The 461,373-nt window shown below is 63.7% G+C and carries 352 protein-coding genes, 5 pseudogenes and 3 riboswitches (2 of these 360 running past the window's edge); of the genes and pseudogenes, 211 read left to right on the top strand and 146 right to left on the bottom strand.

The features are described from left to right. Positions 1–419, top strand: partial view of a hypothetical protein gene (locus QA649_RS30745; protein WP_283020488.1) — the 3' portion only. The gene continues 49 nt to the left of window position 1, outside the view; only the last 419 of its 468 coding nucleotides appear in the window; the start codon falls outside the window, past its left edge; it ends in the stop codon at positions 417–419. Positions 420–528: 109 nt separating this feature from the next. Here QA649_RS30745 and QA649_RS30740 read toward each other — a convergent pair whose 3' ends face one another. Then, the gene (locus QA649_RS30740; RefSeq protein WP_283026142.1) at positions 529–963 is read right to left on the bottom strand and encodes a hypothetical protein; all 435 of its coding nucleotides are present in this window, start codon (positions 961–963) and stop codon (positions 529–531) included. A gap of 355 nt (positions 964–1,318) precedes the next feature. Between QA649_RS30740 and QA649_RS30735 the strand changes: the two genes are divergently transcribed. Then, the gene (locus QA649_RS30735) at positions 1,319–1,546 is read left to right on the top strand and encodes a hypothetical protein (RefSeq protein ID WP_283020487.1); all 228 of its coding nucleotides are present in this window, start codon (positions 1,319–1,321) and stop codon (positions 1,544–1,546) included. A gap of 344 nt (positions 1,547–1,890) precedes the next feature. Here the strand turns inward: QA649_RS30735 and QA649_RS30730 are convergent, their stop codons facing one another. The 11 genes from QA649_RS30730 to QA649_RS30680 form a co-directional block, all read right to left on the bottom strand. Then, positions 1,891–2,121, bottom strand: coding sequence for a hypothetical protein (locus tag QA649_RS30730; protein WP_283020486.1), 231 nt, complete (start codon positions 2,119–2,121; stop codon positions 1,891–1,893). 1,056 nt (positions 2,122–3,177) lie between these two features. Continuing rightward, positions 3,178–4,731: a hydantoinase/oxoprolinase family protein gene (locus tag QA649_RS30725; protein ID WP_283020485.1), complete on the bottom strand. Its 1,554-nt coding sequence runs from the start codon at positions 4,729–4,731 to the stop codon at positions 3,178–3,180. Positions 4,732–4,737: 6 nt separating this feature from the next. Beyond that, entirely contained in the window at positions 4,738–5,844 is a 1,107-nt protein-coding gene (locus QA649_RS30720; RefSeq protein WP_283020484.1) for a DUF917 domain-containing protein, read from the bottom strand. Next, complete coding sequence (locus QA649_RS30715) at positions 5,841–6,527, bottom strand: AroM family protein (protein WP_283020483.1); 687 nt, start codon at positions 6,525–6,527, stop codon at positions 5,841–5,843. Before QA649_RS30715 ends, QA649_RS30720 begins: the two co-directional genes overlap by 4 nt. A gap of 2 nt (positions 6,528–6,529) precedes the next feature. Beyond that, positions 6,530–7,615, bottom strand: a complete 1,086-nt coding sequence (locus tag QA649_RS30710; protein WP_283020482.1) for an ABC transporter ATP-binding protein — start codon at positions 7,613–7,615, stop codon at positions 6,530–6,532. Further along, positions 7,612–8,676 carry an extracellular solute-binding protein gene (locus tag QA649_RS30705; protein ID WP_283020481.1) on the bottom strand — a complete coding sequence of 355 codons (1,065 nt, stop codon included), beginning with the start codon at positions 8,674–8,676 and terminating at the stop codon, positions 7,612–7,614. The genes QA649_RS30710 and QA649_RS30705 overlap by 4 nt, the downstream gene beginning before the upstream one ends. 28 nt (positions 8,677–8,704) lie before the next feature. Next, on the bottom strand, positions 8,705–9,571 hold the full coding sequence (locus QA649_RS30700) for an ABC transporter permease (RefSeq protein WP_283020480.1): 867 nt from the start codon (positions 9,569–9,571) through the stop codon (positions 8,705–8,707). An 8-nt stretch (positions 9,572–9,579) separates the two neighbouring features. Beyond that, positions 9,580–10,455, bottom strand: a complete 876-nt coding sequence (locus QA649_RS30695; RefSeq protein ID WP_283020479.1) for an ABC transporter permease — start codon at positions 10,453–10,455, stop codon at positions 9,580–9,582. After that, positions 10,452–11,234 carry an IclR family transcriptional regulator gene (locus QA649_RS30690; RefSeq protein ID WP_283020478.1) on the bottom strand — a complete coding sequence of 261 codons (783 nt, stop codon included), beginning with the start codon at positions 11,232–11,234 and terminating at the stop codon, positions 10,452–10,454. The genes QA649_RS30695 and QA649_RS30690 overlap by 4 nt, the downstream gene beginning before the upstream one ends. A gap of 179 nt (positions 11,235–11,413) precedes the next feature. Beyond that, positions 11,414–12,040, bottom strand: coding sequence for an alpha/beta hydrolase (locus QA649_RS30685; protein ID WP_283020477.1), 627 nt, complete (start codon positions 12,038–12,040; stop codon positions 11,414–11,416). Beyond that, complete coding sequence (locus QA649_RS30680; RefSeq protein ID WP_283020476.1) at positions 12,037–12,975, bottom strand: ring-cleaving dioxygenase; 939 nt, start codon at positions 12,973–12,975, stop codon at positions 12,037–12,039. The genes QA649_RS30685 and QA649_RS30680 overlap by 4 nt, the downstream gene beginning before the upstream one ends. A gap of 129 nt (positions 12,976–13,104) precedes the next feature. Between QA649_RS30680 and QA649_RS30675 the strand changes: the two genes are divergently transcribed. Then, positions 13,105–14,013, top strand: coding sequence for a LysR family transcriptional regulator (locus QA649_RS30675; RefSeq protein ID WP_283020475.1), 909 nt, complete (start codon positions 13,105–13,107; stop codon positions 14,011–14,013). Positions 14,014–14,103: 90 nt separating this feature from the next. Here QA649_RS30675 and QA649_RS30670 read toward each other — a convergent pair whose 3' ends face one another. The 6 genes from QA649_RS30670 to cobU all read right to left on the bottom strand — a co-directional run bounded on the left by QA649_RS30670 (position 14,104) and on the right by cobU (position 21,033). Continuing rightward, the gene (locus QA649_RS30670; protein ID WP_283020474.1) at positions 14,104–14,967 is read right to left on the bottom strand and encodes a L,D-transpeptidase; all 864 of its coding nucleotides are present in this window, start codon (positions 14,965–14,967) and stop codon (positions 14,104–14,106) included. Positions 14,968–15,051: 84 nt separating this feature from the next. Next, entirely contained in the window at positions 15,052–17,757 is a 2,706-nt protein-coding gene (locus QA649_RS30665; protein WP_283020473.1) for a hybrid sensor histidine kinase/response regulator, read from the bottom strand. Next, positions 17,754–18,797 carry an ABC transporter substrate-binding protein gene (locus QA649_RS30660; protein WP_283020472.1) on the bottom strand — a complete coding sequence of 348 codons (1,044 nt, stop codon included), beginning with the start codon at positions 18,795–18,797 and terminating at the stop codon, positions 17,754–17,756. The genes QA649_RS30665 and QA649_RS30660 overlap by 4 nt, the downstream gene beginning before the upstream one ends. A 316-nt stretch (positions 18,798–19,113) precedes the next feature. After that, the gene (gene bluB, locus QA649_RS30655) at positions 19,114–19,746 is read right to left on the bottom strand and encodes a 5,6-dimethylbenzimidazole synthase (protein WP_283020471.1); all 633 of its coding nucleotides are present in this window, start codon (positions 19,744–19,746) and stop codon (positions 19,114–19,116) included. A gap of 4 nt (positions 19,747–19,750) precedes the next feature. After that, entirely contained in the window at positions 19,751–20,533 is a 783-nt protein-coding gene (gene cobS / locus QA649_RS30650; RefSeq protein ID WP_283020470.1) for an adenosylcobinamide-GDP ribazoletransferase, read from the bottom strand. After that, complete coding sequence (cobU, locus tag QA649_RS30645) at positions 20,530–21,033, bottom strand: bifunctional adenosylcobinamide kinase/adenosylcobinamide-phosphate guanylyltransferase (RefSeq protein WP_283020469.1); 504 nt, start codon at positions 21,031–21,033, stop codon at positions 20,530–20,532. Before cobU ends, cobS begins: the two co-directional genes overlap by 4 nt. 121 nt (positions 21,034–21,154) lie before the next feature. Between cobU and cbiB the strand changes: the two genes are divergently transcribed. Together cbiB and cobD are read left to right on the top strand one after the other, a co-directional pair. Then, positions 21,155–22,096 carry an adenosylcobinamide-phosphate synthase CbiB gene (cbiB, locus tag QA649_RS30640; protein WP_283020468.1) on the top strand — a complete coding sequence of 314 codons (942 nt, stop codon included), beginning with the start codon at positions 21,155–21,157 and terminating at the stop codon, positions 22,094–22,096. 11 nt (positions 22,097–22,107) lie between these two features. Then, a complete protein-coding gene (gene cobD, locus QA649_RS30635) occupies positions 22,108–23,073 on the top strand; it encodes a threonine-phosphate decarboxylase CobD (protein WP_283020467.1) in 966 nt (321 codons plus the stop codon). On the opposite strand, the gene QA649_RS30630 is transcribed toward cobD, so the two are convergent. Both QA649_RS30630 and cobO read right to left on the bottom strand, forming a co-directional pair. Next, positions 23,062–24,510, bottom strand: a complete 1,449-nt coding sequence (locus QA649_RS30630; protein ID WP_283020466.1) for a cobyric acid synthase — start codon at positions 24,508–24,510, stop codon at positions 23,062–23,064. The two genes, cobD and QA649_RS30630, sit on opposite strands and share 12 nt — an antisense overlap. 5 nt (positions 24,511–24,515) lie before the next feature. Continuing rightward, positions 24,516–25,151 (bottom strand): cob(I)yrinic acid a,c-diamide adenosyltransferase, encoded by a 636-nt coding sequence (gene cobO / locus QA649_RS30625; protein WP_283020465.1) that lies wholly within the window; start codon positions 25,149–25,151, stop codon positions 24,516–24,518. A gap of 40 nt (positions 25,152–25,191) precedes the next feature. Further along, a riboswitch (cobalamin riboswitch) is annotated at positions 25,192–25,412 on the top strand. A gap of 94 nt (positions 25,413–25,506) precedes the next feature. Here cobO and QA649_RS30620 point away from each other — a divergent pair. The 7 genes from QA649_RS30620 to cobJ are packed head-to-tail and all read left to right on the top strand — an operon-like array spanning position 25,507 to position 33,414. Continuing rightward, positions 25,507–25,881 (top strand): DUF1636 domain-containing protein, encoded by a 375-nt coding sequence (locus QA649_RS30620; RefSeq protein WP_283020464.1) that lies wholly within the window; start codon positions 25,507–25,509, stop codon positions 25,879–25,881. Beyond that, positions 25,878–26,912 carry a cobalamin biosynthesis protein CobW gene (cobW, locus tag QA649_RS30615; RefSeq protein WP_283020463.1) on the top strand — a complete coding sequence of 345 codons (1,035 nt, stop codon included), beginning with the start codon at positions 25,878–25,880 and terminating at the stop codon, positions 26,910–26,912. The genes QA649_RS30620 and cobW overlap by 4 nt, the downstream gene beginning before the upstream one ends. Continuing rightward, the gene (gene cobN / locus QA649_RS30610; protein ID WP_283020462.1) at positions 26,912–30,160 is read left to right on the top strand and encodes a cobaltochelatase subunit CobN; all 3,249 of its coding nucleotides are present in this window, start codon (positions 26,912–26,914) and stop codon (positions 30,158–30,160) included. The genes cobW and cobN overlap by 1 nt, the downstream gene beginning before the upstream one ends. Continuing rightward, positions 30,157–31,320, top strand: coding sequence for a precorrin-3B synthase (gene cobG, locus QA649_RS30605; protein WP_283020461.1), 1,164 nt, complete (start codon positions 30,157–30,159; stop codon positions 31,318–31,320). Before cobN ends, cobG begins: the two co-directional genes overlap by 4 nt. Further along, the gene (locus tag QA649_RS30600; RefSeq protein WP_283020460.1) at positions 31,320–31,949 is read left to right on the top strand and encodes a precorrin-8X methylmutase; all 630 of its coding nucleotides are present in this window, start codon (positions 31,320–31,322) and stop codon (positions 31,947–31,949) included. The genes cobG and QA649_RS30600 overlap by 1 nt, the downstream gene beginning before the upstream one ends. A 2-nt stretch (positions 31,950–31,951) precedes the next feature. Next, positions 31,952–32,683, top strand: coding sequence for a precorrin-2 C(20)-methyltransferase (locus QA649_RS30595; RefSeq protein WP_283020459.1), 732 nt, complete (start codon positions 31,952–31,954; stop codon positions 32,681–32,683). Continuing rightward, positions 32,680–33,414 (top strand): precorrin-3B C(17)-methyltransferase, encoded by a 735-nt coding sequence (gene cobJ / locus QA649_RS30590; protein ID WP_283020458.1) that lies wholly within the window; start codon positions 32,680–32,682, stop codon positions 33,412–33,414. The genes QA649_RS30595 and cobJ overlap by 4 nt, the downstream gene beginning before the upstream one ends. Here the strand turns inward: cobJ and QA649_RS30585 are convergent. Further along, positions 33,390–34,136, bottom strand: a complete 747-nt coding sequence (locus tag QA649_RS30585; RefSeq protein WP_283020457.1) for a cobalt-precorrin-6A reductase — start codon at positions 34,134–34,136, stop codon at positions 33,390–33,392. The genes cobJ and QA649_RS30585 overlap by 25 nt on opposite strands. On the opposite strand from QA649_RS30585, the gene cbiT reads away from it, so the two are divergent. The 8 genes from cbiT (at position 34,135) to cobT (ending at position 41,330) form a co-directional block, all read left to right on the top strand. Beyond that, complete coding sequence (gene cbiT, locus QA649_RS30580; RefSeq protein ID WP_283020456.1) at positions 34,135–35,316, top strand: precorrin-6Y C5,15-methyltransferase (decarboxylating) subunit CbiT; 1,182 nt, start codon at positions 34,135–34,137, stop codon at positions 35,314–35,316. The two genes, QA649_RS30585 and cbiT, sit on opposite strands and share 2 nt — an antisense overlap. Then, positions 35,313–35,681, top strand: coding sequence for a cobalamin biosynthesis protein (locus QA649_RS30575; protein ID WP_283020455.1), 369 nt, complete (start codon positions 35,313–35,315; stop codon positions 35,679–35,681). The genes cbiT and QA649_RS30575 overlap by 4 nt, the downstream gene beginning before the upstream one ends. Further along, positions 35,678–36,460, top strand: a complete 783-nt coding sequence (gene cobM / locus QA649_RS30570; protein ID WP_283020454.1) for a precorrin-4 C(11)-methyltransferase — start codon at positions 35,678–35,680, stop codon at positions 36,458–36,460. Before QA649_RS30575 ends, cobM begins: the two co-directional genes overlap by 4 nt. Continuing rightward, the gene (locus QA649_RS30565) at positions 36,460–37,770 is read left to right on the top strand and encodes a cobyrinate a,c-diamide synthase (protein ID WP_283020453.1); all 1,311 of its coding nucleotides are present in this window, start codon (positions 36,460–36,462) and stop codon (positions 37,768–37,770) included. The genes cobM and QA649_RS30565 overlap by 1 nt, the downstream gene beginning before the upstream one ends. Next, positions 37,767–38,498, top strand: a complete 732-nt coding sequence (cobA, locus tag QA649_RS30560) for a uroporphyrinogen-III C-methyltransferase (RefSeq protein ID WP_283020452.1) — start codon at positions 37,767–37,769, stop codon at positions 38,496–38,498. Before QA649_RS30565 ends, cobA begins: the two co-directional genes overlap by 4 nt. Before the next feature lie 45 nt (positions 38,499–38,543). Continuing rightward, positions 38,544–38,764, top strand: a riboswitch (cobalamin riboswitch). A gap of 36 nt (positions 38,765–38,800) precedes the next feature. Next, on the top strand, positions 38,801–39,478 hold the full coding sequence (locus QA649_RS30555) for an energy-coupling factor ABC transporter permease (RefSeq protein WP_283020451.1): 678 nt from the start codon (positions 38,801–38,803) through the stop codon (positions 39,476–39,478). 39 nt (positions 39,479–39,517) lie between these two features. Further along, complete coding sequence (cobF, locus tag QA649_RS30550) at positions 39,518–40,267, top strand: precorrin-6A synthase (deacetylating) (RefSeq protein ID WP_283020450.1); 750 nt, start codon at positions 39,518–39,520, stop codon at positions 40,265–40,267. 10 nt (positions 40,268–40,277) lie between these two features. Further along, positions 40,278–41,330: a nicotinate-nucleotide--dimethylbenzimidazole phosphoribosyltransferase gene (gene cobT / locus QA649_RS30545; protein ID WP_283020449.1), complete on the top strand. Its 1,053-nt coding sequence runs from the start codon at positions 40,278–40,280 to the stop codon at positions 41,328–41,330. On the opposite strand, the gene QA649_RS30540 is transcribed toward cobT, so the two are convergent. Then, positions 41,327–41,899, bottom strand: a complete 573-nt coding sequence (locus QA649_RS30540) for a histidine phosphatase family protein (RefSeq protein ID WP_283020448.1) — start codon at positions 41,897–41,899, stop codon at positions 41,327–41,329. The genes cobT and QA649_RS30540 overlap by 4 nt on opposite strands. A gap of 72 nt (positions 41,900–41,971) precedes the next feature. Beyond that, positions 41,972–42,174, top strand: a riboswitch (cobalamin riboswitch). Positions 42,175–42,288: 114 nt separating this feature from the next. Here QA649_RS30540 and QA649_RS30535 point away from each other — a divergent pair. Then, the gene (locus QA649_RS30535; RefSeq protein WP_283020447.1) at positions 42,289–44,643 is read left to right on the top strand and encodes a TonB-dependent receptor; all 2,355 of its coding nucleotides are present in this window, start codon (positions 42,289–42,291) and stop codon (positions 44,641–44,643) included. 12 nt (positions 44,644–44,655) lie between these two features. Further along, entirely contained in the window at positions 44,656–46,074 is a 1,419-nt protein-coding gene (locus QA649_RS30530; RefSeq protein WP_283020446.1) for a PepSY domain-containing protein, read from the top strand. A gap of 997 nt (positions 46,075–47,071) precedes the next feature. Here the strand turns inward: QA649_RS30530 and QA649_RS30525 are convergent. Beyond that, complete coding sequence (locus QA649_RS30525; RefSeq protein WP_283020445.1) at positions 47,072–48,247, bottom strand: OpgC domain-containing protein; 1,176 nt, start codon at positions 48,245–48,247, stop codon at positions 47,072–47,074. A gap of 801 nt (positions 48,248–49,048) precedes the next feature. On the opposite strand from QA649_RS30525, the gene QA649_RS30520 reads away from it, so the two are divergent. Next, entirely contained in the window at positions 49,049–50,041 is a 993-nt protein-coding gene (locus QA649_RS30520; RefSeq protein WP_283020444.1) for an AraC family transcriptional regulator, read from the top strand. 220 nt (positions 50,042–50,261) lie between these two features. Here the strand turns inward: QA649_RS30520 and QA649_RS30515 are convergent, their stop codons facing one another. Continuing rightward, positions 50,262–51,626: an amidase gene (locus QA649_RS30515; protein WP_283020443.1), complete on the bottom strand. Its 1,365-nt coding sequence runs from the start codon at positions 51,624–51,626 to the stop codon at positions 50,262–50,264. Next, positions 51,607–52,803, bottom strand: coding sequence for an MFS transporter (locus QA649_RS30510; RefSeq protein ID WP_283020442.1), 1,197 nt, complete (start codon positions 52,801–52,803; stop codon positions 51,607–51,609). The genes QA649_RS30515 and QA649_RS30510 overlap by 20 nt, the downstream gene beginning before the upstream one ends. A gap of 26 nt (positions 52,804–52,829) precedes the next feature. Between QA649_RS30510 and QA649_RS30505 the strand changes: the two genes are divergently transcribed. Continuing rightward, complete coding sequence (locus QA649_RS30505; protein ID WP_283020441.1) at positions 52,830–53,165, top strand: hydroxyisourate hydrolase; 336 nt, start codon at positions 52,830–52,832, stop codon at positions 53,163–53,165. Between the two features lie 238 nt (positions 53,166–53,403). Here the strand turns inward: QA649_RS30505 and QA649_RS30500 are convergent, their stop codons facing one another. The 6 genes from QA649_RS30500 to QA649_RS30475 form a co-directional block, all read right to left on the bottom strand. Beyond that, complete coding sequence (locus QA649_RS30500; protein ID WP_283020440.1) at positions 53,404–54,219, bottom strand: ABC transporter permease; 816 nt, start codon at positions 54,217–54,219, stop codon at positions 53,404–53,406. After that, entirely contained in the window at positions 54,219–55,082 is an 864-nt protein-coding gene (locus QA649_RS30495; RefSeq protein ID WP_283020439.1) for an ABC transporter permease, read from the bottom strand. Before QA649_RS30495 ends, QA649_RS30500 begins: the two co-directional genes overlap by 1 nt. Positions 55,083–55,085: 3 nt before the next feature. After that, positions 55,086–56,132, bottom strand: a complete 1,047-nt coding sequence (locus QA649_RS30490) for an ABC transporter substrate-binding protein (RefSeq protein ID WP_283020438.1) — start codon at positions 56,130–56,132, stop codon at positions 55,086–55,088. A gap of 30 nt (positions 56,133–56,162) precedes the next feature. Then, positions 56,163–57,257 carry an ABC transporter ATP-binding protein gene (locus QA649_RS30485; protein WP_283020437.1) on the bottom strand — a complete coding sequence of 365 codons (1,095 nt, stop codon included), beginning with the start codon at positions 57,255–57,257 and terminating at the stop codon, positions 56,163–56,165. Between the two features lie 114 nt (positions 57,258–57,371). Then, entirely contained in the window at positions 57,372–58,121 is a 750-nt protein-coding gene (locus tag QA649_RS30480; RefSeq protein ID WP_283020436.1) for an aspartate/glutamate racemase family protein, read from the bottom strand. 2 nt (positions 58,122–58,123) lie between these two features. Beyond that, on the bottom strand, positions 58,124–58,834 hold the full coding sequence (locus tag QA649_RS30475) for a GntR family transcriptional regulator (RefSeq protein ID WP_283020435.1): 711 nt from the start codon (positions 58,832–58,834) through the stop codon (positions 58,124–58,126). A gap of 231 nt (positions 58,835–59,065) precedes the next feature. On the opposite strand from QA649_RS30475, the gene QA649_RS30470 reads away from it, so the two are divergent. Both QA649_RS30470 and hydA (QA649_RS30465) read left to right on the top strand, forming a co-directional pair. Further along, entirely contained in the window at positions 59,066–59,779 is a 714-nt protein-coding gene (locus tag QA649_RS30470; protein WP_283026141.1) for an aspartate/glutamate racemase family protein, read from the top strand. Beyond that, positions 59,740–61,200, top strand: a complete 1,461-nt coding sequence (gene hydA / locus QA649_RS30465) for a dihydropyrimidinase (RefSeq protein ID WP_283020434.1) — start codon at positions 59,740–59,742, stop codon at positions 61,198–61,200. The genes QA649_RS30470 and hydA (QA649_RS30465) overlap by 40 nt, the downstream gene beginning before the upstream one ends. A 27-nt stretch (positions 61,201–61,227) precedes the next feature. Here hydA (QA649_RS30465) and QA649_RS30460 read toward each other — a convergent pair whose 3' ends face one another. The 5 genes from QA649_RS30460 to QA649_RS30440 form a co-directional block, all read right to left on the bottom strand. Next, a complete protein-coding gene (locus tag QA649_RS30460) occupies positions 61,228–62,268 on the bottom strand; it encodes a tripartite tricarboxylate transporter substrate binding protein (protein WP_349254037.1) in 1,041 nt (346 codons plus the stop codon). Between the two features lie 201 nt (positions 62,269–62,469). Then, positions 62,470–63,135, bottom strand: coding sequence for a siderophore-interacting protein (locus tag QA649_RS30455; protein ID WP_283020432.1), 666 nt, complete (start codon positions 63,133–63,135; stop codon positions 62,470–62,472). A 102-nt stretch (positions 63,136–63,237) separates the two neighbouring features. After that, positions 63,238–63,924, bottom strand: a complete 687-nt coding sequence (locus QA649_RS30450) for a class I SAM-dependent methyltransferase (protein ID WP_283020431.1) — start codon at positions 63,922–63,924, stop codon at positions 63,238–63,240. Positions 63,925–64,029: 105 nt separating this feature from the next. Continuing rightward, a complete protein-coding gene (locus tag QA649_RS30445) occupies positions 64,030–64,848 on the bottom strand; it encodes a helix-turn-helix transcriptional regulator (protein WP_283020430.1) in 819 nt (272 codons plus the stop codon). A gap of 97 nt (positions 64,849–64,945) precedes the next feature. After that, complete coding sequence (locus QA649_RS30440) at positions 64,946–65,914, bottom strand: LysR family transcriptional regulator (protein WP_283026140.1); 969 nt, start codon at positions 65,912–65,914, stop codon at positions 64,946–64,948. A gap of 175 nt (positions 65,915–66,089) precedes the next feature. On the opposite strand from QA649_RS30440, the gene QA649_RS30435 reads away from it, so the two are divergent. The 10 genes from QA649_RS30435 (at position 66,090) to QA649_RS30390 (ending at position 78,998) form a co-directional block, all read left to right on the top strand. Then, positions 66,090–66,710 (top strand): UbiX family flavin prenyltransferase, encoded by a 621-nt coding sequence (locus QA649_RS30435; protein ID WP_283020429.1) that lies wholly within the window; start codon positions 66,090–66,092, stop codon positions 66,708–66,710. Positions 66,711–66,735: 25 nt separating this feature from the next. Further along, positions 66,736–68,151 carry a UbiD family decarboxylase gene (locus tag QA649_RS30430; RefSeq protein ID WP_283026139.1) on the top strand — a complete coding sequence of 472 codons (1,416 nt, stop codon included), beginning with the start codon at positions 66,736–66,738 and terminating at the stop codon, positions 68,149–68,151. A gap of 106 nt (positions 68,152–68,257) precedes the next feature. Continuing rightward, positions 68,258–69,097, top strand: a complete 840-nt coding sequence (locus QA649_RS30425; RefSeq protein WP_283020428.1) for a helix-turn-helix transcriptional regulator — start codon at positions 68,258–68,260, stop codon at positions 69,095–69,097. Between the two features lie 143 nt (positions 69,098–69,240). After that, positions 69,241–72,240: a molybdopterin cofactor-binding domain-containing protein gene (locus tag QA649_RS30420; protein ID WP_283020427.1), complete on the top strand. Its 3,000-nt coding sequence runs from the start codon at positions 69,241–69,243 to the stop codon at positions 72,238–72,240. Beyond that, entirely contained in the window at positions 72,237–73,052 is an 816-nt protein-coding gene (locus QA649_RS30415) for an FAD binding domain-containing protein (protein ID WP_283020426.1), read from the top strand. The genes QA649_RS30420 and QA649_RS30415 overlap by 4 nt, the downstream gene beginning before the upstream one ends. Then, positions 73,049–73,567 (top strand): (2Fe-2S)-binding protein, encoded by a 519-nt coding sequence (locus QA649_RS30410; RefSeq protein ID WP_283020425.1) that lies wholly within the window; start codon positions 73,049–73,051, stop codon positions 73,565–73,567. The genes QA649_RS30415 and QA649_RS30410 overlap by 4 nt, the downstream gene beginning before the upstream one ends. Next, on the top strand, positions 73,560–75,104 hold the full coding sequence (locus QA649_RS30405) for an AMP-binding protein (protein WP_283020424.1): 1,545 nt from the start codon (positions 73,560–73,562) through the stop codon (positions 75,102–75,104). The genes QA649_RS30410 and QA649_RS30405 overlap by 8 nt, the downstream gene beginning before the upstream one ends. Before the next feature lie 29 nt (positions 75,105–75,133). Further along, positions 75,134–75,940 carry an enoyl-CoA hydratase-related protein gene (locus QA649_RS30400; RefSeq protein WP_080135763.1) on the top strand — a complete coding sequence of 269 codons (807 nt, stop codon included), beginning with the start codon at positions 75,134–75,136 and terminating at the stop codon, positions 75,938–75,940. A gap of 71 nt (positions 75,941–76,011) precedes the next feature. Continuing rightward, positions 76,012–77,343 (top strand): MFS transporter, encoded by a 1,332-nt coding sequence (locus tag QA649_RS30395; protein ID WP_283020423.1) that lies wholly within the window; start codon positions 76,012–76,014, stop codon positions 77,341–77,343. Between the two features lie 206 nt (positions 77,344–77,549). After that, a complete protein-coding gene (locus tag QA649_RS30390; protein WP_283020422.1) occupies positions 77,550–78,998 on the top strand; it encodes an NAD-dependent succinate-semialdehyde dehydrogenase in 1,449 nt (482 codons plus the stop codon). A gap of 147 nt (positions 78,999–79,145) precedes the next feature. Here QA649_RS30390 and QA649_RS30385 read toward each other — a convergent pair whose 3' ends face one another. From QA649_RS30385 to QA649_RS30360, 6 genes are all read right to left on the bottom strand, one after another. Beyond that, the gene (locus QA649_RS30385; RefSeq protein WP_283020421.1) at positions 79,146–79,982 is read right to left on the bottom strand and encodes an ABC transporter substrate-binding protein; all 837 of its coding nucleotides are present in this window, start codon (positions 79,980–79,982) and stop codon (positions 79,146–79,148) included. 70 nt (positions 79,983–80,052) lie between these two features. Beyond that, on the bottom strand, positions 80,053–80,535 hold the full coding sequence (locus QA649_RS30380) for a MaoC family dehydratase (protein ID WP_283020420.1): 483 nt from the start codon (positions 80,533–80,535) through the stop codon (positions 80,053–80,055). A gap of 9 nt (positions 80,536–80,544) precedes the next feature. Continuing rightward, a complete protein-coding gene (locus QA649_RS30375; RefSeq protein ID WP_283020419.1) occupies positions 80,545–82,128 on the bottom strand; it encodes a CoA-transferase in 1,584 nt (527 codons plus the stop codon). Between the two features lie 4 nt (positions 82,129–82,132). Continuing rightward, a complete protein-coding gene (locus tag QA649_RS30370; protein ID WP_283020418.1) occupies positions 82,133–83,275 on the bottom strand; it encodes an acyl-CoA dehydrogenase family protein in 1,143 nt (380 codons plus the stop codon). Positions 83,276–83,288: 13 nt separating this feature from the next. Further along, the gene (locus QA649_RS30365) at positions 83,289–83,657 is read right to left on the bottom strand and encodes a hypothetical protein (protein ID WP_271580623.1); all 369 of its coding nucleotides are present in this window, start codon (positions 83,655–83,657) and stop codon (positions 83,289–83,291) included. Positions 83,658–83,660: 3 nt separating this feature from the next. Beyond that, a complete protein-coding gene (locus QA649_RS30360; RefSeq protein ID WP_283020417.1) occupies positions 83,661–84,746 on the bottom strand; it encodes a LacI family DNA-binding transcriptional regulator in 1,086 nt (361 codons plus the stop codon). Between the two features lie 184 nt (positions 84,747–84,930). On the opposite strand from QA649_RS30360, the gene dapA reads away from it, so the two are divergent. The 19 genes and pseudogenes from dapA (at position 84,931) to QA649_RS30265 (ending at position 104,107) form a co-directional block, all read left to right on the top strand. Beyond that, entirely contained in the window at positions 84,931–85,839 is a 909-nt protein-coding gene (gene dapA, locus QA649_RS30355; RefSeq protein ID WP_283026138.1) for a 4-hydroxy-tetrahydrodipicolinate synthase, read from the top strand. Positions 85,840–85,853: 14 nt separating this feature from the next. Beyond that, positions 85,854–87,044 carry a CoA transferase gene (locus tag QA649_RS30350; RefSeq protein WP_283020416.1) on the top strand — a complete coding sequence of 397 codons (1,191 nt, stop codon included), beginning with the start codon at positions 85,854–85,856 and terminating at the stop codon, positions 87,042–87,044. Continuing rightward, positions 87,041–88,204, top strand: a complete 1,164-nt coding sequence (locus QA649_RS30345) for an acyl-CoA dehydrogenase family protein (protein ID WP_283020415.1) — start codon at positions 87,041–87,043, stop codon at positions 88,202–88,204. Before QA649_RS30350 ends, QA649_RS30345 begins: the two co-directional genes overlap by 4 nt. Before the next feature lie 11 nt (positions 88,205–88,215). Then, on the top strand, positions 88,216–88,623 hold the full coding sequence (locus QA649_RS30340; RefSeq protein ID WP_283020414.1) for a MaoC/PaaZ C-terminal domain-containing protein: 408 nt from the start codon (positions 88,216–88,218) through the stop codon (positions 88,621–88,623). 3 nt (positions 88,624–88,626) lie between these two features. Beyond that, positions 88,627–89,058, top strand: a complete 432-nt coding sequence (locus QA649_RS30335; RefSeq protein WP_011086090.1) for a MaoC/PaaZ C-terminal domain-containing protein — start codon at positions 88,627–88,629, stop codon at positions 89,056–89,058. Further along, positions 89,055–90,008, top strand: a complete 954-nt coding sequence (locus QA649_RS30330; protein ID WP_283020413.1) for a dihydrodipicolinate synthase family protein — start codon at positions 89,055–89,057, stop codon at positions 90,006–90,008. Before QA649_RS30335 ends, QA649_RS30330 begins: the two co-directional genes overlap by 4 nt. An 11-nt stretch (positions 90,009–90,019) precedes the next feature. Beyond that, positions 90,020–90,322, top strand: a complete 303-nt coding sequence (locus QA649_RS30325; protein ID WP_283020412.1) for a DUF4286 family protein — start codon at positions 90,020–90,022, stop codon at positions 90,320–90,322. Between the two features lie 122 nt (positions 90,323–90,444). Further along, the gene (locus QA649_RS30320) at positions 90,445–91,281 is read left to right on the top strand and encodes an ABC transporter substrate-binding protein (RefSeq protein ID WP_283020411.1); all 837 of its coding nucleotides are present in this window, start codon (positions 90,445–90,447) and stop codon (positions 91,279–91,281) included. Positions 91,282–91,300: 19 nt separating this feature from the next. Further along, on the top strand, positions 91,301–92,032 hold the full coding sequence (locus tag QA649_RS30315) for an amino acid ABC transporter permease (RefSeq protein WP_283020410.1): 732 nt from the start codon (positions 91,301–91,303) through the stop codon (positions 92,030–92,032). Next, positions 92,029–92,802 (top strand): amino acid ABC transporter ATP-binding protein, encoded by a 774-nt coding sequence (locus tag QA649_RS30310; RefSeq protein WP_283020409.1) that lies wholly within the window; start codon positions 92,029–92,031, stop codon positions 92,800–92,802. The genes QA649_RS30315 and QA649_RS30310 overlap by 4 nt, the downstream gene beginning before the upstream one ends. Before the next feature lie 15 nt (positions 92,803–92,817). Next, positions 92,818–93,747 carry a dihydrodipicolinate synthase family protein gene (locus QA649_RS30305; protein ID WP_283020408.1) on the top strand — a complete coding sequence of 310 codons (930 nt, stop codon included), beginning with the start codon at positions 92,818–92,820 and terminating at the stop codon, positions 93,745–93,747. A 102-nt stretch (positions 93,748–93,849) separates the two neighbouring features. Further along, complete coding sequence (locus tag QA649_RS30300) at positions 93,850–95,397, top strand: PLP-dependent aminotransferase family protein (RefSeq protein WP_283020407.1); 1,548 nt, start codon at positions 93,850–93,852, stop codon at positions 95,395–95,397. Positions 95,398–95,822: 425 nt separating this feature from the next. Beyond that, positions 95,823–97,832, top strand: coding sequence for a hydantoinase/oxoprolinase family protein (locus QA649_RS30295; protein ID WP_283020406.1), 2,010 nt, complete (start codon positions 95,823–95,825; stop codon positions 97,830–97,832). Beyond that, complete coding sequence (locus tag QA649_RS30290) at positions 97,829–99,409, top strand: hydantoinase B/oxoprolinase family protein (RefSeq protein ID WP_283020405.1); 1,581 nt, start codon at positions 97,829–97,831, stop codon at positions 99,407–99,409. The genes QA649_RS30295 and QA649_RS30290 overlap by 4 nt, the downstream gene beginning before the upstream one ends. 11 nt (positions 99,410–99,420) lie before the next feature. Next, positions 99,421–100,716 carry an aminotransferase class III-fold pyridoxal phosphate-dependent enzyme gene (locus QA649_RS30285; protein WP_283020404.1) on the top strand — a complete coding sequence of 432 codons (1,296 nt, stop codon included), beginning with the start codon at positions 99,421–99,423 and terminating at the stop codon, positions 100,714–100,716. 65 nt (positions 100,717–100,781) lie between these two features. Next, positions 100,782–101,894: pseudogene (locus QA649_RS30280) on the top strand (AMP-binding protein); the annotation flags it as partial. Between the two features lie 233 nt (positions 101,895–102,127). Beyond that, complete coding sequence (locus QA649_RS30275) at positions 102,128–102,394, top strand: hypothetical protein (protein ID WP_283026137.1); 267 nt, start codon at positions 102,128–102,130, stop codon at positions 102,392–102,394. A 115-nt stretch (positions 102,395–102,509) separates the two neighbouring features. Continuing rightward, positions 102,510–103,442: an N-carbamoyl-D-amino-acid hydrolase gene (locus QA649_RS30270; RefSeq protein ID WP_283020403.1), complete on the top strand. Its 933-nt coding sequence runs from the start codon at positions 102,510–102,512 to the stop codon at positions 103,440–103,442. A gap of 5 nt (positions 103,443–103,447) precedes the next feature. Beyond that, complete coding sequence (locus tag QA649_RS30265) at positions 103,448–104,107, top strand: flavin reductase family protein (RefSeq protein ID WP_283020402.1); 660 nt, start codon at positions 103,448–103,450, stop codon at positions 104,105–104,107. Here QA649_RS30265 and QA649_RS30260 read toward each other — a convergent pair. Continuing rightward, positions 104,104–104,766: an aspartate/glutamate racemase family protein gene (locus tag QA649_RS30260; protein WP_283020401.1), complete on the bottom strand. Its 663-nt coding sequence runs from the start codon at positions 104,764–104,766 to the stop codon at positions 104,104–104,106. The two genes, QA649_RS30265 and QA649_RS30260, sit on opposite strands and share 4 nt — an antisense overlap. A 56-nt stretch (positions 104,767–104,822) precedes the next feature. On the opposite strand from QA649_RS30260, the gene hydA (QA649_RS30255) reads away from it, so the two are divergent. The 13 genes from hydA (QA649_RS30255) to QA649_RS30195 all read left to right on the top strand — a co-directional run bounded on the left by hydA (QA649_RS30255) (position 104,823) and on the right by QA649_RS30195 (position 120,408). Beyond that, the gene (hydA, locus tag QA649_RS30255) at positions 104,823–106,292 is read left to right on the top strand and encodes a dihydropyrimidinase (RefSeq protein WP_283020400.1); all 1,470 of its coding nucleotides are present in this window, start codon (positions 104,823–104,825) and stop codon (positions 106,290–106,292) included. Positions 106,293–106,308: 16 nt separating this feature from the next. After that, positions 106,309–107,283 (top strand): NAD(P)-dependent oxidoreductase, encoded by a 975-nt coding sequence (locus tag QA649_RS30250; RefSeq protein ID WP_283020399.1) that lies wholly within the window; start codon positions 106,309–106,311, stop codon positions 107,281–107,283. Between the two features lies 1 nt (position 107,284). Then, positions 107,285–108,034 (top strand): SDR family oxidoreductase, encoded by a 750-nt coding sequence (locus tag QA649_RS30245; protein ID WP_283020398.1) that lies wholly within the window; start codon positions 107,285–107,287, stop codon positions 108,032–108,034. Continuing rightward, entirely contained in the window at positions 108,031–109,467 is a 1,437-nt protein-coding gene (locus QA649_RS30240) for an NAD(P)/FAD-dependent oxidoreductase (protein WP_283020397.1), read from the top strand. The genes QA649_RS30245 and QA649_RS30240 overlap by 4 nt, the downstream gene beginning before the upstream one ends. Before the next feature lie 119 nt (positions 109,468–109,586). Next, positions 109,587–111,206 (top strand): ABC transporter substrate-binding protein, encoded by a 1,620-nt coding sequence (locus tag QA649_RS30235; protein ID WP_283020396.1) that lies wholly within the window; start codon positions 109,587–109,589, stop codon positions 111,204–111,206. 28 nt (positions 111,207–111,234) lie between these two features. Next, positions 111,235–112,269 (top strand): ABC transporter permease, encoded by a 1,035-nt coding sequence (locus tag QA649_RS30230; RefSeq protein WP_018647561.1) that lies wholly within the window; start codon positions 111,235–111,237, stop codon positions 112,267–112,269. After that, positions 112,266–113,114, top strand: coding sequence for an ABC transporter permease (locus QA649_RS30225; RefSeq protein WP_283020395.1), 849 nt, complete (start codon positions 112,266–112,268; stop codon positions 113,112–113,114). The genes QA649_RS30230 and QA649_RS30225 overlap by 4 nt, the downstream gene beginning before the upstream one ends. Next, on the top strand, positions 113,111–114,781 hold the full coding sequence (locus tag QA649_RS30220; protein WP_283020394.1) for an ABC transporter ATP-binding protein: 1,671 nt from the start codon (positions 113,111–113,113) through the stop codon (positions 114,779–114,781). The genes QA649_RS30225 and QA649_RS30220 overlap by 4 nt, the downstream gene beginning before the upstream one ends. A 154-nt stretch (positions 114,782–114,935) precedes the next feature. After that, positions 114,936–116,540, top strand: a complete 1,605-nt coding sequence (locus QA649_RS30215; RefSeq protein WP_283020393.1) for an ABC transporter substrate-binding protein — start codon at positions 114,936–114,938, stop codon at positions 116,538–116,540. 17 nt (positions 116,541–116,557) lie between these two features. Continuing rightward, complete coding sequence (locus QA649_RS30210; protein WP_260384834.1) at positions 116,558–117,499, top strand: ABC transporter permease; 942 nt, start codon at positions 116,558–116,560, stop codon at positions 117,497–117,499. Next, positions 117,496–118,419, top strand: coding sequence for an ABC transporter permease (locus QA649_RS30205; protein WP_283020392.1), 924 nt, complete (start codon positions 117,496–117,498; stop codon positions 118,417–118,419). The genes QA649_RS30210 and QA649_RS30205 overlap by 4 nt, the downstream gene beginning before the upstream one ends. A 19-nt stretch (positions 118,420–118,438) precedes the next feature. Continuing rightward, entirely contained in the window at positions 118,439–119,428 is a 990-nt protein-coding gene (locus QA649_RS30200; protein WP_283020391.1) for an ABC transporter ATP-binding protein, read from the top strand. Then, positions 119,425–120,408 (top strand): oligopeptide/dipeptide ABC transporter ATP-binding protein, encoded by a 984-nt coding sequence (locus tag QA649_RS30195; protein WP_283020390.1) that lies wholly within the window; start codon positions 119,425–119,427, stop codon positions 120,406–120,408. The genes QA649_RS30200 and QA649_RS30195 overlap by 4 nt, the downstream gene beginning before the upstream one ends. Before the next feature lie 9 nt (positions 120,409–120,417). Here the strand turns inward: QA649_RS30195 and QA649_RS30190 are convergent, their stop codons facing one another. Together QA649_RS30190 and QA649_RS30185 are read right to left on the bottom strand one after the other, a co-directional pair. Further along, positions 120,418–121,761 carry an aspartate aminotransferase family protein gene (locus QA649_RS30190; RefSeq protein WP_283020389.1) on the bottom strand — a complete coding sequence of 448 codons (1,344 nt, stop codon included), beginning with the start codon at positions 121,759–121,761 and terminating at the stop codon, positions 120,418–120,420. 17 nt (positions 121,762–121,778) lie between these two features. Then, the gene (locus tag QA649_RS30185) at positions 121,779–122,726 is read right to left on the bottom strand and encodes a GntR family transcriptional regulator (RefSeq protein WP_283020388.1); all 948 of its coding nucleotides are present in this window, start codon (positions 122,724–122,726) and stop codon (positions 121,779–121,781) included. Between the two features lie 67 nt (positions 122,727–122,793). On the opposite strand from QA649_RS30185, the gene QA649_RS30180 reads away from it, so the two are divergent. From QA649_RS30180 to QA649_RS30160, 5 genes are read left to right on the top strand one after another with little or no spacing between them, the layout of a single operon-like run. Continuing rightward, positions 122,794–123,954: a C45 family peptidase gene (locus QA649_RS30180; protein ID WP_283020387.1), complete on the top strand. Its 1,161-nt coding sequence runs from the start codon at positions 122,794–122,796 to the stop codon at positions 123,952–123,954. Beyond that, positions 123,954–125,519 carry an ABC transporter substrate-binding protein gene (locus tag QA649_RS30175; RefSeq protein WP_283020386.1) on the top strand — a complete coding sequence of 522 codons (1,566 nt, stop codon included), beginning with the start codon at positions 123,954–123,956 and terminating at the stop codon, positions 125,517–125,519. The genes QA649_RS30180 and QA649_RS30175 overlap by 1 nt, the downstream gene beginning before the upstream one ends. Positions 125,520–125,528: 9 nt before the next feature. Next, positions 125,529–126,473 (top strand): ABC transporter permease, encoded by a 945-nt coding sequence (locus QA649_RS30170; RefSeq protein WP_283020385.1) that lies wholly within the window; start codon positions 125,529–125,531, stop codon positions 126,471–126,473. Further along, a complete protein-coding gene (locus QA649_RS30165) occupies positions 126,470–127,282 on the top strand; it encodes an ABC transporter permease (RefSeq protein WP_283020384.1) in 813 nt (270 codons plus the stop codon). The genes QA649_RS30170 and QA649_RS30165 overlap by 4 nt, the downstream gene beginning before the upstream one ends. Continuing rightward, positions 127,279–128,895, top strand: coding sequence for an ABC transporter ATP-binding protein (locus QA649_RS30160; RefSeq protein ID WP_283020383.1), 1,617 nt, complete (start codon positions 127,279–127,281; stop codon positions 128,893–128,895). The genes QA649_RS30165 and QA649_RS30160 overlap by 4 nt, the downstream gene beginning before the upstream one ends. Here QA649_RS30160 and QA649_RS30155 read toward each other — a convergent pair. The 3 genes from QA649_RS30155 to QA649_RS30145 form a co-directional block, all read right to left on the bottom strand. After that, positions 128,892–129,839 carry an acetamidase/formamidase family protein gene (locus QA649_RS30155; protein ID WP_283020382.1) on the bottom strand — a complete coding sequence of 316 codons (948 nt, stop codon included), beginning with the start codon at positions 129,837–129,839 and terminating at the stop codon, positions 128,892–128,894. The genes QA649_RS30160 and QA649_RS30155 overlap by 4 nt on opposite strands. 4 nt (positions 129,840–129,843) lie before the next feature. Then, positions 129,844–131,262, bottom strand: a complete 1,419-nt coding sequence (locus QA649_RS30150; protein ID WP_283020381.1) for a cytosine permease — start codon at positions 131,260–131,262, stop codon at positions 129,844–129,846. A 265-nt stretch (positions 131,263–131,527) separates the two neighbouring features. Next, positions 131,528–132,022 carry a MarR family transcriptional regulator gene (locus QA649_RS30145; protein ID WP_283020380.1) on the bottom strand — a complete coding sequence of 165 codons (495 nt, stop codon included), beginning with the start codon at positions 132,020–132,022 and terminating at the stop codon, positions 131,528–131,530. A gap of 181 nt (positions 132,023–132,203) precedes the next feature. Here QA649_RS30145 and QA649_RS30140 point away from each other — a divergent pair, with 181 nt between their 5' ends. From QA649_RS30140 to QA649_RS30095, 10 genes are all read left to right on the top strand, one after another. Next, positions 132,204–133,481: an amidohydrolase/deacetylase family metallohydrolase gene (locus tag QA649_RS30140; RefSeq protein ID WP_283020379.1), complete on the top strand. Its 1,278-nt coding sequence runs from the start codon at positions 132,204–132,206 to the stop codon at positions 133,479–133,481. A gap of 9 nt (positions 133,482–133,490) precedes the next feature. Further along, complete coding sequence (locus tag QA649_RS30135) at positions 133,491–135,884, top strand: xanthine dehydrogenase family protein molybdopterin-binding subunit (RefSeq protein WP_283020378.1); 2,394 nt, start codon at positions 133,491–133,493, stop codon at positions 135,882–135,884. Next, positions 135,881–136,717, top strand: a complete 837-nt coding sequence (locus QA649_RS30130; RefSeq protein ID WP_283020377.1) for an FAD binding domain-containing protein — start codon at positions 135,881–135,883, stop codon at positions 136,715–136,717. Before QA649_RS30135 ends, QA649_RS30130 begins: the two co-directional genes overlap by 4 nt. Further along, positions 136,714–137,901: a 2Fe-2S iron-sulfur cluster-binding protein gene (locus tag QA649_RS30125; protein WP_283020376.1), complete on the top strand. Its 1,188-nt coding sequence runs from the start codon at positions 136,714–136,716 to the stop codon at positions 137,899–137,901. Before QA649_RS30130 ends, QA649_RS30125 begins: the two co-directional genes overlap by 4 nt. Before the next feature lie 77 nt (positions 137,902–137,978). Further along, positions 137,979–139,133, top strand: coding sequence for an ABC transporter substrate-binding protein (locus tag QA649_RS30120; RefSeq protein WP_283020375.1), 1,155 nt, complete (start codon positions 137,979–137,981; stop codon positions 139,131–139,133). Positions 139,134–139,196: 63 nt separating this feature from the next. Further along, entirely contained in the window at positions 139,197–140,069 is an 873-nt protein-coding gene (locus tag QA649_RS30115) for a branched-chain amino acid ABC transporter permease (RefSeq protein ID WP_283020374.1), read from the top strand. Further along, entirely contained in the window at positions 140,066–141,112 is a 1,047-nt protein-coding gene (locus tag QA649_RS30110; RefSeq protein WP_283020373.1) for a branched-chain amino acid ABC transporter permease, read from the top strand. The genes QA649_RS30115 and QA649_RS30110 overlap by 4 nt, the downstream gene beginning before the upstream one ends. A 20-nt stretch (positions 141,113–141,132) precedes the next feature. After that, on the top strand, positions 141,133–141,894 hold the full coding sequence (locus QA649_RS30105) for an ABC transporter ATP-binding protein (RefSeq protein WP_283026136.1): 762 nt from the start codon (positions 141,133–141,135) through the stop codon (positions 141,892–141,894). Further along, the gene (locus tag QA649_RS30100; protein ID WP_283020372.1) at positions 141,887–142,591 is read left to right on the top strand and encodes an ABC transporter ATP-binding protein; all 705 of its coding nucleotides are present in this window, start codon (positions 141,887–141,889) and stop codon (positions 142,589–142,591) included. Before QA649_RS30105 ends, QA649_RS30100 begins: the two co-directional genes overlap by 8 nt. Beyond that, positions 142,563–142,916: a Rieske 2Fe-2S domain-containing protein gene (locus QA649_RS30095; RefSeq protein ID WP_283020371.1), complete on the top strand. Its 354-nt coding sequence runs from the start codon at positions 142,563–142,565 to the stop codon at positions 142,914–142,916. The genes QA649_RS30100 and QA649_RS30095 overlap by 29 nt, the downstream gene beginning before the upstream one ends. 105 nt (positions 142,917–143,021) lie before the next feature. Here QA649_RS30095 and QA649_RS30090 read toward each other — a convergent pair whose 3' ends face one another. From QA649_RS30090 to QA649_RS30080, 3 genes are all read right to left on the bottom strand, one after another. Beyond that, positions 143,022–143,882, bottom strand: coding sequence for an alpha/beta hydrolase (locus tag QA649_RS30090; protein ID WP_283020370.1), 861 nt, complete (start codon positions 143,880–143,882; stop codon positions 143,022–143,024). Positions 143,883–144,005: 123 nt separating this feature from the next. Beyond that, positions 144,006–145,541: a hypothetical protein gene (locus tag QA649_RS30085; protein WP_283020369.1), complete on the bottom strand. Its 1,536-nt coding sequence runs from the start codon at positions 145,539–145,541 to the stop codon at positions 144,006–144,008. Between the two features lie 19 nt (positions 145,542–145,560). Continuing rightward, a complete protein-coding gene (locus tag QA649_RS30080; protein WP_283020368.1) occupies positions 145,561–146,751 on the bottom strand; it encodes a glycosyltransferase family 4 protein in 1,191 nt (396 codons plus the stop codon). Between the two features lie 278 nt (positions 146,752–147,029). On the opposite strand from QA649_RS30080, the gene QA649_RS30075 reads away from it, so the two are divergent. After that, positions 147,030–149,126, top strand: a complete 2,097-nt coding sequence (locus tag QA649_RS30075) for a GumC family protein (RefSeq protein ID WP_283020367.1) — start codon at positions 147,030–147,032, stop codon at positions 149,124–149,126. Positions 149,127–149,133: 7 nt separating this feature from the next. On the opposite strand, the gene QA649_RS30070 is transcribed toward QA649_RS30075, so the two are convergent. Further along, the gene (locus tag QA649_RS30070; protein WP_283020366.1) at positions 149,134–150,480 is read right to left on the bottom strand and encodes a polysaccharide biosynthesis C-terminal domain-containing protein; all 1,347 of its coding nucleotides are present in this window, start codon (positions 150,478–150,480) and stop codon (positions 149,134–149,136) included. A 434-nt stretch (positions 150,481–150,914) separates the two neighbouring features. On the opposite strand from QA649_RS30070, the gene QA649_RS30065 reads away from it, so the two are divergent. Then, entirely contained in the window at positions 150,915–152,138 is a 1,224-nt protein-coding gene (locus QA649_RS30065; RefSeq protein WP_283020365.1) for an NAD(P)/FAD-dependent oxidoreductase, read from the top strand. 20 nt (positions 152,139–152,158) lie between these two features. On the opposite strand, the gene QA649_RS30060 is transcribed toward QA649_RS30065, so the two are convergent. Beyond that, on the bottom strand, positions 152,159–153,295 hold the full coding sequence (locus QA649_RS30060; protein ID WP_283020364.1) for a GNAT family N-acetyltransferase: 1,137 nt from the start codon (positions 153,293–153,295) through the stop codon (positions 152,159–152,161). Between the two features lie 228 nt (positions 153,296–153,523). Here QA649_RS30060 and QA649_RS30055 point away from each other — a divergent pair, with 228 nt between their 5' ends. Together QA649_RS30055 and QA649_RS30050 are read left to right on the top strand one after the other, a co-directional pair. Further along, complete coding sequence (locus tag QA649_RS30055) at positions 153,524–154,810, top strand: O-antigen ligase family protein (protein ID WP_283020363.1); 1,287 nt, start codon at positions 153,524–153,526, stop codon at positions 154,808–154,810. Between the two features lie 18 nt (positions 154,811–154,828). Next, positions 154,829–155,848, top strand: coding sequence for a cellulase family glycosylhydrolase (locus QA649_RS30050; protein ID WP_283020362.1), 1,020 nt, complete (start codon positions 154,829–154,831; stop codon positions 155,846–155,848). Between the two features lie 17 nt (positions 155,849–155,865). Here QA649_RS30050 and QA649_RS30045 read toward each other — a convergent pair whose 3' ends face one another. After that, a complete protein-coding gene (locus tag QA649_RS30045) occupies positions 155,866–156,474 on the bottom strand; it encodes a hypothetical protein (RefSeq protein WP_283020361.1) in 609 nt (202 codons plus the stop codon). 269 nt (positions 156,475–156,743) lie between these two features. Between QA649_RS30045 and QA649_RS30040 the strand changes: the two genes are divergently transcribed. Further along, the gene (locus QA649_RS30040; RefSeq protein WP_018647522.1) at positions 156,744–157,019 is read left to right on the top strand and encodes a DUF3303 family protein; all 276 of its coding nucleotides are present in this window, start codon (positions 156,744–156,746) and stop codon (positions 157,017–157,019) included. 172 nt (positions 157,020–157,191) lie between these two features. On the opposite strand, the gene QA649_RS30035 is transcribed toward QA649_RS30040, so the two are convergent. Beyond that, the gene (locus QA649_RS30035; protein WP_283020360.1) at positions 157,192–157,713 is read right to left on the bottom strand and encodes a ParB N-terminal domain-containing protein; all 522 of its coding nucleotides are present in this window, start codon (positions 157,711–157,713) and stop codon (positions 157,192–157,194) included. Positions 157,714–158,350: 637 nt separating this feature from the next. Between QA649_RS30035 and QA649_RS30030 the strand changes: the two genes are divergently transcribed. From QA649_RS30030 to QA649_RS30020, 3 genes are read left to right on the top strand one after another with little or no spacing between them, the layout of a single operon-like run. Beyond that, on the top strand, positions 158,351–173,524 hold the full coding sequence (locus QA649_RS30030) for an Ig-like domain-containing protein (RefSeq protein ID WP_283020359.1): 15,174 nt from the start codon (positions 158,351–158,353) through the stop codon (positions 173,522–173,524). A 30-nt stretch (positions 173,525–173,554) separates the two neighbouring features. After that, positions 173,555–173,830 carry a hypothetical protein gene (locus QA649_RS30025; protein ID WP_283020358.1) on the top strand — a complete coding sequence of 92 codons (276 nt, stop codon included), beginning with the start codon at positions 173,555–173,557 and terminating at the stop codon, positions 173,828–173,830. Between the two features lie 50 nt (positions 173,831–173,880). Further along, positions 173,881–174,099 (top strand): hypothetical protein, encoded by a 219-nt coding sequence (locus tag QA649_RS30020; protein ID WP_283020357.1) that lies wholly within the window; start codon positions 173,881–173,883, stop codon positions 174,097–174,099. Positions 174,100–174,124: 25 nt separating this feature from the next. On the opposite strand, the gene QA649_RS30015 is transcribed toward QA649_RS30020, so the two are convergent. Further along, entirely contained in the window at positions 174,125–174,571 is a 447-nt protein-coding gene (locus QA649_RS30015; RefSeq protein WP_283020356.1) for a hypothetical protein, read from the bottom strand. Positions 174,572–174,750: 179 nt separating this feature from the next. Here QA649_RS30015 and QA649_RS30010 point away from each other — a divergent pair, with 179 nt between their 5' ends. The 3 genes from QA649_RS30010 to QA649_RS30000 all read left to right on the top strand — a co-directional run bounded on the left by QA649_RS30010 (position 174,751) and on the right by QA649_RS30000 (position 180,229). Beyond that, entirely contained in the window at positions 174,751–175,224 is a 474-nt protein-coding gene (locus QA649_RS30010; RefSeq protein ID WP_283020355.1) for a hypothetical protein, read from the top strand. Between the two features lie 59 nt (positions 175,225–175,283). Next, positions 175,284–175,622, top strand: coding sequence for a hypothetical protein (locus QA649_RS30005; protein WP_283020354.1), 339 nt, complete (start codon positions 175,284–175,286; stop codon positions 175,620–175,622). Between the two features lie 347 nt (positions 175,623–175,969). Continuing rightward, a complete protein-coding gene (locus QA649_RS30000; protein WP_283020353.1) occupies positions 175,970–180,229 on the top strand; it encodes a hypothetical protein in 4,260 nt (1,419 codons plus the stop codon). A 96-nt stretch (positions 180,230–180,325) separates the two neighbouring features. Here QA649_RS30000 and QA649_RS29995 read toward each other — a convergent pair whose 3' ends face one another. Next, positions 180,326–182,725 (bottom strand): S8 family serine peptidase, encoded by a 2,400-nt coding sequence (locus QA649_RS29995; RefSeq protein WP_283020352.1) that lies wholly within the window; start codon positions 182,723–182,725, stop codon positions 180,326–180,328. An 888-nt stretch (positions 182,726–183,613) separates the two neighbouring features. Between QA649_RS29995 and QA649_RS29990 the strand changes: the two genes are divergently transcribed. Genes QA649_RS29990 through QA649_RS29980 form a run of 3 tightly spaced genes read left to right on the top strand, consistent with a single transcriptional unit; the run spans position 183,614 to position 187,257 of the window. Beyond that, entirely contained in the window at positions 183,614–185,326 is a 1,713-nt protein-coding gene (locus QA649_RS29990) for a type I secretion system permease/ATPase (RefSeq protein WP_283020351.1), read from the top strand. A 9-nt stretch (positions 185,327–185,335) separates the two neighbouring features. After that, complete coding sequence (locus QA649_RS29985; RefSeq protein WP_283020350.1) at positions 185,336–186,694, top strand: HlyD family type I secretion periplasmic adaptor subunit; 1,359 nt, start codon at positions 185,336–185,338, stop codon at positions 186,692–186,694. A 5-nt stretch (positions 186,695–186,699) separates the two neighbouring features. Continuing rightward, on the top strand, positions 186,700–187,257 hold the full coding sequence (locus QA649_RS29980; protein ID WP_283020349.1) for a hypothetical protein: 558 nt from the start codon (positions 186,700–186,702) through the stop codon (positions 187,255–187,257). 91 nt (positions 187,258–187,348) lie between these two features. Here the strand turns inward: QA649_RS29980 and QA649_RS29975 are convergent, their stop codons facing one another. Continuing rightward, complete coding sequence (locus tag QA649_RS29975; protein ID WP_283026135.1) at positions 187,349–187,936, bottom strand: hypothetical protein; 588 nt, start codon at positions 187,934–187,936, stop codon at positions 187,349–187,351. A gap of 542 nt (positions 187,937–188,478) precedes the next feature. On the opposite strand from QA649_RS29975, the gene QA649_RS29970 reads away from it, so the two are divergent. Both QA649_RS29970 and QA649_RS29965 read left to right on the top strand, forming a co-directional pair. Further along, on the top strand, positions 188,479–188,838 hold the full coding sequence (locus QA649_RS29970) for a helix-turn-helix transcriptional regulator (RefSeq protein WP_020608048.1): 360 nt from the start codon (positions 188,479–188,481) through the stop codon (positions 188,836–188,838). Positions 188,839–189,228: 390 nt separating this feature from the next. Further along, positions 189,229–189,510, top strand: a complete 282-nt coding sequence (locus tag QA649_RS29965) for a hypothetical protein (RefSeq protein ID WP_283020348.1) — start codon at positions 189,229–189,231, stop codon at positions 189,508–189,510. A gap of 424 nt (positions 189,511–189,934) precedes the next feature. Here QA649_RS29965 and QA649_RS29960 read toward each other — a convergent pair whose 3' ends face one another. Next, the gene (locus QA649_RS29960) at positions 189,935–191,167 is read right to left on the bottom strand and encodes a glycosyltransferase family 87 protein (protein WP_283020347.1); all 1,233 of its coding nucleotides are present in this window, start codon (positions 191,165–191,167) and stop codon (positions 189,935–189,937) included. A 54-nt stretch (positions 191,168–191,221) separates the two neighbouring features. Further along, positions 191,222–192,349, bottom strand: coding sequence for an acyltransferase (locus QA649_RS29955; protein ID WP_283020346.1), 1,128 nt, complete (start codon positions 192,347–192,349; stop codon positions 191,222–191,224). Positions 192,350–192,492: 143 nt separating this feature from the next. Here QA649_RS29955 and QA649_RS29950 point away from each other — a divergent pair, with 143 nt between their 5' ends. From QA649_RS29950 to QA649_RS29880, 15 genes are all read left to right on the top strand, one after another. Beyond that, positions 192,493–193,986, top strand: coding sequence for a hypothetical protein (locus tag QA649_RS29950; protein ID WP_283020345.1), 1,494 nt, complete (start codon positions 192,493–192,495; stop codon positions 193,984–193,986). A 520-nt stretch (positions 193,987–194,506) separates the two neighbouring features. Continuing rightward, positions 194,507–194,719 carry a hypothetical protein gene (locus tag QA649_RS29945; protein ID WP_283020344.1) on the top strand — a complete coding sequence of 71 codons (213 nt, stop codon included), beginning with the start codon at positions 194,507–194,509 and terminating at the stop codon, positions 194,717–194,719. A 233-nt stretch (positions 194,720–194,952) separates the two neighbouring features. After that, positions 194,953–195,165 carry a hypothetical protein gene (locus QA649_RS29940; RefSeq protein WP_283020343.1) on the top strand — a complete coding sequence of 71 codons (213 nt, stop codon included), beginning with the start codon at positions 194,953–194,955 and terminating at the stop codon, positions 195,163–195,165. Between the two features lie 204 nt (positions 195,166–195,369). Continuing rightward, positions 195,370–195,876 (top strand): A24 family peptidase, encoded by a 507-nt coding sequence (locus QA649_RS29935; RefSeq protein ID WP_283020342.1) that lies wholly within the window; start codon positions 195,370–195,372, stop codon positions 195,874–195,876. Position 195,877: 1 nt separating this feature from the next. After that, positions 195,878–196,822: a Flp pilus assembly protein CpaB gene (gene cpaB / locus QA649_RS29930; protein WP_283020341.1), complete on the top strand. Its 945-nt coding sequence runs from the start codon at positions 195,878–195,880 to the stop codon at positions 196,820–196,822. Next, on the top strand, positions 196,819–198,018 hold the full coding sequence (locus QA649_RS29925) for an AAA family ATPase (protein ID WP_283020340.1): 1,200 nt from the start codon (positions 196,819–196,821) through the stop codon (positions 198,016–198,018). Before cpaB ends, QA649_RS29925 begins: the two co-directional genes overlap by 4 nt. Before the next feature lie 278 nt (positions 198,019–198,296). Then, the gene (locus tag QA649_RS29920) at positions 198,297–199,517 is read left to right on the top strand and encodes a CpaF family protein (RefSeq protein ID WP_283020339.1); all 1,221 of its coding nucleotides are present in this window, start codon (positions 198,297–198,299) and stop codon (positions 199,515–199,517) included. Then, complete coding sequence (locus QA649_RS29915; RefSeq protein WP_283020338.1) at positions 199,514–200,446, top strand: type II secretion system F family protein; 933 nt, start codon at positions 199,514–199,516, stop codon at positions 200,444–200,446. Before QA649_RS29920 ends, QA649_RS29915 begins: the two co-directional genes overlap by 4 nt. Beyond that, positions 200,443–201,345 (top strand): type II secretion system F family protein, encoded by a 903-nt coding sequence (locus QA649_RS29910; protein WP_283020337.1) that lies wholly within the window; start codon positions 200,443–200,445, stop codon positions 201,343–201,345. Before QA649_RS29915 ends, QA649_RS29910 begins: the two co-directional genes overlap by 4 nt. A gap of 16 nt (positions 201,346–201,361) precedes the next feature. Next, a complete protein-coding gene (locus QA649_RS29905; RefSeq protein WP_283020336.1) occupies positions 201,362–201,823 on the top strand; it encodes a hypothetical protein in 462 nt (153 codons plus the stop codon). A 9-nt stretch (positions 201,824–201,832) separates the two neighbouring features. Beyond that, positions 201,833–203,185: a pilus assembly protein TadG-related protein gene (locus QA649_RS29900; RefSeq protein ID WP_283020335.1), complete on the top strand. Its 1,353-nt coding sequence runs from the start codon at positions 201,833–201,835 to the stop codon at positions 203,183–203,185. Further along, on the top strand, positions 203,185–203,592 hold the full coding sequence (locus tag QA649_RS29895) for a TadE/TadG family type IV pilus assembly protein (RefSeq protein ID WP_283020334.1): 408 nt from the start codon (positions 203,185–203,187) through the stop codon (positions 203,590–203,592). Before QA649_RS29900 ends, QA649_RS29895 begins: the two co-directional genes overlap by 1 nt. Positions 203,593–204,003: 411 nt before the next feature. Continuing rightward, entirely contained in the window at positions 204,004–205,620 is a 1,617-nt protein-coding gene (locus QA649_RS29890; protein WP_283020333.1) for a type II and III secretion system protein family protein, read from the top strand. 12 nt (positions 205,621–205,632) lie between these two features. Further along, positions 205,633–206,031, top strand: coding sequence for a hypothetical protein (locus QA649_RS29885; RefSeq protein ID WP_283020332.1), 399 nt, complete (start codon positions 205,633–205,635; stop codon positions 206,029–206,031). A gap of 46 nt (positions 206,032–206,077) precedes the next feature. Continuing rightward, positions 206,078–206,626 (top strand): tetratricopeptide repeat protein, encoded by a 549-nt coding sequence (locus QA649_RS29880; RefSeq protein WP_283020331.1) that lies wholly within the window; start codon positions 206,078–206,080, stop codon positions 206,624–206,626. 57 nt (positions 206,627–206,683) lie between these two features. On the opposite strand, the gene QA649_RS29875 is transcribed toward QA649_RS29880, so the two are convergent. Beyond that, positions 206,684–208,210 carry a hypothetical protein gene (locus QA649_RS29875; RefSeq protein ID WP_283020330.1) on the bottom strand — a complete coding sequence of 509 codons (1,527 nt, stop codon included), beginning with the start codon at positions 208,208–208,210 and terminating at the stop codon, positions 206,684–206,686. Positions 208,211–208,437: 227 nt separating this feature from the next. Here QA649_RS29875 and QA649_RS29870 point away from each other — a divergent pair, with 227 nt between their 5' ends. From QA649_RS29870 to QA649_RS29845, 6 genes are all read left to right on the top strand, one after another. Beyond that, positions 208,438–209,697, top strand: coding sequence for a glycosyltransferase family 87 protein (locus tag QA649_RS29870; RefSeq protein ID WP_283020329.1), 1,260 nt, complete (start codon positions 208,438–208,440; stop codon positions 209,695–209,697). A gap of 147 nt (positions 209,698–209,844) precedes the next feature. Next, entirely contained in the window at positions 209,845–210,387 is a 543-nt protein-coding gene (locus tag QA649_RS29865; RefSeq protein WP_283020328.1) for a hypothetical protein, read from the top strand. Between the two features lie 225 nt (positions 210,388–210,612). Further along, on the top strand, positions 210,613–211,584 hold the full coding sequence (locus tag QA649_RS29860) for a hypothetical protein (protein ID WP_283020327.1): 972 nt from the start codon (positions 210,613–210,615) through the stop codon (positions 211,582–211,584). A gap of 707 nt (positions 211,585–212,291) precedes the next feature. Then, the gene (locus QA649_RS29855) at positions 212,292–212,591 is read left to right on the top strand and encodes a PilZ domain-containing protein (protein WP_283020326.1); all 300 of its coding nucleotides are present in this window, start codon (positions 212,292–212,294) and stop codon (positions 212,589–212,591) included. A gap of 6 nt (positions 212,592–212,597) precedes the next feature. Next, positions 212,598–212,840, top strand: coding sequence for a PilZ domain-containing protein (locus QA649_RS29850; RefSeq protein ID WP_260384772.1), 243 nt, complete (start codon positions 212,598–212,600; stop codon positions 212,838–212,840). A 261-nt stretch (positions 212,841–213,101) separates the two neighbouring features. After that, the gene (locus QA649_RS29845; RefSeq protein ID WP_283020325.1) at positions 213,102–213,440 is read left to right on the top strand and encodes a hypothetical protein; all 339 of its coding nucleotides are present in this window, start codon (positions 213,102–213,104) and stop codon (positions 213,438–213,440) included. Between the two features lie 56 nt (positions 213,441–213,496). Here QA649_RS29845 and QA649_RS29840 read toward each other — a convergent pair whose 3' ends face one another. Then, complete coding sequence (locus QA649_RS29840; RefSeq protein WP_283020324.1) at positions 213,497–213,856, bottom strand: hypothetical protein; 360 nt, start codon at positions 213,854–213,856, stop codon at positions 213,497–213,499. A gap of 200 nt (positions 213,857–214,056) precedes the next feature. Here QA649_RS29840 and QA649_RS29835 point away from each other — a divergent pair, with 200 nt between their 5' ends. Then, positions 214,057–214,272 carry a hypothetical protein gene (locus QA649_RS29835; protein ID WP_283020323.1) on the top strand — a complete coding sequence of 72 codons (216 nt, stop codon included), beginning with the start codon at positions 214,057–214,059 and terminating at the stop codon, positions 214,270–214,272. Positions 214,273–214,284: 12 nt separating this feature from the next. Here the strand turns inward: QA649_RS29835 and QA649_RS29830 are convergent, their stop codons facing one another. Beyond that, a complete protein-coding gene (locus tag QA649_RS29830) occupies positions 214,285–215,202 on the bottom strand; it encodes a hypothetical protein (protein ID WP_283020322.1) in 918 nt (305 codons plus the stop codon). Between the two features lie 128 nt (positions 215,203–215,330). Between QA649_RS29830 and QA649_RS29825 the strand changes: the two genes are divergently transcribed. Further along, positions 215,331–215,603 (top strand): hypothetical protein, encoded by a 273-nt coding sequence (locus tag QA649_RS29825; protein ID WP_018646284.1) that lies wholly within the window; start codon positions 215,331–215,333, stop codon positions 215,601–215,603. A gap of 25 nt (positions 215,604–215,628) precedes the next feature. Here the strand turns inward: QA649_RS29825 and QA649_RS29820 are convergent, their stop codons facing one another. Then, positions 215,629–216,057: a hypothetical protein gene (locus QA649_RS29820; protein WP_260384769.1), complete on the bottom strand. Its 429-nt coding sequence runs from the start codon at positions 216,055–216,057 to the stop codon at positions 215,629–215,631. A 630-nt stretch (positions 216,058–216,687) separates the two neighbouring features. On the opposite strand from QA649_RS29820, the gene QA649_RS29815 reads away from it, so the two are divergent. Next, positions 216,688–217,188 (top strand): hypothetical protein, encoded by a 501-nt coding sequence (locus tag QA649_RS29815; protein WP_145832140.1) that lies wholly within the window; start codon positions 216,688–216,690, stop codon positions 217,186–217,188. 96 nt (positions 217,189–217,284) lie between these two features. Next, positions 217,285–217,659 carry a hypothetical protein gene (locus tag QA649_RS29810; protein WP_283020321.1) on the top strand — a complete coding sequence of 125 codons (375 nt, stop codon included), beginning with the start codon at positions 217,285–217,287 and terminating at the stop codon, positions 217,657–217,659. Positions 217,660–217,715: 56 nt separating this feature from the next. Here the strand turns inward: QA649_RS29810 and QA649_RS42985 are convergent, their stop codons facing one another. Then, complete coding sequence (locus QA649_RS42985) at positions 217,716–218,519, bottom strand: hypothetical protein (RefSeq protein ID WP_349254036.1); 804 nt, start codon at positions 218,517–218,519, stop codon at positions 217,716–217,718. Between QA649_RS42985 and QA649_RS29800 the strand changes: the two genes are divergently transcribed. Further along, positions 218,490–228,584: a DUF5801 repeats-in-toxin domain-containing protein gene (locus QA649_RS29800; RefSeq protein WP_283020320.1), complete on the top strand. Its 10,095-nt coding sequence runs from the start codon at positions 218,490–218,492 to the stop codon at positions 228,582–228,584. The two genes, QA649_RS42985 and QA649_RS29800, sit on opposite strands and share 30 nt — an antisense overlap. Before the next feature lie 60 nt (positions 228,585–228,644). On the opposite strand, the gene QA649_RS29795 is transcribed toward QA649_RS29800, so the two are convergent. From QA649_RS29795 to QA649_RS29780, 4 genes are all read right to left on the bottom strand, one after another. Further along, positions 228,645–229,661 carry a transglutaminase-like cysteine peptidase gene (locus QA649_RS29795; RefSeq protein ID WP_283020319.1) on the bottom strand — a complete coding sequence of 339 codons (1,017 nt, stop codon included), beginning with the start codon at positions 229,659–229,661 and terminating at the stop codon, positions 228,645–228,647. A 328-nt stretch (positions 229,662–229,989) separates the two neighbouring features. Next, complete coding sequence (locus QA649_RS29790; protein ID WP_283020318.1) at positions 229,990–231,237, bottom strand: HlyD family type I secretion periplasmic adaptor subunit; 1,248 nt, start codon at positions 231,235–231,237, stop codon at positions 229,990–229,992. After that, complete coding sequence (locus tag QA649_RS29785; RefSeq protein ID WP_283020317.1) at positions 231,227–233,347, bottom strand: type I secretion system permease/ATPase; 2,121 nt, start codon at positions 233,345–233,347, stop codon at positions 231,227–231,229. Before QA649_RS29785 ends, QA649_RS29790 begins: the two co-directional genes overlap by 11 nt. A gap of 382 nt (positions 233,348–233,729) precedes the next feature. Further along, positions 233,730–235,424: a TolC family outer membrane protein gene (locus QA649_RS29780; RefSeq protein ID WP_283026133.1), complete on the bottom strand. Its 1,695-nt coding sequence runs from the start codon at positions 235,422–235,424 to the stop codon at positions 233,730–233,732. Between the two features lie 727 nt (positions 235,425–236,151). Between QA649_RS29780 and QA649_RS29775 the strand changes: the two genes are divergently transcribed. After that, positions 236,152–236,334, top strand: a complete 183-nt coding sequence (locus QA649_RS29775; protein WP_283020316.1) for a hypothetical protein — start codon at positions 236,152–236,154, stop codon at positions 236,332–236,334. Here the strand turns inward: QA649_RS29775 and QA649_RS29770 are convergent. Further along, positions 236,331–236,528, bottom strand: a complete 198-nt coding sequence (locus QA649_RS29770) for a hypothetical protein (protein ID WP_349254035.1) — start codon at positions 236,526–236,528, stop codon at positions 236,331–236,333. The genes QA649_RS29775 and QA649_RS29770 overlap by 4 nt on opposite strands. Positions 236,529–237,479: 951 nt before the next feature. Between QA649_RS29770 and QA649_RS29765 the strand changes: the two genes are divergently transcribed. Both QA649_RS29765 and QA649_RS29760 read left to right on the top strand, forming a co-directional pair. After that, positions 237,480–237,878 carry a hypothetical protein gene (locus tag QA649_RS29765; protein ID WP_283020314.1) on the top strand — a complete coding sequence of 133 codons (399 nt, stop codon included), beginning with the start codon at positions 237,480–237,482 and terminating at the stop codon, positions 237,876–237,878. Positions 237,879–237,904: 26 nt separating this feature from the next. Then, positions 237,905–238,168 (top strand): hypothetical protein, encoded by a 264-nt coding sequence (locus QA649_RS29760; protein WP_283020313.1) that lies wholly within the window; start codon positions 237,905–237,907, stop codon positions 238,166–238,168. 114 nt (positions 238,169–238,282) lie between these two features. On the opposite strand, the gene QA649_RS29755 is transcribed toward QA649_RS29760, so the two are convergent. Together QA649_RS29755 and QA649_RS29750 are read right to left on the bottom strand one after the other, a co-directional pair. Next, positions 238,283–238,558 carry a hypothetical protein gene (locus tag QA649_RS29755; RefSeq protein WP_283020312.1) on the bottom strand — a complete coding sequence of 92 codons (276 nt, stop codon included), beginning with the start codon at positions 238,556–238,558 and terminating at the stop codon, positions 238,283–238,285. Positions 238,559–238,660: 102 nt separating this feature from the next. After that, positions 238,661–239,089: a GNAT family N-acetyltransferase gene (locus QA649_RS29750; RefSeq protein ID WP_283020311.1), complete on the bottom strand. Its 429-nt coding sequence runs from the start codon at positions 239,087–239,089 to the stop codon at positions 238,661–238,663. Positions 239,090–239,369: 280 nt separating this feature from the next. On the opposite strand from QA649_RS29750, the gene QA649_RS29745 reads away from it, so the two are divergent. From QA649_RS29745 to fabI, 4 genes are read left to right on the top strand one after another with little or no spacing between them, the layout of a single operon-like run. Further along, a complete protein-coding gene (locus tag QA649_RS29745; protein WP_283020310.1) occupies positions 239,370–241,592 on the top strand; it encodes a DUF3141 domain-containing protein in 2,223 nt (740 codons plus the stop codon). A gap of 23 nt (positions 241,593–241,615) precedes the next feature. Beyond that, positions 241,616–242,578, top strand: coding sequence for a phosphate acetyltransferase (locus QA649_RS29740; protein WP_283020309.1), 963 nt, complete (start codon positions 241,616–241,618; stop codon positions 242,576–242,578). A gap of 4 nt (positions 242,579–242,582) precedes the next feature. Continuing rightward, positions 242,583–243,797 (top strand): acetate/propionate family kinase, encoded by a 1,215-nt coding sequence (locus QA649_RS29735; protein ID WP_283020308.1) that lies wholly within the window; start codon positions 242,583–242,585, stop codon positions 243,795–243,797. Next, on the top strand, positions 243,794–244,582 hold the full coding sequence (gene fabI, locus QA649_RS29730; RefSeq protein WP_212338321.1) for an enoyl-ACP reductase FabI: 789 nt from the start codon (positions 243,794–243,796) through the stop codon (positions 244,580–244,582). Before QA649_RS29735 ends, fabI begins: the two co-directional genes overlap by 4 nt. A gap of 192 nt (positions 244,583–244,774) precedes the next feature. Here fabI and QA649_RS29725 read toward each other — a convergent pair whose 3' ends face one another. The 5 genes from QA649_RS29725 to QA649_RS29705 form a co-directional block, all read right to left on the bottom strand. Next, positions 244,775–245,233 carry a MaoC family dehydratase gene (locus QA649_RS29725; protein WP_283020307.1) on the bottom strand — a complete coding sequence of 153 codons (459 nt, stop codon included), beginning with the start codon at positions 245,231–245,233 and terminating at the stop codon, positions 244,775–244,777. Positions 245,234–245,243: 10 nt separating this feature from the next. After that, positions 245,244–245,894, bottom strand: coding sequence for a 3-oxoacid CoA-transferase subunit B (locus QA649_RS29720; protein WP_283020306.1), 651 nt, complete (start codon positions 245,892–245,894; stop codon positions 245,244–245,246). 4 nt (positions 245,895–245,898) lie between these two features. Beyond that, entirely contained in the window at positions 245,899–246,546 is a 648-nt protein-coding gene (locus QA649_RS29715) for a CoA transferase subunit A (protein ID WP_283020305.1), read from the bottom strand. Between the two features lie 93 nt (positions 246,547–246,639). Continuing rightward, on the bottom strand, positions 246,640–247,236 hold the full coding sequence (locus QA649_RS29710) for a hypothetical protein (RefSeq protein ID WP_283020304.1): 597 nt from the start codon (positions 247,234–247,236) through the stop codon (positions 246,640–246,642). Next, positions 247,233–248,159, bottom strand: coding sequence for an alpha/beta hydrolase (locus tag QA649_RS29705; protein ID WP_283020303.1), 927 nt, complete (start codon positions 248,157–248,159; stop codon positions 247,233–247,235). Before QA649_RS29705 ends, QA649_RS29710 begins: the two co-directional genes overlap by 4 nt. A 131-nt stretch (positions 248,160–248,290) precedes the next feature. Between QA649_RS29705 and QA649_RS29700 the strand changes: the two genes are divergently transcribed. After that, positions 248,291–250,798: an alpha/beta hydrolase gene (locus QA649_RS29700; protein WP_283020302.1), complete on the top strand. Its 2,508-nt coding sequence runs from the start codon at positions 248,291–248,293 to the stop codon at positions 250,796–250,798. A gap of 9 nt (positions 250,799–250,807) precedes the next feature. Then, positions 250,808–251,683, top strand: coding sequence for an alpha/beta hydrolase (locus QA649_RS29695; RefSeq protein ID WP_283020301.1), 876 nt, complete (start codon positions 250,808–250,810; stop codon positions 251,681–251,683). A gap of 34 nt (positions 251,684–251,717) precedes the next feature. Here QA649_RS29695 and QA649_RS29690 read toward each other — a convergent pair whose 3' ends face one another. Genes QA649_RS29690 through QA649_RS29675 form a run of 4 tightly spaced genes read right to left on the bottom strand, consistent with a single transcriptional unit; the run spans position 251,718 to position 254,843 of the window. Then, entirely contained in the window at positions 251,718–252,332 is a 615-nt protein-coding gene (locus QA649_RS29690; RefSeq protein WP_283020300.1) for a HupE/UreJ family protein, read from the bottom strand. Continuing rightward, the gene (locus QA649_RS29685) at positions 252,329–252,934 is read right to left on the bottom strand and encodes a HupE/UreJ family protein (RefSeq protein WP_283020299.1); all 606 of its coding nucleotides are present in this window, start codon (positions 252,932–252,934) and stop codon (positions 252,329–252,331) included. Before QA649_RS29685 ends, QA649_RS29690 begins: the two co-directional genes overlap by 4 nt. Before the next feature lie 17 nt (positions 252,935–252,951). Continuing rightward, positions 252,952–253,902, bottom strand: coding sequence for a HupE/UreJ family protein (locus tag QA649_RS29680; protein WP_283026132.1), 951 nt, complete (start codon positions 253,900–253,902; stop codon positions 252,952–252,954). A gap of 38 nt (positions 253,903–253,940) precedes the next feature. Next, a complete protein-coding gene (locus QA649_RS29675) occupies positions 253,941–254,843 on the bottom strand; it encodes a peptidylprolyl isomerase (RefSeq protein WP_283020298.1) in 903 nt (300 codons plus the stop codon). Between the two features lie 293 nt (positions 254,844–255,136). Between QA649_RS29675 and QA649_RS29670 the strand changes: the two genes are divergently transcribed. From QA649_RS29670 to QA649_RS29660, 3 genes are all read left to right on the top strand, one after another. Then, a complete protein-coding gene (locus QA649_RS29670; RefSeq protein WP_283020297.1) occupies positions 255,137–257,152 on the top strand; it encodes a hypothetical protein in 2,016 nt (671 codons plus the stop codon). Between the two features lie 82 nt (positions 257,153–257,234). Continuing rightward, entirely contained in the window at positions 257,235–257,576 is a 342-nt protein-coding gene (locus QA649_RS29665) for a hypothetical protein (protein ID WP_283020296.1), read from the top strand. A 101-nt stretch (positions 257,577–257,677) separates the two neighbouring features. After that, the gene (locus QA649_RS29660) at positions 257,678–258,301 is read left to right on the top strand and encodes a putative 2OG-Fe(II) oxygenase (RefSeq protein ID WP_283020295.1); all 624 of its coding nucleotides are present in this window, start codon (positions 257,678–257,680) and stop codon (positions 258,299–258,301) included. A 10-nt stretch (positions 258,302–258,311) separates the two neighbouring features. Here QA649_RS29660 and QA649_RS29655 read toward each other — a convergent pair whose 3' ends face one another. Next, the gene (locus QA649_RS29655) at positions 258,312–260,861 is read right to left on the bottom strand and encodes a spermidine synthase (protein ID WP_283026131.1); all 2,550 of its coding nucleotides are present in this window, start codon (positions 260,859–260,861) and stop codon (positions 258,312–258,314) included. Positions 260,862–261,097: 236 nt separating this feature from the next. Beyond that, positions 261,098–263,275 carry a TonB-dependent receptor gene (locus QA649_RS29650; protein ID WP_283026130.1) on the bottom strand — a complete coding sequence of 726 codons (2,178 nt, stop codon included), beginning with the start codon at positions 263,273–263,275 and terminating at the stop codon, positions 261,098–261,100. Positions 263,276–263,602: 327 nt separating this feature from the next. Between QA649_RS29650 and QA649_RS29645 the strand changes: the two genes are divergently transcribed. Next, positions 263,603–264,262 carry a hypothetical protein gene (locus QA649_RS29645; RefSeq protein WP_283020294.1) on the top strand — a complete coding sequence of 220 codons (660 nt, stop codon included), beginning with the start codon at positions 263,603–263,605 and terminating at the stop codon, positions 264,260–264,262. Positions 264,263–264,295: 33 nt separating this feature from the next. Here the strand turns inward: QA649_RS29645 and QA649_RS29640 are convergent, their stop codons facing one another. From QA649_RS29640 to QA649_RS29610, 7 genes are read right to left on the bottom strand one after another with little or no spacing between them, the layout of a single operon-like run. Next, positions 264,296–265,423, bottom strand: a complete 1,128-nt coding sequence (locus QA649_RS29640) for a Xaa-Pro peptidase family protein (protein WP_283020293.1) — start codon at positions 265,421–265,423, stop codon at positions 264,296–264,298. A 38-nt stretch (positions 265,424–265,461) separates the two neighbouring features. Beyond that, positions 265,462–266,676: a M20/M25/M40 family metallo-hydrolase gene (locus QA649_RS29635; protein WP_283020292.1), complete on the bottom strand. Its 1,215-nt coding sequence runs from the start codon at positions 266,674–266,676 to the stop codon at positions 265,462–265,464. Between the two features lie 18 nt (positions 266,677–266,694). Then, entirely contained in the window at positions 266,695–268,269 is a 1,575-nt protein-coding gene (locus QA649_RS29630) for an ABC transporter ATP-binding protein (protein ID WP_283020291.1), read from the bottom strand. Continuing rightward, on the bottom strand, positions 268,266–269,096 hold the full coding sequence (locus QA649_RS29625; protein WP_283020290.1) for an ABC transporter permease: 831 nt from the start codon (positions 269,094–269,096) through the stop codon (positions 268,266–268,268). Before QA649_RS29625 ends, QA649_RS29630 begins: the two co-directional genes overlap by 4 nt. Then, entirely contained in the window at positions 269,089–270,036 is a 948-nt protein-coding gene (locus tag QA649_RS29620; RefSeq protein WP_283020289.1) for an ABC transporter permease, read from the bottom strand. The genes QA649_RS29625 and QA649_RS29620 overlap by 8 nt, the downstream gene beginning before the upstream one ends. A 13-nt stretch (positions 270,037–270,049) precedes the next feature. Next, positions 270,050–271,597, bottom strand: coding sequence for an ABC transporter substrate-binding protein (locus tag QA649_RS29615; RefSeq protein ID WP_283020288.1), 1,548 nt, complete (start codon positions 271,595–271,597; stop codon positions 270,050–270,052). 18 nt (positions 271,598–271,615) lie between these two features. Next, positions 271,616–272,926, bottom strand: coding sequence for a M20/M25/M40 family metallo-hydrolase (locus QA649_RS29610; protein ID WP_283020287.1), 1,311 nt, complete (start codon positions 272,924–272,926; stop codon positions 271,616–271,618). Between the two features lie 81 nt (positions 272,927–273,007). Between QA649_RS29610 and QA649_RS29605 the strand changes: the two genes are divergently transcribed. Then, complete coding sequence (locus tag QA649_RS29605; protein WP_283020286.1) at positions 273,008–273,769, top strand: GntR family transcriptional regulator; 762 nt, start codon at positions 273,008–273,010, stop codon at positions 273,767–273,769. 135 nt (positions 273,770–273,904) lie between these two features. Here the strand turns inward: QA649_RS29605 and QA649_RS29600 are convergent, their stop codons facing one another. Then, positions 273,905–274,780, bottom strand: coding sequence for a polysaccharide deacetylase family protein (locus QA649_RS29600; protein ID WP_283020285.1), 876 nt, complete (start codon positions 274,778–274,780; stop codon positions 273,905–273,907). 5 nt (positions 274,781–274,785) lie between these two features. Next, positions 274,786–275,892, bottom strand: coding sequence for an LLM class flavin-dependent oxidoreductase (locus tag QA649_RS29595; RefSeq protein ID WP_283020284.1), 1,107 nt, complete (start codon positions 275,890–275,892; stop codon positions 274,786–274,788). Positions 275,893–276,066: 174 nt separating this feature from the next. On the opposite strand from QA649_RS29595, the gene QA649_RS29590 reads away from it, so the two are divergent. The 8 genes from QA649_RS29590 to QA649_RS29555 all read left to right on the top strand — a co-directional run bounded on the left by QA649_RS29590 (position 276,067) and on the right by QA649_RS29555 (position 284,573). Then, positions 276,067–276,948 (top strand): xanthine dehydrogenase family protein subunit M, encoded by an 882-nt coding sequence (locus QA649_RS29590; RefSeq protein WP_283020283.1) that lies wholly within the window; start codon positions 276,067–276,069, stop codon positions 276,946–276,948. Further along, positions 276,945–277,430, top strand: coding sequence for a (2Fe-2S)-binding protein (locus QA649_RS29585; RefSeq protein ID WP_283020282.1), 486 nt, complete (start codon positions 276,945–276,947; stop codon positions 277,428–277,430). The genes QA649_RS29590 and QA649_RS29585 overlap by 4 nt, the downstream gene beginning before the upstream one ends. After that, positions 277,427–279,820, top strand: a complete 2,394-nt coding sequence (locus QA649_RS29580) for a xanthine dehydrogenase family protein molybdopterin-binding subunit (RefSeq protein WP_283020281.1) — start codon at positions 277,427–277,429, stop codon at positions 279,818–279,820. Before QA649_RS29585 ends, QA649_RS29580 begins: the two co-directional genes overlap by 4 nt. 68 nt (positions 279,821–279,888) lie before the next feature. Next, on the top strand, positions 279,889–281,172 hold the full coding sequence (locus QA649_RS29575; RefSeq protein WP_018643055.1) for an amino acid ABC transporter substrate-binding protein: 1,284 nt from the start codon (positions 279,889–279,891) through the stop codon (positions 281,170–281,172). A 99-nt stretch (positions 281,173–281,271) separates the two neighbouring features. Beyond that, a complete protein-coding gene (locus QA649_RS29570) occupies positions 281,272–282,153 on the top strand; it encodes a branched-chain amino acid ABC transporter permease (RefSeq protein WP_283020280.1) in 882 nt (293 codons plus the stop codon). After that, positions 282,150–283,109, top strand: a complete 960-nt coding sequence (locus tag QA649_RS29565) for a branched-chain amino acid ABC transporter permease (RefSeq protein ID WP_283020279.1) — start codon at positions 282,150–282,152, stop codon at positions 283,107–283,109. Before QA649_RS29570 ends, QA649_RS29565 begins: the two co-directional genes overlap by 4 nt. After that, complete coding sequence (locus QA649_RS29560) at positions 283,106–283,846, top strand: ABC transporter ATP-binding protein (RefSeq protein WP_283020278.1); 741 nt, start codon at positions 283,106–283,108, stop codon at positions 283,844–283,846. The genes QA649_RS29565 and QA649_RS29560 overlap by 4 nt, the downstream gene beginning before the upstream one ends. Before the next feature lie 37 nt (positions 283,847–283,883). Beyond that, positions 283,884–284,573 (top strand): ABC transporter ATP-binding protein, encoded by a 690-nt coding sequence (locus tag QA649_RS29555; RefSeq protein ID WP_283020277.1) that lies wholly within the window; start codon positions 283,884–283,886, stop codon positions 284,571–284,573. Between the two features lie 23 nt (positions 284,574–284,596). Here the strand turns inward: QA649_RS29555 and QA649_RS29550 are convergent, their stop codons facing one another. From QA649_RS29550 to QA649_RS29450, 21 genes are all read right to left on the bottom strand, one after another. Further along, positions 284,597–285,223, bottom strand: coding sequence for an NAD(P)H-dependent oxidoreductase (locus tag QA649_RS29550; RefSeq protein WP_283020276.1), 627 nt, complete (start codon positions 285,221–285,223; stop codon positions 284,597–284,599). A 3-nt stretch (positions 285,224–285,226) separates the two neighbouring features. Beyond that, on the bottom strand, positions 285,227–286,801 hold the full coding sequence (locus QA649_RS29545; protein WP_283020275.1) for an isochorismatase family protein: 1,575 nt from the start codon (positions 286,799–286,801) through the stop codon (positions 285,227–285,229). A gap of 19 nt (positions 286,802–286,820) precedes the next feature. After that, entirely contained in the window at positions 286,821–287,669 is an 849-nt protein-coding gene (locus QA649_RS29540; protein WP_018643048.1) for an MBL fold metallo-hydrolase, read from the bottom strand. 30 nt (positions 287,670–287,699) lie between these two features. Then, entirely contained in the window at positions 287,700–288,584 is an 885-nt protein-coding gene (locus QA649_RS29535) for an amidohydrolase family protein (RefSeq protein ID WP_283020274.1), read from the bottom strand. Then, positions 288,581–289,702, bottom strand: a complete 1,122-nt coding sequence (locus QA649_RS29530) for a VWA domain-containing protein (RefSeq protein ID WP_283020273.1) — start codon at positions 289,700–289,702, stop codon at positions 288,581–288,583. Before QA649_RS29530 ends, QA649_RS29535 begins: the two co-directional genes overlap by 4 nt. After that, positions 289,699–290,580, bottom strand: a complete 882-nt coding sequence (locus tag QA649_RS29525) for a MoxR family ATPase (protein ID WP_026311998.1) — start codon at positions 290,578–290,580, stop codon at positions 289,699–289,701. The genes QA649_RS29530 and QA649_RS29525 overlap by 4 nt, the downstream gene beginning before the upstream one ends. Positions 290,581–290,590: 10 nt before the next feature. Further along, positions 290,591–291,613, bottom strand: coding sequence for a molybdopterin cofactor-binding domain-containing protein (locus tag QA649_RS29520; RefSeq protein WP_283020272.1), 1,023 nt, complete (start codon positions 291,611–291,613; stop codon positions 290,591–290,593). Continuing rightward, entirely contained in the window at positions 291,614–293,206 is a 1,593-nt protein-coding gene (locus tag QA649_RS29515; RefSeq protein WP_283020271.1) for a molybdopterin cofactor-binding domain-containing protein, read from the bottom strand. It lies immediately after the preceding gene. Between the two features lie 12 nt (positions 293,207–293,218). Then, positions 293,219–293,695 (bottom strand): (2Fe-2S)-binding protein, encoded by a 477-nt coding sequence (locus QA649_RS29510; RefSeq protein WP_283020270.1) that lies wholly within the window; start codon positions 293,693–293,695, stop codon positions 293,219–293,221. 6 nt (positions 293,696–293,701) lie between these two features. Continuing rightward, entirely contained in the window at positions 293,702–294,520 is an 819-nt protein-coding gene (locus QA649_RS29505) for an FAD binding domain-containing protein (protein WP_283020269.1), read from the bottom strand. A 2-nt stretch (positions 294,521–294,522) separates the two neighbouring features. Beyond that, positions 294,523–294,966 (bottom strand): SRPBCC family protein, encoded by a 444-nt coding sequence (locus QA649_RS29500; RefSeq protein ID WP_283020268.1) that lies wholly within the window; start codon positions 294,964–294,966, stop codon positions 294,523–294,525. Between the two features lie 2 nt (positions 294,967–294,968). Further along, positions 294,969–295,406: an SRPBCC family protein gene (locus QA649_RS29495; protein ID WP_018643039.1), complete on the bottom strand. Its 438-nt coding sequence runs from the start codon at positions 295,404–295,406 to the stop codon at positions 294,969–294,971. Positions 295,407–295,416: 10 nt separating this feature from the next. Next, on the bottom strand, positions 295,417–298,314 hold the full coding sequence (locus QA649_RS29490) for a flotillin family protein (RefSeq protein ID WP_283020267.1): 2,898 nt from the start codon (positions 298,312–298,314) through the stop codon (positions 295,417–295,419). A 26-nt stretch (positions 298,315–298,340) separates the two neighbouring features. Then, positions 298,341–299,174: a phosphoenolpyruvate hydrolase family protein gene (locus QA649_RS29485; RefSeq protein ID WP_283020266.1), complete on the bottom strand. Its 834-nt coding sequence runs from the start codon at positions 299,172–299,174 to the stop codon at positions 298,341–298,343. A gap of 3 nt (positions 299,175–299,177) precedes the next feature. Continuing rightward, positions 299,178–301,388 carry an ABC transporter permease gene (locus QA649_RS29480; protein ID WP_283020265.1) on the bottom strand — a complete coding sequence of 737 codons (2,211 nt, stop codon included), beginning with the start codon at positions 301,386–301,388 and terminating at the stop codon, positions 299,178–299,180. Beyond that, complete coding sequence (locus QA649_RS29475) at positions 301,381–302,163, bottom strand: ABC transporter ATP-binding protein (RefSeq protein ID WP_283020264.1); 783 nt, start codon at positions 302,161–302,163, stop codon at positions 301,381–301,383. Before QA649_RS29475 ends, QA649_RS29480 begins: the two co-directional genes overlap by 8 nt. After that, positions 302,156–303,235 (bottom strand): branched-chain amino acid ABC transporter permease, encoded by a 1,080-nt coding sequence (locus QA649_RS29470; RefSeq protein WP_283020263.1) that lies wholly within the window; start codon positions 303,233–303,235, stop codon positions 302,156–302,158. Before QA649_RS29470 ends, QA649_RS29475 begins: the two co-directional genes overlap by 8 nt. Before the next feature lies 1 nt (position 303,236). After that, positions 303,237–304,247 (bottom strand): branched-chain amino acid ABC transporter permease, encoded by a 1,011-nt coding sequence (locus QA649_RS29465; RefSeq protein WP_283020262.1) that lies wholly within the window; start codon positions 304,245–304,247, stop codon positions 303,237–303,239. 192 nt (positions 304,248–304,439) lie between these two features. After that, entirely contained in the window at positions 304,440–305,267 is an 828-nt protein-coding gene (locus QA649_RS29460; protein WP_283020261.1) for an AraC family transcriptional regulator, read from the bottom strand. A 122-nt stretch (positions 305,268–305,389) separates the two neighbouring features. Then, positions 305,390–306,640, bottom strand: coding sequence for an ABC transporter substrate-binding protein (locus QA649_RS29455; protein WP_283020260.1), 1,251 nt, complete (start codon positions 306,638–306,640; stop codon positions 305,390–305,392). 265 nt (positions 306,641–306,905) lie between these two features. Beyond that, positions 306,906–307,664: an SDR family NAD(P)-dependent oxidoreductase gene (locus QA649_RS29450; protein WP_283020259.1), complete on the bottom strand. Its 759-nt coding sequence runs from the start codon at positions 307,662–307,664 to the stop codon at positions 306,906–306,908. A gap of 167 nt (positions 307,665–307,831) precedes the next feature. Here QA649_RS29450 and QA649_RS29445 point away from each other — a divergent pair, with 167 nt between their 5' ends. The 7 genes from QA649_RS29445 (at position 307,832) to QA649_RS29415 (ending at position 314,420) form a co-directional block, all read left to right on the top strand. Further along, positions 307,832–309,091 carry an extracellular solute-binding protein gene (locus QA649_RS29445; RefSeq protein WP_283020258.1) on the top strand — a complete coding sequence of 420 codons (1,260 nt, stop codon included), beginning with the start codon at positions 307,832–307,834 and terminating at the stop codon, positions 309,089–309,091. Between the two features lie 2 nt (positions 309,092–309,093). Continuing rightward, the gene (locus QA649_RS29440) at positions 309,094–310,035 is read left to right on the top strand and encodes a sugar ABC transporter permease (protein WP_283020257.1); all 942 of its coding nucleotides are present in this window, start codon (positions 309,094–309,096) and stop codon (positions 310,033–310,035) included. Continuing rightward, entirely contained in the window at positions 310,028–310,876 is an 849-nt protein-coding gene (locus tag QA649_RS29435) for a carbohydrate ABC transporter permease (RefSeq protein WP_283020256.1), read from the top strand. Before QA649_RS29440 ends, QA649_RS29435 begins: the two co-directional genes overlap by 8 nt. Positions 310,877–310,898: 22 nt before the next feature. Further along, entirely contained in the window at positions 310,899–311,996 is a 1,098-nt protein-coding gene (locus tag QA649_RS29430; RefSeq protein WP_283020255.1) for a Gfo/Idh/MocA family oxidoreductase, read from the top strand. Positions 311,997–312,006: 10 nt separating this feature from the next. Continuing rightward, positions 312,007–312,651: a ThuA domain-containing protein gene (locus QA649_RS29425; protein ID WP_283020254.1), complete on the top strand. Its 645-nt coding sequence runs from the start codon at positions 312,007–312,009 to the stop codon at positions 312,649–312,651. Beyond that, on the top strand, positions 312,648–313,697 hold the full coding sequence (locus QA649_RS29420; RefSeq protein ID WP_283020253.1) for a LacI family DNA-binding transcriptional regulator: 1,050 nt from the start codon (positions 312,648–312,650) through the stop codon (positions 313,695–313,697). Before QA649_RS29425 ends, QA649_RS29420 begins: the two co-directional genes overlap by 4 nt. Positions 313,698–313,988: 291 nt before the next feature. Next, entirely contained in the window at positions 313,989–314,420 is a 432-nt protein-coding gene (locus QA649_RS29415) for a cupin domain-containing protein (protein WP_283020252.1), read from the top strand. A 62-nt stretch (positions 314,421–314,482) separates the two neighbouring features. On the opposite strand, the gene QA649_RS29410 is transcribed toward QA649_RS29415, so the two are convergent. The 4 genes from QA649_RS29410 to QA649_RS29395 form a co-directional block, all read right to left on the bottom strand. Continuing rightward, positions 314,483–314,710 carry a hypothetical protein gene (locus QA649_RS29410; RefSeq protein WP_283020251.1) on the bottom strand — a complete coding sequence of 76 codons (228 nt, stop codon included), beginning with the start codon at positions 314,708–314,710 and terminating at the stop codon, positions 314,483–314,485. Between the two features lie 100 nt (positions 314,711–314,810). Then, complete coding sequence (locus QA649_RS29405; protein ID WP_283020250.1) at positions 314,811–315,401, bottom strand: hypothetical protein; 591 nt, start codon at positions 315,399–315,401, stop codon at positions 314,811–314,813. A 653-nt stretch (positions 315,402–316,054) separates the two neighbouring features. Continuing rightward, positions 316,055–317,098, bottom strand: coding sequence for a TAXI family TRAP transporter solute-binding subunit (locus QA649_RS29400; RefSeq protein ID WP_283020249.1), 1,044 nt, complete (start codon positions 317,096–317,098; stop codon positions 316,055–316,057). Between the two features lie 42 nt (positions 317,099–317,140). After that, positions 317,141–319,288, bottom strand: coding sequence for a hypothetical protein (locus QA649_RS29395; protein ID WP_283020248.1), 2,148 nt, complete (start codon positions 319,286–319,288; stop codon positions 317,141–317,143). Positions 319,289–320,218: 930 nt separating this feature from the next. Between QA649_RS29395 and QA649_RS29390 the strand changes: the two genes are divergently transcribed. Next, positions 320,219–320,593, top strand: a complete 375-nt coding sequence (locus tag QA649_RS29390; protein WP_283026129.1) for a VanZ family protein — start codon at positions 320,219–320,221, stop codon at positions 320,591–320,593. Between the two features lie 1,006 nt (positions 320,594–321,599). On the opposite strand, the gene QA649_RS29380 is transcribed toward QA649_RS29390, so the two are convergent. The 6 genes from QA649_RS29380 to QA649_RS29355 form a co-directional block, all read right to left on the bottom strand. Then, positions 321,600–322,982, bottom strand: coding sequence for a polysaccharide biosynthesis/export family protein (locus QA649_RS29380; RefSeq protein ID WP_283020247.1), 1,383 nt, complete (start codon positions 322,980–322,982; stop codon positions 321,600–321,602). A gap of 493 nt (positions 322,983–323,475) precedes the next feature. Continuing rightward, positions 323,476–325,263 carry an asparagine synthase (glutamine-hydrolyzing) gene (gene asnB / locus QA649_RS29375; protein ID WP_283026128.1) on the bottom strand — a complete coding sequence of 596 codons (1,788 nt, stop codon included), beginning with the start codon at positions 325,261–325,263 and terminating at the stop codon, positions 323,476–323,478. Between the two features lie 246 nt (positions 325,264–325,509). Beyond that, the gene (locus QA649_RS29370) at positions 325,510–326,520 is read right to left on the bottom strand and encodes a methyltransferase domain-containing protein (RefSeq protein ID WP_283020246.1); all 1,011 of its coding nucleotides are present in this window, start codon (positions 326,518–326,520) and stop codon (positions 325,510–325,512) included. 329 nt (positions 326,521–326,849) lie between these two features. Then, positions 326,850–328,394 (bottom strand): lipopolysaccharide biosynthesis protein, encoded by a 1,545-nt coding sequence (locus tag QA649_RS29365; RefSeq protein ID WP_283020245.1) that lies wholly within the window; start codon positions 328,392–328,394, stop codon positions 326,850–326,852. Beyond that, complete coding sequence (locus QA649_RS29360) at positions 328,391–329,521, bottom strand: glycosyltransferase family 4 protein (protein WP_283020244.1); 1,131 nt, start codon at positions 329,519–329,521, stop codon at positions 328,391–328,393. The genes QA649_RS29365 and QA649_RS29360 overlap by 4 nt, the downstream gene beginning before the upstream one ends. Further along, positions 329,518–330,948: an O-antigen ligase family protein gene (locus QA649_RS29355; RefSeq protein ID WP_283020243.1), complete on the bottom strand. Its 1,431-nt coding sequence runs from the start codon at positions 330,946–330,948 to the stop codon at positions 329,518–329,520. Before QA649_RS29355 ends, QA649_RS29360 begins: the two co-directional genes overlap by 4 nt. Positions 330,949–332,295: 1,347 nt before the next feature. On the opposite strand from QA649_RS29355, the gene QA649_RS29350 reads away from it, so the two are divergent. The 6 genes from QA649_RS29350 to QA649_RS29325 all read left to right on the top strand — a co-directional run bounded on the left by QA649_RS29350 (position 332,296) and on the right by QA649_RS29325 (position 338,191). Then, entirely contained in the window at positions 332,296–333,408 is a 1,113-nt protein-coding gene (locus QA649_RS29350) for a Gfo/Idh/MocA family oxidoreductase (protein ID WP_283020242.1), read from the top strand. Then, complete coding sequence (locus tag QA649_RS29345; RefSeq protein WP_283020241.1) at positions 333,395–334,054, top strand: sugar transferase; 660 nt, start codon at positions 333,395–333,397, stop codon at positions 334,052–334,054. The genes QA649_RS29350 and QA649_RS29345 overlap by 14 nt, the downstream gene beginning before the upstream one ends. 42 nt (positions 334,055–334,096) lie before the next feature. After that, positions 334,097–335,278: a DegT/DnrJ/EryC1/StrS family aminotransferase gene (locus QA649_RS29340; RefSeq protein ID WP_283020240.1), complete on the top strand. Its 1,182-nt coding sequence runs from the start codon at positions 334,097–334,099 to the stop codon at positions 335,276–335,278. Next, positions 335,275–335,658 (top strand): hypothetical protein, encoded by a 384-nt coding sequence (locus QA649_RS29335; RefSeq protein ID WP_283020239.1) that lies wholly within the window; start codon positions 335,275–335,277, stop codon positions 335,656–335,658. The genes QA649_RS29340 and QA649_RS29335 overlap by 4 nt, the downstream gene beginning before the upstream one ends. A gap of 46 nt (positions 335,659–335,704) precedes the next feature. Beyond that, positions 335,705–336,844 (top strand): glycosyltransferase, encoded by a 1,140-nt coding sequence (locus QA649_RS29330; RefSeq protein WP_283020238.1) that lies wholly within the window; start codon positions 335,705–335,707, stop codon positions 336,842–336,844. A 378-nt stretch (positions 336,845–337,222) separates the two neighbouring features. Further along, complete coding sequence (locus tag QA649_RS29325; protein ID WP_283020237.1) at positions 337,223–338,191, top strand: glycosyltransferase; 969 nt, start codon at positions 337,223–337,225, stop codon at positions 338,189–338,191. Between the two features lie 277 nt (positions 338,192–338,468). On the opposite strand, the gene QA649_RS29320 is transcribed toward QA649_RS29325, so the two are convergent. Together QA649_RS29320 and asnB (QA649_RS29315) are read right to left on the bottom strand one after the other, a co-directional pair. Further along, complete coding sequence (locus QA649_RS29320) at positions 338,469–339,863, bottom strand: hypothetical protein (RefSeq protein WP_283020236.1); 1,395 nt, start codon at positions 339,861–339,863, stop codon at positions 338,469–338,471. Positions 339,864–340,104: 241 nt separating this feature from the next. Then, entirely contained in the window at positions 340,105–342,069 is a 1,965-nt protein-coding gene (asnB, locus tag QA649_RS29315) for an asparagine synthase (glutamine-hydrolyzing) (RefSeq protein ID WP_283020235.1), read from the bottom strand. A 685-nt stretch (positions 342,070–342,754) separates the two neighbouring features. Between asnB (QA649_RS29315) and QA649_RS29310 the strand changes: the two genes are divergently transcribed. Beyond that, positions 342,755–343,534, top strand: a complete 780-nt coding sequence (locus tag QA649_RS29310) for a class I SAM-dependent methyltransferase (RefSeq protein ID WP_283020234.1) — start codon at positions 342,755–342,757, stop codon at positions 343,532–343,534. Between the two features lie 608 nt (positions 343,535–344,142). Here QA649_RS29310 and QA649_RS29305 read toward each other — a convergent pair. From QA649_RS29305 to QA649_RS29290, 4 genes and pseudogenes are all read right to left on the bottom strand, one after another. Then, positions 344,143–344,532, bottom strand: a pseudogene (locus QA649_RS29305) (transposase); the annotation flags it as partial. Between the two features lie 11 nt (positions 344,533–344,543). Next, a pseudogene (locus tag QA649_RS29300) lies at positions 344,544–345,046 on the bottom strand (transposase); the annotation flags it as partial. Between the two features lie 130 nt (positions 345,047–345,176). Beyond that, positions 345,177–345,941 carry a class I SAM-dependent methyltransferase gene (locus QA649_RS29295; RefSeq protein ID WP_283020233.1) on the bottom strand — a complete coding sequence of 255 codons (765 nt, stop codon included), beginning with the start codon at positions 345,939–345,941 and terminating at the stop codon, positions 345,177–345,179. A 40-nt stretch (positions 345,942–345,981) separates the two neighbouring features. Further along, positions 345,982–346,359: pseudogene (locus tag QA649_RS29290) on the bottom strand (integrase core domain-containing protein); the annotation flags it as partial. 360 nt (positions 346,360–346,719) lie between these two features. Here QA649_RS29290 and QA649_RS29285 point away from each other — a divergent pair. Then, complete coding sequence (locus tag QA649_RS29285) at positions 346,720–349,677, top strand: acetoacetate--CoA ligase (protein WP_283020232.1); 2,958 nt, start codon at positions 346,720–346,722, stop codon at positions 349,675–349,677. A 337-nt stretch (positions 349,678–350,014) separates the two neighbouring features. Continuing rightward, positions 350,015–352,738 carry an AMP-binding protein gene (locus tag QA649_RS29280; RefSeq protein WP_283020231.1) on the top strand — a complete coding sequence of 908 codons (2,724 nt, stop codon included), beginning with the start codon at positions 350,015–350,017 and terminating at the stop codon, positions 352,736–352,738. Positions 352,739–352,944: 206 nt separating this feature from the next. Here QA649_RS29280 and QA649_RS29275 read toward each other — a convergent pair whose 3' ends face one another. Beyond that, entirely contained in the window at positions 352,945–354,654 is a 1,710-nt protein-coding gene (locus QA649_RS29275) for a hypothetical protein (protein WP_283020230.1), read from the bottom strand. 440 nt (positions 354,655–355,094) lie between these two features. On the opposite strand from QA649_RS29275, the gene QA649_RS29270 reads away from it, so the two are divergent. The 5 genes from QA649_RS29270 to QA649_RS29250 all read left to right on the top strand — a co-directional run bounded on the left by QA649_RS29270 (position 355,095) and on the right by QA649_RS29250 (position 363,977). Next, positions 355,095–356,486, top strand: coding sequence for a glycosyltransferase family 4 protein (locus QA649_RS29270; RefSeq protein ID WP_283020229.1), 1,392 nt, complete (start codon positions 355,095–355,097; stop codon positions 356,484–356,486). A 927-nt stretch (positions 356,487–357,413) separates the two neighbouring features. Continuing rightward, the gene (locus QA649_RS29265; RefSeq protein ID WP_283020228.1) at positions 357,414–359,621 is read left to right on the top strand and encodes a hypothetical protein; all 2,208 of its coding nucleotides are present in this window, start codon (positions 357,414–357,416) and stop codon (positions 359,619–359,621) included. 109 nt (positions 359,622–359,730) lie between these two features. Further along, a complete protein-coding gene (locus QA649_RS29260) occupies positions 359,731–362,379 on the top strand; it encodes a type I secretion system permease/ATPase (protein ID WP_283020227.1) in 2,649 nt (882 codons plus the stop codon). Beyond that, complete coding sequence (locus QA649_RS29255; protein WP_283026127.1) at positions 362,366–363,793, top strand: HlyD family type I secretion periplasmic adaptor subunit; 1,428 nt, start codon at positions 362,366–362,368, stop codon at positions 363,791–363,793. The genes QA649_RS29260 and QA649_RS29255 overlap by 14 nt, the downstream gene beginning before the upstream one ends. Positions 363,794–363,833: 40 nt before the next feature. Continuing rightward, on the top strand, positions 363,834–363,977 hold the full coding sequence (locus QA649_RS29250) for a hypothetical protein (protein ID WP_283020226.1): 144 nt from the start codon (positions 363,834–363,836) through the stop codon (positions 363,975–363,977). A gap of 352 nt (positions 363,978–364,329) precedes the next feature. On the opposite strand, the gene asnB (QA649_RS29245) is transcribed toward QA649_RS29250, so the two are convergent. From asnB (QA649_RS29245) to QA649_RS29235, 3 genes are all read right to left on the bottom strand, one after another. Then, on the bottom strand, positions 364,330–366,309 hold the full coding sequence (asnB, locus tag QA649_RS29245; protein ID WP_283020225.1) for an asparagine synthase (glutamine-hydrolyzing): 1,980 nt from the start codon (positions 366,307–366,309) through the stop codon (positions 364,330–364,332). Positions 366,310–366,666: 357 nt separating this feature from the next. Then, positions 366,667–367,770: a Wzz/FepE/Etk N-terminal domain-containing protein gene (locus tag QA649_RS29240; RefSeq protein ID WP_283020224.1), complete on the bottom strand. Its 1,104-nt coding sequence runs from the start codon at positions 367,768–367,770 to the stop codon at positions 366,667–366,669. Positions 367,771–368,675: 905 nt separating this feature from the next. Further along, complete coding sequence (locus QA649_RS29235; RefSeq protein ID WP_283020223.1) at positions 368,676–369,413, bottom strand: response regulator transcription factor; 738 nt, start codon at positions 369,411–369,413, stop codon at positions 368,676–368,678. A gap of 773 nt (positions 369,414–370,186) precedes the next feature. On the opposite strand from QA649_RS29235, the gene QA649_RS29230 reads away from it, so the two are divergent. Beyond that, on the top strand, positions 370,187–370,834 hold the full coding sequence (locus tag QA649_RS29230; protein WP_283020222.1) for a response regulator transcription factor: 648 nt from the start codon (positions 370,187–370,189) through the stop codon (positions 370,832–370,834). 504 nt (positions 370,835–371,338) lie between these two features. After that, positions 371,339–371,590, top strand: a complete 252-nt coding sequence (locus QA649_RS29225) for a hypothetical protein (RefSeq protein ID WP_283020221.1) — start codon at positions 371,339–371,341, stop codon at positions 371,588–371,590. On the opposite strand, the gene QA649_RS29220 is transcribed toward QA649_RS29225, so the two are convergent. From QA649_RS29220 to QA649_RS29200, 5 genes are read right to left on the bottom strand one after another with little or no spacing between them, the layout of a single operon-like run. Beyond that, positions 371,485–371,829 (bottom strand): SDR family NAD(P)-dependent oxidoreductase, encoded by a 345-nt coding sequence (locus tag QA649_RS29220; protein WP_283020220.1) that lies wholly within the window; start codon positions 371,827–371,829, stop codon positions 371,485–371,487. The two genes, QA649_RS29225 and QA649_RS29220, sit on opposite strands and share 106 nt — an antisense overlap. Beyond that, positions 371,822–373,207, bottom strand: a complete 1,386-nt coding sequence (locus QA649_RS29215) for a class I adenylate-forming enzyme family protein (protein ID WP_283020219.1) — start codon at positions 373,205–373,207, stop codon at positions 371,822–371,824. The genes QA649_RS29220 and QA649_RS29215 overlap by 8 nt, the downstream gene beginning before the upstream one ends. After that, positions 373,194–373,439: an acyl carrier protein gene (locus QA649_RS29210; protein WP_283020218.1), complete on the bottom strand. Its 246-nt coding sequence runs from the start codon at positions 373,437–373,439 to the stop codon at positions 373,194–373,196. Before QA649_RS29210 ends, QA649_RS29215 begins: the two co-directional genes overlap by 14 nt. A gap of 34 nt (positions 373,440–373,473) precedes the next feature. Further along, positions 373,474–375,384: a long-chain-acyl-CoA synthetase gene (locus QA649_RS29205; protein ID WP_283020217.1), complete on the bottom strand. Its 1,911-nt coding sequence runs from the start codon at positions 375,382–375,384 to the stop codon at positions 373,474–373,476. Further along, complete coding sequence (locus QA649_RS29200; protein WP_026311989.1) at positions 375,381–375,650, bottom strand: phosphopantetheine-binding protein; 270 nt, start codon at positions 375,648–375,650, stop codon at positions 375,381–375,383. The genes QA649_RS29205 and QA649_RS29200 overlap by 4 nt, the downstream gene beginning before the upstream one ends. Positions 375,651–375,894: 244 nt before the next feature. Between QA649_RS29200 and QA649_RS29195 the strand changes: the two genes are divergently transcribed. The 25 genes and pseudogenes from QA649_RS29195 (at position 375,895) to QA649_RS29075 (ending at position 410,705) form a co-directional block, all read left to right on the top strand. Then, positions 375,895–377,121: an acyl-CoA dehydrogenase family protein gene (locus tag QA649_RS29195; protein WP_283020216.1), complete on the top strand. Its 1,227-nt coding sequence runs from the start codon at positions 375,895–375,897 to the stop codon at positions 377,119–377,121. A gap of 25 nt (positions 377,122–377,146) precedes the next feature. After that, entirely contained in the window at positions 377,147–378,151 is a 1,005-nt protein-coding gene (locus QA649_RS29190; RefSeq protein WP_283020215.1) for an amino acid--[acyl-carrier-protein] ligase, read from the top strand. 32 nt (positions 378,152–378,183) lie between these two features. Then, positions 378,184–379,485, top strand: coding sequence for an aminotransferase class V-fold PLP-dependent enzyme (locus tag QA649_RS29185; RefSeq protein WP_283026126.1), 1,302 nt, complete (start codon positions 378,184–378,186; stop codon positions 379,483–379,485). Beyond that, a complete protein-coding gene (locus QA649_RS29180; protein WP_283020214.1) occupies positions 379,482–380,630 on the top strand; it encodes a homoserine O-succinyltransferase in 1,149 nt (382 codons plus the stop codon). Before QA649_RS29185 ends, QA649_RS29180 begins: the two co-directional genes overlap by 4 nt. Positions 380,631–380,641: 11 nt before the next feature. Then, positions 380,642–381,091, top strand: a pseudogene (locus QA649_RS42980) (hypothetical protein). A gap of 384 nt (positions 381,092–381,475) precedes the next feature. After that, positions 381,476–382,078 (top strand): STN domain-containing protein, encoded by a 603-nt coding sequence (locus QA649_RS29170; protein WP_283020212.1) that lies wholly within the window; start codon positions 381,476–381,478, stop codon positions 382,076–382,078. Further along, entirely contained in the window at positions 382,075–382,674 is a 600-nt protein-coding gene (locus QA649_RS29165; protein WP_283020211.1) for an RNA polymerase sigma factor, read from the top strand. The genes QA649_RS29170 and QA649_RS29165 overlap by 4 nt, the downstream gene beginning before the upstream one ends. After that, on the top strand, positions 382,658–383,668 hold the full coding sequence (locus tag QA649_RS29160) for a DUF4880 domain-containing protein (RefSeq protein WP_283020210.1): 1,011 nt from the start codon (positions 382,658–382,660) through the stop codon (positions 383,666–383,668). Before QA649_RS29165 ends, QA649_RS29160 begins: the two co-directional genes overlap by 17 nt. Positions 383,669–383,810: 142 nt before the next feature. After that, positions 383,811–395,417: a filamentous haemagglutinin family protein gene (locus QA649_RS29155; protein WP_283020209.1), complete on the top strand. Its 11,607-nt coding sequence runs from the start codon at positions 383,811–383,813 to the stop codon at positions 395,415–395,417. A gap of 123 nt (positions 395,418–395,540) precedes the next feature. Beyond that, on the top strand, positions 395,541–396,353 hold the full coding sequence (locus tag QA649_RS29150) for a secretin and TonB N-terminal domain-containing protein (protein WP_283020208.1): 813 nt from the start codon (positions 395,541–395,543) through the stop codon (positions 396,351–396,353). Continuing rightward, on the top strand, positions 396,350–397,063 hold the full coding sequence (locus tag QA649_RS29145) for a TonB family protein (protein ID WP_283020207.1): 714 nt from the start codon (positions 396,350–396,352) through the stop codon (positions 397,061–397,063). Before QA649_RS29150 ends, QA649_RS29145 begins: the two co-directional genes overlap by 4 nt. Positions 397,064–397,268: 205 nt before the next feature. Further along, positions 397,269–397,775, top strand: a complete 507-nt coding sequence (locus QA649_RS29140) for an RNA polymerase sigma factor (RefSeq protein ID WP_349254034.1) — start codon at positions 397,269–397,271, stop codon at positions 397,773–397,775. Between the two features lie 422 nt (positions 397,776–398,197). Beyond that, on the top strand, positions 398,198–399,187 hold the full coding sequence (locus QA649_RS29135) for a FecR domain-containing protein (protein ID WP_283020205.1): 990 nt from the start codon (positions 398,198–398,200) through the stop codon (positions 399,185–399,187). 316 nt (positions 399,188–399,503) lie between these two features. After that, positions 399,504–401,162, top strand: coding sequence for a ShlB/FhaC/HecB family hemolysin secretion/activation protein (locus QA649_RS29130; protein WP_283020204.1), 1,659 nt, complete (start codon positions 399,504–399,506; stop codon positions 401,160–401,162). 104 nt (positions 401,163–401,266) lie between these two features. Then, on the top strand, positions 401,267–403,162 hold the full coding sequence (locus QA649_RS29125) for a MotA/TolQ/ExbB proton channel family protein (protein WP_283026125.1): 1,896 nt from the start codon (positions 401,267–401,269) through the stop codon (positions 403,160–403,162). 5 nt (positions 403,163–403,167) lie between these two features. Continuing rightward, on the top strand, positions 403,168–403,572 hold the full coding sequence (locus QA649_RS29120; protein ID WP_283020203.1) for a biopolymer transporter ExbD: 405 nt from the start codon (positions 403,168–403,170) through the stop codon (positions 403,570–403,572). Positions 403,573–403,580: 8 nt separating this feature from the next. Next, complete coding sequence (locus tag QA649_RS29115) at positions 403,581–404,117, top strand: hypothetical protein (protein ID WP_283020202.1); 537 nt, start codon at positions 403,581–403,583, stop codon at positions 404,115–404,117. After that, a complete protein-coding gene (locus QA649_RS29110) occupies positions 404,114–404,833 on the top strand; it encodes an energy transducer TonB (protein WP_283020201.1) in 720 nt (239 codons plus the stop codon). Before QA649_RS29115 ends, QA649_RS29110 begins: the two co-directional genes overlap by 4 nt. A gap of 53 nt (positions 404,834–404,886) precedes the next feature. Next, positions 404,887–406,722: a putative porin gene (locus QA649_RS29105; RefSeq protein ID WP_283020200.1), complete on the top strand. Its 1,836-nt coding sequence runs from the start codon at positions 404,887–404,889 to the stop codon at positions 406,720–406,722. 2 nt (positions 406,723–406,724) lie between these two features. Next, positions 406,725–407,324 (top strand): hypothetical protein, encoded by a 600-nt coding sequence (locus tag QA649_RS29100; protein WP_283020199.1) that lies wholly within the window; start codon positions 406,725–406,727, stop codon positions 407,322–407,324. Next, the gene (locus QA649_RS29095) at positions 407,321–408,367 is read left to right on the top strand and encodes a peptidylprolyl isomerase (RefSeq protein WP_283020198.1); all 1,047 of its coding nucleotides are present in this window, start codon (positions 407,321–407,323) and stop codon (positions 408,365–408,367) included. Before QA649_RS29100 ends, QA649_RS29095 begins: the two co-directional genes overlap by 4 nt. An 18-nt stretch (positions 408,368–408,385) precedes the next feature. Further along, the gene (locus QA649_RS29090) at positions 408,386–408,901 is read left to right on the top strand and encodes a YbjN domain-containing protein (protein ID WP_283020197.1); all 516 of its coding nucleotides are present in this window, start codon (positions 408,386–408,388) and stop codon (positions 408,899–408,901) included. 56 nt (positions 408,902–408,957) lie between these two features. Further along, on the top strand, positions 408,958–409,452 hold the full coding sequence (locus QA649_RS29085) for a hypothetical protein (protein WP_283020196.1): 495 nt from the start codon (positions 408,958–408,960) through the stop codon (positions 409,450–409,452). A 96-nt stretch (positions 409,453–409,548) separates the two neighbouring features. Continuing rightward, entirely contained in the window at positions 409,549–410,205 is a 657-nt protein-coding gene (locus tag QA649_RS29080; protein WP_349254082.1) for a transglycosylase SLT domain-containing protein, read from the top strand. 128 nt (positions 410,206–410,333) lie between these two features. Then, a complete protein-coding gene (locus QA649_RS29075; RefSeq protein ID WP_283020194.1) occupies positions 410,334–410,705 on the top strand; it encodes a hypothetical protein in 372 nt (123 codons plus the stop codon). 16 nt (positions 410,706–410,721) lie between these two features. On the opposite strand, the gene cysN is transcribed toward QA649_RS29075, so the two are convergent. Both cysN and cysD read right to left on the bottom strand, forming a co-directional pair. Continuing rightward, on the bottom strand, positions 410,722–412,599 hold the full coding sequence (cysN, locus tag QA649_RS29070; RefSeq protein WP_283020193.1) for a sulfate adenylyltransferase subunit CysN: 1,878 nt from the start codon (positions 412,597–412,599) through the stop codon (positions 410,722–410,724). Then, a complete protein-coding gene (cysD, locus tag QA649_RS29065; protein WP_283026124.1) occupies positions 412,599–413,537 on the bottom strand; it encodes a sulfate adenylyltransferase subunit CysD in 939 nt (312 codons plus the stop codon). Before cysD ends, cysN begins: the two co-directional genes overlap by 1 nt. A gap of 216 nt (positions 413,538–413,753) precedes the next feature. Between cysD and QA649_RS29060 the strand changes: the two genes are divergently transcribed. From QA649_RS29060 to QA649_RS29050, 3 genes are all read left to right on the top strand, one after another. Beyond that, on the top strand, positions 413,754–414,617 hold the full coding sequence (locus QA649_RS29060) for a hypothetical protein (RefSeq protein WP_283020192.1): 864 nt from the start codon (positions 413,754–413,756) through the stop codon (positions 414,615–414,617). Between the two features lie 635 nt (positions 414,618–415,252). After that, positions 415,253–431,491, top strand: a complete 16,239-nt coding sequence (locus tag QA649_RS29055; RefSeq protein WP_283020191.1) for a VCBS domain-containing protein — start codon at positions 415,253–415,255, stop codon at positions 431,489–431,491. Positions 431,492–431,517: 26 nt separating this feature from the next. Then, positions 431,518–432,333, top strand: a complete 816-nt coding sequence (locus QA649_RS29050) for a sulfotransferase (protein WP_283020190.1) — start codon at positions 431,518–431,520, stop codon at positions 432,331–432,333. 302 nt (positions 432,334–432,635) lie between these two features. Here QA649_RS29050 and QA649_RS29045 read toward each other — a convergent pair whose 3' ends face one another. From QA649_RS29045 to QA649_RS29025, 5 genes are all read right to left on the bottom strand, one after another. After that, positions 432,636–433,508 (bottom strand): ABC transporter ATP-binding protein, encoded by an 873-nt coding sequence (locus QA649_RS29045; protein ID WP_283020189.1) that lies wholly within the window; start codon positions 433,506–433,508, stop codon positions 432,636–432,638. Then, complete coding sequence (locus tag QA649_RS29040; RefSeq protein ID WP_283020188.1) at positions 433,505–434,407, bottom strand: ABC transporter permease; 903 nt, start codon at positions 434,405–434,407, stop codon at positions 433,505–433,507. The genes QA649_RS29045 and QA649_RS29040 overlap by 4 nt, the downstream gene beginning before the upstream one ends. Further along, positions 434,404–435,825, bottom strand: coding sequence for an ABC transporter substrate-binding protein (locus QA649_RS29035; RefSeq protein ID WP_283020187.1), 1,422 nt, complete (start codon positions 435,823–435,825; stop codon positions 434,404–434,406). The genes QA649_RS29040 and QA649_RS29035 overlap by 4 nt, the downstream gene beginning before the upstream one ends. 181 nt (positions 435,826–436,006) lie before the next feature. Further along, the gene (locus QA649_RS29030) at positions 436,007–436,780 is read right to left on the bottom strand and encodes a Crp/Fnr family transcriptional regulator (RefSeq protein WP_283020186.1); all 774 of its coding nucleotides are present in this window, start codon (positions 436,778–436,780) and stop codon (positions 436,007–436,009) included. Between the two features lie 194 nt (positions 436,781–436,974). Continuing rightward, positions 436,975–437,271, bottom strand: a complete 297-nt coding sequence (locus tag QA649_RS29025) for a gamma-butyrobetaine hydroxylase-like domain-containing protein (protein WP_283026123.1) — start codon at positions 437,269–437,271, stop codon at positions 436,975–436,977. A gap of 200 nt (positions 437,272–437,471) precedes the next feature. On the opposite strand from QA649_RS29025, the gene QA649_RS29020 reads away from it, so the two are divergent. The 9 genes from QA649_RS29020 (at position 437,472) to QA649_RS28980 (ending at position 446,225) form a co-directional block, all read left to right on the top strand. Next, positions 437,472–438,245 carry a ferredoxin--NADP reductase gene (locus tag QA649_RS29020; protein WP_283020185.1) on the top strand — a complete coding sequence of 258 codons (774 nt, stop codon included), beginning with the start codon at positions 437,472–437,474 and terminating at the stop codon, positions 438,243–438,245. A 102-nt stretch (positions 438,246–438,347) separates the two neighbouring features. Then, entirely contained in the window at positions 438,348–440,090 is a 1,743-nt protein-coding gene (locus QA649_RS29015) for a fumarate reductase/succinate dehydrogenase flavoprotein subunit (protein WP_283020184.1), read from the top strand. A gap of 31 nt (positions 440,091–440,121) precedes the next feature. Further along, positions 440,122–440,355 carry a ferredoxin family protein gene (locus tag QA649_RS29010; RefSeq protein ID WP_007593252.1) on the top strand — a complete coding sequence of 78 codons (234 nt, stop codon included), beginning with the start codon at positions 440,122–440,124 and terminating at the stop codon, positions 440,353–440,355. Between the two features lie 2 nt (positions 440,356–440,357). Beyond that, on the top strand, positions 440,358–441,335 hold the full coding sequence (locus QA649_RS29005) for a HEAT repeat domain-containing protein (protein WP_283020183.1): 978 nt from the start codon (positions 440,358–440,360) through the stop codon (positions 441,333–441,335). 264 nt (positions 441,336–441,599) lie between these two features. After that, positions 441,600–442,559 (top strand): fatty acid desaturase, encoded by a 960-nt coding sequence (locus QA649_RS29000; protein WP_283020182.1) that lies wholly within the window; start codon positions 441,600–441,602, stop codon positions 442,557–442,559. A gap of 118 nt (positions 442,560–442,677) precedes the next feature. Continuing rightward, positions 442,678–443,793, top strand: a complete 1,116-nt coding sequence (locus tag QA649_RS28995; protein WP_283020181.1) for an NrtA/SsuA/CpmA family ABC transporter substrate-binding protein — start codon at positions 442,678–442,680, stop codon at positions 443,791–443,793. Positions 443,794–443,858: 65 nt separating this feature from the next. Beyond that, on the top strand, positions 443,859–444,569 hold the full coding sequence (locus QA649_RS28990; protein WP_283020180.1) for an ABC transporter permease: 711 nt from the start codon (positions 443,859–443,861) through the stop codon (positions 444,567–444,569). Next, positions 444,557–445,432: an ABC transporter ATP-binding protein gene (locus QA649_RS28985; protein WP_283020179.1), complete on the top strand. Its 876-nt coding sequence runs from the start codon at positions 444,557–444,559 to the stop codon at positions 445,430–445,432. The genes QA649_RS28990 and QA649_RS28985 overlap by 13 nt, the downstream gene beginning before the upstream one ends. A gap of 67 nt (positions 445,433–445,499) precedes the next feature. Next, a complete protein-coding gene (locus tag QA649_RS28980; protein ID WP_283020178.1) occupies positions 445,500–446,225 on the top strand; it encodes a Crp/Fnr family transcriptional regulator in 726 nt (241 codons plus the stop codon). On the opposite strand, the gene atzF is transcribed toward QA649_RS28980, so the two are convergent. After that, the gene (gene atzF / locus QA649_RS28975) at positions 446,222–447,604 is read right to left on the bottom strand and encodes an allophanate hydrolase (protein WP_283020177.1); all 1,383 of its coding nucleotides are present in this window, start codon (positions 447,602–447,604) and stop codon (positions 446,222–446,224) included. The two genes, QA649_RS28980 and atzF, sit on opposite strands and share 4 nt — an antisense overlap. Positions 447,605–448,625: 1,021 nt before the next feature. Here atzF and QA649_RS28970 point away from each other — a divergent pair. The 3 genes from QA649_RS28970 to QA649_RS28960 form a co-directional block, all read left to right on the top strand. Next, positions 448,626–459,173, top strand: coding sequence for an immunoglobulin-like domain-containing protein (locus QA649_RS28970; protein ID WP_283020176.1), 10,548 nt, complete (start codon positions 448,626–448,628; stop codon positions 459,171–459,173). A gap of 579 nt (positions 459,174–459,752) precedes the next feature. Beyond that, positions 459,753–461,072: an extracellular solute-binding protein gene (locus tag QA649_RS28965; RefSeq protein ID WP_283020175.1), complete on the top strand. Its 1,320-nt coding sequence runs from the start codon at positions 459,753–459,755 to the stop codon at positions 461,070–461,072. Positions 461,073–461,275: 203 nt separating this feature from the next. Further along, on the top strand, positions 461,276–461,373 hold the beginning of the coding sequence (locus tag QA649_RS28960) for a sugar ABC transporter permease (RefSeq protein WP_283020174.1). Its footprint extends 826 nt past the window's final position; 98 of the gene's 924 nt are visible here — the first part of the coding sequence; it begins with the start codon at positions 461,276–461,278; its stop codon lies off the right edge, out of view.

Below are 461,373 nucleotides of genomic sequence, written 5' to 3'. Positions count from 1 at the left end.
CCAGCCTTGTGCCCGATGACGCGTTTGCTCGCCGTGGCGGAGGGGGCGGCATGCGCGCCGGTGGCTTTCACGGCGGTGGCATGCGTGCTGCCCACGTTCGTGGCGGCGCCGTTCATGGCGGACGCGGCTATCGCGTGGCCGGAGGAGTTCGGCCGTCGCATCCGATAGCAGGCCGCCCGATTGCAGGTCGACCCGGCTATCCGGGACGCCCGATCGCTGGTCGCCCGGGACGTCCCGTTGCCGGTTATCCGGGCTACGGCGGCGGCTACTACCGCCCGGGCTTGGGCTATGGTGCTGCCGCGGTTGGCGCCGCCGCTGCCTACGGAGCCTACGGTTACTACAATAACAACAGCAGCGGCTGCTACTACAACTCTTACGGCAGCTACGTCTGTCCGAATCAATATCCGTATCAGTATTGAGAAGACCGGTGAGCGCGGACGGCGGTGACCAAGGGCCGCCGCCTGCTCCCGGCCTCTCGCCGCCGATCGTTCCGGATCGAACGCCTCGAAGCTTTCTTCTCGCGCGGGCTCACGATGGACACGCGCGATACATCGCCTGCAGCGGGTTTCCGCGGAGGAATATGGTTCGGGGCGTCAAGCCGCCGCGATGGGCGATCCAGCGCCGCACCGGTGCAGGATACATGAGATACATCATGCGCGTGGCGCCGGCGTTCGTGACAGCCCGTCCGCGCGGACCAATATCCCATGCCGCGTGGAACGCCAGCTCGGCCCGCGAGGTCACGCAGATCCTTTCGGAGGGCAGGGTCGCCAGGACAATGGTGCAGGCCGATGCGCAGAAGCCATCGATGATGACTCTCTGGCCCGAGGCGCGTAGCCGTTCGTACTTGTATATGTACTTCCCGATCGATCCGCCTCGATCGTCCGTGATCCGTATGGCGGCATCGCCCGAGCGCGATCCGGCGACCATGAGCGCTGCGATGACGAGCCCCACCCAACGTTTCATCTCAGGCCCCCCCGCGCGTTGCCTGATCAATCCTCTTGAATCAGGTTTCGCCTGGCTTGATCCAGATCAATCAACCCGAAAATGCGCCGACATCGGTGGGAGGTTGCCGAGCTGGCGGTTGACGGAATGGCGCGCGGATGGCCTCTCGGTTGGTACGTGAGGTTGCCGCAGCGACACAGAACTTGATCGCGTTTCCTTCTGAAGGGGACGCCAACTGTGTTTTGATCGCCCGCGAGGCGATTTGTCAGAGAGATTGTCCCAATTGGGCTCGCGTCCTCGACCTGATGTCGTCGAACCCCCAAGTATCTAGATTTAAATTCGGGTGCCAGGTTGCGGCTCTCGCGGGGAATAAGCAATGAAGGAAATGCAGGCCCAGCTAGAACTGCTCCGCGCGCAAATCGCCGAATGCGAGCGACTTCAGAAAACTGCCAAGAACCAAATCAAGCGCGACACATTCACGAGATTACTCGCTCGCTACAGGGCAATTGCTGTGGAGTTGGAGCGAGCAATAGCAGGAATGCCACCGGCTCGCGGTACTCTCCTGGGCCGCAAAACCAAAGAACCCCGTCCGAAAGAAGAGTAAGGCCCACCTGAGTTGGCAGCCTCTACGTGCTCTCCATCCAATGTGACCTGTTGGCCTGGTACGAAGTCGATGTCTCCGGATCATCCGTTCGCCGGCGACTCGATCCAGAAGATCGAGGACGAGATCGTCGTGGTTGAGGCCGGTCGCTCGCGCCTTCCGGATATACCCGCAGATGCTGGCTGCGAGTTTGCCGGAGCTTCAAAGTCCGATTTGTTCCCTCTCGACAAATGACGCCGCGGCTCGCGTCGCTCGCGATGGCTGCGTTGAACGTTACTGGATTGCATCAGTTGCGCTCGAACGATTTGAAGTCGTAACGAATTCGAATCACCTCCCGAAGGTGAAAATTAGTTCTGCGCCATAATCATAATGACTCCGCCGCAAAAAAAGAAAATAAGGTGCAAAAAACAAAAAATAGCTGGGAGGAGTAAATGGATACTGCGGGTCGCCTGCGCGCGATGGCATCGCTGTGCCGTCAGACAGCCGCGCATCATCCTGATCGAAGTTGGAAGCTGCTCGCGGAAGCTGAGTATTGGGAGCATTTGGCCAACGATACGCCGCTCGATGATTTCGAACATTGCCAAGTTGGCTCACCGCCTCATGGAGAGCACAGCGTCACGCAACCGACCGCGGCCATCGCAGGCGGAGTGCAAGACAGAATAGTTTGTTAGCTTCTATGTGCCTAACTGGAAGCGTGCCGATTACCGCCGATTGCGGCACATTGGAATGGGAATGCCGGCCCCGGCTGTTACCCCATCCTGCGGCTGGGGCCGTTTTGAACTTCAAACTCCAACTACAACCATGTTGAGAGGCAGCGTTATAGCGCTATTTGGAATGGGCATCTTTTCTCAGCCTGATCGAGCGCTGTTCTGTGGCCGCAATACTGATGCCGCTGTTAGGGTTATGCGGGAGATCAGCCGAGGCTGGGGCCCCTGGGACTCGTGCGCCTCGTTGATCAGGCAGCACCCTGCCAGGGACGGCTACTTCTTCAACAGTATTCCCATGCTCCGCGCCATTCGTCGCACCGACCCGGCGTGACGGCCCAATTCGGCGGCTATCTTCGATGTGCCAACTCCCTGCCGGGCGAGCCGGATCAACCGGCGGACTTCCTGCTCGGCCCATTGCTTTGGCTTCGGTGCTTTCATGGCGGTGCTCGACGGCACCAGTTAACCGGCAGGGTGACAGGCCGACACTTGGGAAATTTACGGGTGGTGTTTGCTCCCAATCGACATCCGGCGCGTTCCGACGGCCGCGAGGCACGCGGTTGCGCCCAGGCTCGATAAAGGGGCGCGTCGCCCGTTACTGTGCCCTCGCCCCTTGCGGGAGAGGGCAGCGACGCCGGTAGACGCGGGCTCACTTGGGTGAGGGGTCCGTCTCCGCGGATGCCCCTCTCTCAATCTCGGGCAGCTTTGCCCGCGGAGAGAACCCCTCATCCGGCGCTACGCGCCACCTTCTCCCACAAGGGGAGAAGGAAGAGGAGCGCGATCGAATTTCGGAATAATAGCATTATGCCCCCGTTTTGCCCGACGAGTCAAACTGCCTCGTGAGCGGCCGGCGTAAGCCGTTGATTTTGCTATCCCCGGCTACTGTGCGTGGGGTTGTTTTCGCGTTTTTGTTGGTTGAGGATGAATAGGCTACGCCGCCGCCGGCAGATCCGGATCGGCGATCGCCCCTGCAACACGCACCCGCACCCGCAGCGCGTTACCGGGCAGATAGGCGATCGGCATGTCCTCGACGTCGACGGTCTTGAGGCTGTCGCGCGCGGCTCCCGCCTGAACGGCACGATCCGCCGCGATGTCGCGTGCGGCGGCGATGGCATCCTCGCGGCTGAGGTCGCGGAACACCTGGTCGGCTTCACCTGAGACCTGCGCGATCGCGGCGCCCACCGCGTTGGCGCAGTCGCCATGCGGCACGCGGACGATCTCGGAGATGCCGGGCAGGCGATCCGGCACCAGGAAGGCGCCGCCGCCGACCGCGAGCAGCGGCACGTCGCCGGCCTCGGTCTTCATGCGGTCGATGTCTTCCTCGAGCTTGCGCCAGGCATCGCGCAGTGCGGCTTCGATCAGCCGCTTCGGCAGGTTCGCGACGCGCGAGCGGTCGCCGATGTCGATCAGGCCGGCCGCGACAGCGATGTCGGTGGCGGTGAGGCGCGAGCCGCCGAACACCAGCGCGTCCGACGTCAGGCGATAGCCGACGCTGAGCGGGCCGACGCGGACCGGGTCCTCGTCGACATGGCTGCCACCGCCGAGCCCGATCGAGAGCAGATCGGGCATACGGAACAGCGTGCGCACGCCGCCGACTTCGACCACGGCATTGGCTTCGCGCGGAAACCCGTGGCGCAGCTGGCCGATGTCGCTCGTGGTGCCGCCGACGTCGACGACCATGGCGTCGTCGAGACCGGAGAGATGCGCGGCGCCGCGCATGGAGTTGGTGGCGCCGGAGGCAAAGCTCATCACCGGGAAGGCGGTGGCGATCTCGGCCTGCATCACCGTGCCGTCGTTCTGGGTCAGGAACAGCGGCGCATCGATGCCACTGTCGGCGATCGCCTTGCGGAAGGCCGCGACCGTGGTGACGGCGAGATCGTGCAGCGAGGCGTTGAGCAGCGCGGCGTTCTCGCGCTCGAGCAGGCCGATGCGGCCGAGATCGTGCGACAGCGTCACCGCGACGTCGGGGCAGATCTCGGCGAGGATCTCACGCGCCGTGATCTCGCAGGAGGGATCGAGCGGGGAGAAGCTCGAGCACACCGCGACCGAGCGCAGGCCCTTGTCCTTGATCTTTCGGGCGGCGTCCTTGAGGCCGGCGACGTCGAGCGGCATGAACGGGCGGCCGTCGTAATCGTGGCCGCCCTCCAGCATGAAGATCTCGCCGTTGACGAGAGAGGCGAGATCGGTGGGCCAGTCGCAGAACGGCGGCAGCGAGGCGCTCGCCGGCATGCCGATGCGGATCGCACCGATCTTCTGCACGTGGCGGCGCTGCACCACCGCGTTGATGAAGTGCGTGGTGCCGATCACGACCGCATCGACCTTCACGGCAGCCGAGGGCTCCGCACGCAACGCCTTCAGCGCGTCCAGAATGCCCGAGGTCACATCCGCGGTGGTCGGACGCTTGACGGAATGGACGACCTTCTCGTCGACGATCAGCACGGCGTCCGTGTTGGTGCCGCCGACATCGATGCCAATACGCTTCATGGGATCTTAAGCTCCAGCCGCAGCGGGCGAGAAGAGGGAACGGAAGTCGAGGTCGTAGCCGAAGGCGCGCGGGCCGACGAATTCGAGCCCACGCGGGCTCGTCAGCACCGGCGGCGCCGGCAGCGCCACGACGGTGACGCGCTGGCCGTAACGGATGGTCTCGGTGCCGATGCCGTGGCCGTTGACGCTGTCGAGCACGCAGATCAGATCGGGCGAGGTCGCGATCGCCTCCTCGTCGCGCCAGGCGACGATCCATTCGTTTTGGAACGAGAGCTTCAGCTTGGTGCCGCGATCGGCGTCGCTGCCGTCGACCATCGCCGTGCCGCGCAAGAACCCCTCCGTGGTGCGCCGGGCGACGTCCACGATCTTGCCGGTGAACAGTTTTTGGCCGCCTTCGGTCGCAAGCAGCGCGGCGATCGGATCCTCGTGGCGGCGGTTCGCCTCCTGCACGGCGCGGCCGATGCGGATCGCCTTGGTGGTGGTGAAGTGGATGCCCCAGTCCTTGACCTCGCGCCCGGTGCGCGGCGCCTTGCTGGTGGAGGCGATCGAGCCCATCTCGACGCAGATCTTGCGGCTCGCCCGCTCCATCCATTTCCAGCTCGGCACCTTGGTGACCACGGCTTCGATGCCGCGGGGATCGTAGAGCGTGCAGGGATAGGGACGTAAGTCCCCGATCGCGACCGACGTCATCTGCGCTTCGGGGAAGGCGCGGCCCATGCAGTCGGCATCGACCACGGGAATGCCGAGATGCGCGGCCGCCATCAGCGCCTGCACGCCATTGCCGCCGCCGATCTCGACCGACATCACAGCGCGGAACTTGATGTTGTTGATCTCTTCCTGCATGCGCACGGCGCGCGCGATGTTGCGGCTGTCGGCAAGGCGCTCCTGCCCGACCAGCGGCGCGCCCATGTTGGAGACAACAGCGACCCAGTCCGCGTCGTCGAGGTCGAGCGGCGACATCAGTTGCACGCAGTGCCCTTCGGCATAGAGCCGGCGCAGATTGAGCAGGCCGAGATAGGGGCTGCCGCCGCCACCGGTGCCGAGGATCCAGGCGCCGACCGCGAGTGCCTCGATCTCTTCGAGGCTGATCGTCTTCAATTCCACCTTGCTCACGACACCAGCTCCTCGACGATGCGGGCCGCCGCGGCAATGCCGAGGATCACGGGGCCGGGATAGGCCTTGCGCACGCGCGCCTTGTTGGCGCTGGTGTAGCTGATGCAGTCCATCACCACGAGATCGGGCTCGAGGTCGGCCATGGTGCATGCAGCCTCGTCGACGGCAGCCTCGCTCGAGCCGGGGCGCAGCGTGATGCCGACAACCTCGACGCCCTCGCGCTGCCACTTCTTGTCGATCAGCGCGGTCTGCTCGGGCAGCGGCGAGAATACGCCGAGCCGTCCCTTCGGCAGCACGGCCTCGACGAGATTATGCAGGACGGCCGAGGGCAGGATGACGAGGCCGTCGGCCGCGAGGTTGGGGAATTTGCCGGTGCAGGCCATCAGCGTCACGCCGACGCCCTCGTGCTTGAAGCGCGTGATCTGCTGGCTCGCGCGTCGCTCGACTTCCTTCTTGCTGATGGTGACGCCGTCGCCGTTCGGCAGCAGCGTGAACAGCGTGTCGTAGCCGTCCATCGGCGGAATGGCATCGATCTCGGCGCGGCTCATGCCGTCGAGCGCGCCGCGCAGCTCGATCTGGATGCCCGGCGACAACACGGCAGCGATCTCGGCAGCGACGGTCGGGCGCGGGCTCTGGCCGATCACGACCACTCCGATGCGCTGGTGCTTCAATGGCATGTTCATGTCTAGTCCTTCAACACGACGAGATCGGCCGGCGTCCACTGGAGCGTGACACCGTTGCCGGGAACGAACAGGCGGCTCGTGCCTGCATTGGGTTGTTGCACGAGAACGCGATGGCCACCCTCGAGCGTGATGCGATAGAGCACGGCGCCGCCGAGAAAGTTGGTGTTCTCGACGATGCCATGCGCGGAGATGCCGGCTGGGGTGGCGCCGTCGCCGCGCGGGATGAGGCGAATCTTTTCCGGGCGCAGCGCGACCGAGAGCACGCCAGTGCCCCGCGCCTCGGTCGGCGGCAGCGCCAGGATCAGGCCCTTGCCGACATCGAGCGCCGAGGCAACCGTGCTGGTCGCGGTGCGCTCGCCGCGGAAGATGTTGGTGTCGCCGATGAAGTCGGCGACGAAGCGCGTCGTCGGCTGGTTGTAGATTTCCGTGGGCGTGCCGACCTGCTCGACGCGGCCGCCGTTCATCACGGCGATGCGGTCGGACATCGCCAGTGCTTCTTCCTGGTCGTGAGTGACGAAGACCAGGGTGAGGCCGAGCTTCTTCTGCAGTTGCTTGAGCTCGAACTGCATCTGCTGGCGCAGCTTCTTGTCGAGCGCCCCTAACGGCTCGTCGCAGAGCAGGACGCGCGGCGCGATGACGATGGCGCGGGCAAGCGCGACGCGCTGCTGCTGGCCGCCGGAGAGCTGGGCCGGGCGTCGGCCTTCCAGCCCGGACAGCTCGACCATGGCGAGCGCCGCCTTCACCTTGGCCGCAATGGTCGCCTTGTCGAGCCCGCGCATGCGCAGGCCGAAGGCGACGTTCTCGGCGACGGTCCGATGCGGGAACAGCGCGTAGTTCTGGAACACCATGCCCATGTCGCGCTTGTGCGCCGGCACATGGGTGATGTCGGCGCCGTCGACGCGGATCGCGCCCGAGCTCGGCGTCTCGAAGCCGGCGATCATGCGCAGCGTCGTGGTCTTGCCGCAGCCGGAGGGGCCGAGCAGGGAGAAGAACTCGCCTTGCCTGATGTCCATCGCGACCGCGTCCACCGCGCGGACGCCGCCGTCATAGACCTTGCTGACCCCTGCGATCTCGATCGACGCGCTCATGCGCGGAAGATCCGGTTGACGCGCTGGTCGATCTCGTCCTTGCGTTCGTTGTACCACTTCCAGTCGACCTGGATCAGCTTGGAGACCTTCTCGGGCGTGGTGAGCAGCTTGGCGTCGTATTTGGCGTCGAGCTTCACGCGTCTGTTGGCCGGCGAGTACCAGACCGTTTCAGCCAAGCGCTTCTGCACCTCGGGACGCAGCATGTAGTTCACGTAGGCGTTGGCGAGTTCCTTCATCTTGCTGCCGGGCGTGATGGTCAAAACCTGCTCCAGCGACAGCACGCCTTCGCTCGGCGAGACGAAATCGGTCGGCTGGTTCTGCCCGTCATAGCGGTAGATGCCGGAATCGTGGATGACGCAGAGGCCGACTTCGCCTGAGAGCAGCATCTTTTCCATCGCGCCGGTGAAGTCGACGATCTTGATCGGCTTCAGCTTCTCCAGTGCGGCATAGGCCGCGTCGAGATCGGTCTGCCCCTTGCCGAACAGCGTGCCGCACATCATCAGGAAGGCTTGGCCGAGGCTGTTGACGGGAATGACATAGCCGCCGCGGACGCCGTTGTACTTTGCGTCCCAGAGCTCCTTCCAGGAGGTGATGTTGCCGTAGCCCTTGTCGGTGCGAACGCCAAGGCCGATGGCGCTGGTGAAGATCGAGACGCCGACGATCTTGTCGCTGACGGCGTAGGGATAGACGTCGGCGAGGTTCGGCACCAGCTTGGGATCGATCTTCGGCTCGACCAGCCCTATCTCGGCGGCGGCCCACTGCTCGTTGGAATTGGTGTGCAGCACGTCGTAGATCGGCGCCGAGCGCGAGCTTGCCTGGAGTTTTGGCAGATAGGGGAAAGCGGAGTCAGTCTGGAGCTTGCACTTGAACTCGCTCTCGAAGGCGGGCCCGATCTCGGCCTTCATGATCTCGCCCCACTTGCCGCCCCATCCGGTGATGCGCAGCGTCGGATCGTCGGCGCGCGCGACGTAAGGCGCGGCGATGGTGCCGATGCCGAGCGAGGCGCTCGCGGTCAGAAAGCGGCGGCGGCTGAGCCGTGACGATCCCAGAGCTTTCATCATGTGTCGGTTCCTTCGTTGCAATGAGCGGTTACAATTTGACGTAGGAGCGCAGGCCGACCGTGCGGTCGAGCCCGATGACGACGATAAAAGCGAGCACGATCGAGACCACCGAGGCGGCGCCGATGGTGCCGTCCAGATCGAACTTCAGATAATTGAACAGCGTGACCGGCAGCGTCTCGTTGCCCGGCGAGACCAGGAACAGCGACACCGGGAACTGGTCGAACGAGACGATGAAGGCGAAGATCGCGCCCGCAAGCACGCCCGGCTTGATCAGCGGCAGCGTCACCTCGAAGAAGGTGCGCAACGGACTTGCGCCGAGATTGCGCGCGGCTTCCTCCAGACGCGTGTCGAAATTATGCAGCACGGCGAGCGTGGTGCGCACCACATAAGGCAGCGTCACCAGCGTATGGCCGGCGACGAGGCCCCAGGTGGGCCGACCCACATCGAGCAGCACATAGGTCTGGAACAGTGCCAGGCCGGTGAGGATCGCCGGCAGCATCAGGGGCGAGAGCATGGTGGCAACGATCAGCCGCGTGCCCGGCAGGTTGCCGCGCGCGAGCGCCAGCGCTGCCGAGGCGCCGAGGATCGTCGCGGACAGGGTGGTGAGCACGGCGACTTCGAGGCTGAAGCCGAGCGCATGCATGAAGTCGCGCGAAGCGAAGAATTTTTCGAACCAGCGCAGCGACACGCCGACCGGCGGAAACTGGATGAACGGCGTCGGGTTCAGCGCGAACACCACGACGATTGCGATCGGCGCCAGCAGGAAGACCAGGATGGCGATGTTGATCGCGAGATAGAGGTATCGGCCGTAGTGCCTGATAGGCCCGGGCGTATGCACGGACGCCGCCTGCTGTGCCGCCGGAAGCGATGCGCTGTGCGAGGCCGAGGTTTGCATCGTTCGCCTCACTGCAATTCGCGCTGGCCTGAGACGAGGCCGAGTGCGCGGTTATAGGCGATGACGAGCATGAGCGAGATCGCGAGCAGCACGATGCCGAGCGCGGCAGCGAAGCCGACGTTGAAGTTCGCTGAGATCTGCTGGTAGATCAGGATCGGCAGCGTCATGATCTGGAAGCCGCCGAGCAGGATCGGCGTAACATAAGCGCTGATCGCGAGCGCGAACACCAGCAGCGAGCCGGCGAGGATGCCGGGCAGGCTGAGCGGCAGCGTCACCTCGAGGAAGGCGCGCAAGGGGCTGGCGCCGAGATTTTCGGCGGCCTGCTCCAGCCGCTCGTCGATCCGGCCGATGACGCCGGTCAGCGTCAGCACCATGAAGGGCACGTAGATGTGGACGAGGCCGACCACGATGCCGGTCTCGGTGTACATCAGCTTCAGCGGCTGAGCGATGAGGCCGAGCGACATCAGGGTCTGGTTGACCACGCCCTTGTCGGAGAGCAGCGTCATCCAGGCGAAGGTGCGCACCACGATGCCGGTCAGCATCGGCGCCAACACCGCCATCAGCAGCAGCGCGTGACCGGCACGGCTCTTGATGCGCGCCATCCAGTGCGCCAGCGGATAGCCGATCAGGAGCGCGACCAGCGTGGTGACGAGCCCGATCCGGATCGTGGTCCAGATCACCTCGAGATAATAGGGATCGCCGATCATGCGGGCGTAGTGGCGCGTGGTGAAGGCGACCTTCGGCATCACCACGGGATTGCCGGTGAGCACGCTCATCAGCGCCATCAGCCCGATCGGCAGGAAGAAGAACAAGGCAAACAGCAGCGCGCTCGGCAGGATGAACAGCGCAAGGCCGTTGAGACGGGTGGTTGCGGTGCTGCTCATCGCGTCCCCGTCTGGATGCGCGCGGTGTCCTGATCGAGCGGATCGCCGGTCAGTCGTCGCAGCTTCGCGGCCATCGCCGCCAACTCGCGGCGGACATTGGCGCGCTCGGCGGCGGTGGTCGCCTGCACGGAATAGGACACCGCGATGCCAATCATCTCGCCGGTCTCGCCGCTCTTGAGGGCAAAGCCCTGTGAGCCGACGCCCTCGATGGATTCATCGGCCGCCTCCGACACGCCGGTGCGGCGAATCTCGTCGAGGCGCGTGATCAACTGCTTGAAAGTCTGCGGCGAGTTGCGCGGCAGCTTTGGATAGGTCGCCGGCACGCGCGCACGGATGTCCTCGTCGGAGAGGCGCGCCAGCATGGCGCGGCCGTTCGAGGTCGCGAGCGCCGGCGTGCGCTGGCCCGGCGGATTGACGACGCGCAGGGGATTCGAGCCGGGCACGATGCGGAGCACGACCTGCTCAAAGCCGTCGAGCACGGCGATGTAACCCGTGTGCCCGGTGCGCGCGCAAACCTCGCGGAGTTCGCGCTCGGCCATGCTGATGAGATCGTCATGGGCACGGTGCAGCCGGCCGAGTTCGAAGGTGAGCAGGCCCGGCCGGTAGCGGCGCGTGTGCGGGTCCTGCTCGAGCAGGCCGCAATCGCGCAACGAGCGCAGCAGCCGCGAGGTCGAGCTCTTCGGCTTGCCCGTCAACGCCATCACGTCCGCAAACGACAGATCCGGCCGCGCGCTGGAAAAGCAGCGGAGGATCTCGATCGCGTTGGTGAGAGCGCTCATGAAAGCTGGTCCAAGGTAGTTCCAAATTTCGGAACCTTGTCCCAAATTCTAAGCCTGGCGCAGAAACGGGCAAGCGGAAATTTCCGGCAGGCTGGCGCCCGATTGCGCAGATGCGGCGGAAGGTCGCTTGCAGAGGTTCGAAGCGACGCATCGCAGTTGTGCGATGCGTCGCTTCTTCGTCAGGCCGCTTCGGCGGCGACGTTGCCAATCCAGTCGCGGGCGAGCGTCACGTCGGCCTGCGACAATTGATGGCCCGCCGGCAGGACCTTGTGCGTCACGCTGCCGCCGGCTTGCGACAGCAGCGCGGCGAGCTGCGCCGAGTTGCTCGCCGGCACGATCGGATCAGCCTGCCCGGACAGGAGGAGGACAGGTTTGCCACCGAGCTGCGCTTTGGGCGGATCCGACAGCGGCACCATGGCGCGCAGCAGGATCGCGCCTGCAAGCGCGTCCGGCTTCAGCAGCAACAGCGCGGCTGCAATGTTGGCGCCGTTGGAGAAGCCGACCGCGACAGGCGCGGCGATGCCGTAGCGTTGCCGCGCTTCCGTAACGAAGTCGCCGAGCTCGCGTGCACGCCGTCGCACGTCCTCCTCGTCGAATACACCCTCCGCGAGGCGGCGGAAGAAGCGCGGCATGCCGTGCTCGAGCACGCGGCCGCGTGGCGAGAGCAGGGCCGCGCCCGGCGAGATCATCTTGCCAAGGCCGAGGAGATCGTTCTCGTCACCGCCGGTGCCGTGCAGCAGCAGCAGAGGAGGGGAGCCCGCGTCGCGCGCGGGCTCGAAGCGATGGATGAATGAAGTCTCGGTCATGACACGCTCTCTTCCAGGCTCGGCAGCACGTCCTCGATCTGCTTGCGATGCTGCTCGAGGAAGCTGGGCAGCTTCAGGTCACGTCCCAGCGTCGCGACGGGCTCGTCGACGGCGAAGCCGGGGATATCGGTTGCGATCTCGAACAGCACGCCGCCGGGCTCGCGGAAGTAGATCGAGCGGAAGTAGTTGCGGTCCCTCTGCTCGGTCGGGTGCAGGCCGTGATTGCTCACGAGCTTCTGCGCCATCTGGCCCTGCTCGGCATCGTCAGCCGCGCGGAAGGCGATGTGATGCACCGAGCCGCCGCCCTGGTGCCCGCGCAAAAAGCCCTTGGCCTCGTAGATGTCGACGACGCTGCCTTCGACATCGCCCGGGGCCTTGAAGCGGATCACAGAACCTTCGCGGCCGGTCTCCTTGAAGCCGAACACGTCGGTGAGGACGGCGGCCGTCTTCGCCGCGCTGTCGAGCAGCAAAGTCACGCCATGGAAGCCGCGGATCGCATGCTCGGCCGGCACATCGCCATTGCTCCAGCCGGGCTCGTTCTCGGCGCCGGGAACGCCGACCAGGGCGAGCGCCATGCCATCGGGATCGGTGAAGGGCAGCACGGACTCGCCAAAGCGCTTCTCCGGCGCCTCATAGGCAATGCCCTTCTCGGTGAATCGCTGGGTCCAGTAGCCGAGCGAGCGCTGCGGCACGCGGAAGGCGGTCTGATGGGTCTCGCCGACGCCGCGGCGGCCTGCCGGCACGCCGGCCCAGGGGAAGAAGGTCAGGATGGTGCCGGGGCGGCCGGTCTCGTCGCCATAATAGAAGTGGTAGGTGCCGGGATCGTCGAAATTGACCGTCTTCTTGACGAAGCGCAGGCCGAGATCCCGGGTGTAGAAGCCAAAATTGCGGATGGGGTCGCCGGCGATCGCGGTCACATGATGCAGTCCAGACATTGTCGTCCTCCAAAGCTCGGGGAGCGGTCTTGCTCTGGGCGGAGATATTGTTCCGCTTTGGATTGGAGACAATCCATGCAAATATGACGGCTATGTCTACGATTTGGAAACAATCGCAGGGCCCAGACCTTGGATAAGGTTGCCAGCCTCCGGGCCTTCGTCAAAGTGGTCGAAAGCGGGAGTTTTGCCGAGGCGGGCCGGCAGCTGCGGCTGTCACGCTCGGCGATCAGCAAATACATCGCCGACCTCGAGGAGAGCCTCGGCGTCCAGCTCTTGAACCGCACCACGCGGCACGCCAGCCCGACCGAGAACGGCCAGCGCTATTTCGAGCGTGCGGTCGTGATCCTCTCGGAGATCGAGGCCGCCGATCAGGCGGTGACGCAGGCCCAGTCAACGCCGCGGGGGCTGCTCCGCGTCAACGCGCCGATGTCGTTCGGCACCATGCGGCTCGGTCCGGTGCTGGCCGATTTCATGACGCGCTATGGCGAGCTTCAGCTCCAGATCGTGCTCAGCGACGATCTGCTCGATCCCGTCCAGGACGGCTTTGACGTGACCTTGAGGATTGCGGAGCTGGAATCCTCCAGCCTGATCGCGCGCAAGATCGTGCCTGTCCCGCGCATGATCTGCGCCTCGCCGGATTATCTCGCGCGTCACGGCACGCCAAAGCATCCGCAGGATCTGCGCGAGCACGCCTCGCTGACCTACGGCTTCCTGCTCACCGGCAATCAGTGGAAGCTCACCGGCAGCGACGGCGATCACTGGATCCAGCCGGCCTGGTCGCTCTGCGTCAACAATGCCGAAGTGCTGCGAGACGTCGCGATCAAAGGCCGGGGGCTCGCGCTGCTGCCCGAGTTCATCGCGGCGGACGCTTTAAGGAAAGGAGAGCTGCGGACGGTGCTGGACAATTATTCGGCGCCGCCGCTCGCGCTTTATGCGGTCTATCCGCCGACACGGCATTTGTCCGTGAAGGTGCGGTTGTTCATCGATTTCCTGGTGGAGCGTTTTGGTCGGGAGGACGGAGGCGTGGGGACGCGCTGAGGCTGATGGCGCGGGCTCATCAAGCGGCCAAAAGCGACGACCTGTATTGCCTCCTTGTCCTCAGTCGCAGACCGAGGACGGAGCACCGAGTTACTGGACCTCGGCGATTTTCGGTCCAGATGACGGCATCTGCGCGTTATTTGCCGAGGGCCGGTTCGACGGCGATGCCGGCTCCGGCGAACGGAGAGCGGCGTCGGGCGGCGCTCCCTGGGATGGTCGACGGGCAGCGGTTGCCGGAAGCACGATCACTTTCGCTCCGACTTTCACCCGGTCATAAAGGTCCACGACATCCTCATTGGTCAGCCGGATACAGCCGGACGAAACCCGCTTCCCGATCGTATCGGGCTTGTTGGTGCCGTGAATTCTATATTCGGTCTCGCCTAGATACATCGCCCGTGCGCCGAGCGGGTTGCCGGGACCGCCTGCCATAAACCGTGGCAGATAGGGCTGACGCGAGACCATCTCCGCAGGCGGATGCCAATCCGGCCATTCGGCCTTACGGGCCACAGTCTGCTCGCCGGACCATGTGAAACCTTCGCGGCCAACACCGATGCCGTAGCGCAGTGCTTGCGTGTCGTTCAGGACGAAATAAAGGAACGTGTTCTTGGTATCGATGATCACGGTGCCCGGCGTCTGGCGGCTGGCGTAATCAACCACCTGCCGAACCAATGCTCCGGGAACGTCAGCGTCGGCTCTTGGTGGTTCGACCAGAGGCGCCGGGGTTGGAATCGGAGCCGGAGCCGGCGCGGATGCATGCGTTACAGGTGCCACGTAAACCGGAGTTGACGATGCCTGGGCTTGGGGTGCGGATGGCTTCCGTGCCGGTTGGACGCTCGCCGGGCGCAACAGCAAACCGTACCCCAACCCGGCAACGGCCAGGACGCCAATTGCAACTCTCGCGGCCATCGGCAGTGCGAGCGTCTCCGCCTTTCCACGTTTGGCCCGCTTACTCATATCTTTCCCCAGGTCACCATGCCTGGAAGAGGTACCCAGCAAAATTTAAGAAACTTCGAAGCGATGTCGCGCAGACTGGAACCGTCAGCGATGGTTAACGCCGAACTCCGCGCGCTGCCCGGCCGGCGCGAGCAGATCGTCCAGCGCGCTGATCGAGGCCTGCTGGAGCGCGGCGAGATCGCGCGCGGCGCTCTGGCACTCCGGCGGGGACATCGAGGGCGCCGTCAGCTCGACCTCGCGGCAGCGCTCAAACAGGCGGACGAGGCCGAGCGCGCCGGCGGCGCTGCCGAGCTGGTGCGTGGAGCGCGCGAGTTGCTTCCGATCGCCGGCAGCGGCGGCTTTGGTGATGTCCTCAATCAGCCTGTCGCTGGTCTCCTGCAGCAGATGATGGAGCTTTGCGATTTGCGCCGGGCCCAGCAGCTCTTTCTGGTCGTCGAGGAAATGCCGGTCGATCAATGCGCCCGCGGCGAGTTGCGCGACGGCCGGCTCGTCCTTTGTGTCTTCGATCGCCTCACGCAGCGCATTGATCAGGATCGGCTTGCTGACGACCTTGACGATGCCGGCGCCGGCGAGTCGTTCGCGGGCGAGGGTGGAGACGTCGGCGGTCACGGCGATGATGCGCGGTCTCTTCGGCAAGCCGAGCTTGCCGATCCGCGACGCCGCCTCGACGCCGTCCATGTCGGGCATGTGCAGATCCATCAGGATGACGTCGAACGCCTGATTGCGGGCGAGCTCTATGGCAGATGCGCCGTTCCTGGCGATCGTGGGGTGGTGGCCGAGCCGGTTCAGGATCGCTTCGCCGACCTCGCAATTGACGGGATCGTCGTCGACCAGCAGCACGCTGAGTTGCCGCGATGGCGGTGGAAGCGTGCCTTGTGCGATGCCGCTCGCGGCGCGGCCGAGCGGCACGTCAAGCGTGAAGGTGCTGCCGGTGCCCGGCGTGCTCTCCACCGTCAGCTCGCCGCGCATCAGGCGCGCGAGGCGACGCGCGATCGCAAGTCCGAGGCCGGTGCCGCCGAACCGCCGCGCAATGCTGTCGTCGGCCTGGACGAAGTCCTCAAAAATCCGCTCATGCATGTCGGGCGCGATGCCGATGCCGGTATCGCGAACGGTGATGTGCAGCAGGATATGTTTGTCGAGCTGTTCGGCGGCCGCCGTCAAAGCGATCCCACCGCGCGGGGTGAACTTGATCGCGTTGCCGATCAGGTTGAGCAGGATGCGGTTGAGCCTGACAGGATCGCCGTGCACGGAGATGTTGACCGTCGCATCGCTGGCGAGATCGAAGGTCAGTCCCTTGTCGAAGGCCTGCGGGCGCATCAGGTCGGCGGCGGCCTCGATCAGCTGGTCGAGGCGGAAGTCGCGCGTCTCCAGCGCCTCGGTGCTGGCCTCGAGGCGCGCATACTCCAGGATCGCATCGACCAGTGCGATCAGTGTTTCGCCCGATGCGGCGGCGGTGGCGAGGTGGCGCCGCTGCACTTCGCTAAGGTTGCCGTCGTCGAGCAGTTGCAGCACGCCCATGACGCCGTTCAGCGGCGTGCGCAGCTCGTGGCTGACGACGGCAAGGAAGCGCGACTTGGTCTCGTTGGCCTGCACCGCAATGCTGCGCGCGCGCTCGGCTGCGTCGTGCTCGGCCAGGGCCTGATCGCGCGCCTTCTCGAGCTCGGAGGTCCGCTCGATCACCTTGCCCTCGAGCGTTGCGTAGGAGTCGCGCAAGTGAGCGGCCATCCGGTTGAACTGGTCACCGAGCGCCTCCAGCTCGTCGCCGGTCCTGATCGCGAACCGCAGGCCGAGATCGCCGCTTCCGATCCGCCGCGCGCCCTGCGTCAGGATCTGGATCGGCACAGTCATGCGCCGGCTGAGCCAAAGGGACACCAGCACCGCAATGGCAAGCAGGGCGATCAGAAGAAACGTGGAACGTCCGATCGACGCATAGATCGGGGCATAGGCCTCGCTGAGCGGAAGCTCGACAAACACCAGCCAGCCGAGCGAGGGCACCGTTGCGTAAGTCGAGAGCACGCGTTGGCCCGACAGATTCTCCTTGACCAGGCCGCTGGAGGGCGAGCCCACACCGTCGAGCGCGGCGCGCACGTCCGCGTGTCCCGAGAGATCGCTGCGGCGTAGTGCCGGCCATAAATCCGGGTGCGCGATCAAGACCCCCGTGCGGTCGACCACATAGGCCTTGCCGGTGTTGCCGACCCTGATCCCGGCGACGAGGTCCCAGATGAAGCGCAGATTGACTTCGGCGACGACCACATTGGGCTGGCGGCCGGTCCCGCGAGTGGCGAGCGTCATGAACGGCTCGGTGTCGCCGAAGAAGTACACGGGTCCGTAATAGGCGCGGCTTTGATTGGCGCCGCGGAAGGCGGGCGAGGTGGAGAGGTCGGCCTTGCTGCCGACCCTGTCCGCGACGCGGCGCGACACGCGCACCTGCTCGCGGCCCTGCGCATCGAGCTCGGCAATTTCCGCGATCGCGGGCGAGAGGCGCAGCAGGCGGATGGCGTTCAGGCGATCGTCTTCGTTGGTCGACAGCTCCGGAGGCAGGCGCGAGAGCCATCTGATCTGGTTTTCGATCTGGCCGACGAACTGGCCGATCTGGATGGCCGCGGATGCCGCCTGTTCGCGCTGGATCGCCGCGAGGAGCTGCTTCTGCTCGCGATAGGAGAACCAGACGTCGAAACCGGTGCTGATGGCGAGCGCGGCAAAGGCGAGGGCGACGATCGAGTAGAGATATTTCCGGAACAGCCGGCCGGGAGGCGTTCGCAAATGTCCCTGGTCGACTTGCTCGTTCACTCGCGGATCTCATCGGCGCGCGCGAGCAGCGTGAACGGGATCGTCAGTCCGAGCGATCGCGCGACGGTGCGGTTGATCAAAAGCTCGTATTTGCGTGGCGATTGCACCGGAAGATCGCCGGCCTTGGTGCCGCGCAGGATCAGGTCGACATAGTCGGCCGAGCGCACCTCCAGCGTCGGCCCGTAGCTCATGAGCCCGCCCGCATCCATGAAGTAGTGAAACGGATAGATCATTGGAACGCGATATTTCGCCGTTGCCGCGACGATCGCCTGGCGGTTCACCACCAGGAAGCTGTCGACGAGCGAGATCATCGCAGCCTTGGGCGGCTCGGAAAAGCGGCTGATCGCCCCGTCGATATCCGCTGCCTTGCCGATGGGTGCGAGGACGACGTCAACACCTGATGTCACGGCCTCCTGCTCGAGGGAGTCGAGAAAGAAGCGTCCGGCGCGAGGCGTGCTCGCTGGATTGAACAGGACGCCGACACGCGCGATGTCCGGCACGGCCTCCTTGATGAGTTGAAGCCATTTGCCGCCCATCTCGGCGGTGCTGCTGGTGAAGCCCGTGACGTTGCCGCCGGGGTGCGCGAGGCTCTCGACGAAGCCGTTGCCGACGGGGTCGTTGGAGGTCGCGAAAACGATCGGGATCGTCTTGGTGGCCGCCAGCACGGCCGCGGTTTCAACCGTCGAGCCGGTCAGGATGACATCCGGCTTGAGATCGATGAGCTCCTGCACGGCGGTCTTCATCTTGTCCGGTCCGCCGAAGCTCGACCGGATCTCGAAGCGGAAATTGACCCCTTCGACCCAGCCTCGTTGCCTCAGGCCCGCGATGAGCCCGCCAAGCCGCGTGGTCGCAGCTTCGGTCATGCTCCTTCTGGTCAGTTCGTCGTCGAGCGACAATGCCGTCAGCGTGGCGACGATCCGCATGCGATCCGGCGTTGCGCCGAGCGCAAAGAAACCCGCAGCAGTTGCACCCGCCAGGCGAATGAAATCGCGGCGAGCGACCGCCGGCACAGCGCGGGCAGGAGCGGACCGCTCAATCATGCAATGTTTCGCAAAAGTTGTCCCTGACGCTGTGCATATCGCGAAAGGCTAGCGACCACAATTGATGAAAAATGCGCTTGTGAATGTTCATTCGCAGCCATGCGCAGCCCGATACCGTATTCCTACGCGCCGAAGAGTCGCTGTTTCGATCGGCGGCCCGACCACCGTGCGAGGTCATCCCCCTATTTGGCGTCCGGCGAGTGCTTCTCTCCGCCGTCATTGCGAGGAGCCCTTGCGACGAAGCAATCCAGAATCCCTCCGCGGAAAGACTCTGGATTGCTTCGCTGCGCTCGCAATGACGGAGGAGAGTGCGGTCTTACCGCCGCAGCGTGAATTCTTCCGCGCCGCGCCGGTGCTCCCATTTCGCCTGCTCCAGCTCGGGCTGGTCGCATTCGACCTCCGGATAGCCGATGCAGAGATAGGCGATGAATTTCCAGGTGTCAGGCACGTCGAGAATGGCGTGGATGCGATCGGGATTCAGGATCGACACCCAGCCAAGGCCAATGCCTTCCGCGCGCGCGGCGAGCCACATCGCGGTGATCGCCGCGACCACGGAATATTCCGTGGTTTCCGGCATGGTGGCGCGGCCAAGGCCGTGGCCGACGTCGGTGGCCTTGTCCGCGAACACGGCGAGGTGGCCCGGCGCCTGTTCGAGGCCCGACAGTTTTAGCGTGGCATAGCGCGCCGCGCGCTCTCCGGAATAACAATTGAGTGCATCCGCATTGCACGCCTTGAAATCGTCGATCACGGCGCGGCGCCGTGCGGCATCATCGACGATGACGAAGCGCCAGGGCTGGCTGAGGCCGACCGACGGGGAAAGACACGCCGTCTCGATCAGGCGATCGACGGCGCGGTCCGGCAGCGGATCGCTGCGAAAGCGGCGCACGTCGCGGCGCCATACGAACAGTTCGTGCAGGTGCCGGCGGAAGGTGTCGTCGAACTCGACCATGAGATCAGCGTCCCGTCTGGAAGGCCGCGGCGACCAGCAGGATCAGGATCTCGCCCGTCTGCTCGAAGGCGCCGAGAATGTCGCCAGTCTGCCCGCCGATCTGGCGGATGGCGAGCCGCGCCAGCAGCAGCCCGGCGAGCGAGAGCAGGATCAGGCCGACCAGCGCCTTGCCCGGCCCCAACGCCAGGGCGAGCACGAGCGTTCCAACCGCGAAGGCGATGGCGACGCTGCGGCCCGGCGGCGCTCCGGCGCTGGCCGAGAGGCCGTCAGGCCGCGCCGGCGGGACCAGCGACATGAAGGCCGGTACGCCCGCGCGTGCCGCAGCATGCGCAGCGCACAGCGCCATCGCGACCGCCGAGGGACTGGCGATCGCCGCGAGCGCGCTCCAGCGCAGGCCGAACGACAGGATCAGTGCGCAGACGCCGTAACTGCCGATCCGGCTATCGCGCATGATCTCCAGCTTGCGCTCGCGCGTGCGGCCGCCGCCGAGCCCGTCGGCTGTGTCGGCGAGCCCGTCCTCGTGCAGCGCGCCGGTGATGAGGGCGGTCGTGGCCAGTGCGAGCAGGGCGGCAAGGTTGGGTGTCAGCCCGAACCGAATGGCGATCTTGTAGACCATGGCGCCGGCAAGGCCGACCAGCAGTCCGGCCACGGGGAGCGCCCAGGTCGCGCGCGCGAGGGCACCGTCGGTTGCGGGCTTCGACGATGCCACGGGCAGGATCGTGACGAACGATGCCGCCATCCTGAGATCGGCAATGACGTCTTTGAAAAGTTCGGCGTGCACCATCATTTCAGCTTCATCGGCAGGCCGGCGACGACGAACTCGACCTCATCGGCGACGCTAGCGATGATCTGGTTCATGATCCCGGCGGCGTCGCGGAAGCTGCGCGCCAAAGCGTTGTCGGGGACGATGCCGAGGCCGACTTCATTGGTCACGAGGACAACGGGGCTCTTCAGGCGAGGCAGGGCCTCCGCGAGCTCGCTCACCTCGTGCTCCCAGTCGCGCTCCGCATGCATCAGGTTGGAGAGCCACAGCGTCAGGCAGTCCACGAGCCTTGCGCCGCCGCCATCGCTTGCGAGCAGAGCGGGCACGAGATCCAGCGGCACCTCGCGCTCGATCCAGTCGGTTCCGCGGCGCGCGCGGTGCTTCGCGATGCGCGCTTCCATTTCGCCATCGAGCGCCTCGGCCGTCGCGAGATAGACAGGCTGGCCCGAAAATGCGCGCGCACGCGCTTCCGCCCGCGTGCTTTTGCCCGATCGCGCTCCGCCGGTGATCAGAATGACGGCCATGAAGGTCTCCTGTCGGCAGCACTAATCACCAAACGCGGCCAAAGACAAAGCCGAAATCAGGCCGCCGGGGGCTTGCGCTCGGCCGCCGCTTTGCGCAACAGGGGCGGGACAGGAGGCGGGTTTGGGCTTTGCGGGCGCGATGGTGGTGGCGATGGCAGTGGATGTCCTTTTGGGCTGGCCGTTGTGGCTGTTCGCGCGGATCGGTCATCCCGTGACCTGGCTGGGCCGGCTGATCGGCGCGATCGATACCGGCTGGAATCGCTCCTCCGATGCGCCGGGGGTCCGCCGCACTGCGGGCGTCGTTGGAGCACTCGCGGTGATCGCATTGTCCGTTGCGATCGGCTGGGGCCTTCAGTCGCTGCTCCCTTGGGGATGGGCGCAGATCGTGCTGGTGGGCGTGCTCGCCTGGCCGCTGGTCGCGCTGCGCTCGCTCCATGATCACGTTGCCGCCGTCGCGAGGCCCTTGCAGGCCGGCGACATCGCCGCTGCACGCGAGGCCGTGTCGCGCATCGTCGGCCGCGATCCCGCGGCGCTCGATGAAGCCGGCATCGCGCGCGCGGCAATCGAGAGCCTCGCCGAGAACGCCTCCGACGGCATCGTCGCGCCGGTGTTCTGGGGCGCGCTGTTCGGCCTGCCCGGCATCCTCGGCTACAAGGCCATCAATACGCTGGATTCCATGATCGGCCATCGCAGCGAGCGGCACGAGGCCTTCGGCTGGGCCGCCGCGCGCATCGACGATGTCGCAAATTTCATTCCGGCGCGTCTGACCGGATTTCTGTTCGTGCTGTTGGCACCACGGCGATCCGAAGCGTTGTCGTGCATGACGCGCGATGCGCGTCGCCATCGCTCGCCCAACGCCGGCTGGCCGGAAGCGGCGATGGCGGGCGCGCTTGGTGTGCGGCTCAGTGGCCCCCGCATCTATCATGGCAGCGTCACAAAGGAGCCCTGGCTCAACGAAGGCGCGCGCGATCCGCGTCCCGCCGACATCGGCGAGGGGCTGAACGTCTACCGCCGTGCCATGCTGCTGCTCGCAGGCCTGCTTGCGATCCTGGCCTTCGCGTGAAAGAACGGAGCATGCGCGAGCACGGTGGAAATCTCGATCTGGCCCAGCAGCGGTTCGGCGGCCGAACCGAGGACTGGATCGACCTGTCGACGGGGATCAACCGGGTGCCTTATCCGGTAGGCGAGGTGAGCGCGCGCGCGTGGACTGCGCTGCCGTCGCGTGCCGAGATCGATGCGTTGGATCAGGCCGCGCGGCACGCCTACCGCACGAGTGCGGCGCTCGTTGCGATGGGTGGCGCGCAAGCCGCCATTCAACTATTGCCGCAACTCGCGCCATGCGGCCGCGCCCGCATCCTCGCGCCGACCTACAATGAATACGCCGGAGTCCTCTCGGCTACGGGCTGGGATGTCCAGGAGGTCAGAGACCTTCAGGCATTGGCAGGCGCGGACCTCGCCATCATCGTCAATCCCAACAACCCCGATGGCCGAAGCCACGCGCCCAATGATTTGCTTGCACTGCTGCCGCGCGTCGGCCGTCTCGTGGTTGACGAGAGTTTTGCCGATGCCGTTCCGCATCTGTCGCTGGCACCGGACGCGGATCAGCCGGGACTGCTGATCCTGCGCTCGTTCGGAAAGTTTTACGGGTTGGCCGGCCTGCGGCTTGGGTTCGCGATCGGCAATGGAGCCGACGTCGGCAAGCTCGCGGCGGCGTCAGGTCCGTGGCCGGTTTCTGGCGCGGCGATTGCGATCGGCTGCCGCGCCTTGCGGGACGATGCCTGGACTGAGACCACCTCAGCGCGTCTTGTGCGCGACAGCATACGGCTCGACGCGATGATGCAGTCGCAGAACTGGACGCTCATCGGCGGCACGCCGCTGTTTCGTCTCTACGAGACGCCTGACGCACTGGCCGCACAGGACAAGCTGGCGCGCGGCCAGATCTGGTCGCGCGTGTTCGCGAAAGAGCCGACATGGCTGCGGCTCGGGCTCCCCGGCAGCGAAGCCGAGTGGACGCGCCTTGGCGAGGTCCTAGCGCGCTAGCGCGAGCACGCCTTCGACGTCGAGATGCTTTTCGATGTGATCGGCGAGGGCATCGAGCGCGCTCTCGACCCTGGCGTGATAGGGCTCTTCGCCCGCGGGAATATCGAGTTTCGCCAGATACGCCTTGCGGAAATCATCCGACGTGAAGAGGCCATGCAAATAGCTGCCTTGCACGCGGCCGTCGCGCGAGATCGCGCCCTCGGGCTCGCCGTTCAAGCTGGCGAACGGACGCGCGCGATCGGGCCCGTCGGTGCGGCCGATGTGGATTTCGTAGGCCTGGATTGGCTGATCGGTCGCGGCATGCACGGCGGCAACACGCGTCAGCGTCTTCTGCGGGGTCATCACCGTCTGGACATCGAGAAGTCCTAGGCCTGGCGTGTCGCCCGCAGGACCTTCGATGCTTTCAGGGTCGGAAACGCTGCGCCCCAGCATCTGGTAGCCGCCGCAAAGGCCGAGCACATGACCGCCGCGGCGGTGATGCGCGAGCAGATCGATATCCCAGCCCTGCGCACGCAGGAAGGCGAGATCGCCGCGGGTGGATTTGGAGCCGGGGATGATGACGAGACGGACATCGCCGGGGATCGCGTCGCCCGGACGGACCATGACGAGATCGACACCAGGCTCGAGCTTGAGCGGATCGAGATCGTCGAAATTGGCGATCCGTGACAGCGCGAGGCACGCGATCTTGCATTGCCCGGGCTTGCGCGCATCGCTCAGGCCCAGCGCGTCCTCGGCCGGCAGCTCGCCGGCGCGCGCGAACCAGGGCAGCACGCCAAGGCCGCGCCACGACGTCTTCTGCTCGATCAGCCCGTAGCCGTCGTCGAACAGCGTAGGATCGCCGCGGAACTTGTTGATCACAAAGCCCTGGATCATCGCGGCATCATCAGGATCGATCACCGTCTTGATACCGACGAGCTGGGCGATGACGCCGCCGCGATCGATGTCGCCGACCAGCACGACCGGAACGTCGGCCTTGCATGCAAAGCCCATATTGGCGATGTCGGCCTTGCGCAGGTTTACCTCGGCCGGGCTGCCGGCGCCTTCGATCAGCACGAGATCGGAGCGTGCCTTCAGCCGCTCGAAACTCTCGAGCACCGCGCCCATCAGCGAGGGCTTCATCGCCGCATATTCGCGCGCACGCGCGGTCGCAATGCGCTTGCCGTGAACAACGACCTGGGCGCCGACATCGGTCTCGGGCTTGAGCAGCACCGGGTTCATGTCGGTGTGCGGCTCGACGCCGGCCGCGAGCGCCTGCAGCGCCTGGGCGCGACCGATCTCGCCGCCGTCGACCGTGACGGCCGCATTGTTCGACATGTTCTGCGGCTTGAACGGGAGCACACGCAGGCCGCGCCGCGTGAAGGCGCGCGCAAGACCGGCGACGATGAGCGACTTGCCCACGTCCGAGCCGGCTCCCTGGATCATCAATGCGCGCGCCATCGAATTCAGAACTCGACGCCGGCCTGCGCCTTGATGCCGGAGCGGAAGGGGTGTTTCACCAGCGTCATCTCGGTGACGAGATCGGCGATCTCGATCAGCTCGTCCTTGGCGTTGCGGCCGGTGAGCACGACATGCGTCATCGGAGGCTTCTGCGTGGTCAGGAACTCCACCACCTCGGCGATGTCGAGATAGTCGTAGCGCAGCGCGATGTTGATCTCGTCGAGCACGACCATGCGCAAATTGGGATCGAGGATCAGCTCCTTGGCCTTCTCCCAGCCGGCGCGCGCGGCGGCGATGTCGCGGGCGCGGTCCTGCGTCTCCCAGGTAAAACCTTCGCCCATGGCGTGGAACTGGCAGAGCTCGCCGAAATGGCCGGTGAGCAGGCGCCGTTCGCCGGTATCCCAGGCGCCCTTGATGAACTGCACCACCGCGCAGGGAAAGCCGTGGGCGACGGAGCGGACGATCATGCCGAAGGCGGAGGAGGACTTGCCCTTGCCCGCGCCGGTATGGACGATGATGAGGCCCTTTTCGCCGCTCTTGGTCGCCATGATCTTGTCGCGGGCGGCCTTCTTCTTCGCCATTTTCTGGGCGTGCCGGGCGTCGGTTTCCTCGGCCGTCTGGGTATCCGGTTCAGGCGTCATCTGACGGGGTCCTTCGGCTTGACAAGAGGCGGCCGGGGGCAAATGGTGGCCCGGCGTTGGTTCCTGTCCTATGACAGGCGAAGAGGGAATGCGATAGGGTCCGAATCGGCAAGATTTGGGTCCAAAATGCAGCCGCCCCCGCGACCGTGACCGGAGAGATGCCCGAAGCCACTGATTCCCACGGGAATCGGGAAGGCGGGGATCGAAGGGCAAAACCCTGCTCCGCAAGCCGGGAGACCTGCCAGCGCGGACGAGTTTTGGACCGGCGGACGGGGTGTTCCGCGACGGGGAAGCGGGCCTTCAAGAGAATGGTCCGTGCGCCTCTTCGCTTCCCGCTGTTTATCTGGAAGAGGCGATGACCGTCACACTTCACGTCTGTATCACCTGCCGCGCCGGCCAGACGCTTGGCGAGGGCGAGACGACACCCGGCAAGCGCCTGCATGGTGCGATGCTCGAAGCGGGCGTGCCCGAGGGCGTCAATGTGGTTCCCGTCGAATGCCTGTCGGCCTGCAGCCAGGGCTGCTCGGTTGCGCTCAGTGCGCCCGGACGCTGGTCCTATGTCTATGGCCGCCTCTCGGATGCCAATGCGCAGGACGTGCTCGCGGGCGCCGCGGCCTATGCCGCCGCGCCTGACGGCCTCGTGCCCTGGCGCAGCCGTCCCGAAATCTTCCGCAAGCAGTCGCTTGCCCGCATTCCCCCCATCGCCGTCGTGCCGGAGGCCGCTGAATGAACTCGCTCGCAAAAGTCCCTGTCACGGTGGTCACAGGCTTTCTCGGTTCCGGCAAGACCACGCTGATCCAGCATCTGCTGACCAATGCCAACGGCAAGAAGCTTGCGGTGCTCGTCAACGAGTTCGGCAGCGAGGGGGTCGACGGCGAGATCCTGAAGTCCTGCGCCGATGCCAATTGCCCGGAGGAGAACATCGTCGAACTGGCCAATGGCTGCATCTGCTGCACCGTGGCCGACGATTTCATTCCGACCATGGAGCAATTGCTGGCGCGCCCCGTGCGGCCCGATCACATCCTGATCGAGACCTCGGGCCTGGCGCTGCCAAAGCCGCTGCTGAAGGCGTTCGACTGGCCGGAGATCCGCTCGCGGATCACGGTCGATGGCGTGATCGCACTTGCCGATGCTGAAGCTGTCGCCGCCGGCCGCTTCGCGCCCGATCCGGATGCAGTCGAGGCGCAGCGTGCAGCAGACGAGAATCTCGATCACGAGACGCCGCTCTCGGAAGTGTTCGAGGACCAGATCGCCTGCGCCGACATCGTGCTGCTGACCAAGGCCGATCTCGCCGGCAGCGCCGGAATTGAAGCCGCCAAGGCCGCGATCACTGCCGAGATGCCGCGCCGCGTGCCGATGTTGCCCGTCACGGACGGTGCGATCGATGCGCGCGTCATCCTCGGTCTCGGCGCCGCCGCAGAAAACGATCTCGCCGCGCGTCCCTCGCATCATGATGGCGAGGAGGAGCACGAGCACGATGATTTCGCCTCCGTCGTGATCGATCTTCCTGAGGTCGCCGATGTCGATGCGCTGGTCGCATCGGTCCAGCGACTGGCGCGCGAGCAGAACGTGCTGCGCGCCAAGGGCTATATCGCGGTCGCGGGCAAGCCGATGCGCCTGTTGCTGCAAGCCGTCGGCGAGCGCGTGCGCCACCAGTTCGACAAGCCCTGGGGCGCGGGTCTCAGGCAGTCCAAGCTCGTCGTGATCGGCGAGCATGGCGACATCGATGAGGCCGCGATCAGGTCGGGACTCGGCATCTGATGCACGTCGTCTTCCGCGAGAGCCGCGGTCTGGAGGAGACCGCGACGCCAAGAGATATCGGCCAGGACCCGGCCGATCTCGTGGTGCTCTCGTATTCGGATTCTGATCTTGCCGCGTTTGCGGCCGGCTGGCGGCGTGGCCGCGACAGCCTGCCGTCGCTGCGGCTCGCCAATCTCGCGGAACTACGACATCCACTGTCGGTCGACACCTATATCGAGCGGACGCTGTCGCAGGCGCGCGGCATCCTGGTGCGCCTGATCGGCGGCGAGTCCTACTGGCAGTATGGGCTCGCAGCGCTGCGGCAACTCGCGAAGGATCGCAACATCGTGCTGGCCGTGCTGCCGGCCGACGGTCGCGACGACACGCGGCTCGATGCGTATTCGACCTTGCCGGTTTCGACGCTGCGCCGGCTCAAGGTGCTCTGCGACACCGGCGGCCCGGTCGCGGCGCAAGCGGCGATCGCGCAGCTTGCGCTGGCCTCGGGACTCTATGCAGGTCCGGTCGTCGGCGAGATGACGGTGCCCGAGATGGGATTTTACGATCCCGCGCGTGGTGTCATCCCGGCGCCGGTCGCGGTGGAGGGAAAGCCGCGCGCGCTGGTAACGTTCTATCGCTCCTATCTCACCGCTGCCGATACCGGCCCTGTCGATGCGCTCATCGCGGCGATGCGCGACAAGGGTTTTGACGCGCATGGCGTGTTCGTCACCTCGCTGAAGGCGGCGGGCGTTGCCGATTGGCTGCGCGCGTATCTCGCGCAAAATCCGGCGGCTGCGATCGTCAATGCGACGGCGTTTTCCGCGATTGGCGACGACGGCAACACGCCGTTCGATGCCGCATCGTGTCCGGTGTTCCAGGTCGCGCTCTCCACCGCGCGGCGTGAGGACTGGGCGGAATCGCTGCGCGGCCTCTCGCCCGGCGACCTCGCGATGCATGTGGTGCTGCCAGAGGTCGATGGCCGCGTTTTCGCGGGCGTGGTGAGCTTCAAGTCGGCTGCGGAGCGCGATCCCGATTTGCAGTTCTCGCATCTGGCGCACAGGCCCGACGAGGAGCGCGTGAAAGCCGTCGCCGCGCGTGTCGCGACCTGGCGGCGGCTCGCGGTGAAACCGGCCGGCGAGAAGCGCGTGGCGATCGTGCTCTCGAACTATCCGGGCCGTCCGCACCAGATTGCGCATGCGGTCGGTCTCGACGCGCTGGCTTCGGTCGAAGCGCTGGTATCCGATCTCGCGAAAGCCGATTTTGATATCGCGCCGGTTCATGCACTTGGCGAGACGCTGCTCAAGCAGCAATTGACCTGGAGCGTTGCGGAGTACCGCGCAGCGTTATCGCGCCTGCCGCAATCGCTGCAGGACGATCTCGCGCAAGCCTGGGGCGCGCCGGAGACTGATCCAAGCTGCCGCGACGGCGCGTTTCATTTCGCGGCCATCACTTGCGGCAACTCGATCATCGCGGTCCAGCCGGAGCGCGGCGATGCGGCAACGCGCGATGCCGACTATCACGATCTCGCCCGCACGCCGCGCCAAGCCTATGTCGCGTTCTATCTCTGGCTCCGCGTGCAGGGGATTGATGCCGTTGTGCACATGGGCGCACATGGCACACTGGAATGGCTGCCCGGAAAATCCGTCGCGCTGTCATCGGCCTGCTGGCCCGAAGCCCTGATCGGCGACCTCCCCGTCATCTATCCCTTCATCGTCAACGATCCCGGCGAGGCCGCACAGGCCAAGCGGCGCTTAGGTGCGGTGACAATCGGCCATCTGCCGCCGCCGCTTGAAAGATCCGCCGTGCCGGAAGGCCTGCGCCGGCTTGAACGTCTACTCGACGAATATTCGACCGCCGATGGTCTCGACCCCGCCCGCCGGCAGCGTTTGATCGCCGCGATCCGCGACGAGGCGCGCGCGGCAGGTCTCGAAGACGATCTCGGCCTGGATGCCTCGGCCGCGCCGGCCGAAGCGATCCCGCGCATCGACCGCTTCGTCTGCGATCTCAAGGAGAGTCAGTTCGGCGACGGCCTGCACGTGTTCGGCCGCGGCGCCTGTGGCGAGGTGGAGCGCGATGCGTTGCGTGCTGCGCTCGCAGGACAGCGCGTCGCGCCGGGGCCATCGGGCTCGCCCTATCGCGGCCGTCAGGACGTCTTGCCGACCGGGCGCAATCTCTTTGCCGTCGATCCGCGCGCGGTGCCGACGCCGTCGGCGCATGCGCAGGGGATAAAACTCGCCGAAGAGCTGCTGCGGCGTCATCTGCAGGATCACGGCGACTGGCCGAAGGGCCTCGTCGTCGATCTCTGGGGCTCGGCGACCATGCGCACCGCCGGCGAGGAATTTGCCATGGCGCTGCATCTGGCCGGCCTCGCGCCGCGCTGGGATCATGCCTCCGGCCGCGTCACGGGTTATGACATCATCGCGCCGGCCGAGCTCGGCCGCCCCCGGATTGATGTCACGCTACGCGTGTCAGGCCTGTTCCGCGATGTCTTCGCAGGCCTTGCGCAATTGTTCGAGGCCGCATCCGAGGCGCTCGCGTCGCGCGACGACGAGGGCGAGGAGAATCCGTATCGCCAGCGCACCTCCCGCGTGTTCGCGCCGCGTCCCGGACAATACGGCGTCGGCCTGTCGGCGATCCCGGATGCATTCACATCCGAGACGCGCGAAGCGGCCGGCGAGGCCTGGCTGTCGGCATCGTCCTGGGCGTTCTCAACCGATGGCGAGATCAGGCCCGACCGCGCCGGCATCGAACAGCGGCTCGCCTCTGCCGACGTCTTCGTCCACGTTCAGGACTTGCCCGAAACCGATCTGCTGCTCGCCGCGGATTATGCCGCGCACGAAGCCGGCGTGGCGGCAGCGGCGGCGCATCTCGGCGGAACCACGCCGTCGCTTTATCATCTCGACGCAACGCGCCCCGATCAGCCTCATGCGCGCACGCTGACCGAAGAGATCTCCCGTGTGGTCCGCGCGCGCGCGGCCAATCCGGCTTGGATCGCCGGCATGATGCGCCACGGTTTTCGCGGCGCCGCAGAGATCACTGCGACGCTCGAGCACATGGCTGCCTTCGCCCATCTGGCGGGCGCCGTGCCACCGCATCTGTTCGATCTCTATTATGACGCGACGCTTGGCAGTGACGACGTCAGCGCCTTCATGGCCCGTGAAAATCCGGCGGCGCTCGCCGCGATGGAGACCTGCTTCACCCGTCTGCATGAAGCCTCGCTCTGGCGGACCCGCCGCAATTCGATCGCGGCGGCGCTGAGGGAGGCGTCATGAGCGCGGCCATGGTCAAGGGCTGGTGCCCCGGTGCGCTGCGGCCAATGCAATCGGGCGACGGCCTCGTCGTCCGCGTGCGGCCGTTCGGCGGGCGGCTCGATGCGGCGCAGGTGTCCGGACTTGCGCATCTGGCCGATCGCCATGGCAACGGCCTGATCGACGTCACCAGCCGCGCCAATCTGCAGATCAGGGGCGTCAGCGACAGCAGCCACCGGCTGCTGCTCGATGGGCTCGCGCAGCTAGCCCTGCTCGATCCGGACGCCGACACCGAATCCCGGCGTAACATCCTCGTGACGCCGTTCTGGCGCGCAGGTGACGAGACCCAGGCGCTCGCCGCCGAGCTCGAAGAGGCGCTCGAGAACAGCGTACTCGCGCTCCCGACCAAATTCGGCTTCGCCGTCGATGACGGCAGCTCGCGCGTTCTCGCCGGCGATTCCGCTGATGTGCGGATCGAGCGCGATCGCGCCGGTGGACTGCTGGTCCGGGCCGATGGCGCCAGGCTCGGCCGTTCCGTGGCGCGCGGTGAGGCCGTGACCACCGCGCTCGCGCTCGCAAACTGGTTCGTGACATCAGGCGGTGCCAGGGGCGGGCGAGGGCGCATGGCCGCGCATCTCGCAGCCGGTGCGGAATTGCCCGAGGCGTTGGGCGGCGAGGCTGAGCCGATGCCGGTCATGGCCGCAGTGCGTCCCGGCCTCTATCCGCAGGGCGCGCTGGTCGGCGTCGCCTTCGGGCAGATGCCGCATGCGACGCTCAACCAGTTCGCCGGTTGCGGACATGCGCTGCGCATCACGCCATGGCGGATGGTTTTGAGCGAGGACAAGCGGACGATGCCGTCCGCCGCCGGCCTCATCACCGAGGCCTACGATCCGGCGCTACGCGTCATTGCCTGCAGCGGTGCGCCGCGCTGTCGCGAGGCCCACGCCGACACCCGCGCGCTGGCAGCCGCGCTCGCGCCCAACATCGGCGCGGCGGCGCGGCTGCATGTCTCGGGCTGTGCCAAGGGCTGCGCGCATTCCGGCGCGGCCGCGATCACGCTGGTCGCGACCGGCGCCGGCTTCGATCTCGTGCGCGGCGGATCTACACGCGATGAACCCATCCTGCGCGGGCTGAGCCGCGACGACATCGTCGGCAATCCCTCCATCCTGCTGGGAGGGCATTGATGCCGCACGTTTACGAGACCGATGGCGCGGCGATCTACCGGCAGTCCTTTGCGACCATTCGCGCGGAAGCCGATCTTGCCCGCTTCACACCCGATGAAGAGCAGGTCGTGGTGCGGATGATCCATGCCGCAGGCATGGTGGGCCTCGAAGCGCATATCCGCTTCACATCAGGCATGGCGATCGCAGCGCGCGCCGCGCTGCAGAAGGGCGCCCCGATCCTGTGCGATGCGCGCATGGTCTCCGAGGGGATCACGCGCGCGAGACTACCGGCCGACAATGCCGTGATCTGCACCCTCGGTGACGCCGCCGTTCCGGCGCTGGCGCAATCCATGCGCAACACACGCTCGGCTGCCGCCCTTGAGCTGTGGCGGCCGCATCTCGCGGGCGCGATTGTTGCGATCGGCAACGCGCCGACCGCGCTGTTCCATCTTCTCAACATGCTCGAGGATCGCGACTGCCCGCGGCCGGCCGCCATCATCGGCTGTCCGGTCGGCTTCGTCGGTGCCGCCGAGTCCAAGGCCGCGCTGATGGCCAATCCACCCGTGCCGGCGCTGACGGTCGAGGGCCGCCTTGGGGGCTCGGCGATCACGGTCGCTGCCGTGAACGCGCTGGCGAGCCGGAGCGAATAGCGATGGGACGCATCATCTGCTGCGGTCTCGGCCCCGGTGATCCCGATCTGATGAGCGTGCGCGCCGATCGCACCGTGCGCGGCGCCCAACACGTTGCCTATTTCCGCAAGAAAGGCAGGCCGGGTCAGGCACGGCGCATTGTCGAGGGCATGCTGGCCTCCAACGTCACCGAATATCCGATGGAGTATCCGGTGACGACGGAGATCGCATTCGACAGCCCCGAATACGTGCAGCTGCTCGCCGGATTCTACGATGAATGGGCCGAGCGCCTGGCGCGGCTGACGCGCGCGGTTGACGTCGTCGTGCTCTGTGAGGGCGATCCCTACTTCTACGGCTCCTTCATGCATCTGCACACGCGCCTGCAGGGGCGCGTCGAGATCGAGGTGATCGCGGGCATTCCCGGCATGGTTGGCTGCTGGAATGGCGTGGGACAACCAATCGCGCTCGGTGATGACGTGACGACGGTGCTGATGGGCACGCTTCCCGAGGGCGAACTCGAACGCCGCATGCGCGATTCCGACGCGCTGGTCGTCATGAAAACCGGCCGCAATCTCGCAAAGGTGCGTCGCGCGCTCGCCTCCGCCGGGCGGCTGGACGATGCCTGGCTGGTCGAGCGCGGCACCATGCCGGGCGAGCGCGTGGCGCGGCTTGCCGAGATCGATGCCGCCGACTGTCCCTATTTCGCGATCGTGCTCGTGCACGGCAAGGGCCGCCATCTGGACGCGGCCGAATGACGGGCACCCTGACCATCGCGGGCCTCGGCCCCGGCAGCGAGGCGCTAGTGACGCCGGAGGTTTCCGCCGCGCTCGCGACCGCGACGGACATCCTGGGCTATGCGCCCTATGTCTCGCGCGTGCCGCCGCGACCGGGCCTCAAGCTGCATCCATCCGACAACCGCGAAGAGCTGCAACGCGCGAGCGAGGCGTTGCGTCTGGCCGCCGAAGGCGGGCAGGTCGTCGTCGTCTCCTCGGGAGATCCCGGCGTCTTCGCGATGGCGTCTGCCGTGTTCGAGGCGCTTGAACAGGCGCCGCAATATCAGGCGTTGCCGATCCGCGTGCTGCCGGGCATCACCGCGATGCTGGCGGCCGCCGCGCGGGCCGGCGCGCCGCTCGGACACGACTTCTGCGCGATCAATCTCTCCGATAATCTCAAGCCGTGGGCGGTGATCGAGAAGCGTCTGCGGCTCGCGGCGGAGGGCGATTTTGCGATCGCGATGTACAACCCCCGTTCGGCGAGCCGGCCTGAGGGATTTGGCCGCGCGCTGGCGGTGTTGAAAGAGTCCGGCTGCGGGGAGCGCCTCGTGATCTTCGCGCGCGCGATCAGCGCTGCTGACGAGAAGATCGAGACCGTCTCGCTGAACGAGGCACGGCCCGAGATGGCCGACATGCGGACCGTCGTCATCGTCGGCAATTCGCAGACGCGCCGCGTCGGCCGCTGGGTCTATGCACCGAGGCGGGTAGAATGACCGAGCCACTGCATCACGTCGGCGACACTCTCGACCCGCGGACGCTCGGGCAGTTTTGGTCGCGAGATCATGATCACGGGAAGGCCGATCACGCGCGCTGCGTCGATCTTGGCGCGCGCGCCGTCGCCACCGGAATTGCGGGCGACGATCCAGGCGATGCCACGGCTCCGCATCATCTCCAGTTCGCCCTCAAGCGTGAACGGTCCGCGCGACACGATCACGTCGGCTGCGAAGGGCAGGGGCGCCTCGGGCGGATCGACGAACCGCAGCGTGTAGGCGTGCCGAGGCTTGCTCGCGAATGGCGCGATGTGCTGGCGGCCAATGGCGAGAAAGACGCGCGCAGGCGTCTCGGGCAGCTCTGCGACGGCCGCGTTGACGTCGTCGACCTCGATCCAGTTGTCGCCTTGCGTCCTGTCCCATGGCATGCGTTCGAGCGCGATCAACGGCGTACCGGCTTCGGCGCACGCCGCAACCGCATTGCGGCTCATCTCGGCAGCGAAGGGATGCGTCGCGTCGATCACGTGCGTGATGCCTTCGCGGCGGATGTAATCGGCAAGCCCGCCGACGCCACCAAAGCCGCCGATGCGGGTCGGCAGCGGCTGGTCGGCCGGCGTGCGGGTGCGGCCGCCATAGGAGTAGACGGCTTCTATGCGCGCACGCGCGATTTCTGCAGCGAGCGAGCTCGCATCGGCCGTTCCGCCCAGAATGAGGGCGCGCGTCATGGCTGATCCCTGGCTGACTATCATTGGTATCGGCGAAGATGGCCTTGCCGGGCTGTCGGACGCAAGCCGAAAGGCGCTTGCGATGGCTGAAACCGTGTTCGGTGGTGAGCGCCATCTTGCACTTGCGGAGGTCGATAGCCGTGGTCGCCCGTGGCCGGTGCCGTTCGATGCCGATGTCGTGCTGAGCTGCCGCGGCAGGCCGACGGTGGTGCTCGCCTCCGGCGATCCGTTCTGGCATGGCGCCGGCGCAAGCATCGCCGAGAAGCTGCAGGCTGGCGAATGGATCGCGCACTCCGCGCCGTCGACCTTCTCGCTTGCGGCCGCGCGGCTGGGCTGGCGACTCGAATCCGCCGTCTGCCTCGGGCTTCACGCCGCGCCTTTCGAGCGCCTCGTGCCGCATCTGGCGCGAGGGGCTCACATCATCTGCCTCGTGCGCGATGGGAAGGCGGCGGGTGATCTTGCAAAATGGTTGAGCGAGCGCGGATGGGGGGCCTCGGCCTTCTGGATGCTCGCTGCGCTGGGCGGGCCGCGCGAGAGCATCAGGGAATATCGTGCCGACAGCTTTGCCGGCGATCTCACCGGAAACCTGGTTGTGGTCGCGCTTGAAGCGAAGGGAGCTCAGGGCATCCCCGGCAGCTCGGGACTTTCAGACGATCTCTTCATCCACGACGGCCAGATCACCAAGCGGCCTGTGCGCGCGCTGGCGCTTTCGGCGCTGGCGCCGCGTCCCGGCGAGCGGCTATGGGATATCGGCGCCGGATCGGGCTCGATCTCGGTGGAGTGGGCGCTGTGTGGTGGGACGGCGACTGCGGTCGAAGCGCGCGAGGATCGCGCCGCGAATATCCGCAAGAATGCGGCTGCGTTCGGACTGGCGCCTCGCATCACCATCGTTGAGGGGAAAGCGCCGGGAGCTCTCGCTGGGCTGGACGCGCCGGACGCCGTCTTCATCGGCGGCGGTCTCGACAAGGCGATGTTCGATGCGATCTGGTCGCATCTCGCTCCGGGGACACGCCTGGTTACGCATGCGGTGACGCTGGAGACGGAAGCGCTGCTCGGCGAATTGCATCAGCGTCATGGCGGCGAGTTGATGCGGGTCGAGATCGCACATGCCGCGCCGCTCGGCCGCTATCGGTCATGGGAGGCCGCTCGACCGGTGGTGCAGTGGAGTGCGGTCCGATGAAGGTCGCTGGGCTCGGGTTCAGAAAGGATGTCACACTGGCTTCGCTGCGCGAGGCGCTGCTGGCTGCCGGCGGCCCCGAAGGGCTCGTGGCGGTGGCAACTGTCAGCTACAAGGCCGACGCGGAGGCGCTGAAGCAGCTCGCACGTGAGTGCGGTGTGCCGATCAGGGCCGTTCCGGCCGAGACACTGGCCGGCATCGACACGCTCACGCAATCGAAGCTCATCGCAGAGAAGTTCGGCACGGGATCTCTTGCCGAAGCTGCGGCGCTCGCGGCGGCTGGCCCTCGCGCGAGATTGATTGCGTCGCTCGCGGTCTCGCAGGACCGCACGGCCACCGCCGCGATCGCGGAAGGAGATGGCCCATGACCGTGCATTTCATCGGCGCCGGGCCGGGCGCTCCCGATTTGCTGACGTTGCGCGGCCGCGACCTGATTGCGGCCTGTCCGGTCTGCCTCTATGCCGGCTCGCTGGTGCCCGAAGGCGTCCTGGCGCATTGCCCGCCCGGCGCGCACATCATCAACACGGCACCGATGTCGCTCGATGAGATCATCGCGGAGATTGTCGCCGCGCATGCGGGGGGCAAGGACGTCGCGCGGCTGCATTCCGGCGATCTCTCGATCTGGTCGGCGATGGGCGAGCAACTCCGCCGCCTGCGTGCGCTCGGCATTCCCTATACCGTCACGCCCGGCGTTCCTTCTTTCTCCGCCGCTGCGGCAGCACTTGAGGCCGAGCTGACTTTGCCCGGCCTGGCTCAGAGCGTGGTGCTGACGCGCACGCCGGGCCGCGCCAGCGCGATGCCGGAGGGCGAGAAGCTTGCCGCCTTCGCCGCCACCGGCGCGGTGCTCGCGATCCATCTCTCGATCCATCTGCTCGACCAGGTCGTCGCCGAGCTCACGCCGCATTACGGCACGGATTGCCCGGTCGCGATCGTCTGGCGCGCGAGCTGGCCGGATCAGCGCATCGTGCGCGCGACGCTGGCGACGCTTGATGCGGCCGTGGGCAGCGAGATGGAGCGCACCGCGCTGATCCTGATCGGCAAGACGCTTGGCGCTGCGGATTTCGACGAGAGCCGCCTCTATGCCGCCGACTACGACCGCCGCTATCGGCCGGTCGGCGCCGAGCCGCGCTTTCCGGAGGCGTCGTGATGGCGGCAGGCCTCGTCATCTCCGCACCTGCGTCGGGCGTCGGCAAGACCACGCTGACGCTGGCGCTCGCGCGCGCCTGGCGCAATCATGGCCTCAAGGTGCAATGCTTCAAGAGTGGCCCCGATTACATTGATCCCGCATTCCACGCTGCTGCCACGGGACGCGCCTCCGTCAACGTCGATAGCTGGGCGATGGACCGCGCGACGATCGACCATCTCGTCGCTCGCGGCACGGACGCCGACATTGTCCTCGCCGAAGGCTCGATGGGCCTTTTCGACGGCGTCGCCACGCGCGGCGTGTCCGGCACCGGCGCTTCGGCCGACATCGCGGAGATGCTGGGCTGGCCGGTGGTGCTGGTGATCGATCCCTCGGGGCAGGCGCAGACGGCGGCGGCGATCGCCGCGGGCCTTCGCGACTATCGCGCGGGCGTGCGCCTTGCCGGCGTCGTGCTCAATCGCGTTGCCAGCCCGCGCCACGAAGACCTCGTACGGCGTGCGCTGAACGATGCCGGCATCGCCGTGTTCGGTGCGCTCCCCCGTCATGCCGAGATCAGCCTGCCGAAACGCCATCTCGGTTTGGTGCAGGCGGAGGAGCAGGCCGAGATCGGCAAGCTGATCGACGAAGCCGCGCGCTTCGTCGCTGAGCATGTCGATCTCGACGCGGTGCTGGGATCGGCAGCCAGCTGGTCGCCGCAACCTTCGGCGAACGCCCTGAATGTGACGCCGCCCGGGCAGCGCATTGCGCTGGCCCGCGACGCGGCATTCTCCTTCGTCTATCCGCACATGCTGGAAGCCTGGCGCGCGGCGGGCGCCGAGATCTCGACATTCTCGCCGCTCGCCGACGAAGTGCCAGACGCGAACGCCGACGTCTGCTGGCTGCCCGGCGGGTATCCCGAGCTTCACGCGGGAAAGATCGCGGCCAATGCGCGCTTTCGCAGCGGCCTGCGCGCGTTCGTCGAGACGCGAACGGTGCACGGCGAGTGCGGAGGCTATATGGTCATGGGAAATGCTTTGACCGATGCCGACGGTGTCCGTCATGAGATGACGGGTCTGCTTGGCCTGGAGACCAGCTTTGCCAAGCGCCGCATGCATCTGGGCTATCGTCTCGCCACCCTTGCCGCACCCATGCCGGGGCACCAGGCGGGCGCACGCCTGCGCGGCCACGAATTCCACTATTCGACCATCCTCGCCCAGCCCGATACGCCGCTGGCGGTCGTGCATGATGCAACGGGCGCGGTCATCGCCGAGACCGGCTCGCAGCGCGGCCGTGCCACCGGCACATTCTTCCATCTGATCGCGGAGGACCGGTGAGCGGCTTTGTTTCCTTCGTCTCTGCTGGTCCCGGCGACCCCGAGCTCCTCACCGTGAAGGGCGCCACGCGGCTGCGCGAGGCCGACGTCGTGCTGTATGACGACCTGGCGTCCGGCGCGATCCTCGATCTCGCACGGCCCGGCGCCAATCTCGTTGCGGTGGGCAAGCGGGCGGGGCGCCCCTCGACCAAGCAGCACCACGTCAATCGCCTCCTGGTCGACTACGCCGCAACCGGTGCACGTGTGGTGCGGCTGAAGTCCGGCGATGCCGGCATTTTCGGCCGGCTCGAGGAGGAGATCGAGACGCTGCGCGAGGCCGGCATCGGCTACGAGATCGTTCCCGGCGTGACCTCGGCCTGCGTCGCCGCAGCGCAGGCGGGAATCCCGCTGACCCGACGCCACACCTCGCGCCGGGTGCAGTTCGTGACCGGGGCCGATGTCACCGGCGAGCTGCCGCCAAACCTGAACTGGGCGGCGCTGGCTGATCCTGAAGCGACCACCGTGGTCTATATGGGCCGGCGCACCTTTCCGGCGCTTGCCGCAAAATTGATCGCGCATGGCCTCGCCCCCGAGACACCGGCGCTGTTCGCCGAATCCCTCGGCCGACCCGACGAACGGCTGGTCCGCACCACGATTGCCGAGCTTGCCGAGCAGCTTGCACGGGGCGGGGCGGCTTCGACGGCCGCCGTGATCCTGTTCGGCGCGCTGGCGGGGGAATATCCGTCATGACCGCCGCTGCCGCCGTTCGCCCCTTGACGCCTGCAATGCGAAAGGGGCACACAGGACGGGCATGGTGCTCGACGCGGCGCAAAGCGCCGGAGCATAATCGGGAATGGGGATGGGCGGACCCAGTTGCGGCGCCCAAAACCCCAGCCGCCCCCGCGACTGTAAGCGGTGAGGGGCTCCGATCAGCCACTGGGCCGCAAGGTCCGGGAAGGCCGGAGAACCCCAGTGAACCGCGAGCCAGGAGACCGGCCGTGCATGTTTTGAGGCCAAGGCCGTCGGGTGTGACGGCAGGAAGGAACTGAGCCATGCATATCGAACCCGGAGTCGTGACGGGCGCCAAGCTCGTGTTGAGTTACGCAACCGGCATCGCCGCAGGCGGCGTTGCCTTGAAGCTCGCGGTCGAGACCGTGCGCGAGCAGGGCATCGGCTCGCTCGCCGTGCGCACCCTCGCGACCACCGTGCTCGTCTTCACCTTCTTCGAGATCCTGCCGCACTTCCCGGTCGGCGTTTCCGAGGTGCACTTCATCCTCGGCTCGACCTTGTTCCTGCTGTTCGGCGCGGCGCCCGCGGCCCTCGGCCTTGCATTTGGCCTGCTGCTCCAGGGCGTCTTCTTCGAGCCCGCTGACATCCCGCAATATGGCATGAACGTCACGACGCTGCTGGTGCCGCTGTTCGCGATCCAGGCGATCGCCACGCGGATCATTTCGCGCAACACCGCCTATGTCGACCTCAGGTATCGCCAGGCGCTGGCGCTCTCGACGACCTATCAGGCCGGCGTGATCGCCTGGGTGGCGTTCTGGGCGCTCTACGGCTCCGGCTTCGCCATGAGCAACCTCGCCAACATCGCGACGTTTGCGGCCTCCTACGCGCTCGTCATCGTGATCGAGCCGCTGGCCGATCTCGCCGTGCTGGCGCTGGCGAAGTCGCTGCGCGGCGTCACCGCGCCCGGCCTCGTCACCCCGCGCCTGCACAACGCGGCTTAAGAGACAAGGGGCGGCCGTCATGGCCGCCCCGTACGCCCGATGCTCACGCTCTCCCTGATAGGCATCGGTTGCGGTGATCCCGAGCAGCTCACGCGCGCCGCGATCCACGCCATCAACGCGGCCGATCTCGTCCTGATCCCGCGCAAGGGAAGCGCGAAATCCGATCTCGCCGATCTCAGGCGGACGATCTGCACTGACGTGCTTACCAACAAGACGACGCGCATTGCCGAGTTCGACCTTCCCGTGCGTGATGCGGCCGAGGCGGACTACCGCAAGGGCGTGGACGATTGGCACGACGCTGTGGCCGCCGCGTGGTCGCAGACCATCGCAAGCCATCTCGGCAGTGATGGAAAGGTCGCGCTGCTGATCTGGGGCGATCCTTCGCTCTATGATTCCTCGCTGCGCATCGCGCGGCGGCTCAATCCCTTGCCTGATATCGAGGTCGTGCCCGGCATCACCTCGATCCAGGCGCTGTGCGCGGCGCATGCGCTGCCGCTCAACGATATCGGTGAGCCTTTTCTGGTCACGACAGGACGTCGCTTGCGCGAAGGCGGTTGGCCGCAGGGCGTCGACACGGTGGCCGTGATGCTCGACGGCGGCACCGCATTCCAATCGCTCGATCCGGAAAGCTTGCACATCTGGTGGGGTGCGTATCTCGGCATGCCCGATCAGATCATCATGTCCGGTCGGCTCGCAGACGTGAGCTCGCGCATCGTCGCGACGCGACAGGAGGCGCGCGAGCGGCACGGCTGGATCATGGACAGCTACATTCTCAAGCGCAGGCCGTAAGCGAGGCAGCATGCTCCCCGACTGGGTCACTCAGAAATGCCCCGACATCTCCGCCGCCCATCGCGACGCGGCGATTGCACGGCAGGCGCAACTGACAAAACCGACCGGCGCGCTCGGCCGGCTCGAGCAGCTCGCGATCGAGCTTGCCGGCCTGCAAGCGACTGAGCAACCGCGTGCCGGGTGCGTGCCCATCATCATCTTCGCCGGCGATCACGGCATTGTCGCGCAGGGCGTGTCGGCCTATCCGCAAGGCGTCACCATCGCGATGATGGCGAACTTTGCCTCCGGCGGCGCCGCGATCTCGGTGCTGGCGCGCGAGCTCGGCTCAAACCTGGAAGTTGTTGACGCCGGCACGCTGGCGGAGGGGGCGACGCCTGGCATCGTCACCGACAAGCCGCGCAATGGCACGCGCGATTTCAGCGTCGAGGCTGCGCTCACGCCCACGGAGCTGGCCTTCGCCTTCGAAGCCGGCCAGCGCGCGGTCGCGCGTGCCGAGGCGAGCCAGCCTGATCTCCTGATCTTCGGCGAGATGGGCATCGGCAACACCACGACATCGGCGGCGATTGCCGCGAGCCTGCTCGCTGTCAGCGCCGAGGAGATCGCGGGCAGCGGCACCGGCGTCGATGCAGCCGGCCGCGCGCACAAGGCGCGCGTGATCGATGCGGCGATTGCGCGTCATGGCGTTGCGGGCGCGTCGCCCGAAAAGATCCTGTGCGCCGTCGGCGGGCTCGAGATCGCGGCGATCGCGGGCGCCATCATTGCGGCTGCGCAGCGCCGCATCCCCGTGTTGATCGACGGCTTCATCGTGTCGGTCGCGGCGCTGGCGGCCGTGCGGCTCAATCCGTCGTGCCAGCCATTCCTGCTGCCCTCGCATCAATCGGCGGAGCAGGGACATCGCCTCGTGCTGCGCGCTCTGAACGTGCAGCCGCTGATCAGCCTCGATCTCAGGCTCGGCGAGGGATCTGGTGCCGCCATCGCGCTGCCGCTGGTGCGGCTCGCCTGCGCGCTCCACAATGGCATGGCGACCTTTGCCCAAGCCAATGTGCCGGATCGGCCGGCTTAGCCTGGCCGCTGATTGACGGAGACGACGCGCCAGCCGGTCGCGAGCCGGTCGATCCGGGTCAGCGACAGCGGATCGATCACGAAGCGCAATGCCGCTTCCGGTGTGAGATCGAGCGCGATGCACAGCGCGGCCCGGATCGTGCCGGAATGCACGACGAGCGTTGCTGATCCGGCGCCGATCCGCGAGAGACCCAGCCGGACGCGCGCGACCTGATCCTCAAAGCTCTCGCCGCCCGGTGGTCTCAGGTGCGCGGGATCGCTCCAGAATTGTGCATAGGCCTCGCCGCCGCTCGCCGCGAGCTCGTCATGTCGCCGGCCGGCCCAGTCGCCGAAATCCTGCTCGCCGAACTCGTGCACCAGTTCCGGTTCGAGCCCCAGCGCGCGCGCCGTCTCGATCGTGCGCCGTGCAGGGCTCGCATAGCTCGCAGCTTCCCGCGGCAGGCGCGGCCGCAACGCTTCCAGCTGCGTGCGATCGCTCAGGTCCGCCGGTGCATCGGCGGCATGGATCGTCCCTTTGACGCCGTCGACGGGCGCATGCCGGATCAGCCAGAGGAAGGTCGCGCCTTCCATGCAAATCTCCGAGGAAGTTGGTCGCTGTGGCAATAACGCCGCAACTGGTACATTGACTCTGTCTTGCTGGTAATCCTAGATGCTTGCGACGGTTTCCCCGAGAGGGGATGAAAAGGGAATGCGGTGCGGGGATGTCGTCCCCAATGCCGTGGCTGCCCCCGCAACTGTGAGCGGATAATCCTTCGTCAGAAGCCACTGGGTCCTCGGTCCCGGGAAGGCGACGAAGCGGTCGTGACCCGCGAGCCAGGAGACCTGCCGTCAGCCGTGGTCACACGCGAAGATGTCGGTCGGGGAGTACAGACATTCGGCTTCATCGGAGGGCTGACAAGCCCGTGGTGAGACCTCGTTCGCTGTGACGTGCCACTGACGTCATACCGAGGTCCAAGACCGTGCCTTCCATCCGTATCGTACGACCGCGCAGCGTCCTGCTCGCTTCCGCCGCGCTCACGTCCCTTGCCGTTCTCGATCTGCCTGCTGCACTGGCGCAGCAGGCCCGCGAGCCATTGCCGCCCGTCGAGGTGTCGCCGGCCCAATCCCGCAAGCCGGCCAAGCCGGCTGCCCGGGAAGCCCAGAGCGCCCGCCGCACGGCAGCGCGCAGGCCGGCCGCATCCGTGGTGCCGAAGCCCGCCGTGCCAGCCGCAGCCGCGCAGACGCCGCTCAACACCAATGCGGTGGCTGAAAGCGCCTCGCGCCTTGGGCTGACCGTGCGCGAGATACCGGCGACGGTGGAAGTCATCTCGGCCGAGACCATGCGCGAGCAGGGCTATCGCACCGTGTCCGAGGTGGCGCAAGGTGCGGTCGGCGTGACCTCCGGCGATGCGCCGGGGGAGCCGGCGGGCTTCTCGATGCGCGGCTTCACCAACAGCCAAATCAACACGCTCTACAACGGCATCAAGATCGGCCCGCAGAACGTGACCTCGCGGATCATGGACACGGCCAATCTGGAAGCGGTCGAATTCCTGAAAGGCCCGGCTTCGCTGATCTCGGGCGAGGGCGCCGCCGGCGGCTCGATCAACCTTGTCACCAAGCAGCCGCACACCGGAGCGATCCGCAACGAGGCGGATTTCTCGTACGACTCCCTGAATTCGTTCCGCGCCCATTACGGCTCGGGCGGCAGCACCAACGTAGAAGGACTCGACTACCGCTTCGACATCAGCCGCTCCTCGCTGAACGGTTTTGTCGACGACACCAACACCAAGACGCTCGACGTGTCCGGGCAGCTCAACTACCGCATCTCCGACAGTCTCAAGGTCTGGGGCGCGATCGAGTACCGCGAGGATCGCGGGAAGGCCTATTGGGGCGCGCCGCTGGTGCCGGTCGCCTTCAGCGGTTCTCACGCGACGGCAGGGATTGTCTCCGGAAATTACGTCTCGAACTACAATAAAACCAATCTCGGTGCAGTCACCATCGACGACCGCACCTTCAACACCAACTACAACGTTCTCGACAACCGCAACGTGGCGCAGGAAGTCTGGCTGCGCGGCGGTTTTGAACTGAAGCTCGCGCCCGACCTGACCTTGAAGAGCCAGGCCTATGGTTATGGCGCGGAGCGCAGCTGGTTCAACAACGAGGTCGAGGCGTTCAACTCCGGTACGAACCTGGTCGATCGCGAGCGCTTCTACGTCGCGCACAGCCAGCGACTGGTCGGCAACATTACCGATCTGATCTGGGACGCTGACATCGCCGGCTTCGACAACCGGATGGTCACGACGTTGTCGTCGAGCTACCTCGATTTCGTCCGGCCGGGTGCAGCGAATTTTCCAGGCGACTCCGTGTCGCTGGTCAATCCTGACCGCGGCTTCTACGGCCTGCTCACGACCAAGCAGCAGATCGCGCGCATCGACAACGAGGCGCTGTCGCTCGAGGACCGGCTCAAGCTGACGCGCAGCTTTGCGCTGGTCGGCGGCCTGCGCGTCGAGCATATCGGGCTCGACCGCAACTCGACCGACGTCAACGGCCTGGTGAACGCGGGCTTTCCGTTCACCAAGGATTGGGCGCCGGTGACGGGACGCATCGGCTACACCTGGGATGCCGTGCCTGGACTGACCTTCTTCAGCCAGTACGCGACCGGCGCGGACGTGTCCGCCAACAACATCTTCCTGCTGCTGCCGACCCAGCCGCTCGACCTGACGACATCGCGGACCTACGAGACCGGCGTCAAGCACCTGTTCTGGGACAACCGGGCGGAGTGGTCGTTCTCGGCCTATGACATTGTACGCAAGAACGTCTATGCGGCAGCCGGCGGCCAGACGCTCAACATTGCGGGACGACAGGAATCGAAGGGCGTGGAGCTCGCCGCCTCGGTGCGGCCGATCGAGCCCCTCCGGCTGTGGGGCAACATCGCCTATGTCGATGCGCGCTATGCCGACTACAATTTCGCCGGCGGCTCGTTCTCGGGCAACACGCCGCCGAACGTGCCGCGCATCGTCGCCAATGCTGGTGCGTCGTACCGGTTCTTCACGCCGTGGCCGGTGGAGCTCGGCATCGTCGGCCGGCACGTCGGCGATCGCTACAACACCGACGCCAACACGGTGACGATGAACGCCTACACGGTCGGCGACGTCTATGCCTTCGTCGATATCCCGAAGACGGTCTTCAATGCCGTCGACCAGGCCCGCCTGACCTTCCGGGTGCGCAACTTCACCGACAAGCGCTACGCGATCTGGGGCGATCCGTTCTATCCCGACCAGATCCTCTTGGGCGCGCCGCGCACCTACGAGATCTCGGCGGCGTTCAAATGGTAGGGCGCTGACCGCATGATGGGCGCGATCGTCCTCTCGCATCGCTGGCTCGGGATCGCGTTCTGCCTGCTGTTCGCGATGTGGTTCGCGAGCGGAATCGTGATGCACTTCGTTCCGTTTCCGTCGCTGACGGAGGCGGAACGGCTTGCTGGCCTGGCGCCGGTGGATCGAGGTGAGTTGCGGATCACCGTTGCCGATGCGGTGACTGCGAGCGGCATCGTCGACGCCACCCGTGTCCGTCTGATAAGGAGCGATGGGCCGGTCTACGTCGTGTCGGGGCCCTCGCACCTGCGCGCAGTTCGCGCGACCGGCGGGCTGGATGCATCGGTGCGGTTGCCCGATGTCGCACTTGTCATCGCGGGTGCGCATGCGCGTCGGCGCGGGCTCGATGCCGCGCATGCGGCGGTCGTTGCGCACGCGGACCACGACCAATGGAGCGTACCGAACGGCTTTGATCGCCACCGGCCCTTGTTTCGCGTGGCCCTCGGCGATGCAGCCGGAACGGAGGTCTACGTCTCGTCGCGCACCGGCGAGGTCGTGCTGGATACGACGCGGAGCGAGCGCGGCTGGAATCTTGCCGGCAGTGTGCTGCACTGGATCTACCCGACGGTCCTCAGGAGCAATTGGGCGCTGTGGGATCGCGTGGTCTGGACCCTGTCGCTGCTGGCCCTGATCGCGGCGGTGCTGGGCGCGGTGCTCGGGATCGTGCGTGTGAAGATGCAGAGACGCCAGATCGCGACGCCGTATCGCGGCTGGCACGCGCTGCATCACGTCATCGGTCTCGTCGCGACCGTCTTTGTGCTGACCTGGATCTTCAGCGGCTGGCTTTCCATGGATCACGGCCGGCTGTTCTCGCGCGGGCAGCTCACTCCGGCCGAAGCCGGCGTGATTGACGCTCCGCCCGACTGGACGGCGGCTCCATCGCCGGACCGGAATCCGCTATCGCCATCGGCCCGTGAAGTCGAATGGTTTGCGTTTGCCGGCAATGTCTACCGGCGCGAGCGCATCGATATCGACAAGCAGGTTGTGGTGCGGCCGGATGGTGGAGAGTCGGAAGGCCTCGGCGCGCAGGCGATCGGGAGCATGATGACGCGGCTCGCGACGGGCTGCGACGCACCCTCCATCATCGCTGATAACGACGACTATCCCGCGCAGTCCATCGTCCCCGGTGCTTCCGTCTACCGCTCCCGCTGCGGTGATGTCTGGTTCGACATCGACGCGGCCGATGGCCGTGTGCTGCAAAGGCTGGATGCGTCGCGGCGGGCCTATCGCTGGGCCTATAGCGCGCTCCACACGCTCGATTTTCCAATCCTCATCGCACATCCGCGCTTTCGCGATGTCCTGATCGTCGGCCTTTGCGCGCTCGGGTTGGCGTTCTCGATCACCGGAATTGTCATCGGATGGCGGCGGCTGCGTCTGTCTTTCGCCGGCTAGGGCGCCCGATCAAACAAAAAGTGTGAAAACAACCCCATGCACAGTAGCCGGTGATAATGGAATCAACGGCTTACGCAGGCGTCGTCGCGATTTGACCCGTCGGGCAAAACAGGGGTATGTTGCTATTATTCCGAAATAGTCGCGAAAGCTAGGCCGTCTGCCGATAAAGCCTGGCGGCATCATGTAACTGGTGACTACGTCCGCGTTGCACTAATAGCGACCAAGTTCGTGGGCCAGCGCAGTATGTCGCGATGGGCCAACAGGTGACATTCGCAGTGGAAGAGGCGCCAAGTGAAAGAGGCCGCCGACTTAGGCGACCTTACTTCTTTCGGGATCGCTCCAATCAAGGACCTTGCCGGATCGCTCCAAGACCAAAGTGCTTTTTGCCAGCGTCATGTAATTGTCCGCCAGCATCTGAAGCTGGTAGCGAGAATGCGAGTCAGAAGTCTCTTCGGCCGCTCTGCTGTAATGGCCCGCTAGTTGCGCAAATTTGTCCGGCGTCGTCGTGGCCGGGCGTGAAGGAAACGGTCAGTGGGCGCGCTGACGCCATCAATTTGATGACGCTCCTGCTTGCGCAATTCATCTACTAGACGTTCGAGGTAGGGCGGCAGGGGTGAGGCTTCGAGAAATAAGTCCTGTTGCAACCTGTCACCCACCTCGTCGCAGATCGACCGGGCAGTCTTAGGGTCGATGTGGCCCGATGTTCGACTGGTCGGTTCCATATCGCGACCTTTCGATTAGGCCCCCCGATTCACATAAGTTACAGGGGTGAGGAATGTTTCGCGTAGCTTCGAAAGATGGCCGGGTTCCGGCCAATGGAACGAAGGCTCTACCCAATGCCATAGAGACTTACCTTCGTGATGTGCGTCAGACTTATTGCCATCGTCAGCGCTATCAAGTCCGCTTCACCCCACATGAGCGGATATGGAGCAGACATGCCGGATCGGCAGCTTCGGGCCAAGAGCTGCTCTCCGTGCTCCAGCCGCAATCTACCAGCTTAGCGAACCGGCGGAACTTTCCCGATCGACTGCGTCCCCGCTGACGTCCGCTCGCGCTGGGTTCCGATCGCGTTCAGTAACCGCGCGACGCCGATCATCATCAGCACTCCGGCAACACTAACCACGATCTGCATCGCAAGCCCCTCCGAGAGGTCGAGCACCGTAAGTTGGCTGGCGAGCGCCAGAAGGACGCCGAAACAATAGATCGGCAGCGAATTCTCGCCACAGCACTTCGCGCAGCTCAGCACCGGCGTCGATAGCCCCTCCCAATTCCGAGGAATGAATCGTAGCGCCACAATTGCAAGGGCCACAAAATGCAGCAGCCGTATCGGACTGAGATTCGATTTATCCAGTGGAAATAGCAGGTCCCTCAAAATTTGCGAGACCAGCGGCTCGATGCTCCAACTCTGTACAAGGACCAGGCCGAAAACTAGATAGAGAACGGCCAGAACAAGCGTCAAGCGCGACATCACCCACGGCCGGAATTTCGCTCCCTCAATGACGCACCATGCGCCCAGCACGATCAGAAACTGCCAAGCCAGCGGATTGAAGAACCAGACGCCGTTGGGCCAGGCGGAAACTCTCCAACCAAAGACGTGCACTAGCGCGTAGAGCAACAAGGACACCCCAAGCGTGACGTTCGGCGCTCGCAGCAGCAACCACAGCAGCGGCGCGAACAGCACGTGAAAAATCACAAAAACCGGCAGGACGTCAGTGTTGACAGGCCGGTATTGCAGGATTGCGGCGTGCGCAAGCGTTGCGCCCGGACGTTCGAGCAGAATTCGCGTATTGCTCCCGTCGGCGAGATCATCGCTGCCCGCAAGGTAGACCAGGATGGTGCAAGCGAGTGTAAGCAGTAGAAACGCCGCGTAGATGTCCCATCCCCGGCGCAGCGAACGGCCGATCATGCCGCTCCAGCCCTCGCGCTCACGCGCCCTGCCGTAGGCCAGCGCACAGGTCACGCCCGAGAGGAACATGAAGATCTCGGCGGCATCGCAGAAACCGTAGTTGCGCGGTGTCAGCCAGCTCCCGATGTTATTGGGAACATGATCGAGAAAGATCCACCATAACGCGATCCCGCGACAGACATCGATACGCAGATCGCGGCCGGCCGCTTTGAACTCCGGCGGAGTGTCGCCGAACAATCGCGTCGAGGTTTGAGTTCGATCGTCCATCTGTTGGCCCGCGCTCGCGCCTCATAGGGTCGATAACGCGCTCCAGCTATCCGATGGATGATGGGGGCTCCTTCGTCGCCCAGCTACTCCTTCGAGCGCCAGAGTCGGGAGGATCATCGTCCTCCCAAGGCGTTTCCAGGATCTTGTCGCCCACGCCCCGTATCAAAAGTTGCTTTCGCATTTCGGTGAGGCGGGCCCGGCAGTACTCGCGATAGAGCACGTCGAGTATGGTGGACATGATCGAACCTCTTCCTGGTCACCACGGTTGACGTCCCATGTGACAGATTTCGACCATTTCATCCGGCAGCTAAAAAGGAACAGTGCCGGGAAGTAATTTGGGTCCGACGAACCTTAAGGGTGATGCGGCGATCAAGGCACGATAGGAAACCGGTATCAGAGGACAGTGTTGTTCTGCGGAACTTCTGCCCGTGGGCCGATGAGCCCGATCAGTCGCGAGCAGTGCAATAAAGTTGGATCTGGTCTTGCAGCCTGCCAGAGATGTTCAAACTGGATCCGATGGCAGCAATTTGAAATAGAGCCATTACAATCATCTCCTCTTAAAGGAGATATTTTGCACGAGGCATCTGCAATCAAAAATTGCCGTAATTTTCTGGTCGCCACGTGAGCCAGTTCACATCAGCATCAATCACAGGTGAATGAGACTAGCAGACAAATGAAGTAGCTTCTTGGAATCCTGCGTACCTGGGGAGACGGTCGGTGCGCGAATTGCAAAATACGGATACCGGCAGCTGGCCTGCCGCAGCATTTTGACCCAGTGGCTTATCAAGGCTGGAGGTCCCCATGTCTACGGACGCAGCCGATTTCGTATCGCATCGATTCTCGACGCGCGAGCATCCGGAGCGGATGCGACTTCCACTATGGCGCGAGAGGTTTGTGCGGGGAATAGTTCACGTCGATATCGAACCTCTAACGAACGCTCCGTTTCAAGCCGACGCAACATTGCAAGCGCTCCGGGGTCTACGCACGCTCGCACTGAAGGGCTCTCCCATGCGCTTCAAGCGCTTGCGGGCGAGCGTTGCTGACGGCGACGACTCGATCGGCCTCATCGTCTGCTTACCCGGCAAAAGTCGTTTGTCGCAGCGCGGCCGGGACATCGAGCTTTGCGCCGGCGACGCAATCTCGATTCTGCATTCGGAGCCCGCTACCGTCACCTATATCGAAGGAATACTATTTGGTCTGTCGGTACCCCGCGAGGCACTTGCGCAACGCGTGACAGACATCGAGAGCCTCGCCATGCGGCCGATTCCTCAGCGAAATGAACCACTCCGCCTCCTCATGGCCTATATGAAGTCAGCATTTAAGGAGGGAGCTCTGGCCGCCCCCAAGCTGCGTGATGCGGTCGTAGCTCACTCCTGTGATCTTGTTGCGCTCGCGGTCAGCGAGTGCGCTCCCTTGGGCGAGAGCGATGCGAGTGCGGTCGTGGCCGCGCGCCACACCGCGGTACTCGACTACATCGCGGCACACTTTCAGAAGCCTGGGCTTAGCGTCGAGGAGGTCGCTCATCGCCAAGGCATTTCACCTCGCTATCTGCAGCGCCTGATGGCGTTATCAGGATCATCGTTCACCGGGCACGTGAATGAGCTACGTCTCCAACTTGCGTTCAAACTGTTAACCGAGGCGCGCGTCAGCGCGCAGCTAATTTCCGATATCGCGCTGGAGGTAGGCTTCTCGGATGTTTCGCATTTCAATCGCCTGTTCCGAGCTCGCTTCGGCGATTCGCCGCGTGGGGTTCGTTACGCCGGCAGGGATCCCGGCCGAGCCACGTGCCCCTGATCGGCGCGCGCGCGAGATCCTGCTAGCGAATGTCCGAGACGGCTCATTTTCGACGGTTTCAGCGTAGATTGTCGGCCGGCTGATATCCGCTTCTACCTCGTAGGCGCCCAACCCGAGCCTGCCCGGAAGCGTTGCGCCCGGCCAGACCCGTGTGATTCAAGCTTCCAAACTGGAGGTCAAATCATGCGCCACGAACTCGCCGATTATGAATGGCTTGCCATCAAGCCAGCTGTGCCTCGATCTGCCGCGCGGCGCGCAGCAGCGTCCGGTCCTGGCCGCGCCGGGCGATGATCTGGAGACCGAACGGAAGCCCGTTTGCGTCGGTCCCGCACGGAATCGAAATCGCTGGCAGGCGGGCGTGATTGACGAACGGCGTGAACACGGCATGCGCGCGCGGGCTCGCCGCGCGGCCGCCGATCGTGGCGGGTCCCGCTTGCGTGAACGGCCAGGCGACACAGGGGACGGTCGGCGTCAGCAGCAGGTCGACCTCGGTAAAGAAGGCCGCGAAGGCGTCGGCGATCGCGGAGCTCGCGACGAGCGCGCCGGCAACATCAGTGCCTGACCAGGACAGTCCTCGCTCGATCTGCCTGGCGATATCAGGGTCGAAGGCGGTCGGATCCTTGCGGAAAGCGTCGCCATAGAGGGCGGCGAGGCCGGCATGCTGGAGCGGCATGATGGCCTCTTCGGTCGCGCCGGCCGGCCAGACGGGATCGCGCTGCGTGATACGCAGGCCGGCGGCGGAGAGACGGGCGATGACGGAAACCAGCCCATTGGCGACGACATCATCGACCGCAACGTCGAGCCCGAGGCGCGGCGAGAAGGCGATGCGCAAGTCCACGATGTCCTCGGTCTCTTGCGCTATGCCAGCCGAATCCGGATCGCGGGGATCGATGCCGGCCATGGTCTCGAAGGCCAGCGCGATGTCGGCGACGTCAGTGGCGATCGGGGCGATGACGGAGAGGCCGAAGAACGGTTCGGCGAAGCCGGGCCCATAGGGGATCGCGCCGTAGGACGGCTTGAAGCCGGCGACGCCGACATGGGCGGGGGGCCTGCGGCTCGAGCCGCCCGCATCGGTGCCGATCGCGAGCGGCACGAGGCCGGCCGCAACCGCAGCGGCCGGGCCGCCCGACGAGCCGCCCGGTGTCAGCGCGGGATCGAGCGGATGCAGTGTCGGCCCGAACAGCTGAGAGGTGGTGACGCCCTTGCTGGCGAACTCGGACGTCGCGCCGATGCCGACGACGACCGCTCCGGCATTGCGCAGGCGCTCGACCGCGACGGCGTCACGCGGTGCGATGAAATCGGCAAACAGGCGCGAGCCCTGCGTCACGCGCCAGCCGCCGACCCAGATGTTGTCCTTGACGATGACGGGGACGCCGGCGAGCGGCATGGTCTCACCGGCACGCAGGCGCGCATCAACCGCCGCCGCGTCGAGCAGCGTGCGTGCGGGATCGACAGTGACGACCGCGTTCAAGGCCTTGCCGGCCTCGATGGAGCCGAGGGCGGCCGTGGCGGTCTCGACAGCGGTCGTCCGCCCCGCGATGACGTCGGCAGCAATCTCGCGCGCGCTATTTGTCGGCTTTGTCATGGCCTCCCCAGATCAGCGCCACTGTGCCACAGAGGGCCAGGCACGCCAGGGCAAAGAAGGCCGCGCCGAGGCCAGCTACACCATCCAGGATCGATACCACGGCCGGCGCCGCGAGCAGCCCGGCATAGGATGCTGTCAGCACCGCGCCGGTGGTCTCGCCGATCCGGTCCTGCGGAGCGAGGCGGGCGATCTCGGCGATGAAGACGCCATTCCAGCCCGACGCCGTCAGGCCAAACAATGCGGCAACGATGAATTGTCCGTTGCGGCCGAGCGATGCGCCGTCGAGACCGAGCAGCGCGGCGCAGAAGGCCATGCCGAGGCCAATGACGATGAGCACGGCGCGGGAGGCGTCGAGGCGCATGGCGACATAGCCCCAGCCGAGACGGCCGACGAGGCCGCCGACTTGCGCGCAGGCGAGTGCCATGCCGGCCTCGATATGGCTGAGACCAAGCTCTCGTGTGCCGAGCGTGACGAAGACCGTGTTGAGCGACACCTGCATCGCGCTGAACGGCATCGAGGCCAGCGCCAGCATCGCGATACGCCGGTCCGCCGTCATCAGCGCCAGCCGCGCGCGGAGATCGAGTTTTGGCGGCGGGACGAACTTGACGGCGTAAGCCGGCCGCAGCCGCTCGAACAGCGCGATCGCGAGCAGCGCGCAGAGGCCGACGGCCGCATAGCACCAGGCCGGTCCGAACGCGATGGCGATTGCGGGCAGGGCCAGCGAGCCGCAGACCGCGCCGATCTGGTTGCCGGTCTGGCGCACCGAGAACACGAAGGCGCGGCGCTCGGCGGTGACGAGCCGCGACAGCAGCGCCGCACTTGCGGGCGTCTCCGGGCCCATGGCAAGGCCGAGGCAGAGGCCCGCGGCCAGCAGTGCGGCGCTCGATCCAAGCGAAGCCAGGGCCATGCCGAGGACGATGGCCGCCGCGCACAGGCTCGCGATCCGCAGCGAGCCAACCCGCGCGATGAAGCCGCCGCCCCAGAACGAGGCGGGAATGCCGACCGCGAACACCGCGCAGGAGAACATCGAGAGCTGCCAGACCTCGATATGGGCGCGGGGCGCGACCACGCCGGGTGCGAACAAGGCCAGCGCGACGAGGGCCTGGAGCGCGGTCATCGCCCCCAGGGCCGGCAGCAACGCGGGCGCTGGCCGAATGGCCGTGTTTCCGTCTACCATGGCGCTGCGCTCATGGGAGGAACATTGTGGCAGGCGGCATTTCCATTCACGCGGTCGATGTGGCGAGCGGGCGTCCGGCGCAGGGGCTGCGCGTCGAGATCTGGCGGATCGATCCGGACTCGCTGCGCATCGCCGACGGGCGGCTCGGTGCCAACGGCGTGCTCGATCATTCCGTTGCGCAAGGCGCAGGCGTGACGGCTGGTGAGTACGAGGTGCTGTTTCATCTCGGCGAGTTCTTTGGCGAGCACGACGGCTTCCTGACCGTGACGCCGTTCCGTTTCCGCATCAAGAACGTTGACGAGCATTTTCATCTGCCGCTGAAATTCACGCGCTGGGGCTATTCGCTGTTCCGCGGCGCCTAGAGTGTGAGGCCCTCAAGTCGAATCGAGTTTGGCTGCTGGCGGTGCTCTCTCCGTTCCCCCCTTGCGGGGGAGGGGCGGGGAGGGGTGTGCCACACGGGGACTCTTTCGGTTGCTCACCCATACGCGATGTACCAATCGGCACCTTTTGCTGAGCCACCCCTCTCCCTAGCCCTCCCCCACAAGGAGAGAGGGAACGCACCTTCATTGCGGAGCTAGGCGCGGCTCATCCCATCAGTCCTTAGTTCGTCAGCCGCCGCGACAGGCCGGTGATGCGCTCCATCACCGCGACCAGCGCGACGGTCGCGATGATCAGCACGCCCGAGAGCGCGGCGATGGTGACATCCAGCTTGCCTTCGAGGTCCTGCCACATCCGGATCGGCAGCATGTCGGTCGCGGCATCGCGCAGGAACAGCGATACCGGCACGTTGTCGAAGGACGACATGAAGGCGATGAAGGCGCCGGCGATGATGCCGGGCCGGATCAGCGGCAGCACGATCCTGCGGAACGTGTAGAGCCGGCTTGCGCCCAGCACCGCCGAGCTTTCGAGCAGGGTCGGCTCGAGCTGGGCGAGGGCTGCGACCGTGTTGCGCACGACATAGGGCACGCAGACCACGGTGTGGCCGATCACCAGCGTCAGCGGCGACACCGGTAGGCCGACCAGCGAGAACAGCATCAGGGCGGCAAGGCCAAAGGCGAGTGCGGGCAGCACCAGCGGCGACATGAAGAGGGAATCGAGCAGCCGCGCCGACAGCGTCCGCGACCTGGAGATCGCGAGCGCCGCGGCGACGCCGAGGACGACGGACAGGCTAGTTGCCCACAGCGCCACGATCAGGCTGTTCTTGGCCGCGAAATGCAGCTGCCAGGCATTCCACAGCTCGGCGTACCAGCGCAAGGAATAGCCGGGCGGCGGGAAGCGCAGCGAGAAGCCGCTTGTGAAGGAGACGATCAGCACCACCAGCGACGGCGCGATGATGATGACAAGCGCGATCACCGCGATCACGGTCATGACGAGCTCGAAGCTGATCGCCTCGAGAGTGCGCTTGCGGCCGCTCATCATGCGCCTCCATAGCCGCGCGACATGCGGCCGAGCGTGGTGAAGACCGAGACGACCGCGAGCACGGCGAGCAGGAAGATGATCGAGATCGCGGCCGCAAACGGCCAGTTCTGCAGTGTCGAAGCCTGCTGGTAGAGATACATCGGCATGAACAGCATCTGCCCGCCGCCGATCAGCGACTGGGTGATGAAGGCGGTGATCGCGGCGGCATAGGTCAGCGTGCAGCCGGCGATGACGCCGGGCAGCGACAGCGGTAGCACGATCCGGAAGAAGGTGCGCCAGCTCCCGGCGCCGAGCGAGCAGGAGGCATCGTCGAGATTGGGATCGATGCGGCCGAGCGCGGTGATCAGGGGCAGCGTCATCAGCGGCATCTGCACCTGCGCCAGCGCGATTACCACGCCGAACTGGGTGTAGAGCAGTTTTAGCGGCGTATCGATGATCCCCAGGGATTGCAGCGTCGCGTTGATGATGCCCTGGCGTCCGAGGATGACGATCCAGGCGAAGGTGCGCACCACGACGCTGGTCAAAAGCGGCAGCAGCACGATCAGGATGATGATGGTCTGCAGCTTCGGCCCGACCCGCTGATACAGCCAGGCGATGGGAAAGCCGAGCACGAGGCAGACGGCGGTCACCTCGGCCCCCAGCAGCAGCGTCGAGCCGAGCACGCCGAGGCTGAAGGGATCGGCGAGGAAGTGCAGGTACTGGCCGAGCCCCCAATGGAGCGCGGCCGTGTCGTTGTGCAGCGAGAGCCAGAGCAGTTGCAGCAGCGGCGCGACGAAGAACAACAGGAAGAACAGCGCCAGCGGCGCTGCCAATCCCATTCCGTAGGACGTCACGTCCCGCGATGCCGGTGCTGCGCCCATAGCTTAGATCTTGATCTCGCGGTTGAAGCGCTCGATCCAAGCCGAGCGTTGCTCGTTGATCTTCTTCCAGTCCTGGAACACGAACTTCTGCTTCAGCTCGGCGGTGTCCTTGGCCAGCACGCGCGCGATCTCGCCGCCCATCGTCACCTTGGAATTGGTCGGCACGATCAGATAGGGCGGGTTCATCAGCGTGGTCTGCACCTCCGGCGTCAGCGCCGCCTCGATCAGCTTGAAGGCGAGCTCGCGGTTCGGCGAGTTCTTGACGATGTGGATCGTGGTCTTGAAGGCGATGGCGCCTTCCTTCGGCGCAACGAACTCGACCGGCACGCCGCGCGCCTTGAGGATCTGGATGGCGTTGAAATTGCCGGGCGAGATGTCGATCTGGCCCTGCTGGAACAGGGTCGCGAGCGCGCCGGGATTGGCGGCGACCGCGGCGAGATTGGGCTTCAGCTCCTCCAGCGCCTTGAAGCCGGGATCGACATTGGCCTCCGAGCCGCCGCGCATCTTGGCGATCTCGACCAGCCAGCCGGTGCCGAGCGTCGAGTTGAGGTTGGTGATGCCGACGCGGCCCTTGAACTCCGGCTTCCAGAGATCGGCCCAGGAGGTCGGCGGCGTCTTGACGGCTTCCGGATTGTAGGTGAGGCCGACGACCTGGAAGAACGGGGCAGGGCCCATCGGCTCCTGCGCCTCGGCGATCAGGTCCTTGTAATAGGCGCTCTTCTCGACCGGATAAGGCTCGACCAGATCCTGGCCGATGGCGACGAGGGCGGGGCCGGGATCGTGCAGCATGACATCGATCGGCGGATTGGCCTTGGCGGCGTTGACCTTCGCGATCTGGTCGACCGAGAGCATGGGGTCGAGCACCATCGCGGCGTCCGCATTGGCTTTCCGGAATGCGGGCACCAGCACGGCCTTGTGCGCTTCCTCCCAGCTTCCGGTGAAGGTCGCAAACACCAGCGGACGGGCCTGGGCGTAGCTCAGGCCCGGAAACGCCTTCATGGCCCCGAGTGTGAGCGCCGTGGTCAGCAGGCTTCTGCGGTTGATGATCATGTCGAACTCCCCTCTGGACATAAACTGGATCTAAAGCGTTGCGGGAAAGGCGTTGGCGAGCGATGGGGCAAGCGGAGCAAGGCGCACCGCAGCGCCGCTCTCCAGCGCGCGCGTCTCGCCGATGCGCGCCTGCGAGACCTTGACGCCGGAGCCGTCGGCAGTGGTGACCTCGTGCACGACGGTGGCACCCAGCGGCAGCGACATGCCGACGACGCCGGCAAAGCCGGTCTCGTCGCCGACGAATTGCAGATGCTCGGGGCGGATGCAGACCGTGACGCGGCCGCCTTCGCTGAGCGTACCGCCCGCGGGCCGTGCGACGATTTCCGCGCCGGCATCGAGGCGCACCTTTGCCGCCGTGCGATCCGCCGAGACCACGACACCGGGCATGCGGTTGGTGGAGCCGACGAAGGTGTTGACGAACAGCGTCTGCGGACGATCGTAGACGTCGGACGGCGAGCCGAACTGCTCGAGCTTGCCGTGGCTCAGCACGGCGACGCGGTCGGCCATCGACAGCGCTTCCTCCTGGTCGTGCGTCACGATCAGCGTGGTGATGCCGGAGACGCGCTGCAGCCGCTTGACCTCGATCTGCATGTCCAGCCGTAAATTCTTGTCGAGCGCGGCGAAGGGCTCGTCGAGCAGCAGGATCGACGGCTTGATCGCGAGTGCGCGGGCGAGCGCGACGCGCTGCTGCTGGCCCCCGGAGAGCTGCCGCGGCAGCCGCTCGGCCATGGTCGGGAGTTGCACCAGCTCGAGCAGGCGCTGTGCCTCGCGCTGGCGCGCGGCCTTGTCGATGCCGCGGGCGGCGAGGCCGTAGGCGACGTTCTCGCTGATCGACAGATGGGGAAACAGAGCGTAGTTCTGGAACACGATGCCGACAGCACGCTTGTTCGGCGGCAGCGCATCGACGATGTCGTCGCCGATGATGATCCTCCCCTGCGTCTGCGCGATGAAGCCGGCGATGATGCGCAAGAGCGTGGTCTTGCCGCAGCCGGACGGGCCGAGCAGCGCGATGATCTCGCCGCCCTTGATGTCGAGATTGATGTTCTCGACCGCAAGCGCGCCACTTGGATACCGGTGGGTGACCGCGTCGACGACGAGCGATCGGCCGCTTGGCGCATCAGCCATGGTGTTGCCTCCCGTTGCTCCAGAGGAGAAAGCAAGTCTCGTGCCCTGGTTCGGCGGTGGCCGCACAATTGAATATGGATTGAAGATCGTCCATCGCCCCAGCCGCCCCTCCGATCAGCTGTCGCGATGCTCGAGCCGCGCGGCAAGCGCGTCGGCAAGACCAATGGTCGGCTTGGCGGCGGGCCGGCGGAACGTGCCGGCGCTCGCCTTGCGCAGGCGCAGCGCATGAAGCGCCTCGGCTTGCTTCACCGAGGCGATGACCTGATCGACCACGGGGACGGGGATCCGGTCCGCGACGCGCTCGGCAAGGCCCGAGAGCGGGGCGCCCGCAAAAATCAGCACATCGGCCTCGTCCTCGACGATGGCTCGCTGGGCGAGCTCGACCAGCACATCCTCCTTCTCGGTGCCGACCTCGGAGATCGCCTGAAAGGGTGTATCGAGCATGCGGATGCCGGCGCAGCGCTCCCACAGCCCGTGGGCGCGGACGCATTCCTCGTACCAAGGGCCCAGCGCTTGCGCGAAGGTCACGATGGCAAAGCGGCGTCCGGCCATGCAGGCGGTCAGCATCGCCGCTTCCGCCATGCCGACCACGGGAATGTCGAAGGTCTCGCGCGCGGCGAACAGGCCGGGATCGCCGAAGGCCGCGATGATTGCGGCGTCCACCTTCATGTGCTGCTCGGCCAGCATCTCCAGCGCGATGGCGCCGCCGATCTGCGCTTCCGTGCGCGTCGCGATATAAGGCACGCCGCGGGATGCGGTGCAGGGAATCAGCTCCGTGCCTGATGCGGCCGCGCGCTGCCCGACACCCATCATGAGCTCGGTGACTGCGGCGCTGGTGTTGGGGTTGAGCAGCAGCAGCTTCATGACTATGCCGCCGTTCGCTTGGCTTGAGAGGCGGCGAGAACTTCGAGCAGCGCCGTGCCGGTGCGCGCGACATGGGCGCCGAGCAGGCGGCCGGCGGCTTCGCCGTCGCGCGCTTCGAGGGCGGCCAGGATATCGGCGTGCTCGTCGACCGAATTGCTCCAGCGCCTGTCGGCACCGAGCGCGAGATAGCGGGCGCGTTCGGCGCGGGAGATCAGCGTCTCGTGGGCTTCGCGGAGCGGCGTGTTGCGGGCCATGCGGACGATGGTGTTGTGGATCTCGCCGTTGATGGCGAAATAGTCGTCGAGCTTGCCGTTGCGGTGATGACCTTCCATCCGGGTCTGAAGCGTGCGCAGGCGGGCGAGGTCGCGCTCGGTGGCGCGCTCCGCGGCAAGCTCGGCGGCGAGCCGCTCGATACCGGCGAGGGCCTCGAACAGTTCCTGGATGTCCTCGACCGCGATATCGGCGATGCGCGGGCTGCGGTTGGGACGAAGCTCGATCAGCCCTTCCGCGGCGAGCACCTTCATCGCCTCGCGCAAGGGCGTGCGCGACACGCCGAGCTCCTTCGACAGTTTTGTTTCCTGGGTCTGCGAGCCCGGCGGCAGCTCTCCGCGAATGATCATCGTCCGCATTCGCGCAGCCGCGCGCTCATGCAGGCCCATCCGCTTGAGTTTGGGCGACTTTCGTCCCGGGTTCGGTTCGGATTTCTGCTGCACGCGAGATTTCCTGCTTGCAACTCATCCTAGCCATTCCGAGCCGAAGGCGATGCCCAAATAGGCGACGTATGTGGCTTAAAACAAATGCATATCGAACAAATTGCATGCAGTATGCAAATTGCGGGTTGCGCGCCGCGCCGGGGATGCCGATGATCGTTTCGAGGGAGCGTTGATGCGCTCCGCGGCAACGGAGCGATCGTGATCGATGTAGTCTTGCGCAAACGCCTCGGCATGATCACGCCGTCCTCCAACTCGGTGCTGGAGCCCGTCACAAGTGCCATGCTGGCGGGCGTCTCCGGCATCACCGCGCATTTCGCGCGCTTCCGCGTCACCGAGATCGCGCTCGACGCCGCCGCGCTGAGCCAGTTCGACGCCTCGGTGATGCTGCCGGCCGCGGACCTGCTGGCCGATGCCAAGGTCGACGCGATCGCCTGGAACGGCACCTCCGCAAGCTGGCTCGGCATCGGCCGCGACCGGAGCCTGTGCGAGGCGATCACGGCACGCACGGGTGTGCCTGCGACGACGTCGACGCTCGCTTGCATCGATGCCGCCCGCGCGCTCGGCGCAAAACGCGTTGGCCTGGTCTCGCCCTACACCGACGACGTGCAGCGGCGGATCGGCGACGTCTGGGCTGAGGAGGGGATCGCACCTCATGCCGAGCGGCATCTGGGCTTGCGCGACAATTTCTCCTTTGGCGAGGTCGAACCCTCGACGATTGCAGGTATGATCCGTGCCGTGGCGACGGAAGGCGCGGACGCCATCGTCATCCTCTGCACCAATCTCGATGGCGCCGCCTTGGCGGCTACGCTGGAGCGGGAGCTGGACATCGTCGTGCTCGATTCGGTGGCGGTGACGCTGTGGCGGACCCTCGACCTCGCCGGCGGCGACATCAGAGCCCTTGCGTCATGGGGCCGGATCTTCCAGACATCAGCGGCCATCAAGTGACGGAGACATCAGTGACCCAGCTCGATCTCGCCATTCGCGGCGGCACCATCGTGACGGCCAGCGACGAGTTTCGTGCCGATATCGGCATTCAGGGCGGCCGCATCGTCAGCATTGCCGAGCGGATCGAGGGCGCGGCGCGCGAGATCGACGCCACCGGCCTGCTTGCGCTGCCGGGCGGCATCGACAGCCATGTCCACATCTCGCAAGCCTCGGGTCCCGACGTGGTGATGGCCGACGACTTTGCCTCGGCGACGCGCGCGGCGGCGGCCGGCGGCAACACCATGGTGCTGCCCTTCGCGCTGCAGGAGAAGGGCACGTCCCTGCGCACCTGTGTCGAGGACTATCGCAAGCTCGCCGAAGGTGAATGCTATATCGACACGGCCTTCCACCTCATCATCTCCGATCCGACCGCGGTCGTGCTCGGGCAGGAGCTGCCGGCCCTCGTCAAGGACGGCTACACCTCCTTCAAGGTGTTCATGACCTATGACGACCTCGTGCTCAGCGACAAGCAGCTGCTCGAGGTGTTCGAGGTCGCGCGCCGCGAGGAGGCGCTGGTCATGGTCCATTGCGAGGGCTACGATGCCATCCGCTTCCTCACCAGCAAGCTGGAGCGCGAAGGCCACATTGCGCCCTATTATCACGGCACCTCGCGACCCCAGGCCGTCGAGCGCGAGGCGACGCATCGCGCCATCAGCCATGCCGAGGTGATCGGCGTTCCCATCATGATCGTGCACGTCTCGGGCCGCGAGGCGATGGAGCAGGTGCGCTGGGCCCAGCAGCGCGGATTGCCGGTGCATGCGGAGACCTGTCCGCAATACATCACGCTGACGGCCGACGACATGAAGGGCCTGAACATGGACATCACGGGCGCGAAATATGTTTGCTCGCCGCCGCCGCGCGATGCCGAGAGCCAGCAGGCGATCTGGGAGGGCATCACATCAGGCGTGTTCCAGACCTTCTCGTCCGATCACTGCCCGTTCCGCTACGACGATCCCAAGGGCAAGCTGACGCCGAACGCCCGCACCTCGTTCCGCTGGGTGCCGAACGGCATTCCCGGTGTCGAGACGCGGCTGCCGATCCTGTTCTCGGAAGGCGTCTCGAAGGGACGCATTACGTTGCAAAAGTTCGTCGAGCTGACCGCGACCAACCACGCCCGCATCTACGGCCTCTATCCGCGCAAGGGCTCGATCGGCGTCGGCTTCGATGCCGATGTCGTGCTGTGGGACCCCAAGCTGAGGAAGAAGATCCAGCAGGCCGACCTGCACCACGGCGCGGACTACACGCCATGGGAAGGTTTTGACGTCACCGGCTGGCCCGTCACGACCATTGCGCGGGGCCGTGTCGTCTACGAGCAGGGCAGGATCGTCGGCGACAAGGGCGCGGGCGAGCTGCTGAGCCGTGGCAAGTCGAGCCTGGTGTGATCGGTCACATCGGCTCGATGTGACTGACTACATCGGCTCGATGCCGATCTTCCTGATGATCCCGGCCCATTTCGTGGTTTCCGTGGTCATGTAATCCGTCAGGCCTTTGGGGTCCATCACCAGCGGCTCGGCGCCCTGTTCGACGAAGAGGGCGCGCACCTTCGGATCGTTCACGGCTTCGATCATCGCCTTGTAGAGCTTGTCGACCACGGCCTTGTCGGTATTCGCCGGCGCAAGCAGCGCAAGCCAGGCCGCACTCTCGTAATTTTTGAGGCCGGCCTCGGCCGCGGTCGGCACATCCGGCAGCGCCGTCATGCGCTTGTCGCTGGCCACCGCGAGCGGGCGCGCATCGCCGCTCTTGATCAGGCCGAGGACGTTCGGCAACAGCTGGAAGCCCAGCGGCACCTGGCCTGCGATGAAGTCCGGCGTGTAGGCGGCGATGTTGCGGTAGGGCACGTGCGTGAGCTCGGTGCCCGTGAGCTGCTCGAAATAGGCCGCCGACAAATGCTGCGACGAGCCGACGCCGACCGTGCCGTAGTTCAGCTCGCGCGGATGCCCCTTGGCGTAGTCGATCAGCTCGGCCAGCGATTTCGGCGGCAGCTTGGAATTGATCACGATGACATTGGGCATCGTGGCGAACAGGCCGATCGGGGCGAGATCCTTCAGCGGATCGTAGGGAAGCTCCTTGTAGAGCGACTTGTTCGCGGCCAGCGGGCCGGAGGTGCTCATCAGCAAGGTGTAGCCGTCGGGGGCCGCATGCGCCGCGGCCGCGGTGCCGATATTGCCGCCGGCGCCGGGACGATTGTCGACCACGAAGGCCTGTCCCAGTGCCGTGGACATGCGGTTGAGCAGGATGCGTGTGATCACGTCGCTGGCGCTGCCGCCGGCAAAGGGCACGAGCACCTGGACCGGGCGGGCGGGATAGTCTTGCGCTTGCGCAGAACGCAGTCCGGTCGCGGCGAGCAGGGCACCGCCGCCGAGTGCGAGCAACGACCTCCGATCGGGATGAAAACCGTCAGCATGCCCAGCTGTGTTATCCGTGTTCTTGCTGCGACCGAACCGTGCCATCTCGGACTGGATCTCCCGACTGTCTCTTTGTGCGAGCCCTGGGATCGTCCGGGACAAGAGTCGGGATGAAGCCAGGCCGCGTTTTCTGCGCCTGGACCGTAGCGAGCAGGCTGCCGCGGTCGTCATGCCTGCTCGTCTCAAAACTTACCAATGCGTCTCATTCTGCGGTGGGCGCGACATCTTGTCCGAGCGAGATGAGGCTCAATCCAGTCCGGTTTTGCCCGGCGACCAATAGGCTTTGGCCTTGATCCGCGACGATGCGACGCCCGCGGCTTTCAGCGCACGGCTGATGCGCTGGATCGAGGATGCCTTGCCGGTCAGGACGAAATGCGCTCCGTTTGCAGCAAGACGCAGCATTTCCGCTTCGACGGTCGCGAGGTGATCCTCGTCGGTGCTGCGCGCGATCAATCTCGCCTGGCCGAGGCTGATGGCCTCCAGCACTTGCTGCGATGTTGCGACATCTGTGGCTTCGAACATGTGGAGTGCGCCACCTGCCTGCAAATTGTCGCGCAAGGCGGCCGCCAGGCCAAACGACGTCTCGTCGCCGAACAGCACAACAGGTGCCTCGAAGCCGGCGAGATCGAGCGAGCGGCGCGGCCCGAAGAACTGGCAGATATCGCCTTCGCGCAAGCCGCTCGCCCATCGGGCGCCGGGACCCTCGCCATGCGCAAAAGCAAGGAGCCTTGTCCTGCCGCGCCCGTCCCACGACATCGGCGTGTAGGTGCGCGCGCTCAGGCCCGCGCCGATCGCGAGCTGGATTTTTTGCCCCGCGGTCCAGGCGACGTCCTTGAGGGCCTCGCCTTCGAGCTCGATGAGCCGAAAGTGCGGCGACAGCGTCTCGACGGTCACGACGCGTGCAGGGCGCATCAGCCATCGCAGCAACATGCGTGTGACGCGGCCTTGCGGGACCTCCGATGGTTCGGAGATTTGCGGGGCTTGGCCGGACTCGTTCAAGGCTTGGCTCCCGGATCAGATCTTGATGGTGAGTTCGTTGCCGCGGCCGGGATCGAACGGCAGCGACAGTGAGAGGTAACCATTCTGGGGATCTCTGACGTAGTCGATATAGCCTGAGGCTTCCTCGAACGCGTTCTCGCCGACGATGAGCGCGCCGGGCTTCAGATGCGGCTCGAGCAGCTTGAGAATGGGAAGATAGAGCGTGAAGGCGCCGTCGAGCATCACCATGTCGATCTCACTGACGCCGGAGCTGAGCGTCTCGCGGGCATCGCCGAGTCTGAAGTCGACGAGGTCGGCAAGCCCTGCGGCCGCGACGTTCTTCTGTGCCCGCTCGATCTTGCCCGGTTCGAGATCGGTCCCGATCAGGCGGCCGCCGCCCATGTCGCGTAAGGCGGCCGCCATGTAGATCGCGGAAATGCCCATCGAGGAGCCGAATTCGACGATGCACGTCGCCTTGCAGGCGCGGGCGCACATATAGAGGAAGCGTCCGAACCGCGGCGAGACGCTGAGAAAATTGTTCCCAAACCGCTGGTAGACTTCATTGAGATCGCGGCTCTCGGCCGCGATGGCCTGGCTGATCATCTCTTCGCGGCTCGTGCCTTCATTCACGAAGGCCTGCATCAGCGGCGCGTCGGCGGTCTCCGCTTCCTGATGAAGACGATACAGGACGTCTGCGACGAGGCCACTGCTGATCGAATCCATGTATCCGGCTCCCTTGCAATGCGCCGACCGGCGCTTCGGAGCCTGGATACGAAATCGCAGCTGCGACCGCATTCCGCGAACGGGACAATCGATTGCGATTTCCGGTCAGTGCGCGCGGCGCTCGGCCAGATATCGCGCCGGCGGCTTGCCCAGCGCTTTGCGGAACATGGTGACAAAGGCGCTCGCGCCCTCATAGCCGAGATCGAGCGCGACTGTTTGCACCGAGGCGCCCTGGTCGAGGCGCTGAAGTGCGATGAGGATGTGCAGCTGCTGGCGCCAGCGGCCAAAGCTCATGCCGGTCTCGCGTTGCAGGATGCGGGTGAGGGTGCGTGGGGCGACGGCGATGCGCCGGCCCCAATCGTCGATCGTCGCGCGGTCGGAGGGATCTTCCATCATCGCGCTGGCGATCCGGCGCAGCCTGGCGTCTACAGGCATCGGGAAACGCAGCTCTTCGACCGGCGCCGCCGAGAGCTGGTCGAGCAGCACCGTGGCGATGCGGCCGTCGGCGCCGTCGACGTCGTACATGACGGGCATGTGGGCCGCGTGCTCCAGCAGATTTGCCAGCAAGGGCGAGATTGACAGCGCGCAGCATTGCCGCGGCAACGTCGGGGCCGCATCCGGCTCGACGAACAGGCAATACATCTCGACATCGCCGATCACGGTGACGCTGTGCGGGACATGACCGGGAATCCACACCGCGCAGCGCGGCGGCACGATCCAGACGCCGTGCGCGGCCTCGAGCCTGACGATGCCCCGCAAGGTCAGGACAAGCTCGTCCTTGCGATGCTCGTGCATGGCCAGCTCCATGCCCTTGGTGGCCATGCGGCCGCCGAAGGCGGCGATGGCGCGCGGCACGGTCTCGGGGTCGAAGCCCTCGAGATCATCGGGGACAGTATGGTCGTCGTTGAGCTGGAAGAAGGGCATGGCGGGAGGATGGCGGATCCAGACGCGATGGGTGCTATCGACAATATCGGCTTGCGATCGCAAGATTCAACGCAGACGGCGGCAATCTCGATTGGTTCTAACTGGCTCGCTTCCGCGGCTTTCGGCCCTCCCTGCGGGAGGACGAGCTTTTGCCACCGGAGGATGGCTCCACAAACTCTCGGGCAACGACCGCGGCCTGCGCAAGATCGTGGCTGATGACATCGAGCACGGCCTTGGCCGCGACCGACACCGCACGCCGTGGATGATGCACCCAGGCGATCGAGCGCACGATCCTCTGTGCATCGAAGCGATGGGCCCGGATGGTGCCGCTCGCCAGCGATTGCCGCAGCGCGATGGTCGGCAGCACCGTCGCGAAGTCGGTGGTCGCAATCACGTCGCACAACGCGGGGAGGGTGTCGAGCTCGAGGCGCGGGCGCAGGTCAATGCCGATTGCGGCGGCGTGCTCGTCGAGGATCAGGCGCAGGCCGTGCCGCTTGGAGGGCAGTACGAGATCGACATTGGCGATGTGGTCGAAACGCAGTCTTGCAGGCGGCTTGATCGGGCCGTCCTTGCGGCAGGCAAACACCATCTCCTCGTCCATGACGTGATGGGCGGCGAGCGGCGTCTTGCGGCGCGGCACGTTGATCAGCGCGAAATCGAGCTGGCCGGTGTTGACCCAGTCGACCAGCGTCTCGGTGTAGCCCTCGCAGACCGACAGCGTGATCTCGGGATAGCGGCTGGCGACCGTCGCCGACGACCTCGCCATCGTGCTTTGCGCCACCGAGGTGATGAGGCCGACCGAGACGCGACCCGAGATGCGCCCGCCGAGCTGCGCCATCTCCTGCCGCGCATATTCGGCGTCACGCACGATCGGCGCCGTCAGCCGCGCCAGGGCCTCGCCGGCGCTGGTCAGCGTCATGCCCTGGACGCTGCGATCGAACAGTTTTTGGCCGAGCTCGGCCTCGAGCTTGGCGATCTGCATGCTCAGCGCCGGCTGCACGATGTTGAGCTGGCGCGCCGCCCGGGTGACGTTCCTCTCCTCGGCCAGGCACAGGAAATATTGCATCTGCCTGAGTTCCACGGCGTGTCCTTTGGTCGCTGGTCTTGATCGCGCCCATCATCGTGGATGATCGATACCATAATCAATCATTATTTGTGATGATGGACGCGGTTGCCTAGTCTTGCCGCGGATGAACGTGGACCTCGGAGGGCGCGTGATCTACGGGAGCGAAACCAAAGACATGCAGGACGCCAGCCCCAAGCGGATGATCATCGGCATTTCCGGCGCCTCGGGCATCACCTATGGCGTGCGCCTGCTGCAGCTGCTGCGCAATGCCGGCGTCGAGACGCATCTGGTGATGTCGAAGACCGCCGAGCTGACCTTCGCCTACGAGACCGACCTGAAGATCGCGGAGGTGAGGGCGCTCGCCAACGTCAACCACGCGATCGATGACATGGCCTCGGCGATCTCGAGCGGCTCGTTCCGCACCGCCGGGATGATCGTGGCGCCGTGCTCGATGCGCTCGATGTCCGAGATCGCATCGGGCGTGACCACGACATTGCTGACCCGGGCTGCCGACGTCGTGCTCAAGGAGCGCCGGCGCCTGGTGCTGATGGTGCGCGAGACCCCGCTGCACACCGGGCACCTCCGGACGATGACGGCACTCTCGGAGATGGGCGCGATCATCGCGCCGCCCGTGCCGGCCTTCTACGCCAAGCCCGAAAGCCTCGACGACATGGTCGAGCACACCGTCGGCCGCGTACTCGACCTCTACGACATCGATATCGGCGTCGTGCGCCGCTGGGGTGAGGACGAGGCGCTCAAGCGCCGCTCGCCGTCGTTGCGCAAGATCGCACCCTGACTAGAAGACTTAAGGAATGACCGGTATGCGAATGGACAATGTTGTGAGGAAGGGCTCGCCCGCCGATCTGCGCGCCTGGCTCGCTAATCTCGCCGAGCGCGGCAAGCTCGCGATTGCGCGCGAGGGCGTTGCGCTGGCGGACGAACTCGCCGCCATCGCCAAACGGCTGGAGCGCGACAGCGCCGTGCTGTTTCCACGCCCCGACGGGCACGCGATCCCCGTCGTCGCGAATCTCTTTACCGGCCGCGACTGGGTTGCCGAGTCCATCGGCGTCACCGAGGACCAGCTGCTGCCGCGGTTCCTCGCTGCCGCGAGCCATCCGCTGCCGACGCACGAGGTCGCGAGCGGGCCGGTACAGGAGGTCGTTCACGAGGACGTCGATCTGCTGCGCCAGCTTCCGGTGCCCAAGCACAATGAGCGCGACAGCGGCCCCTACATCACGGCGGGGCTCCTGATCGCGCGCAACCCGAAGACCGGCGTGCAGAACGTCTCGATCCATCGCTGCCAGATCTCCGGCAAGAACCGCATCGGCGTGCTGCTGCTGCCGCGGCACACCTTCTCGTATTACCGCCTTGCCGAGGAGCTGGGGCAGGCGCTGGAGATTGCGATCGTCATCGGCGCGCATCCGGCCTTGATGCTGGCGTCCCAAGCGATCGCAGCGCTCGACGAGGACGAGATGGCGATTGCCGGTGCGCTGCTCGGCGCGCCCGTCGATGTCGTGAAGTGCCGCACCAATTCGGTCCGCGTGCCCGCGCATGCGGAGATCGTGATCGAGGGGCGGATCCTGCAAGGCGTGCGCGAGCCGGAAGGGCCGTTCGGCGAATTCCCCCAATATTATGGCCCACGCGCCAATCGTGAGGTGATCGAGGTCGATGCGATCACGCATCGCGCCAAGCCGATCTTCCACACCATCGTCGGCGGCGGTTTCGAGCATCTGATCCTCGGCGGCGTGCCGCGCGAGGCGACGCTGCTGCAGCATCTGCGCCGCAGCTTTCCGAACGTGCATGACGTCCGCCTCACGCGCGGCGGCACCTGCCGCTATCATCTCGCGATCAAGATCGACAAGGCCAATGACGGTGAGCCCAAGAACATCATGATGTGCGCGTTCGGCGCGCACTACGACATCAAGCAGGTGATCGTGGTGGACAAGGACGTCGACATCTCCTCGTCCGAGGAGATCGAATGGGCGGTTGCGACGCGCTTCCAGGCCGACCGCGATCTCATGGTTGTGTCAGGCGCGCTCGGCTCGAAGCTCGATCCGACCACCGACAACGGCATCAGCGCCAAGATGGGGCTCGACGCGACGGCGCCGGTCAGCGCGCCCGAGCTCGCCTTCAAGCGCATTCGCGTCAAGGGCGAGGAGGAGGTCGATCTCGCCACAGCCTTGCAGGCCGATCCCAGTGCCGCGGTCGCGCGTCTTCTCGCGGAGGCGCTGACATGACCGGCTTGCGTCCGTTTGCGCCGTTGGAATATGAAGCGGGTGCTGCTTATAGTGCCGCGCCAACAAGCCAATCGTTTTGCAGCGCAACGCTGGGAGGAAGGAACTGATGTCGACGGCCCTGCGCATCGCTCATGGCGCTTTCGGCAGGGTCGCTCTGCTCGACATGGACCGTTCGCTGGTCCGTCACGCCCATCATCACTGTCATGTCCTGCTCAAGGTGGAGGGTGCCGACACGCAGTTTTTGGTCGGCGACCGGGTCACGCCGCTGACGGACACCGCCGCCGTGCTCGTCGACGGCTGGAAGCCGCACGCCTATGTGCACGACGTCAACCGGCCGCGCACGCTGATCATGGCACTCTATATCGAGCCGGAATGGCTGAAGGAGTTCCGACCGGGGTGGGCCGCGAGCGGCGCGCCCGGCTTTTTCGAGCGGCCCTCGGGCGAAGTCTCGCCGCGCATCCGCCAGCTCACGCTGCATCTGGCGGCCGAAATGATGGCGAATCCGGATGCGGTGCGGACCCACGAGCAGACGCTGTCGGATCTCATGATCGCGGTGATCGAGCGCTTCACGCCGTGGCGCAGCTTCCCGACCTCGATCCGCGGCATGAGCGCGGTGAGCTGTGACTGGCGCATCCGGCGCGCGATGGATGCGATGCGCGCGCAGGATTCCTATGGCAGCGTCGATCAGTTCGTGAAGGGCGCCGGCCTGTCGCGCGCGCAGTTCTTCCGCTTGTTCGAGACCTCGCTCGGCGTCTCCCCAAAAATCTATCTCAACGTCGTCCGCATGGAGCGCGCGCTCGACGCTGTGATGCGCGAGGAGACGCCGCTCGGCGAGCTCAGCGAGCGCTTTGGTTTTCCGGAGCCGGCGCATTTCACGCGCTTCTTCCGCGATCATGCGGGCGTCAGCCCGCGCGAGTTTCGCAACGTCTCGCGTCTCGCTGGTTGAGTCTCGCGGGCTGATATTGCGCCGCACGCTCTCGAATGAGACGATTTGGTAAGTCGTGAGAGCGGGCGGTATGGGCCCTGCACCCCTGTCCTGACAAACGTCACCGTCGCGTCAAAAGAACGCGTCGGGAGGTATGCCGGGACATGTTGCAGGCGGTCAAATCCGCAAATCCGGGACATGGCGATGAGCCGTGGGTCGGGCGCTCGATCGAGCGCGTCGAGGACGCCGCGCTGCTCTCTGGCCGTGGCCGCTTCATCGACGATCTCGGTGTTGCGCCCGGCACGCTGCACGCGACCATCCTGCGCTCACCGCATGCGCATGCCGATATTCTTTCCATCGATGCTGAAGCGGCCAAGCGCCTGCCGGGCGTTGCCGCGGTTCTGACCGGCAGCGACGTCAAGGCCGTCACGACAAGCCTCGTCGTCGGCGTGAAGGCGCCCGTCGAGTGCTGGCCCATTGCGATGGACCGCGTGCGCTATGTCGGCGAGCCCGTTGCTGTAGTGGTCGCGACGGATCGTGCGCGCGCCGAGGATGCGGCGGAGCTGATCAACGTCGAATACCGTCCGCGCGGCGCGGTGGTCGATCCGCTTGGTGCGATCGCAGCTGGCGCGCCCGTGCTGCACGACGGCTTTCCCGGCAATCTCGCCAGCGATCGCGCCTTCCGCTATGGCGAGCCCGAAAAGGCTTTCGCGGATGCGCCGCATCGCTTCTCCATCGACATCCGCTATCCCCGCAATTCCTGCACGCCAATCGAGACCTATGGCGTCGTCGCCTCGCACGATGCCGGCGAGGGCACCTACGAGGTTCTCGCCAATTTCCAGGGCCCGTTCAGCATCCACACGGTCATTGCGCGCGCGCTGAAGGTGCCGGGCAATCGCTTGCGGCTGCGCACGCCGCCGGATTCCGGCGGCAGCTTCGGCGTCAAGCAGGGCGTGTTTCCCTATATCGTGCTGATCGCCGCCGCGGCGCGCATCACGGGCCGGCCGGTGAAATGGATCGAGGACCGGCTCGAGCATCTCACCGCGTCGGTGTCGGCGACGAATCGCGCGACGACCTTGTCGGCAGCGGTTGCGGCGGATGGAAAGATCCTCGCGCTGGATTGGGACCAGGTCGAGGATTGCGGCGCTCATTTGCGCGCGCCCGAGCCGGCGACGCTCTATCGCATGCACGGCAATCTGACCGGCGCCTACGACATCAGCCACGTCAAGGTCCGCAACCGCGTCGTCGTCACCAACAAGACGCCGACCGGCCTCAACCGCGGCTTCGGCGGCCCGCAGGTCTATTTTGCGCTGGAGCGGCTGGTGCACCGCATCGCGATCGGGCTTGGCCTCGATCCGCTCGACGTCATCAAGCGCAATCTGATCGTTTCAGGCGCCTTTCCCTACCGCACCGCGACCGGTGCTCTCCTCGACTCCGGCAACTATCAGGAAGCCGTCGCGCGCGCGGTCGAGCAGGGCAGGCTTGCGGAGCTGAAAGCAAAGCGGGACGCGGCGCGGGCCGAGGGGCGTCTCTACGGCATCGGCTTCACCGCCGTGGTCGAGCCCAGCGTCTCCAACATGGGCTACATCACGACCGTGCTGACGGCAGCCGAGCGCCGCAAGGCAGGTCCCAAGAACGGCGCGCAGGCGACCGCGACCGTCGGGCTCGATCCCGTCGGCAGCGTCACGGTTCACGTCGCCTCCGTGCCGCAGGGGCAGGGCCATCGCACCGTGCTGTCTCAGGTCGTCGCCGACGTTTTTGGCCTGGAGCCGAAGGACATCCGTGTCAACACCGAGATCGACACGGCCAAGGATGCCTGGTCGATCGCATCGGGCAATTACGCCAGCCGTTTTGCCGCGGCCGTGGCCGGCACCGCGAAGATCGCGGCCGAGCGCGTCGCCGGCAAGCTCGCGCGCATCGCCGCTAGCCAGTTGAACGTCGAGGCCGCCGACATCGTGTTTGCAAAGGGATTCGTCGCCTCGAAGCACAATCCGGAGAACCGGATCGCGTTCTCGCGCGTCGCCGCGCTCAGCCATTGGTCGCCGGGCTCGCTGCCTGACGATGCCGGCCAGACCATCCGCGAGACCGTGTTCTGGACGCCGCCGGAGCTGACGCCGCCCGACGATGACGACCGCATCAACTCCTCGCTCTGCCACGGTTTCATCTTCGACTTCTGCGGCGTCGAGATCGATCCGACGAAGCTGGAGACGCGGATCGACCGCTACGTCACCATGCACGACTGCGGCACCATCCTGCATCCCGGCATGGTCAACGGCCAGATCCGCGGCGGGTTCACGCAGGCGCTCGGTGCGGCGCTCCTCGAGGAATATGCCTACGCCGAGGACGGCAGCTTCCTCACGGGAACGCTCGCCGACTATCTGCTGCCGACCACGACCGAGGTGCCGGAGCCCGAGATCTTCCACATGGAGACGCCGTCGCCGTTCACGCCGCTCGGCGCCAAGGGTGTCGGCGAAGGCAATTGCATGTCGACGCCGGTGTGCCTTGCCAATGCGGTCGCGGATGCGCTCGGAATTGCTGACATCACCTTGCCGCTGGTGCCGGCACGGCTCGCCGAGCTGGTGCGCGGCGCCGAACCGCCGCCTCCCGCAGGCGCGGCTGTTGCGCCCGCGCGTGAAGGCGATCGGCGGCTGCGCGGCGAAGGACAGGCCGTGGTGAAGGGCGCGCCCGAGCAGGTCTGGGCGATGCTGCTCGATCCCGCGACGCTGCAATCGGTTATTCCCGGCTGCCAGCGCGTCGACAAGGTCACCGACACGCATTTCCGCGCCGACGTGACGCTCGGCATCGGCCCCGTCACCGGACGCTATCGCGCTGACGTCGAGCTGTTCGAGCTCGATCCGCCGCGCGCGGTGACCTTGCGCGGCGGCGCCACCGGCGCGCTCGGTTTCGGCAGCGCGGAGGGGCGGATCACGCTTGCGCCCGACGGTAACGGCGGAACGAAACTGACCTACAGCTACGACGCAGCCATCGGCGGCAAGGTCGCAAGCATCGGCGGCCGCCTGCTCGATGGCGCGACGCGCGTGATCATCGGCCAGTTCTTCACGGCGCTGGCGCGCAAGGCCGGTGGTGGTCGCGCGGAGGGCGGCAGCTTCTCGCCGTTCGCGCTGCTGGCGAAGGCGGCCGGTCTGTTCGGGGGGCGCCGATGAAGCCACCCGCATTCGACTATCTCCGGGCCGGGAGCATCAGTGACGCCCTCGAAGGGCTCGCGCAGCAGGGTGGCGATGCGCGCGTGCTCGCCGGCGGGCAGTCGCTGATGGCGATGCTCAACATGCGCCTCGCCAAGCCGAAGCTGCTGATCGACATCATGCGGATCAAAGAGCTCCGCCAGATCGAGCGGAAGAACGATGCCGTCGTCATCGGCGCCGGCGTGCGCCAGGCGGATCTGTTGGCCTGGCCCGACCTCGCCGAGGCGTTGCCGCTGGTGGCGCTGGCGCTGCCCTGGGTCGGGCACATGCAGACCCGCAGCCGCGGCACCATCTGCGGCTCGCTCGCCCATGCCGATCCCAGCGCCGAGATGCCGCTGGCGCTGGTTGCGCTCGGCGGCGAGGTGTTGTTGCGCAACGCCAGGCGTCTGCGGCGCGTTGCTGCCAAGGACTTCTTCGCCGGCATGATGCTGACCGCGCGGGCGGATGACGAGCTGATCGAAGGCATCTCGCTGCCTGTCATCAAGGGATCGCGCGTCGCCTTCCGCGAGGTCGCGCGCCGCCACGGCGATTTTGCCATCGTTGCCTGCGCCGCGATGAAGACGCCGACGGGTGTGCGTCTCGCTGTCGGCGGCGTCGCAGACGTGCCGGCCGTGCGCGACTGGCCGCGGCTGGAGGGCAGTGCGCTCGACGACGCCCTCAACGGCTTTGCTTACGAACTCGGCGCCCGCGACGACGTCCACGCCACCGCGCGCTATCGCCGCGACCTTGTGCGCATGATCGGCCGCGACCTGATCGGCGAGGTGCTGCAATGACCCGCCTCAAGGCCGATCAGCGCCATGCCGTTCGCTTCTCGCTGAATGGCAAGCCGGTCGAGGCTGAGGCCGAGCCGCGCATGCTGCTGTCCGATTTCCTGCGCCACCAGCTGGGTGCCACCGGCACCCATGTCGGCTGCGAGCACGGCGTCTGCGGTGCCTGCACTGTTGTCGTCGACGGCATGCTGACGCGGTCCTGCCTGACGCTCGCGGCACAAGTCGATGGATGCGAGCTGAAAACGGTCGAGGGCCTCGCGCCCTCCGCCGACCGGCTCGGTGTGCTGCAACAGGCGTTCCGCCGCAACCACGCGCTCCAGTGCGGCTTCTGCACCGCCGGCATCTTGATGTCGCTGGACCACTATCTCGCGAAGAACCCGGCGCCGACTGAAGCGGAGATCCGCGATCTCCTGAGCGGGCATATCTGCCGCTGCACCGGCTACACCCCGATCATCCAGGCGGCGTTAGATGCCGCCGCCGAACTCGCTTCATCCAACAAAGAGACGTCAGATGCTTGATCTCGCCAGCAGCTTCATGGCCAGCGCCGCGCGCGATCCCAACGCTATAGCGCTGGTCGACGGCGATCTCCGCCTGACCTACCGGCAATGGTACAGCAAGATCTCCGCGCTGGTGGCCTCGTTAGACCGGGTCGGCCTCAAGCCCGGCGATCACGTCGTCACGCTGCTGCAGAACCGCTGGGAGGCGGCGACGCTGCACTGGGCCTGCCAATTCGCAGGCCTCGTGATCACGCCGATCAACTGGCGCGCCAAGGCCGACGAGCTCGATTACTGTATCGAGAACGCCGCGGCCTGCGCGGTGTTCTATCAGGACATCTCTGCCGAGGCGGTGCAGGGGGCGGCGCTATCAGGCAGGCTGCTGCGCGTGTCCGTCGATCCGGGAGTGGGCGATGCGAGGAGCTTTGCCGATCTGATCAAGGACGCTGCGCCGGACGCCGAGCCGCGCGTCGGCGCCGATGCCTGGTCGATCATGCTCTATACGTCAGGCACGACCTCGCGGCCGAAGGGCGTGCCGCGCCGGCATCGCGCCGAACGCGCCGCCGCGATCGCCCATGTCGCGCAAAATCTCTACGGCCGCGGCGAACGCACGCTCGGCGTGATGCCGCTCTACCACACCATGGGCGTCCGCTCGCTGCTGGCGATGTCGCTGATTGGCGGCAGCTTCATCTGCCTGCCGCGCTATGACAGCCGCCAGGCGCTGGCGCTGATCGAGAAGGAGGAGATCACCAACCTCTATCTGGTGCCGACGCTCTACCACGATCTCGTCCATCACGACGCGTTTGCCGGGACCAATGTCTCCACCATCCGCAAGCTCGGCTTCGCCGGCGCGTCGATGACCGATGGCCTGCTGAAGAAGCTGAACGAGGCGTTCAGGCCAAGCCTGTTCGTCAACCATTACGGCAGCTCGGAGATCTACACTTTTACCATCGACCAGAACGCCGCGGCAAAGCCGGGCTCGGCCGGCAAGGCGGGGCTGAACCAGCACGTCAAGGTCGTCCGCATCGGCGCGCGCTCGGTCGCGGATCTCGCTGCCGTCGGCGAGGAGGGCGAGATCATCGCGACGCTTGCCGGCGATGAGGCTTTTGAGGGCTATTGGAGGCGCCCTGAGGCCGATGCCAAATCGCTGCGCGAGGGCTGGTACTTTACGGGCGACACCGGCTACGTCGATCCCGACGGCGATCTCTTCGTCACCGGCCGTGTCGACGACATGATCATCACCGGCGGCGAGAATGTCTCGCCTGTCGAGATCGAGAGCTGCCTGTCGCTGCACCCCGCCGTCGACGAGGTCGCGGTGGTCGGCGTCGCTGATGAGAGGTGGGGCAAGGTCGTCGCCGCCTTCGTCAAGCGCAATCGCGCGGTCTCAGAAGTCGAGCTGGAGCAGTTCTGCCGCACCTCTGGCCTTGCCAATTTCAAGCGGCCGCGCCGCTACGTCTTCGTCGACGCGATCCCGAAATCGCCGGTCGGAAAGCTGCTGCGGCGACTGCTCGTCGCCGGAGAATACGAGGCCGAGCGCCTGCCGCCGTCCGACGCGGCCTGATCATCACCCATCAACAGAAGGAGGCACAGATGCCGTCACCCTATACATTTGCCGATCCGCGGCTCGCAAAACTCGACGGGTTCAAGGTCGAGATCGACGAGGCGCATGAGCGCGCCGACATCATCCTGGGGAGGCCGCCCTACAACGTCGTGGCGATGCCGCAGCGCGACCAGCTGCGGCTGACCTTCGAGACGCTGGACGAGGATCCGCGCGTCCGCGTCATCGTGGTGCGCGGCGAGGGCGAGCATTTCTCCAGCGGCGGCAATATCGGCGGCTTCATGGAGGCAAGCCCGGAGCATGTCTCCAAGCTCGCCTGGAACATCGCCGCGCCCGCGCGCTGCGCCAAGCCCGTGATCGTGGCCAATCGCGGCTATTGCTTCGGCGTCGGCTTCGAGCTGTCGCTCGCCTGCGACTTCCGCATCGCCTCCGAGACCACGCAATACGCGCTGCCGGAGCAGAAGCTCGGTCAGATCCCGGGCTCGGGCGGCTCGGCGCGCCTGCAGAAGATGGTCGGCATCACCCGCACCAAGGACATCGTGATGCGCTCCAAGCGCATCTCGGCCAAGCAGGCCTATGAGTGGGGCATCGCCACCGAATGTGTGCCGGATGCCGAGCTGGAGAAGGCGACCGATAGACTGGTCGACGAGCTCCGTACCTTCTCACCGCTGGCGCAGCGCACCGCCAAGAAGCTCCTCAACGACACCGAGGATTCGACGCTCGCCATCGCCATCGAGCTCGAAGGCCATTGCTACAGCCGCCTGCGCCAGTCCGAAGATTTCAAGGAAGGCGTCGAGGCGTTCAACGCCAAGCGTCCGCCGAAATTCGTCGGACGCTGACACGCGACTGAACTGCCGCGGTTCGCAATGACGCGGACCGCGGCGCCATTCAAACGGGGGAGGTAAACAACATGGCTGAGATGGATATGCCGGTAGCAGGCGCAGAAGCGTCGGCCGACAACAAGCAGATGGTCAATGCGATCATCGCGTCGGTGCTCGGATGGGCACTGGATCTGTTCGATTTGTTCATTCTGCTCTACGTGGCGCCGGTCGTCGGCGCGCTGTTCTTTCCGTCGAGCAATGCGGCGCTGTCGCTGGCGGCGGTCTACGGCTCGTTCGCCGTGACGCTGCTGATGCGGCCGTTGGGATCGGCGGTGTTCGGACATTATGCCGACGTGCACGGCCGCAAGCAGGCCATGCTGATCGCCATTGTGGGCGTCGGCCTCAGCACGGCGGCGTTTGGCCTGTTGCCGACCATCGCGCAGGTCGGCGTGATAGCGCCGATCATCTTCCTGATCCTGCGCCTGGTGCAGGGCGTGTTCGTCGGCGGTGTCGTGGCGTCCACTCACACCATCGGCACCGAGTCCGTGCCGCCGCAATGGCGCGGCGCGATGTCGGGCCTGGTCGGCGGCGGCGGTGCCGGCATCGGTGCGCTGCTGGCGTCCTTCATCTTCCTGGTCACATCCTCGGTGTTCCCCGGCGATGCCTTTGCTGTCTGGGGCTGGCGCTTCATGTTCTTCTCGGGCCTGCTGAGCTCGCTGCTCGGCTGGTTCATCTTCCGCAACCTCGAAGAATCGCCCTATTTCAAGGAGCTCAAGCGCCAGCAGGGCAACAAGCAGGCGAAGGTTTCGAAGGCGCCGGTCAAGGACGTGTTCTCCGGCGAGTATCGCGGCGTTCTGCTGGTCAATCTGCTCATCACCTTCGGCGGTGGCGCCGGCTACTACCTCACCTCCGGCTATCTGCCGAGCTTCCTGAAGGTCATCAATGCGGTCCCGAACCAGACCTCGTCGCTGATCCTGATGGGCGCGAGCGTCTCGGCGTTCTTCTCGGCCGTGCTGATTGGCGCGCTGAGCGACTGGATCGGCCGCAAGAAGACCTTCCTGCTGATCGGCGCGCTGGCGGCGGTGCTGCTGCCGCTGTGCTATCTCAATCTCGCCGCCACCAAGGACACGACGCAGATCACGCTTCTCGCACTCGCCATCGCCTTCATCGGCAATGCCGGTTACGCGCCGGTGCTGATCTTCCTCAACGAACGTTTCCCGACCGCGCTGCGCGCCAGCGGCACGGGCCTGTCCTGGAACATCGGCTTCGCGCTCGGCGGCATGATGCCGACCTTCGTCTCGCTGGTGAGCGCCAGCCCGGCGCAGATTCCGATGTCGCTGGCTTACTTCGCGGTCGGCGTGTTCGTGGTCTACCTGATCGGGGCGGTCGTGATCCCCGAGACCAAGGGCAACTTCCGCTGAGCCTTGCGCCGGCGCGGCTGCTCTGCTGCCGTTCCGGATCGCTCGATGCATCCCGTGGGCACCTGCCGGATGGGCGATCCCGTCGACTGGGAAGATCAGCGATGCGCTGCTGCGGCTTCATTGATCCCTTTTCGCCGGGCCCCTTTCGGTGTAGCTCTGCGCCGGCTTGAAACGGTGGGGCGCTGGGCCCGCCGACGGCGGAAATCATGGAGGCACCAAGGATGTATCCGAAAGTTCAAATGTTCATCGCCGGCGAGTGGACCGACGGCACGTCCGGCAAGTCGGAGGACATCCTCAATCCCGCCACGGGCCAGCCGATCGGCAAGACCCCGCACGCCTCGAAGGCGGATCTCGACCGCGCGCTGGAAGCCGCCAAGGCCGGTTTCGAAGTCTGGCGCAAGACCTCGCCGTTCGACCGTTACAAGCTGATGCGCAGGGCCGCGGACATCATCCGCTCCCGCGCCGCCGAGATCGCGCCCGTCATGACCATGGAGCAGGGCAAGCCGGTGGTGGAAGCGCAGGGCGAGACCATGCTCGCCGGCGACCTCATCGACTGGTTCTCGGAAGAAGCCCGCCGCGCCTATGGCCGCATCGTGCCGCCGCGGATGGGTAACGTCTCCCAGCTCGTGACCAAGGAGCCGGTCGGCCCGGTCGCCGCGTTCACGCCATGGAATTTCCCGATCAACCAGGCTGTCCGCAAGATCTCCGCCGCGCTCGCCGCCGGCTGCTCGATCATCGTCAAGGGGCCGGAAGAGACCCCGGCGAGCTGCATGGAGCTGGTGCGCGCCTATGCCGATGCCGGCATTCCGCCCGGCGTCGTCCAGCTGGTGTTCGGCGTGCCGGCGGAAGTCTCGGAATATCTCATTCCGCATCCGATCATCCGCAAGATCAGCTTTACGGGCTCGACCGCGGTCGGCAAGCATCTGGCCGCGCTCGCCGGCCTGCACATGAAGCGCGTCACCATGGAGCTCGGCGGCCATGCGCCGGCGATCGTGTTCGCTGACGCGGACCTCGACAATGCCGCGAAAATCCTGTCGGCCAACAAGTTCCGCAATGCCGGCCAGGTCTGCGTCTCGCCGACGCGCTTCCTGGTGCATGAAAGCGTCTACCAGCCCTTCGTCGACAAGTTCGTCGCGGCCGCCAAGAGTTTGAAGGTCGGTAACGGCCTCGACAAGGACACCCGCATGGGTCCGCTGGCGAACCCGCGCCGTGTCGACGCCATGGAAGGTCTTGTCTCCGACGCGGTTCAGCGTGGTGCCAAGGTGCAGGCCGGCGGTAAGCGCATCGGCAATGAAGGCTTCTTCTTCGAGCCGACCGTGATCACCGACGTGCCGCGCGATGCCCGCATCATGAACGAGGAGCCGTTCGGGCCGCTTGCTCCGATCACCTCGTTCCGCAGCTATGACGAGGTGGTGGCCGAGGCGAACCGTCTGCCTTACGGCCTTGCGGCTTATGCCTACACCACCTCGACCAAGACCATGCAGGCGATCGGCGCCGACGTCGAGAGCGGCATGGTCTCGATCAACCACCACGGCCTCGCGCTGCCGGAAGTGCCGTTCGGCGGCGTCAAGGATTCCGGCTACGGCTCCGAAGGCGGCCTCGAGGCGATCGAGGGGTACCTCAATACGAAGTTCGTGACCCAGGCGAGCGCGTAAGAGAAGCCTTGTAGGGTGGGTTAGCCGTAAGGCGTAACCCACCTCTTCTGTCTCCGCGGAGAAAGACAGTGGTGGGTTACGCCTAGCGGTTTGCGCTTCGCGCAATCCGCGAGGCTAACCCACCCTACGTTCTCGCGCGCACCGCCCTCAATTCGTCGGCCCATCTCCCCTGATGGCAAACGTGGTCGCCTTCAGCTTGGTCATGCCGAACTTGTCGAACAGCTTGTCATAGGTGCCATCAGTGCGGATCGCGGTGAGAGCGTCGGCGACGGCCTGGGCGAGCAGCTTGTCACGAAAGGCGAAGGTGATGTCGGTGCCGGCGATGTCGCGGACCCAGATTTTTGCGATGCCCTTCTGCTCGAGCGAGTTGGCGGTCTCGTTGATGTTGAGCGCGGCCTCGAGCTGGCCGGCGCGCAGCGCCGCCGAGGTGGCGGTGACGGTGGTGAAGGTGCGCAGATCGATCGGCCTCAGGCCCTTGGCCTCCATCGCCGTGCTGAACTCACGCGCCTTGCGCTCGGTGTAGGTCGCCGATTCCACGCCCACCACGCGGCCGGCGAGATCCTCGAACTTCTCCAGCTTCAGGCTGGAGGAGGGATCGGTGTAGATGCTGATCGCCTGCTGCGCGTAGGGCACTAGGTACAGCATCTTGGAGCGCTCCTCGGTCCAGAACAGTCCGGTGTTGATGGCATCGAAGCGGCCCGAGCGCAGCGCCGGGATCATCGGCGGGAAGTCCATGCGCAGGAATACCGCCTCGACGCAGATGCGCTTGGCGATCTCGCGGGCGAGCTCGACATTGAGACCCTGCAACTCGCCCTTGTCGTCGACGAATTGCTGCGGCGGCAGTGTCGGGTTGATCGACATCTGCCATTTCGGCGCCTCGATCAGGCTGGACGCCGGCACTTTCGATGTACAGGTCTGGGCGCCGGCGGCCTGCGTCAGGCCGACCAGCAGGGCGAGGACGGAGAAGGTTTTTGGAAATCGCATCAAGGTACTCCTGTCAAATCGTGGGTGGCAGAGGAGCCGTTCTCCGGTCCGCGTCTTCTTTCTTGTCTCGTCATGTGGCCGCCGCAGCATCGGCTTGCCGGGTCAGGATCAGCGAGATGTGGCGGGCCGCGGTCACCACCTCGTCGCGCTGGTTGAGGAGGTCGAGCGTCTCGACGACGATGCCGCGCCCGGGATTTTTGGTCGGGCGCTTCTCGACGAAGCGGAAGCGCACGCGCAAGGTATCGCCGGCGACGATGGGGCCCTTGAACTTGACCTCGTCCCAGCCGAGCGAGGCGACCGAGGTCTCCTCGTACAGCTTCAGCTCCGATTTCAGCCCCTCCATCAGCGACAGGCCGTACAGCCCGTGGCCGATCACCGCGGGAAAGCCGCGGGAGCGCGCATAGGCGCCGTCGACATGGAGCGGATGGTGATCGCGCGTGACGTCGGCGAAGGCCGCGATATCGGCTTCCGTCACGATGTGCGCGGCTGTCTCGAACTCGGCACCGAGCGCGATATCTTCGTAACGGAGATTGATCGGGGCGCTGGCGTTCATGCTGATCCCTCAGGCAACCTTCCGTGGCCGCGCCGGCAGGGCGTTGAAGGCTTGCGCGATCCCCATCGGCCCGGAGCGGAAGATGCGCGGATCCATGTCCTTCAATTGCGGGCTGATGCGTGGGCGAAAGCCCATATGGGCGAGGATGTCTTCCTCCAGCCGCACGCCCGGCGCGATCTCGGTCAGCGTCACGTGGCCGTTCTCGAGCTCGAACACGGCGCGCTCGGTGATGTAGCTGACGTGCTGGCCGCGTTGCGTGGCGAGCGAGGCGCTGAAGCTGATCTGGCCGACCTCAGGCACGAATTTGCGGAAAGCGCCGTCGCGCCGGATCGCGAGGCGGCCGTTCTCGACGCCGATGTCGAACTTGCCGCCGGTCATGGTGCCGCTGAAGATCAGCCGCTTGGCGTTCTGGGTGATGTCGATGAAGCCGCCGGAGCCGTCGCGGCGCTCGCCGAAACGAGTGACGTTGACATTGCCTGCTTCGTCCACCTCCGCGAAGGAGAGGAAAGCGCAGGAGAGGCCGCCGCCGTCGTAGAAGTCGAACTGATAGGCCTGGTCGAGAATGACGCGCGGATTGATGGCGGTGCCGAACTCGCGGGCGTGCCCGGGCACGCCGCCGACGACCCCGGATTCCACCGTCAGCGTGATCAGGTCGGAGATGCCTTCCTCGGCCGCGACGTTGGGGATCATCGCGGAGATGCCGACGCCGAGATTGACGACGTCGCGCGGGCGCAGCTCGAAGGCGGCGCGGCGGGCGATCACCCGGCGTTCGGTCAGCGGATCGGGCGTGATCATCGCCACCGGCACGCGCGTCTCGCCGCAGCGAGCGGGGTCGTAGGCGGTGCCGTAGGTCTGCATCTGCTCGGGCTCGAGCACGACGTGGTCGATCAGGAAGCCCGGGATCTTGACCATCTGCGGATGGATCGAGCCGCGCTTCACGATGCGCTTGACCTGGCAGATCACGGTGCCGCCCGCATTGTGCACGGCCTGCGCGATCGAGAGATCCTCCCGCGTCGTGCCCTCATGCTCCATGCTGATATAGCCGTCCTCGTCCGCGGAAGTGCCGCGGATGATGGCAACATCAGGCGGGTTGGGGACGCGGTAGAGCAGGTACGACTGGCCGTGCAGATCGAGCAGATCGACCAGTGGCGCGGTGGTGCGCTTGTTCATGCGGCCGCCGTCCTGGCGCGGGTCCATATAGGTGTTGAGGCCGACATGGGTGAGCACGCCCGGATGCTTTGCCGCCATGGCGCGGCAGAGCTGGCTCATCACGCCTTGCGGAAAGTTGTAGGCGTCGATCAGCTCGTCGCGGACGAGGCGCATGAACGGCACCTGCAGGCCGAAATTGCCGCCGATCACGCGCGCGATCAGGCCCTCATGAGCGAGATGGCAGAGGCCCTTCTCGGTCACGGCGCCGACGCCGGTGATGTTGATCAGCGTCAGATTGTGCGGGCCCTGGCCGCCGAGGAAGCGCTGCTCCAGCGCATCCAGAATGGCTTCGGCAGCGCCCGTGCCGCCATTGCCGCCGACGATCAGCGTGTCGGTGTCGCGGATCAGGCCCGCGGCTTCTTTCGCGGTGATGATGCTCAGCATGCCCTCACGCGGCCTCCTTCTCGACCTGGCGGGCGATGATCAGCCGCTGGATCTGGTTGGTGCCCTCGTAGATCTGGGCGAGGCGCACGTCGCGGAAGATGCGCTCGATGCGGTATTCGCGCGAATAGCCGTTGCCGCCGTGGATCTGCAGCGCGTTGGAGACGTGCTTCATGGCCATGTCGGTGGTGAACAGCTTGGCCTGCGCCGCCTCCTTGGCGATCGGCTCGCCGGCATCGTGCAGGCGCGCGGCGTGGTGGATCAACAGGCGCGCAGCCGCGATGTCGGTCGACATGTCCGCGAGCATGAACTGCACCGCCTGGAAGCCGATGATGGCTTGGCCGAACTGCTTGCGGTCCTTGGCATAGGCGGTCGCGTCCTCGAACGCGGCCTGCGCCATGCCGAGCGCCATCGAGGCCATCATCAGCCGGCTGAAGTTGAAATTGCTCATGGCCATCTTGAAGGCCTGGTTCTCCGGTCCCATCACGCTGTCCGAGGGCAGGCGCACGTCGGAGAAGGTGATCTGGCAGTCGTCGAGGCCGTGCATGCCGAGCAGCTCCTCGTTCTTGCCGCGGGCGATGCCGGGCAGGGCGCCGTCGACGAGGAGGCAGGAGATGGAACGGTGGCCCGCATCTGCGCCGGTGCGCGCGAACACCATGATTCGGTCGGCGACGCGGCCGAGCGTCACCCAGGCCTTGGTGCCGTTGAGCCGCCAGCCATTGCCCTCGCGCACCGCGTTGGTGCGGATGCTAGCGACGTCGGAGCCGTGGTCGGGCTCCGAGACGGCGGTGGCGGGAATGATGTCGCCGCTCAGGATCTTCGGGATCAGCGCCTTGTGCGCGTCGGTGCCGTGATGATCAAAGAACAGCACGGCCTCGACCGGGATCGCGAAGGCGTTGGCGACCGCGCCGGAGCAGCGCGACAATTCCTCCATCGCGATGCAGGCCGCGACCGCATCGAGGCCGGCGCCGCCGGCGCCTTCGCGCAGGCAGATGCCGAACAGGCCGAGATCGGCCATGCCCTTGTAAAGGGTGCGGTCAAAACGGTCCTCGCGGTCGATCGCGGCGGCGCGCGGCAGGATCTCCGCTTCGGCGAAGCGGCGGGCCGTTTCGCGCAGGGCTTTCTGGTCTTGGCTGTAGAAGCGGTCCATGGGTGTGCTCCCGTCAGTCGCTGGCGAGCTTGGAATCGTGGGAGACCTCGCTGCGGTCGCGATCGCAGAAATAGACCGCGACATCGTCGCCCGGCACGCCATAGGCGCTGCATACGGCGCGGGTCAGTGCGATCGCCGCCGCGCGTCGCTCGGCCTCGCTGCGGCGGAAGGCGTGGACCTTGAGCAGGATGCGCTGGCCGGTAGCCGGAGCGCCGAACGTGCCGGCGTGGGCGTAGTCGTCGGTCGCAATGTTCAGGAAATAGAGCGTGACCGTATCGGCGGTGACGCCGAACGCCGACATCAGGCCGTCGGTCACCGAGCGCGCCAGCGCGGCCTTGCGCTGGGATGGGACTTGCGGGGCGAGCACTTCGACATAGGGCATCGATCAGACCTTCGCGGATTTGGCCGCAGATGATTTGGATGAAGACGGTTTGGACTTGCCGGATTTCGCAGGGGCGGGGGCGTCGATCTGGCGGCAGGAGTCGCGCTGGATCAGCCGGGCGCCGACGCGATATTCGCGGACGCCGTCATTGCCGTTGCCCTTGGCGTCCATGCGATGCAGCAGCCGGTCGACGGCGAGATTGGCAAGATCGCGTGCGCCGTTGTCGACGATGCTGATCGCCGGGCGATGCCATTCGAACCACGGCATGTCCTCGTAGCAGAGCAGCGAGAGATCGTCGGGAATGGCGATGTTCCGCTCCGCGGTGACGCGCAGCACGCCGAGCGTTGCCTCGTGATTGGCGACGAAGATCGCGCTCGGCGGGCGGGGGAGATCGAGCAGCTTGCGGGCGCAGGTTGCGCCGGTCTCGGGCTCGAAATGGCCGGCATGAATCAATGTGTCGTCCCTGGCGATGCCAGCCTCGCGCAGCGCGCGGACATAACCGGACAACCGTTCGCGGCCCGACGTGGTGTCCTGGCGGCCGACGATCAGCCCGATGCGCTTGTGCCCGAGCTCGATCAGGTGACGCGTGCCCAGATAAGCGCCTTGCGGATCGTCCGCGAGCACGGTCTCGAGATCGGTCGCGTCATCGCGTCGCACCAGGCAGACGATCGGAACATCTTTCGAGAGTGTCTTGAGCTGCGGGCCGTTCTTGCCCGTGGGCACCACGATCAGCCCGTCGATACGGTGATCGACCAGCGTGGTCAGGGTGTCGCTCTCCTGCTGCGGATCGTCGCCGCCGATGCACAGAAGCATCTGATAACCCAGCGCCTTCAGGCGCGCCTGCACCACTTCGGCCATCACCTGGAACGAGGCGTTGGTGAGATTGTGGACGAGCAGCGCCACCAGCCGCGACTGCCCGGTTTTCAATCCCCGCGCGATCGGGTTCGGCCGGTAGCCGAGCTCGCGCGCGATGCGCACCAGGCGCTGCTGCGTTCGCTCGCTGGTCAGGCCGGTTCCCGTCAGCGCTCGGGAAGCAGTGCTGACTGAAACGCGGGCCGCCTGTGCCACATCTTTGAGCGTGACGCTCATCAAACCTGCCGATAGACTGCAAACGATTGCAGAAACGCTAAGAGCTAATTCCACGCGGATCAAGCTCAAATAATGGATGGTGGTGCCCAATGCAGAGCCATTTATGCAAACGATTGCATAGAATGTGCGGATATTCCGCAGGCGGCAACCATCGCCTGAATCCACCCGAGCACCCGGCAGTTCCCTGATGAAGACGTTTCGCGGCACCTACACCGTCATGATCACCCCGTTCACGGCAGCGGGCGAGGTCGATGTCGCGGCCTTGCGCGCCTTTGTCGACTGGCAGATCGCAGAGGGCATTCACGGGTTGATCCCGCTCGGCTCGACCGGCGAGTTCCTGTCCATGGACGATGACGAGAAGGCGCTGGTTGCCGAGGTCGTCATTCGCCAGGCCGCGGGCCGCGTCCCCGTGCTGATCGGCACCGGCGCGGAGGATACGCGCGAGGTGGTGCGTCTCAGCCGCCGTGCCGAAAAACTGGGCGCTGACGGCGTGATGATCATCCCGCCGTTCTATTCGACGCCGACCGACGACGAGCTCGTGCATCACTACAAGACGGTTGCCGACGCGATTTCGCTGCCGATCATGGTCTACAACAATCCGGCGACCGCCAATGTCGATCTCAAGCCACAGCTCGTGGCGCGCATCGCCGAGATCGACAACTGTCTTTATATCAAAGAGTCGACGCTGGAGGTGACGCGCGTGCGCGACATCATCCGCCTCTGCGGCGACAGGATGACGGTGTTCGGCGGCATCCTCGGCTTCGAATCCTTTGTCGAGGGCGCGCAAGGTTGGGTGGCCGTGGCCTCCAACGTGGTCCCGGCGGAGATGGCCCGCATCTTCAGCCTCGTCGCCGACCACGGCGCCATCAAGGAAGCGCGCGAGCTCTATCTCAAATACCTGCCGGTGATCGAATTCGTCGGCGGCCAGGCCTATGTCGCCGGCAGCAAGGCGTTGCTCAGTCATATGGGTTTTGCAGCCGGCCATCCGCGCCCGCCGCGGCTGCCGCTGCCGGCAGCGCAGGATGCGGCCGCGCGTGCACTGGTCAAGACGTTCGATCTCGCCTGGCGCGGTGCGCCGGTTGCGGCCGCCTAGACTGAGGTGAACGGATGAACCTGCTCGACGGCGTCAAGATCCTCAGCTTCAATCACTATCTCGCGGGGCCCCTGGCGGCGCAGACGCTGGCCGATCTCGGCGCCGACGTCATCGCGGTCGAGCCGATCGAGGGCGCGTTCCAGCGCAACTGGGCGGTCGCCAACCACTTCGTCGCAGGCGACAGCGTCAATCATCTGGCGACCGGGCGTAACAAGCGCAGCCTCGCGGTCGATCTCAAGCATCCCGACGGCATCGCCGCGGTGAAGAAGCTGGTCGCGACCGCCGACGTCGTGATGGAGAACTTTCGGCCGGGCACCATGGCCAAGCTCGGCCTCGGCTACGACACGCTCAAGGCGATCAACCCTGGCCTGATCTATGCGGTTGCCACCGGCTTCGGATCGGACGGGCCGTACAAGGATCGTCCCGGTCAGGACCTGCTGCTCCAGGCGATGTCGGGTCTAGCGATGCGGACCGGACGCGCCGATGGCGAGCCGACCGCGGTTGGTGCTGTCATCGTCGATCAGCACGCCGCCTCGCTCTATGCGATGAGCATTCTTGCTGCGCTGTTTGCCCGGACGAAGACCGGCAAGGGGCAGCTCGTGGAGGTCAACCTCTATCAGGCCGCCCTCGATCTCCAGGTCGAGCCGCTGACTGCCTGGCTGAACGGCGCGCCGTCGCCGACGTCGCGTGGCCCGGCCGGTATCGCGGCGTGGTTCAGCCCCGGGCCTTACGGCGTTCACGCCACGGCGGATGGTCATATGGCGATCTCCATGGCCACGCCTAAGGCGCTCGCCGTCGCGCTCGAGAGCGAGGAGCTAAAGCAGTTCGGGGAGGCCGACAGCTTTTCGAAGCGTGAGGAGATCACGCGGATCGTGGCGGCGCGCCTGAAGCAGAAATCGACGGCGGAATGGCTGCCCTCACTGGAAGCTGCGCGGGTCTGGCACGCGCCGGTGCAGGACTATCGCGACCTCGAGGCCGATCCGCAGCTTAGGCATCTCGGTGTGTTCAAGAGTGCCGAGAGTGCAGGGGGCGCGCCGATCCGGATGGTTGCGCATCCCGCGCGCTATGACGGGCAGACGCCGGAGGTACGGCTGGTACCGCAGCGGCTCGGCGCGCAGACGCGCGAGGTGCTCGGCGAGATCGGCTACGGCGCTGCGGAGATCGAGGCAATGGTAGCCGGCAAGGCCGTCGGAGTGGCGCGATGATCGATTTTTCAGTCCCCGAGGAGACGCGCCTGCTGGTCGACACCGTCCGGCGCTTCGTCGAGACGGAGGTGCAGCCGCTCGAAGACGTCGTGGAGCAGACGGCCAAAGTGCCGGCCGACGCGCTGGCGGTCACCAAGGCCAAGGCGCAGAAGCTCGGCCTTTACGCCATGAACATGCCGGCGGATGTCGGCGGCGGCGGGCTAACTTGCGTCGAGCACTGCCTGGTCGAGGAAGAATTCGGCAAGACCTCGGACGCGCTGATCCGCCGCGTGTTCGGCCAGGTCTATCCGATGCTGATGGCCTGCAAGGGCGACCAGGTCGAGCGCTATCTGCTACCCACGGTGAAGGGTGACAAGATCTGCGCCATGGCGATCACCGAGCCGGGCGCTGGGTCCGACGCGGCGTCGATCAGCACGACGGCGCATCTCGATGGCGACCAGTGGGTCCTCAACGGCACCAAGCATTTCATCAGCGACGGCGACATCGCCGATTACGTGATCCTGATGGCGCTGACCGACAAGGACAAGCGGGCGCGCGGCGGCATCACCCTGTTCCTAGTCGATCGCGGTACGCCCGGCTTCAAGGTCGCGCGCACCCAGCCGATGATGGGTCATCGCGGCTACGGCCATGCCGAGCTGAGCTTTGAGGATTGCCGCATTCCGAAGGCTTCCGCGCTCGGCGAGGTCGGCGGCGGCTTCAAGCTGATCATGCAGAGCGTGCTGCAGATCCGGCTCGCCCATATCGGCGCCCGCGCCGTCGGCATGGCGCAGCGAGCGCTCGAGATGATGCGCAAGCACGCCGGCGAGCGGCGCCAGTTCGGCCAGCTGATCGGCGACTTTCAGATGGTGCAGAAGCTCATCGCGGACTCCGCCACCGAGATCTTTGGCGTGAAGATGATGGTGATGAACGCCGCCTGGGACATCGATCAGGGCAAGGACGCGCGCGACAAGGTCTCGATGATCAAGGTCGCGGCCTCCGAGATGCAGGGCCGCGTGGTCGACCGCGCCATCCAGGTCTTCGGCGGCATGGGTTTCAGCAAGGACCTGCCGCTGGAGCGGATGTATCGCGATGCCCGCGTCACCCGCATCTATGACGGCACCTCCGAGATCCACCGCATGCTGGTTGCGCGCAGCACCATCAAGAACGGCTTGCAGCTCTAGGGGAACGACCGATGCCTCACGCACCTCTCAAGCCCGGCGCGGCCTTCGCCTTCCGCAAGACCATGACGGTGGCCGAGCAGGCGATGTTCACCGGCATCAGCGGCAATCTCGGCGGTCTCTATGTCGATGCCGTCCGCGCGAAGAAAGCCGGCGCGTCCAACATGGTGGCCTTCGAGCTCGCCGTCGGCGGTCTCGCCACGACCTGCCTCAGCCAGCTCGGTGGTCCCACACGGCGGATCGGCAGCATCGCGCTCAATTTCGCTGCACCCGTGATCGTCGGCGAGTCCGTCGAAGCTCGGGCCGAGATCGTTTCGGTTGACGGCGACGACGCGGTCTGCCGCGTCACCTGCACGCTGTCGCCCTCGGGAGCGACCGTGGTGGACGGCACCGCAACGCTGGTTCCGTTCGCGAAGGGCTGAGCCATGTACGAGCCAAAGTCCTTCGACGATCTCAAGGTGAATGACAGGGTCAGCCTGAGCAAGACCATCACCGAGGCGGATGGCGCGCTCTATATCGCCGCGACCGGCGATTTCGGCCCGGTCCATGTCGACGAGGTCTATGCCGGAGCGACGCGCTTTGGCCGCCGGCTGGCGCCGGGGATCATGGTCGCCGGCCTCTGCACCAGCATCCTCACCTCTGAGCTGGTCGGCACCATCGGCGTGTCCGTAGAGGACCGCTTCTGGTTCACCGGTCCCGTGTTCTACGGCGACACGCTCACTTTCGACGTCTGGATCGCTGAGCAGCACGACGAAACCCGCACCATTATCTGGGAAGCCAGTGCCCGCAACGAGGGCGGCCTCGAAGTGCTGAAGGCGCGGGCGAGCCTGAAATTTCCGCGGCGGAAACCGTCATGAGCAAAGCGATGAAGAAACCTGATCTGCGCGGCGTTACGGTCGCGACCGTTCTGCCCTTCAGGGACGACAGCTCGATCGACTGGGACGGCTACGCTCGTGTCCTCGACTATTGTGCCTGTCCGGACGGCATCGCGGCGGTGTTCGTCAATGGCCACGCCGGCGAGGGTGGCTCGCTCTCGGACGACGAACGTCTGGCCGTGATCGAGCGGACGCGCCGGCAGATCGGCGGCAAGCCGCTGCTTTCAGGCATCATCGCGCATTCCACCGCGGAAGCGATCCATCAGGCCCAGCTCGCGGAAGCGACCGGTGCCGATTGCGCGGTGCTGTTCCCGCCCGCGCCGCTCGGCGGCGGCGCCTCGGCGACCTCGCGCGCGCCGCTGGCGTTCGTGCAGGCGGTCAGCTCCGCGATCGGAATTCCGGTGTCGATCTTCCAATATCCGCTGACCTCGGGCTTCGGCTACTCGCCGGAGACCTTGGCCAAGATCGCAGCGCTCGACAGCGTCATCGCGATCAAGGAGGGCAGCGACACCATGCTGGCCTATGACGAGAACCGGCGGGCGGTGAAGCAGGCCGATCCCTCCGTCGCGATCCTGCCGTCGAACTTCAACTGGTTCCTGCCGCAGCTCGCCGTCGGCGGCGACGGCATTCTCTCCGGCCTCGTCAGCCTCGCGCCGCATCTGTTCGCAGAACTGTGGCAGGCCTCGCTCGCCGACGACCTCAAGGCGATGCGCGCCGTGAACGAGCGGCTCTATCCGATCGTGCGATCGATCTACGGGCCTGCGCCGATCATGGACATGCACACACGCATGAAGGTCGGGCTGAAGGCGCTCGGCCTGATCCGCAACGCCGATCCGCGGCCGCCGCTGCTGCCGGTTCTGCCTGCGCTGTGCGATGCGATTGCAACGACGGTCGGCGCGGCGCGCGCGGCCGGCGACATCCGTCTGGAATGAGGGGCGAGAAGATGCCGGACGAAGCCTTCATCCATATCGTGCGGATAGACATCGATCCCGAGCACGAGGCTGCGTTCAACGCCTGGTACGAGCAAAAGCATTTTCCTGATCTGCTCGCTTGTCCCGGCTGGCTCTCGGCCAAGCGCTTCGTCTCGATCGGCGACGGGCCGAAATACGCCGCGATGTACGAAGTCGCGGGCCGCTGGGCATTCGAGACGCCGGAGTTTTTGAAGGTGAAGGGATTCGGTCCGTTTGAATCCCTGGTGAAGAATTTCATGCGCATCCAGCTCAGGCCGATGTCGGGACCGGCCTGAGCAGATCAAGGACGATGCTGCCTGCCATGTCGCGAGATCCGGCCGGCCGCATCCAAGAAACGTTGAGGGGGAATCCCGGGCGAGGAACTGCATCGGTCATTGGCGTCTTACTGGAGGTATTCATGGTCTCGACACTGCTTCGCTTGAGTGCTGTAGCCGCACTCGTTCTCGCATCCGCGTCCGCGCATGCCGCCTGTACGCCCGCGATCACCGACGACAATCTGATCGCGCCCGGAAAGTTGCAGCTCTCCATCAACCCGACCAATCCGCCGCAGCAATTCGTCGACAAGGACGGTCAGTTGCAGGGCCTCAATGTCGAGCTCGCCGCCGAGCTAGGCAAGCGGTTGTGTCTTCCGGTCGAACTCGTCCGGATGGATTTTCCGGCGATGATTCCTGCGCTCAACGCGGCCCGCATCGACGGCATCGATACCGGCATGTTCTGGACCGAGGAACGCTCCAAGCTGATGTACATGGTGCCGTATGCCATTCAGGCGATCTCGGTCGTGGTCGCGCCCGATAGCGGCACAAAAATTGCTACCGAAAACGATCTGATCGGAAAATCATCCGCGGTCGAGGTCAGCAGCTACCAGATGAACTGGCTCAAGAAACTCAGCGACGCGAGCGTGGCGAAGGGCGGCGCCGCCGTCGAGATGCGCACATTCCCCACCGCGACCAATGTCGTCAGCGCGCTACTTGCGGGACAGGTCGACAACGCCTTGCTCGTGGATAGCGTGGCGCGCGATCTCACCAGCCGCGGCCGCGTCAAGGAAGTGCTGAGTGGCCTCGGCACCGCGCGCACCACGCTCGGTTTCCGCAACAAGACGGTGGTCGATGCCGTCGTCAAGGCGCTCAACGCGATGCGCGCCGACGGCAGCTATCAGGCGCTGTTCGACAAGTTCGGCCTGACCAGCATGCCGGCCGACCAGCCGCTCGCAATCGCCGGCCCCGGTCCGGCCTGATATCAACGGAGACGAGCCGATGAGCCATTTCAGTCCGACGGCCGCCGTCAGCTACTTCTTCAATTACTTCCTGATGAAGGGAGTGCTCGTCACCATCGGCTTGACGGTGGCGGCGGTCGTCGGCGGATTGATCCTCGGCATGGGCATCGCATTGCTGCGCATGTCGTCCAATCCGGTGCTCGCGGGAGCCGCGCGCTTCTACATCTGGTTCTTCCGCGGCACGCCGCTGCTGATCCAGCTCGTGGTGATCTACAGCGGCTTGCCGCAGCTGGGCATCAAGTTCAGCGTGATCACCTGTGCGCTGGTCGGCCTGATCCTCAACGAGGCGGCCTATCTCGCGGAGATCGTGCGTAGCGGCTTCATGGCGGTGTCGGCGGGGCAGCGCGAGGCCGCCTGGGCGCTCAGCCTGTCGCCTTGGGTCACGTTCCGTCGCGTGACCCTGCCGCAGGCGTTCCGCCTGATGATCCCGCCGCTCGGAAACTCCATCAACTCGCTCTTGAAGGCGACCTCGCTTGCCTCCGTGATCTCGGTCGAGGAGCTCATGCGCCGCAGCGACATGCTGATGCAGGAGCATTTCCAAATCCTCGAAGTCTATGCGGCTGCAACCGCCTATTACCTGATCCTCACATCGGTCTGGGATGCGGTTCAGCGACGGCTCGAGAAGCATTTCGGTCGATCGAGTGCCGCGAAAACCAGGCGGGTCGCAGTGAGCGCGCCGGTTGCACAGGCGAGTGTGGAGGCCCGCGCATGAGCGAGATGTCGATGACTACGCAGCCGCAGCTCCTCGAGGTTCCTGCGGTTCGCATGGAGGCGGTCTACAAGCACTATGGCGACTTCACCGCGCTGGATCAGATCGATCTCAAGGTCGCCAGGGGTGAGAAGATCGTGGTCTGCGGTCCCTCCGGCTCGGGCAAGTCGACGCTCATCCGCTGCATCAACCACATCGAGAAGCACGATGAAGGCCTGATCTACGTCAACGGCGTCGAGCTCGACCATCAACGCAAGAACATCGACGCGGTCAGGCGCGACACCGGCATGGTGTTCCAGAGCTTTAATCTGTTCCCGCACATGACGGTGCTGGAAAACTGCACTCTGGCGCCGATGACCGCGAACGGCATGAGCGAGGCGGAGGCCAAGGACCTCGCCATGCATTTCCTGACAAAAGTCCGGATTCCGGATCAGGTCGAGAAATTCCCCGGGCAACTCTCCGGCGGCCAGCAGCAGCGCGTTGCCATCGCGCGGGCGCTGTGCATGCGTCCCAAGATCATGCTGTTCGACGAGCCGACCTCGGCGCTCGACCCGGAAATGGTCAAGGAGGTGCTGGAGACCATGAAGAAGCTGGCGGAAGAGGGCATGACCATGCTGTGCGTGACGCACGAGATGGGCTTTGCCCGCGAGGTCGCAGACCGCATCGTGTTCATGAACGAGGGCAAGGTGGTCGAGCAGGCCGCGCCGGATGAGTTCTTCAAGCATCCAAAGTCCGAGCGGGCGCGGACGTTCCTCGACCAGATCATTCACTAGCCGATGTCGGCGGCGATGCGGACATTCAGCGACCGCCTGCGCGGCATTCATGCCGCGACCATCGTGCCGATGACGGCCGATTTCGAGATCGACGAGGCGCAGCTCGCAAGCCATCTCACCTCGGTTTCGTCCACACCCGGCATCAACGGGCTTCTCGTCAACGGTCACGCCGGCGAGAATTTTGTGCTGTCCCTGGCCGAGAAGCGGCGCGTGGTGGAGCTGGCGCGCCAGCACGCGCCGAAGGACTGCCTGATCGTCTCCGGCGTCAATCATGAATCGAGCCTGGAGGCCGCGCGCGAGGCTGCCGCATTGGAGCAGGCCGGTGCGGACGGGCTGCTGGTGTTTCCTCCGAACAGCTGGGCGCTCGGCCATGCCGATGAGGGCGTGATCGAGCATCACCGCCATATCCGCGATGCCACGACGGTGCCGCTGATGCTCTACGCTGCACCCGTCGGCGCGGGAGCCATGGCTTATGCGCTACCGCTGCTTACGCGGCTCATTGCCGATCCTCGCTTCGTTGCGATCAAGGAAGGTAGCTGGGAGGTCGCGACGTACGAGCAGAATCTGCGGCTGATCCGCAAGCTGCGACCGGAGTTCGTCGTACTCGGCTCCGGCGACGAGCATCTGCTGACGAGTTATCTCGTCGGCTCGGCCGGCAGCCAGGTCAGCCTCGCCTGCGTCGTGCCGGAGCTCGTGGTCAGCCTCTGGACTGCCGCCGAAGCCGGCGATTGGGAGCGGGCGCGCGCCGCGCATGACAAGCTCTATCCGCTGGCAGTCGCGATCTATCGCGATCCGCCCGGAGGACGCGCGACCGTGCGGCTCAAGGCCTGCCTGAAGCTGCTCGGGCGCCTCTCATGCGACGCGGCGCGGCCGCCGCAGCCGCCAGCGACATCCGATGAGTTGCAGGCGCTCGAACAGGCACTGGGCATCGCCGGGCAGCGTTAACGTCGCCGGCTCCCGCCGAGGCTGGACCCGAATCCGTATCTGGCCCATCCTGAGGGAACGCTGGCGGCGATCGCCGGCCGTTGCAACAGCCGCCTCCACACGATGGACAGGGATCGTCACCCGAGCAAGCGCGTCTCCCTTGCGGGAATGCATATCGACCGGACGTCGGCCGTACCGCTGCATTTGCAGATCGCGGCTCACATCCGGGATTGCATTCTGCGCGGCGTCTTTTCGGCGGGAACGCAATTCCTGGGCTCGCGCGAGATCGCGCGGGAATTGGGCTGCTCGCGCACGGTGGTGCTGACGGCGTGGGATCTGCTTTACGCGGAGGGCTATCTGGAATCGACGCCGCGCGGCAGGGTCATGGTGGCGTCCGTCGCAACGTCGCATGCGGAGCCGCCGTCGGCCGCGTCGCCCGGGGCTGCGCCCGCCCACACTTCGAAGCGCTGGCAATCACTGCTTGGCTTGGATTACGAAACCAATTGGCCGTCCGTGTTCGCACCCGGCGCGCCCGACATCTCGACGTTTCCTTTCAAGGAATGGTCGCGCCTGCTGCGTCAGACCTGGCAGAATCCGAGGGAGCAGGAATGCCTCGACCTTCCCGCCGAAGGCCATCCGCGGCTACGGAGCGAGATCGCGAACTTTCTCGGCTCGGTGCGCGGGCTCGTCTGCTCGCCGGAAGAAGTCGTGATCACGTCGGGCACGTCTGGCGCGCTGGATTTTTGCAGCCGGATGATCCTCGATCCCGGCGATGAAGTCTGGATCGAGGAGCCCGGCTTCGTCGAGGCCCGCTGGGCGCTGACGGCGGCCGGGGCCAAGCTCGTTCCCATTCCCGTCGATGACAAGGGCCTCGTCGTCTCGGAAGGAATCCGGCGCGCGCCGGGCGCGCGCCTGATCGTGGTCACACCGTCGCATCAATATCCGCTCGGCGTCAGCATGGGCCTGGAGCGGCGCCTCGAGCTGCTCGACTGGGCCAACAGGAACGACGTCTGGGTGATCGAGGACGATTACAATTCGGAGTTCAGGCACCAGGACAGCATGATCGCCTCCTTGCGTTCGCTCGATCGCGAGGGACGGGTGATCTATTTCGGCACCTTCTCGAAGATCATGATGCCGAACCTGCGGCTCGGCTACATCGTCGCCAACAGGGATTTCATCGCAGGATTTTCGAAAGGGCGCGCGCGGATCGACGTGCACACCTCCGGCATCGGACAGCTCGCGCTCGCCGAGTTCATGCGGGAGGGGCATTTGCTGCGGCATCTGCGTGGGATGCGGCGGGTCTATGCGAGCAGGCGAAAGGCCCTGATCGAGGCGATTGCAGCGCGGATGCCGGATGACCTCGTCGTCTCCGCGGCGGTGACGGGATTGCATCTGGTGGCGGAGTTCACCGACGCGATGCGGGCGCGGATGAGCGACCGCGAGGCGGCCGCAAGCCTGAAGCAGGCCGGCATCCACGTGCAGCCGTTATCGCAGAATTTTCTGGAGCAACCGACGCGACAGGGCCTGGTGTTCGGCTACGGACGGCTGCGTGTCGAGGATGCCTCGCCGCTGCTTGCGAGAATCGCGGCTTGCATCGGCAGCGGCTCCCGCAATGCGCCATCCGAGGCGGCCATCTCCTCTCGTACTGTTCGTACAATAAAGAGAGGCTGAGCCGACCGCCATGCATAGCTCATAGGCAACCGGACATCCGGCGGTGCCGGTCGGTCGCCTGCAAATTAGACAGGCGATTTGGCTTGCGCGGATTGCAGTGCAGCGAACATCGCGTTTTGCGCGGAGAAATCCGTGGTGCGCTGCACTTTTTCCGCGAGGGATGGTCCGCGCTCGCGTGCCGTCAGCGCGGGCAGCGCTGCACCAAAACGTGCAGCAGGTGGCGCGGCGCGCGGCCCGGTCGCGCGCTGGTCTAGCGGTTTGCGACAACTCTGGCCCTAGCCTGCGCCCATCGCTCTGTCGCACGCTCGCTCATGGTGGCATGACAGGGGATGCATGATGAGCGCTCTCGTTTCGGCATTGGACGTTGCGATGAACGGGAAGGACCTGGCGTCCGGTCCGGGCGTCATCCGTAGCTGACTGTGCAGATGAGCTCCTCCGACAATCACTGGGAGGTCGGCACCGATATCGGTGGCACCTTCACCGACATCATCGCGATCCGGCGCGACTCTGCCGAGGCGCGGATCGCGAAGGTACCCTCGCGCCCCGACGCGCCCGTCCAGGCGATGCTGGAGGCCATCGAGGCCGTGGGCCTGCGCAAGAGCGAGGTCAAGCGCTTCGTCCACGGCACCACGCGCGTCACCAACGCCATCGTCGAGGGCCGGTTGCCGAAGGTGGCGCTGGTCGCGACCGAAGGCTTTGCCGATGTGCTGGAGATCGCGCGCTATCGCCGCCGCGATCTCTACCGTCTCGACATTCCCCCGAAATCGCCGCCCTTGGTGCCACCCGAGCGATGCTTTGGACTTGCCGAGCGTCTCGATCACGAGGGCCGTGTGCTGAAGGCGCTGGACGAAGCGGAGATCGAGCGTCTGGTGGCTTGGCTCAAGCAGACCGGCGTGCAGAGCGTGGCGGTTGCTCTGCTTCACGCCTATGCCAATCCGGTGCATGAAAAGATGCTTGGCGAGCGGCTCAAGGATGTCGTCGCCCACGTCTCGCTGTCCCACGAGGTCAATCCCGAGGCGCGCGAATACGAGCGGACCTCGGCCACGGTGTTCAACGCGGCGGCGATGCCGATCGCGGTGGAATATCTGAGCGAGCTGGAGCAGCGGCTGCCGATCGGTCCCGGCCTGCAGGTGTTTCATTCCGCCGGGGCCATGATCCCGATTTCCGCCGTGAAGCGGCGGCCGCTGGTGATGGCGATGTCGGGGCCGGCGGCCGGCGTCTCGGCGTCGGTGAGCATCGCGCGCCAGCTCGGCACCTCGCGCATGCTGACCTTCGACATGGGCGGCACCACGACCGACGTTTGCCTGATCGTCGACGGCCAGGCCGAGATGACCGACGGCCGCATGCTCGGCGACAAGCCGCTGCGCCAGCCGATGCTGGCGGTTCATTCCATCGGCGCGGGCGGCGGATCGATCGTGCGCAACGGTCCGGGCGGCCTCACGGTCGGGCCAGAGAGCGCCGGCTCCGAGCCGGGGCCGGCCTGCTACGGTCGCGGCGGCCATGAGCCGACGATTACCGATGCCAATGCCGTGCTCGGCTATCTCAATCCCGAGACAAAACTTGGCGATCGTATCGGGATCGACATCGAGTCAGCCAAGCGCATCATTGATCCGATCGCGCATTCCCTGGGCCTCAGCCTGACCGAAACGGCGCTCGGCATCATCAAGGTCGCCAACGCGACCATGGCCCGCGCGCTCCGGCGCGTCACGGTCGAACGCGGCATCGACGGGCGCGACTGCACGCTGCTCGCCTTCGGTGGCGGCGGCCCGATGCATGCCGCGGGCCTTGCCGATCTCTACGGGATTGCGCAGGTGGTTGTCCCGAGCGCGTCGAGTGCGTTCTCCGCGCTGGGCTGCCTGACTGCCGATTTCAGCTTCCTCCAGCAGCAGACGCTGCGCGCCGCCCTCGACGGTATCGACCTCGCGCGCGTGTCAGAGCGCATCGATACGCTGATTGTCGATGCCTCGGCGCCGCTGATCGCCAATGGCGTTGCGAAGGCGGAGATCCAGGTCGAGCTGGTGGCCTTGATGCGCTACGCCGCGCAGAACGACGCCATTCCGGTATCCTTCACGCTGCCGCTCGACGTCGCCACGCTGAAGACGGATTTTCTGACGCGGCATCAGGAGCTGTTCGGCTATGCGACCGGCGAGCCCTGCGTCATCGAATCCGTACGAGTGCAGGCCCGCCGCCCGTCGACGACCGTCGTCAGCCGGCCGGCGACGGCAGCAAGGGCGGTGTCGTCGGGTCAGCGGACCTGCTCGTTCGACGGCTTCCACGACATCGCGACAGCCATCATCGACCGCGCCTCGCTCGCGGAGACCGTCAGCGGCCCGGCCATCATCGAAGACGCATGGTCCACGGTGGTGGTGCCGCCGGGCTGGCAGGCAAAACCTGATGTCGCCGGCAATCTGTTCCTGACGCGGAGGGCGGCATGAAGCTCGATCCGTTCGTCGTCGAGGTCATCAGGCACGGACTGTCCGCCGCAGCCGAGGAGATGAGCCTGGTGATGACGCGCTCGGCGCGCTCGCCGCTCTTGCGCGAAGCGGGCGACCTGTCGTCCGCGATCACCGACGGCCACGGCGGCCTGGTCGGGCAGGGCCGCGACATCCCGATCCATCTCGGCGCGATGGCCTATACGATCCCCGAGCTGCTGAAGGTGATGCCGCGCGACAGCCTGAACGACGGCGACGTCGTGATCTACAATGTCGGCGCGCTCGGCGGCAACCACCTCAACGACGTCAAGGTCGTGCGGCCCGTCTTCGTCGAGGGCGAGATCGTGGCCTTTGCCGTCAGCCTCGCGCACTGGCCCGACATCGGCGGCACCTGGCCCGGCAGCTATTTCGCCAAGGCGATCGATACCTTCCAGGAAGCGATGCGGATTCCGCCGGTGCTGATCGCAACCTCGGCCGGCGTCAACACGCCGATCGTGCAACTGCTCAAGGCCAACGTTCGCGATGCCGAGTCCTGCGAGGGCGATCTCCTCGCCCAGATCGCCGCGACGAAGGCCGGCGAGAAGCGCATCGTCGAGCTCTGCCGCGAGCACGGCAAGGCCGTCTTCATGGCGACGCAGTCGCGCCTGCACGATCTCTCGGAAATCGAGATGAGGGAAGCGCTCCGCGCGCTGCCGGACGGCGTTTATGAAGGCGAAGATTATCTCGACGACGGCAGTGCGAACAACGCGCCGGCGCGCATCCACGTCAAGATCACCATCCGCGGCGACGAGGCGACCTTCGACCTCTCCGGGAGCTGCGACCGCGTCTCGAACTTCTGCAACACGACGCCGTTCATGGCGCGTTCGGCCGTTGCCTACGCCGCGCGGATCATGAGCGGGCGCGACATGAACCAGAACGCAGGCGCGCTGCGGCCTCTGACCATCATCACGCGCCCGGGCTCGATCCTGGAGCCGGGCTGGACCGCGTCGGTGGCCGCCGGCAACCACGAGACGTCCATGCGTATCGTCGATGCGATCTTCCGCGCGATGCAAGACACCATTCCCGAGCGGCTGTCGGCGGGCGGCGCGACCACCGCGGGCGTTCTGTTCTTCGCTGAGCCGCGGCCGAACGGTTCATGGAAGATGCTCTACGAGGTTCATGGCGGCGGCGAAGGCGCGCGGCACGATCGGGCCGGCACGTCCGCGACACGCGTGCATCTGTCCAACACCTCGAACACGCCGGTCGAGGTGATCGAGGCGAACTATGCGATCCGGCTCGAGCAGCAGGCGATCCGGCGGCAGTCCGGCGGTGCGGGCGCGCATCGCGGCGGTGACGGCTCGGTCCGCACCTATCGCATCCTGGCGCCCTCGATGCACCTGACCACCTGCATCGAACGCATGGTGATGGCGCCCTGGGGCATGCGGGGCGGCGAGCCCGGCAAGGCCTGCCGCATCTCGCTGGTCAGGCAGGGCGCCAACGTCGCGATCGACGGCAAGTCGAACCTGGTGTTGCAGCAAGGCGATCTCGTCACGATCGAGATGTGCGGCGGTGGCGGCTACGGCGCCGCGGCTGCCAGTTGAGGGGACCCGCGATGAGCAGATTGTTGCGAACCGGACTGAATGCAGGCGAGGCCGCGCCGATGGCCGTGGCCGGCGGCGAGGGCGTCTATTTTCACCTGTCGGACGGCCGCAGGCTGATCGATGGCAGCAACACCGGCGGCGGCCTCGGGCACCGCCATCCCGCGATGGTGGAGGCGATCCGCCGTGCCGCCGATACGCCCGTCGTCAACGAAGGCTGGACCTGGGTCGGCCGCGAGCAGGCCGCCGACGACCTGATGGCGACGGCCTTCAAGGGCGAAGAGGATTGGGTCGGTGCGGTGCGCTTCTGCATCAGCGGCAGCGAGGCCAACGACATGGCGCTGTCGCTCTGCCAGGCGCTGACGCAGCGTTCCGCGTTGGCGACGCGCGAGCGCGCCTATCACGGTATCACCGGCCTGTCGCGCAGCATGACGGTGCAGCCGCAATGGCACGGCGGCCTTGCGGTGCATGCTGGCGGCTCGAAGCTGCCGGCGCCGATGGCGCCGGTGCGGATCCTGCCGGCGCCGGATGGCGCGATCTATGGCGCGCCGGCCAACAATACGCCGCCGAGCGAATATCTCGCGGATGCCACGCGCCTGCTCTCGGACACGGCGGCGACGATCATCGACTACACGCAAGGCGGCATCTATTACGACGGCGCCTATCAGGACGAGGTCGCGCGCTACGCGCGGCAGGCGGGCTCGTACTGGATCGCCGACGAGGTCGTCACCGGCGCAGGCCGTGCTGGCCGCTGGTTCGCCTTCCAGGGCGCGCAGAGCCGGCCTGATATCGTCACACTTGGCAAGTCGCTCGGAGGCGGCGCGGCGGCGGTGGCAGCGGTCGTGGTGTCCAAGGACATCGTCGAGCGGCTCAAGGGCACGAGCTGGCAGAACTACGGCACGCTGCGCGGTCATCCCATCAGCATGGCCGCCGTCAGCGCCTATCTGAAGGTCGTCACTGACGAGAAGATTCTGGAGCACGTGCAGAATCTGGAGAAGCTGTTCACCCGCCGCCTGCTGGCGATCGCGCAAAAGCATCCGAGCGTACAGCGTGTCGCGGGGCAGGGGCTGCACTGGACGGTGGAGCTCTACGGTCCGGACTGGCGCACCTGGCATGCCGACACCACGGAGGTGCCGATCGCCTCGCGCGTCGCGGAGCGCGCGCTGGAGGCCGGCGCGGTGATCGGCACCAGCGGCGAGCAGACTTCGCTGTTCCTGGCGCCGCCGCTGGTGATCTCCGAGCGCGAGGCTACGCTCCTTCTCGACGCACTCGACCACGGCCTCGATATTGCCGACAAGGAGCACGGGTGACCGCGGGCAACGCAGCATCTCGTCGCTCGCCGGCCTGGCCGGCGGATGAGCCCTGGCACCTGGCGATGCCGGAGGGGACGCTGTACGACGCGCTGGCGCGGGCCGCGAATGATCGGCCGTCGCATCCGGCGACGGTGTTTTACGGCGCGAGCCTGAGTTACGCCGAGCTGCGCGACCGTGTCGACGCCATGGCCGGTTTCCTGCAAGGCGTTTGCGGCATCAAGCGCGGCGACCGCGTCATGATCGCGCTGCAGAACTCGCCGCAATATGTCATCGCCTACTACGCGGTGATGCGGGCGGATGCCGTGATTGTCCCGATCAATCCCATGAACAAGACCGCCGAGATCGCGTATCTCGCCGCCGACAGCGGCGCCAGGGTTGCGATCATCGGCAGTGAGCTGAGCGATGTGTTTGCGCCGCTGGTCGGCGATGCCATCGCGCATGCGGTCGTCGCGCAGTATCGCGACGAGGTGCCTAGCGCGACGCCTTACGCGCTGCCATCCTGCGTGACCGAAGCGCCGTCGGAGGTGCCGTCGTCGCCGGGCTGGCATTCCTGGTCGTCCGCGATCGCGCAAGGTTTTCGGCCAGGTGCGATGGAGGCCGGGCCGGACGATCTCATGATCCTGCCCTATACGTCGGGCACGACAGGCAAGCCCAAGGCGTGCATGCACACGCATCGCAGCGCGCTGTTCACCGCCGTATTGCAGGCGCGCTGGTACGGGCTCGATGGCAGCGACGTGATGACCGGCTTCATGCCGCTGTTCCATGTCGCGGGCATGCAGGGCTCGATGAATGCCGCCATCGTCACCGGCGCCACGCTGCTGCTGATGGCGCGCTGGGACAAGGACCTGCTGCCCGATCTGTTCGATACCTATGGCGTGACGTTCTGGAACGCGGCGCCGACCATGATCGTAGACGTGCTCGCAAGCGCCAGCTTCCGCGACCAATGCTTTGCCAAGCTCAAGGTGCTGACCGGCGGCGGTGCGGCGATGCCGACCGCAATTGCCGAACGGCTGAAGAGACGGTTCGGCCTCGATTTCGTCGAGGGCTACGGCATGACCGAGACGATGTCGCCGACCCATCTCAATCCGATGGCGGCGCCGAAGCGGCAGTGCCTCGGCATTGCCGTGCAGGAGACGGATGCAAGGGTCGTCGATCCCGAGAGCCTGATCGAGCTTGGCGACAATGTCGTCGGCGAGATCGTCGTACATGGGCCGCAGGTGCTGCAGGGCTACTGGAACAAGCCGCAGGCGGATGCCGAAGCCTTTATCGAGTTCGACGGCAAGCGGTTCCTGCGCACGGGCGACCTCGGCTATCGCGATGCCGAAGGCTATTTCTTTGCCGTCGATCGCCTGAAGCGGATGATCAATGTCAGCGGCTTCAAGGTGTGGCCGGCCGAGTTGAGGCGGCGATGTACCAGAACCGCGCCATCCGGGAGTGCTGCATCGTCTCGGCACCGGACGATTACCGTGGCGAGACCGTCAAGGCGCTGGTGGTGCTCGATGAAGCCGCGCGCGCGACCACGTCGGCGGACGACATCGTCGGCTGGGCGCGCGGCGCGATGGCCAGCTACAAGGCGCCGCGCGCCGTGGTCTTCGTCGAATCCTTGCCGCGCACCGCGAGCAACAAGATCAACTGGCGGCTTTTGCAGGACGCCGAATGGGGGCGGACGGCATGAAAACTGCTAGGCTGGAAAAACGGCGCAGGGCTGCGATATGCTGCATGCGCCGACGCGCCCCTGAAGCTACGATCCCCAGTCTCATCAAGAAACTCAAGAAATCAGGAATTCGCTGATGCGCATCGTCAATGTCGCCGCCGCCCAGATGGGCCCGATCCAAAAAGCCGACAGCCGCGAGGCCGTGGTCAAGCGCATGATCGCGCTGATGGACGAGGCCAAGAGCAAGGGCGCCGACCTGATCGTCTATCCCGAGCTGGCGCTGACGACGTTCTTCCCGCGCTGGTACGTCGAGGACCGCGCCGAGTTCGACATCTGGTTCGAGCGCGAGATGCCGAACGCGGCAACCGGGCCGCTGTTCGAGCGTGCGGCGCAGCACGGGATGGCGATGAACTTCGGCTATGCGGAGCTGACGCCGGACGGCCATCATTTCAACACCGCTATCCTGACCGACAAGTCCGGCAAGATCGTCGGCAAATACCGCAAGGTCCATCTGCCGGGCCATGTGGACTACGACACCAAGCGCTCGCACCAGCACCTGGAGAAGCGTTATTTCGAGCCGGGCGATCTCGGCTTCAACGTCTGGCGTGAGCTCGGCGGCATCATCGGCATGGCGATCTGCAACGATCGCCGCTGGCCCGAGACCTATCGCGTCATGGGCCTGCAGGGCGTCGAGATGGTGCTGATCGGTTACAACACCCCGTCGGTGAATGCGGAGAAGAGCGAGGAGGGCGTCGAGAAGCGCCTGTTCCATAATCGCCTCTCCGTGCAGGCCGGCGCCTATCAGAACGCGACCTGGGTGGTCGCGGTCGCCAAGGCCGGCAATGAGGACGGCCATCCGCTGTTCGGCGGCAGCCTGATCGTTGATCCCAATGGCGAGATCGTCGCGGAAGCCAAGACTGATGACGACGAGGTTCTGGTTCACGCCTGCGACCTCGATGTCACCACCTTCGGCAAGACCACGATCTTCGATTTCGCCCGGCATCGCCGCATCGAGCATTACGGCCTGATCACCAGCCAGACCGGCGCGGTGCCGCCGCCGGAAAAGTGACGCCGATGGCGGACAAAGGCATATCACTGCGTGAACTCGATCCGCGCGATCGCTACAAGCTGCTCTGCGGCGTGGTGGTGCCGCGACCGATTGCGCTGGTGACGACGCTGGACGAGAACGGCGCGGTGAATGCCGCGCCGTTCAGCTTCTTCAACGTGTTCTCGGAAAGCCCCGCGCTGATCGTGCTCGGGCTCCAGCACAAGCCGGATCACTCGCCGAAGGACACCACCCGCAACATCCATCGCGACGGCGAGTTCGTGGTGCACATGGTGGACGAGGCGCTGTCGGTGGCGATGAACGACTGCGCGGTCGATTTCCCCTCCGGCGACAGCGAGGTCGCCGCGACGGGTCTGGCGACGCTTCCCTCTGTCGACGTGAAGGTGCCGCGCCTCGCCGCCGCGCCCTTCGCACTGGAATGCCGGCGCCATGTCGTGCTGAATTTCTCGCCGGATCGCGAACTCCTGGTCGGCGAGGTGCTCAGGATTCATGCCCGCGAGGGCCTGGTCGACGAGGCCAACATGTATGTCGATCTCGATGCCTACCGGCCGATCGGCCGCATGTTCGGCAATCTCTACACCACGCAGCGGGATACGTTCGCTTTGACGCGCGAGAGCCATGCACAATGGCTCGCGCGGCAGGAAACGAAAGAGCTGAAGGACGCCTAGTGAGCCGAGAACTGCACCGTACCCAGCGCCATGGTGACGGCCGCCTGCGTCGGGTCGATCACGGGAATGCCCAGCGCGTCTTCCAGCGGACGGCGGTGGCGCGCCATGCCGGCGCAGCCCATGACGATGGCGCGGGCACCGTCCTCGTCGCGCAGCGCGCGGCCGATCTCGATCATTTTGGCGAGCGTGCCTTCGCCCGAAGCGGTTTCGGCGACGCTCATGTTCAGCGGCCGCTCGCCGGCGAGGCGATCGGTCAATCCCATCTGCCTGAGATAGCGCATGTGACGCGGGATCGAGCGCTGCGCGATCGCGATCACGCCGAAGGTCTCGGCGCGCGAAAGCGCCGTCAGCACGCCACACTCGGCAATGCCGAACACGGGCCGGTCGGTGCCTTCACGGCAGACCTGCAGACCGGGATCGCTGTAGCAGGCGATCACGAAGGCGGCCGAGCTGTTGTCGCTTTCCACCAGCTTTCGCAGCGGCATCGCGACGCTGTCGACGTCCGCCTGGCTTTCGATACCGAACGGCCCCTCGGCCAGCGTCTGGCAGACCACCTCCGGCCCGCCCTCGAAGCCGAGCGGCTTCAGCGCATCCTCCAGCCCTTGCGTGACCTTTTGGTTGGAGTTCGGGTTGATGACGAGAATGCGCGGCCGGGACATGATGGTCTTCCTGCGAAATTACGAGTACGTGCCTTGAGCCTATCACGGAGTGCCTCATGACTGAACCCGCTTACGACCTGATCATCCGCGGCGGCCGCGTCGCCACCACCACCGACGTCTTCGAGGCCGACGTCGCCATAACAGGCGAGACGATCGCGGCCATCGGTAAGGGCCTCCCGGCGGCAAAGCGCGAGATCGACGCGCGCGGCAAGCTGGTGCTGCCCGGCGGCGTCGACAGCCACGCCCATATCGAGCAGCTCTCCGCCGCCGGCATCATGAATGCCGACACCTTCGAGAGCGCGACCGTGTCGGCGGCCTTCGGCGGCACCACCACGGTGATCCCGTTCGCCGCCCAGCATGTCGGCATGAAGCTGCCGCAGGTGGTGGAAGACTACCACGCTCTGGCCAAGAAGGGCGCGGTGATCGACTACGCCTTTCACATGATCATCGCGGACGCGACCAAGGAGACGGTCGAGGAGCACATTCCGGCGCTGGTGAAGCAGGGCCATGCGTCGATCAAGATCTTCATGACCTACGACCGCCTCAAGGTCGACGACGAGCCGTTGCTCGACATCCTGCTCGCCGCGCGCCAGTCCGGCGCGATGCTGTGCGCCCATGCCGAAAACCACGGCATCATTGCCTGGATGGTGAAGCGCCTGCTTGCGCGCGGCTACACCATGCCGAAATACCATGCCGTCAGTCACGCCCGCGTGTCGGAGGCGGAAGCCTTTACCCGGCTGATCGGCATGGCGGCGCTGATCGATCAGCCCATCATGATCTTCCATGTCTCGACCGCAGAAGGCGCCAAGGTGATCCGCGACTCGCGCGGGCAGGGGCTGAAGGTGCTTGCGGAGACCTGTCCGCAATATCTGTTCCTCACCGCCAACGATCTCGACAAGCCCGGCGCCGAAGGCGCCAAATGGATGTGCAGCCCGCCGCCGCGCACGCATGCCGACCAGGAGGCGCTGTGGCAGGCGCTCTCGCTCGGCGATCTCCAGACTATTTCCTCCGATCATGCGCCCTATCGCTATGACGAGACCGGCAAGCTGCGCGCCGGCCCCAATCCCAACTTCAAGCAGGTCGCCAATGGCCTGCCGGGCCTGGAGTTGCGGCTGCCGCTGCTGTTCGACGCGATGGTGTCGAAGGGGCGGCTCGGCCTGGAAAAATTCGTCGAGCTGACCGCGACCGCGCCGGCAAAGATCTACAATCTGCATCCGCGCAAGGGTTCGATCGCCGTCGGGGCGGACGCGGACATTGCGATCTGGGATCCCAACCGCGAGGTCACCATCGCCGATGAGATGATGCACGATCTCGCCGGCTACACGCCCTTTGCAGGCCGCACGTTGAAGGGCTGGCCGGTGTCGGTGCTCTCGCGCGGCCGCGTGATCGTCGACGGCAACAAGTGCCTTGCGTCCGCCGGCAGCGGAAAATTCCTCGCGCGCAGTGGCGGCGAGGCGGCAAAGCCGACCGGCCGGCTCGTCGCCGACATGGATCCGGAGCGGAATTTCGGAGCAAAACTGCTGTGATGGTGGATCGCGCGCGATGAAGATCGTCATCTTCGGCGGCACCGGCTTTGTCGGCCTCAATCTTGCCGAAGTGCTGCTCGTGCGCGGGCACGAGGTGACGCTGCATGATCGTAAGCAGCTTCCGGCCGGAGCGGAGCGATCCTTTGCTGACTACCGGGATCGGCTCACGATTGTTCAGGGCGAGATCACGGACATCGAGAGGATCGATGCCCTCGTGAAACAAGGCTTTGATGCGCTTGTCCTCGGCGCCGCCATAACTGCCGGGGATCAGCTCGAGCGGTCCACGACCTCCAGCATCCTAGAGGTCAATGTGATGGCTCAGATACCGATCCTGAGCGCTGCGATCCGCCGTGGCGTTCGCCGCGTGATCAATCTGTCCTCGGCATCCGCCTATGGGACCGCGGGGCAGCGCTATCAGATATTGGACGAGGAGACGCCGTGCGATCCCGTCTCCTTCTATGCCATCAGCAAATTCACGTCGGAGCGATCCGTGGCGCGGCTTGCCGAGCTGTGGGGAGGGGATTTTTTGAGTGTGCGTTTGAGCGCGGTGTTCGGTCCTTGGGAGCGGATCGGGAAGGTGCGCGATACGCCCAGCCTCCAGTTCCAAATTCTGGCGGAGTTCGCGCGCGGCGAACCGGCGCTCCTCCCTGCACCAGGGATCAAGGACTGGACCTACGCGCCCGATGCCGCTGAGGCCGTCGCTGTGCTGATCGAAGCCGAGCGGCCGCGCCACCGGCTCTACAACATCTCCAGCGGCACGGCTTCGTCGGCACTGCAATGGGGCGAGGCCTTTGCGGCGCTGCATCCCGGGCTGGAGTGCCGGCTCGCGTCTCCCGGAGAGAAGACTTTCATCAAGCTCCACGGTGGGGATCGCGCGCCGCTGTCGGTGACGCGAATGGCCGACGAATTCGGTTGGCGCGCGCGGTTCGGCTGCGCCGAGTCCGCTGCCGCGATGAGCGCCTGGCTGAGGCAGCACAAGGAGTGGATCTGAGATGCGGCTGAATGGGTGCACCGCCATCATCACCGGAGCGGGCTCGGGCATCGGCCGCGCCAGTGCAAGACTGTTCGCGGAGGAGGGCGCGCGCCTTGCTCTGGTCGATCGTGATGCCGCTGGCCTTGCGGAAACTCTGAGCCTGGTCGGCGAAGCAACCGTGCATGTCGGCGACGTCGGCGATGCCGGTTTCGCTGAGACTGTCGTCGGCGATGTCATCGCGCGGCACGGCCGGCTCGATATCCTGATGACCGCGGCCGGCTTCTCCTGCGGCGGCACGGTGCTGACCACGAGCGTGGAGGACTGGGATGCGGTGTTCCGCGCCAATGTCGGCGGCACCTGGCTATGGGCCCGGGCCGCCGTGCCTCACATGCAGCGGCAGAACAACGGCTCGATCATCACGCTGGCATCGCAGCTCGCGATCGCCGGCGGCAAGGGCAACAGCGCCTATATCGCTGCCAAGGGCGCGATCATCAGCCTGACGCGGACGATGGCGGTGGATTTCGCCACCGACGGCATCCGCGTGAATGCGATTGCGCCGGGCGCGATCGACACGCCGATGCTTCGCCGCAGCTTTGCCCGTCACGCCAATCCGGACGAGGTGCGCGAAGCCTCCCGCAACCGTCACGCCATGAAGCGGTTCGGCGCGGCGGAAGAGATCGCGCAGACCGCGCTGCATCTCGCCAGCGATGCGTCGTCCTTCACGACCGGCACCGTCATGGTGGTCGACGGAGGCTGGCTCGCGGCATGAGTGAGGCGCTGACAGACCTCGAAGCGGACGTCCGCGCCGATCTTGCGATGATCACGCATCCCGGCGCCGCATGGCTCGAGCCGAAGACGGGGCCGGACGGCAAGCCCGCGCTGGATGTCCTTGTCATCGGTGCCGGCCAGTCCGGCATTGCCATCGGCTTCGGCCTGATGCGCTCCCGCGTCAGCAACATCCTGCTGCTCGACAAGGCCGAGGAGGGGAAGGAGGGCCCGTGGCTCACCTATGCCCGCATGCCGACGCTGCGCAGCCCGAAGGACTACACCGGCCCGGACCTCGATATCCCCAGCCTGACCTACCAGTCCTGGCACGAAGCCCGCTTCGGCAAGGACAGCTGGCAACAGCTCGGCCTGATCGAGCGGGGCCATTGGGCGGAGTACCTGCTGTGGCTGCGACGCACGATCGGCTTGCCGGTGCACAATGCTTGCGAGCTCCTGGAGATCGCGCCGGCGTCTGACGGCCTGCTCGCCGCGCGCGTGAAACGGGCAGGAGAGATCGAGACCCTCTACGCCCGCAAGATCGTGCTGGCGACGGGGCAGGAGGGCATGGGCGACTGGATGATCCCGGAGCAGCTGGCGCATCTGCCGGCGCGTTCGGTCGCGACCGTCGCCGACGACATCGATTTCGAAGGCCTGCGCGGCAAGCGCGTCGCTGTGATCGGTGCCGGCGCTTCCGCCTTCGACAATGCGGCGACCGCGCTGGAGGCGGGCGCCGCCGAAGTGCACCTGTTGTGCCGCCGTGCCCAGATCCAGGTGATCCAGCCCTATCGCTGGCTGACGTTTCGCGGCTTCCTGCGTCATCTCAGCGACCTCGACGATGCCTGGCGCTGGCGCTTCATGCGAAAGATCCTCGAGATGCGGGAGGGATTTCCGCAACCGACCTACGATCGCTGCGCGCGCCACGCCAATTTCGCATTGCATGAGGGCGCGCCGGTCGAAGCCGCGCGCGAGACCGATAGCGGCGTTGAATTGCAGACGCCACGCGGCGCCATCCTCGCCGATTTCGTCATCTGCGGCACCGGCATCGACATGAATTTCGCTGGACGCGGCGAGCTCTCCAATTTCGCCGGCAACATCGCGACCTGGGCGGACCGTTACCAGCCGCCGGAAAACGAATGCAACGAACGGCTCGGCCGCTTTCCCTATCTCGCCGACGACTACGCCTTCACCGAGCGCGTGCCGGGCAAGACACCGTGGATCACCGACATCCATCTCTTCGCCATCGCCTCCACCATGAGCTTCGGTCCATCGGGATCGTCGATCAATGCGATGACGACCGCCGTTCCAAAGCTGGTCCACGGCCTGACGCGCGGCCTGTTCCGCGCCGATATCGCGCGTCACTGGGCTTCGCTCAGCGCCTATGACGTGCCGCAGGCGGTGGTCGCGCGGTCGGCGCGAAAGACGGAGGAATCGCTGTGATCATCCATGCGCCACCGCGACGATGCGTCCCCAAAAACGCCCCATGAGACTGGCGCGCAACTTGCTTCTTTCTTAACCTGCCTTGCTGGCGCTCTTGTTCGAAATTCAGGGAAAAACCAATGCGTTTTGTGTCTTTCAGGCCGGCGACCTCAATCCTCGCTACCGCTGCGCTGTTGCTCATCACCACCGCGCCGTCGCAAGCGCAGACCAGGGCGGAGACATTGCGCTATGTGACGGGCGCATCCGTCAACACGCTCGATCCCAACATCCCAGGCTCGACCCGCGAGTCCTTTGCGCTGAGCATGAGCACCTATGACCGGCTGGTGGCGTTCGGCCGCAAGCAGCTCAACGGCAAATGGGTGTTCGATCTCGACACGATCACGGGCGAGCTTGCCGAATCCTACGAGGTCAGCCCGGACGGCTTGAAGCTCACCTTCCGCCTGCGCAAGGACGCCAAATTCCAGGACGGCTCGCCCGTCACGGCCGAGGACGTCAAATGGTCGCTCGATCGCTGCGTCACCGCGCCGATCCTCGGCAAGGCGCAGTTGCTCACGGGCTCGTTGACGTCCGCCGATCAGTTCAAGGTGATCGATCCCCTCACGATCGAAGTGACGCTGCCCAAGCCCGACAAGCTCGCGCTCCCCAATCTCGCCACCGTCTATCCGATGATCATCAACTCGAAAGTGGCAAAAGAGCACGCGACCGCGGACGATCCCTGGGCCACGGCCTGGCTGAAGGAGCACACTGCCGGCAGCGGCGCCTATGTGGTGGAGACCTTCAAGCCCGGCGAGCAGGTCATCCTCAAGCGCGACGAGGCGTGGAATCGCGGCTCGGCAAACAAGCCGGCTTTCTTCAAGCGCGTGATCGTGCAATCGGTGCCGGAGCCCGCGACCCGCGCCAACCTCGTCGAGCGCGGCGATGCCGATCTCGTGCTCGACCTCCAGGCCAGCGACGTGCAGTCGCTGGAGGGCAAGGGCAAGCTCAAGGTGATCTCGACGCCGCAGTACAATGCGATCACCTTCGTCTCCATGAATAACCAGATCCCGCCCTTCGACAACGTCAATGTCCGCCGCGCCATCGCTTACGCGCTGCCCTATGACGACATGTTCAAGGCCGCTCTGTTCGGCCGCGGCTCGCCGCTGTTCGGCGCGAACTGGGCGGACGGCAAGCCGGCGAACGGCATCTACCCGTTCCAGCAGCCGGTGAAGCTCGACCTCGACAAGGCCAGGGAATATCTGAAGGCCGCGGGTCTCCCCGAGGGCTTCTCGACCACCTTCAGCTTCAATGTCGGCCAGGCCTCGACCGCGGAGCCGATGGCGGCTCTCGTGAAGGAATCGCTCGGCAAGATCGGGATCAAGGTCGACATCCAGAAGCTGCCGGACGCGCAGATGTCGACGCAGATCAACGAGAAGAAGCTGCCCTTCTACACCGAAGGCATCGTCGCCTGGCTGCCGTCGACCGATTACTTCTACCGCAACTTCTACACCGGCAATCAGCGCTGGAACTACAGCTCGATCAACAACCCGGACCTTGCCGCGATCGCGCAGGAAGCCCGGTTCGAGCCGGATAAGTCCAAGTATGAGGAAGCCGGCCGCAAGCTCAACGCGATGCATTATGACCTGATGCCGCAGATCATGTTGTGGCAGCCGAACCAGGACGCCGTCATGGCGCCGTCGGTCGAAGGCTACACCTACGAGTTCCATCGCCAGGTCGACTATCGCGACGTCAGCCGCAAGTGATATCGGGAAGCGAGGGAGGCTCTGAAAGGTGACGACCGGTCTTGGCGCAACGATGGTGCGGGCGGGCAGGCGGCTGCTGTCGTCGCTGCCGGCGCTGTTCGGTGTCCTGGTCTTCACCTTTCTCCTAATGCGCGTTCTGCCAGGGGATCCCGCGGTGTTCTTCGCCTCGGGGCCGAATGCGGGCAAGGAGGAGATCGAGCTGATCCGCAAGCAGATGGGGCTCGACAAATCGGTGCCGGAGCAGCTCGTGTTCTATCTCTCCGACATCGGCCACGGCAATCTCGGCCGTTCCATGATGACGGGACAGCCGGTGCTGAAGGATTTGCGCGAGCGGCTGCCGGCATCGCTGGAGCTCACGTTCACCGCGCTGCTGATCGCGCTGATCGCGGCGGTGCCGCTCGGCGTCATCGCGGCGCTGCGGCCGGGGTCGGTCGTCGATCACGGCGTGCGGCTGTTCTGCGCGCTCGGCGTCTGCGTACCGACCTTCGTCTCCGGCCTGCTCTTGATCTATGTCTTCTACTATCTGCTTGGACTCGCGCCTGATCCCACAGGGCGGATCGACGTCTTCACCTCGCTGCCGCCGCAGCGCACCGGCTTTCTCTCCATCGACTTCCTGCTGGCCGGCGATTTCGAGGGTTGGTGGGCGGCGTGCAAGCAGCTGATCCTGCCGGCGGTAAGCATGGCGCTGTTCGTGATCGCGCCGCTGGCGCGGATCACGCGCGCCTCGATGCTGGTGTCGCTCGGCAGCGATTTCGTGCGCACCGCGCGCTCGGTCGGATTGTCCTGGCGCAAGGTGGTCGTCACTTACGCATTGAGGAATGCGATCCTGCCGGTCATCACCATCGCCGGCATCGTGTTCTCGACCATGCTGGGCGCCAACGTGCTGGTGGAGAAGGTGTTCTCCTGGCCGGGCGTTGCCTCCTATGCGCTCGATGCGCTGCTGTCGTCCGACTACGCGCCGGTGCAGGGCTTCGTGCTGCTGATGGCGAGCCTGTTCGTGCTGGTCAATCTCGTGGTCGATATCTGCTACGGCATCGCCGATCCCAGGGTGTCGATCGAATGACCAGCGCAACCCTTCGCCACTCCGTCTGGATCCTGCGCGGCAATCCGCTCACGGCGGTGGCCGCGGCCGGGGTGACGCTGTTCGTCCTGCTCGCGATCTTCGGGCCCTGGATCGTGCCTTATGATCCCGTGGTCTCCAATGTCTCGGAGGCATTGCAGCCGCCGAGCGCGGCCCATCTCGCCGGCACCGACCAGCTCGGGCGCGACGTGTTCAGCCGTCTCATCATTGCTGCGCGGCTGGATCTCGCGATTGCGGTGTCTGCGGTCGGCATCTCCTTCGTGATCGGCGCCGTCGTCGGCTCGTTCTGCGGCTATGCCGGCGGCCGGCTCGACCGTGCGGTTGGCCGCTTCGTCGACGTGATGATGGCCTTTCCACTGTTCGTGCTGGCGATGGCGATGGTCGCGGCGCTGGGCAACCGGATCGAGAACATCGTGATCGCGACTGCGATCATCAATCTGCCCTTCTACATCCGCTTCGCGCGCGCCGAAGTGAACGTCCGGCGCAATGTCGGCTGGGTCGAGGCCGCGCGCGCCTGCGGCGAGAGCCATTTCTCGGTGGTGCTGCGCTTCCTGCTGCCGAACATCCTGCCGGCGATGGCGGTGCAGATCTCGCTCAATCTCGGCTGGGCCATTCTCAATGCCGCGGGTCTGTCCTTCATCGGCCTCGGCGTCAAGCCGCCGACGCCGGAATGGGGCATCATGGTCGCGGAAGGCGCGCGCTTCATCTCCACGGGACGGTGGTGGCTGGTGGCCTTTCCGGGCCTTGCGCTGATGATAGCCGTGCTGTGCTTCAATCTGCTCGGGGACGGGATGCGGGATATTCTCGATCCCCGCATGCGCACATGAGCGAAGAGTTGCTCAGGATCGAGGACCTCCACGTCTCGTTCTCGACTCGGCGGGGCATGGTCGAAGCCGTGCGCGGCGTCACGCTCAACGTCGAGGCTGGCGAGATGCTCGGCCTCGTCGGCGAGAGCGGCTCGGGCAAGTCCGTGACCGGCTTTGCCACGACGCGGCTGCTCGATACCGCCGGGCGCGTCACCGGCGGAAAAATCCTGTTTCGCGGGCAGGACGTGACGAAGCTCCGGGGCGATGACCTCCGTCATCTCCAGGGCGCCGCGATGTCGATGATCTTCCAGAACCCGCGGGCGGCGCTCAACCCGATCCGGGCGATCGGCTTGCAGATCGCGGATGCGATCCTCACGCATAAGAAAATATCGAAAGACGCCGCGCGCGCCGAGGCGCTGGACCTGCTGCGCGCGGTGCAGATCCGCGATCCCGAGGCGCGGATGAATGCCTATCCGCACGAGCTCTCCGGCGGAATGTGCCAGCGCGTGATGATCGCGATCGCGATCTCCTGCAATCCCGCGCTCCTGATTGCGGATGAGCCGACCACCGGCCTCGACGTCACCACGCAGAAGGTGGTGATGGATCTGCTCGCGGACATCGCCGCCGCGCGCGGCATGGCGACGATCCTGATCACGCACGACCTCGGGCTCGCGGCACGCTATTGCCGCCGCATCGCCGTGATGGAGCGCGGCCGCATCGTCGAAGAGGCGAGCCCCAGGACGCTCTTCAGCACACCGCAGCATGCCTATACGAGGCGCCTCGTTGCGGCATCGCCGACTGCGACGTCCCGGATCGAGGATCTCGTGACGGAGGAGGAGCGCGAGCGTTACGCGACTGTCGTCGGCAAGCCCCGGCCGGCGCCCGCGCACGGGACGCCGCCGCTGCTGGAAGTGCGCAAGCTCGCAAAACGTTTCGACCAGGGCTCTGCCGCGGTTGCCGACTTCTCGATGACGATGGCCGGCGGCGAGAGCGTCGGTCTCGTCGGCGAATCCGGTTCCGGCAAGAGCACGACGTCGCGCATGATCTGCCGGCTGATCGATCCGAGCGAAGGCGACATCGTGTTCGACGGGCAGTCGATCGGCCATGTCGCGTCGCGTGATTTCCATCGCTCGCGCTTTCGTAAAGACATCCAGATGGTCTTTCAGGACCCGAACGAGAGCCTCAACCCGCGCTACACGGCGTTCGACTGTATCGCCCATCCCCTGATGCGGCTCGACGGCATGCGCGTTGGCGATGCGTTGCGCAAGCGGGTGGAAGAATGCGCCGAACGGGTAGGGTTGCCGCTCGATCTGCTGCCGCGTTTCCCGCACCAGCTCTCCGGCGGCCAGAAGGCCCGCGTCGGCATTGCCCGCGCCATCGCCTGCCGGCCGCGGCTGCTCGTGCTGGACGAGCCGACCGCTGCGCTCGACGTCTCGGTACAAGCGGTTGTGCTGCAACTGCTCGATCGCCTTCGGCGCGAAAATGACATCGCGCTCCTGTTCGTCAGCCACGATCTCAACGTGGTGCGCATGCTATGCGACCGCACCATCGTGCTGCGCAATGGCGGCATCGTGGAGCAGGGCGAGAGCCGGGCGCTGTTCGATAATCCGAAGACCGACTACACCCGCAAGCTGGTCGAGGCGATCCCGCATATCGAGACCGGCGAGGTGCTCGCGGCTGCTCTCTAACTCCGTGCAAGTCAACGTGGGCCAGCCAAAAAGTCGATGAGATCCCGCTGGCGGAGGCCCATTTACTGGCATACCATTTGCTTGCAAATGGGCTCGGTTTCACTTGCCCTTGGCCAATGAACAGCTGGCATCGCGGCACTATCGGGAGGACTTCATGGATCGCAGGACGGTATTGAAGGGACTGGCTGGCGCGGGCGGACTGGCATTGACGGGTGGCCTTTCGGCCCCGGCGATCGGCCAGGGCGCGGCGGCCCGCACCCTGCGATTCGTGCCGCAGGCCAATCTCGCCAATTTCGACCCGATCTGGGGCACGCAGTATGTCGTGCGCAACGCAGCCGCGATGGTCTGGGACACGCTCTACGGCATCGACTCCTCGTTCCAGCCGCAGCGGCAGATGGTCGAGTCAGAGGAAGTGACGGACGACGGCACGACCTGGACGTTCAAGCTGCGCCCGGGCCTCAAATTCCACGACGGCGCGCCGGTGCTGAGCAAGGACGTCGTGGCGAGCCTCACCCGCTGGGCGGCGCGCGATCCGATGGGCCTGATGATCAAGGCGCTCCAGCAGGAGCTGACGGCCGTCGACGACCGGACCTTCAAATGGGTGCTGAAGCAGCCCTATCCGAAAATGCTCTACGCGCTGGGCAAGAACAATTCGCCATGCGCCTTTATCATGCCCGAGCGCATCGCGCAGACCGATCCGTTCAAGCAGATTTCCGAATATGTCGGCTCCGGTCCGCTGAAGTTCGCCAAGAGCGAGTGGGTCCCCGGCGCCAAAGCCGTGTTCGAGAAATTCACCGACTATGTGCCGCGTCAGGAGAAGCCGTCCTGGCTGGCCGGCGGCAAGCAGGTGATGGTCGATCGCGTCGAGTGGGTGATCATGCCGGATCCGGCAACCGCGGCGGCCGCGCTGCAGAACGGCGAGATCGACTGGTGGGAGAATCCGATCGCGGACCTCGTTCCGGTTCTGAAGAAGAACAAGAACATCAGCGTCGATATCGGCGATCCCCTCGGCAATGTCGGCTCGTTCCGCATGAACTTCCTCTATCCGCCCTTCAACGACGTCAAGGCGCGGCGCGCGGTGCTGATGGCGCTCAGCCAGGAAGACTACATGCGCGCGATCGTCGGCGACGACAATTCGCTGTGGAAGCCGCTGCCCGGCTACTTCACGCCGGATACGCCGCTCTACACCGAAGTGGGTGGCGAGATTCTGAAGGGCAAGCGCGATCTGGACGCCGCCAAGAAGCTGCTCGCCGAGAGCGGCTATTCCGGCCAGCCGGTGACGTGTCTCGTCGCGCAGGACCAGCCGATCACCAAGGCGATGGGCGACGTGACCGCCGACCTCCTCAAGAAGCTCGGCATGAATGTCGACTTCGTCGCGACCGATTGGGGCACGGTCGGCTCACGCCGCGCGCAGAAGACACCGCCCGGACAGGGCGGCTGGAACATGTTCCACACCTGGCACGCGGGCGCGGATTGCGTCAATCCGGCTCCCTACACCGCGATCCGCGCCAACGGCGACAAGGCCTGGTTCGGCTGGCCGACCAGCGCAGGCACCGAAAAGGAGGTCGCGTCGTGGTTCGAGGCCAAGAACCTCGACGAGGAGAAGGCCGCCATCGGCCGTCTCAACAAGGCGGCGATCGATGATGTCGTCTACGCTCCGACCGGCTTCTTCCTGAGCTACACCGCGTGGCGCAAGAACGTCTCCGGCGTGACCAAGGGACCGTTGCCCTTGTTCTGGGGCGTGTCGAAGTCTGCATGATCGTGCGTTGAGGCCAGATGCTCTCTTACATCCTCCGTCGCATCGTCGCGACCTTGCCGGTCATGGCAATCGTCGCGCTGTTCGTGTTCAGCCTGCTTTACATCGCGCCCGGAGATCCGGCCGTGGTGATCGCGGGCGATCAGGCAAGCCCGGAGGATGTGGAGCGCATCCGCCAGAGCCTGGGGCTGGACCGGCCCTTCCTGGTCCAGTTCGGAAGCTGGGTCTGGCGCATCCTGCATGGCGATCTCGGCACCTCGATCTTCACCAATCTGCCGGTCTCGGCGATGATCGGGCAGCGTCTCGGACCGACGCTGTCGCTGATGATCGTCACGCTGCTGCTCACGATCGTGGTGGCGGTGCCGCTCGGTGTGGTGGCGGCCTGGAAGGCCGGCAGCCTGATCGACCGCGTCATCATGGGCTTTGCCGTGTTCGGCTTCTCGCTGCCCGTCTTCGTGGTCGGCTACATGCTCGCCTACGTCTTCGCGCTCGAGCTCGAATGGCTGCCGGTGCAGGGCTATACGCCGCTCACGCAGGGCTTCTGGCCGTGGCTGGAAAACCTGATCCTGCCGGCGATCGCGCTCGGCTGCGTCTACATCGCGCTGGTCGCGCGCATCACCCGCGCCGCCATGCTCGAAGTCCTGCAGCAGGACTATATCCGCACCGCCAAGGCCAAGGGCCTGGGGCAGGGCGGCATCCTGTTCATTCATGCGCTGAAGAACGCTGCGGTGCCGATCGTCACCGTGATCGGGATCGGCATTGCGCTGCTGATCGGCGGTGCGGTCGTCACCGAAAGCGTATTCGCGATTCCCGGGCTCGGCCGGCTCACGATCGACGCGATCCTGCGCCGCGACTATCCGGTCATCCAGGGCATCGTGCTGCTGTTCAGCTTCGTCTACGTCCTCGTCAATCTGATGATCGACGTCACCTATACGCTCGTTGACCCGAGGATCCGCTATTGACCGACATCACCGTCAACCCGCAATCGCTTCCGGCCGGTCTCGTTCTTGCGCCGCAGCTGCCGGAGATCCTCCGACCGGTCAAGATCCGGCGCGGCTTCATCGGAATGCTGCGCGGCCATCCGACGGTCGCGATCGGCGGCGCGCTGCTGCTGACCCTCGTGCTGATCGCGATCTTCGCGCCCTATCTCGGCACCGTCGATCCGACCGCGCTTGCGCCCGCCAAGCGGACGCGGGCGCCGTCGGCCGATTTCTGGTTCGGCACCGACGTGCTCGGCCGCGACATCTATTCGCGCGTACTGTTTGGCGCGCGGGTCTCGCTCACGGTCGGCCTGTCGGTCGCGATCTTCGCATCCGCGGCGGGTCTTGCGATCGGCATGGTCTCGGGCTTCATCCGCTGGGCCGACGGCATCTTGATGCGCTTCATGGATGGCCTGATGTCGATCCCGCCGATCCTGCTCGCCATCGCGCTGATGGCTCTTACGCGCGGCAGCGTGGGGAACGTCATCCTGGCCATCACCATAGCGGAAATCCCGCGCGTCTCGCGCCTCGTGCGCAGCGTGGTGCTGTCGCTGCGCGAGCAGCCCTATGTCGACGCGGCGGTGGCCTGCGGCACGCGCACGCCGATGATCATTCTGCGCCACATCCTGCCCAACACGGTTGCGCCCATGCTGGTGCAGGCGACCTATATCTGCGCCAGCGCCATGATCACCGAGGCGATCCTGTCATTCATCGGCGCGGGCACGCCGCCCACCATTCCGTCCTGGGGTAACATCATGGCCGAAGGCCGCGCGCTGTGGCAGGTCAAGCCCTATATCGTATTCTTCCCGGCGGCGTTCCTGTCCGTCACCGTGCTCGCCGTGAACCTGCTCGGCGACGGCCTTCGCGATGCGCTCGATCCGCGCATGGCCAAGAGCCTGTGATAGTGCGGGGCTGATCACGATGGCGCTGCTCGAAGTCGAGAACCTCCAGACCCATTTCCGCACCCCCGGCGGCATCAACCGCGCGGTCGATGGGGTGTCCTTCCACGTCAACGAGGGCGAGACGCTCGCCATCGTCGGCGAGTCCGGCTGCGGCAAGTCGGTGACCTCGATGTCGCTGATGCGGCTGGTCCCGGAGCCGCCTGGCCGGATCGCCGGCAGCATCCGCTTTGCCGGCAAGGATCTCCTGAAGCTGTCGGACCGCGAGATGCGCGCCATCCGCGGCAACGACATCTCGATGATCTTCCAGGAGCCGATGACCAGCCTCAATCCGGTGCTGACCGTCGGCCGCCAGATCCGCGAGACCCTGATGATCCATCAGGGCCTCGACAAGCAGGCTGCCGAGGCGCACGCGATCGAGATGCTGACCCTCGTCGGCATTCCCGAGCCGAAGCGGCGCGTGCGCGAATATCCGCACCAGCTCTCCGGCGGCATGCGCCAGCGCGTGATGATCGCGGTGGCGCTGGCCTGCAATCCAAAACTGCTGATCGCGGACGAGCCGACCACGGCGCTCGACGTGACCATCCAGGCGCAGATCCTCAAGCTGATGCTCGACCTCAAGCACCGGGTGGGCGCCGCCATCATCCTGATCACCCACGATCTCGGCGTCGTCGCCGAGATCGCCGAGCGCGTCATGGTGATGTATGCCGGCCGCAAGGTCGAGGAGGCGCCGGTCGCCGAGCTGTTCCGCTCGCCGCGCCATCCCTATACGCAGGGCCTGCTCGGCGCGGTGCCGAAGCTCGGCTCCTCGCTCGCGGGCACTGCGACGCGGCTCGCCGAGATTCCCGGGCAGGTGCCGGATCTTCGCAAGCCGATCACCGGCTGCGTCTTTGCCGGGCGCTGCGCGCTCGCGACCGATCTCTGCCGCCAATATGCGCCGGGGCTGGAAGAGAAGGGCCCGCGCCACATCGCGGCCTGTCACTATGCTGCCAAGGGAGCGATCGCGGCATGAGTCCTCCGCTGCTCCAGGTCAACGACCTCAAGAAGCATTTTCCGATCAACAAGGGCCTCTTCGGACGGCAAACCGAATTCGTCTATGCGGTCGACGGCGTGTCGTTCGAGATAGCGCGCGGCGAGACCTTGTCGCTGGTCGGCGAGTCCGGCTGCGGCAAGTCGACGGTCGGCCGCGCCATCCTGCGCCTGTTCGATATCACCTCGGGCCAGGTCATCCTCGACGGCCAGCGCATCGACGACGCGCATCCGAGCACGATGCGCCAGATGCGCCGCCGCGTGCAGGTGGTGTTCCAGGATCCTTTCTCCAGCCTCAACCCGCGCATGCGTGTGCGCGACATCCTCGCCGAGCCGATCCGCAATTTCGGCCTCGCCAAGTCGAAGGAAGATCTCGAGGTTCGCGTCACGGAGCTGATGGACACCGTGCGCCTGCCGCGCGAGGCGCTGAACCGCCGGCCGCACGAGTTCTCAGGCGGCCAGCGCCAGCGTATCGGCATCGCGCGGGCGCTCGCGGCCGAGCCCGAGCTGATCGTGTGCGACGAGGCGGTCTCGGCGCTCGACGTCTCGGTCAAGGCGCAGGTCGTCAATCTGCTGCAGGACCTTCAGAAGAAATTCGGCCTGGCGCTGCTGTTCATCAGCCATGACCTCGCCATCGTCGAGCACATGACCCATCGCGTCGCGGTGATGTATCTCGGCAAGATCGTCGAGGTGGCGCCGCGCCGCGAGATCTTTGCCGCGCCGAGGCATCCCTACACCAAGGCGCTGCTCTCGGCGGTGCCGCTGCCCGAGCCCGGCGCCCAGCGCAATCCGATCATTCTCGGCGGCGACGTGCCGAGCCCGATCAATCCGCCGAAGGGCTGCCGCTTCCACACCCGCTGCCCTTTCGTGTTCGACCGCTGCCGCACCGAGGAGCCGACGCTCCGCGCTGTCGGAGACGAGCAATGGGTGGCGTGCCACCTCGATGCATTGCCGGTGAGTTGAGGCCCGGCGTCAGCCGATCGCGGCCAAGGCACGGCGGATGGCGGCGAAAATGTCGCCGATCTGTTCCTCGGTGATGATGAGGGGCGGCGAGATCAGCAGCGTGTCGCCACTGCCGCGGATCAGGATGCCGTCCTCATAGCAGCGATTGGCGCATTCGCTGCCGCGCGCGCCCGGCGCGCCCTCGCGCGGCTTCAGGTCGATCGCGGCGAGCAGCCCGATGTTGCGGATGTCGATGACGTGGGGCAGATCGCGCAAGCCGTGCGCATGAGTCTCCCACACCGGAGCGAGGCGGCGGGCCCGCTCGAACAGGCCGAGATCCTGATACACGTCGAGCGCGGCAAGACCCGCCGCGCAGGCCAGCGGATGGGCCGAATAGGTGTAGCCGTGGAACAGCTCGATCGCGTTGTCCGGCCCCTGCATCAGCGCGTCGTAAACCTTGCCGCTGACGATGACGCCGCCCATCGGCACGGCGGCATTGGTCATGCCCTTGGCGCAGGTGATGAGATCGGGTGTCACGCCGAAGGCGTTGGCGCCGAACGCCGCGCCGAGCCGCCCGAACCCGGTGATGACCTCGTCGAAGATCAGCAGAATGCCGTGCTGGTCGCAGATCTGGCGCAGCCGCTCGAGATAGCCGACCGGCGGCGGCAGCACGCCGCCGGAGCCGGTGACGGGCTCGACGATGACGGCGGCGATGGTCGAGGGATCGTGCACCTGCAGCAGTTTTGTCAGCTCATCGGCGAGATGGGCGCCCCATTGCGGCTGCCCGCGCGAGAACGCCGCATGCTCCGGATCGTGGGTGTGCGGGAGGTGGTCGACTTCCGGCAGCAGCGGGCCGAAATCCCTGCGGTGGCGCACGATGCCGCTGACCGACAGGCCGCCCCAGCCCATGCCGTGATAGGCTTTTGCGCGCGAGATGAAGCGAATGCGGCTGGCGTCACCGCGGGCGCGGTGATAGCCGCGCGCGATCTTCAGCGCGGTGTCAACCGATTCCGAACCGGAATTGGTGAAGAAGACGTGGTCGAGCCCGTCAGGCGCGATCTCGGTGATGCGGCGGGCGAGCTCGAAGGCGGCCGGATGGCTCATCTGGAACGAGGAGACGAAGTCGAGCTTCGCCGCCTGCGCCTGGATCGCCTCGACGATGCGCCTTTGCGCATGTCCGGCGTTCACGCACCACAGCCCTGCCATGCCGTCGAGAATGCGCCTGTTGTCGTCGGTGACGTAATGCATGCCTTCGGCGCCGACGAAGATGCGCGGCTTCGACTTGAACTGGCGGTTCGGCGTCATCGGCAGCCAGAACGGCTCCATGGCCTCGCGGGTGAGGGGGCTGTTGGAGGGGAAGGCATTAATGGTCATGGCAACTCTTGCAAAGGTCAGGAGGCTTTGGATGGCGTGTTGGAACTCACCGGGCTGCGCTTGAGCTTTGCTGCGCCTTCGAGATGCCGGCGGAGTAGCGCGGCTGCGGCCTCGTTCTGGCCGGCTTCGAGCTGGTCGAGGATGGCGAGATGCTCGCGGCAGTTCACGATCACGCGCTCGTGGCCGAAGGCCCAGTCGTAGTTGCCGAAGCGCCGCAGCCGGTTCTGCTGTTGAACCGCGACCAGCAGATAGCGGTTGCCCGATGCCGCGGCGAGGCCTTCGTGAAAGGCCGCGTTCATCTCGTAGAGCGCGATGCTGGCGGTGTCGCTCCACGGCATCGCCAGCATCTCCTGATGACGGCGGCGCATCTCGGCCGCCCAGGCCGGATCGAGCCTGAAGCCCGGCTCGAGCAGGCCGGCCGGCTCGATCAGGAGACGATATCGGTAGCTCTCGTCGCGCGCCTGCGTGTCGGCGAGCGTCGGCTGGAAGCGCCAGCCATGGCCCGGCTTGCGCTGGACCGCGGCGACCTCGGCAAGCTTGCTGAGCACGCGCTGCACGATCGGCCGTGTCGCGTCATAGCGCTGCATCAGGTCGCGCTCGGAAACGTCCTCCGGCAGCCGGCCGGCGCGGCGGTCGCGCGCGATCGCGAGGAACAGCCGGTCGGTCTCGTCGGGGCTCGGCTTTGGCGGTGCCTTATGCGTGGCGGGGGCGGCCTCAGCGACGAAATAGCCGCGGCTGGCGCCGGCATGCACGAGCTTGCGGCGCGCCAAGAGCTTCAGCGCAGCGCGCACCGGCGTGCGCGAGACCTGCAGGCGTTCGGCGAGCGCGACTTCGGCAAGGCGCGTGCCGGGAGCGAGCCCTTCGCTCCGGATCAGGTCCATGATCCCGGCCGACAGTTCCCGCTGCAGCCGGCTTGGTGACGCTTTTTCCACGGCAGATTTCGCGGTCGAAGATTTTTGTTTCATGTCATCACAAAATACATTAGGCTTCATGAGAAAGCAAAAGGAACTTCAAGAAGGAATTTGGCGTCCCATGGTCGAGCCCTTTCCCCTGATCGAGATCTCCGGTTCGCCGCGCGAGCGCGGCCGCCAGTACGGGCAGAAGGCGGCAGGCCGCATCAAGAAGGGGACGACGCACTACTTCGCACAGCTGAAGGAGCTCTCGCTCGATGCGAAGGGCGTGTCCGAGTTGGTGCGGGACTATCTGCCTGTTATCGAGGGCTTCGATCCGACCTATATCGAAGAGATGCGCGGCATTGCGGAGGGCGCGGACGTCCCGTTCGAGGATGTCGTGCTGCTCAACGCTCGCACCGAGATCCTCAAGCTTGCCAATCCAAAGATCCGCGCGCGCCTGAAGACCCCCGACGAGCCCGATGGCTGCACCGGCGTCGTTGCGCTGCCGGCGGCGACCGGTAACGGTCGCCTGATCCATGCCCAGAACTGGGACTGGAAACGCGAATGCGCGGAGACTGCGGTGGTGCTGAAGGTGCGCCGCGATGACGGTCCTGATCTCATGACCTTCACCGAGGCCGGCGCGCTCGGCCGCTGCGGCTTCAACGCGGTCGGCATCGCGATCACCGCGAACTATCTCCAAAGTGACCGTGACTATCGTCAGGTCGGCGTGCCGCTGGCGCTGATCCGGCGCAAGGTGCTGGAGCAGGAGCATCTCGCGCTCGCGATGCGTGCCGTCTATTGCACCAGGAAGTCGGCGGCCAACAACATGATCGTCAGCCATCGCGAGGGAGTGGCGATCGATTTCGAATGTGCGCCGGATGAGACCTTTCAGGTGCATCCGCAGAACGGCCTGCTGGTGCACGCCAATCACTTCGTTAGCCCGGTTGCGCTTGGCAAGCTCAAGGATGCCGGCATCCAGGATACGCCTGACAGTCTCTATCGCGATATCCGCGTCCGTGATCTGCTTCAGCCGCACATCGGCAAGATCACCTTCGACGCCGTCAAGAATGCGCTGTTCGACGAGTTCGCCTATCCCTGGTCGGTGTGCCGGCCGCCGCGACGCAATCTCAGTAACAATCTCAGCGCCACCGTGGCGATGATCCTGATGGAGCCGGCGAGCGGATTGATGCAGGCGGCGCCGCTGCCGGCGCTCAACCGCGAGTTCACGACGTATCGCCTCGAGATCGACGAGATCGGGCGTGCTGCATTCGAGCGGTCTGCCGCCGCGGGGGCCGCGTGATGCCGCGGCGTCGGCCATCGCCGGCCTGGACGGTCGGTCTGGCCGCGCTCGCCCTGTGGGCCATGCTGGGGAAGGCCGGCGCCGAGACATTGCTGCGGACGCGGCTCAATGCCGACATCCGTTCCACCGATCCCGGCACCAATCGCGACGCCAACACCGACGGCGTGATCGCGCATGTGGTGGAGGGCCTTGTCGCCTTCCGTGACGACACCTCGATCGGCCCGATGCTGGCCGAGAGCTGGACCGTCTCGAACGAAGGCAAGACCTACACGTTCCGCCTGCGCCACGGCGTCAAGTTCCATAATGGTGCGACCATGACGGCGGACGACGTGGTCTGGTCGCTGAAGCGCTGGCTCGATCCGGCAACGCAATGGCGCTGCCTGTCCGAGTTCAGCGCCACCGGCATCGCGCGGATCGAGAAGATCGAGGCGCCTGATCCGCACACCGTTGCCATCACGCTCGATCAGCCAACCGCGTTGTTCCTCCCGACCCTGGCGCGTCCCGATTGCGGCCAGACCGCCATCATTCACCGCGACTCCCTCGGTCCTGACGGCAAGTGGATCGCCCCTGTTGGCACCGGCCCGTTCAAGCTCGGCGAGTGGAAGCGGGGGCAATATGTCGATGTCATCCGCTTCGACGGCTATGCCTCGCGCAGCGAGCCGCGCACCGGTTACACCGGCGCCAAGGACGTCAAGGTCGATCGCGTCCGCTTCAACGTGATCCCCGACAGTTCTGCTGCGAAGGCGGGACTGCTGAGCGGTTCGCTCGACGTCATCATGAGCCTGTCGATCCCCGATCTCGAGGAGCTCAAATCGCGTCCCGAGGTACAGCTCAGCATCACGCCCGCGCTCGGCCTCACCGGCATCCTGTTCCAGACCAAAGACCCGCTGCTGAAGGACGTGCGCATCCGCCGCGCCATTGCGCTGTCGATCGACACCGCGCAGATCGTCGATGCCGTGATGATGGGCACCGCGCGCCCCAACAATTCCGCGCTGCCGCTCGGCGGCCCCTTCTACAGCGAGGCGCAGTCGCACGGCTACACGCAGAACATCGCGGAGGCCAAGAAGCTGCTGTTGGAAGCCGGCTATCGCGGCCAGCCGATCAAGATGATTACCAACAAGCGCTACAGCTACGTGTTCGATTCCTCCGTGCTGGTGCAGGCGATGGCGCAAACCGTCGGCATCAACATCGAGCTCGATGTGATGGACTGGGCGGCGCAGCTGGACCGCTACAACCGTGGCGACTACCAGTCGATGGCCTTTACCTATTCGGCGCGGCTCGATCCCTCCTTGAGCTTCGAGATGCTGACCGGTCCGAAGGCGACGCAACCGCGCAAGGTCTGGGATAATCCGGAGGCGCAGGAGATGCTGCGCCAGTCCATGATGATCGACGACGCCGCCAAACGGCAGGCGCTGTTCGACGAGATGCACAAGCGCTTCATCGCTGACGTGCCGATGATCGTGCTGTTCAACGGTGCCGAGCTGACGGCGCTGCGCAAGGGCATCAAGGGCTATGCCGGCTGGCTCTATCCGCAGCCGCGGTTCTGGGGCGTCACGGTCGAGTAGGGCGGCGCCATGTTGGGTTACCTCGCAAGACGGCTGGCCATGACGATCCCGACGCTGCTGCTGGTCGCGGTCGGGGTCTTCGCGCTGGTCCGGCTCATTCCCGGCGATCCCGTTCAGGTGATGCTCGGCGATGCCGCCGATCCTGCGCAGGCGGCGCAGCTCCGCGCCCAGCTCGGGCTCGATCAGCCGATCCCGGTCCAGTTCATGCACTGGATCGCCAAGCTTGCGACCGGGGATTTCGGGCACTCCATCACCAACAATCTCGAAGTGCTGCCGCTGATCCTCGACCGCTTCCAGGTCAGCGCCGTCATCGTGCTGGTGGCGGTCGCAGCGGCCGCCTGCATCGCCGTCCCGGCCGGCCTGGTCGCGGCCTGGAAGCAGAACAGCCTGCTCGATCTCTCCGTCGTCGGCGGCGCCACGCTGCTCTTGTCGATCCCGAGCTTCTGGCTCGGCCTTCTGCTGCTGCTGCTGTTCGGCCTCAAGCTGAAATGGCTGCCGGTGATCGGCTATGTGCCGTTCGCGGAGAATTTCTGGCAGGCGGCTACCTTCATCGTGCTGCCGATCGCGACGCTGACCATGGTCGAGATCGGCGTGCTCACGCGCATGGCGCGTGCCGCTTCGATCGAAGTGCTCAGGCTCGAATATGTTACCCACGCACGCGCCAAGGGCGTGCCGGAATGGCGCGTCCTCGCCCGCCACGTGCTGCCGAACGCGTTTGCGCCGACCTGGACGCTGATCGGCCTCGTGCTCGGCCATCTCCTCGGCGGCATTGCCGTGATCGAGACCGTGTTCACGCTGCCGGGGCTTGGCCGGCTCCTGGTGGATTCAATCTTCGCCCGCGACTATCCCGTGGTGCAGGGCTGTCTGTTGTTCACGGCGGTGATCTACGTCGTGGTCAATCTGATCGTCGACCTCTGCTATCCCTTGTTCGATCCGAGGGTGACGGTGGCATGAGGATGCGCGGCAACACCGCGATCGGCGGTACCTTGATCGCGCTCCTGCTCGGTGCGGCGGGCACCGGTGCGTTCTGGACGCCGTTCGACCCGCTGCGCATCAATCTGCGCGCGCGCCTGCAGGCGCCGTCGGCACTGCATTGGTTCGGGACGGACGAGTTCGGCCGCGACGTGCTCAGCCGCATCATGGTCGGGGCTGGCGCGAGCGTCGTGATTGCCCTGATCACGGTACTGCTTGCGGTGACCGCCGGCATGGTGATCGGCTGCGCCGCCGGTTACATCCGCGGCTGGGCCGATCGCATCATCATGGCGGTCAACGACGCGCTGCTGGCGTTTCCCGGCATCCTGCTGGCGCTGGCGGTGATGATCGTGGTCGGCGCCAACAAGGTCGGGCTGATCCTGGCTCTCGGGCTCGCCTACATCCCGTCGGTGGTCCGCGTGGTGCGCGGCACCGTGCTGTCGATCCGCGAGAAGGAATATGTCGAGGCCTCGCGCGTGATCGGCAATTCGGAAGTTTATTCGATGTTTCGCCACGTGATGCCGAACGCGATCGCGCCGGTTGCGGTGCTCGCCACCAGCATGTTCGGCTGGGTGCTGCTCGCCGAGAGCGCGCTGAGCTTCCTCGGGCTTGGCGTGCCGCCGCCGGCGCCGACCTGGGGCAACATGCTGGCGGCAAGCCGCCCGTTCATGGAGACCGCGGCCTGGCTCTCGATCGCCCCGGGCCTGTGCATCGCGCTCACGCTGCTCGGCATCAACCTGCTCGGCGATTCCCTGCGCGATCGCCTCGATCCCAGGATGGCGCACGGATGACGCTGCTGTCGGTCGAGAATCTGCGCATTGAGGTCTCCGCCAACAAGGTGGCGATCGTCGAGGATTTGTCCTTCGCCGTCGAGCGCGGCGAGTTCCTCGCCGTCGTCGGCGAATCCGGCAGCGGCAAGACGGCGGCGGCGCGCGCCGTGCTCGGTCTGTTGCCGCCGGGGCTGCGCAAGGCCGGCGGCCGCATCGTGCTTGATGGCGTCGACCTTGCGAATGTCTCTGCGCGCCAGATGCGGACGCTGCGTGGACCTGCCGTCGGCATGGTGTTCCAGGAGCCGATGGTCTCGCTCAATCCCGCCATCAGCGTCGGTGCGCAGATGGCGGAAGGCCTCGGCCTGCACGAGCGGCTCGGCAAGCGCGAGATCAAGCGCCGCTGCCTCGACATGCTCGCGCGCGTGCAGATTCGCGATCCCGAACGTACCTTTGACGCCTATCCGCACGAATTCTCCGGCGGCATGCGCCAGCGCATCATGCTGGCATCGGTGATGCTGTTGAAGCCGAAGCTGCTGATTGCGGACGAGCCGACCACGGCGCTCGATACCCTGACCCAGCGCGAGGTGCTCGACCTCATGGTCGGGCTTGCGCGCGATCACGGCACGTCGGTGATGCTGATCACCCACAATCTCGGCCTTGTCTCGCGCTATGCGCAGCGCGCGCTGGTGCTGCGCCAGGGCAGGATGGTCGAGACAGGAACGACGCGGCAGATCCTGTCCGCGCCGCGCGAAGCCTATACCAAGCGTCTGGTCGAGGCCCTGCCGCGTCGCGGCGCCACGACCAAGGCGCGGCAGTCCGGCGAACCGCTGGTCAGCGTGCGCGGGCTCAAGGTCGGCTTCGCCGGGCGGCAGCGGCTATTCCGCCGCGATAGCGGCGTGTCCGCCGTGAACGGTGTCGATCTCGACATCGCCGCGGGTGAGACCGTCGCCGTGGTCGGCGGCAGCGGCTCCGGCAAGACCACGCTCGGCCGCGCCATGCTACGGCTGATCCCGACCTCGGGCGGCGAGATCAGGTTCCGGGGCAGGGACGTGACGTCGAGCGTCGATCGCGACTTCCGTCTCGCTTCGCAGCTCGTGTTCCAGGATCCTTACTCCTCGCTCGATCCGCGCATGCGCGTCGGCGAGATCGTCGCCGAGCCGCTGCGTCACGTGCCGCAATTGACGCCGTCCGAGCGCGACAGGCGGGTGGACGCGATGCTCGACGAGGTCGGGCTTGCCGGTCTCGGCAAGCGCTGGCCGCATGAATTGTCCGGCGGCCAGCGCCAACGCATCGCGATTGCCCGTGCCATTGTGCGCGAGCCGGCCTTCGTCGTTGCGGACGAGCCGGTCTCGGCGCTCGACATGACCATCCAGGCGCAGGTGCTAGAACTGTTCGAGCGGCTGCAGGTGCAATACGGTTTTGCCTGCCTGTTCATCAGCCATGATCTCGCCGCGGTCGAGCAGGTCGCCGACCGCGTGGTGGTGATGCAGGGTGGCAAGATCGTCGAGCAGGGCTCGCGCGACGACATCTTCGATCGCCCCGAGCATGACTACACCAAGGCGCTACTCGCAGCCGCGCCCGTCTTGGACTTCGCTGGTGCGGCGGCGGAGCGAGCCTCGGGATCCCAATCCTAGACGTGCCGCGGCATGCGGGATTTCGCCAGCACGCAGTGAATGCCCTTGTTGCCGTCGACTAGTTGCGTGACACGGAGGTCGGCGGCGATCGAGCAGAGCGTGTAGGCATCCTGCGCGCCGAGGCCGCTCTTCTCCCGGATCAGGGCGATCATGTCGCGCAGCGCCGCCTTGGCCGCATCGTCGAGATCCTCGTCGAACCCCATGGTGATCCAGTCCGACGCCGTCTCGGCGCGTGGCGAGGTGAGGCGAAGATCGCGCCTGACGTGGAATTCGAACGTGCCTGTCAGCGCGGCTTCGATCGCGGTCAGGCAGACCTCGCCGTCGCCCTGCAGCGCGTGGCCGTCGCCGGCGGAGAACAGCGCGCCCGGCACGAACACGGGGAAATACAGCGTGCTGCCGGCGCCGAGCTCCTTGTTGTCCATGTTGCCGCCGAACGCGCGCGGCTCCTTCGAGGATAGCCGGCCCCAGGCGAGCGGCGGCGCGACGCCGAAATTGCCGAAGAAGGGCGAGAGCGGCAGCTCCTGGCCCCAGGGTAGTTTTGCGACGTTGCGCGCGCGGTCCAGCGGAACGTGGATGCGGCGGAACTCGGGAAAATCCTCCGGCAGGGTGCCGAGCGTCGGCACCTGCAGATTCCAGCCCCAGTTGCAGCGCAGCTCGATGTTGAGGACGCGCACTTCAAGGACGTCGCCGGGTTCGGCGCCCTCGACATGGATCGGCCCGGTGAGAAGGTGCGGGCCCGGACCGCGGAAGGCGCTTGCCAGCACCTCCGCGTGGCCAGGCACGACCTCATAGCCGAGCGAGGGATCGGGCAGATCGTCCGGCTCGCCCGACAGCGTCTCGATCGTGACCCGGTCTCCGGATGCGATCCGGAGCACCGGCTTCAATCGTCCGTCCCAGAGTCCCCACTGGACGTTTCCGGGCGTGGAGCGCAGGACGTGGTCCATGCCGCTACCTGCCTGCGCTGCTCGCAACGATCGAGGAGGGCGAGGTCGCGAACTTGCCGAGCCCGAGATAGACGAGGCCCGCCACGCCAATCCCGAACAGCCAGCTCAGATCGGCACCGCCCAGGAAGTTGATCGAGATCGGCCCCTGCAGCGCGCCGACGAGACCGTCCTCCACCAGCCATCCGGCGACGAGGCCGGCGAAGAACGCGATCATGCCGGCCCAGTTGATGTCGCCATAGGCGCTAGTCTCGGGCGAGCGATAGAGCTCGGCAACGTCGATCTCGCCCTTGCGCTTGATGAAGAAGTCCGCGAGCACGACGCCGGCCCACGGGCTCATCCACAACAGCAGGCCGATCATCCAGTTATCGAACGCCTTGGCGAAGGACGGCGCGAAGATGAAGTAGAGCGTGACCAGATAGCCGGCGACACCGACGATGACGGTGAGCCAGAAGCGCGAGAGCTTCAGCCCCGCACTCAGCGCCGCCAATGTCGCCGAGTAGACGTTCAGGATGTTGGTGGCGATCGGGCCGTGCAGCACCATCAGCAAGACGAGGATGCTGACGGGGCCACCGAACACCGCGCTGACCATCTTGGCGGGATCGGTGTCCAGCGTCGTGGAGGCGATGGTCGCGCCGAGGATGCCGAGCCAGACCGTCGGCACGAACATGCCGACATAGCTGTACCAGAACACGGACTTCGACGGCACGCTTCGCGGCACGAAGCGCGAATAGTCGGAGGCCCACGTGACCCAGGAAATGCCCCAGCCGACGCCGATCGCGGTCATCAGCAGCGTCAGCATCGCCAGATGCGCGCCGGGCGGCAGCGAAGTCGTCAGGCTCCAGTTGACGACGCCGGGCCGCGTCCAGGCCAATACGCTCATCAGCACCATGATGGCGATGGTCGGCGGCACCGTGTACTTCTCGAAGGTGCGGATCGCGTAGAAGCCATAGATTCCGATCAGCACCTGCACCGCCATCACCAGCGTGATGACGATGATTTCGATCAGCCAGGTGTCGGGCACGCCGAACTGGCCGAGGATGCCCATCGAGACCTTCACCGGGAAATAGGTGTTCACGCCGATCCAGCCCAGCGTCATCAGGAACATCAGGATGCTGGGCAGGTAGGCGCCGCGGACGCCGAAGGCGGACCGGCTCAGCACCATCTGGTTCACGCCGGTCTTGTGTCCCATCACCGTGAAGGTCGCGAAGATCGCGCATCCTACGATGTTGCCGAGCACGATGACCGCGATCGTCTCCATCAGCCCGAGCTTGAGGATGATGCCGAGCGCGCCGAGCGCCCAGTTGACCGGCGCGATGTTGGCGCCGGCCCAGATCCACATCTGCTGCGGCCCGGTCGAGTCCCGGTCCGCATCGGGAATTGGCTCGATGCTGTGAAGATCAGCGCGAAGTTCGGAATCCGTCATGACATCCCCCAATACGAAGCACGCTTCGCATCATCGCAGCATAAATCGTGCCATTGGTTGCGACGCGCCGGGCAGGGCGTGCGCCGATGGCGGATGCAGCGTGGCTCGCGCTGGATGCTACTGCGTTTTCAAGCGCGGCCGATGCTCACGCGCCGGCTCGCCGTGGCGCCTCCGAAGCGCCGGCGAGAAGCGGTGGATGTTGCACGGCCAGGCGGCGGTGCGATGATAAATTGAGCAGCCCAACTCAAAAGCGCAGCAATTGCGCCTAGTCGAATAGGGCAGCGGAACTGTCGCGACTTGGGTTGCCGGCCACGATGCGCTGCATCATCTCGATGAAGAGCGCCTGTTCCCGCTCGGTCAGATCGCCGAGCGTCGCGCGATGCGCCCGCCGCGCCGCGCCCTCGATCTTGACCAGCAGCGCGGCGCCGGCCGGCGTCAATCGGCACAGGCGCGCGCGGCGGTCGTCCTTGTTCACGGCGCGCTCGACCAGGTTCCGTGCGGCGAGCCGCTTCAGCGCACCGGTCGTCGTGGTGCGATCGAGGGCGATATCGGCCGCCAAAGTGGTCTGATCGGCGGTTTCGCGCACGGCCAGCGCCGAGAGCAGGCTGTATTGCAGCGGCGTGACCTCGAATTCGCCGCAGGCGTCCTGAAACAGCGCGACGTGAATCTGGTGCAGCCGCCGGATCAGATAGCCGGGGCGTTGCGACAATGGCCAGGGGCGGTGCTTGCCCCCGCTGCGACTTTTCCTGGCTTGCCGCAATGCACGCTCTCCCAACCCGAAACTCCGTCGCGCTTAGCTCGATTCGAGCGCGGCTGCCACCGCCTGATCATGGCATGATGCTTGCTTCTGTCAAAATACGAAGCATACTTCGTATTCAAATGCGAAGTATGCTTCGTAATCCGGGCGGGGCAACCGCCTGCGCGGGACCAAGGAGAGCGCCATGTCCGTCACTGCCAGCTTCGACCTTCTGCTGCGAGGTGGTCGCGTGATCTGCCCCGCCTCGGGCGTGGACGGCATCAGGGACGTTGCCATCCGGGGCGGCAAGATCGCGGCCGTCGCGGCGGATATCCTGCCGACCAGCGCGAAGGAGGTCGCGGACGTCAGCGGCAAGCTGGTGCTGCCCGGGCTGATCGATACCCATGCGCATGTCTATCAATATGTCTCGGGACGCTTCGGCATGAATCCGGACATGGTCGGCGTGCAGTCGGGCGTGACGACGCTGGTCGACCAGGGCGGCCCGTCCTGCATGACGCTGCCCGGCTTTCGCCATTTCATCGCGGAGCAAGCGGCCTCGCGTGTCTACGCCTTTCTCTCCGCCTATCTCGTCGGCGGACTCGAAGGACATTTTTACCCGAAGCTCTACAGTCCCGACGGTGTCGACATCGACGCGACCGTCAAGGCCGCCACTGCCAATCTCGATCTCGTGCGCGGCATCAAGGCGCATGCCGAGATCGGCGGCTTCGCGCGCTGGGGCATCCGTGTCATCGAGATGGCCGCGGAGATCGGCAAGCGCGCCGACCTGCCGGTCTATGTGCATTTCGGCCAGCTCTGGGGCCTGCCCGAGAGTGGCGCCAATGGTGAGGATGCCGACACCATCCTCACCCGTGTGATCCCGCTGCTCCGCGAAGGCGACATTCTCGCCCATCCCTTCACGCGCCATCCCGGCGGTTTCGTCAACCGCGAGGGCGAAGTGCATCCGGTGATCCAGGCCGCGCTCGACCGCGGCCTCAAGGTCGACGTCGGCCACGGCAGCCATTTCTCCTATCGGCTCGCCAAGAAGGCGATCGCCGCCGGCATCATTCCGACCACGCTGGGCGCCGACATTCACGGCTACAACACCCATGTGCCGGCGCCGGCGGGAACGCCCGATCAGCACGAGGACGAGGAGAACCATCCGTTCGCCGGTCAGGCCAAGTTCAGCCTCGTTCAAGCCATGAGCTCGATGATGGCGCTCGGCCTGTCGCTGGAGCAGGTGGTGCCGATGGTCACCTCCAATCCCGCAAAAATGCTCGGCCGCAGCGGCGAGATCGGCGCGCTCAAGGTCGGCATGGACGCCGACGTCTCCGTGCTCTCCGAGAAGAGCGGCCGCTTCGTCCTGAAGGACAACGAGAAGAACGAGGTGATCGCCGATCGCCTGCTGCAGCCGGCCTTTTGCCTGCGCGCCGGCACGCGCTTCGACGCGGTCGCGCCGATCCTGCCGCAAGCCGTCGCGGCGTAAGGCCCGGCGGTGAGGGAGGGCGCGGAGTTGCGCAACGAGCGGGAATTTCCTTCGGGCAAATCCGGGCAGGGCGTGGGCGCACGGCTGCCGCGGAAAGAGGACGACCGCCTGATGCGCGGCCGCGGCCGGTATGTCGGCGACGTCAGGCTCGCCGGCCTTCAGGACGTTGCCTTCGTGCGCAGCCCGCTGGCGCATGCGCGCATCCGCGGCATCCATGTGCCCGAGCGTTATCGCGGCAGCGTGTTCACGGCAACCGATCTCGTCGGCATCAAGCCGATCCGCGCGGTGTCGGGGCTTCCCGGCTTCAAGATTTCCGAGCAGCCAGTGCTGGCGACGGGCAAGGTGCGCCAGGTCGGCGAGCTCGTCGCGATGTGCCTTGCGCCGACGCGGGCCGAGGCCGAGGACATTGCGGCCTCCGTGATGCTCGATCTGGAGGAATTGCCGGCGATCACCGACATGCTGAAGGCGCGTGAGCCCGGCTCGACGCTGGTGCACGAGCATTGGGGCGACAACGTCTTCCTCGAAACCAATTACGAGGTCGACATCTCCGCCGCGCTCGACGCACCGATCAAGGTGACCCGCGAGATCTCGACCGCGCGGCAATGTATGTCGCCGCTGGAAGGCCGCGGCGTGGTCGCGACCTTCGATTCCCGGCTCGACCAGCTCACGCTGCATTCGGCGGCGCAGATGCCGCATATCACCCGCAGCGGCCTTGCCGAGTGCCTCGGCATGGAGGAGGGGCAGATCCGCGTCATCTCGCCCGATGTCGGCGGCGGCTTTGGCCACAAGGGCATTCTGCTGCCGGAAGAGGTCTGCCTGTCCTGGCTGACGATGCGCTGCGGCTATCCGGTGCGCTGGCTGGAAGATCGCCGCGAGCATCTCGTCGCCAGCTCCAATTGCCGCGAGCACCATTACAGGATCACGGTCTATGCCGACAGCGACGGCAGCTTACGCGGCATCGACTGCGAAGCGACGGTGGATTCCGGTGCCTACTCCTCCTATCCGTTCTCGGCCTGCCTAGAGGCCGCGCAGGTCGCGAGCATCCTGCCCGGCCCCTACAAGATGCCGGCCTATCGCTGCCGCACCTTCTCGGTCGCCACCAACAAATGTCCGATCCTGCCCTATCGCGGCGTCGCGCGCACCGGCGTTTGCTTTGCGCTGGAATTGATGCTGGACCTCGTCGCGGCCGAAGCCGGGCTCGAGCCGGGCGAGGTGCGGCTGCGCAATCTGGTGCGCCCCGAACAGATGCCGTTCGACAACATCACCAAGAAGCATTTCGACAGCGGCGATTACCCGGAAGCGATGCGGCGTGCGCTGACCGCGGTCGACATCGACGCCATCCGCGCCAGGCAAGGGCGGGGCGAGGCTGACGACCGCCGCATCGGCGTCGGCGTCTCCATCTATTGCGAGCAGGCCGCGCACGGCACCTCGGTCTATTCCGGCTGGGGCATCCCGATGGTGCCGGGCCACGAGCAGGCATCGGCACGGCTCACGCCGGACGGCGGCCTTGAACTCCGCGTCGGCGTGCATTCGCACGGGCAGGGGATGGAAACGACGCTCGCCCAGGTCGCGCACGAAATCCTCGGCGTGGATGTCGCGAACATCCGCATCATCCTCGGCGACACTGCAATGACGCCCTATTCGACCGGCACCTGGGGCTCGCGCTCGATGGTGATGGCGGGCGGCGCGGTGGCGACCGCCTGCCGCGAGCTCGGCGAACGCGCCCGGCGCATCGGCGCAAAACTGTTGCAGCATGAGCCGGCCTCCGTCGTGTTGCAGAACGGCGAGGTGCGCGGCGTCAACGGCAGCGTCAGCCTGAAGGCGATCGCCCACACCTGGTATCGCCGCCCACAGGACCTGCCGGCTGACGTCGATCCCGGCGGGCTTGAGGTGACGCAAGGCTACAAGCCGGTACGCGACAGCGGCACCTTCAGCTATGCCGCGCATGCGGCCGTGGTCGCGGTCGATCCTGATCTCGGCGAGGTGGAAATTCTCGACTACGTGATCGTCGAGGATGGCGGCGTGCTGGTCAATCCGCTCGTCGTCGACGGCCAGATCTATGGCGGCCTCGCGCAGGGCATCGGCACCGCGCTCTATGAGGAAATGCCGTTCGACGCCTCCGGCCAACCGTTGGCGACGACGCTTGCCGACTATCTGCTGCCGGGACCGACGGAGGTTCCGGCCGCGCGCCTCGACCACATGGAGACGCCGTCGCCCTACACGCAGTTCGGCGTGAAGGGCATCGGCGAGGGCGGTGCAATCGCGCCGCCGGCTGCGATCGCCAACGCCGTCAACGACGCGCTGCGACCGCTTGGCGTCGAGCTGATGCAGTCGCCGATCACGTCGCATCGGATCGTTGCAGCGGTGCTGGCCGCGCGCGCGACTGAGAGGAGCGCGGCATGAAACCGGCACCCTTCGCTTATGAGCGCCCGCGCGATCTCAATGCCGCGCTGTCGATGCTGGCCGCGAGCAATGAATCGGCAAAGATCATCGCCGGCGGGCAGTCACTCGGGCCGATGCTCAATCTGCGGCTGGTGCAGCCGGAGCTGATCGTCGATATCTCCGGCCTTGCCGAGCTCAAGCGCGCGGAGGTGTCCGGCGGCGAGCTCGTGCTGGGCGCCCTCGTTACGCATGCCGACATCGAGGACGGCCGCACCGCCGACGTGACGCGCGGCGCCATGCGGGCTGTCGCTGCCAACATCGCCTATCGCGCGGTGCGCAACCGCGGCACCATCGGCGGCTCGCTCAGCCACGCCGATCCCGCCGCGGACTGGATCTCGGCGCTCGCCGCGCTCGGCGGGCGCGTGACGCTGCGCAGCCTTGCCGGTGCGCGATCGATGGCTGTCGAGGCGTTCATGGTCGGTGCGCTGGAGTCCGCGCTGCAGGCCGGCGAGATCGTCGAGGCGATCCACGTGCCGGCGCGCGCGGCGTCGGCGCATTGGGGTTACGCCAAGAGCTGCCGCAAGACCGGCGAGTTCGCCCACGCCATCGGTGCGGTGCTGGTCGATCCCGCCGCCGGTTCCGCGCGCGTCGTGATCGGTGCGATCGATACGACGCCCATTGTCGTCACCGATGCCGCCGCGTTGTTCGGTGGACGGATTGCCGCCGACTACAAGCAACGTTTCGACGCAGGCGTCGCCGACGCTGTTCTGGCCAAGGCCGGCATCGACGACGCCACGCAGCGCCATATCCATGTCAGCGTGTTGAAGCGCGCCGTCCTGGAGGCCGCGGCATGACTACGATCGCGCTTCAGGTCAATCGGCGTGCCGTGGAGGTTTCGGCCGAGCCACGCACCAGCCTTGCCGATTTCGTCCGCGACAAGCTCGATCTCACCGGCACCCATCTCGGCTGCGAGCATGGCGTCTGCGGCGCCTGCACCGTGCTGCTGGACGGCGTGCCGGCGCGCTCCTGCATCACCTATGCCGCGGCCTGCGAGGGCGCCGACGTCACAACGATCGAGGGCCTCGACGAGGACGAGATCACGACCGAGCTGCGCGTCGCCTTCACCCGCGAGCATGCGCTTCAGTGCGGCTATTGCACGCCGGGCATGCTGGTCTCGGCGCGCGACCTCGTCCTGCGTCTGCCCGACGCCGACGAGCGCCGCATTCGCGTCGGCCTCAGCGGCAATCTCTGTCGCTGCACCGGCTATGTCGGAATCGTGCGTGCGGTGCAGTCCGTGATCGAGGCGAGGCGCGCGCTCGATATCGCGCCGCTGGCCGACGGCGGCCGAAGCAGTCTCGGCCCCGCAGGATCGGGCCGAGCTGCATCCGGCCGAAGCGAACCGCGGCCTGCGCAGCAAGCGTTGGCTCCGGCATCGGAGACTGCCACGCCGGACAGCATCCCAGACTTCACGCCGGCGACCGTTCTCGATCAGCGCTTCGCGCTGCCGCATCCGCCGGCAAAGGTGTTCGCGATGTTCGACGACATTGGGGCCATCGCGGCCTGCCTGCCCGGCGTATCGCTGAAATCGCCGCCAAGGCCGGAGCGCATGGAAGGTTTGATCCGCGTCAGGCTCGGGCCGATCGCCGCGGCCTTCGAAGGCGCCGCCCGCGTCGAGCGCGATCCCGCGACGCTGTCGGGGCGCATCGTCGGCATCGGCGCCGACCAGCGCAGCCATTCGGCGACGCAAGGTGAGATCCGCTATCGCCTGCTGCCGCTCGAAGGCGGCGCTGCGACCGCGGTCGAGCTGTCGATCGGCTACACGCTCACGGGAATGCTGGCCCAGGTCGGTCGTCCCGGCCTGGTGCGCGATCTCGCTAGGCGCCTCGTTGCGGAGTTCGCCGCCAATCTCGATCGCCACATGTCCGGCGTGCCGTCAGGGGCGGGGACGCCGGCGGAGCTCAGTTTCTGGTCGATCCTAACGGACGTTCTGCGCGCACGGATCGCCCGCATTCTCGGCCGCCGGAGCGGGGCGGGGTGATTGATGTGCTCGTACATCGGGACGTGACGAAGCCTGGACTGCCTAGACATCAACAGCGTGGGATTTGGAGAGACAACATGACACGAACACTCGGATTGGTTGGGACAATCGCGCTGGCCACGGCCTTGTTCGGCGGCACGGCGGGGGCGCAGACCATCAAGATCGGCGTCAACGAGCCGCTCACCGGCGCCTTCGCGGCCTCCGGCACCTACGTCGTCAACGGCGCCAGGATCGCCGCCGATGAGATCAACGCCAAGGGCGGTATCCTCGGCCAGAAGATCGAGCTCGTCATCGAGGACAACAAGAGCAACCCGACGGAAGCCGCCGCCGTCGCGGAGAAGCTGATCACCAGCGACAAGGTGCCGGTGCTGATGGGCGCCTGGGGCTCGAGCCTGACGCTCGCGGTGATGCCGAAGCTGATGGAATATGAAACACCGATGGTGGTGGAGACCTCGTCCTCCGGCAAGATCACGACGACGGGAAATCCCTTCATCTTCCGCATCTCGCCGCCCTCGGCGGTCGAGGCCGCGGCCTTCAAGGGCATCGTCGACAAGCTCGCGCTGAAGAAGGTGGATTTCCTCGTCATCAACAACGACTGGGGCCGCGGCACCGCCGAGGATTTCAGCAAGATGATGAAGGACAAGGGCATCACCATCGGCCTGGTCGAGACCATGGACCAGGGCGCGCAGGACATGAGCGCGCAGCTCTCCAAGATCAAGAGCTCGGATTCCGAGACGGTGATCGTCACGACCGCGGTGGACCAGCTCACGCTGATCTTCAAGCAGGCCGCCGCGCTGGGCCTGAAGAAGCGCATCATCACCACCGGCGGCTCGCAGAACCCGGATCAGATCATCGCGCAGGCGGGAGCTGCTGCCAACGGCACCATGCATCTGACGACCTTCCTGCCCTGGTTCCCGGACAAGACGCCGAACCCGGAAGCGACCAACTATTTCATCACGGAATGGAAGAAGCGCGGCTTCGAGTTCGCCGGCTGCACCGAGAGTTTTCGTGGTTATGACGGCATCCGCACCGCGGCGGCCGCGATCGAGAAGGCCGGCAAGGCCGAGCCTGCCGCGATCAAGGCGGCGCTCTGGAACATCAACATCAAGGGACTGAACGGCGACATCGTGTTCCGCAAGTCCGGCCCCGAGGGCAAGGAGAGCGGGCAGAGCCAGCCGAACGTCTATCTCATCGAGATCAACGACGGCAAGGTCGAGATGAAGACGCTCTAAATCACCGGGGGCGAGGGCGGTACATCACCGCTCTCGCCAAGTGCGGCTTAATCGGGAACGGCCTTGAGCGAATTCCTCCAGCATCTGATCAACATGCTCGTGCTCGGCGGCACCTATGCGCTGCTGGGCATCGGGCTGACCTTGATCTTCGGCATCATGAACGTCGTGAACTTCACGCACGGCGTGCTCTACACGTTCGGCGCCTACATCATGTTCATCGTGGTGCAGCAGCTCGGGCTGAACTTCTTTCTCGCGCTGCCGGTGGCCGTGCTGGCCGGATGGCTGCTCGGCGCGGCCATCGAGCTGACCTTGCTGCGGCCGCTGCGCGGCTCCGACATCGACACCACGATGCTGGTCATGATCGGCGCCTGGATCGCGATGCAATCCGGAACGCTGTGGATCTGGGGCGGGGTCGCCAAATCGGTGGCAACGCCGTTTCCGGATGCGCCGCTGGTGCTCGGGCCGGTGTCGGTGTCCTGGCTGCGCCTGTTCGTGCTCGCTGCGGCGGCAATGTTGATCCTGGTGACGTATCTCCTGATCAACAAGACCAGCCTCGGCCGTGCGATGCGAGCGACGTTCCAGGACCACGACACGGCCTCGCTGATGGGCGTCAATGTCGACATGATCTACACCTCGACCTTCGCGGTCGGCTCCAGCCTGGCCGCCGCCGCCGGCGCGCTGCTCGGCCCGGTCTACGTCATCTTCCCGCAGATGGGTGATCTCGCCGCGGTGAAGGCCTTCGCCATCGTCATCCTCGGTGGTCTCGGCAACATCACAGGCGCTGTGATCGGCGGCTTCATCCTGGCGCTCGCCGAGGAACTCGGCGCCGGCTACGTCTCCTCGGGCTACCGCGACGCCATGGGCTTTCTGATCATCATCGCGGTCCTGATCTTCCGGCCAACCGGCCTGTTCGCGCGCGCGGAGCGCGTCGGATGAGGATAGCCGTCACCATCCTCGCCGTCGCAGCGCTCGCCTCGGTGCCGCTCTGGCTGCGCGATCCCTATCTCCTCAACGCGCTGATCACCACCGGGATCTTCGTCATCGGCGCGATGAGCCTCAATCTGCTGCTCGGCTTCACCGGTCAGCTCAGCCTCGGCCACATCGCCTTCTTCGGCATCGGCGCGTATGTCAGCGCACTGACATCGCTCGGCTTCGACGTCGGCCTGCCCGGTGACGTCCGCCTGGTTCACGCGCCCTGGCCGCCGATCGCCGGCTTCGTGCTCGCGATCCTGATCGCCGGGTTGTGCGGCTATTTCGTGGGTCTTCTCTCGTTCCGCGTCCGCGGCGCTTATTTCGTCATCGTGACGATCTCCTTTGCCGAGGTGGTCCGGCTGGTCGCGCTGAACTGGGTCGAGCTGACGCAGGGCCCGCTGGCCCTGACCAACATTCCTTCCATCGCGCTGCCCTTGCCCGGCTCCGGTGAGCTGACGCTGCGCACCAAGATGCAGAACTACTACCTCGTCCTGGTCGTCGCGCTCATCGCCTATCTCCTGATCGCGCGCCTCGTTCACTCCCATTTCGGTCGCGCGATGCGCGGGTTGATGGAAAATGAAACGCTGGCCGTCTCCGTCGGCATCGACGTGACCAGGACTCTGACGATTGCGGCCGTGATCTCGGCCGCGATCGCGGGGGCGGCCGGCAGCCTCTATGCGCACTACATCCGGATCATCGATCCCGAAGTGTTCGCCTTCATCAACACTGTCACCATGGTGATCATGGTGATCAGCGGCGGTAAGGGATCTCTGGCTGGGCCCGTGGTCGGCGGCCTGATCTTCGGCCTGCTGCCGGTGGCGCTGCGTCCGGTGATGGCGCCGGAGGCGCAGTGGATCGCCTATGGCGGCGTTCTGATCGCGATCCTGTTCGTGCTGCCGCGCGGCATCGTGCCCTCGCTTGCGCAGCGATTGACGAGGCGCCGGAGCGGGACGACGGCGATGGCGCCAGTCGCACTCACTGAAACCGGCGCCAAGGAGCCGGCGTGATTACGGCGCGCAGCATTGCCATGACGGTCGATCAGGTCGCTGTCCGCTTCGGCGGGCTGGTCGCGATCTCCGACATGAGCTTTACGGTCGGCGAGGGCGAGATCGTCAGCCTGATCGGTCCGAACGGCGCCGGCAAGACCACCGCCTTCAACGTCATGACCGGCTTCCTGACGCCGAGCGCGGGTCGCGTCACCTATCAGGGCACGACGCTCACGGGATTGAAGCCGCATGCGATCGCTGATCTCGGCCTGATCCGCACATTCCAGCGCACCTCCGTGTTTCCCAACGACACCGTCTACGACAACCTCTTGATCGGGCTGCACCGTCAGGGCCGGGTCCGGCTGCTCGACGCCATCCTCGGTCTTCCGGGCGCGCGCGCCTCGGAGCGCCGGCTGCGGCAGCGGGCAGGCGAGCTGCTCGAATGGGTCGGGCTCGAACGCCGCGCCCACGATGCGGCCGGCTCGCTCTCCTACGGCGAGCAGCGCCTGGTCGGCGTGGCGCTGGCGCTGGCGGCCGAGCCGTCGATGCTGCTGCTCGACGAGCCCGTCTCGGGCATGAATGCCTCGGAAACCCATCGCTTCGTCGAATTGATCCGCAGCATTCGCGACCGCGGCATCACCATCCTCCTGGTCGAGCACGACATGCCGATGGTGATGACGGTCTCGGACCGCATCGTGGTGCTCAACTATGGCCGTATCATCGCAGAAGGGACGCCCGAAATGATCCGCAACGATCCGGCCGTCATCGAAGCCTATCTCGGACATGGAGCGGGACGTGCTTGAGATCCGCGACATGGTGTGCGGCTATGGCGGCGTCACCGCGCTGCGCGGCATTTCGCTCGACGTGAAGGCCGGGCAGCTCGTCGCGCTGATCGGCGCCAACGGCGCCGGCAAGAGCACGACGCTGCGCGCGATTTCCGGCTTGGTGCCGCCACGCTCCGGCCAGATGCGGTTCGAGGGCATCGACATCACCGGGGCAAGGCCCCCGCGCGTGCTGGCGAGCGGGATCGCGCATTGTCCGGAAGGGCGGCGCGTGTTTCCGCACATGAGCGTCGAGGAAAATCTCGACATGGGGGCTTATCTCCGTCGTGGCTCGGGCGAGATCGCAGCCGACCGCGACCGCATCTACACGGAATTTCCGCGGCTTGCCGAGCGGCGCCGCCAGGCCGCGGGCACGCTGTCCGGCGGCGAGCAGCAGATGCTCGCGATTGGGCGCGCGCTGATGTCGCGGCCGCGGCTGATCATGTTCGACGAGCCCTCGCTCGGGCTCGCCCCCAACATCGTCGAGCGCACCTTTGCGATCATCCGCGGCATCCGCGATGCCGGCACCACGGTGCTGCTGGTCGAGCAGAACGCCTTCGCCGCGCTCGAGATGTGCGACCACGCCTATCTGCTCGAGAACGGCCGTATCGTGCTGTCGGGCGCCGGCACCGAGCTGATCGAGAACGAGCATGTGCGGAAGGCCTATCTCGGTGGATGATGAGGTCGGGTGGATTGCTGTCTGCGATCTCGACCGGCTGAAGCTCGAGGCGATCGTCCGCGTCGCCGGGCGCGACCTGCTCGTGATCTGGAACGAGGGCGATGTCGTCGCGTGCGAACGTGCGTGCCCGCACGAGCAGGCGGATCTTGCTCTGGGGCAGGTGACGGCGGGGCGGCTCCATTGCCCGCGTCATGCGGCATCATTCGATTTGCGTGACGGAGCGATCACTGCGGGTTGGCCGAGCCCACCATTGCGGCTCCATCCGGTGCGGATCACGGGCGGGCGGATCTGGATCGAGGCGCGGCAGCAGCAAGCGGGGCGATGATGGCATCATGCCCCTGTTGCCCGACGGGTCAAAGCCACGAGCGGCGTGAATTCACCTTTGAAAACAAGGGCGTTCTACTGTGCATGGGGTTGTTTTCGATTTTTTTTAATCCAGCAGCCGGCGCGCGGCCTCCACTAGAATGCCGTCCGGCCGACGTAGCGCCTCGAGAATGGTGAAATGATCGGCGCCTTCGACCGCAATGAGCTGGCCCGGTGCTCCCGCCGCCGTGCGCTTCTCGTGGAAGTCGATTGAATCGCACACCAGCGCCGGCAGCTCGCTGCTGCCATAGGCGATGTCGAGCCGCTTTGGCGTCACCGGCAGGCGAAGCGGCGACAGCGTCGCGATCTCCTCATCCGTCAGCTTGAGCGCGGTGTTGAGCCCGGTATCGCGGATCGGCGCGAGATCGTAGACGCCCGAGAGCGCGAGCCCGGCATGAACGCGCGGATGGTTCAGCGCCATCGCGACGAGATGGGCACCAGCGGACCAGCCCGACAGGATGACCGGCCCGGCAACGCCGTAGGACGCGCCGTGCGCGGCGAGCCAGTCGAGCGCGCGCGGGATCTCGGCGACGATGTCGGCCAGGGACACCTCGGGCGCCAGCGAATAGCCGGGAATCGCAACCGACCAGCCATGTGCGGCGACGCCTTCGACCAGCATGGCGAACAGCTCGCGCGAATTGCGCTGCCAATAGCCGCCATGCACGAACACCAGGCAGGGCGCATCGGGCTTTGCAGCCGGGTAGAGATCGATCTTGTTGTTCGCCCGCTCGCCGTAAGGCAAATCGAGGTGCGACTTCAGCGTACCGCGCAGCCGGGCCGAAGCTTCATTGCGCTCGGCGATCAGGGCAGGGCTGTTCTTGACCGCGGCGTTGTTGTCATAGGCGGCGCTGCGTTCCGCCGGCGACAGCTCGGACCATTTGCTGCGGGGATCGAAGGGCCGTTGCGTCGAGCTGGTGGTGTTGACCATGGAATCTCCGGGCGGCCCGTCGTGGCTGTGACCGGCGTCGCTCGCTCCTGTCTGCCACGAATCCCGCGCGAATTGAACATCGCTCGCGCTCAGGCGAGCAATGCGCCCGTGACGGGACTCTGCTCAGCAGGCGGTCGATGGGCTTGTTCGCGGCGGCAAGACAGCCGATGGCAATCGCCGCGCGAAGGCACGCGTCTTGGGCTGAACCCGCGATCCGTCGATCACCTCGAGCCGGCCGCAGCGGTTCAGCGTGTGTAGCTTCCGGCCGGGCCATAACGGTCCGGGCTTGAGGGAGTGGCGGACGACCTGCCTGAACGTCGTCGGCGACAATTCGATAACCTCGGCCAGGGCGAGCCCTGCGCCGTAGCCTTCGGTGCAGTCCTGCACCGGGCGCCACAATTTGCCATCGATGGTGACGAAGTTCCCCGCCGGTCGCGCACTGGCGCGATCGATCATAACGGGGTTGCTGACATGCGGCAGCCAGGGGCCGAGCAGATGCTCGGCGTAATAGATTGCAAGCGAATCCGAATAGCCGCCGGTGCCGTCGCGCCAGGCGCCGAACAGATAGGAGAGACCGTTGTGCCGCGTGATCGTCGCATCGGCGAGCTCGAGGCCTGACAGCAGCGTCGCGTGCCGTTCCCACTTGTCCGGAAACCGGACGCATTTATAGAGCGCGACGTCGCCATTGAGCGAGCTCTCCGGGATCATCCACAACTCGCCATCGTCCTCGATCAGGAAGGGATAGGAAAGATGCCAGGGCTCTTCGAGCACCGGCACGACCTCGCCGATCGGCCCGGTGTCGCCGAACTCGACGGCCGAGATGATACCCTTGCCGACGCGGTGATCGAGATCCTCGAAGAAGACGAATGTCCGTCCGCGCCAGGTGACGGGGAAGGGGTCGGCGTAGAAATGGTTTCCGGGATCGCCGAGCACGTTCCAGCCCGGCCCGGACAGATCTCCCGTCTGCCAGACGCCGGCATTGTCGTTGAAGCGCCACCCGACGTGCCAGTGCGGGGCGTAGCAGCAGAGGCGATAGATCTCCTTGGCGATCGACACCGCGAGGCCGCGCGCGACGTAGCTGGCGGGTCCGCGCTGACTTGTCGTCGTGGCGGGATGCGCAAGCTGCGGCACGATCCGCGGCCGTCCCGACAGGATCGCCGTCACCATGGTCATGGTCCGCGCCATGACCGTTTCGAGCGCGCCGCTGAGACCGGCCGCAATCTCTCCGGACGGGTGACCGCGATCGAGAACCGCTCCATCGACCTCGTTGACGATCTCGATGACGGGCAGGTCGCCGGCGAGAATGGCGGCGAGCGCGGCGTTCTCGCCTGCGGCTCCATTGAACCGCGGGCGGAGATACAATCGGGCAGCGCTGTCGGGATCCCGCGCAGCGCTGGTGAAGTCGACGATCACGTCGGCCGTAGCGCCGGGCGCCTGCGTCCGTTGTGCAGCGACCTTCAGCCTGGAGGCGCCGCTGTGTTTGCCCTTGTGCAGCACAATGCGTTCGAGCTCGAACAGCATGTCGAGACCTGCGGGCCGCGGCTCCGCGGTTGCCGTCCAGGCGATTTGAACGGGAACGTCGCGCCCGTCGATCGACAGAGTCTCGCGGTCCATCCACCGCCGCGCATGCTCAATTTCACAACGAAACTCGATGATCATGTCGAGCCCATCTATCAGGTCAAATGACTTGGCCGAGAATTCGAACGTATTCCTCCACCATGGCGTCTACCGAATAGCGCGACCTCAGGCCTTTGGCGTTTTGTCGCAGCTCGTCGCGCAAGGGTTGGTCGGTCAGGAGTTTCGAGACGGCTGCCGACAGCTGCGTGTGATCGGAGGCATCGACGAACAGCGCTGTCGGTTTTCCCTCGAAGGACAACACCTCGCGCAGCACCGGAAGATCGGTGACGACCGAGGGAACGCCGGCGCTTGCGGCCTCGACCGCGGCGAGACCGAAGGTCTCGGCCTGGGTCGGGAACACGAAGATGTCGAGAGAGGCGAGAAAGTCCGCCATCCGGCGCGGCGTGATTTCACCGAGCAGATGCAGCCGGTCCGATACTTTCAAATCATCCGCCAGCTGCCGCAGCCGGGCCTCGTCGGCGCCCTGGCCGGCCAGTGCAAGGTGCCAGGACGGCTGATCCCGCAACAGGCGGATCGCCGCATCGAGCCGCTTGTGCGGGTGCAGCCTCGCGGCGCAGCCGAGCAGGGTGCAGTCCTGCGGCAGATTGAATTTCGCGCGTGCGGCTTGCTTCGACAGAGTGAGGGCCTTGTCGTCGAAGCCGTGCGGGACATGCACCATGCGCGAGCGGTACGCCGCGGGGTAGCGCGAATATTCGCGCTGCATGTCCTTCGAATTGAGCGTGATCCGGTCGAAGAAGCCGAGGCTGCCCATGACGATGTCGGCCGTGCGCACCGGCCAGCTCATCGACAGCGCGGAGGAGACCTGATTGGCGACAACAGGCGCACGGCAGACGAGGCGGGATGTGCCTGCGCCGATGACGTTGCCGAAATGCTGGAAGGTCAGAACCGCATCGGGCCTGGTGGTCCTGATATGACGGCCGAGTGTCCACAGCATCCGCAGCAGCGTCAGCGGATTGCCGGGCCGGCGCGCAGCGCAATAGAGCGTATCCGGCGGCTCGTCGAAGGACTCCGACTTGCGGAAGAAGAACAGATTGGTGACGCGGTAGCCGCGCGCGGAGAGGCCGGCGCCGAGCAGCCTGGAGATCTCCTGCGCACCGGCGTTCTCGGCCTGGGTCTGAACGAGAAGCACGTGCGGCATCGCTGGGCCGCTGTCAGGTCTTGCGAGTGCTGCTGCGGTGGACGGCAGCTTCGGTGCATCGCCCAGTTCTGCGCCTGGTTGGTAATGGAGCACGAATTCCGACCCGCTAATGAAACGTTCACCTTCTTAACCCCGTACCTATCATGCGAGCACCACGCGGACACCGACTAGCAACAAACGGAGTTAATACGAGCACCCCGGGAACGGCGCGGTCACACGGGAATTCCGCTGGTTTCGGCAGGGCGTGACGCGCGCGTGTTAACCAATTGGTGACGGTCGCGCGAGGGGCGGGTAACCGCCGATTAACCATAGATATTTACGGTGGAGCAGGCCACTGAACAGTGTTCGCCAGTTGAATCCGAGTAAAGTCCATGACGTTCGGTCGCCGCGCAGACCCGACAAGATCCGGATCGACCGATGTCGCTGCGTCGTGGCAGTCCAGGACTGCGCCGACCGATAAGCCTCGCGGAACGGCCGCGCGCCTTGGCGGCCTCCTCACCGCCGCGGGTGCGTTCTCCTTCCTTCGCGACAATGCGCGCCGCATCCTGACGCTGGCGCTCGCGATCTTCGCCCTCGGCGCCATCGTCCTCTTGGTAATTCCTGTTCGATTTGCCGCGACCGCGCTGGTCGTCGTCGATCCCCGCGAGCAGCGCGTGACTGCGGACCAGGACGTTCTGCCCGGCATCGGCCAGGATAGCGCCGCGTTGCAGAGCCTGGTCGAAGTGGCGAAGTCCGACGGCTTCCTCAAGCCGCTGATCGAGCAGCTCAAGATTCGCGATGACGAGGACATTTCCGGGGGACACACCGACCCCGCGCGCCTGCTGGAGCGCTTCCGCAACCGTCTCGACATTTCCCGGCGCGGGCTCACCTATGTGATCGCCATCCGCTTCACCTCGAACCGGTCGGAGCGGGCGGCCTATTATGCCAACGCGATCGCCGAGGCGTTCGTCGCGAGCCAGAAAAGCATCCGAACCGAGGCGACTGATGAAGCTGCCGACTGGCTGAGCAGCCGGCTCAAGACATTGAGCGACCGGCTGAAGGCATCGGAGGACGCCGTCGCCGCGTTCAAGCTCGAGCACAGGATCGTCAACGCCGGCAAGGATTCCACGACCCAGCAATTGCGGGTGACCGAGCTGTCGCAGCAGGTTGCCGCCGCCCGCGCCCGGACCGAAGAGGCGAAGGCCCGCTACGAGCAGGCGCAGCGCGACGTGAAAGCAAACGTCGAGGCGCCCGCCAAGCAGGATCTCCTCAGCGCGCTGCGCGCCCAGCGATCGGCCCTCAACGACCAGATTGCGCAGAAGCGCGCGGTGCTCGGCGATCGCCATCCCGATCTCGTGATGTCGTACAGCCAGCTGAACGATCTCAACAGGCAGATCGAGGTCGAGCGGGCCAAGGGCATCGACACCGCAAAGTCGGAATACGAGTCCCAGCGCGATCAGCAGAAGGCACTCGAAAGCCAGATGAAGGCGGCTGAATCGCAGCTCCTTGTCGACGGTCAGGCTCTGGTGAAGCTCCAGGAGCTGCAGCGCGACGCCGAGGCCAACAGGAACATTTACGAGCAGTTCCTGTCGCGCTCCAAGACCACGAATGAGCAGCGTCTCCTGCAGAGCTCCCAGACCAAGGTGGCCGCGCCCGCCATTCCGCCGCTGCGCTCGACCCTTCCGCCGCTGCCTCTGCTGCTCGCCGCGCTCGCGATCGGCTCACTGCTGACGTCGACAGCGGTCGCCGCCGCGACCGCGCGCGGATCCGACGAGCCCGCTGAAGAAGTTCGTGCCTCCGATCCGGCGCCGCGTCAGCCTGCGGCTTGGCCGCGCCCGCCGGTGTGGGCCCGCATTCCCGATCTGTTGCCTGACGACGCGCCTAGGAACATCTGGCAAGGTCCGGTATCCGCGACCGCGGAGCTCGATCTCGGCCCGCAACTGCGCCCGGTGCTCGACAGGCTGGAGAAATTGCCGGGAGCCCGGGGCAAGGTCGCGCTCGTGATGTCGGTGGGCAAGCGCGCCGGCGGCAACACTGTCGCGCGGTCGCTGAACCGGTGGGCGGTCAACAGGGGAAAGCTGAGCGTCCTGATCCGGGTCGAGCCTGATCTCGGCGGTGCCGGGGCGGGCCTTGCCAAGGGGCAGGCGGACGGTGTGAGCATCGCGAACTTCCGGAGCGTCGATGCGCTCTTGGTTGCCAGCAAGCGGCCTGAGCCGTTACCCGCGGATGATATCCGTTCCGAGTTCGATCTGATCGTCGTCCATGCAACCTCGCTGGCCCTGCAGCCGGAGGCGGCGGCGCTGGCCGCGCATGCCGATCTCGTCATTCTGGTCGCGCGCGAAGACGCGGTCGATTCAGCCGCCATGCGCAGGGCAACTGCCGCGCTCTCCCGCTTCAGCGGCGTGCCGACCGGGATCGTCGTCAATCATGTGCCGGCCGATCCGGCGTCGGCGCAGCGTCGCGGCGAAGTGCTGGGCCTCGCCGGTTGATCGGCGGCTACTCGCCGGGCTCGGTACCGCGGACCGCATAGGCGCCGCGTTTCCATGCCGAGAAGCGCAAGAGCACGAGAATGGAAGGGTCCACGCCGGTTCGCCGCCGGCAGAGGATGTTGAGCGCGATGGTCGCGAGCGCCAGCGACAGGGTCGCCGAGATCGCAGCGCCAAGCACGCCGAGCCAGGGAATCAGGACGAGGAATCCGACCAGCCGCAGCGCGACGTTCGCAGCGACGACGGGCACATAGACGCGTTCGTGGCCGGTCAACTGCAGGATCGCCGCAGAAGGACCGCCCGCCGCCTGAACGGCCGTTCCGATCGCGAGCACGATCAGGACCCAGTGCTGTGCCGCGAAATGAGGCCCGAACAGATTGAGAAGATGGGGACCGCCGACCCAGATCAGCAGCAGTCCGCTGACCACGCAAAGCGCGGTCACCTCCGCCATCAGCTGCAACGTTCGCTCGAACTCCTGGTGGTTCTTGCTGAAGTACAGCGAGGGAAGCCGGCGCGCGCCGAAACTGTACAGTGCCGCCGACACCATGGCGAAGATGTTGGCGAGGCGGGAGGCGGCGAAATAGATTCCGGCGGTTGCCGGGTCGAGCATCCAGTAGACCAGGATGACGTCGAAATACTGGTTTGCCGCCTCCAGGATGGAGGCGACCCAGAAATGAAGTGCGCTCGATCGCCAGCGCGACGTCTCGGACCGCGCCACCGTGCCGCGGAAATCCGGCAGCGCTTGTGCAACGGCAACGATCTGCGTCACCAGACCAATCGACATCGCGATCGTCATCACGGCGATCAGCTCGGCGGGATCGAGCTGCCGGTGGCCAAACAAGACGGCGAGCAGAAACAGGACGACGCCGACCCGCCAGAAGAACTCCCTGTTTCCTTCCCCCATGAGAATGCTGACCAGCGAGCGCGCGACCTGGCTGCCGAGCATCAGGCTCGCGCTCACGGCGGTGTAGGCAGACACGGCGACGATCAGCAGCCAGGAATCGCCTCTCATACCTGCCGCGATCGCGGTTGCACCGATCGCAATCAGCATCGCGACGGACGAGATCTTCAGGCTCGATAGCAGCACGCCCTTCGTCAGATCGGGCCGATCTTGCACCCTGTACTCGTTCAGGAAGCGCACCAGAAGCGATTCCTGTCCGACCAGTCCCACGACGGCCGCAATCTGGGCAACGGACAGCCAGGTCGCAAAGATGCCGAATCCATCCGGCGACATCGTCCGTGCCGCCAGCGAGAACAACGCAAACGCAAGCGCGCCGCTGCCAACCTTGAGGAGGATGGTCCCGACGACACCGCGCGTTACGTCACGCCGCAGAAACTGGATGATGGTTTCGATCATGGAGGTTTAAGGGGCAACTCTCCCCTGAAGGAACGCATTACGATATTGGCGGCAGCCTAGCATGTCGAAAAACCCCGAGTGTTAATGGGAGCCTCCGAAGCCCTTGGATCGCAACCGATGCCGGTGGTACGTCCGCTGCGCCACGGTGAAACACCTTCGTCCGGATTGTCCCAGATAGAGCAAACGCAGGCTCTCTCGAACAGCGACATGACGCCGCTCCGACGAGACGCAGGCATTCGCTCCACCGTGGTGCTGCCGAAATCCGGTCTTCGCCGGCAATTCTGAGCAAGACGCGTGCCGCGATCTCGTCCTGCCGGATCCGGTGTTTGGTTCGTTAACCTCGATCTCTGGAAATGATCGCGTTCGGCCCTGCGATGCGACATCAGGCGGGATAATTGCACGTGGAACCACCGTTAACCGTGGGAGCCTGGACCATGACGGCGGATAGCACCGTGACCGAGCCGGTCGCAGCAGCGGGGATTTCGACGATCGCTGCGGACTTCGCCATCGTCGGCGGCGGCCTTGCGGGATCGCTCGCGGCGTCCGTCCTCGCGCGGGCAGGGCATCGCGTTGCGCTCGTCGACAAGCGCGCTGTGCCTCCGGACGAGTTTCGGGTCGAGAAGATCGGCGGCCACCAGCTGGAGATGTTCCGCAGGCTCGGCTTCGTCGACGCTCTCGCCAGCGCCGGTTGTCCCTATGACCGCGTGCTCAATGTCAGGGAAGGCAAGGTGGTCGATGTCACCGTCGGGCAGGCTTACGGGCTTCCTTATGCCGATCTCGTTGCCATGGCGCGCAGCCAGTTACCTGATCCCTCAAGTCTGATCGTCGACGAAGTCGCCGCGATCACTTCCCGCGACGACATCCAGCATCTCGAGCTCGCCTCCGGACGGCGCATCGATGCGCGCCTTGTCGTTCTGGCCACGGGCATGGCGGGAGCGCTTGGCTACAAGCTCGGCATCAGGCGGCGCGTGCTGGCGGAGCGCCATTCGGTCTCGTTCGGCTTCACGATTGCCCGCCGGGATGGCGCACCGTTCGATTTCGAGGCGCTGACCTGCTACGGCGAACGTACAGCGGACGGGGTCGATTATCTCAGCCTGTTTCCGGTGCGCGCGGGCATGCGGGCAAATCTCTTCATGTTCCGCGATCCGACCGATCCTGTCATGCGTGACCTGCGTCGGGATACGGAAGCGACGCTGTTGCGGTTGCTGCCGGGACTGCAGAACTTCCTCGGCGACTTCCGCGTGACGGACCGGGTCCAGAACTGGGTGATGGATCTGTCCGTGGTCGAAGGACATCTCCAGCCCGGTGTAGTGCTCATCGGCGATGCGTTCCAGACCAACTGTCCGGCGGCCGGCACGGGCGTCGCCCGCCTGCTGGTGGACGTCGAGCGTCTTTGCACCGAATATGCGCCGCGCTGGCTCGCAACCGCAGGCATGGGCACGGAGAAGATATCGCAGTTCTATGCCGATACCGACAAGATCGCGGCAGATCAGCAATCGCTGAAGATGGCGCGCTTCCGACAGGCGCTGACATCCCGCAACGACCTCAGCTGGGATGTGCGGCGGCGGCTGCACTTCCTGCGGCGCAGTATCACCCATCGGGTCGATCAGATGCAGCCAGGTTGGCTCGCGCAAGTGCGAAGCGCGCTGCGCGCCTGAGAGCCGGACCTGGCGGCGCCTCAGCGTGTGGGCGTCGAAGTGCGCGTCGGCAAGAGCCTGAACTCCGACATCCGCTTGGCGGCCAGCTTGAGCCAGGGGGCCTGCTTCAGTGCGAACAGCGATACGGCGCCCACAGTGCTGCCGGTCTGGGTCACGGCCCACATTGGCGACGGCTGTGCGCCGAACAGTTTCTTGTATGGCTCGTCGCCGATCGTGAAGTCGAGCATCTGGTCTCCGCGCTCGATGCAATCCCTCGCTACCTGCTCGAACATCAGCGCACCCAGCGACTGGCTCTTGTATCCGTCAATGTCGAAAGCGCTCATGATGACGAGGAAGCTGTCGCGGTGGTGCAATCCGAGCACGGCGGCGATCACCTCGCCATCCATCTTCATGGCATAGAGCCGCACGAAGGAGCGGAGGCCGCGAACCGCCACGTCGGAGTAGAAATCGTGATATTCGGGTCGCTGGAGCAGGTCTCCGTCGCCCTGCGACTGGAAGCGCGGGCCGCGGAATTTTTTCATCACGTCCAGAGCGTTCAGGATCGAGGCGCTGTCATCGCAGCATGAGAAGCTCAGCGCGCCCTTCTTCTGAAGCTGGCGATACTTTTTTGCGAGCTCCTTCTGATAGGAGCGATCCATTGCGCTGGCCCGCCATTGCTCGAACGGGGCGACGAGAACGGTCGCATAGGCATTGCTGTCCATCGCGACCCGGCGAGGCGCGTCCAGGAGGCTCTCGATCGGAAGCCGCCCGTCCGGGAGCTTGGTCATCCGAAGCAGGTCGAAGGGGCGGACGAGATGCCGGATCTCCGCGCATGCGTCCGCATCTCTGAGCAGCTCGGCAAATACCTGCGGGCTGCAAACGGGCGCCAGATAGTCGGAGACACGCAGGTCGGCGAATTCGACGGTTCGTATCGGACCGCGCCGGATCCGCAGCAAAGGCAGCACCATCGCAAGGGCGCCGCTCGCGCGATGGCGAGCCACGACGACCAGCCGGGTTGCTCCGGCATGAGTTGCAAGCCTGCTGTAAAGGCTGTGCAGCCAGAGCGGATGCTGGAAAGCAGTCGCGGCCGAACCGTCGAACAGCTCGGCATATTCCGGGGACAGAAAGTCGAATGCCGGCTCGACGGCGATATCGAACGTATTGCTAGACGTATTCATGCGTAACCAGGGAAATCATGACACTCGGGAATGGTCGATCGAGCCGGAACCGGAGTTTTATAGCAGGGGAGTGACGGTCGAGATACCGACGCGGTATGATTTGCATTAATGCATCGAGCCCGGTTCGTATCGTTACCGAATTCTTAACGTTGCGCAGTCGTGGGGGCTCGGACGTGGAGGCCGACCTGCGCTAGCGAACAATTAACCGCGTTGAAGGAAGGTCGGCCCATGGCCAGCCTACAGAGCGATGCGGACTCCGGGGTTCCCGAGAGCGCGATCTGGCAGACGCGCAGCGTTGGCATCGAGAGGATTGCCAGCGCCGCAATCCGCTGTTCGATCACCATTAATGTCATTGCGTCGATGGGCACCCTCAACACCGGGCTGCTGCCGGCGGAGCTGACTTACCTGCAGCAGGCCGTCGCAATCCTGATGTGGGGCGTCTCAATCTATGCAAGCGCATTCGTGCGGCCGCGCCTGCGCTTGCAGTTCAACCCCGATCTGATCGTGCTGGTCGCATTCTACGGCTTCGCCGTCATCTCCGTGTTCTGGTCCAGCCTGAATGTCGCGGCACTGATGAAGAGTGCGGCGCTTGCGATGACGACCTTTGGCGCCTTCTGCCTCGTCACGCGCATCGACATCGACGAGATTATAGGAGCCACGGCTCTTGGACTCTTCGTCCTGGTCGCCGCATCGGCCTTCTTTGCGGTCGCTGTCCCCGACATCGGGGTCGACCACAGCTGGATGCACAGCGGTCAATGGCAGGGCATCTATGAATCGAAGCAGACGCTTGGCTTCGTCGGCGCCTATCTGATGTTCTTTGCCTGCTATCTGAAGATGAGGGGGCAGGGCTGGCCGGCGTTCCTCGCGACATTCCTTCTGGCGTCGACATGCGTGCTTGCCTCGGAATCGCGCGGCGCCGGCGCCGTCGCCCTGGCCGCCTGCGCGCTGCTCGTGACCTCGATGTGGTCAGTCACCTGCATGAGGCTCTATGCGGTCCTGCCCGTCGTCATGTGCCTGGCGGCCGGCGCGCTGTTCCTCTACTTCTACACGACGGGATACGACGCCATCCATATCGGCGATGCCAGCATCGACTTTACCGAGCGGACGCTCATCTGGCACTACGCCATAAGCCATTTTGACGATGCGCCGCTACTCGGCTTCGGGATCAACGGGTTCTGGACGATCCCGTCGATCTACGATTATTTCGAGCAGAACCATAGCTGGGTGCTGGACAATTATCACAGCGGCTACATCACGATCCTGATCGAGACGGGACTCCTCGGGTATATGCTGTTCGCGGGAAGCGTCCTTCTGTTCTCGAACAAGATGCTCCATCTCATTTCCGCCCAGTCGATCGATCGGTCGCACTGCGCCCTCATCATCGGATTTGTCGTCCTGAGCTTCCAGACCAATTTCACGGAGACGACATTCCTCCGCTCGACGATGTTCACGTCGGTACTGCTGGTCGGGTTCTTCTTTGCGACGTGCAGACCGGTACGACAGACAGATCTCTAGTCTTTGGAATGGAAGCAGATGACCGCCATCCGTGTTCGCTGGCCGAAGAGTCTCGCGGCAAGTTTCTTCTTTCTGGCGGCGCTCTGCTCCCCATCTCTCGCTGCCGCGCAGGCTGCTTCCAATGGCGTGCCGAAACTGGGCCGGGGCATCAACATTCTCGGCTATGACGGGATCTGGGAAGGCGGTCAGAATGTGCCGTTCCGCCTGGACAATCTGACGACCATCAAGAAGGCCGGGTTCGCGCATGTCAGGATCAATTTCTTCGGCTTCAAGTTCATGGGGCCGGGGAACGTCCTGGACGAGATCGTCCTGAGGCGGCTTGATGCCGTCCTCGAGGAGGTCCTCGCGCGCAATCTCATTCCCGTTCTCGACGAGCACGATACCCATGTCTGCCAGAGCGACGTGGCCGGATGCGCGGAAAAGCTGAAGGCGTTCTGGCGCCAGATCGCCGAGCGCTATGCCGGCAAGTATCCGAAACTCGTCTTCGAGGTCTTGAACGAGCCGGGCGGACACATGACGTCGGCCGAATGGAATTCGCTGCTCAACGAATGCCTCGGCATCATCCGCCGCACCAATCCCGCGCGGCCGGTCATTGCCGCCGTTCTCAACGTCGATGAGAATCCCGTCGACGAGCTGGTTCTGCCGGCTGACGACCGCAACCTCATCGTCACGTTTCACTATTACGCGCCCTTGCGGTTCACGCATCAGGGTGCGCCGTGGTCGGCGACGTTCTCGCGGATCGGTCCGCTGGATTGGGGCTCACAGGATGACGAAGCGCGGGCCGCGGCCGACTTCGAGAAGATGAGCCGCTGGGCAGAGAAAGAGAAGCGCCCGGTTTACCTCGGCGAGTTCGGCGTGTACGAGCGCGCACCGTCCGAAAGTCGTGCGAGATACCTGTCGTATGTCGCGCGAAGCGCCGACAGGCTGGGCTGGTCATGGGCCTATTGGCAGTTCGACCATGATTTCGCGGCCTTCGACAGTGCGCGCCAGGCCTGGAAGCCGGACATCCTGCGAGCGCTGATCCCGCCCTCGCGTTAGAGAGACATGCTGGGCGGTCAAACCTCGAAAGTCCCGAGTCGGAAGATCGTCGCGTTCGAGTAGGGCGAGGGCTGTATGACCGTGAAGACCGCGTCCGGAAAAGCCTTCCAGACGGCGAGATCACTTCGTGTAACTTCGACGAGACCGTAGTGCGAGCGGTGTTCGCCCGGTTCGCTGGGTTCACCGACATCGGAAAACCGCAACCGCAAAATGCCGTCCTCCGGCAAAGGGAGTTGCGACCGATGTATTGTCGCGAGAGGCAGAGGTTCTTGGTCGACTGCAGATATCTCTGGTGCGAGGGCTCCTGAGAGCGGAGCGGCATCACCCTGCCTGGCACGAGCCTCGGACGCCGGATCGATCGCGCCTGTCGATGCGGTGGCTGGTTCATCCGGTAAGGATGTTGGTTCAATGCCCGGCCGAAAATCCAGCCCAACGCCTGGCGGCACGGTTTGCGCGGGTCGGCCATCGCCAAATACGCTGTTGCGCCCCGAAGCGGCATCGGTCGCGGCAGCCGGTACCGACTTCGTCCGCAACGCCGCCAGCGCGGCCCAGTCGAAATGCTCGGGATAGTCGGCTTGCACGTCATTTATGAAGGCAGGCCAAGAGGTGTGCGGGCTGTCGTTCATTGCATCCGTGGTGATCGCACTCTACGCTCGCTCGATGATTTTAGAAGGTGCGCGCTGTCATCGCTCAGCTCATGCGACCCAAAGGGTATGGCCAATCGCTTGAATTTGCTAGCCCCCGGTAATGTCCGGGACACGCTGGAAATGCGTCGCTGGACCGACCAAGGCCCCATGCTCGAGCAAGGCGCGGGCCTTTGCAGCGTCATCGCTTCGTGTTTGACTAGGCACTGCCGTATAGGCACGGAAGCGCATTTTTAAATGGGAGAGCATTGATGAAGTACATCTCGCATTGGAAAATTCCGCCAAGCTCGATCGATGCAGCGATCAAGAAATTCCTGGAAACCGGCGGAGCTCCGCCCGAGGGCGTCAAGATGCTCGGGCGTTGGCATGGAATGAATGGCGAAGGTTTCGCCATTTCGGAAAGCAATGATCCCAAGGCCATGTACCAGTGGTACGCACAATGGGCGAATGTCATGGAGCTCACGGTCACGCCCTGTGTCGAGGACGCGGAAGCGGGCCCAATTCTGGCAGGGATGGCAAAGCACTGATCGCGCGCTCGGGCGAGCAATCATAGGCTGCGCGTGGAGGGGCGCCGATGCTCGCGGGGATCGGCGCCTCATTTCTGCGCCTGTGATCGTCCGGCCTAAATCCCATATTGCGGCAATAGGCAACAGACGCTTGCGGGCTGGCTAATTCGCCCTCGGACGGCGCAGCAAAGGGTCAATAACGGCCACCGTCGCTTTTCTGTTGGGCGATCCATTGGGACAGGGTTTTCGTGCCTTGTACCAATGTTGCTGCCGTCCGGGCGGTTCGCGTCGATGATGCGGTCGGCTTGGCCCCTGTGCTTCGTTCCGGTTGCCGATTGAAGCCCGGTTTCGCCGGCGCAGCCGCGACTGCTGCGGCGGCCTCCCTCTCAAGGCGCAATTGCTTCAACCGGGCCATCTTGTTGCGCTCGGCTTCCAGTTCCGTGCTGTCGGACAGCAGTTTCCTGTGCTGAGGACTCTCTGGCGCGACCGCGACAGCAATGACGGACATTTCACCAAGGGCCTTGCAGGCCTCGAGCCGATGCAGTCCGTCGACCAGAACGAACTGATCATCCTCGGGGCGAACGGAAATGGGAACTTGCTGTCCGATCTCCAGGATGCTTTCCGCGATCTTTTGAACGAGTCCGGGGTCGAGCGTCTTTCTGCTCTTGGTCGGAACGCGAATTTTGTCGATCGACAAGCTTTCCGCTTTGGGCATGGCTTCTGCTCCGGCACTCTTGCTCCCGTCGCCGCGCGGCGAGGCGAGGGAGTGCGGCTATCCTAGGAGCGAGCGGGCGCGTGAAGCAACCGGTTTCCATTCGCCTTGCACATGGTGCACGGGGAACTGGGGAATAGCGCCTCGAGAGGCAGGCGTACCGACGCAGGCTGAATGCTCTCTTATCGGATCTGCGGTGCGCTTCAGCGATCCGGGATCGGGCGTGCCCGCGGTTGTCCGAGCGGTGGGCCGTAAAAACCGTCTGGCCCGGTTTAATCCCGTTTCTCCTCGGTGGCGGGCCGCGATTGGGCTCCGGGCCGCCTTCCGGCCCCGCGCTCCGCGAGCCGGAGGCTGTGTTCGGATAAACGGCAAAACTCACGGCATGGATTGGAATTCAATAATATTTTCAATGGCTGATGCGGATTTGCGTCGCGGTTTTTACTCCGCCCGCGGCCCGAATTAATTACGGTGCAGAAAACTCAGGCAGGCGGTTCGTCGCCACTTTTCTCTGGAACTTCGTAATGGTACTTAAAAACGGTTTAATTAATTTTTAACGATTTACGGTGGCGTCTTGAACCACACCGACAGATTTTTGCCGAACGGCGCGGGGCACCAATCCCTTCAATTCGGGCACGACGCGTTGGCGGAGATACCGTCCGCTGCAGTTGTGATCCCGGACGCGCACCTTCTCTTCTCCGGCGATTTCGCGCGCAGCGGCGTCGACCTGATCCTCTCGGATCAGCTCCATCGCGTCGTCGTGCCGAACTATTTCCGCGATCACGGGCGCCCGTTGCTCGTTTCCCCGGAAGGCGCGCACCTCGATCCCGGCGTCATCGATGCTCTGACCGGACACACGCAATATGCGCAGGCCGGCGCGCCCGCGGCCAGCGGCAAGGTTGTGGGCCATGTCGTCAAGATGACCGGCAGCGCGAGCATCGTCCGCAATGGCGTGACGATCGTCACCAACGTCGGTGATGCGATCTACCAGAACGACGTGGTGCAGACGGGTAGCGACTCGACCCTTGGTCTCGTGCTCGACGACGGCACGACGTTCAATCTGTCCGCCAGTGCGCGGTTCATGCTGAACGAACTGACCTATGATGCCAGCAGCACATCCAACAGCTCGCTGATGACCCTGGTTCAGGGCGCCGCCAGCTTTGTGGCGGGCCAGGTTGCGAAGACCGGTGATATGCGGGTGGCAACACCCAGCGCCACGATCGGAATTCGCGGCACGGCTGTGATCCTCGACGTCTCGGCGACCGACGGAAAGGTGTCGGTTTCCGTCATCGACCAGCGTGACGGTCTGGTGCATGCCGTCCAGGTTTTCAATACGGCCGGTGTCTTGATAGGTACCGTCACGAGCAACGGATCGACGCTGACGCTGACGCCGACGGCGACTTTCGACGTGATTGCTCAGCAGAGCAACAAGACGACAGATCAGGTCGCGCAGGAATTCGGTGCATTCCAGCAGGTGCTGAGCACATATGATTCCGGCAAACAGCTGTTTCCAAATCTTCCCCAGCACACGGAGAACAGGGACCAGAACAACAACAACCCGAATCCGAACAGCACGACGAAATTCGCCGGAAGCCCGCCGCTACAGCCGCCCGGCACGGAATATCATCCCCTGCCCGGGACAAGCGCCACTCCGCCCTCGAGCGCAGTAACCCCGACCGTTGTCGTCACGGTCAACCCGGCTTCCGACTCCGGCACAAGCCCGCCTCCGAGCAACATCGTTGTGGGGGAGGCGATCATTGTCCCGGTCAAGCTGTCGGCCGTTCCATTCGTCGTCACGCCGCCGAACGTCGCGGCAATCACCTCCGGGGCGGGAGATCATATCGGCCCGGTCATGAGCGCCAATGGCGACGTCGTCTACGATCCCGACGGCGCAATCTACTTTTTCAACCACGAGACGGGCGCGACCACGACCATCGCCTCTCCCGCGAACGGCTGGAGCTACGGTTCGCCGACAATCAGCTTTGACGGCCGCTATATCGTCTATCAGGGCTCCGATGGTGGCGGCAGCTTCGTCTTCGTCTATGGCACCGATCCTTCCGATCCGGCGCACTATCATGTTCAGACCGAGCTGGCGCCGGGAAGCGCGCCCGCCGTCAGTGGCGACGGCGGCACGATCGTCGTGCAACAGGACGGCGGCAACGTTTCAATCTACAGTCTTGACGGCACGCTCAAAGGAACGGTGACGCCGGGGGCGGTGGGGAGCTCGGGGGCACTCTGGAAGCCGGCCATCAGCGCCGACGGCCACCTGATTGCCTTCTGGAATTCGGATGTGGCTGCTCCGGGAGGCGGGGGCAGGCTTCTTGCCTTCGATTTGTCGACGGGCGAACTGGCCGTGATTGCCAGCACCTCCGCCGGGGCCGGGACGGTTGCGCCGACCATCAGCGCAGATGGCCGCATGATCGCCTATCAGGAGACTGACGCCGCCGGCCATTCCGAGATCTATCTCTATGATCTGAATGCCGGGGCCGTCGTATTTCACACGTCCAACGCCTCAGGCGGCAGCTATAGTCCGGTGCTGAGCCCGGACGGCCACTTCATCGTCTTCACGAGCGAGGCGAGGCTGACCTCGGCCGATCAGAACGGGTTCGCCGATATCTACATCGTCGACGTCACGAACCCGGCGGCCCCCGCCTATCGGCTGGTTTCAGACGGGGTGGATACAGCGTCCAATGGCGGTGCCGCGATCAGCGCCGGCGGCCAGTACGTCGCCTTCGGCAACAGCAGCAACATCTTCTTTGCCGATCCGACCTCGGGACTTAGCGCGATCATTCTGGAGACGGCGAAGTCGTCCGACGTCCTGACCGCCAAGGGATCGATTGCAGTCACGGGTGACTACACCGGCGTCACGGTCAGCGTGACGGACCAGTTTGGCGGCGCGACCCCGTATTTCAGCGCCAGCTTTGACGCTAACGGGCATATCAACTGGAGTTTCGCCGAGCCGAAGAGCGACTTCGCGGGGCTGTCTTTCGGCGAGACAGCCACGCAGGAATTCATCATCAGGCTCTCCGCTGACAATGGCTTCATAACCGTCCCCGTCTTCGTAACGGTGCATGACGGCGTACAGCCTGCCATCCAGACGGCCGATGCAGCTCCCGTGGCGGCGCCCGTCACGCTCGCGCAGGGGCTGCAGGACAGCCCCTACGTCATCACGCCGACGGTCTTGCTCAAAGGCGTCGCCGACATCGATGGTCCCTCCCTGTCCATCACGTCGCTGACGATCCAGAGTGGAGGCGGCGGTCTGGTCCAGAACAGCGATCAGACGTGGACGTACACGCCGGATCCGGGATTCAGCGGCCGCGTTGTCTTCGGCTACACGGTCTCCGATACGATCAAGTCTGCGGCTTCGACCGCAAGTCTCAACATCACGCTGCCGCTGGCCATTACGGCGATCAGTCCTGATAGCGGGGCCTCCGGCGATTTCATCACCAACAGCACCCAATTGTCGGTCTCCGGCAGCAATGGAGCGCTCTCGCCCGGCGAGAAGATTCAGGTCAGCAGCGACAATGGTCTCACATGGAGCGACGTCGTTCAGGCGACAGGAACGACGTGGAGCCTGACCGATCCTGGTGTCCACAATGCGAGCTTCTCGTACCAGGTGCGCGTCGTCGATTCCGTCGGCAACACCATCGGCTCCGCCGCGCAGGCCGTCACAATCGACACGGCGCCGCCCGTGGTCACGATCGACAATTCGGACGCGCTGACCAACCAGGCCACCCAGAGAATCTCCGGAGCGGTCGGCTTGGCCGATGTCGGAACCACCGTGATCGTGTTCGACAACGCGCAAGCCATAGCCGGTGCCGTTGTCCAGGCGGACGGCAGCTGGAGCGTGATCGTACAGCTTTCCGAGGGCGGCAATAGCTTCGTCGCCCGGGACACGGACGTGGCCGGCAATTTGGGCCAGAGCAGTACGGTCGTCCTGACGCTGGATTCGACGCCGCCGGCGCCTGCTGCAACCGTGGGGGCATTGAGTGCCGACAGCGGCAGCTCGCCGACCGACTTCAATACCAACGTGGCCTCGCAAACGGTCAGCGGCACCTATACCGGTGCCTTGGGTCCGGGCGAGACGATCCAGGTCAGCGCCAACAATGGCGCTACCTGGGTGACGGCGTCCGCATCGGGCGGCGCCTGGTCCGCGTCGGGCGTATCGCTGTCGCCTGGTACCAACTTGCTGTCGGTTCGCACCATCGACCTCGCCGGGAACGTCACGGCGGGGACGGGACACAGCTACACTCTGGATACCTTGGCGCCGACGGCGGTTGCGACGGTGACGCTGCTGAGTTCTGACACTGGCAGCTCCTCGACCGATTTCGTCACCAACATTCCGTCGCAAACCGTGAGCGGCACCTATACGGGTGTCCTGGCTTTCGGCGAAACGATTCAGGTCAGCGCGGATGGCGGTGTGAGCTGGGTCACCGCAACGGCCAATGCGGCCAACGGCACCTGGTCGGAATCCGGCGTGACGCTGTCGGCGGCCGGGAACACGCTGTCAGTTCGCACGATCGACCTTGCGGGCAATGTCGCGGCCGGAACGGGCCACAGTTACACCTTCGATACCGTCGCGCCGTCCACAATTGCGACGGTGACGGCACTGGGTTCGGACAGCGGAAGCTCCGCAAGTGATTTCGTCACCAATGTCGGCTCGCAGACGGTCAGCGGCACCTATTCCGGCACCCTCGGCGCCGGCGAGTCCATCCAGGTCAGCGCCGACGGCGGCGCAACCTGGGTAACTGCGATCGCCAATGCGTCGAACGGCACCTGGGCAGCATCCGGAGTAACGCTGTCGGCCGCCGGGAGCACGCTGTCGGTTCGGACGATTGATCTGGCTGGCAACAGCCTTGCCGGCACCGGGCATGCCTACACGCTGGACACCAGCGCGCCGTCAGCGGTTGCGACGGTGATCGCACTGGGGTCCGACAGCGGCAGCTCGTCGAGCGATTTCGTCACCAATGTAGCGTCACAGACCGTGACCGGGGCGTACACGGGCACGCTGGATCCCGGCGAGTCAATTCAGCTCAGCGTCGACGGCACGAACTGGGTCACGGCAAATGCAGCAGGGGGCGCGTGGTCCGCATCGGGCGTGCTCCTTTCCGGGGCAGGCAGTTTGCTGTCGGTCCGCACCATCGACTTGGCCGGCAATATCGCTGCGGGCAACGGCCACAGCTACACGCTGGATCAGACCGTTCCCTTCGGCGGCGCGCCAGATCTGATTGCGAGTTCGGACTCCGGTTCGTCCAGCAACGACAACAACACCAACGTCCTGGCTCCGACGCTGACGGTCGCGCTTGGTGCGGGTGTTGCGGTGGGCGACACGGTCCAGCTGCTGCTAAATGGGTCCTCGTTCTCCCATCCTCTGCTGCGAACCGTCACCTCCGGCGATATCGCGGCGCAAAGCGTCAGTTTCACGGTGAACGCCGGTGACCTTGGACCTGACGGGTCCAAGCCGATCTCCGCCCGCTTTACCGATCTGGCGGGCAACAGCTCGACCACCAGCGCCTTGACCATCACGCTCGACACGAGCGCGCCCGTGCTGGCAATCACCAGTACCGGCGGCAACACCAACCAATCCGTGCAGACGATCACCGGCACGGCTGATCCCACTGACGCGGGTCTGATTGTGACCGTGCTGGACGACGGCGCCTCGGTCGTTGGCGTCGCAACCATCCAGGCCAACGGCACTTGGAGCACAGACGTTACGCTGCACAGCGACGCCAATAGCTTGACCGCGCAAGCGACTGATGCCGCCGGCAACCATGGCGTCAGCAACACGGTGGTCTTTACCTTGAATACCAATGCCCCGACCGGCGGCACGCCGGACCTGGCGGCAGCTTCCGATTCCGGCAGTTCGAGCAGTGACAACACGACGAACGTGACCGCGCCGACTTTCACGGTCGTGCTCGGTGCCAACGTCGCGGCGGGAGATACGATCCAGCTGTTGCTCAATGGCTCGCCGTTCGCCCATCCCGTCACGCATACGATCAGTGCAGCCGACATCAGCGCGCAGAGCGTGAGCTTGACCGTCACCGACGGTGATCTCGGCCCTGACGGCGCCAGGTCGATCTCGGCCAGACTCAGCGACAGTTTCGGCAACACCTCGACCACCGCCGCACTGATCATCACGCTCGATACGGCCGCGCCGACGGTGAGCAGCGAGACGATCACCAGCGCGACGGGGGCGCAGAACAGCACGCTCAATGCCGGCGACGTGGTCAGCGTGACGGTGTCGTTCAACGAGAGCGTCACGGTGACGGGGACGCCGCAACTGGCCTTGAACATCGGCGGGACCCCGGTGCAGGCCAATTATGCCTCCGGTAGCGGCAGCACGCAGCTCGTGTTCACCTACACAATCCAGGCCAGCCAGAACGATGCCAACGGCATCAGCCTCGACGCCAATGCGCTGAGCCTGAATGGTGGCACGATCAAGGATGCCGCTGGCAACGCGGCGGTGCTGACGGCGGCCGCAGTGGCCGACAATGCGAGCTACAAGGTCGATACGGCGACCCCGACGGTGAGCAGCGAGGCGATCACCAGCGCGGCGGGCGCGCAAAACAGCACGCTCAATGCCGGCGACGTGGTCAGCGTGACCGTGACGTTCAGTGAGAACGTCACGGTCACCGGGACGCCGCAACTGGCACTGAACATCGGCGGGACGCCGGTACAGGCCAATTATGCCTCCGGCAGCGGCAGCACCCAGCTGGTGTTCACCTACACGATCCAGGCCGGGCAGAACGATGCCAACGGCATCAGCATCAACGCCAATGCGCTGGGTCTGAACGGCGGCACGATCACGGATGCCGCCGGCAATGCGGCGGTGCTGACCGCGGCTGCGGTGGCCGACAATGCCAGCTACAAGGTTGATACCGCCGCGCCGACGGTGAGCGGCGAGGCGATCACCAGCGCGACAGGGTCGCAGAACAGCACGCTCAATGCCGGCGACGTGGTCAGCGTGACGGTGTCGTTCAGCGAGAGCGTCACGGCGACGGGGACGCCGCAACTGGCCCTGAACATCGGCGGGACGCCGGTGCAGGCGAGCTACGCCTCGGGCAGCGGCAGCAGCCAGCTCGTGTTCACCTACACGATCCAGGCAGGACAGAACGATGCCAACGGCATCAGCATCGACGCCAATGCGCTGGGCCTGAACGGCGGTACGATCACCGATGCCGCCGGCAACGTGGCGGTGCTGACGGCGGCCGCGGTGGCGGATGATGCCAGCTACAAGGTCGATACCGCCGCGCCAACGGTGAGCAGCGAGGCGATCACCAGCGCGACGGGATCGCAGAACAGCACGCTCAATGCCGGCGACGTGGTCAGCGTCACCGTGTCGTTCAGCGAGAGCGTCACGGTGACGGGGACGCCGCAACTGGCCCTGAACATCGGCGGGACGCCGGTGCAAGCCAGCTACGCCTCCGGCAGCGGCAGCAGCCAGCTGGTGTTCACCTACACGATCCAGGCCGGCCAAAACGACGCCAACGGGATCAGCCTCGACGCCAATGCGCTGAGCCTGAACGGTGGCACGATCGCGGATGCTGCCGGCAACGCGGCGGTGCTGACCGCGGCCGCGGTGGCGGACAATGCGAGCTACAAGGTCGATACCGCCGCACCGACGGTGAGCAGTGAGGCGATCACCAGCGCGACAGGGTCGCAGAACAGCACGCTCAATGCCGGCGACGTGGTCAGCGTGACCGTGACGTTCAGCGAGAGCGTCACGGTGACGGGCACGCCGCAACTGGCATTGAACATCGGGGGCACGCCGGTCCAGGCCAGCTACGCCTCGGGCAGCGGCGGCAGCCAGCTGGTGTTCACCTACACGATCCAGGCCGGCCAAAATGATGCCAACGGCATCAGCATCAACGCCAATGCGCTGAGCCTGAACGGCGGCACGATCACCGATGCCGCCGGCAATGCGGCGGTGCTGACGGCGGCCGCGGTGGCGGATAATGCCAGCTACAAGGTCGATACCGCCGCGCCAACGGTGAGCAGCGAGGCGATCACCAGCGCGACGGGGGCGCAGAACGGCACGCTCAACGCCGGCGACGTGGTCAGCGTGACCGTGACGTTCAGCGAGAGCGTCACGGTGACGGGGACGCCGCAACTGGCATTGAACATCGGCGGCACGCCGGTGCAGGCGAGCTACGCCTCGGGCAGCGGCAGCAGCCAGCTGGTGTTCACCTACACGATCCAGGCCGGACAGAACGATGCCAACGGCATCAGCCTCGACGCCAATGCGCTGGGCCTGAACGGCGGCACGATCACGGATGCCGCCGGCAACGCTGCGGTGCTGACGGCGGCCGCGGCGGCCGATAATGCCAGCTACAAGGTCGATACCGCGGCGCCGGTGGTGAGCGGTGAGGCGATCACCAGCGCGACGGGGGCGCAGAACGGCACGCTCAATGCCGGCGACGTGGTCAGCGTGACGGTGTCGTTCAGTGAGAACGTCACGGTGACGGGGACGCCGCAGCTGGCATTGAACATCGGCGGCACGCCGGTGCAGGCCAATTATGCCTCCGGCAGTGGCAGCAGCCAGCTGGTGTTCACCTACACGATCCAGGCTGGCCAAAATGATGCCAACGGCATCAGCATCAACGCCAACGCGCTGAGCCTGAACGGCGGCACGATCACGGATGCTGCCGGCAATGCCGCGGTGCTGACCGCGGCCGCGGTGGCGGACAATGCCAGCTACGTCGTCGACACCGGTTCGCCGACGGAATCTGTTGCGATTTTGTCTGTCGCCGGAAGCGCGTCTTCGACCAGCACCTCGATCATCGTAACGGGGACGAACGGCACGCTTGCCTTTGGCGATAAAGTCCAGATCAGTACGGATAACGCGACGTGGACAGACGTTGTCCGGAACGGCTTGGTCCGGTGGACCTTCACCGACAGTACGGTCCGAAGTGCGAATTTCACTTACTTCACGCGCGTGGTCGATTCGGCGGGTAACGTCGGCGCGACGGCGACGATACCGATACTGGTCGCCAGCGGCGGCGCCAGCGTCGCGATGAGCCCGGCAGGCGGTGTCGTCGAGTTCACCGGAACTGGCGGGAGTTTGCAGATTGGTGCGGCCGTCACTGCAACGATCAATGCCATTTCGATCGCCGGCGGGCCGGTTGCGATCGGCGGAAGCGCCAACATTACCACCAGCGCCGGCGATGCGATCGATCTCTATGCGACCGGTGCAAGCGCGGGCAATCCCGCGAACCTGACCGTCAATCCCACCGGCCAGATCACCGGCGCCGGAAGCGCTATCTCCGTGATTCAGAATGCCGCCGGCTCGATCACGGTCACGACGTCGGGGACGGTGACCGGCCTGGCGGGCAGGGGCATTCTTGCTCAACAGAACGCGACAGGCACGGGCAGCATCCTGATCAATGGATCAGGCAGTGTGACAGGAACGGGCGCCGCGTTCAGCGGGATCGTCGCCGTCAACCTCAATTCGGCGAACAATGGCGATATCACCGTCAGCCAAAGCGGAAATATCACGGGCGGTCACGACGGCATCCGTGTCCAGACCAACGGCAACGGCAATATCAGTGTAACCACGGCACCGAATCCGCTCGAGGCGACCGCGCAGATCATAGGTTCGACGCTCTACGGTATCGAGGCGCAATCCAAGGGGACCGGCAATATCCAGATCAATGCGGGCGCCGGCACGGTCATCACGTCAGGCGGCGTCGGCATCAACGCGTACAACGAAGCGGTCTCTCTGCCCAAGGTCGGCGGCGTGATCGCAAGCTCGATTTCGGTCAATGCGAGCGGCGCGATCAACTCAGGCACAGCCCTGACCGGACAGGGCGGCCGTCCAGCCGGCATCCTCGCCGGCTACAAGGGCGGCACAACCAATACCGTCAATTCCAGCGTGTTCGGCAACGTTGTCATCAGCAACTCCGCCACCATCAATGCGGCGGGTGGTGACGGCATCCGCGGCTACAATTTTGGGCCCGGCAACGTTGGCATCAGCAATTCCGGGACCATCATTGCCAAAGATGTCTACGGCATCGCCGGCTCGAGCAGCAGCACCGGCAACGTTTCGGTCACGACGACTGCGAGCTCCAGCATCACCTCGGGGTCGCACGGTATCCTCGCGATCAATCAGGGCACGTCTATTTTGCAGAGCCTGGGCTCGACCGTCACCGTCACGGCCGCCGGCACGATCAACTCGGGTGTGCATCTGTCGGCCGGAGGCGCCCAGCCCGCGGGCATTGCAGCTGGATATTATGGCAGCAACGGTACTTCAAACACGAACATCAACGGCTCGGTCCTTGTCGATAACGCAGCCAATATTTCGGCGAGAGCCGGTTCTGGCATCACTGGCTTCAATTTCGGCTACGGCAACATCACGATCATAAACAGGGCCGACAAGTCGGTGAGCGGCGCGCAATTCGGCATCGCCGCCGGCTCGTCCGTCAACGGCACCGCGTCGCCCTCCAATGTCTCGATCAGTGTCGAAGCCAATTCGACGCCGACGGCTGCCGCGGTGACCGCGAGCTCGCTCATGGGCCTTGCCGCACTCAATGCCAACAACTCGAGCGGCGGCAATATCACGATCACGACCGGCGCCAATGACCAGTTCATCTCCGGCGGCTCTGGTATCAACGCCAATTCGGCGGCCGTCAGCGTCGCCTCCGGAAATCAGATATCGGTCACCACGTCGACGGGAACAATCAACTCGGGCTTCAATTTCTTCTCGGGCGGCGGCACGCCTGCCGGCATCTCGGCTGGCTACTCGGTTGTCTCGCCGGCCAACATTCACGGCAACGTCGTTGTGGACAATGCGGCGGCCGTCACCGCGGCTTCGGGGCCCGGCATCAATCTCTACAACAACGGCAATGGCAGTATCAGCGCAACGCTGCGGCCGACGTCGTCGATAACTGCAGCGCAGGGCAGCGGCGTTAATGCATTCTCGGCCGCGGGTGGCAGCATCACGATCAACAACCAGGGCGCCATCAGCGCGGCGGGCATCGGCATCTCGGTCGGCAACGGGACCAGTGCTTCGGTCAACGGGTTGATCTCGATCTCAAATTCCGGAACGATCAATGCGCCTGGTGTGCCGTTCATGCCCGTCGTCGCGATCGGCAACGGCAACAGCACTCTGACTGCAACGGTTTCCAACGCCGCGGGCAAGTTCATCGCCTCCAATCTGTTTGCCCGCACGACCAACAACTTCGCCGTCTCGGTCTTCGCCGGCAATGGGTCGGTCACCAACAATGGCTCGATCACCGGCAATATCAGCTTTAGCGGGACTGGCAGCGGCAGCGTCAACAACGCGCTCGGGGCAACCTGGAATATTAATGGCTCGAACTTCTTCGGCAGCGGCGCGAACGCGATCAGCAATGCCGGCATCATCAATATGCTCGGTCTTGCCGCCTTGTCCGGGGCAGGCGCGATTGCGCTGTCGAACACGGGCAACGTATCTGTTTTGCCCGGCAGTTCGGCGCAGATCTTCGCCAACGTGACTGGCGTCGGCTCGATCCTCCTGGGCGACCGCTCGGCCCTCGAGCTCGGACTGTCTGTTGCGGCTACACAAACCATCAATTTTGGCGGCAGGGGACTTCTGACGTTCGATAACCCGGCCTCGGTTGGTACGAATCTGCCGCTCAACTTCAGCGCCAGCGGCAGCGGCAATGTTGGCTCCATCATCACCCTGGGGAGTGGCGGCATCACCGCTGCGAACGTCAGCGGCTCTACGCTGACCGTGAGCGGCGTGCAAAACTATGCGTTCCAGGTGTCCGGAACCGGGCTGTCCGGAAATACCTTCGATGTTCTGTCGTCGAACCGTATCGTGCTGGTGCCGACCAGCGCGACGATCATCTCCGGCGTCACCACGTCGCAATCGCCGCTGACACCCGTAAGCTTCTACATTCTCGACAACGACCACATCAACAGCAGCACTGGGCCTGGGTTCAACCTGTCGACGACCGACGGAGTTGTTGCGAATACGTACACGATCGTGGCCAACGCAAGTTCCGACATTGTGATCAACGGTGCCTTTCCCGGTCTCCGGGTCGCGACACAGGGCGCCAGCGGCGCGATCATCAATGCCGCGAATATATCCGGCCCTACTGCCAGCACCGGCCCGAACACTGGCCTCGTCGTGGATACCACGCAAGGCGGCAACACGGGCAGCGGCTCCGCCGATATCGTCAATTTTGCGAATGTGAGCGGTGTCGCCAACGCCATTGCCGCCAATACGGTCAACGGCAATATCAATATTGTCAGCGTGGGCGCTGCGCTGACTGGAACGAACTCGTACGGAATCCTGGGCGTGTCCAACGGCACGGGCGGCGTCACCATCACGACGTCGGGCGGCACGATCAATGCCGGCTTTAACGGCATCCGCGCCGCCGCGCTGCAGGAAACCACCCCCGGGCCGGGCGGCAATATCATCATCTACAACTCGTCCAGCATTACGAGTGGCACGAACACTGCAAATATTGCGGGCAGCGGCGCGGCCGGTCTTCGCGCGCGGATTCTCAATAACAACACGACGGTGCCGAACGCGGTGATCACAGGCGACGTCACGATCGAGAATCGCGCCAGCATCACGGCGCAGGCCGGAGCAGGTATTTTTGCCGACAATTACGGTTCGGGAAATACGTCAGTCACGTTTGCGCCCGGCCAGTATGCGATCACGGCGGTCAATGGAGGCGCGACGGGCGTCGGCAGCGGTCTTACCCAGTACGGTATCTTTGCCTTCACCTACGGTACGGGAAGCTCGCTGGTGAATGCCGGCTGGGGCACCACGATTACCTCGGGCAGCACGGGCATCAATGCGGGCAACCAGGCAACCGCGATTGCTTCGGGCAGCGGCAGCACCGTCTCGGTCTACAGCCAGGGGTTCATCTCCTCCGGAACGAACGTCAACAACGGCGGCAGCGCACAGTCTGCGATCCAGGCGGGCTACAATCCCGGCGGTAACGGCGCGTTCAGTTCTGCGGTCTACGGCGACGTGATCGTCAATGTCGCGAGTGACGGCAATCCCTTCGGCAACTCCAATCCGACCCTGCTCGCCGCGGCGGGGCCCGGCATCCTTGCGTACGACTACGGCGTCGGCAACATCGCAGTCAGCGTCGGCTTGGGTGTTTCGATTCAGGCGCAGACGCCCGCAACGTCGACTTTTGGCGGAAATGCTCCCTACGGCATCAGCGCCACCAATCGCGGCTCGGGCAACATCGTTGTCGTCGTAAGCTCGTCATCGACATCCCCCTCCTCGATCAATTCCGGCAGCAGCGGAATTAACGCAGTCAATGACGCAAATCCGACGGCGAGCACGCCGGATTTGATTAGTCTCTTCGCGGCCAATGTCGCCGCCGGGAAGCCTGCGGTGGTTGCGGTGACGGCGGCCGGCACGATTACATCTGGTAGCCTGCAGACCAACAGCGGCGGTACGCCGTCCGGCATCGCCGCCGGCTTCTTTGGCGGAGGGGGGCATGCGAACCAGTATGTCAGCGGCAACGTCTTCATCAACAACGCAGCGGACGTCTCCGCCGCCGGCTTCGGCCTCCAGGGCTACAATTACGGCTACGGCAACATAACGATCAACGACGCCTCGGGCGCCGACGTCACGGCGGGCTCGAATGGCATCTATGCCCACGCCGATGGCGGGTTCACCGATCCGGTGACGGCGGGCGCGCTGTCCCGTGACATTGCCATCACCGTCAATGCCAACACGACCATCACCGCCGGCTCCGCAACGTTCAACAAGGCTTACGGTATCCTCGCCCTGAGCACCAACGCCGGCAGCATATCGGTGGTCACGTCGACGGGAGATACGATCGACTCCCACCAAGGCGGCGCCGGCATCAATGCAGTCAACGAGGCCACGAGCATTGCGCCGTCGTTCAACAGTTCGGTGATCGTGACGAACGCAGCCTTCATACACTCCGGCATCGGCACCACGGGATTCAACAGCCAGCCGGGTGGTATCCTCGCAGGCTATATCGGCCAGACGACGGACCCAAGTCTGAACAATCCACCGAACCCCGCGAACTACAACGTCTATGGCGAGGTTGACGTCAACAACTTCGGCGATATCACCGCCGATGCGGGCGATGGCATCAGGGCCTATAATTATGGCGTCGGCGATGTCGATGTGAACAATTTTGGCGGAACCATCATCGCCTTGGGCGGTGCTAGCCCGCCGAACGGAACGGGAGTCGGCATTCTCGCGCAGAGTTTCGGGCCGGGCAGCATTCATGTGACGACCTCGGCCACCACCTCGATCACGTCCGGTAGCTCCGGCATTGCTGCGGTCAACAAGGCGACCACGGCAGATCCGCTCAATTCCACCGTGGTCGTGGCCTCGACGTCCGAGGTCTTCGTCAATGCGTCCGGCACGATCCACTCCGGAACGACCCCGACGGGCACCGTCGCCGCCGACCCCGCCGCAGGCATTCTGGCCGGCTATAATCCCAACAATCAGAACACGGCGAACGATGCGGTCCACGGAAATGTCGTGGTTCACGATCACGCAACGATCGTCGCCCCGACCGGAACCGACGGCATCCGCGCGGTGAATTACGGCGTCGGCGACATTGCGGTTACGGTCGAGTCGGATTCCCGCGTGTTCGCGGGCCGGTACGGCGTTGCGGCGTTCGGCTTCGATGGCGGCGATGTGAGCGTCACGATCGACGGCTCCGTGATTGGTGGCACGGCGGGGCTCGACGTCACCACGACCGGCACGGGCCTGGTCACCATAGACAATGCCGGCGTCGTTGAGGGCATCGTCCTCGGCTACAATGCGACGTTCACGAACGAGGCGGGGGCGGACTGGCAGTTCAGCGGCGCCAGCGCGTTCACCGGCACCAGCACGCTCTCGAACGCCGGTACGATTGAAAGCACCGGCACGTCGTCGATTCTGGGCCTGGCAGGCTTCACCAATACCGGAACGATCGCGGTGGAATCCGGCAGCCTGACCATCGGCACCGCGGTGACCGGCGGCGGCTCGGCGGTCATCTATAATGCTTCCCTTGTGTTCAGCGCGGCGTCGGACGCCAACGTTACCTTCGACACCGGCAAGAGCACGCCCGGGACCTTGGTGCTTGCCGATGCCGCTGATTTCACCGGCACGGTTACCGGCTTTGCATTTGGAGACGCGATCGATCTCGTCGGGATCGCTCCTGCGAACGTGAGCGTGTCCAGTTCGGGTGGTCTGCACGTCGATTTCGGCGTCGGCTCGTTCGCCGTCGCCGGCAGTTACGATCCGGCCGGTTTCCTCATCGCTTCCGACGGGCAGGGGGGCGCGAAGATCAGCTGGAATCATCAGGGGCCTGTCATCGATACCAGCCAGCTGAGCGTCAACTTCAACAGTGGCACGTACACCGTGAGCGGGATTCAGGTGACCGACAGCGATCCGAGCGTTCCGACTGCGCCGGTCGTGACTTACACTCCCGGCGGTACGCCGCCCGCGTACGAGAAGGTCGCGTTGACGCTGTCGGACATTGCCGGCGCCACTCAAGTCGTGAATTTCATCTTCCAGAACGGCACGGGGACGGCCGTGCAGGGCACCTCCGGCAACGACGTCATCTTCGCTGCGAGCGGTCAGGACGTGCTCACCGGGGGCGGAGGGCGGGACCAGTTCGTGTTCGGGGCGCCTCCGGCTTCGACGCCCGTCCAGCATACGATCACCGATTTCACGACGGGAATCGACAGGCTCGACGTTCGTCAGTTCACGAACGTGTCCTGGGCTTCGGCGGCAGACAGCCCCAACGATACGGTGGTGACGCTCGATGCCAACGATTCCATTCTGCTCAAGAACATCGTGGCGTCGAACCTCAAGGCAGGCGACTTCATCTTCCATGTGTAGTCGGCGCTAGCAGGAGGTGGACTGAACGGAATGCGTGACGTAGAGGCCTTGTTGAATTCGCTGGTCGATGTCGATCGCAGCATGCTGATCTCGGTGTTGTCGATGGAGGTGCAGACGGCCACAAAGCTCGCAATGAGTGGACACCAGCGCACTGCCTGGCAGCGCGCGAAGAGGCGAGGCGCCGTCGAGCACGCTGCCCGTCTCGCGCATATCCTGGCTTATTTCAAATATGGGGAGACGCCGGCCGGCATGTCGGAGGACGATCGCCGGCTTTGCAGCAGCCTCGCGGAGAAGCGTAGCGTGTAGGTTGACCGGGTGACCCTGTCTGGAAGATATTTGATGAAGAGTTGACCGCCATGAATGAAAACGACGCGCTCGCGCTGGATCTTGCGATTGGCAGCCGCTTCCGGGTGAGGTCCCTCGGCAAGCATAGCAAGCGTTTGGACGGGAGGACGGGTCGGGTCATCGGCTTTGCCCAGACCAAGAACGCGCTGCGGGTCATTCTGGACGGACACAAGCATCCGCAAACGCTGCATCGCAGCTATCTGGAGCCGCTGGTCGAGACCGCGTCCTGAAGCGGCCGCCCCCGCCGGCACCGCGTCAGTTGGATTCGATGGGTGCGATCAGGTCGACGATGCGGAGCAGGCCCTGGCAGACACGCCAGATGCAGCCGGTGCCGAGAAACAGTTCGGTCGCTGCGTTCATGTCGCCAAACTGGAGGTGATATCCATTGGCGACCACGTTGATGGATATCCTGATGCCATTCGTGCCCACCAGCTGGGTGCGCGCCGTATGGACCGCTTCGACCAGCCGCCGTCCAAACTCCCTGGCATCGTCGAGATCAAGCGCTGCGAGCCGCGGTGGCGTGCGTGCTTGGTTGAACGGATACACGGCGTCGATGAGGATGGTGTGGCCGTCCGATAGCAACAGCAGCTGGCTGACCGACTTTCCGGCCGGAAACAGGAAGCATCGCTCGTCGAGGTCGATCTTGATCTCGTACTTCGGCCGCAACTCTGCAATGATCCGGGGTGCGGGATTGATACTCATCGTGCTGCAACGCGAATTGACCGTAACATGGCTTTATCCTAGGTCGCTCGTGTGGAAGCGGCAAGGCGGACGCGTCAAGGTTAATGCGTCTATCCCGGGCCGCCCTGGGCAGTATAGTTGACGCATAGTTGGGCAGAGGGGCCAACGAGGCCCCAGCCATATTTCGAGGCATTGGGCTAATGGCGATCAGGATTGCGGCGGTGAGCTCCGCCACCATGTCGGACGACAAAAAGGAATTCATCGTCCAGACCACGGGCAAATATACTGGTGCACTGGAGCTGAGATTCGCCAGTGACTGCGTCGACGATCTGATCGCGGTACTGACAAAGGTGCGAGGCGGTGCGCAGCCGGCGGCGTCAAAAGGCGGCGGGCCGGCCCTTGCCGCCGAAGCAGCCGCCCCCAGTGCCGAAGCCGCAGCGCAGACCAAACCGGGCGCGACCGGCAAGGCCGACGAGGTGCGGTTCGAAATCCCCAAGAACTGCACGATTTCCGCCGACACCAGCGGCCGCGGCCTTGTGCTCTTCATCCTCAACCACCGGCTGGAAGACCAGGCCGGTTACGCGTTCTCACCGGACGCCGCGAAACAGTTGGCCGGCGGGCTCACCAAGAGCGCCGATGCATTGCTGGCGCAGCGGGCGACCCCCAGGAGTTAAACCAGATGTGACAGCGTTGGCCCCGCGTTACTTGAATTCCGTCATTGCAAGAATTTACGATGATGAATAACGCGACCACCCTCAGCATTCGTCCGAAATGGCCCGGGATCGCCGATCACTTCGCTGTCTGGTCGCAAGGCCGCGAGATCGGCGGGATCCGCCATGCGCGGGATGCGAACGGGCCCGATCGTTCGTGGGAGTGGTTCGTCGTGATCCCGATGGGCCTTCCGGCATGGGCGAGCGGCGCAGCTCAAGGCAGGGACACGGCGATCGAGGCCTTCAGCGCAGCCTGGGGGAGGCAGCTGAAGGAAACGCAACCCGAGCGGATGCAGCGCGCGTGGGAGCTGCACGGCGCGGCGCAGGCGAGGGCAGCGGCGATGCCCGTTCGCGGGTCGTAGCCGAGAGCTGAAGGCAGGCTGATCCTTCCGCACATCCCGGCTCCGTCGAAGGTATTTACCAACCTCCGGGACGGAGATTGCCGAGATTTCCCGAATATGGGATCGCCCGTCATTGTTTAATTCGCCGACTAAAGGTTGCGTTAATTGTAAATAGTTGCTTAAATTTCCCGGTTTGATTGTTTCTGGGCAGGCAGGGCTGTTTTGATTGATTTTTGCCGACGGAGGTCTGCATAGGCCGGCGCGCGCGTCTGCGTGTGCCGGTTTTTTGTGCGCGACCGAAAGCGGCATTCCTGCCTCCTCCCACGTGACTTTGCAATTTTTGTTGCGATTTTTTGGAGGCTTAGGTCATGGCAATTTACAAGTACGATCCGGCGAGCGGCGTGTACGTTCCGGTCGATGAGTCTCAGTTGATCGCCGATCCGACGCTAGCGGCCACGTCCGTGAGCACCAATCAATCCGATTATGCGCCTGGGTCGACTGCCTACTTCACGGCCAACGTCGGTGTGGGCGATACCGTGACGTTTGAAGTCACTGACGTGGCTGGCAATCCCGTGGCCGGCACGAATGTGCCCTGGACAGTGGTGGATGGCGGTGCCGGTGACCTCGACGGCCTTGCCAATGGCGTGGTGGTCACCGCCTGGGATGTCGGGCAGGACGCGCTGGGCGAGTCGTTCGTGCTGAGCGCCACTGACACGACATCAGGCGTCATGACGACCACGGCCTTCACCGACAGCATCACCGGTGCAGTAGACGTCACCAATCAAAGTTCGACTGCGCAGGTCAATGGCGCGATATTCACGAACACGACGACGGCGGTTTCGACCGGCACGGGTGTGTTCGATTCCTTCCTCGTGATGCAGAACGCTCCGACTGAATCGGGTTTCAATACGGATGGAACACCGCTGCCGCTGGATGACAAGTCGCAAGCGCACACGAATGCGCTCTTGTTGGACGCCATTCCGACGGTCGTCGGCAGCGCAGCGAACGGCGGCAATATCGGCGTCCTCTACAGAGAGTTTCGGATAGACATCAACCAGAGCGGCAGCAAGAACGCCCCGCAGCTCATCTCCCTGGACCAGCTGAAGATCTATCAGGCGGGCTCCGGCACGCTCACCGATCTGACGGGACTGACGCCGATTTTCGACCTTGATGGCGGTGGCGACAAGACCGTGTTGCTGAATGCGCAGTGGGATGCCGGCAGCGGCAAGGGCGATTATGTCGTCCTGATTGCGGATAGCCTGTTCGACCATTCGGGGGCCACGCCTAACGTCTATCTCTATTCGGCATTCGGCGGAGGAACGAGCGGCGCCGATGCTGCGACCTACGCCGCGAATAGCGGATTCGAGGAATGGGGCGTGCTCGCGGCTGCTCGCCCCAGCATCAATATCGACAAGGTGACGGGCGATGGTCCCGGCGGATTGATCACTGATGGCGACGGCGTGACGATCACGACCGGCAGCCCCGTTACCTGGACCTATACGGTCACGAACACGGGCAATGTCGGGCTGTCAAACATCGAGGTGACCGACGACCACGGTGTCACCGTGACACCCACTCTCGCCGGTGGGCACAATATCGGCGATACCAACCACGACGACATCCTGGATGTGACCGAGACGTGGATTTACACGGCTAAGGGAACTGCGGTCGATACATCCGGCCTTCCGGGTGGCCAATACCACAACATCGGTACGGTGACCGGCGATTACGTCACCAAGGGCAAGGACGGCACGACCACCCATGTCTCGGACACCGATCCGTCGAGTTACATCGGCGTGAGCCGGGTGGGTACCGCGATTATCTCGATCGATAAGGTCACGTTCGACGGGGACACTTCGGCCCTGACCGTGAAGACCGATTTCGACAGCGGCACCGATGGCGCCACCATCCTGGCCAACGAAAACGTCTCCTGGATCTACAAGATTACCAATCCAGGCGACGTAGCCCTGTCCAACGTCCACGTGACGGATAACCAGCCTGGCGTGACCCCCGTATATTTGACCGGGGACGCCAATAGCGATGGCAAGCTGGACACGAACGAGACCTGGTACTTCAGCGCATCAGGTAAGGCAATTGACGGCCTCTACCAGAACGTCGGCGAAGTGAGCGGCGACCCGCCGGTTGGCATCACGGTTTCCGATCAGGACCTGTCGGGCTACACGGGCGTGACGCCCGGGATCGCGATCAACAAGGTGACGGTCGACGGGTCGAAGTCGGGTGACGGACTGACGATTCTGTCGGGCGAGGGAATCAGCTGGCAATATACGGTCACCAACACCGGCGACGTCGCGCTCTCCGACGTCGAGGTGACCGACTCGGTTGGCGGCGTCAATCCGCACTACGTGAGCGGCGATACGAACAGCAACGGCCTGCTGGATACCAGCGAAACCTGGATCTTCTCGGCGGACGGCACGGCGGTAACGGGCGATTACAAAAACACCGGAACGGCGACCGGCTCGTTCACCGACGATGCAGGCCACAAGGCCACGCCGTCGGCGCAAGACGACTCGAACTATTTCGGTGCCAATCCCGGGATCGCGATCAACAAGGTGACGGTCGACGGGTCGAAGTCGGGTGACGGGCTGACGATTCTGTCGGGCGAGGGGATCAGCTGGCAATATACGGTCACCAACACCGGCAACGTCGCGCTCTCCGACGTCGCGGTGACCGACTCGGTTGGCGGCGTCAATCCGCACTACGTGAGCGGCGATGCGAACAGCAACGGGCTGCTGGATACCAGCGAGACCTGGATCTTCTCGGCGGACGGCACGGCGGTAACGGGCGATTACAAAAACACCGGAACGGCGACCGGCTCGTTCACCGACGATGCAGGCCACAAGGCCACGCCGTCGGCGCATGACGACTCGAACTATTTCGGTGCCAATCCCGGGATCGCGATCAACAAGGTGACGGTCGACGGGTCGAAGTCGGGTGACGGGCTGACGATTCTGTCGGGCGAGGGGATCAGCTGGCAATATACGGTGACCAACACCGGCAACATCGCGCTCTCCGACGTCGCGGTGACCGACTCGGTTGGCGGCGTCAATCCGCACTACGTGAGCGGCGATGCGAACAGCAACGGGCTGCTGGATACCAGCGAGACCTGGATCTTCTCGGCGGACGGCACGGCGGTAACGGGCGATTACAAAAACACCGGAACGGCGACCGGCTCGTTCACCGACGATGCAGGCCACAAGGCCACGCCGTCGGCGCATGACGACTCGAACTATTTCGGTGCCAATCCCGGGATCGCGATCAACAAGGTGACGGTCGACGGGTCGAAGTCGGGTGACGGGCTGACGATTCTGTCGGGCGAGGCGATCAGTTGGCAATATACGGTCACCAACACCGGCAACGTCGCGCTCTCCGACGTCGCGGTGACCGACTCGGTTGGCGGCGTCAATCCGCACTACGTGAGCGGCGATGCGAACAGCAACGGCCTGCTGGATACCAGCGAGACCTGGATTTTCTCGGCAGACGGCACGGCGGTAACGGGCAATTACAAAAACACCGGAACGGCGACCGGCTCGTTCACCGACGATGCAGGCCACAAGGCCACGCCGTCGGCGCAAGACGCTTCGAACTATTTCGGTGCTGATCCCGAGATATCAATCAATAAAATTACCACCGCCGGCAATCAATCGGGAGACGGGATCAATGTCATCGCCGGGACTTCCCTAACCTGGAAATACACGGTGACTAATACGGGGAATGTCGCTCTTTCAAATGTTACGGTGACCGATGACAAGGGTGTAACGCCGACATATGTGAGCGGTGACACTAATGGCGACCACAAGCTGGATCTCAACGAAACCTGGATCTACCAAGCTACCGGCAAGGCGATCGAAGGTGGATACTCGAACACGGGTACGGCAACCGGTTCGTTCATCGACACTGCGGGTCATACGGGTACGGATACGGCCTCCGATCCGAGCAGCTACAACGGGTATGAGAACTCCGCAAGGACGCAGGGATACTGGGGAAGCCATGCCTCCGCATGGAATACCCATCGTACCGACAAGTACCTGTTGCTCGGTGATGCCAATGGCAATGGCATTCAGGACGATGGCGCCAACGCTCACTACCTCAAGATTGACGTAGCTACGGCACTCTCGATCGAGTCGGCCGCCAAGAACGGTGACGCCATCTCGATCATGCTTGCCCAGGTGATCGCAACGCAGCTCAACATCGATGCAGGGGTCGTGCAACCCAACAACCTCATCGACGAAGCTGTCATGTGGTTGACCGGAAAGGGCGCTTGGGCTGGCCTTGGCGTGAATGTCGATACAAACAATGATCTCATTCTCGACAAGACCACAGGCGTCGCGACGAATTCGAATGCATGGAACAAGACCTACGTTGATGTTACGGACGCAAGCACCGGCATCACCGATTGGGGGACCCCGCTTGGGAAGGAAGCCGATGGCGAAGGACTGAAGAATGCTCTAATGGCGTTCAATCAGAATCAACTCGTCACCAGCTCGGGCTCGCCGGGTTGGGTTGGATGGACCAACGATGGCGTAAACGTCATCAATCAGCATGAGAACACGCTCGATCAGTTCTGGCTGACCCTGCATCAGACGGGGGGAATCCAAGGCATCGCCTAAGACCGTCTCAGCGTGCGTACGCTTAGATCTAGGCCTCGTGCTCGTCACGAGGCCTTCGTTTTTTATGGGGCGATTGCGGAGGCCTGCCCACGTTTCTCAGACGATCAGGCTCCACGTCGTCGTACTCTCGTGAAGCAGCGTGGGGGCAATGCCCACGATGTCCACCACGGATTGTGGCGCGGCGCCGTTATGCGCGTCGACCACCATGTTAGTCCCGCCCTTCGCGTCCGAGACGAAGCTCAACCATCCGTCGGTGATCGGGTTGCTTCCGGAATACCCGAGAGAGCTGAGCAGTTGTCCCACATTGATGCTGTTGTTGCCTGATACCCAATTCAGGATGGTATCTGTCGTGCCCGAAAGCGCATTGAAGACGAAGGTGTCGATACTGCCCGCTTGCGCCGCATAAAGGACATCGGCGCCCTTGCCGGTGACAATCGTATTGTTGCCGCGGCCCGCCTGGATCGTGTCGCCGAGGTCGTTCGCGATGATGGTGTCGTTGCCGTCGCCAGCCCAGACGTTCTTGATGATGGTCGTCGATGCGATCTGGAGAGTCCTGCCGGCGATGGTGTCGAGTGCGCCGGCATGAAGATCGAGGTACGAGCCGGAGGTGACCGTCGCCGTGTTCAGCGTCGCATTGCCGCTGCTATCCGTGAGGATCAGATTGGCCGGATTGGTCGCGGACGCAAACTCGTCGGTATAGACGTAGGTAATCGGGGTCGACGCGGAATCGCCGAGCGCCGTCAGAGTCCAGCTGTTCAGGATGCCGGAATTTCCTGCAACGCTGTCCGTAACGGTGAGCGTCCAGGTTCCCTTCGCATCCTCGCCCCAGAAGCTGTTCGCCGTCGTCTGGAACACGATCCCTGTGCCGGTCCCGTTTGCCGGGTGCGACGCAAGTGTTGCTGTCGTTCCGCTGGGAGAGGTCAGCGTCACCAAGAGGTCGCTCGGGCTCGCATGAGCGATATTGAGGTCGATCACCATTCTCTCCACGTCGAGTGAAGAGGCGAATGTCATCTGACTGGTCAGGCCGCCGACGCCATCCGGAATCGCCGCGTTGTCTGTATGCGATGCGGATTCGCTCGACATGTTGGCGTAGGTCGACTGATATTGCCAGCTTTCGGCAAGCCTCACCGCTGCCGTCGCATCGACCATGCCGAAGCCGTAGCTTTCGCTGAAGTGGAGGCCGCCGCCGTTCCAATCGTGGGCGCCGTTGGTGTGCCAGCTCGCATTGGTGGGATCCGTGTTCTTGGCCGAATAGGCCAGAATATCCTGGACGTCCCGGAAGCCGAGGTTCGGGTTTGCCTGCAGCATCAGAGCGACGACACCGGAAACGTAGGGCGCCGCATAGGATGTGCCGGAGATGTTGATGTAGTCGTTCGTCGAATATCCATCGGTTCCGACGCGATCGTCGGTCTTGGCAGTGCCTGGCGCCGAGATGAGAATTGCAGCTCCTGGCGAACTGTAGCTCGTAATGTGGCCGGACGTGTCGGTCGCTGCAACCGTGATGACGAACGGGTCGTTTTGGAAGTTGTGATAGTTTACGTTGTCCGTCGGGCCTCCATTTCCGGCCGCAAACACAATGACGATTCCGAGGCCGCCGCGACCGCTGCTGACGTCGTTCTGGATCGCGACCTTTGTTGCGGAGAATGCCGACGAGAGGAAATTGTCGGAGTAGGGCGCGGTATAGCCCCAGCTCGCATTGACCACGTCCATGCCATTTGTGAGGACGTGATTGAAGGCCTCCGTCGCCTGACCCGTTGTGCCGGTTGCGCCATATCCGATGCGAAACCCGGCGATGCCGGCATTATACGCGACACCGACGACGCCCGTGCCGTTGGCTGCAGCCCCGATGACACCCATGGCGGTCGTCCCATGCTTGTCGGTCGTTGAGCTGCCAAAGGCGTCGGCACCGCCGGTCACGGTGTCGTAGTCGAGATTGAGCAGATAATGCGGGTTGATGTCGCCGTGATTGTAGTCGAAGCCATCATCAATGACGCCGATCTTGACACCAAGTCCCGTGTAGTTTTGCCAGGCCTTGACGACGTCGATCCCAGCGGTGCTGTTGGTGAGTCCCCATTGCTGGCTGAAATAGGTGTCAGTGGGCAGCGTTGAGTTGCCCGTGGGAGCGTTCAATGTCTGCCAGTGAGTGGGAACGTCATGAAGGACGAGCGTAGTGCTTCCTTGACCGGTGGTGCCGCTCGAGGTGGTCGTACCTGTGCCCGATGTGCTCGTGCCAGAACCTGAAGTGCTTGTTCCCGTGCCGCCAGTCGATGTGTTGCCTCCACCCGTGCCGCTGCCGCCTTTCTTGGCGGCGAACCCCTCGGGGCCGCCGTCTGCGGCACTTCCTTCATTCGCCTTGGTGTTGCTCCACGCGGTCGGACCGACGAAAGAGCCGACGTTTGCCGAGGCGATGTTCAGTCCGATGAATTCCCATTCCAGAGCATTTGCATTCGCTTCAGAGAAATTCCCGTACTGATCATTCACGCCCCGCTTGGCCATTGAAGCTCCTTGCCCTGTGCGACGGAAGAAAAAAGCGCGTCATGTCGCGCGTCGGTGCGGGGATCGGACGGCCGCGCGAATTAAAGGCGGGTAAATTGAGCGGTTAAACTGGGATCAGCGGTTCCAGAGCGCTGACGATGGCGGTCCAAGTTTCGCAATCTCTTTAACGGCGCATAAATCCGGTTTTATGTTCGTTACGGCGGGAGTTACGAAGCGGCAGGATTGTCCGAGACCGGACCGGATGACGATGACTTGCATCCGGTCGTGACGGAGCCTCGTTTCAAGCGCGCGATGATGGCCCCATGGGGAGGCGTGCAGTTCGCAGAAAAATTCGTATTTGGCCCTGGCGCCCGAAAGCTGGCGCCAAGCCTTGTGGCGGCGTATCGCGCCAACCGGCGTGAACGCGAATATCTGCCGGGCGACCGGGGCAATGGAGCTCGTCTCCCGGGGCAGGCGCGAGGGAAACCGTTAGAACCATCCGCGCAGGGAAGTCCGGGGGTGCCGGTTTCACCTGTGATCCACCCCTGCGCCCTTTCTTCCGGGAATGGAAATTTCCAGTTCAAGCTCGCGCATGTTGCGCCGCGGGAATGCCAACCCATGTCCGTTGTTTGGGTTCTGGTCGGAATTCCGCTGGTTTCCGCCTCCGCCCGCCGCATTTAGGCCTTGCATTCAACCGGGATAAATATCGTAAACGCGCGGGAGCCCGTAGCTCTACGGGCGCCTTTACCTTTCCAGCGAGGATTATTTCGCGCGCCCGGCGGCTGTGCTAAACATTCCACTTGATTAGACAAGCATTGTAACGGCTGCCAAGTTGTCTTTAATTCGGCCGGGCGTTGTCGCTCCGGCGGTCATTTTTGATTAGGGGGGCGGGGGCATCCGCCGGATTGTGTGAGTGCGCCTTTCAAGAGGCCGGACGAGCTCCGGCGCCTGCTGCAGACATGCCAGGGCTATTTCGCGACGGCCGGCATCTTCAGCCTTGCCATTAACCTGCTTTACCTCGCCGGCCCGCTCTACATGCTGCAGGTTTATGACCGGGTGATCTCGAGCGCGAGCGAGATCACGTTGCTGATGCTCACGCTCGCGCTGCTGCTGGCGTTCATGGCGCTGGCGGGGCTGGACGCAGTTCGCGCAAGGGTGCTGACCCGCGCCAGCATCCGCCTGGACCGCGAGATCGCCTCGCGGGTGATGACGGCGATCATCGATCGGTCGGCCAATGCGGGCGGCGCTCGCAGCCAGGCGATCCGCGATTTCGATACGTTTCGCCAGTTCGTCACCGGGACCGGCATCCACGCCGTTTTCGATCTGCCCTGGGCCCCCATCTACATCGCGGTGATCTTCGCCCTACATCCGTTCCTGGGGGCCTTTGCGCTGGGGTGTTCGGTCATCCTGGTGCTGATGGCGCTGCTGAGTGAGTGGCTCGTGAAGCTGCCGCTCACGGAATCGAACGAAGCCGCCGCGCGCAGCTACAGCTTCACCGAAATGAGCCTGCGCAACACCGAGGTCGTGCGTGCCATGGGCATGACCGGCGGTCTGCTCCGGCGCTGGAGTCGCGATCGCGACCGGATGCTCGAGCGCCAGGTCGCTGCAAGCGACCGGGCCGCCGCGATCCAGAGCCTGATCCGTTTCCTGCGCCTCGCCATGCAATCGCTGATCCTGGGTTTGGGCGCCTATCTCGTGATCGAGCGGGTCACGACGGTCGGTTCGATGTTCGCGGCCAGCATCCTGCTCGGCCGCGCGCTGCAGCCGGTCGAGCAGATCGTGGGGTCGTGGCGTGGTCTGGTGTCGGCGCGTGCTGCGTTCCTGCGCATTCGCGAACTGCTGACGGCGCATCCTGTTCTCGAGGCCGGCCTGACGTTGCCGAGGCCCAAGGGGCACGTTTCGGTCGAGGCGCTCAGCTTCGTTCCCCAGGGGGGCTCCAAGCCCATTCTGCGCGGTGTCACCTTCGCCGTGGAGGCAGGAGAGGTGCTCGGGGTCATCGGGCCGTCCGGGGCCGGGAAATCGACCCTGTCGCGCCAGCTTGTCGGCGTGCTGACGCCCTCGGCGGGCGCCGTGCGGCTGGACGGCGCCGATGTCGCGACCTGGGTCAAGCGGGCGATCGGCGATCATGTCGGCTACCTGCCTCAGGATATCGAGCTGTTCTCGGACACGATCGCCGCCAATATCGGCCGCTTCGACGAGGGAAGCGACAAGGACGTCATCCTCGCTGCCCAGCTCGCCGGCGTGCATGAAATGATCCTGAGGCTTCCGCACGGTTACGACACCCAGGTCGGAGAAGGCGGCGCTATTCTGTCCGGCGGCTTCCGCCAACGGATTGGTCTGGCCCGCGCCGTCTATGGCGGTCCAAGCCTCGTCGTGCTCGACGAGCCGAGCTCGAACCTCGATGCCGAAGGTGATGTCGCTCTGGCAGATTGTATCGTGCAACTGAAGAAAGGCGGGACGACGGTTGTCATCGTCTCGCATCGGCCGGCGACCATCGGAGTCGTCGACAAGATTCTCGTTCTCAGAGATGGCGTCGCCGAAATGTTCGGGGCTCGTGCCGAGATCATGGCGCGGCTGACCCGTCCTGTCCCCGTGCACGCCGTGCAAGGCTCCAGCAGCTAGGCTCGCCCAATGGCCATTTTGGACGGAACACCCAAGAATCTCGCCGCCGTTGGCGGCCGGGCCGGTCTTTCCGCCGGGCCGCCCAGCGACTCGATCAGGCGCATCTCGCTCGCCGGCTGGATCATTGTTGCCGTATTCTTCGGTGGGATTGGTGCGTGGGCGCTGACCGCGCCGCTCAACGGCGCCGTCGTGGCAAACGCGGTCGTCAAGGTTGAGGGTAATCGCAAGAGCGTCCAGCACCTTGACGGCGGCATCGTGAAGGAGCTGCGGGTCAGGGAGGGCGACAAGGTTCGCTCCGGCGACCTCCTGATCGTGCTGGATGAGACCCAGGCGCGCGCCGAATACGAAGTTCTGACGCAGCAATGGGCCGTGCTTCGTGCCACGGAGGTTCGGCTCCTGACCGAGCTCGATCACGGCTCCGGGCTCGTGATGCCGTCGGATCTGAGGGCGCGTTCCGAAGATCCCTATCTCAAGAGCGTCTGGAACGGGCAGGTCAGCCAGTTCGAGAGCCGCCGGGCCGCGCTGGAGGGACAGCGCAGCGTCATCCGCGAGAAGATCAACCAGCTCGGCTCGCAGATCGTCGGCGCCCAGGCGCAAGTGAAATCATTTACCGACCAGATCAATTCCGTTCACAGCGAGGCGAAGGATATCGCGCCTCTCGTCGAGCGCGGCCTGATCGCGCGCCCGCGCATCCTGCAACTGGAGCGCACCGCCTACGGACTCGAGGGTCAGATCGCGGATTCCAACGCCAACATTGCCAAAGCGCGCCAGGCAATTGCCGAGCAAGAGCAGCAAATGGCGCAGCTCGACAATGATCGAATGACCGACGTGACCAAGGACCTTCGCGACACGCAAGCCAAGATTCTGGAGGTCATCCCGAAAGCCATGAACGCCAAGGCGGTCTTGGGGCGCATGGAGATCCGCGCGCCCTATAGCGGCCAGGTGGTCGGCCTCAACGTCTTTTCAGTCGGCGGGGTCATACAGCGCGGCGACAAGATCCTGGACATCGTCCCGGAGCAGGATGGGCTGACAATCGAAGCGCAGGTGGCGGTCGAGGACATCAGCGACGTGCATCCCAACACGCGCGCGGAAGTTCACCTCACGGCCTACAAGCAGCGGATCGTGCCGATCATTCATGGCGACGTCATCCAGGTCTCGGCAGATCGTCTGACCGACCCCAAGAGCAACAACCCGTACTACACGGCCTTCGTTCGAATTGATCAGGACGAGCTTGCGGCCATGCCGAACATCAAGCTCTATCCGGGCATGCCGGCAACCGTCATGATCCCGACCGTCCAGCGCACGGCGTTTGAATATCTGGTTGGGCCGCTGATCATGTCCTTCAATCACTCCTTCCGCCAGAAATAGGAAGCATGGGCCCGGTCGAGCGTGCGCGCGCGGCTGGCGGTCGGGCTGCCATCAACGCGCGGTATCGACGCGTTAAAGCCCCTTTTATGATGCGCCATGCGGTTATTGTGTTGCTGTTTAGCCTGCTTGCTGGTTGTGGAGGCACGCGACTGGCGCTTCAGAACGAGGGTGAAGAATCTTCCGTAAATCTGGCCGAGGCCCTTGCAGATTGCCGCAACGCATTTCCCGATCAGATCGCGCAGGCCGTGCCGCGTGCCGATTGCATCGTGAAGGCAACAGAGCTCTCGGTGCGGCCCAGCTTGCAGTTTCCGGAACTGCTCGACCGCGAAAATGCATTGCGCAAAGCGCTTGCCGTCCAGGTCTCGGCCGGCAAGGTCTCGCTGCTTGAACGTAATGACCAGATTGCCAAGGCGCACAGAGCCATCGTGGCGGAAGAGGCGGAAAGGCTGCGAGGAGCGCCGTTGGAAGGGCAGGGACGCAGCCCGTTAGCCGTGATTCAGTGGCGGGCTTCCAATTCGGATGCGTGTGCCCGGCTCGGGGGCAATTCTCCGAATTGCTATTGAACGTGCTCGGCGAGGCGGCAGCCAAATCTTGGCGCGCAAGGGCAGCGCAGAAAACCTGCCTGCGTCGCTCCAGGACTGTTTAGCTCCAGGACTATTTAAACGGGTCGTCGATCGACGCTGCTGACTGCCTCACGCGTCGAACGCCGATGGGAGAGCCATCCGAAACGAACAGCAACTCATAGCTCTGTCCGCGCGAGTCCGTTGCAGTGCAGGTGACACTCGAGACCCGCCGCGCGGCAAAGTTGCCGAACTGGCGGCAGATGCCGGTCGATGCCTCCTCCGCGGGCACCGGCAGCCCATGGACCTTCGGCCGGTGCTTGGAATTCAGGAGCATCCGATCGATCGGAAGCTCGTAGGAATTGTCGTCGAAGCGCTTTCCCTTCTCGCCGGAGAAAGACACGACGTGGCCGTCGTCCGCCGGGTCCTCGATAGCCACCGCGAAGCTCACACGTCCGGCTTCATTATGGGCGTAGGCAACGGCCTTGCAGGCATAGCTGCGACCCGCGATCTTCAGCGTCGTGCACTTGCCGGACATGTGTGCGAGGATGTCGATCAGAGGCTGACGATGCTCGATGCGTTTGGGAGCCTCCGGACCTTGCTCTGCTGCCGGACGGGGCCCGGCCGTCTGCGCGACGCCAGGGGCCGCAAGAGCAAAAAGCACCCCGGTCGACAGCAACATCGCGGGCCGCAGCCAACATAAAAGACGCCGCCAGATGGTCACGCGATCCCCTCTGCCGGGCTGTGACCGGGACGAAGAAAAGCCCGTCCGGCCAAACCCTTATCCCGCTAAATCCGGCGCATAGTGACATTGGAGCGATCACTGATCAATCGCGCGAAGGAGCGGCAGGGACTGCCTTGCCTGTTTACTTAACGCCGCCGAGGCATTACAGGGCCGTAACCGGCCGCCCTTCCCTTCCGCCGAGCGGCCGTCCGCAGCCGGGGTCTCCTGTCACGCCAGCGTCGAGCGATGGAGTTAGGAACGCCTAACGCTGAGTGAGATTGTCTTTCCAGTTGTGGCTCGGGCCTTGCATGCCTGGCCGGCCGAACGAGACCGAAGAGGGCAGGTGGGCTGACCGATTGCACAGGATTGCTGCGAACCGCACGGGTTTCCGAAGGCGAAAACCTACGGATCGACGATTGACTTGAAAACGAACGAGACCGTAATCTTACGTGATTGCGGTCGTTAACGCTGATTCTCACACATGCAAATGGAATTTACAGGTGCCTAAATTCAAGAACAAAACGATTGCCAACTTCGGTTCGCGCTTGAAACAGCTGCGGGAAGAGCGGTCGATGACCATCACCGAGCTGGCCAGGCGGATTGACGTAACTCCTCCCGCGATTTGGCATTGGGAGAAGCGGGGCAGGGTGCCCAAGCCCGCCACGATAAAAGCCGTGGCAAAGGTGCTTAACGTCAGCTCTGAGTTTCTCGAGGACGGTGTTCACCTTGTGAATACTCAGGATCAGGGCCCTTCGGACCAGCTCTCGCTGCGGCCGGACGAGATGAGCCTCGAACAGCTGATCCGCGCCATTGAGGCAAAAGGCTTCCACGTCAGGATCACTTCGGCTGGCGATCGGTAAAATCTAGAAGGCGAGGTGCGCCGTATCTCCGCCTGGAATATTGGCGAACCACGCCAAGCGCCTTTACCTGTGTTCGTGTTGAAACCCGCGAAATCGCCGGGCTGCAGTTAACGCGGGTGACTCGCTTCCGCCAAGCGGCTCCGTGAGTCCGATAATCCTGGATGCTGCATTGGCCGGCCAAGGTCGGTGTCGCCCGTCAGTCACCGTTCGCGCAACGACGAGCGCTCCTCGGTCGAGTTTGGCGAGGCAGCGTTCATGCAGTCTGGCCCAGGCTCGGCGCCTCATAGGCGGCGCGCGAGGGGACAGTGCCGCCACGGGGTTTCACGGCGCAGGAGAATCGGCTTAGCTCCGTTCTAAGCATGTATCCGGACAGGATCGACGGAGCAGCGTTTGGACGAGCTGGAGCGCAAGATTGAGCTGCTCAAGAAGTCGCTCGCAGCGACGTGGAGCAGCCTCGCCAAATCCTCCAGCTCCGCCGATGACAAGTGCCAGATGCGCGCCCAGGCAAAGCGTTGCAGCGAGGAGCTGAGGCGCTGCCTTCTGATCGCCGAGGCCAAGCACACACGCGAGCATGCCAAGGCTGTGTCCGATCAGGACGGCCGTACATTGCCAAAACCAAGCTTCCGTTTTCTCTCGAGCAGGGCCGCAACAGAGGCGGCCGATCCGGGATAAATAAACCTTAAAGGGACGGAAGCTTTCCGAGCCCCGCACGCATTAAAATGGCATAAATCCTGACCCAATTAATGGGCTATGAAACCGTCCGGAAACTCGTTTTCCTGATTGCCGACATCGAGTTGAAACGTTGCTGGACCAGTCTATCCCGGGGTTTCGAGCGATGGGGACTTATCATGTGGGCAATTCTCAACGACCTGTATCGCGAATACTGCTTGGCACGCATGAACGAAATGCGGAAGCTCGAGCTGACGCACTGAGGTGCGACGCGAGCGGTTCGACTGCGCGCTCTTGACCCATCACCGGCTTTCAGCCTGTTCCAGGGCAAGCTTACTTGGGTTTTGTTGCGGGCGGGTTGACCGGTGCGGATCAGGATCGTTCTTCTCACGCAATTTGTCTTACAGGCCGGCGAGCCAACGGGCCCCTAAACGCCTGCCGCAATCGATTTCGGCACCGGCTCGCGCCGCCACCACGAACCGGCACGCGCAAGAATCAATAACGAGACGATGAAGGTCGCTCCCAGTCCCGTTGGCGTGTCCGTAAGGAAAGTGAGAACGAGGACGAGAGTGCCGGCCAGTGCAGGAAGCTCGTAGCTTCGGAAGCCGCTCCTCAGTCCTATGCGAAATAGGAACGCGATGGAAATCGTGAGGATCAGCATGTCATAGATGGCGATATAAGGCGTGACCAACAGCGTGCCTGCAGATAGGGCGGCAGCCTTCAAACCATAAGGTACGCGGCTGCGCCACATCAGCACGAGAACCAGCGTCGTGCTCAGCACGAGGATAAGCTGGAGGGCCCAGGCCAGCTGTTCGGTGCCGCCAAGATGACGCACCAGAGAGTAGAGACTCATCAATTTCCACCAACTGAACCTGCCATCGATCAAGATTACATTCGAGGAGTGCGACAGCCAGTAGAAAAATGCCAGCCAACTCGCAGTGCCAAAGGCGAGTGCCGAGATGAGCACCATTGCGATGGTCGTCACGGTGGCGCTGACGAATACGCGCCAATGTCCCGCCGCCATCAACACAACGGGAAACAGCAGCCCAAATTGTGGTTTGTAAGTCAATAGACCCAGGCAAATGCCTGCGAGGCCCGGGCGCACCGGAATGAGATAGAGCGTGCCGCCAATCAGCGCAGCGGTCAAAAATCCGGTCTGTCCGACCAGCGCATTGAAAAAAACGATCGGTACGGCGAGTGCGAGCAGTACGCCGAGGTTCTGACCGACGATTGCCCGCACGACGGCAACATACGGCACTAAACTGACAACAACCCATCCGAAATACGCTGCACCAAAGGGCAGCAGCGCCATCAGTGCGGCGACGAAGAGGAATGGTGGCGGGTAGTGCCAGGGGAAACTACCGGCGAAATCCTGTCCCAGCGCCGCGACCTGGATTGGCCTGAGGATGTCCCAGTCAAACGCTTGTGCCGGCAAGCCATCGAGCGTAAGGCGCCCGGCCGCCCAAAAGCTGATGAAATCCGTCGGAATGCCGAATCCGTTGCGATCGTAAATCCAGACCCTCAGCAGGTAGGCGATCAGGCAAGCCGTCAGGTTCGCCGCGGACAGCACAAAAAGCACAGCAAAAAGCGCTTTTCGGGTTAACGCCGGGATCTTTGTTTGAGCCGAGAGGGATCCGAGCGTGGAGCGGGGAAGGGTCATGGTGAAAATCCATGCGCAAGATGTATTTGGCAAGGCGTTTGCTACATCATGATCTCATCGGGGTACTTGCAGTTGTTTTTCGAATCGGCGGCGAAAGCCTCGTATGGCGTTACGCGCCGGCCTCTCGATGGCGAAATAGGTGCCGGTTGAGATGACAAACGTTGTCCCGACCAGCAGGGCGTAGATCCAGATTGACAGGGTATCGGGCGCGCTCAATGCAATGATAAATCCGATAAAGATGATAACGACAAAGTGCGTCAGATAGATCGAATAGGAAATCACGCCTAGAAAGTGCAGCGCTCCTGATCCGAGTACGCGCGACATGGTCGAGGTGGAGTCCGTCGCGGCCAGCACCACGAAGGGAAAGAGGAATACCAGCATCTGGGAGGGAACACCGACCAAGTACCACAAGACGAGAACGGTAAGGAAACCCAGCCAGAGCCCGGTGGAAAATCTTGTGCAGAGCCGGTAGAGATCGTCCTTCTCCTCAAAGCTGGAAAAGGCAATCCATCCGGCTGTGAATCCCACAATTCCACGGATCACGTTGACCAAATAGCTCCATTGGCTTTTTGCCGCGTAGATCTCCGCATTCATTATGCGCCTGTCGAAGCAAATCATGAAAAGCGCGTAGGAGATAGCTGACAATCCAATGAAGCAGATGAGTTTGAAGTTTTCCGATCGCGGCGGTTTTTTAAGCAGCAGCAGGGGAAACAGCAGGAGATAACAAAACCACTCGACGGAGATCGACCAGGCCGGGAAGTTCCAGTGTACTCCAGAACCTATTGCGGGCCACGAGTTCAGAAGAAGCACCTGTCGCAAGAAATCGTTGGTGGCCATTGCGGTGGGATACGTCGTTGGATTGACTATCGTCGGCCAGATGTATGCTCCGCCGATGAGGATCAGCGTGATGAAGTACAAAGGATAGATACGAGCGATCCGAGCCAGGAGATAGCTGGAAAACTGAAAGTTCTCCCGGCGGTATACGTACGACAGCGTGAAGCCGCTGAGGCAGAAGAACAGGTCGACCGCAGCGTTTTCCCACATGAGGAACAGTTCGGCACTATAGGGGAGTGGCGGGCGGAAGTGTGCTAGAGCCACCACCGCAGCCGCGACCCCGCGAAGTCCTGTCAGCGCCCTCAGCTCCGGCCGCGGGCCGCTCCTCCAAGTCTCCCCGGACTCCATTCAGCCCTTCCTGCGGTATCGTCAGGCCACGCGATCCATCTGCCGATATCGATGACGATGGCGGGGCGATTAATCAGTTTAAATACTTAACGTTGCTTCCAGCAGCCTAAGATGACAATGATTGGCTTTCAAGGACGCTAATCATGTCGTTAAGCATTGGTTCGCAACAGATGGATGCGAATAGCGGACAGACAGAGAGCATTCCGAGCAGTGATCATCTTCGGGCCTGGCTGCCGTTGATCCTCGCCACCACGGCCTATTTGATTCTCGTCGGCAAGATCGGCGAGGTACTACGGGATGCCGACACCTATTGGCACGTTGTGGTCGGCGAATGGATTGTTGATCATCGTGCCGTACCTCACGTTGATCCCTTTTCTTTTACGAAGCACGGCGCGCCCTGGATCACCAGCGCGTGGTTGTCAGAAGTCCTCTATTTTCTTGCATTCAAATTGGCGGGGTGGCTGGGCCCTGCGCTTCTAGCTGCGTTCGCGGCCTCTACAGCGTTCTTCCTGCTTGCCCGTTGTCTCCTCAAAAGACTGTCGAACGTACCGGTCATGATCCTGGTGAGTGCCGGCATAGTCATGACGGTGCACCACGTCCTGGCCCGGCCGCATGTATTGATTTTTCCACTGATGGTGCTGTGGGTCGACGGTTTGCTTCGGGCGACCGAGACGCGACGGGCGCCTCCATTGTCCTATGTTCTGATCATCACGCTATGGGCGAATCTCCATGGCAGCTTCACGTTGGGCGTGGCCCTGATCGCTCCGTTTGCCCTTGAGGCGGTTTGGAACGCGGACAAGTCGTCCCGCATGACGGTCGCGCTGCATTGGTTCCGATTTGGGGTGTTGGCGCTCGGGGCCGGCTGTGTGACCCCGTATGGGGTCGAGTCCATCCTGGTTACAACACGGATCTTGAGGCTCGGGCCGATCCTCGCAACAATTGGCGAGTGGAGGCCGATAGATTTCGGCTCTCTGCACCCGTTTACAATTTGCCTGCTCGGTGGTGCTGCCTACGCGCTCTACAGCGGGTTTAAGCTGCCTTTTCTCAGGATGGCTGCGCTGCTCGCGCTCGTCTACGAAACTCTCGCTCACCAGCGGTATGTCGACGTTTTCGCGATGGTTGCGCCATTCCTGATTGCCGGCCCATTGGCACAGCATGTCTTGCGGCAGGAACACCGGAAAGCGATTCCGGCGAGGACGACGCATGTCATCACGTTTTTTGTGGCCTTATCGATCGCGACCGGTGTGATCGTTGTGGCGAAGGATCGATCGCTTCCGCTTGTTCCGGGTGCTGCCGTGGAGAAGCTCAAGGAGCTAAAGGCAGATCGCGTCCTGAATGATTACTACTTCGGCGGATATTTGATCTTCCAGCGCATGCCGACGTTCATCGATTCGCGCGCCGAACTATATGGTCCGGAGTTTATCAGCCGCTATATGCGCGTAACCTCGCTCGAGGATCTGCCGGATTTCATCAAGTTGCTCGATGAGTACAAAATCGATTCAACACTGCTTTTCCCTACGACCCCGGCTGTCGGCCTGCTCGACCGATTGCCTGAATGGGAGCGCGTTTATTCGGACAACGTGGCTGTCGTCCACGTTCGGCGTACGCGTGCAGAAAGCGTAGCTACTCCGAAATAGCGGGCATCTGCAGCCCGAGGTGAATGTTGGCCGAGCAAGGATCGTCGATCGCCGCCCGGCAATGGCGCGTTCATCGTCGCCATTAACGGTATTATATTGCCGTTGCGGACTTTTTTCCCAGGTTCATGCACCCGTACGCCAGTCATGGTCAGCGCATTGAATCGGAAAATCCGATCCTTGCAGGTGGATCCGACGCGGTGGAATTCGGAATATATGAAAATTAAGCGAGTAAATATGATCCGGCAATGCCGCTGACGGTTCTTTTACGGGGCAAGCGCAACGTCGAGGCTTGCGAGGTGAGGCCTCGCTGACAGGTTAGGTGCGACGAAAAGCGGCAAAATCAGCCTCTTTTATAGCTCCAATCACCGTAAGACTACAGGACTAGCCCTTCTGGAGTAAGGTTAATGAAGGATTACCACGTGACAAACATTTACGTCGGTATATAAAATTTAAATCGTTGGCTCAGGCTCTGATCGGCCGACGTACGCTTCAGTATTCATCTTTGTAAAAGGAATTTCCCATGTTGAAGCTTTACATCAAGACCACGGAAGCTGTGAAGCGCCTGCGCTCCGACAACGGCGGCGTGGTGTCGTTTGAATACGTGATTGTCGCCGCTTGCATCGTCGCTGCGGTTGGCCTTGCGTTCGGTGCCGGCGGAAGCGGTCCGATCTCGAGCGCCCTGAGCAGTGCGATCTCGAGCATCTCCGCCAAGGTCATTTCTGCGGTCGGCTGAGCGATCGATTGGACGAGAAGACGGGGTCGGTGGATCGTGGCCCTGTCTTCTTTGCCTCCAGTGCGACTGCTTCGTGGCCATCTCAGTTGAACCGATTGTGCCACCAACCAGTCTACCGCTAGAGACCTCGTCGGCAGACATTCCGATAGGGCGATGTATGGACGGTGCGGGCTGACGTCGTTCGTTCCGAACCGGGTCGGCCAGGGCGCTGAACTCAACTGAAGAGGTGTCACGTGTTGAGGCATTTTGTCGAAGTCAGTGAAGCTCTGAAGCGTCTTCGCGAGAACGAGAGCGGCGTGGTGTCGTTTGAGTACGTCATCGTTGCCGCTTGTATCGTCGCCGCGGTCGGTCTTGCGTTCGGCGCCGGCGGAAGCGGTCCGATCTCAGCTGCCCTGAGCAGCGCGATTTCTAGCATCTCTGCGAAGGTCATCGCTGCCGCCGGGTAGCATGGCGCTTGCTTAAGTGAGTTCCACGCGATGGTGGATCGGACGCTGACCACATATTTTTCCAGTTAGCGTTCGTCCATCGCGGTTGCATTAACGGGCCGCCATAGGCCACTGCGATTTGTATTGTTTTATACGGCCGCCGTGGCCCGTCTAATTGGGGCTCTTTAAGGCCGCTTTATCAGACGTGCTTGGGGTTTGTGCCTGATGAGTTGGATTGTCTCCATAGCCTCGATTCTGCAGATCCTGCTGCTTCTCTATGTCGCCACCATGGACGTTGCGACACGCCTCATCAGCAATGAGATTTGTCTAACCCTGGCGGTCCTTGGGATGGCCGCTCATTTGACCGATCCTGCCGGCATCGCCGGGTCGCTCTTCATTGCGACGGTTCTGTTTATGGTGCTGTTTATTGTCTACCAGCACGGATTGATCGGCGGTGGCGATGTCAAGTTGCTGGTCGCGCTGGCGCTTGGTCTGCCGTGGATGGGCGTCATTCAGCTGCTGACGATCACGGCTTTGGCGGGCGGCGTTCTTGCCGTGGTGCACGTGATGATGCGGAGCTTGCCTCATCCCGGAGTAGCGCCGGTCGGATCATCGGTGCCGCGCCGCGTCTATGCAGTCGAGCGCTGGCGTCATTTGCGGCGTGCGCCGCTTCCTTATGGAGTCGCCATAGCCTGCGGCGGTATCGGAGCGATTTTGAACAGGGGTTTTTGATATGTCATCGGCTTTGCGGCTTTCGATTATTGCGGTGTTGGTTCTCGCGATCACTGCGCTGGGCCTCATCGCCCTCAACCTGAGCACGCCCAAGGCAACGGCGACGACCGAAGTTGTGGAGCCGGTCGCAAAAGTCGTGGGATACTATGTCGCGGCGCGGCCGTTGCCGCGGGGTACCCTGGCCCGTGACGAGGATTTCGCAGTGCGCTCGGTGCAGGCTCATCAGATTCCGGCGGATGCGATCCTGGAAACGCCCGACGCCAAGGCGTCGCTTGCCGGTTCGCTCGTGCGCAAGTTCGTCGAGGCCGGCAATCCGATCACTCTGCAGGACATTGTGCGCCCTCAGGATCGGGGTTTCCTCGCGAGTGTGCTGGCGCCCGACAGCCGCGCCATCAGCATCAGGGTTGACGAAGAGTCCGGCGTGTCGGGTCTGATCAGGCCGGGCGATCAAGTGGACGTCCTGCTGACCCAGCTGTTCGAGAAGGCGGACCCCTCACGTCGCGCGCTGACGGAAACCGTTCTCCGCAACGTCCGGATCATCGCGATCGACCAGGAAATCGCGCAGGGCGGGCGAGGCATCGCCACCTCTATGGGCAAGCCCGCCCAGACGGTGTCGCTGGAGCTCACGCCCGAGCAGGTGCAGAGAATCACGGTTGCCAAGCAACTCGGAAAGCTCTCGCTTTCGGTCAGGGCCGCCGTCGACAAGCGCGATAGTGCCGATGCTGGCGTCATGTCGAGCTGCGATGTGTCGCCGGAACTCGCCCGCCAGAACGCCCTTGCCGGCCAGACCACTGCAGTGGTGCTCTATTCTGGCGGTGAAGCCAAGCAGTTCACGGTCAGGAAGCAGGTCACGGGCGTCGCAAGCGTCAACTGCGACGGAGTGCCGGAAGTTGCGCGTCAGGCCGCCGTATCGGCAGGCTCTGGCAATTCGGCGGAGAAGCGATGATGATGAACATGGCAGTCGTGAATCCGCTTGAAGCTCCATCTGTTGTCACTCGCGACCGCATCGTCTGCTTCGTCAACGACGAGGATAGCGCCGCGGCTCTGCGCAAGGGGCTCGATGGCGCCCACCTGTCGCTGAGACGCGGTACCATTCGCAACGCCGTGCGGATGCTCGAGACCGACACGGACCTGTTCGCACTGGTCGCAGACATCAGTGGCTACGATGATCCCTTTGCCGAATTGGAAAGGCTGGCCAGCGTCTGTCCGCCTGATGTCCGGGTCGCATTGGTCGGAGAGAGCAGGGAGATCGGCTTCTACCGCGAGCTCATGGACATCGGGGTGACCGAGTACCTGCCGCGGCCGCTCACGCGGGATATGGTGCTGGATCTGCTACGCCCGAAGCTGCTTGGCGGCGAGGCGCCGGCCCAGCCGGATCGCGGCGGGCACGTGATCTCGATCTGTGGCGCGCAGGGCGGAGCCGGCGCGACAAGTATTGCCATCAATCTCGCGCTGCAACTGGCGGAGACGACGAAGGCCAAGGTCGCGCTGCTCGATCTCCATCTGCAAAACGGCGAAACTGCCGTGATGCTGGGCGTTCGGCCCGGACCCGGACTGCGCATCGCGCTGGAAAACCCGATGCGTGCGGACACGCTGTTCCTCGAACGCTCGGCAATTGAAATCAACGATCGGGTCAGCCTGATCTCCGCGGACGAGGAACTGGATGCGCAGCTCAACATCACCGAAGCCGGCGTGAGACATGTCCTGGGCTTGCTGCGTCAACGGTTCAACTACATCGTCGTCGATGTGCCGGTCCCGTTTCCTCCCTCGATCTATCCGGTGATCAGTCTTGCTCGTCACGTCCTGGTGCTGCTGGAAGCGGAGGTGACGGGACTGCGCAATGCGCACGCGCTTCGCACCGCCGTCACCAACATCGCCGGCAAGGACCGGGTCTTCACTCTGCTCAACCGCGCCAATCGTGCCGGGGGGCTTCCCAAGGCGACGATCGTCAAGGCGCTGGGCGCCGAGCCGGACATGGTGATTCCTGATCTCGGGAAGGGGATGACCCAGGCGGTCAACCTCGGCATTCCCGCGCTCAAGCACGTCTCGGCACTGCGGCGCCACCTCAAGCCAATCGTGCGGGAGATCACGGGGGTCGCCGGCGAGCGCAAGGGACGGCTCAGGAGGTTGCTCGGGCTATGAAAACGTTCGGGAGACGCCCAGACGAGTCGCCCATAGTTCATTTGTCCGCGCTGACATCGAGCTTGCGCGAGGCGGCGGAAGGCACGCTTTTGCCGACCGCGGATTCGCCGGGCTTGACGGCAGACCAGGCTTCGCCTCCGGACTTGCCGGCACCGGCCGCTCGACCTCCATCCCTGAGTCTGGGGTCGCCCGCACCGGTGCCGGGCTTCGCGCCGAAGCGTGGCAACGAACCGCCCCTCCATCATCCCGTGATGCTCAATTCGCTGCGAGACCGGGTCATGGAGCAGATCGATCCGTCGGCTGCGGCGACCGTTTCGCGCGACGTGCTGCGACGCCAGATCGAGGAAATCATCCACGGGATCGCCAACGACGAGCGGATGGAACTGTCCGGTCGCGAGCAGATCCAGCTGGCGGACGATATCGCGGACGACATGACCGGATACGGGCCGCTCCGTCCGCTTCTGATCGATGAAACGATCAACGACATCATGATCAACGGCCCCAGCAACGTCTATGTCGAGCGGAGCGGCAAGCTGGAGCGGGTGGCCGTGCGATTCCGTGACAACGATCACATCGCCTCGGTCGCCCAGAAGATTGCCGCGCAGGTGGGGCGGCGTGTCGACGAATCAAGTCCCATGGTCGATTGCCGCCTGCCCGATGGCAGCCGCGTCAACATCATTCTGCCGCCGCTCTCGATCCACAGCCCCTGCATCTCGATCCGAAAATTTCCGAGCCGTCGTCTGGACATGGCTGGCCTGATCGAGAACGGCTCGATGACGCCGGCAATCGGAAAATTGCTGGAGATCGCCTCGCGGGCGCGGCTCAACGTTCTCGTGTCCGGAGGTACCGGCTCCGGCAAGACCACGCTGCTGAACGCCATGAGCCAGTTCATCGATCACAGCGAACGCATCGTCACGATCGAGGACGCGGCGGAATTGCAACTTCAACAGCCGCACGTGATCAGCCTGGAGACCCGGCCTCCCAGCCTGGAAGGCACCGGGCAGGTGACGCAACGCGATCTGCTCTGGAACGCCTTGCGCATGCGTCCGGACCGCATCGTCGTCGGCGAAGTCCGCAGCGCCGAAGCATTCGACATGCTGCAGGCAATGAACACCGGCCATGACGGATCGATCTCCACGGTGCATGCCAACAGCACCCGGGACGCTCTGACTCGTATCGAGAACATGGTGCAGATGGGGCAGGTCAATCTGCCGTCGCGGGCGATCAGGTCGCAGATCGTTGCCGCGCTCGACATCATCGTCCAGGTCGAACGCATGCGGGATGGCCAGCGTCGGATCATCCAGGTCAGCGAGGTGATCGGCCTCGAAGGCGACGTCATTACCACGAACGACATTGCGGCTTTCGAGTACCAGGAAGAGGACGCTCACGGCCGTATATCGGGAACCTACAAGTCGACCCGCGCGCTTCCAAAGTTCAAGAGCCGTCTTGCCTATTACGGGCTTCAGCAAGCCTGGTCCGATGCAATGGGGCAGCTATGATTCCGCACTACGTGATTGCGATCGTTCTGGGCCTGCTGCTGTGCGCGACGGCAGTCACGCTATGGCTCGACGGGCGGGAACGGCGCATGAACCGCCAGCTCTCGATCGCGCTGCAGACCGCGCCGACCGCCGGCTTGACCTCGATCCGCCGGGCTGAAACCGGCGCCCGCTCGATGCTGCTGTACCGTCTGGCGAACTACAATCCCGACATCGTCTATGCCGTGCACCCGATTTATGTGCTGCTTGCGGCTGCGCTCGCCGCGCTGGCTGTGTTCTATGCCAATCAGCCGTTCGGGTTTTCCCTTTCCGACGTCTCTATTGCGGCTGCGATCGTCGCGGTGTTGGTGGTGCGCGGATTGTTTGGATGGCAGCAACGGCGCTTCGCCAATCGCCTCTTCCGGCAACTGCCGGATACGATCCAGCTGGTCACGAGCACGGTCCGTGCCGGTCTGCCGGTCAACGAAGCATTCCGTACCATCGCTCGCGAGATGCCGGAGCCGACGGCCGGGCAGTTCGCCATCGTTTGCAGCCAGATTGGCCTGGGCGTGGCTCCGGAGGAAGCCGTGGAGGCCGTCTACCGGCGTACGCAAGTTGCGGAGTACGCGATGTTTTCGGTGACGCTTGCCGTCCAGTTGAAATCCGGCGGCAGCCTGGCCGAGACCTTGCAGATCCTGGCGGAAACCGTGAGTCAGCGCGTCGCGCTGGCGGCTCGTGCCAAGGCGCTTGCAGGAGAGGTCATCTTCTCCTCGCGCGCGCTTTCATTGTCGCCCGTGATCATTGGCGGCGTGCTGTACATGATCAATCCGCAATCGATCAATCTTCTGTTTCTTGATCCGACCGGCAACATGCTGCTGGCCTACGCGGTGGGCTCGGTCATTCTCGGGCATCTGGTCATACGTTGGATGATCCAGAGGGAGACGTCGCTATGACTGCCGGCGCGAGTGTGGCAGCCCTCATGGTCATCGCCATCGCGGTGACGTTCCTGTTGGTGATCCGCGAAGTCCACATTCGCACGCTGGACGCGCGCGTCTCGAATGCGGTGCTCGGCATTTCCGATCGGTCGACGCGGTCCCAGGGCATGATCGGTTGGTTCTCGTCGATCGGTACGCGATATCGAAAGTTCTATGCCGAGGAGAATCTCGACGAGCTGCGGACCATTCTGCAATCGGCCGGATTCAACCATTACCGCGTCTTGCCGATCTGGATCGGCGTCAAGATCGTCAGCATGTTCCTGTTCCCGATCGTCTTCTTCCTGTTTGCACAGCTGTCGGGAGGGACGCTGGCCAGCGCGTTGATGATCGGCCTCTTTGGCGTGGCCGTCGGGATCATGGGTCCGCGGCTGATACTGCTGGTGATGAAGCGTCGGTTCGCTGCCGCGATCCGGTCGGGCACGCCCGATACGATCGACCTGCTGGTCGTGTGCGCTGAAGCAGGCATGGGCCTGGAGAGTGCCCTGCAGCGGGTCGCCGAGGAGATGAGCCAGACCAATCCGGCCATCTCGCGCGTTCTGCGCGGTTTGCTCGACGACTTGCGGATCCTGCCGAGCCGCGCCGAGGCGTTCGAGAAACTGGCATCCACCTCGGAAGGGCTTCGCCGCTTCGGCATCATGGTCAGCCAGAGCCTGCAGTACGGAACGCCATTGGGCCAGGCGCTGCGCACCATCGCGGCCGATCTGCGGCGGGAGCGGATCACCGGCCTCGAGGAGCGGGCTCACAAGCTGGGTGCCAAGCTCACGGTGCCGATGGTGTTGTTCCTGCTGCCGGCGATGTTCGTCATCCTCGGCGGCAGTTCATTCTTGCATCTCATTCGTTCCTTCAAGGGACTCTAGTCACGAACGAAGCGTCATGAATGAAGTTCGGACAGGCAGGCACAAGAGCGGAAGACGCTCCTTCGTTGGCGATCAGCGCGGTGCTGCCGCGTTCGAAATGGCCATCATCTACCTTGTCCTGGTGTTCAGTCTGCTGCTGCCGTTGGCCGATCTGGCGATTGCCGGCTTCAGGTTCATTTCGGCGCAGCAGGCGCTTCGCGACATGGGGCAGCGGACCCAATATTCCCCGCCGGCGGACGTGACCGACGCTTCCGTGATCGCCGCCTGGAAGAGCTCGCTGCCCGGCTCGATCAGCGGATTTACGATTACGCCGCAGGTTTACTGCGGCTCTCCCGGAACGGTGGCTCCCTGCAGTTCGGGGGCGGCATCGATCGTGAAATACTACACCTTCTCGACCACCTTTACTTTGACGCCGATGATACTTGGCTCGGCGCTGTGCACGTCCTGTACCATCACTTACACCCAGCGATTTCAGTAGGAGGATGCCGTGCGCAAACTGGCTCGCTGCCGTCGCGGTTCCGTCGCCTTCGCAACGGTGATTGCACTGGTGCCGCTGATCGGGTTTATCGCTCTCGGCGCCGAGGCGGGGTCGTGGTACGTGACCAAGCAGAATGCGCAGAATGCCGCCGATGCGGCGGCCTATTCGGGCGGCTTGTCGCTGGCTTGTTCGCTGACCTCGACGACCGATAGCGACTGCGACAGAACGCAGGATTACATCTATCGCGGCAAGCAAATGGCCGCGCAGAACAAGTTCTGCAACTCCAGCGGCGATCCCGTCTATCCGGGCTCGAACTGCGGTACGGCGCAGGCAAATACCACGCAAACCGTGTCGATCGACCGAGGAACCTACTCTGCCGGCGCCTGGACCAGTTCGGCATCCGGCATGCATGTGCTTGCGACCGTGGCGCAGCAGCAGCCGGGATACCTTGCGCAGATACTTGGCATGTCCACTGTCACCATCCGGTCGTCCGCGGTTGTCGAGATCCAGAATCCAAAGCCGATATGTGCATTCGGGTTGGGACCAGGAAGCGATGCGCTCACGATCGGCGGCAGCAGCGCCATCACCGGCAGCGGGTGTGCGATGATGTCGAACACCAACGTCAAGTACAACGGCACTGCGAGTTTCAGCGGCTCGGGTTGGGCTGTGAATGCCGTGGACGGCTGTAAGGCGTCGTCGGGACATTGCGCCCTGACCGGTGCGGGGTACAATTACAACACGCTGACCGCAAAGAATCCGCTATCCGGGCTGGATTCGAAATCGTTCAATTCAACGACGGGCCCCGCGCAAACCACGTGCAACTCGCAGGGCAAAGTTACCAACGGTAACACCTGCAACTTGACCCCAAATGCCGGTAGCGGGGTCTACGGTAACCTGACGGTGAATTCCGGCGGCACGTTAAATCTCGCAGCAGGAACATACTTTTTCTACAACGCAACGATCAACTTGAGCGGCACTGTCACCGGCACGGGCGTAACACTCGTCTTGCTCGGGGACAGCTCAAGTCTCACTATCAGTGGCGGCACCGTCAACCTTTCCGCGCCCACGACCAATTCGTACGATAGTGACCTCAATGGTATCCTGATCGACGATCAGGCAAACAACTCCAACGCGAACAAGATTGCAGTCACCATAGGCGGCAGCAATACGTCGACCCTGGGCGGTGCGATGTATTTCCCGCATGCCAATGTGTCTTACGGCGGTACGGCTCAAAGTGCGAACACACAATGTACCGAAGTAATCGCCGCCTCGCTCACGATCAACGGCAATAGCTACCTGAGCTCGTCCGGTTGTACGTCCAACACCTTGGGCAAGACCAAGGTCATTGCGATGGTGCGTTGATGAAAAGGCTCGACCAGCGCGGCTCGGCAGCGTTCGAGTTCTGCCTCGTCGCCGTGTTCTTTTTCACATTCGTGTTCGCGATCTTCGATCTCGGACGCTATGCGATCACCATGCAATTGTTGCGCGCGCTCGCCAGCGATGGTGCCAGGGCGACGATGATCCAGTGCTACACGCCGCAGGTGACGCAGAGTTTGTCGCCGTCCGGCTGCACCAGTGTCAGCACCTACTATACCAGTACCTATCTGACGTCGGTGCCGAGCATCATGGGGCTCACGCCGACATTGAGCGCGAGCGACAGCGGTTCCGTGCTGACCATTACGGCGTCTCTACCCGGCTTCTCGATGATGACGCCGACATGGAGCGGATTGAACTCGACGCCGACTGCGAGCACGTCGATCCCCTATTAGCCCGATGTAGGGGGATACCGTCGCCCGAATCGGGTCTTTCACCAATGCTGCGGCCCGCCAAGTCCGGGGCATGATTACGAGTTTAACGGAAAAGAATGTTATTTGCGGCCCAATAAGGACCGGGGAACTAGCCGCCGCCGAGGGAACCAGGGGATTGGGTTCCGCAAAGTGGTGCAAGGGGGCAACATTTGGCGACTTTTTCGCTGATTGACGTGGGGGATGAGGGCTCTCGCCTTGCGGTGGAAGCGTCCGGCGGACGATGATCCCAAATGCAGGGAGTCTGGGGGGATAAACTCAGGCTGACGATTTTTAGTAGACGATTTGTGTACCCCCGGGGGTTGTTCGGGGCAGGTCTTGACCCGCCAAGTGTGCATTGCGGGATGGCCGCGGATCGCGGCGAGGGGGACTGGAATGGGTGGCGTCCGTATTTCGACGCAAGGGAAGACCAAGCTCGCTGCCGTGGGGGCGCTGCTGCTTGGTGCCGTCCTTGTCGGTCCCAATGTTGACCGTGCCGACGCGGCCGATCGGCGGAGCTCCGGCGGAGGCGTCTTCGTCAGCGAAGCGAACGACGTGCAGCGGGTCAAGGTCACCGTCAACAAGTCGCGCACCTTCAGGGTCGAGACGCCCTTTTCCACCATCGTGGCGGGCTCGACCGACATCGTCGACGTGAAGTCGCTGAGCGATCACCTGATCTACATCCAGGGCAAGCAGCCCGGCACGACCAACGTCATTCTGCTCGATTCCTCGATGAAGCAGATCGGCATCCTCGATGTCGAGGTCACGATCGACATCGGTAATCTTCAGCAGAACATTCAAACCTCGACCGGCATCCGCGGCATCCGCGTGACGGCCTCCGAGGGACAGGTGATCGTGGGGGGAACGGCCCCAGACTCGGTCGCCGCTCAGCGCGCGATGGAGATCGCGCAAAGCACCGTTCCGAAGGGCAGCGTCGTCGTCAACGCCATGAACGTGACGGGCCCGCAGCAGGTGATGCTCGAGGTTCGCTTCCTCGAGGTCAACCGGTCTGCCGGGCGCGAGCTGGGAATGAATCTCTATGGTGCCAATGCAAACGGAACGAACATTGGCAATACCGGGCTTGGTAGCATCAATACCAACAGCGGTCGCATTGGGATGCCGAACACGGGCCCGCCGCAAGGCTCGATCCCTCTGCTTGGCACGGCCGGCACGTTGGCGGCGACGGTAACGGGAGCGCCCGCTGCCCCGTTTGGGAGCCTCCTGACCAGCATCCTTCGAACGAGCAGCGGCGCCTCCGTCGATTTGCTTGTGACAGCATTGGAGAACAAGGGGCTGGTGCGTCGGCTCGCGGAGCCAAACCTGATGGCGCTGTCGGGTGAATCGGCTCGGTTCCTGGCTGGCGGCGAATTCCCGGTGCCGGTGGCTTCGTCGCCGGCCGTCGCCGGCTCGTTGGCGACTGTTTCGATCCAGTTCAAGACGTTCGGTGTTGAACTGGGCTTCATTCCCACGGTGCTTTCGCGTGGCGTGATCAATCTGCGCGTCGAGCCGTCCGTCAGCGAACTCGATTTCACCAACGCCGTCACGATCAGCGGCACGACGATTCCCGCCCTGAGCAGCCGCAACGCCCGGACCACGGTCGAATTGCGTGACGGCCAGAGCTTTGCCATCGCGGGCCTGCTGCAGACCCGTAACCGGCAGGATATCTCGCAACTGCCCTGGATCGGGTCGGTGCCGGTGCTCGGGACGCTGTTTCGCTCCTCGTCCTATCAGCAGCAGGAGACTGATCTCGTCATCATCGTGACGCCGCGCCTGGTCGCGCCGGCGGCGCCCGGCCAGCAACTGGCGTCGCCGCTGGATTCGCGCATGCCGGCCAATGACGTCGATTTCTTCCTCAATGGCCAGATGGAAGTGAAGAAGCGCTACAACGACTACGTCAGTTCCGGTGGTGAGCTGAAGGGACCGTATGGTCACATCATCGCGCCCGATGCGCGCGTGCCCGCGCCGCCGCCGGTTGTTGTAACCGATCAGCCCGTCGTCAAGACACTCAATTAAGGGACGACCGACATGACATGCACGACGTTACTCGCGGTCTTCACCCTTGGGGCCTGCAACGGCTTGGCCGGCAACGACGAGATGGACCGCTACTTTCAGCGGTCCGATACCCTTACGCTGAGCGCCGGCGACGCCAAGCAAGTCAACGCCGCGACCCATACGATCAATCCCTGGCCGCGAGGTGTCGGCGATCGCAGAATCGTTGTTGATGCGGGGAAGACCACCGGCGCCATCAGGCGCTATCGCAGCGGCAACCAGCCGCGCGATCCGCTGCCCGCGTTCGGAGGAAACAAGCCAGACGAGGGGCATCCTCCAATGGGCGTTGCGGGCGCAACGGCAGCAGCCGTGGACGCAGGGGGGGTCGTCAGCCTGGGTGGCGGCCCGGCCATCGTGGGCGTGAGCGGCCGATGATTTTGATGATTGATTTGTTGCCGGTGGTGCGACGGGGATAATGGTTATGGGGCGCCTTCTTGTATGGCCGGTCTGCGCATTGCTGGCCACAGCCTTGGCCGGCTGCGAAACGGTGCAGGAAGCAACCGTCCGCGACGCTGCCGTGGTTGCGCCCGTCGCTCCCGCCGGTCCTGACCCCGTGCAGGAGCCGACGGACGTTAAATACTATCCCTCCGACGAGCCGGTGCGGATGGGCCTTGAGCATTTCAACCGCGGCAATTTCGGCATCGCCAATCGCTATTTCAGGGACGCCGTCGAAAAGGCGCCAAAGGACGTAACGGCCTGGATCGGGCTTGCCGCAAGCTATGATCGGATCCGCCGCTTTGATCTTGCCGATCAGGCTTATGCGCAAGCGATCCGCCTCGGCGGCGAAACCGTGCAGATCCTGAACGACCAGGGTTATTCCTACATGCTGCGCGGCAATCTCAACGCGGCGCGACGGAAGTTCGAGAAGGCCTACGCGCTCGATCCGGGCAATCCGGTCATCGCGAACAACCTCGAGCTTCTCAACGGCAGTCGGCAGTTCATCGAGAGGCCGCCGAACAATCAGCCGTGAGTGAATCGTAGCTTGGAGAGCTACGCTCGAGCGCATCGGCCGGCGCGCGGACGCGCATCAACGCGGTCGTTCAGCGATATAGATATCAGCGATGTTCGAACGCGCGACGCGCTCGAGGCCCGTTGCGGGAATCGTGCTCTCGCAGGTGCCGTGGATGTCGACGACGACGTTGAAGCGGTCGCGCCAATGCGAGATGAGATTGACCCACGCCACGGGTGCTTCCGCTTCCAGTTTCGACCGTCCCGAAGCTTCTGACAGCCACTCTGAGTTCACAATGGCCTGCGGAGCGGCCGCGATCGCCGGATCCCGCGCTCGCACCGGCTGCAGCCCCTGTCCGGCGAACAATGTGCTCACCTGTGCGCGCCGGTCTATCACGGCGAACGTCGAAAGATGGTGCTCGAAGTTGATGTTCGGATCCCGACAATCCGGCGATGACACTGCGAGGACGCTTGAACCGAGTGGAATGGCGGAGAACGCGCTCCGCAACGCGACGATATCGTCGTTATAGCGGCTCCATGCGGGGACCAGCAGTGCGAGGCGCGCAAAAGCGAAGGCGAAAGCAGCGATCGTGACGATGCCTGCCATATGCCTGGGTTGGGGGACACGGGCGATCGTCGCGCTTAACGCCAGATAGACCCAAACCACCATGAGGCGCGCATCGACCAGGTTCGCCGTGCTCATCGAGGAGGGAGCGAATACGGCGACAACGAAAAAGCCGAACACAGCGAGCCTCGCAGGCTCGGCGAGGCGGATGAAGCGAACGACACAAAGCAGCAGGATAAGCAACCCGAGGCCCCATTGATGGTCATACGGAGAGCCACCAAAGAAGGGCGCTATGACGATCCAGGATTTGCCGCTCGTTACGACATAGCCGGGCGGCAGTTGCGGCATCGACCAGACAAGAACTAAAGCTGCAGCGACGTAGAGAGGGGACCGCAGGGCGCGCAGCAATGCTGGCTTGAGCGGCTCCTCCCGGCGTTGCGTGGCTTCCAGGAGTCCGAAAATGACGCAGAAAGCGGCAAGTGCCAGGATGTGGCAGAAGAATAGCCCGACCGCGGCCGCGTTCATCACCAAAAGATCGTACGCCGTCCGTCGGCGCTTCCGGGCGGCCCACCAGGCGAGTGTGATCAGAGCGATCCCGACGCCGAGCCCATAATTGACGAGTCCCACCGTCGTTACGACATTGTAGCTGAGAATTGGTGCGAACAGGATTGTCGGCGATGGTTCCAGCGCCCAGACGCGATGCAAAGCCCAGGCGCCGACCGCTGGCAGCCAGAACGCCATGACGAAGACTATTCGGACGACGGTCTCGGCATTCAACAGCGGCGACAACGCGACATAGATGAGATCAACGCCGAGGTTGGGAAAGGCACCCCATTTAACGAAGTAAAAGGCGTGGAGCGGATCGGACGCCGGCATGGCTAGAATAGTCAACCGGGCCCAGTGGTTTACGAGATCCACCGTGCGCGGGATCAGGAAGAGCACCGGCAGCGTCATGACCACGAGCAGCGCAAAATAGGCCGCCCGCAGGTCGAAAGCCCTGGTCCATTTCGTTTCCCGCTTCGCCTTTATCTCATTTCCCACAACAAGGCCCCTGCAAAACTCGCCGAACCGGGAGTGACCGTCACCGCGGCGAACAAAGATGTCTTTGAAGAGGCGTTAACTCCCTCGTTAACTCAGCACCAAGATCCATTGCTTTCGCCCTCCGTGACGAAATAGAGTATCGTCGAAAGTAATTTAAAGCCAACCACCAGAGGGGCCGCATCATCGACGGGCGCCTCCGGACCTCAATTTTGGGGGCTCTTCCACCGATGAGCGAGGTCCGCGTCAGGCAAGTTGGTGGACCCGGTCCAGATTTCAGCGGCAAATGGGCGATGGGCGCGCGCTTCGTCCTCTACGGGCTGGCGATCGTTCTTGTCCTGATGACTGCCTCGCTCTCAAGTTGGCAGGCGGGGCAATTCAGGCACCTTCTCGATTTTGACGCGTTCTACATCGTTGCGCAAAGAGTCTGGCTCGGCGACGTCGCGCAAGTCTACTATTTCGATCAGTTCGCAAAACTGCAGATCGACGCCATAGGCCGCGACATCAATATTTTCGGGTACTGGACCTATCCTCCCCAGTTCACTCTGCTGGTCGCTCCCTTGGCGCTGCTTCCCGTCGGCGCTTCATATTTTCTGTTCGTCGCGGGCACGCTCGGCGTCTATCTCCTGACATTGAGGGCCATCTCAAAAAGCTGTTTCGCTCTGGTGGTGATTCTGCTTGCGCCGGTCCTGCTCCTCACGCTTTTCGGCGGTCAGAATGGCTTTCTGACCGGCAGCCTCATCGGCGTTACGTGCCTCACCATGGAGCGGAAGCCGATCGCAGCTGGATTGAGCCTTGGCATGATGGTGATCAAGCCTCATCTTGCGGTTGCTGTCGGGATTTATGCGTTGCTCGCGCGTCGCTGGATGACCGTCATGACTGCAATGGCGGTCGTCTTGTTGAGCTCGATCCTGTGTACCTTGTTGTTCGGGACCTCAATCTGGAGCGCGTTTCTCACGAGCTCGCACGATTCTGCCGTCTTTCTGGGAAGCGAGCGCTTCCATTTTTTTCGCTCGATTTCTCTCTATGCGATCATGCGAACTGCCGGCTTTTCTGCTTCATTGGCTTTTCTTGGGCAGGCGGCCGTTGCCGTGGTCGCCCTATCGGCTGTCGCCTTCGCGATCTACCGCGATTTTCCGGCGCGCTGGTCCCTGGGCATTTCAGCCGTCGCCACGCTGATGATCAGCCCCTACGCCTATGACTACGACCTGCCAATTCTCGGCGTGGGAATGGCCCTGTTGTTGCCCGATCTGACGCGTCTGGCAACAGGGGGCGAGCGCGCCGCAATCTATGGCTTGACGTTCATGTCAGGGTTCTATGGCTTGTTCCAGATTTTGCGGCTGACCATTCAAGACGGAAAATCGATTGAACAACCGGCGCTCGACGGTTTGTTGCTCGTCACTCTGCTCTGGCTCATATTGCGAGTATTATTGCGAGGCGCAGACGAGGCCCGCCGCAATTCGCGGGATAGGGCCGAGGCAGTTGGCTAATATCGGCCAAGCCTAGAGCCGCTTCGATCCAATAATTCCGAATATACGAATTTCATTTAGGCGCGTGCCACGATTTGTTCAGCTTTCGGGGCCCGAGTCGGCGCGACTAACCGGGAACCTTTAAGACAAGCTCAACGTTCTTAACGTATGGCTTGTCGCATGAACCGGCTTTTTAAATTGCAGTTTCTTGGGCCGTTGGCACTTTTTGCCGCCACGCTGAGCGCCGAGATCGCCGCGCGAGCGCTCGCATATGCGCCGAGCTCCGAGATCCTTTGGTTCATCAATCTCAAGCTGTTCGGCATCTTCCAGCGCAGCGACGCGTATCTGAGTTACTTCGTCAGCGTTGACGGGTTTCAGCTGTTCGGGCTTGCGCTTCCGATCTTCGTGCTTGCCTGCCTCGGGCTCGTTGCCAGGTCGCGGCCGCTCTTCACGATCGCAACGCATCTGAGCGCGGCCTACGCCGTTTTCCTGGCGGCATCCTGGCAAGTCGGTATGCCCACCCTCAGGCAGGCCTCGCTTGGAACGATCGCCGTCCCGTCGGGTGGCCAGTTCGTGATGGCGACCATTCTTGGCACCTGCATGCTGTCCTTTGCGATCACGCATCTGCTCTATTTCCGTGCTGTTCATCAGGAAATCGAAGCCCTGGTTCACAGGTTGCGGGGAGCTCGCATCGTCCGGGCGCCCAACTAATTCGTCGTAAAACCCTTTGGCGCGACGGCATTTGCGTCTCGCGATGAGCATTGATCGAAGCTGCGGGGCGTGAATCGCGACCGCGTCCCGGAGGAGATGGTCGAGGATCGACGGCGCTCGCATGCAGCGCCCGATCTTGACAACCATTAAAGCAGAAATAACGATCCCGCCCCGTCGCGTTTTGAGACGGACCGCGCTTGGTTCGGATTTGGCCGAAGGTGGCGAATGAGCACAGATAAATTGCAGGCGTTGAGCGATACCATTGCCGGCATACTCAACGAGCCGCCATCACGTGCCACTTATTTCGACCCTGAGCCCCATGATGGGGCGACGGCCGGCGAACGCGCCGCAAAGTCTTTCGACAATCCTGCGCATGGCATTGGCGTTCCGAAGGGGAGCTTCGGACAGCTAAGTGCTCGCGAAGCCGGCATTTCACGAAATCCGGCGCCCGAAGCGCACATCGCCCGGTCCGATGAGTACGAGCGCACCAGCAGAGCTTCCGAGCAGCCGCCATCGAAGCTGGAGGCCGCAAGCCTCCGGCCTGACCTGCAGACGCTGGGCACAAACACGCAACGTGCCGCTGCTTCGAGCAACCGGATTTCGTTGCGAGGATGGGGCCTGTTCGGGCTTGCGGGCGTCGTGCTGGCCGCGGGAGCAGGCGCCGCCGCTGTGGTCTGGCCGGGCTCGTCCGGCGATGCCGCGAAGGCGACCTCGCAAACATCGCCTGCGACCATGGTCGCGCCGGGATCTCTACCACCCGAGTTGACCCCGGTGCTCCAATCGATGTCGCGCGATCTCGCAAGCCTGAAAAAGGAGATCGAGCAGCTCAAGCTTGGTCGCGATCAATTGGTCCGCGATAGCGCAAGTCTTGGCGAACAGCTCAAGACCAGCCAGGATCAATTGGGCCGCGCCGTTGCCAAGCTTTCCGATCAAGTGAAGGCCGGTCAGGAATTGGCGGGGCGCGACAATGCGAATGCAGCCGAGCAGATCAAGGCTGTCAGGGATCAACTGATCCGTCTGGAGCAGAATGCGGCGCCCAAGAAGCTCACGCCGCCGCCGCGAACGACGGCTCCCGTCGCGCCGAAACCCGCGCCAGCGGCCTCCTCGCCGCAGGCCGCAGCTCAGCCGGCCGCCGTAAAACCGAAACCGGCGCCGACCGCGCCAGCCTCTGCACCGGCGTCCACGCCTGCACGTTGAGACCTTGTTTTTTCGCGACGGAGGGCAAATTGGCTCTCAGGCGCGGGGAACCGGGGTGAAATTACGGCAGTATGGTTCACCGTAATAGAACGGAATCCACTTGGCATCGAAGTACCGCTAGGGTGTTGATGCCGGGGCTGGATTTCATCACGGACAACCATTTCAACCGGCAAGGGGCCGCTCTTGAGCGGCCCCTTTCAGTTTGGCCAGGTAAATGGAAAGGAAGCCCGCCTCCGGCAAAAAAGGGCAGTGGAGGCGGGCCAAGGTCGTTTGCGGCGCCGCTCTCCCGGGCTGGCAAGGGTTCCGTCGCTCGCAATGGAACCGTAGCACCATGGAACCCTGCCCTGAAATCCGCAGGAATACCGGAACATAAAATCCAGTTAAGTCGAGTTTACGGTGGCTGATGCCGGATTTACGATCATGAATCCGGTTGGAGGCGAGGCCCGCGAGCGCTCAGTCGGCCCGAGCCACGATGAGGCCGAAGAATCCGGTTGCGATTTGCCGAAATTCGACAGGCTCATTAGCCTTTCCTGAATTTTTGTCCTGCACTATCGGAACGACGCGGCAATTTCAGCGCCGTGTGCTTCGGCCGGCGGCCGAGGAGTGCGTGATTTCGTAAGGGCGTCTCGCGCCGGCGGGCTTGGTTTGTCCGGCAGGCGGCGAGCTGCGACTCGATTGAATTTTTCAAATCCGGGTTTCGTCCTGATATGTCTGACTCGCTACCACCCGAAAAACGTGGAACGGCACGCATCGAGTTCTCGCGCGGCGTCGACGTGCATATGGTGGCTATCGACGGAACGTGGAGCCGGCAGTGCAAGATGACCGACGTGGCGGAAGCCGGAGCGAAGCTCAGGATTGAAGGCTCGATCGAAGGTCTTGCGCTGAAGGAGTTCTTCCTGCTGCTTTCGACGACCGGCGCGGCTTTCCGCCGCTGCGAGCTGGCCTGGATCAACGGCGACAACATTGGAGTTCACTTCCTGCGCGGCAAGAACCCGAGCAAGAGGTGAGTTGTCGTGGAGGAGCGTCGCAGACAGCAACGTGCGACAGTCGACGAGGTCGCATACATCGCCGGCGACGGATCCAGCATGCGATGCCGCGTCGTCAGTCTCTCCGATCTTGGCGCCGCCATCGAGATGGCGGACAAGGTCTACGTCAGACCCCGCATCAAGCTGATGCTGGAGAAGGATCGAATCATCCGGGATTGCCGGGTCGTCTGGTCCAGCGGAAATCGTATCGGTGTTGAATTCCTGGATTAGGGATCGCGCGGTCGCGATACCGGCGGTGAGCATCTCGTTCCAGGCAAGAAGCGGCCGTTCAGGCCGAAAACGGCCCATTGCCGGTGCCGGGTAAGCCCGGGCCGCGCACCGATCACGTTTTTATGGCAGATTTAATCTTTAACGACCAAGATTTAGGCTTGCATGAGGGGATGGCCTGGACAACTGTGACTGATCCGTGGGCACATTTTAGCCTTCGGCTAGCGCGAGAATTTAGCTGTATCGGGTTTTTGGATTGTTTGAATGAGAACGCTGTTCATCATTCTCGGCATTTGGTTGCTGATTAACGTTCTTTTCGTCGTCGTGATGATCCCGCCGCGTAAGCCGCGGACGGCGAATGTCGTCGGCAGGTCGAGCGACGCCACGCCTGTCGCGGCCGGGATGAACTATGGCGCGACCGAAACTCAGGACGAGAGCGTTTCGCTACGCCATGTCGTCATCGCAATTGCGCTTGGCGCGTTCTTCTCGTTAACTCCGCCGCTGCTCGAAGCTTACGATGCGATCAAGGGATTGGTCAGCAAGCGCCTGCCCGGATCGAAGAACGAAGATCCTGGTGGTGACGCGCAAGCGGGAGAGGGATGAGGCGCCTTCTTCGCCTGCGCGGCATTGCGGCCGCGCAGGGAGCTCCGTCGATCAGCTCACCAATATTGGTTCATGCGATACGGCCGGGGATACTGGCCCCGGTAGTAGATAATTCCAGGTCCGGCGACCGGCCGGTGTCGAAAGCGCGAATTGGAGAGGTCGACCGCGATCGCTCGCACGTCGTGGCCTGCAGAAGCAGGATATTCGTAACTGAAGACGTAGCCGTCGTCCGCAACGGGCGCATACTGTCCGTAGAAGGACGGGCCCTGGCCGTATCCGAACCCCCATGCATTTTCGACGGTGGGAAGGCCGCCCGTTCCCATCCGCGTTCCGCCAGCAACGGCCGATCCTGATGTCACGAGGGCGCCGATCCCAAGAAGCGCTGCCGCCGCCAGGGTGTATGAAGTGCCTCGCATCGCGTTTCTCCTCTCAAATTGGGTGTCAGAAACAGGAGTAGACGCAGCAGAGGCTATCCGCTCTCGAGTGATAACGGTAGCGATTAGGGGCACGCGCCTCGTGCTGAGTTAGCAGCTGCAAAAACGATAAGGCTTGCCTCGGTTAATCGGATCGATAGTCTTTGTCACTTTCGAGATGTTCATTTCAGCAGGGGCTTCGGGTGACAAACGATACCGCTGTGTTCGATGCGTTGCGCATCGATCCACAAGAAGGCGAGATACCGACGGGGCGGATAGGCACGCGCGAGGCAATTCTTCGAGACGGTCTGCTTGTCGATCCATCCACGCTCGCTTATTGCCCACATCAATGGATCGATGGCAGCGGTTACCTCGATCTCGATCTGACGAGACAATTTCCTTACTTGCTCGCGCTCTGACGAACCGGACGCTCAGTTCGGCCCAAGGACGGCGTCGATCTGACGGCTGTCCCTTCTGACGATGATGATGGCTCCGTTGCGGATCGCGAATCTCGCGCCGACCAGTTTGGGTATCTTTTCCGTGACCGGTGAAGGGAAGGGGATCGTCGCTCCGGGAAGCGGATCGCCAACCGCAGGCGCTGCCGAGGAGCCGACGGCTGGTGCGGGTTTGATATAGTCGCGAATGAGTTGAATCTCCTCCCGCGACAGAGTGAGAGGCGCTTGCTGCGGCGGATTGTCTGCCGTTCGTTTGCTGCGTTCGTCCCGCGCCTTCTCCTCGGCCTGCCGTGCTTTTTCTGCCTCAAACCGCGAAAGCCGCTCCTTCAGCGGCGACAGCTCTCGCTGCAGGGAGGAGATTTCCGTCTGCAGCGACTTGACCTGTCGCAGGGCAATCACGGCGCCGGCGCAGATGATGACGACCAGCAGGCTGATGAGCGCAATGACGATTCCATTGACGCTGGTGCCCCGGCTGACCGTCCGCACTGTCGGCAGATCCTCCTCGATGTGCCGGCGCCATAGCGCAGCCAGGCGATGCAGCGGCCGGGCAATTGTTTCGAGCGTGCGAGCTCGCCAGTCGCCATTGTCCGGCGCAGGAACTTCGGCGCCAATCAGATGATCAATGCTCTCAAGCGACCCCGACTGGGGCGACGAAGGATCGGGGAGGGCCCCGATGACCGAGCGGCCCGCCTCTGTGATCTCCAGGCTGTCGCCATTCACGACGGCAAGGCCGGCCTCAATCAGCTCGATTCCGGCGGAGACCTGCTGCTCGATCCGGTCTTCGATGTCACCAATCTCGTCGTGCGCCTGCAGTTGCTGCTCGAGCTCGACAAACGCAATTCGTCCGTTCGGACGACTCGCAAGTGCGGCAAGGATGGCGAGATTGGCTTGCACGGCGACCACGATGATCAGGCAGGAGGCCAAAACCGGCGAAACGAGCGAGCAACCGGTCGGCGCTCAACTATTCGCCCGCTAGGGCCTTGATTGGAAACTCCCGCTTTGGCACTGTCGCGCATTAGCGCATGAAGATCGAGGGCAACATGCCGAAATTGCTGGCCGCAACCGCCATTTCCCTGACAGTTATGTTCGTTTCAAGCGCCGCTCACAGCGGTCCCTATCCCTTCGGCGACGAGCCGTATCGCCTGGATTTCGGTCCCGCACCGCAAATCGACGCTGGCTGCTGGAAGTGGAATTGGCAGCAGTATCAATGGAATAATTACTGCCCGGTCTATGTTCAGCCCAAGGCCTTTATGCATCCGAGGTCGCAGGGAGCCGTGTTGCGCACCAAGGGCTGATCGACTCGCCTTTAGGCTCCTCGCCCTAATGGGCGAGGGTGCAGGCGATCTGGCTGTGTTTGCCGAAGTTCAGCAGGGCATTTTCGCGGAAGCCGTCGAGCCAGATGCCCCGTCCGGCGTAGCGATAACCGACGCCCATTGGAACCAGCCGGACATGCGCACCGCCCCGCCCGGTGTGCAGGGATGCCGTCACAACCTCACCGGCAACCGAGACCGCGATCGGGCAGAGCGGATATTGCTTGCCATTCTCGCAGACAAACACCAGTTCGCTGCAGTTTCCGACCGCTGCGGGTGAGGCCATCAGGCCCAGATCGGCCGCGCTGGCCTGGGTCGTACCGATGGCCAGACTCAAAAAGGCCGCTCCCCAAAGAAATCCGCTGAATCTGCTCTGCATCGCAGCCCCCAAAAGCGAGAAATATCCGACTAAAAGAGCAAAAATGCCGTCAAAGGTCAATCAGCGCGGGCTTGCTTTGAAGCGCGCTGAACCCGTCGCCGCACGTCATCCCGGCGCTTCGCGCGGGGGGTGAGGATCGGCATTTTCAGGCAGAAGCCTCTCTGCGGTCCCCGCTGCCGTTCGCGAGGCACATGTTCTGGCGCGGCGGATTTTTTGCATGATCCGCAGGATAAATTCCATTTAACCCCGCGAGTTGCGCCTTCATCTGCATGCAGACTCACGCCTCCGCGCTCGTGTATTTGCGATCACGCCGGGCTCGTTTAGGGCTCGCCCGACTCTATTTAAATACCGGCGTGGCTCGCGAGTGGTCTGTTTGGTCGTCCGGCTCACTGTTACCGAAATGCCGCGGTCGCCGGAATTAATGCGCGTGAATTGCTCTTTAGGCCCTGCCGCTGATCTTCCGTAATGGTGCGTGGTTGACCGGTTGTCGGACGCCGTGACAAGAAGTCGCGTGGGGAGCAGGAGTAGTCGCGCGCGATTCGAAACAGCAGGTCGGGCAAGCGGGTTTTCCGTAATTTAACGGATCTCTCACAATGTTAATGTTTGCTTTACGACGGTGCCTGAACCTGAGGCCGTGCTTTTCGGCCATGCGGCTATTCCTTGGGGAGCAAGCGAGCAGGTATGGAGACGATGACCACAGGCCGGCATTCAATCCTTGCGACCTCCTTCGTCCGTTGCGCCGCTCTGGCGCTTCTGATCACCTCGACCACCACGATGGCCAAGGCGGATGAATTCCAGGGGCCGACCTTCCGCAAAGGTCTTTGGCACTTCGTTCGTACGCTCGATATGGTTGCTCATCGCAAGCCGAAGCACCGTTTGCTCGAGCGGGAGCTGACGGCCTGTGTCGATCCGACCGTCTCGATGAAGGCGACGTTCGCGTCTCCCTCGGTCGGCAGCTGCGTCTCTGCGAGACCCGAAAAGAAGAACAATCAATACACGTTCGCGAACCGTTGCGATTTCATGGGCCCCGTCAGCACGGTGATCACGGTTCACAGCGAGGAGTCCTACACTGAGCAGAACGAGCTGAGTGAGGGACAGATGCCGCGGGTCGAGCTGGTCGTGGCGCATCGGATCGGCGATTGCGGTGCAGGCGCGGAGCAGAGCTCGGGCGCGAAGACGCTGTCTCACTGACGCTGCATCTCCGGTTTCCGCGCCGCAATAGCGGCAGGCCCTTGCGCCGACCCCGCAGACGCGGAAATATCGCCGCGTTCGGGGATGAGGCGCGTCATGAGGCCATTGACTGGAATCGTCTGCTCCGTAGCGCTGTGCGCCGTGATTGACGCGGCGGTGGCGCAAGACACGCGACCGCCCGCCGAACAATCCGGCCTGAGCGAGCTGGTCAAGATCGACTCGTTCCAGGCGACGCGGCGGGCCGACAATTACGGGATCGCAAGCTTTGTGCTGTCCAACGGCACCGACAGGAAGATCGACAGTGTCGAGCTGACCTGCTGGATGGATGACGATCGAGAGCGCGCCACGAAAGTTCTTGTGTGGGCCAACCAGCCCGTTCCCGCGCATGCGAGCTACCAGTTCAAGAACGTCAATATCGGCGTGGTCGGACCGAACTCGCGCAGCCAATGCGAGGTCACGCGGGTGGACTGAATTCAAGCCCGGTCGAAGACGCAATGTCGGCGCCGAACCCGCAACGATGTTTTGCCCTAGATCTTCTGGCCGCCGGGTCCGGCGACGTTGACCGTAATCTTTTGAATCTCGGTCCGTCCGCCGGGATATTTGACCTCGATGGTCAGCGTATCGTCCCCGACAAAGTCCGGAGGCGATTTGTAGAAGGCCACGTAAGCGGGCACTTCCAGCGCCAGGCAGGCCTTGTAGTTGGTCGCCTTCACCTTACCGGGCTTGACGACGACCTTTCCCGAGGTCGGGGAGGTTGCCAATCGGATGGTTGGCAGCGGGCCGGAGGTGCAATCGGGCCTGACGTTAATGTAAAGCCCGATTTGAGTGTCCTTGTTCGGCTGGGCCTTGACAGTGCGTTCGACCATCTGGGCTTCCGGCGCCGGCTGGTTTTGCGCGGTGGCGGCATGCAAACCGAAAGATCCGGCCAACACGGCCGTTACCAGTAATTTCCTCATCCTTTGCTCCAGCTGCCGCCGTCGGGCCTGGAGCGACAAGCGCAAGGGCGGCGTTAATCCGGCCCGTTTTGCGACATATCGCGGCCGCGCGGTCCCCTTTACCACATCCTGATCGAAAGTATTGATTAACCAAATAGTTTTCTTGACCGGCAGGGGGGTTAACAATAGCTTAAAGATACACTTCGACGTAAATTTCCTGCAATTTTTCACTTCACGTCCTTTTGGCGGAGAGATTTCATGAATGAGCAATTTCGGGTTGCCCAGGCTACTGCTGGAAATTCGAACAACGCCTCGCCGCCACGCATCTTCAAGCTGACCAAGCCATTCGCGGATCAGGCAGTCGTTTTGAACCTCGGTTACGACCAGAAGGTTCAAGTCGACTTTTCGGCTATTGCGAACGAGAAGATCACGCTCGTTCATATCGGCGAAAAGCTGATCATTCTTTTCGACAATCACTCCACGGTGACGGTCGAGCCGTTCTTCGACTCCCGCCACGATCAACTCGGCAATCTCACCATCCAGGTTGCGCCGGGTCGCGATCTCACCGTCGCGGAGTTCGCCAGCGCCTTCCCGATCATCAATGATCCTTCCGCTGCGTCCGCCGTTCTCCCCGCAGCCGGCGATTCGCTGGGTCAGAACAACGCGCAGGCGAGCGGCGCGAACTTCAGCGCTCCCCTCGTCGATCCGCTGCCGCCGGTGCCCACCAACATCCTGGCTGGCCCGGAGGAGCTGCCGCGGACTCCGGATCAGCCGCCAACCGGTTTTATCCCGCAGACGCCGACCACGCCGGCTCCGACGATTTCGCTGGGCACGTTGCCCGAGCTGGTCGTGGACGAGAGCTTCCTGACATCAGCGACGAACGGCATCGACGGATCCACGCCTTTCCTGGCGAGTACGGTGGCGTTTGGCGTTTTGCCCGTCACGCTCAATGTGCCGGGCGGCCAGCAGTCGCTGACTTTCGCGCTGTCGATCAGTGCGCCGGGCGTGGACACCGGACTGATCGATTCGCAGACCGGAAATCACGTGTTCCTGTTCCTGGAGAACGGCGTCGTGGTCGGCCGCGAAGGCAAGGATGCGGCTGCAGCGGTCAATGGCCCGCAGGATTTCACTGTGTCCGTCGATGCCAACGGCAAGCTGACGCTGACGGATCTGCGTTCGGTGCACGAAGGCACGGGCGAGGATGGCGACATCAGCGAGGGCACGCATGTGCCCGCCGGTCTCGTCTCGCTCACGGTCACCGTGACCGACAACAGCAACCAGAGCACGAGCGCGAGCGTCGACGTCGGCCCGCATCTGACGTTGCAGGACGATGGTCCCTCGATTCAGGTCGTCCTGGAGGGTGAGGAGCAGACGGTTCCGAATTTGATCGTCGACGAAAGCAACCTGACGGCTGCGACCAACGACATCGATGGCTCGATCCACAACGGCAACAACACCGCGAGCGCGTTCTTCGGCGGCTTTTTCCAGTCGGTATCCGGCGCGGACGGTGTGGCGGATTCCGAGCATCCGATCAGCTACGCGCTGTCGATCGACGTCTCCAAGTCGAGCGGCGTGGTGGACGCGCAGACCAGCGAAGCTGTCGTGCTGGTGATGAACGGCACGACGGTGGAAGGCCACACCGCGGCGAGCAACCTGCTGGTGTTCACGCTGTCGGTCGACAGCGTTGGCACGGTGACGTTCACGGATTATCGCGCGGTGAAGGAAGCCGACGGCACCAATCCGGACGGCAATGAAGGCATTAGCCTTGCCAGCGGTGCGGTGACGCTGACGGGGACGATCACCGACAATGACGGTGACACGGCGACCGCGGGCATCGACCTCGGCCCGCAGGTGACGTTCCTGGACGATGGTCCGTCGATTCACGTCGTCGTGGATGGTGAGGAGCGAGTACTTCCGAATCTGATCGTCGACGAGAGCGATCTGACGGCCGCGACCAACGGCATCGACGGCTCGATCCACAATGGCGACAACACGGCAAGCGCATCGTTCGGCAGCGTGTTCGCGGCGGTGACCGGCGCGGACGGTGTGGCGGATCCGCAGCATCCGATTAGCTATGCGCTGTCGATCGATACCTCCAAGCCGACGGGGCTGGTGGACGCGCAGACCAATGAAGATGTCGTGCTGGTGATGAACGGCACGACGGTGGAAGGCCATACCGCCTCGAGCGACCTGCTGGTGTTCACGCTGTCGGTTGACAACGATGGCGTGGTGACGTTCACGGACGACCGTGCAGTGAAGGAAGCCGACGGCACCAATCCGGACACCAATGAAGGCATCGGCCTTGCCAGCGGCGTGGTCACGCTGACGGCAGCGATCACCGACAATGACGGCGACTCGGCGGACACGAGCATCGACCTCGGCAAGCAGGTGAGGTTCCTGGATGACGGTCCGACGGTGAAGGCGGCTCTTGCCAGCGAAGCGCAGGTCGCGCTGGACGAGGGCAACACGGATGCGGGCTCGCCGCCGACGAGTACGGCGGCGACCATCGACACCGGCGCGATCGCCAAGGGCGACGATCCGGATGTGACGGGGACGGGCTATATCGCGCATGCGGTGGACGTGTCGCTGCTGACGGTGACGCCGCAGTTCGGCGCGGACGGCCCGGCGGCCTCGGATGCGACGGCGTACAAGCTGACGGTGACCAATGCGGTGTCGGGTCTGTTCGTGACCGACGGCTCGGCGATCAGCCTTGTCGACGTGAACGGCGACGGCAGCGTGATCGCGGGTGTGGTGCAGGCCGGCGGCTTTGCCGGCCAGGCCGCGTTTGCGATCTCGATCAACGGCACGACGGGCGCGGTGACGGTCGAGCAGTATCTGTCGCTGCACCAGGACAGCGCCAGCAACACGCCGGATGACGGGGTGTCGCTGAACGCGAACTCGCTGGCGGTGACGGTGACGATCACGGACGGTGACGGCGACCAGGCAAGCGCGCCGGTCGACGTGTCCAGCAAGATCACCTTCGACGATGACGGCCCGAAGGTGACGGCAACCCTGGCTAGCGAAGCCCAGGTCTTGCTGGATGAGGGCAACACGGATGCGGGCTCGCCGCCGACGAGCACGGCGGCGACCATCGACACCGGCGCGATCGTCAAGGGCGACGATCCGGATGTGACGGGGACGGGCTACATCGCGCATGCGGTGGACGTGGCGCTGCTGACGGTGACGTCGCAGTTCGGCGCCGACGGCCCGGCGGCCTCGGGGTCGACGGCCTACAAGCTGTCGGTGACCAATGCGGTGTCGGGTCTGTTCGTGACCGACGGCTCGGCGATCAACCTTGTCGACGTGAACGGCGACGGCAGCGTGATCGTGGGCGTGGTGCAGGCCGGCGGCTTTGCCGGCCAGGCCGCGTTTGCGATCTCGATCAACGGCACGACGGGCGCGGTGACGGTCGAGCAGTATCTGTCGCTGCACCAGGACAGCGCCAGCGACACGCCGGATGACGGGGTGTCGCTGAACGCGAACTCGCTGGCGGTGACGGTGACGATCACGGACGGTGACGGCGACCAGGCAAGCGCGCCGGTCGACGTGTCCGGCAAGATCACCTTCGACGATGACGGCCCGAAGGTGACGGCAACCCTGGCTAGCGAAGCCCAGGTCTTGCTGGATGAGGGCAACACGGATGCGGGCTCGCCGCCGACGAGCACGGCGGCGACCATCGACACCGGCGCGATCGTCAAGGGCGACGATCCGGATGTGACGGGGACGGGCTACATCGCGCGTGCGGTGGACGTGGCGCTGCTGACGGTGACGTCGCAGTTCGGCGCCGACGGCCCGGCGGCCGCGGGGTCGACGGCCTACAAGCTGACGGTGACCAATGCGGTGTCGGGTCTGTTCGTGACCGACGGCTCGGCGATCAACCTTGTCGACGTGAACGGCGACGGCAGCGTGATCGTGGGCGTGGTGCAGGCCGGCGGCTTTGCCAGCCAGGCCGCGTTTGCGATCTCGATCAACGGCACGACGGGCGCGGTGACGGTCGAGCAGTATCTGTCGCTGCATCAGGACAGCGCCAGCGACACACCGGATGACGGGGTGTCGCTGAACGCGAACTCGCTGGCGGTGACGGTGACGATCACGGACGGTGACGGCGACCAGGCGAGCACGCCGGTCGACGTGTCCGGCAAGATCACCTTCGACGATGACGGTCCGAAGGTCACTGCGACCCTGGACCGCGAAGCGCAGGTCGCGCTGGACGAGGGCAATACCGACGCGGGTGTCCCGCCGACGAGCACGGCGGCGACCATCAACACCGGGGCGATCGCCAAGGGCGACGATCCGGATGTGACGGGGACGGGCTACATCGCGCATGCGGTGGACGTGGCGCTGCTGACGGTGACGTCGCAGTTCGGCGCGGACGGCCCGGCGGCCTCGGGCTCGACGGCCTACAAGCTGACGGTGACCAATGCGGTATCCGGTCTGTTCGTGACCGACGGCTCGGCGATCAGCCTTGTCGACGTGAACGGCGACGGCAGCGTGATCGTGGGCGTGGTGCAGGCCGGCAGCTTCGCCAGCCAGGCGGCGTTTGCGATCTCGATCAACGGCACGACGGGCGCGGTGACGGTCGAGCAGTATCTGTCGCTGCATCAGGACAGCGCCAGCAACACACCGGACGACGGGGTGTCGCTGAACGCCAACTCGCTGGCGCTGACGGTGACGATCACGGACGGCGACGGCGACAAGGCGAGCACGCCGGTCGACGTGTCGGGCAAGATCACCTTCGACGATGACGGCCCGAAGGTGACGGCAACCCTGGCTAGCGAAGCCCAGGTCTTGCTGGACGAGGGCAACACGGATGCGGGTGTCCCGCCGACGAGCACGGCGGCGACCATCGACACCGGGGCGATCGCCAAGGGCGACGATCCGGATGTGACGGGGACGGGCTATATCGCGCATGCGGTGGACGTGGCGCTGCTGACGGTGACGTCGCAGTTCGGCGCCGACGGCCCGGCGGCCGCGGGCTCGACGGCCTACAAGCTGACGGTGACCAATGCGGTGTCGGGTCTGTTCGTGACCGACGGCTCGGCGATCAGCCTCATCGACGTGAACGGCGACGGCAGCGTGATCGTGGGCGTGGTGCAGGCGGGCAGCTTCGCCAGCCAGGCGGCGTTTGCGATCTCGATCAACGGCACGACGGGCGCGGTGACGGTCGAGCAGTATCTGTCGCTGCACCAGGACAGCGCCAGCAACACGCCGGACGACGGGGTGTCGCTGAACGCGAACTCGCTGGCGCTGACGGTGACGATCACGGACGGCGACGGCGACCAGGCGAGCACGCCGGTCGACGTGTCGGGCAAGATCACCTTCGACGATGACGGTCCGAAGCTGACGGCGGTGCTGTCGGGTACGACGGCTGCGCTGGACGAGGGCAACACGGATGCGGGCTCCCCGCCGACGAGCACGGCGGCGACCATCAACACCGGGGCGATCGCCAAGGGCGACGATCCGGATGTGACCGGGACGGGCTATATCGCGCATGCGGTGGACGTGGCGCTGCTGACGGTGACGTCGCAGTTCGGCGCGGACGGCCCGGCGGCCTCGGGCTCGACGGCCTACAAGCTGACGGTGACCAATGCGGTATCCGGTCTGTTCGTGACCGACGGCTCGGCGATCAGCCTTGTCGACGTGAACGGCGACGGCAGCGTGATCGTGGGCGTGGTGCAGGCCGGCAGCTTCGCCAGCCAGGCGGCGTTTGCGATCTCGATCAACGGCACGACGGGCGCGGTGACGGTCGAGCAGTATCTGTCGCTGCATCAGGACAGCGCCAGCAACACACCGGACGACGGGGTGTCGCTGAACGCCAACTCGCTGGCGCTGACGGTGACGATCACGGACGGCGACGGCGACAAGGCGAGCACGCCGGTCGACGTGTCGGGCAAGATCACCTTCGACGATGACGGCCCGAAGGTGACGGCAACCCTGGCTAGCGAAGCCCAGGTCTTGCTGGACGAGGGCAACACGGATGCGGGTGTCCCGCCGACGAGCACGGCGGCGACCATCGACACCGGGGCGATCGCCAAGGGCGACGATCCGGATGTGACGGGGACGGGCTATATCGCGCATGCGGTGGACGTGGCGCTGCTGACGGTGACGTCGCAGTTCGGCGCCGACGGCCCGGCGGCCGCGGGCTCGACGGCCTACAAGCTGACGGTGACCAATGCGGTGTCGGGTCTGTTCGTGACCGACGGCTCGGCGATCAGCCTCATCGACGTGAACGGCGACGGCAGCGTGATCGTGGGCGTGGTGCAGGCCGGCAGCTTCGCCAGCCAGGCGGCGTTTGCGATCTCGATCAACGGCACGACGGGCGCGGTGACGGTCGAGCAGTATCTGTCGCTGCACCAGGACAGCGCCAGCAACACGCCGGACGACGGGGTGTCGCTGAACGCGAACTCGCTGGCGCTGACGGTGACGATCACGGACGGCGACGGCGACCAGGCGAGCACGCCGGTCGACGTGTCGGGCAAGATCACCTTCGACGATGACGGTCCGAAGCTGACGGCGGTGCTGTCGGGTACGACGGCTGCGCTGGACGAGGGCAACACGGATGCGGGCTCCCCGCCGACGAGCACGGCGGCGACCATCAACACCGGGGCGATCGCCAAGGGCGACGATCCGGATGTGACGGGGACGGGCTATATCGCGCATGCGGTGGACGTGGCGCTGCTGACGGTGACGTCGCAGTTCGGCGCGGACGGCCCGGCGGCCTCGGGCTCGACGGCCTACAAGCTGACGGTGACCAATGCGGTATCCGGTCTGTTCGTGACCGACGGCTCGGCGATCAGCCTTGTCGACGTGAACGGCGACGGCAGCGTGATCGTGGGCGTGGTGCAGGCCGGCAGCTTCGCCAGCCAGGCGGCGTTTGCGATCTCGATCAACGGCACGACGGGCGCGGTGACGGTCGAGCAGTATCTGTCGCTGCATCAGGACAGCGCCAGCAACACACCGGACGACGGGGTGTCGCTGAACGCCAACTCGCTGGCGCTGACGGTGACGATCACCGACGGCGACGGCGACAAGGCGAGCACGCCGGTCGACGTGTCGGGCAAGATCACCTTCGACGATGACGGTCCGAAGCTGACGGCGGTGCTGTCGGGTACGACGGCTGCGCTGGACGAGGGCAACACGGATGCAGGTGTCCCGCCGACGAGCACGGCGGCGACCATCAACACCGGGGCGATCGCCAAGGGCGACGATCCGGATGTGACCGGGACGGGCTACATCGCGCATGCGGTGGACGTGGCGCTGCTGACGGTGACGTCGCAGTTCGGCGCCGACGGCCCGGCGGCCGCGGGCTCGACGGCCTACAAGCTGACGGTGACCAATGCGGTGTCCGGTCTGTTCGTGACCGACGGCTCGGCGATCAGCCTTGTCGACGTGAACGGCGACGGCAGCGTGATCGTGGGCGTGGTGCAGGCCGGCAGCTTCGCCAGCCAGGCGGCGTTTGCGATCTCGATCAACGGCACGACGGGCGCGGTGACGGTCGAGCAGTATCTGTCGCTGCATCAGGACAGCGCCAGCAACACACCGGACGACGGGGTGTCGCTGAACGCCAACTCGCTGGCGCTGACGGTGACGATCACCGACGGCGACGGCGACAAGGCGAGCACGCCGGTCGACGTGTCGGGCAAGATCACCTTCGACGATGACGGTCCGAAGCTGACGGCGGTGCTGTCGGGTACGACGGCTGCGCTGGACGAGGGCAACACGGATGCAGGTGTCCCGCCGACGAGCACGGCGGCGACCATCAACACCGGGGCGATCGCCAAGGGCGACGATCCGGATGTGACCGGGACGGGCTATATCGCGCATGCGGTGGACGTGGCGCTGCTGACGGTGACGTCGCAGTTCGGCGCCGACGGCCCGGCAGCCGCGGGCTCGACGGCCTACAAGCTGACGGTGACCAATGCGGTGTCCGGTCTGTTCGTGACCGACGGCTCGGCGATCAGCCTTGTCGACGTGAACGGCGACGGCAGCGTGATCGTGGGCGTGGTGCAGGCCGGCAGCTTCGCCAGCCAGGCCGCGTTTGCGATCTCGATCAACGGCACGACGGGCGCGGTGACGGTCGAGCAGTATCTGTCGCTGCATCAGGACAGCGCCAGCAACACGCCGGACGACGGGGTGTCGCTGAACGCGAACTCGCTGGCGCTGACGGTGACGATCACCGACGGCGACGGCGACAAGGCGAGCACGCCGGTCGACGTGTCCGGCAAGATCACCTTCGACGATGACGGTCCGAAAGCGAACACAGTGACCGCGACGCCGGTCCTGGACGACGACGCGCAGACGCTGTTTGTGGGTAATCCGGGCGGCACGGGCGACGTTGCGAACTCAATGGTTGCGACGGGCGCGGCGGGTGCGCTGTTCGCGGCGGGTGCGGACGGTGTGCAGTCGATCAGCTTCACCAACCCGGTCGGGCTGAAGGCGATCTACAAGGACGCCAACGGGCTCGGGGCCCAGGAGACGCTGACCTACGCGACGACGGTGGTCGCGGGCCACACGATCCTGACCGCGACGGGCGCGATCTCGAGCAATGTGGTGTTCAAGCTCGACGTCGCACCTGACGGCTCGTACACGTTCACCGAGTCTGAGCCGCTGGTGCATCCGACCAGCAGCACGACGGAGGAGAACCTCGCTGTCGCGATCGGCTTCACGGTGACGGACGGCGACGGCGACCAGGCGGCGGGTTCGCTGACGGTGAACGTCAACGACGACACGCCGTCGATCAGTGCCATTCAAGATGCGATTGCACCTTTCAACAACAATACGCAGGTCAACGGTACGTGGCAGCCGCTGTTTGGTGCCGATGGCCCGAACGCAATCGCTCCGATTTCGATCTCAATGGGAGCGAACCCGGCTGGTCTCACCTATGTCATCACCGATACGAATACGGCGGTGTCAGGCCACGAGCTCTTCAAGGTTGACGTGAAGAGTGGCGCAACGACGCTATACTCCTTCTATGAGTACACCGACTACAATCCCGCCACGAAGAGCGGGGAGATGTTTGCATTCACCGACCTTGCCCATACAAAGCAGTTCTTTGAACTGACCGTAGGCATCGATGGAACCTACAATTTCCACGTCGACACAAACACTCTTCAGCAAACGACCACGTTCAGCTTCGTTTCGCAGTTGCCAAACGGCGGAAACGGCGACTATCTGACGATCGTCAACGGCACCGGAACGTTCCTCAACGGTAACGATCCCGCCACGGTGCCTGCCGGCACCGTCCTCATTGACGGATGGAACAGCAGCAACACGAGTCCAAACGCTCACGTCTTGCACAAGAACAACCCGGGCTTGGGCATTGACAACGGCAACTTGGATGGCGGCGAAACCGTCATGTTCAAGTTCGGTGATCTGCAGACCGGCATAACCGTTGGCATCGGCAAGGGAAATAACTCGACCAACGAACATTTCCTCGTCACCGTTTGGGATGCGACGCATACCAATTCTGTTACTTGGGACTTGGTGCAGGCAGACGGCACGGCGATTGTTGTCGATCAAGCGCACTGGGGCGCTACCGGAACGGTATCCGGAGCACTCTTCTCATCTTTCAGCGAAGTCGACGTCCAGAATATCGCCAGCGGCTCTGCTGTCCCGGATGAAGACGACAAGGTCGTGCTGACGACACTTTCGTATGGACAGAATACGACGATTGCCAGCACCACTCTGAACTTCGCGCTCGCCATCACCGATGGTGACGGCGATACGTTCGCCAGCTCGGACAATCTGACAGTGTCGCTGCTCGGCACCAACGCCAGCCTGACAGGTACGACCGCCCCCGAAGTGATCGCCGCGAGCGCTGCGAATGATACGATCACCGGCGGAACCGGACCAGGAGATACCGTCGACTACAGCAACGCGACCTCCGGGGTGACGGTCAACCTGACGGCAGAAACCGATACGGTGGCCGCCGTCGTGGGTGGTGGCGCCACAGGTGACACCATCAAGGGTATCGAAAACATCTTCGGATCGTCCTTTGCGGATACTCTGACGGCTCACCCGTCCGGCAGCGTCCTCTATGCGGGAGCAGGTAGCGGAGCTGGCACGGATGTCCTGAATGGCGGCGTCGGCAATGACACTCTGGTCGCCGGCCTGGCAGGAACTGACGTCCTGTCGGGCGGCGCAGGCAATGACACGTTCGTGCTACATGGCAATGGCGGTGCCAATGTAACGATCTCAGACCTCGGTTTGGGTGATTCCATTGTCGTCGACGTTGCAAATCTGAACCTGACCATCAATACGGCCCAGACGGTCACGTTCAACTCGGGAACGACAGGCGCAAACGATCAGACCCACGACAGTGCCTTCGTGGGATCGAACTTCTTCTTCAACATCAGCAACAACGAGCTGTACTACTCGGCCGACAATACGGCGGCTCACGCCGTCGATCTCGCTCACATCAGCACGGGCATCCCCCAAGCCAACGCTGTTCACGTGGCGTAAGCGGCCTGTGACGCATGACAAAACCGCCGGCGGGGCTCCCGCCGGCGGTTTTTCTTTGTCTCAAAGAAGCAGTGGCAGCGTGCTCAGTGATCCGCCGCCACCGGCATCCGCCGGCTCCGCGCCCGCCCATTCCGGGCCGGCCGCCGCCGGCGCCGCTTCGGCTGTGAGCGGCGCAACCTTCGCATAAGGCTTGGCGAACAGATGCACGCCATCGTGATTGATCGCGAACAGCGGTGCGAAGTTCAGCTCGCCGTTGTCCTCCCGCAGGCCCGCCCAGCGGTTGTCCAGGATCAGCCAGCGGCCGTCGAGACGAGCCGCAAGCACCGCGTGGTCCTGCCGGACGGTCCGGTCGCGGACAAGGAGCAGGCGCATGTCGGCGTCCGGGAAACCCGCTTCGCGCAGTGCGGCGTATTTGGCGATCGCATAGTCTTCGCAATCGCCTTTGCCCGTCGCAAAGCTCGCCAGCGGCGAACTCCAGCGGTCGAGCTCCCGATGTTGGACGAGATCGCTGATATAGCGGATCGCGGTGTTGACGCCGAGATTGACCTCCTCGAGCCGAGCGCGCCCGGACTTGGCTTTGACCGCACCGACGAGCCTGAGGAATTGCACAGCGTTCGGCGGGCAGGTCGCGGCATCGGAGCGGCAGCGCTCGAGCAGGGCCTGCTCGCTCGCGATCTCTGCTTCAACCGTGCGCCATTTGCGCCAGATGGCGTTGTCAGGTGCCCGGAACGCGAAGAGGCCGAAGGGTTCAGTGCCGAGCGGCTGCGCGCCGGCCGGAGCGGCGGTCTCGGACTGGGCATCCGTCGCTGTGGGGGAGGAAGGCGTCAGTGCTGCCAGACGCACGGCATTTGGCCCGCGGCCACGCTCGCGGTCGAGCTTTGCCAGCACCGCGTTGATCGTGAAGAACGTCGCGGGTGCCTGGATGGCATCCGCCCCGGATGGCGCGATCTCACGCGGCTCGGCCGGTTCGACCTCGGCTGCAAATGCGACCGAGGTCGCAGCACCGCTGAGCGAAACCAGCATGGCCGCCGCAAACGCCAGAATGCCCTGCCGTCGCTGTCCACAACGCGACTTCATTGACCGTCCCCATATTTCGGGACGTCGCCGGCGTCTTTACGCGCCTGATCATCATCCCGACCTGTTTATCGGGAGCCAGCGTGCGCGTGGGCGCGCTTAAGTCGGGTTAAGACCGGGGAGGGGGCGGCCGGGAATGAGCCGGTGGGATGAACCGCGCCCCACCGGCAATGCTAAAGCTTTCGATCGCGCGTTAAGGACGCATTAAGCAAGGCGATCGAGCGACGGATCTAGTGCATGATCCGGAAAAGTGCGAAGCGGTTTTCCGACAAGATCATGCTGAAACAACAACCTAAAGCGCGATGACGATTCATCCCAATCTCATCGTGCTTTAGTGCTCGCGCAGGGCCTCGTCGCGCAAGGTGCGAGCCGGCTTCAAGATGTAGTCGAGAACGCTCTTCTTGCCGGTCAAGATCTCGACGGTCGTGATCATGCCCGGAATGATCGGAAGCGGAGCTTCCTCCGTGCCGAGATGGTTCCTGTCGGTGCGAACCATCACGCGATAGTAGGTCTCCGGTCGCTGCGCCGCTTCTCCCTTGTCGTCGAGGATCGTGTCGGCGCTGATCCGCTCGACCTTGCCGGCGAGATGGCCGTAAACGGAGGAGTCGTAGGCGGAGATCTTGACCACGGCATCCTGGCCCGGGCGGATGAAGGCGATATCCTGCGGCCTTATCTTGCCTTCGACCAGCAAGGTATCGTCGAGCGGAACGATGTCCATGAGGTTCGCACCGGGCTGAACGACGGCGCCGATCGTGGTGACGTTCAGCTTGTTGACGATGCCGCGGACCGGCGAACGCAGATCCGTCCTGCGCACCCTGTCCTGGGCGGACTTGATGTTCTCGTCGAGGACTGCGAGGTCGGCCCTCGACTTGGCGAGGTCCTCGTCCGCCTGCGCCCGGAAGGTCGAGATCGTGGTCGCAATCTTGGCCTTGGCCTCGGCGATCTGGCCCCTCGCTTCTGCCGATTGACGCTCCAGCCGAAGCATTTCGATCTCGGGAACGACCTTCTGCTCGTAGAGCTTGCGCGTCAAAGCGAGCTCGCGATCGAGCAGGCCCGACGTTTGGGTCAGCCTGGCGATCTGCTGATTGAGAACGTCGACATCCTGCGCCACCTTGAGGGCGCGGGCTTTGAAGACGCTCCGTTCTGTCGTCACCGCAACGGGGACAACGCCCTCGATCTGGTCAGGAAAGACGATCTCGCTGCGGCCTTTCGCTTCGGCGTCGAGCCGCGCGAGGCGGGCCGCCATCGAGGCACGGCGCTCCCGTATCTCGCCGAACTCGGAAGCGAACTTGGTGTCGTCGATCCGCATCAGGGACTGCCCCTGCTGAACCACCGCGCCCTCCTGGACGAGGATGTCGCCGACGATTCCGCCTTCCAGGGATTGCACGACCTGAATCTGCCGCGAGGGCACGACCTTGCCATTTCCGCGCTTGACCTCTTCAAGCACGGCGAAATGGGCCCAGATCAGGAATGTGGAGAGGAGGGCGAGGAACGCCCACAGCAGCATCCGGGAGGTCCGCGGCGTTCTCAATCGGACGGCCGCGCGAATATCGTTGGCGTAAGCGAAATCAGCTGACATTGGACTTCTGCGCCGGCGAGACTTGTTGAACCACTCTGGGATTGACGACCGGCTCGGCCGACGGGGTCTTGCCTTGCAACAGGCTCAAGACGTGATCGCGCGGCCCGTCGGCGACCAGCCGGCCGTTGTCGAACAGCAGCAGCCGGTCGACCATGGTCAGCAGTGAGAGACGGTGCGTGGAGATGATGATGGTCATCTGCGCATCGTCGAGCTTTTTCAGCCGCTCGAGGAACTCGCTTTCGCTGCGGACGTCGAAATGGGCGGTCGGCTCGTCCAGGAACAGGATCTTGGGCTTGCGGATCAAGACGCGCGCGAGACCAATGGCCTGCTTCTGACCGCCGGAGAGGCTGCGTCCGCCCTCCGCGATGGGCATGTCGTAGCCCATGGGATGGCCTGCGATGAAGTTTTCGACGCCGGCCAGGCGCGAGGCCGCGAGCACTTCCTCGTCGGTCGCGGCCGGATAACCCAAGGTGATGTTGTCGCGCAGCTTGCCGAAGAACAGATCGGTGTCCTGCATGGCAAAGCCGATGCCGGCACGCAGGTCGGCGGGATCATACTGGCGCGAGTCGACGCCATCGACCAGGATGCGGCCATCCTGTGCCTCGTAGAAGGACAGCAGCAGGCGCCCGACGGTCGTCTTTCCCGAACCAACCCGGCCGATGATTCCAACGCGCTCGCCGCTGTGAATCTTGAAGGTGACCTTGTCCAGCGCCTTTCCAGGCGCATTGGGGTAGGTGAACGAGACGTTCTCGAAGCTGACTGTGCCTTGTTCGATCTTTCTGGCGAGATAGGTCCGTTCCGGTGAACGTTCCCGCTCCAGAGTCATGATCCGATCGATGGATTTGAGCGCCGAGAAAGTCTGAGTGCCGCGGGTGATCACGGAGGCGATGCCCGCAATCGGCGCCAGAACCCGGCCGGCGAGCATGTTGGCCGCGACGAGGGCGCCGACCGTCAGGGTGCCGTTCTGGATCAGGAAGACGCCGATCACGATCATGAGCAGGCTGGTTAGCGTTTGTGCCGAGTTGGCTGCGGTCAGCGCCAGGGATGACCAGAAGTGCACGGCCTCGCCGGAGCGGGCTGTCGCCGCGACCGAACGCTCCCAGGCCGTCTGCATCCTTGCTTCACCGCCCGAGGCGCGCACGGTTTCGAGGCCCGCGAGCGATTCCACCAGCACGCCATGGCGGGCCGCCGACTCGGCTTGCAGGCGCTTCATCGCCCGGTTGAGCGGGCGTTGCAGCACGAGGCCAATTCCGATCATGATCGGCAGCATCAGGAGCGGCACCCAGGCAAGCGGCCCGGCGACCACGAAGAGAACGGCGACAAACAGGATCGCAAACAGCAGATCGGTTGCCGAGACGACGCTGCCCGAGGTGAAGAACTCGCGAACGGAATCGAAATCGCGAAGCTGGTTGGCAATGATGCCGACGGATGTCGGCCGCTGCGACATCTTCACGGCCATGACGTGTTCGAAAATGTTGGCGGCGAGGACGACATCGATCGTCTTGCCCGTCACGTCGATCATCTTGCTCCGGACCATCCGCAGGATCAGATCAAAGACGATCGCAAGACCCATGCCGATCGAGAGCGCAACGAGCGAGGGGATCGCTCCGTTCGGGATGACCCGGTCATACACGCTCATCGTGAAGAGCGGCATGGCCAGGGCCAGAATGTTGATCAGCAGCGCCGCCAGCGCGATGTGTCCGTAGTTGCGCCAATGCGCCTTTACGACGGACCAGAACCAGTGCTGTCGGGGAAGGCTGCCGGCCGCAACGGCTCGCGGGTCCGACTCGGCGGCCGCCCGCACCAGAAACGCGTAACCCGTATAGCCCGCAGCGATGGCGTCGAGGGTCAGCATCTCAGGCACATACGGCCGGTTGCTGGGGTCGATCACTTTGGCGGTACGCTTGGCCTCGTCGATGCTGAGCAGGACCAGCGTCGTTCCGTTCTTCATGATCAGCACGACCGGAAGAACGAGAGGCGGGATGTCCAGCAGCTTGCGTTTGGTGGCCTCGGTCTCGAGGCCTGCACGGCGCGCCGCCCGTTCGTAGAGCGAAACAGTCAGGCGTCCATCGAGGATCGGCAGGCCGCCGAGCAAGCCTTCGCGTGTCACGGCTCTGCCGTGATGTCCGGCCAGAAAGACGAGCGAGTCCAGCAGGGGATCGCCTTGTTTCGCTGCGCCTTGCTCGGCCCGGGCCGACGCCGCGGACTCTTCGCCGATGCTGTCCGGGCGCGCACCTGGGGCCGAAGCCGTCTTTGTTTGACGAAACAACAAGCTGATATGCCTTAAATGAAAAGCGATGACGCGAACTTGGCAAAGTCGTCGAAAGACTACGACAAACTGCGAGTTAATTCATTTACTTATTTGGGCAGTCGGGATTAACGATTAACAACCGCGCGCCCGAAATTCTATCCGTGCGTTATCGGGGTGGGCTGAAACAAAAAAGCCCGCACAAAATGTGCGGGCTTTTTCAATGGTTATTCGGCCGACGTTGCTATTTTGTAATCGGCGAGAATGCGGTCAGCAGCCAGTGGGGCTTCTCGGCCGCGGCATATGAGCTGCGCTGGTCGGCCGAGCTGTCGGGCGCGATCGGCCCGCCGGAGCCTTGCCGCTGCTGCGCAAACCAGGCCGACACGCCGGCAACCTTGGCTGACGCCGGCTCACCGGACCAGCGATCGCCGAAAGCCGACGTGGCAGGCTCGGTCGCAGCATAGGACAGCCGGACGGGGGCTGCCGTCGGCGCTGGGACGGCAGTCCGCAGCGGCTCCGAACCGCTCTGCGGCAGCGTCCAACGGAACGTGGGCGCCTTGTAATCCGGCAGGCCGAACAGGTTGAGATCGGTCGGCGCTGCGTCGACAGGGGGAGGGGCCTTCAGATATTCGATCAGGGTTCCCGTCGCTGCGAGCAATTGATAGTCGGCAAACACCACAACCGCGCGCGCCGAGGTCAGCGAAACCTGGGCATTGAAGAACTGGTTCTGGGCGTTCAGGAGGTCGATGAGTGAGCGCTGGCCGAGCTCATACTCCTTCTGGAAGGCGGCGATGGTCTTCCGGGCCGCCTCCAGCTCGCTGGTCAGCGCCGCAATGCGGGTCTGCGTGACCGTACGGGCGTTCCAGGCCTTGTCGATCGACTCATAGGCATCCCGCTGCAGCCGGGCGTGCCGTGCAGTCGCTTCCGTGAACCGTTCGGCCTTTTCCGAGCGATTCCAGGCGTCCTGGCCGCCGCGGAAGATGTCCCAGGACATCACCACCTTGCCGCTGTAGTCCTCATGGGTGACGGCGGGCGAGCCGGCGGCCGCAACATAGGGGAAGGAGTTGTCGTAATGCGTCGCCCGGCCTTCGAGATAGAATTTCGGGGCAAACAGGCCATCCGTGGACTTGAAGGCGTGCTTGGCGGCATCGACATCGGACTGGGCCGCGTTGATCGTGGAGTTGAACCGCAGCGTCACCGCGAGCGCTTCATCGCGGCTGGCTGGGAGCCCCCGCAACGTGCCCGGGAAGCGCACATTGTAAGGCTCTATGCCGACGACCTTGCGGTACTTCGCCCGTGCATCCTCGAGGCTGCGGCGAAATTCGGCCAGGGCCGCGCGAGCACTTTCGACGCGCTCCCTTGACTGCTCGAGGTCGCCTTCGCCGGCCCGGCCGCCCGAAAACCTGGAGTTCACGTTCGAGAAGATCTTCTCGTGATTGGCGACGTTCTGCTGGGCCAGGCTCACCATGCGCATATAGCGCACGACGTCGATGTAGGCTTCGGCGGCGTCGAGGGCGATGAGTTCGGTGCGTTCCTTGACCCGCGCTGCGGCGGCGTTCACGCGCGCATTTTGACGCCAGACCTCGTGGATCGAGGTGAAACCATCAAAAAGAAGCTGCCGGACAACGACCGATTCCTGGCTCCCGTTTCGCCAGGGCCCCGATCCCGTCGTTGGCACCGCAATGCTTGGAGCTATGAAACCAGGCGTCTGGTCGAACTTTTCCGGTCCATAGCTGGCATCGATGCGGACCTGCGGTAACAGCGTACTCTGGGTCTGGCGGAGCTCGCTCTCGGTTGCGCGGCGATTGGCCGAAGCCTCACCCACCCCCGGGTTGGTCTGCATCGCCTGTTTCAAGGCGTCGTTGATTGAAAATTGCTCGGCATTCGCGGGGGCGACGGCCAGGATGATCGTTGCGAAGACTAAATGCGCCGGCTTCATGGTCCCCACCATAAAAGTCTTTTAACAAATATTATTGCCTGGGAAGAATTAGCAAAATGCTACGGCCGCACCTATGACATTTCAGTCACAGCTTGCAGCAATCGATCCGACGTCTCTTGCGCGAACAACACAGTGCCCAACTCGGGCGGCCTGCTAACTGCCTCCCTGAGACGACAACAGGGCCTGCTGCGGCGCACAAATTCTGCGTGTAATCTGCTCGCTAGCAACTTGATTTTACTAATCAATTGCGCTGCTGCCGTACTGCGATGTGGTGTCGTTCGATTGGTCGGGTTCCTGATATTGCAGGCGGGCAGGCGGGCCGCGACGTTTTGCGCCACTGGTTGAATGCTTCCCTCACCCCGGAGCTGGAGGGCGCCCCAAGGGCGGCCAGCACCATCCGGCCTTGGTCGATTCGGATCCCGGGGCGCATAAACGGCCGGGAGGTTCGACCAGCAATCGGCTTGCCTTCAATCGCCGGTCGTCAGCGGGTGCCTCGACCTGCTCGCGCACGGTTGGCGGCAGGGCGATGTCCCCGATTCCATCCTCATGGTCCCTCGGGCAGCACGCCCCGGGAAAAAACGGCACGCGCTTCCAAGTTGAGGACGGACAGCGACAGCAGTCATCCCGATGCAAACTTTGCTTAAGGTGTCAGACACATAGTGGATGCATTTCAGAATGAGATTGAAAGGCTTGAATTTCAGATCTTCGAACCGAGCTGGAAAGCCTCATGGAAGATATCCAGAAGCGCCAACGGCATATTGAGGACCAGGTGTTTCTCATCAACATTCTCGAGCGAGAGGGGCACATCACGCTCGACCAACAGGCCGCCGTCAGATTTGAGCGCAAGCAACTGGCGCTTCAAATGGAGCGGCAGACGAACCTGCTCTTGAAAGCGCGGATCCGAGCCTAGCGCCAATCATTCTCAGGCAAGGTTCCCGGCGGAGGCTTGAGTTGCTCGAGCCCGTCGTCGATCGCCCGAATGTCTTCCTCCATCCGCTCGATGGTCCGGCTCGGATCAATGCCCGATACCGTGCGCAGTTGCTCGAGCAACTGGCGCCGATGCTCGCGCAGTTCTTCGAGTCCCCGCCGGTCCTTGAGCGCCACATGAGAGGCAACGATCAATTCTATGGATGATGGCAATGCAATACCCGTCGATTAAATGCGTCGATTAAAGCGTTTATTATAGAGCATTATGCGAACCGGAAAAGATCGTCTTCATCGACATGAGGACGACGGGGACCTGCCGGGAGCAGCCTGTCGTCTCGTTGGCGCGGACACTCGAGTGACTTGCGCTTCTTCCGAATGGCGACATGGCCTGACGAAAAACCGCTCAATCTTGCTCTCCGCCGGAGCGCAACGGCAGGACGGCGCGATCTATTCCGTGACCACGCATCGCGTTGGTTTCGGTGCTCGACTGCCATGTCGAAGGATGTGCAACATGATGCCGCGCGAGCGCGTTCTTTACGGCCGGCGTTACGATCATTAATTTCGTTTCGATATTTTTTGATTTGTTTTGCCCGAGTCAGCAGCCCTTTCGCCAAGGCAATTGCAGACGATGTGTGATCGTTGCTCGATCTTCGACAGGAAGATTCAAAGATTCAAGGAACTCGTCGTTCAGCTGTCCGATTTCGATGACGGCCCGGTCGAGCAGATCATTTGGAGAATAGCGAGGCTGCGGAGCATGAAGGCCGCGCTTCATCCCGAAGACGGACCGCCCGATCCCTCTTCATGACCATCGGGAGGGAAATGCAAATCCCGGTTGGCCGAGTCTGCGATTTCGTTGATCTAGATCAAAGCAAATCCGCATCCTTGGTGAATCACGCAGAGTGTATGAACCAGCCCCGCAGAGCATCAACCGCTTGGTTGAGATTGCGGGAAAAAAGGGAAAAGCGTTCGCCAGAACGTTGATGAAGCAGCCTTCTTTCGAGATTCCGCACAGCAATATCCGACGAGATCATCGGGCACGGGCACTTATCACTGGGTGCACGCTCGACGGCACGAGGGGGCTTGGCAGGATCGGGAAAAATAGGCAATATTCAATTTTTGGACTTTGCCATGCCAGCTTATCTCGTCCGCTCAATTGACAGTCATCAGATCGTCGGCCTTTTCTCCGCCGACCATCCCAGAAGTCTCGCCCATTCAGTCCAGGAATGGACGGAGCGGGATCATTGCGAATACGTCGAATTGCCATCCGGCGGCCTGGTATGGGCGGGGTCTGCGGTTCGAGTGCCGATGTGCCCGGGCATCGAGAGAGACACCGACTGGAGCCTCCCCGAATTGCCTTTCACGAGCGCGACGCTGTCTGAAACCTGGCTCAATGTGCTCTACGGCTACGCGCCCGAGCTTCGCTGGACGAAGTTCAGGGCTCGGAAGGCAGCGCAATCGACGTCAGCCAAACTTCCTGAGCCGGTGAGGTCGGCGCAGATCATTCCTCTGCGAAGACCGGGTGCCTAGCAAATGGCCAAGCGAGGAGATGACTCATGACGGCAGAGAAGCTGCGGAGTCACGTCACCTACTTGACCGAATTGGGGCCGGATTCCGAGGGACGCGATGTCTTCGTGGGCCTCACTTATGGGGAAACAGTCTGGTTGATCGATTACCGGGAGCGGCGTGCGCGCGGTGAGCCGGGTTGGAGCCGCGATCAAGCGGCTGCTCGCGACCTGGCGGCAAGGCACCATACGGCACACATCGAGATCGTGACCGCGCAGGCGGAAAGGCGTCTCGACAACCCCACCATCCACTAGCCTGTTTGGATTCCGCTGCGCCGGTTCATCCCGGCGCTCGGATGACGTGCAGCCTGTCCTGCGGATGCAGATCATCCGCAGAATTCAGCTTCCTCGTGTCCGTTTCAACGATGGTCAGCGGCAGACATACGTCCCGTTGACCAGCACGCGAACGCATGCCGTGCCTGCGGCCGCAGCGCCGACGGCCGCGGTCCCGACGACCGCGCGCCTGGTGGTCCGGCGTGCGACGCCGGCAACCGACACGGGAGTCAGGGGACGTCCGACCCGTGCATCTGCCTGGCTGAAGGTCAGCGATGGTCCCTGGCTGGATGATCCGCCGATCGAGACGGACAGGCCTGCGCCGACCACGATGGTCGCAGCAAACAGCTTACCGAACATACCCCACGTCATGACGACCTCCGTCTTTGCAGCGATGGTGTCGACTGACCCACGGGCGGGCTGGCGAACCCTTGATCAAGATCAAGGGAACGGTGGAAATCCAGTCCGGGGTAATCAGGTCAGCTTCAACACCAGATGAACCGTTTGAGGGTCTCGCGTCGCCGCAGGGCCGAAGCCGAGCCTCTCGAAGACGCGACGCATGGCCGTATTGTCCGACGTGACCTCCGCCGTCAGTTCAGTCAGCCCGGCCTCGCGCGCGAGCGCGATGAGATGTTGTGCCAGCAGCGTGCCGACGCCACGTCCCTGCCAGGCATCGACAACGACAAAGGCCATCTCTGCGCAGCCGGGCGTCGCGACGACGTAGCGGCCTCCGCCAATGATGACGTTGCGGCCCGCATCCTCCGCGCAGGCAACCAGCGCCACGTGATTCTCGAAGTCGATCTCCATGAAATAGGCGCGCTCGCGATCCGAGAAATGACGCTTCGGTGCGAAGAAGCGACGCTGGCGTGTTTGCATGCTGGCTTGGTCCAGCGCGGCGAGCATGCCGACCTCGTCCTCCGGCCGCTGTGCCCGGATCTCGATCGCGGTGCCGTCACGTAGCGTCTCCCGGCAAGTGAAACTTGCTGGAGTCCCCATGAGCGTGCGCCTTTCTCCGTTCAGCCATTTGCCGGAACTTGCGCCTGAACAAGATCAAGTCTGCCGCGAAAGGCAGGTCGTCAGGCTTCCGCAGGGAACCTCGCACTCCGTCGCTGACCGTTGACCTAAATCAACGTCGGCAATCCGCACGCTCCTTGAATGGCCGGACGCGACGACGAGGTCGAACATGGCGATGGAAAATCTGAAGCTACCGGACGGCCCGATGTCGGGCCTTGTGGCGTCCGCCGTCGAATACATGGTCGATGCGGGGCAGCGCAGTGTGCTGTTTCTGGACATCATGCGTCAGCGCGGCGACCAGTATCGCGAGCATGTCGCGCAGGTCGCGCCGCACGTGCTGCAATATGCTGCCGAGTTGATCGTCGACGGTCGCACGCTGGAGGAGCCGGTCAACTACGCGCTGGTGCGCATCATTCCGCCCAAGGATGTCGAGATCGACATGAGCCGGCGGCCGTTCGTGGTGGTCGATCCGCGTGCCGGCCACGGGCCGGGCATTGGCGGCTTCAAAGCAGACAGCGAGATCGGCGTCGCGATGAAGGCGGGGCATCCCTGCTATTTCATTGGCTTCCTGCCCGAGCCCGTGCCGGGCCAGACCATCGAGCGCATCGCGCGCGCGGAAGCGAAGTTCATCGAGACCGTCATCGGCCGTCATCCCGAAGCCGACGGCAAGCCCTGCGTGATCGGCAATTGCCAGGCCGGCTGGGCCGTCATGATCCTGGCATCGCTGCGGCCGGAGCTGTTCGGGCCCCTGATCATCGCCGGCGCGCCGCTGGCTTATTGGGCCGGCGTGCATGGCCAGTATCCGATGCGCTATTCCGGTGGCCTTTTGGGCGGAAGCTGGCTGACGGCGCTGACGAGCGACCTCGGCGCCGGCAAGTTCGACGGCGCCTGGCTGGTGCAGAACTTCGAGAACCAGAATCCGTCCAACACGCTCTGGACCAAGCAGTACAACGTCTATTCCAAGGTCGACAGCGAAGCCGAACGCTATCTGGATTTCGAGCGCTGGTGGGGCGGCCACGTCAACCTCAATGCCGAGGAGATCCAGTTCATCGTCGACGAGCTCTTCATCGGCAACAATCTCGCCGCGGGCCGCATCGAGATGTCGGACGGACAGAAAGTCGACCTGCGCAATATCCGCTCGCCGATCGTGGTGTTCTGCTCCAAGGGCGACAACGTCACGCCGCCTCAGCAGGCGCTTGACTGGATCCTGGACTGCTATGCCGATGTCGACGAGATCAGGGCCTATGGCCAGACCATCGTCTATACCGTTCACGAGAGCATCGGCCATCTCGGCATCTTCGTGTCGGGTGGTGTCGCCAAGAAAGAGCATGCCGAGTTCTCGAGCAACATCGATTTGATCGACGTGCTTCCGCCCGGGCTCTATGAGGCGACGTTCGAGGCGAGGGGCGACGAGACGCTCAATGCCGATCTCGCGGCCGGGCAATGGGTGATGCGCTGTGAGGCCCGCACGCTCGACGATATCCGCAGCATGGGAGGCAATTCGCCCGAGGATGAGAGGCGATTTGCCGCCGCCAAGCGCGTCTCCGAACTCAATCTGGCCGCCTATCAGAAGTTCGTCCAGCCCTGGGTCAAGAAGATGGTGGCCCCGCAAATGGCGGACTGGGCGCGCAACATGCATCCGCTGCGAATGCAATATGAGGCCTTCAGCAGCAAGAATCCCTGGATGTCCACCATCCAGGCGGCCGCCGATCGCGTCGAGGACAACCGCAGGCCGGTCTCGAAGGACAATCCGTTCCTGGCAATCCAGGAGCAGATGTCGAAGCAGATTGTCCATGCGCTCGACAGCTGGCGCGACGCGCAGGAGGCCCTGAGCGAGACCATCTTCCTCAATGTCTACGGTTCGCCCTTGCTTCAGGCGGCCGTAGGGATCGATCCGAATTCCGTGCCTTCGCAGCGCCGCGAGATGTCGGCGGAGCATCGCGCGATGCTCGAGAGGCGAATCTCCGAGCTGAAATCGCGCATCGGCGAGGGCGGGCTTCGCGAAGCGGCGATCCGATCGCTGGTCTATGTCGGCTCCGCCCGCGGCATGGTGGACGAACGCAGCATCGAGGCGCTCCGGCAGGTGCGGCGGGACCATGCCGGCCCCCGGATGACGCTGGCCGAATTCAAGATGCTGGTCCGCGAGCAGTTCTTCATGCTGCTGCTCGATCGCGACGGCGCGCTGGCTGCGATCCCGAAAATGCTGCCCGACGACATGAGCCAGCGGCGCGCAGCCTTCGCCGCGATGCGCGAGGTGCTGTCGGCGAGCGAGGACATCACCGGCGAGCGCGCGCATCGTCTGAAGCAGGTCGCCGGGCTTTTTGGCCTGGACGGAGAGGGAGAGCTGACGTCGAACGTCGCCCCTTTCGATTCAAAGGCAAGAGCGTCGTAACGCGGATTGGCGGGAGTGACATGATGTCGGCCGACACGACGGGAGCCCATTCCGGCAGCAAATACGACCGCCTGATCGCGGCGGCGAAGGCGGGCGCGCCCCTGCCGACCATCGTCGTCCACCCCTGCGACGAGACCTCGTTGCGCGGCGCCGTCGACAGTGCGAGCGCCGGCATCATCCGGCCGATACTTGTCGGGCCCGAGCGGAAGATCAGGGATACGGCCGCGAAATTCGGTCTCGACGTGTCCGGATTCGAGATTGTCGATGCCGCGCATAGCGACGAAGCCGCGGCCAAGGGCGTCGAGCTCATCCACGCCGCCAAAGGCGACCTGCTGATGAAAGGCAGCCTTCACACCGACGAATTGATGCGTGCCGTCACAGCCAAGGTCGGCGGTCTGCGCACCGACCGGCGGATCAGCCACGTCTTCGTCATGGACGTGCCGGCCTACGCCGAGACCATCTTCGTGACGGATGCCGCGATCAACATCTTCCCCGATCTCGACGCCAAGCGCGACATCATCCAGAATGCGATCGATCTCTACAACCAGGCCGGCTTCGGCAAGACCCCGCGGGTCGCGATCCTGTCGGCGGTCGAGACCGTGACCTCGAAAATCCCCTCGACGATCGAGGCCGCTGCGCTTTGCAAGATGGCCGATCGCGGCCAGATCACCGGCGGCATCCTCGATGGCCCGCTGGCGTTCGACAATGCGATCGACACGGACGCCGCGCGGATCAAGGGCATCACCTCCGAGGTCGCCGGCCGCGCACAGATCCTGGTTGTTCCGGACCTCGAGGCCGGGAACATGCTGGCCAAGAACCTCGCCTATTTCGCCAAGGCGGACGGCGCGGGCATCGTGCTCGGCGGCCGCGTGCCGGTGGTGCTCACCTCGCGGGCGGATTCTCCGCGCGCGCGCATGGCATCCTGCGCGGTTGCCGCGCTCTATGCTCGCGCCCGGCGCCAGAAGGCGCCGACAGTGGCCGCGTGACGCCATGGATACGATCCTCGTCGTCAATGCCGGCTCCTCCAGCGTCAAGTTTCAGGTCTATTCGATCGAGGGCGAAGGCACCCTTCGGCGGCAGATCAAGGGACAGATCGACGGCATCGGCAGCCGGCCGCGTCTGCGGGCCGGCGGCACGAGCAACGGCCCATTGGTCGATCGCGCCTATCCGATCGAGGCCGTGCCGGATGTGCCGGCGGCAATGGCTGTCGCCGGCGACTGGTTGCGGAACGAGCTTCGGGTGACGCCGATCGCGGTCGGCCACCGCGTCGTGCATGGCGGTCCGGACTATTCGCGGCCGGTCGTGATCGACCACGGCGTCGTGTGCCGGCTTGAGCGCTTCGTCTCCCTGGCGCCGCTGCACCAACCGCATAACCTGGCGCCGATCCGCTCGCTCCTCGCTGGCTTCCCGGGATTGCTCCAGGTGGCCTGTTTCGACACCGCCTTCCACCGCACGCACGACGCGGTCGCAGACCACTATGCCATTCCGCACCAGCTTCATGCCGAAGGCGTGCGGCGCTATGGCTTTCACGGCCTGTCCTATGAATACATCGCCCGAACGCTGCCCCATGTCGCGCCCGAGATCGCCCGCGGACGGGTGATCGTCGCCCATCTCGGCAGTGGTGCCTCGATGTGCGCATTGAAGGACGGGCGCAGCGTCGAAAGCACCATGGGCTTCACGGCGCTCGATGGCCTGCCGATGGGAACGCGGCCGGGGCAGATCGATCCAGGCGTGGTTCTCTATCTCATTTCCGAGAAGGGCATGTCGGCCACGAGGGTGCAGGACTTCCTCTACCGCGAGTGCGGACTGAAGGGCCTGTCCGGCGTCAGCAACGACATGCGGGAGCTCGAGGCGAGCACCGATGCCCATGCAAGGCTCGCGATCGACTATTTCGTCTATCGGATCGGGCTCAGTGCCGGCATGTTGGCTGCAGCCTTGCAGGGGCTGGACGCCTTCGTCTTCACCGCCGGCATCGGCGAGAACTCGGCATCGATCCGCGCGCGTGTCGCGGCGAAGCTGGAATGGCTCGGCGCCGTGCTCGATGCCGGCGAGAACGCCCGCCACGCGCGGCTGATCTCGCATGCCGACAGCCGCATCCCCGTCTATGTCGTCCCGACCGACGAGGAGTTGATGATTGCGCAGCACACGCTGGCGATGCTGGTGAACGGCTCGTCGCAAAACACACAATCTGTGAGGGTGTCATGATCCCAGTATTCCCGGACAGCAAGGTGGCCCTGAAGGGAAAGAAGGGCCTGATCGTCGGCATCGCCAATGACCAGTCCATCGCCTGGGGCTGTGCGCGGGCGTTTCGTGCGCTCGGCGCCGATCTCGCCGTCACCTACCTGAACGATCGCGCCAAGAAGCATGTCGAGCCCTTGGCGCAGGCGCTGCAGGCGCCGATCTTCATGCCGCTGGACGTGATGGTCGAAGGACAGACCGAAGCGGTGTTCGAGCGCATCGCCGCCGAGTGGGGCCAGCTCGACTTCCTGCTTCATTCCATCGCCTTCTCGCCCAAGGAGGCATTGCACGGCCGCGTCGTCGATGTCGGTCGCGACGGTTTCCTCAAGACCATGGATGTCTCGTGCTGGTCGTTCATGCGCATGGCCCATCTCGCCGAGCCGCTCATGAAGAACGGCGGCACTCTGTTCACCATGACCTATTACGGCAGCCAGATGGTGGTGGAGAACTACAACGTCATGGGCGTGGCCAAGGCCGCGCTCGAGGCGTCGGTCCGCTACATCGCGGCCGAGCTCGGTCCGAAGGGCATCCGCGTTCACGCGATCTCGCCGGGCCCGCTGGCGACGCGCGCCGCGTCAGGCATTCCCGAATTCGACGAGCTCATGGACAAGGCGCAGTCGAAGGCTCCGTCGCGTAGTCTCGTCAGCATCGACGACGTCGGCAACGCCACGGCCTTTCTGGCGCTCGACGGCGCCAAGCTGATCACCGGCGGCGTGCTCTACATCGACGGCGGATATCACATCATCGACTGAGCCCGGCCGCGTGTCGTCGCGCCGCCTTGGCAGTCAGGAGGCTGTGGGCTGACCGTGGCATCATGCCAGTGTTTTGCCCGACGGGTCAAACGAAGGGCCGGCAGCAAAAGCCGTAAGAAAGCCGGAAAAAAAAGTGCAATGTCGTCAATGCCCCCGCTACTGTGCATGGGGTTGTTTTCGACCTTTTTTGATTCAGCGATAGTGCAGGGCGATCAGCTCGGCGATGCAGGCCGGCTTCTTGCCGCCGTCGATCTCGATCACGAGGTGATAGTTGACGCGCAACCCGTCCGGCGGCACGTCCTCGGCTTCGGCGACGGTGACGCGGCCGCGCAGCTTCGAGCCTGCCGGCACCGGCGCCAGATATCGGATCCGGTCGGCGCCGTAGTTCAGCGTGTTGCGCAGGCCCTTCAGTCCGATCACCGAGCGGATGAAGAGGGGCGCGAGCGCCAGCGACAGCAGGCCATGGGCGATGGTCTTGCCGCCGGGCATCTCGTTGGCTGCGCGCTCCTGGTCGACATGGATCCATTGCTCGTCACAGGTCGCCTCCGCGAACTGGTTGATACGCGCTTGCGACACCTCGACCCAGTCGCTGACACCGATCTCGGTGCCGACGGCGGATTTGATGTCGTTGAAATCGCTGAATACGCGCATGGTCACCCCGTCAGATCTTCATTTCCGGCACAGTGTCGGGAATGGCGAGCTCGGCCTCCGTCACCGCCAGGACCTCGCCGATGCTGATGCCCGGTGCTGTCTCCAGCAGCGTCGCCTTGCCGTCGGGAAAGCCGATCACGGCCATGTCGGTGACGACGAGGTTCACCGGCCGTGCCGAGGTCAGGGGCAGCGTACATTTGGACACGATCTTCGACTTGCCCTTGGCCGCGTGCTGCATGGCGACGATGACGCGCTTGGCACCGCTGACGAGGTCCATCGCGCCGCCCATGCCCGGGACCATCTTGCCCGGGATCATCCAGTTGGCGAGAAGGCCGTGCGCATCGACCTGAAGGCCGCCGAGCACGGTGATGTCGACATGGCCTCCGCGGATCAGGCCGAACGACATCGCGCTGTCGAAGGTCGCCGCCCCCGGAAGCGCGCTAATCGGCCGGCCGCCGGCGTCGGTGAGCAGCGGATGCGCCATGCCCTGCTCCGGTATCGGCCCGGTGCCGATCAGCCCGTTCTCGGACTGGAAGAAGACCTTGAGATCGGACGGAACGTAGTTCGCGACCAGCGTCGGGATGCCGATGCCGAGATTGACGAGATTGCCTTGGCGGAGCTCCTTGGCGACGCGCCGGGCGATGATGATCTGCGGATCCATGGGGTCACCCGTTCGCAATGATGTAGTCGACCAGCGGCGCCGGCGTGACGACGTGATCGGGTGCGATGACGCCGACGGGCACGATGTGCTCGGCCGCGACGATGACCGTGTCGGCCGCCATGGCCATGATCGGATTGAAATTGCGCGCGGTCAGCGCGTAGGCGAGGTTGCCGAGATAGTCGGCGAGGAAGGCGTGGATCAGCGCGAACTGCGCGCGGATGGCGGTCTCCAGCAGGAACGGCTTGCCGTCGACCTCGATCTGGCGCTTGCCTTCCGCAACCAGGGTGCCGACCCCGGTCGGCGTCAGCACGCCGCCCAATCCGCATCCGCCCGCCCTGATGCGTTCGACGAAGGTGCCTTGCGGCACCAGATCGACCGAGATCTGGTTTCCGAGCATCTGCTGCTGCGCCTTCGGATTGAGCCCGATATGCGTCGCCGTCAGCTTCGAGACCAGCGCCGCATCGAACAGCTTGCCGACGCCCTTGCCGGGCGTGGCCGCGTCGTTGCAGATCAGGGACAGGCCTGCCTTGTTCTGCCGGACGAGCTCATCCAGCAGGCGTTCCGGTGTCCCGACGCCCATGAACCCGCCGACCATGACGCTCGCGCCGGACGGGATCATTGCAACGGCTTCTTCGACGGAAACGGCCTTCATGATCGGACCTCCGGTCGGCAAGTGCAGGCGGATTGCGGGTCGATGTTGGAGGCGGGCGGTCTCGCAGCTTTGATCTGCGTCAAAGCTGCAGGATCATTGCTGCGGGACGATGCCGATGCTCTCCAGCGCCTCGTTCCAGAGCCTGCGCACCTCGGCATGCCGCCGGTCGAGCGCTGCGCTCACGACGTCCCGGACAGGAATCAAATCCGGCCCCTTCAGGAACAGGATCTGCGCCTGCAGCAACCGACCGCTCTCGAACTCGATGCGGCGCAGCGCCGTCACGAAAGGATCGTTGGCATTGGCCTCCGTCGGCAGCAGGGCCGCGGGCCGGATCCCGGCGTGAACGGCGTGCGCGAGGATGGCGAGCTGGACCGCCTGCGCGCGGACGTGATCGGCGATGCCTTCGATCGGTGCCGGGAGCCAGGCCATCTCCCAGGACGCGGCCATGGGGCCCAGCGCCAGATCCGGGACCCAGGCGGTCGCACGCATCAGAAGCGAAACGATCTCGCTCTCGCGATAGAGCTGGGCGTTCAGCTCGGTCTGCCAGGCGGCGTCGAACTTCGCGGGAAGGGCGAGCGCGAATTGCCGCGCCAGCGCGCCATGGGCGGAGAGCAGGAATGCGGAGACCCGCGACTGTTGACGCGGCGGGACGCGGCCGTCAGCTTCCAGCGGTCCGAAGAAGGCACTCATGTTGCCGCCCTCGGCACTGGGATCGCGCGCAGATGGTCATAGCCGACGGGAAACGGAGAAAAGTCTCCGCCGGCCTCGTCCGGCGCGATCAGGACCTGCTTGTTGCCGTGCCAGCGGCCGGCCATCACGTCCTCCGCAAAGCGCGCCAGCAGGTCGGCCGTGAGGGCCGCCTTTTCGAGCGTGAAGGCGTGATAGGCCCTCGGGATGATTACGAGCGCGCTGTCGGGAATCTCGACCCGCAGGGTCTCGTGCAACGCCCGCGGCGTGAGGAAGTCGAACTCGCCGTTCAGGATCATGGTCGGGACGGCGATGGAGGAGAGCTGCGGCGTCAGCGGCTTGAAGTCGAGAAAGGACTCCATCAGGTTCTGAAGCGCGTAGACGTCGTTCACCAGCCAGCCCTGCCGCTTCACGCTGTCGAGCTTGTCCAGCAGCGGCTTCAGCCATTGATCCGAGAGGTTCATCGGCAGCAACAGATCCTGGAGATAACTGGTGCCGCCGAGGATGAGGCCGGTGCGCAGGGCATTGCCGATCAGCAGCAGTTGCGGCGAAAGCTCGGCAAAGCAGCTCATCGGCACGAGGCCGGACAGCCGCGCGCCGTGCTCGATGGCATAGCGCAGTGCGATCAGTCCGCCGAAACTGATGCCGCCGAGAAAGACCGGACCGTCGCCGAGCTCGCCGATCAGGCGATGCAGCACGGCGACGTGGTCGTCCTGGTTAATGAACAGCGCGGGCTTGTCGGAGACTCCCTGGCCGAGCAGATCGAATGTCGCGACGCGAAAGTGCCGAGCGATCAGCGCGTCGCGATAGGCGCCCCAGAGCTCGGAATATTGTGTGAGACCGTTAACCAGCACATAGGCCGGCGCATCCGCAGGTCCGTCGAGCTCATAGCGGATCCGATATGAGCCGTGACTGAGGAAGGGCATTGCGGGCACCGGCCGGGTGATGATGGCCGCGATCCTCGACGCGGGCGCGGAGATTCCATTGAGCTAAATCAAGCCTCCCGGGGGCACCCAACCTAGCGTGCGCGCAAAACACCGCTAAGAGGGAGGTCGCCATGACCGGGAGAAACGCGCTCAAGCGTTGCATCGTCAGCCTGATCGTGTTGCTGGTCGGCACCGCGCTTGCGGTGGCGCAGCCGTTCACGCGACGCTCGTCGCAGATGCAGCATGACGGTCTCAAGAAGACCTATGAGATCGCCAATTTTCGCCTCGGCGGAAAGTACGACCTGGCCGATCCCTCGAAATGGGAGAATGGTGGCGAGGGCGGCGTGACGCTGGAGTCGCTCGGCGGCGGCAAGCTGCGCACCGGCTACATCGCGATCGGCAACGCGCGGCGCAACGCTGCCGGCGAGATCACCAACGCCGTCGTGATCAACTCCTATTATTCCGGCGATTCCACCGACATGTATGAGCAGTGGGTCAAAGGCGCCGCCCTGTCAGGCGGCGTCCCGGTCATCGGCCCTGGCCGGCCGATCGACACCGACCGCTACTACGTCATCATGGTCGATCCGCTCGGCACCTGGGGTGCGAGCAAGCCGTCCGACGGTCTCGGCATCAAGTTTCCGCAGTACAGCTACTACGACATGGTGCAGGCGAACTACCGCCTGCTGCGCGACGAGCTGAAGGTCGCGCGCGTCGCGCTGGTGACCGGCGTCTCCATGGGCGGCACCCAGACCTATGTCTGGGGTGTCATGCATCCCGAATATATCGGTGCGTTGATGCCGATCGGCGGCACCACGCAGTCCGATGGCGAGGATCCCGTCGGCAACTGGACGTTCCAGATGATGACGGCCGCGATCCAGGGCGATCCGGTCTGGCAGGCGACCAAGGGTGACTATTACAAGCTGCCCAAGGAGAAGCATCCGGTGCCGGGCGTGGCATTCGGCTGGTCGATCCTCGGCATGACGGGCTATGACTTCGCTTTTCGTACGACCCAGAACTGGACGGCCGTCCAGCCCGAAATTTTCTACTGGGACCCGCCGAACGAGAAAGCCGGCTTGAACGTCACCAACCGCGCCAAGCTCTATGACGCGGTCGATCTGGTCTGGCGCAACCGGGTGGGCGAGACGCACAACGTCAATCCCTATCTCGGCCGCATCCAGGCGCGCACGCTGGTGATGCACATCACCAATGACCTCTGGCTGAACTTCAAGCTCGCCCAGAAGGCGGTTGATCGCGTGCCCGGCGCGGATCTGATCGCCGAGGAAAGCCCGGTCGCCCATTACGGCGTGTTCCCGCTGATCAACAATCGAAAGAACGATCCGAAGTTCGTCGCGTTCATGGACGACGTTGCGAGCCTCGATCGCGCGCAGAAATTCGTCGACAAGAATTACCGCGTGGCCGACGTCGCCCAGAACATCGATCCGAAGAAGTCGTTCTGGAAGGCGTACGTGACCTATCCCTATCCGGTCAAGTTCGGCAATGCCAAGGACAAGAGCGGCAATTCCTGGGAAGTCGGGTACATGGACGAGTATGCCGGCGCCGACAAGGATCCGAAGGTGCTCGTCATCATCCACGGCAAGGGCGCCTTCGGCGGGCACTACGGCAACATCATGCAGTATGCCTTGCGCAGCGGCCTGCGCGTGATCGTTCCGGACCTGCCGCATTACGGCATGTCCGGGCCTGGCAATCTCGACAAGAGCCCCGCGCGGACCATGCAGGACATGCGCGAGGTCATCTACGATCTCGTCGTCAATCAGCTTGGCGTCAAGAAGGCCTATTATCTCGGCCACTCGCTTGGCGGTCAGTTCGTGGTGGGCTACGCGCTGACCTGGCCCGATGCGGTGCAGGGCCTCGCCCTGGAAGCACCCTCCGGCCTCGAGGAATATCCGCGCGAGATCACCATCGCCAAGGACAAGAAGGCGCCTCTCTTCGCCGACGGCCTCGGTCGTGATTTCGACAAGTGGAAGCAGGTCTGGGACCAGACCGGCATCCTCGCGGCAGAGAAGGCGCGCGATGAGCAGAACATCCGTGACTTCTTCTATTTCAAAAAGCGCGATCCGAACACCGGCGCGGTTTCGGCGGCCAAGAGCGGGTACTTCTTCAGCGACAGCGAATATGCCCGCTTCCACACCGAGCAGCGCGTCGGGCTCACCAAGGGCAATCCGAAGGAGCTCGAGCAATGGTGCAACGTCTTCATCTTCGACATCTACACGATCGGAGCGGAGCTTCAGCAGGATGATCCGAAGAACCTCTATGAGCGGGTCACCCAGATCAAGGCGCCGATATTCCTGTCATTCGGCGACAAGGAGCCGTTCATCCCGACGCCCGCCTTCAACGGGCTCACGGACCTCGGGCGCGACGTCATCACGCCGTTCATGTCGCGGATGACCAATGCCGGCAACCGGCCGATCCTCAAGATCTATCCGGAGACCGGACATTTCATCCATACGGATAACCCGGTCGAGTTCTCCGTCGATGTGGTGGACTTCGTCACCAAGGGAACGGTCGACACGTCGTCGCCGCTCGGCACCGACCGCATGATCCGGGGCGCGGTGGCATCGGCGCTGCCGGTGGCGCCGACGCCTCCCGGCGCGGCGCCGACGGCGGGCCTCAACAAATAGGACGCGCTGATGCCACGGGTGCAGGCAGGCGAGGTCCAGCTTGGCTGGCGAGAGTGGGGAGAGGGCGACGTGACCGTCGTCTTCATCCATGGCAATCTCGCCAGCAAGGACTGGATCGAACTTGCCGCGCCGCTGTTTCCAAAGGGGCTGCGCGTCATCGGCCTGGACTGGCGCGGGTGCGGTGACAGCGACCGGCCGAGGCCGAATGCGAACTATTCCAACTATTCCATGCAGCAGCATGCCCAGGACATGCTGGCGGCCCTCGACACGCTGGACATTGGCTATTGCCATCTCGCGACGCATTCGACCGGCGGCATCATCGCTACGCGCATGCTGCTGATGCAGCCGCAGCGCTTCGGGCGCGTGCTCGCGCTCGATCCGGTGACGCCGCTCGGCATGGCCTTCAATGCCGACCAGATCGGCCTGTTCCGGTCGATGATGACGAGCAAGGCGTTGACCCGGACGGTCATGGCAACGGCGGCCTCCTCGCTGTTCGTGCCGGAAAGCATGGCGCCGAATGCCGTCCCGCGCTTCCGCGAAGGACTGGGCGAGATCGAGGCGCTGTTCGACCGCATCATCGACCAGACGTTTGCCGTCTCGGAAGGAATCTGGATCGGGACCCCCGTCAACCTCACGCACGAAAGGGAAAGCCGCGAGCTCGAGCGCCGCATGCCGGAACTGAGGCATCCGCACATGGTGCTGTGGGGTGAAAGGGACGGCTGGATTGCGCCGGACGATCTTCGCGCGATGGCCAAGGCGATGCCGGATTGCCGTCTCGTGATCGTGCCCGGCATCGGGCATTCGATGAATCTCGAACGCCCTGCGCTCTATGCCGGCTATTTCGGCGGCTGGTTCGGAGGATTGCCTCCCGACACCAGTTCTTGACTGATCCTACAACAAGGGCGGCCCTGGCGCCCTCTCAGGCCAGCGCAAGGCTTGCCATCATCAGGCCGATCGCGGCGATCCAGCCGCCAAGTGCGCGGACGGCGATGGCGCGCCAGGATGTTGCGCTGTCCGAGTTCGTTCGCTTGAACACCGCGGTCAGCGCCATCGTCAGGGTGATGGCGGCGTAGCCGACGCAAGTCAATCCTGCAGCGAACAGCAGCCGGTCGGTTTCGGGGGCGAGGTCGGCGCCATTCGCGGCGCCCCGTATCACGGCGACCGCGAAAGCCATCGCGCAGAGCAACATTGTGGGCACCTGCGCCGCTGCGGCGAGCAGCAGCCCGATTGCGAGCATCATTGCCGCGTCCGCAAGCTGTGTGGAAGCCGCCCCGAAGACGTGCCCGAGCAGCAAGCCGATCAGCAGTCCAAGCGGAAACACGGCGATGAGCCAGCGCCCCTTTGCGGCTCCCAGCGTACCCGCCAGCACGCCGGTCGCGGTCCAGAGAACGATATCCTGGAGATCGGTGAGGGGATGCACGACACCCATGTAAAAATCGCCGAGGCGGGCCGCCACGATATGCGCTTCGGCGGCGCTTCCGCCGGCGACCAGCATCGCTGCCGCGATCAACAGGCGCGCAGAATTTAGCTTCATGCGAAGGCTCCGACGCCTTGCGCAAGGAAATAGCAGCCGATGGCCGCGATGCCGGCCCCAAGTCCCTGGATGAGCCGCTCGCCGGCGGGCCAGCGCGTCAACGTGCCGATCGCGATGCCGCACAGATGCAACAGGCCGGTGGCGATGACAAAGCCGACGCCATATGCGAGCGCATTCGCCGCACGCGGTAGCTCGGCGCCGTGCGCATGCCCGTGAAAGATCGCGAACACCGCGACGACGAGCGCGGCCGCGGCAAAGGGCAGGCGCAGCCGGGCGGCAACGGCAAATCCCAGGATCACGGCGGAGACCGCAATCATCACTTCCGGCATCGGGAGCGGCACATGCAGCACGCCCAGCACTCCGCCGATCGCCATGACGAGGGGGAATGTGATCGGCAGGATCCAGATGGCCGGCGCGCCCAGCTGCGCGCCCCAGATTCCGACGGCCACCATTGCGATCAGATGGTCGATGCCTGTGACCGGATGGAGCAGGCCGCTGACGAGGCCACCTGCCACGCCGGCCTGCTCATGCGCGAGGGCCGGTTGCGTCAGCGTGAGCGAAACGATCGCGGTCGTGAGGGGGAGGGGAAGGCGCAAGGACATTGTGTTGGGACTCTCGCTCAGATCACCGCGAACACGCGCACCAGACGGCCGAAGAACCAGAACATCGACACCGACCCGATCAGGTAGGCCGGAAGCGCCTCGCCCCAGCGCGGCACGACCGCATCGAGCCGTCGATGCGCCCAGATCAGGGCGAGCACGAGCAGCACGAAGGCGAGCTGTCCGATCTCCACGCCGATGTTGAAGAACAGCAACGCTGCCGGAAGCAGGCGGCGTTCGAGCCCGAGTCCCGCCAGCGCGCTCGCAAAGCCGATACCGTGCACCAAGCCGAAGCTGAACGCCACGATCCAGGGATAGCGCGCGGTGAGCCCGATCTCGCCGCGCTGCTGCTTGACGATTTCCACCCCGACGAAGGCGATGCTCAATGCGATGCAGGCGTTGAGCGGTCGTTCCGGCACGCCGATCAGGCCGAAAGCTGCTGCGGCCAGCGAGGCGCTGTGTCCGATCGTGAAGGCCGTGATGGTCTTCACCAGACGCCAGCCGCCGCCGACGATCCAGATCAGGCCCAGCACGAACAGCAGATGATCGGCGCCGAGCAGGATGTGATCGATGCCGTAGTTCACATACGTCCTGGCAAGCTCGAGCCACACCTCGAGTGTTGGCGCGCCGGTGCCAAGGACGGAGACGATCGGATTGGCCGTCGAGATCGTGTAGCTGCGCGGTTCGCCCTCGACCGGGATGACCTTGATCAGGACGACCGACATGTTGGAGCCGAGATTGGTGATGGTGATCGGTCCCACCAGCCCCTTCGCGCCGCAGTTCATCTCGGGCAGGCGGAGAAAGCAGTGCGGCGGCACCCGCAGGTCGACCCGCGATGCCCCAATCGAGGGCTCGATGCTCCAGCGGCCGACGAAGGCGCCGGGCCGGACCTCGCGGAATTCGAGCACGCCCATTGCCGCTTCATGCGCACTGACGGCCGATGGCCGGATGAGTACGGCCAGCGCCAGCATCAAAGCCAGCAGCGCCAATCGCAGATGTCCGATCGCCCTCACGGCTCGTACCGCACTTGATAGGACGCCTTGAGCCGCTTGACCGCTTCCCAGGCCAGCTTGCGGGTCTCGTCCGTATGCCAGATCCTGGCGACCTCATCCCGAACCTTGTCGAGGCTTGCGAGATTCCCCGGGCGCCGGGAATCCAGCCGGGCGACGTGCCAGCCGTCCTTGGACTGCAGCAGCCTCCATTCGCCCTCCGGCATCGTCAGCAGTTGATCGCGGAAGCCTTCGCCGAAGGCTGCGGCGAGACTCTCGACCGGCCGGGCGAGGATGGCGCGCGTGAGATGCTGCAGTTCTTCGGACTCGCGCTGCTGGACGATGTCGTCGAGCTGGCGTTGCGCCGTCGCTTGGTCGGTGGGCGGAGTGATGTAGAAGGAGACGCGCTCCGGCTCGTCGAAGCGGGCGTGATTTTCCGCAAACCAGGCCTGCAGCTGTTCGTCGGTGGGACGCGGGACGCGGATCTGGTCGAAGATCAGCAACTGCATCTTGAAGGCAATCCGGTCGCGGATCGTCTCGTCGCCGCGGTCGACGCCGAGCGCCTTGCCTTCGCGGTAGAGGATCTCGCTCGCGACCCAGCTGTCGATCATCTTCTGGAGCTGCTCGCTCGACGGGGCTCGTTCCTTGTCCTCATCGAAATTGTCGATGAAGGATTGACGCATCGCCTTGGTGACTGTGATGACCTTTTCGTCCTTGGCGGGCGGATGCAGCACGGCGTCGATGCCGAAGATGATTGCTCCGAGCAGGGTGAAGTGCAGCAGGGGTTCGCGCGACAGTCGTACAAGCGCCGAGACGAAGGAGCGCGACGGCTGCGTGGCGCCACTGACGACATCGGCGACCGGGCCCGAGCCTCCCGCGTGCGATATCGGAAAGGACTGCACTTCAACTGGTGTCGCCGGCATTGACATATGGTTGTCACAAATCTCGCAGCACGCACCGCCGCTCGATGCGGCAGAGCATCTCAACTGTCATCTTCACGCGACGCGGAAAATGCAACGGACAAACGCTGGAGGCAAGATGCCTCGTGGAAATTGCCGATCTGCGTGCGCCGAACATAAATCCTTCACGAAGCTGTATCGGAACTCTGGTCATGTCGCCGCGCGCAGGGAATCCGTTCACGCGGTCGGGGCAAGAGAGTCCTCGAATTCCCAATCTCTGTTGTTTCGCGATATCCGACTTGAATAAGGGGCGATAGATGTTTCCATCTGGCAAGACGATCCTGTTGACCGCCGCATCGGCATCATTGGCGTTGACACAGAGCGCTACGGCCGAGGAGTTCGGTCGGGGCGAGCGCCGCGGCAATCCTTACGTCGCCGGCGACATGCACAATCACAATACTTGCACGGATGGTTCGGTTGCGGCCGGGTACACGATCGACCGCGCAGTCGGGCGGGGTACGGCGTCGGCAGGTGGCAACAATTTCGACCTCGACTGGTTCACGCTCGGCAACCATGGCGGTTCCGGCAATCGCGACTGCCGCTTCAGCGACACCAGCGCCAATATTCCGGGACAAACCACGACGACCTGGAGCCAGACGCTCGGCCAGACCATCGACGGGATCACCATCAGCAGCCTGAAGGGCACCCCGAACGGCTCCGGCACCGGCGCGCAGATGTGGCGCTGGCAGTCGATCCGCGAGGTCGAGTATCCGACGATCGTCAATCGCTCGGCGCGCTACGACAAGGTGCTGATCGAGGGTCTCGAATGGATCGCGCCCGGCCATGAACACGTCGACGTCGCCGTCATCACCGGGCAGCACCCGATGCACCCGAGGAAGGGGCCCGGCAACGCGGACAAGATGGCGGAATTCGAATACCGCTTCGACCGCGCCGACACCGATGCGATCGGCCCCGTCATCGACGCCGGCGGCAACCAGCTCTGGCCGGGCAAGGACAACGTCAACAACACCGGCACGGCGGGCCACCAGAAGGCGCTCACGGGCATCAAGTGGTTGCAGGCGAACTACCCGCTGCACTCCTACGTCATCCCGACCCACACTGAGCGCCAGGGCCCGTTCAGCACGACCGCCAACAAGGGCTACAACATCGAGCACTTCCGCGACTTCAACAATGCAGGCCCGACGGTTGCGTTCGGCATCGAATCGCCCGGCCACTTCGCGGAAGGCGGTGCGAATGGCGGCTCCGGCTCGTACACCTCCAACGCGGTCGGCGGCGGCACCTACGGCATGAGCGGCATCTACACCGCGAAGGTCGGCGGCCTCTGGGACGGACTGCTCGGCGAAGGCCGCAACTTCTTCATGTATGTGAGCTCGGACTGGCACAGCCGCGGTGCGGGCGGTGCGCGCGACTCCTTCACGACGGCCGACTTCATTCCCGGCGAATACACCAAGCTTTATGTTCCGAACGCCGGACGGTTCTCGTCGCAGCACGTCGTCGACGGCATGCGTTCGGGTAACTCGTACTCGGTCAACGCGGACCTCATCGGTCCGGATCTGGTGTTCCGCGCCAAGACGCGTGGCGACGACTGGAAGACCATGGGCGAGACCCTGGTCGTGCGGCCCGGCGAGAAGATCACGGTCGAGATGGAGCTGACCGTCCCGCGGGAGAACAACGCTCCCTACACCTTCAACAACCCGCTGCTGGTGCCGGTGGGCATCAAGCAGCCGCTGAACAAGCCGTCGCTCGACCACGTCGATCTGATCACCGGCCAGATCACCGGCGTCGTTGCGCCTAACGCGCCCAATTACGCGGTGGCGAATGCCGCGGGCACGGCCGGCGCGTCGATCGTGTACAACCCCTCGGCGACCATCGCCCGGCAGATCCCCGCGACGCAGATGCATCGCGAGCATCGGGGCGATCGTGACGGCGTGCGGCTGCGGTTCACGACGACGTTTACCGCGGGCACCAAGCCGTTCTACATCCGCGCGCGCGGAACCAACATTCCGAACGGCACTCCGAACGTCAGCGATACCGCCGGCAATCCGCTGCTCGATGCCAACAACGCGCAAGTCAGCTGCGTCGATCCGGCATGCCCCGCGCATCTGGAGACGGTGAACGGCGCCAAGAAGGTGACCCACGACGTTCAGGCCTATTCGAACGTCTGGTTCTACGCCAACCCGATCTTCGTCCGGCCGGAAGGCTCGCCGAAGCTCCTGGTCGAGACCAATGCCGAGCTGGCGCGCCGGCTCGGGCAGCGCGCTGAGCACGACCATCACGACCACGACGATCATCATCACGACCACCACTGGTGATGTGAGGCCATCCGGCGGGACGCATTTTGCGTCCCGCCGTACTCGTTTTTGACGCGGGCTGTTGCTGCCCGGAACGACCGACATGCATCTCTTTCGTATCACCGTCTGCGCATTCGGGCTGCTCGCCGGCCTCGGCTGCGCAGTGGCCGCCCCCGATGCTGCCGCTCCCGCCTCGGAGGAACCGACCCGGGACGATTGCAATGCTGCGGTGGCGGAAGCGCGGGCTTTGGCGACCGCCTTGCCGCCCGATCATCTCTCGCGGTACTTCGCCGAACGGCACCTGCACCAGGCGCTGGTCGAAGCCGGCAATGGCGAGTTCGACGAATGTCTCGACATGGCCGCGCGTGCCTCTAACGAGGTGCGCGAGCGGCGCCACGAACTGCGGCCCGGCGAGAAGCTGAAAGTGCTCCGGGCCGACGAGTAGCAGGACCCGAGAATTTTGCAGATCCTGCATGCTGTCATCGCAGTGTCATCTTTGCCCGCGCATTGTCTGCCCGCGTTTCAAGAACAGGGTGACGTTGCGACATGGATCAGATCGAGCCGCTTTTCCCGATTCCCCTGCTGCGCTCGCCCGGGCTGCTTCCGCCCTCTCTGAACGAGGCCGCCGTGGCCGCGATCCGGAACACCCGGATCGAGGGCAATCTGCGCTCGGGCCAGCTTTTCCACACCGAAGTCGCCGATCCCCGCGACAACGAGCTGTTCCGCCAGATCGCCGAGCTTGCCGTCCCCAAGCTGGTCGATTTCGGCGTCCTGCTGTTCGGCGAAGAGCTGCGCTGGACCGTCAAGGAGATGTGGACCAACATGCTTGAGACCGGCGGAAACCAGACGCTGCATTCCCATGCCAACAGCTTCGTCTCCGGCATCTTATACCTGACGCCCTCGCACCCGGCCTGCAAGACGGTCTTCGTGCGGCCGCCCGGTGGCTTCGACTTCTCCTTCCGCCACCACACGCGCGAAGCCGCCATCGGACCCTTCAACGCGGGCAAGTATGCCTTGCCGGAGGCCGAGCCCGGCGATCTCGTGCTGTTTCCAAGCTACCTCTACCATGAGGTGCCGAGGAACCAGGGCGGGCAGAGAATCACGATCGCCTTCAACGCGATTCCAGATCATCTCGACTGCTGGGGCTATCGCGTCAACTTCGCGCCGTGAGGCCGGCGGATCACTCGTTTCTGAGGCCGAACTCGCGCAGCAGCAGCTCCCGCGCTTCTGGCCTGGAGGGCGCCGTCTCGTTGATCTTGCGCAACAGGCGAGCGGCCGCTGCGCGGTCCGAGCCGATCAGCGATTTCGCCATGCCCATCAGCGGCCCATAAGCCGGATCGAATTCGGGGCTCAGGCGAAGCGCGTCGATGAGGCCCGGGGAGGCGGCATCAATAAGGGCGGCACCGCGCGGATCGCCGGGCAGCGACGCGCCGGCCTCGAGAAAGCGGTTGCGCGCATGCCAGTACGCTGTGAGGCGCGCGCTCAACGCATCGCGCCCGGCGCCGCCAGAAAAGAGTTCGTTCGGATCCGGCTGAATCTCCTTCATAACCGCAAGCAGCAGCGACCAGGGTGCTGCCCGGAGCGCACGCACATTCCGCCGCGCATCGAACGTCACGAACGGATAATCATCCGTATTGCGCGGGCCTTGGCCGGCGAACGCAGAGAGGGCGCGTGGGCCTCCGACATACTGGCCGAGCAGATCGATCGGTGCCTCGAACCCCAGCGGCCGCACCACCTTCGCGGTCGCGGGATCGTGCAGCCGCGTTTCCAGCGCATCGACATCGAGATGGCCGCCGTCGCGTGTTCCGATCAGCGCAAGCATCGGGGTGCGGACGCTGTAGTGGTTGAGCCAGGCGACGCCGTCGGGATAGACGTCGAGAAAGCCGCGGATGATAGCGCGGAGCGAAGGCATATCGAGCTGGTAGAGCGGCAGCCATTGGCAGAAGATGCCGCCTGACGCCAGTCTGCGTTTCACGGCCGCGAAATGCTCCACCGTATAGAGCGCGCCGCTGCCATCGAGCGCGGGGTGAAACAGGTCGGCAATGATCACGTCGTGCTGGCTCGTATCCGCCGCGACGTAGCGGCGGGCGTCCGCCACGGTCAGCCGCGGTGCCGAGGCCGGCTGCGGATCGACGAACCAGGGCAGCAGATCCACCACTTCCCGCGAGAGCTCGACGCCGCGCACGCTGACACCAGGCATCTGCGTTCCGCCGACCATGGTGGCGCCGGTGCCGATGCCGAGGAACAAGGCCCGATGCGGTGCCTTGTGAAGCAACAGCGGCAGCATCGCCTGGCGGTAGTCGGACCGCGTCGAGCTTGTTCCGCCCATGCGGAAATGACCGTTGACCTCGAGGTAGCGTGTACCTGCCGCGTCGTCGACCACACTCGCCGTCGCCATCGGACCTTCGCGGACCGCGAGCAGCGCGCCACCCGCGGGCACGCGCGTCAGTGTTGGCGCAGGATTGAGCCACAGGAGAAGTGCGCAGATCGCCGGTGTGGCGGACCACAGCAACGCCGAGCGGCAGGGCGGCAGCAGCAGCAGATACCCGACTGCGACGGCAAGCAGCGCCGTCCAGGCGCCAAAGGCCGGAATCAGGAATTGCGCCGCCAGCAGCGGCGCGATGCAGGCGCCGAGACTGTTGATGCCGACCGCCGATCCGACCGAGCCGCGCTGATCGCTCACCCGTTGCGCCAGCAGGCCGAACAATGCGCCCATCGCGGTCGCGGGGACCAGGAAGAGGGCTATCGCCACCGCGAGTTCGCCGAAGACATCCGCGGCCGATGCGCTCTCGACCAGCCGGCCGGCATAGGGCGCAGCCGCAGCAGTCGTGATGCAGGCGAATGCCGTTGCGGCGAGCAGTCCGCGGAGATTTCCATCATTCGCATCGCGCCCGGTCCGCTGCCAGAGCAGGCCGCCTGCCGCGGTGCCGAGCAGATACGCCGCCAGTAGTCCTGCGAAGGTGTAGACGGTATCTTCCATCACCTGTGCGGCGAGCCGGACCACGACAACCTCGAAGGTGATTCCGAGCAGTCCCGTGGCGAACAAGGTGATCGTGAGCCGCAGGTCGCGAATTCGTTCGGGCCGCGGCTGTTCGGCATCGGCTTTGTCCGCTGCCGATCCGAGCGCAAGTGCAGCCAGCGCGCAGAACGCATTGATGCCGGCGAGGCAGAGCAGCGTTCCCGAAAATCCGAGCGCCGGGATCAGCAGGAATGTGGAGGCGAGCGTGCCGGCCAGAGCCCCGGCCGTATTCGCCCCGTACACGCCGGCCGTGACGCGCGCCTCGCCACGCGCGTGCCGCGTCATCCGCTCCAGGGCAGCCAGGGTTCCGCCCATGGCCATCGTTGCGGGGAGCAGCGCAAGCGTCGGCAGCGCCAGGCTGCCGGCCCATAGCAGGATTGGAGACGGTTCGGTCCCGAGCAGAGGCGGCAGGGCCCGCCCGGCCGCCGGCAGCAGCCACACGCTGATCAGGCCCCAAACGGCGATGACGGCTTCAAGGATCGCATAGACGCGCCATGGCGATGTCGCACGGCGGATCAGCCGATCGAGTGCGAACGCGCCAAGGGCCAGGCCGCCGAAAAATCCGGCGATGACGCCGAGCACCGCCATCATCTCGGTGCCGAGCGCAAGGCTCAACTGGCGCGTCCACACGATCTCGTAGCCGAGGCCTGCAAAGCCCGACGCGGCCACGATGGGGACGAGCGCCCAAGGGCGAGCAGCCTGTCCGCGCATCGATGCGGCCGTGCGCGCAAACCGCTCTGCCGAGGCAATCATGGTGACGTCCGGCTCAGATTGCATTCCCCTCACTCCTGCTTCGAACGCGACCGGCTGGGCGGTCGGAGCCGGGGTCTTGCGTCAGCCGAACTCGTGCTCTCGGTTCATCAAAGCATCCGCTCTATGTCAGATTTTTTCAGGATTTATGACGGCCGGCGCAGGTTGTTTCCATGCCAGGCCGCAAGCCGCTGCGATCAGAATCTCGCCGCCACCGTCAGCCGCACTGCAAGCGGCTCGGCCGGATGGACGTGACGATCAGCGACGCCCTCGATGGGCTCTCCCGGCAAACGCGACAGATAATAGTACTCGATCTGGTTGGTCTGGGCGTTGAAGAGGTTGAGCACGTCAAGTTGCACCCGAACGCCGTTGTCGAAATTGTAGCCGGCGCGTGCATTGAAGATCAGCGACGACCGCGAACGGACGCTGTCGTCCTCGATCAGCGGGCGCGGGCCGAAATAGCGCGCCTTTAGCGCGCCGAACCATCCGGTGTCGCCGCCGAGTGTGACCGCGCCACTAGCCACCCACGCCGGCGCGCCGGGGATGCGGGCGCCGGCCGGATCGAAATCGGTGAAGCGTGCATGGGTGTGGGCGACATCGAGATCGACCGTCATCCACGGCAGCGGCTTGTACTGGTTCGTCCACTCGACGCCGACACGGCGGCTGGGGCGGCTCGGCTCCGTGGTGCCGGCGTCGCCGACGAACAGCAGCTCAGAATCGAAGTCGAGCACGAAGACCGCGAGCGAGCTGGTGAGGCCCTCGATCGGCTTGGTGCGGATGCCGAGCTCTGCGCCGCGCGAGCGCACCAGCAGCGGCACGCGGTCGAGCGGCGTCACCTTGTCGTTGGGATCGACCGTAATTGTCGCGCCGCGGATGTCGTTGCTGTGCAGGCCGTAGCCGGCATTGGCGTAGAACTCGGTCCTGTACCACGGACCGAGCACGAGGCCGGCCTTCGGGCTCGCCATCGACGCCTGCGCGTTGCCCGAATTCTGCGGTGTGTCGCTGAAGACGTGTCCGGCGAAGACATCTTCGCGGATGCCGACCGTGGTGCGCAGCCAGTCGGTCCAGCGCGTGGTCGTGTCGGTCCAGAGGCCGACATTGCCCTCCTGCACGCGGTCATCGCGCACGGTCGAGAGCCAGTTGCGCTGCTCGGTCTTGAACAGGCCGACATGGATGTCGTCGTAGCGGCTCTGCAGGCCGACGCGGGTTTGCGATTCGAGGCCGGCAAAGCGCCAGTCGAACGCATGTCGGGCATCGACGCCGCCGAACGTGCGGCCGTCGAGCTGGCTGAACTGGTCGCCATTGACCGGGTTGTCGAGGAAATAGGTGAAGTTGTTGAAGAGCCGCAGGTCGGAGCGCACGACATAGGCGCGGACATTGGTCTGGCCGTAGTCGCCCGACTGCGCCCAGCTGCCGGACAGGCTGTACCGGCTGGAGGTGCCGCCATCAGTCGGGTCGAGAGTGCCGAGGCGATCGATCAGGCCCTGGTCGATCGCGCGTTGCGCAACCTGGTCGGTGGAATTCCAGCCATTGGAATAGGCCATCGCCGTCAGCGTCAGGCCGTCGGTCGCCGTGCCCTGACTGTAGCGCAGCACGCCGTTCAGCTTGCGGACGTCGTCCGGCGATCGCCACGGTCCGTCATATTTGGTGGCTTCGAACGCCGCCAGCAGCGTGCCCGCACCGACCGAGTTCGACGTTGCCGCCAAGGCGCGGCCATAGCCGAAGCTGCCGAAGGTCATCTCCGCGATGTTACGCGGCAGCTTGTCGACATACTCGATCGCCACGGCGCCCGCGGACGCGAAGTCGCCCTGGTCGGCGAAATACGGTCCCTTGCGCACGTCGACGGACCGGATCAGCTCGGGGATCAGGAAATTGATGTCGGCGTAGCCTTGCCCATGCCCATGCGTCGGCATGTTGACGGGCATGCCGTCAACGCTGATCGCGAGATCGGTACCGTGATCGAGATTGAAGCCGCGCAGGAAGTACTGATTGGCTTTGCCTTCGCCGGAATGCTGCGTGACGATCAGGCCGGGCACGACCTCCAGCGCCTCGCCGGGCCGCGAGAACGGGATGGCGTTGACCTCCTTGCCGCTGATGCGAACGGCGCTGGCGGAAGTGGGCTGCAAAGCGGGCGGCCCGGCGGGTGCCGAACCGGCCGCGCCGCCGCCTTCGGTCGAATTGTCCGTGCGGACGGCCGTCGAATGATTGCGCGTAGCTGCATTTTTCGGCGGCTTCTTGCGGGCGAGCCGTTTCGGAGGCTGTTGCTCCTCCGCCGCGACGGTGACCGGCGGTAGCTCGGCGGCCGCGACAGCGCTGCGCTCCTGCGCCGCAACCGGAAATGCACACAGGGCGGATGATGCAGCGGCCGAAAACATCCGCAACAAGGTCCCACGCACCACCACGTCTCCGCACCACAGCCCATTCAGCAACGCCACGCTCTAGCAGGGGAGTATGACGATCAGGCAACAATATCATACTGGAGCCTGGGGCCGGAGTCGAGGTGCGATGACGGGACCGCAACAGGCCGGGGAAACATCGGGGAGGTCGCGGTTGTTTCGCACAAGTGTCACATCGGCGGCCGATAAGCCTTGCTTCCCTCGGTGGTTAGTGCCTGGCGAGCCGCTTGTCTCGCCCAAGCTGGCCGCCGGCCTCCTTGACCGAGATTCTTGCGCGTTGCTTCCGACAGGCCGATGACTGGGAACATGAGAGGGCACAAGGCGGCGCGGCTTGTATCGATGGGGTTGGTGCTCGTGCTGGCGCCTCTGCTCGACGTTTCCGCATCAACCTCGGCGCTGCCGGCGGACTTCCCTGACATCGACGTTCCCGGCTTCAACGGACCGACGTCCAGCCTTGGGGAGTCCCCCACAAGTTTGGCACCGGTCAGTTCTGCGGCGCCATCGCGGTCTCCGGTCAATCGGGAGGCGATGCGCGGCAATCCACTCTGGGCAGTCCCACTCGCGGCGCTGACGGATACGAACGAGCGGCCGATCTTCTCGGCCTCGCGGCGGCCGCCGTCGCCACCCGCGATTTCGGAGGCTGCGTCGAAAGCGCCGCCTGCGCCGCCGAGCCCGCCGCCGGCCGAGTTGCGGCTCGTGCTGGTCGGAACCGTCGTCGGCGGCGATCAGAGTGTCGGCATTTTCGTCGACGAGACCAGCAAGGCCACGCTGCGCCTGAAGCTCGACGGAAACTACCAGGGCTGGCGGCTCAGCTCAGTGCACCAGCGCGAGGTAACGATGGTGCGCGGTGAGCTGACCGAGACGCTGACATTCCCGAAAGCGGGCGGAGCTACGCCCGCGACGGGAACAGCGATTGCGGAAAGTGCGGTGAAGCGCGGCAGCTCGCACACAGCTCAGTACGACTGAACGAGGCACCCGCTTGTTCGAAGGATCTGCGGCTTAAACCCGAAACACCTGCCGGGGCGCGCGCGTCAGACACTCATACCCGGTTGTCGTGACGAGCACCGTCTCGCTCAGCGCGATCCCGTCGGCGGAAACATACATGTGGAACACCATGCCTTCCTCCAGCGTCCAGTCGACGTTGGGCAGGAAGACGCGTGAGAAGTCGCTGGTGCGCGGCGTGTGGGCCGGATAGCAGCCGAGCGAATAGCCGGTGATGTTGGGGTAGTCCGGCCGCAGGCCGTCGGCGAGCATGGCATCCCTCGCGAGTGCGTCGATATCGGCGGCTGCGGCGCCCGGCTTCATCGCTTCGAACTGCCGGTCCTGGATCTCGATCAGACGGCGGGAGAGTTGCGACCGGCGCGGGCCGAGGTCGCCGATGACGGCAGACCGCATCAGGCGGGCGCTGTAGCCGTCGATATAGGGCAACAGCTCCATGTGCAGAACGTCGCCTTTGGCGAGCGGCTGATTGGTGAGCCCGCCGTGCAGGAAGGCGTTGCCGACGCCGGCGGTGATGATGCCCGCGCGTGCCGCGTCGGCGCCCTCCTGCATGAAGACCTGATAGACGGCTGCCGCGGCGTCGCGGGCCGACCGGCCTTCGCCGGCCGCCTTCACAGCGGCATCGATGCCGAGATCGCCGATTGCGGCGGCGCGCCGGAGCACGGCGATCTCCCTTGCGCTTTTCCTGGCGCGGAGCGATGCCATCACGCCGGAGAAGTCGACAAATTGCGCGTCCGGCAACTGTGCCGACAAATGCTTGAAGCGGGACAGCGGCATGCAATAGGAATCTTCATCGAGCCCAACACGGCCCGTCGCATGGCCGAGGCTGCGGACGGTATCGGCGAGGACCTCGATCGGGTCTTCCCAATCGGCGAAGGCGACGGAGCGCTCAAGCCATGAGCTGTCGCTGAACGGGCCGAGGTCGACGGCGCGGAGGATCATGATCGGCTCGCCATCGCGCGGCAGCAGGCAAGCCCGATACATGTTCTCCGAGATCAGGAAGCCGGTGAGATAGGCGAGAAACTCGCTCTGGTCGATGATCAGGACATCGAGATTTCGTGCCGCCATCTGCTCGCGCACGCGCTTGACGCGCGCGTCATATTCGTCGATCGGAAACAACATCGTCATGCACTTTCAATGGGATCAAATGCGCGCTCGGAGCGCAGCTATCGGCAGATCTCCAGAATGGCGAGCATGTAGATGCGGATCATATCGACGAAATCGACGATATCGACCCGTTCGTCGGGCATGGTGTTGTAGCGACCGCCGGGACCGCAGACGATGCCTTCCATCTTGCCGAAATAGTGCAGGTGACCGGCATCGGTGCCGTAGAAGCAGCTCGGTGCGACGGGCCCGGTCGGCTGGTCTTCGCCACGCACCGTACGATAGGCGCGGTTGATCGCTGCGACGATCGGGCTCGTACGCGCCACCTCGAATGGCGGCATGGTCGGCACGCCGGAACGATCCTCGGACATGATCTTGGCTTTGAGGCCGGGAAACCGTGCTTCGAGTGCGTCGAGCTCGCGACGCATGTCGGCCAGCGCGCCGGCCTCGGTCTGGCCCGGCGCATAGCGGCCCGAGCCCTTGATCCGCACGAAATCCGCGACCTGCGGCGCGCGCCATTCGTGCAGCTCGCGGCCGAGCGCGCCGTGGACGACGCCGACATGGACACGGTTGATTCCCTCGTGCTCCGGCGAGAGGGTGCCTGAGAATTTCATCGCGTTGAAGCGCGGAATGAGGTCGCACGCCGCCGTGATGGCATCGACGGCCTCTTCGCGCTTGGACAGGTGGCGGGTATTTCCCGTGAGCTCGATGATGAACATGAAGGCCGCCGCATGCATGGTCATCGCCTTCAGGTCGGTCGGCTCGGAATTGATGAAGTAATCGGCGCGAAGTCCTTGCTCGACCAGCGAGTAGGTGCCGACCCCGCCTTGCAGCTCGCCGACGACGTAGGTGAGGATGACGTCACCCCGGAGCTTGATGCCGGCGTCGATCAGCGTCTTGACGGCACAGAAATAGGCGGCGTCGCCGGCCTTCATGTTGGAGACGCCGATGCCGTAGATGAAGGCGTCGTCGACCTTGCCTGCCCAGGGATCGACGGTCCAGCCCTCGGTCACCGGGTTGGTGTCGAGATGGCCGTTGAACATCAGGCTCTTGCCGCCGCCGGTGCCTTTCCAGCGACCGACGGCGTTGACGCGTCCCTCGTCGCCGAAGGGCGTGAGCTCGCTTTCGAGGCCGATCTCGCGCATGCGGCCGGCCATGAAGGACGCGAGCTGCTTCTCGCCTTCCGACTTGGAGTAGCTCTTGTGCTGCACCATGCGCGACAAGAGTTCGAGGGCGGCGGGCACGTCGATCCGGGCGAGAAGTGCGTTGTGATCCATGGAAGCAAATCCTTGTCGTCAGCCGACCGGCACGGGCGAGGCGGCCATCAGTTCGCGGGTATAGGGATGAACGTGCTCTGCGTCGAAATCCTCGGCCGGCAACAGGTCGACCATTTCACCGCGGCGCATCACGGCGATGCGGTGGGCGATCTGACGGATGAGGTTGAGATCGTGGGTGATGAAGAGAAAGGCGGTTCCGGTCGCGGCGCGCAGCGCTAGCAGCAATTCGATGATCTGCGCCTGCACGGACACGTCCAGCGGCGCGGTGATCTCATCGCAGATCACGAGCTTCGGCCGCGCGGCGAAGGCCCGTGCGATGGCGACGCGCTGCTTCTCGCCGCCCGAGAGCTGGTGCGGCCAGCGCATAGCATAGGAGGCTGGCAGGCGGACCTGCTCGAGCAGGCGGGGAATCTCGGCGGCATTGCCGCCATAGAGCTTCAGGGGGCGCGACAGGATTTCACCGATCTTGTGGCGCGGATTGAGCGAGGAATCCGGATGCTGGAAGATGATCTGTACGTCGCGGCGATAGGCCGCGCCCATGTCGCGGGCGCCGGTGATCACCTGATTGTCGAAGCAGACCTTGCCCGAGAAGCGGGCAAGGCCGGTGAGCGCGCGCGCCACTGACGATTTGCCCGATCCGGATTCACCGACCAGCCCTAGGATTTCTCCAGCCCGCACGTCCAGCCCGATGCTCTTCGTCGCGGGCGGCGGCACATGGCCGAAGAGGCTCGCGCGGCCGTAATGGACTTCGATGTCCGAGGCCGAGAGGAGGATCTCGTCACTGGACTTGTCATGAACGAGGCGCCGTTCGGGCCTCGGCACTGCCTGCACGAGGGCCTGCGTATCGGCATGGCGTGGCGCGCGGAAGATGTCGGCAGCCGGAGCCTCTTCGACCAGACGGCCACGTTTCAGCACTGCGACCCGATCGGCAACCCGCGTCACGAGCGCGAGGTCGTGGGATATATAGAGCGCGGCAACGCCGGTTTCCTGGCGCAGCCGGGCGAACAGCTCGAGGATGCGCGCGCCGGTGATGACGTCGAGCGCCGTGGTCGGCTCGTCGAACAGGATGATGTCGGGCCGGCAGCCGAACGCCGTTGCAATGATGACGCGCTGCTTTTCGCCGCCGGAGATCTCGTGCGGATAGCGTCGCATGATCGCGGCGGGTTCGCGCAGTTCGACGTGGCCAAGCAGGTCGATAGCCAGCGCATCCGCTTCGCGCTGCTTGAGGCCGCGATGCTGGATCAGCGTCTCCGTCACCTGCCGGCCGATGGTGAGGGTCGGGTTGAGCGAGGTCGATGGATCCTGGAACACCATGCCGAGCCGGCGTCCGCGGATCCTGGTCAGTTCCCGCGGGCTTAGGCGCTGGAGGTCGGTGTCGCCGAGATGCAGGGAGCCTGCGATTTCGCGGGCATTGTCCGGCAGATGGCGCATCAGCGCCCAGGCGAGCGAGCTCTTGCCCGAGCCGGATTCGCCGACGAGGCCCAGCACCTCGCCCGGGCCGATCTGAAGCGAGATGTCGTGCAGCACACGCAGCGGTCCTGCGGCCGTCGCGTAGTCGAGCGTATAGTTCTTGATGGCAAGGGCCGGGATCACCGCTCGTCCTTCGGATTGAGGGCGTCGCGAAGGCCGTCGCCCACGAGGTTGAAGGCAATGGCGGTGAGCGCGATCGCCGCGGACGGCACGATCAGCCCCCACGGCGCCTGGTACATGTACTGCCGGGCATCGGCCACCATCAGCCCCCATTCTGATGCAGGCGGCTGGGCGCCGACGCCGAGGAAGCTGAGCGTTGCGAACAGCATCACGGCAAAGGACACGCGAATGGTGGATTCGATCACGATCGGCGCCATCACGTTGGGCAGCATCTCGCGGAAGATGATCCAGACTGCGCCTTCACCACGCGCGATGGCCGCCTTGACGTAGTCCTGGTTGCGGACATTGAGCGCAACCGAGCGGGTGACGCGTGCCATGCCGGGTGCAAAGGCCACTGCGATGGCGATGACGGCGTTGCCGGCGCCGTTGCCGAGCGTCGAGACCAGCAGCAGTGCCAGCAGAAGGCCGGGGATCGCCATCACCGCGTCGTTGGTGCGCATGATGGCCTCGTCGGTCCGGCCGCCGAGATAGGCCGAGCCGACGCCGATGATGGCGCCGGCCGCGCTGCCGACCAAGGTCGCGATGAGGGCCATTGGCACGGTCGACCGGGCGCCGACCATCAGGCGGCTCAGGATGTCGCGGCCGAATTGGTCCGCGCCAAGCCAGTTCTGCCAGCCGGGAGGACGAAACCGACCGAGAAAATCGATCTTCTCCGGCGGGTACGGGGCAAGCGCCGGCCCGAACAGGCAAGCAATGGCGATGAGCGCCAGGAGCGTGACGCCGACGAGCCCCTGCGGTCTGCGGATCAGGCGGACGAACAGCTCAATCATAGCGGATCCGCGGGTCGAGAACGGCATAGGCCATGTCGGCAAGCGTGTTGGTGACGGCGTAGGTCGCCGCCATGATCAACGCGCCCGCCTGGATCGACGGCAGGTCGCGCGCGGCGATGGCGACCATCAAGGCCCGCCCAATGCCGGGAATGGCGAAGATCTCCTCGATCACGATGATGCCGCCGAGCAGGTAGCCGACATCGAGCGCGATGATCGTCACAACCGGCAACAGCGCGTTGCGCAGCGCGTGACGGAACAGCACGGTGCGTTCCGGCAACCCCTTCAAGCGCGCTGCGCGGATATAGTCCGATTTCAGCACGTCCAGCGTCTCGGAGCGCATCATGCGCATCACGTGCGCGATGAGGATCACCGAGATCGTCAGCACCGGCAGCGCCAAATGAGAGATGCCGTCGCCGAAATGTTCCAGCGGCGAGACGTAGCCCGTCGCCGGCAGCCAATGCAACGTGTCGGCCAGCAGGAGCGCAAGCAGTGTTGCGGTGACGAATTCGGGCAACGATACACCGAGATACGCGATCAGGCTGACGCCGGTATCGGCGAGCCGGCCTTGTCGCAGCGCCGCCACCACACCGAGCGGTACGGCGACGACCAGCGTGACGAGGATGGACGAGGCCGCGAGCAGCAGCGAACGCGACAGCGCGCTCAGCATCTCCGGGCCGACGGGCTGGCTGGTCCGCATCGAGATGCCGAAATCGCCGGTGAAGACGCGGCCGGCCCAGTGCAGATATTGCTGCAAGGCCGGGGCGCCGAGCCCAAGCTTCGCCCTGAGCGCAGCCAGCATTTCCGGCGTCGCATTCTCGCCGAGCAGTGACTGGGCCGCGTCGGCCGGCAGGATCTGTGTGATGGCGAACACCAGCATCGAGACCACGATGACGGTGTAGACCATCAGCAGCAGACGGCGTGCGAACCAGGCGAGCGACACCGATGTCTCCGCGTCAGCCGCGCTTCGGCGCGCCGGCGCCGAGCGAAACCAGATCGAGGCGGAACACCGAACCGCGCGGATGCAGCGTGTAGCCCTCGACATAGGACCGCTGTGCGGCAAGAAGGTCGAAGAACGCCGAGATCACGGTGGGGACCTCCGCGTTCATCATCTCCTGCGCCTTTGCATAGAGCGCACTGCGCTTTGCCTCGTCGGTCTCGACGCGGGCCGCATTGATGACGGCATCGAACGCGCTGTTGTTCCAGCGGGTTTCGTTCCAGGTCGCATTGGACGTGTAGAGCAGGTTGAAGATCGCGTCGGCCGTCGGCTGCATGTTGTAGAAGCCGACGTAGAAATTGCCCTTCTTCCAGACCTGGTCGAGATAGGTCGCATGCGGCATCGTCTGCACGTTGATCCGGAAGCCGGCGGCGGCCGCCATCTCGCGAACCGCGACGCCGAGCTGGGTGCGGGTCGCGGGCCTGTCGGACGCGATCAGCGTGAGGTCGATGCCGCTGGGATAGCCGGCCTCGGCCAGGAGCTGCTTCGCCTTGGCGACGTCGGGCTTCTTGGTCGGGATGTTCTTGTAGAAGTGATAAGCGGAGTTCAGCGGCGTGTCGTTGCCCGGCGTTCCGTAGCCGCCGGCGACGAAGCCGACGGTCGCCTCGCGGTCGACCGCGAGTGCGAGCGCCTGGCGCACCCTGACGTCGTTGAAGGGCTTCTGATCGCATCCGAGGTTGATGTTGAGGAATTGGCCGGATGGCGTGCGCAGCGCCTTGACGCCGCTCGCCTTCACGAGCCGCTCGTATTCGCCGGGCGTCGTCGTCAGCAGCAGGTCGATCTCGCCGGAGATCATCGCCGACGCTTCGGCGGTCCGGTCCGGATAGATGAGCAATTCCACACGGTCGAGGTAAGGCCGTGTCGGGTCGTAATAGGCGGCGTTGCGTTCGACCACGATCTTTCGATCGGGCTCGTAGGACACCAGCTTGAACGGTCCGGTGCCGTTCGCCGTCGTAGAAAGGCTGGCGAGATCGGAGGCGATGACCTTCGCCGGAACGATCCGCGCGTTGAGATAGGTCAGGGCTACCGGCAGGTCGGCGTAGGCGCCTGATAGCGTGAACTTGACGGTCAAGGGATCGATCGCCGCGACCTCCTTGATCGGGCCGACATTGGTGCGGCCGGGCGAGGCGGTCTTCGGATCGAGAATGGCGTTGATACTGGCGATGACATCCTCCGATGTCAGCGGTGAGCCGTCATGGAAGGTCACGCCCGGGCGCAGCTTGAAGGTCCACTCCGTACGCGTCTCGTTCGGCTCCCAGGAGATCGCTAGGTCCGGCTCGACGGTCATGTCCGGCTTCAGCCGGGTCAGGTTGGAGTAAAGCAATTCGGTGACGAGATATTCCGGATTGACCCGCGCCAGCATCGGATGGATCACCGACGCGGCCTGGTCGAGCGACATCCGCAGCACGCCGCCGCGCTTGGGCGTATCGGCGATGGCGATCTTGGGGAGAGTGACGAGGCTGATGGCCGTGCCGGCGAGAAACAGGCGGCGGGTGACGGACAGCATGGCAGTAGGCTCCTCGAGTTAGCGAATGGCGATTGCTTCGGGCGAAAGATCGGGACGGAACTCGGCGGAGAGGTACGCCAGGACCGACTTCGCGAGCGCGACGATGTCGGGGAGCGTGGTGAATTCGCCGGGCGCGTGAATGCGGCTGTCCGGCCGACCAAGGCCCGTCAGAAGGATCTCCTGCATGCCGGTCGCCTGCACCCAGCCGAAATCGGAACAGCTCGTCGCGCCCCATTTGGCGAATTCGTCGGGTGCGTAGCCGAAGCCGGCCGACAGCGCGTCCTGCCAACGCGGCCAGTGCGGGCCGGTCGGATCCGACGTCGGCATCAGGTGACCGGTGAGGACGATCTCGATCTCGGCCAGCGGCGCGGCCTTGCGGATCGCATCCTCGATCTCGCGACGCGCGGCGAGGAAGTCCTCCTCCGGCGCGTAACGGCGGCAGATCAGGATCTCGAACCGCGAGGGAATCTGGCCACCGCACTGGCCGCCATGCGCGGCGGATATGTCGAGCTGTGCGGCAAGCGGGCGCGTCGCGCCGGGCGGAGCGGGCAGGGCGGACATGCGCTGTGCGATGTCAGGCTTCAAGGCGGCGAGCGCATTGAGGATCGGCAGCGCGGCCTCGATGGCGTTGGCGCCGCTTCCGGCATTTGCCGCTTCGCTCGCATGAACCGTCCGGCCATGGACTTTCACCAGAAGCGTGAAGAGCCCGAAACAGCCGGCCCAGATGCGAGGCGCCGCCGCGCCGTTGAAGTTGAGGATGTGCCCCTCGAGCAAACCCTGGTCCGCGAGATAGCGGACACCGGGATAGAGCCCGCCTTCCTCGTCGGTGCAGAACAGCAGCATCGGATCATAGCCGAGCGGCAGGCCGGTTCGGTCGGCGGCGCGCAGCGCCAGCAGCACGGCCGCAATCGTACCTTTCATGTCGGCTGAACCGATGCCGATCAGACGGTCGCCTTCGCGCGTCAAGTGCAGCGGATCGGTGGCCCAGCCCGGCGCAGCCGGCACGGTATCGACATGAAAATACAAGCCCAGCACCGGTCTGCCGGAGCGGCGGCGTGCGATGAGATTGGTGCGCGCGCCTTGCGCCGGGCCGCCATGGACACGCCACAGATGCTCAGGCACATCGATGCGCCGGCACTCGAGGCCAAGCGGCGCGACGAAGCTCTCCATCAATCCGGCAAAGGCCTGGTAGCCCGCACCGGGCGGGAAGGTCGTGTCGACCGCGACCATCCGCGCAAGATCGTCGACCGCGCTTTCGGCGGCACGTTCGATCTCGGCGAATCCCAGGCTTAGCCCGGACTGCCCTGGACGGATGGGCGGAGAAACCATTTGCGGCGGCTCATTTCTATATTCTATAAAGAAATACACGATGAGAACCGATTGCTGTCAATTCCAAAGAATGAGGCAGACGTGACCGGTAAACAGGCAAAAGCGGCGGTGACGGGCTCGTCGAGCCTGCCGGTTCCCCTGTACGAGCACGTCAAGCGTCAGATCGCCGAGGCGATCCTGGTTGGAGAGCTGGCTCCGGGTACGGTGCTCCCCGGCGAGGTTGCGCTTGCAACACGGTATGGTGTTGCGGTTGGCACCATTCGCCGGGCGCTGGCGGATCTGACGGCCGACGGCATGCTGGTGCGCCGTCGCAAGACCGGAACTGTCGTCACCGGCCGTGCTCCGCAGCATAGCCTGCGCTTCTTCTTTCAGTACTTCCGCTTGCACGGCGAGGATGGCGGCCTGCAGCGCTCCGTCCCTGAGGTCTTGTCCATGACAATACGGCCGGCAGGCGCCGAGGAAGCTACGCTCTTTTCGGAGCCGGCGGGTGAGCCGCTGCTGTGCCTCGATCGCATCCGCAGAGTCGGTAGCGTGCCGGTGATGCATTCGCAGATCAAGCTGCTCGCGCGTCGCGTGCCCGATTTTCCGCGCGAACCGGCACGCGTGCCGGCGCTTCTCTACCTTCATCTGCTCGACGTCTACGGCATCCGCGTTGCCGCAGTTCGCGAAAAATTGTCGGCAGAGCTCGCGGACGCAAAAGACCGGCGCCTGCTCGGCTTGCGATCGCCAAGCGCCGTCCTCGTCATTCACGAAGAGGCCTACGATCAGACCGGCGCATTGGCGCTTCTCAGCGAGCATCGCGCGACTACCGCGCGCCATCGCTATGTGAATGAAATCCGCTGACCCGATCGGAGCGAGCACCGTCCTCCAACGATGGAGAGAGGAAAACGACAACCAGCATCGATTGGGCTCGTCGCGCAGACCCGGCTCGTCGATCAGCAGAGCGAACGCATCCCGTCGATAGCAAATAGATACGTGCTATTTCCCCGCCGTCTCGGCGCGATACCAGTCGCCGATTTCGCTTGCGGTCATCAGGGCGACGCCCTCATGGCAGATGACATGATCGAGCAGCGCCTCCAGATATTTGATCCGGTGCGGCACGCCGGTGATGTAAGGATGGATCGAGATCGCCATGACCCGCGCATTATCGGCGCCTTCGAGATAAAGGCGGTCGAACTGGTCGGTGCAGCGCTTCAAAAACTGCTCGGACGGCAAATGCTGCAGCGCATGGATGACAATGTCGTTGGTCTCCACCGAGTAGGGGATGGTGGTGATGGTGCCGTGGGGCGTGGCGATATCCTGCGGCAAGTCGTCGATCACCCAGTCCGCGACATATTCGATGCCGTTGAGGCGGAGCAGATCGAGCGTTGCCTCGGTTTCAGTGAGGCCAGGGCTCTCCCATGAGCGCGGTGGCTTGCCGGTGAACTTGGCGATGGTGTCGACCGCACGCTCGATCGCGTCGGTCTGGTTGTCGAGCTTGTGCATCGGCCCCTGCAGGAAACCGTGGCCCATGAACTCGAATCCGGCTTCCAGCGCGGCCGAGGCGACGCGGGGATAGGAGTTGCAGACATTGCCGTTGATGGCGAGCGTTACCGGGATGTTGCGCTCGGTGAGAGCCTTGAACTGGCGCCAGAAACCCGCGCGCATCCCGTATTCATGCCACGACCAGTTCGGCACGTCCGGCAATAGCGGCTGTCCCATCGGCGGCGATAGCACGGTACGAGGCATGGCGTTCTCGATCCGCCATTCCTCGACATTGAGGATGACCCAGACGGCAAGCCTCTTGCCGCCGGGCAGCTCGAGCTTCGGGCGGTCGACCTGCGCCAGATAGGGGATGCGATCGGAGAGAACCATTGCGCTCAACCTGCGGCGTCGCGGCTTCGGGCAGAGGCGGCGTTGACGCGTGGCATGACTTGCTCGGCCATCAGGATCATAGAGCGACGGCCGGCCTCGCGGTCGCGCCAGTCCTTGCCGGCGTAGAGGAGCGTGCCGAAGACGCCGACTTCTTCCTGGAAAGCCAGCAACTGGTCGGCAACGCTATCCGGTGTGCCGTAGATGATGAGCTTTTCGCAGATCGACTCCAGCGTCACCTCATCGTCGGGCTGGTCGCGCCGGGTCTTGAACAGCTCGATGCGGCCACTCCGCTTCAGCTTGGTGAAGAGCGAGCGATAGTAGTAGACGTAAGGTCCGTTAGGGTCGGTTGCGTAGGCCTTGGCGGTAGCGGCATCCTTGGCAACGAATACGCTCTTGGCCACGCGCCAGTTGGCGGGATCCGCCGGACGGCGGGCGCGGTCGCAGCCCTCGACATATTTCGGCCAGTGGCTCTTAACCCACGCCGGCATCAGGAAGTTGGCGGAAATCGGTTCCCAGCCGCGTGCGGCCGCCTCGGTAACGCCCTTGGAGAAGGGCGCGACGGCCGTGACCACGATCGGCGGATGCGGACGCTGCAGCGGCTTTGCGATAAAGCCCTGACCGATGTCCTCAATCAGGGTCTTTTCGATCGAGATGTTCCAGTATTGGCCTGCGAGATTATAGGGCGGCTTGCCCTCCCAGATTGCCAGCACCTGGTTGATCGCCTCCAGGAACATCGCATTGCGATCGGCCTCGAGATTGCCAAACAGCTCGGCGTCCGACAGCAGGCCGCCCGGGCTGATGCCGAAGATCAGCCGGCCGTCGAGCATGTGGTCGAGCATTGCGATGGAGGCGGCAATTGCAGCCGGATGGCTGTTCGGCATGTTGACCGTGCCGGTGCCGAGCTTGATCTGCTTGGTGGCGGCGGCAAGCCAGGCGATGAAAGCGACGCAGGACGTGATGTTTTCGGCGCGGTCGGTGACGTGCTCGCCGACATAGGCCTCCGAAAATCCGAGCTCGTCCGCCAGCAGGAAGGCTTCCCGATCCTCCTTCAGGGATTGCCGCCAATCCTTGTCCAGGGGATGGATCGGCATCGTGAAGAACCCAAGCTTCATGATTGCTGTGCCTCCCCGAGCTGTTTTTGTTGGCGGGAGCGTGCGTCGGCCGGCCGATCAAGGCAAGTCCGAAAGTCGAAAAGACTGCGAAATCTAGTCGCTTGACCTTCGAATTGTCCCACCCTCTAATCCCCTCAAAAGCAGAAAAGCAGTTCCGGGGAGGGGCTTGCCTGAATGAAAGCCGCGGCTTTCGCCTATGCACGCGCGACCAGCGTTGCCAATGCGCTGGAGCTGCTTGCCGTGCACGGAGAGAAAGCGAGGGTGCTTTCGGGCGGGCAAAGCCTGATCCCCGCGATGAATCTACGGCTGGTTGCGCCGGAAGTGATCGTCGATATCGGCGATCTCGCCGAATTACGCGGGATCGCGGTCAAGGGTGATACGCTCGTCATCGGCGCGCTGACCCGGCATGCCGACCTCCTGAAATCATCCGACATTGTGAAATGTGCGCCGCTGCTCGGGGCGGCAGCGGCGCATGTAGCGCACCCCGCCATTCGCAACCGGGGTACCATCGGCGGTAGCCTCGCGCAGGCCGACCCGGCATCCGAACTGCCCGCCTGCATGCTGGCGCTGGGTGCGACGATCGTCGTGCACGGCCCCGGCGGCGAGCGGCGGATTGCTGCAGCGGATTTTTTCACCGGTATTTACGAGACGCAGCTCGCACCGCAGGATCTGCTGGTCGCCATCGAACTGCCAGTCGCCCGTACCGGCTCGGCGCATTTCTTCCAGGAGTTTGCGCGGCGGCACGGCGACTATGCGATCGTCGGCCTTGCGGCACAGGCAGTGCTGCAGGGCGATCGGATCGCCGACCTCCGGCTCGGCTATTTCGCCGTCGGCGACAAGCCCGTCCTGGCGAAGGCTGCCGGCAAACTGGCTGGCGCTACGGTCACGCCCACACTGCTCGCCGAGACCTCCGACGCCCTTTCACGTGAGCTTGATCCGCATGAGGATCAGCAGGCGACGCCGGCAATGCGCCGGCATCTCGCAAGAGTGTTGCTGGCGTGCTGCGTCGCTTCGCTTCTGAAACGTCCCGATCTCAACATCGGAGGACGTGCGTGACGGCTCCAGTGGCAATCTCAGTCACGGTCAACGGCGAACACGCGGAGGCGCATGTCTTGCCGCGGCTCAATCTTGCGGATTTCCTGCGCGAACATCTGAAACTGACGGGCACGCATCTCGGATGTGAGCATGGTGTATGCGGAGCTTGCACGGTGCGCGTCGGCGGCGAGATCGTGCGCTCCTGCCTGATGCTGGCGGTGCAGGCGAATGGCGCCGTGGTCGAGACGATCGAGGGCCTGTCCGACTCCGGCGAGATCGCCGACCTGCAGGCGGCGTTTCGCGACCGCAATGCGCTGCAATGCGGCTTCTGCACGCCGGGCATGCTGATGGCGGCGCAGGATCTGTTGCGTGAGAACCGAACGCCTGCGCGAGAGGAGATCCGCGAGCATCTCTCGGGCAATTACTGCCGTTGCACCGGTTATCACGCCATCATCGACGCGATCGAGACGACCGCACGGGCGCGGATGGAGCCGAAGGCATGAGCTCGATCCGCAGCAATCCCCAGCGGCTGTCGGTCCTGGACCGGCCGAACTCCTATATCGGCAAGACGGTGCCCCGGCCGAATCTCGAGCGGCTGCTGCAGGGGCGCGGCAGCTATGTCAGCGACATGGAGCTGCCGCGAATGGCGCATGTCGTGTTCTTGCGCTCGTCGCATGCGCATGCGGAGATCGTAAGCATCGACGCCGCCGCAGCAAGGCGGATGCCGGGCGTGATCGCTGTCGTCACGGGCAAAGAGCTTGCGGACGTCATCACGCCGTGGATCGGCGTGCTCTCCCATCTCAAGGGCCTCAAATCCGCGCCACAATCGGCGATCGCGGTCGACAGGGCCTGCTGGCAAGGCGAGGCGCTGGCCGCCATCGTGGCGACGAGCCGGGCGGCGGCCGAAGATGCCGTGGAGCATGTTGCGGTCGAGTATAGGGAACTCGAAGCCGTCACCGACATGCGCACGGCGCTCGATCCGGCGACACCGGTCATTCACGCCTCGCTTGGCGACAATCTGGCGTTCGAACGCATCCTCGACGCAGGCGCGGTGGATCAAGCCTTCGCCGGTTCCGATGAAGTGGTCGAGGCCGAATTCATCTTCGGCCGCCACACCGGCGTGACGCTGGAGCCGCGTTCGGTCGTTGCCGACTGGGATGCCGCGGAAGCGCGGCTCACGATCTATCAGGGCACGCAGGCCCCGCATATGGTGCAGAACATCGCGGCACTGCATTTGGGTCTGCGAGAGACGCAGGTCCGCGTCGTCTGCAAGGACGTCGGCGGCTCGTTTGGCATCAAGGTGCACATCTACGCCGACGAGATGGCGACATACGCGCTGGCCAAGCTGCTGCGTCGGCCGATAAAATTCGTCGCCGACCGCGTCGAGAGTTTCAATACCGACATTCACGCCCGCGACCATCGCTGCAAGGGAAAGATCGGTGTCAAGCGCGATGGCGCCATCACGGCGTTCGAGATCGACGATCTGACCGGCATCGGGCCTTATTCGATGTACCCGCGCACCAGCGCGATCGAGGCCAACCAGGTCGTCAACCTCGTCGGCGGCGCCTACACCACCAAGAACTATCGCGCACGGGCGCGGGTGGTATTTCAGAACAAGAACGTGATGTGCCAGTACCGCGCAGTCGGCCATCCCATCGCCTGTTCGGTGACTGAGGGACTGGTCGATCTCGCGGCCATGAAGATCGGTATGGATCCGGTGGAAATCCGCCGCCGCAATCTCATTGCCGACGACGCCTATCCCTGTGCCTCGCCGTCGGGGCTGCGGTTCGAGCAGTTGTCGCATCATGCGTCGCTGGCGAAGATCGTCGAGATGATGAATTATGAGGCGCTGCGCGCCGAGCAAGCGGCCTTACGAAAGCAGGGCATTCATCGCGGCATCGGCATCGCGAGCTTTATCGAAGTCACCAATCCCAGCGCCGCGTTCTATGGCGTCGGAGGGGCCAGGATTTCGTCGCAGGATGGCGTGGTGGTGCGGCTGGATGCGCAAGGTTCGGTGATCTGCCAGACCAGCATCACCGAGCAAGGGCAGGGCTCGCAGTCACTCACGGCGCAGATCGTGGGCAGCGTCCTCGGCGTTTCCATGGATCGCGTCCGCGTCATCCTCGGTGATACCGACATGACGCCGTACGGCGGCGGCACCTGGGCTTCGCGCGGCGCCGGCATTGGCGGCGAGGCGGCGTTGCAGGCGGCGAAGATCCTGCGCAAGAATATCCTCGATGTGGCCGCCGTCATTCTGCAATCGACGCCGGCCGAACTCGATATCATCGACAATGCCGTGGTCAATGTCAGCGACGGTGCGCGGCGCATCGAACTCGATGAGCTCGCGCGCATCGTCTATTTCCGCCCCGACACCCTGCCGCCGGGCATCCAGCCCGAACTGATGGCGACAAGACACTATGTGCCCCGTGACTATCCTTTCGCGTTCACAAATGGCGTTCAAGCCGCCTGGGTCGAAGTCGATACCGACACCGGCTTCGTCAGGTTGCTCAAGCACTGGGTGGTCGAGGATTGCGGCACCCTCATCAATCCGCAGCTGGTCGATGAGCAGATCAGGGGTGGGGTGGTGCAGGGGCTTGGTGCGGCGCTGTTTGAAAAGTGCGTCTATGACGACCGGGGACAGCTGACCAATGCCAACCTGGCCGATTACCTGGTGCCGATGTCCGGCGAAATGCCTGACATCGACGTGGGCCACGTTGTCTCGCCGACGCGCGAGTCCGAGCTAGGCGCCAAGGGCGCGGGCGAGGCCGGTACGGCAGGCGCGGCGGCGGCAGTGGCCAACGCGGTCAATGATGCGCTCAAGCCGTTCGGAACAATAATCACCGAGATTCCCCTGACACCGCAGGTCATCCTGACGGCCTTGGGACGGATCTGACGAGGGACGCCGCCACAACACCAGTACAATTACACCAAGCAACAACGACCCAGGGGAGAGAACTGCCAATGTCGAAGAAGGTCTCCAAGCCAGGATCGATTTCCCGCCGCCGCCTGCTGGCGACCGCCGGCGCGGCGCTTGCCGCCACGCCGCTCGGCGCCAAGTTGGTGCGGGCGCAGCAGACGCCGATCAGGATCGGCATGAGCATGCCGCAAACCGGCGGTCTCGCAGGCGGCGGCAAGGCCTCGCTGCTCGGCATCGAGATCTGGCGCGACGACGTCAATGCCAAGGGCGGGCTGCTCGGAGGCCGCAAGATCGAACTCGTCGTCTACGACGACAAATCGAGCGCGTCGGAGACGCCGGCGATCTATTCGAAGCTGATCGATGTCGACAAGGTCGACCTCCTGTTCGCGCCCTATGCGACCGTGCCGACGGCGCCGATCATGCCGATGGTCAAGCAGCGTGGGCTTCTGCTGATGGGTAACTTCTCCTTCCAGGTCAACAGCAAAGTCGGCCATGACATGTGGTTCAACAATGCGCCGTGGGGACCGGCTGACAGCTGGGCGACCTCGTTCCTCGATATCGGTCAGAGGGCCGGCGGCAAATCCATGGCGTTGCTGGCCGCCGACCAGGAATTCGCGCAGAATCTGGCGAAGACCGCGCGTGAAGTCGCAGCGAAGCGCAACCTGCCGATGGTATTCGACCAGGCCTATCCGCCGAACACGGTGGAGTTCTCCAGCATCATCCGCGCGCTCAAGGCGGCCAAGCCCGACATCGTCTATATCGCGTCTTATCCGCCGGACTCGGCGGGCATTCTGCGTGCCGTGAACGAGATTGGGATCGGCGACAACGTCAAGGTTTTCGGCGGCGGCATGGTCGGCCTGCAGTTCGGCGCCGTGATGGAGAATATGGGCTCACTGCTCAACGGCGTCGTCAACTACAACACATGGCTGCCCGAAAAGAGCATGTATTTCGAGGGGACCAAGGAGTTCTTCGACAAGTACACGAAACGCGCCGTCGAAGCCAAGATCGATCCGCTCGGCTATTATCTGGCGCCGTTCGGCTACGCCAGCGGCCAGCTCATCGCGCAGGCCATCAACGCGGTGGGATCGCTGGAGCAGAAGGCACTTGCAAAATATCTGCGCGAAAACACGCACAAGACCATCGTCGGTCCGATCGCGTTTTCGCCTGATGGCGAACGCAAGGAAACCGCGGTGCTGCAGGCCCAGTTCCGCGGCGTCGTTGACAAGAACATGGAGCAGTTCCGTAGCTCGGGCAAGCAGGTGATCCTGTTCCCGGAGAACCTGAAATCCGGCGAGTTGATCGCTCCGTTTGAGGCCGCGCGGAAATAAGCCGAGGCGGCGAGGGAAAGATCGTCCCGGGCGGGGATCGGATACCCCGGCACGAGTTGATCGGGCAAGCGGGCCAAGGCGGATCAAGGGGGACCTCAATTGTTTTCATTTGATCTCCTGCTCGATGCGGTGGTGATCGGGGTGCTGCTCGGCTGCTTTTACGGCGCGGTCAGCCTCGGATTGTCCGTGTCGTTTGGCCTGCTCGACGTTCCCCATGTGGCGCATCCGGCGTTTCTGGTTCTGGCGTCGTACGCGGTGTATTTCCTTAACGAGCATTACGCCGTTGATCCCCTGGTCGCAGGGCTCCTGATCACGCCGGTATTCTTTCTGCTCGGGCTCTTGGCCTATCGCTTGTATTATGAAACGTTCGAGAAGCGAGGCAGCGACGCCGCCGTGCGCGGCATCGCCTTCTTCTTCGGCGTCGCCTTCATCATTGAAGTGTTGATCATCCTGCAATTCGGTGTCGATCAACGCTCCGTCACCGCCGATTATGTCGGCAGGGCCTGGCGGCTCGGTGATATCCGCATTCCGTACCGGCTCCTGGTCGCCTTTGCCGTCGCAACCGCATTGACCGTCCTGCTCACGCTGCATTTGTCGCGGACCTTCATGGGACGCGCCATTCGCGCGGTCGCGCAGGACCAGGAGGCGTTACGGTTGATGGGCGCCAACCCGATCAGGATCAAGCAGTGGGCATTCGGCATCGCCACCGCTGTGCTCGGGATCGCCGGCGCCCTTCTCATCATCGTCGCCCCTGTCGACCCGACGCTCGACCGTGCCTATATCGGGCGCACATTCTGTGTCGTTGTGATGGCGGGGCTCGGCAGCATGGGCGGCACGCTCGTCGCCGCCATCATTCTCGGTGTCGCCGAGACGATTGTGCTCACCATGTTCGGCGCCTCTTGGGCGCCGGCGATTTCCTTTGCGATGTTGCTCGGCGTTCTCGCCGTACGGCCGCAGGGCCTGTTTGGCAGGCGATCATGACACGCAACAGCATTGCTTTCTGGACCGGGGCGACCGTCTTTCTCGTCGCCGTCTTTGTGATGACACAGGTCGTCGGCAACCAGTATCCGTTCTTCGCCGGCTACGTCATCCTGCAGTTCATCGCGCTTGCCGTGGCATGGAGCATCCTTGGCGGTTATGCGGGATATGTCAATTTCGGCACCAGCGCGTTCTTCGGCGTTGGCGTCTATGCCGCGGTTTTCCTGGTCAAGGCCTTTGGCGCGCCGCTTCCCCTGCAGATCCTGGCTGGCGCCGCGATCGGTGCGCTCATGGGTTTTGCGCTCGGTCTCTTGACGCTTCGCATGCAAGGCATCTTTTTCTCGATCGCGACGATTGCGCTGACGATCATCATCGAGACGACAATAACGAACTGGCGATACGTCGGTGGAGCTGCGGGCATCCAGATCCAACGGCCGGCGGTGACGGCGCCATTCGACAACTATGTGCAGATGCTGTTCTTCGTTCAGGCCCTCCTCGTGGTGCTGGCGGTTGCGATCTCGCGCTACATCCAGAACTCTTGGATCGGCCGCGGCCTGCAGGCGCTGAGGGACGACGAACTTGCGGCTGAATGCACGGGCGTGCCGACCTTGCGATTGAAGCTACTCGCCTGTGTGATCTCAGGAGCGCTGATGTGTGCCGTCGGCGCGCCGGCGGCGATGTACTTGCAATATGCCGACCCTGCGTCGGCGTTCAATCTCAACTACTCCGTAACGACACTCGCGATGTCTCTGATCGGCGGAACCGCGCATTGGTCCGGGCCGATCATCGGGGCGATCCTGCTCGGCACGACGCAGCAATTGCTGACGGTAACGATCTCCTCGGAAGTCAACGTGCTGGTGCTGGGTTTGATGCTGGTGCTGTTTGTCGTGGGCGCCCCGGAGGGTATCATCGGCCTGATCCGCAAGCTGCGCGGCGACCGCAAGGAGGGTGAGGTATGACGCTCTCCGGCACCCAGTCGCCCCTGCTGCGGATTTCGTCGCTTACCAAGCGTTTCGGCGGATTCACGGCGCTCCACGAGGTCAGCGTCGACATTCGGTCCGGCGAGCGGTTCGGCCTGATCGGTCCGAACGGCTCGGGCAAGACCACGCTGATCAACTGCATTTCCGGCGCGTTTCGTACCGAACCCGGCACGGTCCTGTTTCGTGACGAGGACATCGCACTGCTGCAGCCGCACGTGCGCACGCGCCGTGGCATCGCTCGCAGCTTCCAGATCCCGCGACCGTTCAGGAGCATGACGGTCGCCGAGAATCTCATGGTCGCGCTCGATTTTGCTGCGCACGAGCACGTCTCGGCGGCGCAGCGGCGAGACAGCATGATGTCGATCCTCGATCAAATGGGCCTCGGCCAGAAGGCCAACGTCTCGGCCACGCAGCTTAGTCAGGTGGAATTGCGCAAGATGGAACTCGCACGCGCAATGGCGACGCATCCGAAGCTCCTGATTTCGGACGAGGCCATGGCGGGCCTTTCTAGCTCGGAAGTCGACGAAGTGCTTGATCTGCTGCTCAGCCTTGCAAGCCGGGACATCACCATCATCATGATCGAGCATATCATGCAGGCCGTGATGCGCTTCTCCGAACGCGTCATGTGTCTTGACGCCGGCCGAATCATTGCGATCGGCTCGCCATCCGAAGTCATGGCCGACCAGCGCGTGCAGGAGGCTTACCTTGGCACTTAGCCTTGCCATCAATGATCTTGATGCAGGTTACGGCGCCGTGAAGGCGTTGCGCGGCGTTTCGCTCCGTGTCGAGGCCGGCGAAACCGTTGCCTTGCTCGGCACCAACGGCAACGGCAAGAGCACGCTGATGAAGTGCATCGCAGGCCTGGTGAGGCCGCAACGTGGCGCCATATCGCTTACAATCGATGGAGCGGCGCACGATCTGTCCCGTCTTTCGACCGAAGACATTGTCGAGCTCGGCGTAGCGATGGTTCCGGAGGGGCGTCGTTTGTTTCCCCGGCTGACCGTGCTCGAGAACCTGATGCTCGGCGCGTTCCGCAAGGCAGCCAGGCGCAGTATCGACCGTAATCTTGCGATCGCTTTTGAAGCATTTCCCGTCCTCAAGGAGCGGCAGGCGCAACTCGCGGGCACGATGTCGGGCGGACAACAGCAGATGCTGGCGATCGGGCGCGCCCTGATGTCGTCACCACGCTTGTTGCTGGTCGACGAACCTTCGGTGGGTCTCTCGCCGCTACTGGTATCGCAGACCATCACCAAGATCGGCGAGCTCAATCAGAACCTCGGTCTGACGGTGCTGATGGCGGAGCAGAACTTCAATCAGGCGATCCGGATCGCGAGCCGCGGCTATATCATTGTACATGGTGAAATCGTCGTGGCGGCCGCTTCGGTCGACGAATTGAGAGGCAACGATATCGTCAAGCGGCTCTATCTTGGTGGCGCCACGTAATTGCTCCTGAGGCGCCGAAGTGCCTAGAAGGTCGGGGCCATTGCAGCAAGGCGCTGATAGGCCCTTTCACGGGCAGAATCGATCGGCTGCTGCGGTCCTGTGGTTGGACCGATCAGCACGAAACGGACATCGCCGATTCCGATGAAGCGCAGGATCTCCCGCAGGTATGGCGTTGCCATGTCGATGCGGCCGCGGTTCATGCCGGTGGCGAAGTCGCTGCCGCTGGCGATGATCACCAGCGTCGGTCGATCCTTCAGCAGCGGGAGATACCCCTGCGCCGGATCGAACCGGAAGGTGAGCCCAGGCTGGACGATGACGTCGAACCACTGCTTGAGCTTGTAGGGGATGCCGAAGTTCCACATCGGGGTCGAGATCAGCACCCGATCGGCGAGCGAAAAGCGCAGCGCCATGCGCTCGGCCTCGGCAAAGCTGTCGCGTTGCGCATCGGTGAAGGCCTCAGCCTTCATGCGTGCATATTTGGCATCGACGATAGGGCCCGCGAACTCCGGCATCCGCTCACGCCAGATGTCCACGATATCGACGTCCCAATCCGGCCGGGCCAGGCGGAAGCCGTCAAGAAAGACGCGTGCGCCGGCATTCGACTCGGACTCGGCGCGGGGCGAGCAGGACAGATGCAGGAGCTTTGCCACGGCTCATCCCAGCGCTCTGATCACGGTATCGGCCCTGGTCACGACCGCGACGTTCTGCATGGCAAAATTGATCGAGGCGTTGTGCCAGTCGGCATTCATGGTCGAGCAGCAGTCCTCGGGCACGATCATGAAATAGCCCTTGTCGGCACCGGTCCGCGCCGTGTGCTCGACCGACATGTTGGTCCAGGCGCCGGTATTGATGATCATGTCGCGGCCGGTGGCTTTCAGGATCGTCTCCAGCCGCGTGCCTTCCCAGGCACTCATCCGCATCTTCTCGACGACGAAATCGCCGGGCCGCGGCTCCAGGCCGGAAACGGGCGCTGCGCCCCAGCTTCCGCGTACCATCGCCTTGCTGTCGACGAGGCCTTCGAACAAAGGGGCGTTGAGTGTAACGCCGGGTGCGCCCGGTTCGACGACGAACCAGACATGGATGATGGCGACGCCCCGCGCGCGCGCGACATCCGCCAGCCGCCGGACATTCTCGACGACATGCTGTTGCTTTGCATGACCCGGCGCACCCGACTCGGCGAAGGCGCCGCCGTCCATGATGACGTCGTTCTGGAGATCCTGGATGATCATGGCGCAGCGCTGCGGATCGAGCTGCATCTCGCCCTCGGTGAGAACAGGCGAGGCCGGTGACGAGCTCGGGTCTGCGCCGCCGCCGGCGCGTCGGCCGCTCATATAGGGCTCGTGACGCGGACCGACCTTGGTCTGAATTGCGTACACCGAATGGGTCGAGGTGAGATAGAGCGTGCGGAAATCCGGACCGCCCCAGGCGAGGTTGGCGACCAGCTCCGGCACGCGGACCTTGCCGAGCAGCTCGCCGCGCGGCGAATAGACCCAGACGCCGCCGGGCGCGGTGACCCAGACATTGCCGTGCTGATCGCATTTCATGCCGTCGGGCAGGCCGGACTCGAGCTCGGACCTGATGCCGCTCGCAAACACGCGCGCGTTCGAGAGCGTGCCGTCGGCATTGACATCGAAAACGCGGATCAGCGCCTGCACGGTGTCGTTGACATAGAGCAGCTTTTCGTCGGGCGAGAAGCACAGACCGTTCGGCTGGTCGAACAGGTTTCGCTCGACCACGAGCTTCGGCTCGCCGCCGGGCATGACGCGATAGACGCCCTGAAAGCCGAGCTGGCGCGGCCGCTCGACGCCATAGACCGGCATCCGTCCATACCATGGGTCCGAGAAATAGATCGCACCCGATGAGTGCACGCAGACATCGTTCGGGCTGTTGAGCTCCTGGCCGCTAAAATGCGAGGCGAGCACCTCGCGCCGTCCGTCCGGACGCTCGCGGACGAGCGATGAGGTCGCGTGCTCGCAGACGATCAGGTTGAGCTCGGCGTCATAGGTCATGCCGTTGCATTTGTTCGACGGGCGCTTGACCTCGACGACGCCGCGCCGCGCATCCCAGCGTCGGCGCACGTCGCCGGGCATGTCCGAGAACAGCAGGTAATGATCGACCGGATGCCAGATCGGCCCTTCCGTGAAGTCGAAACCGGTGCCGATCTGCGCGACCGGCGCATAGGGATCGATCAGGTTCTCGAACTCGCTTCGCAGAGTGACGTGCGTCATCGGTCGATCCTCGACAACATCAAGCCGGAAACCAGTTCCGCTGGGGCAGGGACTGCACGACCGGTCCGGGGACCTGGTCGTGCAGGCGACCGACGACATTGCCGCCTTCGATCTTGGCCGGACGGTCATGCACGGGAAGCAGGTAGCGCGAACTGCTCAGCAGCTTCTTGATCGCCGCCTTCTCTGCACGTTTGCTGGTGCCGTGGTTGCCGGTGGTGCGCGGCTCCCAATCGTGGATCTCGTGGAAGGGCGTGACGATCTGGTCATTGAAGTCGTAGATGACGTCGCCGCAGATGGTCGCGATGCCGTCGGCGGTGTGGACGATGATGTTCATCGATCCCTCGGTGTGGGCGTTGGCGGCATCGCAATAGACGCCAGGCATCAGCTCGATCGGGCCGGTGATTTCGAGGTCGAGGAAGCGAAGCGCGCTCTTGGTGTGCAGGCGGTCGATCAGGTGCTTGATGTCGGGCGCCGGATATTGCGGATGCATCAGGCCGGAGACGGAGTATTCGAGCTCCTTGCGGTTGACGACGACGGTCGTGTTCATCGGGAACAGGTCGTCCTTGCCGGCATGGTCGATGTGCAGATGGGTGTGGCAGACGAAGCGCACGTCGCCCATGCGCACGCCGTGACGCGCGAGCTGGTTCTCGATCATGTGCTCATGGTACTGCAGCCCTCGCATGCCCAGCGTCTCCATGATCTGGTTGGAGCGGTAGCCGGTGTCGACCACGACCGGATAGGGGCCGCCGAGGATCAGGAAGCCGAGGGTGAGGACGCGGCGGGTGCGGCCGCAGTCGCGGCCGAGCACCAGGAAGCTCGATTCCAACTCGATATCGCCATAGTCCAGGATCTTGATCTCCAGCGCCATACGTTGCCCTCCTGTCTCGTTTCTTGTCTGTCAAAGCCGATAGACGCGCGTCGCCGTCGCCCTGAAGATCGCGTCCTGCTGCTCCGCACTGAACGGGGCGGCAGCTGCGCGAAAGGTACTGACGAGCTCGGGATAGCTGGTCCACAATTTCTCGATCGGAAAATTCGAGCCGAACAGGCAACGCTCGGCACCGAAAATCGCGACGGTGTCCGTAAGCACAGCCGCGATATGCGCGGGGTCATTGCGATGGATGAAGGTGCCCAGCCCGGACAGTTTTGAGACCACGTTCGGGCAGGTCGCGAGGCGGGCTATGCCCGCACGCCAGGCCGCTCGGCCCGCCGGCGAGAGGTCTTCCAGCATGCCGGCATGCTGGAGGATGAACGTCACCTTGGGGCAGGACTCCGCCAGCAGCGCGGCATCGGGCATCTGCGGTGTGAAGACCTGGAGGTCGAAGCTCCAGCCGTAATCGGCCAGACGCGCGACGTTGCGACGGATCACGGGCTCGGCGCAGAGATCCGAACGAGCGGCGAAGCGGTACAGCGGGTTCTCGTGCCAGTGCAGTTGCATGCGCACCCCGCGGAGCAGCGGATAGCCTTTGAGGCGATCGAGCTGCGGGCGCACGTCGTCGGCCGCGAAATTGGCGTAGGCGACGATGGCATGCGGCCAGCCGTGCTCGTCGGCTGTGCGCTGGACCCAGGCAGCTTCCTCCTCGAAGTGCTCGGGCGCCCAATTGGTCTGCACATAGACGGAGCGGGTGACGCCGGCGCCCCTGAGATCGGCGAGATATTCCTCGATCGGATAATCGCGCCGGATCGGCTCGTACGGTCCGAAGATGCGGGGCTGCATGGGGCCGGTCAGCCAGGGCAGGTCGGCCTGCCGCCAGATGTGATGATGGCCGTCGACAATACCGTTCACGCAGCTCTCCTTCGTCCCAGCGCCAGTACATGGGCGACGATCGAGGCACTCGATCCGCCGTCCACGAGATCGTCGACGGAGCGTTCAATCGCGACGAGCGCCGCGGTCTGCGGGCGGAAGCCCGGTCCTGTTGCGAGCGGCGTCAGCCAGCTCAGGCGCCAGGCCCGCCGCGACAATTTCGCAACGGCATCGCGAAGCGCGTCGGGCTCGCCGCGCTCGAGCCCATCCGACACGATGACCACGGCGGCGCCGCGGGCATAGCCGCCGAACCGCGGCACCGCGAGGAAGGCTTGCAGCGCGTCGCCGATGCGGGTGCCGCCGTCCCAGTCGCTCACGAGATGTGCGGCCGCGCTCAGTGCCTGCTCGCGCCGCTTCAGCCGCAGCGCGCGGGTGACACGGGTCAGCCGTGTGCCGAAGGTGAAGACCTCGACATTGGGCGCGGCGTGCACCAGCGCATGGGCAAGCTTCATGTTCTCCTCGGTCCGGCTCTTCATCGAACCTGAGACGTCGATCAGCATCAGCATCTTGCGCGGGCGCTGGCGCCGCTTCATGTGGCCGACCCGCAGGATCTCGCCGTCGCTGCGGACGCTGTCGCGCAAGGTGCGGCGGAGATCGGCGAAGGGGCCGCGGCGTGCGCGCATACGGCGGTGCCCGCGCCGCCGTGGCAGGCGCCGCGGGGCCTCGCGCGCCAGACGGCGGAGCGCATCGGTCGTGGAGAGCTGGCCGAAGCGACGCTCGACCAGTGCCTCGGCGCGCGTCGCCGTCAGGCCCGATTCATTGGTCTCATCGGAGTGCAAGGGCTCCTCGTCGCCGCGGCCTTCCTCCTGGAGACGAACGGTCTCGTCGTCCTCGCCGTCGCCGGCGTGCTCGATGGCCTCGCTGCCGCGGAAATGCAGGTCGAACAGCCGGTCGAAGGTGGTGCGGCGCTCGGGCGGCGGGGCGAGGGTGGCGAGCGCAGATTGCCTGATGTCGTCGAGGTCACGCGGGCCGAGCAACGCGATCGCGGCGAGAAAGGCGGTGGTCTGCTCCGGTGCAACGGCGAAACCGTTGACGCGCAGTAGCGCAACGAAGGAAATGAAGATGCGGGCAGCGTGCGGCAGTAGCAGCTCGGTGCTCATGCGGTCGCCTCCGCGAGCATGGCATCGAGCCGGGGGGCGATGAAGTGCAGGTCCTCCTCGTCCTTCAGCGCCACGCCGATCGAGCGCTTGAAGGCGTCGGGCCAGCGCGCGCCGCCCTTGTTGAGCAGCGTCGCCGCCTCCGCCCAGTCGACGGCCTCGGCGATGCCAGGCGCCTTGCTCAGCGGTTCGCGCCGCAACCTCTCGACGGCCGCGACGACGGCGCGGGCCGTGGCTTCGGCGACGCTGGACGCGCGCATCATGATGATCCGCGCCTCCCGCTCGGCGGTGGGATAGTCGATCCAGTGATAAACGCAGCGGCGGCGCAAGGCTTCGTGCAGATCGCGCGTCCGGTTCGAGGTCAGCACCACCACGGGACGTTCGGCCGCGCGGACCGTGCCGCGCTCGGGGATGGATATCTGGAAATCGGAGAGGAATTCGAGCAGAAATGCCTCGAACTCCTGGTCGGCCCGGTCGATTTCGTCGATCAGCAGCACGGTTGAATCAGGCGCGCGAAGGGCGGCCAACATCGGCCGCTCGATCAGGAAGGTTTCACCGTAGATGTCGATGCTGTCGTCGCCGGCCTGCCGGATCGCGAGCATCTGGCGCGGATAGTTCCATTCATAGAGCGCAGCGGAGGAGTCGATGCCCTCGTAGCATTGCAGGCGGATGAGACGGCGGCCGAGCACGGCGGCAATGGCCTTTGCGGCTTCCGTCTTGCCGACGCCGGGTGCGCCCTCGAGCAACAGCGGCTTACCGAGTGCGAGCCCCAGATAGGCGGCAGTCGCAAGGCCCTCGTCGGCGAGGTAGTAGGCAGCTCGAAGCGCCTTCTCCAGCGCTTCCGGGCTGTCGATGCCGACGATGTTGCTGCGAACGGCCACGGCGTTTCCCTCAGCGCCGCGCCTGCGGCCGTGCACCGCCCTGGCTCTTGATTGCCCGCAGCACCTTTTCCGGCGTGATGGGGAGATCGTCGATGCGCACGCCGACGGCATTGAAGATCGCGTTGGCAACGGCGGGCAGCACGGGATTGGCGCACATCTCGCCGGGGCCCTTGGCGCCGAACGGACCGTCAGGGGCAGGCCGTTCCAGCACGGCGATATCGTGCGGACAGATGTCGCCGGGACCGGGCATCAGATATTCGACGAAGTCGCGGGGACCGTGAGCCGGGTCCGGGTAATAAGGCTCGGGCGTCTCGTAGAGTGCGTGGCTGACGCCCATCCAGGCACCGCCGACGAGCTGCTGCTCGACCAGGCGCGGATTGAGCGCGCGGCCGAGCTCATAGGCGGAGTCCATCCGGACCATCGCAACCTCGCCGGTCTCGTCGTCGACCTCGACCTCGGCGACGAGACAGGCATGGGCATAGCAGGTCGCCGGCGACATCTCGCCAGTCTCCGGATCGACGTCGGAGAGCGGCACGAGGAAAATGCCGCGGCCGGAGATGGTCTTGCCCTGCTTGAATTGCGCCGCGATCGCGACGTCCTTGGTCGAGATCGAACGGTGCGGCGCGCCCTTGACATGGATGCTGCCCCGGCCGTCGGTTTCGAGATCGGCGGCGTTGACCTCGAGCTCCTCGGCCGCCGCCTCCATCATCACGCCGCGCGCCTCGTGGGCGGCGGCCATCACGGCGTTGCCGACGCGGTGAGTGCCGCGCGAGGCGAACGAGCCCATGCAGTGCGGACCGGTGTCGGAGTCCGCCGTGTCGACATAGACGTCCGCGACTGGTACGCCCAGTGTCTCCGCGCAGATCTGCCGCGTCACCGATTTCATGCCCTGTCCCAAGTCGATCGACGACAGCGCCACGGTGAACTTGCCGCTCGGGTTGGAATGCACCAGCGCCTGGCTCGGATCGCCGCCGAGATTCATGCCGATGGGATAGTTGATCGACGCCATGCCGCGTCCGCGATGCCTGGTCATCTAGCGCCTCCTGGTGCCGAAGACAGAGGAGAAACGGGTCGCGCCATGCGAGGGCGCCGCTGGCCGCGGCGAGGGGGGCGGCGGTGCGGGCGGTGGCGGCTCGCGCGGCGGTTCGCGGGTGACAGTGGGCGGAAGCCGGTCATAGCTGGTGCGCTGCTGCGCTGGCGCGGCCGGCCGGCTGCGCGACACCGTCGGCGTCGGCGGGATCACGGCGCGGCTGCCGCCCCCATCCTTGCGCGAGGAGGCGCGCTTGAACTCCTCGCGGATCGGCCATTTGGCTTTTTCGGCCGCAACCTGCACGCACTCGATCAGCGCGGTGTTCTTGGCCTCGCGCCGGTGCGCCTTCATGTCGCCATCGCGATAGGCGTTGAGGATGCGGAACTCCATCGGGTCCATGCCGACGAGGTTGGCCAGCTTGTCCATCTGGCACTCGATGGCAAAATCCATCGCGGTGACGCCGAAGCCTCGCATGGCGGTGGCAGGCGTCCGGTTGGTGAAGACGCAATAGACGTCGCCATAGACGTTCGGGATGGTGTAGGGGCCCGGCAGATGTGCGGCGCATTTCACCGCGGCGTAGCTGGACAGCCGCGTATAGGCGCCGCTGTCGAAATAGGCACGGATCTTGCGCGCGACGATGCGGCCGTCGCGCATCACGCCATCCTTGATGTAGATGCGCTCGGCGCCACGCGGCGGGCCATACTGCATCTCCTCCTCGCGCCCGAACACGTAGCGCACGGGCCGCCCGGTCAGCATTGCGCCGAGGATCGCGAGCGGCTCGGTCAGAGTGTCCACCTTGCCGCCGAACCCGCCGCCGACGGTTCCTCCGATGAAGTGGAAGGTGTTGGAGGCCACGTCCAGGATCTTGGCGCAGGTGTCGACCGAGAAGAACAAGGCCTGGGTCGAGGTGTAGACGACGTAGCGGCCGTTGGTGTCGGGAGCTGCGATCGCCCCGTTTGTCTCGGTCGGCGCGTGCTCGATCGGCGACATCTGGTAGCGCTGCTCGAGCACGTGGTCGGCGGTTGCAAGTGCCGCATCGGCGTCGCCGAAGCGCAGGCGCTGGTGATCGTAGACGTCGTGATAGGTGAATGTGTTCTTCGGATAGGTCTCGTTCACCACGGGCGCGCCGGGCTTCAGCGCGTCCTCGACGTCGAACACGGTCGGCAGCGGCTCGTAGTCGATCCGCACCTTTGCGATCGCCTCGAAGGCCTCGCGCTCGCTGTCGGCGACGACTGCGACGATCGGCTCGCCCTTGTAACGCACCTTGTCGACTGCCAGCGAGGGCTCGTCGTCCTTGCCGAAGTTGATGAGGCTGAGCAGCGTGTTGAGGTTGCGCGGCACGTCGGCGCCGCGGATGATGCGGCGGACGCCGGCCGAGCGCTCCGCCTCCGCGGTGTCGATGCGGCGGAGCCTTGCATGCGCCTGCGTCGAGCGCACGACTTTCAGATGCAGCATGCCCTGAAGCTTATGGTCGTTGAAATAGCTGGATGTGCCTGTGACATGGCCGAGCATGTCCTGGCGCTGGGTGCCCTTGCCGATCTCCTTCAGATTATCGTCGCGCTCGTCGGCGAAGATGTCCTTGCGTAGTTCCAGCATGGTCGCGTTCCCTTACGCGCTGACCCGGCCGCCGGCGGCGGCGAGGATGGCATTGATGATCGGCTCGTAGCCGGTGCAGCGGCAGATGTTGCCGGAGATGGCCTCGACGACTTCGTCGCGGCTCGGTGAGGGGTTGCGGTCGAGCAGCGCCTTGGCGGCCATCAGCATGCCCGGCGTGCAATAGCCGCACTGGGCGGCGAAATGGTCGGCAAAGGCGCGCTGCAGCGGATGCAGGTTCGGGCCCTGCTTCATGCCGTCGAGCGTCTCGACCGAGCGGCCCGCGACCGTTTCGGCCAGTGTCAGGCAGGACAGGTGCAGCTCGCCGTCGATCAGCACGCTGCAGGTGCCGCAGCCGCCCTGGCCGCAGCCGAATTTCGGGGTCATGTCGCCGATCAGTTCGCGCAGTGCCACCAGCAGGTTGGTGCCGCCGTCGACGAAGATCGCGACGTCGCGGCCATTGTGACGAAATTGCAGGGGGATCTTCGACATGGCGGTCTATTCCTGTCCCGACAGCAGGCGCCGCAGATGCACGCCGACGATCTCGCGGCGATACCAGGCGCTGCCGAGTGCGTTGTCCGATGGCGATGTTCCCTCGGTCGCCGCGGATGCGGCAGCCGCGATCGTTGCGGCATCGAGGGAACGGCCCTCGAGTGCGCGCTCCGCGGCGCGGGCGCGGATTTGCGTCGGCGCCATCGAACCCAGTGCGATGCGCGCACCCGCAATCCGGCCCCCGCTGATGGGCAGATGCGCGGCAAGCGTGATGACCGAGCCGCCCTTCGGCTTGATGCGTGCGATCTTGCGGTAGCGGAACGCCTCGGTGCTCGCCGGCCGGGTGCAGGACACCGACAGCACCAATGTCCCGGCCCGCCGTTCGCGTGCCTGCAAAAACTCTTCGATCGGGATGTCGCGCGCGCCGAATCCACCCGCGACGGCGATGGTGGCATCGAGCGCCAGCAACGCCACGGTAAAATCGCCATACGGGCTCGGCGCAAACAGGTTGCCGCCGATGGTCCCCATATTGCGCACGGCGGGGCCCCCGATCGAGCGGGCAGGGGCATGCAAGAAGGCGAGGTCACGTTCGGCGAGAACGCGCGCAAAGGTGACGCCGGCCCCGAGCGTCACGCGCGGACCGGATGCGTCGATCCGGGTCAACGCCTGGTCGTGGGCGCGAACGACGGTCGAGATGGTAACATCGCCCTCGTTCAGCGCGCGCATCACCAGCGTGCCGCCGCCGAGATAGCGCGCGCTGCGATCCGAGGACAGCGCTCCGGCTGCCTCGCTTGCATTTGCAAAAGTCTTTACCGTCACGGCCATGATTATGCGGCCTCCTTCAGATGCCGGCGTATCGCATCGAACCCGGCCTGATAAATGTCTTCCGCCACCATGTGGGTGATACGGTCGCTCTCTTCTGGCCTCGTCGTGAACCGCGACTCCCAGTGCCAGAAGGTACGGTCGCCGTCGGTCACGGGCAGCAGGCGGACATGGGCGACGTAGTTGAACATCGGGATCGGCGTATCGAGCAGGCAATAGCTGAAGCTTTGTTCGAGGTCGGACAGGGCCAGCAATTGCTCGCGCAGCTCGGAGCCGTCCTTGAGCTTGAACCGCCTGACGCAACCGATCTTGTCGGCGGATTGCGCGCGCTCGATCGAGGAGGTCGCAACCGCCGGATGCCAGCGATCATGCCCGTTGAAATCGCGCAGCACCGACCAGGCCGCGTCGGTCGGCGCGTCCAGGATCGTGCTTTTGACGATATGCGGCACGGCTAGCCTCCAAACACGCGCTTCAGCGCGTCGAAGCCGCCCTGGAACACGCCGCCGCCGATATTGCTCACGAGCTCAGTCTCGCGTTCCGGCGCGCAGTCGAATTCGGCGGTCCATTCCATGAAGGTCTGGTCGCCGTCGGTGACGGGCGTGAGCCGCAGGGTCGCGACGTAGTTCTCGACGCCCATCGGCGATTCCAGGATCGAGTAGGTGCAGAACATGTCGTAGTCGGAGAGCCCGAGCAGCTTCTCGCGGATGCGGTCGCCGTTACGCAGGCGAAAGTCGCGCACACATCCGATCTTGTCGGAGGGCTCGCCTCCCTCGATCCGGCTCTCGGCGATGGCCGGGTGCCAGTTCGGCAGGCCATTGAAATCGCGCACCCGCGCCCAGACGCGATCGTTGCGGGCATTGACGACGGTGGAGACGTAGACGCGGGCCATGATTTAGACCTCAGCTCTTCTTCCGCGGACCGCGCTCGGCCGGCGGCTCGCCGCCTTCGGCAGGGGGCGGGGCGGCGGGCTTGTCGCCGCCGCTCTTGCGCGCGGAATCTTTGATGCCCTGCATATCGCGGGCCTCGCGGATCAAACCCGGCATTTTCGCGAGGCTGCCGCCTTCGACGCCGATGTCTGACAGGATGGAGTCGATCAGGGGCGCCTGGACGCGATAGCGCAGGGCAGAATCGATCACCTCGTCGGTGGCGCTGCGACCGCCATTGCCGCCGCCGTGTCCGTTGCCGTTGAGGCCGTCGACCTGGAGGATGCGGATGCCCTCGATCTTCTCCATCGGCTTGACGCTCTCGCGCACGATGCCCTCGATGCGGTCGAGCAGCTTGCGGCGGAACAGCGAGTAGCGGGCCTGATCCGTCAGCACGTTCTCGGCCTCGTTGAGCATCCGCTGAGCTTCTGCCTCGACCGCGGCGCGCACGCGCTCGGCCTCGGCCGCGATCCGGGTCTCCTCGGCCTGTTTCTCGGCCAACAGGACCTCGACGGTCTTGCGGCGCTTTGCGATCTCGCTCTCGCGTGCGGTGACGACACGCTCGGCCGCCTCGGTCGCATGCATCCGTGCCTCCTCGGCGGCGGCGCGGGCTGCCGACTCTTCCAGCGACTTCTGATGGATGGCGATCGCCTTCTCCATCAGCACCGTCTCGACGTCCTTCTCGCGATTGACCTCGAGCTTGCGCAGCTCGCGTTCTCGGCCGACACGCGCTTCGTCGAGGCCGCGATCCGAAGCGATGCGGGCGCGCTCGACTTCTTCGCGCGCTGCGATTTCCGCCTCCTGGAGTGACTGGACGCGAGCGACCTCGAGCTGCTCGATCGCACGCCGCCGCTCGATACGGGCGGCCTCGAGCGCCTGCTCACGCGTGACGTCGGTGGTCTCGACCTCCTTGCGCGCGACGATCTCGGCCTGCTTGACCTGGCGGTCGGCATCGATCCGTTCGGAGCGTTTGGTGGAGAGGGCGATGACGCGGTCTTCGTCTGCGATCTCGACGGCCTTCTTCTGCTCGATATTGAGCACCTCGCGCTTTTTGGAGGAGTTGATGCGCTCGGCCTCGAGGGCGAGATCGACCGTGATACGCTGGCGCTCGATGGCGTCGCGCCGCTTCAGCTCGGCCGCCTCCAGGATGCCGGTCCGCTCGATCTCGAGCGAACGGGTGTCGCGTTCGGCCTGAATGCGCTCGGCCGCGACCGCCTTCTCCTGGGCGATGCGGGCCGCTTCGATCGCCTCGCGCGAGGCGATGTCGGCTTCCTCGACCGCGCGGTTGCGGGCGATCTCCAGCGAGCGCACGCGCTCCTCCTGGGCGATCCGGCTGGCTTCCGTTGCTTCGCGGGCCGAGATGCCGGCGACGTCGAGCGTCTGGTTGCGCTCGATCTCCAGCTGCCGGGTGTTCTGCTCGGCCGCGATGCGGTCTGCGGCCAGCGTCCGCTCGCGGGCGATGCGGGCGGCCTCGACCGCGCGCTGCGCCTCGATCTCAGCCTCCTGGATGGTGCGCACCTGCTGGATCTCCAGCGCGCGGGTGCGCTCGTCCGAGGAGATGCGCTCGACATTGACAATCAGCGTCTGGGCGATGCGGGCCTTCTCGGTGGCCTCGCGCGCGGCGATCTCGGCCTCGTCCACGGCGCGGGTGCGTTCGATCTCGCGGCGGCGGGTCTCTTCTTCATTGGCGATACGGGCATCGGTGACGGCGCGATCCTGCTGGATGCGGGCCTTCTCGATGGCTTCGCGGGCGGCGATCTCGGCTTCCTCGACCGTCCGCATCCGCTCGATCTCGCGTTGGCGCACCTCGCGCTCGGAGGCGATGCGGGTCGTGTCGATCGAACGCTGGTTGGCGATCCTTGTCTTCTCGATCTCCTCGCGCGCCAGCAGCTCCTTCTCCTCGATGGTGCGGGTCCGCTCGATCTCCTTCTGGCGGGTCTCGCGCTCCGAGGCGATGCGGGCTTCCGCGATCGCCTGATCGTTGGCGATGCGGGCGCGCTCGATGGCCTCGCGGGCGGAAATCTGCGCCTGTTCGGCCTCGGTCTCGCGCAGCGCGCGCTCGCGGGCCACTTCCGTGCGCTGAAGTGCGCGGCGCATCTCGATGTCGCGTTCCTGCTCCAGGCGCGCGGTCTCGCTTTCGCGCTCGATTTCGAGCGCCTGCCGTTCGGCCTCCAGGTTGCGGGAGCGGATCTTGATCATCGAGTCCTGCTCGATGTCGTTGCGCAGCTTCCGCTTCGCCTCGATGTCCTCCATCAGGCGCGTCAGGCCTTCGGCGTCGAACCGGTTCGAGGGGTTGAAGAATTCGAGGTCGGTCTGGTCGAGATCGGTGATCGCGACCGATTCCAGCTCGAGGCCGTTCTGCGCGAGCGCCTCGGCCGCATTGGTCTTGACACGCGCGACATAGTCGCCGCGACGCTCGTGCATCTCCTCCATGGTCATTTCGGAGGCGACCGAACGGATCGCCGAGATGAACTTGCCGGCGAGGAGGGCGTGCAACTGCTCCGGCTCCAGGGTGCGGCGGCCGAGTGTGGCTGCGGCGATCGAGACGGCCTCGCGGGTGGGCTGCACCCGGACATAGAAGTCGGCCTCTATGTCGACCCGCATGCGGTCGCGGGTGATCACGGCGTCCTGCCTCGAGCGCACGATGCCCATCGGCAAAACATTCATGTTGACCGGCGTGTAGTCGTGGATGAACGGCAGCACGAAGGCGCCGCCATTGATCACCACGCGTTCGCCAAGGAAACCGGTCCTGACGAACGACGTCTCCTTGGAGGAGCGATGGTAAAGCCAGTTCACGATATAGACGCCAACCACGATCACGATGATCGCGACGATCAGCCAGAGGATCAATTCACCGACCAGCATCCCTGACATGTTTCCCTCCTTCGAACCTTCCGGCGTTACCGCGCGCCGATCGCCTTGAATTGACGTACCTGCTCCGTGAGAGCCCGCTCGACCGGCAGCCGCTCCATCGAGGACGCGCCGTAGAAGCCGTGGCAGTGACGGGTATTCTTCATGATGAAATCGGCGTCGGCGGGATCGGCAATCGGGCCGCCATGGGCTAGCACCAGGATGTCCGGATTGACGCTGAGCGCAGCTGTGGCCCAGGTGTCGATCCGCGAGGGGCAGTCCTTCAGCTTGAGTGCGGTCTGCGCACCGATCGTGCCACCGGTCGTCAGGCCCATGTGGCAGACGATGATGTCAGCGCCGGCGATCGCCATCGCCGCGGCTTCCTTCTCGCTGAACACGTAGGGTGTGGTCAGCATGTCCTTGTCGTGCGCCTTCGCGATCATGTCGATCTCGAGCGCATAGGACATGCCGGTCTCCTCGAGATTGGCGCGGAAAGTGCCGTCGATCAGACCGACCGTCGGAAAGTTCTGGACGCCGGCGAAACCAAGGGCCTTCAGCTGGTCGAGAAAGACGTCCATGTCGCGGAACGGGTCGGTGCCGTTGACGCCCGCGAGCACCGGGGTCTGGCCGACCACCGGGAGCACTTCACTGGCCATTTCGAGCACGATGGCGTTGGCATCGCCATAGGCCATCAGGCCCGCGAGCGAGCCGCGGCCGGCCATGCGATAGCGCCCGGAATTGTAGATGACGATGAGATCGACGCCGCCGGCCTCCTCGCATTTGGCCGACAGGCCGGTGCCGGCGCCGCCGCCGACGATCGGCTCGCCGCGCCTTGCCATGTCGCGGAACTTCTTCAGGAGGGCTGCGCGTTCAAACCTGGCCATCGGTCACCTCGCTAGTCTCCGCCGCGCGCCGGTGCGGCCGAACAGGGTTCGGAACGCGCTGACGATGGCGGCGGCGAAGTCGGGATCGTTGATGTTCTTGGGCGTGCGAATGAGCTGGCGGTTGCTGGTCTGCCGGACATTGCGCTCCAGCGCGCGGAACAGCGCGGCATCGGCGTCCGGGTCCCAGAACGGCTGGCCTCGCGCATCGAGCGCGGAGACGCCGCCCTCGGGCAGGAAGAAGCGCACAGGGCCATCCATCTGGTTGAGCCGATCGGCGATCCAGCGGCCCATGCGCTCGTTCTCCTCAGTCGTCGTCCGCATCAGGGTGACCTGCGGATTGTGGACGTGGAACTTGCGGCCGCGATAGCGCTCGGGGATGGTGTCGGGCGCGCCGAAATTGACCATGTCGAGCGCACCGACCGAGCCGACATAGGGCAGCCGTCTGCGGATGATCGCGCCAAAACGATCCTCGGTCGCCGGAAACACGCCGCCCATGAGCAGGTCGCAGATTTCGGTCGTGGTGAGGTCGATGACGCCGGCGAGCTGGCCGGACTCCACGAGCTTTTCCATGGAACGGCCACCGACGCCGGTGGCGTGAAAGACCAGGCATTCGAAATCGTCGTGCAACTCGGCCGCGATCTTCTGCACGGCAGGCGTGGTGACGCCGAACATGGTGATGCCGACCGAGGGCAGGCCGCCGGCCTCGCGCGCCGCCGCGGCATGCGGATCAAGGCGCGCCTTGGCCATTCCGGCGAGCGCGTTGGCGCCGTTAGCCAGCACCGCGCGCGAGATCGAGTTCAGCCCCTGCACGTCCGTGACCGAGTACATCATCGTGATGTCGGCGGGGCCGACATAGGGCCCGACATCGCCCGAGGCGACGGAGGAGATGATCAACTTGGGCACGCCGACGGGAAGGGTGCGCATGCCCGGCGCAACCAGCGACGCCGCGCCCGAGCCGCCGGCCGAGATCACGCCGGCAACATTGCCCTGGCGCCCCAGCCAATTGGCGAACGCATCGGCCATCGCGGTCACGGCAGCGCCGCGATCGGGGCCGAACACGGCCGCACCGCCGCGGCCGTGGTTCAGCGCGATCTCCTGCGCGGAGACATCGCAGCTCGAATGCTTGCCGCTTGTCGAGACGTCGACCAGCCGGGTGCGGAGACCGGTTCCTGCAATGATGTCGCGGATGAAGCGCAACTCGGTTCCCTTGGTATCGAGCGTGCCGACGACCAGGACGATGGGCGGGCCGGCGGTCTGCGCCGCCACCGGCTCGCGCCTGCGCCGCGTCGTCTCCTCCAGCCGCGCGACGTGCGTCGAGACCGTGCGGGCCGCCGCCTCGATGCGGGCGATCGGCACCGGCTGCGACCATCGCGTCGGGAGCGTCGGGTTGGAAACGTAGATGCGGATCGGTCCGCCCGGGCGCGCCGCCGGCGCTGGCTTCGCGCCGCTGGCGGCCTCGGAGATGTCGCTATCGGGCTCGAGCTCGGCGTGAAGCCCGACGCCGAGCAGGCGCTGCTGCAGCTCGCGGTCCGCGGCGAGGCGGCCGGAGTCGATGATGCGGTTGACGCGGCCGTTGACCATGATCGCGACATTGCGCGAGATCGCGGTGGCAACGCCGATGTTCTGCTCGATCACGAGCACGGACATGTCGCCGTCCTCGCCGAGCCGCAGCAGCATCTCCTCGACCTGCGCGACGATGACGGGCGCGAGGCCTTCGGTCGGCTCGTCCATGATCAAGAGATGCGGATTGGTGAGCAGCGCGCGCGAGATCGCCAGCATCTGCTGCTCGCCGCCGGAGAGCTGGCCGCCGCCGTGGCCCTTGCGTTCGGCGAGGCGCGGGAAGGTGTCGTAGATGCGCTCGACGGTCCAGGCCCCTTGCCGCATGCCGCCGGCAAGCTGCAGATGCTCGTCGACGCTGAGCGAGCGCCAGAGACGGCGACCTTGCGGCACATAGCCGACGCCGAGCCGGGCGATCTGGGCCGACGGCCGCCGCGTGACATCCTCGCCGCGCACGCGGATCGATCCGCCGCTCACGCCAACGAGCCCCATGATCGCCTTGCACAGGGTGGTCTTGCCCATGCCGTTGCGGCCGACGACGGAGAATACGCCGCTGTCCAGCGTGAGATCGACGCCTTGCAGCGCGTGGGAGTGACCGTAGTAGACGTCGAGGCCGCGGACCTCGAGCGCAGGGGAAGAGCGGCGGGCCTCATTCATGGCCGCCTCCGAGATAGAGCTCCTGCACCTCGGGATCGGACTGGATCTCCTGCGGCAGGCCCTCCTTGAAGACGCGCCCGTTGTGCATCATCGTGACGCTCTCGACGACGCGCAGCGCCACGTCCATGTCGTGCTCGATGATGATGTAACCGATATGCGCGGGCAGGGAGGTCAGGATCTCGATCAGCTCGGCCCGTTCGGTCGGCGACAGGCCCGCGGCCGGCTCATCGAACAGGACGAAGCGCGGGGCGCCGGCCAGCGCGAGTGCGATCTCGAGCTGGCGCTGCTGGCCGTGCGCGAGCTCGGCGACGTGCTGGTCCTTCACGGCGGACAGATGCACGGCCTGGACCAGATTGTCCGCTGCATGCATCAGGGCGTCGTTCTGCCCTGGGCGCAGGAACGAGAAACGTCCGCGCGAGACGCCGCGACAGGCGAGATAGACGTTGTCCTGCACGGTGAGGCCGGGGAACAGCGCCGAGATCTGATAGGTCCGACGCAGCCCGCGGCGGATGCGTTCATAGGGCGGGAAGTGGGTGACGTCCTCGCCGAAGAAGCGGATGGTGCCGGAGGAGGGGGGGAAGTCGCCGGTGATGCAGTTGAACAGCGTGGTCTTGCCGGCGCCGTTGGAGCCGAGCACGGCGCGCCGTTCGCCCGGACGCACTGTGATGGTGACGTCGGTCAGCGCGGCGAGCGCGCCGAACAGCCGCGTTACCCCGCGCAGCTCCAGAGCGGCACCGGCGCCGACGGCTGAAAGACGGTGAGCGACGCTATCCATGGCGGTGCCCTCCGCCGGAGCGACGGGCGTCGTGGCGTTGACTCTGGCGCCAGCGCTGCCACAGGCCGATGACGCCGTCCGAGGACCAGAACACGATGGCGAGGAAGCCGAGCCCGATCAGCAGGCGGAAGCGGTTGCCGTCGAGCCCGAGCCTGACCAGGAAGTCGAGCGCGAAGGTGCGCAGCAGCACGAAGATCAGCGCGCCGATGAACGGGCCGATCGGGCGGGTGATGCCACCGACCACGGCGATGATCAGCACGTCGATGCAGGCGCCGACGCTCACCGAGCCCGGCGAGATCTGGCGGTAGTTCCAGACCTGGAGGACGCCGGCGAGCGCGGCCACGAAGGAGGCGAAAGCGTAGGCGGCGATCCGATGGGCGTTGACGTTGAAGCCCAGCGCCGCCATGCGCCGCGGATTGTCGCGCACGCCCTGAAGCGCGAGGCCGAAGGGGGCGCGCGAGATATATTCGACCGCGAAATAGCAGAGCGCGGCGACCGCGAGGACGACATAGTAGAACGGTATGTCCGCGCGCCAGTTCACGCCCCAGAAGTGAGGCGTCGCCACGGTGTTGATGCCGGTATGGCCGTTGAAGATCGCCCAGTTCTGATTGGTGAAATAGTAGAAGGCAGCTCCAATCGCGAGTGTGATCATGATGGTGTAGATGCCTTCGGTGCGCACCGCGAGCGCGCCGCCGAGCGTGCCGAAGGCGGTCGCCAGCGCCAGCGCCATCGGGACGGCGAGCCACCACGGCCAGCCGAGACTGATATTGGCGTTGCCGCTGACGCCGAACACGGCGACCATGTAAGCCGAGAAGCCCGCGATAGTGAGCTGCATCAGGCTGACCATGCCGCCATAGCCCGCGAGGAACATCAGGCTCAGCGCAATGATGCCGAGGATCAGCGTGGTCGCGAAGATCTCGATCAGAAAGAAGCCGTTGGCGATCAGCGGCATGATCAGAAGGATGGCCGCGACGACCCAGGCGGCGGGATTGTTGATCTCCGGCCATGTCCGCGCGCCCTGCTGCGCCAGGGCGGGACGAACGGGGACGCGGGCATCGTGAGCGAGCGACATCTCAGCGCCTCGCCAACAGGCCTTGCGGCCGGATCGCCAGCACCAGCACCATGATCAGGAAGGTCACGACGATGGCGTAGGTCGGGATGTAGACCGAGCCGAGCTGCTCGGCGAGGCCGATGATCAGCGCGCCGAGCGCCGCACCGGGGATCGAGCCCATGCCGCCGACGATCACGACCACCAGCGAAGCAAGCAGGAAGCGGATGTCCTCGCCCGGCGACAAGGACTGGAAGGTACCGCCGACCACGCCGGCGATGCCGGCAAGCCCGGCGCCGAACGCGAACACCAGCACGAAGACGAGCTGGATGCGCACGCCGGTTGCGGCAAGGATGTCGCGATCATCGACGCCGGCGCGAATGATCATGCCGATCCGGGTACGGTTGAGCGCGAGCCACATCGCGACGCCGATGATCACGGAAGCGGCGAAGATCACGAGCCGGACCATCGGATATCTGAGATAGACCGGCTCGCCCGAGGACTTCACCGCCGTGATCAGCGGCAGGTCCACGGGCCCAATCAACCAGCTCGGGGTCTGGATCTGGTAGAAATCGCCGCCGCAGGCCCAGAGCATCAGATCGGCAAACACGATCGACAGTCCGATCGTCACCATGGTCTGCCTGAGGTCCTGGCCCTCCATGCGCCGGAACACGATCACCTGGAGCAGCACGCCGACCAGGGCCGTCAGGATGAAGGCGATGATGAAGCTGAGGATCCAGGAGCCGGTCGATGTGCTGATGGCGTAGCCGACATACCCGCCGAACAGATAGAGCGAGCCATGGGCGAGATTGACGTTGCGCATCAGGCCGAAGATCAGCGTGAAGCCACTGGCGACGAGAAAGTAGAGGCCCCCGAGCGTGATGCCGTTGAAGACGGCATTGAGGAAGACGCGTTTGCGGCCGATCGCCTCTTCGAGACCCGGGGGCCAGACCGAGAAGATCAGCCAGAGTAAGACGGCAATGGCAATGATCGTGGTCAGCGCCCAGGCGGGATGGCGTTCGATGAAACGGCTCATGTGCGCCGTCCGTTTATCCGGGCGACGCGGCGATCGTTCATCGAATGCAGGTCGAACAGCCTTGCAGCGGCTGCAGGCCTTGCCATGGACGTGCGCTCCCGTCGGTCGCGATCATCTCGGGATCGCGTTGCCCCGCATCCTAGCCGGGCGGGGAGGGCGACGTTTGATCGTGAGTATCTTTTCGTGCAGCGGTCAGGCGCGCAAAACCTTGGCTGCGCGGCGATAATCGGTCGGAGCCATCCCCACATTGGCGGCGAAGAAGCGGGTGAAACCGCTCTGCGAAGAGAAACCGAGATCGAAGCCGATGTCGGCGATCGGCGTCTCGCTGGCCACCAGTGCTTCGAGCGCCTGTTCCATGATCAACGTGTTGAGATAGAGGTTCGGCGTGACGCCGGTCTGAACGCGGAACAGCCGGTAGAAGTGCGGCCGCGACAGGCCGGATTCGCGCGCAATGGTGTCGAGCTCGATCTCGGCGCCGGGGCTTTCGGTCATCATCTTGATACATTTGCGCACGCGAAAATCGGTGACGGCGCCGTTTGCTCGTGGATCGCGCGCGATCTCGGCCTGCTGCCAGCTTTCGTCGTAGCAGATGTCGATCAACCGCCTCAGCTCGGAATCGAGGCTGGAGAGGGATGGTGCGCCGCACACGAGCGCGGCGGTCCGCCTGATGTGCTTGTCGAGTGCAGGCGTGCGCCTGAACTGGGTGCGGCCGAACCGCAGCCGGTCGGTGCCCGAAGCGTCGGGCGCAAACCATTCGGCATTGACGTAGAGCACGAAGAAGATGGCGCCGCCATCGAGGTCGGTCGGCAGGAAGTTGTGCGGCTCCCAAGGATTGACGGCGACGACGGAGGACTCGGTGAGATCATAGTGTCCGTCGGAGACATCGATGCATGCCGGCACGCCGCCGACATGGAAGATCAGATGACCTTCGCGATGGGCGTGGATATTGAAAGGGCGGTTCAATTGATAAACCGTCGCCCGGCCGAAGCGGCCGTGGAAGACGGCGAGCGCACGGCTCATGCCTTCCCCTCCCGAATGTTCTTCTTTTCAGCCAGCGTTCAACAAAGGCGCCGAGATTGCAAGAGCGGTGAGCGACCGCGTCAGCGAGTCGCTCCCCGGTTGCGTCCTGCCGATGTGATGCGTCAGTACTTCTTACATTCCGGCACGGTGCGGCTCGGCAGTCCGATCTTCGAGAACACCGCCGGATCATAGCCGAGCGTCTGGTTCACATTCGGGATCACCTTCACCACCTTGCTGAACAGCGCGCCCTTGCCGTCATCGACGACCTCGGTGACGAAATTGGTGCCGATCGCCTGGCGATTGGAGTCGAGCTTGATCTTGCCGTTGGGCGCGTCGAGCTCGATCTTGGCCAACGCTTCTCTGAATTTCCCCTGGTTGTTGGAGAGATCGCCGTTGACCTGACGCAGCGCGAGGATCAGGGCCATGGTCGAGTCATAGTAGTTGGTGGCCAGGAGCGAGGGGCTCGGGAAGCGCTTGTTGGGCGGGAAGGCGTCCTGATAGGCCTTCACGAACTTTTGCCAGCCCGGGTCCTCCCAGGTGTCGGCCTGGCCGCTCGCCGCGATGGTGCCGATCAGGGCGTTCTTCGCGTTCCCCTTCGACGACAGGATGGTCTGGTCGATCATGATGGAACCGCCCATCAGATGCGCCTTGCCGCCGGCCTGCTGATACTGGTTGAGGAAGTTGACGGCATCAGCGCCGCCAAGTCCGAGATAGATGGCATCGACGTCGTCGGGCAGGGCGGCGATGACCGAGGCGAAGTCCTTGGTGCCGAGCGGCACCCATTGCCTGTTGGTGACCTGTCCGCCGGCGCCGCAGAACTCGAGCACCAGCCCGAACACCTGGGTGTAGATGAAGGAATAGTCCTCGCCGACGGTCGCGATCTTGCGATACTTCTTCTCGTCATAGGCGTATTTGCCGAGGCCCACCTGCCACTGCGCGCCGTCCATGTTGTAGCGGAAGAAGTTCGGGGCAGGGTCGACATAGGTGGTTTCCTGCGCGCCGGATGCCGCGTTGATGAAGGTCAGCTCGGGGTGGGTCTTCGCGAAGTTCTTCACCGCGATGCCCTCGTCGCCGGAGAGCGGCGACAGCAGGATCTGCACCTTGTCCTGCTCGATCAGCTTGCGGACTGCACGCACCGCGGAGTCCGGCGTCGCGTCGGTCGAGGCGACGATGAATTCGAGCTCCTTGTCACCGATCTTCTTGCCAAGGACATTAAGCGCCGTCTGGTGGCCGCGCATGCCGTCCTCGCCGAGCACCGTGTAGGTGCCTTCGAGGGTCGCGGTCACGCCCACCTTGATCTTTTCCTGGGCGATCGCTGCGCCTGAAAGAAACAGGCTGCTCAGCGCGAGCAGTCCGATACTGCATTTCGACATTGTGCTCCTCCCTGTGTCGTCGATTTGTTGCCGCGCCGAACTGGCGTGACGCCCGTGGCTCTCGATGGGCCCGCGACTTTATGGGGAAGCTAGCCGAAGTCGAATGCGGTGCACGCGTGGATGCCTCGTCCGGCTTGACGAGCAGTCTCATTTTTGAATGTTGCGGCGCAGATGGTTTCGCGGTGCAGCAGGCGAAGATCAATGCAGCGGGATGGATCCGCGGCTCCCAGTTCGCGTCCGGGTGCTGCGACCAGCCTCAAGCATGTCACACCCAGCCGCCATCGACGACGTAGTGTTGAGCGGTGCAGGCGGAGGCTTCGTCGGAGGCGAGGAACAGGGTGAATTTCGCGACCTCGTCGGGGACGAGCCTGCGCTTCAGGCATTGCCGCTGCATCAGTTCGACCTCGCCCTGTGGCGTCATCCATTTCTCGAGCTGGCGTTCGGTCATGATCCACCCCGGTGCTATCGCATTCACGCGGATATTGAACGGGCCGTAGTCGCGCGCCAGAGAGCGCGTGAGACCGATCACGCCCGATTTGCTGGCGGTGTAGGCGGCCATGCCGCCTTGTCCGGCGATCCACGACACCGAACCGAAATTGATGATCGCGCCGGCATTCGCTGCCTTCATGTCCGGCAACACGGCCTGCGCGGCAAAGAACTGGTGCTTCAGGTTCACCGCGATGCGGTCGTCCCAAAACTCCGGCGTCATCTCCTCGGTCTTGTGGCGTTCGTCATGCGCGGCATTGTTGATGAGGATGTTGATCGCGCCGTGCGCGTTGCGCGCTTCTACGACGCCGGCGCGTAGCGCAGCGATATCGGTGAGGTCGACGTGCTGGAAATGTGAATCGAGGCCTTGATCGGACAATTCGCGTGCAAGGCGAAAGCCTTCGTCGGCCTTGATGTCGAAAAACACGACTTTGCTGTTCTGCTGCGCGAACCGCCGCACGATCGCAGCGCCAATTCCCGATGCGCCGCCGGTGACGAGAACGACCTTGCCGGCGAGGTCAGAATAAATGGCGGCCATGGACACCTCTCGACTTGCTTGCGGCGGTGCGAAGCGCCGCGCGTTTCCCTCGCAAACCTTAGTCATTTCCGTCGTGAGGTTCATAGATCAGAATTTTAGTTGCGTACCTCAAAATTTGAAGGCAGGATTGCAGCCAAAGAATAGAAGAACCTCTTGGGAGGAATGTGATGAGGCTGCTCGGGAAGCTGGGACTCGCCGCTGCCGCATGCCTGCTTGGGGCCAATCTGGCCGCAGCCGACACAACCGTGAAATGGCTCCACATCGAGGCCAATCCGGCCCAGGTGAAGATCTGGGAGGAGGTCGCGCGCAGCTACGAGGCGTCGCATTCGGGCGTCAAGGTCGAGATGCAGTTCCTCGAGAACGAGGCCTACAAGGCCAAGCTGCCGACCATCCTGCAATCCAAGGATCGGCCGAACATCATCTACAGCTGGGCCGGCGGTGTGTTGAAGACGCAGATCGAAGCCGGCGTCCTCGACGACATCACCGATCAGGTCAAGGGTTACAGCGACAGCCTCACGCCGGCCGCGCTCGCCGCCTTCACCAGCAGCGGTCGCGTCTACGGTCTGCCGACCGCGCTGTCGCAGGTCGGTTTCCTCTGCAACAAGGAGCTGATGGCGAAAGCGAAGGTCGATCCCGGCGCTATCAAGAGCTGGGATGATCTGCTCACGGCTGTGAAGACACTCAAGGCCGCCGGCGTGACGCCGATCGTGGTCGGCGGCGCCGACAAATGGCCGCTGCATTTCTACTGGACGCATCTTGCGGTGCGCATCGGCGGCAAGCCGGCGTTCGACGCGGCGCTGCGCGGCGAGAATGGCGGCTTCGCCGGCGAGACCTTCCAGAAATCCGGCGAGCTGTTCAAGCAGCTCGTCGATCTCCAGCCGTTCCAGAACGGCTTCCTCGGTTTCAAGAATCCGCAGGCGGTCGGCTATTTCGGCGACGGCAAGGCGGCGATGACGCTCGCCATCAGCACCGTCTATCATCTGCAGCGCGCGCTCGCGGCCGACAAGACGGGCCTTTCCGAGGACAAGATCTGCTGGTTCGATTTCCCGGTCGTATCAGGCGGCAAGGGCGCGCCGACGGATACGCTTGGCGGCATCACCGGCTGGCTGATCACGAAGGGCTCGCCGAAGGAGGCGGTCGACTTCCTGAAGTACTTCGTCTCCAAAGACGTGCAGACGCGGCTGGCCGCGGGCAACTTCATCATTCCGGTGGTGCAGGGCGCGGATGCCGGTCTCAACAACTCCTTCATGAAGCTGATCGCGGCCAATCTCGCGAAATCGAACTATCACCAGAACTTCTACGACCAGAGCCTTGGCCCCTCGGTCGGCCGCGTCGTCAACGACGTCACTGCCGAGATCGCCGGCGGCAGCATGAGCCCGCAGGATGCTGCGAAGGCGATCGAGGCGGCCTGGAAGCAGGGCAATTGAGGGTGGCCCGGCGGATCGCGAGCTCGCCGGCGATCGGCGTTGCGGAGGCATCGTTCTCACCGATCGCGGTCCGCGGCCCCCGCTGGGACGGCCGCTTCACGGTCCTGATCCTGTTCTTGCCGCCGGCACTGCTGTTGTTCACGCTGTTCGTGGTGCTGCCGATCGGCGAAGCCGCGTGGTACTCGGCCTTCAACTGGAACGGGTTCGGCAGGCCGACCAACTGGATTGGCCTCGACAATTACCGTTTCGTGCTGGAAACGCGCGCCTTCTGGCTCGCCTTGCGCAATAACGGCCTGATCATCGCAGTCTCGCTTGCGATCCAGCTGCCCCTTGCGCTCGCTCTCGCCTTGATGCTCGCGGAACGCTTTCGTGGCGCGGTGGCGCTGCGCATGCTGTTCTTCATGCCCTATATCCTGGCCGAGATCGCGACCGGGCTAATCTTCAGCTTCGTCTATGATGGCGATTACGGCCTCGTCGCCTCGATCTGGCGCACTTTCGGCGCCGAGCCGCCCCATTTGCTCGCCTCGACCGACACCGCGATGCTGGCGGTGCTGATCGTGATCGTCTGGAAATATTTTGGCTTCCACATGATGCTGTTCATCGCTGCGCTTCAGGGCCTCGACAAGAGCCTAGTCGAGGCCGCGCGCATCGACGGCGCGACGCGGACGCAGACCCTGCGCCACGTCGTCATTCCTTTGCTCTATCCGACCATCCGGCTCTCCGTGTTCTTCGCCATCATCGGCTCGCTGCAGCTGTTCGATCTCGTCATGCCGCTGACGCGCGGGGGGCCGGCGGATTCCTCCAACACGATGGTGAGCTTCCTCTACAACAACGGCATCTCCCGGATGCGGGTCGGCTATGGCAGCGCGATAGGCGTCATTCTGTTCGCGATCTGCGTGACCTTTGCCTTCACCTACAAGCGATGGTTCATGCGCGATGAGTAGGACCGGCACCACCCGTGCGGCGTTCGATCCCGCGGCATTGTCCAGGGCGCTGTTCCTTGCCGCCATCGCCGTGTTCGTGCTGGTGCCGCTGCTCGCGACCGTGCTCGGCGGGTTCAAATCGCTCGGCGAACTGCGCGTCAATCCGTTCGGCCTGCCGCAGCACTGGGAATGGCAGAACTATGCGGACATCCTGTTCTCCGCGCGCTACTGGCAGCTGTTGCGCAATTCGCTGATTATCTCGGCGCTCGCGGTCACATTGACCCTGATCGTGGCCTCGATGGCGGCGTTCGCCTTCGCCCATGTCAGGTTCTACGGCAGCTCGATGCTGCTGAGTTATTTGACGCTCGGCCTGCTGTTTCCCGCCGCAACCGCGGTGCTGCCGCTCTTCATCAAGGTGCGCGATCTCGGTCTGCTCGATACTTATTTCGGCGTTGCGCTGCCGCAGGTTGCCTTCAGCCTCGCCATGAGCGTGCTGCTGCTGCGGCGCTTCTTCAAGGATATCCCTTACGAGCTGCTGGAGGCCGCGCTGGTCGACGGCTGCAGCTACATCAAATTCTTCCGCTACGTGACATTGCCTTTGTCGAGGCCGATCCTGGCGACCGTCGGCACGATCACCTTCGTCAACAGCTGGAACGCCTATCTGTTGCCGCTGGTGATGCTGAACACCGATGCGCTGTATCCCTGGCCGCTCGGCATCATGGTCTATCAGGGCGAGTATTCCTCCGAGTGGCACCTGATCCTCGCCTTCATCACGCTGACCATCCTGCCGACGGTCATTCTCTTCCTTCTGGCGCAGAAGCACATCGTCGCCGGCCTGACCGCGGGCGCGGTCAAGGGCTGAACGGCATCTCACGGAGAACATAATGAGAAAGATAGGCATCGGAATCGTCGGCTGCGGCAACATCAGTACCGCCTATCTGAAGGCGGCCCAGCGCTTCCCCGTCCTCGAGATCAAGGCGCTCGCCGACATGCGCAGCGATGCCGCGGAGCGCCAGGGTGCGGCCTTCGGGCTGCCGGCGATGCGGGTCGATCAATTGCTGAGACGTGACGACGTCGAGATCGTCGTCAACCTCACGGTGCCGCTGGCCCACACCGACGTCAGCCTTGCGGTGCTGAGCGCCGGCAAGCACGTCCATTCCGAGAAGCCGCTCGGCATCAACGCCACGGAAGCGCGCAAGGTGATGGACCTTGCCGCGCAGAAGAACCTCCGCGTCGGCTGCGCGCCCGATACGTTCCTTGGCGGCGGACACCAGACCGCGCGCAAACTGATCGACGACGGCGCGATCGGTACGCCCGTGGCGGGCAGCGCCTTCTTCGGCTGTCCCGGCCATGAACGCTGGCATCCGGCGCCGGGTTTCTACTATCTTCGCGGCGGTGGGCCGATGCTCGACATGGGTCCCTATTACATCACCGATCTCGTGCAACTGCTCGGCCCGGTTGCGAGCGTAATGGGCTCGACGGCGCGTCCGAAAACCGAGCGCCTGGTCACCAGCCAGCCGATGAACGGCACGCTGATCCCGGTTGAGGTTTCAACGCATGTCGCAGGCATGCTCGAATTCGAAAGCGGCGCGGTTGTCTCAATCGGAATGAGTTTTGACGTGCCCAAGCACCGCCATGCCCCGATCGAGATCTGGGGCGACAAGGGCACCATGCTGGTGCCGGACCCGAACCGCTTCGGGGGCGAGGTGCAACTGGCCAGAACCGGTGGCGAGTGGGAGACGGTGCCGCTCACGCACGGTCACGTCGAGGGCGAGTTCCGTTCCATCGGCGTCGCCGACATGGCCTCCGCGATCCTGGGCAACCGGCCGCATCGCGCCAGCGGCGCGCTTGCCTTCCATGTGCTGGAGGTGATGGAGGCGTTCCAGACCTCCGCCGACGAAGGGCGGCGGGTCAAGATTGAGAGCCGCGTCGAGCGGCCGGCGATGCTGCCGGCCGGACGCGAAACCGGACAGATCGACTGAGGACAGAGACATGCGCAAGGCAATGATTGTTTGGGGCGGCTGGCCGGGGCACGATCCCGATCTCTGCGCGTCGATGATCCGCGGCTGGTTGAAGGCCGAGGGCTTCGAGGTGCGGATCGAGACCACGACGGCGGCGTTCGCCGATCCCGCGATCCACGATCTGTCGCTGATCATCCCGATCTACACCATGTCGAAGATCGAGAAGGCGGAGGCGCTCAATCTCTGCGCGGCGGTGCGCAGCGGGGTCGGACTCGCCGGCCATCATGGCGGGATGTGCGATGCATTCCGCGATTCGGTCGACTACCAGTTCCTGTGCGGCGGGCAGTGGGTTGCCCATCCCGGTAACATCATCGATTACAAGGTCGACTTGACGAAGCCGGAAGACCCCATCATGAAGGGTCTCAAGAGTTTCGAGCATCGTTCCGAGCAGTATTACATGCATGTCGACCCCGCCAACGAGGTGTTGGCGACGACGACCTTCACCGGAGAACACGCGCCCTGGATTGAGGGCGTGGTGATGCCCGTGGTGTGGAAGAAGCGCTACGGCGCCGGCAGGGTGTTCTACTCCTCGCTCGGCCACCGGGCCTACGAGCTCGACGTGCCCGAGATCCGGACGCTGATGACCCGCGGCATGCTGTGGGCGGCGCGCGAATGACAGCCGGCGCGGCCCAGCCGCTCGTTCGCGCCACGCTCGAGGATGTCGCGCGCGCGGCCGGTGTTTCGCTCGCCACCGTCGACCGCGTCGTCAATCGGCGCGAGGGCGTGCGCGCCAAGACGGTCGCGCGAGTCGAGGCTGCAGTGGCGAAACTCGGCTATCGCGCCGACGTCGCGGCGGCGCGGCTCGCGCGCGGGCAGAGTTTCCGCTTCGCCTTCGTGCTGCCGACCGGCAGCAACAGCTTCATGACCAATCTGACCGAGCAGGTCCAGCGCACCGCGGAGTGGCTCGCCGGCCAGCGCGGCTTCATTGATATTCTCCATGTCGACGTGTTCGATCCGGACGTGCTCGCCGGCGCGCTGGAGACTCTGTCGCCGGCCTATCAGGGCGTGGCTGTCATCGCGCTCGACCATCCCCGGGTGCGCGCCGCGATCGACGAACTCGCTTCGCGCGGGGTCGCCGTCGTGACGCTTGTGTCGGATGCACCGAGCGCGCGCCGTCTCCATTACGTCGGAATTGACAATCCGGCCGCGGGCCGGACCGCGGCAACGCTGATGGGACGTTTCCTCGCCGGCGGCGAGGGGACGGTTGCCGTGATCGCGGGATCGTTGTCGCTGCGCGACCACACCGAGCGACAATTCGGCTTCCATCAGATCCTCTCCAGCGAGTATCCGAACCTGCGCGCGCTTCCGGTCCTCGAGGGCCGCGACGACAGTGACCGGACGCGGAAGCTCACGGCCGCGCTGGTCGCGCGCCATGCCGATCTCCGCGGCATCTATTGCTGCGGGGCCGGGAACCGCGGCATCGCCGATGCGCTCGAGGCCTCGGGCCGCGCCCGCGCGGTGGTCTGGATCACCCATGAACTGACCCAGCACACGCGGCGCTTCCTGGTCCGCGGCACGCTCGATGCGATCATCAATCAGGATCCCGGCCACGAAGCGCGCTCCGCGGCGCGCGTCCTGCTCGCGCATTGCTCGGGCGAACCCATCAGCCCGGACCAGGAGCGCATCCGCATCGACATTTTTCTGCGCGACAATCTGCCGTAAAAAGAGGGCAGCATATCAGCCGGCAAGCCCCATTTTGAGATAGCGGTGGAAGCGCGCGCTGCGCGGTGTTGAAGCACGCAGTTTGCCAGCACTACTCGGGAAAGTTGCGGAGCTGTCGATCGCTCAGAAGCAGCGCAAAACACCGTCCGCGAACCTACCGGGCCGAGGTACCCCGTAATGGTGCGCGACGAAGCGGGGAGTGCGACAAGGCGACATCTTCACGGGCTTCAATTGAGGCCTGAATATGTTGAGAAGGAGCCAAATATACATCAAACAATGCGAGTGATGCAGATGCGCGGACTTGTTGAAGCGGCATATTGCGAGACGTTTGAACTCACGCCGTCACCCATCGAGCCGTCGTGGATCATTGAAGGTCGCCCGGAAGCTCGTTCGCACCTTCTGTCGAAGAGCGCGTTCAAGACTTGGTGGACGATGATTTGGTCCTGCACCGAAGGCAAGTTCAACTGGCATTACCATTTCGACGAGACCGTCGTGATCCTCGAAGGATCAATCATGCTCGAGGTCGATGGTGCAGCGCCGACGCGTTATGGCGCCGGAGACGTGATCTTGTTCCGCACCGGTGCGCATGCCAAGTGGCACGTCGTAGATCGCGTGAAGAAGGTCGCCTTCTGCCGGCGGACTCCGCTAGGCCTTGTCATCCGTACCGCCAGCAAGCTCAAGTCACTGATGCCCGGCCAGCCTGCGGCGTCGCGACCTACTTGACGGCAGCGAATTGGAACGCTCCCGGAACGGGAGTCGATTGCGTTCCGACCGCGCCCCATCCTTCAATCCGATTTCACCCGGTCGATGTCGTCGTCGATCGTCGCCACATAGTTTACGTGCAGAGTGATCGGAACCTTCGATCCGTCCAGAACCAGACGGAGGCTTCTCGGATAAAATCCGCCGCCAATGACGCGTCCGGTTTTTCCAGCCAAGCGAGCACCAGCTTCAGGTTTGACCTGAACGCGTGAGCCCGGGGGAAACCCGAGATTGGTGCAGGCTGATTCCGGCATGGCTTTCTCAGCAGCGAATGAGACAATGCTCGCCCCCGCGAATTTCAGATGAAATGTTCTCAGACGCCGCGATGGCGGCCAACGTCACTGCCGCTACTTGTCACGGCTTGACGTAGGTCCAACCCATCTCCTGCAATTCCATCACGCGCACGACGCCCGATTTCACGATCTCCGCCTGACGCACAATCGGTATGTCCTTGTTCTCGGCCTTCTTCATTTTCTCCTGGGTGTTGCCGCAGGCCTTGAACGAAATCTCAGGCGTGCTCAGGGCCATTTCCTCGATGCGCGCTCTTACCGGCGAAGTGTCGTCACGCAGCATGTGTAGCCCGGGCCCAAATGTGACGACCTCGATCTTCACCTTCTCGCCGGCGTCCTTGTAGTATTGCGCCACGTTCATCGCGTTGTTGAGCGCGAGATTCATCGCCGGGGCGTCATTGGTATTTACCTGCAGGATCAAATGATGCTCTCTTTCCTTCGGCGCCGCCGAATTCTTCATATGGGCGAACGCGTCCTGCTTTCGCTTTGCCGGCTTCGCCACGTGTTGTCTCGCGTGCGCCCTATGCTGGACTTGTTGCCCGTCTGCCGGCGTCCAGTATCTTCCGCCTTGCTCCGCGGCCGCAAACGATGCAGAAGCCAGAACTGTAACCGCCGCCATCGCGAACACCTTGGCAGTATTTTGGAACGTCATCATTATCCGCCTCCATCGAGAAAATCGTTTTGCATGTCATCAATGACTCGGTGTCGCGAGCGCGCGCGGCCATTTGCATGCCGCTGCTATCTTCGCACGCGCTTCGTCCAACCCAGCGAGGGAGAACGATCCGTCATGGGCAGCGCCGCCCCGTCGCGAGAACAGGACAATGAGGTCCCCGCTATCTGGAAGCGACTGCACCAAGCGAACAACTTCCCCCGTAAACGCAACGCCGGGCCCGAAGGCCGGGACGGCCGCCCCGATTTGCATCGCCGGGTTATCATTGATGCGGTAAAAAATTGCATCGTCACCGCCCCCACGGGAGATGCCTGGTCCCGTGAGCACCAATTCGGTCCGCCCGCTGCGGCAGCGAATCGACAATTGCATCGCGGACTCGCCGGCTCCGCTGCGTGAGGATGTCGTGGCAGTCGCGATCGGAGAGTAGTCTATCGGCGAGGTCGTCTGGCTAACGACCCAGTCGTCTTCGGGGGATTGACGATGCTGAGGCGCCACGGTGCGAGTCAGTTTGTCCAGACATTCGAGGCGCTCGGCGTGTTGCCTCTGAAGGCAGGAGCGCAGTTGCTTCATCGAATCCTGCGCCGACGCTACGCCGCCTGTAGCCGCGAGCGCCAAGAGAAGCAGGGTCGCGGCCCGGTTCATTGTGATGCTTGTGTTGCGCGGTGCTGACGATCCAGCCACGCCTGCGCCGCAGGGACGCGGGTGAGACCCGGAACTGTTGCAGCAAGATTGATGGATTTCCATTTCGGGTCGAAGCCGGTCGCCTGCAGCCTGTCGATCCGGGAGAACAGGTGGTCGATGAAACGTGAGACGCGCTCGGAGCGGTTTGACTTGATCGGCCAATTGAAGGCGACCAGTGCGGTCGGCACGGCGATCGTCGAAACCCGTTCGCCCGGCTTGATCAGATTGGGATAGTCGGCTTCGCCGAGGGAGGCGGGGAGATAGTAGTCCTCGAACCTGCCGTCATAGGGGAGGGACAGGAACTTGTAACCCGGCTCCCAGCGGCCCCGCACGAAGGCATCCACCGGCTTCGATGTAATGAAGACAACCGCTGCAATCTCGCCCTTGCGCATCTGCTCGAGCGCGATCTGGTGCGGGATGAACGTCTTTTCCACCTCGAGCTTGAGGCGGCTGAAGATCAGCGGGCCCGAATAGGCCGCAGCGGTGCCTTGCGTGTTGAAGTTGACCTTCTTGCCGGAAAGATCGCTCAAGCTCTGGATCTCCGGTCGAACGAAGATATGCAGCTCGGACGGGAACAGATTCAGGACATATGCAATTCGTCGCTGGATGTCCGGCACCTGGCTCTTGTATTCCTCGAGCGCGTCGGAATTGATGATTGCCGCATCGATGCCGCGTAAATAGAGCAGGGAATTAACGTTTTCAGTGGCTCCGCGAGTGACGACCGGCAGAACGTGTAGGTTATCCCCGTCGTCGACCACACGCGCGATCTCCGCCGCCAGCCGTATCGGTGCGCCCTCGAGCAGGCCTCCGGCCAGTCCAACAGTCCAGGCGTTCATGGAGAGCACTTCAGGTCGTGGCTGCGAAGGCGCGGGGCGAACCGGCCGCGCATTGTGGGACTGCGAATTCAACGGCCGCGCATCCGCCCAGGGCTGAACGGCCATGAGCGATGATGCGAACGCCGCAAGCAAGGCCAACCGGCGGAATTCTATGAACCCTTCCATCGACGAACTCCTTTACGCACGCTGCATCCGTGTTCGGGGTTTCTATCGGCGCAACGCTTCGTATCGCGCTTTTGCTTCCTTGATGCCCCCGGCTTCGGCTCGCGCATAAAGATCTCGCGCTTTAGTGGAATCCCCTTGCGTTCCGTACGTTCCGAAATTCGGCAGGATCAGCGGATCGTAGGTTTCCGCGAGCGCGAAGCTCGCTTTCGCGCTGCCCATCTCAGCGGCGCGCTCCAGTACGATCCGCGCCGAGCCGATGTCTCCCTGTTCAAGTAGTGCGCTCGCGCGCGCGACCAATTTCTCCGCCTGCGCGCTGTTGTTAGGCTGGACGTCAGCATCGCCCTTGCTGCGCGCCGGTATGGCCTTGTCTTGGACTGGTCTGTCTCCGATCGATTTCTGTTGGATGGGCTTGTCGTGGACGAGTCCATCTTGCGTAGGCCGGTTTTGGATTGGCCGGGTCGGCGCCGACGGCGGCTCCTCGCGCGCGGCCTTGCCGGTGGTAGCCGGCGGAGGCGCAGCGGAGAGAGTTTTCGCCGCAAGCGCGCCGCTATCCCGACGCGCCAACGCTAGATCCCTTTCCAATTGCTCGGCGCGCTCGCGCTGACGCTGCAACAGGCTCCGCAGCTCGGCCGATTCGCGCTCTCCGGTCTGCTTGATCCGTGCCACGTCCTCGCTCGCCTTGGACGCCCGTTCGGTCTGCGCGTCGAGCTCGCGGCTTGCTTTCGCAAAGTCCCGGGCCAGCTGTTCAGCCCGCTCGCGCTCCCGCTTCTGCGCTTGCTCCAACGAGGCCGTATCGCTCGCTGCCGTCTGTTTGAGCTGTGCCGCTTCCTCGCTGGCTTTGGCCGCTTGAGCTTCGTATGCGTAGATCTTGCTGCGGGCGATCGAGAGATCCTCCGCCAGCGCATCGGCTCTCTCGCGCTCCTTCTGCATTGACCGTCTCTGCTCCGCGGCGCCAGCCTTGGCTGCTTGCGTCAGCTTGGCGACTTCCTCGCTGGCATTTGCCGCCAGCGCCGTCTGCGCATCAATGTCTCGTCGCGCACCCGCAAGCGCCTGCTCGAGCTGGCCGATCCGATCCCGCTCCTGTTTCAGGGAGTTTTGCAACTCTGCTGCGCTGCTTTCTCCTGCCACTTTCCGCAGGGAGGCGTTTTCGTCGGCTTTCGCCACCGGTGCCGTTTGTACCTGGTATGCAGAAATAGCGGTTCTTGTCAGGGAGAGATCTTGCTCAAGGCTGTCGGGCCCGGGGCGCTCTTTCTGCATCGATTGCCTCAAGGCACTGGCCTCCGCCGCCCGACTTCGCTGCGAAAGTTCCTCGTTTGCCCTTGCCGCCAGCGCAGACTGGGTTTCGGCATCGTGCCGCGCGGCTGCCAGATCCTGCTCCAGCCGCGCCGACCGCTCGCGCTCCTCCTGGAGCGATGTCTGCAGCTCCGCGGCAACGCTTTCGCCCGCCTGCTTCAGCCGGGACGTTTCCTCGCCTGCTTTCGCCGCCAGCGCAGTCTGGGTTTCGACATCGTGCCGCGCGGCTGCCAGATCCTGCTCCAGCCGCGCCGACCGCTCGCGCTCCTCCTGGAGCGATGTCTGCAGCTCCGCGGCAACGCTTTCGCCCGCCTGCTTCAGCCGGGACGTTTCCTCGCCTGCTTTCGCCGCCAGCGCAGTCTGGGTTTCGACATCGCGCCGCGCGGCTGCCAGATCCTGCTCCAGCCGCGCCGACCGCTCGCGCTCGTGCTGCAGCGATGTTTGCAGCTCAGCCGCGCCACTCTCGCCCGCTTGATTTAGTCGGGAAGCTTCCTTCAGTCGGGAAGTGTCCTCGATGGCCTTCGCCGCTAGCGCCTTTTGGGTTTCGATCTCGCGCCGCGCAGCGTCAAGACCCTGCGCCAGCCAATCGGCCCGATCGTGCTCCTGCTCCAGGCGTTGCAGCAACGCGATGTCGCGCCTTGCGAGGGCAAGTTCGCATGAGAGGGACTCTGGCCAGTCGCGTTGCTGTTTAGGGGGCTGCTGCAGGGCCCCTGTGTCGCTAGTAGTCGTCGCTTGTGCAACCTGTATCGATTTGTCGCCGCCACCCGGGCTCGGCAGCAACTTCTTGAACTCGTCAGAATCCAGATTGTGGGCAGTCGTTGCCAGTTGCGCGTCTGAGAGGTGCCGTGCCCGATCCTGGGAAGCCTCCGTTTCCGACGCCCATGTCATAGCGACCATGACCGCTGCTATCCACCGGGGGGCGCATCGACCCCGCGCGAGGGAGATCTTCACTTCGCCGCTGAGCATGACCGTGCGAGCCATCTGCAAGTACCTGTCGCCTGGCGATCTGATATCCTTCAGATGCTTTCAGATGCCTCATTATGCGCTCCATCTTTATGCGAATCATATAGCTCGCATGGAGGACCCTCCCACCACTTTGGGGTTAGGCTACGGATTAGCCCGATCATCCACGCCGTGAACCATGCGATGGCCTCAGCGGGCTCGAGCCTGGGGCGTCCAATCCCGCGCCTGCGAGTAGCGCCTTCCTGGACCGCCATTGCATTGCAATCCCGAGGAAAGCAGAGCTATTGTTTCCAAGAAGCAGCGCCTAACAACTGCCATGGATGGGTACTCCCTGTGCGGATCAGCCTGTACCACCGCTATTTGAAATTGTATGTCGAACGTCCAATGATATTTCGCACCTAATCGGCCTGTGCCGATCCGGAGCAAAGCGCGCAAGCCCGCATCGCCGAGCCGTTGCAGAAGGCCCGGATTTTGGCTCAGTGTCCGATCCTTTTGGAGTACTCTCCTTTCGTTCACGCACATCAGGAATGCTGCACTCATATGTCAGGAGCAGGTGGTAACGATCGACCTAGTGTCCCACCGCTCAGAAGCCAGCGCCGCTACATGATGCAATTGCGCACGAACACATCCTGCTGCAGTCCCGCAAGCTCAGCGTGGAAACTGGCAGGTCGATCTGGCTCGAGCCGGGCGCCTGCCGCCGACTGGATCGTTGAAGGTTCGCGGCCTCGGCGCGGCGTACGAAGAATACTTGCTGAAGGGTGCGATTATTGACGTTGCCGTTGTCGCTGAGTGGAGGGAGCATGTTCTTGAAGTCTAGTCTCAGAAACCCCGGCTGGGGCTGCCAATCGAGGCGCTCGGGTGATTATTAGCGCTCTTCTTCGGTTCGTTGCGTGGCTGCTCGCGGCCGCTGTCACTTTCGTAACGCTCGGACCTCAGAACGTTCGGCCTCACCCTGTTTTCGGACAGCACGCCGATCACGCGCTCGCCTTCCTTCTGGTCGGGATCGTCTTCGGGTTTGCCTATCCGCAGCGCCGCTGGAGTGCTTCAGTGGTCGCCGTTGCGTTGATCGGCCTGCTCGAGATCATGCAACTATGGGTGCCGGGACGACACGCTAGGTTTGGGGATTTTATCGTCGACGCGCTCTCGGCCTGCGTCGGCTTCGCGTTGTGCGCAGCTGCCGACCGGATGATGGCGCAATTTGGCGGAGATCCCGACCCATTGACGCGCGAACGTCCTTAACGGGGGGCTCATCGGCCTCGCGGAAGGCAGCTTGCGTGCCACATGCCGGGCGGATCGGCACCTTCTCTCAAACGCGGCGAGTCGCGCACGTCAGCCACGGCCACGGTCAGGCGGTTTTAGCGGCGTCTACCGTTGGCAGGGCGTCGCTGATGCGCGAGCCGGTGAGGGGTTCACAGTTGAACCGTATGCAGATTGTCAACGGAGCTGACCGCGAGGCAAACGCGCAACGCTCAATCGAGCTCAGTGCATTGGTGCGCGGGAGCCGCGGCGCCGCTTGGGTCGGTGCCGCGGATCGCCAAATTTGAGCTCGGCAACGAGCCGCCAGAGTTGAACCTCGTGGCCGTCCGCCAACCGCCCAGCCCGCTCGGTCGCGGACGCGTCATCTGGGCAGTGAAGGTTGACCACGCCCCCCAATTGGCCGTCAGCGTCCAGAACGAATGCACGATAGTGTGGCATCGGAAATCCCCACGCGAGAGCATCTTACCTGTAGCCTTGCTCTGCGGCTTGGAGATTTTGGGTCATTACGAGCTACCTCTGATGAGCGGTATGCCTATCGCCGTAGCTCGAACACGCTCATTCGGTCGGAGCCTTCGGCGCCCGTTCGGAACACCCCTGGGCACACACTCAGCCGTGACGGCGGAAATGCCCGGACCGCTCCTGTACTTTCGGAAGCTCGCTACCATTGTAGCCGTCGGGGTTTTGCGGCTGCCAACGCCAATGGTCCGTACACATTTGCTGCAACGACCGGGTCGATTTCCAACCCAATGCCTCGAGCGCAAGGGGCGGGTCTGCAAAAGCAGACGGCGACGTCACCGGCCCGACGCTCCCTGATTTCATAGGGGACTGAACGCCCGCTCGCTGACTCGAATGTGCGAACGACGTCCAGAACGCTGCTGCCGTTGCTCGTGCCAAGAGGAACGCCCGGCGGGTGTTTTCCGACGAGCCCCCTTTCGTGCGCGCCAACCGGATTGAAGTAGCGCAGATTGGCGATCCGCCAATCGTCTTGTCATCTCTGCCCCACGCGCACCGAATCGCCTGCGGTCGCATCGGTCCGGCCTGTCCCTGATGGAATATCTGAACTGCCTACCCTTCGGGGAGGGACGGCAGGACCATCCTGGTATTGGAGGCTGACCTCCACGGCGTCACCCGGTTGCAGCTCGGTATCTTCGCTTGCGATGATCCGTTCCGGCCCCTTGTCGCCCTTCCGGACGATGGCAATCTCCGGGTGGTTTCCGGCGCCTCGCACGAGTTGTGATCGAACCATCGCAGTGTATTGAAGCTTCTCGCCGACGCTCTGCAGCTTCTCGCGAATTTGATTGAGCTTCACGCTGGTATCTTGCAGCTCGCGGAGCAGGTCGATCCTCCGCTGGTCATCTAGCTTTGCCAGCTTCCTGACGAACTCGTCCTGCTGCTTCTTGACTTGCAGCAGTTGCGCAGAGGTTTGCAGCTTCCGGGTTGATGACAGCAGCACTGCGCGACGTGCATCCGTAACGCGAGGGCTGATCAAGGAACCCTTGCCGAAGAGCTCGGTCACCTTCTGCAGTTCTTCAAGATCTCCCTGAAGTCCCTCTTCATCCTTCTTCTGCTGCTCTGACAGCACGCGGACCTCGTCGTCTCCCTGTCGAATGCCGCGCTGAAGGTACGTCTTTTCCTGCTGATAATCACTCTGCTTGGTCTTCAGATACTCCGTTTCTGCATTAACGATCTCCGAAATCGCCGATCGAGCTAAGGGCGCGTCCATCAGAGCGCCTGGAGTGATCTGGGCTCCCTCTCCAAGTTCGGTCTTGATGCGCCACATACGCGCTTGTTCTTTGGCCAGCTCCGTCCAAAGCGAACCATACTCGCTTCTCAGGTCTGCTGACTCAAGATACGGGTTGTTCATTCTCATATGCATGATGTCGTAGCCGCCCGCGACCGCGACGGCTTGGCGTGCGGTGATAGACGGACGATAAGGGTACTCACCCGGCTTCGATACATCCCCATTTACGTATATGGGCTTGTATTCGGCGATGATCGTCGTGACCTCGTCTGCGTCGATCACGACGACCGTCTCACGTCCATCGGACGTCCTCTGTCGAAATACCTTGCGCGCAAGTGCAGCCCCGATTTTGGCTCGGATCTGGGGCAAGGGCAGGCCGGCCACTGGAAGCGTTCCGACCAGTGGCAACGAAACATTCCCGTCCATTTGCACGGGAGCACGATGCCGCAGCTCCGGCACGCCCGCCACCGCAACCTCCAGCACATCTCCGACGTTTACCAGATATTCCGCCTTTGCTTGAGTGGCGGAAATTGTCAGGCCAACAGCCACCAAGGCCCATTTGATGCAACGTCCCAGGTCGCTGCCAGGGACGTCGACAAGGAAGCTGTTGCGCAGTCTGGAGTTCGGCATGGCGTCATTCCCTGTACGAATGAACGTGGTCACCGAGGTGAAAGTCTTTCAAATTTGTTCGCGGAAGGCAGCACGTGAACAACGGTCCGAGTAGCCGTCCCGACAGGCGATCCGCAAAATTACGTTCCGTTCTCTCATTGAGTCCGAACCACTCGGCGCCTTCTTCCGCTCAGTTCGATTGATCGGTTCTCTATCATGCCCATCGAACCCATTGGGACGGGCGCTTCCATCGCTGCCCGAATCTAATCCCGCGCGGTGGCGGCTCAATCGACCATCGTAGTTACCCACTTATTGCCCGTTTTGCCGGCCTCCGCCAAGCTTCCGGCAGATCCGGTCGATGGCGGCACGGCGATCGCAGGCCGTTGGAAGGGGCAGATTGGCCGCTCTATTACTATTGGCGGCAGGTGCCGAGTTCCTGCTCGTAGCCGGTGCGGACTATGGGCGCGCAGATGACGATCGTTGAAGAACAGTACGGCCATCGCGGACGAGCGCTTCACCCTGGTACGGAAGCACGATACTCGCGGCGCCACATCTCGATCATCATGAGCTGAAATAAGCGGCGACTTCCGCGCTCTGTCGACCGAAGTCTTGACACGAGGCGCGCCAAAAATCGCTTTTCAAAAAGTGGCGAACCGGTCGCGATGAGATCGTCCACGAGCGGCCTCCAAGGCCCCTGGAACCATTCATGCAGAGGGATCGAGAAACCCTGCTTTCGGTGACTATCAAAGTCGGGAGGTAGCCAGCGCTGTGCAAGAGCACGCAAAATGATCTTTCTTCGATCGTTCTCGACTTTGAATCTTCCGGGCAATCGCCCAAAAGCAAACTCGACGATTCGATGATCCAAGAGCGGCGCGCGCACCTCCAGGGATGTGAGCATGCTGGCCCGATCGACTTTGACGAGAATGTCATCTGGTAAGTAGCTGCGAAACTCGGCGGCACAAATCGCATCTATGCCACCGCAGACTGTTTCCAATCCAGCGCGGCGAAGTTCCGGGGTAGCCGACATCGGCCGGCCGGTCAGTCGCGACCTCGTAATCGGATCAAGTAGTCGCGTCAGCGCTGTTTGTGGCTCATTGCAGCTGAGTAGCCCCATGATCGCGTTGCGTCCTTCTATTCCCAACGGTATCGATTTTGCGGCGAATGCCTCCAATCCGAGCCGATGCAGACCAAACTTCCGTAGTTGCGCGATCTTCAGAAGCCAAGGATGATGAATGTAGCCACCGAAGAGTTCATCGCCGCCATCGCCTCCCAGGGCGACAGCGCATTCCTTTCGAATTGCGCGACTCACCAGATAGGTGGGAAGCACCGAGTTGTCGGCGATAGGCTCGTCATATTGACGGATGAGTGAAGGCAGGAGCTCGCCCGAGCCCGGCTCAGCGACGAGTTCAGTATGGTTTGAACCGAGATAATCAGAGACCCGACGCGCGTGGCGCGACTCGTCGAAGCGCGGATAGCCTGGAAAGGCGACGTTGAAAGTGCGAACAGCTCGCCCCGAACTCCTGACGGCCGCGGCAGCCACGAGGCTCGAATCAAGACCACCGCTCAGCATGATGCCAATCGGCACATCAGCGATGAGCTGACAGCGCACGCTCTGCGTCAGCAGGACTTCGAGATCGCTCGTGAGCTCTTGCAAATCGCTCTGCGCGGTGTTGGTGGCACGTATCGGTAGGTCCCAATATCTGCTGATCCGCAGTCGATCCAGATCGGGTTCGTAAGTCAGCCAATGCCCCGGCGGTAGTTTTGCGAATCCGTCGAAGATGCAAAGTGACCCGGAAACGTAACCATACGCCAAGTAATCGTCGAGCGCCTCGCGATTGATGTTCCGTGGGATGTTCGGATCAACGAGAATAGCTTTCAGTTCGGACGCGAAAGCGAACCGGCCATTCTTGTGCAAATAGAATAAAGGCTTTTCGCCGGCCCGATCGCGAGTAACGAACAGGCGTCGTTTGGCGCCGTCCCAGATCGCGAGCGCGAACATTCCGACCAAACGATCGAGACACGCGGGGCCCCACGTTCGATACGCGGCGATCACGACCTCGGTATCGCTTGTGCTGCGAAAGCTATTGCCGCGCGCCTGAAGTTCGGCTCGAACTTCCTGAAAATTGTAAATCTCACCATTAAAGACAATCGTTATCTGGCCATCGTCCGAGCTCATTGGCTGATGCCCGAGAGGACTGAGATCGATTATGGCTAAGCGCCGATGACCTAAGCCGACCCGCCGATCAGGACTGAGCCAGGTGCCAGCGTCGTCCGGACCTCGGTGTGCGAGTGCATCGCACATGCTTTGCACCAATTGAAAGCCAACCGGCTTCTCGGCCTCGACTATACCGGCAATTCCGCACATGCTTGCCCCGGGCTGTTCAAAAACGAAAGAGACTCTAGTTGCTGCAGGATCAGAGGAGAAGCGCTTCTCACATTCGGCTTGGGGTTCACTGGTGATGGATGGCCCATACTCGTCGCCACCTCGTTCCAGCCGGTGTTCGGCGCAGTCGTGGTTTATTTGTGTGCGCGTGGGCGCAATTGGATACTAGCTTCGTCCTAACTGGGAGGTTGTCGCGTGAATTTCGATGCCATTGTAACCGACGACCACTTCAACATCGTTGAGGCCTGCCTCTTTACACCAGCGTCGCACCGCGCCGAGTGTTTGAGGTTGATCGAACTGAGGTGACAGCATGTCGAACGTGTCGAGGTATGCCCAATCCTTCAGCACGGCATCATCGATTGCGCCTTCTTTACCGAGCTCGCGACTGTAGTCCGCGACGAGTAGCCGCCAATTGAGGGTCGGGCCGATGCGCGGGATCGTGCGAACAACGCGGGCGGTGGGCCACATGAGATCGACGTAGCGACGCACGAGCCGGTACAGCCGCTCTGGCGGTATCCTGCGCGTCAGCGGCCTTACCCAGTACTTAGTCCCAAGCACGTAGTTCGTAAATTTCTTCTGATATACGTCCGCGACGAGACGGCCACCTGGTCTCAGATGGCGAGGGAGCGACAAGAAAGCTTGCCTCGGATCGGGCGTATGTTGCAGGACGCCGAAGCAGAAGAGATGGTTGGCGTACTCGTACGGGAATGGCATCTGCGTGATGTCGCCCTGGACGATCAGCACGTTTTCGCTGTGGCCGTTGGTTGCGAAGTTTGCATCCACGGCCACACTCATATCGAGTGAAAGGAGCATCGCTCCGGTTGAAGCTGCTATCTCAGTGAACCGTCCCGATCCGCTGCCCGGCTCGATCAGAATCTGACCCTGTAGATTGTAGGGCCAGCGCGTCTCTTCGAAGAACCTCTGCTTGGACAGAGCACGTCCGCTTGTCGTGTCGTATTGCGTACGTGCATGCTCCGTCCATTCAAGTCCGAAGCTAGCAGTGTAATTCTCCTCTGGTACGAAGCGCGGAACCGAACGGACGATTGGATAAATGGAACCGCATCCTTCGCACTCCAGGGCACCTTCGGTGATCGCACCCTCGGAATTGCCGTCGACAATTCTGAGCCCAGACCGACAGGACGGACAGCAGAGGTGTACAATGTGCTCCTTGCGCATCGTCGTCTTGACCTCATGTTAAACCACGAGTCCTGCGATACTGGGCAATCCACGGTATCGTAGTCGATACCTGAGAGGAAGAGGGGGCAAACGTGCATGCGTCGTACCCCCAAGGAGAAGCATTTGCCCAATGCCACGATTGAAAGCCGCGGATGCGGAACAAGGATTGAGTGGGTCGCTCGACGAATGAACCTTGCGGTCCAGGCACTCTTTGCCAGGGCATGAACTGACCGCGCGGCCCAGTGCGAATCGTCATCGCTCGTTCGGCTGTTGCACGCAGTCGTCGTTCTTCCATACAGTCCTCCGACTGCCCATGAATTTCACAGGGACTAAACGCGCTCTTCGCTCGCGCCGAAAAGGAGAGGTAGCACTGAGTGATGGACCTTCGTGAGCACGAACCCAAGCAGCACGGTCGTCATAAACGCCGAAGACTTCGCCACGAGTCGCAAAAAAACGGATGCGTCTAGCTCGGAGGAGACGATGTGAGCGACCAGTACACCGAGGGCAACCACGAAGGCGACTTTCCAGGTCTGATCCATCGGTATCAATTTGGCGATACTGGTTCTGAGCGCCTTGGCGACCTTGATCAACGCCCACCACTCCCAAAGAACTAGACCGGTGATGCTTCCTGCAACCGCACCGGCGAGGCCGAACGACTGGAGACCAAGGATGCTCAAGGCAACTGACAGCAAAAGCGAGATCGCGCTAATCGTGGCGGCCTGCCGGCCCAATCCTAACGCCCAAAGAAGCTGGCCGGCCCCGAAAACAGTTGCGATCTGTCCCAAGGAATAAATCTGCATGAGCGGCGCTGCCCCGAGATACTCGCGTGTATAGATCAGTTCCACAAGGTCGTCCGCGGTCGCGATCAGCAACCCGAAGAGTGGCGGCAGCGTGCATGCCAGCAGCAGATACGCTTTCGACACCAGCTTGCGGGCGCCATCAACGTTGCCGTCGCCCACCAAGGAACTGAAGTTAGGCAGAAGCGCGTTACCTAGAGGCTGGCGGGTCAAGGTTCCGAGGAGCATGGCCGTCGATGCAATCGAGATGAGTGCAAAGGCCGAGCTCGAAAAGTTCGCTGCCACGACCCATTGACTGGCCTGCCCACGCAAGGCGAAAAAGCCATCGGCCATCGCAAAGGGCAGCGAGTACTTCAATTGCGCGCGGGCCAACTGGCCGTCGAATCCGAGACCCCGTTCCTGCGCGGCAAAGAGGGCATAGAACACGGCAAGGCCGACCTTCAGCATGGCCAGGCCGCACATCACCACCAGAATCCATCCGACATCGCCAGATGCGACTGCTGCACCTCCCAATGCCGCTGTCCTGACTATCGCAAACCCGATCGTTACGCAGGCCCCCCATTGCGCTTTTCCGTCCGCCGTCGGCAAGACATCAAGAATCGACGCCAATATCCAGATGCCAACGAAGATCTGAACGAGGGGCGAGTAAGGCTGGAGGCCTCCAATCGAACTCGGCAAGACGGGCATCAGCCCTAAAAGCAACAGATTCGAGAGCGCCCCAATAGCGAAGAGAGTTGCGAACGTATTGCCCACGAGCTTTCGGCGGGTTCCTGGAGCGGCGCGCGGCAGGAAATAGAACAGGGACTGCGGCAGGAACAGGGGAAAGAGGATCAACCCCGCTTGGGCGAGCAGCCACATCAGGCGGTAGTCCCCGAACTCCTGCTTGGTCAGGTGGCGGACCAGGATGACAGGCACCGCCAACTGCATGGCATATTCGAGCAACCCTGCAGCCGCGAGAAATCCTGCCTTCCGGCGAATACCCGATCCCATGCCGCGCGCGCGCCTCCTGTATGCGGCCCGCCCCAGGAGGCTTTCGTACTTCCTGCGAAGTGGAGCGGTTTGCTCGGCGCGCGTCATTTGTTCCTTCGGCGAGCCGCTTCCTCGATGGCTGCGACGTAGGGCTTCAGCACCACGTGATCGCCATGCACCCGGTCCATATAGTTCCTGCATCGCACGGACACCTTTCGCCATTCTGTTTCATCGGCAATCAAGTGCTCAGCAGCGCAAGCCATCTCATCGATGGACCGGAGCGAGACGCCCAGGCCTTCGCGACTGATAAGTCCACCAGGATCAAAAAAAGATATTACAGGAACGCCGCGACTCCAGGACTGAAGAAAGGAATTCGGAAAACCCTCCGTGTCGGAGGTATTGACGAAGATCTTGGCGCGGTCATAGAGGTCACCTACGTCGTGATAAGGCACGCGACCGCAAAACGTCAGGTTCGGCTGTCTCTTCGCGGCAGACTCGATCTTGCTGTACAGATCTGAAAAGCCCGGTTGTGGACCACCGACCATGTGAATATGCCGGGAAGGCATGTGACGCGCCAACTCGATGGCGAGTTCGGGTCGCTTGAAGGGAAGCAGGTTGCTGACCCAAAGAATTTCCAAGTCGTGCTTCTCACGATCCAGCTGCCGACCCGGGGAATCCACCAGCGGGTCGGCGACCACGCTCGTCACCCCGAAATTTTGCATGAGCGCGCGTTGCTGGCCCGCGTGCTGGCAAAGGATAGTATGAGCCTGTCTCAATCCATATTTGTACAGTTGTTTGTCTCGCGTATGGAGGATGCTCAGTCGTTTAGGTTTAGGATCGGCATCGTTGTCGTGTGCTAACCGGTGTATGAAGCCACGTCCATGCCGGCGGCAGAACATCGCGACCAAGCCGACAAGCCCACCCTCGGTACTCGTGTAGTAAACGTCGGCATCGGCGCGCATCAACGCCGCCCACGTTGCGGTCAAACGGGGATAAACAAAACGAAGTACCGGAAGACCTGCATCCGGACGATACGCTTTGTAGGTTGTGACGCCATGCCAGGCTGCTGCGTCTGACTGACCGTAATCCCAGACGATCATGGAAACCTGGTATCCACGAGCAACGAGTGCTTTCGCGAGCAACGTCTGTTGTAACTGCGCCCCGCCATTGCCATGGTGGTTGTATTCGCGGGCAAGGACCGGAAGGTTGTCGAAACCGACGAAACACACCTTCATGGCGGCGGTCTCTTGATGGAACCCATTGATTGGGCCTGACCGAGGGCGAGACCGTAACATAGCCATAGGGCCGCCTGCGGGGGAGTCGGAGTAAATCGACCATCCGTGAATCCGTCGGCTGCAAGACACAACAGGCCAACCATGCAGCCTTCAAATACACCGCGCCATTGCGGATCGACGTGGTGCTTGGATAAATGACGAAACGTCCGCCATACCGACCAGAAGAAAACCGCCACAACCACAACACCCACTATTCCGAGGTCAAGGGCGACGGCCAGATAGGCATTATGCGGATGAGCGACCGGAAGCATGAGGCCACGGAGGTTCGGGGTCGCCCACAGCGTCGAATAGAGGCCTCCACCAATAATGGGTGCCTCCCAAAAAGTACCTATCAATGTAAGCCAGAGGTCGAGCCGACCAGCGGTTATCGCCTGTTCGTCTCCGGTTGCCAGGCCGGTCGATGCCCGTTCAATGAACGCGTCGGGCAATAGCAATACAACCGTCACGATTGCAAACAGCGCCAGCAAGAACTGACCCATGCTTCGCTGTTTCCATATGTAGGAGCCCAGTATGATGGCAATCCCAACGAACGCGGCCCGTGAGAAAGTCAACGCAGCCATCATTGCGGCAGCGCCGGCGCATGCCAGCAGTATTGCACGCGACCAGGGCGCAGAGGTGGCTAGTGCGGCGTGGAGGAGGATCGCGAAGCCAATGTTGGCCAGCAGGCCGATTTCATTGGCATGTAATCCGATCCAACTTAGAAAATCTCTGTCGCCAGCCGCCAGGCCCTGCAGGCTGATGCCATCGATAACGAAGTAACTGGCAATCACGACGAAAAAGGTAGTGTAAGCAGCTGCTAGAGCCCAGATTACGGGGCGTCCATTGCCGTTTCGGGAAAGAACCGCCGCCAACCACGCCACGGCCAGCATTATCATCGACTTTGCAAAGTCCAGCAGATATGCGGTTTTTGTTAGGGGCTCAAGGTTAGGAAGTACGATCGCCCTTTCCACCGAACCGACACCGAGGCAGGCGCCAAGTGTCATGACGCCCACATAAATCCAGAATGTAGTTGGGAAGCTGACGAATTGAATACCCTCTCGCCTGAATGCGGAAGCCGCGAACAACGATAAGAGTGTTAGCCCAAACAAGATATTGAATGGGTTCAATCCGGTTATCTCGAAAAGTTCTCGTGGAACGAGCTGGCTCGAGGCGAATGGCAACAGCAATGCGAGCAGCCAAACGCCTTTCCGATAGTCGGCAAAGATGATCAGTGCGAACAAGAAGCTGCAATAGAGAAGACCGTAGGCAGACGCGCCGAGAAATGCTGTCACGCCACCGATCAGCGCCGCGGAAATGCCAAGGAGTACTAGAGTTAGAATGTTGCCCCTCAATTGAGAGGCATGGTCGAGCGTCAGATTCGTTGACATTGGTTGGTTTACCGACATCCTAGGTCTATGCCGACTGGTTTCGGCTTGGCAAAACTGTCCTGCAGGTATCCGCTCGCTGTTGCAGGTATGTGCTCACGGTTAAAATCTCATCGCTCGAATTGACGACGACATGAGCCAATAGCGCCAGCGTCAGTCCGGAAAGCCGAACGGCCTCCGGCTTAAGAGCGAGGCCAAGCATAACGTTCCGATCATGGCGGTCAATCTACCCACGACTGCGCCAAATATTCCAACAAGAATCATGAGCGATGCTGGTGGGTACCCCGCGTATGCGCGCGGGTACTCCCGCCTGTGTACCTCAGAGTAGGTAGGTCACAGTCCCTGTCTTCAGCGGTGCGTGCGCCAAGTCGGTTATTCTGACTGAAAGCAGGATGATGACAACGGATCGCCGTAACACATTCTACGAACTCCTCAGCTCGGGTCTGATAGAGCAAAGTCTTTCGAGGCCTTTCATTTAGCCTCCTTGCGATCGCGCTGAGCTTGGCCTGGCTAAACAGGGACATGTCGGTGGCAGGCGGAAGATACTGGCACAGCATCCATCTCTGCTAAATGATTAGAGTGTTGCACCGATCGGCTGAAGCAGGCGGAGCTTCTCAACGTGCGGGGCGCCTTTCAATTGCTCGAGGTGCAGAGGAAACAGCTAAGGGAAGAGGATCAGAAGCCCGCCTCCATGTTCGGAGCTTTTCGGCTGCAGTCTCGATCTGTTCCACCAATGATCAGCGCTCAGGCGTCCGAACGACCTTGCCGATCAATGCAGGGCTCCATGGCGTAGCTATAAAGGTCCGGAAGCAGCATTGACCGAGCAGTTACTGAGGCTGACGCCGGCCACGCAATCGCAACAGGTCCGCGGGATTGTGATCAGCTTGGGAGCAACCAATGCTGAAGGGATAAAAGTGGCTCCACGAGCCAGGCGGGGCGACCTCTCACCGAGGCTCCCAGCGTTCCATCTCGCCCGCGGCTATCAGGACACAATGCTGCTCGTTTCAAGCTGACGCAATGGAGGCACAGAGCTCCGGAGATTGCCGGTCTCTCGTCGAGGGAGACGGAATACAATGAGCGGAGCCGCGATGTGACGCTGGCGGTGAGCGCGACCGAGAGTTAAGTGAACGGACCACCGAAGAGCGGATCAACACGCGTATAGGGCTTGCGAATTGCGCAATTGGCCGGTCCGCCGGAGTTTTTCGCCTTCCTCAACCGATCATTGTCCTGGCGCTCGGTCTGGTAGTACTCCCAAAGAGCGTAGATCATCACCCATGTTCTTCGACAGCCCGCGGGCCGGATTGATTATCTTGAATGAACCACGATGACGGCCTTCAAACAGGAGCCAACATGGCGAATAAGGACGCGGAAAATCAGACCGCGAACCGCGGCCCGTCGCTCGCGGTCATCGGTTGCGGTTACTGGGGTTCGAAACACATCCGTGTCGGCTGCGATATACGCGACGCAAGGATGGTGATGGCCGTCGATCCTCGCCCTGACAGATTGGAGTATATCCGTTCACAATATCCTTCTGTCGCCTTTTCGCGCGATATCGGCGCGGTACTGAATAATCCTTCTATAGACGGGGTCATTGTCGCCACCCCTGTGCACACGCACTTTGAATTGGCGCGGGCGGTGCTCCAAGCCGGAAAGCACGCGCTCGTCGAGAAGCCGATGGCCATGACGAGCGCGCAATGCCGCGAGTTGAATGCGATCGCCGAAGAGCGCAAGCGTGTGCTAATGGTCGGGCACACGTTCGAGTACCACCCGGCGGTCGGCGTTATGCGCCAGATGATCCAGAGCGGCTCTCTTGGCGAGCTCTACTACATTGATTCGCGGCGCCTGAATCTTGGTCTCTACCGGCAGGACGCCAATGTCCTTTGGGACTTGGCCCCGCACGACCTCTCGATCATCTTCTGCTTGCTGGAAGAGGTCCCTCAAACCATCGGCGCCTGGGGGTGCGCGCACGTTCTGCCCAACGTTGAGGATGTTGTTTACGCCAAGATGGGCTTCAAGAGCGGCCCGACCGCCCATGTGCATGTTTCCTGGTTGGACCCGGTTAAGGTTCGGCAGATCACTGTCGTCGGAAGCGATGCGATGCTGGTGTTCGACGACGTGCAGCCGTCCGAGAAAGTGCGCGTTTACCAGAAGCGATTCAGGCCGCGGATCGACGGCGACTCCTATGCCGACTTCCAGTCGGCCTATCATCACGGCGACGTGCATATTCCCGCGATATCCAGCAGCGAACCGCTGAAACTCGAGATACTCGACTTCGTCAACGCGATCATGACCGGGGAACGGCCACGCGCGGACGCAATGCACGCACTGCGCGTTGTCGAAGCGCTCGAGGCGGCATCGGCGTGTCTACGGCTCAAGCACAAACACCGTAGCAACGGTAAGGATCAACGGATATTTCGGCGGCGGAACATGCCGGCGGGAGGTCCCGAAATTGCTGTCGCATGAAGCCACGCGACGGAAGGCGACCCCGCGGGAATTCGGCAAACGGGCGCTCGACGTCGCGATCTGCGTTCTCGCGATCCCGATGCTGGCCCTCGTCTCCACGGCGGTGTGGATAGCAATCCATCTCGATAGTCCAGGACCAGCGCTATTTCGCCAACGTCGGATCGGACGAGACGAGAAGCCGTTCACCTGCTTCAAATTTAGGACACTCCGCCATAACGCCGACGACAACGTCCATCGCGAGGCGATCCGGCGGGCTTGGGCGAATGAACCCCTCTCGAACGACCCCGCCGCCCCATACAAGCTGACAGACGATCCTCGCGTGACGCGCGTGGGACGGTGGCTGCGGAGAACCAGCCTCGACGAGCTGCCCCAATTCCTCAACGTGTTGCGGGGCGAAATGAGCATCGTCGGTCCACGGCCGGCGATTCCTTATGAGCTCGAATACTTCAGTGACTGGCACCATACGCGTCACATTGTGAAGCCCGGAATAACCGGACTTTGCCAGGTGCGCGGTCGGGGTCGTGTCAGCCCGGAGGTGATGCTCGAGATGGACGTCGAATATGCAATGAACTGGACCTTATGGACCGACCTGAAGTTGATTGCCCTGACGTTTCCAGTGGTGCTGCGGGGGCACGGTGCCCGATGACGTTCTCAAGAAGCAAAGACGGATTCTCGTGAGGTTCGCAAAATGCACATTCCGTTTGTCGATCTCAAAGCGCAATATGAGACGCTGAAAGATGAGGTGGCCGAAGCAATTCGGGGCGTTCTCGACTCCGCGCAGTACATAGGCGGCGAGGCGCTTGCCTCGTTCGAAAGAGATTTCGCCGCGTATTGCCAGGTGCGCCATGCGCGCGGTGTGGCGAACGGAACGGACGCGATTCATCTGGCGCTGCGGGCCTTGGGTATTGGTCACGGTGACGACGTGATTACAACCGCCCACACCTTCATTGCCACCGCTGCCGCGATCTTGGCGACGGGAGCGCGGCCCGTGTTGGTCGATATCGATCCGGACACTTACACGATCGATCCCAAAATGATCGAGCGCGCCTTGACGGATCGTACAAGAGCGATCATCGCAGTCCACCTCTTCGGGCAGCCGGCTGACATGGGTCCAATCAATGACATCGCACGGCGGCGCGGACTCTATGTACTAGAAGACGCGGCCCAGGCGCACGGGGCGGAATATCAGGGGGTCCGAACCGGCGCGCTCGGCGATATCGCATGTTTCTCGTTTTATCCGGCGAAGAACCTTGGGGCTTATGGCGACGGCGGAGCGGTCACCACCAACAGTGCCGCGATCGCCGAGCGGATCGAACGACTGCGCGACCACGGTCGAACCACCCATTACAGCCACGCCGAGGTCGGGTTCAACAGCCGGCTCGACGCTCTCCAGGCGGCGGTCCTGCAGATCAAGCTCCGGCGCCTGGATGAATGGAACACCAATCGGCGGCGCGCCGCGGAGTGGTACGCCGCGGAGTTGGCGGAGTCGGGGATCAAGACGCCGTTCGTTCGAAAGGGGTCGACGCACGTCTACCACTTGTATGTGATCGACACGAACGACCGTGACGCAATGCGGAATGAGCTCGAAGAGGCCGGCGTGGCGACCGGGATCCACTATCCGTTGCCCCTCCACCTGCAGCCTGCTCTCGTCCATCTCGGTTACAGGCAGGGCGACTTGCCGTGCTGCGAAACGTTGGCCGCGCGATCATTGTCCCTGCCCATGTTCCCGGAGCTCACACGCGACCAGGTGCTCCGCATCGCCGCGATTGCACGCGCTGCGGCTGAGCGGGACAGTCACGAGAAATTGCAGCCGAAGTCAATGTTTTCGCCCGCCGCGCTTCGCGCGGATGGCGGGAGCGCGTGGCGATGATTCGAATTAGCGCATGGGCGGAGGTCGAGACCGAGGCGATCGGTGCGGACGTGGCGATCGCCGAGTTCGCCGTCGTGCGGCCTGATGTTACGATTGCCAACCGCGTGGTCATTCACCCGCATGTCGTGATCGAGAGCGGCGCAAGAGTCGGGGACAACGTCGAAATCTTTCCGGGAGCCTATATCGGCAAGGCGGCCAAGGGAGCCGGCGCGTTGTCGCTCGCGCCGCGTTTCGAGGCGTGGGTCGATATCGGCGCCGACTGTTCTATCGGGCCGCACGCGGTGATTTTCTATGACGTCTCGCTCGATGGTTCCTACCAAGTGTGGAGCGAACACAATCGTGTGGATCCTCGGCGTCACCAACATGTATCAAGATCCTAATTTTGGTTGAGCGCTGGGACTGCGGTGATAACGGTCGGGTGATGGAATGCTGAATTCGTCAAGGCCTGCGATCAGGGTCCTGCATATAACCGACACGTTGGGCTCCGGGGGGAAGGAGCGACAACTGATTGAATTGTTGCGCGGGTTCAACAAAATAGATGGGTTCGTTAACGAGCTGGTCGTTCTTTCAGATACCATCCACTACGATGAGGTTGGGACACTGGGAATAAAGATACACATCTTCAGAAGAAGCCGAAAATGGGATTTCCGTATTTTCGAAAAGCTGTATGGCGTGGCGAAACGCTACCGGCCGAATATAATATACTCCTGGGAGTCGATGTGCTCGGTGTATGCGTCACCAATTGCGTTGTTATTCGGATCGGCTTTGATCAATGGGATGATACGATACGCACCGCTCGTTTTGAATTTGAAAGATCAAGCGTACCGACGTTTACTTCTGACAGCTCCATTTTCAACGGTAATCTTGGCGAACTCATTGGCGGGACTTAGAGCCTTTAGAGTTGATGGACAAAAAGGTCTTTGCATACACAACGGTTTCAATTTTAACAGAATAAGCGATCTTCCTGACGTCAACGCAGTCAAGCGTTCGTTGGAGATAAGAACCAGCCATGTGGTCGGTATGATCGCGAGATTCCATCGACAGAAGGATTACAGTACGTTCTTTAAAGCGGCAAAATTGCTGTGCAGCGAGCGGAAGGACATTACATTCGTTGCTGTCGGTGAGGGACCGGATCTGGAAAGCTTCAGGGAGCGTCTGAAGAGCGACAGTCAGGCGAATATACGCATTCTAGGAGTCAGCAAACGGGTCGAAGAAATCGTCAAAACGTTTTCCGTCGGAGTCTTGGTAACGGACACAAGATACCACGGAGAGGGAATAGCTAATGCAATTCTGGAGTACATGGCGCTGGAAAAGCCGGTCATAGCCACAGACGCAGCTGGCAATCGCGAAATCGTCAAGGACGGGGAGAATGGATTCCTAATTCCATTCGGAGATGAAAATGCACTGGCGTTGCGGATAAGGGAAATTGTCGACCGTCCTGACGTTGGAAGCGCGTTCGGTCGGGCAGGACGGGCGCTCGTGGAGCAGAAGTTCGGGATTGAGCAAATGGTGCAGAAGCACGTAGAACTCTTTCGGCGATTGGCAAGTGGGAATAGAGCGCTTTGAAGTTTGATTGCGAGATGGGGCCTCAAGTTGATCGAACGGTCATATTCGGAGGCTGCTGAAAGGTTATTGGTCGCTATGTGCGGGATTGCAGGAGTGTTCGGCGCGTGACATTGCGAATGCGATTGCGCATCCGCGGACCAGACGGTGAGGGGGTGGATTGATGCAGCGATTGGCGTCGGGATTTCACGCCGCCGACTTGCCATAATTGACGTAGGTAAGGCCGGAGTGCAGCCCATGATGTCGGCAGATTGGCGTGGGTCGTGAGTTACAATGGCGAGATATATAATGCGGATGAAATTCGCCTTCTTTCCTTCGAGGCGTGGTTGATAGCGAATTATCAGGCGGTCGCCATTTGGAGACTACAAGGAGCAAGCCGCGATGATGGTTCTGCATGTGACGGGCGCATACCCTACTAAACAGAATCCGTCTGAGGGAGTTTTCATCCGCACTCAGGTGGAGTCGCTGGCGAAGCTTGGGATTGATGTCGATGTTTGCCTGCTCAAGGGCACTGGCATTGGCAAATATATCAAGGGCATTGCTGAAGTGCGGAAGGCTGTGCGCTCGCGGGAGTACGATATCGTTCACGCGCACTATATGTACTCAGGCTGGACTGCCAGATTAGCTACTGCCCTGCCACTCGTTGTGTCTTTTATGGGCAACGACGTATATGGAGATTGCAGCGAGTGGGGAGAGTATCGATCCTCCAATCGAGTGTTGCACGGACTATTCTCCCGTTTATTGTCGTACGCGACGGCTCACAATATTGCGAAGAGTGCCGGTCTTGCAAAGTATCTCCGCGCCAAAACAACGTCGATTATCTCCAATGGAGTGGATCTTGATATCTTCTATCCCAGGACGGTCGCTAAGCGCGAAGTGGGTCTGAAGGAAGACGAGCGGCACGTTCTATTTGCAGGCAGGCCCTCAGCAGGGGGTTATAAGAGATATCCGCTCGCCGAAGCCGCTTTTGAGTTGGTTCGAAAGTCAAATCCATCTGCCAAATTGGTCACTCTTGATAAGAGACCTCAACAGGAAGTCGCGCGATTCCTGAACGCCGTCGATTGTTTGCTGCTTACATCCGCCCATGAGGGTTCTCCGAACATTGTCAAAGAAGCTCTTGCCTGCAATCTGCCGATTGTTTCCGTCGATGTTGGCGACGTGGCCGAGCGAATTGGAGAGTTCGAAGGATGTTACATCGTGCCTGACGAACCGGCATTTATCGCGGAAGCTGTCGCGAAGGTACTGGTCCGTGGAAAGCGTCTTTCCGGCGCTTATGCCGCGGTCGATGAAATTTCGCTCGCGAAGATCGGCAGGCGAATACAATCTTTGTACGAGCACGTTCTCTCCTGAAGCTGCCGGAGGGGAGAGGTTGGCGCGGGGCGCGTGGATGAGGATCGTTGTCGCTGATAAACAATTTCTACCATGTCGCTCCGCATCGCTTCAAAGCGCGCAAATTTGACTGGCTTGCTCGGGCTGCTGCCAACAGCACGACCACCCCAGAGGCCTTCGCCTTGCGGCGCCACGCGAAAAGTGGCGACAACAGCCGCACAGGGGCTCGCCGTGGGAACTTCGAAGCTTCTTGGAATCTCATGGGAGAAGAAGTCAAAGCTTAGCGGGACGAGGGCTTCTACTTATCCGCGCGTGTTGAGTATACGCCATTAAGGGTATTCCAGAAACCGCCATTGCTCGCGTAAGTCACGCTGATGCCCTTTTCAGCGAGGATCCTTCCCTCCATCGGCCACGGCCAAAGTGGCGTTTGGGTCAATGTGCCATTGACGTATTGATGAATGATATTGGCACCGATGTCCGAGCCTCCAGATCCTGCGCCCTTGAGGGGTGAGCGCGCGGGCACGAAAAAGTAGGCGCCGGTTCCGAAGGTGTTGCTGTCGTAGCCCGGGTTGATGGTTTGATCACCGGACTTTAAGGCGATGCCATTATCACCGTTGCCCCAAAAATCGACGTAGCTATGGGTGGCGCTTGAAACGACCGCGGTTGTGTTGCTGAGCATGACGGAGTTGCTGAGTAAGGGCGAGCCGACCGCGCCAAATTGGTTGAGCCCAACTTTGTTGTTTACAAATACTGCGTTGGTGATGATCCCTGTGTTGGTATTGTAATTCCACGTCAAGCCATCGCCGTAGGGGCGCGTCGTAAACTGTGGGCATGCTGGGTTGACGGGAATGGAGAAGTAATTGTCCTTCATGTACGTGCCAGCACTAGCCGACTCGTTCTCCCAATGACCTTCACAGTTATTGTAAAAGATGGACCCAAGAATGGTCATGTTGTTGGCCGGATAATTGATGGCATCATCGGTGGTGTGCCAAAGCGATGTGTAGTAATTGTCGTCAACCTGAGTGGGGATCGCGTTGGTGCCGATGACATTCTCCAGGCTCACATTGCTTGCGCCATACACGGCAAAGGGCGCGCGCGGGGCGGGGCCAAAGGTAGTGATTCCCTCCCAAAAAGCCCAATCTCGTCTGAACGTGACGTAACTGGAATGATAAGCGACAAACTTGTACCTGCCTCTTCCCCAAGCAGCGCAATCCTCGACCAGAATGTTGGTTTGCGGGTACTCAATGTTGAAGACGTGGTGGTTATCAGCGCCCGCATTGTAAGCAGTGATCCGTCGCAGAGTAATATGGTCGTTGTTTTGCCCGCCGCGGCCTCCTCCATAAACATGGACCACGCTGGCTGAGGAATTGCGCGCGACAAAGCCTTGAAGAGTCAAATAGGAACTTCCGGTAATAAAGATCGGCTCTGCAGTGCCTCCAGAGTCGAAAACAGCTTTGCCGTCGTTGGCAGCTTTGAGAGCAATAGGAGCGGTCGCGGTTCCTTTCAGCGCCGTGCCGTTCGCTGGGTTAATGTACAATTGGTAATAGGTGCCGTCGTTGAAAATGAGCGTGTCTCCGGGCTTTAGTACGCTTAGTTTTGCCGAAATGTTGTCTCCGGGATTTACAGAATACGTGACACCGAACGCTGCGGTCGAAGCAATCATTGAGGGCAAAAACAAAATGGCTAGGAACAAGAAGACACGTTGACCACATGCCCACAGCAAGTGCAGCAGAGTGATAGAAGGGGATTTCCAACCAACAACCGGTCCAAACGGTCCCGCGCCGCGGGTACATTTCGTGTTCGCTGGAGGCCACGCTCCCCTACTGACCACAAAGTCCACGTCCGAATAGCCCGTGACAGCGGCGACGTTGGCCGACGCGAACAAGTGAAAGCGAGTGATTAAGTTCCGATAATTGGACGTGCGCATGGGTCTACTAGGTGCTCGCTGGGGAGCTACTCGCTGCCACCCCGCTTGGAGACTCGTTTAAGGCGTTGCGCCTGTTGATGCAGAGGATGTTTACGTCGCGTTCGCGGGCGATGCGGATCCATTGCTCCAGCAGGACGACACTGAATAATATCTTGTGGTGGTCGGCCCGGCCCGCCGCGTGGTCACGCAGCATGGATTGCACCGCAGCCGGCTCCAAGAACCGGTAGACCTGTGACTGCGGATCGGCCAGGTATTGCCGGATCCGTCCGTCGAGGGATTGGCGGAGCCACCCATCGACCACATTCACTGCAAATCCGCGCTTCTTGCGATGGACGATTTCCGACGACAACAGCCGCTTGCTCACTTCGCGATGAAGCCACTTGCGAACGCCATGACGCACCTTGAAGGACGCGCCCAATTGCTGGACGTGCTCGGCCACTTCGCGATCGAGGTAGGGTACGCGAACCTCGAGGGCGTGCGCCATGGACAGCTTGTCGCCATACATGAGCAGTTCGTCCGGTAGCGACGAGCGCAGCTCGAGTAACTGAAAGGCGTTCAGGTCGTCCAGGTTCTCGAAGGCCGGCCGGTATTCCTCCCAGCAGCGGGCGGCCACGGTGGCTTCGCCATCGGCGATCAGCTCGGGGCGAAAAAGCCCCTGCATCGCGTTGTCCGATACGAGGGAGAATACCTGCTGAAAACGACGAAGCCGGTCGGGCTCGTGCAGCGAGTAAAGCCCACGCTTGACCGTATCGTTCCGCGGGAGGGCGCGCGCGAGTGCGGCACTGGGTGTCTGCAACCAGCCGGGCAGCGCGCGCCAGGTGGCGCCATAGTGCACGCCAAGGTGTCGGGTGTATCCGCCGAACAGCTCATCCGGCCCCTGGCCGATGAGCGCCACCTTCACGTTTTCACGGGCCCGCTGGCAGACGAAGTACATCGGCACGATCGACGACGAGGCGACCGGTTCTTCGAGGACGTTCACGACGCGGGGCAGGACGTCTTCAAACGTTTCCCGGGTGAGGCGAACCGTATTGTGCTTGGCCCCGTAGGTCCGGGCCGTTTTAGCGGCATCCTCGAGCTCATCATCGGCGAACGAGGATCCATACCCGACGCTGAATGTGTGCCAGTCGCGGCCATAGAAGCTCATCAGCGCGAGCAACAGGCCCGAATCCAGGCCGCCGCTGAGCAGCAGTCCGAGCGGAACGTCGCTGATGAGATGCCGCTTCATGGCCGCCTTGTAGAGCTCGATCAATTTCTCCGCCGCCTCCTCCGGGCGGGGCTGCGGGGCGAATGGCACCGGAGCGAACTGGTAGTAGCGCGAGACGTGCACCTGCCCGTTTTCGGCAACGAGTTTTTCACCCGCGGCGAGCTTGTGGATGCCCTTGAATATCGTGCGCGGGGCGGGCGTGTAGCGATAGCGCAGAAAAAGAGCGACGGCCTCGGGATCAATGCCCGGCGGCTCGCCGAGAGCAATGCGGACCGGCCGGATCTCCGAACCAAAGGCCAGCGATCCGTTGTGGATTGCGTAGTAGACCGGCTTGATGCCCATCGGATCGCGCGCCAACAGCAGCCGGCGCTTTTTCACGTCCCAGATGGCGAGGCCGAACATGCCGTTGAAGCGGTTCAGCACGGCGTCACCCCACTGCTTGTAGCCGTGCACGATCACCTCGGTGTCGCAGTTGGAACGAAACACGTGGCCGTGCCCCTGCAACTCCCGCCGGAGCTGCTGATAGTTGTAGATCTCCCCGTTGAAGACCACCCACACCGTCTGGGCTTGGTCGAACATCGGTTGGTGGCCGGCGGGTGACAGATCGATGATCGCCAGGCGGCGGAAACCCAGGCCGAGATTCCCGTCCAAATGCTGGCCGGCATCGTCGGGGCCGCGGTGGATGATGGTGCCCATCATCGCTTCGATGGTGGAAGCGCTGACGGGCGCACCGCTGCCGAAGTTAAACTGCCCGCAAATGCCACACACGATGGAGTCCTTTCAGCGCGACCTGGTGACTCGGTGACTAGTCGAGACTGCAGCCGATGCCAAAACGATCCCCCACCAGGCCAAGCGCTTCTGGCAAGAGACGCCGCAGTGCGGCAACTAGAACCTTGGCAGCAAGCAGCAGCTCCACCGAAAGCTCCGTTTTCTCAACAGTCCGGCTCGCGCCCGTCCGCTCTTTCGACTCGAGGACGCGGTCTGCCGCGACCCCAGTTCCTACCCGAAGGTGAAGCCAGCTGCACATGCAATTAAGTATCATGTGTGTTGGGCGGGACTGGCCCGCCCTCGAGCGGCTTTGCTATACCGAGCTAGACCATCACTGAGGACACGACCCGTTTCCCGGGCTTATCGATCAGCGCCAAGAATTTAGCGGTTGCGACGCGGTGATTTCGCGCTGCTCATGGTTAGGGGGTAGTCCTCAATAGTGCGCTCTCCACTGGGCTGGTTGTAATAAGAAAGTCGAGCGCTAGTGACGCAAGCCGGCCTGTTGGCGGCAGAGAGAGGGATTCGTGTCGGTTCTGGTCCAGCCAGCGTTCGAGACGAGGGAATGCTTAGATAGAAAACAGATGCAACAAACCGACCCTGAGGCGCTCCTGTCACTATCGTTGTCCCGATGATCTTGCCGAATTCTCGGTCACACGAGATCTTCCGCAAGCATGGAGCTAAGTCGATGAAAGCACGAAGCCGAATTCCGCTGACGACCGGTTGGGATCACGCGGTGCAGGTGATGTCCCGGGAGATTCGCTCGATCAAGGATCCCGGCAAGGTTCTTGAGATCCTCGAAGCTGGTTGCGGCCAGAAGTGGGATCTCGACATCGGCGATGGCGGCTATGTGCTGACCGGCATCGACCTCGACCCCGAAGCCCTTCGCATCCGGCGCGACGAAACGAAGGACCTCCACGAAGCGATCCTCGGGGATCTGCGCACAGCTGATTTCGGTGAGCGGACCTTCGACGTGATCTTCAACTGCTTTGTCCTGGAGCACGTGTCGGGGGCGCAGCAGGTCCTGGAGAAATTCAACAGATGGGTGAAACCGGGCGGGCTGATCATCATCGTGATCCCCGATCCCTATTCTGCATTCGGCTTCACCTCCAGGATGACGCCGCACTGGTTTCACGTGCTCTTCTATCGTCTGATCCGCGGATCGAAGAACGCCGGCAAGCCAGGCTACGCCCCCTACCGCGTCACCTACGATAAGGTGGTGTCGCGCGAAGGCATTCGGGCCTTCTGCGGACAGAACGGACTGGTCCTGGCCGCCGAATATGGGTATTCAGGCACCCTGACTAACAAGAGCCTTAGACAGAACTTGGTGGAAGCCTACAAGAAGACGCTTCACGTCCTGTCTCTCGGCCGCCTGAGCTCCGATTACGACGACATCATCTTGATGATCCGCAAACCGGATCTCCCCGCGAGGGCTGACCTGCAGGTCGGCGCCGCCACTCCCGCCTGATCTGCGGCCTCTAGCGACGCGTCATGTCTATCAAGTGTCGGTCTCTTGGGCTATTTCCGCCTTTCGGGCGGCACGTCACAATCAGGCGGAATTTCACCGGCGCCACGACCAGGCGCTTCAACCCGTCCTCGCCGACCAGGACCTTCTCCAACCCTTCGCAACCAGGCAACCTCCGGCTCGATGATGGTCTCGACCTCCAGAAGCGCGCCGAACTCCTTGCGCGGCTGCGGCGCTCGCTTCGTCTTCTCCGTGCCGGCCGCTTCCGCCAGTTCCGCCTCGGCTGCTGCTGCACCGGTCGCGATCTCGTTGAGCACGAAGGCAATCTGTTCATCGCTCAGTATCGCTACGCAAGCGTTTCGAGCGCGTGCCGTGCAGCGTGCTGCTCGAGCATCTTGACGACCGCCGTCAACTCGGCGGTCTGCATGCTGGTCCTTGGTTTGAGAGCCTGCGGCGAATTGAATCAAGGCGCTAAAAGTTTTGGGCGATTGGCGGCGAGTCTGCTGTGATAGCGGCGACGACAACGCCTGTTGCAGAGCTCGAACCGAAGCGTAGGCTAATATGATACGGAAACATGATACCCGCGGCGCGACATCTCGACCGATCATGAACTGATCGGCTGACTTGGTCCATTTGAAGGGCTTCGGGTTTCTGTTGTGCAGGTCGATGAAGGTACGGATGTCGGCCTCGAGCTGCCTGACGGAGGTGTGAACACCTCGCTGGATCTGCTTTCTAGTGAGTTCAGCGAACCAACTCTCGACCTGATTTATCCATGACGCGGAAGTTGGTGTGAAGTGGACATGATAGTGCAACCGGCGAGCAAGCCACGCTTTGATCCTGGGTGTCTTGTGGGTGGCGTAGTTGTCCATGACGATATGGACATCGAGGCCGTCAGGGACTTGGGCATCATCGATCTCTTTTAAAAACTTCTAGAATTCGACTGCCCTGTGCCGCTTGTAGCATTTGCCGATGACGAACCCCGAGGCGACGTCAAGCGCGGCAAGATCCGGCCGTCGAAAACCGCCAGGATGCGAAGACGCCGGCCACAGGCTAACTGATCGGAAGCGAAGTCGAGCGACCAGCGGTCATTGGGTCGCAGCGGGACAGGGATTGGCACCCGCGTTCCCAGAGCTCTCTTGCGGCCGCCCCGCTTGCGCACCATCAGCCGTTCTTCCCGATAGATGGTTTACGACGAACCCTTCGCGGCGCCAACAGGACGTGGAGCCGGCGATAGCCGAAGCGCCGCCGTTCCTTGGCGAGCGTCCGCAGCCGATCACCCGGCACGCCCGCCGCTCGCTCATCTCGTGCGCTTGCCGCAGATCGGCGACGGCCTCTCGCTTCACAGCGGGCGTCACCATTTTTTTGACAGCAGATCCTTCAGCGCGGCGTTATCCAGCATCGAGTTCGCCAACAGCTTCTTCAATGCTTGCGGCACAGATCGGCTGTCTTCGTACCCAGCTCGTGCTCCCGCAAAATCCCGATGATCTGCTCTTCCGTAAACCGCTTCCGCTTCATCGTCTGGTCCTCCTTCAGGGGCCAGACTCCAGTTCAACCTGGATAAAACCAAGGAGGCAACGTCAGACCCAGCAGCCGGTCTCGCGCTGAGGACGATCGTATTGTTGTCGAGTTCGATGCGGCCGTCAGGTCAGCTCAAACGAAATCTCTTGTATAGGGAGCGTAATCTTGAAAAGAAACTGTAACGGAAATCTGGAGTGTAGGTCAGACTGATTTTACGGTCGTTAGACTGGACTTTCTGTGCCCACGCCCAGGTGTTTCCATCTATCCGGAAAGCTCCGTAATTTGGATGCTGGGTAACCAGGAGACGAAATATCGCCTCAATATGCGGTTGGGTCCTCTCGTCCTCAGCCAACTCCGGTATATTGATGCCATCGCAGCTAGTTCCCCCTGTTTTAGGTTCATAAACGGAGTTGTAGGTCCAATCATAATCATCAAAAATGATCCAACCGCCTGCTTTCATAAGTTTATCGACCATGAAAAACGCGGCTCCATCTATGGTCCAGTTTTTAGGTCCGTCGATAAAGCAGAAATCAAACTGCGGCTCGCAGATTCCGCCAGCAGGAGTACGCTTCTCAATCAGGTTTTTTAGATACCAAGTATAAGATGACTTTTCGCGAACGATGGACACAAAAGACGTCAAATTTGCCCGGCTCACCAATTCTTCAGCAGATGGAAAAAATGCTGCGTCAATCAAATCAACACAAGTCAGGTGTCCTGCACCATTTTCATGAAGAGCTGCCGCCATATAACAGCTACTGACGCCGTGGCCGATCCCTAGTTCGAGAACATGTTGAGGCTTATGTTGTCGAATGTGTTGGTAGAGGACATGTCCCCGTTCGGGGCTAATAAATGGTATGTTACCAAGCAACTCCCGGATTTCTTCAAACCGCATCACTAAGCTCCTCTAAAATCAGTGACGTTGCCCCCGGCTCTTATCCAGGTTCGCTGAGGGAGTTTTGCACAGTTGGAGCAAGGGGCCAAGGCGCGGAGCCATTGCGGAGCGCAGCGCCTTGGCCGCGATTGCGGTGAGAAGTTTGCGGCGTAGACCGCGGGCGCCAGCCAACCGATCCGCGAATGAGGTCGCACATGGTTGTAGTCGCGCCGCCAGTCCTCGAGCGCCAGACGGGCCTGCATCAGAGACGTGAACAGGTCTCGTTCAGAAACTCGTCGCGCAAACGGCCGTTGAAGCTTTCGACGAAGGCGTTCTGCATTGGCTTGCCTGGTGCGATGTAGTGCCAGCCGACCTTGCTTTGGTCGGCCCAGCTCAGAATGGCGTTGCTGGTCAGCTCCGTGCCGTTGTCGCTGACGATGGTCTTGGCCCTGCCGCCGCCAACCGCCGCAACGCGCAGCTCGGCACCGGACCTTTCGGCGTCGTCGACATCGGAACTCAGGTGGCGCTGGCAGATTGCGACCGCGCTGAGTTCTCACCATGGCGACAGTGCCGACCTCGCCAATCCGAGATCCGAGCATTTGACTCGAGAGCTATCCCTGACGATTGGCCATACTGAAGCGACGAAACCGGAGGGAGTAATCCATCGGGGCTGTTGCGTTCGACCCGCAGCGAGCGTGAGCTAGAGATCCGGCAAGCTATGGGCGAAAATTGGTGACGGCATGAGCGTATTTGGGGGTGTTCGAAGCCTCCCACTTCTCCACCGAAGGAGTGCTACGCCATGACCGACGCTAACGTTGTCCAACTCACCCAGCCAGGAGCTTTTGCCGATCCGCTGACTGAGGTTTTGCGCAACGGTCGTTCCTCTGCCGGAACGGGAGAGGAAGTGGTGTACCGTCCCGATGACGGGGCTGTCGCGCATTCGCAGCTGACCGCCTTCAGGCAATGGTGCGAGGCTCGGACGGGGCAGAACCTGTCCGATCATGCTGCGATGGACCGTTTCTCGGTGAAGGAGTTCCGCAGCTTTTGGCGCCTCTTCCTGGAGTGGTGCGACCTACCTCGGGAGGGCGCAGTCGAGCCGATCTGTGTCGGCGATGCCTGCGAGACCGCCCGCTTTTTCCCGGATCTCCGTCTTAACTACACCGAGTGCCTCCTCGCCGGTAGTCCAGACCAACCCGTCCTGACGGCCTGCCATGGGGGCGGTAGCCGGGAGAGGTTCACGCGCGGCGCGCTGCGCGTTGCGGTAGTCGGGCTGGCGTCATCGTTACAGCGGTTGGGTGTGCGTCGTGGCGACCATGTTGCGGCTATCGCACGCAACAATGCGGAAGTGGTCATTGCCGCGCTCGCCACCGCTGCCGTTGGCGCGACCTTCGCCAGCTGCGCGCCGGACATGGGCGTGCCAGCCATCCTCGCGCGCTTCGCCCCCTTAGATCCCGTAGTGCTATTCGGATGTCTCGGGGCGAAGCCGTGGGACGCGGGGGCCCCCGTCGCCGAGCGTGTCGCCGGTGCGGCGGCCGGTCTACCGAGCCTCGCCGCGATCGTTGCGCTGGACAACGGCTCTCTTCCGGCCGGCGAGAGGACGGTGCCCTTGCACAGGTTCGCCGATCTCTTCTGCGATGCCGTTGGTGACGAGGAGGGACCGGGCTGGCTGCGTTTTCCATTCAATCAGCCCCTGTTCACGATGTTCTCCTCCGGTACTACGGGGCCGCCGAAATGCATCCAGCATGGCGCTGGTGGCACTCTGCTGGAGCATGTGAAGGAGCACCGGTTGCACTGCGATCTCGCCCCGGGCGACAAGCTGTTATTCCAGACCTCCTGCGGCTGGATGATGTGGAATTGGCAGCTCTCCGCGCTCGCCTCCGGCGTGGAGCTCGTTCTCTACGATGGGCCGCTCGAAGGGCCGGACACCTTCTGGCGGATCGTCGCCGAGGAACGTGTGACCGTGTTCGGCACCAATCCGGGCTATCTACACTTTTGCGAGCAGAGGCGCTTTTCTCCGGGGCGGGCGTTCGACCTTTCCGCTCTGCGGGCTGTGCTCTCTACGGGCTCGATCTTATATCCCCGTCAGTACGACTGGGTTCGGGATGAAGTGAATGGAGCGGTGCCACTGCAGTCGATCTCCGGCGGCACCGACATTATTGGCTGCTTTGTGCTGGGCAATCCGAACCTGCCCATCCGTCGCGGAGAGATACAATGCCGCAGCCTTGGCCTCGATGTCCGCTCGCTGCCGCGGCCCGACGATCCGGAGGCGGGCATCGGCGAGCTGGTCTGCGCCAATCCTTTTCCCTCCCGCCCGCTCGGCTTTCACGGTGACGCCGACGGCACGCGTTTCCATGCCGCCTACTTCGCCCAGAACCCCGGCTTCTGGACGCATGGCGATCTTATCGAGGTTACTCCCCAAGGCGGCTGGCGGCTGCATGGTCGTTCCGACGGCGTTCTTAACGTGCGCGGCATCCGCATCGGCACCGCGGAGATTTACCGGATCCTGGACAACATCGAGGAGATCCGCGAGGCAATGGCGGTCGAGCAGCAGGCCGAGGAGGAGGCGGGCGGCTCGCGCATGATTTTGCTGATCGTGCTGCGCGAAGGCCTGGTGATCGACGACATGCTGGCGAAGCACATCCGCTCGGAGCTTGCGCGCTGCGGCTCTCCCGCCTTCGCGCCGGCGCGCATCGCACAGGTCGCGGCACTTCCCGTCACCTTTAGCGGCAAGCGGTCCGAGGCGGCGGCGCGGGATGCGGTGAACGGCCGCCCTGTGCGGAACCGTGATGCCTTGCAGAACCCGGAATGCCTCAAAACGATTGCCGAGCACCCAGTTCTCCGGGCGCCTCCGGCCATCAGGGCATCGCGCGGGCCGGCGCCGGCCGGTGGGGTGATCCGGGATGGTGACCGGCTGCGGCGGGAGCTGCAGGCGATCTGCGAGCACATGCTGGGCGTCTCGCCCATCGGCTGGTCCGAGAATCTTCTCGGCCTCGGCGCGGACTCGCTGGCACTGGTGAACCTGCTGCTTGAGATCGAGGGCTATGCTGGGCGTCCCATGCCGCTTTCGGCCTTTCTGTCGGCGCAGTCGGTCGAAGCCATGGCCACGGTACTGTCCACCGGCGCTGGGGCAATGGCGGCGCAGCAGGCTGGTTCGGGTCCGGACGACCAGGAGCCGGTCTGCCGCTTCCTCGAGGAGGCGCGAGTCGAGCGCGCGACAATTGCGACAGTTAGTATTGTTCGGAGTGATAATATGCCAATACCGATGATCTCGCTTGTTAGATCTAAGTTAGCTTTGCTCAACTATGAATTGAGGCGGTTGTATTTTGTTTTGGTTTGGAAAATGGATATCAAAAAGGGGACACGCATCTCGCTTAGCGCAAAACTTGATAAGGTAAATCCCTCTGGTGTGCACATTGGTAAGAATACTGCGGTTGCTTTTCGATCTGCAATCCTTAGTCATGATTTCGTAAACGGAAAGTACAAGGACGTTTTTATTGGCGACAACTGCTTAATCGGAGCGGGTTCATTGATAATGCCAGGAGTTCAAATCGGAAATAATTGCATTGTGTCACCAAACAGCGTCGTTTTGCAAAATGTGCCAGCGGGATCCATCGTAATGGGCAATCCAGCCAAAATCGTTCTGAAGAATATTACAACGGGTCCATGGGGAACCCGGGGCCCAATCCAGGAAAGATCCCGCGAAAAGTCTGCAGCGATTGGTGGCGCAGAATGTATTGAATTCAAATTCGAGCCGTAGACGGATGACTCTGCGCCCGCGGACGTAGATTCGCTGGCGTTTGCGACATGCCTCTGATTTCCGCAAAAAAGGGCGGATCGACCAGCCCTTGCGGGCTCAATAGGGCTCGTGTCGGCGGATCGCGGGACAATCTGACCGACCTCCGTCTGCAGTCCGATAACAGCCTTAGCGGACTCCACGGGTCACACCTCGTATCCGCTTGTGTCCCACCCAAAGGAGACATCCCGAGGAGGTACTCCTCATTGCCAGTTGCGCGGTTTGGAGGAAAGCGGCCGTAATCTTCGCAATGGGCCTCGCGGCGGCTTTGCCCGTCCCCCTGAAGATGGCAGGGCCCGCCGTGACGAATTTGCTGCGAGAGATCGCGAAGTCGTCCGAGGAAATCACGTTCGTCCTCGACGGCACAGATCCCGACGCGCAATGCACGCTGGGTCAAGTCATTGGTCGGACTGCCAGCCGGTTCCCGCAACGGACTGCGATCGTCTCCACCAGGTTTGCGCCGCTGACTTACGGCGATCTTCAGCGCCGGTTGGACGACATCCGCGGGCAGTTGCGTGTGGGTGGGTTCGATTGCAGAGCTCGGATCGGGGTGCTCATGCCGTGCGGTCCGGAGGCGGTTCTCGCCATCTTGGCCGTGGCTTGCTGCAGCACTGCGGTTCCTCTTGATCCGCGGCTGTCTCCGGCAGAGATCGATCAGCGTTTCGGCATGCTGCAGCTGAACGCTCTTCTCGTGCCGCAAGGCAGTGACACAGAAGCGCGGCAAGCGGCCGAGCGGCGTGGGATCGCCATCATCGAAGCCGTTCCGGTCGGATATGGCCAGCTTGGACTTGATGTCACCGTGCGGGCCGCCGACTCCGCTGCTATCGACGCTGAACCTGCTCCTCACTCGCCAGCCTTCATCCTGCAGACGTCGGGCACGACCGCGCAGCCAAAGCTCATTCCGTTCAGCCACAGCAACATGCTGGCCGCGGCCGCGCGTCTTCAGGCCTGGTTCGGCCTGACGCACCAAGACCGCTGCTTGAGCGTGTCGCCCCCGTGCTATTCCCATGGGCTCAAAGTAACGGTGTTCACACCGCTCCTGACCGGAGGCAGCATTGCTGTCCCAGGAAATAATGCCATCGTGGCGCTGGATGAGTGGCTCGATTTGCTCAGTCCGACTTGGTATTCGGCAGGTCCAGCTCTGCATGCTGCAGTGCTGGACAAAGCGAGAAAAGATGCGCACGCGGCGCACACTTTGCGGTTTGTCGTATCGGGCGGCGCGCCGCTGCCGCCAGACGTACTGGACGGCCTGCAGCGCATTTTAGCCGTGCCCGTGCTGGAGCATTACGGCTCCAGCGAAGCCGCGCAGATCGCCGCCAATCTGCCGCCGCCCGGCGCGAATAGGCCAGGGACCTGCGGCCAACCTCGGCCTGGGACTCTGGCCATCGCCGGTGAGGATGGACATTTCCTAACGGCGGGCGAGCGCGGCGAGATCTGGATTCGTGGCCCTACGGTATTCTCCGGCTATCTGGACGCGCCCGAGCTCAATCAAGCCGCTTTCGTCCATGGCTGGTTTCGTACGGGCGACATCGGTAGCCTCGACGAAGACGGCTTTCTTTCTTTGCACGGGCGCCTGAGCGAAGTGATCAACCGCGGCGGTGAGAAGATCGCGCCAGCCGAGGTCGAATCGGCGTTGCTGCGCCATCGGGCCGTAGCCGAGGCCGCTGCCTTCGCAGTCCGCCATCCACGCCTCGGCGAAGACGTTGCAGCCGCGATCGTTTCTCATCCCCATACGCAGACGACGACTGCAGAGCTCCGCCAGTTCCTGCAAGGTGAGCTTGCCTCGTTCAAGATTCCACATCGCGTTCTGATCCTCGACCAACTGCCAAAGGGACCGACGGGAAAAGTTCAGCGGCGACGGCTGCGCGAGTTGATCGATAGGGCGGCCGACCATCAGGAGGCAGTGACCGAGCCTGATCTGAACAGGGGACCATTGGGTCTGGAAGCGGAATTGCTGTCCCTGTGGCGGAAGCTGCTCAAGGCCGACGCCTTGACGATCGACGACGATTTTTTTGCCAGCGGGGGCGATTCCCTTCTAGCGATGGAAATGCTCCTTGAAGTCGAACGGCGCATCGGCCGTGCCCTGCCGGATACGATCCTGTTCGGGGCAGAGACGATCCGGCAATTGGCTCTGAAAATCGCTATCGAGCCGGGCACGCAGCCAACCCCTTTCTTGCAATTCAATGCCAGTGGCGATCGGCCTGCACTCTACTTCTTCAATGGGAGCCTCGTCAGCGGCCACTCCTCTATGCAGCGGATGGTGGAGCTTCTCGGGCCCGACTACCCCATCAATTCCATTGATCCCCATGGTCTTCACGGGGAGGCGATTCCGCCGTCGATCGAGAAGATGGCTGCCGACCGCCTGCCGCTCATCTTGGAAAGACAGGCGAGCGGACCTTTCCTGCTGGGGGGCTTCTGCAACGGCGCCATTGTGGCATTCGAAGCAGCTCGCCTGCTGATGGCAGCCGGCCACAGGGTTGATAGGGTCGTCATGGTTGACCCGCCGACCGTTAGTGCCCGTGCGGCGGCGCAAGCGATCCTCAGACCGATGAAGCGACTAGTCTCGCCTTACAGTCTCCGCTGGACCTATCAGCTGATGGTCCGGCTCGAGCAGTTCTTCAACGGGTCGACGAGCAAGAGGGTTAGCCAGCTGTATACCGCTCTAACCAATCCCAAGAAACTGCATGATGCTGTCTTCAATCCCTATGATACGGTTCCGCGCGCGTTATGGGAGCCTTATTCACTCGCAATGGCGCAATATCTTCCGGCACCGCTCGAGGTTCCTGTGACGTTCTACGCAGCCGACCACGACGGTCGCGCATGGCGAGCTCTCAGTTCGCAACTCGAGGTCATCCAGGTGCCTGGGGGACACGGTGGGTGCCTGACCATCGGCCCGGAACGTCTGGTTGCTCATCTTCGGCAAACAATGGACGCTGTGGCTGACGGCGTGTCCTCTACCATTGAACTGTACACGTCGCCGATTTCCACGGGGAGCATCGGCGACCCTATGAGAAACGAAATCTGATTCCGGTATTGGCCCAACCCGGACCTATGGCGGGGTCTGCTATCGCGCCGCTAGCAGGGGTACAGCAGACATCGCGCCGCGATCTGCGGCGAGGATTTATGAGTACACGCCCCTAGTGCCGGTTGAGGTGCTCGGTCACCATGCCGCGCTGGGCTAGGAGGTCGCCCGACAAATCCTCGGGCTCAGCGGACCAGATTTGCGCACCTTCAGGTCTTCTCTGGAGCGATCGGCATCTCTCGTGGCTTGCGCGCCGCACGCGCCACAGGAAGGAATGCTCGCCCCCTGTCGCGAGCTTCACACAGGAATCGCCTGACCTGCGCCCACGCAGACGGTCGCGCCATCTTGATGTGACGATGGTCAATCGTACCTAAATTCGATGAAATCAACTCAACAGCCTCCCCGGGCACCACGTCAAATGGCGTGTTCGCGTGGACAAGCACGGTTCGCCTTCCGGGGACAACATCGCTCTTTCGAATTAATCGGAACGCGCCAGCTTTTTGGAGATCTGGCCCAATTATCATCATTGATGACACGCCCTCTGGCACGCGCAAGTCAAGGCGGCAAGAGTATGGTTGTATCCACAGCCTACTATTCTCCTGCCGAGAAAGGTAGTTCGACCGCAGTATTGTTTCGAGGTTGCACCACTGCACGTCCCCTAAGGAATTCACCGTCGCGGCACAATCGGACAACAGGTCAAGGCCTCCCGCCGCACATTCGTGATGCCCACCGAATATGATCGGCGCGCCGAGAGTCGCGGAGATGACAACGTCACCTTCGCAGGCCGCAGACAGCTCAATTCGCCCCAATACAGGAAATCCGCCGCTCGTCATTTCGGCCATTCGTAACCCGAAAGTCGACCGATTTACCATTTCGGGGTTCCGATCACGTAGATCTGTCATTGCAACTGCGGCACCTTCGAATCCCGACGCCAGCAAAAGCGGGGCTATTTTGTCGGATAAGGCGTTGTGAGGTGGCACCATCACCCGGTCCACCCGCAGCGCGGTGGTTTTCTCCAGCCATTCGATTCTCGACAGACTTTGGCCCAAAATTGCCAAAGTGCGCTCGCGTGGGCGAGACCAGCCTAGTTCGGCTCGCGTATGATCGTTGCCATGAATAAGAAGCGAGACCCACTGTGAGCTGCGCTTTATTAAACTCACAGTGTTTGAATGCGTGCTCCAAACGTCGACTGGTATCATCGCCAGCGCAACATGGAAGTGGTGCTTTTGCGCTTGCTCGATAAGGTCGCGATAATTCAAAAACCCGTACGAGGGCAAGCGCAAATTCGGATCATCGAGAGTAAAGCACGCACGCAGTGGCGCGTGTCTCCAACCAATTTCTTCAGTTTCCTTAACTAAAAACTGCAACAGGGGTAAGAGCTGCATGAAATTGCTGCCATTCAAATAATCCAATGGCTGTTCCCCCGGTCGTAAATCTGGCAGAGGAATAGAAACCCTCTGGCCAACGCATCCGTCTTTTCTTGTTTCAATCCACACTGGGCGGCGATCAAAATATGCAAGGACTTCGCCACCAGGATCTCGCAGCACGGGTACGTTGGATAATGCAGCGTGTCGCAATGCCCGGTTCCGCAGGAGGGGCTTGAGCTGCCTGGACGCAGTGAACACGACTTTGCTGCTATTGCCGCTGGCCCCTCGCTCAACCCGGCGGGGCATCGCGTGAAAGTGACGGACCTGACGTTTCCATAATTCCTCCGCGACTCTCTCGTCCCCGGAAAGGCTGAGCACGACATCCCCAGGCCGGCGCTCGAAGAGATTCTGGCAGTCCTTGAACCGTATAGGGGTAAGACTCTCCAGGAGATCCTTTATCATCGGGTCAAGCGAGCTGATCGCTGGGTGCACGTAGACGTCGACTACTGCCTTTTCGGCGGTGACCGTCTCGTCAACGCGGCTCTCGATCATTTTGAGCAAACTCCTGAAGAGTGACTCGCGTTGCCACTTTTTTGGCGAGTCCAAGCTCACGGGTTGTCAGGAAACAGTGGCCGCCGTGTCAGAGCTTGAACTGGATGTCGAGCCCGAGCTATCTCCAATACGTCGAGCGCAACAGCCCGGAGGGATTACTCCCAACAGCGAGACCTTCCGAGGGCGCGACCCGGATGAGCCTGGCTCTGGCCAGCGCAGCGCATCAAGCCGGGCTGCAAAGGCCTGGCGGACGCGTACGGCCGCGTGACCACTGGCAGGACCACGGCGTTGCCGTGACTTGATCGCTCGGCTTGAGGCGCTCCATCAGTTACACCGATCCGTCTCATCTGGCGGGACTGCTGCGCTGGCCCCGGGAACGGCCACACGGTCGATGCGCCGAGAAGCGAGATGAACTCACTTAGCCTCATTACAATAGCATCATGCTGGATCGAATTGACCTTGCCCCTTTGGCTTACTCCGGTTTGAACCGCGACCTCGAATTGTGCTCCTCTTTGGGAAGTCCTATACAAAAAGCTCGCTTTCCACTGACAGAGGTCGGCGCAATGGGGCTCTCAGCGAACACATCTGCGGGAGGTGACCCGCCCGGCGCGGTCCTTATCATCGTCGAGAACCTGCCGGTGCCGGTCGATCGCCGGGTCTGGTCGGAGGCCACAGCGCTGCGACAGGCTGGTTACACCGTTTCAGTCATTTGTCCGAAGGGGAGGGGATACGACAAGGCATACGAGCAGATAGACGGTGTGCATATCTACCGCCATCCACGGGGTGTGGAAGGCTCGGGCGCCGTGACCTATCTTCTCGAATATACTGTCGCCCTTTTTTGGCAATTCGTTCTGTCGTTGAAGGTGGCGCACAGGCATGGATTCGATATTCTTCAAGCGTGCAATCCGCCGGATCTGACATTCTTGATCGCGATTTTTTACAAGTTCTTCTTTGGCAAGAAATTTCTGTTTGATCAGCATGATCCCTCGCCCGAACTTTATGAGGTCAAGTTCGGCCGCCGGGATTTCTTTTATCGTCTCCTGCTCCTGTTTGAACGCTGGACGTTTCGCTTGGCCGACGGGGTCCTCGCGACAAACCCAACCCTAGAGCAGCAGGCCGTGGAGCGAGGGGGAATGCCGCCAGACAGGGTCTGGATCGTTAGAAGCGTCCCCGATGTTAGGCGCTTCAGCCAGGTCAAGCCCGACCTGTCGGTCAGGCGGACCTTTCGATATCTCGTCGGCTATGTGGGGATGATGGCCGACCAGGACGGAGTAGACCTCCTGGTCAAGGCGATGGAACACATCGTCAAGCGCATGCATCGAACGGATATCGCCTGCCTGATCATCGGCGATGGGCCGGAAGCAGGTCGGGTCAGGACGCTCACAGGCGAACTCGGGATTGCCGACAATGTCGAATTTGCCGGTTACATTTCGGGCGATGCGCTTCCCGCCATGCTGGCGGCTTGCGACATCGGCGTCGTTCCGGATCCGCCCAATGCCTGCAACGTGGTTATGTCGATGATCAAGGTCTTTGAGTACATGGCCCTCGGGCTGCCGTTCGTCCTGTTCGACTTGGCACAGGCGAGGGCTGATGCAGGCGACGCTGGCCTGGTGGTGGCGGAGCCGACGCCGCGGGCGCTCGGCGAAGGAATCCTCGCGCTGCTTGAAGATGAGGTCGGGCGCGAGCGGATGCGGAACTCCGGCAGGAAACGTGCTTACGGCGAGTTTCAATGGGAGGTCGAAAAGCGTTCCCTCTTGGCCGCCTATGCGCAGTTGGTGCCGAGGCGCGCGCGCGCACATGCAGGGACACCAGCCAATTCGAATGCTCCCTAAGAGCGGAAGCAATTAGCTCAGCGCTGGATCGGGTGAACTGGTCGATCGCGAGGTCGCCTACGTCTATGTGTCTGGGGCGGTACCTCTTTTGGTCTATCCCTTTCAATTCTTGTCCGCAGGTTTGAATGCGATCGTAAATCATCGGCCCTGAGGGCGGCTACGCTGCGATAGACGTCGCGCCTGATCTTATCAGTTGAGGAGCACGAACAAGTGGCCCCGATGCTGATGGACGGGTCCGCAGCCGTGTGCCGCGCGCCTTGGTAGCCCACCCGGTTCGCCTCTCTTCCGGATGCTGGGCGCAGGCACCGGCAACGCGTTCAACGTCCAGATCGTACTTGAGGTCAGCCTCACCTGGAGCGCAATCTGTTTGGCGGCAAGATGACTCCGCCATGCCGCTCAGAGGACTCGCAAGGCCACTTGCTCCAAACAGATCGAGAAGCAACGCCACATCGCATGTTTATCGGCGCAGCGTTGCCACGTGCACTTCATGCGCAACGCGCTGGCGCTTGCGGGCAAAGGCTGACGGCGCGCGTCTCCGCTTCCATCGCCACCATTCGCCCAAGCGGCAGGCGCCAGTGCCCAAGACTGATGTGCTTTCCTACGCGACGTTCCCGCCGTGGCACTGGACCCAGCTGTACTTTTCCGAACTGCGACACAAGCTGACACGAAAAATCGCGTGCGTGTCTTGAACCAACCAATCAATACGTGGCGCAATATAGGCGCGTATGAGGCAAGCGCTGGGCGCTACCTACTTGAGTATAAATCACACTTTGAAAGTTTTTTCGCCATTTTTGCTCATTAGGCAACCGATCCAGCAGTCGGGGGGCACCTTCAAAAATCCCACTGCTTTGGAGTCCGCTCGCGGTCCGAGACTGCGATGCGTTGGAATCCGCGCGCGGTCCGTGACTGTGATGCGTTGGAATCTGCTTGCGGCCTGAGGTTGCGAGCACGTGGTATGTCGCGCGCCTTCTTGAAGCGCGGCAGTGGAATTCCCTTGTCAACGTCAAAGACTCAGCAACAGAACGAAAGGTACGCATGTCGTTCAACTTGTCATCCACTCCGTTTTCGTCGGGGTCGCTTTGGAACCAGCAGGTCAACACCGGAGCGACATATACGTCGATCAACTGGCCCACATCGACCGGATGGAACTACGCCGCGACGGACCTCTTTCCAGTCTACGTCGCCTCGTCGTCGGACCCCGTCGTGCAGGTGTCTGTTCCCGAGACCTATGGATGGCCCGCCGGGACCATCAGCGTCCATATCCCGGTAGGGGCGACCGGCGGGGGCGGCGCGGGATATGGGTCAGACCCGAATCCCGACAACCCGATCATCGTCATCGACGGCGACATCGCCTACAATTTCTGGCGATGGAGCTGGACGAGCAACACGACCGCGACCGCCCAGGCGTATGGCGAGGCGAATGTGGTCACGGGCACCGGTTGGGGCGCCCTCCAGACACCCACTGCGGAAAATAATTGGTCATCCCATCTGGGTGCAGGCGTCTCTGCCGACGGCTCGAGCGAGCTCGGCGGGCTCCTGATCAAGGCGCAGACGGATACGGGCACGATCGATCATGCCCTGCAGCTCGCCGTCGACAACTCACTCTTGGCGCCAGGCTACGTAGCCCCCGCCATTGGCAGCGACGGCTACACTGCCGGTGCTCCCTTGAAGGAAGGCCAGCTTCTGGCCATTGAGCCCGGAACGCCGATGCCGTCCGGCCTTTCGCCGCTGGGCCAGGAGGTATTCCGTGCCCTCCAGCAATATGGCGCCTACATCACCGAGCGGGGAGGCGGCCAGACCGCTCTTCGCATCCAGCAGAACGCCTATGATGCGACGACGGACAGAGCCCTCGATGCGGACGTGAACAAGTTCCTTCCATTGCTCAAGGCGGTGAGCGGGGGCACGCCGACAACCTCGCCCACCACCCCGACGGTCCAGCCGGCGGTGACGCAGGCCACGGCCTCCCCAGGAACAGGTACCGAGCACGTCGGGGACGCGATCACGCTGTCGCTCGCCTTCAACGAGGCGGTGACCGTGACGGGCACGCCCACGCTGTCGCTCAATGATGGTGGCAAGGCCACCTATGTCGGCGGCTCGGGCTCGAGTACGCTCACCTTCAAAACGACCGTCGCCTCGACCGACACCAGCACCTCGGCGCTCGCCATCACGGGGGTGAACCTTCCGAGCGGTACGAGCATCAAGGACGCAAGCGGTATTGCGGCAAACCTGTCGGCTGCGGTGAAGACTTTCTCCGGCCTGCAGATCGACACCACGCCAACCACGCCAACCACGCCCACGGCGCCAACCACGCCCACGGCGCCAACCACGCCCACGCCGCCATCGACTCCCTCCGTGATTTCGCCTGACCTCACCATTGCGGATGACTCGCTCTGGGTGGCGGGTCGAGGCGGTACCGTCGATCTCGGGACGAAGGTGACGACGACCGATTCCAACGACCGCGTGACCCTGCACATCACGGGGTTGCCGAAATACGAATCGATCACTGACAAGCTCGACGGTCAAACGTTCCACGGAAGAGACATCACGTTGACGGCCGCGCAGGTCAACAGCGGGCTGACTCTGACCTCGACCTACAGGGGCGGTGGTCATCCGGTTGCGGAACTTACGCTGACGGCAACCGCGACGGATCCGTCAACCGGTGCGGTTGCGACGGCTGCGCCGCAGACCATCACCGTGACGGACCCCCGACCTGCGAGGGACGCGACCACGACGACGTCGTTGCACGGCAATCACACTGTGACGGATCATCAGCCTGATGCCGCCACGACTGCCGTGACCTCGGCGGCCTCGCAGACGATCGAGCCCACGGATCATCGGCAGGCGGCGGCTGCAAATCCGGGCTTCCTGGCAAGCAGGGCCTTTGAGCTGCTCCAGCAGCATTTTGACCCGGCCGGCAGTAGCCTGGCAACGACCGCTGCCCATCCGGTCATGGCGGCAGATCATCCGTCCGACACCGGGAGCTCGATGGCCTCGCTCGCAAGCCAGAGCTTTGCGCTGCTGAACCAGTATCTGGCCGCTCACACCGGCCAGGTGGATCCCGGTCAGATCGTGGCGGCTGTGTCGCAGGCGACCGGTTGGGGGCACGACGCGTTGCTGGCCAGGCCGCAACACTAAGGCCGAGCCGCACCCAGGCTCCGCGCCTGGGTGCGGCACCCGCAATGTTTTGGAATGCATGAGAAGGAACATCATACGCGGCCGGTAGCCGCGAAGGGTTGAGTATTAAATGGCGATCCAGAATGGAAATGCCCATGCCGGAGACCTCGGGCTGCGAGCCCTGTCTCTGTTCCTGCGCCTTCATGGCGTAAACGCCGAGCCCGACCAGCTCCGCGACAGTTGCGGAGACAGCGAAATCGGCATCCGTGCGATGCTTCGCTGCGCCCGCGATTTCGGACTGAAGGTCGCTTCGCGCACGACACATTGGAAACAGCTCGCAGGCATCGGCCTCCCCGGAATCGCAGGGCTGCGTGATGGCGGCTTCCTGCTGCTCGGGAAGGTCGAGGAAGACGCCGCGCTTGTGCTGCATCCGACCGCGACACAGCCGAAGTTGATGCCGCGTGCGGAGTTTGAAGAGATCTGGGACGGCCGACTGATCCTGAGCGGATCTCAAAGCCTCGCCGACCGGGCGCATCAGGCATTTGCCGGTCTGATCGCGCGTGGGCGCGATGTGGCTGTCCGTGCCGGAGACGCCCTAATGCGGGCATATCCCTTCGTTCGTCGCGATACGCCCGTCCAGGATCCCGGTCGTGGGCCTGTGGACGGCGATGAGTCGGGACTCATCGCAATGGCGATATTGCTGCGTTGCCATGGCGTTGCCGCCGACCCGGAGCAAATTCGCCATCGCATGGGCACCTCGCGCGTGGGTGTGACCGAAATCCTGCGTTGCACCAGGGAATTCGGCCTCAAGGCCCGTGCGCAACGGTCGAACTGGAACAGGCTCGCCGTCACGCCGTTGCCGGCAATCGCCGCGCTACGTGATGGTAGCTTCCTGATCCTGGGCAAGATCGTCGAGGACAAGCTCCTCGTTCAGCGCCCGTTGTCCTCCCGACCTGAATCGGTGACGCAGGCCGAACTCGAGGCCATCTGGGACGGCGACATCATCTTGATGACCCGTCGGGCTGCCCTGACGGATCTCTCCAGGCGATTCGATATCGGCTGGTTCCTCGGTGCGGTCCACAAGTATCGCGGCCTTCTCGGCGAAGTGCTGATCGCCTCGTTCTTCCTTCAGGTCTTTGCGCTCGTAGCGCCCCTGTTCTTCCAGGTCGTCATCGACAAGGTTCTGGTGCATCGAAGCCTCAGCACTCTCGATGTGCTGGTCGCGGGCCTCGTGGCTTTGACCTTGTTCGAGACGGTTCTCGGCACATTGCGCGTCCATCTGTTCGCGCACACGACGAACCGTATCGACGTTGAGCTCGGCGCGCGGCTGTTTCGTCACCTGATGGCGCTGCCGATCGCATATTTTCAGACGCGCCGCGTCGGCGACTCCGTTGCTCGCGTTCGCGAGCTGGAGAACATCCGTCAGTTCTTGACGAGCTCGGCGCTCACGCTTGTCGTCGATCTGTTGTTCACGGCCGTCTTCCTTGCGGTAATGTTCTACTATTCGACGGCGCTGACGTTGATCGTTCTGGCATCGTTCCCGCTCTACATCGGTATTTCCGCCGGCGTCGCGCCGCTGTTCCGCCGACGCCTCGACGAGAAGTTTAATCGTGGCTCGGAGAATCAGGCCTTCCTCGTCGAGAGCGTCACGGGCGTCGAGACCCTCAAAGCGATGGCGGTCGAACCGCAGATGCAACGCCGCTGGGAGGAGCAACTCGCCGGCTATGTGGGTGCGAGCTTCCGCGTGCTCAGCCTGAACAATACGGCGAGCCAGGTGGTCCAGATGATCAACAAGCTGGTCACCGCCGCAACGCTTTACTTCGGCGCCAGGCTCGTCATCGGCGGCGATCTGAGCGTCGGCGAGCTGATCGCGTTCAACATGCTGGCGGGGCGGGTGAGCATGCCGGTGCTTCGGCTCGCGCAGATATGGCAGGATTTCCATCAGGCCCGTCTGTCGGTCGATCGTCTCGGCGACATTCTCAACACCATTCCCGAGCCAAGCTTCAGTTCGGCTCGCGCCGCGCTGCCGCCGATCCGCGGCAAGATCACATTCGATCACGCAACCTTCCGCTACCGCGCAGACGGTCCCGAAGTGCTCCACGACGTGTCGTTCGGCGTCGAGCCCGGCCAGGTCGTTGGTATCGTGGGTTCTTCGGGCTCGGGCAAGAGCACTATCGGCAAGCTGATCCAGCGTCTCTACGTGCCGGAAAGCGGGCGTGTGCTGGTCGACGGCGTTGACCTGGCGACGGTCGACCTGACCTGGCTTCGGCGCCAGATCGGCGTGGTTTTGCAGGAGAACGTGCTCTTCAATCGCTCGATCCGCGAGAACATCGCGCTCGCGGATCCCGCCATGCCCATGGAGCGCGTCATCGAGGCGGCGTCACTCGCCGGCGCTCACGACTTCATCCTGGAACTGCCCGAGGGCTATGACACCATCGTGGGCGAACGCGGGAGCAGTCTATCCGGCGGGCAGCGCCAGCGTGTCGCGATCGCTCGCGCACTCATTACCAACCCCCGTATCCTCATCCTCGACGAGGCTACCAGCGCGCTCGATTACGAAAGCGAGCGCGCCATCCAGCAGAACATGAAACGAATTGCCGCCGGCCGGACTGTACTCGTCATTGCTCATCGTCTCTCGACCGTGCGCAATGCGAACCGGATCATCACTCTCGAGCATGGTCGCATCGTCGAGGACGGCAGCCATGACGAGCTTATCCGCTCGAATGGGCGCTATGCAAACCTCCACTATCTGCAGGCCGGTATCCATGACGTCCGCTAGCCGAAATATCGTTACGTTTCCGAGAGCCGAGGTTCGACGGCGTGAGCACGAGATTGCATTTCTGCCCGCGGCGCTCGAAATCACGGAATCGCCGCCGTCGCCGATCGGCCGCGCGATCGGGGCGAGCATCATCGCGGTGTTCTGCATTGCGCTGGCATGGGCATCGTTCGGCAGCGTCGATATCGTCGCCACCGCAACGGGCAAGATCGTGCCGGGCGGACGCACCAAGCTGATCCAGCCATTTGAGACGGGCGTTGTCCGCGCCATCCGCGTCCGCGACGGACAGACCGTCAAGGCCGGCGAGGTCCTGATCGAGCTCGACCCGACGATGACGGAAGCCGATCAGGAGCGGCAGAGAAGCGATCTCCTTGGGGCGGAGCTCGAGGTCGCGCGGCTGCGTGCAGCGCTCACCGAGGATCCGCTTGCAACTTTCCGGCCACCGCAGAGTGCAAGTGCCGCGGAGATCGAGATGCACCGTCAGTTTCTGATCAGCCAGCGTGCCGAGCAGAACGCCAAGCTCGCCGAGATCGCGCGCCAGCAGGGTCAAAAGGAAGCGGAGCGGGCAACCACGTCAGCGAGCGTAGCGAAGCTGCAGGCGACGATCCCGGTGCTCCAGGAGCGGGTCGATATTCGCAAGGGGCTCGTCGACAAGGCCCTGGCTTCGAAGGTTGTCTATCTGTCCGAGTATCAGGAGCTGGTCGGCCTTCAGCAGGATCTCGTCCTCCAGCAGAGTCGGCTGAACGAAGCCGACGCAGCCATCGCCTTGCTGAAGGAAACGAAGGACAGGACCGCCGCGGAGTATCGGCGCGCGACCTATGACGCACTTGCCAAAGCCGAGCAGAAGGCGGCGAGCGCCGCGCAGGAGGTGGTCAAGGCGGAGCGTCGCACGAAACTCCAGCAGTTGACAGCGCCGGTCGACGGCGTCGTGCAACAGCTCGCGGTGCATACGGTGGGAGGCGTGGTAACGCCGGCGCAGGCGCTCGCCATCGTGGTTCCAAGTGAGAGCCAGCTCGAGATCGAGGCGATGCTATCCAACCGGGACATCGGCTTCGTCCACCCCGGGCAGAAGGCGGAGATCAAGGTCGATACGTTCAATTTCACGCGCTATGGGCTCCTGCATGGGGACGTACTCAGCGTGTCGACGGATGCCATCACGCGCGACAGGCCACAGGGCGGATCGAACGACCGCGCGTTGGGCACGGCGCAAGGCAGCAGTGAACCGAAAGGCCAGGAGCTGGAGTATGCGGCGCGAATCTCACTCGACCGCACGCAAATGCAGGTGGAGGATAAGCTCGTCAAGCTCGGCCCGGGCATGGCAGTGACGGTCGAGATCAAGACCGGTGCGCGCACGATCATCAGCTACCTTCTCTCGCCGCTGGCGAGGTACAAGCAGGAATCGCTGCGGGAGCGGTAGACGAAGCGGATCTTCTGCGTCGCAATTGTATGGGCTACCTATGGCAACGGTCGACATCGTGGCCACGGCCACCGGCAAGATCATCCCCAGCGGCAGGACCAATCTGATCCAGCCGCTGGAGACCAGCGTCGTTCGGGCCATCAATGTCCACGAAGGCCAACTGGTTCGGCCGGAGAAAGCCTGATCGAGCTCTGCGACCGAACTTGCCGTGCGCAGCGATGAAGATATCGCGACGTCGTCGACCTCGAACTTCGGAGGCGGCAACCAACCGGCCGAATGAGATCGGCCGCGTAGATGTGCCGGGCCGGGCGCCGGTATGTCATCCTCGGCAAATCTTAGCCGGGCGTCGTCAGTCGCATGCGCGAAGTCATATTGAAAGTTGGATGATCCAGCCGCCAATCGGATAGTTATCATCCTTCAATAGATCGGGAACGTAAAACCTATCGAGAGAATTCGCACCTGCCACCCCGAGCCTAGTGGGACAGTCGCACGCGTTGCTGGACTCCGGCAAAAACGATGAAGGTGTCGCCATATCTTCAATTTAAAAGGGATTCCAAGCGTCTTGCTCCGGTGTCGGCCACCGCTGCCTCGCCCCATCGACGATGCCACGCCTGAAACATTAAGACATTCCAAATCAGGAAATACCGCCGATCATCCCCGCTCAAAAATTCGGCCCAGAGCGAGCGAATGGCATCGACGTAAAAGATATCATCGGCGCTCAGGCAAGCTTCGCTCATCAGGTCTTCGGCCCAATTCCGCAATGGACCGCGCAACCAATCTCCGAGCGGAACCCCGAATCCCATTTTCGGGCGCTCGACCAAACGATCGGGCACATGACGAGCAAGAACACGCCGGAGCAGATGTTTGGGGCGCCGGGCACGCGCGTTCTGAATTGACGGCAGCTTCCAGACCCATTCAACCAGTCGATGGTCGAGGAGCGGCACACGCACCTCAAGAGCCACGGCCATAGAGGCCCGATCAACTTTGGTCAGGATGTCATCGGGCAAATACGCGCACATATCCAGATAGCGCATACAGTCCACCGGATCTGGCAAGAGGGCCTCGAGGTTTTGGTCCCAGCAGGCCGTCCGCACCTCTTGCGATCCTTTTACAAGATCGTCGTCTTGGGTCTGTGAGATGACTTGATAGTACACGGAATCGATCGATGACATTGAGAGGATTTGCGCCAACCGATGAGCCTTTTGGCCAACACGTGGCAGGCGCCGAACGTATGGTACATAGCGCGCTATGCTGTCGAAAGTGCTAGGAGGCACAGCGCGAATGCTTGAAGACACGAGGCGGCGGAGGGCAAGCGGCACCTTCGCACTTGGTCGCCAAACGTTCTCCGTCCGTTGATACCGGTCGTATCCGGAAAATAATTCGTCTCCACCATCTCCTGACAGGGCCACCGTAACGCGTTTTCGCGTCAAGGCGGAAACAATATGGGTCGGGATCTGGGAGGGATCGGCGAATGGCTCGTCATACATCTCGGCCAACTTCGGCACTACATCGAGGGCATCAGCGCCGCTAACGGGAAACGTTGTATGGTCGGTCCCAAGATGTCGCGCGACAGCCTCAGCGTGCTTCGCTTCGTCGAATACCGGGTTCTCGAAGCCGATGGTAAACGTCCTGACTGGTCTCAGAGAAGCTTTCTGCATCAGTGCGACGACAGTAGATGAGTCATAGCCGCCCGACAGAAAGGCGCCAAGCGGAACATCCGCTATCATGCGGCGCGATACTGCATCATCGAGCAGAGCCTCAAGCTCATCGACCAGTTCCTCTTCGTTGGCTCGAAGCGTATTGCGTTGCCCCTGCGAGACAACACCGGCCAGGTCCCAGTACACGCCCACTTCGGGGCCGCCGCCGTGCGCAATCTTGACGAACCCGGCGGGCGGCAGTTTGTAGACATCTTCATAGATCGTGAATGGACCCGGCACATAACTATGCCGAAGAAAGGCGGCGATCGCTCCACGATTGAGAGTTGGCTTCCAACCGGGATGAGCGCGCAGCGCCTTCAATTCTGATCCGAACAAAACTAGTCCATCGAAAATCGCCCAATAGAGCGGTTTCTCGCCCATTCGATCACGAGCTAGGAACAGTTGGCGCTCTCGGGCGTCCCACGCGGCAATTGCGAACATCCCGTTCAGGCGGGCGATAGTCGATTTGACCCCCCATTGGGCGAAGCCTTCGACAATAACTTCTGTATCCGAATGTCCGCGAAACTGAACTCCGCGGCGCTCCAATTCGGCCCTCAGTTCTCGGAAATTATATATTTCACCGTTGAAGGTAATTGTATATTGCGCGTTGGCCGAGACCATCGGTTGATGGCCCATTGGGGACAAGTCGATAATTGCAAGGCGACGTTGCCCGAAGGCAATGCTGACTTGTTCGCTTAACCAAACTCCGCTGTCGTCGGGCCCGCGGTGGCTCAGGGTCTGCGTCATTGCAGACGCCCGCCTTTTCAGGTCTTGAAGGCTGCAGCCATTACGCTCCCAAATCCCAGAAATTCCGCACATGCTTGAAAAGGCTCACCCGATAAGAGGACGTCAACGCATGGCATCCAAACCCACACCTCACGAGCATAGTATTTTGAACCGGTCCGCGGCTCGACCCTTTGGGACTACCCATTCTCGATCATCAGAAGCCCAGCACGTCGCGGAACGAGGTGAGCGTTAAGCAGGGAAGTCGATCGGCATGGCAGCTTAGGATCGCGAGCGAGGGAGGTGTTCACCGCCGGGCGGCTCCGCAGCTGGTGTGAGGCGCGTGATCGCCCAAGCTGAGAGCCCCTAGGAATGCAGGCGATCCACGCGATCGAATAGGTTGAATCTGTCACCGGGGTCGAGCGCCTCCATGGGGGAGCCGCGAGATCGCGCTCACCCCGAACCCGTAAGGCGCGCTGGCCTTGTCTTTGCCGATATTTCAGATTGATGATCTGATCGGAGCACGTCCGGAATAGGTCGCTCGATCCAGTCGTCTTGTGCGCTTAGACGAGGTTCCCGCCCGATGGCGAGAATTTCAGACAGTTCGCGCAGTATTCCGATAGCGATGCCAAGAAGCGCTCCCGCAAAAATCGCTGCTCCAAGCACGACTCTGGCTTTTGGCGAACTGGCCCTCAAAGGAGGCGACGCCCCAGTGATGAGACTCGCCTCAAACACCGGCAAGGATTGTTGTCGCGTGGCTTCCATCTTACGTAGCACGTGGCGAAAGTTATCATGGGCGCTTTTGGATGATTCAGCAGCGGCTGCCAGTCTATCGATAGTAGCAGCGGAATCCGCTGTACCTTTCCCGTTTCTGCTGAAATCCTCCAATGCTTTTTGGGCAGCTAATGCTTGAGTGCTCAATTCGTTCAATCGATCCTTGATCCACGAATCATCTCGTAAGCCGGCATAGTCCATTTGACGGGTAATATATTTTTCCGCGACGGCGTTTAGGATCTGCGCCGCTCGATCAGGATCTCTGGAGTCGAAGGTAATCTCGACAAGATACGTAGGGCCGAGACGCTTGGCTGAAAGCTTGCGTTGGAACGATTCCACAATATACCGCGCCGCATTAGCTTTCGTTTCCGGCTTACTCCAGCCGAGCAGACGGGATATCGAGCTGGTCAAGGTGTGCAGGGGGTTGGCTTGGCTGGCCTCAAATTCCGGATCTTGAGCAAGACCGAGCTTTTCGATCACAGCGTTAGCGATGCTCTCAGACGTTATGATCTTAATCTGGCTTTCCACGATCGTTGACACCGAGGTAGGGTCGACCGCTCTCGAGTCCACCACGAGTTCCGCCTTCGCCGTATACGTGGGTGCCGCGCTAATGAGGTAAATTATGGCAATGACAAGCGTTGCCAAGGTTGCCAGCGATATGATCGAGAGATGTCGTCGTATGAAGGCTAGCACTTCTACCAGGGACATGGTGGGTGCCGGACGAAAGTCAGGCGGCATATTGTCCCGATTTACCCAATTATCCGTTCTGTTGGTCTGCACCATTTTCGCACCAGCGCTGATAGTTGAGGCTTCGCGACGATGACCAGGCTAAATATGCCGATAAGGCGATCGTCGGTTGGCGGAAGACGCCGCAGATGAAGTCGCACGAGGCAACTAGCCGGCCCCTACCGACGCTTGGTGGGGCAGCCCTGCCGCCGTCGACTAAATGTGCCGGAAACTGTGTAGAGGCCGGCAATTTGGTGAAGAATGCATGACCCATGGCCTCTACTACCCAGTCGCTCATCTCCGGGTATCAGTACCTTGCCGCTCAGTGGATGGGAATTGGCGATAATTAGGTAACTACGATGGCGCGACGGCACTGCCGAAGGTTCGAGCTGAAAATCGGCCGCGCTGGCGGTGAAAGCAAGCCAGAAAGCGTCCCAGCGGAATCATACGAGCGAAAGCGGCGCGGTCTGAATTCGCTGCAAAAATCCCTGAACGGGAGCGCGAGCGCTCCGCGGGGCTGAAGCAAAATCTTGCGGAACAAGGCGGGCCGAATGACCGGGCATCGGGCGCGGCGCAAAGCAGCGGTGAGCTGAAGGTCAGGAGCTGGAATATGCAGCGCGTATTTCACTCGACCGCACGCACATGCAGATGGAGGACAAGCTGTCGAAACCCGGTCCCGGCTCGGCGACGATGGTCGAGATCAAGACCGCGTCAGTTGTCTTCTCGGCTGGCGAGGTACACGCAGGAATTGCTGCGGGAGCAACAAACAAACTGGGCTCCCGCAGCCTGCGCGCCGCGCGCCGTCAACCAGAGGAGACTGTCCGCGCAATCTTGCGTGCTATCACACAAGAGCAGCAGCGAACATTCTGCCCGCGGCCAGGACGTCGAAAAAGTCGACGAAATTATCGCAGCTTTGCTCCACGATGGGATCGTGCGTGCGACTCAGTCGTCTGTCCCTGCGTCTACTTGTAGAGCCTTGCCGCGGCGCGCGTCCCCCGGTCCACGCCCTTGCGGAGTAGGTCGTCGATAGGGGGTACCGCTACGTGACTAGACTGGGGGGCCAATGGAGCCGGCTCGGTGATCGGCTCCATCTCGGAAATCACCTGGAGAGGTTTCGCGATCCCTCTGTCCAGATCGACGGATGTGAGCGCCCGACCGTTTACCGCGCGTACCAGCGATCCGTGGTTCATTCCCCAGATCGCCGCTTGCGTCCGGTTCTGGACCCGGATCTTGCGCAAGATCGCCTTGACATGGACCTTCACGGTAGCTTCGGCGATGTCGATCTTTCGGGCAATGCATTTGTTGGAATCGCCCTCGATAAGGCAGGATAGAATTGCCTTTTCGCGCGGCGAAAGCTGCGGCGAGATCGCGTCGTCCGACGTGACGAGGATCGCGTGCTCGTTTTCGTTGAGTGTTGTCGTTTCGCGTTCGTGATTGCCGTCTAGAGCGAACGACAGAAATGCCGGTGGGTAGACGGTCTCGCCCATCGTGACGAGCTCAACGGACTTGATGAAAGCGTCGCACGAAATGATGTTGACGAAGTAGCCGTTGGCGCCTGCACGAAATGCAGAAGCCAGTTCAACCGGCCGATAATTGTCGGACACGATTGCAATGGGCGCGTCGGGATAGCGATCTTTCAAATATCCAATCTGCGCTATCTCGATGCCAAAATCATCGCCGGAGTGGATGATGAGAAACATCAGTTTCTCAGCTTGAAGGGAGCTTGGCAGCTCCTCAGGGCTCGAAGCAGATAGGGCAATGCGAAAATTTGCCGTATGCAATATTCTGGCAATACCTTCACGGATCAAAACGTTCTTGCCGAGAAGTGCCATTCCGTAAAGTTGACGCCTCCTCATCTTTTGTCCTCCAACCAACGCACTGACACAACAGAAACCAACTCAATGTAGTCTCGCGATGGACGACCACGCCTTTTGAGTGGCCGTCTTCGCCCCGCTTGCGCAATTTTGGACTAATGAAATTTCGTTACTCCGAACGCCTACGTCGGTAATCTCTATCCCTCCATGTTGCTAAAGCTTTAAATTATGTTAAATGGGAATTTGCGATAGCCCTATATATCCTTCGTCATATGCGTGCAGCCGCTGCAGTCCGACCCGCAACGCTGCTTTTGGCGCAGTCTCTGCGTGAGCTGCACGATCATGTTTATTCAAAGTGGAAAAGGCGGACTTTGGTAACCAATGCTGCCTCCGCGCGAACGCCGCTCTGCGACCGAATTTCGCGGCGCTTTGGTCGTCCGTAGTGTAGTCTCAGGGCGTTGCGGACATCGGAATCGCAAGTCGCTGCGTGAGCGTCGGGGAGGGAGCAGCGCAGCGCGTCGGCCAATCCGATGTTGCGCTGCGACATGGACGTCAGTTGTATTAGAAAAGAAATTTGAAAGATCCGTTCTGCGCTCGGGGAAATAGCAGAACGTTTCAGGCGTTAAAGTGTTCAGGGGGCGCGCGCTGAGGAGCGCCCAATGCGACGTACTAATATAGTCATTGCAGACCGGCATCCGGTCGTCCTGCAGGGATTGAGCAACGTGCTCGGTACCGAGTCGGACTTCAACGTCATTGCGACTTGTAGCGACGCTGCAAGCTGCATCCAGGCGATTCGCAGCTTGGCGCCCGACATCGCGATTGTTGATCCCGCGATGCCCGAGCTCGCCGCGCTGATAGTCCTTTCCGTCAGTCCAGAAAATCGTTCGACGCATTTGGTGTTTTTCGCCTCGAGTGAAGATTGCGGATTGCTTTTGGATGTAGCCCCTCTTGCCTGCAGCATCGTCCTGAAGGATGTGGAGCCAGAGGCGCTGGTGCAGTCCTTGCGACACATCGCCAATGGCCGAAATCTGCTGCCGATTATGTCATCCGATTCGATCGCATCGCAGGAGCAGGGCGCGAATTCGGACAGGATGATGACAGCTCTGACGGACCGCGAGCGTCAGATCATGCGTCTGGTATCCGAAGGATTGTCGAATAAGGAAATCGGGCGACGGCTGACCATTTCCGTCGGCACCATTAAAGTTCACCTTCACAACATTTTCCAAAAACTTGAAATCAGCAATCGAACGGTGCTCGCGGCAATAGCTCTCGCGCAACATGATCCGCCGACAGACGGAGAGCGCTAAGAGGATCGTCGCGGTCCGCTAAATCCCGGTCACGCCTCCGAGTACAATGAGCAGGCGCCCTCAACCGGATGCGCCGGTCCGCCCCGAAAGAATCTCGCGAGCGCGCCACGAGCCCGCTTTCTTGGCGCATGGTCAAGTCTCAGTCGCGAGCACGATAGCCCTCCGACTTCGGTGGCCATCGCAAGCTGAATGGGGTAATCCGTCAGGACTGTCAGTTCATCCGGAATGGCAGCCAATACAAGGAGAGAGAGGGCTATTCATTCATCATCTGCGGCTCTGGGTCGATCGTAGTGGTCCGCTGTCAGGTAAAGCGTCGTCACGGGCTATGCGAACGGCTCGAGATAGCATCGCAGAGATATGCCGATTGGAACTCGGCAACTGCGGAGCGGCGGCCCTGGCCTTCCTTCCTGCCCCCCCAGTGGTCAGGGCCGTTCTCCCTTCGGGCCTTGCCGGCAGGACGACAACTCTGTGGTTCAGATGAAGGCCAGTATGGGGCGCAGCTAGATGTCGCTCGAGTTTCACCGTGCCGTCGAGGACATGGAAATCTGGAGCGCGACCGCTGACGGCTTTTCGTTTGTCATCACGTATGAGAGCCCAGCTGGCGCTGGTTTTCATGGACGCGCGGGTTATGTGGCGTCGTGGCGGCCGCTCTATGGGGGGAACGGCGCGATCAAAATCGGCGGTTCGGCGTTTGTAACGCTCGCGGAGGCCGAGAAGGCCTGCAACACGATGCTTGGACATCTGACGGGGGGCTGAGCTGAATTGTGCAACCTGCATACGTCCTGCGCGCGCACTGATCTTGCCAAGGCCCGGATCGCATCGATCAGCGCGAGGTCGCAGGAGCGAAAATGCAAGCGTCCTTCCGCTTCTCGCACGGCAGTAGCAAGCTGCTCGCCCTCGCGGCGCGCCAGCGCGATCACGTTGTAGTCTCTGGATGCGGCGAGCCTGCGCGCAATGGCCAAGCCGATACCGCGGCTGCCGCCGGTGTTACGCATCGGTGCGCGCCAGTTTCCCCGCAGCCGTGACCTCGAGCCGCTCGACGAAACGGATCACCGCGGGAACCTTCCATGCGACCAGGCCGTCCTTGCATCGGCTGAGTATCTCTGCGCGGATGGTCTCGTGGCGCTTCTCATCGGTGCCGCCCGTGAGGATGACATCGGCAACCACGATGGCGCCCGTGATCGGACTCCTGCGCGATCGCGCCCGCGACATTTGAACACAGGCGTGACGATTGATCACAGCCTCCACCTCTTCCGGATGCACCTTCAACCCGCCGATATTGATAATGCCGCCTCGCCGGCCGACGAAATGGTATCGTTCGCCGCGCAATTCGACGATATCGCCCGTATCGACGAAGCCTTCCGCGTCGGCGAGCGGCGGCGCATCGGCGCCGACATAGGCGCGCGCAGTACGGTTGGAGCGGATCCGCAACGAGCCTTCGACGACCTTCATCTCCACGCCGTCCCGATTTCGCCCGATCAGGTGAGCGGGAAACCCCTCGCGCCCGTCGTCGACGCTAAACCCGACTCCGGCTTCGGTTGAGGCATAGGCATGACCGATCGACGCGCGCGGAAATGCCTGGGCCAAGCCGTCGAGCACGGCCTGGTCGGCGATTTCGCCTGACAAGCGGATATAGCGCGGCGAAAAGTTGGCGGCCGCGCCGCTCATCAGGAGCTTGCGCCAGTGCGACGGTGTGCCGGAGATGTGGCTGACGCCGCCGGCGCGCAGCCGCGCCATATGGGCCGCGATGGTTTCCCCGTGCTCGGATAGCACCATCGATCCACCGCCGATCACGGCTCGCAGGAGGATCTGCAGGCCGCCGTAGCGGCGGATATCGTAGAACGTTGCCCAGATTGCATCGCTGTGACGCGCAGGCCCCTCGGCAATGATCGCGCCGGCGAGCCCGTCGAGTGTATGTCGGACGATCTTCGGCAGCCCCGACGTCCCCGAGGTCAGCATCAACCATTCAGTCGCATGGTCGACCATCCGTCCTGCGGCCCTCCGTTCAGGCAGGTCGATGCCGATAACACTGCATCGTCCAGCACAATATCCGGATAGCGGTTGATCGGTGACGATGGTGTCGATCCCGGCCTGCTCAACCAGAGCCTGCAGGCGCTCCCAATCGAGATCGGGCGGGCATAGAAGCATGCGGCGTGCGACGCCGTCGAGCTCGATCATTGCGAGCGCGGAGAACAGCTGTCGCGATGTCGCAATCAGCACCGAGCGACCGGACAACTCGCAACATCCGCCAGTCAGGCAGCTGTGCTCGATAATGTCGGTCAGCGATACACTGTGCCGGGCATCGGAAATCGTGCGGTCTTTCGGCCCCCGGCCAAGGTAGTGGCGCAGCGCGATGCTGTCAGGCGGGAACATTCTCGTAGGCCCTGATGAACTCACCAAGGGTAGACGGGAAGGCTGCATCCTCGGCGACAGTGAAGGGATCGACGCCGAGTTCGTCCTCCAGCCTTGCCACCAGGATGGCGAAAGCCAGCGAATCGAATCCGGTTTCGTTCAGGGACAGGTCGTCCTGAAGCGGTGGAAGCGTGACTTTCTGTTCTTCGGCGATCTGCTTCATCGCGGAGAAGATCTTCGTTCTGACCGACATGATAAACACCTCCCATTTCGGCTCCCGGCCGATGTTAGAGCCTGATTGCGCCCTCGATGATGCGCGCGTAGACGGCCCGGTCGATCGAACGATAGCGACCGGTCGCCGGATCACGTACGAACAGGGGATCACCCACGACCGAAGGATCGAACCCCTCGCTGATCAATCGCTGCTTCTTCTTTCTGAAAGTGTCGGTCGTATCCAGCGACGGGCATAACCTGACGAAAGCCGGGATTGCATAAGGCGGCAGGCGATACGAAAGGTGTTCGCTGAACATTCCGAAATCGAAGTCTTGGTCGACCACCAGGGCCGCCATGCCGGCGCGGCCGTCGGTCCCGGACACCGCAACTCCATAGGTCGAGGCGTCGAGAACGCCGGGGCAGTCCGCGATTGCGTCGCTCACCTCGCTGGTCGCGACGTTCTCGCCCTTCCAGCGAAAGGTGTCGCCGACGCGGTCGATGAAGTGGAGGTAACCCTGCGCGTCGCGCATCATCAGATCTCCACTGCGGAACCAGGCATCCCCCATTGCGAAGACGTCGCGCAAAATCTTTTTCTTGGTCTCGACGGCATCCGTGTAGCCTTCGAAGGGGCGACCGTCGGAATTGGCCTTGCCAATACGTCCGACAGCCTCGCCGGTCTCGCCGGGGGTGCACGCGATGCAGAGCCCGGCCTCGTTACGGACTGGGCTGCCGCTGTCAGCGTCGACCTTGACGATCGAGGTTGGAAAGCGATGCGCGAGAACTGGCGGTATCCGGCCGATCGCACCTGGCTTTCCATCCACGTTGAACAGCGAAAAATTGCCTTCGGTTGCGGCATAGAATTCGAGGATCTGCGGAATCGCGAACCGGTTGGCGAACATCTCCCAGATGTCGCGGCGCAACCCGTTCCCGACAGCCAGCCGCAGCCGGTGCCGCGTCTCTTGTTCGGACACTGGCGCCTTCAGCAAATACCGGCAGAGCTCGCCAATGTACTGGAAGGCGGTACAGTCGAAACGCTCGATGTCGTGCCAGAAGCGGCCGGCGGAAAATTTCTCCGCAATCGCGACAGAGCCGCCCGCGCAGAGCATGCTGCAGGGAGCCGCGACGCCACCCACGGAGTGATGGAGCGGCAGGCAATCGTAGAGGCGATCGTCGGTGGACGCGTCCGTCAGTCCGGCAAACCACCCGCCCCAGGCGAGAACGCGGCGATGACTGACGTTCGCCGCCTTCGGCAGGCCGGTGGTGCCCGAGGTGTAAATGAGGAGCGCGCGTTCATCGATCGTGACGTCGCCACGTTCGGCGGAGGACAGCGGTCGTGGCTCGAAGGCGGCGAGCGCCGCATCCAGGTCGTCACGTCGATCGCCGGTGCCAAGGCCCCAGCATTGCGGCACGCGGTGCAGGTGGGGACGGGCGCCCTCGAAGGCGTCCACGCAATCGGCAGCCAGGATGAGGTGGTCGGCATGCGCGACATCGATGCAGTGGGCGAGGGACGGGCCGACCAGCCTGGTGTTGATCAGCGCCACCGTTCCGCCGGCGCTGCTGATACCGAGCCAGCAGGCGAGGTAGTCCGGCCGGTTCGGTGCCAGGAGGCAGACGGTGCGGCCGGCATGAAGGCCAAGGTGCCGTGCCCAACGCGCATACCGGTTGATGCGATTGCTGAGTTCGCCGTAGGTGAAGGACTGGCCATCCGAGAGCAAGGCGGGGCGCCCGGGCTGCCGTTGTGCCCAATCCTCGACGATGTCGGCGAACAGACGATGCGGCTGGGCTTCGAGCCGTGCAGTCAGTGTGATGGCCTGCAGCCAAGTCTTGGCGGCGGAGCGGCGCGAAGTGTCGCGTCTGGTCGCGCGCTGGATCGCGGCTTTGTTTATGGATTGATCGTGCGGCCGGGCTGGATCGGTATCCTCGCGCACCTGCTCGATGCGGCTTGCTTGGCTCTCGAAGCACAATCTTTGTTCAACTGGCTTCATCCCGACCCGGATCCGAGCTGGTTGAGGATCATCCGCTCCATCGCCTTCACCGATTGGAAGTTTTCGGGAGTGATCTCGAGTTGGGGAAGGATGAGATCGAACTCGGCTTCGACCTTGAGCATCAACTCGACCATGCCCATCGAGCTCAGCCCAATGTCCACGAGTCGTGACTCCGGGTGGACCTCAGCGATGATTGCGTTCTGCTGGAGGACGCTCCTGACGACCGATAGGACGCGATTCTGAACGTTGACGGCAAAGTCGTGCATTTCAGCCGGTCTCCTGCCGTGGCCAAGTGTGATCACATGGAACGCGACGATACCCAACTGTCCCTTCGGCCAATAGCTCTGCTTCGGAGGTACCTCGCCCGGGAGCGGAAGCTTCCTGATACCCACTTCTGCGCCAAGGACGCGGCGAGGGAAGTGGTTTAGTTGTCGGTTTTTCATCGGAATCCGTCTCGACCCGGCTCGCAACGTCCAATCATGACAACCATGTAGCGGGAGGCTCTGGCCCATGACTGTGCAGGAAGTTCAGTTCCGCAACAGCGCCACTGAAATTGGTCGAATTGCCGTCTCTGCCGCCGACTCCTCGCTCCAACAGCGAACGGCAAATGTCGCGGAGATCGCTGCTGCGGAGGCAGAAGCGGTCGATCGGGAGGCGTGCTTCCCGCGAAAGGCGATCGACGCGGCGCGGAAGGAAAGACTTCTGGGAGCTCAGATTCCGATCGAGTTCGGCGGGGAGGGGGCCTCGATCGCCGAGGTCGCCGACATGTGCTACGCGCTCGGCCGCGCCTGCGCTTCGGTCGGGATGATCTTCGCGATGCATCAGACCAAGGTCGCGTGCCTGGTTCGCCACGGGGCGGGCAGTGGGTGGCACGAAAGTCTCATGCGACGCGTGGCTGCCGAGCAGCTGCTGCTGGCATCGTCGACCACGGAAGGCCAGAACGGCGGAAACATACGTTTCAGCTCCGCCGCAGTGGAGCGTGCAGGCACCGAGATTTCGCTGGTGCGCGACGCGACGGTGATTTCATACGGCGCCGAGGCGGACGGCATCATCACCGTCGCCCGTCGCTCTGAATCGTCTGCCGGATCCGATCAAGTTCTACTGGCCATCACGCGTGATGATTACACGCTGGAGCGCACGCTGGGCTGGGAGACCCTCGGTATGCGCGGGACCTGCAGTGCGGGTTTCAAGCTGAACTTCAGGGGGACTGCGGACCAGATATTCCCCGTGGCATACGAAAAGATCCATGCGCACACGATGACGCCCGTCGCCCATCTTTGCTGGTCTTCGGTCTGGGCAGGGATCGCGGCGGCGGCTGTGGACCGGGCGCAGCTGTTCGTCCGCAAGGCCGCTCGCGGGTCGGGCGGCAATACGCCTCCTGCCGCGGCGCACTTCACTTCCGCCAGGATGACCCTGACGAAATTGCGCGCAGTCATTGCGGCAAGTCTGCAGCTCTACGAAGCCCGCGGACGAGACGTGCGCGCGCTGTCGTCTGTGGACTTCCAGTCCTCGATCAATCTTCTCAAGGTGGAGACGTCCGAGCTTGCGGTTGCGACCGTCATGCACGCGATGCGCACCTGCGGCCTGTCCGGTTACCGCAACGACACCGACGTAAGTATCGGCCGCCACCTGCGGGACGTGCTTTCCGCTCCGATCATGATCAACAACGATCGCATCCTCGCCAGCATCGGGCCGGCGACGCTCATGAGCACGATTCCAGCCTCTCTGCGCGATTGATTTTCTTCAGAAAGGAAAAGGCCTGATGAAGTTGGCCATTGTCGAAGCACCGGCGGCCCCCACTTCCCCCAAAGTCGATCCGTTGGACCATCTTGCCGACGTGCTATTCCACGAGATGGGCTCTCCCGGCGTCTATGGCCGCTCCGCGCTCTACGAAGACGTCTTGGAGCGGATTGCCGCGGTGATCTCACGGAATCGCGACCCGAACGCCGAGGTGATGCGTTTTCCGCCGGTCATGAATCGCGCCCAGCTCGAGAGGTCGGGTTACCTGAAGAGCTTTCCCAATCTCCTCGGTTGTGTCTGTGGGTTGCACGGCATGGAAAGTGAGATTGACGCGGCGGTCAGCCGCTTCGATGCCGGCGGCGACTGGACCACGTCGCTATCGCCTGCCGATCTCGTTCTGACGCCGGCGGCCTGCTATCCGGTCTATCCGATCGCGGCGAGCCGGGGGCCTGTGCCGGCCGGCGGCTGGACCTTCGATGTGGCCGCCGACTGTTTCCGCCGCGAACCTTCGCGCCATCTCGACCGGTTCCAGTCCTTCCGAATGCGAGAGTTCGTCTGCATCGGCAGTGCGGATCACGTCTCGGCGTTCCGGGAGCGCTGGATCATACGTGCGCAGAAGATTGCCCGGGACCTCGGGCTAACCTTCAGGATCGACCATGCCAACGACCCGTTCTTCGGCCGGGTCGGCCAGATGATGGCGGTAAGCCAAAAGCAGCAATCGCTGAAGTTCGAACTGCTGGTGCCGCTACGCTCCGAGAAGCAACCGACTGCCTGCATGAGCTTCAACTACCACCGGGATCATTTCGGCACGACCTGGGGCATCGTCGATGCAGCCTCCGAGCCGGCCCACACTGCCTGCGTGGCGTTCGGAATGGATCGTCTGGCCGTCGCCATGTTCCATACCCACGGCAAAGACGTCGACCTGTGGCCGACCGCCGTGCGCGAGCTGCTGGGCTTAGCGCAGACCGACGGCCGAGCACCTTCAGCAAGCGAGGAGGTCCGATGCGCCAGGGAAGTCGGGAGCTAGCCCGGGGCAGGAGAGCCGAAGGGCCAGCTACCATGAGAAGAGAGACCGTCGCCGTCCATGGCGGCTTCGAAGACGATCCGGCAACGAAGGCCGTTGCCGTACCGATCTACCAGACGGCCTCCTATGCATTCGACAGCGCCGACCATGGAGCGGCACTCTTCAACCTCGAAGTCGACGGCTTCCGTTATACCCGGATCGGCAATCCAACCAACGCCGTGCTGGAGAAGCGCGTCGCAGCTCTTGAAGGAGGCATCGAGGCACTCAGCGTCGCCTGTGGGCAGGCCGCGGTGAACTATGCGGTCGTCAACATCGCCGAGATGGGCTCCAATATCGTTTCGGTTCCGCAGCTCTACGGCACCACACATACGCTGTTCGCGCATATCCTGCCGAGGCAGGGCATTGCTGTCCGCTTTTCGGAAGACGACCGGCCGGAAAGCGTCGAAGGGCTGATCAACGACGACACACGGGCAGTGTTCTGTGAGAGCGTCGGAAATCCGGCCGGAAACGTCTGCGACATCCAGGGGATGGCTGAGGTCGCGCACCGGCACGGCGTTCCACTGATCGTCGACAACACCGTGCCGACACCGATCCTTCTCAGGCCGATCGAGTACGGCGCTGACGTCGTTGTGGAGTCTCTTACGAAATTCATGGGCGGGCATGGCACGACGCTCGGTGGAATTATCATCGACAGCGGCAGGTTCCCCTGGACGGAGCATCGTCGACGCTTCCCGATGATGAACGAACCGGAGAAATCGTACCACGGCCTGGTCTTCACCGAGCGCTACGGCGCCGCTGCCTACATCGCGCGTTGCCGCGCCGTTTCCCAGAGAACCACGGGTGCGGTGCTGGGGCCGATGAACGCATTCCTGCTGCTCCAGGGCATCGAGACCGTCGCGCTCCGGATCGAGCGCCACGTCGAGAATGGCGCAAAGGTCGCGCGATTCTTGCGCAACGACGGCCGTGTCGGGTGGGTAAATTATGCGGGCTTTCCTGACAGCCCTTATTTCGCGCTGACGCAGAAATATCTGGATGGTCGAGCGTGTTCGCTGCTGACTTTTGGTGTCGCCGGAGGCTTCGAGGCGGGCAAGCGATTCTACGACAGGCTGAAGCTGTGTAAGCGGCTCGTCAACATAGGCGATGCGAAAACGCTGGCCTGCCACCCCGCATCGACAACGCACCGGCAAATGTCCGTCGAAGAGCAGGAGAAGGCCGGCGTGCGACCCGAGATGATCAGGCTGAGCGTCGGAATTGAGCACATCGACGACATCCTTGCGGATCTCGATCAGGCGCTCTGCGCCGCGAATGTTTCGGCAACCGTGAAGGCATTCGGATGACTGTCCTAATCGATATAGATTCGCACGAGCACCACCTCTTCTCCAGGGCACCGAGCGGCGCCTATGCGAAGGAGCCCTCGGGAAGCCGGGGAGATTGTCTCGACATCGGGCTCATCAATAACATGTCGGATGCCGCCCTGATGTCGACCGAGCGCCAGCTGTTCGACCTGCTCGATGCGGCCGCGGGACGAGTTTGCGTCAGGCTGCACTTCTATACGATGGAGTCGACTCCCCGTTCCGAATGGGGGCGCGACTACGTGCGTCGATACTACCGTGGCATCGGCGATCTGCTGAACAGGAGCCTGGATGGAGTGATCGTGACAGGCGCCGAACCCAGGGCCGCCAGCCTGACAGACGAACCATATTGGACCACCTTCGCCGAGATCGCCGATTGGGCGAGGGAGAATACCGTGTCGTCGGTGTTTTCCTGCCTGGCTGTTCATGGAGCCGTTCTGCACCTGGACGGCGTTGCGCGCCACAAGCTGCCTGCCAAATGCTTCGGTGTCTTCGCTCAAACAAAGACGAGACGTCATCCCTTGATGCAGGATGTACCGAGAACCTTCCGAATACCGCACGCCCGGTGGAACGAGGTGCAGGAGGAGGATCTCACGGACTGCGGATACTCGGTTCTCAGCTGGTCGGCGGACGCTGGAGCCGACTGCTTCGTCAAGCAGCAGAGGAACAGTCTTTTTGTCCATTTCCAGGGCCACCCGGAATATGAGACCCAGAGCCTGCTGGGTGAATATCGAAGAGACATGGGGCGTTTCCTCCGGGGGGATAACGAAGTCTGTCCGACGATACCGAGGGGCTATCTGAATGAGGGCGCGGAAAAGATGCTGATCGCCTTCCGGCAGCAGGCCCTTTCCGACAGAAACCCGGAACTATTTGCCGATTTTCCGGCCGATCAGCTGGCGAAGGACCTTAGCAACGCCTGGCGCCTTCCGGCCCAGCGGATATACCGCAACTGGTTACGCTACATTGTGTTGCAGCGAGCCCGACGTTTACACTCGGTGCGAGAAGCAGCTCTCGCTGCGGCCCCAATTCCGCCGCATCGCCGCGGACGCAAGTTGGTTGCCGCTCCATCCGCTCGTCTGGCGCGCTCGCCAAACCCGGCGACCACAAGGCGGCTCGGATACAAGGAGTGAGAGCTCAGACGATGGTCCGATGCCGTGAGATAGGAGTAGCCGATCTCGACGCCGTCGCCGATCTTCTGACAAAGTGCTTTCCAATACGATCGCGGGATTACTGGATCGATGGACTGAGGCGCTTGTCAGTGCGCGAGACGCCCGACGCTTCCCGCGCTTTGGCTATATGCTCGAGCATGACCAGGCGCCCGTCGGTGCCGATGCGGGTCGGTCGCATCAGGCAGCCGGTGATGCAATTGATCTATTGCGCCGATCTGGCCGACTATGTCGTTTGCGCCGGCGCCATGGGACGCTTCCTGGTTCGACGCGGCTGGATGTCGATTGCTCTCGATGCCAATGGCCCTGTGACCGGCCTCGTCGGCATCTACAGGGAGCCGATCGGCCGGAAGTACTTCAAGGGTCCGCATTGCCCCCGGCTTGCCGATCTGTCTGACTCGGAGCTGGTGATCTACGGGCCGTGACTTCGTCGTTCCAGGATTGTTCCAACCGTGAGTCGGGTGGTTTAGAAGTCCCAGATCTTGCAGTTCGTGCGCCGTCGCGGGTGAGTCATGCAGGATGACCAGTGCTCAAAAGCGAGCGCCGCGCTGTTTGTGCTCTTCCGGCTTGCAAAGCGATCGGTGACATATTCGTGTCAAGGAACCTTCGTAGGCTGGGGACTTCTTGTGGCATCCAGGCAAGTTCGGGACGGTCGTCATTCGCCTCTCGCGATGCTGATGGCTTGCCGGAGCAATTGATCGGTGTCACGTCGCGTGCCGTATCTGGCTGTGTGTTTGATGTTTGCCGCCCTTGCAGCCGAAGCGGAGCCAAAAGGCGCAATAATCGGGTCGCCGCGCGCGAACTCGGAAATGACCGCGCCGTTGTCGTTCGACATTCCGGCCCAGCCGCTTGTCTCCGCACTCGATCGATACGGCGATGCGACTGGTCGCGAGGTCCTCTACAATCCGGCGCTTGCGCAAGGCCGCATCTCAGAAGCCGTCAAAGGCAGCTTTGAGCCGGAGACGGCGCTACAGCTGCTGCTTGCGGGAACCGGTCTTGCCGCCCGCTTCCTGAAGGACAATTCGTTCGTTCTGGTCCCGGCTCCCGAAGCCGCCGGACCGCCGGAAGGCAGTGCCGCCGCTCTCGCGCACCAATATTATGGTGTCGTTCAGGCGAGGTTGCGTGATGCACTGTGCCGGACCAGCGGGGCGCGGCCGGGAAGCTATCGCATCGCGGCCCTGGTCTGGATCGCGCCATCGGGGACCGTCTCCAGGTTCGAACGACTTGGATCGGCCGGCACGGTCGAGCTGGACCGCGGCATCGACACCGCGCTTCGGCATTTCAGCGTGGGTGCCCCGGTGCCCCCAGGCTTTGCGCAGCCGGTCTTGATCGTGGTCCTGCCGCAGGCTTCGGGCGTCACAATGAGTTGCGGCGCGGCCGCCCTACCGCAGGCGGCCGGAGGCGTGCGGTGACCGAAGCCTCCGTGGCGATGCTGCGCCGCCTGCTGCTCGACCGATATGACGATCTCAAGCGGGGTTTGACGCGGCGCCTGGGCTCGTCCGAAATGGCCGGCGATGTCCTGCACGACACCTGGCTGCGCCTGGCCCGCACGGACACGACGATTGGAACCTTGCACAATCCGGTCAGCTACCTGCTGCGCATGCTGTTCAACGTGGCACATGACCATCGTCGCGCGGAAAAGCGCCATTTGACGAAGGTCGATATCGAGCATCTGCTCGAGGTCGCCGATGAGACGCCTGGTCCCGCCGAAGTCGCGGAGGCGCGGTCGGATCTGGACGCGATGGCCATCATCCTGGCCGAGCTGCCGCCTCGCCGGCGCACCATCCTGCTCGCGGCAAGGGTCGACAACATGGCGCGGCAGGAGATTGCGGACCGGCTTGGCGTATCCTTGCGCCTCGTCTCGAAGGAGCTGCAGCTCGCCCATGAATATTGTCTGGCGCGGCAAAGGCAAATGAAAGAGACGGAATGCACGCCGGACCAGGGAAATTCGTCATTGAATCGAGACCCGTCGCCGCGCGGTGATCACGACCATGACCAGGCTGAATGACTCCATGACTCAAGGACAGGTGCATAAGCTCGACCTGTTGCAGCGCGAGGCGATCGCGTGGGTCCAGCGCATCGATTCCGGACATGCGACGTCTGCCGATGCCGAGACGTTGCGGCGATGGTGTGCGGCGAGCCCGGAGCATGCGGCGGCCTTCGCCGCGGCGAGCGGAGTATGGCGCGATATCCGCCGCGCCGGCGCGAGCATTCCGCGCAGCCAGTTCGAGGCGTTGCCGGTCCGGCAGACGTCACGCCCGGTACTCGACCGCCGCCTCGTTCTGGGTGGCGGGTTGGCTGCCGCCGCGGCGGCCTGTGTCGCCGTCGTCAATCCGCCACTGGGCCTGTGGCCGTCCCTCCGCGAACTGAATGCCGACTACAGGACAGCCATTGGCGAACAGCGGCAGATCAGGCCGGCGGAGAACGTCGCGGTGCGGTTGAATACGCAGACCAGCATTGCGGTCCACCCCGCCGACGGGGAGGGCGATCGTCTGGAGCTCCTTGCGGGGCAGGCGCTGTTCGAAACGGTCGAGAGCGTTCGTCCGCTCGTCGTATTGGCCGCAGACGGGCGCTCGATCGGCCGCCATGCACGTTTCGATGTGCGTTGCATGAACGGTCCGGCGGGTCCGGTAGTGAGCGTCGCCTGCTTCGATGGCGAGGTGCGCATCGAGCGCAACGACAATTCTGCCGTCATCGGCCCGGCGCAGAGCGTGCGTTACGATGCCGGCGGGCTCGGTCGGGTTGCCGCGATCGACGCAGAGGCGGAATCCGCCTGGCAGCGGGGAATTGTGCTATTCCGGGCAACCCCGCTCGCGGATGTGGTGGAAGAGGTCAATCGTTATCGCGCCGGCCGGATTCTTCTTGTCAATCCGAGCCTCGCGCAAAGGCCGGTCAGTGGCCGCTTCCGCATCGACCAGATGGATGAAATCCTCGTGCGTCTCGAGCAGGCCTTCGATGTCAAGGCCCGCAAGCTCCCGGGCGGCCTGGTTCTGTTGGGCTGACGTCCGCTGACAAGAAACTTTCACACAGAAACCGTGCGCGTTCGCCTACAGGCTTCCGTCTTAGAGCTAGATCGTCATCGCAGGGGATGACGAGGCACGACCCTTCACTGGGTTTAGCCGTGCTGCCAGAAGGAATGCCGTCTTGTCCCACCGCACCGTCCGTTTTCGCCCGTTCCGGTCCGTCAGACACGCGATGTTCCTCAGCGGCGCCAGTGTGGCCGCGTTGCTGGTGGGGGCGGCTGCGGCCGATGCGCGCAACCTGGGCAGCGGCAGCGCGAGCCCGGTGGCAAATGTCGCCGTGACGACCAACGCTGCGGGGCAGGCAGGGGCGATCGCATCGGCACAGGCGATGAGCCGCATTAATGCTTCGCTTCGAGCGATGCGCGACGTACAGGCGGCAGCGAGAGCCGGCGCGCTGATCGGCCCGAACAATCTCGGCCTGGACAAGAATCATCCCGGCCGTCTGCTTCCGAATGTGCCGAACGGACTTGCCCCCGGAGGCCTCAATCCGACCAGCAATCCCACCGCGGTGATCGACGGGCAGCCGGCCTGGACCGGCGCCGCGCAGCCGACCCAATCGACCGGCTCGAATGGCCGGGTCCAGGTCGAGGTCGTGCAGAACCAGCAGAAGGCGATCCTGACCTGGAACAAGTTCAACGTCGGACGCGAGACCGACTTGTATTTCAACCAGTCCGCCGGAGGTGGCGGCGCCGCCAACTGGATCGCGCTCAACCGAGTGCTCGACCCGAGCCTCGTCCCCAGCCAGATCCTCGGCACCATCAGGAGCGAGGGACAGGTCTACATCATCAACAGGAACGGCATCATCTTCGGCGGCTCCAGCCAGGTCGATGTCGGCACGCTCGTGGCCTCGTCCCTCGCTTTGTCGAACGCGCAGTTCCTGGCCGGGATCAATACTTCGATTGCGCTCACCAACGACATTCACTTGCCGACGTTCGGCGAATACAATCCACGGCTGGCCAATTCGCAAAAGCCGGCCACCGATCCAAGCCAGCCCACGCGGTTCACTCCGGATGGCGTGCCGGGCGACGTCACCATCCAGACCGGAGCTCAGATCAGCGCGAAGACCGGCGGCAAGGCGATGCTATTCGCGCCGATCGTTGCGAACGCCGGCCAGATCAGCGTCCCCGACGGCCAGATCATCATGGCCGCCGGCGAACAGGTCTATCTCAGGACCAATCCGGGCGACACGCGCGGTGTGGACGTCGCGGTGACCGCCCCGATGCCCTGGCTGTTCAACTACAATCATCTGATGGGGGCGATCGCCGGCTGGGAGCTCTACACGGAGAAGCCGTGGGGCGAGAGCGTTCGCGACATCCTGCTTCCCGAGATGTACGCGCGCGCGGCTTCGGTCGGCTACAAGGTCGTGAACACCGGCGTGGTTCAGTCCGATCGCGGCAACATCACCGCGATGGGTCGCGAGATCTTCCAGGGCGGCGTGATGCTGGCGGCAACCGCGCTCAACAACCGCGAAGGATCGATTCGGCTGGATGCCTACAGCAATGGCATGATGGCATCGAGCGGCAGCCTGGATGCCCAGCTCGTGTATTGGAAGACGGGCGACCTGCATCTGTTACCGGGCAGCGTCACCGCCGTCCTGCCTGATGCCACCGACACGAGCGAGATCGAGGAGACGGCGAAGGCCACACGCTACAAGCCGGGGCGCGTCGAATTGCGCGGCAACCTGATCGATATCGGGGCGCAGGCCAACATCCTCGTCCCCGCCGGCACGATCAGCATCGTGGCCAGCACCTCGCCCGCGCCCACCGAGGAGCCCATCAACAACGAGCAGCCGATCCGTGACGGCAGCCGGATCTATATCGGCGAGGACGCCTATGTCAGCGCTGCCGGCGTGCAGGATGTCCTGGTCCCCATGTCGCGGAGATTCGTGCAGGCCGAATTGCGCATCAACGAGCTGCGCGATTCTCCGCTGCTGCGGAATTCCTGGCTGCGGGGGCAGAAGATCACGGTCGATCGCAGCGCCAGCGGCGTTTTCACCGATGGTCCGATGGCCGGCGTGAGCTGGGGAGGCGCCGCGGGCAAATGGATCGGGACGCCGCTGGGCGACGTCTCGGCCTGGATCGGCAACAGCAAGACAAATCTCGCCGAACTGTCGACCATTGGCGGCAACATCACGCTCAAATCGGCCGGTTCGATCATCACCCGACAGGGCTCGTTGCTCGATGTCTCCGGCGGGTCGTTCCGCTATCAGGACGGAATGGTCAGCTCGACCAAGCTGCTCGGCGCCGATGGCAGAATTTATGATATCGCCTCGGCAACGCCGGACAGGATCTATGTCGGGTTCGCCGGCGGGTTCACGCGTACACACGGCAACTGGGGCAAATCGGAGTCCTGGAGCACGCCATGGTCGGCGAGCCACTTCGAACGTGGCTTCACCGAGGGACGTGACGCCGGCGCCATCCAGTTCTACGCCATGGAAGGTGTTGTGCTGGAAGGCGGCTACTGGGGCGGCGTGATCGTCGGCGAGCGTCAGGCCGCAAGCGGCAACATCGCCAAGGCAGGCTCGCTGACGTTCGGCGGCGACGGCGATGAAGATCGGCTCTGGCTGCTCGGCAAGCTCGTGATCTCCAAGGATCCGACGCAGCTGCCGACGAATTTCACGGCGACATCGTCGCTTCCGTCCACCTGGTATTCGGGCGCGCCCGGCAACCAGGATTCGTTCCGGTTGCGTACGACCTATCTCGACTCCGACGTGCTTGCAGATGCCGGGCTAGGGAAGATCGAGCTCTACGTCTCCAACAACGTCACTATCGAGAAAGGCACGACGCTCGAATTGACGCCGGGCAGCACGTTTTCGATCAAGGCCAATTCCACCGTTGCTTACAGCCAGGATTTCAAGATCGACGGCGTGATTCACGCTCCCGGCGGCAGCGTCAACCTGCTCGGCGCTGAAAACGTGTCATTCGGAGCCGGCGCGGCCATCGACGTCAGCGGCCAATGGGTGAACCAGGTGAAGGGCGGCGCCGGCTCGGCGCTGCCGCCGGTCGTCAATGGCGGCAGCATCGCGCTCGACCAGGCCCATTATCAGCCGGGCGTGGTGCTCGACGTATCCGGCGGCGGCTGGTACCGCCTGCGCAACGGCAAGCCGCAGGTGAAATTCGGCGACGCCGGCAAGATCACGCTCAACACCATCGACGTGACGGAGTTGGCGAACGCCGACATGCGAGCTTATGCGGCCGGCTCCGGCGGCAGCCTGTCCATGAACCTCACGACGGCGTCGCTGCAGATCGGCGGTGCTGCGCCGACCTCGCCCAACACCGTTCGCCTGTCGGAAACGCTGTTCTCGGAACGCGGCTTCCGCTCGCTTCTGATCTCCACGGGCGGCGATATCACGATTCCCGACGGCGTGAAGGTCACGCAGCTCCCCTACAACGTCGATCTCAAGGGTGTGGACGTCTCGGGCTTTGCCACGGGTACGCCGATCAGCGCGATGGGCCCGCTCGCCGTGTTGTCGCCCTCGCAGCGTCTGGCGCTCAAGCCGACGTCGCTCTCGCTCACCGGCAGATCCCTGACGGTCGGCGCGGGCGCGACGGTGGGGACGGACACCGGCGGTACGATCGCTCTGTCCCTGCTCGGTCCTTCGACCGGCACATTGCGAATTGCCGGCACGGTGGAGGCGCTGGCTGGCACGATCAGTTTTGCGGCAAGCGCCGGATCGGTCGTCGTGGCAAATACCGGCGCGATCATCGCGCGCGGAACGGCGGTCGGCGAAACCGATGGCGCGGGGCACCGGATCGGCGTCGTGCGCAATGGCGGTTCGGTCGCGTTCGAGTCCGCCGCAGTCGCATTCGAATCCGGCTCACTGGTCGACGTCGCGGGTGCCAGTGGCGAATTCGACATCGAGGCGGGAGACCGCCAGTTCGCGCCCGTCACCCTCGCCAGCAATGGCGGCTCGATCAGCGTCAAGGCCCAGCAGGGCCTGGCCCAGGGGACGTGGCGCGGCCAGAGTGGAGGCAGTGGCGCGCGCGGCGGCAAGGTGACGTTGGCGACTGCGACATCGACCGTGATCCTGTCCGAAACCGCCGCTGCGCAGTCAGGACTGGTCGTACGCAGTTCGAGCCTTCAGGGCGCCGGCTTCGCCGATCTCGTTCTCCCGTCGACGACACGGCTGGACGGTGTCGACCTCGCCTTCGGTGGCTCGATCTCGATCACGGGATCACTGATCAACGGCAATGGCGCTAGCTCGCGCTTCTGGGCGCCCTACATCTCGCTGTTCAGCCTGGCGCCGAGCAATCCGGTGCGTTCGGGCACGCTGACGCTGGCCGGCTCCGTGATCGACGTCGTGCAGGCAAACATCCGCGGCTTCGAACGAACCGTGCTCGAGGCGAACGACATCCGGCTGACGCACAGCAATGTCAGCCAGCCCGCGTTCCTGGACGTCGACGGCACGCTGATCGTGAAGGCCGGCCAGATCTATCCCACCTTGCAGATCAACGCGACGATCAGGGCCAGCGACAAGCTCATCGTGCAGCAGAACGGAACTCCCGGTCTGGCGCTGTCGGTCGGCGGGACCCTGACGCTCGAAGCGCCGACGATCGAGCAGAACGGCACCCTGCGCGCGCCGTTCGGCCAGATCACGCTCAAGGCCAGCCAGCGCCTCACCCTCGGTGCCGGCAGCGTCACGTCGGTGACCGGCGATGGCCTCGTGCTGCCTTACGGTGCTCTCAGCAACAACGAAAACTGGACGGTGACGACCGGGCCGCAGCCGACCACCATCGCCAGCCTGCCGGAAAAGCGCGTGACGCTCGAGGCGCCGACCGTCGAGCTTGCGCCCGGATCGGTGGTGAACATCAAGGGCGGCGGCGACCTGATGGCATGGGAGCACGTGCCCGGACCGGGCGGCTCGCATGATATGCTGTCGCTGCCGGGCCTGTTCGCGGTCATGCCGGCTTTCGGCGGGGCGACTGCACCCAGCTCGGCCTCGATACGCAGCGGCGACCGTATCTGGCTCGACGCCGGCAGCGGATTGCCGGCGGGCTGGTACACGCTGCTGCCGGCCTCCTACGCGATGTTGCCGGGCGCCTATGCGATCCAGGCGGTCGCCGGTTCGACAGGCCAGGCGACGACGTCCACGGTGCTGGCAGACGGTACGGCGATCGTGTCCGGCTATCGCGCCAATGCGCTCGATGGCAGCCGGGACCAGCAGTCGTCTGCGTGGCGCGTGATGTCGGGCTCGGTGCTGCGGCAGTACAGCGAGTACAACGAAGCGTTCGCCAACACCTTCTTCGCTTCCGATGCATTCAAGCTGACGCAGTACCGGCTCACCGGTCAGCAGATCGTCACACCGCGTCTGCCGGTCGACGGCGGTTCGGTGGTGTTCAAGGCGACGCAAGACCTGATCCTGAAGGGCGAGCTGCATTCTCAGGCCGCAGCAGGCGGCCGTGGCGGACTGGTCGATATCGCCGCCAACAAGATCGCAATCCTGGGCGCCGACCAGAGCGCCGGCACGTTGCGGGCCGATGGCTATCTGGTCATCGACGCCGCTGCCCTGTCCGGCTTCGGTGCCGGCAGCCTGCTGATCGGGGGCTTCCGCAGCGGCGACGTCGGCGGTCTGCGCGTGGATGTGCAGGCCCACGACATCGTCGTGCGCAACAGCGCCAATTCGGCGTTGACGGGACCGGAGATCATTCTGGCCGCAAGCGACACGATCGACGTCTCCGCAGGCAGCGTCATCGTCGCGCGCGGCGAGGCGCCGACCGGCGCCGGCGATCTCGTGATGGCCCCGCAGGCGTCCGATCGCGACTGGGGCGCCTTGATCCGCCTGTCCAACGGCGACGCGGTGCGGGTCCGCCGCAAGAACGTCGATACGACCGTCGGCGGCCAGGTGAAGATCGGCGCCGGTGCGGTCCTCGATGGCGGCAAGTCTCTTCTGATCGACGCGACGGGGAACGCCCTCGTCACCCAGGCCAGACTGGCGGGCGCAGCGTTGTCCCTGGCGTCGGGCCGGATTGGCTTCGGCGGCGGTAGCGGGCTGGTGCTCGATGCCGCAGCGCTGGCCGCGCTCAACAACACCCAGCACCTGACCTTGCGCAGCTACTCCACCATCGACTTCTACAATGCGGTGGACCTGTCGGGACTGCAGGCCGTGACGCTTGACACCGCAGGGCTGGTCGGCCGCGGCAATAGCGAGATCGCGGTGAACGGCAATCGGGTCGTGCTGGAAAATACCGCGAGCACGTTCAGCGAGCCGGTCGGCGCCGGTCATGGCAGCTTGAAGCTCACCGCAACCGAGCTCGCCCTGGGCGCGGGCGCCAAAGCATTGCGCGGCTTCGACACCATCGTGCTGACGGGAACGACGCGTATTGCCGGCGAAGGCAAGGGCTCGCTCGATGTCGCGGGCGCGGCGCTGACCTTGTCCGCACCGGTCTTGACCGGCCGGGGCGGCAGCCAGCAATCGATCACCACGACCGGCGTGCTCACGGTTGCCGCCTACGAGACGGTAAGCCCGGCGCGCGACCAGGAGAGCCTCGGCTCGCGCTGGACGCTCACCGGCCGCGCCGTCGATTTCGCCGGACGTATCGATGCGCTGGGCGGAACGGTCAAGCTGAATGCCACCAATGGCAACGTCAATCTCACTGCGGGCTCGCGCATCGACGTCGGGGGCTTCGAGAAAAAGTTCTTCGACGTGTCCGAATATGCCGATGCCGGGACCATCTCGCTGGGCGCCCACGGTGGCGCGGTGCTGTTCGGAGCAGGCGCGACCCTCGACCTTGGCTCCGCGCGGGACGCCGACGGGCGTCCCATCGGCGGCGGCGCGGGCACGCTCGCAATCGAGCAGGACGGCAGCCAGGTCACGCTGAACGGCACGATCAATGCCAAGGCTGCGGCGGGCAAACGGGGCGGCTCCTTTTCGCTCGACATCACTGCGTTGTCGGATTTCGGCGGGCTCAACCAGCGTCTGAATGGCGCCGGCTTCACCAAATCGCGCAGCTTCCGGATTCGCTCCGGCGGCGTCACGCTCGACGGCGCAACTACGGTCGAGGAGTTCTCGCTCGCCGCAGATCATGGCGCCGTGACCGTCGCAGGCACCATCGACGCACGTGCGACCTATGGCGGCTCGATCTCGATCTATGGCGGCCAGGGCCTGACCATGACGAACGCGGCGCTCCTGCGGGCAGGCGCCACCGACACGGTGGACGGGCTCGGCTCCGGCCGGATCACCCTTGGAATCTCGAACGGCGTGCTGCGGGTGCTCGGTGGCGTGATCGACGTGGCGGGCGGCGAGGGCGGCAAGGTCACCCTGCGTGCGCCCGTCATCGAGCAGCCGGGGGCCGATAAGGTGAACGTCAGCTTTGCCGGCACGATCAACGGCGCGCGCGAGATCGTGCTGGAGGGTTACAAGCGCTTCGACCTCGCGACTCTCGCGTCCGATCCGCGCTTCGTCGGAGTCACCGTCAATAGCAGCGGCCAGGCCGAACTCGATCTCACCAAGGCCGCGGCCGGCAAGCTCAACGTGCTGGCGGATTATGGCGCCGGCACGCTGGTCGAGTTCGTGCGCGACTTCGACGTCAGTGCCGGCTACGCGGATCTCGGCGGCCTGACGAGCCAGTCGAACTTCCACGCGCGCGCAGGCATGGAGCTGAATTTCTCCGGCGACATCGTGCTCAAGAGCAACTGGAATCTCGGCGCAGGCGTGGTCAATCAGGCCTCGGCGCTCGCGGCCGGCGTGATGGCCATCGAACCGGTGCTGGGCAAGGCCTATGTCGTCGCCGGCAAGGAAAGTGCCTTGCTGCGTGACCATACGACCATGGTCTATCGCACCGGCGGCAGCATTCTCGGAGAGCCGGGCGTCCTGACCATGCGCGCCGGCGGCAATATCGACCTGAAGGGCAGTATCACGGACGGCTTCTTCCAGTTCGCCAACCCGCTGGATTCGAACTATGTTGCCGTCAAGGGCACCACCTCGACGAACCTGGGCATGGTGTTCAACGTCGGCCGCACCAGCACCACCGCGAATCTCACGCCCTACGACAGCACCAGCACGACCAACCCGTCGGCCTATGCCGGCATCACCTTCGCGACGCTCGGCACGAGGAAAACCGAAACCTCAACGACGCCGCCGACCCTGATCGGCGTTCCCTACAGCGCAGAGGCCAACTCGCCGGGGGCGAGCGCGCCGAATACGCTGGCCAATTCGGTCCTGTTCCCAACCATCACCGAGCCGGATGGCTCGAGGGTGGCGGTGCCGTCCTGGAGCCTGGGACTCGTTGCGGGCGCCACGCCAATGGGCGAAAGCGCCGACCCGACGCGCCTCGCCAGCGGCGCGACGGGCAAGATCACGCTCAGCGAGCAGTCGGCGTATACCTATGTCAGCGGCTCGAGTTCCGTTACGGCGACCGCTCTTGTCGACTCGGTCGCCTCCTATGGCTCAGGCAGCTCACCCGGTTCGACGACGATGAATCCTGCGGATTGGCCCGCGAGCCTGGAGTCCACTTCCGGCACCCGCCTCAACAACGATTCCAGCGCGCAGATATCTTTCGGCCTGCCGACGGATCCGGCCTACGGCTACGTGCTCGACCTCTGGAATAATTACGCAGCCGCGAAGGGCCTGAATCCCAACCCTGCGCAACCGCAGGCCGACTTCAGGTGGACCAACACGGCCGCGAGCGGCGGCAACCGTCTCAGCGTCATCACGCGGTACTCGACCTTCAAGGATTTCTATCTGACGAAGATCGTCCCCAATCTTGCGACGATCGCTTCACTCTATGCGACCATCAAGCCCGGGGCGACGACGTCCACCGTCAATCCCGTGACGATGGTGCGCACCGGCACCGGCGACGTCAGCATCGCTGCACGCGGCGATCTGCAGCTCAAGGGCGGCGCCTCGATCTATACCGCCGGCCGGCGCGATCTCGCCGTTTTCAACGATTTCACCACCGCGCCGGCGAGCGCGACCTACGGCGTCGGCGGCGGCCATCTCGACATTGCCGTCGGCGGCAACATCGACGTCGCCCTGCCGGCGGATCGCACGCAGATGCAGCACTACACGGAGTGGCTGAATCGGCAGGGCGCGACGGATAGCTCCTACGTCTTCGGTCCCTGGAGCCATTCCGCATACGGCCAGATGGCAGCTCAGCAAAGCTCCTGGTGGGTGGACTACGCCAACTTCCTGCGCGGCGTCGGCGCGCTCGGCGGCGGCAATGTCGAGGTCCATGCCGGCGGCGATCTCAACAATCTGACGGTCGCGCTGCCGACCAATGGTCGCGTGCGCGGCGGGCGTTCCACGACGGAGAGCAAGCTCCTCGAACTGCGCAACGGCGGCGCGATGACCGTCGAGGCGGGCGGTGCCGTTCGCGCCGGCTACTATTACATCGGGCGCGGCGCCGGTACGATCACCGCCGGCGAATTCGCGGTCGGGCGCGAGGTCAAGGCGCTGGTGGCGACGCAGATCGTCACCTATCCGATCGCCCCGATCTTGTCGGTCGGCGATGCAACTCTGGACGTGCGAACCGCCGGAGACCTGCGGCTGCAGACGGTTCTCGATCCGCTGCTGGTCGGCAAGGGGATGTCGCATGAGCTGACCTTCATGAGCAGTCAGAGCGAGCGCACTGCGCTCAACCTGACCTCGACGGGCGGCGACGTGATCCTGGTCGGGCAGGCGACATATCTCTCCAAGGACATCACGACGTCGGCTCTGCAGTATTTTGCGAACGTGAACTCGCTCGCCGCAAACATCTATCCGTCGAAGACGCGCGTGACCGCGCTGAACGGCTCTGTGCTGAACAACACGCTGTACACGATGCCGAGCAGCCATCCGGAGCTGCGGATTCTCGCTGCAAATGACGTGTTCGCCGGCGAGATCGTGATGTCCCGCGCCGCACTTGAGATGATTCCGTCGCCGTTCGAGCCTGTCGGAGGTACAGTTTCCTCTCCGGTCAACCTCGGCGGTTCCTCGCCGGATACCTTGAGCGGGCTCCACTACGTTCTGATCAATCAATTCACCACGCCGGCCAGCAACATCGCCGGCCACGCGCTGCATCTCTACAACCTTCGCAATCCCGCGCATCTGCCCAACGAGGGAGACTACGAGCCGAGCCGCGTCTATGCCCTGAACGGGTCGATCGTCGGCTCGCTCACAACCCAGAGCGGTTCGATCTTCACGGCCGGCGTCATGGCCAACGAGCAGACCTGGTTCCGCGCCGGCACGGACATCCGCAACATCAACTACTCACTGCGTAACATTCATCCGACCGACGTGTCGTTGCTCGAGGCCGGCAATGACATAATGGGCGGCCCGGTGATGGGCTCGATCTATGTGCAGGGGCCGGGCGCAGTGCAGGTGAGCGCGGGCCGCGACGTCTACGCGCCGGAACTGTCGATCTTCGGGACCGGAAACCGGGAATATGATGCAAACAATCGGCCGAAAGATTTCACGGAGATCATCGGCCTGCCCGGCCGGAGTGCGGCGATCACGGTGATGGCGGGCCTCAAGGGCAAGCAGCCGTCCTATGACGCATTCCTGGCGACCTATCTCGATCCGGCAAATGTCGGAAAGATGCCCGATTATCTCAAGATCACGCTGGCGGACGGCACGGTGGTGCCGCTCTACACCGAGGAATTCGAGCTACGTTCCTCCGGGCCGCACCAAACGCGCGCGGGCATCATCTCCTTCATGGCGGACGTGACCGGCGAGCTGCTGTCGCCGCTCGATGCTTGGAGCAAATTCCAGGCCCTGCCGATGCTGGTGCGCGAACGCTTCGTGCGGCAAGTCTATATGCAGGAGCTGCGCGCCGCAGGCAACGACCAGAACACACCCGACGGCAACGGCAAGCCGCGCAACGGCGGATACAACCGTGGCTATGCCGCGATCGAGACGCTGTTCCCGGGTACAGACTGGGCAGGCGACGTCAGGACCGGAAATGCCAAGTTTCGCACCATGTCGGGCGGCGGCATCGAAGTGCTGACGCCTGGCGGCGGCCTGCAAGTTGCGGCGCTCGGCAAGCCGGCGCCGGTGGAATACGGTCTCGTGACGCTGGGGCCCGGCGACATCAACCTGTTCGCTCGTGACAGCGTCACCGTGAACCGCTCGCGCATCCTGACCTTCGCCGGCGGCAACGAGATCATCTGGTCGACGCAGGGCGACATCGACGCCGGCCGCGGCGCCAAGACCGCGCGCGTGCCGTCGGCGCCGGAAATCCAGACTGATATCGATGCCGTGACGCGCGTGATCGAGAAGGCTGATATTTCCGGCAGCGGCATCGGAACGATCATCGGCTTCACGGGGGTGATGGAAGGCGACGTCAACCTGATTGCCCCCAAGGGCACGGTGAATGCCGGTGACGCCGGCATCCGCGTCAGCGGCAATTTCACCTGCGCCTGCTTCAACATCGTGAACGTGGACAACATCCAGGTCTCGGGCCAGAGCAAGGGTGTGCCGAAAGCGGAGGTCAAGACTGCGCCGCTCTCGCTCGAGACCAAGGACAAGGCCGCGACGGACGCTGTGAAAGACGTGACCAGGCAGGGGTCGTCGGACCGGCCGTCGGTGATCATCGTCGAAGTTCTCGGGTACGGTGGTGGCGACGGCGAGCGGCGGCAGCCCGACCCGGGCGAGGATGAGAAGCGCCGGACTCCCGACAAGCAGAGCTACGATCCGAACGGCATGTTCCGCGTACTCGGCAACGGCGAGTTCACGGCCGAGCAGTTGAAGGACCTGACGGAGGCTGAGCGAGCCGCGCTGTTGCAGCGGCTGGGGCGCAAGGCGTCGCTCTAAGGCGGGATCCCGGACAGGCATTCGGGTCCGACGTCCGATCGTGCCATCCGGCCGACCGGCCGGTTAGATCACTGTCATGCAAACGATATAGAGGAGACATTCGCCCGGGCTTCAACGATCCAGATGGCCGACGTGCTGTTTCTGGTCGACAAGAGCAGCACGATGAAAGCAGCTACATTGCACGGCGCCATCGCCTTACATGCCGACCGCCCTCGAGGCGGTATCCGCGGGGCGTTCCGCCTGCTGGCGGTCTTGGCCGTTTGGCTGATAACGGTCATCTTCGGCGCCAATGCCGCGGAGGAAGACCGGTCGGCGCGTGCGGGAAGGCCGATGGCATTCCACATTCCGGCACAGTCCCTGGCCGGTGCGTTGCAGGCCTATGGGCAGACCACCGGCATTCAAGTGCTCTATGAAAGCAACTCCGCCGTCGGCCGGACGTCGGTCGCGGTTGAAGGAACGTATGCCGCGGACGAAGCACTGAACCTGCTGCTCACGGGCACGGAGCTGAAGGTGCGCTACATTCGTCCCGATGCCATCACGCTCGCTCTTCCCAGCGCAGAGGGCGTCGGCTATGCACCTCCGGCGGCGCCCCTCGCAACATCGGATCTGTCCCTGGGGCGGCTGCGCGTGCGTCAGAACGGCGATGCCGACGACGCGGCCCGGTTACAGGACTACAGCCAGAGAGTGCAGATGGACATTCAGAATGCGCTTCGAAAGAACGCAAGGACGCGCGATGGCAATTATCGCGCGGTGCTGGATATCTGGATCGATCCCGCGCGCACGATCGAGCGAACCGAGTTGTTCCGCTCGACCGGGGACCGCGAGCGGGACGTTGCGGTTTCGGCGGCGCTTCGGGGCCTGACGATCAGCAAGCCGGCGCCGGCAAATACGCCACAGCCGGTCCGCGTCGTCATCGTGGTGAAGTCCCTGCAATGAGCGACAGCGATATTCGCCGCGGAAACGAGAAGGGACGAGCTGCGGTGCTTGGATCCTTCCAGGACGATGACCTCGATGCCGCCTCGTCATCGGGAGAGTTCTATCGCCTGCTCGGCATTCCCGCTCTGGCGGCCGTTCTTTTCGTCGGTGGCGTCTACTGGATCAGGATGCAAGTGCCGGCCGGCTCTCCCGGGCAACAGTCGGCCGCGGTTGTGCAGGTTCAGCTACTTCCGCGGCCCGAAGCCGTTCCGATAGCCGTCGCCCCGGTTTCTCAACCGGACACGGCGAATGTTGCGAGCCGCGCCGATACTTCATTGAAGGACCCGGATCCGACACCATCCGACGATCCCGTTCCGGCTCCGAGAGCGAGAACTGTCTCGCCCGGAGACACTCCGCCGATGCCTGCGGCCGTGAGCGGGCCTGCGAGCAGCGCGGCCGTCAAATTTCAACAGACCTTGCTTCGGCACGTTTCACGGTATCAGCGTTATCCCAAGGCGGCGAGCGCAATGCATCTCGAAGGAAAGGTCGTTGACACGCAGTTCGCCATGGCGAGGGATGGCACGCTGCTCGGCGTCTGGGTGCGAACAAGCTCGGGTCAATTGCTGCTCGACAAGGAGGCGATCGAGACCATCCGGAGAGCCCAGCCGCTGCCGCCAATTCCACCCGAGTTGCCGGATCGGCTCAATATTCACCTGGAGCTCGAGTTTTGATCCGTCATGAGATCGGGCCACGCCGATGGCACGGGGCCTCCGTGCAATGGCTTGCACCTTGTGTCATAAATGTGTAGCCCCGCACCGGTACGACCTTCGCAACCTTTTGCGGTCGTTGCGTAGGCAATGTTTGCGCCGGAAATACCAGAGTATGTTGGGCACGTGAAACGTGGCTGATAGCAATCGAATACGGCTGCGGGGGCAGTTGGTCGAGAACTATGAAGGCCTGATCCGGAAGCTTACGCGTCGCTTGGGGTCGGCCGATTTCGCCCACGAAGCCTTGCACGAGACGTTCCTGCGCCTCGACAGGGTAACGGATGCCGAACCCGTACGCAGTCCTGCCGACTACATCTTTCGTACCGCCATCAACATCGCGAAGGACCGACGCAAGGCGCAGAATTACCGTGTCAGCGCGTCGGAGATAGACGTGCTTCTCGACATATGCGATGACGAGCCGGATCCGGCCAGGGTGGTCGAGGCGCGTTCGGAAATCGAGGCTTTCAAGCGCGCGCTTGCCGAGTTACCGCCACGGCCTCGCGAGGTCCTGCAGAGCATTTCGATCGAGGGGCAGCCGGCGCACCAGGTCGCCGCGCGGCTCAAGGTCAGCATCCGGACCGTCGAGAGCGACCTGAAGCTGGCGCTTGGCCATTGTGCCGACAGCCTCGAACATACATTGCGACGCCGTCTCGGCGGCCCGCGTCCGCGATCGTGAGCGCGTCGATATTGCAAGCCGACGCATCGGATGTCTTGTTTCGCCCCGCGCAGGCAGGAAAATTTGATCAATAGGCCGCCCTTGCGCAGTTTTTCTTCGGGATAGCCGGGCGCCATTCGTCTATCGAGTAGAGACACCGTGCAGCAGGCGTCACGCGCCGCAAGCTGAACAGGGGATTCCGGGGGAATGACGCAGGCGGTGGCAGTGACGGCGGTTGCAGGGTGCGCTAATGCGGCCGTCGCGGCCGTTCGCTTCCCTGACCGCGGATGTGTCTTGCAGTTGATTGCCGGAACATTGCCGCCGTTGTCCCGGGCCGCGGAATGCTGTTCGAAATTGAGGGAAATCGATAATATCTTGCCTGTGACTGCCTTTGGCCCGGTTTGGCTACCGGTCTGGCGAGTGCGATAGATGGGCTATGGATCTTGACCGCGACCAACGAAACACCTGAGCCGGACGCGCTTCTGCGCGAAGCCCTGGACTGGATCGTTCGCCTCAAGACGGGTGAGCCGACCAGGGCCGACGTCGATGCGCTGCAAGCGTGGCGTCAGCAAAGCGGCGCGCACGAGGCCGCCTTCAAGAACGCGGCCCGGGTCTTTCGTCATGCGGGCGTCGCGGCGCTCGAGTTGGCCGATCAGCGCGCTGCAGGCGGCGTTGCACGGTCCTCGCGAACAGCGGTGCCGAGGGCCATTGGACGTCGCGCCTTTCTGCGTGGCGCGACCGCCGTGGCTGCGGCCGCTGCGGGTTATGCAATCGTGCGCCCGCCGCTTGGCCTTTGGCCCTCGCTCGAAGAGCTCTCCGCCGATTACCGGACCGGAAAAGGCGAGTTGCGCAAGATCGCAGTGGCGCCGAACGTGTCCCTTGAGTTGAATACGCAGACCAGCATCGCGCTGCGTTCGGCGTCAAACGAAACCCGGATTGAATTGATTTCGGGCGAAGCCTCCGTGGTGGCGACATCCGCCGCCACTCCCTTTGTCCTGCTGGCGGCGAATGGCCAGATCTCCGCAGTGGAGGCGGATTTCAACGCGCGCTGTCTCGATGGTGCCGTCTCGGTGACCTGCTTGAGCGGAAGCGTGAATGTCGCGCAAGGCGACAGAACGGTGCGGCTCGGCCGGGCGCAGCAGGTGTCCTATTCGCCGGGCGGCATCGAAGCCTCCGTACAGGTCGACCCCGGGCAGGTGACGGCCTGGCAGGCAGGACTGCTGATTTTCCGCGATCGACCGCTTGCGGATGTCGTGGAAGAGGTCAATCGCTATCGGTCCGGCAAGATCATCATTACCAATGCGGATCTGAAACGGCGCATGGTCAACGGCACGTTCCAGATCGACAAGCTCGGGGATTTCGTGCCCCAGGTTCAGCAGTTGTTCGGAGCCCAGGCTCGGTCGCTGCCTGGCGGCGTTGTGCTGCTCGGTTGAACGCAATCCGGCTCGACACGAACAAACGTGAGCCCCTGGCCGCGTCCTTCTCGTTGCCGCACGAATCGACGCTGGCACGTCACGCCAGACACTGCTCCTAAAATGATCGCTAACATTTCCCGATCTCGCAAAAAAAGTTTTGCGGGTTGGATGCGGCCCAGTCGTCTTTAGAGCGAGGGACGTGATCACGGTGTCCGGCCGTGGCCTCGTTTAGCTGGTTCGGGAGTCGGGCGGGGCATCTGTGAAAAGTGGAATCGATTGCGAGCACCGCCGGCGTGCGTCGGCGGGCACGGCGTTGTTTTGTCTGACGGTGGGCATGTTGGCCGGCGGCCTTGCTGCCGCGCCGCCGGCCCATGCGGCCAAGGTCGCCGCGCCGAAGACGAACAACCCGTCCGCTCCCGCGGCAACGGAAGCTGCTGCCGCGCAAAAACCGGCAGCCATCGTGCAACGTTTCGATATCGACGATTTCGCAATCGAGGGCGCCGAGACGCTCCCGCAGGTCGACATCGAAGAAGCGGTCTATCCATATCTCGGACCGAACAAGAGCGCTGACGACGTCGAAAAGGCGCGGGCGGCCCTCGAGAAGGCCTATCACGACAAGGGTTATCAGACCGTCAGCGTTTCCGTTCCGCAGCAGAACGCGCAGTCAAAGATGATCACCCTCAAGGTGACGGAGCTGAAAGTCGGCCGCTTGCGCGTCAAGAACGCGCGCTATTTCCGGCTGGACAAGATCACCGAGGGGGCGGGTTCTCTCAAGCAAGGGACGGTCCCGAACTTCAACGAGGTCACCAAGGATATCGTTGCGCTCAACCAGTGGCCCGATCGACGCGTGACTCCCGCGCTCCGTGCCGGCGTGACGCCGGGCACCGTCGATGTCGATCTGAACGTCGAGGACAAGGTCCCGATACACGCCAACGTCGAGGTGAATAACCGCAAGTCCCCCAACACGACCGCGCTGCGCGTCAGCAGCACGGTGCACTACGACAATCTTTGGCAGCTCGGCCACTCCGTGAACTTCAGTTATCAGGTCGCGCCGGAACGTCCCGGCGACGCCGAGGTGTTCTCCGGCTCGTATCTCGCACGGGTGCAGAACGTCGATTGGCTCAGCGTGCTGTTCTACGGCGTGAAATCGAGCAGCGATGTCGCGACCGTCGGCGGCACGAACGTGATCGGACCCGGAGAGATCATCGGCAGCCGCGCGGTGATGACGCTGCCGACGCGGGACAACCTGTTCCATACGCTTTCGGCCGGGGTCGACTACAAGCATTTCGATCAGACCGTGAAGCTCGGTGGTGCCGGCTTCTCGTCTCCGGTAACCTATTATCCGTTTGTCGCAAGCTATGGCGCGACATTCCAGGACGAGGGAGTCACGACCCAGTTCAATGCCGCCGTCACCTACAATCTGCGGCCGCTGGGAGATGGCGTCGTTCCATTCGACACCAAACGCTACGGGGCGTCCCCGAGTTTCACTCATTTCAACGTCGATGTCGCGCATACCCAGGAATTGCCGGAAGGCTTCCAGCTTTACGGCAAGGTGCAGGGACAGGTCGCGGACGGGCCGCTGGTCTCGAGCGAGCAGTTCAGCGTCGGCGGCCTCGACACCGTGCGCGGCTATCTCGAGTCCGAGACGGTCGGCGACAACGGCGTTGTCGGCAATCTCGAGCTGCGCAGCCCCAATGTGGGGGAGATGCTGCAAAAGCAGATGAAGGACGAGACCGGGCAGGGCAAGGCGCGCTTCACGATCTTCAACGAATGGCGGGCGTTTGCATTCGCGGACGCCGGCATGGCGACCATGCTGAACGCGCTTCCCGAGCAGCAATCGCAATTCAATCTGTGGAGCTACGGCGTCGGCAGCCGTTTCAAGATGTTCGACTACCTGAACGGCACGCTGGTCTATTCGGTGCCGATGGTCAGTCAGACCTACTCGAGCGCGAGAAGTCCGCGCGTCAATTTCCGAATCTGGGGTGAATTCTGATGATTGCAGGATGGGATCACATGGCTGGCGCGTGCCGGTCGACGCTTCGGCGAGCGGCTGGGCGGGCTCTGACGGAATTGGTGCCCGTCTTGATTGCGGCACTGATGCTGTGTCCGTCGCCGGCCAAGGCGTGGTGGAACGACGACTGGCAGCTTCGCAAGAAGATCACGATCGACACCAGCGCATCGGGTGCCGGCATCACCGATCCGATCGGGGCTGCGCCGGTCCTGGTCCGGCTGCACGTCGGAAACTTCCGTTTCGCCTCGGCCAAGGACGACGGCAGCGATCTGCGGTTCGTGGCCGGCGACGACAAGACGCCGCTGAAGCACCACATCGAGAAATACGACTCGCTGCTCGGCGAGGCGCTGCTCTGGGTGGCCGTACCCAACCTTCAGCCGGGCGCCAAGACCGACATCTGGCTCTATTCCGGCAACAAGAAGGCGGTCGCGACCAGCGATGCGAAGGGGACCTACGATCCGGATATGCTGCTGGTCTATCACTTCAACGAGCGAGGGACGCCGGCGCTGGACGCCTCGGTCTGGGCCAACAATGCGCAAAGCGTCGGCCAACCCGCGGACGGTTCGCTGATCGGCACCGGCCTGCGCCTCGACGGTCGTGGCGCGCTGACCCTGCCGGCTGCCCCGTCGCTCGCGTTGAGCGACAACGCGGCATTTACCTGGTCGGCCTGGATCAAGCCGGGAGCGATGCAGCCGAACGCTGCGTTGTACAGCCGCCGTGACGGCGCGAACGGTCTTGCCGTCGGACTGGATAACGGCGTGCCGTTCGTCGAGGTGACGAACGCGGGAGCGGCACAGCGTAGCGGCGCGGCCGCGCCGCTGGCGCCGAATGGCTGGCATCATCTCGCCGTCGTCGCCAATGGCGGCCAGGTCGTCCTTTATCTCGACGGTACGCCCTATGCATCGCTCGCTGCGACGCTGCCGGCGCTCGGCACGAACGCCATCGTCGGAGGCGACGCGGTGCCTGCGACGGCCATGGCCGCTCCCGCGGCGGCGCAGTCATCATCCGCAACGGACGGTGGAGCAGCTCCGGATGCGTCAGCCCCGGCGCCGGAGGCCGCACCTGCTGCCGCCGCGGCGATGACCGGCTTCGTCGGCGACATCGACGAGCTTCAGATCGCAAAGATCGCGCGGTCGCCGGGCTTCATCAAGTTCGCCGCCATCGGGCAGGGACCGAACCAGGCCAAGCTCGTCACCTTCAGCGTCGACGAGGAGACCGCGAGCTGGCTGTCGGGCTACTTCGCGGTGATCCTGAAATCGGTGACGCTCGACGGCTGGATCGTGATCGGCATCCTGTTGATCCTGGCGGTCGTCAGCTGGGTCGTGATGTACGACAGGGCCTCGTACCTGAACAGGCAGGCCAAGGCCAATGCGCGCTTCATGAAGAGCTTCCGCGAGCTCGCGGCCGATCTCACCATGCTTGATCGCGGCGCCGCCGACGAGGTCTGGACCATGGGTGGCCGGGTCGACGAAGCCGATGCCAGGATGATGCAGGCCTCGTCGCTCTATCGCATCTACCATATCGGAGCGTCGGAAATCCGCCATCGCTTCGCCGGAAAGGGCGAGCGCAACCCGGTGCTCTCGGCCGCGTCGATTGCCGCCATCCGCGCCGCGCTGGACGGCGGCTCGGTGAAGGAGACCCAACGGCTCAACCGGCTGATGGTGGTGCTGACCATCGCGATCTCGGGCGGACCCTTCCTCGGCCTGCTCGGCACCGTGGTGGGTGTCATGATCACCTTCGCCGCCATCGCGGCCAGCGGAGACGTCAACGTCAACGCGATCGCCCCGGGCATCGCCGCCGCGCTGGTTGCGACGGTTGCCGGCCTCGGCGTCGCGATCCCGGCGCTGTTCGGCTACAACTACCTGATCTCCCGCATCAAGGACCTGACCACCGACATCCAGGTTTTCGTCGACGAGTTCGTGACGAAGATGGCGGAGTTCTACTCCGCCGACCAGATCGAACGCAGCATCGCCGCGGAGTGACGACGATGCAGATCCAGAACGAGTCCAAGCCGTACGACGACATCAACATCACTCCGATGCTGGATCTCGCCTATGTGCTGCTGGTGATCTTCATCATCATGACGACGGCGACCGTGCAGGGCCAGAAGGTCAATCTGCCGAAAGCGTCGGCTGCGCCGAGCCTCGCCACCCAGACCACCAAGGCGATCACGGTCGCCAATGACGGCAAGATCTTCCTCGATACGATCCCGGTGACGCTGCCTGAGCTCGAGCAGCGCCTGGTGCAGCAGAAGGCGTTGACACCGGAGTTCCCGGTGGTGCTGCGCGGCGACGCGCAAGCCCAATATCAGAGCGTGATGGACGTGCTCGACCTGCTCGGCCGTGTCGGCCTGACGCAGGTCGGGCTCGCGACCAAGCCGCTCGTGAAGTGACGGAACGAATGGGCATCTCCATGGATATGCGCGCCGATCCGCGAAAGGGAGCCAGCGCCTTATGGTCATGGCTTCGCGCGATCCTGTCCTGTGCGGACCGGGCCGCCATCGACGTGCCGCCGACCGTCGCGAACGCGCGTCCGCTCGGGCCGCTTGTATCGACCGCTGGAGTGCACAATGTCGAGCGAGCCAGCGCCGGACCAAGCGCGTCGGATACCGGCATGGTGCTTCATTTCCCGATCCGTGGCGAAGCCCTGCTGGTCAAGCTTGCGGACCTGCTGCGCAAGCAGGTCACGAGCCGCGACCCCGAACGCGATCCGTTGTTGCTGGTGATGGCGCGCTGTCCGGGCTCGCGCCTGTCGATCGATCGCGTCGCCTATGTCGACTTCCTGGCTGATCGGTCCACCTATCACGTCGTCATCGAGGCGGCTCCCGATGCCACGATCACGCTGGATACGACCGACTTCGATACGGTCGTGAATTTCGTCATGCAGTACGTCACCGGCAGGAATTCCGAACCGGTCGCGCTCGAGGCGGTGTCATGAATGCGCCGGAACAACAGGGCGGGCCGCGGCGGCTATCCCTGCCACGAGCGAAACCATTGCTGCGCTACGGTGCTGCGCTGGCTATCGCAGGCGTCCTTGGCGTCGCGATATTCATGTTCGTCGGTCATGACGATCTGCCGCCGCCGCGCCAGGTGCGCGAATTGACGGTCGTCAACATCACGCCGCCGCCGCCTCCGCCGCCACCTCCACCGCCGCCCGAGCAGAAGATGATCGAGCAGCCGAAGATGGCCGAGCCGGAGTTTAAGGAAGACAAGCCGGTCGAGAAGCCGAAGGACGAGCCGGTCAAGGACGCCAAGAACGAAGAGCCGCCGGGCCCGCTGGCGCTCGACGCCAAGGCCATCGGACCCGGCGACCTGTTCAATCTCGGCAGCAAGGTGGGCGGCAGTCCGTATGGCGGCGGAGGCGGCGGCGGCAGTCGATGGGGCTGGTATCAGGCGATAGTGCAGTCGCAGATCGAGGCGGCGCTGCACGCCAACGGCAAGACGCGCAATGCGACGATGCAGATGCAAATCCGGCTGTGGGCCGATGCGACCGGCCGCGTCCATCGCATTCAGTTGGTCTCGTCGACCGGCGACGCCGAGCTCGACGCCATCATCCGCACCGACGTGTTTGGCAGCCTCGTGCTGCGGGAGCCGCCCCCCCGGGACATGCCGATGCCGATAGTGGCGCGCATCACTGCACGCCGGCCAAGCTGACGATCCGCAATCAATTCGTTCGAGTTGAGTGACTAGCAGAGGACTGGGGACTTATGTTGAGGAAGAGATACGACGCACGCCGCCTGACGTCGTCGACCGCCATATCGCTGTGTGCGCTTGCCGTCGCGGCGCCGGCTTTTGGCCAGGCCGCACCGGATCAGAGCCCGGTGGCGAAGAAATCCGAATCGAAGCGTCCGACCGTGTCCGACGCCAAGCCCCTGTCGTCGAACACGACGATCAATCTCGTCAACTTGCTGGTGAAGCAGGGCGTGATCAAGGAGGAGCAGGCTCAGGCGCTGATCAAGCAGGCCGACGACGAAGCCTATGTCTCGCGCCAGGCCACGAAGGACGCCACCGCCAAGGCCGACGAAGCGGCCAAGGCTGCGACCGCGGCGGCCGCAGCAGTCTCGCCGCCCGGCACCCGGCACGTCACGTACGTGCCCGAGGTCGTCAAACGGCAGTTGCGCGAGGAGATCAAGAAGGAAGTGATGGCCAAGGCGCAAAAGGAAAATTGGGCCTCGCCAGGCGCCTATCCGGAATGGGCGCAGCGAATCCGCTTCTCGGGCGATGTGCGCTCGCGCTATCAGGGCAGTTTCTTTCCGGAAGGCAACGACCAGCTTCACGCATACAATTTCAACGCGATCAACACGGGTTCACCGTACGATCTGAACAGCAACAGCTTCGCGCCGACCTACAACGCCACCCAGGACCGCCACCAGGCCCGGCTTCGCGCTCGCCTGGGCATGGAGGCAGACATCTTCAATGGGTTCACCGCGGGCATACGCATCGCAACGGGAGAGAATAGTTCGCCCGTTTCCACCAATCAGTCGCTTGGTGCGAACGGCGGCAATTTCTCGAAATACGCACTGTGGCTCGATCGAGGCTATCTGAAGCACCAATCCTGGGACGGCAATCTGGCGGTGTCGGTCGGCCGCTTCGACAATCCATTCTGGTCACCGACCGATCTCGTCTGGCACAGGGACCTCGGCTTTGACGGTCTCGCGGTGCAAGGAAAGTACGAGATCGCCAAGGACGTCACACCATTCGCGGTCGCCGGTGCGTTCCCGATCTACAATACCGACTTCAACATAGGCACCAATTTCGACGCGAAGACCGGCGGGGTCACGAAGTTCGCCAACCACGACAAATGGCTGTTCGGCGGTCAGGCGGGCGTGGCGGCGCGCCTCAGCTCCGAGACGTCGATGCGAGTCGCAGCCGCCTACTACGATTTCTCCAATGTCCAGGGACGCTTCTCCAGCCCCTGTCCGGTGCAGTCGGCATCGGATCTGTGCGATACCGATCTGACCCGGCCGTCATTCGCCCAGAAGGGCAACACCTACACGACGCTACGCAACATCGTCTCCGATCCCACGGTGCCGGTCCCGCCGCTCTATCAATATTTTGGTCTGGTCGGGCAATATCGGCCCGTCGTCGGCAGCGTGCAGTTCGACCTCGGACATTTCCACCCGGTGCACATCGTGCTCGACGGCGAGTACGTCTGGAACAGCGCGTTCGACCGCAATCTGATGAATCGATATGCGGTCAACAACCGCGGGCCCGACGTCGCGAGCAATGTGCCTGGTCCCTTCAACGGCGGCAATCAGGGGTGGCTCGGCCGCGTCACCGTCGGCAACAGGGAGATCAAGCACCTCTGGGATTGGAACGTGCATGCGGGTTACAAATACCTGCAATCCGACGCCACCATCGACGCTTTCGTCGATTCCGACTTTGGCCTCGGCGGCACCAATCTCAAGGGTTACTTCGTCGGCGGCAATGTCGGGCTCAGCGATGACGTGTGGGCCAGCGTGCGCTGGCTGAGCGCGAACAACATCGCGGGCGTGCCTTACGCCGTCGATGTCCTGCAAGTCGATCTGAACGCGAGGTTCTGATCATGCATCCCCGGATTTCCGGTCTTCTGGCGGCCGTAGCCGCGGCTGCGATGTTTTGTGGCGAGGTTCGCGCCGAAAGCGAGACCGACCGTCTGCGTGAGGCGCTGCGCAGCGCCATCGCACAGGCGCGGCAGATGGAAGATCAGCGAACGGCCCTGCAGGCGAAGATCGCGGACGCCGACCGCGAGAAGGCGGCCTTGAAGGCGCAGGTCGACGCGGCCAAGGCGGAAGCGAAGCAGCTCCAGAAGCAGCATCGCGAGGCGGTCGACGAATTCAACCAGCGTCTGGAGGAGCGCAACCAGACGCTGGAAAAGTGGAAGGTCGCCTTTGAGGAGGCCGCCACGGTCGCCCGCACCAAGGACGCCGAGCGTGCCAAGTTCGAGAGCGAGGCAACGGCGTACAAGGCCAGCACCAAGAGCTGCCAGGCCAAGAACGTGCAGCTCGTCAATGTCGGTCGCGACATTCTCAATCGATATCGCAGCCTGACCCTGGGCGATGCCGTAGTCGCAAGCGAGCCGCTGACCGGGCTGGGCCGCGTCGGCGCGCAGAATTTCGTTCAGGAAAGTATCGACAAGCTGCTTGACCAGAAGGCAACACCATGAAGCGTCTCAGCGTTATCAGATCATCGCGATCGATCCTTGTAGCCGGAGCCGCCCTGGCGATCCTGGGCTTGTCGGTGGCGACGGTACTTGCCCAGAGCGCGCCGGCGCCTCAACGCCCGGCTCAACCCGCTGTAAAACCGAAGCCGGCGGCGCCCGCCGCGGCAACGTCGACGTCGGCAGCTCCGGCACCCACAACCCAGGGGATTGCGTCCACCAGGGCGACCGGTGGCGATGACGTCATCGCCCGGGTCGGCGAGGCCAATATTTCGGCGGAGGAGCTCCGCGCTTATGTCGGCGCGCTGGGAGCGCGCGAACAGGCGGCGCTCGCGAAGGACCCGGCGCTGCTGAGCCAGGCGGTTCGCATGCTGCTCGCGAACCGGCTGGTGTTGCAGGAAGTGATGGCCAAGAAGTGGGATCAGCAGCCAAACGTCGCGGCGCAGCTCGATCGCGTGCGCGAGAACGCCATGGTCGAGATCTACCTGCAATCGGTCTCGACGCCTCCTGAGAGTTTCCCGAGCGAGGACGAACTCCAGAAGGTCTACGACGCCAACCGCGGCGCCTTGCTGGTGCCTCGGCAGTTCTACCTCGCGCAGATATTCGTCGCGGCGAACGAGGGCGACAAGGTGGCTGAAGACAAGGCGAGGAAATCGATCGAGGCGATCCAGGCGAAGCTGAGGGCCCCGGGCGCCGATTTCGGCGCGATTGCGCAGGCTGAGAGTGATTCGAAAGGCAGCGGTGATCTCGGCTGGGTTGCGGAAAACCAGATCCGGCCGGAGATCAAGGCGCAGGTGCAGGGACTGGCCAAGAATGCGATCTCCGAGGCCGTGCGGCTCGATGATGGCTGGCACATCATCAAGCTGATCGACACCAAGGCGGCCTACACCCGGACCTTGCCCGAAGTGCGCGATCAGCTTGTGCAGCAGATGCGCAGCGAACGGGCCGCCGTGCTGCGGCGGGCCTACCTCGCGGAGCTACTCAAGCAGAATCCGCCCATTCTCAACGAGCTTGCCCTTTCGAGCCTGCTCGACAATTCCCGGAAATAAACCTCAGTGGAGTTAGCAATGTCCAATACCGTTATCGTCAAGCTCACCCTCGATGATCTGCGTTCAGCACTGCAACAGGTCGGCTACCGCGTGGAGGAGCTCACCGACCCCGTGATCAGTCTGACCTATCTCCGCTCGGCAACGGGAGGTCTGACCTTCGACATTCGTCCGGGGAATTGGCTTGAGAACACCGAGAGTTTCGTCGATGCGGCCTTTACCGCGGTGCTCCAGGTTCAGGGCGAGCTTCCGCTCGATCTGGTCAATCGCTGGAATGCGACGCGCCGGTTTGCGCGCCTTCAGCTCAGCCAGCAGTTCCTCGTGCTTTCCCTGGATGTCTCGGTTGCGGGCGGGGTGACCGCGGACCATCTGCGCGCGCAGATCGACATCTGGGATCGCCTGGTGCAGGAGCTGATCGTCTACTTGCGCGATGAACTTCGCGAGCTGTCGGCCAGGAAGGGAACGACGGCACCGGTCGAACAGGCCGTGGGATACGAGAACGCCGATATCAACGGCCAGGCGGCCGCTCTTCAGTAGTCGTTGCGATGTCGCTGAGGCGTTCGGAAAGAGTTCGCGGACAGGTCCAACGAGACATGTTGACGATGACCCATCGTGAATCCCGCACCACGTGGTGGAATAGAATCGCCGGCTCGCTGGCTGCGGCAGCCGGTTTGCTTGCCGCTGGAGCTGGCGTCAACGCATCGCCGATTGCCGCGGAGAGGAGCGACTACCGTCCGGCCGATGCGGTTCCGCCGGCATGGCAGGCTTTCGCAAGGCAATTGAAGCACACAATCGAGCAACGACTGGCGGCCGACGACGAAAAAGCCCGACATTTCCAGGAGTACCTGGACAGCCGCATCATAGGTGGCGATGTGCCGCCTGTGACACTTTTACTCCGAGCCTGGGTATCGTCGGATGGTCGGCTGCATCGCGTCGAATTTGACGGTCTCAGTGATCCCAGAGCTTCCGTCGACCTTCGGGCCTTGCTGACCGGCCAAAATGTTGGCGTGCCACCGCCCGAGATGCTGCAGCCGCTGCATTTGCGGTTCTCGCTGCGGGCGACGGATCGATTGCAGCAGGAGAAATAGAAGATGTCGGCGCGCAACGGAAGCGTTCGTTTGGCGCGATCAATGATGTCGCTCCCGTCGATCGCTTTGGTCCTGGGATTGCTTCTACTCGCTTTGCTGTTTCCGGTCGGCGCTCGGGCCGAGGCGACATCGGCGCCGAAGACCATCGACGCTCGTCATGCTCCGGTCGAAGCGAAGAGCGAGGCGCCGCCGCCGCGTGCACCCGATGCTGGCTCGCGTTATCGCGCCCTGATTGAAAAGGAGGCCGCGCAGGCCGGTCTCGCGCCCGAAATCGCCGAGGCGGTGATGGCCGTGGAGAGCGGATATGATCCGGGTGCTATCGGCGGTGTCGGCGAGATCGGCTTGATGCAGCTCCTGCCCTCGACGGCACGCATGCTGGGTTTCGCCGGCACACTGGCCGATCTGGCCGTGCCTGAGACCAACATCCATTACGGTGTCGTCTATCTCGCGAAGGCCTGGCGCCTCGCCGGCGGTGACCTCTGCACCGCCGCGATGAAATACCGCGCCGGCCACGGCGAAACGCGCTTCTCGTTCCTTTCGGTGAACTACTGCATGGCGGTGCGTTCCAAGCTCGCCGCTCGCGGTTTTCGCGTGACCGGCAGCGTTCCCGTGCCGACGTTTGGTGAACCGGTCCCATCGGGGCGCGGCTGTGGCAGGAAATGTCTGGGCATATCGCGAACGGGCACGGTGAATATCGCTGCGCTCAACACCCAGCTCAGCGCGCTCGTCGCGCAGGCGCGGGCAGGGCGATAGGGGCCGTGCGTATAGAACGAGTTGTCCGGGGGTGAGTCCGTTCGCACCCACTTGCGGGAAGAGAGGAGATCATGATTCGGCTGATGACATCTTCACTGGTTCTGACAGCCTGTCTCGTGTCATCGGCCGTGGCCGAAGAGCAGGTCAACATTCTTCCGCAAATCGTGGTCGGAAGCAGCACGCCGAAAAGCGCTGCTGATGGTCGCTCCCCGGCTTCGTCGAGCGGTAGCCGGACGCCGGCCTCGCCCGACAGATGCGTGGAAGTGGAAATCGGATCCAGCCGGTCGATGGACTGCCTCAACCAGAAGCTCAGGAGGGAGGTCGATCGGGTCAATCCGAGCATCAATCTGCCGCCCGTCGATGCCAGATCGCCTGACCTCAAGGTCGGGATCGTCAACATCCCCGGTGTCCAGCAGCAATATGGCCGGAACTTCGGCGTTTCCGTCGCTCCCTACCGGCCGCCGCCGCCGGTGTTCTCCTCGCCGATCGGGCATCGATGAAGTAGTCCAATGCCTGTCAGATGGACAGAATTCCGAGTGCGGCCAATTTCTTCACGATCTGGTTCGCCAGCTCCTCGGGCTGCTGGCCAATCGTTTGCAGGTGTATTTCGGGAGCTGTCGGTGGTTCGTACGGGGCATCGAAGCCGGTAAAATTCTTGATCTTGCCGGCTTTCGCTTTGGCATAGAGGCCCTTTGGATCACGCCGTGCACATTCGTCGATGGGTGTGTCCACGAATATCTCGATGAATTCTCCATTGGGCACCAGACGACGCACCATGTCACGCTCAGCGCGGTATGGAGAAATGAACGAGCAGAGAACGATCAGGCCCGCATCCACCAGGAGTTTTGCTGCCTCTCCGGCACGCCGGATATTCTCAACGCGGTCCGCCTCAGTGAAACCGAGGTCCCGGCTGAGGCCATGGCGCAGATTGTCGCCGTCCAGCATCATGGTGTGGTGGCCGCCAGCGTGAAGGCGGCGCTCAACGATGTTGGCAATCGTCGACTTGCCGGCACCCGACAGGCCGGTGAACCATATGATGGCTGGCTTCTGGTGCTTCTGCTCAGCGCGCTCTGACCTTCCTATCAATGTGGCCTGCCAGTGGACATTGGTGGCACGCCGCAGGCCAAACGCAATCATCCCCGCGCCGAGCGTATGATTGGTCAAGCGGTCGATGACGATAAATGATCCAGTCTTGCGGTTCTGCCCGTAAGGGTCGAACGCGACGGGTGTGTCCGTCGACAGGTTGCAGAACGCGATATCGTTGAGGCCGAGGGTGCGAGCGGCAAGATGTTCGCGCGTGTTGACGTCAATCTTGTACTTGATCCCGGTGATCGTAACAGGCGTCGTCCGGGTGCCGATGCGGGCCAGATAGGAGCGGCCAGGCATGAGTTGCTGGTCGCTCATCCAGATGACATGTGCGGCAAACTGGTCCGATACTTCGGGAGGAGAATCCGGACTGATCAGGAGATCGCCGCGGGCGATGTCCAGCTCGTCTGCGAGCGTGATCGTGATCGCGTCACCGGCCTGGGCGGAGGTCTGAGCGCCTTCGGCGGTCAAGAGTTCCTTCACCCTTGAGAGTCTGCCGGAATTCGCGACGGCGATGGGGTCGCCGGCATTGATTGTCCCGGATGCTACCGTTCCGGCGTATCCTCTGAAATCAAGATGGGGCCGGTTGACCCATTGCACCGGAAAGCGGAACGGACTTTCGATCGTGTCGCCACTCACATCGATGGTTTCGATATAGTCGAGCAGGCTTGGCCCGCGAAACCAGGGCGTGTTGTCCGACACCTTCGTAACGTTGTCGCCATGTCGGGCCGAGATTGGAATCGGTGCGATCGAGGAAAAGCCGAGTTCCTCGGCGAAGGTTCTGTATTCATCGACAATGCGACCGAAAATGTCGCTTTGATAGGAGATCAGATCAATCTTGTTCACGGCCAGGACGACATGACGTATGCCGAGCAGCGAACAAATCAGGGAGTGTCGTCTGGTCTGCGGCAGAACACCTTTGCGCGCATCGATCAGGAGAATGGCGAGATCGGCCGTCGATGCGCCGGTGGCCATATTCCGCGTGTACTGCTCGTGGCCGGGCGTGTCGGCGACAATGAAGGAACGTCGGGGCGTGCTGAAGAAGCGATGTGCAACGTCGATCGTGATGCCTTGCTCCCGTTCGGCTTCGAGCCCATCCGTGAGAAGTGCAAGGTCGATGTCGTCCCCGGTGGTGCCGTGGCGCTTCGACTCCGCCGCCAACGAGGATAGTTGATCTTCAAAGACCAGCTTGCAGTCATGCAGCAGGCGGCCGATCAGCGTGGACTTTCCGTCATCCACCGATCCACAGGTGAGGAAACGAAGCAGGTCCTTGCTCTGCGCTTCGACGGGAAACTCGCGGCTGTCCATCAAAAGTAGCCTTCGCGCTTCTTTCGCTCCATTGATGCGGCTTCGTCGCTGTCTATCAGGCGACCCTGCCGCTCCGAGAGCCGCGTCGATCTCACTTCCGAGATGATATCTTCCAGCGTTGCGGCACCGGAATCGATCGCTCCGGTCAGGGGATAGCAACCCAGCGTTCGAAATCTAACTTGTCGCGATTCCGGCTGCTCGTCCGCATTGAGGGTCAGTCTCTCGTCATCGACCATGATCCAGGAGCCGCCGCGCCCCACGACCGGGCGGTGTTTGGCAAAATAGAGCGGCACCACGGGAATATTTTCCAGATGGATGTAGTGCCAGACATCCAGTTCGGTCCAGTTCGATAGCGGGAAAACGCGAACGGTTTCGCCCGATCCAACGCGGGTGTTGTACAGGTTCCACAATTCTGGGCGCTGGTTGCGGGGGTCCCAGACATGTCCGCGCGAGCGAAAGGAGAAGATGCGCTCCTTGGCCCGGCTCTTCTCTTCGTCCCTGCGAGCGCCGCCAAAAGCCGCATCGAAGTCATAGAGATCGAGCGCCTGTTTGAGCGCTTCTGTCTTCATCACCTGAGTGTGGATCGTCGAGCCCGATGTTATCGGCGAGATGCCGCGGCCAAGACCATCCTGGTTGATGTAGACGAGCAGCTCGATGCCGAGGCGCCGCGCGGTCTCGTCCCGAAACGCGATCATCTCGTGAAACTTCCATGTCGTATCAACGTGCAAAAGTGGAAACGGGAGCTTAGCGGGGTGGAACGCCTTGAGCGCCAAATGCAGCATGACGCTGGAGTCCTTGCCAATCGAATAGAGCATCACCGGGCGTCTGAATTCGGCGACGACTTCGCGCATGATCTCGATTGATTGAGCTTCCAGACTCTTGAGGTGTTTCGGAAGTCCGCGCTGCGTTCCGTCAGTAGTCGATGCCACGAAATTCATTGCAGGCGCCTTCGGGGGAATCTCATTGGGAATGCCAACATACTTCATGCCATGCCGGCAGCGATAGTTCATGTCGACGGCGCGCAGAGCTATGTCGTCCGGCCGGTGGGAGTTGCCTTGCATTCTAAACGCGGTAGTGGCTGATGCGACTTCAAGGTGCCGGTGAAGCGAGCGGTCGACGGCGTTCAGCGGCATACTTTGGTTTAGAGAGACCCGATGGCATTGAATGCGGACGACATTTTTCTGAATCCCGCGCTTGAATCCCGCGTGCGCGGACAAGCCTGGGCGCTCTTGCTTCTCAACGCTGCCGATCCGCGGATGGGATCGTTGTTTGCAACGCAGCAACGCTGGTTGATGGCCCACGCGGCGGTAGCGCAGTTCTTCCGGGATGTTGCCGTGGCCGGCCCTGGCTCCGGAGTGTTGACCGCTCGTGTGCTCGATCTTGTCGAGCATCACCAGATCGCAAGCCGGAACACTGCGGCTGCCTTCGTCAAGGAGATGTTGAAATACGGCATCGTGCGCCATGTTGCGGGAAGCGAAGGCAAGCGTCATCGCCCGGTGGAGCCGGGACCGGCAGCGCTTGATGCGCTGTATCAATGGCATCTGCTGCATCTCGCAACGCTGGATGGCCTTGATGGCGGAAGCCGCTCGGCGACATTTTCGGCCCGACCAGAGGTCATTCAGCGCATGCAGCCGCTGATTGCCGACGGCTTGCTCGGGTCTCACATGGTTCGCGAACCCGAACCGACGTTCAAGCTGTTCACCTGGGTCGACGAGGGGGGCGTTCTGATGGATCGCCTGATCGTCGGCTGCGAGGAAGAGGACGCTAGCCTCGATCGTATCACGACCGACGTGACGTCGGTCTCCGCTCTGGCGCAGCGGCTGAAATTGTCGCGGACACAACTGGGCCGCAAGCTCGCCGAGGCGGAGTCGATGGGAAGCGTTGGCTGGGTTGGAGCGCGCGGCAAGTCGCGGCTCTGGGTCTCGAAGGGCTTCCGCCGCGAATATCACAAGGCGCAGGCCGTCAAGCTCGCGATCATCGACGCTGCCTTCGATGCCTGTTTCGTGTCGCATCGATGAAGTCAACGACATCGTTGGACCGATGATCGGCGGCATTGAACAATCCGCTGTCGCCTGACCATTTTTGGTGGTCGGCCTCTCCGGCCGGTCTCGATCGTTACCGCCGATGTTGAACCGCTGCGGAAGACGCCGCAGCGCTTCATATCGCTGCGGACATTGATTTCGCAGCAGATTTTCGTGCGCGGAATGAGAGCATGTCGCGATCTAGGTAAACGCATTTTCGGATTTTATGCGTGCAGGGCGGGTAAGCACAATTGGCGAAAATTGGCGCGTGTGAACGCTGGTTCGCAGCCTTCGGCGGCTCGACACCGTACCAATGGCTCCGCTGAGGAGTCGTCGCTTCCGGGCTGCGCTGAATGAGAATGGCATTGATGGGGAGGATTGCTCTCGTCAGTGGGTAGGTGGAGAGCGCGACAACAGCGTCGATAGGATGTGTTGCGGCGGTCATCTTCCGCCTCGTTTGCGCTACCCGTTTTCAGATGGAATGAATAATGCTGCATGTCGGCAGTGATCGACATTTTTCGCTCTCTATTTCGCAAGAGCTTTCGGCCGAGGGCGCGTCGGACGCGTCTGCCGCCGCGAGTCAGGATACGCATCTCCTGAACGCGGAATTGAGGCGCGACGGCGATGACCTGATGCTGACGGGCTCGGACGGAAAGAGCCACGTAGTCGCCGGCTATTTCAAATCGGAAAACCTGCACGCGCTGCGGTCGCCGGATGGTGCCAGGCTGAGCGGCGAAATCGTCGCTGTGTTGGCCGGGCCTGTTACTCCCGGACAGTACGCTGCCAAGGACGCACCGTCGCCGCCGATGCAGGTGATCGGACACGCGGTGCGCGTCGAAGGCCAGGTGACGGTCCTGCGCAACGGCGTCGTCGTGGCGCTCAACAACGGCGATGTGCTGCTCAAGGGAGACGTGGTCCAGACCGACAGCGGGGGCACGGCTGGCCTGGTTTTCAACGACGGCAGCGCGTTCCAGCTCGGCCATGGTTCGCGCCTCGTATTGACTGAATTCAAATTCGACCTGCATGGAAACGCCAACCTGGAAGTCTTCGATCTCGTCCAGGGATCCCTTAGTTTTGCCTCCGGCAAGATTGCCCAGTCGGGTGACATGCGGATCGGGACGCCGGCCGGCTCCGCGAAGATTGCAGGCTCGGCCGGTGGCGGCGAGGTCTCTCCGGACGACGGATCGGTCACGCTGTCGATCTACCATCAGAATGATGGGCTGCATCAGGCGACCGCCTACGATCGGAACGGCAACGCCATTGCGACGATCAGCAGCGAAGGCGGCAAGCTGGAGCTGAAGCCGACCGGTCCAGCTCAGATAGCAGCCAGCGAGCAGGCAAAGACGGACGCCGAAAAGGCTGACGAGCAGGATGCGTTGAACAACATTCTGCTGATCAAGAACCTTGCGGACCGCCATAGCAGCGACTCGCCGAACGGTGCGCACGGTTCGTCGTCTCCTCCACCTGTCTCGTATGAGCCGTCGTCGCTGCCGGATGGAACTTCCGGCCGTAGCCCGCCGGTCAGCACCGGTGCGGACGTCGCCCCCCATATGCCCGGGGGTGGAAACGGCGGAGCCGGTCCCGGCATTGCATCGATCCCGGGACCGCCGGTCAAGGAGGCGCCGTCGCTGGCTCTCAATGCCGGATCGGCGCCGTTGGCTGCGCTCGAGCAAACGCCAGTCGCGATTGCGCCGGCGCTGACGCTGTCCGATCCGGACAGCCACACTTTGCTGCAGGCAACGGTCCGGATCACCGGCAACTATCAGCCGGGCGAAGACGTCCTGTCGTTTGCGAACACCGCGCTGATCGAGGGCAGGTTCGATGCGGCCACCGGCACGCTGACGCTGACGGCGAAGGCCGGCCAGCAGCCGTCGGTTGCGGATTTCGCGGCCGCGTTGCGCGTGGTCGTCTACACCGACACCAGCGACAATCCCTCGCCGTTGACCCGCACGCTGACCGTGACGGTGCAGGACCCGGACGGCCCCGCGCACGGCGGGCACGACACGGCCGTCGCCACGCGCGAGCTGACGGTCGGTGCGGTCGACGATGCGCCGGTCATCGGCGCTGCGCAGACAACCGGTGCGGTGCAGGAGGATACGGCGCTCGATGCCCAGGGGCGGCTGCATGCCGACGGTGCGATCGCGTTCACGGACCTCGATCTGGCGGACGCGCATGTCGTCTCGGCCACCTTCGTCAGCTCGACCCGCGCAGGCGGGTTGGCGCTCGGGACCATGAGCGCGCATCTGGCTGCCGACACCGTCAATGGTCTCGGTGGACAGGCGACGTGGCAATATCTCGTCGACAACGCGGACGTCCAATTCCTGCGGGCGGGGCAGACCGTCACGGAAACCTATGCCGTGACCGTCAGCGACGGTCATGGCGGGCTGGCGAGCCGGAACATCACCATCACGATCACCGGCGACGAAGATGCGCCGATCCTGGCCGATGCATCGGGGGGCACCAGGGAAGCTGCTGACGCCGCCGCGCAGCATATCACGCTGACAGGCGCGCTGCCGGTGACCGATCCCGATGTCGGCGATACCTTGACGGCTTCGATCGCCGGTCCGCCGGTCGTGACCCTAGATGGCCACGCCTTCGTGTTGCCGGCAGGAGCGGCATCGCTGGTCAACAACGCATTGTCGTTCCATGCCGGGACGTCGAACGGCGGCACTGTCGGCATCGGCTGGACCTATGATGCATCGGCGGCCAACCTCGATTTCCTGCGGGACGGGCAGAGCCTGGTCCTGACCTATACGGTCGAGGTCAGCGACGGCCTTCTCACCAGCAGCCAGCAGACCCTGACGATCACCATCACCGGCACCAACGACGTGCCTGTGGTGACCGGCGACACCGCAACGACCAGTGAGGCCGGCGACGCCCATGCGCAGGTCATCTCGCTGGCGGGCTCGATCTCGGCCAGTGACCTCGACGTCGGCGATACGCTGACGGCCTCGGTGGTCGGCGCGCCCGTGGTCAGCCTGGATGGTCACGCCTTCAGCCTGCCTGCCGGTGCGCTGGCGCTCACCGACAGTGCCGCCTTTGCAATCGACCCCGCAGGCCACCTGTCCACCGGCTCCGCCGCGACGTTCGGCTGGACCTACCATCCCGCCGCGGCTGATCTCGATTTCCTGAAGCAGGGCCAGACGCTCACGCTGACCTATGCGGTCGTCGTCAACGACGGCACCGCGACCAGCACCACGCAATATGTGACGATCACGATCAACGGCACCAATGACGCGCCGCTGGCGATCGCGCACAGCTACACGACCGACGAAGACCATGCGCTGGTGGTGTCTGGCACGGGCGTGCTCGCCGGGGCCACCGACCTCGACGGCGATGCGCTGCACGCCATCCTTGTCAACGGTCCGGCCCACGGCACCCTGACGCTGAATGCCGACGGCTCGTTCACCTATGCGCCGGTTGGCGACTACAACGGCTCCGATAGCTTCACCTACAAGCTCAATGACGGCCTTGCCGATTCCAACGTGGCGACCGTCAATATCACCGTCCAGGCGGTCAACGACCCGGCCGTGGTGTCGGGTACCAGCACCGGCGCGGTGACGGAAGCGGGCGGCGTCAACAACGCGGTGGCGGGAACGCCGAGCGCGACCGGCATGCTGGCGGACACCGACGTCGACAATCCCGCCAACACCTTCACGGCGGTCGGGACCGCCACGGCGAGCGACCACGGTTACGGCACCTTCACCATGACGTCGGGCGGCGTCTGGACCTACAATCTCGACAACAGCAACAGCGCGGTTCAGGCACTCAATGCCGGCGGTACGCTGACCGACACGTTCACGGTGACCACCATCGACAGCACCGCGCAACAGATCACGGTCACGATCAACGGGACCAATGATGCGGCGGTGCTGTCCGCCGATACGGTCAACCTGGCCGAAACCGATTCTGTGCTGTCGACCAGCGGCACGCTGACGATCCACGACGTCGACAGTCCCGAGACCTTTGTGGTGCAGGCGGGCACGTCCGGGCATTACGGCACCTTCACCCTTGCTCAGGACGGTGCGTGGACCTATGTCGCGAGTTCGGCGCATGATGAATTCGTGGCCGGGCAGACCTACACCGACACGTTCTCCGTCGTGAGCTCGGATGGCACGACCTCGTCCGTCACGATCAACATTCACGGCAGCAACGACGCGGCTTCGATATCTGGCACGACCACCGGTTCGGTGACCGAGGCAGGCGGCCTCAACAACGCGCTGGCGGGGACGCCGACCGCGACCGGCACGCTGACGGACACCGACGCCGACAATCCCGCCAACACCTTCACGGCGGTTAACGCGGGCACGGCAAGCGACCACCACTACGGCACCTTTGCCGTCACATCGGCCGGAGTCTGGACCTACACGCTCGACAACAACAATGCCGCGGTTCAAGGGCTCAATGCCGGCGGCACGTTGACGGATACGTTCACGGTGACGACCGTCGACGGCACGCCGCAGGTCGTCACGATCACGATCAACGGCACCGACGATGCCGCCGTGATATCGGCGGTGACGCGCAATCTGACCGAAACCAACACGCCGCTGTCGACCGGCGGAACGCTGACGATCCAGGACCCCGACAGTCCGCAATCCTTCGTCGCGCAGGCCGGCACGGCCGGGCAATACGGCACCTTCACGCTCGCCACCGATGGCACCTGGACCTACGTCGCGAGTTCGGCACATGACGAGTTCGTGGGCGGGCACACCTATACCGACACATTCTCCGTCGCGAGTGCGGACGGCACCACCTCGTCCGTCACCATCAACATCCTCGGTTCCGACGATCCGGCCACGATGAGCGGGACGACGACCGGTTCGGTCATCGAGGCGGGCGGCATCGCAAACGCGGTGGCGGGGACGCCCACGGCGACAGGTACGCTGACGCTGTCCGATCCCGACACGTCGTCCGTCACCTTCGTCGCGGTCGCCGCGCAGACTGCCAGCATCGGCGGCTACGGCACCTACACCGTGAGCCCGAGCGGCGTGTGGACCTACACGCTCGACAACAACAATTCCACGGTTCAGGCGCTCGCCGCCGGCGCGACGATGACCGACACCTTCTCCGCGAGGGGAAACGACGGTAGCGCGCAGATCATCACCATCACGATATCAGGCACCAACGATGCGCCGGTGCTGTCCGGCGACGACGCGGCGGCGCTGCTGCAGGGCCTGTCGACGACCATCACCACGGCCGACCTCAACGTCAGCGACGTCGACACCAGCGCGAGCCAGCTCACCTTCGACGTCACCAACACGCAACGCGGCTATGTCGCGCTATCGAGTGCGCCCGGCGTTGCGATCACCAGCTTCACCCAGGCACAGCTCGCCGCGGGCCAGGTAATCTTCGTCAGCGACGGCACGCAGAATCCTTCCGCAAGCTTCACGGTCACCGCGACCGATGGCAGCCTGACCACGGCTGGGGTCACCGTCAATGTCGCCGTCAGCAGCGACTTCGTCATTACCAGCGATGTCGATCTGCGCGGCGTCTCCGAGACCATCCACAGCCTGACCCACTCCGGCGGGACACTGTCCGGCACCGGCACGCTGACCGACGCCAATGGGGCGACGTTCACCGGCGGCACCGAAAGCGGCAGTGGCACGACGCTCGTCAATGGCCTGGCGACCTTTTTCGATGCCAATAACGAGACCTTCACGCTCGACGGCAGGACGCTCGAGCTGCAGGGCTCCGCGCAGAGCGGCGCGTTTTCGGGCGATACGCTGCATCTCAACAATGGCGCGGTGCTCAAGATCGACGCCGGCATCACCTTCACCGATGCGTCCGCCGGCGGCACCGCCTTCAACATCTCCTCCAGCGCCGGCACGGGCACTGTCAACGTCGCCGGCAGCTATGAGAAGACGGGCGGCGGCACCACGGCGATCTCGACCGCGCTCACCAACACCGGAGTTATCGATGCCAAGGCCGGCACGCTCGACCTCGCCGGCAGCATCGCCAATTCCGGCACGCTGAAGGCGGAGGGCGGCGGCACGCTGCTGGTGGCGGGCAACGTCACCGGGGCGGGCGACGTGATCGTCGGCAACGACGGCACGGTCGAATTCGGCGGCAATGTCGGCGCCGGGCAGACGATCAGCTTCAGTGGTGCGCCCGGAACGCTGAAGATCGATCATCCCGCCAGTTTCTCCGGCACCATCGCCGGCTTCAGCGGCGCGACCGACAGTATCGATCTCGTCGGGATCAACTACAATTCCGCGCAGTTCTCGCAATCGTTCAATGCGACGACCGGCATTTTGACGGTGACCGACGGCACCAACACCGCCAATCTGCATTTCAGCGGCCCTACCTTCGGCTTCACGGCCACGACTGACGGCGCCGGCGGCACCCTGATCAAGCCGGCCAACGTCTATATCGTCCACAACGCAGCCGAGCTCAACGCGACGCTGGTTGCCATCAGCCAGGGCGGCTCGGCTGCCGCCGCCAACAGCAGCTATTCGATCGAGTTCGCCGCCGACATTTCGATCGCCTCGCTCGGCGCCAATCTGACCGCGATCAATCTGGCGAGCGGCAGCTCGCTGGTCATCCATGGCGCGGGACATACGCTGGACGGCGGCAATCTCTATCGCGGCCTGTTCGTATTCGGCGGCAATGTCGCGCTCGACAATCTCGACATCAACAACACCGTGGCGCAGGGCGGGGCGGGCGGCAACCCCGGTGGCGGCGGCGGCGCCGGGCTCGGCGGCGGACTATTCGTCGGCACGGGGGCGACTGCCTCGATCAGCAACGTGAACTTCACCGGCGACCGTGCGATTGGCGGCAATGGTGGCGCGCGGACGAGCAACGAAGGAATTTACCGTTCCTTCGGCGGCGGCGGCGGCGGCATGGGAACTTCGGGCCACAATGCCGGCCCCGGTCTGTACGTGGCCAAGTTCGGAAGATCGTACGTCTACTACAACAGCAATTTGCACGCGACCTCCTACTCGTTGCCCTGGCAGTCGGTTTTCGCGTATGAGAACGGAGGCGCTTCGGGCGGGACACTCGGTTTGAGCGTGGCCGGACACGGCGGTTACGCAATTGCCGCGATGGGGAGCGGCGCGAACCCTCAAGTCGTCGGCTTTACCAACCACATCGGCGGCAGGTACGGCCAATCCGGCAACGTTCTCGTCGGATACAAGGGCTACTTCGTCCAATACATCCACGGCAGCGTGGGGTCGGCCGGGTCTGGTCCGCCGGCTGGTTGGGGCGTCGCCAGTGCGGCCCAGAACGGTGGTTTCGGCGGCGGCGGCGGCGGCGGACTCCATGGAAGCTTCGGTCTCTATAACGTTAACACGAACGGCGGCAACGGCGGCTTCGGTGGTGGCGGTGGTGCAGCGGGCATCAATCAGGGATCCTCGGGTGGCGGGCTTGGCGGGGCCGGCGGCTTCGGTGGCGGCGGCGGCCGCAGTGCGTATGGCCAGGCTGGCGGTGCGGGAGGATTCGGCGCCGGCAATGGAGGCTCCGGACTCGGCGGTGGCGGCGGGCTCGGCGCCGGCGGCGCCATCTTTGTCGAGCAGGGCGGATCACTGACCTTCGCCGGCGGGTCGGTGACGGGCAATTCCGTTGCCGGGGGTGCCGCCGGCGCCACCGGTAGCCACGCTGGCCAAGGCGGCCAAGGGCTCGGCTCCGGCATTTTCATCCAGGGCAACGACACCATCCACTTCGCGCCGCTCGCCGGCGATTCGCTGGTGATTGCGAATGGCATCGCCGACCAGACCGGCAGCGGCGGCACTGGCGCCAATGCCGGCACCGGCAGCGTCGAAATCGGCGGCACCGGCGTGGTGCATTTCGCTGCCGCCAACACCTATTCCGGGACGACCATTGTCGATTCCGGCGCGACGCTCGATGTCGACGCCGGCGGCACGGTCGGCACGAGCGTCGTCACCGTCAATGGCACGTTGAACCTGAGTGCCGGGGGCAGCTTCGCCAACGTCGTCACCAACAACGGCACGATGAACGTCAACGCAGGGACGACGTTCAGCCAGGTCATCCACGACGTCGGTACCTTGAACCTCAACGCCGCGAGCACCTTTGCGGGCGGTGTCGATTCAGGTGGCGCGATCGCGCTCGACGCCAACGGCACGTTCACGTTCGCCTCGTTGTCCGGCGGCGGCACGCTCAGCTTCGGCAGCGGCGATGCCGCGACGGCGCTCATCCTCACCGGTTCGCTTTCCAAAACCATCACGGGATTCACCGTCGGCGACTTCATTGACCTCAGAGGCATTGCCGCTGTCAGCGCCTCGCTTGACAGCCACAATGTCCTGACGCTGAAGAATTCCTCCGGCACGACGGTCAGCACACTGAATTTCGATCCGGCACAGACCGGTCTGCATGTCGGCTTGCAGTCGGACGGCCATGGCGGGACTCTGCTCAGTTCGATCCAGACCACGTTCACGGTCGGCTCGGCGGCGGACCTCAATGCGGCGCTCGCCGCCATCAGCCAGGGCGGCGTGGACTATTCCCTGAGCGCCACCGCCTATACGATCACCTTCACCAACGACATCTCGCTGTCGTCGCTCCCCGGCCAATTTGGGGTCCTCAACCTCGGCAGCACCGGCAGCACGCTCGTCATAGACGGCGCCGGGTTCGATCTTGATGGCGCGAACACACACGTCGGCTTCATCGACAATTCAGCCGGCGTCACCATCAAGGACCTGTCGGTCGGCAATGCGATGTTCTGGGGCGCGTTGATCGAGGGCAATAACAGCCTCACCCTGTCCGCGTCTCAAGGACAGACTTCCACAATTTCCAGCGTTATTGCCGACAACGGCAGCGGCAACAGCGGCTCCGTCGTCATCAGCGGCGCCGGGACCGTCACATTCACGGCGGCGAACACCTACACTGGTGGCACGACGGTCATGTCCGGTGCCACGCTCGATCTCGCCGGCGGCAGCATCAAAGCGGTCATCGACAACGGCAATATCAAGCTTGACAGCACGTCAGTCGTCATCGGCGGAGCGGTCACGGGGTCCGGCGCCATCACGTTCGACATGCCTCAAACGGTGCTGAAGATCGCCAGCGGCGTCCCCACCACGACGTTCTTCGGCATGGCGGACGGCGACGTCATCGATCTCGCTGGAGTTGCCGCGACCGGGATCACTTCGCTCGGCAACAACGCTTACGCGTTGACCTCGGGCGCCACGACGCTCGGCACGCTGCATTTCGATCCGTCGCAGGATCTGGCGTCGGACGCGCCTGTCATTGTTTCGGACGGCGCGGGTGGCACCTATGTGCGGCTGGGACACATCCCGGTCTTCACGGCAAGCACGGCTGCGGAGCTGGCCACGATCATCGCCGAGATCGACATCGGCGGTGCCTATTCGCTGGCCAATACGCACTATGAGATCGACCTGACCGGCAACATCGCCCTGACGGGGAACTTGCCGGCGATCAACCTCGCCAATGGCGACACCCTGTCCATTGTCGGCAACGGCCACACGGTCAGCGGCGCCTTGAACGGCGCCGCCGCCTACGCCGCCTTCACTCTGCAGTCCGGCAGCCTGTCGCTTAGCGACCTGACCCTCTCGCAAACCAAGGGCAACGGCAGCGGCCTGAACCTGGTCTCGGGGACGTCGGCCGATTTGTCCGATGTCACCTTCGTCGGAAATCAGGCGCCGGGGGGCGTCGGCGGCGCGATCCTCGTCGATTCCGGCAGTTCGTTGACGTTCGGCGCCGGCTCACTCTTCGGAGATGCGGCGGTTCTCGGGGCCGCCATCTGGCTCAATGGCGGCACTCTCAATTTCGCCCCGCCGACGGGCGAAACGCTTTCCGTTGCCAACTCGATTGGCGGCGGGGCAGGGACGATCAACATCTCCGGCCCGGGAGATGTCATTCTTTCCGGCGGCTTCGATTCCGGAAACCAGGCGATCAACATCTCCGGATCGGGTGACGTCACGCTGTCCGGCGCCTTCTTCGGCAACCAGAGCATCGTCCATACCGGTTCCGGGACGCTGACCATCGAGCCCTTCTACAATGTGGAATCGGTCGGAACGCTTGCAGGGGTGGTCAATGCCGTCGACACCGACGCGATCGGGCTCGTCGGCGGCATCAACTATGTCGTCAATCTCACCGCCGACGTCGCCGGTGCCGCGGGCCTGCCGGCGTTCACGCTCGACGCCGGCGACACGCTGACGGTCCATACCAACGGCCATCTGTTCGACGGCGCCACCAACGGAGCGGGCACCGACTTCAGCTTTGCGGCGACAGGCCCGGGCGGCAGCACCGTTCTGACCGGCGGCGCCGCGCCGATCTTCAACGTCGCGTCTGCCAGCGATCTGGGGAACGCTGTTTCCGCCCTCGACACCGGCGGTCTGCTTTCGAGCATCAACACGCACTACACCATCAACGTGACCGCCGACATGGCCGCGACCATCGGCCTGCCGGTGATCAACCTTGCCGCTGGCGACACGCTAACGGTCCACACCAACGGCCATCTGTTCGACGGCGCCAGCAACGGCGCGGGGGGCGACTTCAGCTTTGCGGCGACAGGCCCGGGCGGCAGCACGATCCTGACCGGCGGTGCCGTGCCAACGTTCAACGTCGCGTCGGTCAGCGACCTCGTGACCGCGTCCTCCGTCATCGATGTCGGCGGTCTGTTTTCGAGCATCAACACGCACTACGTCATCAACCTGACCGCCGATCTGCCGCTGACGTCCAATTTTCCGACCTTCAATCTCGCAGCCGGCGACACGCTGACGATCGTGACCAACGGCCATCTTTTTGATGGCGCCACCGAGGCGACCGGCAACTTGACCTTCGCGCCGACAGGCCCGGGCGGCAGCACCGTCCTGACCAACAACACGCAGCCAATTTTCAACGTTGCGTCGGCTGCCGACCTGGCGGGCGTCCTCGCGGCGCTCGATTCCGGCGTGCTCGCCTCCGTCAATACGCACTACGTCATCAATCTGACCGCCGATATCACGCTGACGGCCAACCTGCCGGTCATCGCCCTTGGGTCGGGTGACACGCTGACCTTCGAAGGCAACGGCCACACGATCGACGGCGGCAACACGTTCGGCGGCTTTTACCTCAGCTCGGGAGACGCGACATTCTCCGACCTGCGGATGCAGAACCTGACGGAACGCGGCGGCGATGGCGCGCCTGGTTCGATTTTCGGCAGGTTTCCGTATCAAAGCGGCGGTGGCGGCGGTGGTCTTGGTGCAGGCGGCGCGTTCTTCATTGGCAGCGGCGCCTCAGCGACAATTTCAGACGTCAGTATCACTGGCAATCGTGCCATTGGCGGCAACGGCGGCAGCGCTTTCGGCAACACCGGCTCGCTCTATGGCGGTCTCGGCGGTCAGACCGACGGGCAGGGAATGACATCGGGCGGCAGAGGCGGCGGTAACCAAGGCCGCCACGGAAACAACGGACAGCCAGGCGGCTTTGGCGGTGGTGGCGGCGGCGGCTATGCTGGCGTTAGTTTTCTGAACTTTGGAAGCACCACCTATGCGACAGGTGGCGGCGCAGGCTATGGCGGCGGGCGGGGCGCGGACGCGACCCGGACCAGCTTTGGCGCCGGCGGTGGCGGCGGTGGCGCGGGGCTTGGTGGCGGCATCTTTGTCGCGGCCGGCGGTTCGCTGACCATTGCCGGCGGCGCTACTGTTTCCGGAAATTCCGTCTCCGGCGGCCATGGTGGCGCAGGCACCCAAACCGGTGCCGACGGTCAGGGCATCGGTGCCGGCCTGTTCGCCGCGTCGAACAATGTCACGCTGGCGCCCGATGCCGGCAAGACGCTGACCATCTCGGATTCGATCGCCGGTGCCATGACCGGCGTCCTCCACATCGCCGGCGCCGGCATCGTCGTGCTTGGCGACGTCAGGGCGACGACGATCGACGTCGACGGCGGCAGCACGCTGATGCTCAGCGGTACGCTGATCAATGACTCGCTGACGGTTTCCGGTTCGGCTGCGTACACATTGACAAAGAGCCTGCAAGGCAGCGGGCATTTCGGCGTCTCGAACAGCGGCTTCCTGGCGCTCGACGTCGCCAGCACGGTCGATGGCGGTGTGCAACTCGCCGACCACGGCACGGTCGAACTCGGTGCGGCCGGCGCGGCAGGTTCGGGGCATATCACCTTCGCCCAGGGCGCGCTGGCAACCCTGATCATCGATCAGGGCGATACGCCGACCAACCAGATCGATGGCTTCCTTCCCGGGGACACGATCAAGCTCGCGGGCTTCGCTGCGAATGCGACCGCGACGCTTGGCGCCGGTAATGTGCTCACGGTCAGCGACGGCACCAACAGTGCCCAGCTTCATCTCACGCCCGGCGTCGATTATTCGACCGCCCAGTTCAGCGTCGTTGCCTATAATGGCGGCGTCGCAGTCACGGAGACGATTGCGCCGAGGATCGCCCTCGTCGGCCAGCCGCAGAACGGAAATCAGGTTTTGCTCAGCGGCACCGGCATGCCGGGCAGCACCATTGCGATCTTCATCGACGGCAATCAGGTCGGCACCGTCACGCCGGATGCCAACGGACATTTCAGTTTCACGACGGCGGCGCTCGCTGACGGCGAGTACAGCGTCACGGCGGCGCAGACAGGCGGGGGCCAGACCCTGACCACCGCGCCGCTCATTGTCGATGTGCTGCCGGTCGCGCCGTCGCTCGCGCTTGCCGCGGGGCAGCCCGCGCTGCTCAACAATGCCGGCATCCACGTGCAGGGCACTGGCGAAGCGAGCCAGACGATCACGCTGAAGCTCAGCAGCTCCGGCGGCGTCACGAGCTACACGACCACGACGGACGCCAATGGCAATTTCGACTTCGTCATACCGCAGCAGGTCGACGGCCATTACACGCTGTCCGTGACAGAGACCAATGCGCAAGGTCTGGTCAGCCACCCGTCGAACGTCATCGCCTTCGACGTGCAACCGCAGATCCCGACCATCGCCAGCGTGGTCGGACAGCCACTCGACGGCGACAGGATCGAGGTGAAGGGCAGCGCCGAGGCCAATATCGGGATCAACCTGTGGGCCAACGGCCAGTTCATCGGCTCGGGCAGGACCGATGCGACCGGCCATTTCGACATCACGGCGAGCACGGGGCTATCGATCGGCGTGTATTCGCTATACGCGACTGCTCAGGATGCCCAGAATATCTCGAGCCCGGGATCGTCAGTGGTCAGCGTCGATGTCGATCCGCGCGCCCCCGGGATCTCCGCGATTGTCGGGCAGCGGGTGAATGGCGGCACTGTCGAGATCAAGGGCACTGCGTTCGCCGGCGCCGTGATCACGTTCTTCGAGAACGGCAACGTCGTTGGGTCTGGCACGGTCGACGGCTCCGGTCATTTCGACGTCGTCACCAGCAGCACGTTCGCGGATGGCATCCATTCCCTCACGGCCACCGTGGCCGTTAGCGGCCTGACCAGCACGGCTACCGCGTTCAACGTCAACGTCCTGCCGAACGCGCCGATGCTCTCGGCCGTCAATGCCATCGGTCCGCAGCAGATCGAGGTTCAGGGTACGGGCGAGGCGGGGGAGACCATCAAGGTCTTTGCCGACGGATCGACGCTGTTGGGCTCTGGCGTCGTGGATCAGACCGGGCATTTCGATTTCAGCGTGGCGGCGACTGGCGGTCACCATGTCATCACCGTGACCCAAACCAATACCGACAATCTGACGAGTGCCGTCTCGTCAGGTGTCGCAGTCGAGATCACACCGAGGGCGCCGACGATCACATCGGTGGTGCCGCTGGTCGGCGGCCAGATCGACGCCAGCCACGATTTCATCGTCAAGGGGACCGGGCAGCATGTCGGCGAGACCATCACGCTCTATGCCGATGGCGGTTCGACCGCGATCGGCACGGGTACCGTGGCTGCCGACGGCACGTTCACGATCACGACGACGGTGCTACTGACGAACGGCAGCCACACACTGACGGCAACCGATACGGCCGGCTCGGATGTGAGCGCGCCATCGACGGGCTTTGCCGCGTATGTCGATCCCGCTCCGGTCACCGGCGTCAGCCAGGTCGGCATTGCCGCCAATCACGGGGTGATCGAGCTCCAGGGCTCGGGCCAGGTGGGCGATACCATCACGCTGATGCTCGGCAACGCCGTGATCGGTACCGGCACTGTGGACGGTACCGGTCATTTCGATGTGACATCCGATGCTTCGGCCTCGTCGCTGCTTGGGTCCGGCTTCCAGCACATCACGGTGACGCAGACCGATGGTCTCGGTCATACAGGCCCGGCAGCGAGCATCGACGTGAAGGTGGCGCCGCCCGCGGCCGTGATCAGCTCGGTCGTGTCGGTCCCCGACTCGGTCGGGCGCGTCGAGGTGAAAGGCACCGGTGATCCCGGCACCATCATCAAGCTTTACGCCGACAATGGCACGACCGTTATCGGCACCGGCACGGTCGATGGTACCGGTCATTACGACATCTACAGCGACTTCCAGTCGGTCAGCGGTGGTGCGCACAGCATCACGGTGACGGAGACCATTCAGGGCATCGAAGGTCCGGCGTCCACCGCGGCAAACCTCACCGTCACGCCGGCGACGAACACGTGGACCATCACGTCGGCGGCCGATCTCGCCAAGGCCATCGCCGCGATCGATGTCTCCGGCGCGAGCGCGCAGGCGGGAGCGCATTACACCTTCAACATCACGGGTGATCTCCAGCTCACCGGTCAATTGCCCGCGTTCAATCTCGCCTCGGGCGCATCGCTCACGATCACCGGCAATAACCACACGCTCGACGCCCACGGCCTGCCGGGCCTGTTCGTCTATGCCGGCAGCGTCGAGATCGACGACCTCAGCGTCATCAACGCGGTCGCCCGGGGCGGTGACTCCGCCAGCGGCGGCGGTGGCGGCGCAGGCCTCGGCGGCGGCCTCTTCATCGCCTCGGGCGGCGCGGTCACCCTCGACAATGTCAGCTTTGCACATGATCGGGCGGTCGGCGGCAATGGAAGCTATTTCAACGGCTATTCCGCCAGCGGCGGCGGCGGCATGGGCGGCGCCGGCAATGTCAATGGTGGTGGCGGAATCGGCCTTGCTGCGTCGGGCGGGTCCTATGGCGGTTACACACCTGGTCGCGGCATCGTCGTCGGCGGGGCGTCCGGCGGAGGCGTTGGTGGTGCCGATGGCGGCGGTGGCGTCACTGGGATCAGTGCAGCGGGCGGCGGTCGCTACGGCTATGCCGGCGGCGCCGGTGGTGGCATCGGTGGCAGCGCGGGTACTGCGACGGCGGGCGGCACGGGCGGCTTTGGCGGGGGCGGCGGCGGCGGTGTCATCAGTCCTATCGATCTCAGCGCCAGCAGCGGAGGTGCCGGCGGTTTCGGCGGTGGTGGTGGCGCCTCGGTGTGGGGCGTCGGTGGCGCTGGCGGCTTTGGTGGTGGCGGCGGCGGCAGCTTTGGCACCGGCGATGCCGCCGGCGGTTTCGGCGCTGGACGCGGCTCGGGGAACTATCAGTCGGGTGGCGGCGGACTCGGCGCCGGCGGCGCGATCTTCGTCCAGGAAGGCGGTTCGCTGACCTTCGGCGGCAGCGGCGGCGCCCACGACAACAGCGTTGCGGGTGGTTCGGGCTCGAATGTCGCCCACAATTCCGGATCCGGCCTCGGCAGCGGCATCTTCCTGCAGGGCAACCAGACCATCACTTTCGCTCCCGATGCGGGGCACATCATCACGATCAGCGACGCGATCGCCGACATGACCGGCTCGCACGATGCCAGCGGCCAGACCGGCGCGGGACATCTGCTGCTCGATGGCGACGGAACGCTGGTGCTGGGAGCAACGAACACCTTCACCGGCGGCATCACGATCGAGAACGGCACGCTCGACCTCACCGCGAGCGGCGCGGCCGGCTCCGGCGCGATCGACTTCTCGGCGGCGGGCCATGCCGCACTGGAATTCAGCGCCGCGAACGCGCCGGTCAACGCGATCGCGCATTTCGGCACGCGCGACCAGATCATCGTCGATGGCTTCCACGCCATCAGCGAGAACTACAGCAACGGCGTACTGGTGCTCAACAGCGCGACCGGATCGATCAGCCTTGCGGTGACCGGCGAGGACATCGCGACGCTGTCGGATTTCCATTTCGTCTACGATTCTGCGGCAAACACCACGACCGTCACCGCCGGCCCGGATCGCTTGGGCAGCGACGTGATCCATTACGGTGCCGGCGCGCACAGTCTCACCGGCGGGACGGGCGACGACGTGTTTTTCTTCCGTGGCACCGATCTCGCTGCAGGCGTGACCGACAAGATTACCGACTTGTCCTGGGCAACCGGTAGTAGCGAGCACGACCGCATCCATATCGAAGGTGTCGATCCCAACGCCGTGACGGTCTCGACCGTCAATGGCGGGCACGACGCCGATATCGCGATTTCCGTTACTGGCGGCACGGCCCATATCCTGGTGCGGGGCGTTGGTTCGGGGGCGCTGCAGATCGAATTCCAGAACACGACGCTGACGGATGATGCGCATCTGAATACGCTGCTGACGCCGTCGACGGCGAACGAGACGGTTGCAAGTTTCTATCTCGGCGCCAATCCGCCCTACGCCAAATCGCTCGTCAGCCATGCTGCCGATGGCTCGGTCGTCGCGCAGGATGTCACCAACAATGATGGATCGCATACGGTCACGGTGCAGGGGGACAACGCCGCGCTGACGGCGTCAGCGGCCAACGATACGTTCGTGTTCCAGTTCAATTCGCAGGCGACAGCCACGGCTACCATCGGTAATTTCGACGTGGCGCATGACGTTCTGCAACTCAGCCAGTCCGTCTATGCGGACGCGGCGGCAGCGCTGGCTGCGATCACGGCCGATCCCCACAACGCCGGCAATCCGGCCGATACCGTCGTCGCGCTCGATGCCCTACACTCGGTCACGCTGAACGGCATCAGCCCGAATCTGCTGCAGCAGCGGGATTTTCTGGTAGTCTAGTCACGAATCTCCGGTCAGGCAGGATCATGCAAGGCGATATCCATTTCATCTCCGGACTTCCGCGCGCGGGCTCGACGCTGCTGTCGGCCATATTGCGGCAGAACCCGCGATTTCGCGCCGGGATGACCGGCCCGGTCGGTTCGCTGGTCGACGGCATGCTGCGCAGCATGAGCATGAGCAACGAGACCGCGATCTTCATCACCGACGAGCAGCGCCGGGACCTCATCAAGTCGATCTTCTCGACCTACTACGCCGATCTGCCGAAAGGGCATGTGGTGTTCGACACCAACCGCAATTGGTGCGCGCGGCTGCCACTGATCACCGAGCTGTTTCCGCGCGCCAAGGTGATCTGCTGCGTGCGCCACATCCCCTGGATCCTGGATTCGGTCGAGCGGCTCATTCGCAAGAACAAGTATCAGCCGTCGGGCATCTTCAATTTCGAGCCGGGCGGGACGGTGTATTCACGCGTCGAAGGCTTGGCCGCTCCCAACGGCATGGTCGGTTTCTCCTGGAATGCGCTACGCGAAGCGTTTTGCGGCGAGCAGTCCGCGTGCCTGCTGGCGCTGACCTACGAGACGCTGACCACCCAGCCGGAGCGGGCGATCGCCGCGGTCTACAAGTTCATCGGCGAGAAGCCGTTCGCGCATGATTTCCAGAACATCCAGTTCGATGCCGAAGAATTCGACCGCAGGATTGGTACGCCGGGTCTTCACAGGGTCGGCAAACGTGTGGAATCCCCGGGTCGTAAAACCGTGCTGCCGGGCGATCTCTGGCGCAAATACGAGAACGATGCGTTCTGGGGTGACCCCGCGCGCAACCCGAACCAGGTGAAGGTGATCTAGGGAAGGGAGCGAATACCTCGGATCAGGTTTCGCGGGGTGAAAGGTCGCCTATGCGCCACGCCGACTTTCAAGCCTTTCGCGTGACGACGATACCTGCCATTGCGCTTTGCCCTCTGTGGAATACCGACGTTTTCTGGTTCAGTGTACTTCTAAGACGAGAGGACATGAATCCTGCCGCAACGCGATAGGCCAGAGCGTTGCGAAAACGTCTGCCGGCTCATAGCGCGGCAGTACAAGGACGACGTGCATCTGCAATGCGATTCTATCTCCTCGCAAGAGCGACACGTTAAGGGTGTTCTCGCCTAAAGTACCTCGGCCAGCGAATGTCCGTGCAGCTCGATGTTCAATCCCTGCATGCCCAAATCGTTGATCTCGCCGCCCATCGCCTTCAGACTCTCCTCGCGGATCAGGGACATCAGCCCGCGGCGCAGCGCCAGGAACTCCGACGACATCATCATGGATTGCTGCCGCGGCCGCTCCAGCGGGATCGGGATCTCCGCCTTGATCGAGCCGGGCCGCGCGGTCATGCAGTACACGCGGTCGGAGAGGAAGATCGCCTCGTCGATGTCGTGGGTGACGAACAAGACCGAGATCTTCAGCCGCTGCCACATATTGGTAAGGATCTGTTGCATGATCACCCGGGTCTGCGCGTCAAGCGCGCCGAAGGGTTCGTCCAGCAGCAGCACTTTGGGCCCCGTCGCCAGCGCGCGCACGATGCCGACGCGCTGCTTCATGCCGCCGGAGAGCTTTTCCGGATAGTGCTTCTCGAAGGCCTCCAGCCCGGCAAGCCCGAGCAGCGTGCGCGCGGCGCGTTCGCGCTGGGAGCGCGGCATGCCGCGCATCTTCAGGCCGAACTCGACGTTCTCCCGCACCGTCTTCCAGGGAAACAGCGAATATTGCTGGAACACCATGCCGCGCTCGGCGCTGGGGCCGTTGACCCATTCACCGTCGACGGTGACGATGCCCGTGGTCGGCTTGAGGAAGCCGGCGACCGCATTGAGCAGCGTCGATTTTCCGCAGCCGGAGGGGCCGACGATGGAGACGAACTCGCCAGGCTTCACATGGATCTGGGTATCGGTGACCGCCTGAACCGGTCCCTCGATGCTGTCGTAGCTGAGCGAGAAATTCCTGACCTCGATATGGCCCTGCGGTGCTTTGGTTGGAATCTCCGTCATTTCAGTCTCCACGGCATCACCAATTGCCCGGCGCCCCGGATCAACATGCTCGATCCAAGGCCGAGCACGCCGATCGCGATCATGCCGAGCGCGATGTCGGCGTACTGGACCAGCGAATAGGCCTCCCAGGTGAAATAGCCGATGCCGTACTGGCCCGAGATCATCTCGGCGGCGATCAGCGACACCCAGGCAACGCCCATGCCGACGGTGAGTCCGGTGAAGATGTGCGGCAGCGAGGCCGGGAAATACACCTCGCGGAAGATCGAGCGTTCGCGCGCGCCGAGACATTGTGCGGCACGGACCAGCACCGGATCGACCAGCGACATGCCGTGCAGCGTGTTGACCAGGATCGGGAAGAACGAGCCGAGGAAAGTGATGAAGACGATGCTCTGCTCGTTGGTCGGCCACAGCATGATCGCCATCGGCACCCAGGCGATTGCCGGGATCGGCCGCAGCACTTCGGCGACCGGGAAGATGATCTCATGCACCAGCTTGAAGCGGCCCATGATCAGGCCGAGCGGCACACCGACGATGGCCGCAAGCGAGAAGCCGATGAAGATGCGCCGGCAGCTCAGCAGGATATGCATCAGGAATTTGGGGTCGTGCATCGCCTTGGTGAAGCTCGCATAGACCGCTAGCGGCGAGGGCACGTTGGTGAAGCGCACGAAGAACACGACGCGGTAGGTCGTGAGCAGATGCCAGATCAGCAGGAACGCGATTAAGGAGGCAATGCCGATCGCGGTTGCACGCAGACGGCCCTGGTTGAGCCGGTACCAGCGCAGCGCCAGCGTGCCGAAGGAGGGGGGCGTTGCCGGCGGCGTGGCGGCGGGCACAGGGCCCGCCTCTGCAATTGCCGGCATGATGTCCTCGGGATGTCTGAGGATGGCGGGACTGCTCACGTCTTGCCTCCGCTCACCGCCGCCTTCACGGCGTCATCGAAGCCGAGCACCTTGCCGCCGATCTTGGCTGCATAGGCTTCGGCGTCCTTCTTCAGCAGGAACGGTGCGACATCGCCATTGCCGACCGCGAAGAAGGCCTGGTCGGCGAACAGCTTGATGCCGCGGGTGGTGTCGAAGACATAGGCGACGTTGATTTTCTTGCCCTTGGCCTTGAAGTCGGCATAGGCCCCGAGCGTGCAACTGGCGGACGAGAAGGGCATGATGCCGGCCTCGTCCACCCAGACCTCGCCGGCCTTGCGCGGATCCGTGATCGGCTTCTTGCAGAATGAGTCCTCGCCCGAGATCTCGTAGTTCCTGGTGCTCGCGAGCTGCGCGTCGTAGTCGAGCTTCATCTCGGAATAGGCCTTGCGGATGTAGCTGTCGTCGACCCACTTCTTCGGGTCGAACTCCTTCATGCGGCCGAGATTCTGCAGCACCTTGACGTCGGTTGCGGCCGCATCGATGAGCGCCGGCTTGATCGTGGGATCAGTCGTCATGTTGCCGCTGGGGCCTAAGAAGATGTAGACGACTTCCTTGCTGATGCCGGTCCATTCCTGGATCTTTTCGGCAGCCAGCTTCGGATCGTCGCGCAGCCACTGATTGGCGGCGATGACCGCCTTGAAATAGGCAACGACGACCTCCGGATATTTCTCGGCGAAATCGGTGCGGACGACGATGCCGTGAAAGGTCGGCAGGTTGGTCTCGACGCCGTCAAAGATCTTGCGCGCGAAGCCGCGGAACGGCAACAGCTCGGCGAAGGGGACGAAGTCGGCATGCGCGTCGATCTTCTTCTCCTGCAGATTGGTCGAGCCGACCTCCGGGCTCTGGCTGACAAGCTGGAAGAAGTCGGACGCGTAGCCGCGGTCCTGCATCGCCTTCAGCACCATGCCGTGCGCGGCGGAGCCGAAGGGCACGCTGACGAGCTTGCCCTTGAGATCGGCGAGGTCATAGTAGGGCGAGTCCTTGTGGACGACGAGTCCGTTTCCGGAGCCGGAGAGGCTGTAGGCGGCAATGCCGATCAGACGGCTCTTGCTCTCCGGATTGCTCTCGAAGGTGAAGCCGTTCACGATCAGCGGATAGTCGCCCATCATGCCGATCTGCAGCTTGTTCGCCATCATCGCATTGGTGACGGGCGGCCCGGATGTGAAATTCTGCCACTCCAGCCCGAACTTGATGTTGGCGTATTTGCCGTCCTTGGGCAGATATTTCTCGAGCAGATGCAACTGGCGGATGACGACACCCGCGGTCACCGTGTTGGTCGTGGTGTCCTGCGTTCCGATGCCGAGCGTCACGGTTTCCGCTGAGGCAGGTTGCGCGATCAGGAGCGCCAGCGACGTCACCGACATCGCGATCGAGAGCGTGGGAAGATGGCGGACCATTCTCATCCTCATTCGGTTGGATGTGCTGTGGTTGCCATGATTGGGTGAGGGCACCGGCAGGGCAAATCCGGAGTGGCCGCCGCAGTCGATTAGTTGCCGGGAAAAGCTGATTGCATACTCCTTGGGCAGTCCTGCACTATAAAGCCGCTTGCCTGTGCACCGGCGCTAATCGCCGGCTCCTTTAGTCAGAGGCCTGGCCGCGCATCTCCTCCAGCACGTCGGTCCGGCACACCACGATCTGCGAGCGCTTGGTCAGGACGATTCCCTTCTCCTGCATCCGCTTCAGGCTGATCGTGACCCATTGCCTGGTGGCGCCGACCATGTGGGCGATGTCGGCATGGGTGAAGGCCGCCGCGATCACGGTGCCGTCGGCGTCCTCGACACCGTAGAGCTCGACGAGATGCAGCAAGAGATGCGCGAGACGCTGCGTGATCGAGCGCGTTCCCAGCATCTGGGCCAGCGCCGAATAGCATTTGCCCTTGAAGGTCAGGCCTTCGATCAGACCGATCGCAAGGTTCGGGATCTCCGCGGCAAGCGACCGCAGTTCCTTTCCGGGCAGATGCACGACGCTGCAATTGCTGGATGCGACGCCGGACCATTGATGCACGGTGCCCTCGAACACTTCGGGCCCGCCGACAAAATTGCCGACATGCCAATAGGCCAGCGTGATCTCGCGCCCGAGCGGGGAGGTGTAGAACACGCGGATGCGGCCGCTCTCGATCAGCCAGATGCCGTCATGCTTGCCGCCCTGGCTGAATAGCGTCTGGCCGCGGTTGAGCACTTTGCGCCGGCCCTGCTTCAGCACCAGCTCCCGCTCGCGCGGTGAGAGCTTGTCCATCAGCGGTGGCGGGCCGCCGATCCATTGCTGGTTCTCGGTCAGCAGCAGCGAGGAACTGCCGGCAGGCCGCATCGCTGCGGGAACAGTCCCGCGAACCGCATTCGCCGCCTGCAACATCACCTGCCTCCGGAACGTTTAAATCGTTCTAAAGAGGAGCAATGTCCGTGCCAGATCCCATCCCACCGTCATCGCCCGCGAAGGCGGCGATCCAGTATTCCAGGGACGTCAATGGGTTATCGAGAGGCCGCGGCGTGCTGGATTCCCCGCTTTCGCGGGAATGACAGCGGAGCAAGGGGGAGGATCCGTAGCCCCTAGCGCCCCGCCAGGCTCAGCAAATACGTCATCGGGTAAATCCCCCGGTTGTGCCCGTCCGAAAACGAGATGTTCAGCCCGTAGCCGAGATCGCCGATCTCGGTGATCGCGATGCCCGGAAACGCTTCCGGGAAGCGACCGTCGAAGCGGGCGCGGGTGCAGTGGGCGCATTTGCAGGAGAGGCGAAGCTGCTCGGCCGGCAGGCTGAGCGCGTCGTCCTCAGTGGTGCGGACGAGAAGCGACGCCAGATCGGCGCTGGCCTCATAGTCGGCCACGGTCGGTGCCACCAAGGTCATGGTCATGACGAACCTCCGACTTCTATCTATGTCGGCGCGGGCACCCGCGAATAGCAACTAATTGCCGGTGCGGGCGTGACCGCATGCCTTCTGTTCAAGCACTGCCCGCGAAATGTGAAACTAATCGACCGGGAATTTCACTTCCGAATTGCCGGACTCTCCTCTCTCCGAGACCTTGGCGTCATCGAGAAGGAGAGACCATGAGCGCATTTCAGAAGGAAACGGTGTTGTCGGTTCGCCACTGGACCGAGTCCCTGTTCAGCTTCACCGCGACGCGCGATCCCGGCTTCCGCTTCCAGAATGGCCAGTTCGCGATGATCGGGCTCGAGGTCGAAGGCAAGCCGTTGATGCGGGCCTACAGCATGGCCAGCGCCAATCACGAGGAGGCGCTCGAGTTCTTCTCGATCAAGGTGCAGGACGGCCCACTGACCTCGCGCCTGCAGAAGATCCGGGAAGGTGACATCATCCTGGTCGGCCGCAAGGCGACGGGAACGTTGATCACCGGCAACCTCATTCCGGGAAAGCGCCTGCTGCTGCTCTCGACCGGCACGGGCCTTGCGCCCTTCGCCAGCCTGATCAAGGACCCCGACGTCTACGAGAATTACGAGACCATCGTGCTCGCCCATGGCTGCCGTCAGGTCTCGGAACTCGCCTATGGCGAGCACCTCGTTGAGGGCCTGCGCAATCACGAGTTCTTCGGGCCGCTGATCCGCGACAAGCTCGTCTACTACCCGACCGTCACCCGCGAGCCGTTCCGCAACCGCGGCCGCATCACCGACCTGATCGCCTCCAACCGGCTGTTCGACGACATCGGGCTAACAGGCCTCGATATCGAGACCGACCGCATCATGCTGTGCGGCAGCCCGGCAATGCTCGAGGAACTGCACGCGATGTTCTCTGAACGCGGCTTTGTCGAAGGTAATCACAGCCGGCCCGGCCATTTCGTCATCGAAAAGGCCTTCGTCGAGCGCTGAGGCGCAAATCGCTGCCCGGCGACAACTAATTGCTATCGCTGGAAATCAACCTGAACAAATCTGATGCAAAGGCGCCGGGGATCGGCGAACCAGGAGCAAGTGATGGCACTAGATCAGATCGTCGACGGACTTTCGGAGGTTTCCTGCGATGTGCTGGTGATCGGCGGCGGCACGGCCGGCCCGATGGCGGCGCTGAAGGCGAAGCTGAAGAACCCGAAGGCCAATGTCGTCCTGCTCGAAAAGGCCAACGTCAAGCGCTCCGGCGCGATCTCGATGGGCATGGACGGGCTGAACAACGCCGTCATCCCCGGCTATGCGACGCCGGAGCAGTACACCAAGGAAATCACCATCGCCAATGACGGCATCGTCGACCAGAAGGCGGTCTACAAATACGCGCAGAACTGCTACAAAATCATCGAGGAGCTCGACAGCTTCGGCATCCGCTTCCTGAAGAACGAGAACGGCGACTACGCCGTCAAGAAGGTGCATCACATCGGCACCTATGTGCTGCCGATGCCGAACGGCGAGACCGTGAAGAAAGCGCTCTATCGCCAGCTCCGCCGCGCCCGTATCCTGATCTCCAACCGCTACATGGCGACGCGGCTGCTCAAATCCACCGACGGCCGTATCGCCGGCGCCATCAGCGTCAACACCCGCACGGCCGAGATGCTGGTGATCAAGGCCAAGGCCGTGATCCTCTGCATGGGCGCCGCCGGCCGCCTTGGCCTGCCGACCTCCGGCTACATGTTCGGCACCTATGAGAACGCTGCCAATTCCGGCGATGGCTACGCCATGGCCTATCACGCCGGCGCCGCGCTCGCGAACCTCGAATGCTTCCAGATCAACCCGCTGATCAAGGATTATAACGGCCCGGCCTGCGCCTATGTCGCGGGTCCCTTCGGCGCCTATACGGCGAACAACGAAGGCTCGCGCTTCATCGAATGCGATTACTGGTCCGGCCAGATGATGCTGGAGTTCTACAACGAGCTCTTGTCCGGCAAGGGGCCGGTGTTCCTCCAGCTCAAGCATCTGCATCCCGACACCATCTCCGAGATCGAGTCCACGCTGCACAAGGTCGAGCGTCCGACGCGCGGCCTGTTCCAGCAGGGGCGCGGGGTCGACTACCGCAGCGAGTCCATCGAGATGCACATCTCCGAGATCGGCTTCTGCTCCGGCCACAGCGCCTCCGGCGTGTTCGTCGACGACAACGCGCGCACCACCGTCCCCGGCCTCTACGCCGCCGGCGACATGGCGAGCGTGCCGCACAACTACATGCTCGGCGCCTTCACCAACGGCTCGGTCGCCGGCATCGACGCGATGGAGTTCGCCGACAGCCACGACTTCGCGGAGTTCGACGCCGCCGATGTCGCGATCGAGCGTGACCGCGTGATGGCGCCGACCAAGCGCGAGGACGGCATTCCGCCGAACCAGATCGAGTACAAGACGCGCCGCCTGGTGAACGATTATCTCCAGCCGCCGAAGGTCACGCGCAAGTATGAGCTCGGCATGCGCCGCCTTGCCGAGGCGAGGGAGGACATGCAGGAGCGCATGATCGCGCGCAACGCGCACGAGCTGCTCCGTGCGCTCGAGGTGCAGTCGATCATGGATTGCGCCGACATGGCCGCGCACGCCTCGCTCTATCGCGAGGAGAGCCGCTGGGGCCTCTATCACTGGCGCACGGATTTTCCGGAGAAGGACAACGAGAACTGGTTCTGCCACACGCTGCTCTCCAAGCAGAACGGCAAGATGACCAGCGAGAAGCGCGCCGTTGAGCCCTATGTCGTTCCGATCGCGGACGACGAGAAGGACCTCTATGACAAGCAGCGCATCCGCGCCTCCGCCTGATCCACCGCAACAGAACAACAGGAGACATCACATGCCTCTCGCGTCCTATCAGACATCGGTTCCGGTGGTCGTCGACGATGCCAAGTGCATCGCCGACAAGGGCTGCACCGTCTGCGTCGACGTCTGTCCGCTCGACGTCTTGCGCATCAGCGACATGACCAACAAGGCCTACATGGCCTATGACGAGTGCTGGTACTGCATGCCCTGCGAGGCCGATTGCCCGACCGGCGCCGTCACCGTCAACATTCCCTATCTGTTGAGGTGATCATGTCGAGCCCGTTCGAATCCTACGACGATTTGGAGGACGCCGACGAGCGGCTCCAGGCCGCCGATCCCGCCGAGCGCCGCGTCGCCATCATTGCGCTCGGCCATTCCGGCGATCCCGCGGCCGTGGCGCATCTCTCGAACCTCGTGGCCGATCCCGACGCCGGCGTGCGCCAGCAGGTGGCGATGGCGCTCGGCGAGTTCGACGGGCCGGAGGCTGCGAGCGCGCTGGTCAAGCTGCTGGTCGACCCTGAAAGGATCGTGGCGGCGGCCGCGGCCGACAGCATGGCCGAGTTCAAGGATCCCGCCTGCGCCGAGATCATCCTGCCGCTGGTCAAGCACGCCCACGCCTTTGTCCGCATGGGCGCGCTGCGTGCGCTGAAGGAATTGCGCTGCAAGGATACGCTCAAGCCGGCGCTGGAAGCGCTCCAGGATGCTGACGCCGCCGTGCGCGTGCAGGCGATCGGCGTGATCGGGTTCCTCAAGCTGGAAGAATCCATCCCCGCGCTGACCGCGCTGATCAGCGATCCCGACGCCCATGTCCGCCGCGCCGCAGTGAGCGCGCTTGCGTTCTCGCAGATGAAGCCGGCGGCCGAGACCATCACGCGCGCGTTGAAGGATTCCGACTGGATGGTCCGCGAGATGGCGGCGGAGACGCTCGGCCTCAACGTCAACGGTTCGCTCGCCGCCGATCAACTGGTCACCTGCCTCGCCGACGAGTTTTGGCAGGTGCGGCTGAAGGCGATCCGCAGCCTTGGCAAGATGAAGATCGAGCGTGCGGTGCGCCCGATCGGTAATTGCGTCAACCACGACCACGCCAATTTGCGAAAGGAGGCGGCCGCCGCGCTCGGCGAGATCGCCGATCCCGAGGGCGAGGCTTACCTCGCCGTGGTCGCCAACGATCCCGATCCCGACGTGCGCAAGAACGCGCGCTGGGCGCTCCAGCAGATCGCGGCGAAAAGGGCGCGAGCAGAATCGTAAGTCAAGATCTGAGTTCGACAGTCCAGTCCGCGCGAGGTAGCGTCGCGGTTAAAAAGGGTGTGGCAGGGGCTGATCTGAAACTGGTGGCGGATCTGCTTCGTACCCTATACCGCGCACGTCGATATGCCGCACGCAGAACGCCAGCGAAATTAATTGCTTCTGCATTACGGCGTCGCTCCCTAGGATCGGTCTGTGCTTGACGAAATTCCAGCGTCCGCTCGAGCACGGTCAAGTGTGTGATCCCGGAAAGAGGCGACTACGATCATGAGCAATGCCATCACTGCCACCGGAGAGAAGCCGCTGACTCCGGCCATGCTGCGCGAGTTGTCGGTGCGGTCCGATTGGCAAGGTCTGGTCCGCGCGGCCAGCCACTACGGCGTCATCGTCGTTGTCGGCGCGCTGATCTGGCTGGTCTCTTCGCGATACGGAATCGTATGGGCGTTGCCGCTGGTCGTCGTCCAAAGTTACTTTGTCGCATTCCTGTTCATGGTGGTACACGAGACCGCCCACAAGACGGCGTTCCGCAACCGCGCACTTAATCTCGCCTTCGGTCATCTCTCCTCGTTCGCGGTCGGCTTGCCTTACGAATATTACTGCCTGTTCCACTGGGATCATCATCGCTATACGCAGGATCCAAAGAGGGATCCGGAACTGCTGTCGGTTCCGATCCCGACTTCGAACGCCCAACTGCTGATCGTCTACAGCGGCTTGCGGCAGGTCGCCTTCCGGGTGGGACTGATGCTTCGCCATGCGTTGACCGGCAATGCCGCGTCGCCTTGGATTCCGGAAAGCAAACGCCACATTGTCGTGATGGAAGCGCGCCTGCATCTGGCAGGCTACGTCGCGCTGTTGCTGGCGTCGATCGCGCTGCACACCTCGATCCTGTTGTGGGTCTGGGTCGTCCCCGTGATCGTCGGTCAATTGTTTCTGCGTCCGTATCTCCTTGCCGAACACACCGGTTGCGATCGCACGCGCAGCGCCTTCCAGAATACGCGCACCACCTATACCGCCATGTTCGTGCGCTGGTTTGCATGGAACATGCCCTATCATGTCGAACACCATGCGTATCCTTCGATTCCGTTCCATGCGCTGCCGAAACTGAACCGGATCGTCGCCGATCAGATCGTCTACCGGGGCCCTGGCTACATCGCAGTGACGCGGCAAACGTGGGCCTGGTTTCGCCGCGCACGCAACGGCATCGAAAGCCCGATCGGTTCTGATTGAATCGGAATCAGGGCTTGGCGAAAGCCAGCAGAGTGCCGTTGCCGCAGGCTACGCTGCGCCCAAGGTGTGAGCAGCTTGATGAATTTATTGCCCCGGTCACGGTCGGAAGCTGGTTTTCTTGCGCAAAAATGGGACAGCAGGGCCTTGTCGATTAATTGCTTCATGGCCTTCCATCTTCAGACGATCCTATCGTCAAGGTCGATCACTCCGGTCGCCGGCATCACAGGGGTTTGGCATGCGATCAACAATTGGTCTTCGCTTCGCCGTGTTCGTGCTATCTGCGTCCTTCCTGTTTGCACCGTCTGGGCGCGCGACGGCCGAGGAATTGCTGAAGGCGCGGCTCGCCCAGAATCTTGGGCCGATCTCGGGACTGGCGATTGTCGCCAATGCGAAGGGCATTTTCGCCAAGCATGGGCTTGATATCTCGGTCTCCAATTTCACCAGCGGGAAGCAGTGCCTCGATACGGTGCTTGGGGGTGGAGCGGATATCGCGACAACCGCCGAGGCGCCGGTCACGGCGGCCGCGATGGCGCAACAGCCGATCGCCTTCGTGGCGGGGATGGAATATTCGGATCTCAAGACCATGACCGCGGCTTCTGCCGGGATCAAGACGAAGGCTGATCTGCGTGGAAAGCGAATCGCCTTTACGGCCGGAACCGGCAGCGAAGTTTACACCTCGGTTCTGTTGAAAGCGGCGGGCCTGACGTCGAAGGACGTGACGCTCGTCAATCTGCGACCTCAGGAGATGCTCCCCGCCATGGCGGCCGGCAGCATCGACGCGTTCGACACTTGGGAGCCGCACGTTGCGAATGCGAAGAAGGCTCTTGGCGAAGGCGCGATCCCGCTTGAGACCAAAGGTCTCTACTCGGAGACCTTCAATATTGTCGTGACGCAGTCCTACCTCGCGGCCAACCCTGCGATCGTCGGCAAGTTCCTGGCGTCCCTCATCGAAGCCGAGGGCTGGCTCAAGGCGCATCAGGATGATGCGATCGACGTCATCGCCACGGCGACCGGGATGAAACGCGATGAATTGGCTGCGATCTGGCCGGACTATGTCTACCATGTGCGCCTCGACGACAGGATTCTCACGACTCTGAAAACCCATGCCGCCTGGCGGCTCGAGACCGGCAATCATCCCCCTGGCGCGAGCATGCCCGATTTCTCGAAAGTCCTGGTGACGGCGCCGCTGAAGGCGCTCGATCCGGCTCGCGTCACACTGGAGGCGCGCCCGTGAGCGGTGGGGGACGCGGGAGTGCGAGCGCGACCGCACGGCTGAGCGTACTGGTCGCCGTTCTCTCCGTGCCCGCCTTCACAGGCGTGTGGGAACTGGTTGCGCGCTCCGGCATCGTGAACGCCGTGCTGTTTCCGCCGCCATCGACCGTCGCTATCGCCGTTCTCGAATGGATCCGCAGCGGACAATTCTTCGGCGACCTGATGGCGAGCCTCTCGCGCGTGGCCGCGGGATTTGCGATCGGGGCTGCGGGCGGGATCGTGCTCGGCGTCCTGACTGGCCGGTTCCGGCTGGTGTCCAGCCTGCTTTCACCCTTGTTTCACATCCTTCGTCCAATTCCTCCCATCGCCTTCGTGCCGATCGTCATCCTCTGGTTTGGCCTCTCGGAGACAGGCAAGCTATTCCTGGTTGTCTGGGGCGTGTTCTTCACGGTATGGCTCGCGACCCACATCGGGGTGCAGAAGGTCGACCGCGGACTCATCCGTGCCGCCCAGATGCTCGGCACGCCGCAGCCGCAGATGCTGTGGGAGATCGTCCTTCTTGGCGCGCTGCCCTATATCACGGTCGGTCTTCGGACCGCGGTGAGTATCTCCTTCTACACGCTGGTTGCCGCCGAGTTGGCAGGAGCGTTTTCCGGTATCGTCTACCGTATCGAAATTGCGCAACAGAACATGCAAACGGGTCAGGTCATGGGCGGGTTGGCGGCTCTCGGGCTGCTTTCCTTCGTCGCCGACCGTTCCTTCGCGACCCTTGCCGAACGTGCCGTGTGGTGGCGATGACCCCGAGCTTGCTTCGTCCAGACCAGCCGCTCAAGCTCGTGGATACGTACTCGCCTTCCGCTCCGGCGCTTCAGGCAATCATCCGGGTCGAGGATTTGAGCATCGTCTTCGATGGGTCGAGCGGACAGGTCATCGCGGTTGACCGCGTATCCCTGGCGGTAGCCCAGGGAGAATTCGTCTCGATCGTCGGTCCATCCGGCTGCGGCAAGTCCACGCTCCTGAATGCGATGGCCGGCCTCGAGCGGCCGTTCGAAGGCCAAGTGCTCATAGCGGGCGAAGCGATGCGCGCGCCACGGCCCGAGATCGGGATGGTCTTCCAGCAGCCACATCTGTTTCCGTGGAAATCGGTGCGCCGGAACATCGCGCACGGGCCGCGCGCCCTCGGCAAGTCGAAAGCGGAGGCGCTGCGGATTGCCGACGACCTCATCGAGATGATCGGGCTGACGAGATTTGCGTCGGCATATCCGCACACGCTATCGGGAGGCATGCAGCAGCGGGTTGCGATTGCCCGTGCCCTCGCCAATCAGCCGCGCGTGCTGTTGATGGACGAGCCGTTCGGAGCGCTGGATGCGCAGACCCGGGCGGTCATGCAGGACAATTTGCTCGAGCTCCGCGAGCGGATCAACGCAACAATCGTCTTCGTCACACACGACATCGATGAAGCGATCCTTCTCTCTGACCGTGTGCTGATCATGAGCGCGGGACCAGGCCGCATCCTCAAGGATCTTCACGTGAGCTTGCCGCGACCGCGCTCCAGCGCCATCGTGGCGGAGGCTGCCTATCTCGCCCTCAAGCGGGATTGCCTTGATCTGATCCGCTCGGAAGGTCGCCGGGCCTTCGAGCAAATGGAAATCAGGACGTAGGCGCCTGATGCCATGGTCTGGCATGGCTCTTGAATGGTTTTCCTTGCGGCGGCAAGGGAGCGAGCGGATGTCAGCGGCAAGTCTCAGGAATACGACCAGCATCATGCTGGCGGGATCGGACGCGCAGGTCGGGTCGCTGCCCAGCTTGCTGGATCCGCTGTGTGAGGCTGACCGGCGTCGTATCCTCGCGATCGGCCGCAAGGAGGTCTTTCAGGCAGGCAAGCATGTCTGGCGGCAGGGCGACCTGCAGAACGGCATTTATCTGATCGAAGAGGGGCGTATTCGCAGCTACTACGCGGCTCCTTCCGGACGTGAGGTGACGTTAGCGTACTGGTTCGCCGGCAATTTCGTCGGCGGCCCGGATCTGTTCGGTACTGGTGCCCACGTCTGGTCTTCAGTTGCGGTGGAGCGGAGCCAAGTGACGTTCTTGCCCGGCCCAGCCCTTCGCGCGCTAGCGCTTCAATCGGCCAGTATCGCGGTCGCGCTCCTGGATGCACTCGCCTTCAAGGCAAGGTGTTACTCGGCCATGGCGCAAATGCTGGGGACCCGTTCGGTGACCGAGCGGTTGCATCGTCTGTTGATCTTTCTCTCGAAGGTCTACGGCTCGCAGCAAGGCCGTGAGATCGTGATCGGGATCCCGTTCACACATGGTGATCTCGCCAATCTGATCGGCTCAACCCGCCAATGGGTGACGGTGCAGCTTTCCCGCATGCAGGCAAGGGACGTCATCCGTTATCACCGGGGCCTGATTGTGATCCTCAATCTGCGCGCTCTCGATCTCGAAGTCGTCTAGGACGCGGCCTTCGGATATACTCTCAGATCGAACAGTCCGGCCTTCGCATCGGGCAGCCATCGCTCGGCAAGGTCGAGAAGAGCATGGTCACGCCACGCAGGCGCCAGCAAAGTGATGCCCATCGGCATGCCGTTGCCGAGCGTTGCGTTGGGGACTGCCACCGCGCACAAGTCCACGAGATTGGCAAAATAGGAGTAGTAACCGAGGCGGCTGTTGAGCGTGATAGGATCTACCATCATCTCCGAGATCGTGAAGGGGCGTGGCGCGGTCGGTACCACCAGGACATCGATCTCCTCGAAAACCGATTGGATCTGGCGTCGCAGCTTCAAAAGTCGATGTTGCGCGGCAAACGCATCTGTTGCGGAAAACTGGGTAGCTGCGCTCAGCACGTTGCGGGTGACGTCAAGCAGGTCCCCATGATCGATGTCCAGGAGCTTGCCGATCGCCGCATGACGTTCGGCAATCCAAGGCCCTGAAAAGAGCATTTCACCGGCTTCGGCGAAAGGCGCGAAGTCAATTTGCCTGGATTGGCCTCCCAGTCCCGAAAGCCTCGTGCAGGCCTGCCCGTAGAGGTCATTGCATTCCGGCATGCCGAATGGATTCAGATGGCCGACAGAGACCTGGCCGAAGCGGAATTTGCGATGAGATGGGGAGGACGGGGCAATCCGTTGGCGGCTATAAGGATCGCTGTCGTCGAATCCTTCGATCAGCCTGAGCAGAATTCGGCCCTCGGCAATGGAATTGCAGAAAATCGAGGGGCAATCGAGCGTCGGACAGTTCGGCACAAGCCCCCGGGATGAGACGAGGCCTACGGTTGGCTTGATCCCGATGATCCCATTGAAGCCTGCGGGAATCCGGCCCGAGCCGCCGGTATCCGTGCCGAGCGCGAAGGCAACATGGCCGGATGCCACGGCAGCAGCCGAACCGGAACTCGAACCGCCGGAGACGTACAGATCGTTGGCTGCGCTGGAACAGGCGCCGTAGGGGGAGCGGGTGCCGGACAGTCCGGTTGCAAATTGATCCAGGTTGGTCTTGCCAAGACAGATCGCACCCGCGGCCGTCAATCTCTCGACGCATCTAGCCGATTGCGCAGCCCCATATTCGAATGACGGACAGGCTGCTGTCGTTGGCATGTCCTCGACGTCGATATTGTCCTTGACGCCGAATGGCACGCCAAGGAGCGGCAGGACTTCGCCCCGCTCCGCTCGCTGCACAAGGGCATCAGCCTCGGCCAGCGCTTCTTCCACGGGCCGCACATAGATCCAGCAGTTGCGAAGCCGGTCCCGCTCGATGCGCTCATAGGCGGTTGTGATGATGGAGGCCAACTCGGCAGGCGAACGTTGAGGTCGGCTCTGCGCGGATAAGATAGCTTGCGGCACGGAATAAACTCCTGGGGGCATGACCGCACAAATATGAAGCCGGAGCCGGGCAGGGAAAGCAACTAAGTGCCTCTGCCGCACCGGCACGAGTCGACCTGCGAGCAGACCGTTATGAGCGGTAGGAAAAAAAGATGAGGCCGTTGATTCATCACTGTTTTTCCTGATGTTCGGCCACGCTCGCCCTCTTTGTGAGACGCATTCGTAGCACTTCCGGTGAATGCCATCAGGTCAGAAAGGACGACCGTAGTTTCCCGGGATACGGAACTATTTACGCGACCAAGTAACCCAGTGACGCTGTGGCATTAATAGTTAAGACGCGCATCCTTCCCAGGCTCTGGACGGATGCGCAAATTTTCGGCATGCTTAAATAAATTTTTACGTTGGAGTTAAGTTCTGTCGGGCCTACGCGTAGCCGCCAGGCAGAGACTTCACAAAGCCAATGACTTTAAGCGCAAGAGATTTTTTGACGCGTGCGGAATGCAGGGCCGCACCGGAAGTGGACAGGTTAGTGCGTTCGGAGTCTTTCACAGCAAGGCAGACTGGCACAGCGCAGAAGCTGCGATTTCTTGTCGGCCAAGACGCTCGCCTCATTGCCTTGAACGGGCGTTAATAGCACGGTGAATTGATTTTCGACTGCAATCACACCTGCTCTGTGTCCGCAGAGTTTGAGGAGTGTGTATTGGGTCGCGTCAGTCTCATTCGGAAGGCCGAGTTTGAATCGCGTCCTCCGGGATTCCCAAATTCTTGTTTCGTCAGGGGCGAGCTGGAGGGCCGCCGATCGCTTCCGATCGGCCGGCCAGTTTCGAGTCCGTCTTGGACAAATATTGCGCCGAGGGCGGAAGCACTGCCGGTGATTGCACGGCACGCTTTATTTGAGGTGCGCTGCGACGGCGCGAGCTCATCGCCACACTGTCAATCGACGCCTGCAAAGTGCGAAACCGTTACGGCATCTAGTTCATAAAATACCTGAATTCATAACTCACGCGCGAATTTTGGACCACGACATTTTGGAGCATCATCAATGGCAAGCGCCAGTGGCACCACCATCCTCACAGGCACTACCGGCAGCGACAATTTAGTCGGCGGCTCCGGCGATGACGTGCTGTCCGGCGGCGCGGGCAATGATCGTCTCAATGGTGGTTCCGGAGATGACATCCTTAATGGCGGCAGCGGCTTTGACACCGTTCTTGGTGGATCGGGGACAGATACCCTGATCTACAAGGGTTTTGAGAACCAGTACGTCCTGGGTGGGACGTACTCCATCACGAGTGCCGGCTTTTCATTGAGCGGCGGGACTGTTTGGTCGGGAACAGATCAGACGGTTCTCGGTACGGTTTCCAGTCAGACCGTGGTCGTAGGCAATGCTTTCCAAGGCTATGACTCCTATGACGGGGGCAATGGCGCGGTGCAGCTCGGCAAAGCCGGGTCTACGCCGGATATGGACACACTGCAGATTTGGCTGAGTCCAACCCAGTTGAACGACGCCGCCATCTCGGCAGAGATTGCGTATGTCAGGAACGTTTGGCTTCCGCAGCACATCAACGCGCAAACCGGACAGGCCGACAGCTCAACCTATACATTCAAGACGCTCGATCTCAAGATTACAGGCATCGAACAGATCGTGGTGCTTAATGCCGAAGGCACGACAAGGGTCGATCTGAGTACGTCTACCCAGCTCGAAGGGCCGACGTCGAGCTATGTGTTCACAGCCACCTTGGATCATGCGTCCCAGGGGGTGACCACGATCACGACCGACAAGGGCGTGATCACGATTGCCGATGGGCAGACTACGGGCACGCTGACGATTGCTGCGGGCAACGGCGAGGACGTCTACAAGGATGCTTCATCGCTGACCGCGACAATCACCGGGACGTCGGGCGGCAGTTTAGAGAACCTGGTGGTCGGCACGGCGACAGCGACGGCGCATGTCAACGACACCATCACCGATACCACGGTCAATCTGAGCGCCTCGACACAGCTGGAGGGTGCTGCTGCCAACTACGTGTTCACTGCGACGCTGTCAAATGCCTCGCAGGGTGTGACCACGATCACCACCGACAAGGGCGTAATCACGATTGCGAACGGCCAGACCACGGGCACGCTGACGATTGCCGCGGGCAACGGCGAGGATGTCTACAAGGATGCCAGCAGCCTGACGGCTACGATCACGGGGACGTCAGGCGGCAACTTCGAGCATCTGGTGGTCGGCACCGGCACGGCGACAGCCCAGGTCAGCGACACCATCACCGATGCGACGGTGAATCTCAGCGCCTCGACGGTGTTCGAAGGCGCGGTCGCCAACTACGTGTTCACGGCGACGCTGTCGAATGCCTCGCAGGGTGTGACCACGATCACGACCGACAAGGGCGTGATCACGATCGCCGACGGCCAGACCACGGGCACGCTGACGATTGCCGCGGGCAACGGCGAGGATGTCTACAAGGATGCCAGCAGCCTGACGGCTACGATCACGGGGACGTCAGGCGGCAACTTCGAGCATCTGGTGGTCGGCACCGGCACGGCGACGGCCCACGTCAACGACACCATCACCGATGCCACGGTGAATCTCAGCGCCTCGACGGTGCTGGAGGGGGCGGTCGCCAACTACACCTTCACCGCGACGTTGTCGAACGCCTCGGAGGGGGTGACGACGGTCCATACCGACCAGGGCGACATCACCATTGCCGACGGCCACACCACCGGGACGCTGGTGCTCGCCTCGGGCAACGCCGAGGACGTCTACAACGACGCCACGAGTCTGACCGCCAACATCACCGGCACCTCAGGCGGCAACTTCGAGAACCTGGTGGTCGGCACCGGCACGGCGACGGCCCACGTCAACGACACCATCACTGACGCCACGGTCAACCTCACCGCCTCGACGGTGGTGGAGGGGGCGATCGCCAACTACACCTTCACCGCGACGCTGTCGAACGCCTCGGAGGGGGTGACGACGGTCCATACCGACCAGGGCGACATCACGATCGCCGACGGCCAGACGGTTGGGACGCTGGTGCTCGCCTCGGGCAACGCCGAGGACGTCTACAACGACGCCACGAGTCTGACCGCCAACATCACCGGCACCTCAGGCGGCAACTTCGAGAACCTGGTGGTCGGCACCGGGGCGGCGACGGCCCACGTCAATGACACCATCACCGATGCCACGGTGAATCTCAGCGCCTCGACGGTGCTGGAGGGGGCGGTCGCCAACTACACCTTCACCGCGACGCTGTCGAACGCCTCGGAAGGCATCACCACTGTCCATACCGACCAGGGTGACATCACCATTGCCGACGGCCAGACGGTTGGGACGCTGGTGCTCACCTCGGGCAACGCCGAGGACGTCTATCAGGATGAATCGTCGCTGACCGCCAATATCACCGGCACCTCGGGCGGCAACTTCGAGCACCTGGTGATCGGCACCGGCTCGGCGACGGCCCACGTCAACGACACCGTCACCGACGCGACGGTGGATCTCAGCGCCTCCACGGTGTTCGAAGGCGCGGTTGCCAACTACACCTTCACCGCGACGCTGTCGAACGCCTCGGAGGGGGTGACGACGGTCCACACCGACCAGGGCGACATCACCATTGCCGACGGCCAGACGGTTGGGACGCTGGTGCTCGCCTCGGGCAACGCCGAGGACGTCTACAACGACGCCACGAGTCTGACCGCCAACATCACCGGCACCTCGGGCGGCAACTTCGAGCATTTGGTGATCGGCACCGGGGCGGCGACCGCCCACGTCAATGACACCGTCACTGACGCCACGGTCAACCTCACGGCCTCGACGGTGCTGGAGGGGGCGATCGCCAACTACACCTTTACCGCGACGCTGTCGAACGCCTCGGAGGGGGTGACGACGGTCCATACCGACCAGGGCGACATCACCATTGCCGACGGCCAGACGGTTGGGACGCTGGTGCTCGCCTCGGGCAACGCCGAGGACGTCTACAACGACGCCACGAGTCTGACCGCCAACATCACCGGCACCTCGGGCGGCAACTTCGAGCATTTGGTGATCGGCACCGGCACGGCGACGGCCCACGTCAACGACACCATCACCGATGCCACGGTGAATCTCAGCGCCTCAATCCAGGACGAGGGGCCGTCGGCGCAGTATGTGTTCACGGCAACATTGTCGAATGCCTCGCATGGCGTGACGACGATCACGACCGACAAGGGCGTGATCACGATCGCCGACGGCCAGACCACGGGCACGCTGGCGATCGACGCCAACAACGGCGAGGACGTCTATCAGGATGAATCGTCGCTGACCGCCAACATCACCGGCACCTCGGGCGGCAATTTCGAGAACCTGGTGGTCGGCACCGGCTCGGCGACGGCCCACGTCAACGACACCGTCACCGACGCGACGGTGGATCTCAGCGCCTCAACGGTGTTCGAAGGCGCGGTTGCCAACTACACCTTCACGGCGACGCTGTCGAACGCCTCGGAGGGGGTGACGACGGTCCACACCGACCAGGGCGACATCACCATTGCCGACGGCCAGACGGTTGGGACGCTGGTGCTCGCCTCGGGCAACGCCGAGGACGTCTATAACGACGCCACGAGTCTGACCGCCAACATCACCGGCACCTCGGGCGGCAACTTCGAGCACCTGGTGGTCGGCACCGGGGCGGCGACGGCCCACGTCAACGACACCATCACCGATGCCACGGTGAATCTCAGCGCCTCGACGGTGCTGGAGGGGGCGGTCGCCAACTACACCTTCACCGCGACGCTGTCGAACGCCTCGGAAGGCATCACCACTGTCCATACCGACCAGGGCGACATCACCATTGCCGACGGCCAGACGGTCGGCACGCTGGTGCTCGCCTCGGGCAACGCCGAGGACGTCTATAACGACGCCACGACTCTGACCGCCAACATCACCGGCACCTCGGGCGGCAACTTCGAGCATCTGGTGGTCGGCACCGGGGCGGCGACGGCCCACGTCAACGACACCGTCACTGACGCCACGGTCAACCTCACCGCCTCGACGGTGGTGGAGGGGGCGGTCGCCAACTACACCTTCACCGCGACGCTGTCGAACGCCTCGGAGGGGGTGACGACGGTCCACACCGACCAGGGCGATATCACCATTGCCGACGGCCAGACGGTTGGGACGCTGGTGCTCGCCTCGGGCAACGGCGAGGACGTCTATCAGGATGAATCGTCGCTGACCGCCAACATCACCGGCACCTCAGGCGGCAACTTCGAGAACCTGGTGATCGGCACCGGCACGGCGACGGCCCACGTCAACGACACCGTCACCGACGCGACGGTGGATCTCAGCGCCTCAACGGTGTTCGAAGGCGCGGTTGCCAACTACACCTTCACGGCGACGCTGTCGAACGCCTCGGAAGGCGTCACCACTGTCCATACCGACCAGGGTGACATCACCATTGCCGACGGCCAGACGGTTGGGACGCTGGTGCTCGCCTCGGGCAACGCCGAGGACGTCTACAACGACGCCACGAGTCTGACCGCCAACATCACCGGCACCTCGGGTGGCAACTTCGAGAACCTGGTGGTCGGCACCGGCACGGCGACGGCCCACGTCAATGACACCGTCACTGACGCGACGGTGGATCTCAGCGCCTCCACGGTGTTCGAAGGCGCGGTTGCCAACTACACCTTCACGGCGACGCTGTCGAACGCCTCGGAGGGGGTGACGACGGTCCATACCGACCAGGGCGACATCACCATTGCCGACGGCCAGACGGTTGGGACGCTGGTGCTCGCCTCGGGCAACGCCGAGGACGTCTATCAGGATGAATCGTCGCTGACCGCCAATATCACCGGCACCTCGGGCGGCAACTTCGAGCACCTGGTGATCGGCACCGGCTCGGCGACGGCCCACGTCAATGACACCGTCACTGACGCCACGGTCAACCTCACCGCCTCGACGGTGCTGGAGGGGGCGATCGCCAACTACACCTTCACGGCGACGCTGTCGAACGCCTCGGAGGGGGTGACGACGGTCCATACCGACCAGGGTGACATCACCATTGCCGACGGCCAGACGGTTGGGACGCTGGTGCTCGCCTCGGGCAACGCCGAGGACGTCTATAACGACGCCACGAGTCTGACCGCCAACATCACCGGCACCTCGGGTGGCAACTTCGAGAACCTGGTGGTCGGCACCGGCACGGCGACGGCCCACGTCAATGACACCGTCACTGACGCGACGGTGGATCTCAGCGCCTCCACGGTGTTCGAAGGCGCGGTTGCCAACTACACCTTCACGGCGACGCTGTCGAACGCCTCGGAGGGGGTGACGACGGTCCATACCGACCAGGGCGACATCACCATTGCCGACGGCCAGACGGTTGGGACGCTGGTGCTCGCCTCGGGCAATGCCGAGGACGTCTATAACGACGCCACGAGTCTGACCGCCAACATCACCGGCACCTCGGGCGGCAACTTCGAGAACCTCGTGGTCGGCACCGGGGCGGCGACGGCCCACGTCAACGACACCATCACCGATGCCACGGTGAATCTCAGCGCCTCGACGGTGCTGGAGGGGGCGGTCGCCAACTACACCTTCACCGCGACGCTGTCGAACGCCTCGGAGGGGGTGACGACGGTCCATACCGACCAGGGCGACATCACGATCGCCGACGGCCAGACGGTTGGGACGCTGGTGCTCGCCTCGGGCAACGCCGAGGACGTCTACAACGACGCCACGAGTCTGACCGCCAACATCACCGGCACCTCAGGCGGCAACTTCGAGAACCTCGTGGTCGGCACCGGGGCGGCGACGGCCCATGTCAACGACACCATCACCGATGCCACGGTGAATCTCAGCGCCTCGACGGTGCTGGAGGGGGCGGTCGCCAACTACACCTTCTCCGCGACGCTGTCGAACGCCTCGGAAGGCATCACCACTGTCCATACCGACCAGGGTGACATCACCATTGCCGACGGCCAGACGGTTGGGACGCTGGTGCTCACCTCGGGCAACGCCGAGGACGTCTATCAGGATGAATCGTCGCTGACCGCCAATATCACCGGCACCTCGGGCGGCAACTTCGAGCACCTGGTGATCGGCACCGGCTCGGCGACGGCCCACGTCAATGACACCGTCACTGACGCCACGGTCAACCTCACCGCCTCGACGGTGCTGGAGGGGGCGATCGCCAACTACACCTTCACGGCGACGCTGTCGAACGCCTCGGAGGGGGTGACGACGGTCCATACCGACCAGGGCGACATCACCATTGCCGACGGCCAGACGGTTGGGACGCTGGTGCTCGCCTCGGGCAACGCCGAGGACGTCTACAACGACGCCACGAGTCTGACCGCCAACATCACCGGCACCTCAGGCGGCAACTTCGAGAACCTGGTGGTCGGCACCGGCACGGCGACGGCCCACGTCAACGACACCATCACTGACGCGACGGTCAACCTCAGTGCCTCGACGGTGGTGGAGGGGGCGGTCGCCAACTACACCTTCACCGCGACGCTGTCGAACGCCTCGGAGGGGGTGACGACGGTCCATACCGACCAGGGCGACATCACCATTGCCGACGGCCAGACGGTTGGGACGCTGGTGCTCGCCTCGGGCAACGCCGAGGACGTCTACAACGACGCCACGAGTCTGACCGCCAACATCACCGGCACCTCGGGCGGCAACTTCGAGAACCTGGTGGTCGGCACCGGGGCGGCGACGGCCCACGTCAATGACACCATCACCGATGCCACGGTGAATCTCAGCGCCTCGACGGTGCTGGAGGGGGCGGTCGCCAACTACACCTTCACCGCGACGCTGTCGAACGCCTCGGAAGGCATCACCACTGTCCATACCGACCAGGGTGACATCACCATTGCCGACGGCCAGACGGTTGGGACGCTGGTGCTCGCCTCGGGCAACGCCGAGGACGTCTATAACGACGCCACGAGTCTGACCGCCAACATCACCGGCACCTCGGGCGGCAACTTCGAGAACCTGGTGGTCGGCACCGGGGCGGCGACCGCCCATGTCAACGACACCATCACCAATGCCACGGTCGACCTCTCCACATCGAACGTGACCGATCATGATCCAACCATCACGTTCACGGCGACGCTGTCGAACGCCTCGGAAGGCGTCACCACGGTGCATACCGATCAGGGTGTCATCACGATCGCCAGCGGCCAGACCACGGGCACACTGGTCGTCAGCACCCCCAACTCGTCGAGTTTGACCGCGACGGTCACGGGGACCGAAGGTGGAAACTTCGAGCATCTGGTGGTCGGCGCCGGGTCGGCCACTGCGCAAGTCATCGACACGACCCCGCCGACCGTTGCGGTCGATATCGTCGCTACATCGCTGAGCGATGGCACGCCGAGCTCGAACATGACCTTCACCTTCAGCGAGGCGCCGGGCGCCAGCTTCACGGCTGCCGACATCACGGCGACCAACGGCACGGTCAGCGGCCTGGCGCAGGACGATGCCACGCACTATCACGCCACCTTCACGGCAGCAGACGGCGTCTCTGCGACCGGATCGGTGTCGGTGACTGCGGGGAGCTACGCCGACTCCGCCGGCAATCTCGGCGGCGCCGGGACGGATACTGTTACCATCGATCGGCTCAATCCGACCGTTGCGGTCGATATCGTGGCCACATCGCTGAGCGACGGCACGCCGAGCTCGAACGTGACCTTCACCTTCAGCGAGGCGCCGGGTGCCAGCTTCACGGCTGCCGACATTACGACGACCAACGGCGCGATCAGTGGCCTGACGCAGGACGACGCCACGCACTATCACGCCACCTTCACGGCAACGGACGGCGCCGCTGCAACTGGATCGGTGTCGGTGACGGCGGGAAGCTATGCCGACCCCGTCGGGAATCTCGGTAGCGCGGGGGCGGATACGGTCACTATCGATCGGCTCAATCCGACAGTTGCGGTCGACATCGTCGCCACGTCGCTGAGCGACGGTACGCCGAGCTCGAACGTAACCTTCACCTTCAGCGAGGCGCCGGGCGCCAGCTTCACGGCTGCCGACATCACGACGACCAACGGCACGATCAGTGGCCTGACGCAGGACGATGCCACGCACTATCACGCCACCTTCACGGCAACGGACGGCGTCTCTGCGACCGGGTCGGTGTCGGTGACGGCGGGGAGCTACGCCGACCCCGCAGGCAATCTCGGCAGCGCCGGAACGGATACGGTCACCATCGACACCCAGAATCCGACCGCTACGGTTGACTTGACGGCGATTGCGACCGACAGCGGCGCTTCGTCGACCGACTTCATCACCAATGACACCACCTTGACGGCGTCGGGCACCAACTCGGCCCTCGGTTCGGGCGAGAAGATCCAGATCAGCAGTAACGGCGGCGCGAACTGGGCGGATGTGACCCAGAACACCGGGACGACCTGGAGCTACGTCGATCCGACAACCCATAGCACCAGCTTCACCTACCAGGTGCGGGTGGTGGATACCGCCGGCAATGTCGGCAACACCGATACCCAGGCAGTGACGATCGACACAACGGTCGGCCTCCCCGTCATCACCGGCTTCACCACCGACACTGGGACGGTGGGAGACCACATCACCAGCGATACGTCGCTCACCATCAATGGCACGGCGGAAGCAAACAGCACCGTGACAGTGTTCCAGAATGGCGTGTCGATCGGCACGACGACAGCAGACGGTCTCGGAAACTGGAGCAAGGTCGACAGCAACGTGCTGGTGAACGGTACGACTTATCAGTTTACGGCGATACAGACGGACGTGGCCGGAAACGTCAGCGGTCTGTCTGCCAGCTATGCCGCGACGATCGATACCACTGCGCCGTCGGTGAGTTCGATCGTGTTTCAGACTCCAAACCCCGATGCCAGCGGGTTTACCGATGTCGCGATCACGTTCTCTGAAGCCGTAGGAAATTTTGACGCCAGTGATCTCCAGTGGCAAACCAACGGTTCAGGCTCGCCTGTCACGTTGAGCGCAACCTCCACGCCAGTGAAGGTCATTTCTCTAACGACCTCGGACAACATCCATTGGGCCCTCCAACTCGACTATTCAGGGAGCAGTTCGAGCGGCAAAGATAATGGAAGGCTGATTGTCACCGCCACCTATACCGACGTTTCCGGCAACGTAGGCGCGCTTGGGCAGACTACTTCCACCAACGAGAAAGTGGCGCCAGCCGGAATTGCTGGGCAGCCGATCAATCTTGGATTGCTCGATCCGGGCGGCGTGCATGGGGATATTAGTGTCAGCATCGCGGGAGTTCCCTCCGGCTGGACCCTGAGCGAAGGTACCTCGAATAGTGATGGCACTTGGACCGTCGTGACGAATGACATCGGTTCGCTCACCGTTACGATGCCGAGCGCCTACACGGGCGCGCTGGTGCTCAATGTCTCAGAAACCTGGACCAATGCCGACGGCAGCTTCGGAAATGCAGCCATCGTCGACAACGTCGAAGCCTACGCACCGGGCAATCCGATCTTTGCCATCTCCGGCGATGATAATCTCACCGCCTCGAGCGGCAACGATCTGCTCGTGTTCTCGCAGCCGATCGGACACGATGTCGTCTACAGTTTCGATCTGATGCACGACAAGATTGACCTGATCGGCTACGCCGGGTTCACGGCGTTCGCCGACATCCAGGCGCACGCGGCGAATGATGCGGCCGGAAATGCCGTGATTACGCTGGGCGATGGTCAAACGATCACATTGGACGGCATCGACGCCGGCTCGCTCTCGGCCGACGACTTCGTATTCGATCAGACACCTGTGGTCGACAACGCCGTCACGATGACCATCAGTGATGGCGCAATCCTGCCGTTGTCCGGCATCATCCATAATACAGGAACAATCTCGCTGAGTTCGACCGGCAATGAGACCGACCTGCGGCTCATCGAACACGGCATATCGCTTGAGGGCGGCGGTCAAGTGCTGTTGTCCGACAACATCGGAAATGTCATCAGCGGTGCGGTTTCCGACGTGACGCTGACCAACGTCGACAATACGATTTCCGGCGCCGGCCAGCTCGGCGCGGGCACCATGACGCTGGTCAACCAAAGCACCATCATCGCGACCGGGACCAATTCGCTGGAGATCGATACCGGAGCGAACGCGGTCATCAATTCGGGTACCTTGGAGGCGACGGGCTCCGGCGGTTTGGTGATCGACAGCGCGGTCTCCAACTTCGGTCTGCTCTGGGCCAATGGCGGCAATATCATTGCCAACCACGATGTCAGTGGAGGCGCGGCGCAGATTAGTGGCACCGCGACACTCGAACTGGGCGGCACGGCATCAGCCGACGTAACGTTTGACTTTGATGCCATCGGAACCCTGAAGCTCGACCAGTCCATCAATTTCACGGGGGCCATCGCCGGTCTGAACGCCGACGATCAACTCGACCTGGTCGATATTCTGTCAGGTGCAGCAACGACGGCCAGTTATGCCGCAAATGCGGCGGGCGACGGGGGAATGCTCAGCATAAGCGATGGTACGCACACAGCTCATATCGCGCTTCTGGGACAGTACTCAGCGAGCGCTTTCGAGGTTGGAGCGGATGGTGCCGGCGGAACTCTGATCAAGTATCTCGATCCACACGTGTCGCCGTAAAAGCTGCCGGCGAGATGCCGATCTTGCGGGACGGTTCGGATATCATCGCCGTTGGTGCGATCGAGAAAACTGGTGTGCGTGGCTGTCGAGCGGCTGGGATCCGAGCTTCGTTGAACGTTCAGTAAAGCCATTTGCTAAACATGCTTGGCGTTGGCCAGCTTCTGGCTCGCCGGTTATCCAGGCGGGCTTAGATTGCTCGCGGCGCCAGATCGGCGATCGAATCTTCCGAAAAGTTAGGAAATTTGCTGCGCTGCGAACATTCCGCTTACGCGCGCGAACGCGCAAATCTTTTCGCCTAGCTAGCGACAAACCGGCTTGACGGCTTCCAAAATTTAGTAATACGTTTAGTATTACAAAAAAGCTAAACATCACGCATCGAGCCGATGTGTGGGAGGAGCCCAAGCCCTTCCGGACCTGTTTCCGGAAATGGTCCGTCTCGTTCTCCACTCATCGCTCCTCAAACTCGGTTTCAGGATCTTGGCGTCGTTCCGACAGGGAGCGCCGAGCGGGTTAGATGCTTCAACGAGAGAGGAAACAGATATGCGGACATTCAATTGGCTAAGGAGCTCGACGGCAACCATGGTCCTCGGGACAGCGCTGCTGGGGATATTTGGCGGAGGCGAAGCCGCAGCTCAGGGCAAGCAGCTTACGCTGTGCTGGGCGGCGTGGGATCCGGCCAATGCGCTGGTCGAGCTCGGCAAGGACTTTACCAAGCAGTCCGGCATTGAGATGAAATACGAGTTCGTCCCGTGGACGAGCTATGCCGATCGCTTCCTCAACGAGCTCAACTCCCACGGCAAGCTCTGCGACCTGATCATCGGCGATAGCCAGTGGATCGGCGGCGCCGCCGAGAACAAGTGGTACGTCAAGCTCAACGACTTCTTCGACAAGGAGAAGATATCGATGGACGACTTCGTCCCGGCGACGGTCGTCGGCTATTCGCAGTGGCCGAAGAACTCGCCGAACTATTGGGCGCTGCCGGCCATGGCCGACGCGGTAGGCTGGACCTACCGCAAGGATTGGTTCTCGCGGCCCGAGATTCAGTCCGCATTCAAGGCAAAATACGGCCGAGACCTAGCGCCGCCGAAAACCTATGACGAGCTGAAGCAGATCGCGGAGTTCTTCCAGGGCCGCGAGATCGACGGCAAGAAGGTCTATGGCGCCTACATCTTCACCGAGCGCGGCTCGGAGGGCATCACCATGGGCGTGACGAACGTGCTCTACAATTATGGCTTCAGCTACGACAATCCGAAGAAGCCGTACCAGATGCAGGGCGTCGTCAATTCACCGGAAGCTGCCAAGGGGCTGGAGTTCTACAAGGAGCTCTACAAGTGCTGCACGGCGCCCGGTATGACCAACGCCTACATGCAAGAGGGGCTCGATGCCTTCAAGTCCGGCCAGGTGGCGATGCAGATGAACTGGTTCGCCTTCTTCCCGGGCCTCTACAAGGATCCGAATGTCGGCGGCGACAAGATCGGCTTCTTTGTCAATCCGGCGGGCCCGAACGGACACTTCACCCAGCTCGGCGGGCAGGGCATCTCGGTGGTGGCGACCTCCGATCGCAAGGACGACGCGCTCGCCTACATCAAGTGGTTCGCGCAGCCCGCCGTGCAGCAGAAGTGGTGGCAGCTCGGCGGCTATTCGGCGCTGAAGGCGGTTGTCGACGCACCCGACTTCCCGAAGAGCGCGGCGTTCGCACCGCAATTCCTGGAGTCGATGGGTATCGTCAAGGACTTCTGGGCCGAGCCGTCCTACGCGCAACTGCTGCTCGACATGCAGAAGCGAGTGCATGACTACGTCGTTGCCGACAAGGGCACGGCGCAGCAGGCGCTCGATCTGCTGGTCAAGGATTGGACCAAGGTCTTCAAGGAGCAGGGCAAGCAGGTCGCGTCGCAATAGAGCATGATCCGGAAAAGTGTGCAGCGGTTTTCCGAAAAGATCGTGCTCAAACAATAAAGCTAAAGCGCGTTCATAGCGCTTTAGACCCGGCGCTCGTATCAACTGAACCGGTTTCCCCGGGTGTATCCCGGGGAAGCCGAACCAGCCAGCCGATGGACCAGATGACGACGATCCTTCAACCTGATGATGCTACGATTGCAGGTATGAGCGAGCCCGCCAGATCTCGCGCCACGCGGCGCGTCCGCGGCCTGTCGGACCGGACCATCGCCTGGCTGTTCGTTGCGCCGACGATCGCGCTGTT

It is taken from the genome of Bradyrhizobium sp. CB1717, assembly GCF_029714325.1.
In the GTDB taxonomy this organism is placed as follows: domain Bacteria; phylum Pseudomonadota; class Alphaproteobacteria; order Rhizobiales; family Xanthobacteraceae; genus Bradyrhizobium.
This window is presented reverse-complemented; position numbering and strand designations above follow the sequence as displayed.

Bases quoted from the DNA above. Each gene is read 5' to 3' on its own strand.
- QA649_RS30130 (WP_283020377.1), top strand. From the start codon at position 135,881: ATGAAACCGGCACCCTTCGCTTATGAGCGCCCGCGCGATCTCAATGCC.
- QA649_RS30735 (WP_283020487.1), top strand. From the start codon at position 1,319: ATGAAGGAAATGCAGGCCCAGCTAGAACTGCTCCGCGCGCAAATCGCC.
- QA649_RS29705 (WP_283020303.1), bottom strand. From the start codon at position 248,159: ATGCCCTTCCTCAGTCACGGCTCATATCGGATCCGCTATGAGCTCGAC.
- QA649_RS29170 (WP_283020212.1), top strand. From the start codon at position 381,476: ATGACCGCGCCGTTGTCGTTCGACATTCCGGCCCAGCCGCTTGTCTCC.
- QA649_RS29160 (WP_283020210.1), top strand. From the start codon at position 382,658: ATGACCAGGCTGAATGACTCCATGACTCAAGGACAGGTGCATAAGCTC.
- QA649_RS30330 (WP_283020413.1), top strand. From the start codon at position 89,055: ATGAGCAAAGCGATGAAGAAACCTGATCTGCGCGGCGTTACGGTCGCG.
- cbiT (WP_283020456.1), top strand. From the start codon at position 34,135: ATGGCTGATCCCTGGCTGACTATCATTGGTATCGGCGAAGATGGCCTT.
- QA649_RS30140 (WP_283020379.1), top strand. From the start codon at position 132,204: ATGTCCGTCACTGCCAGCTTCGACCTTCTGCTGCGAGGTGGTCGCGTG.
- QA649_RS29660 (WP_283020295.1), top strand. From the start codon at position 257,678: ATGGATCAGATCGAGCCGCTTTTCCCGATTCCCCTGCTGCGCTCGCCC.
- QA649_RS29905 (WP_283020336.1), top strand. From the start codon at position 201,362: ATGAATGAAGTTCGGACAGGCAGGCACAAGAGCGGAAGACGCTCCTTC.
- QA649_RS29045 (WP_283020189.1), bottom strand. From the start codon at position 433,508: ATGACGGAGATTCCAACCAAAGCACCGCAGGGCCATATCGAGGTCAGG.
- QA649_RS30495 (WP_283020439.1), bottom strand. From the start codon at position 55,082: ATGGGCGCAGCACCGGCATCGCGGGACGTGACGTCCTACGGAATGGGA.
- QA649_RS30375 (WP_283020419.1), bottom strand. From the start codon at position 82,128: ATGCTGAGCATCATCACCGCGAAAGAAGCCGCGGGCCTGATCCGCGAC.
- QA649_RS29195 (WP_283020216.1), top strand. From the start codon at position 375,895: ATGACTGTGCAGGAAGTTCAGTTCCGCAACAGCGCCACTGAAATTGGT.
- cysN (WP_283020193.1), bottom strand. From the start codon at position 412,599: ATGGACAGCCGCGAGTTTCCCGTCGAAGCGCAGAGCAAGGACCTGCTT.
- QA649_RS29845 (WP_283020325.1), top strand. From the start codon at position 213,102: ATGAGAACGCTGTTCATCATTCTCGGCATTTGGTTGCTGATTAACGTT.
- QA649_RS29720 (WP_283020306.1), bottom strand. From the start codon at position 245,894: ATGGATCCGCAGATCATCATCGCCCGGCGCGTCGCCAAGGAGCTCCGC.
- QA649_RS28965 (WP_283020175.1), top strand. From the start codon at position 459,753: ATGGTCCTCGGGACAGCGCTGCTGGGGATATTTGGCGGAGGCGAAGCC.
- QA649_RS29335 (WP_283020239.1), top strand. From the start codon at position 335,275: ATGATTCGAATTAGCGCATGGGCGGAGGTCGAGACCGAGGCGATCGGT.
- QA649_RS29640 (WP_283020293.1), bottom strand. From the start codon at position 265,423: ATGACGATGTTGTTTCCGATCGACGAATATGACGCGCGCGTCAAGCGC.
- QA649_RS29695 (WP_283020301.1), top strand. From the start codon at position 250,808: ATGCCACGGGTGCAGGCAGGCGAGGTCCAGCTTGGCTGGCGAGAGTGG.
- QA649_RS29395 (WP_283020248.1), bottom strand. From the start codon at position 319,288: ATGGTCGCTATGACATGGGCGTCGGAAACGGAGGCTTCCCAGGATCGG.
- QA649_RS29865 (WP_283020328.1), top strand. From the start codon at position 209,845: ATGGCTTGTCGCATGAACCGGCTTTTTAAATTGCAGTTTCTTGGGCCG.
- QA649_RS29295 (WP_283020233.1), bottom strand. From the start codon at position 345,941: ATGCGGTTTGAAGAAATCCGGGAGTTGCTTGGTAACATACCATTTATT.
- QA649_RS29130 (WP_283020204.1), top strand. From the start codon at position 399,504: ATGTTGGCCGGCGGCCTTGCTGCCGCGCCGCCGGCCCATGCGGCCAAG.
- QA649_RS29615 (WP_283020288.1), bottom strand. From the start codon at position 271,597: ATGCTGTCCGTCACCCGCCGCCTGTTTCTCGCCGGCACGGCCATCAGC.
- cobF (WP_283020450.1), top strand. From the start codon at position 39,518: ATGCTCACGCTCTCCCTGATAGGCATCGGTTGCGGTGATCCCGAGCAG.
- QA649_RS29225 (WP_283020221.1), top strand. From the start codon at position 371,339: ATGTCGCTCGAGTTTCACCGTGCCGTCGAGGACATGGAAATCTGGAGC.
- QA649_RS30425 (WP_283020428.1), top strand. From the start codon at position 68,258: ATGTCGACGGCCCTGCGCATCGCTCATGGCGCTTTCGGCAGGGTCGCT.
- QA649_RS29885 (WP_283020332.1), top strand. From the start codon at position 205,633: ATGACATGCACGACGTTACTCGCGGTCTTCACCCTTGGGGCCTGCAAC.
- QA649_RS29255 (WP_283026127.1), top strand. From the start codon at position 362,366: ATGACGTCCGCTAGCCGAAATATCGTTACGTTTCCGAGAGCCGAGGTT.
- cobO (WP_283020465.1), bottom strand. From the start codon at position 25,151: ATGACGCCTGAACCGGATACCCAGACGGCCGAGGAAACCGACGCCCGG.
- asnB (WP_283020225.1), bottom strand. From the start codon at position 366,309: ATGTGCGGAATTTCTGGGATTTGGGAGCGTAATGGCTGCAGCCTTCAA.
- QA649_RS30500 (WP_283020440.1), bottom strand. From the start codon at position 54,219: ATGAGCGGCCGCAAGCGCACTCTCGAGGCGATCAGCTTCGAGCTCGTC.
- QA649_RS29470 (WP_283020263.1), bottom strand. From the start codon at position 303,235: ATGTCGCTCGCTCACGATGCCCGCGTCCCCGTTCGTCCCGCCCTGGCG.
- QA649_RS30525 (WP_283020445.1), bottom strand. From the start codon at position 48,247: ATGGACGATCGAACTCAAACCTCGACGCGATTGTTCGGCGACACTCCG.
- QA649_RS30385 (WP_283020421.1), bottom strand. From the start codon at position 79,982: ATGCGATTTCCAAAAACCTTCTCCGTCCTCGCCCTGCTGGTCGGCCTG.
- QA649_RS30215 (WP_283020393.1), top strand. From the start codon at position 114,936: ATGGATCGCAGGACGGTATTGAAGGGACTGGCTGGCGCGGGCGGACTG.
- QA649_RS30300 (WP_283020407.1), top strand. From the start codon at position 93,850: ATGGACAGGGATCGTCACCCGAGCAAGCGCGTCTCCCTTGCGGGAATG.
- QA649_RS29110 (WP_283020201.1), top strand. From the start codon at position 404,114: ATGAATGCGCCGGAACAACAGGGCGGGCCGCGGCGGCTATCCCTGCCA.
- QA649_RS29220 (WP_283020220.1), bottom strand. From the start codon at position 371,829: ATGCGTAACACCGGCGGCAGCCGCGGTATCGGCTTGGCCATTGCGCGC.
- QA649_RS30485 (WP_283020437.1), bottom strand. From the start codon at position 57,257: ATGGCTGATGCGCCAAGCGGCCGATCGCTCGTCGTCGACGCGGTCACC.
- QA649_RS29100 (WP_283020199.1), top strand. From the start codon at position 406,725: ATGCATCCCCGGATTTCCGGTCTTCTGGCGGCCGTAGCCGCGGCTGCG.
- QA649_RS29855 (WP_283020326.1), top strand. From the start codon at position 212,292: ATGTCTGACTCGCTACCACCCGAAAAACGTGGAACGGCACGCATCGAG.
- QA649_RS29380 (WP_283020247.1), bottom strand. From the start codon at position 322,982: ATGCCGAACTCCAGACTGCGCAACAGCTTCCTTGTCGACGTCCCTGGC.
- QA649_RS29670 (WP_283020297.1), top strand. From the start codon at position 255,137: ATGTTTCCATCTGGCAAGACGATCCTGTTGACCGCCGCATCGGCATCA.
- QA649_RS29815 (WP_145832140.1), top strand. From the start codon at position 216,688: ATGACCACAGGCCGGCATTCAATCCTTGCGACCTCCTTCGTCCGTTGC.
- QA649_RS30200 (WP_283020391.1), top strand. From the start codon at position 118,439: ATGGCGCTGCTCGAAGTCGAGAACCTCCAGACCCATTTCCGCACCCCC.
- QA649_RS29450 (WP_283020259.1), bottom strand. From the start codon at position 307,664: ATGGCCGCCATTTATTCTGACCTCGCCGGCAAGGTCGTTCTCGTCACC.
- QA649_RS30210 (WP_260384834.1), top strand. From the start codon at position 116,558: ATGCTCTCTTACATCCTCCGTCGCATCGTCGCGACCTTGCCGGTCATG.
- QA649_RS30345 (WP_283020415.1), top strand. From the start codon at position 87,041: ATGATCGATTTTTCAGTCCCCGAGGAGACGCGCCTGCTGGTCGACACC.
- QA649_RS29580 (WP_283020281.1), top strand. From the start codon at position 277,427: ATGAGCTCGATCCGCAGCAATCCCCAGCGGCTGTCGGTCCTGGACCGG.
- QA649_RS30050 (WP_283020362.1), top strand. From the start codon at position 154,829: ATGACCGCCATCCGTGTTCGCTGGCCGAAGAGTCTCGCGGCAAGTTTC.
- QA649_RS29895 (WP_283020334.1), top strand. From the start codon at position 203,185: ATGAAAAGGCTCGACCAGCGCGGCTCGGCAGCGTTCGAGTTCTGCCTC.
- QA649_RS29775 (WP_283020316.1), top strand. From the start codon at position 236,152: ATGGAAGATATCCAGAAGCGCCAACGGCATATTGAGGACCAGGTGTTT.
- QA649_RS30430 (WP_283026139.1), top strand. From the start codon at position 66,736: ATGCGAATGGACAATGTTGTGAGGAAGGGCTCGCCCGCCGATCTGCGC.
- QA649_RS30405 (WP_283020424.1), top strand. From the start codon at position 73,560: ATGCTTGATCTCGCCAGCAGCTTCATGGCCAGCGCCGCGCGCGATCCC.
- QA649_RS30400 (WP_080135763.1), top strand. From the start codon at position 75,134: ATGCCGTCACCCTATACATTTGCCGATCCGCGGCTCGCAAAACTCGAC.
- QA649_RS29000 (WP_283020182.1), top strand. From the start codon at position 441,600: ATGAGCAATGCCATCACTGCCACCGGAGAGAAGCCGCTGACTCCGGCC.
- QA649_RS29725 (WP_283020307.1), bottom strand. From the start codon at position 245,233: ATGCGCGTATTCAGCGATTTCAACGACATCAAATCCGCCGTCGGCACC.
- QA649_RS30710 (WP_283020482.1), bottom strand. From the start codon at position 7,615: ATGAGCGCGTCGATCGAGATCGCAGGGGTCAGCAAGGTCTATGACGGC.
- QA649_RS29435 (WP_283020256.1), top strand. From the start codon at position 310,028: ATGAGTAGGACCGGCACCACCCGTGCGGCGTTCGATCCCGCGGCATTG.
- QA649_RS30690 (WP_283020478.1), bottom strand. From the start codon at position 11,234: ATGAGCGCTCTCACCAACGCGATCGAGATCCTCCGCTGCTTTTCCAGC.
- QA649_RS29055 (WP_283020191.1), top strand. From the start codon at position 415,253: ATGCTGACGGGCTCGGACGGAAAGAGCCACGTAGTCGCCGGCTATTTC.
- QA649_RS30360 (WP_283020417.1), bottom strand. From the start codon at position 84,746: ATGAGCGTCACGCTCAAAGATGTGGCACAGGCGGCCCGCGTTTCAGTC.
- QA649_RS30380 (WP_283020420.1), bottom strand. From the start codon at position 80,535: ATGAACGCCAGCGCCCCGATCAATCTCCGTTACGAAGATATCGCGCTC.
- QA649_RS29120 (WP_283020203.1), top strand. From the start codon at position 403,168: ATGCAGATCCAGAACGAGTCCAAGCCGTACGACGACATCAACATCACT.
- QA649_RS30510 (WP_283020442.1), bottom strand. From the start codon at position 52,803: ATGGTAGACGGAAACACGGCCATTCGGCCAGCGCCCGCGTTGCTGCCG.
- QA649_RS30260 (WP_283020401.1), bottom strand. From the start codon at position 104,766: ATGTCCCGGCCGCGCATTCTCGTCATCAACCCGAACTCCAACCAAAAG.
- QA649_RS30440 (WP_283026140.1), bottom strand. From the start codon at position 65,914: ATGCAATATTTCCTGTGCCTGGCCGAGGAGAGGAACGTCACCCGGGCG.
- QA649_RS29960 (WP_283020347.1), bottom strand. From the start codon at position 191,167: ATGACCCTTCCCCGCTCCACGCTCGGATCCCTCTCGGCTCAAACAAAG.
- QA649_RS29420 (WP_283020253.1), top strand. From the start codon at position 312,648: ATGACAGCCGGCGCGGCCCAGCCGCTCGTTCGCGCCACGCTCGAGGAT.
- QA649_RS29060 (WP_283020192.1), top strand. From the start codon at position 413,754: ATGGCATTGAATGCGGACGACATTTTTCTGAATCCCGCGCTTGAATCC.
- QA649_RS29475 (WP_283020264.1), bottom strand. From the start codon at position 302,163: ATGGATAGCGTCGCTCACCGTCTTTCAGCCGTCGGCGCCGGTGCCGCT.
- QA649_RS30435 (WP_283020429.1), top strand. From the start codon at position 66,090: ATGCAGGACGCCAGCCCCAAGCGGATGATCATCGGCATTTCCGGCGCC.
- QA649_RS29275 (WP_283020230.1), bottom strand. From the start codon at position 354,654: ATGATCGAGAGCCGCGTTGACGAGACGGTCACCGCCGAAAAGGCAGTA.
- cobJ (WP_283020458.1), top strand. From the start codon at position 32,680: ATGACGGGCACCCTGACCATCGCGGGCCTCGGCCCCGGCAGCGAGGCG.
- QA649_RS29355 (WP_283020243.1), bottom strand. From the start codon at position 330,948: ATGTCAACGAATCTGACGCTCGACCATGCCTCTCAATTGAGGGGCAAC.
- QA649_RS30105 (WP_283026136.1), top strand. From the start codon at position 141,133: ATGACGGTCGATCAGGTCGCTGTCCGCTTCGGCGGGCTGGTCGCGATC.
- QA649_RS30060 (WP_283020364.1), bottom strand. From the start codon at position 153,295: ATGAATACGTCTAGCAATACGTTCGATATCGCCGTCGAGCCGGCATTC.
- QA649_RS30390 (WP_283020422.1), top strand. From the start codon at position 77,550: ATGGAGGCACCAAGGATGTATCCGAAAGTTCAAATGTTCATCGCCGGC.
- QA649_RS30195 (WP_283020390.1), top strand. From the start codon at position 119,425: ATGAGTCCTCCGCTGCTCCAGGTCAACGACCTCAAGAAGCATTTTCCG.
- QA649_RS30320 (WP_283020411.1), top strand. From the start codon at position 90,445: ATGGTCTCGACACTGCTTCGCTTGAGTGCTGTAGCCGCACTCGTTCTC.
- QA649_RS30220 (WP_283020394.1), top strand. From the start codon at position 113,111: ATGAGCGAAGAGTTGCTCAGGATCGAGGACCTCCACGTCTCGTTCTCG.
- QA649_RS30660 (WP_283020472.1), bottom strand. From the start codon at position 18,797: ATGATTGAGCGGTCCGCTCCTGCCCGCGCTGTGCCGGCGGTCGCTCGC.
- QA649_RS30000 (WP_283020353.1), top strand. From the start codon at position 175,970: ATGGCAATTTACAAGTACGATCCGGCGAGCGGCGTGTACGTTCCGGTC.
- hydA (WP_283020434.1), top strand. From the start codon at position 59,740: ATGGGGCCGGATCTTCCAGACATCAGCGGCCATCAAGTGACGGAGACA.
- QA649_RS30670 (WP_283020474.1), bottom strand. From the start codon at position 14,967: ATGAGTAAGCGGGCCAAACGTGGAAAGGCGGAGACGCTCGCACTGCCG.
- QA649_RS30170 (WP_283020385.1), top strand. From the start codon at position 125,529: ATGTTGGGTTACCTCGCAAGACGGCTGGCCATGACGATCCCGACGCTG.
- QA649_RS29710 (WP_283020304.1), bottom strand. From the start codon at position 247,236: ATGAGTGCCTTCTTCGGACCGCTGGAAGCTGACGGCCGCGTCCCGCCG.
- QA649_RS29190 (WP_283020215.1), top strand. From the start codon at position 377,147: ATGAAGTTGGCCATTGTCGAAGCACCGGCGGCCCCCACTTCCCCCAAA.
- QA649_RS29635 (WP_283020292.1), bottom strand. From the start codon at position 266,676: ATGGATCACAACGCACTTCTCGCCCGGATCGACGTGCCCGCCGCCCTC.
- QA649_RS30225 (WP_283020395.1), top strand. From the start codon at position 112,266: ATGACCAGCGCAACCCTTCGCCACTCCGTCTGGATCCTGCGCGGCAAT.
- QA649_RS29250 (WP_283020226.1), top strand. From the start codon at position 363,834: ATGGCAACGGTCGACATCGTGGCCACGGCCACCGGCAAGATCATCCCC.
- QA649_RS30520 (WP_283020444.1), top strand. From the start codon at position 49,049: ATGTCTACGGACGCAGCCGATTTCGTATCGCATCGATTCTCGACGCGC.
- QA649_RS30175 (WP_283020386.1), top strand. From the start codon at position 123,954: ATGCCGCGGCGTCGGCCATCGCCGGCCTGGACGGTCGGTCTGGCCGCG.
- QA649_RS29690 (WP_283020300.1), bottom strand. From the start codon at position 252,332: ATGAAGCTAAATTCTGCGCGCCTGTTGATCGCGGCAGCGATGCTGGTC.
- QA649_RS30305 (WP_283020408.1), top strand. From the start codon at position 92,818: ATGCGGACATTCAGCGACCGCCTGCGCGGCATTCATGCCGCGACCATC.
- QA649_RS30695 (WP_283020479.1), bottom strand. From the start codon at position 10,455: ATGAGCAGCACCGCAACCACCCGTCTCAACGGCCTTGCGCTGTTCATC.
- QA649_RS30240 (WP_283020397.1), top strand. From the start codon at position 108,031: ATGAGTGAGGCGCTGACAGACCTCGAAGCGGACGTCCGCGCCGATCTT.
- QA649_RS30120 (WP_283020375.1), top strand. From the start codon at position 137,979: ATGACACGAACACTCGGATTGGTTGGGACAATCGCGCTGGCCACGGCC.
- QA649_RS29655 (WP_283026131.1), bottom strand. From the start codon at position 260,861: ATGCGCGGACAGGCTGCTCGCCCTTGGGCGCTCGTCCCCATCGTGGCC.
- QA649_RS29795 (WP_283020319.1), bottom strand. From the start codon at position 229,661: ATGAAGTCGCGTTGTGGACAGCGACGGCAGGGCATTCTGGCGTTTGCG.
- cobW (WP_283020463.1), top strand. From the start codon at position 25,878: ATGAACTCGCTCGCAAAAGTCCCTGTCACGGTGGTCACAGGCTTTCTC.
- QA649_RS30040 (WP_018647522.1), top strand. From the start codon at position 156,744: ATGAAGTACATCTCGCATTGGAAAATTCCGCCAAGCTCGATCGATGCA.
- QA649_RS29755 (WP_283020312.1), bottom strand. From the start codon at position 238,558: ATGACGTGGGGTATGTTCGGTAAGCTGTTTGCTGCGACCATCGTGGTC.
- QA649_RS30555 (WP_283020451.1), top strand. From the start codon at position 38,801: ATGCATATCGAACCCGGAGTCGTGACGGGCGCCAAGCTCGTGTTGAGT.
- QA649_RS30620 (WP_283020464.1), top strand. From the start codon at position 25,507: ATGACCGTCACACTTCACGTCTGTATCACCTGCCGCGCCGGCCAGACG.
- QA649_RS29200 (WP_026311989.1), bottom strand. From the start codon at position 375,650: ATGCACGACTTTGCCGTCAACGTTCAGAATCGCGTCCTATCGGTCGTC.
- QA649_RS29235 (WP_283020223.1), bottom strand. From the start codon at position 369,413: ATGTTTCTCATCATCCACTCCGGCGATGATTTTGGCATCGAGATAGCG.
- cobG (WP_283020461.1), top strand. From the start codon at position 30,157: ATGAGCGCGGCCATGGTCAAGGGCTGGTGCCCCGGTGCGCTGCGGCCA.
- QA649_RS30005 (WP_283020354.1), top strand. From the start codon at position 175,284: ATGATGAATAACGCGACCACCCTCAGCATTCGTCCGAAATGGCCCGGG.
- QA649_RS29490 (WP_283020267.1), bottom strand. From the start codon at position 298,314: ATGTCAGGGATGCTGGTCGGTGAATTGATCCTCTGGCTGATCGTCGCG.
- QA649_RS30055 (WP_283020363.1), top strand. From the start codon at position 153,524: ATGGCCAGCCTACAGAGCGATGCGGACTCCGGGGTTCCCGAGAGCGCG.
- QA649_RS30035 (WP_283020360.1), bottom strand. From the start codon at position 157,713: ATGCCCAAAGCGGAAAGCTTGTCGATCGACAAAATTCGCGTTCCGACC.
- QA649_RS29480 (WP_283020265.1), bottom strand. From the start codon at position 301,388: ATGAATGAGGCCCGCCGCTCTTCCCCTGCGCTCGAGGTCCGCGGCCTC.
- cobD (WP_283020467.1), top strand. From the start codon at position 22,108: ATGCGCGAGCACGGTGGAAATCTCGATCTGGCCCAGCAGCGGTTCGGC.
- QA649_RS29750 (WP_283020311.1), bottom strand. From the start codon at position 239,089: ATGCTCGCCGCGCTGGACCAAGCCAGCATGCAAACACGCCAGCGTCGC.
- QA649_RS29015 (WP_283020184.1), top strand. From the start codon at position 438,348: ATGGCACTAGATCAGATCGTCGACGGACTTTCGGAGGTTTCCTGCGAT.
- QA649_RS29125 (WP_283026125.1), top strand. From the start codon at position 401,267: ATGCTGTGTCCGTCGCCGGCCAAGGCGTGGTGGAACGACGACTGGCAG.
- QA649_RS29090 (WP_283020197.1), top strand. From the start codon at position 408,386: ATGTCCAATACCGTTATCGTCAAGCTCACCCTCGATGATCTGCGTTCA.
- QA649_RS30025 (WP_283020358.1), top strand. From the start codon at position 173,555: ATGCGTGACGTAGAGGCCTTGTTGAATTCGCTGGTCGATGTCGATCGC.
- cobU (WP_283020469.1), bottom strand. From the start codon at position 21,033: ATGGCCGTCATTCTGATCACCGGCGGAGCGCGATCGGGCAAAAGCACG.
- QA649_RS29575 (WP_018643055.1), top strand. From the start codon at position 279,889: ATGTCGAAGAAGGTCTCCAAGCCAGGATCGATTTCCCGCCGCCGCCTG.
- QA649_RS30395 (WP_283020423.1), top strand. From the start codon at position 76,012: ATGGCTGAGATGGATATGCCGGTAGCAGGCGCAGAAGCGTCGGCCGAC.
- QA649_RS29270 (WP_283020229.1), top strand. From the start codon at position 355,095: ATGCTGGATCGAATTGACCTTGCCCCTTTGGCTTACTCCGGTTTGAAC.
- QA649_RS30315 (WP_283020410.1), top strand. From the start codon at position 91,301: ATGAGCCATTTCAGTCCGACGGCCGCCGTCAGCTACTTCTTCAATTAC.
- QA649_RS29240 (WP_283020224.1), bottom strand. From the start codon at position 367,770: ATGGTGCAGACCAACAGAACGGATAATTGGGTAAATCGGGACAATATG.
- QA649_RS29980 (WP_283020349.1), top strand. From the start codon at position 186,700: ATGGGCCCGGTCGAGCGTGCGCGCGCGGCTGGCGGTCGGGCTGCCATC.
- QA649_RS30010 (WP_283020355.1), top strand. From the start codon at position 174,751: ATGGCGATCAGGATTGCGGCGGTGAGCTCCGCCACCATGTCGGACGAC.
- QA649_RS29595 (WP_283020284.1), bottom strand. From the start codon at position 275,892: ATGAAGCTTGGGTTCTTCACGATGCCGATCCATCCCCTGGACAAGGAT.
- QA649_RS29740 (WP_283020309.1), top strand. From the start codon at position 241,616: ATGTCGGCCGACACGACGGGAGCCCATTCCGGCAGCAAATACGACCGC.
- QA649_RS29780 (WP_283026133.1), bottom strand. From the start codon at position 235,424: ATGAAGCCGGCGCATTTAGTCTTCGCAACGATCATCCTGGCCGTCGCC.
- QA649_RS30460 (WP_349254037.1), bottom strand. From the start codon at position 62,268: ATGGCACGGTTCGGTCGCAGCAAGAACACGGATAACACAGCTGGGCAT.
- QA649_RS30180 (WP_283020387.1), top strand. From the start codon at position 122,794: ATGGTCGAGCCCTTTCCCCTGATCGAGATCTCCGGTTCGCCGCGCGAG.
- QA649_RS29880 (WP_283020331.1), top strand. From the start codon at position 206,078: ATGGGGCGCCTTCTTGTATGGCCGGTCTGCGCATTGCTGGCCACAGCC.
- QA649_RS29590 (WP_283020283.1), top strand. From the start codon at position 276,067: ATGAAAGCCGCGGCTTTCGCCTATGCACGCGCGACCAGCGTTGCCAAT.
- QA649_RS29825 (WP_018646284.1), top strand. From the start codon at position 215,331: ATGAAGATCGAGGGCAACATGCCGAAATTGCTGGCCGCAACCGCCATT.
- QA649_RS30540 (WP_283020448.1), bottom strand. From the start codon at position 41,899: ATGGAAGGCGCGACCTTCCTCTGGCTGATCCGGCATGCGCCCGTCGAC.
- QA649_RS29485 (WP_283020266.1), bottom strand. From the start codon at position 299,174: ATGGCCAGGTTTGAACGCGCAGCCCTCCTGAAGAAGTTCCGCGACATG.
- QA649_RS29415 (WP_283020252.1), top strand. From the start codon at position 313,989: ATGCGCGGACTTGTTGAAGCGGCATATTGCGAGACGTTTGAACTCACG.
- QA649_RS30065 (WP_283020365.1), top strand. From the start codon at position 150,915: ATGACGGCGGATAGCACCGTGACCGAGCCGGTCGCAGCAGCGGGGATT.
- QA649_RS30090 (WP_283020370.1), bottom strand. From the start codon at position 143,882: ATGGTCAACACCACCAGCTCGACGCAACGGCCCTTCGATCCCCGCAGC.
- QA649_RS29340 (WP_283020240.1), top strand. From the start codon at position 334,097: ATGCACATTCCGTTTGTCGATCTCAAAGCGCAATATGAGACGCTGAAA.
- QA649_RS29230 (WP_283020222.1), top strand. From the start codon at position 370,187: ATGCGACGTACTAATATAGTCATTGCAGACCGGCATCCGGTCGTCCTG.
- QA649_RS30455 (WP_283020432.1), bottom strand. From the start codon at position 63,135: ATGCGCCCTGCACGCGTCGTGACCGTCGAGACGCTGTCGCCGCACTTT.
- QA649_RS29565 (WP_283020279.1), top strand. From the start codon at position 282,150: ATGACACGCAACAGCATTGCTTTCTGGACCGGGGCGACCGTCTTTCTC.
- QA649_RS29455 (WP_283020260.1), bottom strand. From the start codon at position 306,640: ATGTCGAAATGCAGTATCGGACTGCTCGCGCTGAGCAGCCTGTTTCTT.
- QA649_RS29870 (WP_283020329.1), top strand. From the start codon at position 208,438: ATGAGCGAGGTCCGCGTCAGGCAAGTTGGTGGACCCGGTCCAGATTTC.
- QA649_RS30630 (WP_283020466.1), bottom strand. From the start codon at position 24,510: ATGGCGCGCGCATTGATGATCCAGGGAGCCGGCTCGGACGTGGGCAAG.
- QA649_RS30165 (WP_283020384.1), top strand. From the start codon at position 126,470: ATGAGGATGCGCGGCAACACCGCGATCGGCGGTACCTTGATCGCGCTC.
- QA649_RS30600 (WP_283020460.1), top strand. From the start codon at position 31,320: ATGCCGCACGTTTACGAGACCGATGGCGCGGCGATCTACCGGCAGTCC.
- QA649_RS30325 (WP_283020412.1), top strand. From the start codon at position 90,020: ATGCCGGACGAAGCCTTCATCCATATCGTGCGGATAGACATCGATCCC.
- QA649_RS28970 (WP_283020176.1), top strand. From the start codon at position 448,626: ATGGCAAGCGCCAGTGGCACCACCATCCTCACAGGCACTACCGGCAGC.
- QA649_RS29685 (WP_283020299.1), bottom strand. From the start codon at position 252,934: ATGTCCTTGCGCCTTCCCCTCCCCCTCACGACCGCGATCGTTTCGCTC.
- QA649_RS29145 (WP_283020207.1), top strand. From the start codon at position 396,350: ATGAGCGACAGCGATATTCGCCGCGGAAACGAGAAGGGACGAGCTGCG.
- QA649_RS30285 (WP_283020404.1), top strand. From the start codon at position 99,421: ATGAGCAGATTGTTGCGAACCGGACTGAATGCAGGCGAGGCCGCGCCG.
- cobT (WP_283020449.1), top strand. From the start codon at position 40,278: ATGCTCCCCGACTGGGTCACTCAGAAATGCCCCGACATCTCCGCCGCC.
- QA649_RS30275 (WP_283026137.1), top strand. From the start codon at position 102,128: ATGTACCAGAACCGCGCCATCCGGGAGTGCTGCATCGTCTCGGCACCG.
- QA649_RS29530 (WP_283020273.1), bottom strand. From the start codon at position 289,702: ATGAGCACCGAGCTGCTACTGCCGCACGCTGCCCGCATCTTCATTTCC.
- QA649_RS29610 (WP_283020287.1), bottom strand. From the start codon at position 272,926: ATGGTTTCTCCGCCCATCCGTCCAGGGCAGTCCGGGCTAAGCCTGGGA.
- QA649_RS29400 (WP_283020249.1), bottom strand. From the start codon at position 317,098: ATGGAAGGGTTCATAGAATTCCGCCGGTTGGCCTTGCTTGCGGCGTTC.
- QA649_RS30095 (WP_283020371.1), top strand. From the start codon at position 142,563: ATGTGCGGAAGGCCTATCTCGGTGGATGATGAGGTCGGGTGGATTGCT.
- QA649_RS30015 (WP_283020356.1), bottom strand. From the start codon at position 174,571: ATGAGTATCAATCCCGCACCCCGGATCATTGCAGAGTTGCGGCCGAAG.
- QA649_RS29925 (WP_283020340.1), top strand. From the start codon at position 196,819: ATGATGATGAACATGGCAGTCGTGAATCCGCTTGAAGCTCCATCTGTT.
- QA649_RS29410 (WP_283020251.1), bottom strand. From the start codon at position 314,710: ATGCCGGAATCAGCCTGCACCAATCTCGGGTTTCCCCCGGGCTCACGC.
- QA649_RS29425 (WP_283020254.1), top strand. From the start codon at position 312,007: ATGCGCAAGGCAATGATTGTTTGGGGCGGCTGGCCGGGGCACGATCCC.
- QA649_RS29650 (WP_283026130.1), bottom strand. From the start codon at position 263,275: ATGTTTTCGGCCGCTGCATCATCCGCCCTGTGTGCATTTCCGGTTGCG.
- QA649_RS30155 (WP_283020382.1), bottom strand. From the start codon at position 129,839: ATGGACCACGTCCTGCGCTCCACGCCCGGAAACGTCCAGTGGGGACTC.
- QA649_RS29860 (WP_283020327.1), top strand. From the start codon at position 210,613: ATGAGCACAGATAAATTGCAGGCGTTGAGCGATACCATTGCCGGCATA.
- QA649_RS29465 (WP_283020262.1), bottom strand. From the start codon at position 304,247: ATGAGCCGTTTCATCGAACGCCATCCCGCCTGGGCGCTGACCACGATC.
- QA649_RS30075 (WP_283020367.1), top strand. From the start codon at position 147,030: ATGACGTTCGGTCGCCGCGCAGACCCGACAAGATCCGGATCGACCGAT.
- QA649_RS29600 (WP_283020285.1), bottom strand. From the start codon at position 274,780: ATGGTTCTCTCCGATCGCATCCCCTATCTGGCGCAGGTCGACCGCCCG.
- QA649_RS29505 (WP_283020269.1), bottom strand. From the start codon at position 294,520: ATGGCCGTGACGGTAAAGACTTTTGCAAATGCAAGCGAGGCAGCCGGA.
- cobS (WP_283020470.1), bottom strand. From the start codon at position 20,533: ATGATGGTGCACGCCGAACTTTTCAAAGACGTCATTGCCGATCTCAGG.
- QA649_RS30445 (WP_283020430.1), bottom strand. From the start codon at position 64,848: ATGCCCTTCTTCCAGCTCAACGACGACCATACTGTCCCCGATGATCTC.
- QA649_RS29205 (WP_283020217.1), bottom strand. From the start codon at position 375,384: ATGAAGCCAGTTGAACAAAGATTGTGCTTCGAGAGCCAAGCAAGCCGC.
- QA649_RS30020 (WP_283020357.1), top strand. From the start codon at position 173,881: ATGAATGAAAACGACGCGCTCGCGCTGGATCTTGCGATTGGCAGCCGC.
- QA649_RS30335 (WP_011086090.1), top strand. From the start codon at position 88,627: ATGTACGAGCCAAAGTCCTTCGACGATCTCAAGGTGAATGACAGGGTC.
- QA649_RS29840 (WP_283020324.1), bottom strand. From the start codon at position 213,856: ATGCGAGGCACTTCATACACCCTGGCGGCGGCAGCGCTTCTTGGGATC.
- QA649_RS30310 (WP_283020409.1), top strand. From the start codon at position 92,029: ATGAGCGAGATGTCGATGACTACGCAGCCGCAGCTCCTCGAGGTTCCT.
- QA649_RS30160 (WP_283020383.1), top strand. From the start codon at position 127,279: ATGACGCTGCTGTCGGTCGAGAATCTGCGCATTGAGGTCTCCGCCAAC.
- QA649_RS29285 (WP_283020232.1), top strand. From the start codon at position 346,720: ATGACCGACGCTAACGTTGTCCAACTCACCCAGCCAGGAGCTTTTGCC.
- QA649_RS29985 (WP_283020350.1), top strand. From the start codon at position 185,336: ATGGCCATTTTGGACGGAACACCCAAGAATCTCGCCGCCGTTGGCGGC.
- QA649_RS30365 (WP_271580623.1), bottom strand. From the start codon at position 83,657: ATGCCCTATGTCGAAGTGCTCGCCCCGCAAGTCCCATCCCAGCGCAAG.
- QA649_RS29445 (WP_283020258.1), top strand. From the start codon at position 307,832: ATGAGGCTGCTCGGGAAGCTGGGACTCGCCGCTGCCGCATGCCTGCTT.
- QA649_RS29115 (WP_283020202.1), top strand. From the start codon at position 403,581: ATGGGCATCTCCATGGATATGCGCGCCGATCCGCGAAAGGGAGCCAGC.
- QA649_RS29945 (WP_283020344.1), top strand. From the start codon at position 194,507: ATGTTGAAGCTTTACATCAAGACCACGGAAGCTGTGAAGCGCCTGCGC.
- QA649_RS30490 (WP_283020438.1), bottom strand. From the start codon at position 56,132: ATGATCATCAACCGCAGAAGCCTGCTGACCACGGCGCTCACACTCGGG.
- QA649_RS29625 (WP_283020290.1), bottom strand. From the start codon at position 269,096: ATGATTGAGCTGTTCGTCCGCCTGATCCGCAGACCGCAGGGGCTCGTC.
- QA649_RS30410 (WP_283020425.1), top strand. From the start codon at position 73,049: ATGACCCGCCTCAAGGCCGATCAGCGCCATGCCGTTCGCTTCTCGCTG.
- cobN (WP_283020462.1), top strand. From the start codon at position 26,912: ATGCACGTCGTCTTCCGCGAGAGCCGCGGTCTGGAGGAGACCGCGACG.
- QA649_RS30185 (WP_283020388.1), bottom strand. From the start codon at position 122,726: ATGAAACAAAAATCTTCGACCGCGAAATCTGCCGTGGAAAAAGCGTCA.
- QA649_RS30585 (WP_283020457.1), bottom strand. From the start codon at position 34,136: ATGACGCGCGCCCTCATTCTGGGCGGAACGGCCGATGCGAGCTCGCTC.
- QA649_RS30450 (WP_283020431.1), bottom strand. From the start codon at position 63,924: ATGGATTCGATCAGCAGTGGCCTCGTCGCAGACGTCCTGTATCGTCTT.
- QA649_RS30680 (WP_283020476.1), bottom strand. From the start codon at position 12,975: ATGTCTGGACTGCATCATGTGACCGCGATCGCCGGCGACCCCATCCGC.
- QA649_RS30250 (WP_283020399.1), top strand. From the start codon at position 106,309: ATGAAGATCGTCATCTTCGGCGGCACCGGCTTTGTCGGCCTCAATCTT.
- QA649_RS30415 (WP_283020426.1), top strand. From the start codon at position 72,237: ATGAAGCCACCCGCATTCGACTATCTCCGGGCCGGGAGCATCAGTGAC.
- fabI (WP_212338321.1), top strand. From the start codon at position 243,794: ATGATCCCAGTATTCCCGGACAGCAAGGTGGCCCTGAAGGGAAAGAAG.
- QA649_RS29515 (WP_283020271.1), bottom strand. From the start codon at position 293,206: ATGCTGGAACTACGCAAGGACATCTTCGCCGACGAGCGCGACGATAAT.
- QA649_RS30265 (WP_283020402.1), top strand. From the start codon at position 103,448: ATGGCGGACAAAGGCATATCACTGCGTGAACTCGATCCGCGCGATCGC.
- QA649_RS29955 (WP_283020346.1), bottom strand. From the start codon at position 192,349: ATGGAGTCCGGGGAGACTTGGAGGAGCGGCCCGCGGCCGGAGCTGAGG.
- QA649_RS30070 (WP_283020366.1), bottom strand. From the start codon at position 150,480: ATGATCGAAACCATCATCCAGTTTCTGCGGCGTGACGTAACGCGCGGT.
- QA649_RS30150 (WP_283020381.1), bottom strand. From the start codon at position 131,262: ATGACGGATTCCGAACTTCGCGCTGATCTTCACAGCATCGAGCCAATT.
- QA649_RS29030 (WP_283020186.1), bottom strand. From the start codon at position 436,780: ATGTTGCAGGCGGCGAATGCGGTTCGCGGGACTGTTCCCGCAGCGATG.
- cpaB (WP_283020341.1), top strand. From the start codon at position 195,878: ATGTCATCGGCTTTGCGGCTTTCGATTATTGCGGTGTTGGTTCTCGCG.
- QA649_RS30290 (WP_283020405.1), top strand. From the start codon at position 97,829: ATGAAGCTCGATCCGTTCGTCGTCGAGGTCATCAGGCACGGACTGTCC.
- QA649_RS30190 (WP_283020389.1), bottom strand. From the start codon at position 121,761: ATGACCATTAATGCCTTCCCCTCCAACAGCCCCCTCACCCGCGAGGCC.
- QA649_RS29025 (WP_283026123.1), bottom strand. From the start codon at position 437,271: ATGACCTTGGTGGCACCGACCGTGGCCGACTATGAGGCCAGCGCCGAT.
- QA649_RS30470 (WP_283026141.1), top strand. From the start codon at position 59,066: ATGATCACGCCGTCCTCCAACTCGGTGCTGGAGCCCGTCACAAGTGCC.
- QA649_RS29975 (WP_283026135.1), bottom strand. From the start codon at position 187,936: ATGTTGCTGTCGACCGGGGTGCTTTTTGCTCTTGCGGCCCCTGGCGTC.
- QA649_RS29260 (WP_283020227.1), top strand. From the start codon at position 359,731: ATGGCGATCCAGAATGGAAATGCCCATGCCGGAGACCTCGGGCTGCGA.
- QA649_RS29735 (WP_283020308.1), top strand. From the start codon at position 242,583: ATGGATACGATCCTCGTCGTCAATGCCGGCTCCTCCAGCGTCAAGTTT.
- QA649_RS30565 (WP_283020453.1), top strand. From the start codon at position 36,460: ATGGCGGCAGGCCTCGTCATCTCCGCACCTGCGTCGGGCGTCGGCAAG.
- QA649_RS30730 (WP_283020486.1), bottom strand. From the start codon at position 2,121: ATGTTCGAAATCATCGAGCGGCGTATCGTTGGCCAAATGCTCCCAATA.
- QA649_RS30740 (WP_283026142.1), bottom strand. From the start codon at position 963: ATGAAACGTTGGGTGGGGCTCGTCATCGCAGCGCTCATGGTCGCCGGA.
- QA649_RS30700 (WP_283020480.1), bottom strand. From the start codon at position 9,571: ATGCAAACCTCGGCCTCGCACAGCGCATCGCTTCCGGCGGCACAGCAG.
- QA649_RS29910 (WP_283020337.1), top strand. From the start codon at position 200,443: ATGACTGCCGGCGCGAGTGTGGCAGCCCTCATGGTCATCGCCATCGCG.
- QA649_RS29325 (WP_283020237.1), top strand. From the start codon at position 337,223: ATGATGGTTCTGCATGTGACGGGCGCATACCCTACTAAACAGAATCCG.
- QA649_RS30725 (WP_283020485.1), bottom strand. From the start codon at position 4,731: ATGAAGCGTATTGGCATCGATGTCGGCGGCACCAACACGGACGCCGTG.
- QA649_RS29105 (WP_283020200.1), top strand. From the start codon at position 404,887: ATGTTGAGGAAGAGATACGACGCACGCCGCCTGACGTCGTCGACCGCC.
- QA649_RS29215 (WP_283020219.1), bottom strand. From the start codon at position 373,207: ATGTTCCCGCCTGACAGCATCGCGCTGCGCCACTACCTTGGCCGGGGG.
- QA649_RS30110 (WP_283020373.1), top strand. From the start codon at position 140,066: ATGAGGATAGCCGTCACCATCCTCGCCGTCGCAGCGCTCGCCTCGGTG.
- QA649_RS29035 (WP_283020187.1), bottom strand. From the start codon at position 435,825: ATGGTCCGCCATCTTCCCACGCTCTCGATCGCGATGTCGGTGACGTCG.
- QA649_RS29085 (WP_283020196.1), top strand. From the start codon at position 408,958: ATGTTGACGATGACCCATCGTGAATCCCGCACCACGTGGTGGAATAGA.
- QA649_RS29700 (WP_283020302.1), top strand. From the start codon at position 248,291: ATGACCGGGAGAAACGCGCTCAAGCGTTGCATCGTCAGCCTGATCGTG.
- QA649_RS30420 (WP_283020427.1), top strand. From the start codon at position 69,241: ATGTTGCAGGCGGTCAAATCCGCAAATCCGGGACATGGCGATGAGCCG.
- hydA (WP_283020400.1), top strand. From the start codon at position 104,823: ATGACTGAACCCGCTTACGACCTGATCATCCGCGGCGGCCGCGTCGCC.
- QA649_RS29010 (WP_007593252.1), top strand. From the start codon at position 440,122: ATGCCTCTCGCGTCCTATCAGACATCGGTTCCGGTGGTCGTCGACGAT.
- cysD (WP_283026124.1), bottom strand. From the start codon at position 413,537: ATGAATTTCGTGGCATCGACTACTGACGGAACGCAGCGCGGACTTCCG.
- QA649_RS29760 (WP_283020313.1), top strand. From the start codon at position 237,905: ATGACGGCAGAGAAGCTGCGGAGTCACGTCACCTACTTGACCGAATTG.
- QA649_RS29310 (WP_283020234.1), top strand. From the start codon at position 342,755: ATGAAAGCACGAAGCCGAATTCCGCTGACGACCGGTTGGGATCACGCG.
- QA649_RS30370 (WP_283020418.1), bottom strand. From the start codon at position 83,275: ATGGACCGCTTCTACAGCCAAGACCAGAAAGCCCTGCGCGAAACGGCC.
- QA649_RS30575 (WP_283020455.1), top strand. From the start codon at position 35,313: ATGAAGGTCGCTGGGCTCGGGTTCAGAAAGGATGTCACACTGGCTTCG.
- QA649_RS30045 (WP_283020361.1), bottom strand. From the start codon at position 156,474: ATGAACGACAGCCCGCACACCTCTTGGCCTGCCTTCATAAATGACGTG.
- QA649_RS30350 (WP_283020416.1), top strand. From the start codon at position 85,854: ATGAACCTGCTCGACGGCGTCAAGATCCTCAGCTTCAATCACTATCTC.
- QA649_RS29810 (WP_283020321.1), top strand. From the start codon at position 217,285: ATGAGGCCATTGACTGGAATCGTCTGCTCCGTAGCGCTGTGCGCCGTG.
- QA649_RS29645 (WP_283020294.1), top strand. From the start codon at position 263,603: ATGAGAGGGCACAAGGCGGCGCGGCTTGTATCGATGGGGTTGGTGCTC.
- QA649_RS30715 (WP_283020483.1), bottom strand. From the start codon at position 6,527: ATGAACATGCCATTGAAGCACCAGCGCATCGGAGTGGTCGTGATCGGC.
- QA649_RS29715 (WP_283020305.1), bottom strand. From the start codon at position 246,546: ATGAAGGCCGTTTCCGTCGAAGAAGCCGTTGCAATGATCCCGTCCGGC.
- QA649_RS29995 (WP_283020352.1), bottom strand. From the start codon at position 182,725: ATGGCCAAGCGGGGCGTGAATGATCAGTACGGGAATTTCTCTGAAGCG.
- QA649_RS29890 (WP_283020333.1), top strand. From the start codon at position 204,004: ATGGGTGGCGTCCGTATTTCGACGCAAGGGAAGACCAAGCTCGCTGCC.
- QA649_RS30270 (WP_283020403.1), top strand. From the start codon at position 102,510: ATGCGCATCGTCAATGTCGCCGCCGCCCAGATGGGCCCGATCCAAAAA.
- QA649_RS29360 (WP_283020244.1), bottom strand. From the start codon at position 329,521: ATGAAGGTGTGTTTCGTCGGTTTCGACAACCTTCCGGTCCTTGCCCGC.
- QA649_RS29950 (WP_283020345.1), top strand. From the start codon at position 192,493: ATGTCGTTAAGCATTGGTTCGCAACAGATGGATGCGAATAGCGGACAG.
- QA649_RS30085 (WP_283020369.1), bottom strand. From the start codon at position 145,541: ATGATCATCGAGTTTCGTTGTGAAATTGAGCATGCGCGGCGGTGGATG.
- QA649_RS29150 (WP_283020208.1), top strand. From the start codon at position 395,541: ATGGCCGACGTGCTGTTTCTGGTCGACAAGAGCAGCACGATGAAAGCA.
- QA649_RS29520 (WP_283020272.1), bottom strand. From the start codon at position 291,613: ATGACCAGGCATCGCGGACGCGGCATGGCGTCGATCAACTATCCCATC.
- QA649_RS29560 (WP_283020278.1), top strand. From the start codon at position 283,106: ATGACGCTCTCCGGCACCCAGTCGCCCCTGCTGCGGATTTCGTCGCTT.
- QA649_RS29935 (WP_283020342.1), top strand. From the start codon at position 195,370: ATGAGTTGGATTGTCTCCATAGCCTCGATTCTGCAGATCCTGCTGCTT.
- QA649_RS29675 (WP_283020298.1), bottom strand. From the start codon at position 254,843: ATGCCGGCGACACCAGTTGAAGTGCAGTCCTTTCCGATATCGCACGCG.
- QA649_RS29460 (WP_283020261.1), bottom strand. From the start codon at position 305,267: ATGAGCCGTGCGCTCGCCGTCTTCCACGGCCGCTTCGGCCGGGCGACG.
- QA649_RS29370 (WP_283020246.1), bottom strand. From the start codon at position 326,520: ATGCGCAAGGAGCACATTGTACACCTCTGCTGTCCGTCCTGTCGGTCT.
- QA649_RS29790 (WP_283020318.1), bottom strand. From the start codon at position 231,237: ATGTCAGCTGATTTCGCTTACGCCAACGATATTCGCGCGGCCGTCCGA.
- QA649_RS29210 (WP_283020218.1), bottom strand. From the start codon at position 373,439: ATGTCGGTCAGAACGAAGATCTTCTCCGCGATGAAGCAGATCGCCGAA.
- QA649_RS30515 (WP_283020443.1), bottom strand. From the start codon at position 51,626: ATGACAAAGCCGACAAATAGCGCGCGCGAGATTGCTGCCGACGTCATC.
- QA649_RS29495 (WP_018643039.1), bottom strand. From the start codon at position 295,406: ATGGCCCGCGTCTACGTCTCCACCGTCGTCAATGCCCGCAACGATCGC.
- QA649_RS29540 (WP_018643048.1), bottom strand. From the start codon at position 287,669: ATGGCGCTGGAGATCAAGATCCTGGACTATGGCGATATCGAGTTGGAA.
- QA649_RS29095 (WP_283020198.1), top strand. From the start codon at position 407,321: ATGAAGCGTCTCAGCGTTATCAGATCATCGCGATCGATCCTTGTAGCC.
- QA649_RS29350 (WP_283020242.1), top strand. From the start codon at position 332,296: ATGGCGAATAAGGACGCGGAAAATCAGACCGCGAACCGCGGCCCGTCG.
- QA649_RS30125 (WP_283020376.1), top strand. From the start codon at position 136,714: ATGACTACGATCGCGCTTCAGGTCAATCGGCGTGCCGTGGAGGTTTCG.
- asnB (WP_283026128.1), bottom strand. From the start codon at position 325,263: ATGTGCGATGCACTCGCACACCGAGGTCCGGACGACGCTGGCACCTGG.
- QA649_RS29680 (WP_283026132.1), bottom strand. From the start codon at position 253,902: ATGCTGGCGCTGGCCGTACTCATCCGGCCATCGGCCGTCAGTGCGCAT.
- QA649_RS29430 (WP_283020255.1), top strand. From the start codon at position 310,899: ATGAGAAAGATAGGCATCGGAATCGTCGGCTGCGGCAACATCAGTACC.
- QA649_RS29545 (WP_283020275.1), bottom strand. From the start codon at position 286,801: ATGACGCACGTCACTCTGCGAAGCGAGTTCGAGAACCTGATCGATCCC.
- QA649_RS29510 (WP_283020270.1), bottom strand. From the start codon at position 293,695: ATGTCGAAGATCCCCCTGCAATTTCGTCACAATGGCCGCGACGTCGCG.
- QA649_RS29005 (WP_283020183.1), top strand. From the start codon at position 440,358: ATGTCGAGCCCGTTCGAATCCTACGACGATTTGGAGGACGCCGACGAG.
- QA649_RS30480 (WP_283020436.1), bottom strand. From the start codon at position 58,121: ATGAAGCTGCTGCTGCTCAACCCCAACACCAGCGCCGCAGTCACCGAG.
- bluB (WP_283020471.1), bottom strand. From the start codon at position 19,746: ATGGTCGAGTTCGACGACACCTTCCGCCGGCACCTGCACGAACTGTTC.
- QA649_RS29765 (WP_283020314.1), top strand. From the start codon at position 237,480: ATGCCAGCTTATCTCGTCCGCTCAATTGACAGTCATCAGATCGTCGGC.
- QA649_RS29665 (WP_283020296.1), top strand. From the start codon at position 257,235: ATGCATCTCTTTCGTATCACCGTCTGCGCATTCGGGCTGCTCGCCGGC.
- QA649_RS29920 (WP_283020339.1), top strand. From the start codon at position 198,297: ATGGAGCAGATCGATCCGTCGGCTGCGGCGACCGTTTCGCGCGACGTG.
- QA649_RS29915 (WP_283020338.1), top strand. From the start codon at position 199,514: ATGATTCCGCACTACGTGATTGCGATCGTTCTGGGCCTGCTGCTGTGC.
- QA649_RS29180 (WP_283020214.1), top strand. From the start codon at position 379,482: ATGACTGTCCTAATCGATATAGATTCGCACGAGCACCACCTCTTCTCC.
- QA649_RS30295 (WP_283020406.1), top strand. From the start codon at position 95,823: ATGAGCTCCTCCGACAATCACTGGGAGGTCGGCACCGATATCGGTGGC.
- QA649_RS29330 (WP_283020238.1), top strand. From the start codon at position 335,705: ATGCTGAATTCGTCAAGGCCTGCGATCAGGGTCCTGCATATAACCGAC.
- QA649_RS29050 (WP_283020190.1), top strand. From the start codon at position 431,518: ATGCAAGGCGATATCCATTTCATCTCCGGACTTCCGCGCGCGGGCTCG.
- QA649_RS29405 (WP_283020250.1), bottom strand. From the start codon at position 315,401: ATGATGACGTTCCAAAATACTGCCAAGGTGTTCGCGATGGCGGCGGTT.
- QA649_RS30245 (WP_283020398.1), top strand. From the start codon at position 107,285: ATGCGGCTGAATGGGTGCACCGCCATCATCACCGGAGCGGGCTCGGGC.
- QA649_RS29185 (WP_283026126.1), top strand. From the start codon at position 378,184: ATGAGAAGAGAGACCGTCGCCGTCCATGGCGGCTTCGAAGACGATCCG.
- QA649_RS28980 (WP_283020178.1), top strand. From the start codon at position 445,500: ATGTCAGCGGCAAGTCTCAGGAATACGACCAGCATCATGCTGGCGGGA.
- cobM (WP_283020454.1), top strand. From the start codon at position 35,678: ATGACCGTGCATTTCATCGGCGCCGGGCCGGGCGCTCCCGATTTGCTG.
- QA649_RS30705 (WP_283020481.1), bottom strand. From the start codon at position 8,676: ATGATGAAAGCTCTGGGATCGTCACGGCTCAGCCGCCGCCGCTTTCTG.
- QA649_RS30595 (WP_283020459.1), top strand. From the start codon at position 31,952: ATGGGACGCATCATCTGCTGCGGTCTCGGCCCCGGTGATCCCGATCTG.
- QA649_RS30685 (WP_283020477.1), bottom strand. From the start codon at position 12,040: ATGACCGAGACTTCATTCATCCATCGCTTCGAGCCCGCGCGCGACGCG.
- QA649_RS29365 (WP_283020245.1), bottom strand. From the start codon at position 328,394: ATGACGCGCGCCGAGCAAACCGCTCCACTTCGCAGGAAGTACGAAAGC.
- QA649_RS30530 (WP_283020446.1), top strand. From the start codon at position 44,656: ATGATGGGCGCGATCGTCCTCTCGCATCGCTGGCTCGGGATCGCGTTC.
- QA649_RS30340 (WP_283020414.1), top strand. From the start codon at position 88,216: ATGCCTCACGCACCTCTCAAGCCCGGCGCGGCCTTCGCCTTCCGCAAG.
- QA649_RS29745 (WP_283020310.1), top strand. From the start codon at position 239,370: ATGGCGATGGAAAATCTGAAGCTACCGGACGGCCCGATGTCGGGCCTT.
- QA649_RS29020 (WP_283020185.1), top strand. From the start codon at position 437,472: ATGAGCGCATTTCAGAAGGAAACGGTGTTGTCGGTTCGCCACTGGACC.
- QA649_RS30235 (WP_283020396.1), top strand. From the start codon at position 109,587: ATGCGTTTTGTGTCTTTCAGGCCGGCGACCTCAATCCTCGCTACCGCT.